Genomic DNA, 411,464 nt, shown 5'->3' with positions numbered 1-411,464 from the left:
GCGGAAAATCGCCCGGATCCCCCGTCGCGATCGTCTCCACGATCACCGCCTCGGCACGCCGGAACGCCGCCCCCGCGCCCTGCAACACCGCGACCCGGTCCGCATCCGACAACCCCGCCAGCGCGTCGTCGGACAGCACCGCATCCAGGTCGGCGACGACCCGATCCAAAAGCTCCGTGGTGCTGTTCATACCCCCCAGTCAACCGGGGACCACCGACATTCGAGACCCGCAAAGTCCCGAATTTTTCCTAGGTCAGGAGGGAATTCCAATCTTCCGGGATGCTGCTCAACGACAGGGGGCGGCATAGCACCGCTCGCCCGACACAGCTCGGCACGGTCGGCACGCACGGCACGACACGGCACGACACGACACTGCACGGCATTGCACGACGCCACATGGCGCGGCCAACCCAACCCTGCCCTGCCCTCCCCTGCCCTGCCCAGTCCAACCCAACCCAACCCAACCCAACCCAACCCTGCCCGGCCCGGCCCAACCCCGCCCAGCCCAGCCCAACCCAGCCCTGCCCCGCCCGGCCCAGCCCAGCCCAACCCAACCCAACCCAACCCAGCCCAGCCCTGCCCTGCCCTGCCCTGCCCTGAGCACCGAAAAGATGCTCCCTACATCCCCGCCCGATCGAACGCGATCGTCGGCACATCCACCACGTGGGATCCGCCGTCCGCCACGATCACGGCACCCGTGACGTACGACGACTCCCCCGACCCGAGGAACCGCACGACCGACGCGATCTCGGCGGGACGAGCCGGTCGCTGCAGCGGCACGTCCGCCGTCACGGTCGCATATGCCTCCTCGCGCGACCCGAGGCCCGCCTGCGTGGCGAACTCGTCCATCTCGTCGTCCGCCATCGGCGTCTGCACCCACCCGGGGCACACCGCGTTCACGCGCACACCCCGTCGTCCGTAGTCGCGGGCGAGGGTCCGTGTCAGACCGATCAGAGCGTGCTTGCCCACCGTGTATCCGGCCACAGACGGCCCAGCGAAGAGACCGGCGAGCGACGACACGATCACGATCTGCCCCTTCGCCTCGATCAGCGACGGCAATGCCTCCCGCGCCATGACGAACGCCGTGGTGAGGTTGGCGCGGATCGCCGCATCCCAGCTGTCGTCGTCGGTGTCGGCGACGGGTGAGAACCCGTGTCCGCCGGCGTTCGCGACCAGCACGTCGAGCCGCCCGAACGTCGCGAGCACCTCAGCCACCGCAGCCTGCGCGGATGCGGTGTCGGCGGCGTCCGCGACGATCGGATGAGCGCCCACCGCATCCGCCACGGCGCGCAGCGGCTCAGGCCGCCGCCCGACCACGACGACGTGAGCGCCCTCTGCGGCATACCGCTCGGCGACCGCCGCGCCGATGCCGGTTCCGCCGCCGGTGATGACGACGACGTGCCCCGAGACCGTCGATCCGACTGCAATGCCCATGTCTGCTCCTGTTCCTGATGCGCTCCCGCGCAGTTCACGCGCTCACGCGCAAGTCCACGCGCTCACGCACCATCCGCTGCCCCCGAGGTCATCAGGCGGGGAATCCTGATCGGGCCGAATACCCGAAGTCGCTGACGATCGTCGTGCCGTTGATCGCTCCGCTGCGTCGTGACACGAGGTAGAGCACGTGAGAGGCGACGTCTTCGGGCGTCTGCACCGCGAACGACGGATCGACGAACGCATCGGCGCCGAGGTCGCCTCGACTCATCGGCGTGTCGACGATCGACGGCGCCACCGTGTTCACTCTGATGCCGTCTCGGGCGAGATCCACCGACAGCGACCGGCCCAATTGCACGAGCGCCGCTTTGGACGCGCAGTACGGCGCCATGCCCGGCGATGACACGAACGCGGAGTCGCTCGCGAGCAGCACGACGGATGCGGCGGCCGAAGCACGCAGCGCGGGAAGCGTCTGCGCCAGCACGAGGAACGCGCCCGTGACGTTGACGGCGAACACCGTGTTCCACTCGAGCAGCGAGATCTCATCGATGGGCGACCCGACCGGGCCCGAGATCCCAGCGCAGCAGACGACAGCATCCAACCCACCGAGCTCTTCGACGGAGGTCGAGACCGCATCCGCCACCTGTGCCTGGTCGGTGACATCAGCCACACGCACCACGGCGTCACGGCATCCGCGTGCCGTCTCAGCGAGCGCAGCACCGTCGCGATCGAGCAGGGCCACACGCACCCCTTCCGCGGCGAGCGCGAGCGCCGTCGCACGCCCGATGCCGCTCGCTGCTCCCGTGATCAGCGCGGTCGTGCCGCTCAGCTGCAGATCCATGATCTCCCCGAGACTCCGCGGCAGCGCCGGGCGGCGCTCCTCAAGGACGGCGGTGTCATCACGGTCATCCTGCTCCGCCGTGCGCACGCCGGGAACACGGCAAGGACGGCTGTGCGCGCTGGCACCATCGTCCTTCGCTCAGGGTCAACCGCCGGACTCGCGGCGCGAGCAGACTCGCTCTATCGACGATCCCCCTCATCCTCGATGCCGTTCGACACGGCCGTCACCCAGCAAAGGAGCCGACGTGGCAGACCCGATATCTGCGTCCACGACGCAGCAGGACCACACCTCTCTTCGACCCGGTGCGCTCGGCGTCGCCGGGATCGTCTTCCTCGTGCTCGCCGCCGTCGCACCGCTGACGGGCATCGTGGTCGTCGCCTCCCTGGCGATCGCCCTCGGAAACGGTGGCGGCACACCGATGGCCTTCTTCCTGGTCGCCGCGATCCTGCTGCTGTTCGCCGTGGGATACGCGCAGATGTCGAAACAGCTCGTGAACGCCGGCGGCTTCTATGCCTTCGTCGTGAAGGGCCTCGGCCGCACGGGCGGTCTCGTCGCGGGCCTCATCGCCACGCTCGGCTACAACTTCTTCGTGGTCGGAACGATCGGCACCAGCGGCTTCTTCATGCAGAACATCATCCGTGACCTCACGGGCCTCGACGTGCACTGGCTGATCTGGGGTCTGCTGTCGATCGTCGTCTGCTTCGTGCTGGCGAGGGTCGGCGTCGACTTCAGCTCCAAGATCCTCGGGGTGTGCCTCGTGCTCGAGGTGCTGATGCTCGTGGTCTTCGACGTCTCGGTGCTCGTGCAGACGGGATACGACGTGGCCGCCTTCAGCCCCGAAGCCGTGTTCTCGGGCTCCCTGCCGATCGGCCTGCTCCTGGCCGCGACGGGCTTCCTCGGTTTCGAGGCGACCGCCCTGTTCAGCGAGGAGGCGAAGCAGCCGCTGCGCACCATCCCGCGCGCGACCTACACCTCGATCATCGCGATCGGCGTGATCCTGGGCGTCACCACGTGGGCCGTCGTGAGCGCGACCGGCGTCGCGCAGGCACAGGCCACGGCTCTCGAGCACCTGCCGACGGGCGACCTCATCTTCACCCTCTCGCAGCAGTACCTCGGCGGTCCGCTGACCACGGTGATGATGATCCTGCTGCTCGTCAGCCTGTTCGCGGCGATGCTCGCGTTCCACAACTCCGCCACGCGCTACCTCTACTCGCTCGGGCGCTCGCGGATCCTTCCGCATGCACTGGCCCGCACGCGACGCAACGGCGCCCCGCAGCTCGCGGGGATCGTGCAGGCCTCATTCGCCGCGATCGTGGCGATCATCTTCGCGATCGCCGGTGCCGACCCGATCCTCACCCTGGTGCCGGCGATGCTCGGATTCGGCACCCTGAGCGTGTTGATCCTGCAGGGACTCGCAGCGATCTCGATCGTCGTGTACTTCCGTCGCTCCCGTGACCCGAGGTGGTGGAGCACGTTCATCGCTCCGGGCATCGGATTCCTCGGCATCGCCGCGATCTCGGTGCTCGCGATCGTGAACTTCAACATCGTCGCCGGATCCGAAGAGCTCGCCATCCGCCTCATGCCGCTGCTGCTCGTGGTGGCTCTCATCGGCGGCATCGTCTACGGCGCCTATCTGAAGCGCTCGAGGCCCGCCGTGTACGAAGGCCTCGCATCCGACCTCGAGCGATTCAGCGACCGCTGACGCTCACCCGACCCGCACCCCATCTCGAGGAGAGACATGACGACTCTGAACCCCGCCGACACGTCCACCTGGCTTCCGCTCGAGGGCCTCGCCCCCGGGTTCGACGCCAACAAGGCCCCGCACACGACCGCGCTGAGCGGTCGGGAGATCACGGTCGTGGATGCGCGCGGAACCCGCATCTCGCACCGATTCGCCGACACCACGGTCACGTGGGACTACCGCCCCGGTGCCGAGGATTCGACAGCGCCGGCATCCGACACCGACGACTACGAGGCCTTCGAGGCCGATGACGACCTGTACTTCGTGCAGTTCCACCACAGGTACCTGCCGAACGAGGCCGTGTCGCTCGTCGTCGACCTCCGCCACGGGCGCGCCCTCGCCGTCATCTCGGTGATCCTGCCTGCGCCGGAACAGGGGCGCACCCGCGTGCAGCACGTGTTCGCGCCGAGCATCATCGAAGGCGCGACCGTGACGGGCGCCGAGCCCGCCCCGGCGACGACTCTCATCGGGCGGCGGGTCGAGTGGGTCTACAGCGAGGAGCACGCATACGAGCACGTCTACCTCTCGGAGCGCTGGTACTCGTGGCAGTGCCTCGCCGGCCCCGAACGAGGCCTCGCCGACACCGACGAGAACAGCGTCTGGGAGGTGCGCCCCGGCATCTACATCTTCGCGTGGCGCGAGAAGGTCATCCCGTGCGCGTCCGTCACGATCGCCGACCACCGCGATGTGAACGCGATCCGCTCGCACGGCGTGCTGTTCGGACTCGACGAGTCGGGCGAGGTGCCGACGCACTTCACGTTCGGCGCGCACGGCAGGCTGCTCTCGACGACGCATCACGCAGAGGGTCTCGAACCCGCCCTGTTCGGAGCCGTCTGAGATGGTGTCGGCCGAACTGATCGTCACGGGCTCCGTGATCCGCACGGCGGATCGCCGGAAGCCGGTCGTCGAGGCGTTCGCCGTGCGCGACGGCCGGATCCTCGACGTCGGGACCAGGGCCGAGATGCAGGCGCACCGCGGGCCGGACACGCGGATGCTGGACGTCGGCGACGCCGCGGTCTACCCCGGTTTCGTCGATGTGCACAACCATCACGCCATGGCCGGCCGCACCGAGCTGTTCGAGCTCTCGCTGCCGCCGTCGCTCGCTCTCGACGACATCCTCGACCTCGTGCGCGACAAGGCGCAGACGCTGCCGCCTGACGCGTGGATCGTGGGCGGCCCGGTGTCGACCACGCTGCTGCCGACCCTCGCCAGCACCGCGACCAGGCAACGTCTCGATGAGGCGGCCGGAGGGCGACCGGTGGTGCTGGTCGAGGACTCGAGGCACAACAGGTGGGCGAGCACCCGGGCACTCCAGCTCGCCGGAATCACCGCCGACGGCATCCCCTCCGGCGGCGTCACTCTGCTCGATCCCGAGGACGGGACACCGACCGGTGTGCTGCTCGAGGCCGCGGGCATCCCGGTGCAGGAGGCCTACGACCGCAGTGGCGGGCTGACGTCCGAGCAGCACATCGCGGCGTCGCGCCGCGGCGTCGAGATCCTAAACTCCTTCGGCATCACGACGTTCCAGGATGCCGGGGTGTCGACAGACATCCTCGCCGCGCTCGCGGCACTCGACCGGTCTCAGGAGCTCAGCGCCTGGGTCGTGTCGTCGCTGCTGATCAACGACGAGATCTTCGGGTTCGATCCGATCGGCGCGGCGCTAATCGACCTCGGCGAGCAGTACCGGACTCCGCACCATCGACCGGACTTCGTGAAGATCTTCCTCGACGGGGTGCCTCCCGCGCGAACGGCGTCGTTCCTCGAACCGTACGTGGCGGATGCCGTGCACGGCGCCCACTTCCACGGCGAGACGGCGATGGACTTCGATGAGCTGCACACATGGCTGCGCTCGGTCGCGGAGCGCGGACTCGGCGCCAAGGTGCACTGCACGGGTGACGGGTCGGCACGACTCGTGCTGGACGTCGCCGCACGCATCCGCGCCGACGGCTTCACCACCCCGATCCAGATCGCGCACGGCCAGTTCCTCGCCGCGGACGACATCCCCCGGTTGCGAGCCCTCGATGTATCGGCCGACATCTCGCCGTTCATCTGGTTCCCCGGCGTGATCCCTCAGGCGCTGGCCGAGGTGCTCGGTGATCGAGCCGAGCATTCGCAGCCCAACCGCGCCCTGATCGATGCAGGAGCGCTGGTCGCCGGCGGTTCCGACTGGCCGGTGAGCGAGTCTCCGAACACGCTCGAAGGACTGCAGGGACTCGTGACGCGCGCCGACCCCCTCGGTCGCGCACCCGGCGTTCTCTGGCCCGAGCAGGCGATCACCGCCGAAGAAGCGCTGGAGGTCTTCACGATCAACGCCGCGACCGCGATGGGGCTCGGATCGGAGACCGGGTCGCTCGTGCCGGGCAAGTCCGCGGACTTCGTCGTGCTGGCCCGTGATGCGATCGCCGGCCCCGCCGACGAGATCGTGCACACCCCGGTGCGCTCGACGTGGTTCGCCGGTCGCGAGGTCTACACCGCGCGCTGACAGACACGCACGCCCGACGAGACGCCGAAGCCCCCTCCCGCACTTCGCAGGAGGGGGCTCTTCGCGCGTGCACCGCCGTCAGCGTCCGAGCAGCAACCTCGCCCCGAGCTCGCCGATCATCGCGGCGGGCGCATTGGTGTTGCCCGTCGGAACGGTCGGGATCACCGAGGCATCGATCACACTCAGCCCCTCGAGGCCGCGGACGCGCAGCAGTGGATCGACGACCGCGTCGGCATCCGACCCCATCCGGCAGGTGCCCACCTGGTGGTGGTAGGTGATGGCGGTGCGCCGCACCCAGTCCTCGATCCCCTCGTCCGGCACGTCGGGGCCCGGATACACCTCGGTCGCTCCCCACGCGTCGGCGAGCGCCGGCTGCCCGCCGATCCGACGGCACTGACGCACGGATGCCGCGAGCGAGGCGACATCCCTCTCGTCCGCGAGCGCAGCGAGGTCGATCAGCGGAGGGTCGGCGAGGTCGGGACCAGACAGGGTGAGCGTGCCCCGGCTGTGCGGCGTCACGAGGCCTGCCATGAGCGTGAATCCGTCGTCTCCGCGAGGTTCGAGGTCGCCCCACATCGGCACCGAGAAGTGGATCGGCTGCGTGTCGGGCTCTGCGAGGTCGTCGTGACTGCGCCAGAAGAGGTGCGACTGGGTGACCGAGACGCCGGGCTGCGGCGGCCCCACCGGCCGCTCCGTCGTGAAGATGACCGGAGAGAGCAGGTGGTCGTGCAGGTTCCTGCCCACGCCGGGCGCATCGACCACGACCGGGATGCCGAGGGCTGCGAGCTCGTCGGCGGGGCCGATGCCGGAGCGGAGGAGGATCACGGGCGATCCGATCGCACCGGCGGACAGCACGACCTCGTCGGCGAAGACATCCTCGGAGTCGACCCCGGATCCGAGCCGGACGCCGACGGCACGACCCTCCTCGACGATCACCGAATGCACCTCGCGTCCGGTGAGGATCGTGAGCCTGTCGGCGACGGGCTGGGCGTAGGCCATCCACGTGTTCACCCGGCGCCCGTCGCGGATGGTCACCTGCTGCTGCGAGACACCGTCGAGGGTGCCGCCGTTGTAGTCGGGATTGCGGGGCAGCCCTTCTTCAACCGCCGCGTCGATGATCGACGCCTGGATCGGCGAGAGCTCGTAGTCGTCGGTGACGGGCAGCACGTCGTGCTCGAGCGCGTCGAAGACGGGTTCGACGGTGCTCCACCCCCACCCGGTCGCGCCCGCGCGCTCCCATGCGTCGTAGTCGGAGGCCGCGCCGCGCACCCAGATCATGGCGTTGAGCGCGTGAGACCCACCGGTGACCTTTCCGCGCGGAAGATGCAGCCGGCGACCGCCGGCGTGCTCCTGCGGCACGGTGAAGAAGTCCCAGTCGTCGGCCGAGTGCCAGAGCTCCCCCGCCCTCGACGGGTCGTGGATCGCGGGGTTCGAGTCGTACCCTCCGGCCTCGATCAGCGTGACCTCGACTCCCGCATCCACCAGCCGTCGTGCGACGATCGCTCCCGAGGTCCCTGCCCCGACGACGATCGCGGACTTCATGCCTGAGCCTTCCGCCCCGGACCCGAGACGACCTGGGTCACGGCGACGGACTTGAGCCCCTCGACGCCGAACTCGAGGCCGTAGCCCGAGCTCTTCACCCCGCCGAACGGCACCATGGGATGCAGCCCGCCGTGCGAGTTGATCCACACCGTGCCCGACTCCATGCGCGTCGCCGCCTCGCGAGCGGCTTCGGGGTCGCTCGCCCAGACCGATGCGCCGAGACCGACGTCGACCGAGTTGGCGAAGGCGAACGCCTCGTCGACGTCGCTGTACCTGATCACGGGAAGCGCGGGTCCGAACTGCTCCTCCTGCACGAGGGCCGCGTCGTTGTCGATGTCGGCGACGATCGTGGGCCGGTAGAACAGCTCGCCGAGTTCGGGCGCCGCCTCGCCGCCGGTGACGACACGGGCGCCGCGGCCCTTCGCGTCCTCCACCAGCCTCGACACGATGTCGAACTGGGCGCGATTCTGCAGCGGACCCAGCACGTTGTTCTCGTCGAGCCCGTTGCCCATCGGCACGGATGCCGCGATCTCGGCGAGCGCGCCGACGACCTCGTCGTAGACCGAGTCGTGCACGTAGAGGCGCTTCATCGCCGCGCACGTCTGACCGGTGTTGATGAACGCCCCCCAGAAGAGATCCTGGGCGATCGCCGACACCTCGGTGCCGGGCAGCACGATGCCTGCATCGTTGCCCCCGAGCTCGAGGGTGAGGCGGGCGAGGTTGCCGGCCGAGCTCTCGATGATGCGGCGCCCGGTGGCTGTCGATCCGGTGAACATGATCTTGTCGATGTCGGGGTGCGAGGCGAGGCGGGCGCCGACCTCGCGGTCGCCGGAGACGCCGATGAGCACGTCGGCCGGCAGCACGTCGTTCATCACCGCCAGCATCGCGAGCACGCTCAGGGGCGTGTACTCGCTGGGCTTCGCGACGACGGTGTTGCCCATCCGCAGCGACGGACCGATCTGCCAGACGGTGATCATCAGCGGCCAGTTCCACGGACCGATCGCGCCCACGACCCCGGCGGCCTTGTAGACGAGCTCGGCATGCAGGGTCTCGTCATCGACGAGCACCTGCGACTCGATCGGGATCGTCGCGTTGGTGCGCAGCCACGCCGAGCACGCACCCAGCTCGAAGCGCGCGTTGGGGCCGTTCAGCGGCTTGCCCTGTTCGCGCGAGAGGAGGTGCGCGAGCGCTTCGGCGTTCGCGTCGATCGCATCGGCGGCGGCGATCAGCAGCTCGCTGCGCTTCGCGTGCCCGAGGGACTCCCAGCCGGGCTGCGCGGCCCGCGCCCGCGCGATCGCCTCGTCGAGGTCACCGGCCGAATGCTCGGGGGCACGACCGATGACGTCACGTGTGGCGGCATCCGGGATGTCTCGTCCGGCGCCCTCCGGCGCCTGGATGCGGTCGAGCAGCGCGGTGGCTGCGGATGCGGCGGATTCGGACATCGGGACTCTCCTTCGAGCGGGACGCGTGCCAAGGAACTGGCGGTGGTCTCATTGTCGGACGCCGTCGGGCGGCCCACTTGTCGAGGAGTGCGCCGCAGATGTCCGAGTGCGAAGGGATGACCTCGGCGTCCCCCGCTCGGACACCGGATCAGACGAGGGTGAAGTCCTCGAAGATGAGGGTGGTGCGGGTGGACCTGATCGACGGGATCGCCTGGATGTCCTCCAGCACGATCCGACGGAGGTCGCGCGCGTCGCTCGCTCGGACGAGCAGGATCACGTCGAAGTCTCCGCCGACGAGTGCCATGTGCTCGATCTCGGGGATGGCGCGGAGCCGGGCGCTGACCTCCTGCCACGTCGCCTGCTCGATCGCGAGCGTCACGTATGCGCTGGCGTGGTGGCCGAGCAGCACCGGATCCGTGCGCACCGAGTATCCGGTGATGATGCCCGCATCGGTGAGGCGCTTGATCCGCGCATGCGCGCCCGCCCTCGAGATGTGCACCGCTTCGGCGATGGCGGTCATGGACGCACGCGCATCGGCCCTCAGCTCCGCGAGGATCGCGTGGTCGGTCTCGTCGAGCGTGATCATGGAACCCCTTCGTCCGTGCCTGAATTCTGACATTTCGTCGTACGGATGGGCAACCCGACGGCAATCGTCCACGATCCGTCGATTGTTCTTGGACGACTGTCTCCCGAGGCGCATGCTGTCCTCATCGGGTTCGGCAAGGAGGGCGAACGGATGGAACATGCACATCTGCTGCCGCGCGACACAGCGGTCCAGCTCATCGATGCAGACGGCAGGGTCATCGAGGACGAGCGCTACGCGCTGCCGGACGCCGACGCCCTGCTCGCCGCCTATCGGGGTCTCGTCGAGGGTCGACGCATCAACGACCAGGCCAGCGCTCTCGTGCGGCAGGGTCGCCTGGCGGTCTACCCGTCGTCGCACGGTCAGGAGGCCTGCCAGATCGGCGTCGCTCTCGCTCTCGCCGATGACGACTGGCTCTTCCCCACGTACCGCGACTCGGTGGCGGTCGTCGCGCGGGGCGTCGCCCCGGCCGACGCGATGGTGCTCCTCAAGGGCGACTGGCATTCGGGCTACGACGTGCGGGCGCACCACGTCGCTCCTCAGGCGACTCCCCTCGCCACGCAGCTCCTGCACGCGGTCGGCTTCGCGTATGCCGCGAAGAGGCGCGGCGAGAGCACCGTGGTCGTGGCCCTGTGCGGTGACGGCGCGACCAGCGAGGGCGACTTCCATGAGGCCATGAACTTCGCCGCGGTCTTCCACGTGCCCGTCGTCTTCTTCGTGCAGAACAACGAGTTCGCGATCTCCGTGCCGCTCAGTCGTCAGACCGCGGCGCCCTCCCTCGCTCACAAGGCGATCGGCTACGGGATGCCGGGGCAACGCCTGGACGGCAACGACGTCGCCGCAGTGCTGGCAGTGCTCGGCGATGCGGTCGATCGGGCGCGCGCCGGCGGCGGACCGACGCTCATCGAAGCGCACACCTACCGGATGCAGGCGCACACGAACGCCGACGATGACACCCGCTATCGCGAGCGCGCGGAGGTCCAGGCGTGGGTCGCGCGTGATCCGCTGACACGTCTGCGCACGTACCTCACCGGCACGGGCGCGCTCACGGAAGAGCTCGAGGCGGAGTACGCCGACGGAGCCGAGCAGACGGCTGCGGCGATGCGGGAGGCACTCAACACGGATGCCGACATCGACCCCGAAGACCTCTTCCGCTTCGTCACCGAGTCTCGCTCGCCGCAGCGAGAAGAACAGTGGCACCTGCTGAGGGGCGAGATCGAGCGCACGCACGAACCCGCAGGAGGTGCACGATGACCATCGCCCACGACGACGTCCGCGTCGACATGCGTGTCGCGGCCGTATCGACCATGAGCATGGCCGCCGCTCTGAATCTCGCCCTCGCGGACGCGATCGAGAGCGATCCGGAGGTCGTGGTGTTCGGCGAAGACGTCGGCGCGCTCGGAGGCGTCTTCCGGATCACCGACGGGCTCACCGCGCGGTTCGGCGAGGATCGCTGCTTCGACACCCCGCTCGCCGAATCCGGCATCGTCGGCACAGCCGTCGGCATGGCGATGAACGGCATGAGGCCCGTCGTCGAGCTGCAGTTCGACGCCTTCGCGCTTCCCGCGTTCGAGCAGATCGTCAGCCACGTCGCGAAGCTCGGCAACCGCACGCGCGGCGCCGTGCGGATGCCGCTCGTGATCCGCATCCCGTTCGGCGGCGGCATCGGAGGAGTCGAGCACCACTGCGACTCGTCCGAGGCGTATTACGCCCACACCCCCGGGCTCACGGTCGTGAGTCCGTCGACGCCGCAGGACGCGTACTCGATGCTGCGAGCGGCGATCGCCTCGCCCGACCCGGTGATCTTCCTCGAACCGAAGAAGCTGTATTGGACGAAGGGCGAGGTCGACACCTCGGTGGTCGCCGAGATCGGCACCGCCAGGGTCGCGCGGGAGGGGACGGATGTCACCCTGATCGCCTATGGCGCCTCGGTGCCGCTCGCTCTCGAGGCGGCAGACGTCGCGGCATCCGAGGGGCGCAGCGTGCAGGTCATCGACATCCGCTCGTTGTCTCCCTTCGATGACGAGACGGTGATGGCCGCCGTGCGTGCGACCGGACGAGCGGTCGTGATCGCCGAGGCCCCTGGTTTCGCCAGCGTCGCCTCCGAGATCCAGGCACGGGTGTTCGAGCGCTGCTTCGAATATCTGGAGGCGCCGGTGCGACGTGTCACCGGTTTCGACACCCCGTATGCGCCGCCGAAGCTCGAGCACTGGTACCTGCCCGATGTCGACCGCGTCCTCGACGCGATCGACTCGCTGCACTGGGAGGACGCGTCATGACCGCACTCACCACCCGCGTCTTCCGGCTCCCCGATCTCGGCGAGGGCCTGACCGAGGCGGGCCTCGTGCAGTGGCTGGTCGCGGTCGGCGACACCATCGTCACCGACCAGGCGATCGCCGAGGTCGAGACGGCCAAGAGCATCGTCGAGCTGCCCTCCCCCTTCGCGGGAGTCGTGACCGCCCTGCACGGAGAGCCTGGCGAGACGATCGACGTCGGCGCCCCGGTTCTCGAGGTCTCCGATGCGACGCAGCCGGCGAGCACGACCGACTCGGGCGCACCGAACGGGTCGGATGCCGCAGAGCACGCGGCCTACCGAGAAGAGGAGCGGGCGGGCTCGGGCAACGTCCTGATCGGCTACGGCACCTCCGACCGCGTGACGACCGGTCGTCGTCGTGCGCGGGCGACCGTGGTCCCGACGTCGGGCGTCCGTGATGCCGCTCCCTCGGCAGAAGCGACGCTGCCCGAGCCGACGCCGACGGAGCCTGGCGTTCCCGCCCCGCCGACGACCGCCCCGCGGCGCACGGTGGCCGTGCGCTCACCGCTCGTCCGACGCCTGGCGCGAGATCTCGGGCTCGACGTGCACGAGATCACCCCGACCGGACACGACGGCTCGATCACCCGCGCCGACGTCCTGGCCGCGGCCGTCGACGATGCCGTCGACGGCGCAGCCGCACAGCATCGCAGCACGAGCGGGCAGAGCCTGGACGGCCTCGCTGTGGTCTCGCGCGAGCGTCTGTCGGCTCTGCGCCGCGCCGTGAGCGCGAAGCTCAGCCGCAGCCGCTCCGAGATCCCCGAGGCGACCGTGTGGGTCGACGTCGACGCCACCGAGCTGTGGACGCTGCGCGCCGGCATGGCTCCCGAGGGCGGCAGAGCCCCCTCGCTCACAGCCCTCATCGCGCGCTTCGTGCTGCTCGCCCTGGAGGATCATCCGGTGCTGGCATCTCGATTGAGCGACGATGCCTCAGAGCTCATCTCGTTCGAGGGCGTCAATCTCGGCGTCGCCGCCGACACCGCACGCGGGCTCGTCGTTCCGGTCATCCCCCACGCCCACGAGCTCTCCGTCGAGCAGCTCGACGCGGCGCTGCGCGATCTGACGACTGCAGCCCGCTCCGGGTCGATGCCGCCCGAGCGCCTGCGCGGATCGACGTTCACCCTGAACAACTACGGCGGGCTCGGGGTCGACGGCTCAGCCGCGATCATCAACCACCCCGACGTCGCGATCCTCGGAATCGGTCGCATCATCGAGCGGCCGTGGGTGATCGACGGGCAGATCGTCCCCCGCCGCATCGTGCAGATCTCGCTGGTGTTCGACCACCGGGTGTGCGACGGCGGATACGCCGCCGGCTTCCTGCGTCGAGTCACCGAGCTCATCGAGCATCCGCTGCGTGCATTCGGGCGGGTGTGAAGGCCGCGCACGTCGCACTCCTGCGCCGCCATGGGCGCAGCGCTTGGGCCGCGGGTCGGCGTGCGCTACTCTCGTCAATTACTGACCGATCATTCGGTAAGTGATTCGGAGCGGCACGTCGTCGCTCTCTCCCCCACCCGCAGAACAATGGAGTTCGCATGACGTCAGCAGTCTCCGCAGACAGCACGAGAACGAGGATGCCCGCCGAGGAACGGCGGGTGCTCGCCAGCACCCTGGTCGGCACCTCGATCGAGTGGTACGACTTCTTCATCTACGCGCAAGCCGCGGGCCTCGTGCTCGCTCCGCTCTTCCTCGCTCCGATCGCCGAGGAGAACAAGGGGTTCGCGCAGATCCTGTCCTTCGCCACGATCGGAATCTCCTTCCTCTTCCGCCCCCTCGGAGCCATCGTCGCCGGGCACCTCGGCGACAAGCTGGGCCGCAAGAGGATGCTCGTCTTCACGCTCGTGATGATGGGGCTCTCCACTTCCCTGATCGGCCTGCTGCCGACCTACGCGGCGATCGGTGTCGCGGCGCCGATCCTGCTCATCGTGCTCCGCATCCTGCAGGGGTTCTCGGCCGGCGGTGAATGGGGCGGTGCGGCGCTGATGGCCGTCGAGCACGCGCCCACGAACCGACGCGGACTCTTCGGCGCCTTCCCGCAGATCGGTGTTCCGATCGGCATGATCCTCGCGACAGCGACACTCTGGGTGCTGACGAGCTCGATGTCACCCGAGGCGTTCCTCGAGTGGGGCTGGCGGATCCCGTTCCTCATGTCGATCGTGCTGATCGCCGTCGGCTACGTGATCAGGCGCGCAGTCGATGAGAGCCCGGTCTTCGAAGATCTCCGGCGCCGCCGTCAGGAGGCCTCGGCACCGCTGGGCCGCCTGTTCCGCAAGAACACCAAGCAGGTCGTCCTCACCGCACTGATCTTCATCGGAAACAACGCCGCCGGCTACCTGCTCATCGCGTTCTTCGCCACCTACGCTGTCACCGCTCTCGGCATGGAGCGTCCTCCCGTGCTGCTGGCGACGACGCTGGCCTCGTTCGGATGGCTCATCTTCACGCTCTGGGGCGGTCACCTCTCCGATCGTCTCGGGCGGGTCCGCACCTTCCAGATCGGCTACATCGCACTCGCGCTCTGGGCTGTGCCGATGTGGTTCCTGATCGATACGGCGAACATCTTCTGGTACTTCGTGGCACTGTTCGTGATGACGTTCGCACTCGGGCTCTCCTACGGCCCGCAGGCGGCCCTCTACGCCGAGATGTTCCCGGCCAACGTCCGCTACTCGGGCGTCTCCATCGGATATGCACTGGGTGCCATTCTCGGCGGGGCGTTCGCTCCGATGATCGCAGAGACGCTGATGAACCAGTTCCACGCGGCGTGGACGATCGGCGTCTACATCGCCGCCGCGGCGCTGATCTCCCTCATCGCAGTGACGATGGTCAAGGAGACGAAGGGCGTCGACCTGCACGCCTGACGGAGCCGCTCACACGGCCGGGCGGCGGGTCGGTCGGTGGAACGACCGGCCCGCCGTCAGCCGAAGACGAGCGGCGTACGGGCTGTGGCGTCCTCGACCGTGATGCCGACGATCATCGACCCCTCCTCGACGACATCGCGGTCGGCCTGGAACCGGAAGACATGGCCGTCACGCGTCGCGACGGCGTAGAAGTCATCGCCTGACGCCGCGACATCGACGACGGTGCCCCCGGGGTAGGCGGCCATCGCATCCGCCACCGGAGCGCCGAGGCGGATGCCTCCCCGGTGCGGCAGCGCCGCTCCGTCGTCGACTGACTCATCGAGGCTGCGATCGCTGCCGACGGTGATCGACCACACCGCGTCGCCGGCCTCGACGGGCTGCACCAGGAGAGACCCCGCGTCGCCGGGCGCGACGAGTCTCCACGGTCCGCCGTCGTACGCCGGCTCCATGACCTGCGCATCCTCGCCCGCTGTGGCGAGAGCGGCATCGACCGAGTCGCCGAGGCGGAGAGGGCCCACCCCGCCGACACCGATCTGCCACTCGCTCCACACGGCTCCGGGGTCTCCCGACGGATCGGTCTCGGCGACAGGCGGGTTCTCGGTGAGCTCGTCGATCAGCCCCGACCTCGCCTCGTCGGCGCGGGTCTGCAGCAGCAGGGCGGCGGCTTCGGCGTCGAAGTCGCGATCACCGCTGAAGGGCTGCCAGAGCTGGACGATCACGTTTCCGGTCGACGCGAATGCGCCGAACGACCGCCAGTCGAGCCCCGCGTCGACCAACGACCCCGCGAAGGCTCGGACATCCTCGGAGGGTTCCGGAATCGCGGCATCGAAAGTGATGGTTCCCTCCTTGGCGAACTCGGCGCACTGCTCGGCAGCCTGGAGCAGCTGATCCATTCGCCCCTCGGCCTGCGCCTCATCAGCGAACTGCATGATCGTCATCCGGCCGAACCCATTGGCGGGATCCGTCGGCACCTGCCATTCGACCGTCCTCGCCCCGACGCTGCCGAGCGACTGCTCGGCGTAGAGGGCATCGCAGATCGGCGGGTCCGCAGCGAGACCTCCACCATCCGACACCTGTTCGAGCACCGGCGAAGGATCACCGACCTCGGTGGCCTCCGGCACGATCCCCACGATCTCCTCAGGGGTGAGCGCGAACGCGTCGAGTTCGTCTCCGACGAACGCGATCGGTCCGGCGTAGGGCTCGGGGGACGCGGTCGACGGAGACGGCGAGGGCGAGGGCGACGGCGAGGCCTGAGGAGTCGAGGCGCAGGCGCTCAGAGCCACCAGCGCGCCGATCCCGATCGATGCGAGCGTCATGCGCGCTCGACCTGTGGTGAAAACAGTCATGTGCATCCTCCGACCTCGTCATGCGCCGCTGCGGGCGCCCCCTCCCCGGAGCCTAAGGCGCTGCGGCCCCCTCGACCAGGGGCGCGCGCATGTCGAGATCAGAATGAGAGGAAGAGCATGCCGAAGATCGCATATATCCGCCTGATCGGACGACGTGAACCCTTCAGTCGCCACTGAGCACAGCGGCCGCAGCGGCACGCGCATCGGCCGCCGTCGCCGCTCTCAGCACCGCTTCCGCGGCTGCGTCGCACTGATCACCCGTGACATCTGCCAGCGCGGCCGCGACGCGGCCCAGCGCGCGGGGCGTCATCGACAGGGAGGTGACCCCGAGGCCGACCAGCACCGCGGCCAGTGTGGGATCGGCGCCGGCCTCGCCGCACACGCCCACCGGCAGGTTCCACCGGCGTCCGGCAGCACCCGCCTGGCCGATCAATCGCAGCACGGCCGGCTGCCACGGATCGTTCAGGTCGCCCAGCTCGCCCAGCAGTCGGTCCGCGGCGAGCGTGTACTGGGCGAGATCGTTGGTTCCGATGCTGACGAAATCGACGACCTCGAGCATCTCTGAGGCGAGGAGCGCGGCGGAGGGTGTCTCGACCATCACTCCCACCTTCTCGAGTCCGGCCGCCCGCGCACGGTCCGCGAAGTCGCGCGCCTCATCGACCGTGGCCACCATCGGAGCCATCACCTCGACGAGCGCCGACTCCGCCGCTGCCGCGAGCGCGAGGGCCCGCAGCTGATCATCGAGCAGCGCGGGTGATCGCCGTGCGATCCGCAGACCGCGGACTCCGAGAGCGGGGTTCTCCTCCGTGTCGGCGTTGGCGAACGGCAGCGGCTTGTCGCTGCCCGCGTCGAGCGTGCGCACGACGACCTTCCGCCCCGGGAAAGCCGCGAGGACGCCTCGGTAGGCGTCGACCTGCTCGTCGACCGACGGCGCATCGGTGCGGTCGAGGAAGCAGAACTCGGTGCGGAAGAGACCCACTCCCTCTGCCTTCGATGCCGCAGCCGCCACCGCTTCGGCCGCGCCGCCGACGTTGGCGAGCAGTGCGATCCGGCGCCCGTCCGCGAGCACGCCCTCTCCGTCGAAGGGCACGACGATCGACGCGGCCTGCGCCTCGGCGATCCTGGAACGGCTCGGGTCGACCTCGACCGTGCCCCGGTCGCCGTCGACGAGCAGATCGGCGCCGGATGCGATGCCCGTGGCCCCGCCGACCCCGACGACCGCGGGGATTCCGAGTGAGCGGGCGATGATCGCGGTGTGCGATGTGGGCCCGCCCTGCTCGGTCACCAGAGCGACGCAGTTGCCGCCGTCCAGGGCGGCCGTGTCGGCGGGTGCGAGGTCGGTGGCCACGAGCACGAAAGGCTCATCCCGCTCCGGAACACCGGGCATCTCGACCTCGAGGATCTCGGCGATGATCCGGTCTCGGACGTCGCGGATGTCGGCGGCACGCTCGGCCATGCGGCCACCCAAGGCTCTGACCGCCTTCTCGTGCGCGAGAGCCGTCTCCCAGACGGCGCGGGCGGCGGTGCGCCCCTTCGATCGGACGAGCGACGTCGCATCTGCGACGAGCTCGGGGTCTGAGGCGAGCAGACGCGAAGCATCGAGGATCGCCCGTGCCTCTCCGGTCGCCGCCGATGTGCGGCGGCGGAGCTGATCGGCCACCGCGACGGCTGCCCACTCGATCGCCGACACCTCGCTCTCACGCTCAGCCGCATCGACCGTCAGGCCCGGGTCGGGCTCGTCGAGTGGCGCAGCCAGCAGCACGGCCTGCGCCGCTGCCCGCCCGGCGCTCACGCCTCGCCCGCTCAGCACCGTCCCGGACACCACGGGCGCCGCGCTCACCGCCGACTCGGTCGACCGCGTGCGCACGACCTCTCTCGGGGGCGCGGCGACCGCGGTTCCTTCACCGAACCCCTCGTCGAACAGCGCGACCAGTCGATGGATGGCGAGCTCGGCATCCGCCCCGGTCGCGGACAGCCGCACCTCGTCGCCCTGCCCGGCGCCGAGCATCAGCAGTCTCGACAGGCTGGCGCCCGCGGCCTCCGGCCCATCCGGCAGCCGGGTGAGCCGCACATCCGCCCCTGCGGAGGCCTCGGCGATCAGCGCAGCCGGACGAGCATGGATGCCGAGCGGGTTGCGCACGGTGACCACGCGAGTGACCGCGTCGCTCGGCCCGTGCGTCGGTGCGAGCGACGAGGGGGCGGGCGCGACGGGCTCGTCCGGGTCGCCGAGCTGGCCGGTCTTCGCGCCGAGCGCAGCGGACGCCTCCTCAGCCACGACCTCGAGCGATGCGCCCGCCGCCGCGGACACGACTGCGGCGAGCAGCCCTTCCACGAACGGCGCGGGCGTGAGGCGGACGGGCACGTCGCTCATGCGCAGCTCGAGCGCGAGCTCCGCGCTCAGCACCGCCGAGCCGAGGTCCATCAGCACCAGGACTCCGTCGCAATCCGCGGCCAGTTCGTCGATGGCCGCGGCGACCGCTACGGCATCCGTTCCGAGAACGGCTGCGCCGTCGGCATCCGTCCCCGCGCCGGCCGCCACCAGGACGCGCGCTCCCCCGCCTCGCACCATCTGCAGGGCAAGCTCCAGGGCCGCCTCCCCGAGTCGAGCGCTGTGGGAGACGGCGACGATGCCGATCATCAGGACGATTCCGCGGTGGCCCGGGCGAGCGCCTCGAACAGCAGCGTCGTGGACGCCGCACCCGGATCGATGTGCCCTGCGCTGCGCTCACCGAGGTAGCTCGCGCGTCCCTTGCGTGCCACCAGGGGCTCCGTGGCGTCACGCCCCGCAGCCGCAGCATCGGCAGCCGCAGCCGTCGCCGCTGCGAGATCCGCCCCGCCTGCGATCGCCGCATCGAGTGCATCCACGGCGGGCGCCATCGCATCGAACATGGTCTTGTCGCCGGCTTCGGCCTTGCCCCGGGCGACGATCCCGTCGAGACCCGCTCGCAGCGAGGCTGCGAGCCCGGCGGCATCGAGTTCGTCCACCGGGCCGGCCGCCATCCCCATCCGCAGGAACAGCGTGCCGTAGAGCGGCCCGCTGGCACCTCCGACCGAACTCACGAGCGTCATGCCGACGGTCTTGAGCAGCTCGTCGACGGTGGGCGGCACCGCCGAGTCGAGCTTCGCCACGACGGCGTCCATGCCACGGGCCATGTTCGCGCCGTGGTCCGCGTCGCCGATCGCCGAGTCGAGCTCGGTGAGCCATTCGCGCTTCTCGGCGATCACGTCGCGGAACCGCCGGATCCAGTCGACGAGGGCCGCGGTGTCGATCGCCGCCATCATGCTCCCCATCGCAGTCCTGGAGTGTTCACCGGGGCATCCCACAGCCGCAGCAGCTCGTCGTCGGCCTTGAGCACCGTGAGCGAGCACCCGGCCATGTCGAGCGACGTGATGTAGTCGCCGACCAGGTTGCGGGCGATGTGCACCCCCGCCTTCTCGAGCAACGACGCGACCTCGCCGTACATCAGATACAGCTCGATCAACGGCGATCCGCCCATGCCGTTGAGCATCACGATCGCGGGTCCGGCGGCGTCGAGGTCGGCGAGGATCGGCTCGACGAGCTGGCGGGCGATCTCGGATGCGGGGGCCAGCGGTTCGCGATGCCGACCGGGTTCGCCGTGGATGCCGATGCCGATCTCCATCTGATCCTCCGGCAGGTCGAACGTGGGTTTGCCCGCTGCGGGAACCGTGCAGCTCGTGAGCGCCATCCCCATCGAGCGACCCTGGCCGTTGATGCGCTGGGCGAGTTCGACGACCGCGGCGAGATCCTGTCCTTCTTCGGCCGCCGCGCCGACCAGCTTCTCGAGCAGCACGGTCAGTCCGACACCGCGACGCCCGGCTGTGTAGAGAGAGTCCTGCACGGCGACGTCGTCGTCGACGATCACGGTGCCGACCTCGATGCCCTCCATCGATGCGAGCTCGGCGGCCATCTCGAAGTTCAGCACGTCGCCGGTGTAGTTCTTGACGATGTGCAGCACGCCGGCGCCGCGGTCGACGGCCTTGGTCGCCGCTTGCACGCGGTCGGGCGTCGGTGAGGTGAACACCTCGCCGGCGACCGCGGCATCGAGCATGCCCACCCCCACGTATCCGCCGTGCAGCGGTTCATGGCCTGACCCGCCACCGGAGACCACCGCGACCTTGCCCTGCGCCTTCGGCGTCGCGCGCGTGATCACGTGCGTCTCGAGGTCGACCGACAGCTCGGGATGCGCGAGGGCGACGCCTCGCAGCGACTCGACCAGCACATCGGCGGGGTTGTTGATGAGCTTCTTCATCGTTCGATCTCCCTTGATCTCTGCGGTGGCGATCTTTCGCAATATTGGAAAGTCATTCGTCAATGTCGAATATGCTCGGGCGCAGTCGAGTTGTCAAGATCGACTCGGACACACGACATGACGGCCCGGCTCGACGACGAACCGGAGGAAGGACGCACCGTGATCCAGGCCATCGATCGCGCCGCCAAGGTGCTCGAGCTGCTGCAGGGTGCGCGCCACCTCGGCATCACCGATCTCGCTCTCGCACTGAGCCTGCCGCCGTCGACCGTGCACGGGATCGTCAAGTCGCTGCGAGAGCACGGGCTGGTCGCGAAAGAGCGCGGCGGACAGCGCTACATGCTCGGACCGACGCTGCTGCGCCTCAGCAACGTGTACCTCGACACGCTCGACGTCAGGGCACGGGCGATGCGGTGGACGCAGGAGCTCGCGCGGCGCACCAATCTGCCTGTGCGCCTCGGTGCTCCGCATTTCCACGAGGTGCTCGTCATCCACCACGATCTGCGCCCCGACGACAGCCAGCAGATGCTCGAGACCGGCGTCGCGATCCCCGCTCACGCCTCGGCGATGGGAAAGGTGCTGCTCGCTCATGACCTCGGCTTCCAGCGCACCGTCTTCGAACGACCGCTGCCCAGCCTCACCGGAGACACGATCACCGACATCGCCAGGCTGATGCTCGAGCTCCCCGCGATCGCCGAACGCGGCAGTGCGTCCGAGACGGACGAGGCGGTGCTCGGAGAATCGTCCGTCGCCGCACCGGTCTCCGACGCCTCGAACGACATCGTCGCCGCGGTCGCGGTGGTGATGCCCACCTCGCACGCGCCCGCCTCCGACGCCGTGCTGAACGCGCTCCGAGAGACGGCCCGCAACATCTCACGCGAGCTCGGAGCGACCAGCTGGCCGCCCCGGGTGGCTCCGGCCGACGACTAGTCGGCTCAGCGCGACTGCAGTCCGTCCAGGCTCACCCGCAGGATGTCCTCGCCCAGCTCATCGGGGTCGACAGGCCCGCCGGGGCGATACCACTCCACGACCGAGTTGATCATGCCGAAGATGAGCCTGGTCGCGACCGCGGCATCCACGTCGTCGCGGATCAGCCCCTCGGCCTGAGCCTCGGCGACGATCGCCGTCACCCGCTGGTCGAACGCGCGCCGGCGCACGAGCGCGGAGGTCTCGACGTCGCCGTTGCCGCGCACACGCAGCAACAGCGTCACCGAGGGCAACTTCTCGGTGAGCACACGTACGGCCCCGCGGATGATCGATCGCAGGCGATCGGAGGCGAGCGGATGCCGCGCCGTGGCGTCGTCCACGACGGCCTCGAGAGCGTCGAGGGCATCGTTCAGCGCGAGCTCGAGGATCGCCGACTTCGACTCGAAGTGGTGGTACAGCGCCGACTTGGTGAGGCCGAGAGTGGCACTGAGATCGGCGACGCTGGTCGCGTCGTAGCCCTGTTCGTTGAACACCTTGACCGCGACCGCGAGCACCTGCTCACGGTCGTAGCCTGGCCGGCCGCGCTTGGGGGCCGGCGCGTCGAATCCGAGCTGCGCCATGGCCCCAGTCTGTCAGTCCCGATGAGTTGCCATCCGTCCGAGGATCTGAGATCGTATTCCTGACCGATCGGTCTGAAATTATCGCCAGCGTGGGCGTTCGAGAGGATGACGATGTCCGAGGCCTATCTCGTCGACGGGGTCCGCACCGCCGTCGGTCGTCACGGCGGCGCACTCGCCGGCATCCGCCCCGATGATCTGGCAGCCCTCGTGGTCGGCGAGACCGTCACCCGGTCGGGGATCCCCGCCGAGGCGATCGACGAGGTCATCCTCGGTGCAGCGAACCAAGCGGGCGAAGACAACCGCAACGTCGCCCGCATGGCCGTGCTCCTCGCCGGCCTGCCCGATTCGATCCCCGGGCTCACCGTGAACCGGCTGTGCGCCTCGGGGATGTCGGCCATCGCTCTCGCCGCGAACGCCGTGCGCGCGGGGGACGCCGACCTCATCGTCGCCGGCGGCGTCGAGTCCATGACACGAGCCCCTTGGGTGCAGGCGAAGCCCGAGCGCGCATGGGCCAAGCCCGGCGCGGCCTTCGACACGTCGATCGGATGGCGCTTCACCAATCCGCGGCTCGCCGCGCGCGAGAAGGCCACCTTCTCGATGCCCGAGACGGCGGAGGAGGTCGCACGCGTCGACGGCATCAGTCGGGCGGATGCCGATGCTTTCGCCCTGCAGAGCCATCTGCGCGCCGCCGCCGCGATCGACGCGGGGCGCTTCGCCCCTGAGATCGTCGGGGTCGAGACCGACCGCGGAATCGTCGACACCGACGAAGGACCGCGACGCGACACCACCCTCGACGCTCTCGCGAAGCTGCGCGCCGTGGTCGCAGGCGGCGAGGTCGTCACGGCCGGCAACTCCAGCTCGCTGAACGACGGCGCCTCCGCGATCGTCGTGGCGAGCGCCGAGGCCGTCGAGCGACACGGACTGCGACCGCGGGCACGCATCGTCGCGTCGGCGACCGCCGCACTCGCCCCCGAGATCATGGGACTCGGCCCCGTGCCCGCGACGCAGAAGGCTCTCGCGAAGGCAGGGCTGCAGATCGCCGATCTCGGCGCCGTCGAGCTGAACGAGGCCTTCGCGTCGCAATCGCTCGCCTGCATCCGTCGCCTCGGCCTCGACCCGGCGATCGTCAACGCCGACGGCGGTGCGATCGCGCTCGGGCATCCGCTCGGCTCCAGCGGATCCCGCCTGATCGTGACCCTGCTCGGTCGGCTCGAACGCGAGGGCGCTCGCTACGGCCTCGCCACGATGTGCGTCGGAGTCGGACAGGGCACGGCCATGATCGTGGAGCGTCTGACGTGAGCCTGCAGATCGAGGAGCAGCGCGACAGGGTCATCGCGACGCTCGATCGCCCCGAGAAGCGCAACGCGATCGACCAGGAGACGGTCGACGCGCTGCACGAGCTGTGCGCGATGCTCGAACAGACCCCCCGCACCCTCATCCTCACCGGCTCCGGCGGTGTCTTCGCGGCGGGTGCCGACATCGCGCAGCTGCGCGATCGCACCGCAGATGACGCCAGGCGCGGCATCAACGCGACCGTGTTCATCCGCATCAACGAGCTGCCGATGCCGGTGATCGCGGCGATCGACGGCTACGCACTCGGGGGCGGAGCCGAGCTGGCCTACGCCGCCGACATCCGCATCGCGACGCCGTCCCTCCGAATCGGCAACCCCGAGACCGGACTCGGCATCATCGCCGCGGCCGGTGCGACGTGGCGGCTTCCCGAGATCATCGGCGCGGCGCGAGCGAGCGAGATGCTTCTCACCGGTCGAGCGCTCGATGGCGAGGAGGCACTGCGATGGGGACTCGTCTCGTCGCTGCATCCGTCCGACGAGCTGATCGCGACCGCGCACGCGATCGCCGATCGCATCGCGAAGAACGACCCGCTGGCCACGCAGCACACGAAACACGCTCTGCGCACTCCGCGCTCGGGACATCCTGCGATCGAGCTCGAGCTGCAGGCCGAGCTCTTCGAGTCGCCGGAGAAGCACCGTCGCATGACCGCGTTCCTCGAGAGGAAGAACCGATGAGCGAGCAGCCCCCGTCCTCGAGCGACGCCCACCCCGCGACCTCGAGCGAACGGAGCGGGACGAGACGCCCGGACCACGTGCCCGCGGCCGTCGGCGTGCTCGGCGGAGGACGAATGGGCGCCGGCATCGCGCATGCCTTCCTGCTCGCGGGATCCCGTGTCGCGGTCGTCGAACGCGACGCGGCGAGCGCGGATGCCGCACTGCAGCGGATCCGCGAGAGCATCCGCCGATCCGTCGCCCGCGATCCCGCTCTGAACGAGGTCGAGATCACCGGCCGCCTGACGACTGGTCGCGACATCGCCGCCTTCGCCGTGGTCGACCTGGTGATCGAAGCCGTTCCCGAAGACCGCGAACTCAAGGAACAGGCGCTCGCCCGTGCAGAGACGGCGATGCCCGCCGACGCCACCCTGGCGAGCAACACGTCGTCGATCTCGATCGACGATCTCGCCGCGAGCCGCCGTCGTCCGGAGCGCTTCCTCGGCCTGCACTTCTTCAACCCTGTGCCCGCGTCTGCGCTCGTCGAGATCGTGCGAGGCGCAGCGACCGACACCGCGGTCGTCGAGAACGCGGCCGGATGGGTGAGCTCCCTCGGCAAGACCCCGATCGTCGTCACCGACTCCCCCGGATTCGCATCGTCTCGACTCGGCGTCATGCTCGGCCTCGAGGCGATCCGGATGCTCGAGGAAGGCGTCGCGTCGGCCGTCGACATCGACGCGGCGATGACGCTCGGATACCGGCATCCGATGGGGCCGCTGCGCACGACCGACGTCGTCGGACTCGATGTGCGGCTCGGCATCGCCGAGGAGTTGGAACGCACTCTCGGTGAGCGGTTCGCTCCGCCGGATCTGCTGCGGCGGATGGTCGCCGAAGGAAAGCTCGGCCGCAAGAGCGGCGAAGGGTTCTACGCATGGAACGAGGAGAGATGACCGAGTATCTGCCGAGCTACATCCAGGGCGAGTGGTGGACGCCGACTTCGCCCGCACGATTCACCGAGGTCCGTGACGCGTCCACCGGCGATGTGGTCACGCTCGTCTCCACCGACGGCCTCGATCTCGCGGGGGCGCTTGCGCATGCCCGATCCGTGGGGCAGAGGAGCCTCGGTGCGCTCACCTTCCATCAGCGCGCGGTGCTGCTCAAGCAGTTCGCCCTGGCGCTCACCGAGCGCAAGGACGAGCTCTACGCGCTGTCAGCGCGCACGGGCGCGACGAAGAGCGACTCCTGGGTCGACATCGACGGCGGCATCGGCGTGCTGTTCTCGTATTCCGGCAAAGGGCGGCGCGAACTGCCGAACAGCCGCGTGCACGTCGACGGCCCCGTCGAGCCGCTCTCGAAGGACGGCTCGTTCCTCGGGCGCCACGTCTACACGACGCTGCCGGGAGTCGCCGTGCAGATCAACGCCTTCAACTTCCCCGTGTGGGGGTCGCTGGAGAAGTTCGCACCGGCTTTCCTCGCCGGCATGCCGACGCTCGTGAAACCCGCGACGCCGACCGGATATCTCGCCGAGGCGATGGTGCGCATCCTCGTCGAGTCGGGCCTGCTGCCGGACGGATCGCTGCAGCTGGTGAGCGGCAGCGTCCCCGACCTCTTCGAGCACCTGCGCCTCGGCGACATCGTCGGCTTCACCGGCAGCGCCTCGACAGCCGAGAGCCTGAAGGCCCACCCCGCCGTGCAGACCGGCGGAGTGCGGTTCACCGCGGAGACCGACTCGATCAACGCCTCGGTGCTCGGCACCGACGCCATCGAGGGCACGCCGGAGTTCGACGCCTACGTCCGCCAGCTCGTCACCGAGATGACGACCAAGGCCGGGCAGAAGTGCACGGCGATCCGCCGGGCGATCGTGCCGACCGGGTCGGCGGATGCCGTGATCGCCGCCGTGCAGGCGCGCATCACCGAGAGGACGGTGCTGGGCGATCCCCGCGCCGAAGGTGCGACGATGGGCCCCCTCGCCTCGACCGCGCAGCGCGACGAGGTGCTGCGTCAGGTCGCGAAGCTGCAGGACGCCGGCGGACAGATCGTGGTGGGGTCGACGGATGCTCCCGAGGTGCGGCTCGCAGACGGAACCACCGCGCTCTCGCCCGACGGCGCGTTCGTCTCGCCGCTGCTGCTGCGCTTCGACGATCCGCAGTCCGACGCCGCGCACTCGGTCGAGGCGTTCGGTCCGGTGTCGTCCCTGCTCACCTACGACACCATCGCCGACGCCGCCGCACTCGTCGCCCGCGGCGGCGGCTCGCTCGTCACCAGCATCGCGACGCACGATCCGGTGCAGGCGGTCGAGCTGGCCACGCGCATCGCGCCGTTCAACGGTCGGATGCTGCTGCTCGACCGCGACGACGCGCGCTCCTCGACCGGTCACGGGTCTCCCCTGCCGAACCTCGTGCACGGCGGGCCCGGTCGGGCAGGAGGCGGCGAGGAACTCGGCGGCATCCGCGCGGTGCTGCACCACATGCAGCGCACTGCGGTGCAGGGATCGCCCGAGATGCTCACGGCGTTGACCGGTGTCTGGCACGCGGGAGCCGCGGCGCGCAGCGGCGGTCGGCATCCGTTCCGCAAGTCGCTCGCGGAGCTCCTGATCGGAGATCAGATCGTCTCGGCATCACGCGAGGTCACCCTCGACGACATCGAGACCTTCGCGCACTTCACCGGTGACACGTTCTACGCCCACATGGACGACGCGGCGGCCGCAGCGAACCCGTTCTTCCCCGGCCGTGTGGCACACGGGTACCTGCTGGTCTCGTGGGCGGCCGGTCTGTTCGTCGACCCCGAACCGGGCCCCGTGCTCGCGAACTACGGTCTCGAGAATCTGCGGTTCATCACGCCGGTCTCCCCCGGTGACACGATCCGCGTCGAGCTCACCGCCAAGCAGATCACCCCCCGAGAGACCGATGACTACGGCGAGGTGCGCTGGGATGCGGTGATCCGCAACCAGGCCGACGAGCTCGTCGCGACCTACGACGTGCTCACGCTGGTCAGCAAGGAGCCCACCTCCGAGGTCGCGGCAGCATGAGGGCCATGATGCAGCGCGATGCCGCGTCGGCGATGCTCGGCATGACCGTCGAGCTCGACGAGCCCGGCGAGGCCGTGGTGTCGATGACGGTGCGCGACGACATGCTGAACGGCTTCGCGATCACGCACGGCGGCCTGGTGTTCACTCTCGCCGACACGGCTTTCGCGATCGCCTGCAACGAGGACGAGCGCGTCACGGTCGCGGGCGGCGCGGACATCACCTTCCTGAAGTCGACGACCTCCGGGCAGCGGCTCACGGCACGTGCGAGTCGCCGCGTCGTCAGCGGTCGCAACGGCATCTACGACGTCACGGTCACCGATGAGTCCGGCGACGTCGTCGCCGAGGTGCGCGGCCGCTCGCTCACCACGAACCGATCGCACCCGGGCTGACCGGCACACCTGACATGGCCCTGCCCGCGACGAAGGAGTCGACGATGACCCACACCCGTGCCGAGATCGGCACCGAGATCGAGCTGCACTCCCCCACTGCACTGGCCCGACTGCAGCTGCAGCGCCTGCAGTGGACTGTGCGCCACGCCTACGAGAACGTGCCGACGTACCGTCGCAAGTTCGACGAGCACGGTGTCCACCCCGACGAGATCCGCACCCTCGACGACGTGCAGAGGCTGCCGTTCACCTCGAAAGCCGATCTGCGAGAGAGCTACCCGTTCGGGATGTTCGCGGTGCCGATGGCCGACGTGCGCCGCATCCACGCGTCGTCGGGCACGACCGGGCGGCCGACGGTCGTCGGCTACACCGAGGGCGACCTCGACAGGTGGGGCGACCTGATCGCGAGGTCGCTGCACGCCGCGGGGATCCGCGCCGGCATGAAGGTGCACAACGCCTACGGATACGGGCTGTTCACCGGTGGACTCGGGGCGCATGCCGGCATCGAACGACTCGGCGCCACGGTGATACCCGTCTCCGGTGGTCAGACCGCGCGCCAGGTGCAGCTGATCGCCGACTTCGAGCCGGACGCCATCCTCTGCACGCCGAGCTACCTGCTCACGATCGCCGATGCGATGGAGGCGGCAGGCGTCGACCCGACGCGGACCTCGTTGCGGGTGGCCGTGCTCGGAGCCGAGCCGTGGACCAACGAGATGCGCCGCGAGATCGAGAAGCGACTGAACATCGACGCCGTCGACATCTACGGGCTCAGCGAGGTCATGGGGCCGGGCGTCGCCAGCGAGAGCGTGCTCACCAAAGACGGCCCGCACATCTGGGAAGACCACTTCCTTCCGGAGATCATCGATGGCGACACCGGCGACCGCCTGCCGGACGGCGAACTGGGCGAACTGGTCTTCACCTCGCTCACCAAAGAGGCCTTTCCGGTGATCCGCTACCGCACACGGGATCTGACCCGCCTGCTGCCCGGAACGACGTATCCCGCCCTGCGGCGTATCGAGAAGATCACCGGGCGCAACGACGACATGATCATCCTGCGCGGCGTGAACCTCTTCCCCACACAGATCGAAGAGCTCGTGATGGGCATCGAGACCCTGACGCCGCACTTCGTGCTGGAGCTGCACCGTGCGGGCCAGCTCGACACCATGACGGTGCGCATCGAGCGGCACCCGTCGTTGAGCATCGAGGAGTGCGACGCCGCCGCTGCAGTGCTCACACATCGCATCAAGGTGCACATCGGCACCAGCGTCGACGTCAAGGTCGAGGAGCCCGGCGCTCTGCCGCGCAGCGAGGGCAAGTACAAGCGCGTGTACGACCTGCGCTGAGCGAAACAGCTCATACGCGATATCGCTTCGTCAGCGACATCGATCTGGCCGTTGACATCGCGCCGGGTGTGGGTGTGTTCGACCTGCCTCACACCCGCCGTGCCAGAGGCGGTCGCTCGTCACCAGCAGCGCATCGACAGCGACGACGATCGCCGACCTCAGCCGCGAAGCGCGAGCACGAACGGAAGCACGTCTGTGGCGCGGGCCTGGCGCAGTGTGCGGGTGGCGACCGTCAGAGTCCACCGGCTGTCGGCCAGGTCGTCGACGAGGAGAACCGGCCCCTCGGGGATGTCGAGGCCCTGCGCGCTGAACCTGTCCCACAGACCTGCGAGACGGAACACGCTGTTGCCTCCCGGTTGACCGCTCGGGCCGCCATCGACCGGGTCGAGCGCACCGAGGTACGGCAGCCGACCGATGTCGGCGATCCCTCGGGCAAGGGAGTCGACGAGCAGCGGATGCGACCGTGAAGGCATCGCGACCACCGCGACAGGGCGCTCTGTCCAGCCCCAGTCGGCGAGCACTCGCACGCAGCCGCCGAGCACCTGGGGCGTCACGACGGCATCGGGGGCTCCGGCGGCGAACAGCTCCCGCAGGGTGCCGCCCCAGCCGAGGTCGGTGAGCCGGGCGAGCGCCCTCCCCTCTCCCGCCTGCTCACCCGGCGCGATGCGCCCCTTGACGGGCACGTCGAGCTTGTCGGCGCCGGTCGGCCAGGCCCGGCGCGGCTCGACGGGAACGCCCACTCGGTCGAGCGACTCCGCAGCCTGAGTCGTCGCCGATTCGCCGATCTCGCTCGGGAACCAGATGCCGGCGCAGTTGTCGCATCTGCCGCAGGGCGCTGCCGTGTCGTCGTCGAGCGAGCGCTGGAGGAACTCCATGCGGCAGCCGTCGGTCTGCTCGTAGTCGATCATGTGCTGCTGCTCGGCTCGGCGTTCGCCCGCGATCCGCTCGTAACGCTCGGCGTCGTAACTCCAGGGCTCGCCCGTGGCGACCCACCCGCCCTGCACACGTCGCACCGCGCCGTCGACATCGAGCACCTTGAGCAGCAGCTCGAGAGGTGTGCGGCGGATGTCGACCATCGCCTCGAGCGCCGGCGTCGAGATCGGCTGATCGCCGAGCGCAGCGATCACCCTCTCGGCGCGCTCACGGTCGGGCATCGACGCGGTGGCGAAGTAGTGCCAGATATCGCGGTCTTCGACGCCCGGCAGCAGGAGCACGTCTGCGCTCTCGCTCGCGCGCCCGGCGCGACCGACCTGCTGGTAGTACGCGACCGGCGACGACGGCGCACCGAGGTGCAGCACGAATCCGAGGTCGGGTTTGTCGAAGCCCATGCCGAGTGCGCTCGTCGCGACGAGGGCCTTGACCTCGTTGCGCTTCAGCATCCCTTCTGACTCCGTGCGCTCGTCGGTGTCCGTCTGCCCCGTGTACGCACGCACGTCGTGGCCGTGGTCGCGCAGCAGCCGAGCGGTGTCGACCGCGGCAGCGACGGTGAGCGTGTAGATGATGCCCGACCCCGGCAGATCGTCGATGTGGCTCAGCAGCCAGGCGAGCCGGCTCGCCGAGGTCGGCAGACGCAGCACCCCGAGCCGCAGCGAGGTGCGGGCGAGCGGCCCGCGGATCGTGAGCACCTCGGAGGCCCCGTCGCCCGATGAGCCTCCCGTGCCGAGCTGCTCGGCGACGTCGGCCACGACCCTGCTGTTGGCGGTCGCCGTGGTCGCGAGCACCGGAACCTCTGGCGGCATCTGCTCGATGAGATCGCGCAGCCGACGATAGTCGGGACGGAAGTCGTGCCCCCAGTCGCTGATGCAGTGCGCCTCGTCGACCACCAGCATGCCGATCCGTCGCACGAGCGCCGGCAGCTGCTGTTCGCGGAACGCCGGGTTGTTGAGTCGCTCGGGAGAGACGAGCAGCACATCGACCTCGTCTCGGTCGAGCTGCTGCATCACCTCCGACCATTCGTGCGCGTTGGTGGAATTGATCGCCACGGCTCGGACGCCCGCGCGCTCGGCGGCGGCGATCTGGTCGCGCATGAGAGCCAGCAGCGGCGAGACGAGCACGGTCGGTCCCGCCCCCTGCCGACGCAGCAGCAGCGTCGCGACGAAGTACACCGCCGATTTGCCCCAGCCGGTGCGCTGCACGACGAGCGCGCGGCGGCGCCCCTCGACCAGCGCCTCGATCGCCTCGTACTGGCCGTCGTGGAAATCGGCGTCGGGGCGGCCGACCAGTTCGCGCAAGGCGGCGAGCGCAGCAGTGCGAGTGTCGACAGCAGAGGGGGAAGTCATGTCTCCACTGTGCCTCATGTCACCGACGTCGGGCCCGAGGCCGCCGACGCCCGGGCTATCGTCATCCACTGGTGAGATCCGCGCCACCGCCCCACCCCGTCGTCTAGCGTGGAACGATGATCACCCGAGAACTGGCCGTATCCCTGCGCGATGCCGGGCTCGTGTGGCATCCCTCCGAGGGCGATCGCTTTCAGCTCGACCTCCCGAACGATGTCGAGCTCGAAGCCGAGGCCGACGTCTTCACGGTCAGCGCGATGACGATCGAGGCGAGGCAGACTCCGAGCGGCACCGACCTCGCCTTCAACGGCACCACAGAGTGGGCGCTCGACGCGGTCACCCTCGCGGACGCGGTGTGGCTGCCCCGCGAGGATCAGCTGCGCGAACTGCTGCGAGGCACGTTCCGGGCACTCACCCGCCTTCCCGACGCCTTCGTCGTCGATGTCGAGATCGCCGGCGAGACGCTGCGTTTCGAGCATCCGGACCCCTCGGAGGCCTACGGGCTCGCCCTTCTCGACCTGGTCTCCCGCTCGCGCTGAGCGCCGCTTCTTGCGCACGGCGGACCGGCATGTCAGAATTACCTAACGACCGGTCAGTAAAGCGGATCGGATACCGAGGAGTCGATGATGACAAGCCCCGCAGATCTCTCCCTCGTCGATGGCGAGCTCTCAGACGACGAGCGCCTGTTCGACGAGCTCATCGCGAACGAGCAGCGCATCGAGCCGCGCGACTGGATGCCCGACGCCTACCGCAAGACGCTGATCCGTCAGATCTCGCAGCACGCGCACTCCGAGATCATCGGCATGCAGCCCGAGGGCAACTGGATCACCCGGGCGCCGAGCCTCAAGCGCAAGGCGATCCTGATGGCCAAGGTGCAGGACGAGGCGGGCCACGGCCTGTACCTCTACTCGGCGGCGCAGACCCTCGGCATCACCCGTGACGAGATGATGGACCAGCTCATCAGCGGCAAGGCCAAGTACTCCTCGATCTTCAACTACCCCACCCCCACCTGGGCCGATATGGGCGCCATCGGGTGGCTCGTCGACGGCGCCGCGATCTGCAATCAGGTGCCGCTGTGCCGCGCCTCCTACGGCCCCTACGGCCGCGCCATGGTGCGCGTGTGCAAGGAGGAGTCGTTCCACCAGCGTCAGGGTTTCGAGATCCTGCTCTCGCTGATGCAGGGAACCGACGAGCAGAAGCAGATGGCGCAGGACGCCGTGAACCGCTGGTACTGGCCGAGCCTGGCGATGTTCGGCCCGCCCGACGACCAGTCGCCGAACTCGGCCCAGTCGATGAAGTGGAAGATCAAGCGCTTCACCAACGACGAGCTGCGCCAGCGCTTCGTCGGGATGCTGGTGCCGCAGGCCGAGATCCTGGGCGTCACCCTGCCCGACCCCGATCTGCGCGTCGACGACGAGACGGGCCAGTACGTGATCGGCGAGATCGACTGGGACGAGTTCTTCGAGGTGCTGCGGGGCAACGGCCCCTGCAACGCGGAGCGTCTCGAACGTCGCCGCACGGCACACGAGGAGGGTGCGTGGGTGCGCGAGGCCGCAGCCGAGTACGCCCGCAAGCAGGCGCTGAAGACGAAGGCGGCGGCGTGATGGCGACGCCCGGTGCCGACGAGCGCGAACCCTGGCCCCTCTGGGAGATCTTCGTCCGTGCGAATCGCGGCCTGAGCCACGTGCACGTCGGATCGCTGCACGCCCCGGATGCCGATATGGCGATCCGCAATGCCCGAGACCTCTACACGCGCCGTGGCGAGGGCGTGTCGATCTGGGCCGTGCCCGCCGACGCGATCACCACGAGCGACCCCGACGCCAAGGGCGCCTACTTCGAGAGCCCCGCGGGCAAGAACTACCGGCACGCCGTCTACTACACGGCCTCCGAGGGGGTGCCGCACCTGTGAACGACATCCGCACGGACGTCCATGGAGACATGCACGGGGATGTCTCGGTCGACGAGCTGCGACTGAGCGAGGAGCTCACGGGAACCGGCTCCGCGGCTGCATCCGCCGACATCGCCGAGTACGCACTGTGGTTGGGCGACGACGCCCTGATCCTCTCGCAGCAGCTCGGCGAATGGATCTCCCGCGCGCCCGAACTCGAAGAGGATGTCGCGCTCGGCAACATCGCCCTCGATCTGCTCGGTCATGCCCGCTCGTTCCTGCACTTCGCCGGTTCCTACGACGGACGCTCCGAAGACGACCTCGCGTACTTCCGCGACGAGCCGGAGTTCCGCAGCGCCTGGATCGTCGAGCAGCCCAACGGCGACTTCGCGCAGACGATCGCACGTCAGTTCGTCGTGTCGACCTACATGTTCGAGCTGTACTCCGGGCTGAGGGCCAGCACAGACGAGACGTTCGCGGCGATCGCCGAGAAGTCGCTCAAAGAGGTCGACTACCACCGCGACCACTCGGTGCAGTGGGTGCTGCGCCTCGCCGGAGGCACCGACGAGTCACGGCAGCGGATGGTGCGCGCGCTCGGCGACGTCTGGCCGTACGTCGATGAGCTCTTCCGCGATGAGCCACTGATCGACCGTCTCGGCGATGCCGCCGTGCGCCCGTCCACCCTTCGCGCCGGTTTCGACGCGGTCGTCGACACCGTCTTCACAGAGGCGGAGTTGACCGCGCCCTCAGTGGCGGCATCGTCAGCGGGAGGGCGCCGAGGTGCGCACGCGACCCCGATGGGCCATCTGCTCGCCGAGATGCAGGTTCTCGCGCGACGTCATCCGGGGGCGTCATGGTGACCGACACGCTGCAGACCGACGCCTGGCGGATCGCCGCTGCCGTGGCGGACCCCGAAGTCCCCGTTCTCACGATCGAAGACCTCGGAGTGCTCCGAGCCGTCACGGTCGACGGCGACGTCGTGCGTGTCGACATCACCCCCACCTACAGCGGGTGCCCGGCGATGGACACGATCCGCGACGATGTCATCCTGGCCCTCACCGCTGCCGGTCACTCGCAGGTCGAGGTGCGTCTCGTGCTCTCCCCCGCGTGGACGACGGACTGGATGTCGGATGCCGGCAAGCAGAAGCTCTCGCAGTACGGCATCGCGCCTCCTTCGGGGCGCTCCGCGCTGTCGTCCGGCCCGATCCGCCTCGCGATCAGCGTGCGCTGCCCGCGGTGCGGCTCGCTCGACACCCGCGAGGTCTCGCGCTTCGGTTCCACCTCATGCAAGGCGCTGTTCGAGTGCCGCGCATGCCTCGAACCCTTCGACCACTTCAAGGTGCACTGATGTCGCTGTTCGCCCCGTCCGGTGCCGTCGCACCGACATCCGTTCATTCGCCCTCCGCATCGACGGCGAAGAAGCGCGCGCGGTTCCACACTCTCGTGGTCGACGAGGTGAGGCCGCTCACCGAGGACTCGGTCGAGGTGTCTTTCACAGTTCCCGCCGACCTCGCCGACGACTACGACCACCTGCCGGGCCAGTACGTGGCGCTGCGCACCACCCTCGACGGCACCGAGGTGCGCCGATCGTATTCGCTGTGCCGCGCGCCGGAGCATCGCACCGCCGAGCAGATCGCGGCGGGCACGCCCACCCGGCTGAGTGTCGCGGTGAAGCGCGACGAGGGCGGCCTCTTCTCCACGTGGGCCCAGACCGGGTTGCACGCCGGGTTCGAGATCGACGTGATGAGTCCGCAGGGCACATTCACCTCGGGGCTCGACGATCTCGATCATCGCCACGTCGTCGGCATCGCCGCGGGCTCGGGCATCACCCCGCTGATGGCGCTCGCGCACACCGTGCTGACGCGCTCGGACTCGTCGCGCTTCACACTGCTCTACACGAACCGATCGACACTCGACGTGATGTTCCTCGAGGACCTCGCCGACCTCAAGGACCGGTATCCGACGCGAGTGACGCTGCACCATGTGCTGTCCCGTGAGCAGCGCACGGCTCCCGTGCTGTCGGGGCGGATCGACGAGGAGAAGCTGCGCACCATCCTGAGGATGCTCATCGACCCGAGCGACGTCGACGAGTGGTTCCTCTGCGGTCCTCTCTCGCTCGTCGACCTGTGCCGCGAGGTGCTCGCCGACGTCGGCGTGCCCCGGGAGCACATCCGGTTCGAGCTCTTCACCACCGGCGACGAACCTGTGCGCGCCGCGCGCCCGGTCGAGGTGCGGGCGGGCGCGAAGACGATACGCATCGAGGTGAACCTCGACGGCGTCTCGTCGACCGTCGAGAGCCCCGTCGACGCGCACGAGTCGGTGCTGAACGCGGCTCTGCGGGTGCGGCCGGACGCCCCGTTCGCGTGCGCCGGCGGCGTGTGCGGCACGTGCCGCGCCAGGGTCATCGAGGGCAGCGTGACGATGACGGAGAACTACGCGCTCGAGCCCGACGAGCTGGACCGCGGCTATGTGCTGACCTGCCAGTCCCACCCGACGAGCGACCGCGTCGTGGTCGACTACGACGTCTGAGGAGCATCCGATGATCGATCTCACCATCTCCGACGACGTCGCGACGGTCGCGCTGAATGCACCGTCCACGCTGAACTCCCTCGACGAGCAGGCGCTGCGCGATCTCGGCCGTGCATACGACGAGGCCGACGCGGCGGGAGTGCGCGCACTCGTGCTCAGGGGCGAGGGGCGCGCGTTCTGCGCCGGACGCGACATCTCGGCGGTCGACCCGCGCGACGACGACGTGATGGGCTACCTCGGCGGGCTCGTGACTCCGCTGCTGCAGCGGATGGCGCGCTTTCCCGCGCCGACGTTCGCGGCCGCCCACGGTGCATGCCTGGGCGTCGGGCTGGGACTGCTGATCGCCACGGACGTCGTCTACGTCGCGGAGTCGGCGAAGATCGGCTCGCCGTTCGCAGCGCTGGGCGCCACGCTCGACTCGGGCGGACACGCCCTGTTCGTCGACCGCCTCGGCGCGCACAAGACGCTCGACCTCATCTACACGGGGCGCCTGATGAGCGGCACCGAGGCCGTGGCCTCGGGTCTCTTCTCACGTGTGCTCCCCGACGACGAGGTCCTCCAGACGACGACGGATGCCGCCGCGACCGCCGCGCGCGGTGCCACCGCCGCGTTCCTCGCGAGCAAGCAGCTCGTCTCGCGCATCCGCGACGAGAGGCTGGCGTTGTGGGAATCGATCGACTTCGAGAACACCGCTCAGGCGGCGCTGTGCGACACCGACGACTACCGCGAGGGCTTCGCCGCCTTTCAGGAGAAGCGGAAGCCTGAGTTCCACGGGCGCTGAGCTCTCGCTGCTCTACTGCGACGGAGAGGGCGAAGGCAAGGGCTTCGCCGATGTCGGATGCCGGTGACAGACTGCACCCATGTTGCTCTCGGAGCTCGTCTCCACCGCTGAAGAGGTCACCGCCACCGCATCGCGCCTCGCCAAGGTCGATGCACTCTCGCGGTTGCTCGCGCGCGCGGACGCGGACGACGTCCCCGCCCTCGTCGGGCTGCTCCTCGCGACGCCGCGTCAGGGACGCCTGGGTGTGGGCTGGCGCGGGATCACCGCCCTCGAGGTGATGCACGCCGACGAGCCGTCCCTGTCGATCGGTGACGTCGACGCGGCGTTCGAAGCGCTGGCCGGCGCTTCGGGCTCGGGGTCTGCGGCCGCCCGGACAGATCTGCTCTCCGCTCTCGCCGGCCGCGCCACGGCCACCGAATGGGATTTCCTGTCGCGCGCGATGCTCGGCGAGCTGCGCACCGGTGCGCTCGGAGGCGTGCTGCTCGATGCGATCGCTCGCGCCTCGGATCGCCCTGCGGCATCCGTGCGACGAGCAGCGATGCTGTCCGGCGACCTGGGTGACACGGCGGTCATCGCCCTCACAGGCACCGCGGCCGAGCTCGACGAGGTCGGCCTCGTGGTCGGCCGTGCCGTGCTGCCGATGCTGGCCTCGACCGCGGCGACTCCGACTGCGGCTCTCGAGGTCACGGGCAGGGCATCCGTCGAATACAAGCTCGACGGAGCGCGCATCCAGGTGCATCGCCGCGGAGACGACGTGAGCGTGTACACCCGCAGCCTGGCCGACATCACCCACCGCGTGCCCGAGATCGTCGAGATCGTGCGAGGCCTTCCCGCCCACGACCTGATCCTCGATGGCGAGACGCTGTCGCTCGATGAGGACGGCGGTCCGCGGCCGTTCCAGGAGACGATGTCACGGTTCGGGGCCGACGTGTCGCGCGAGCTCGTGCTGCGCCCCTGGTTCTTCGACATCCTGCACATCGACGGCCGCGATCTGCTCGACGAACCGCTCTCGATCCGCCTGGCCGAACTCGAGAAGGCCGTCGGCGAGTGGCGCATGCCGGGGGTCGTCACCGACGACCCGGCCGCTGCCGAGCAGCTGTCACGAGAGGCGCTGGCGGCGGGGCACGAGGGCGTCGTCGTCAAGGGCGTCGATGCGCCCTATGCGGCGGGCAGGCGCGGCAAGTCCTGGGTCAAGGTCAAGCCCGTGCTCACCTATGACCTCGTCGTGCTCGCAGCCGAGTGGGGCTCGGGTCGACGACAGGGGTGGCTGTCGAATCTCCATCTCGGCGCTCTCGATCCGAGCGGAGAGTTCGGCGAGCCGGGCGGACTCGTGATGGTCGGAAAGACGTTCAAAGGTCTGACCGACGAGCTGCTGCGCTGGCAGACCGAGCAGTTCCCGTCGTTCGAGACACGACGCACGCAGTCGACCGTGTTCCTGCGCCCCGAGTTCGTGGTCGAGATCGCGATCGACGGGGTGCAGCGCTCTCCGCGCTACCCCGGTGGCATCGCGCTGCGCTTCGCACGCGTCAAGGCCTACCGCCCCGACAAGAGCGTCGCAGACGCCGACACGATCCAGACTCTTCGCTCACTGCAGCGCGGCTGAGACGAGGTCAGGCCGACGGCGCGAGCCCGAGATCCTCTTCACGCACCGTGCCCTGGAACGACCAGGGGAAGTTGATCCACAGATCGGTGTCCTTCCACGCGTAGTCGGGCTGGATGATGGTCGACGGCTTCGTGTAGATCGTGACCGAGCGCACGTCGGCGCCCTTGTCCTTCAGCAGCTGCACCGCGAGCGCGAGCGTGCGGCCCGAGTCGGCGACGTCGTCGACGAGCAGCACGCGACGACCGTCGAGATAGGCCATGTCGAGTTCGGGCGGCAGCACCTCCGGGGCATCGAGCACGGTGCCGATGCCGGTGTAGAACTCGACGTTGATCGCGCCGCAGTTCTTGGCACCGAGGCCGTACGCGATGGCACCGGCGGGAAGCAGACCACCGCGGGCGATGGCCACCACGACCTCGGGCACGAAGCCGCTCTCGAGGATGCTGCGCGCGAGATCTCGCGTCGCGGATCCGAAGCCGTCCCAGGTGAGCGTCTCGCGCTCGATCGATGCATCCGTCATCGTCTCATTCTTCCCCACTGCCGTGCGTCGTCAGGCCATGCAGTCGCCTCAGCCGAGGCGCGTGATCTCCACCGAGACGAACAGCTCCGACGCGCTGGGTCCGGCATACACCCCGCGGAGCGGAGCAACATCGGCATAGTCGCGGCCGTGGCCGACATAGACATGGGATTCGCCGATGTCGACGAGGTTGGTGGGGTCGTATCCGCGCCACTCCCCGGAGTACCACTCCACCCAGGCGTGCGATTCCCCCGTCACGGCCTGCCCGATCGCGGCCGTCGGGTCGGGGTGCAGGTATCCCGACACATAGCGTGCCGGAATCCCCGCGGCGCGCAGCACCCCGAGAGCCACGTGAGCGATGTCCTGGCAGACCCCTGATCGCGCGGGCCAGGCGTCACGAGCCGTCGAGCTCACGCCGGTGACGCCGCTGCGGTACTCCATCGCCTCCCCGACCGCGCGGCAGATGTCGAGGGCGGTCTCGTCCACTCCGCCGCCCTCCGCTTCGAAGTGCAGGGCGAGATCGCGCATCTCGTCATCGGGGGCGGTGGCGGGAGTCTGCGCGACGCACTCGGCCAGAGCGAGCGACTGCGGGATCCGGGATTCGAGCTCGTCCCAGTCGATTCCGGCGGTCGCCGTCGGGAGCGGCCTGACGTCGACCACGCTCGTCGCAGTGACCGAGAGCACCTGATGAGGGGTCAGCAGCTCGAACGTCGAGACCCGCGTGTCCCAGTAGTCGGAGTACGAGTGCTGGGTGGCCGTCGGCGAGATGTCGAGCGTCGCCTGCAGCACGAACTGCCCCTCTCGGGAGTGCGGCAGCATGCGCGCCTCGTTGTACGACGCCGTCGCCGGCTGCTCGTAGCGGAAGCCGGTGCGATGCACGATCTTGAGGCGGCTCACAGTGCCTCTCCGATCCACACCGGCATCGCGATCGACGGGAAGTACCGCTCCCTGATCGCGTCACTCGCCACTGACATCCCCACCTGGACCTCCTCCATGCTCTCCGACAGGCGGTGCACGGTGTCGCCGATCGGTCGGTACTCCAGCTCCGACCGCATGCGACCGAGCACGCGATGAGCCCGGTCGGGCACGCCGAATGCGCCGGCCGGATCGATGCCGCGCAGGCATTCCTCGGCCTGCAGGATGCTCGAGAGCACCGATCGGGGGAACAGGCGGTCGATCAGCAGGAACTCCACTGCCGACGCGCCTGTCGGCACCGCTCGGTGGCTGCGCAGATGGGCTTCGTATGCGCCGCAGCTGCGCAGCAGCGTCGTCCAGCTCGGCCCACCGGCCTCGGTCAGCGAGCGCGTCGCCAGCAGACGCGCGGTCATGTCGGCGCGCTCGATCGACCGGCCGAGAACGAAGAAGTGCCATGCCTCGTCACGGCTCGTCGAGGAGTCGACGACGCCGAAGGCCAGCGCCGAGCGGTCGCGCACCCAGCGGAAGAACGGATGCGTCTTGTCTGAGGCGATACGACGGGGCATGCGCGCATTCGACTCGTTGAGCGTCTCCCAGAGGTCGGTCGAGATGATCTCCCTGGCCCGCCGGGCGTTCTCCCTGGCGGATGCGATCGAGTGGGCGATCGACGCCGAGTGCTCGCGGTCGAGCGCGAGAAGCCGCACCACGTCGTCACGACTCAGCACGGTGTCGGCATCCGCTGTGGTGCCCATCACCGAGAGCAGCGCACGGCAGGCCGTGTCCTCCTCGACCCACGGGTCTTCGAGCAGCAGCTGCAGGTGCACGTCGAGGATGCGCGCGGTGCCGTCGGCCCGCTCGACGTAGCGGCCGATCCAGAACAGCGCCTCGGCGATGCGGCTCAGCATCCTGTTCCTCTCCGCTGCTGTTGCTGCTGTTGCTGCTGCTGGTGATGGCGCAGCTCGAGGTCCTCGTCCTGCGGCGACGACAGGAACGGCGGGTGCGGTTCTTCGCGCGCCGGCGCCACGACGGCGATCGCCCCGGTGGCGAGCGACACCTCGTCCGCCGCGGCATCGGGGTCGCCCTCCACGGTCGTCGTCGGCCCGGTGAACAGCGAAGGGTCCAGCACCCAGGTGTCCTTCGAGCCGCCACCCTGGCTGGAGTTCACGACGAGCTGTCCCTCGGGCAGAGCGACCCTGGTGAGACCGCCGGGCAGCACCCAGATGTCGTGCCCGTCGTTGACGGCGAAGGGACGCAGATCGACGTGCCGCGGGCGGAATCCGTCTTCCACGAGTGTCGGAATGGTCGACAGCTGCACGACCGGCTGGGCGATCCAGCCCCGAGGGTCGGCCCGCAACGACTTGCGCAGAGCCTCCAACGTCTCGCGCGACGCATCGGGCCCGACGACCAGCCCTTTTCCTCCCGAGCCGTCGACCGGCTTCACCACCAGCTCGTCGAGCCTGTCGAGCACCTCCTCGAGCGCACCCGGATCCTCGAGCCGCCAGGTGTCGACGTTCGGGATCACCGGCTCCTCGCCCAGGTAGTAGCGGATCAGGTCGGGGACGTACGTGTAGACCAGCTTGTCGTCGGCCACGCCGTTGCCCACGGCGTTGGCGAGCGTGACATTGCCGAGGCGAGCAGCGAGCATCAGCCCGGGGGCGCCCAGCACGGAATCGGGGCGGAAGCTCTGCGGGTCGAGGAACTCGTCGTCGACCCGCCGGTAGATCACGTCCACCCGCGTGGGGCCGGAGGTCGTGTGCATCCACACCCGCCCGCCCGAGCAGAACAGGTCGCGCCCCTCGACGAGCTCGATGCCCATCATCCGCGCGAGCAGGGTGTGCTCGTAGTACGCGGAATTGTGCACGCCGGGGGTCAGCACCACGACGGTCGGATCATCGACGCCGTCAGGCGCGGCGGCACGCAGCGCCTGCAGGAGGCGGCTCGGGTAGTCGACGACCGGGCGGACTCTGAGACTGGTGAACAGCTCGGGGAGCGTCTGCGCCATCACGCGGCGATTCGCCAGCACATAGCTCACACCGCTCGGCACGCGCACGTTGTCTTCGAGCACACGCCAGGCTCCGAGCTCCTCACGGATGACATCGATGCCGGCGACATGGATGCGCACCCCGTTCGCCCCGACGATGCCGGCCGCCTGACGGTGGAAGTGAGCGGACGAGCTGATCAGCGACGCGGGGATCACACCGTCCTGCACCGCGAGCTGCGGACCGTAGACATCGGCAAGGAATGCCTCGAGAGCCCGCACGCGCTGCTTCACCCCCGACTCGACATAGCGCCAGTCATCGGCGGCGACAACGCGCGGGACCACATCGAGCGGGAACGGACGCTCCTCCCCGGCGAAATCGAACGTGACTCCCTGTGCGAGATACGAACTGGCGAGGGCGTCGGTGCGAGCCCTCAGCTCTGCGTCGTCCATGGCCGCGAGCGCCGGATACATGTCCTGGTAGGGCAGGCGCACGCCCTCGCCGCCGGATGGCGCGTCTGAGGGGAACATCTCGTCCCACGGTGCGGCGCCTGCTCGGCGCGGCGACCGGCGCGAGGTGTATCCGTCGAACAGTGACTCCATGACCGCATGTTTCCGCGTCGCGGTTTCGGCGGTGTTACGCGCGCAAGTCGGCGCCGCGTCGGCCCGGGAGCGATAGGATCTACCTGTCCGGCCCTCTGTGACGTCGGTGCCTGAAAAAGAGGCACGAAGCTCCCCACGAAGACGCGGGGGCGAGACACATACGGAATACGAATGTTCTCCGTCCCTGTCTCGAAAGGCTTTCGCATGCCCTCCGTCTCCGCGCACGTCGCACTCACTCTCGCTCAGCACATCGACGCCGTCTTCGGCGTGATGGGCAACGGCAACGCCTACTTCCTCGACGCGATCGAGACCCGGACGGACGCGGTCTTCACGGCCGTCCGGCACGAGCAGGGCGCCGTGGTCGCCGCCGACGCGCACTTCCGCGCCTCCGGGCGCATCGCCGCCGGCACCTCGACCTACGGCGCAGGCTTCACCAACACCCTCACGGCCCTCGCCGAGGCCGTGCAGGCCCACGTGCCGCTCGTGCTCGTGGTGGGCGACGAGCCGACCTCCGGCCCTCGCCCGTGGGATGTCGACCAGATCGCCCTGGCGTCCGCTGTCGGTGCCCGCACCTATACGGTCGGGCGTGCCGATGCCGCAGCGACGACCGTCATCGCGATCGAGCACGCCCTGACCTACCGCGTGCCCGTCGTGCTCGCCATCCCCTACGACGTCGCATCGCTCGAGGCCGGCCCTGTGCCGGAGGCGCCCGCGCCCGGCATCCCGGCGCCGCTCGCTCCGCGCGGGGAGTTCGCCGAGGGCACGCTCGACGAGATCGCCGAGGCGCTGCGCGGCGCATCGCGCCCGTTCCTGCTCGCCGGCCGCGGCGCCTGGTTGGCCGGAGCCGGCTCGGCGCTCGGCGAACTGGCGGCGCTGACCGGCGCCCTGACCGCCTCGTCCGCTCTCGGTCGCGGCGTCTTTCCCGAGACGCAGTACGACCTCGGCGTCACGGGTGGATTCGGCGCGGACGGCGCGATGGAGCTCGTGCGCACGGCAGACGTCGCCGTCGTCTTCGGCGCATCACTGAACCAGTTCACGATGCGGTTCGGTGAACTCTTCGCGCCCGGCACCAGGGTCTTCCAGGTCGACATCGCGCCGGCGGCCACGCACCCGCACGTCGGCGGCTTCGTTCGTGCCGACGCCCGTCTCGCCGCGGAGGCGCTGGTCGCCAGGGTCGGCTCGCTCGGCTCCGCTCTCAGCCCCGCAGCCGAGCACGACTGGGGAGCAGCGGCCCGCCCCGCCGAGACGACGGCGGTCATGCGCGGCGCGTCGACGCCGGCATCCGACGCCGTGCCCGGGCAGCCGTGGCGCGAGACCGTCGATGTCGCGGCCGCCCGAGCCTACGACGAGGGAGACGAACTCGCCCCCGACGGCCGTCTCGACCCCCGCTCGGCCGCGCGCCGCATCGCCGAGCTGCTGCCCGCAGACCGGGTCGTCGTCTCGGACGGCGGTCACTTCATCGGCTGGGCGAACATGTACTGGCCGGTCGAGGCACCCGATCGGATGATGATGGTCGGCACCGCCTTCCAGTCGATCGGCCAGGGCTGGCCGAGCGTCGTCGGTGCGGCTCTCGCCCGCCGGGATTCGACGGTCGTCCTCACCTCGGGCGACGGAGGCGGGCTCATGGCGATCGCCGACCTCGAGTCCGCCGTCCGCGCGGCAGCGGGACGCGGCATCGCCGTGATCTGGAACGACGCCGCCTACGGCGCCGAGGTCAACCTCTACGGGCTGAAGGGACTCGCCGAAGGTCCGATGCTGATCCCCGAGGTCGACTTCGCGGCGTTCGGTGCTGCGGTCGGCGCAGAGGGCGTCGTCGTCACGTCCCTCGCCGACCTCGAGCGGCTCGGCACGTGGGCGCAGGAGGATGCCGCGACACGGCGCTTCCTGCTGCTCGACCTCCGGATCTCGGGCGAGGTCATCGCGCCCTACCAGCAGGAGATCATCCGCGTGAACTCGTGACCCCGAGGCATCGCTAGGCTCCTCGTCATGACGGATGATCTGAGTGTCCTGCGATACAGCGCCTTCGCCGCGACTCCGGAGGGCGGCAACCCTGCGGGAGTCGTGCTCGATGCCGGCGGCGTGACGGACGAGCGGATGCAGCAGATCGCCGCGGACGTCGGATTCTCAGAGACCGCGTTCCTCGTCGGTCGCACGGACGAGTCCGGTGTGCCGCGATATCGGGCACGCTACTTCTCGCCCGCGGCGGAGGTGCCGTTCTGCGGACACGCGACGGTGGCGACGGCTGTCGCCCTCGCGGAGCGTGACGGACCGGGCGAGGTGGTGTTCGACACGAACGCGGGTGCCGTGACGCTGCGGTCGGTCGTGGACGCGCACAGCGGTGTGACCGTGTCGTTCACCAGCGTCGAACCCCAGGTGCGCGACCTCGACCCCGACGTGCTCGAGCGCCTGCTCGGAATGCTCGGCCTCACCCGGTCAGACCTCGACGACCGCTTCCCTGCGAGGGAGGCGTTCGCCGGGAACTGGCATCCGATCGTGGTCGTCGACGACCGCGAGCTGTTCGACCAGTTCCGCTTCTCCCCCGACGAGGTGGCCGCGCTCATGCGAGAGAACGGCTGGCTCGGCACCATCACCGTGCTGCATTCCGTCGGCCCCGCCGACTTCGACGCCCGGAATCTCTTCCCGGTCGGTCGCATCACCGAAGACCCGGCGACCGGCTCGGCCGCGGCATCCACCGGGGCCTACCTGCGCGCGCTCGGCCACCCGGAGACGACCGTGCGAATCCATCAGGGAGCACATGTGCGCCGACCGAGCCTGCTCACCGTGACCATCCCTCCCCGCGGCGGGATCGTCGTGTCCGGAGGCGCGACGCAGATCGTCTGAACCTCCGAGACCGGCGGTGCGTTAGTGTTCCGGGATGCCTGCCATCCGGAACATCGCTGTCGGCCTGCCTGTGAAGGACGGGCACCTGCTCGCCCTCGAGGGACACGACAGCTCGCGCCGGCTCGATTTCCTGCGCGCGATCGGCGGCGGCATCGAGTTCGGCGAGACGGCGGGCGACGCGCTGCGCCGTGAATTCATGGAAGAGCTCGGCGTCACACTCGAGGATGCCGAGCCGCTCGGCGTCTTCGAGAACATCTTCACGTACGAGGGCGAACCCGGACACGAGATCGCCCACGTCTTCGCCGTGACCTGTTCGGAGCTGGACGCGGTGCCCCTGGACGCCGAGCTCCGCATCCTCGACGAGGGCAGCCCTGTGCGCTGGGTGCCCATCGACGACATCCGCTCCGGCGCACGAGTGCTGTTCCCCTCGGGCGCACCCGAGGCACTGTTCTCGATCGCCGGACGCTGAACTCGACGCCCGCCGAACTCAGGCCTGAGCGCTGTAGTCCGGCAGCTCCTGCAGCGTCCACGTGTTGCCGTCGGGGTCGTCGAAGGTCACGAACCGGCCCCACGCCTGCTCATCGACACCCTGCGCTGCGACCCCGAGCCCCTGAAGATGGGCGAGCGCCTCATCGGCATCCGGAACGACGACCTGGATCGTGTTCTGCTGCCCGGGCAGCAGCCCCTCGCCCAGATTGGTGCCGAAGGCGATCGAGCAGGCTGAGCCGGGCGGGGTCATCTGCACGAACCGCAAGCCCTCGTAGGGAACCTGGTCGTGATCGGCATGGAAGCCGATCTTCTCGTAGAACTCCTTCGACCGGTCGACATCCGAGACCGGGACGAAGATCAGCTCGATCTTCCAGTCCATCACACGCTCCTCCTGTCGGGGCGACTTCGCCCATCGGCCCTCAGAGTACGCGCGGGCTCCGACACTCGCCAGAGGTGCCTCACTCGCCGGAGATGACTCGCTCGTGCGAGGCATCCGGCCCTCGCGAGGCATCCGGCCCTCGCGAGCCGTCTCCCCGACCAGTGCGTCGCCGCACCCGTACGCCCTCGGGAGGAGAACTGCGCCTCGGGAGGAGATCCCGCTGGAGATCCTCCTCCCGAGGGGATATCTCCTCCCGAAGGACGCAGGGCCCCGCGGCAGAGTCAGGATGCCGGCAGCAGTGCCCCGCCGAAGAAGTCCCCCAACTGGTCCGTCGCCTCCAAGGGCAGGATCGCGGCGACGTACTGGTCGGGACGCACCACGATCACGACGCCGTCGCGCGACAGCTCCCGCGCGTCGAAGATGTCGGTCTCCGTCCACTTCGACGGCCCCGCCGCATAGACCTTCTCCCAGTCGGTGAGCCCGAGCGGACCGGTCTTCGGCTGGAACAGAGCCGGAGTCGAGGTCACCTCGATCTCTTCGTACGGCTGCTGGTAGATCGCCTTCACATCGAACACCGCATCGGTGTCGGCATCTGCGGGCGTGAACCGTTCGAAGACGGGCGCAGCCGCGGCCGCCCACGCGTCGAGCGTCGCGGCATCGCGGCCCGCGAAGGCGTACACGCGCCAGCGACCGTCGGCCTTCGCGTGGTGGCCGAGGTGGATCGCGTTGCCGTCGCCGACCCTCACGACCTCAGCGGACTTGAAGCGCTTGCCGAGCGGGTAGCCGACCGCGAGACTCTGATGCGCGTCCGAGCCGGTGATCATCGACGACGTGTACTGGGTCATGAACCCGGAGGGGAACTCGGCCGTGGCGAGATAGTACGTCGCGAGGTCGGTCGGGTCGGTGATCTCCGAGGGCTTGCGCGCCATGAGCGTCGACCACTCCCGGTCGAAGTCGATGAGCTGCTGGGCGACGGGCCGACGCTCGGCACCGTATGTCGCGAGCAGCGCCTCGGGCGCGCGCCCGGTGAGCACCGATCCGAGCTTCCACCCGAGGTTGAAGCCGTCCTGCATCGACACGTTCATGCCCTGGCCCGCCTTGGCGCTGTGCGTGTGGCAGGCATCGCCCGTGAGGAACACTCGCGGCGTGCGGCCCGACCCGTCGATCACGTCGTCGAACCCGTCGGTGACCCGGTGCCCGACCTCGTAGACGCTGTGCCAGGCGACCTCCTTCACATCGAGCGTGTAGGGGCTGAGGATCGCGTTCGCCTTGGCGATGATCTCGTCGATCGGCGTCTGGCGCACGCGGTGGTCGTCGTCCTCGGCGACCTCGCCGAGGTCGATGTACATGCGGCTGAGGTAGCCGCCCTCGCGAGGGATGTGCAGGATGTTGCCCGCCTCCGAGTTGATCGCGCACTTGGTGCGCCAGTCGGGGAAGTCCGTGTTGACGAGCACGTCCATGACACCCCAGGCGTGCGCGGCGCTGCCGCCGACGTGCGTGCGTCCGATCGCCTGGCGTACGCCGCTGCGCGCGCCGTCGCACCCGGCGACGTACTTGGCACGGATCGTGCGCTCCTCCCCCGCCCGCTCACCCGCGACGTAGCGCAGCGAGACCTCGACCGGGTACTCGCCCTCGTCGTGCACGGTGAGTCCTGCGAACTCGATGCCGTAGTCGGGGGCGATGCGGCCAGGGCCGTTCACCGCGGCCTCGGCGAAGTAGTCGAGCACGCGCGCCTGGTTGACGATCAGGTGCGGGAACTCGCAGATGTCGTAGGCGTAGTCGGCGGTCCGCGAGGTGCGGACGATCTCGTTCGGCCGCTCGGGGTTCGGGCCCCAGAAGTTCATCCAGCCGATGTTGTAGGCCTCCGCGATGATGCGCTCGGCGAAGCCGAACGCCTGGAACGTCTCGACGCTCCGCGGCTGGATGCCGTCCGCCTGGCCGAGCACCAGACGACCTTCGCGCTTCTCGATGATGCGCGTCGAGACATCGGGGTATTGCGACATCTGGGCGGCGAGCAGCATGCCGGCGGGGCCGGAGCCGACGATCAGCACATCGATCTCGTCGGGGATGTCTGCGGGCCGCTCGGTGCCGATGCCTGCGGCATCCTTCACACGCGGGTCTCCCGAGACATAGCCGTGGTGGTGGAACTGCATCGTCGTCGATTCCTTCCGGACGTCACTGTCGGGTGTTGCGATCGAATCGATCGTGTTCTATATTCGAACACGACGTTCTACTATTGAACACAGCTTAGGGACGCCCGTCCCGAAACGCAAGGGAGCGCACGCATGCCCGAAGGCACTCCGGCCTCGCAGACCCTCAGCCGCGGCATCCGGATCCTCGAGGTGCTCGCCGATGCGCGGATCCCGCTCACGATCGACGAGATCGCCGTGAGACTCGACGTCCATCGCTCGGTCGCATACCGGCTGCTGCGCACGCTGGAAGACCACCGACTGATCGGGAGAGACGCGTCAGGCGCTGTGACGCTGGGCCCGCGCATGGCAGCGCTGGCCGCCGGCGTCGCCCACGATCTGCAGGCCGAGGCGATCCCCGAGCTGACCGCGATCGCGAACGAACTCGGCATGACCTGCTTCCTCGGCGTGCTCGACGGAGACGACTGCATCACACTCGCGAGCATCGAGCCTCGTCACGCGATCGCGAGCGTCGCACAGCGGCCGGGCGCCCGGCATCCGGTCACGGTGGGGGCACCTGGCAAGGCGATCCTCACGCAGCTCCCGATCTCGCAATGGCCGGGTGATGCCCGCGCGGCCCTGCACGCAGAGGTCGACGAGGCGCGCGTGCGCGGATACGCGACGAGTCACGACGAGGTCATCCCCACCGTGCAGTCGGTCGCCGTGCCGCTCGCGCTTCGCGGTCAGCGCCCTGCGGCGATCGCGGTCGTGCATGTCGCCACCGACCTCGACGACGCGGAGATCGCGGCGCGTCTGCGGCGCTCTGCAGCATCGATCCGCGAAGCCCTCGACGGCTGAGTCGCAGATGCGCCGAACGCACGCCCGCGAGGCGGACGTGCGTTCGGCGTGAGGGCGTGCGTCAGACCTTGGCGAGCCCACGGATCGGGCTCACCGACTGCTCCTCCTCGTGATCCGGACCCAGGGGGATGCCGGAGCGATCACGCAGCAGCAGGGTCGCGATGAGGCCGAGCAGCGTCATGCCGGCGAGGTACCAGGTGACGGCCTGCGTCGAACCGGTGGCCTGCACGATCGCGGTCGCGATGGTCGGCGCGAACGCCCCGCCGGCGATCGCGCCGATGGCGTACGAGATCGAGACGCCCGAGAAGCGGATGCTCGCAGGGAAGAGCTCGGTGTAGAGAGCCGCCTGAGGTCCGTACGTGAAGCCGAGACCGATCGTCAGGATCGCGAGCCCTGCGAAGAGCAGCCCGACGTCGCCGGTGTTGACGAGCGGGAACAGCGCGAACACACCGACGAGCTGCATCACCCAGCCGATGATGTAGGTGGTACGTCGGCCGATGCGGTCCGACAGCCACCCTGCGATGAGAGTCGTGATGAGCCACGTGACGGCCGACCCGGTGACCGCCCACAGCACGGGTCCGCGCTCGAGGCCGATCGGGCCCTCGGGGTTGGTGGCGTATCCCTGGATGTATCCACCGGTCGTCATGTAGCCGACCGCGTTGTTGCCGGCGAAGACGAGTGCAGCGACGATCACGAGCAGGAGGTGCTTGCGGAACAGCTGCACGATCGGCATGCTCGCCTTCTCCTTGCGCTCCGCGAGCTCGATGAAGACCGGGCTCTCCTCGACCTTCCGGCGCACGTAGTAGCCGACGAGGATCAGGACGACGCTCAGGAGGAACGGGATGCGCCAGCCCCACTGCAGGAACTGATCTCCCGGTGCGATCGCCGTCATCAGCGCCATCACTCCCGACGCGAGCAGCAGGCCGAGCGGCACGCCGATCTGCGGCGATGCGCCGAAGATCCCGCGCTTCGCCTTGGGAGCGTGCTCGACGGCCATCAGCACCGCGCCGCCCCACTCGCCACCGGCCGAGATGCCCTGCAGGATGCGCAGCAGCACCAACAGGATCGGCGCAGCGACACCGATCGCGTCGTATGTCGGCAGCACACCGATGAGGGCGGTCGCGGCCCCCATCAGGATCAGGGTCCACATGAGCACGGCCTTGCGGCCGAACTTGTCACCGTAGTGGCCGGCGAGGAACGCCCCGAGAGGACGGAAGAGGAAGCTCACGCCGACGGTCGCGAACGCGACTATGGCGCTGTTCGCTCCGAGCGGCTCGAAGAACAGCTGCCCGAAGACCAGGCCGACGGCCGTGGCGTAGATGAAGAAGTCGTACCACTCGACGGTGGTGCCGACGACGGTGGCGAAGACGACGCGGCGCCGATCCGCCGGTGTCGCGATGGTTCCGGTGGGCGTGAACCCAGCCTGTGACTGCCCGCTCATGGGGTGTCTCCTTTGATTGTGACCGCATTGTCACGGCTCGCGCACGAGGTGTTCGAGTTGCTTGCCGAGGGGTGACACGATGATATATGATTTCGAATACGACGCACAAGGCGTCGAACAAAGCGCGAGGAGGCGCCCCGTGACGGCATCCATGACCCGCCCCGGCAAGATCATCGCGATCCACCTGAGCTACGCCTCCCGTGCCGATCAGCGCGGCCGTCGCCCCGCAGCCCCCTCCTACTTCTTCAAACCGGCCAGTTCGGTCGCCGCCTCGGGCGGCACGGTCGAACGCCCGGCCGGCACGGAGCTCCTGGCCTTCGAGGGCGAGATCGCCCTCGTGATCGGGACCCCCGCGCGTCGCGTCTCGCTCGACGACGCCTGGAGCCACGTCGGCTGGGTCACCGCCTCGAACGACCTGGGGCTCTACGACCTGCGCGCCAACGACAAGGGCTCGAACGTGCGCTCCAAGGGCGGCGACGGCTACACGCCTCTCGGCCCGGAGCTCATCGACGCCCGCACCGTCGATCCCGCCGCACTGCGCGTGCGGGCCTGGGTCAACGGCGACCTGCGTCAGGACGACACCACGGCCGGACTCATCTTCCCTCTGGCTCAGCTCGTCGCGGATCTCTCTCAGCACTTCACGCTCGAACCGGGCGACGTCATCCTCACCGGCACCCCCGCAGGGTCCTCCGTGATCGTCCCGGGTGACGTGGTCGAGATCGAGGTCGATGCTCCGGATGCCCCGGGCGCGCCGTCCTCCGGTCGGCTCGTCACGACGGTGACACAGGGCGACGTGCCCTTCGACGCCGATCTCGGATCGCTTCCGGCCGTCGACGACCTGCAGCGCACCGAGGCCTGGGGGTCGCGCGAAGAGGCCGGCCTGCCCGCCGAGGCGACAGCGCCGGCCCTCTCCCCCGAGCTGCGCGCCAAGCTGCTCGAGGCCCCCACTGCCGGTCTCTCGGCGCAGCTGCGCAAACGAGGACACCACTCGTGCTTCATCGACGGGGTGGCCGCGAACATCCCCGGCAGCAAGATCGTCGGCACGGCCAAGACGCTGCGCTTCGTCCCGTTCCGTGAAGACCTCTTCAGGACCCACGGAGGCGGCTACAACGCCCAGAAGCGCGCGTTCGACGCCGTCGACGAGGGCGAGATCATCGTGATCGAGGCCCGCGGCGATGCGACCACAGGCACGCTCGGTGACATCCTCGCGCTGCGCGCTCGCGCCCGCGGCGCAGCCGGCGTCGTCACCGACGGCGGTGTGCGCGACTTCGACGCGGTCGCCGAGATCGGCCTCCCGGTGTTCTCGCAGGGCGCGCACCCCTCGGTCCTCGGCCGCAAGCACGTGCCGTGGGACTCCGACATCACCATCTCCTGCGGCGGCGCGACCGTGCAGCCCGGCGACATCATCGTGGGCGACAGCGACGGCGTCATCGTCATCCCGCCCGCTCTCGCCGAACAGATCGCCGACGACACTCTCGCGCAGGAGATCGAGGACGCCTGGATCGCCGAGCAGGTCGCGGCCGGGCACCCCGTCGACGGGCTGTTCCCGCTCAATGCGGAATGGCGTGCCAGATACGAAGCCGCGACGGGCGCAGGGTCCGACACCGGGTCCCGCTCATGACCACGGTCGCGAACTCGAGCAAATCGGAGCAGGCGTACGTCTGGATCCGTTCGCGCATCTCCGGCCACACATTCGGCCCCGGCTACCGCCTCGTTCTGGGGTCGCTCGCCGAAGAGCTCGGCATGAGCGTCGTGCCGGTGCGCGAAGCCATCCGCCGCCTCGAAGCCGAAGGCCTCGTGACCTTCGAGCGCAACGTCGGCGCCCGCGTCACCCTCGTCGACGAGAGCGAGTACGCGCACACCATGCAGACGCTCGGGCTCGTCGAAGGCGCGGCCACCGCCCTCTCGGCACCGCTGCTCGACTCCGAGACGCTCGATGCGGCCGAGGCGGTCAACGAGCGGATGACGCAGATGCTCGGTCACCTCGATGCGCACGCGTTCACCGAGCTCAACCGGCAGTTCCATTCGCTGCTCTTCGAGCCCTGCCCGAACCCGCATCTGCTCGACCTCGTCCACCGCGGCTGGGCGCGACTGTCCGGCATCCGCGATTCGACGTTCGCCTATGTGCCGGGCCGCGCGCAGCACTCGGTCGAAGAGCACACCCAGATCCTCGAGCTCATCCGAGCGGGTGCCGACCCGCTCGAGATCGAACTCGCCGCCCGCAACCACAGGCTGCGCACGAGGGACGCGTTCCTCGACGCGCTGCACGCCCGTTCTCACCACAACTCAGGAGACGAGTCATGACCGATTCCCGCATCCCCGCCGATCTGCCCGACCACATCCAGCACTACATCGACGGCGCGTTCGTCGACTCGGTCGACGGCGACACGTTCGATGTGCTCGACCCCGTGACCAACAAGACCTACACGACGGCCGCCGCCGGCAAGAAGGCCGACATCGAGCTCGCCGTCGCCGCAGCGAAGCGCGCGTTCGACGAGGGCCCGTGGCCGCGGATGCTCCCCCGTGAGCGCTCGCGCGTGCTGCACAGGATCGCCGACCTCGTCGAGTCGCGCGATGCCCGTCTGGCAGAGCTCGAGTCCTACGACTCCGGCCTCCCGATCACTCAGGCCCTCGGCCAGGCCCGCCGCGCCGCCGAGAACTTCCGCTTCTTCGCCGATCTGATCGTCGCGCAGTCCGATGACGCCTTCAAGGTGCCCGGCAAGCAGATGAACTACGTCAACCGCAAGCCGATCGGCGTCGCGGGGCTCATCACGCCGTGGAACACGCCGTTCATGCTCGAGTCATGGAAGCTCGGCCCCGCACTCGCGACCGGCAACACCGTGGTGCTCAAGCCCGCCGAGTTCACACCTCTCTCCGCTTCGCTCTGGGCCGGGATCTTCGAGGAGGCCGGCCTGCCGAAGGGTGTCTTCAACCTCGTGAACGGCCTCGGCGAGGATGCCGGAGACGCGCTCGTGAAGCATCCGGACGTGCCGCTCATCTCGTTCACGGGCGAGAGCTCGACCGGACAGCTGATCTTCGGCAACGCCGCCCCGTTCCTCAAGGGACTCTCGATGGAGCTCGGCGGCAAGTCGCCCGCCGTCGTCTTCGCCGACGCCGACCTCGAAGCGGCGGTCGACGCCACGATCTTCGGTGTCTTCTCGCTCAACGGCGAGCGCTGCACCGCAGGATCCCGCATCCTCGTCGAGCGCTCGATCTACGAGGAGTTCGTCGAGAAGTACGCCGCGCAGGCGAAGCGCGTCAAGGTCGGCTACCCGCACGACCCCGCGACCGAGGTCGGCGCCCTCGTGCACCCCGAGCACTACGACAAGGTGATGAGCTACGTCGAGATCGGCAAGACCGAGGGTCGGCTCGTCGCCGGTGGAGGACGCCCCGAAGGATTCGACGAGGGCAACTTCGTCGCCCCCACGGTGTTCGCAGACGTCTCCCCCGACGCCCGCATCTTCCAGGAGGAGATCTTCGGTCCGGTCGTCGCGATCACCCCGTTCGACTCCGACGACGAGGCGCTCGCCCTCGCGAACAACACGAAGTACGGCCTCGCCGCCTACATCTGGACGAACGATCTGAAGCGCGCGCACAACTTCGCGCAGTCGGTCGAGGCCGGCATGGTGTGGCTGAACAGCAACAACGTGCGCGACCTGCGCACCCCGTTCGGCGGCGTCAAGGCCTCGGGCCTCGGCCACGAGGGCGGCTACCGGTCGATCGACTTCTACACCGACCAGCAGAGCGTGCACATCACGCTCGGCGGCGCTCACAATCCGACCTTCGGCAAGAACTGATCAAGGACCCTGACATGACCGACAAGACTGCGAAGACGCTGACCTCATCGGGCTACTACGTGAGCCAGGAGGCTCCGATCCAGACCGACAACCCCATCGCGACGCCCGAGAGCACGCCTCCGGATGTGCTCCGTTGCGCCTACATGGAACTGGTCGTGACCGACCTCGCCGCCTCGCGGGTGTTCTATGTCGACGTCCTGGGTCTGTACGTCACCGAGGAGGACGACGAGGCGATCTACCTCCGCTCGACGGAGGAGTTCATCCACCACAATCTCGTGCTGCGCAAGGGCCCGATCGCCGCAGTCGCCGCATTCTCGTACCGCGTCCGCGACGCCTCCGACCTCGACCGGGCCGTCGCGTTCTACACCGAGCTCGGCTGTGACGTGCGCCGCAACCCCGACGGCTTCGTCAAGGGCGTCGGCGACTCGGTGCGCGTGGTCGACCCGCTCGGCTTCCCGATCGAGTTCTTCCACCAGTCCGACCACGTCGAGCGGATGTCGTGGCGCTACGACCTGCACATCCCGGGCGAGCTCGTGCGTCTCGACCACTTCAACCAGGTCACCCCCGACGTCCCCCGTGCGGTCAAGTTCATGCAGGACCTGGGCTTCCGCGTCACGGAGGACATCCAGGACGACGAGGGCACCGTCTACGCGGCGTGGATGCGCCGCAAGCCGACCGTGCACGACACGGCGATGACCGGCGGCGACGGACCGCGCATGCACCACGTGTGCTTCGCGACCCACGAGAAGCACAACATCCTCGCGATCTGCGACAAGCTCGGAGCCCTGCGCCGCTCCGACGCCATCGAGCGCGGCCCCGGCCGCCACGGCGTCTCGAACGCGTTCTACCTGTACCTGCGCGACCCCGACGGCCACCGCGTCGAGGTGTACACGCAGGACTACTACACCGGCGACCCCGACAACCCCGTCATCACCTGGGACGTCCATGACAACCAGCGTCGGGACTGGTGGGGCAACCCGGTCGTGCCCTCCTGGTACACCGAGGCCTCGCTCGTGCTCGACCTCGACGGCAACCCCCAGCCCGTCGTGGCTCGCACCGACGACTCCGAGATGGCCGTGACGATCGGGGCGGACGGGTTCTCGTACACGCGCCCGGACGACGACAAGGACATGCCCGAGTACAAGCAGGGCGAGTACAAGCTCGGTCACCAGCTCTGAGACGCTTCGTGTCCCGCTCGTCGAGCGGGGCACGAAGCACCGAGACGAAACGCACCCACAGGAAGCAGGAACGGATGCTGTCAGCAGACACCGTCGCGCAGATCGCCGCGGAACTGGCCGAGGCCGACCGGAACCACGCGGTGATCCCGCGCATCACGGCGCGCTACCCCGAGGCCACCGTCGAGGACTCGTATGCGATCCAGGGCGTGTGGCGCGATTCGCAGATCGCCGCAGGGCGTCGTCTCGTCGGTCGCAAGATCGGGCTGACGTCGAAGGCGATGCAGCAGGCCACGGGCATCACCGAGCCCGACTACGGCGTGATGTTCGACGACACCGTCTACGAGTCCGGCGCCGAGATCCCGGTCGACCACTTCTCGAACGTGCGCATCGAGGTCGAGCTCGCGTTCGTGCTCAAGCATCCGCTCGAGGGCCCTGACTGCACGCTCGACGACGCACTCGCGGCGATCGACTACGCGGTTCCGGCGCTCGAGGTGCTGAACTCGCACATCGAGCTCGAGGGCCGGACGATCGTCGACACGATCAGCGACAACGCCGCGTACGGCGCGATGGTGCTCGGCACGGTGCGCAAGCGTCCGGACGAGATCGATCTGCGCTGGGTGCCCGGAGTGCTGTCACGCAACGGCGAGATCGAGGAGACCGGCGTCGCGGCCGGTGTGCTCGGTCATCCGGCGACAGGTGTCGCGTGGCTCGCGAACAAGTTCCACCAGCACGGCGCGCGGCTCGAGGCCGGGGAGATCATCCTGGCAGGATCGTTCACACGCCCGATGTGGGTGTCGCGCGGCGACGAGGTGCTGTGCGACTACGGACCGATGGGAACGATCGCATGCCGCTTCATCTGAGCCCCTCCTTCCGCGAGCAGCTCGCCGCCTCCGACCGATCGCTCGTCGGGATGTGGGCGTGCTCGGGCAGCCCGCTCGTCACCGAGGTCGCCGCCGGATCCGGTCTCGACTGGCTGCTCATCGACATGGAGCACTCGGCCAACACGCTCGAGTCCACTCTGCTGCAGCTGCAGGTCGCGGCCGCCTACCCCATCGTCCCCGTCGTGCGCGTCCCGTTCAACGATGCCGTCGCGATCAAGCAGGTCCTCGACCTCGGTGCGCAGAACATCATCGTCCCGATGGTGTCGTCCGCCGATGAAGCTCGCGCCGCGGTCGCCGCGACGCGCTACCCGCCGCACGGTGTGCGCGGAGTCGGCAGCGCGCTCGCCCGCAGCGCCCGCTGGAACCGCGTCGACGGCTACCTGCAGGACTCGGCACGGCACACCTCGCTGACCGTGCAGATCGAGACGACGGCCGGAGTCGACGCCGCCGCCGAGATCGCGTCGGTCGACGGCGTGGATGCGGTGTTCGTCGGCCCGTCCGACCTCTCGGCATCGATGGGGCTCCTCGGCCAGCAGACGCACCCTGATGTCGTCGGTGCGGTCGAGCGGGTCTTCGCTGCAGTCAAGGGTGCGGGCACTCCCGTCGGCGTGAACGCCTTCGACCCCGCCACCGCCGATTCGTACATCGCAGCCGGCGCCGATTTCGTGGCCGTCGGCGCCGACGTGGCGATGCTCGCACGAGCATCCGAGGCTCTCGCCGCGCGCTTCATCCCGGCCTCCGACGACGCCGCCCGCGCCAGCTACTGACGCCGACCGCCCGGCCAGGGGCGTGGCAGGATTGACGGATGCAGAGAAGCGAGGCGCCGTCATGATCCGCGCCCTCGCCGCGATGCAGGACCGCGGATTCCGCTGGTTCTTCCTCGCCCGAGCCATCACCCTGATCGCCGGCTCGATGTCGTCGATCGCTCTCGCCTTCGCGGTGCTGGAGATCGACAACGATGCGCGATCGCTGTCGCTCGTGCTGGCTGCCTTCACGGTCAGCAACATCGTGTTCCTGCTGTTCGGCGGGGTGATAGCCGACCGGCTCCCGCGCGCGCTGATCATCCAGTCCTGCTACGTCATCGACATCATCACGGTCGGGGTCATGGCCGCGCTGCTCTTCACCGGCACGGCCACGGTTCCGCTGCTGGCGCTGCTCTCTGTCGTCAACGGCGCATCGACCGCGTTCGTGCTGCCGGCGATGCAGGGCATCATCCCGCAGCTGACCTCTGCTGAGCACCTGCAGCAGGCCAACGCCATGCTCTCGTTCGTGCGCTCGGCGACGACGATCGGCGGGCCGATCATCGCGGGCATCGTGGTCGCCACCGCAGGGCCCGCCTGGGCGATGGTCGTGCAGGCGATCGGATGGGTCATCGCGATCCCCGTTCTCGCGATGGTGCGGCTGCCGCCACCCGATCACGGCGGCGGGACCACGATGTTCCACGACCTCCGCGTCGGCTGGCAGGAGTTCTGGAGCCGCACGTGGCTCTGGGTCATCGTGATCGCGTTCATGGTGATGAACGCGATCCACATCGGGGCGTGGGGTGTCGTCGGCCCGTACATCGCGAAGAACGACGAGCGACTCGGCATCGCGGGCTGGGGGTGGGTTGTCAGCGCCGAAGGCGTCGGCATCCTGCTGATGACCCTCATCCTGATGTGGCTGCCCCTGAAGCGACCGCTGCGCTACGGGATGATCGGCATGGCCGCGTTCGCGATTCCCCTGACTGTTCTCGGGGTGCACCCGGCCGTGGTCCTCCTGGCGATCGCCGCGTTCATCGCGGGTGCCGGCGTCGAGCTCTTCATCACCGGCTGGAATCTCGCGATGATGGAGAACATCCCCGGAGACAAGCTCTCGCGCGTCTCGAGCTACGACATGCTCGGCAGCTACGTCGTGATGCCGATCGGCACTCTCGTGTACGGCTGGCTGATCACCCACAGCGACGTCGAGACGGTGCTCGTCACCTCGGCGATCCTCTATGCGTCGATCGCCGTCGCGACTCTGATCGTGCCCAGCGTCTGGCGCATGGGTCGGCCGGCAGGTGCCCTCTCCGCACAGGAGAAGTTGGCGGATTCATAGCAATCCGGGCGAGACTGTGGGCATGACCTTCGCCGCGCTCCAGCCGCTCGCAGACCGTGCTGCACTGTTCTCCGCCCTCCGTCAGGATTCCCTGGCCACCACCCTCGAGGACCTCGGCGACAACCGCTGGGATGCCGACATGGCCGCCGGAACGCTGACCTTCACGTCGAACGCCGACTCCGCGCGCCAGCTGGTCGCCCGCGCCCACCTCGTCGCGACGATCGCTCCGGGGCCGCGATCGCTGCTCTGGGCGTGGGCGCACCCGCAGGGCGACCCTGCCGGCGTCGCAGCCCAGCTCCGCGACTACGGCGTCCAGCACGGCATCGTCGAGCTGAGCGAGACCGAGCTCCCCTTCCCCGCCGACGCCGCGGGCGACGCCGAGTGGATCACCGCCGCCGCCCACACCGTCGGCACGGTGGCCGTCGAGCTCACCGGCCGCGCCCCCTACTACCTGGCTCCGGTGGGCGGTGGCACCTACGCGGTGTTCCTGCTCGATGCACCGCTCCCGCCGCTCACGGTCGCCTCAGCCGCGATCGTCCTCCCTCGCATCCTCTCGACCGTGGCTCTGCCCGATGCCCGCACGGCCGTGTGGGATGCCGCGCGCCTCGCCGGGTGGAACCTCACCTGGGCCGACGAGGCCTTCTCGGGCGCCACGGTCGCCGATGCGTCAGGAACTGCGACGTTCCGCTTCGACGAGCAGGCGCGCATCACGAACATCGAGAGCAGCCTGCACCCGCAGGCCTGACCCCTCGCGAGAACAGCGCGTCAGCGACCCAGTCGCTGGCGCGCTGTCTTCGTCCCGGAGCCGACCGGCGCATGTGCGGTGGCCGCCGCCAGCCCGAATGCCGGCATGTCGACGTACACGGCCTCGAGGTCGGCGACGGGCACCTGGTAGGTCTCATGCCAGACGCCCACGCTTCCCGTGCCCTGCAGCGTCCGCATGAAGTCCCGCCAGGGCTGCAGATGCGGAGCATCGCGGTCGGCCGCGAATCGCTGCAGGTGCTCCGGACTCTCCCAGTACGACAGCAGGATCGTCGTGCGCCCGAACCAGCTGTGCGCACCGAGCATCCCCGCGTCCGGATGGGTCGCGAGGTGCTGCAGCATCGGCGGCATCTTGCTGGCGGTCCACCACACCTTGCCGAGCTGCCACCAGCGATTGGCACGCATCCCGATGAGGAAGACCGTGACATCCGATCGGTCGGGGGCCGCGGTGAATCGACCGGGGAAGACCTGCTGAGCCATGAGCCACTCCTTGGAACGTCGTTATGTAACTGCGTTATGCAACAACGTTACGATAGGATCGATCGCATGGCAAGACCTCCTCTGTACGACGACGCTCTGCGCGATCGTCTGCTCGCCGCGACAGCCGAGATGGTCGACGACAAGGGGCCCGAGCGAATCAGCCTGCGCGATATCGCACAGAACGCCGGCACGTCGACCTCGGCCGTCTACGCCCTGTTCGGCGGCAAGGCCGAGCTGCTCGTCTCCGTCATCGAGCACGGCTTCGCCTCGTTCGGTGAGGCGCAGGCTGCGGCCGAGTCCGAGGGGCTGCGCGCGCTCGGACTCGCCTATCGGGCATGGGCGATGGCCAACCCTGCGCTCTACCGCCTGATGTTCGGCGGGGGCGTGGCGACCGAGGACTGCCGACCCGACGAGGCGACCATGAGCACGGCGATGGCTCCGCTGATGCGCGCACTCGCGGCACGCGTCGATGAGCCGGACGTAGCGACCGCCGCCCTCACCGTCTGGGCACAGGTGCACGGCGCTGTGAGCCTCGAGCTCGCCGGTGTGACTCCCCCGCTGGTTCCGTGGGACTCGGTCTACGGCGCGGTGGTGGATGCGGTCGAACGCGCCTTTCCTGCACGCTGATCCGTCTGCGCCATCGGAGATGCCGCGGCACCCGAGAGTGTGGAATTCTGGTCAGATGAAGAACGGAATCGTCCGATTCGCCGCGCTCTACGTGTTCAACGTGGCGGTCCTGCTGCTCATCGGACTGCTGTCCGCCGGGGTCTCGGTAGGATTCAACGCGCTCTGGGCCGCGGTCGTCCTCACCCTTGCGGCGCTCTTCGTGAAGCCGCTGCTCACCGGCGCGTTCCGCAAGGCCGCGGCCAAGTCCGCCGCCGACCGCACGAAGACCGGAGAGAAGGTCGTGCAGTACGTCCTCGTCTACCTCGTCGAGCTCATCATCTGGGTGGCCGTCGTGTGGCTGAGCGGCGTCCGAGCCTCCGGATTCTGGAGCTACGCGCTTCCCCCGCTCTTCCTGCTGTTCGGCTGGATGATCTACGACCAGGTCGACGACAGGCTCCGCGCGAAGGCGAGTGACCTGTACGACGTCGTGCAGGCGAAGGTCTCGGGTTCGGGAAGGAGGTCCGCGCCCGCCTCCACCGCCGCGCCCGCTTCCACGGCGCCCTCCGCGGAGTCCCCCGCCACCGCCGACGCGCGCGCGGAACTCTCCGACGGACTGACCCCCGAACAGCGTCGGATGCTGGACGAACTGGGTTGACCGCCCTATCGGATCCTCGGCATCCGCGTCGCCTCGCAGGTATGCAGAGAGGTCGCAGGGATCCGTGGATTCCCTGCGACCTCTCTGGTGTCCTGGGGCTGCTCCGATCTTCTGGAGCTCCGAGACCGCCCAGCGACTCAGACGAGCCGCTCGGCCGCCTCCACGACGTTGGTCATGAGAAGCGCGACCGTCATCGGGCCGACGCCGCCGGGGTTGGGTGAGACCCAGCCCGCGACCTCCGCGACATCGGGATGCACGTCTCCGAAGACCAGGTTCTTGCCCGTCGCGGGGTCGACCTCGCGCGTCACCCCCACGTCGAGCACGGCGGCTCCCGGCTTGACATCCTCGGCACGGATGAGGTGCTTCACGCCGGCTGCGGCGACGATCACATCGGCCTCCCGCAGGTAGCGCGGCATGTCGACCGTGCCGGTGTGCGTGAGCGTGACCGTCGCGTTCAGGTCACGCCTCGTCAGCAGCAGCCCGATCGAACGACCGATGGTCACCCCGCGTCCGACGACCACGACGTGCTTGCCCGTGAGGTCGTAGTCGTTGCGCAGCAGCAGCTCGATCACACCGCGCGGCGTGCACGGCAGCGGGGTGTGGATCGGGTTGTTGACGTTGAGCACGAGCCTGCCGAGGTTGGTCGGATGCAGACCGTCGGCATCCTTCGCGGGGTCGATCCGCTCGAGGATCGCATCCGTGTCGATGTGCTTCGGCAGCGGCAGCTGCACGATGTAGCCGTGGCACTCCGGGTCGGCATTGAGCTCGTCGATCAGCGCTTCGACGTCGGCCTGGGTGGCGTCGGCCGGCAGCTCGCGCTGGATCGAGTTCATTCCGATCGCCTCGGACTGACGGTGCTTCATGCCGACGTAGAGCTGGGATGCCGGGTCGGCGCCGACCAGCACGGTCGCGATGCCCGGGACGATGCCCTTCGCCTTCAGTGCGGCGACACGCTCGGTCAGCTCGGCCTTGATCGCGGCCGACGCCGCCTTGCCGTCGAGGATCTTCGCGGTCACTGCTGCAGGTCCGGGTAGAGCGGGAAGACGGCGGCGAGCGCGTCGACACGAGCACGGAGCGCCTCGACGTCGGCCCCGGGCAGCAGCGCGAGAGCGATCACATCGGCGACCTCGGTGAACTCGGCGTCGCCGAAGCCGCGGGTCGCGAGTGCCGGAGTTCCGATGCGCAGGCCCGAGGTGACCATCGGCGGACGAGGGTCATTGGGCACCGCGTTGCGGTTCACCGTGATGTGGATGTCGTGCAGCAGGTCTTCGGCCTGCTTGCCGTCGATCTCCGCCTCACGAAGGTCGACCAGCACCAGGTGCACGTCGGTGCCGCCGGAGCGCACTCCGATGCCGGCATCCTTCACATCCTGCTGCGACAGACGCTCGGCGAGGATCGCTGCTCCGCGCAGCGTGCGCTCCTGGCGTTCCTTGAACTCGGGGGTGCCTGCGAGCTTGAACGCGGTCGCCTTGGCGGCGATCACGTGCATGAGCGGGCCGCCCTGCTGTCCGGGGAAGACTGCCGTGTTGATCTTCTTCGCGATCTCGGGGTCGTTCGTCAGGATGAAGCCCGAACGGGGTCCGCCGATGGTCTTGTGCACGGTCGAGGAGACGACGTGTGCGTGCGGCACCGGGTTCGGGTGCAGGCCTGCGGCGACGAGGCCGGCGAAGTGCGCCATGTCGACCCAGAGCAGGGCGCCGACCTCGTCGGCGATCGCACGGAAGGCGGCGAAGTCGAGAGTGCGGGGGTAGGCCGACCAGCCGGCGATGATGACCTTCGGCTTGTGCTCGACCGCGAGGCGACGCACCTCGTCCATGTCGATCGTCGAGGTCTCGGGGTCCACTCCGTAGGCGACGATGTCGTAGAGGCGGCCCGAGAAGTTGATCTTCATGCCGTGCGTCAGATGACCGCCCTGGTCGAGAGCGAGGCCGAGCAGTGTGTCGCCGGGGCGGGCGATCGCGTGCAGCACGGCGGCGTTGGCCGATGCTCCCGAGTGCGGCTGGACGTTGGCGAACTCCGAGCCGAAGAGGTCCTTGGCACGCTGGATCGCCAGCGACTCGGCGACGTCGACCTCTTCGCAGCCGCCGTAGTAGCGACGCCCGGGGTAGCCCTCGGCGTACTTGTTGGTGAGCACCGAACCCTGCGCCTGAAGCACCGAGACGGGGACGAAGTTCTCGGATGCGATCATCTCGAGGAACGTCTGCTGACGCTTCAGCTCGCGGTCGAGAACCTGTGCGATCTCGGGGTCGACCTCGGCGAGCGGGGCGTTGAAGTAACGATCGGTCATGACTTGCTCCTCTGACGACGGATTCGAAGGGGTATACCTATCGGCCCAGGCGCGCGGTCGAATTCCGTGGTCAGTCGCTCCCCGGTGGTAGTCCACCCAGACGCCAGTCGCGACGTGAGAAAGCATAGCGGATTTCCCTGTGCTGCCGACTCGGCGCAGGGTAGGTTTTGTTCATGGTCCTTCCCCATTCCATGCCCCTTGTTCCTCTCCCCTCCTCCGCCGTCGCCGGCGACGGTCGGTGGCCCGTCTCCGAGAACACGCGAGTCATCGGTGACTCGCCGGCCGCGCGGCAGCTGATCGATGCCGCAGAGCGGCGCAGCGGCATCCGCTTCTCCCACTCCACGGACACGACAGACCCGACCTCGGCGATCGTGCTTCGCGTCGACCCCGCCGTCGCCCCCGAGGGCTACACGCTCAGGGTCGCCGACTCCGTCGAGGTCGTCGGCGGCGACGAGGCAGGACTCTTCTACGGGGTGCAGACTCTGCTGCAGCTGCTCCGAGACGGCGACGAGGGGTGGGCGCTGCTGCACGCCGAGATCACGGACGCGCCGCGATTCGAGCGCCGCGGCGTGATGCTCGACGTCACACGGCACTTCTTCGACGTCGCCGAGGTCAAGAAGTTCATCGACAGCACCAGCGCTCTGAAGTTCAACCATCTGCACCTGCACCTCAGCGACGACCAGGGCTGGCGCATCCAGATCGACTCATGGCCCAAGCTCACCGAACTCGCGTCATCGACCGCATCGCTCGGCGATCCCGGAGGTTTCTACACGAAGGACGACTATCGCGAGATCGTGGCCTACGCGGCCGAGCGGCACATGCTCGTCATCCCCGAGATCGACCTTCCCGGCCACACGCACGCCATCGGCGTCGCGTATCCCGAGCTCGTCGAGGACCCGGTCATGAACGACAGCCTGATCGCCGAATCGGCGCGCCTCGGTCAGCCGCTCCCCGTGGCCGGCGAGCCCTACCTCGGGTGGGGCGTCGGACACTCGAGCGTCCGCATCCACGAGGAGCGCACGTACGAGTTCGTGCGCGACGTGGTGCGGGAGCTCGCCGAGATGACACCCGGTCCGTTCATCCACATCGGCGGAGACGAGTCGCTCGGCACCCCGCAGGCCGATTTCGATCACTTCGTCGAGCGCGCGACCGCGATCGTCTTCGAGGAGGGCAAGATCCCCCTGGCGTGGCACGAGGTCGGCGCGGCGAAGGACATCGCCGAGGGCACGATCGGCCAGTACTGGGGCAAGACCACGCCCGAGGGATCGCATGCCGCGGAGGCCGCGCACTTCGTCGAGCGAGGCGGCGCGCTCATCATGTCGACCGCCGACGTCGCCTACCTCGACATGAAGTACTCCGCGGACTTCCCGCTCGGGTTGACCTGGGCCGCGATCATCGACGTCCGCACGGCATACGAATGGGAACCGACCGCGGCCCTCGACGTGCCTGAGGCTGCGATCCTCGGCATCGAGGCTCCGTTGTGGAGCGAGACGACCCGCAGCCTCAGCGATGTCGAGCGGCTCGTGTTCCCGCGGGCCGCCGCCCACGCCGAGGTCGCCTGGTCGCCACAGCGCGCGTCCGGCCGCGACTGGGAGTCGTTCCGCGCACGGCTCGGCGGGCTGGCCCCGCTGTGGAAGGCTGAAGGCGTCGATTTCCACCCCGCAGCCGAGATTCCCTGGAGCGAACGATGACCACCGATTCCGCAGCGACAGGATCGCTCGTCATCCACTCCGCCCGACTGATCGACCACGGCGCCGAGGTCGCAGACTCCTGGGTGCGGATCGAAGACGGCCGAGTCGTCGCCGTCGGAACCGGACAGTCGTGGAGCAGGGCAGACGAGGTCGTCGATGCGACCGTCGTCGCCGGACCGGATGCCGTGCTCACGCCCGGCTTCATCGACATCCACTGCCACGGCGGCGCGGGCGCCTCATTCGACGACGGCGCGGAGGCGATCCGCGCGGCTCGTGCTCTGCACCGTTCGCACGGCAGCACGCGATCGGTGATCTCGCTCGTCACGGCACCGGTCGACGCCCTCGCGCAGCGCGTCGCCGAGATCGCCGACCTGATGGAGACGGATGCCGACATCCTCGGGTCGCATCTGGAGGGACCGTTCCTCGACCCTGCGCGCCACGGAGCACATGAGCCGACGTTGCTGCTGGCTCCGGCGCGCGACGATGTCGCTCGACTGCTCGATGCCGGCCGCGGCACGATCCGGCAGGTGACGATCGCGCCCGAGCTGCCCGGTGGCCTCGACGCGATCCGGCTGATCGTCGATGCCGGCGCTGTCGCTGCGGTGGGGCACACGAGCGCGGATGCCGAGACAGCGGTCGCCGCGTTCGACTCAGGCGCGACCGTGCTGACACACGCATTCAACGCCATGCCCGGCATCCACCATCGCGCGCCAGGGCCGGTGCTGGCAGCGGCCGGCGACCGCCGCGTGGTGCTCGAGGTGATCGCCGACGGCGTTCACCTCGATCCGCACGTGATCAAGCTCGTGTTCGACTCGGCACCCGGCCGCGTGGCGCTCGTCACCGACGCCATGGCTGCCGCGGGCAGTGCCGACGGCCACTACGACCTGGGCGCCGTGAGCGTGACGGTCGAAGACGGCATAGCGCGCGCGGACGACACCGGCTCGATCGCCGGATCGACCCTCACCCAGGACGACGCGCTGCGCCGGGCGGTCGCTGCGGGGGCACCGCTCACGGAGGCCGTGCGCGCACTCACGGAGACTCCGGCGGCCGCCATCGGATACGGTGACCGACTCGGCCGCCTCGCGGTCGGGTACCTCGGTGACGCCGTGCTCATGGATGCGCAGCTGCAGGTCGTGCGCGTGTGGGTGGGCGATCGCCCGTAGTCGGATGTCGCGAGCGTGATGTCGAGCGACCCGGTGTCGCGCGGTCCGACGCCGCGAGCGAATCGAAGTGCAGTGGTGCTCTGCCGCCACGCCGCCGAAGTGGGTGAAGGGCCGCCGTTCCCCAGATCGGCGGCCCTGTCACATTTCCCTCCCCTGCGCGAGAGCTGGCGGGCCGAGCGCTCCTCCCCCGAGGTGCCCGACCCGCCATGCCGGTGCACTTACCCCTTGCACCAGCGCCTGAGCTCCGCCCCCCGGTGGAGCCCCATGGCTGTCTCACCTGATGAGACGAAGGCGATGCCGATTCATTACGCGGTTCCCCGGATCTTTTTTTGAGGTTGTTCTCCAGAATCGATCGATCTGGGCGTGACCAGGTCTTTATCGGGGCGGGCAGTTCGCGGTCAGTTTCTCGGAAGGGGTGGCAAGCCTGGGAGATTGGAGAGAGAATGGGAGACGGCGCGTGATGAAAATGGGGTTCACGCGTCTCTTCATGTGGACGCGCACTCGCGCTCCACGACAGATGGATGACATGGATCAGGACAGCACTTCGCACGAGGAAACGATCGCCGACGCCGATCTCGTCCTGCGCACCCGCTCGGGTGACGCAGCGGCCTTCGGCGAACTCTGGAGGCGGCACTACCCCTCCGGCATGTCCGTCGCCCGGTCGATCACGTCGTCGATCGACCCGGACGATCTCGTGCAGGAGTCCTACACCCGCATCTATCAGGCGATCGTCAAGGGCGGCGGGCCCAACGGCTCGTTCCGCGCGTATCTGTTCACGAGCATCCGCAACACCGCCGCGGCCTGGGGCCGCTCTCGCCGCGAGTCGGCCATCGACGAGCTCGACAGCGTGGCCGACCCCGACAGCACCGACCAGGCGGCCAACGAGGCCCTCGATCGCAGCCTGACCGCGCAGGCGTTCCGCAGCCTTCCCTCCCGTTGGCAGGAGGTGCTCTGGTACACCGAGATCGAGCAGATGAAGCCGCAGGAGGCGGCGACCCTGCTCGGCATGAAGGCGGGCGCCGTCTCGCAGCTCGCGTTCCGCGCGCGCGAAGGGCTTCGCGAAGCATGGATCCAGGCCCATCTCCGCAGCGCAGCCGCGGGCTCCGACTGCCAGTGGACCATCGAGCATCTGGGCGCCTACTCGCGTGGCAACCTCAGCAATCGAGACCACAACCGTCTCGAGCAGCACCTCGAAGAGTGCGCACGCTGCATGATCGTCGCCGCCGAGGCCAAGGACGTGTCGAAGCGGCTGGCGCTCGTGCTGCTCCCGCTCGTCCTCGGCATCACGGGTTCCGCAGGTTATCTCGCCACGCTGCAGGGCGGCGGCACCCCGATCGTCGCGCTCGCGGCCATGCCCTCGGGAATCACCGAGGGCGCGGTCGTCGTCGCGGGAGGCGCGACAGCGGCGTCCTCGAGCGGTGCAGCAGGCGGCGGTACGACGGGCGGTGGTGGGGCAGCAGGTGGCGGGGCAGCAGGCGGCGGAGCCGGTGGTGCGACCAGCGGCGGCATCTTCAGCGGTGTCGGCGCGCTCGTGGGCGCTGGCTCAGCCGCTCTCGTGGTCGCGGGTGTCGTAGCGGCTGCCACCATCATCCCGAGCCTCACCGGCGCGTCACCAGCGGCATCGCTGCCCAGTGCCGGCGACAGCGACTCCTCGTCGATCAGTGCCGATGTCGGACCCGACGAATCGATGTCCGACCAGAAGACGCCGATCGTCGACGATGCGGAGACCGAACCCGAACCGGTCACGCCGCCGGTCGAGGCGCCCGTCACCCCTGAGCCAGCCGAGGACATCGCGCCCGCTATCGTCGCGCCGTCGGCTCCGGTCGAGACATCGAAGCCGGCTCCGGAAGAGGATGTCCCCGGAGAAGAGACTCCCGGAGAAGAAAACCCCGGCGGCGAAACCCCCGGAGAAGAGAACCCCGGCGGCGAAACCCCCGGAGAAGAGAACCCCGGCGGCGAAACCCCCGGAGAAGAGAACCCCGGCGGCGAAACCCCCGGAGAAGAGAACCCCGGCGGCGAAACCCCCGGAGAAGAAAACCCCGGCGAACCGGCGGTCCCGACGACCCCGATCGTGGTCAGCCTCGCCGACCTGTGTCTCGACGCTCGAGCCATCACCTATGTGACCCTGAACGTGTCCGGTGAAGCGGGCGCCGACATCGAGGCCCTGCTCGGTGGCAGTCACGGTGGTGCCGACAGCACATCGCTGAGTGACGCCGGAACCGGCACGATCGAGCTGCGACCCGGACTCGTGCAGATCCTCCTCGGCGCGACCGTCGAGATCCACTATGCGACAGAGGCCGGTCCGGTCCTGCCGGTCACCACCAGCCTCTCGGCGCTCGGGGTGACCCTCGCATCCGTCCTGCTCGCGCCTGCCTGCGGTGCGCCGGCCGAAGATCCCGTCGAGGACGCGCCGGCGGTCCCGACCCCGGACGACACGGTCGTGCCTGCACCGGAGCCGACGGACGAGGCCGCCCCCGCTGCACCCGACGAGGCCGCCCCCGCGGCTCCCGTCGAGGCTCCCGACGCGGAGGTCGCTCCCGAGACTCCGGCTCCCGAACCGGCCGCGCCCGTCGAGCCCTCCGCTCCGGTGGAGACGGCTCCTCCGGCCGAGCCGGCGGTCGAAGAAGAGGTCGCTCCCGTCGACGAGACTGCACCCGCAGTCGACGAGGCCGTCCCCGCCGCAGACGAGGCCGTCCCCGCGCTCTGACCCGCCATCTGCGGCGAATAGACTGGATCCATGCCCCAGGATCCCGCCTCCGTCCCCGGCGTCGACCGCCCGAACATCACCGCCCTCGACATCGTCCGATCGGTGGTCCTGATCGTCGCCGTGGGCACGCTCGCGCTGTGGGGATTCGCCCTGTGGCCGTTCCCGTGGAACGTCGTCATCGGCATCGGTGCTCCCCTCGTCGTGATCCTGGTCTGGGCTCTCTTCCTCTCCCCGCGTCCCGTGCTGCGTCTGCACCCGTTCCTGCGGGTCGTCGTCGAGCTGCTGATCTACGTCGGGGTCACGATCGCGTGGTGGCTGATGGATCAGCCGATCATCGGCACCGCATTCGCCGTGGTCGCAGTCGGCGCCGGAGTGGTGAGCGGGCGGCGTCGCATCCGATGAGCGCTCTCGACCAGCTCGTCGCCGCACTCGGCGACATCGTCGACACCGATGCCGCGATCCTCGAAGAAGCCCGCGCCGACCGGTCAGGGCACGCAGCGCCAGGTCAGCCCCTCGCGGTCGTGCATGCCGAGACCGTCGAACACGTCCAGACCGTGATGCGCATAGCCACCCGCACGGCCACGCCCGTCGTCGTGCGCGGGGCCGGCACCGGTCTCGCCGGTGCGGCGAACGGCGGCGAGGGAGAGATCGTGCTCTCCACCCGCCATATGACCGCGATCCGCGAGATCCGCGCCGATGACCTGCTCGCCGTCGTCGAACCCGGCATCCTCAACTCCGACCTCAACGACGTCCTCGCAGGGCACGGACTCTGGTGGGCACCCGACCCCGCCAGCCGGGCGATCTCGACCGTCGGCGGCAACATCGCCACCGGGGCAGGCGGGTTGCTCTGCGCGAAGTACGGCGTCGTGAAGGACGCCGTCCTCGGGGTCGACCTGGTGCTCGCGGACGGCCGCCTGATGCGCCTCGGTCACCGCAGCGTCAAGGGCGTGACGGGGCTCGACCTCACCTCGCTCGTGATCGGCTCGGAAGGCACTCTCGGCGTGGTCGTCGGCGCCACGCTGAAGCTGCGCCGACTCGTCGAGGGAACCACCTGCACGGTGACGGCGATCTTCCCCGACGTGCGCACAGCGGCATCCGCATCCGCCGCGGTCACCGCCTCCGGTGTGCAGCCGGCGATCATGGAGCTGATGGACTCGGCCAGCCTCGCGGCTGTCGCCGCCCTGCTGGATCTGCCCTCCCCCGCCGCCGGAAGCGCGCAGCTGACGATCCAGACGGATGGCCCGGCCGCCGTCGCCGAGGCGACGACGATCGCCGAGATCCTGACTTCTCACCACGGTGTGACTCAGGTCTCGCACGACCGCGACGAAGGCGAGCGCCTGCTGGCGATACGTCGCGCCATGCACCCTGCGATGTCGGCTCTCGGGACGACCCTCATCGAGGACGTGTCGGTGCCGCGCAGTGCGATGCCCGCGATGTTCGACGAGATCGCCCGCATCGAGAAGGCCTACTCGATGACCATTCCCACGGTGGCGCACGCGGGAGACGGAAACCTGCACCCGAACTTCATCTTCGAGGGCGCCGAGCCCCCCGCTGAGGTCTGGGCCGCCGCAGACGAGCTGTTCCGGGCCGCGATCGCCCTCGGTGGCACGCTGACCGGCGAGCACGGCATCGGAACCCTGAAGAGCCGCTGGCTGGCCGACGAGCTCGGAGACGACCAGTGGGAGCTGCAGCGTCAGATCACCCGGGTGTTCGACCCGCTCGGCATCCTCAACCCCGGCAAGGTGTTCGCACCCGATGCCTGACATCCACGTCAGCGCGGCGGTCATCGTCGACGACACCGGCCGGGTGCTGGTGGTCCGCAAGCAGGGCACGACGCGCTTCATGCAGCCCGGCGGCAAACCGGAGCCCGGCGAGACGCCGTCGCAGACGCTGATCCGCGAGTTGCACGAAGAGCTCGGCCTGCGCCTCGATGAGGCCGACCTCGAGCCCCTCGGCACGTTCGTCTCCGAGGCGGCGAACGAGCCGGGTCACCGGGTCGTGGCCGAGGCGTTCTCGGTGTCCATCGCCGCCGCCGAGGTGGTGGTGCAGGCCGAGCTCGCCGAGCTGCGGTGGATCACCCCCGCCGACGCCGAGACGCTGCCGCTCGCGCCGCTCAGCGTCGAGCACCTGCTGCCGCTCGCGTGGCCCGCGACACGGGCCTGAGGGCCGATCGGATCAGATGCCCTGCCAGGTCGGCTTGTTGGCGTAGGTGTAGCGGTAGTAGTCGGAGAGCTTGAGGCGAGACGCGGCGGCTTCGTCGACCACGACGGTGGCGTGCGGATGCAGTTGGATGGCCGAACCGGGGAGGATGGCCGACAGCGGCCCCTCGACGGCGTCCGCGACCGCCTGAGCCTTGCCCTCGCCGAAGGCGAGCAGCACGAGGTGACGCGCGCGAAGGATCGTTCCCAGACCCTGCGTGATGCAGTGCTTCGGCACGTCGTCGATCGAGTCGAAGAAGCGCGCGTTGTCTTCGCGCGTCTGCACGGTGAGTGTCTTGACGCGTGTCCGCGAAGCGAACGACGACCCCGGCTCGTTGAATCCGATGTGTCCGTCGGTGCCGATGCCGAGGATCTGCAGGTCGACTCCTCCGGCTGCCTCGATGGCGGTCTCGTAGTCGTCGCCCGCGTGCTGGATCGTCTCCTGTGCGCCGTTGGGCACGTGGATCCGGCGCGGGTCCAGCCCGAGGGGCTCCACGACCTCGCGGGTGATGACCGAGCGGTAGCTCTCGGGATGAGCCGGGTCGAGTCCCGCGTACTCGTCCAGCGCGAAACCGCGCACCTGCGAGACGTCGCGACCCGCGAGCTTCTCATGCAGGGCCTTGTAGACGGGAAGAGGCGTCGAGCCGGTGGCGAGGCCGAGCACGGCATCCGGACGCCCGTCGATCAACTCGACGATCTCGGCGGCGACCAGTGCGCCCGCTGCTTCTGCGTTCTCGACGATGACGACTTCAGCCATGGGAAACGATCTCCTTAGAGGGGGTGGTTGCGCCGACGACCGCTGCCCCGAAGGCCGCGGCGGGAGAGCCGGCAGGGAGCAGTTCGATCCTGTCATCCAGGTGCAGCGAGCGCATGAAGGGCGAAGCCTCGGCGCCGGTCTGGAGGGCTCTGCGGACGCCCGCGAAGAGTCTCTCTCCGAGCGAGGTGAGGCCGCCGCCGATGATCACACGTTCGACGTCTGCGGAGAGCACGAGGGCCCTGACCGCCGCCGCTGCGCCGTGGAACAGGTCGGCGCGCAGACCGGCGGCGCGCTCATCGCCCGCCTCGGCCGCGTCGAGGATGTCGCGCACCGGCAAAGCCCCCGGTCGATCCCAGGCACGGGCGAGCGCGCCACCGCCGCAGAAGGTCTCGATGCATCCGCGCTGCCCGCAGCCGCAGAGCCGTCCGTTCGGGTCGACCGAGAGGTGTCCGACCTCGCCGGCGGTCCCCCGCGCGCCACGCCAGATCGTGCCGTCGATGACGATGCCGGCAGCGACACCCGTGCCGAGGTTGAGATAGGCCATCGAGCCGTCGACGCCGCGCAGCACCGCAGCACCGAGCGCGGCTGCCTTCACATCGTTCTCGACCCGCACCGGGATCCCCAGCTGTCGACCGGCGAGACCGGCGAGATCCAGCGACTCGACACCGAGGTTCACGGCATGCAGGACTCTGCCGGTGTCCGCGTCGACGAGCCCGGGGATGCCGACGCCCACCGATTCGACGGCGGAACGGGCGAACCCTCCATCGACGGCGAGTGCGTCGACGGCGTCGACGATGCTGACCACGACCGCCTCCTCGCCCCATCCGGTCGGACGGCGCAGGCGCGCCAGGATGTCTCCGTCGGGCGACACCGCCACGGCATCGATCTTGGTTCCGCCGACGTCCAGGCCCACTCGAACGGGTCGACCGGACAGGCCGACGGGGATCGCACCCGTCATCGGATGGCGCTCCTGCTCGTCTTCGTGTCGAGGCTGCGGTCGCGTCCGCGGGTGCAGCTCACGAGACGCCCAGCTGGCTGGAGAGCACCATCACTGCAGCGCCGCGCAGAACGATGTCCTCCTGATGCGTGCGTCGGATGAGCGCATCCTCGAAGACGCCCTCGAGCGTGCGTGCGTGCAGGGTCTCGACCGCAGCGTCGATCAGCACGCCGTCGAGCAGATCCTCCGGGCCTGAGAGCACGACTTCGGACAGATCCAGGGCCGCCACGATCGGGGCTATCGCGATGCCCATGCGGGTTCCGGCGTCGCGGAGGATCTCGTCACGTGACTCGGGAGCGGCCGCGATGGCCGGGCGCAGTCGCGTCTCGCTCAACCATGCCTCGAGACAGCCGTCCTTGCCGCACGCACAGCGTGGACCGCCGTCTGTGCCGACGACGACGTGCCCGATCTCGCCTGCGGCGAAGCGGCTGCCGAGAAGCGGCTGGCTGCCCGTGATGACCCCTGCTCCGACTCCTCGACCGATCTTGATGAGCATGAAGTCGGCCTTCGCCTCGCCGAACGTGTATTCGGCGAGCACGGCGGCGTTGGCGTCATTGCGCACGAGCACCGGCAGGTCGAGATCGATGCCGAGCTTCGCCTCGAGAGGCAGGTTGCTCCACCCCAGGTTCGGCGAGCTGAGCACGACGCCGTCTGGGCGCACGACACCGGGGCTGCCGATTCCGACGCCGAGGATGGGCTGTGTCGCCGTCTCGGCGAGCGCGCGCGCCAGCTCGAGGGTGGCGGCGTAGGCGGCGTCGCCGTCTGCGCTCTCGGGCCGCGGCACTTCGCGGCGCTCGAGCACGTCGCCGTCGAGACTGAGCAGAGCGCCCACGAACGCATGGGGGCCCGAGAGATCGAGTCCGATGATCTGGTGACCGACGCGGTCGATGTCGATGAGGATCGGAGGCTTGCCCGGTCCGACCGTCTCGCGCACTCCCATCTCGACGACGATGCCGTCGGCGATGAACTCGGCGACGAGGTCTGAGATGGTGACTCGCGTCAGGCCGGTCTCTCGTGAAAGGTCCGCACGACTCATCGCGCCCGAGTGGTAGAGAGTCTGCAGAACGAGAGCGCGGTTGTGGCCGCGAGCGTGCTCCGGGAGCACCTTCGATCGAGAGCGCAGGTGGCGCCCGGGGCCGAAGGCGTGTGCGCTCGCGGCGACGTAATCTGGCGACGTCGAAGGACGCGATCCATCCGATACGGACATGTTTGTTAGTAGACCTTACGAACAAAAATTTCGCAACCCCTGCCTCATGTAGCACAGGGAGGGTTACGGAAACGTTACATTATGCCGAGAGTACCCCGTCGGCGGTGCCGTGGGACCCGGACAGGCGCTCCACGAGCCCGGCCACGATCTCCTGCCGAGCCTCACGGGTGAGGGGCTTCCCCGGTACTCCAGGACGCCTCTGCGTCGGTGTCGGACCGTCGAGAGGACGATACCGCACCCCTGACTCCGCGAGGCGTCTGAGGTGGGTCGGAAGCCTGCGGGCGAACCCCTCGTACGGGGGAGGTTCTCCGCCGTCCCACAGTCGCTCGGCGATCGCCGCGAGACGGGGGAACATCGCGAAGTCGACACGGTCTCTCGTCGGGAGGTGCTCGGTCCACACGTTGGCCTGCCCTCCGGACGCGCCGTCCTCGACGCGCAGCGCATACGCGCGCTCGATCGGCAGCGGCGGTCCGACCCTGATCGGCTCCTCCCCCGACTCCGACTGCGGGTAGTCGAGATACACCTCGAGGTCGGGGCACGCGATCACAGGGATGCCGCGCCGCAGCGCCTCCCGCATGGCGACAGGGCCACGCCACGCGAGGACCTGCACTCCCTCGGGGACGTCGCCTTCGAGCACCTCGTCCCAGGCGAGGGCGGTGCGTCCGCGGCTGCGGACGTGCGCCACGAACTGATCCGTGAACCACGGCTGCACATCGTGCGGAGTCGCGAGACCGAGCTCGCGCATCCGCTCGCGCGCAGCGGCGCTCTGCGCCCACTCGGTCACCGGAACCTCGTCACCGCCGATGCCGATCCACGGAGAATCGAAGAGATCGCACAGCGCGTCGATCGCCGCCCGCCCGAAGGCGAGAGCCTCGTCCGTCGGGGCGAGCGTCCGAGGATTCACGCCGAAGCGCGACCACGGCACGACGACAGGCTCGCCGACGTCGGTGTTGCCCAGCTCGGGATAGGCGGCGAGACCCGCCTGGATATGCCCCGGCAGCTCGACCTCGGGCACGACCGTCACGAATCTCTGGGCGGCGTAGGCGACAAGGCGGCGCAGCTCGGCATCCGTGTAGTGCCCCTCGTGCACACCGGCCTCGACCGTCGCGTGAGGACCGTGGCCCCGCTGCGTCTCCTCGCGGCGACCGCCCACTTCGGTCAGACGCGGGAACCCCGGCACCTCGAAGCGCCATCCCTGGTCGTCGGTGAGGTGCAGATGCAGGTGCGTGAGGTGGTGGTCGGCCATCAGATCGACCAGTCGCTCGAGATCCTCGACGGGGCGGAAGTGCCGCGCGACGTCGAGCATCACTCCCCGCCAGGCGTAGGCGGGCGCGGACTCCCAGACCCCCGCGGGGACCCGTGCACGATCAGCGCCCGGTTCGCGCAGCTGCCGCAGCAGGGTGACACCTCGGAACACTCCTGCGGGGCTGGCACCCGAGACCTGGATCCCGTGGGCGGCGACGGTCACCCGGAAGGCTTCTGCGCCCACGCGCTCTCGGGCGAACGGCTCGTCGGAGAGCGACTCGTCGATGCGGAGGGTGATCGCGGCGGGCGAGTCCGGAGCCGCGCGAAGGCCGCCGAGACGGGACGCGCTGATGGCGAGCGCGTCGGGAGCCGTGACCGGTGTGCGAGCAGTCCAGTCGAAAGGGGCAGCGGCCGGATCGATCACCGAGCGGATGTTCGGGACAGGCGCACGATGGGGCGCGGGAGTCATGGTCAGAGCACGACCCGGCGTCGCACCGGACGCGCGACCCGCCACCACCACAGGCACACCGCCGACGAGCACCTCGTCGATCCCCACCGGTGCGCGGTGCGGTTCATCGAACGTCGCCCCCGCCGAGATGGTCTCGGGATCGAACAGCACCAGATCGGCCGTCGCTCCTTCGCGGATCAGGCCTCGTGGTGCGTCGCCCCGATCGAGGCCCAGTCGCATCGCCGGCGTGCCGGACAGATGCCGAACGGCCTGTTCGAGGGAGAGGACACCGAGCTCGCGCACATAGTGCCCGAGATAGCGGGGGAAGGTTCCCCGGCCCCGCGGGTGCGGTCGCGCCCCGATCAGGATCCCGTCGCTGCCGCCGCAATGGCGCGGGTGCCGCATGATCGCGCGGACGTTGTCCTCGTCTCCGATGTGCATCAGGATGCCGGTCGCACCGCCGTCCTCGATGATGGTGTCCAGCACGACGTCCACGGCGCGTCTGCCGGACGATGCGGCGATCTCGTCGACGGTGCGCCCGACGAGGTCTGCGAGGTCGGGCGAGGAAGTGCCGGAGATCTGGATCGCCGACCAGTCGGCGCGTTCTCCATGGAATCCGTCGCAGCCGATCTCCTCGAGCTCGACACGCACGGCCTCGCGACCCGCCTCGTCGAGGGCGGCGATGGTCGCCAGCAGGTCACCTGTCTCGGCGAGCCTGCTCGGAAGCAACGCCGCCAGCGTCGTGGCGCCGGGAAGGTAGGGGTACGTGTCGAGAGTGACGTCGACGCCGTCGTCGAGCGCCTCGTCGACGAGTGCCAGCAGCTCCGCCGCGCGTCCGCGATTCGGCGCGAAGTTCATCGTCGCGTGCGTCAGATGGATCGGGCACCCCGTGCGGCGGCCGATGTCGAGCGCCTCACGGTAGGCGTCGAGAGCTCCCCCGCCATAGCTTCGGGTGTGCGGCGCCCAGTATCCGCCACGCTCGGCGACGACGCGGCAGAGCGCCTCCAGCTCGGCGGTGTCGGCGTACATGCCGGGGGTGTACGTCAGCCCGCTCGACATCCCGAACGCTCCCGCGTCGAGCGCCTCGCCGAGGATGCCGGACATCTCCGCGATCTCCTCGCCGGTCGCCGCGCGGTTCTCGTGGCCCACCACCATCATCCGCAGGTTGCCCTGAGGCACCAGGACGGCGGCGTTGGCCACCGACACCTCGTCGATCGCGGTGAGCAGATCACCCATCGAGCGCCAGGGGGCAGCGGACGGCATGCCGTTCCAGCCCGCGATCTGAGCGGGGATCACTGCTGCTGCCGCATCGTCGAGCGGCGCGTAGCCGAGTCCGTCCTGGCCGAGCACCTCCGTCGTGACGCCCTGCAGGATCTTGGCGTCGTGCGCGGCTCCGCGCAGCACGGCCAGCTCGCTGTGCGCGTGCATGTCGATGAAACCGGGCGCGAGGACCAACCCCGTGGCGACGATCTCGACCGCATCCGCCGGCAGCTCCAGCCGGCTCTCGTCGCCCTCGCGGATCACCGCCACGATGCGCGATCCCTCGACCGCGACATCGGCTACGTACCGCTCGGCGCCGGTGCCGTCGACCACCGTGGCACCGCGGTAGACCCGCACCGGCTTCTCGGCGCTCAGAAGCATGTCGCCACCGCTCCGATCACACGCGGATCCGCTGCGTCCGGGTCGTCGATCATCGCCACCACTCGCCACTTGTCGAAGGCCGTGCACGGGTGCGACAACCCGAGGCGCACGACGTCGCCGACGGCGACACCCGCGCCGTCTGCGAGGTCGAGGAACGCGTGCTGATCATTCAGAGCGGTGATCCGTCCTTCGACAGACTGCGGCACGGGCAGATCGAGGTCGAACGGCACGTCGCGACGCCCCGCATCCAGGAGTGCGAGTCCGTGCTCTGGCTGAGAGACGACGCGCGACCAGGCATGCATCGCCGATCGCAGCGGTTCTGTCGATGTCAGCGGGCCGAACGGCGACATGCGCGAGTAGAAGCCGTCGTCGTGGATCTGGAATGCCCCCGAGCGCAGCACGATGTCGGCATCCCCGCGCTGCGGGGCCAATACGGCCGCGGCTCGGTCGGGAAAAGCGCTGCCGCCTGCGCTGAGCACGGGGCGGACGTCGGGCGGGTAGGCGAGACGTCGATGCAGCTCGACCAGCGTCGACAGATAGGCGTCGACCGCCGCGACCGATGCGTCTTCCCGGTCGGGGCCGAACGGCCCCTCGTATCCCGTGACGCCGGCGAGCCGCAGACCGGGTGCCTCGAGGATCGCCTGGGCGATGCGCTCGCCCTCCTCCACGCTGCGGGCACCGGTGCGGCCACCCCTGCCGCCGAGTTCGACGAGCACGTCGAGCGGGCGATCAGCGCCCTCGAGCGCGTCTGCGAGGATGCCGACGGTGCCGACGGAGTCCGCCCAGCACAGGATCCGCAGATCGCGATCCGCAGCGAGCAGTTCGCCGAGATGGCGTGCGGCCGTGCCATCGGTGACCGAGTTCGCGATGAGCACGGTGGAGACCCCTGCCTCGACGGCGACCTCCGCCTGCCACGGCGTCGCGACCGAGATGCCCCACGCCCCCGCGTCGAGAAGTCGCTGCCACAGCGCCGGTGCCATCGTCGTCTTGCCATGCGGCGCGAGGAGCACACCCTGTCGCTCCGCCCACGCGAAGACGGTCGACTCGTTGTGCGCGAGCGCGGCCTCATGCACGGTCAGGACCGGAGTGACGAGGTCGGAGAGGTGCAGACCCGCCCCGGCGACCTCCGAGAGTCGGAGCCCCGCGGATCGCGAAGGGAAACCCTTCGCCCAGGTGCCGAGAACAGGATCCGGGATTTGTAGAGGCATCTAACAAGGCTACTAGGCTGGCCTCATGACCGCGAAGATCCGAGTGTCGACCGACGCCGCCCCCGCCCCCGCCCACACCTTCTCGCAGGGCATCCGCAAGGGCCCGATCGTGCAGGTCTCCGGTCAGGGTCCCGTCGATCCCCAGACGAACGAGTATCTCTTCCCGGGTGATGTCGCGGCTCAGACCACACGCACCCTCGAGAACGTCAAGGCGATCGTCGAGGCCTCGGGCGCGACGTTCGACGATGTCGTGATGCTGCGCGTCTACCTGACCAAGCGCGAGGACTTCGCGATCATGAACGATGCGTACGGCGCCTTCGTGACCGCGCACACGACCAGCGGCGTCCTGCCGTCGCGCACCACCGTCTTCACCGGTCTCCCGCGCGAGGAGATGCTCGTCGAGATCGACGGCCTCGCGGTCGTCACCGACTGACGCGAGAGGGATCTCCACAGGTCCACGGACCGTTGCCTCCCCGTTATACGCGATCGCGTAGCATATCGGTAAGGACACGCGAGAAACCGGGGGGTGATGTTCGTGACCGATCTGATCTCAGCGCAGGATGCGAAGACCGAGAAGCTGACCGAGGCGACCGCCTCCGGTGACCAGCTGCAGAACGGCGCGCCCGGCGACTCCGGCAATGCTCCCACCGACTCCCAGCCGCCGAGCAGCGGCGACCGAGAGCTCGCCTGGGCACCGAACGAGCCCGCTCCCAAGAAGAAGCGTCTCGGCCTGTGGATCGGCCTCGGCGTGGGAGCCCTGGCCCTCGGCGCAGGCGCCGCATCGATGATCTTGATCGCCCCGGGCACGACTGTCGCCGGAATCCCCGTCGGCTGGCTCACTCCGGGAGCCGCCGCAGAGACCATCCAGGCTCACGTCGCCGAGACCGAGGTCACTCTCACCGGAGCCGGTGACGACATCGTCCTGACAGGAGCCGATCTCGGTGCCGCGATCGATGCGACCGCGCTCGCCGACGCGGCCTTCGCGGAGCGTCCGCTCTGGAACGTCACCGCATGGATGGGCGATCCCGTCGCCGGGGACATCACTCTCGACCCCGCCACCGCGGAATCCGCGCTGCGCGAGGCAGTGCCCTCAAGCTTCGAAGACCCGGTCGATGCCGGCGTCGTCTTCGACGCCGCGGGCGGAGGCTATGCGATCACGCCTTCGGCACCGGGCACGGGCGTCGACGTCGACGGCCTCACCGCCGCGATCGTCGCGACGATCGCGGACGGCGGGAAGAGCCTCGAGTTCTCCGGCGCCCCGGCCGAAGCTGCCCCCGCCGTCACCGACGAGGACGCCACGACCGTTGCCACCTCACTGAACACGATGCTGGGTTCGATCGGCTTCTACATCGGCGAAGAGCGCACGGTCCCCGTCGACCCGGCGACCGCCTCGACCTGGATCTCGGTCGTCGATGACGAGGGCGAGCTGAGCGTCGTCGCAGATGAAGCCGCGATCCAAGCGACGATCGACGCCCTTCCCGCAGCCGTCAACCGGGAACCCGTCAACGCGACGAACATCGTCGACTCCGGGGGCGAGATCCTCCGCACCGTCGCCGAAGGCGCCAACGGCCGCACGATCGGCGACACCTCGAGCCTCGCATCAGACGTCGCGGCGAAGCTGGAGGCCGGCGAGGGCGTCTTCCCCATCGAGGTGACCGAGACCCCGTTCGAATCGGTCAACCTGGTCCGCAAGATCGACGTGGACCTGAGCTCTCAGACGGCGACTCTCATCGAGAACGGCGCCGTCGTCCGTTCCTGGGCGATCTCGTCGGGCAAGAGCGCGACGCCCACCGACACCGGCAACTTCCGGGTCTACGCGCATGTGCGCGAGCAGACGATGAAGAGCCGCGAGCCGGACGGGTCGATCACCGAGACGCCGAACGTCCCCTGGGTCACGTACTTCAACGGCGACGAGGGCTTCCACGGCACCTACTGGCACAACGACTTCGGCAACCCGCGCAGCCACGGCTGCGTGAACATGCCGATCGACGTCGCCAAGTACGTCTACGAGTGGTCGCCGGTCGGCCTCGAGGTGTCGGTCCACTACTGAGCCTCGCTCCCGACAGAGCTGGCGACCAGTCGGCCCTGAAGGCCGCGGCCTGGCGTATCGCCCGGCTCAGAAAGGCCGCGGCCTTGCGTGTCGCGGAGAACGACGAAGGAGGGGCCGGATGCACGTGCATCCGGCCCCTCCTTCGTCTGTCCGTGTCAGCTCAGTGCGTCGACGATGCCGTTCAGCGTCGTGGACGGGCGCATGACGGCCTCGACCAGTGCGTCGTCGGGGCGGTAGTAGCCGCCGATCTCGACGGACTTGCCCTGCACGGCGTTGAGCTCGGAGACGATCTTCTCCTCGTTCTCCGCGAGCGTGGCGGCGATCGGCGCGAACGACGCCGCGAGCTCGGGGTCCTTCGTCTGCGCCGCGAGCTCCTGCGCCCAGTAGAGCCCCAGGTAGAAGTGGCTTCCGCGGTTGTCGATCGTGCCGAGAGCGCGACCGGGAGAGCGGTCTTCTTCGAGGAAGGTTCCGGTCGCGGCATCCAGCGTCTCAGCGAGGACGCGGGCCTTCTCGTTGCCCGTGCGGTCTGCGAAGTGCTCGAGCGATGCGGCCAGCGCGAAGAACTCGCCCAGGGAATCCCAGCGCAGGTAGTTCTCCTCCACGAGCTGCTGCACGTGCTTGGGCGCAGAGCCACCGGCGCCGGTCTCGAAGAGTCCGCCGCCCGCGAGCAGCGGAACGATCGACAGCATCTTGGCGCTGGTGCCGACCTCGAGGATCGGGAACAGGTCGGTGAGGTAGTCACGCAGCACGTTGCCCGTCACCGAGATGGTGTCGAGGCCGTGACGCATGCGCGCGAGCGTGTAGCGGGTGGCCTCTTCGGGGGCGAGGATCGTGATCGTGAGCCCCTTGGTGTCGAGCGTCGCGAGACCCTGATGCACCTTGGCGATGATCTGCGCGTCGTGCGAGCGGTTGGCGTCCAGCCAGAACACCGCGGGCGCTCCCGAGGCGCGAGCGCGCGTGACGGCGAGCTTGACCCAGTCCATGACCGGAATGTGCTTGGTCTGCGTCGCGCGCCAGATGTCGCCGGCGCCGACCTCGTGCTCGATCAGCACGGTGCCCTCGCTGTCGAGGACCTGGACGGTGCCGGGAGCGGCGATCTCGAAGGTCTTGTCGTGGCTGCCGTACTCCTCGGCCGCCTGGGCCATGAGCCCCACGTTCGGCACGGTGCCGATCGTGGCGGGGTCGAGCGGGCCGTTCGCGATCACATCGTCGATGACGGCCTGGTAGACGCTCGCGTACGAGGAGTCCGGGATGACCGCGAGGGTGTCGGCCTCGCCGCCATCCTCGCCCCACAGCTTGCCGCCGTTGCGGACGAGCGCGGGCATGGAGGCGTCGACGATCACGTCGCTGGGCACGTGCAGGTTCGTGATGCCCTTGTCGGAGTTCACGTACGAGACGCGCGGGCCCTCGGCGAGCGCGCGGTCGAAGGCTGCGGCGATCTCCTCGCCGCCGGCGATGCCGCCGAGACCCGAGAGGATCGACCCGAGACCGTCGTTCGGGTTGAGGCCCGCCTCAGCGAGCTTGTCACCGTACTGAGCGAACACATCCTTGAAGAACACCCTCACGACATGCCCGAAGATGATCGGGTCGCTGACCTTCATCATCGTGGCCTTGAGGTGCACCGAGTAGAGGATGTCGTCGTTCTTCGCCGTCTCCATCGTCTCGGCGAGGAAGGCGTCGAGGTGCGCGGCCGAGAGGAACGTGGCGTCGATGATCTCGCGCGGAAGGACCTTCAGCCCCTCCTTCAGAATCGTCACGGTGCCGTCAGCGGCGGTGTGGCGGAAGCTCAGGACGTCGTCGTGTGCGGCGACCCAGGAGCGTTCGTTGTGCTTGAAGTCGTCGTGACCGAGCGTCGCGACGCGGGTCTTCGAGCCCTCCGCGAACGGCTTGTTGCGGTGCGGGTGCTTCTTGGCGTAGTTCTTGACTGCCAGAGGCGCTCGGCGGTCGCTGTTGCCCTCGCGCAGCACGGGGTTGACCGCGGAGCCCTTGATGCGGTCGTAGCGAGCGCGGACGTCCTTCTCCTCGAGGGAGGTCGGCTCGTCCGGGAAGTCGGGGATGTCGTATCCCTGCGACTGCAGCTCGGCGATCGCGCCCTTGAGCTGCGGGATCGAGGCCGAGATGTTCGGGAGCTTGATGATGTTCGCCTCGGGGAGCGTCGCGAGTCCGCCGAGCTCGGCGAGCGAGTCGCCCACCTGCTGCTCGGGAGCGAGCTTCTGCGGGAATGCGGCGAGGATGCGTCCGCCGAGCGAGATGTCGCGGGTCTCGACCTCGATGCCCGCCTGCCCCGTGAAGGCCTTGATGATCGGCAGGAAGGAGGCTGTGGCGAGAGCCGGTGCCTCGTCCGTGTAGGTGTAGATGATGGCGTCGTCGGTCACCAGGAGGTTCTCCGTTCGCGAGGGCATATTTGTCTCGATACCAAGATACCTGAGGCGCTCCCGGCGCACGTTCGCCGCGAGGAGGCGCCGACATCGACTTCCGGCATTCTGCGCGTGCGCACCCCTGACGAAAGTCGAGGTTTCTGCGCGGGCACCCCCGCGAGGGGCTAGCCTGTGACTATGTCCGAACTGCGCATGGTCGAACTCTCAGCTGCGACGATCGTCGCCGTGAACAACCTGTCGCTGAAGCCCGGACAGGAGCAGTTCCTCGCTCCGGTGTCCTACGGCATCGCGGCGACGGTCATCAACCCGCAGACCTCCTGGCAGCGGGTCGTCCTCGAAGACGATCAGGTCGTCGGGTTCGTCAGCGCCAACTTCGACGCCGAGGCTCCGGAGGAGCATTTCCGTTCGGTGCTGTGGCGCATCAACGTCGACGCTGAAGGCCAGGGCAAGGGCGTCGGCCGCTTCGCGGTCGAGAGCCTGCTCGAGGAGGCCCGCAACCGCGGCTTCGACCACGTCAACGTCATCTACGAGGCCGGAGAAGACGGCCCGGAGGCGTTCTTCCTGCGGGTCGGGTTCACTCCGGTCGGCGAGACCGAGTACTCAGAGGTCATCGCCCAGATCCGCGTCACTTCGTAGACCGGCGGCGGGGTCTCGAATCCCCTCCCCCATCGAGGCCCCGTCGCCCTGTCAGGTGACGTGATGGGACCGCTCCCGCAGCCTCGAGCACGAATTTGTTGCGGATGACCACAAAAGTGTTGCGCGCGGCGTCGAACTCTGCCTATCATCACTTTCGGAAGCGCAAGCGAAACGCTTCGACGATGAACCGATAGCGACGATGGAGTCCTGATGACGACGATTCACGAGGTGGCCCAGGCCGCCGGAGTGTCGATCAGCACGGTCTCTTACGCGCTCAGCGGCAAGCGCCCGGTCTCGGAGAAGACGCGTCGGCGCATCGAGGACGCGGTCCAGACGCTCGGCTACGAGCCCGATGCCGGAGCACGGATGCTGGCTGGCCGCCGCACGCAGATCTTCGGACTCACCGAGCCTCTCCGTGCCGACACCCACGCCCCCACGCACATGGCCTTCGTGCTCGCTGCAGCAGTCGCCGCCCGCCGCCGCGGCTACGACATCCTGCTGCTGACCGACGAGCAGGCATCCGAGGGGATGAACCGCGTCGCCGCGAGCAACCTCGTCGACGCCATCCTCGTGCTCGACGTGGCGCCGGACGACGAGAGAGCGGAGATCGCCCGATCCCTGCGTTCCCCGACCGTCTTCATCGGCATCCCGGACGACGCGGACGGTCTGACCTGCGTCGACCTCGACTTCGAAGGCACAGGGCATCTCGCCGTCGACCGACTGGCCGATGCCGGGCACACCTCCGTCACCCTGCTCGGACAGACCGAGGTCTCGTACCGCAAGTCGAACTTCCCCCGACGACTGCTCCTCGGCGTGCAGGACCGAGCGGCCCAGCGGGGAGTCGACCTCGACTGGGCGACGACCGGAGACACGACGACCGACGCGTCCGCTGTGCGCGCCGCCGCCGAGATGGCATTGAGCCGCGGCGTCCGTGCGTTCATCGTGCACGCCGTCGGCGATGTGCACGAGATCCTCCTCGAGACGATCGCAGCCCACGGGCTGACGGTCGGCGAGGACGTGTCGGTGATCTCGGCCGCCGCATCGTTCGACACGTCCTCGCTCGCGGTTCCCGTCGACACGATCCCGCTCGTGCCGCAGAAGTCGTGCGAGCTCGCCGTCGATCTCGCCGTGCGGCACCTGGAAGAGCCGGGCACGCCCGCCCAGATCCATCTCATCCCCCCCGAGTACCACGTCGCCGGCTCGGTCGCCCCTGCCCGGGAGTGACCACCCGCCGAGAACGCAGCCGCATCGCTGTTGTCGAAACGCTTCGACGACAGCCTCATCACAACTGAACACCCGACCCACTGAAGTGTCCGGCCCCAGGGCCACTGAGAAAGGAGTGCCGACGATGGCACGCACCACACGCAGGACGAAGACGCTGGCGGCCCTCGCCGCGCTCACCGCGACAGGCATCGCACTGAGCGGCTGCACTGCCGGTTCGGCAGACGAGGGCGGCGACGGAGACACCCTCAAGCTCTGGCATTACGAGGGTGCGGACAGCGCCATGGGAAAGGCCTGGGCCGAGGCGATCGCGATCTTCGAAGAAGAGACCGGAGCGACCGTCGAGTTCGAGGAGAAGTCCTTCGAGCAGATCCAGAAGACGGCCAGCCAGGTGCTCGACACCGACGCGGCACCCGACCTCATGGAATTCAACAAGGGCAACGCGACGGCGGGATTCCTGGCCTCCACCGGACTGATCACGGACATCTCCGACGCGGTCGAGGAGTACGGATGGGATGAGAAGCTCGCTCCCTCGCTGCAGACCACCGCGAAGTACTCCGAAGACGGCGTCATGGGCGGCGACACGTGGTTCGGCGTCCCGAACTACGGCGAGTTCGTCGGCGTCTACTACAACCAGGATGCCTTCGCCGCGGCGGGTCTCGAGATCCCCACCACCTACGAGGAGTTCGTCGACGTCCTCGACGCGTTCGTCGCGCAGGGCGTCACCCCGCTCGCCGAGGCCGGCGCCGAGTACCCCCTCGGACAGCTCTGGTACCAGCTCGCGCTGCTCGAAGGCGATCGCGGCTTCGTCGACTCCTACCAGCTGTACGACGGCGAGGTCGACTGGCAGGGCCCGGAGGTCACTGCCGCGTCCGAGACGCTCAAGGACTACGTCGAGAAGGGCTACATCGCCTCGGACGTCTCCTCGGTCAAGGCCGAGGACGCCGGCGTCTCGTTCATCAACGGCACCTCGCCGATCTTCGTATCGGGATCCTGGTGGTTCGGTCGCTTCGTGTCGGAGGCGACCGGCTTCGACTGGACGATGACCGCGTTCCCCGGCGCCGACCTGTCGCTCGGCTCGTCCGGCAACCTCTGGGTCGTCCCCGAGAACGCCGCGAACAAGGAGCTCGCCTACGAGTTCATCGACATCACGATGCGCCCCGAGATCCAGGCGATCATCGGCAACAACGGGGGCCTCCCGGTCGCCGCCGACACCGCCGACATCACAGACGAGAAGAGCGCGGCGCTCATCGAGACCTTCAACGGCGTGCTCGACGCCGACGGGCTCTCGTTCTACCCGGACTGGCCCGCTCCCGGCTTCTACGACGTGATCGTGCAGGAGCTCCAGGGTCTGATCACGGGCACGCAGGATGCGGAGACCACCAACACGAACCTCGGCGAGCAGTATGACGAGGGCACGTCCGAATTCCGTTGATCCGCCCGCGGGGGCGACGACCGCACGGCGTCGCCCCCGCATCCTCCTGGAGATGAACATGTCACTCGTCACCCGACGCGAGGGCCGCACGAAGCTGCCGCCCGAAGAGCCGTCGATCCCGCAGCGCAGCGGCGGGACCGGGGCGTACTGGTTGTACCTGCTCCCCGGCTTCGTGCTTCTGCTCGTCGTCGTCATCGTCCCGCTGATCTGGAACGTCTACCTGACCTTCACCAAGTGGAAGGGAGTGCGCGCCCCCGAGTTCATCGGTCTCGAGAACTGGCAGAAGATCCTCACCGACAGCGACTTCTGGACCTCGTTCACGAACTCCGTGTGGATGATCCTCGCCATGGTCGTGGTGCCGACGATCGTCGGCCTGATCGTCGCAGCCCTGCTCTTCGACGTGGTCGGACGCAAGTTCGGCGGCAAGGTCGGCAGCTTCCTGCGCGCGACCTACTATCTCCCCCAGATCCTCCCCATCGCCGTCGCCGGCATCGTGATCGGCTGGATCGTCCGGCCGGGTGGCGACGGCGCGCTCAACCAGATCCTCGGTTGGTTCGGCATTCCCGCCTACGACTGGCTCGGCCAGATGCCGTCAGCCCTCATCGTGCTGATGGTCGTCATGGTGTGGGTGCAGCTCGGCTACCCGGTCGTCGTCTTCATGGCGGCGCTCCAGCGCGTCGATCCCGAGCTGTACGAAGCAGCCGAACTCGACGGCGCGAACTGGTTCCAGCGATTCACCGCGATCACGATGAGCATCATCCGCCCGGAGATCTTCGTCGTCACGCTCACCTGCACGATCGCCGCCCTCAAAGTCTTCGGCCCCGTGTACATCATCACGCGCGGCGGCCCCGCCGGTGCCACTCTGGTGCCCGCCTACTACGCCTATCAGGAGTTCTTCACCAAGCGGAACGTCGGCTACGGCGCGACCATCGCCACCGTGCTGACCATCGTCGTGGTGATCGTGTCGATCATCTTCATCCGCGTGCAGAACTCGCTCGAGCGCAAGGAAAGGGCGGGTCTCTGATGCACGCCACCACCGCCATCGTCACCGGCAAGCCCTCCCAGAAACGCCCTCGCGGCGGGATGACCAGGAAGCGCCCCGTCGACTGGCTCATGCTCGCGCTCGTCGTGATCGGCGCACTGCTCATCATCGCGCCGTTCTACCTCGTGCTGGTCAACTCGTTCAAGTCCCCTGTCGACTACGCCACATCGGGTCCGCTCGCCTTGCCCGAGACGCTGGACTTCGGCGGGATCATCAAATTCTGGGAGCGGGTGAACTTCCCCGAGAAGGTGTGGAACTCGATCTTCATCGCCGGCATCGTCTCGGTGCTCGCCGTCGTGATCTCGATGCTCAACGCCTTCGCGATCGGCATCGGCCGCGTCCGCGGGCGCAGCTGGATCGTGCTGCTCTTCCTGCTCGCCAACCTGCTGCCGCAGGAGGCGCTGCTCTACCCGCTGTACTACATGTTCAAGTCCGTCGGCCTGTACGACAACGTGTGGTCGGTGATCATCGTCTTCACGGTCATCCAGGCGGCTTTCGGCACATACCTGCTGTCGTCCGTCTACGGCACGTTCCCCAAGGAGATCCTCGAAGCGGCATCCATCGACGGTGCGAATCGCTGGCAGATCCTCTGGCGGATCGTCTTCCCGATCAGCCGCCCGACCCTGTCGGTGCTGCTCATCTTCTTCTTCATCTGGACGTGGAACGAGTTCCTGATCCCGCTGACCTTCCTCGCATCGAATGCGAATCAGACGGTCCCCGTGGCGATCAGCGTGCTGCAGGGCGACCGGCTCATGGACGTCACGACCACGAGCGCCTCCGCCCTCCTCGGCATCATCCCCACGCTCATCTTCTTCCTCATCTTCCAGCGCACCCTCACACGCGGCATCACGGCAGGAGCAGTCAAGTAATGAAGTTCACCGACGGGTTCTGGCAACTGCGTCCTGGGGTCACCGCGCTGTACGCGCAGGAGGCCTATGACATCGCCGAGACCGACGACACCCCCGACGGACGCGGCATCGTCATCACAGCACCCACCATGGTGATCGCCAAGCGCGGCGACACCCTGAACCGGCCGGTGCTGACGACCACGCTCTCATCGCCCGCCGAGGGGGTGGTGCGCGTCCGCATCGCGCACCACGAAGGAGGCCGCTGGCACGGCGGCTTCGGTCTTCCCGGGGCAGGATCCGGAGCGGCATCCGTGTCCCTCACCGAGGGGGGTGGCGCTCTCGATGCCGGTTCGCTCGTCGCACGGATCACGAAGGGCGCGCCCTGGGACCTCGCATTCGAGGTCGACGGGAGACGCGTGACCGGAAGCGCGCACAAGGCCCAGGGATACGTGCGACTCGCCCCGGACGCGCAGGTCGACGCCGGCATCGTCGACAATGCACGACAGGGCGGCTCGACCCCGAACGGATCCGTCTTCGTGCACGAGCAGCTCGACCTCGGAGTCGGCGAGCTGATCTACGGTCTCGGCGAGCGCTTCGGTCCGCTGGTGAAGAACGGCCAGTCGGTCGACATCTGGAACGCCGACGGCGGCACCTCCAGCGAGCAGGCCTACAAGAGCATCCCGTTCCATCTCTCGAATCGCGGCTACGGCGTGCTCGTGAACGACCCGGGCCACGTGTCGTACGAGATCGGATCGGAGTCGGTCGAGCGCGTGCAGTTCTCCGTCTCCGGCGAGGTGCTCGAGTACTTCGTCATCGCTGGTCCGACGCCGAAGGATGTCCTGGGACGCTACACCGCTCTCACCGGACGACCGCCCGTGGTGCCGGCCTGGTCGTACGGGCTCTGGCTGTCGACGAGCTTCACGACCGACTACGACGAGAAGACCGTCAACTCGTTCATCGACGAGATGGCGGCGCGTGAGCTGCCGGTGTCCGTGTTCCACTTCGACTGCTTCTGGATGCGCGAGTTCAACTGGACCGACTTCGTCTGGGATTCCCGGGTGTTCCCCGACCCCGAGGGCATGCTGTCGCGACTGCACGACAAGGACCTGCGCGTCTGCGTCTGGATCAACCCGTACATCGCGCAGCGCTCCCCCCTCTTCCGTGAGGCGGCTGATCAGGGCTACCTCGTGATGCGCCCCGACGGGTCGGTCTGGCAATGGGATCTCTGGCAGGCGGGAATGGGGCTCGTCGACTTCACCAATCCGGATGCGACCGCCTGGTACCAGGCGAAGCTCCGCGAGCTCATCGCACAGGGCGTGGACTGCTTCAAGACCGACTTCGGCGAACGCATCCCCACCGAGGTGGTCTGGGCCGACGGCTCCGACCCCGAGCGCATGCACAACCTGTACACCGATCTCTACAACCGAGCCGTGCACGATGTGCTCGTCGAAGCGCGAGGCGCAGACGACGCCGTGCTGTTCGCGCGCTCGGCGACCGCCGGCGGGCAGAGCATGCCGGTGCACTGGGGCGGCGACTCGACGTCGACCTACGCGTCGATGGCCGAGACCCTGCGCGGCGGGCTCTCGCTCGCACTGAGCGGCTTCGCCTTCTGGAGCCACGACATCGGCGGATTCGAGGGCACTCCGGATGCCGGTGTGTTCAAACGCTGGACGGCCTTCGGTCTGCTCGGCTCGCACTCGCGCTTCCATGGATCGAGCTCCTACCGGGTGCCGTGGGCATTCGACGAGGAGGCCGTCGACGTGACGAGGCGATTCACGCACCTCAAGATGCAGCTGATGCCCTACCTGTATCAACAGGGCATCATCGCATCGAGGACGGGCCTGCCCGTGATGCGGCCGATGCAGCTGGAGTTCCCCGATGACCCGGCCGTCGGCTACCTCGACCGGCAGTACATGCTCGGCACCGACCTGCTCGTGGCGCCCGTCTTCTCCGAGGACGGATCGGTCGAGTTCTATCTGCCGGAGGGCGAGTGGACCTCGCTGCTGAGCGGCGAAACCGTCTCGGGCGGGGGCTGGCACCGAGAGACCCACTCCTTCGACTCGCTTCCGCTGTACGTGCGACCAGGCACGGCACTCCCCTGGGGTGCCCGCACCGACAGACCCGACTACGACTATCACGACGGCCTGCGACTGCGGGTGTTCCCGGGCGGATCGGGCTCGGCGTCCGTGACCGTCACGAGCCCGGACGGCCATGAGAAGATCTACGAAACCGACCTGACTGAGGTGACCCGGTGACTCTCTCTCCTGCCGATGACTACCGCGGATCCGGACTCGTGCTGCCCGAGGGCTTCACGTTCGGATCGGCTACCGCCTCCTACCAGATCGAGGGGGCGGCCGCCGAAGACGGGCGCACGCCGTCGATCTGGGACACGTTCAGCAAGACGCCGGGAAAGGTGTGGAACGGCGACACCGGCGATGTGGCCTGCGACCACTACCACCGCGTCGATGAGGACCTCGATCTGATGTCGGATCTCGGACTGCAGGCGTACCGATTCTCCATCGCCTGGCCGCGGATCGTTCCCGCGGCGGACGGCACCGTGAACCAGGCGGGGATCGATTTCTACTCTCGTCTGGTCGACGGACTGCTCGAGCGGGGCATCAAGCCGGTGGCGACCCTCTATCACTGGGACCTCCCCCAGTACCTCGAAGGCGCAGGCGGGTGGACCTCCCGGTCGACGACCGACGCCTTCGAGCGATACGCGTCGATCATGGGGGCGGCGCTCGGCGACCGGGTGCACACCTGGACGACGCTCAACGAGCCCTGGTGCTCGGCCTATCTGGGATACGGGCAGGGTGGTCACGCGCCGGGCCGCCACGAGCCTGTCTCCGCCCTGGCCGCCGTGCACCACCTGAACCTCGCGCACGGGCGCGCGGTCCAGGCGCTCCGCGCCACGTCGACCGGCGACCCCGACTACTCGGTGACACTGAACTTCCATGTGCTGCGCGGCGTGGGCGACGGCGCAGACGAGGCTATGCGCCGGATCGACGCTCTGGCGAACCGCGCGTTCACGCATCCGATGCTGCGCGGCGAGTATCCCCCGGATCTCCTCGAGGACACGGCCTCGGTCACGGACTGGTCGTTCGTGCACGACGGCGACCTCGCCACCGTCAACCAGCCGATCGATGTGCTCGGAGTAAACTACTACTCCACCGCGACGGTGCGGCTCTGGGACGGCGTCTCGGAGAAGCAGCAGAACGACGGGCACAAGGGCACGGCCGGAGGCACCGCGTGGCCGGGCAGCGATCAGCTGGTCGAGTTCGTCGAGCAGCCCGGGCCCTACACGGCGATGGGGTGGAACATCGCGCCGGAGGGACTCGAAGAGCTGCTCGTCTCACTGTCGGAGCAGTTCCCCGCCCAGCCGCTGATGGTCACCGAGAACGGCGCCGCGTTCGATGACGAGGTCGCTGCCGACGGCTCAGTGCCCGATCCCGAGCGCACGGACTACCTGCGACGTCACTTCACCGCCGCTCACCGTGCGATCGAGCGGGGTGTCGACCTGCGGGGCTACTTCGTGTGGTCGCTGCTCGACAACTTCGAGTGGGGGTACGGCTACGCCAAGAGGTTCGGCATCGTGCGCGTGGACTTCGACTCGCTCGAACGCACCGTCAAGGACTCGGGGCGCTGGTATCGCGAGCTCATCGCCTCACGCACGATCGGGGCCTGACCCTTCGGATGCGCACCACCGACCGCCGCCTTTCCTCCTCGGAGGCGGCGGTCACTGCTTGCCTGGCCGCTTGCGCTCGTTCCAGGCCGCGAGTGCCGATGCCGCGGCGCCGGCTGCGCGATCGATCGCGTCGGCGGAGCGGCTGATCATGTCCTGCGCGGCGTCCTGCCAGGCCGACGACGGCTGGGGTGCCTCGCCCGCCTGAACCCTCGCCGAATGCTCCGCGGCCTCGAAGGCGCGCTCGAGTTCGGCGACGGCATCGCGGTAGGCGGCGAAGTACTCAGCGCTGACCCGTCCGGTGGCGGCGCGGCGCATCTCGACCGCATGCGCTGCCGCCCGGAGATACGCCGCTGTCGCGGGCTGCTTGACGTCGGTCATCGCCGGGTACGCGATCTGCAGGCCGGCATCCGTCTCATAGTTCATCCAGCGCACGACGATCGCCTCATGCTGCGCCTGGAGACGCTCCAGGGGGCGAGGGGCGGATGCTGCGGGGATCGCCGCGCGCGCGGCGTTGAGCCGAACCTGCTTGGCGCGCACGTCTGCGGCGGCAGCCTTGGCATCGTTCTCCTTGGCGCGCAGCATCCGCTTGGCGCCGGCCACCTGCTCGGGAGTCGCTCGGCGCGCGCTGCGCTCGGCCGAGATGCGCGCGACGTCGGCCCTGGCCAACTTCACGGCCATCCGTCGTTCGACCGCCGTCTGCTGCGCGGCCTTGAGATCGTGCCGGGCCGCGTCGTACTCGAGCCGGCGGCCGCTCTTCGTGCTGCGACGACGCAACCCGACCGCCCCGGCCGCGACTCCGCCGGCCGCGACGGGCGCGATCCACCACAACTCGACGGCGAGAAGCAACGGATCCATACTTCGATGCTACCCAGGCCGACGCCTCACCGCTCCGCCGTCTCCCCGGCGTACGACCGAGGCCACGACCGATGATCGGTCGTGGCCCCGGTGTTCAGGAATCGGGCTCGTTCACACCAAGGTCTCCTGCCAGGCGGCGTGGAGCTGCGCGAACTTGCCCGTGCCGCTGATGAGTGCCTCCGGCGTGTCATCCTCGATGATCTTCCCGTGCTCCATCACCAGCACCCGGTCGGCGATCGCGACCGTCGAGAGACGGTGCGCGATGATGATCGCCGTGCGGTCCTTGAGCAGCGTCTGCAGCGCGTCCTGAATCAGACGCTCCGAGGGGATGTCGAGCGACGCGGTGGCCTCGTCGAGGATCAGCACCGCAGGGTCGGCGAGGAACGCTCGGGCGAACGATATCAGCTGACGCTGACCTGCCGACACACGACCACCGCGCTTGTTGACGTCGGTGCGGTACCCGTCGGGCAGCGACGAGATGAACTCGTCCGCCCCGACCGCGCGGGCAGCCGCGCGGATCTCGTCGAGCGAGGCGTCGGGCTTTCCGAGAGCGATGTTGTCGGCGACCGTTCCGCTGAAGAGATAAGCCTCCTGCGTCACCATGACGATGGCCCGGCGAAGATCCTTCGGGTGCAGGTTGCGCAGGTCGACTCCGTCGAGCGTCACCTTTCCGATCGACGGATCGTAGAACCGGGAGATCAGCTTCGCGAGCGTGGACTTCCCCGCTCCGGTGGTGCCCACCAGAGCGATGGTCTGCCCAGCGGGGATGTCGAGCGAGAAGTTCGGCAGGATCGTCTTCTCACCGTTGTAGCCGAACGTCACCTCATCGAACTCGATGTGTCCTCGCGACTCCCAGAGGTCGACCGGCTTCTCGGGATCCGGAACGGTCGGCACCTCCTCGAGCACGCCGGACACCTTCTCCAGCGCCGCCGTGGCGGACTGGTAGGAGTTGAGGAACATCGCGATCTCCTGCATCGGAGCGAAGAAGTTGCGCACGTACAGCACAGCCGACAGCAGCACGCCGACGGTGAGCGCCCCCTCGGACACTCGGATGCCACCCCAGAGCACGACGATGCCGAGCACCAGAGCCGCGACGCCCATCAGACCGGGCTCGAACGTGCCGAACAGCAGCATCGAGCGTCGGTTGACGTCCCGATAGTCGCCCGCGATCTTCTGGAACGCCACATCGTTGCGGGGTTCCTTGCGGAACGCCTTCACCGCTCGGATGCCCGTCATCGTCTCGACGAACTGCACGATCACCTTCGCGCTGATCACGCGCGACTCGCGGTAGACGAGCTGAGAGCGCGAGTAGAACCAGCGCATCAGGAAGAACAGCGGCACGCCGCCGATCGCGAGGATGAGCCCGGACTGCCAGTCCCACACGCACAGCGCGATGAACGTGAACAGGCCGAACAGCACGCCGGAGACGAGCTCGTTCAGTCCGCCGTCGAGAAGCTCCTTGATCGAGTCGAGATCGCTCGTCTGGCGCGAGATGATGCGACCGGACGTGTACGACTCGTGGAACTCCAGGCTGAGGCGCTGAGTGTGCAGGAAGATCCGCTTGCGGAGGTCCAGCAGCACCGCCTGCGTGAGCTTGGCCGCGATGATGACGTACCAGGCGATCATCGCCGCCGCGACCGCCCCGGCGAGGAGATAGACCCCGCCGATCATGAAGGTCGGCATCCAGTCCGCGCGCTCGAGCACGGCGGGCAGGGCCCGGTCGAGTCCGATGCTGATCAGGATCGGACCGGCGACCTGGAGCGCCGTCGAGATCACGAGCACGATCGCCGCGAGCGCGATCTGCGCCTTGAGGGGACGCACGAGCGAGCCCAGCAGTCGGAGCGAGCGACGCCGGATGGCCCGGCTCTCCTCCTTGGTGTAGCTGGAGCGGTCTTCGTCCTGGGTTCCGGTGATCGCGGTGCTCATCGCTGCACCTCCTTCTCGGTGATGATGTCTTGGTCGGCGGCATGCTCGCGGAGCCCGGCCTGAACTGTGGCGTCGATCTCAGCCTGCTCGTCGCGGATGATCGGGATGGCGCCCGTACGCGCCGCCTCCTCGGCCTCGAGGCTCGAGATGACGTGCCGGTAGTGACGGCTCGTCCTCAGCAGTTCGCTGTGGGTTCCGACGGCGGTGACGCGGCCGGCCTCGAGCAGCGCCACGCGGTCGGCGAGGGCCACGGTCGAGGGGCGGTGCGCCACGATCATCGCCGTGGTGTCGGCCAGCACGTGCCGCAGCGCCTCTTCGACGAGAGCCTCGGTGTCGACGTCGAGCGCGGACAGCGGGTCGTCGAGCACGAGCACCTTCGGGTTCGCGGCGACGGCCCTGGCGAGTGCCAGACGCTGACGCTGCCCACCGGAGAGGCTCAGCCCCTCCTCGCCGATGACGGTCTCGACGCCCTCGGGCAACGAGTCCACGAAGGCCGCCTGGGCGACCTCGAGAGCCTCGCGCAGCACACGCTCGCCCTCCTCGCTGTGCACGTCGAGGTCGGCGCGCCCCAGCAGCACGTTCTCACGAACGGTCGCCGAGAACAGCGTGGCGTCTTCGAAGGCCATCGCGATGTGCTGGCGCAGCTCCGCGAGCGGCAGATCCCGCACGTCGACGCCGTCGAGCGTGACCCGCCCGCCGGTGACGTCATAGAGACGCGTCGGCAGCGTGGTCAGCGTGGTCTTGCCGCTGCCGGTCAGTCCGACGAGCGCCATGGTCTCGCCCGGCCGCAGCACGAGATCGATGCCGTCGAGCAGGTCGCGTTCGTGCTCTCCTGCGTCCTGGTACCGGAAGTGCGCCGCCTCGAAAGCCAGCTCGCCGCGGGGTTCCGCGATGTGCACCGGGTTCTCGGGGTCGGTGATGGAGTTCGTCTCGGAGTAGATGTCGAACACGCGGTCGGTCGCCGTGCGCGCATCGAGCATGAACGAGAACAGGAAGCCGATCGACTCGATGGGCCAGCGGAGCACCACGGCCATGGCGAAGAACGCGAACAGCTGCGCCTGATCGATCTCGCCCTGCGAGATGAGCCAGATGCCCGACATCAGGCTGAGGCCGAAGGCGATCTGCGGCATGAGGTCGAGCCAGAACCAGATCGACGCGATCGCGCCGGCCTTGCTCATCTCGGTCTCGCGAAGCGTCTCGGCCTGACGACTGAAGCGACCGAGGGCGTGCTTGCCGCGACCGAAGGCCTTGAGCACGCGGATGCCGTGCACACTCTCCTCGACGCTGGTCGCGAGGTCGCCGGCCTGGTCCTGGCTGCGGCGCGTGAGCGCGCCGTAGCGCTTCTCGAAGAGGTAGCCGCGGATCCACAGCGGAATGGCGGTGACGATGAAGATGACGCCCAGCAGCCAGTGCCAGCGGAACAGCAGCACCGAGCCGATGATGATCGTCAGCACGTTGACCACGAGCAGCACGAGACCGAACGCCAGCCACCGGCGGATCAGGCCGATGTCCTGCATCATGCGGCTCAGCAGCTGCCCCGACTGCCAGCGGTCGTGGAACGAGACCGGCAACGTCTGGAGTCGCGAGTAGAGCTCGGTGCGCATCTTGTACTCGACCTGCGTCGCCGGGTTGAGCACGAACTGGCGGCGCAGCCACACCATCAGCGCCTCACCGAGGGCGAGACCGAAGACCGCGAGCGCACCCCAGGCGATGGCGTCGAGCGCGCCGGTCTGCACCGGTCCGCGCATGATCTGCTCCAGCACGATCGGAATCATCAGCGCGATGACCGCGGCCACGAGGGCGCTGGCGGCACCTCCGGCGAGCCGCCAGATGACGGGCTTCACGAAGGGCTTCAGGCGCCACAGGGCTGCCGGCGTGGAGAGGGACGAGGAGGAAGAGGCGTTCTGCGATGAAGGCGAGGAAGACATGTCTCTCAGACGAGTTTCGTATGGGGAAGCGGTTGCTGAAGGGGGCGGACGCAGCAACGGACTCTCGGAGTCCGGCATCCGGTGAGGTCGTGCGTGTCGGAAAGTGGCTCTAGCGGAGCGGGCGCACCGGGGTCGAGCCGAGAGCGGCGATCTGCACAGCGGCGATCGATGTCATGGTGTCCTCCTCAGGCTCGGCGATGTCGTCCCGGTCGGTGCGACAGCCCACCAGCCTATTCCTGTGAACAAGCTGAGCGCAAGAGAGATTCCCGATTCCTCGACGTCGTCTTCCTCTGGCGACATCGCATGCCGGGATGCCCGTCTTGGTGACGGGCGATAGCGCTTCAGCGCCGGCCGACGATTCTGCGACTCATCCCCGCGCGGCTTCCCTCTCCAACAGACTCGCTTTGACGTCGAGTCCCCACGCGAACCCGCCGAGCGTGCCGTCGGAGCGCAGCACGCGATGGCACGGGACGAACAGCGCCGGAGCGTTGCGCGCGCAGATCGAGGCAGCGGCCCGCACCGCCCGAGGGTTGCCGAGCCGCGCCGCGAACGAGGTGTAGGTCAGCGGCTCCCCCGGCTCGATCTCACGCAGCGCCGACCATCCGGCCAGCTGCAGCGTCGTGCCCGTCTGCTTCACCGCGACCGCGTCGATCGCCGAGAGGTCTCCGGCGTAGAACGCGAGCGCCGCGGCTGCCGCATCCGTGTCGCGCTCGCGCACCTGAGTCGGTCGACCCTGGGTCGAGAGGCGGGCGACGATCGTCGCCTGATCGGCAGTCCATCCCGAGCAAAGCACTCGCTGATGCTCGTCGGCGAGGATGGTGAACGGCCCGTCCGGGGTCTCGATGGTCTGGATCATGGCGTTCATGGGGTCTCCTTCACAAGGGTGGTGGTCTGGGACGCGCGCGTCCGTCGCACAGGGCGGGCCGGTGCTGCGCGCCAGAGATGTGCGCTGAGATAGCTGCGCCACGGGGCGGTGCGCTCCGCCCACGCGACGAGCGGCCGCGGATCGCCCGGAAGCCCGGACGCGGCGGCCCCTGCGCGCAGTGCGACATCGCCGGGGAGAAGCACGTCGGGGTCGCCGAGCACACGCATCCGCACGTAGTCGGCCGTCCAGGGACCGATGCCCGGCATCGCGAGCAGGGCGGCTCGCTGCTCGACGCCGTCGTCTCCGACCGTGAGCGAGAGCGAGCCGCCGGCGAGAGCTGCCGCAGCACCGACGATCGCCCTGATACGAGCCCCCGGCCCGCGCAGCACCTCGGCCCCTCGCTCGGCGATCGCCGACATCGTGGGGAACAGAAGCCCCTGCTCCGTGCGCTCCCCCAGCGCCTCGGTCAGGGCCGTCAGGGCAGTGCGAGCGGCGACGACCGTGATCTGCTGACCGATCATCGCGCGGATCAGCATCTCATGCGGATCCGCCGAACCGGGCACACGGATGCCGGGAGTGCGCGCGACGAGCGGAGCGAGCTCCGGATGCGCGCTCAGCGCCTCGTCGACGGCAAGAGGGTCGGCGTCGAGATCGAAGATCCGTCGCACGGTCGACACCAGCGGAGCGAGGTCGCCGAGCTGCGCGACACGGGCACGCAGGTGCAGTCGCTCCGTCGCATCCTGCCTCACCTCGAACCATGCGGGCCCGCCCGCCATGCGCAGATGACGCGAGAACGACGTGGCCGTGGCCTCTTCGACCCCCGACACCGCACGGGCCGCCATCCAGTGGAAGACGCCGGCCGCATCGAGAGGACCGCGATACGGGAGGACGAGGTCGATCGCGCCGGGAGCAGCCGACGCCGGCGTCTTCCGACGGGCCCTGAGCTCGCCCGGCGTCAGGCCGAACACCTCGCGGATCGTGTCGTTGCACTGCCGGATGCTCGCGAAGCCCGCGGAGAACGCGACGTCGGAGATCTGCATGTCCGTGCCGACGAGCAGCATCCGCGCCGTGTGCGCCCGATGCGCCCGCGCGAGGGCGAGAGGACCCGCACCGAGCTCGGTCGAGAGCAGCCGGGTGAGGTGCCGGGTCGAGTATCCGAGACGCACGGCGAGCCCGGAGACCCCCTCGCGCTCGACCACGCCCGAGGCGATGAGACGCATCGCCCGAGCGGCGACGTCGCTGCGCAGATCCCACGCGGGCGAGCCGGGGGCCGCCTCGGGGAGGCATCGTTTGCACGCTCGGAAGCCCGCCTCGTGAGCCGCCGCGCTGGTCGGGTAGAAGGTGACGTTCTGCGGCTTGGGTGTGCGCGCGGGGCAGCTCGGCCGGCAGTAGATGCCGGTGGAGCTCACGGCGGTCACGAACTGACCGTCGAAGCGCGTGTCACGTGCGCTGATCGCGCGATATCGCTCGTCGAAGTCGGTCACGGGGAAGCTCATGGCTCCACTCTGTCATGCTCCTCCGACGCTGACTGGCGGAAATCGGACATCACTGTGGACATCGGTCTCACCCCCCCTGCAGACAGCGCGAGACCCCTCGCGCCGACGTCGACGCGAGGGGTCTCGGAGGTGCTGCGACCCTGGGGCCGGACTCCTCAGTGGAAGAAGTGACGCTCTCCGGTGAAGAACATCGTGACTCCGGCCTTGCGTGCGGCGTCGACGACCTCTTCGTCTCGCACCGAGCCGCCGGGCTGGACGATCGCCGTGACGCCCGCGTCGATGAGCACCTGCGCGCCATCGGCGAAGGGGAAGAACGCATCGGATGCGGCGACCGAGCCCGCTGCCCGGTCACCGGCACGCTCGACGGCGAGCCGGCACGAGTCGACACGATTGACCTGGCCCATGCCGACGCCGACCGTGGCGTTGTCCTTCGCGAGGACGATGGCGTTCGACTTCACGGCACGGCACGCCTTCCACGCGAAGATCAGGTTCTCCATCTCCTCGTCGCTGGGGCGCTCGCCCGAGACGAGCTCCCAGTTCTTCGCGACCGACACGATGTCGTCGGGGAAGCGGTCGGCGTCCTGCAGCAGAAGCCCTCCCGAGACCAGGCGCACGTCCATGCGCTCCTGCTGCCAGTCCTGCGGAAGCTGCAGCAGACGCAGGTTCTTCTTCGCCTTGAACACCTCGAGCGCTGCGGGCTCGAACGACGGAGCGACGATGACCTCGGTGAAGATGTCCTTGAGGTTCTCGGCCATCTTGAGCGTCACGGTGCCGTTCGCGGCGATCACACCGCCGTACGCCGACACGGGGTCGCACTCATGCGCACGGATGTGCGCGCTCGCGATCGGGTCGAGGGCGTTGGGCGCGGTGGTCGCGATGCCGCACGGGTTCGCGTGCTTGATGATCGCGACGGCCGGCTTCACCATGTCGTACGCGGCGCGCAGCGCGGCATCCGCATCGACGTAGTTGTTGTACGACATCTCCTTGCCCTGCAGCTGCGTCGCCTGCGCGATGCCGTGGCCGCCGACGCGCGTGTAGATCGCGCCGCGCTGGTGCGAGTTCTCGCCGTAGCGCAGGGTGTTGAGAAGCTCGGCCTGGATCGTGAGGTGGGTGGGCAGGTCCTCGCCCTCCCCGAGCGTGCCCTCGGCGAACCAGGAGGCGACCGCCGTGTCGTACGCGGCGGTGTGCGCGAAGGCGCGGGCCGCGAGCTCGCGGCGCTGCGTCAGCGTGGTGCCGCCGTTCTCGATGGCGCTGATGATGCCGGGGTACGACTGCGGTGAGACGACGATCGCGACGTTCGCGTGGTTCTTGGCCGCGGCGCGGACCATGGCAGGCCCGCCGATGTCGATCTGCTCGACGACGTCGTCGCCCTCGGCGCCCGAGGCGACAGTCTCGACGAAGGGGTAGAGGTTCACGACGACGAGCTCGAACGGCGCGATGTCGAGGTCGGCGAGCTGACGCTCGTGATCCTCGAGGCGGAGGTCCGCGAGCAGGCCGCCGTGGATCTTGGGATGCAGCGTCTTCACGCGCCCGTCGAGCATCTCGGCGACGCCGGTGACGGCGGCGACATCGGTCACCTCGAATCCGGCCTCGCGGATGGTGGAGGCGGTCGAGCCGGTCGAGACGATCTGCACACCCGCATCGGCGAGCGCCGCCGCGAGCACGAGCAGATCGGTCTTGTCGCTCACCGAGACGAGCGCCCGGCGCACCGGGACGGTGTCGCGGTCGCGGTACAGCGAATGATCGTGGCGGGGTCCGGCCATGAGGGGCTCCTTCGTGCGAGGGGGGCGTGCGTGGATCGGGTCAGGATGCGGAGGTCAACGAGAGCTCGCCGGTCGCGATGCGGCGCACCACGTCGATGAGCAGTCGGCGTTCGACGGGCTTGATGCGCTCGTGCAGGCTGTGCTCGGTGTCGCCTTCGATGACCGGCACCCTCTCCTGGGCGAGGATCGGCCCGGTGTCGACGCCGTCGTCGACGACGATCACGCTCGCGCCGGTCTCCGAGACGCCCGCGGCGAGCGCATCGCGCACTCCGTGTGCACCGGGGAACTCAGGCAGGTAGGCGGGATGCGTGTTGATGAGCCGCGGCGCGAGGTCCGCGACGAGCGCAGCGGGAAGCAGGCGCATCAGGCCGCTGAGCACGACGAGGTCTGCATTCCAGACCGCGAGCTGTCGGCCGAGTTCTTCACCCCACGCCTCACGAGACTCGTGCTCGTGCCAGGGAACCGTGAAGCTCGGGATGCCGAACTCCTCGGCGTGGGCGAGGCCATCGGCTTCGCGGTCGGCGCCGACGACCACCACCCGCGCAGGAAAATCGGGGTGGCGAGCAGCCTCGAGGAGGGCGCGAAGGTTCGAGCCGGTGCCCGAGATGAGAACGGCGACCGTGAGCACGCGCCCAGTCTATCGGGGCCGGCGCCGGGGCCTGACCCCGCGTGTCAGCCGACGGGGTCCCCGGGGTCGCGCTGGGGCAGCCGGAATCCCCCCGCGCCGTCCAGCGGCGCGGTGTCGTAGTCGGACGCTGCATCGGGCCAGCGAACCATCCCATCGCCGGGCTCACTCGAGGCGGAATCGGATGCCGTCATCTCGGCGACCCACCGGTCGGTGCGCTCCTCTGCTAGCTCGTCCCGATTCCGAGGCGACAGGAGCAGGATCGCCGCACCGAGCAGGACCTCGCCGCCCAGGGCGAGGGCGAAGGGCAGCGCCGCCGGTCCGGCTTCGGCGAGCCGCCCCGGTCCCATCGATCCTCCGGCGAGCAGGGCGGCGACCCCGGCGACCGCGGCGGTCAGCACACCGATGCCCGCGGCGATCACCGCACGAGGAGCCATTCCGAGAGGGGTTCCCTCCCACACGAGTCGCGAGCGGACGGCCCATCCTGCGAAGGCTCCCGCTCCGATCGGGAGGATGATCACGATGAGCATCCAGATCGACGTGCTCTCGGGAAGAAGACCGAGCACGGGGATTCCCGGGACCACCCCGAGCTGGGTGCCCGCGGGAGACACCGCAGTGCCGACGCCCACCGCGAATCCGGGGCCGGCGAGCCAGGAGGCAGCCCAGACGATGATCGTCGGCAGATAGGCGAGGTGCCCGAGCGTGATGACTCCGGCGCCGAGCGCGTCGACGCGAGCTGCCTGGAACAACGCGACCATCTCCCCGCCCCGTGCCGCGACGAGAACGGCGACGGCGACCGCCGAGACAGCGGTGACCCCCACCACGGCGAAGGCCGCCCCGCGGACCGCTGCGCTCGGCACCGGTCCCCAATCGCCCCAGGAGTCGACGACGTCGTGGATGCGGTCGAGGACGCCGCCGTCGCCGTCTTCCCAGGCGATGCGCACGGCCCCGCACGCGGCGCCCACGAGATAGACCGCGGTCGGAAGCAGGATGCCCTCTGCGACGGGCGTCTCGACCGCGGCGAGATGCGAGGTCAGCGCGACCCCGGTCGCGATCGCCGCGAACGCGAGGGAACCGGAGAGCGTACCGAGCAGCCACGCACCCGCGCGGGCGGCACGGGCGCCGGAGCGAGCCGCGAACAGCAGAGTGAAGACGAGAAACGCGAGCGGAGTCACCGAGAGCGTGAAAGCGGCAGCGTCGGGCGCGATGCCCGTGGCGCGCAGCACCTCGGTCGAGACGTCGATGCTCAGCGGCACGCCGTGGCCGAACTGCCACAGTGAGCCGGTGAGCGGCCAGAGCGCTCCCCAGTCGGCTGTCACTCCGAACGAGAGCGTCCAGAGCAGGGTGAGCGGCGCCAGCAGAACCACGAGACCGACCGCCGCAGCGATAGCGGCATCGAAGGCGGCGAGGAGCGCGACGAGGAGGCGTTGCATATCGAATCGAGACTACGACGAGAACCCTGTCGTCGCCTGGGGGCGCGCGCGACTCGCGCGACACGATATCGTCTCCTGCGGAGGTTTCCCGATGACAACTGCCCCGTCCCCCACCCGCTCAACCGCCGAACCCACGAACGCCCTGGACCGCTTCTTCGAGATCAGCAAGCGCGGATCCACGATCGGCACCGAGATCCGAGGGGGTCTGGTGACCTTCGTCACGATGGCCTACATCGTGATCCTCAACCCGATCATCCTGTCCGGCTCAGCCGATGTCGCAGGCAACACCCTCGACTTCAGCGCCGTCGGCGCCGCGACCGCGCTGACCGCCGGCGTGATGACGATCCTGTTCGGTCTCATCACCCGCCTGCCCTTCGGCTTCGCTGCCGGCCTCGGCATCAACGCCTTCGTCGCATTCTCGGTCGTCGGCCAGGTCACCTGGCCCGAGGCCATGGCGCTCGTCATGATCAACGGTCTCGTGATCGTGCTCCTCGCTGCCACGGGCCTTCGGAAGATGATCTTCGACGCTGTGCCGTTCCAGCTCAAGATCGCGATCACGGTCGGAATCGGCCTGTTCATCGCCTTCATCGGCTTCGTCAACTCGGGCTTCGTGACCGCCACCGGCAGCGCATCCCCGCCGGTCGGTCTGGGAGTCGGCGGCTCCGTCGCGACCGTCCCGACCGTCCTCTTCATCGTCACGCTGATCGTCACCGGCATCCTGGTCGCCCGCAAGGTCAAGGGCGGGCTGCTCATCGGCCTCGTCTCGGGCACGGTGCTCGCGGTGATCGTCGAGGCGATCTGGCACCTCGGCGCCGCGGCAGACGGCAACGCCGGAGGCTGGGGCCTCACGGTCCCCACGCTCAGCGGCTCGCCGTTCGGCCTGCCCGACCTGAGCCTGGTCGGCGCGGTCGACTTCGGCTTCGACTTCAGCAAGGTCAGCCTCGTCGCGATCGTGATGATCGTCTTCACCCTGGTCTTCTCGAACTTCTTCGATGCCATGGGCACCATGACCGGTCTCGCCAAGGAAGCCGGTCTCGCGAACGAGAACGGCGACTTCCCCCGCATCAAGTCGGCGTTGGTCGTCGAAGGTGTCGGCGCGATCGTCGGTGGTGGCACGTCGTCGTCGTCGAGCACCGTGTTCATCGAGTCCGGAGCGGGCATCGGCGAGGGCGCGCGCACCGGCTTCGCGAACCTGATCACCGGTGGCATGTTCCTGCTGGCGATGTTCCTCACACCGCTCACGTCGATCGTGCCGACCGAGATCGCCGCCGCAGCGCTGGTGATCGTCGGAGCCATGATGATGGCCCAGATCAAGTACATCGATCTGACCGAGTTCAGCGTGCTGCTCCCGGTGTTCCTGACGGTCACGGTGATGCCGCTGACCTACTCGATCGCCAACGGCATCGGCGCGGGCTTCGTCAGCTGGGTCCTCGTGCAGGCGTTCTCCGGAAAGGCCAGGAAGATCAGCCCACTGCTCTGGGTGGTCGCCGCCGGTTTCGTCGTGTTCTTCGCCCGCGGACCCATCGAGGCACTGTTCGGCGTCGCCTGAGCGACTCAGGAACAACGAGGGGCGGATGCTGCGGCATCCGCCCCTCTGTCGTGTGCAGGCCCCGTGGCGCCACCCTGTGCGCAGTGCTACAACGGAAGGACCCGAGGAGAGCAGGCACCGATGTCCGCACCCGTCGTCCCGGTCCGTCACGTCACAGACGGCGGCCTGGAGACTGATCTGATCTTCCATCACGGCGTCGATCTGCCGGACTTCGCCGCCTTCGTCCTCCTCGATGATGATGACGGCCGCCGGCTTCTGGGCGAGTACTACCGCGGCTACGTCGAGATCGCCCGAGCACACGGCGCCCCGCTGCGGCTCGAGACCCCCACCTGGCGTGCGAGCTCGGACTGGGGCGCCCGGCTCGGATACGACGCCGACGCCATGCATCGGGTCAATGTCGATGCGGTGCGGCTGCTGCAGCAGATCGCTGCCGAGTCCGGCCTGCCTGTGGTGCAGATCGTCGGCATGCTCGGCCCGCGAGGAGACGGCTACCGACCGGGGGCGTGGGATCCCGTGACCGGACCGGATGACGCCTATCGCTATCACCGCGACCAGGTGCGCGCCCTCGTCGAGGCGGGGGCAGACGTGATCGCCGCGTACACGCTCAACGACGCGGCGGAGGCGCAGGGCATCGTCCGCGCCGCCCGCGAGGCAGGCATCGCCGTCGAGATCTCGTTCACCGTCGAGACCGACGGACTGCTCGCGTCAGGCCGCACACTCGCGGAGACGATCGCCGAGGTGGAGGCGTCGGATCCGCCCGACGGTTACTCCCTCAACTGCGCGCACCCGGATCACTTCGAGCGCGCTCTGGATGCCGACACCGCGCCACGTATCGTCGGCATCCGCCCCAACGCCTCACGCCTCTCGCACGCCGAGCTCGACGAGTCGGAGATCCTCGACGACGGCGACCCCGTCGAACTGGCCGACCGCATGGCTCAGCTCCTCGAGCGGATGCCGTCGGTGCGCGTCATCGGAGGATGCTGCGGCACCGATTCACGGCACGTCGCGGCGATCTGGGAGCGGCTCGGCAGAGACCCCGTCCGGGCATAGAAGAAGGCCCCGGAGTGGAGTCCAGGGCCTTCTCCTCGATTATAGCTCTTAGAGCGACTCGACGATCTCACGCATGAGAGCGGCGGTCTCGGACGGTGTCTTGCCGACCTTGACCCCGGCGGCCTCGAGGGCCTCCTTCTTCGCCTGAGCGGTGCCTGCCGAGCCCGAGACGATGGCGCCTGCGTGGCCCATGGTCTTGCCCTCGGGGGCCGTGAAGCCTGCGACGTAGCCGACGACCGGCTTGGTGACATGCGCCTTAATGTACTCGGCCGCACGCTCTTCAGCGTCGCCGCCGATCTCGCCGATCATCACGATCGCCTTGGTCTCGGGGTCTGCTTCGAACGCGGCCAGCGCGTCGATGTGCGTCGTGCCGATGACCGGGTCGCCGCCGATGCCGATGGCGGTCGAGAAGCCCAGGTCGCGCAGCTCGAACATCATCTGGTAGGTCAGGGTGCCCGACTTCGACACGAGGCCGATCGGGCCCTTGCCGGTGATGTTCGCGGGCGTGATGCCGACGAGCGCCTCACCGGGGGTGATGATGCCGGGGCAGTTCGGTCCGATGATGCGGGTCGTGTTGCCCTTGCTCTGCGCGTAGGCCCAGGCCTCGGCCGAGTCGCCCACGGGGACACCCTCGGTGATGACGACGAGCAGCGGGATCTCGGCGTCGATGGCCTCGATCATCGCGTCCTTGGTGAAGGCACCGGGGACGAAGGCGATCGACACGTCGGCGCCGGTCTCCTTCATGGCCTCGGCCACGGAGGCGAAGACGGGGAGCTCGACGGCGTTGCCGTCCTTGTCGGTGTGCGAGACCGTGGTGCCGGCCTTGCGCGCGTTCACGCCACCGACGACCTGGGTGCCGGCCTTCAGCATGAGCGCCGTGTGCTTGGTGCCCTCGCCTCCGGTGATGCCCTGGACGATGACCTTGGAATCCTTGTTGAGGTAGATCGACATTTCTTTAGTCCTTGTGTCTCTCTGCGATCAGGCGTTGGCGAGTTCGGCGGCCTTGTCGGCGCCCTCGTCCATGGTGCTGGCGAGCGTGACGAGCGGGTGCGCGTACTCGGCGAGGATCGCGCGACCCTCGTCGACGCGGTTGCCGTCGAGGCGCACGACGAGCGGCTTGGAGGCTGCGCTGCCGAGGGTCTCGAGAGCGCCCTTGATGCCGTTGGCCACGGCGTCGCACGCCGTGATGCCGCCGAAGACGTTCACGAACACGCTCTTGACCTGCGGGTCGCCGAGGATGACGTCGAGGCCTGCGGCCATGACCTCAGCCGAGGCGCCGCCGCCGATGTCGAGGAAGTTGGCGGGCTTGACGCCGTTGTGGTTCTCACCGGCGTAGGCGACGACGTCGAGCGTCGACATGACGAGTCCTGCACCGTTGCCGATGATTCCGACCTCGCCGTCGAGCTTCACGTAGTTCAGACCGCTCTTCTTGGCCTTGGCCTCGAGCGGGTCGGCTGCGTCCTTGTCTTCGAGCGCTTCGTGCTCGGGGTGACGGATCTCGGAGGCGTTGTCATCGAGTGTGACCTTGCCGTCGAGAGCGATGATGTCGCCCTCTTCGGTGCGGACCAGCGGGTTGACCTCGACGAGAGTCGCGTCCTCGCCCTTGTAGACGTCGAAGAGCTTGATGAAGACATCGGAGACCTTCTCGATGAGGTCTTCGGGGAAGTTGGCTGCACGGGCGATCTCGACGGCCTTCGCCTTGTCGATGCCGGTCAGCGGGTTGACCTCGACGCGTGCGAGCGCCTCGGGGCGCTCGACCGCGAGCTCCTCGATCTCCATGCCGCCCTCGACCGAGCAGAGGCTCAGGTAGGAGCGGTTGGCACGGTCGAGCAGCACGGAGAAGTAGAACTCCTCGGCGATACGCGCACCCTGCGCGACCATGACGCGCTTGACGACGTGGCCCTTGATGTCGAGTCCGAGGATGGCCTTGGCCGCCTCGTATGCCTCTTCGGGGGTCTTCGCGACCTTGACGCCGCCGGCCTTGCCACGACCACCGGTCTTCACCTGGGCCTTGACGACGACGACTCCGCCGATCTTCTCAGCGGCTGCCTTCACCTCCTCAGGGGTGTCGGCGACGATGCCGGCGAGAACCGGCACTCCGTACTTTTCGAAAACGTCTCGTGCCTGGTACTCGTACAGATCCACTGTGGTTCCTTCACTGGGCTGCTGTCTGGTAATTCTCTCGATGTCGAGACATCGACCAGTCGCCCAGCCTACTACCTCGAACTGAACGCTCCCGGCGGCCAAGAGGCCGCCGGGAGCGCATACCGGTATGGAGATCGGGTTCAGCGGAGCGTGTCGCGACTGCCGGCCTGGGCCGAACGCGAGCGGGGCCCTGTCTCCTCATCATCTTCGAGCTTGGGGGCGATCGGGCCGCCGAGACCCGAGCGTTCGCGCCGCTTCTCGTCGTCGCCTGCTCCGCCCATCATGCCGGGAGCCATCGAACGACCACCCGCGCCGGCGGACGAACCGCCGGCAGAGCCGGATGCCGAACCGGATGCGGATCCTGCCGCCCCGATGCCTCCGGGGCCGGTCGCACCACTCATGCCGAGCAGTCCACGTCCGGCAGTGGCCGCACCAGCACCGGCTCCTGCGCCGCTTCCACCCCCACCGAAGAGGCTCGCGCCGCCCGTGCCGCCGAGAGACGCCGAGCGCGTGCCCAGGAGGGCCGCAGCTCCCGCACCACCCACGACCGCTGCGCCGAGCGTGCCCGAACCACCGGATCCCCCGGTGAGCAGGCCTCCGCCACCGCCGCTGCCACTGGCACCGCCACCGCCGGGGTACCCGGGCAGGGTGCCGCCGATCGGCGAGTCCACGCTGGGGTCACCTGCGGCGCCGCTTCCGGATCCGCCTGGGTCGACGGTGCCCCAGCCGTTGTCGCCGCCGGTGCCGACGCCGCCCCCGCCGTTGCCACCGCCTGAGCCACCGTTGCCGAAGTCGGTGTCGCCCACCGATCCGCCGTTGCCACCGCCTGAGCCGCCATTGCCGACGCCCGAGCCGCCGTCGCCTCCGGGCACCCACCCGCCGCCAGGCTGCGCCGTCCACGTGCCGCCGCCGGTGCCGCCCTGCGGCGAGCCGCCACCTGCCGACGGCCCATTGCTGCCGACCGAGGGAACACGGGAGTCGATCCCGTCCACGTCGATCACGGGAAGGGGGACAGAGGAGGTGTTGACCGTCACTGTGCCGGGGTCGTGGAAGTTCTGTCGCGCCTCTCCGGTGAGCGAGCCGCGGATGGCCTTGAGCTCCTCGATCGCCGCGGCCTCCCGCTCTGCGGCGAGCCGCGCCTCTTCACGCGCCACAGCCTCGCCGGTATCGAAGGCGCCCCATCCGTCGGTGATCCCGGCGAGATTGCGTTGGGCATCCGCGATGAATCCGTCCACAGATGCTGACGGCAGGCGCCGCAGCGCAGCGGATGCGGCGCCCGCCGCACTGTCCGCGGCCCTGCGGAGGCCGGAGCGCATGTCCGTCAACGCCGTCTCGATGGCGGTCGCGTTCTTCTCCATACGCTCCAGGAGAACCTGCGCCTCGCCCACCGAGTCGCCGGTCCAACCGGGGATCTCCCGCACGGCCTGGATCGCTCTCCGCAGCTCCGCCACCGCCTGCAGGCGGGACTCCATCTCGGGGTCCGTGAACGAGCTCATCGATGACAGCGCCCGGAGCTCATCCTCGAACATCGTCGGTGTGCACACATTGGGGTCATACATCTGCGCGTCCTCCACTCTTCTTGCGGCCGATCAGTATTGCAGTCGCCGCGACGGCGATCACGATGACCGCTCCGCCGCCCAGCATCCACGGAAGCGCACCGGGACCCGAGCCGTCTTCGGCACTCGGCTCTCCGGTCGGCTCGGTGTCGGTCGTCGAGAACACCTCCTCGAACGAGGGCGACTGGTCGTCCTTGAAGAGAGGGTTCTCATCGGGATACTGCGTGGGATCCTCCTGCACGAGACGGGTCGCATTGATGATCCCGTGCCCGAAGGTGTCCGACCACTGCAGCTCATGCGGGGTCGAGCCTGTGTTGCGGATCATCGACTGCAGCAGCTGCGACCCGCTGGCATCCGGCCACTTCTGCTTCGCCAGTGCAAGAAGGCTCGCGACGATCGGAGTGGCTGCCGAGTTGCCTGACCACGCCGACATCCCCCACGTCTGATCGAAGCCGAGGCCTGCGACGTCGATACCCGGCGCGACGATGTCCACGTCCTCGTTGACCATTGCGGAACCGTCGAGCTGCGTCGCCGCCTGCGCCGACGCATCGACGGACGCGACGTTCACGACGCCGTTGACGGTGGTCGTCACGAACTCCCAGACGGTGTCGCGGTTCGGCAGTCCGGCTACGACGAGCACGCCCTCGCGCAGTGCGGCGGCGACGCTGTCGACGGAATCCTGCGAAAGCTCATCTGCGAGTCGATTCAACCCACCCGACATGGTGACGATGTCCGCGCCCTGGGCGACGGCATCGTCGAGGGCAGCAGGGAACGTGTCTCCCTCGCACGAGTCCTGCAGGATGCCGTAATAGAGGATCCGCACGCCGGGAGCGATCCCGACCGGACCCGCACCCGAGTCCGATGTGCCGTTTCCGACGATCAGTGACGTCACCGACGTCCCATGCTTCAGCCCCTCGAAGTCGTCGCGATTCCCCGAGAGCGGATCGGGACAGCCCTCGGCTTGCCTCACCTCGATGTCCGCACCCTCGAGCGTGGAGACCTCCGGGTCGAGGGCGGCGTCGAAAACGGCGACGGTCACGCCGTCACCGGTGATCCCCGCGTCGTGGATCGCCTGGATCTTCATCGCGTCCAGATACCAGAGCGGTCCGTCGGCCGCGAAGTCCTGCGCCGCAGCCGCGCTCGGTGCTGTGGCCGCTGCCGCTGCGATCGCGAGTGCCATCGCGACGGCACCCCATCGACGAACACTCATCAGTATGTGACCGACTCGGTGCCGTCGTCCTCCGTCGTGCCCGAGGATGCCTCTGGACCCGATTCCGCCGGAGCGGAACCGGTGCTGGTCAGGTGAGCGGTCGGCGTGAGTGCCGGGTCATCGACGACCTGCGCGATCTGAGCGAGAGACGCGGAGAGGTTCTGCTCTGACTCCTGCTTCTGGTCCACGACGGCTTTGAGCGCATCCCGGAAGGCGGCGGTGTTGACGCTGAGCTCGGCGATCATCGCTTCGAGGCCGGCGGCATAGTCGGACGCGGAATCGATGTAGGGCGCAGTCGTGTTGGTGCGCAGGCCTTCGATCTGCGTTCCGCGCGACCCCACTCCGGCCGCTTCGATGCTCTTGACGAGCGTATGGATGTTCTCGAGCATCTGCTCGAAGTCAGCACCGATCTGCGCTGCCATGATCTTCCCCTCCGTCAGGGACGCGAGCGCGCCCCACCCTCCGGCGACCCATGTTAGTCGACGCTATCGACAGTGCACAGAGCGCGTCGCCGCGGTCGGCGTATTCCGGCGTCTGCACCGCGTGAAGCCGAGGTCTAGGCTCGTCCCATGCATGAATCCGCAGAACTGCGCACCGGCGTCGTGGCCGCTGCGCTCGAACTGTTCGCAACACAGGGGTTCGATCAGACCTCCGTCGAGCAGATCGCGAAGGCCGCAGGGGTCTCACGGTCGACGTTCTTCCGCCAGTTCGGCGGCAAGGAGGACGTCGTCTTCGCCGACCACGAGGTTCTGCTCGAGCAGCTGCGGACCTTCCTCTCCGAGGGGCATGACGACCCCTGGGGCGCAGTGTGCGCAGCATCCGAATCGGTCTTCGCCCACTTCGCGCACGACCCGGAGCTCGCGCGTCGGCGCTATCAGATCGTGCGTCAGGTGCCGGTGCTCCGTGAACGCGAGATCATCACGGTGTTCCGCTACGAGCGACTGTTCGACGACTACCTGCGCAGCTCGCTTCCCGGCATCGACCCTCTGGATGCCGTCGGATTCTCCGCCCTCGTCACCGCGGTGCACAACCATGTGCTCCGGCAGCTGCTGCGCGGCAAGAAGAAGGTGCCGCTCTCGACGTTGCAGACGGCGCTCGCCGACGTCCGCCGCCGTTACGGCGTGCCATCGGAGGCGGTCACCGAAGCGCCGGACGATGTCGTCGTCGCCGTGTTCCCCCGTTCGATGCCCATCGCCGAGGTCACCCGGCGCCTGCGCACGCAGCTCGACTGACCCGCCTGACTCCCGTCGAGGGAGTCGTGGAACCGAGTATCGAGGAGTACGATACTTGGTGTCACGAAGGAGTCACCATGAGCACCGCAGCCTCCCCTCTCCCCGGCGAGCGCGTCTCGTCGTACGACATCACCGGACGCCAGGACAGCGACTACTACGCCGTCTTCGCCGACATCCCCGACGCCGATCGCCGGGCCTGGGATCGCGCCAAGGCGTACATCGACGAGGTCGGACCGCAGATGGCGGAGGCCTGGGACCGCGCCGAGTACCCGCTCGACGCCGCTCGCCGCATGGGCGAGATGGACCTGGTCGTCGACGGCATCGAGCATCCTTCACTCACCCGCCTCTCCCCGCTCGCCGCCGGGCTCGTGAACATGGAGATCTCCCGCGGCGACGGGTCGCTCGGCACCGTGCTCGCGGTGCAGGGCGGGCTCGCGCTGCGCACTCTCGCACTCTTCGGCTCGCCCGATCAGCAGCAGAAGTGGCTGACGGCCCTCGCCGACGGCTCGGTCTTCGGCTCCTTCGCGCTCACCGAGCCCGACCATGGGTCGGACTCCGTCTCGCTCGAGACCGTCGCACGCCGCGATGGCGACGAATGGGTCATCCGCGGTGCGAAGAAGTGGATCGGCAACGGCGCCTCGGGCGGCATCACGTTCGTGTGGGCCCGCGTCGATGACGAGACGGCGGCCGAGCACGGCGCCGTCCGGTGCTTCCTCGTCGAACAGGACACCCCCGGATACACCGGGACGCCGATCCGCGGCAAGGCATCGCTCCGAGCCATCCACCAGGCGCACATAGAGCTCGACGACGTGCGCGTGCCGCTCGACTCCGTGCTGCCGGGGACGAAGAGCTTCAAAGACGCGTCGGTCGTGCTCTACGCGACCCGTTCGGGCGTCGCCTGGTCGGCTCTCGGTCACGCGACCGCCTGCTACGAGGCCGCGCTCGCGTACTCGACCCAGCGCATCCAGTTCGGCAAGCCGCTGGCGAAGTTCCAGATGGTGCAGGAACGCCTCACCCACATGCTCGAGGACCTCACCGCGATGCAGCTCTACTGCCGACGCCTCGCAGACCTCGAGACCGCCGGCGAGCTGCGGCCCACGCAGGCGTCACTGGCGAAGTTCCACAACACGCGCGCAGCACGGCGCGTGGCCGCCATCGCCCGCGATCTGCTCGGCGGCAACGGCATCCTGCTCGAGAACGGCGTGATGCAGCACATGGCCGACATCGAGGCGATCCACACCTACGAGGGCACCGAGAGCGTGCAGGCGCTGCTGCTCGGCCGTGACATCACCGGGATGAGCGCTTTCGCCTGACCCGGCGCGGTGCTCGCCTGTCGGGAGTCAGACTTCGGACTTCCCGCCCGAGGTGGTCGGTGAAGGATCGCCGACGAATCTCTGACCACCGATCACCGAGAGAAGCCGCAGCTTCTCGTGGCTCTCGCTACGCGGCGCTGCGGTGTAGACGAGCAGGGAGTGCGACTGCTCCGGATCGACGAGCGTCTGGCACGTGAGCTCCAGCCGCCCGAGCTCGGGGTGCATGAAGCGCTTTGTGGCGCCGGGGCGGAGACCCACCTCGTGCTTCTTCCAGATGCGTCGGAACTCCTCGCTCCGATCGGTCAGAAGCTCCACATAACGCGCCGCTCGAGATCCCGGGCCCCGACGAGCGGCGACCTCGCGCAGCCCCGACACCCACAGCCGAGAGAGGAACGGGTGATCCTCCGGGTCGTAGATCGACCGCGCGGAGGGGTCGGTGAACCATCGATATCCGATGCTGCGCGAAGGTCCGCGGAGTCCGACGAGATCCCCCACCAGGGCGCTGCCCAACGGGCTCTGACGCAGAGTCTCACCGAGTTCCGTGACCACCTCGGCGGGAGTGTCGTGCAGTCGATCGAAGATCCGCAGCATCCCCGGGCTCACATGGTCGCTCTCGGCACCCCGCGCCGGCGGCGTGTGACCGGCGAGGGCGAAGAGATGGTCTCGCTCTGCCAGTGAGAGGTGCAGTCCCTGGGCGATCGCCGCCACCATCTGGTCGGAGGGCTGAGGTCCGCGTTCCTGTTCGAGCCGCGCGTAGTAATCGGTCGACATGTGGCACAGCGAAGCGGCTTCCTCCCGTCGCAGGCCGTCGGTGCGTCGCCGCTCTCCGCGGGCGAGCCCGACATCCTCGGGTTGCAGCGCCTCGCGCCTCGTTCTCAGGAACTCCGCGAGCCCCCGTCGGTCCACCGCCATGCGCTTCTCCCGCCGTCGACTCCGTTCTACCAGCCGGCCCCTTTGCGATCCACGGATCGACGATCCCTGGTTCGCACGGCGGACACGGGAGAGCATCGGAGCCGACGAGGAAGAAGAGAGAACATGCCACGCAAGAACGCAGAGCCGACCATCCCGCCGTTGCACGGCGCGCGCGCAGTGATCACCGGAGCAAGCGACGGAATCGGGATGGGAATCGCCACCCGTCTCGCCGCCGCAGGCGCGGAGGTCGTGATGCCCGTCCGCAACCGGGCCAAGGGCGACGTGGCGATCGCACGGATCCGCGAGACGGCTCCGAATGCGCGCATCTCGCTGCGGGACCTCGATCTCTCGTCGCTCGGCTCGGTCGCCGCACTCGCCGCCACGTTGCGAGATGAGGGAGAGCCGATCAGCATCCTCATCAACAATGCCGGAGTGATGACGCCCCCTGACCGCAGAACCACGGCGGACGGCTTCGAGCTGCAGTTCGGCGCCAACCATCTGGGGCACTTCGCGCTCGTCGGACGGCTGCTCCCCCTGCTCATGGCCGGCGCGGCCAGGGTCGTGTCGCAGATCAGCATCGCGGCCGACAGCGGAGGCATCAACTGGGACGACCTGCAGTGGGAGCGCTCGTACAACGGGATGCGCGCGTACAGCCAGTCCAAGATCGCGTTCGGGATGTTCGCGCTCGAGCTCCAGCGACGCAGCGAGGCCGAGGGATGGGGCATCGCCAGCATGCTCTCGCATCCGGGGGTCGCACCGACGAACCTGCTGGCCGCGCAGCCGGATCTCGGCCGCGCGACGCAGACGTCAGGGCGCCGCATCATCGACGCGCTCTCGCGCCGAGGCCTGATCGTCGGCACGGCCGAGTCCGCGGGACTTCCTGCGGTCTACGCGGCGACCTCAGCGGATGCCGTCGGCGGAGGGTTCTACGGGCCGTCGGGGATCGGTCACCTCGGCGGCCCGCCCGCACCTCAGAAGCTCTATTCGCGTCTGCGGGACGATGAGTCGGCCCGGAGGATCTGGGACGTGTCGCAGAAGCTCACCGGCGTGCCCTTCGAGGCACCGTGATCGCGGGCGTCAGTCGCAGCCGCAACCCCCGGCCGGCGTCTTCACCATGAAGCAGACGTCGCACACGCCGTAGTCGCGCTCGCTCGTCTTCGTCGCACGCTCGGACTTCGGCGTCGCCGCGACTCGAGGAGTCGTGCTGCGCTTCGCCTTGACCGGAGCGATGGGACGGAACTCGCTCGGGTGCGTCACGAAGAAGTACGGAGCACGGCCTTCGCTCGGACGCAGACGCAGGGGCGTGGAGCCGACGACGACGACCTCGTCTTCGGCGAAGCCATTGGTGTAGGTCTTGCCGATGTGCAGCGAGGCGCCCTCGCCGCGGCGGATCGCCTCGATGTAGCGGCCTCGGTCGATGTAGGACGAGATGCCGACGGCATCCGTGATCGCCGCGATGAACTCATGGTTCTCTTCGGCGATGCGGTGCGCTCGGAGCGCCTCCGCGAGGGTTCGGTACGGACGGGAGTTGCCTGTGGGGGTCGGGCCCTGAACTTCATTCATTTCCTCAAGGATCTCACGCCCGGGCATGGAAGACTGGCCGAATGGCACGCGCGACGATCATCGGCTCCGGACCGAACGGCCTGGCGGCGGCCGTGACCCTCGCCCGCGCGGGCTACGAGGTGCGCGTCCTCGAGGCGGCGCACACCATCGGCGGCGGCGTCCGCACAGCCGAGTCGACCCTCTCCGGCTTCCGCCACGACGTCTGCGCCGCGGTTCATCCGGCCGCGCTGTCGTCGACGTTCTTCCAGGCGTTCGGCCTCGCCGAACGGGTCGAATGGATTCTTCCCGACATCTCCTACGCGCACCCGCTCGACGGCGGCAGAGCCGGCATCGCCTGGCGCGACATAGAGCGCACCGCCGCGGCGCTCGGTGCCGACGAGCGCGCCTGGCTGTCGCTTCTGCGCCCGCTCAGCACACATGTCGAGGGTGTCGTCGACTTCACCGGCAATCAGATGCTGCGAGTTCCTCACGAGCCGATCACGGCTCTCCGGTTCGCACTGCGGATGCTCGATCAGGGCACGCCCCTGGCCCGCCGCACCTTCCGCACCGAAGAGGCCGGCGGCCTGATGGCGGGCGTCCTGGCGCATGCGAACACTCCCCTCCCCTCCCTCGCCGGCGCAGCCGCCGGACTGCTGCTGGCCGCGCAGGCGCACGCGGGGGGATGGATGTACCCGCGAGGCGGTGCGCAGAACATCGCCGACAGCATGGTCGCCGACATCGAGGCCCATGGCGGATCCGTCGAGACAGGCGCCCACATCACCGACCTGGCATCCCTCGACTGGGGCGACCCCGCCCGCGGCGATCTGCTGATGCTGAACACGTCGCCCCGGCTCACCCTCACCCATCCCGACATCCCCGCGTCGTACGCGCGAGCGATCCGCAGCTATCGCTACGGACCGGCTGCGGCGAAGGTCGACTTCGCTCTCGACGGGCCCATCCCGTGGGCCAACGCAGAGGTCGGGCAGTCGCCCACCGTGCACATCGGAGGATCGGCCGCGGAGATCTGGGAGAGCGAGAACGCCGTCGCCCGTGGTCGCATCAGCGATCGCCCCTACGTGCTGTCCGTGCAGCCGTCGGTCTTCGATCCGAGTCGGGCGCCCGAGGGCAAGGCGGTGCTGTGGGCGTACATCCATGTGCCGCAGGGCTCCGACCTCGACGCCACCGAGCTCGTCACCCGTCAGGTCGAACGGTTCGCGCCCGGCTTCCGCGACCTCGTCCTCGCCCACCACTCGGTGCCCGCGTCGTCGCGCGAGGCGATCAACCCGTCGGAGATCGGCGGAGACATCCTGGGCGGCGCCTTCACCATCCCGCAGGCGCTGCGCAGACCCATGCTCGGCACGGCGCCCTGGCGCACACCGATGCGCGGCGTGTATCTCGCTTCGGCATCGACCCCGCCGGGTCCAGGGGTCAACGGCATGGCCGGGTGGCACGCTGCCCGAACGGCGCTGAAGGATGCGGGCGCCCGCGTCTCGCTCGGCGACCTCTTCGGCTGACATCCCCGAACTCCCCCTTCTGCGACAGCGTCGGCGACGCCAGGATGGACCCATGCGCTACGAGATCCCCTCTCCGATGCTGGCGAAGGCGGCGGCATCCGTCCCGGACCCCGCGAAGACCACCGGCGGACTGCTGTTCGAGCCCAAGTGGGACGGATTCCGTGGGCTGATCGCCTGGGACGGCGAGACCGTCGAGATCGGCTCGCGCGGAGCGAAGCCTCTGACCAGGTACTTCCCCGAGCTCGTCGAAGCGATCCCCCGGCTTCTCCCTGGCCCGTGCCTGCTCGACGGCGAGATCGTCGTCGCCACGGGGCCTGAGGGCGCGCAGCGGCTCGACTGGGAAGCGCTGAGCCAGCGCATCCATCCCGCGGCCTCGCGAGTCGCCAGGCTGGCCGCAGAGACGCCCGCGATGTTCATCGCGTTCGACCTGCTGGCCGTCGACGATGAAGACCTGTCGAGCACCCCGTTCGCCGAGCGGCGCGAGCGCCTGGAGACGCTGATGGCCGGGGTCGAGCATCCGTTGCACATCACCCGCACCACCCGCGATCGTGATGCGGCCGTGCGCTGGCTCGCGCAGTTCGAAGGCGCAGGCCTCGACGGAGTGGTCGCCAAGCCGCTCGATCAGCCGTACGCGCCGGGCAAGCGCACCCTGGTCAAGGTCAAACACGCCCGTACGGCCGACGTGGTCGCGCTCGGATATCGTGTGCACAAATCCGGATCGGGGGTCGGGTCGCTGCTCGTGGGCCTCTACGATTCCGACGGCATGCTGCGCCAGGTCGGCGGCGTGGCGGCTTGGAGCGATGTGCGTCGGAGGGAACTCGTCGAGGAGCTCGCTCCGCTGGTGGAGCGCGACGATGCAGGCGATGCCGTCACCGGAGAGGGCGAGCGCTCGCGCTTCAGCGGATCGAAGGACGTGTCGTTCGTTCGGCTGCGACCCGAGCTCGTGCTCGAAGTCCGCTACGACCAGCTCGAGGGTTCGCGGTTCCGGCACACCGTGCAGTTCGAGCGCTGGCGCCCCGATCGAGATGCCCGTTCGTGCACCTACGATCAGCTCGAGACCGTGGCCGGATACGACCTGGCCGAGGTCATCGGCTGAGCGTCATTCGTCGATCGGGTCGCCGTTCGCGTCCCAGTTCGCCTCGACCTTCTTGCTGGGCTGCACACGCGGCGGCTCCCCCGGCATCTTCGGGAACTCGGGCGGGAACGACAGCTCGCCCAGCCCCGCCTCCAGGTCGCGCTCCCACCACTCCAGCAGGGTGTCGATGCGGCCCGGGCTGCTCTGCTTGCCCGCCCACGGGTCACCGATCTCATCGAGTCGTTTCGGGATGCTGTGCACGGTGAACGCGGCGGGGTCGAGGCCGTCGAGCTCATCCCAGTGCACCGGCGTCGAGACCGTGGCTCCGGGAAGAGCGCGAGGGCTGTAGGCACCGGCCATCGTGCGGTCTCGGTTGGCCTGGTTGAAGTCGATGAAGACGCGTTCCCCTCGTTCCTCCTTCCACCAGCTCATCGTCACCTGCTCGGGCATCCGTCGCTCCAGCTCTCGGCCGGCCGCGATCACGGCGTGCCGCACGTCGAGGAACTCGTGCGTCGGCTCGATCGGGGCGAACACATGCAGGCCGCGGTTGCCGCTGGTCTTCACGAACGCGTCGAGACCGACCTCGCTGAGCACCTCTCTCAGCGCGTGTGCGGCGGGAACGGCGTCGGCGAACCCGGTTCCCGGCTGCGGATCGAGGTCGATCCGCAGCTCGACCGGGTTGTCGGGGTCGGAGGCGAGCGACGCCCACGGGTGGAACACGATCGTGTTCATCTGCGCCGCCCAGACGATGGCGCTCGGTCGATTGAGCACGATCTGCGGATGCCGTCGCCCACTGTTGTAGGTCACCGTGACATCGTCGACATAGTCGGGCGTGCCCTTGGGCGGGTTCTTCGAGAAGAAGCCGTCGCTGCCGAGTCCGTCGCGGAAGCGCTCGAGCGAGACGGGACGGTTGCCGTTCGCCTCGAGGAACGGAGCACTCACGAGCTGGAAGTACTCCGCGAGCTCGGCCTTCGTGATGCCGTCCTTCGGCCACACCACCCTGTTCGGGCTGGAGAGCACGACCTCGCGCTCCCCATCAGGATCGATGACGGTCAGGGGCACGCGTTCTGAGGCCATGCTCCGACCCTAGGGGGCAGGTGCGACGCGCGGAAGCCCGTCAGTCGTCGATATCGATCGCCAGGATCAGCACGGAGGTGAGCGCCTCGCGCTCGACCACGATGCTGGGCCCGGCCGGGTCGATGATGACACCGGCCATATCGACGTGGCTGGACAGGATCTTCGCCAGCTGCAGCGGCTCGAAGGGCAGCGGTCGATCGCCGCGCCCGAGCGCGAGCACCTCGAGCGGGTGCGAGAACAGCTGGAGGAAACGCTTGCCGTCAGGCGTCTGCGCTTCGGCGATGCCGACCTGCCCGCCGGGGTTGCCCTCGTTGACGGCCACCCACATGCGCTTGGTCGCGAGCGCCTCGCCGACCTTGGAGGCAGAGTCCTGCTCGCGCGGTGCGGCGATGAGCGACTTGACGGTCATGTCGACATCCGCCTGCTCGAGAGCCTTCTGCAACAGCTCGGTCGGGAACACCACGCGGTGCGGTGCCGAGGCGTTGTCGACGATGAGGCCGGCGAAATCTCCGGACACCACCTGCTGCAGTACCGAGGTGACCGGCTGTGCGACGGCCGATGTCGCCGTCGGGTCCTTCTCGAGCTGCACGGAGTCTCGCACGGCGGCAGCCGAGCTGAACGCCAGCATGAACTGGCGCTCACCATCGCGCACGACGGCGACCGCGAGGGGCTTGCCCTCACTGATCTGTGCCCGAGCATCGCCGTTCACCCGGATGTACATGTGGCCCTGCAGCGCCTGGCGGAGAACTCCGAGAAGCTGCTCGTTCGTCGCGCCCTGCTCGACCTCCTTGAGCGATTCGCGCAGCAGGACGTTGTCCTTCATGCCCGCGACGGTCTCGGTCTGCTCGGGCGGCAGCGCAGGTGCCAGCGGGAGCTTGCGCTCGGGCTCGGGCGCAGGAGCGGGCGCTGCGGGAGCAGGCACCGCAGTCGGTGCGGATGCCGCGGGAGCCGCGTCGGGATCGGGCAGCTCGACCTCGGGTCCGGCCTGCGCGCCGACACCGCGGAACGCCTGCACGGAGATCCCGATGGTGGGCGTGACCTCGGCGGCTTCGGAGGGTGTCTCCGCGACCTCCGGAGCGTCGACGACAGACTCCTCGGTCTCGGTGTGGTCGGCGACGACATCGTCAGCGGACTTCTTGCGGCGAGAGAACAGGGCCATATCAGCCAGCCTAACCCGCTACAGGGCTAGATCTTCTCGATCGGCGCGACCTTGATCAGCAGCTTCTTCTGGCCGGCGGAATCGAAACGCACGTGAGCGATGCGCTTCGCCCCCTCGCCCGTCACCGCGTCGACTCGCCCCTCGCCGAAGTCCGAGTGGCGGATGCGGTCACCGGCGGCGAGTTCGAGGTCGCCGTTGTCGCGCATCTTCGCCGTCACCCGGTTGGGGAACTTGTCCATCGCCGTGGACAGCGGCTTGAGCGAGTCGCGTGCTGGCAGCTGCTTCACCCCGAAGCGGTCGCCGGAACCGGAGCCGCCGAATCCGCCTCCCCTGCGTGCGTTGAGCGCGCGGGACTGCATGCCCCCGCGGGAGTTGACGTCGCCCGGCGACTGGCGCCAGTCGATGAGCCCGGCGGGGATCTCCTGCAGGAATCGGCTGGGCATCGCGACCGAGACCTCTCCGAACTGAGCCCTGGTCATGGCCAGCGACAGGTGCAGACGCTTGCGAGCGCGGGTGATGCCGACGTAGAAGAGTCGACGTTCCTCCTGCGGCCCCCCCGGCTCACCGGCCGAGATGCGGTGCGGGATGAGGTCCTCTTCGACGCCGGTCACGAACACCGCGTCGTACTCGAGCCCCTTCGCGGTGTGCATCGTCATCAGGGACACCGAGCCCGACTCGTCGTCGAGGTCGTCGGCGTCGGAGACGAGGGCGACCTCCGTGAGGAAGTCGACGATCGTCCCGTCGGGGTTGTTGCGGGCGAAGTCTCGAGCGACGGCGACGAACTCGTCGAGGTTCTCGACGCGGGCCTCGTCCTGAGGGTCGCGGCTCGCACGCAGCGCATCGAGGTAGCCGCTCTTCGACAGCAGCACGCTGAGCCCGTCGGCGACGGCGGTGGGCGCGGGGACCTCGCCGGAAGCGGGGAGCATGATCTCGGTCGCTTCGGCCAGCACGGCATCGAGCTGAGCGATGCCGGCCTGGATCTTCGGGCCGAAGCCCAGCTGATCCGGCACCGAGAGCGCCTGGCGGAAGGTGATGTCATGCTCTTCGGCGAAGCGGGCGATCGCCGTCTCGGTGACGTCGCCGATGCCCCGGCGCGGCTTGTTGAGGATACGTCGCACCGCCATCTCGTCGGCAGGGTTCGCGACGGCGACCAGGTAGGCGAGCGCGTCCTTGATCTCGGCGCGCTCGTAGAACTTCGTGCCGCCCATGATCTTGTAGGGCACGGCCGAGCGGATGAAGATCTCTTCCAGGGCGCGCGACTGCGAGTTCGTGCGATAGAAGACCGCCATCTCGGAGTACGGCATTCCGGCCCGGTGCAGCACCTCGACCTCGTCGGCCACGAACTGCGCCTCATCGTGTTGCGAATACCCGGTGAAGCCGACGATCATGTCGCCGTCGCCCTTGTCGCTCCAGAGCTTCTTGTCCTTGCGGTCGAAGTTGTTGCCGATCACGGCGTTCGCCGCGGAGAGGATGTTCTGGGTGGAGCGGTAGTTCTGCTCGAGCAGCACGACACGGGCGCCGGGGAAATCGCGCTCGAACTCGCTGATGTTGCGGATGTCGGCACCGCGGAAGGCGTAGATCGACTGGTCGGAGTCGCCCACCACGGTGAGCGAGGCGCCCTCGAGCTCGGGAGTGGTCTCGGGCTCGAAGATCATCATGCCGTTGGAGGCATACGGGTCTGGGCTCTCGCCCGTCACGGGCCGCGTCAGCTCGTGGATGAGCGCGTACTGGGCGTGGTTCGTGTCCTGATACTCGTCGACGAGCACGTGACGGAAACGACGGCGGTAGGTGTCGGCGACCTGCGGGAACGCACGGAACAGGTGGACGGTCTGCCCGATCAGGTCGTCGAAGTCGAACGCGTTCGCCTTCTGCAGCTGCCGCTGGTAATCCGCGAACAGCTCGACGAAGATCCGCTCGGCCGGGTCGCTCATGTTCGCCTGACGCGCATAGGCGTCGGCGTCCGACAGCTCGTTCTTGAGCTTCGAGATGCGCGACTGCACGGCTCCGGGGGTGAGCCCGTATGCGTCGGCCTCGTGCTGCTTGACCAGACGCTTGATGAGGGCGCGCGAGTCGCCCGAGTCGTAGATCGTGAACGACTTGGTGAACCCGAACTGCTGGGCCTCTCGGCGGAGGATGCGCACACAGGCGGAGTGGAAGGTCGAGATCCACATGCCCCGAGCGGCGTCGCCGACGATCGCCTCGACGCGCTCGCGCATCTCACCGGCCGCCTTGTTGGTGAAGGTGATCGCGAGGATCTGGCTGGGCCAGGCCTCTCGCGCCCTCAGCAGCGAGGCGATACGGCGGGTGAGAACGCTGGTCTTGCCCGAACCGGCTCCCGCGACGATAAGCAGCGCGGGTCCGCGATAGGTCACCGCCTCGAGCTGCTGCGGGTTGAGGCCGGCGAGGAGGTCGTCCTGTCCCTGCGCTCCCGTGGAGCGGGGGCCGACGGATCCGGGAACGATGAGGGGGGCTTCGGTCATGGCTCTATGAGTCTAGGCCGCGCCACCGACACTGCCGTCGGGTGGAAGTCCCCGCAGGGACGACGAGGCGCGGAACGCCCTCTCCGACGGTGCGCGCGAAGACGGCCTGGCGCACGAGTCATCGTGCACCAGGCCGTCCGTCGTGCAGGAGCGTCGTATCAGGCCGAACGACGACGTCGGCGGGCGACCAGCGCGCCGGCGACGACGAGCATCAGCGCCAGCGAGATCATCGCGACGGGGACTTCGACGCCGGTTGCGGCGAGCCCGCTCGGGTCGGTGACGTGGTTGACGTCGCCGGAGTTCTCGCCCGGGTCCTCTCCCGGATTCTCGCCGGGGTTCGCTCCCGGGTTTTCTCCCGGGTCCTCTCCCGGGTTCTCGCCGGGGTTCTCGCCGGTGACCCCGGGGAGGGTGCCGACGCGCAGCGCCTCCGAGGCGAAGCCGTCGGCGAACCACCAGACCGGGCGCTCACCGTCGACCGACAGCGAGGCCGGAGCCGTCGCGAAGCCCTCGTTGTTGATGTCCGGCATGCCGGCGGGGCGCGCGAAGTGCGCGAGTCCGGGCTGGGCCGTGCCGTTCAGCGTGATCTGCGCCGACTGCCCCTGGCAGCCGTCATCACAGACCGCCCACAGCACGTCGAGCACGCTGTCGTAGTCGAGCGCCATGACCCCGGCGAGCCCCGGTGCGATCTCCGAGACGAGAGTCGCCTGGCCGTCAGCGCCGAGCGCGAACGCGTAGACGTGGCCGTTGTCCTCGACCGCTACGAAGAACAGACCGTCACCGTGGCCGGCGTAGTCCGCCGGGTCGTAGGCCGAGCCGCTGTTGACATCGAAGAGCGCGCCCGCGAGCGCGCTGTCAGGCACCCACTGCACCGCCTCCATGCCGAGGTTCGCTCCCACGGCAGGAAGCAGCGCGGTCAGATCCCACTCCTGCTCGGCGACGAGATCGCCGGCAGAGGCCTCGGGATCGACCTTGAGGAGGGTGTTCTGGTTCACGCCCTTGGCACTGTTGTCGCGCTCCGAGGCGACGTAGACCGCCCCGTCGCCGTCGACGGTGATGCCCTCGGTGTCGGGGCCTGCGGCGCCCGGGTCCGAGGCATCCTTCTGGAACCGCACGCGCTTGCCCGATTCCCAGCCGGGGATCTGCGAGAACGAGCCGTCGGCTTGGGCCTCGAGCTTCCAGATGCGTCCGTCGCCGTTGTCGACGGCCCAGAGGAACGATCCGTCGGCGGTCTCCTGCACGTCGAGCCCCGAGCTGTCCTCGAGGAAGGTCGGCGCGGTGTCGAGCACCCGGACCTCGGCAGAACCCGGCCAGGGAGAGACCTCGATCTCTCCTGCACAGGTGTTGGCCTGGCCCTTGGTGCTCTCCGCGGTGACGGCGAATGCGCCGGTCGCATCGGGGCAGCGGCCCCAGGTGGTCGCGGCGTGCCCCGCACCCCAGGTGGTCGAGTCGACGAGAAGACCGCCGTCGAACAGGCGCACGGTGTCGCCGTCGCCCAGACCGAAGCCGAGGTCGGCACCCTCGATGACGAGGTGTCCGCCGGCGCTGATGGTGGTGCCGGCCGGGATCGCGTAGGAGTGCGTGTCGTCGTCGTCCTTCACGACGATGCCGGAGACATCGAGGTCGGATGCCGTCGGGTTGACGAGCTCGACCCAGTCACCCGGCGAGCCGGCGTCGGACTCGACCTCGTTGATGCGCACCGCGTTGCCGCACGCGTTGCGCTGCCCCTTGGTCGAGACCGAGATGTCGATGAAGTCGCCGCTGCCGTCTGCGCAGCGGGCGAGGACGCCTGCCGCGTGCGCGTCGTACACGTGCTCGTCGACGACGTTGAGGTTCGCGTCGCGCACGGTGACCGTGTCGCCGTTGCCGAGGCCGAAGACGAAGTCCGTGGGCTGGTCGAAGACGAAGTACGCGCCCGGTTCGAGAACGGTTCCCGCAGGCAGCGGAGTCGTCTCCGCGGCGTGGCCGACCGGATCGCCGTCCATGAGCGTCCAGCCGGAGAGGTCGACCGCCGTGCTGCCGGAGTTCACGACCTCGACCCAGTCGGTCGCGTCGCCGTTGGACTCGATCTCGTTGATGACCACATCGGGCATCACGCACGAGTTCGCGCCGCCCATGGTCGGGTGGGCCAGCACGAGGGCGCCCTCGCCGTCAGGGCAGCGTGCGAGAGTCGCGGCAGCGGCGTCGCCGTCGATCGCCGCGTGGCCCTCCCACGGAAGAGTGTCGTCGATCTGCGCGCCGACGGCGTCGAACAGTCGGATGCGGTCGGCGCTGCCGATCCCGATCGGGTCGCGGAACGCGGTCTCGGCGCCGTCGACGAGGCCGATCGTGCCCTCCTCGACCACGAGGAATCCGCCGGCGGCGATCTGCGTCCCCGGCAGGAACTGCCAGCGGTGGTCGTCCGAGTTGTCGCGGATCTCATAGCCGGAGATGTCGAGCGCGGCGTCTCCGGAGTTGTGGAACTCGACCCAGTCTGCGGGTTGCGAATCGACCTCGTTGATGACGATCGAACCGCCGACAGGGGCGTCCGGGGCGAACACGTTGGCCGCGCCCTTCGTGGACTCGGTGGTCTCGGCCCACTCGACCGTGCCCGCGACCTCGCGGGCACCCCAGGTGACAGCGGCGTGAGCGGTCCAGGCGGTCTCGTCGACGAGGGTCGCGCTCTGGTCGAACAGGCGGACCTGGTCGTCCTTTCCGAGACCGAAGGCGAAACCGCCGACGCCGTCAGCTGCCTCATCGAGCACGAGGTGGGCGCCGGGTTCGACGAGGGAACCGACGGGGAACACATACGACTCGTCGTCGCCGTCGTCCTTCACGACGAAGCCGCTCAGATCGACGACGGCGTCGGAGGTGTTGACGAACTCGATCCAGTCTCCGGGAACGCCCCCGCTGGATTCGACTTCGTTGATCCGGATGCCGAGTTCGGCTCCGGTGGCGGCGAGGGGCACGGCGAGCAGAGCGGCAGCGCTGAGCGCGCAGACCGTCGTGACCGCAGCCGCGGATTTCAAGCGGGACATGGGGCTCCTGGGGGAATCAGACGGGTATGACTCCACATCAGCGATGCCGCATGGCCGCCCGACGACCCGCAGGTGCACGGATGGTGAACGAGCGGTGGCGGTTCACATCCGAGCAGCGGGTCGCCGGTCAGGCGATGCGCGTTCCCGGAGGCAGCCGCTTGGCCGGCGTCCGGGTGCGCGACCACGCCCCGGCGAAGAGCCCACCGGCGATGAGGATCTGCACGCCGAGGCCCACGAACCAGCTCGGGACCGTGCTGGCGATGATCTTCTCGGGGGTCGGATACTCGAACACCTCGTTGGAGCACTCGTCCCAGCTCTGCTCGACCGGCGGCTGCTGGGCCGTGCGGACCCCGAGCTTGATCTGCCCGAACATGTCGACGGGGTAGCCGTCGGCGTTGAACTCGGTCGGTGTGGCGTCGGCGAGGACCACGAACGGGTTCGCGGCGAGAACCCACCAGACGTAGTCGAAGCGCGGAACCTCCTGCGTGTAGGTCTCCCAGGAATCGCAGTCCACGATGCCGTTCGCGTCGTACGGGCGGCTCTGCTGCTCGACGTCGGTCCGCACCGCCAGGCCGCCGAGCGCGAACACGACCAGAGTGCCGATCGTGAGCCCGGCGACGACGAGGTACGTCGTCGCGACGGAGAACAGCGGGCGGGCGATCAGGCCGCTCAGCCCCACACCGATCGCCGCGACGACGATGATCTCCACCACGAGCACCAGCAGCGAGACGAGCAGCACCACGGCATTCGCTCCGCCGCCCAGCAGCGAGATCGCCAGGAAGGGAATCGCGACGATCAGGAACGCGAATCCCGTCGCGACCGCGGCGGCGAGCTTGCCGAGCATGATGTCGCCGGTCGAGGCGGCCGTCACCTGGACGGCCGCCAGGGTCGCGGCGTCGCGATCCCCGTTGATGGCGTTGCCGCTGAGCGTGGGCGACACGAGCACGACGAGCAGGAGCACCATGTTCACGACGATCGAGAAGACGCCTGCGCCGACGAAATCGGCCCAGGAGTAGACCACGAATGCGAGCACGGTGACGCCGAGAAGGAGCACCCCGAAGATTCCGAGGAGCACGTACCAGCCGACGCTGCGGAGTCTCTGCGTCAGTTCGAGACGGGCGATGATGCGGATGTTCGAGATGCTCATGCGCCTGCCTCCCCGTTGTCGGTCGCTGCGGGCGGGGAGGGCGGCGCCGTCGGAGGAGCCTGCGCCGCAGATCGCGCTGCGGCCGCAGCCGGGTCGTTCAGGGTGAGGAAGGTGTGCTCGAGCGCGCTCTGCGCGGGGGCGAATTCCGAGATCTGGAGACCCGCCTGCACCAAGGAGCGCAGGCCCAGTGCGGCCGCCTCCTCGGAGTCGAAGCCGACGAGCACTCCCCCGCGATCGGCACCGAGCGACTCGATCGGCAGTCCGAGGGTCTGAGCCACCTGCCAGGAGTCCGCGTTCTGACGGGCGGCATCGGCCCCCAGCAGCCGGACGCGCCAGGCACGCCCCGTCGACTGCCCCGGCGCGGCATCGACCACCGAGCCCGCGACGAGGAACACGGCGTCGTCGACGACCTCCTCGAGCTCCGACAGGATGTGACTCGAGATCAGCACCGTGCGTCCCTCGGCCGCGAAGCTCCGCAGCAGCGTCCTCAGCTGGATGCGCGCCTCCGGATCGAGACCCGATGCGGGCTCGTCGAGCAGCAGCACCTGCGGATCGTGCACGAGCGCGCGGGCGAGGCCGAGCTTCTGCTTCTGGCCGCGCGACAGCACTTTGGCCGGAGAATCGGCGAGATCTCGCAGACCGACGAGCTCGAGCAGCTGCGCCGCCCGGGCGGCTGCGTCCGGCACCGGGATGCCGTACAGCCGTGCCGTCGTCGTGATCGTCTCGCGAGCGGTCAGCGACGGCCACGCGCCGAGGGCGTCCGGCATCCACCCGAGCAGCCGTCTCGCCGCGAGCGCGTCCTCCGACGGGTCGACTCCGGCGATGCGAATCGTCCCCGCGTCCGGAGCCAGGAGCGACGCGAGCATCAGCAGCAGCGTGGTCTTGCCCGCACCGTTGGGGCCGACGAGTCCGGTCACCCGCCCTGGCTCGGCGCGCAATGTCGCGGAGCGCACCGCCTGCACGCTCCCGAACGATCTGCTGACACTGTCGACGATGATTCCGGTCATCGGGGCAGTCTTGCATCTGTTCTCGCCGGATCACGGGAGGCCGAAACGGATACACAGCGAATCGGCAGATGTTCAGGCTGCGGTGCGAGGATCGAGACGTGCGAACGATCCTCAACATCATCTGGCTGATCTTCGCCGGATTCGGTCTCTTCCTCGGCTACATGCTGGCGGGCATCCTGCTGTGCATCCCGATCGTGACGATCCCCTGGGCCATCGCCTCGTTCCGCATCGCCCGCTACGCGATCTGGCCGTTCGGACGCGAGATCGTCAGCAAGCCGACCTCGGGGGTCGGCTCGTTCCTCGGAAACGTGCTGTGGGTGATCCTCGCGGGTTGGTGGCTGGCGATCGGCCACATCGTCTCGGGTCTGCTGCTCTGCGTCACGATCATCGGCATCCCGATGGGCATCGCCGACTTCAAGATGGTGCCCGTCTCGCTGATGCCGCTCGGCAAGGAGATCGTGTCTCGCAAGGGCGCATTCGACCGCACCCTCTGACGGATCGCACCGTCCGACCTAGACTGGCCGGAATGGATGCCGACCGCCTGATCGCCTGGGACGAGGAACTGCGCCGGGCCCACACCCGACTCCGAGCGGCCCTGGAGGCGACGCGAGCGGCTCTCGACGAGGGCGACGACCGCCCGGATGCCGCCTCCGATCTCGCCCTCTTCTGCATCGGCTTCTGCTCCGCGCTCGACGGCCACCATCTGAGCGAGGACCGCGCCCTGTTCCCGGCCCTGCGTGCGGAGCACCCCGAACTCGGCGACGTGATCGACAAGCTCATGCAGGATCACTCGATGCTCGCGCACCTGCTCGGCGCACTGCGAACCGCCGTCGAGGACGGCGAGAGGGCCGAGACGATCGAACGACACCTCGGCGGTGTCGCCGCGATCATGGAGTCGCACTTCCGATTCGAGGAGCGCGAGATACTGGCCCCGCTGCGCGCACTGCATCTCGATCGCGCGGTGCCGGACGTGCTCGGCCCGCTCTGAGCACGCCGCTCAGTCTCGGAAGAACCCGACACCGAGATCCGGATGGTCGACGAACACCCCGTCGACCCCGGTGCGCGCGATGACTCCCCACTCGGCCTCGTAGTCGCCGTACGCGCTCTTGCCCCCACCTGCACGGAACTCCGACGCCAAAAACCTGTTCTCGGGCCGACATGTCCACGTGAAGACCGTGAGCCCCCTGGCATGGGCGTCTTCGACGATCGTGTTGCCCCGCGCGAGGAGCATCCGCTTGTCGACGCTGATGCCGTCGACAAGCCTCGCCCACCCGTCGAGGCCCTGGGCGGTGACGGCGTCCTTGTACGTCTGCCCCTTCGACCCGTGTGCGACGAAGAGGTCGTATGGTCGCCCCGCGGCCTCGATCAGGTAGACGTAGGATGCCGCGACACCGCGTTCCTTGAGCTGCGCGAGCACCGTGGATTCGAACGACTCCACGATCAGCGGCAGCTCTCCGTTCGCCCACCCCGCGGCGCGCAGATCACGGTCGATGAGCGGCGCGAGGTCCAGGCCGACGCTCGCGAAGTACGTCGCGTGCTTGACCTCGAGCACGACGCCGATCTCACGGCCGTACTCGACAGACCCCGCTCGCACGATGTCGAGCACGTCGATGAGACGGAGGATCCCTTGCGACCCGTTGAAACTCGCACTCGACGCTCGCACCTCGGGGAGACGTTCGCGACTGCGCAGCGTCGCGAGCTCGTCCCACGTGAAGTCCTCGGTGAACCAGCCGGTGAGCGCCTCGCCGTCGATGCGCTTGGTCGTCTTGCGCTCGGCGAACTCCGGATGTTCGGAGACATCCGTCGTACCCGAGATCTCGTTCTCATGCCGCACGACGAGCACGCCGTCCTTCGTCGCCACCACATCGGGTTCGACCGCATCCACCCCCATCGCGAGGGCGAGCTCGTAGGAGGAGCGACTGTGTTCGGGACGGTAACCGGGCGCACCGCGGTGCCCGATCACGAGAGGCGATTTCCTGGGCACGCTCTCAGCGTAGGACACCCTGATGAACCGGCATTCCGGCTATCGTTGAGGAAAGAGACCTACAACCCACTTTGGAGTGAGGCCCACATGAGCAACTTCGCCTTCAACAACCCGGCGTTCCAGCAGCAGGATCCGCGCAACGTCGCGACCTACCCGGGTGCGCCGCAGGGCGCTCAGGGCGCACAGGCCGCGTCGTTCCAGCACGGCACGATGGACGCTGCTGCGAACGCACAGCTGGAGGGCATGTACGCCGCTCCGCCCGCCGGCGCCATCGAGACCGACCGCATGTCCGTCGAGGACACCGTCTGGAAGACCGCCGGACTCTTCGGAATCCTTCTCGTCACCGCGGCCATCGGCTGGTTCGTGACGCTCGGCGGCGTCGCGGCACCCGAGCAGAACCCCTACAACCAGTTCCAGCCGAACATGCTGCCGTGGATCGTCGGTGCACTCGGTGGCTTCGTGCTCGCGATGGTCATCTCGTTCACGTCACGCAAGAAGGTGCGCCCCGCGCTGATCTTCGCGTACGCCGCCTTCGAGGGTCTCTTCATCGGTGGCATCTCGGCGTTCTTCGAGGTGCTGTACCCCGGCATCGTCTTCCAGGCCACCCTCGCCACCGTCTCGGTGGTCGGCGTGACTCTGGCGCTCTTCGCGAGCGGCAAGATCCGTGCGTCGAAGAAGGCCACCAAGATCTTCATGATCGCCATAATCGGCTACCTCGTCTTCTCGCTGCTCAATGTGGTCCTCACCTGGACCGGCGTCCTCGGCGAGGGAGCGGCCTTCGGTCTGCTCAGCAAGGTCGAGATCCTCGGCATCCCGCTGGGTCTCATCATCGGCGTTCTCGTGGTCATCATGGCCGCGTACTCGCTGGTGCTCGACTTCGACCAGATCCAGCAGGGCGTGCGCAACGGCGCTCCCCGCAAGTACGGCTGGCTCGGCGCCTTCGGCATCATGGTCACGGTCGTCTGGCTCTACGTCGAGATCCTGCGCATCATCGCGATCGCCCGCGGTAACAACTGACGCGAATCGCTTCGCCGTGAGGCCCGCCTCCCCCTGGGAGGCGGGCCTTATTGCATACCTGGGGGCCATGGCGCAAGGGGTTGGCTGATAATTAGCTGGGAGGGCACTATGGGTAACACGAGCCCTGGCACCCCGGGGCTCACGAAATAAAGGAGCTGAACATGAGCTTTCTCGGATTCCTTCTTCTCGGCCTCATTGCCGGAGCAATCGCAAAGCTGATCCTGCCCGGAAAGCAGGGCGGCGGATGGCTCATCACGCTGCTGCTCGGCGTCGTCGGCGCCTTCCTCGGCGGCTGGCTCGGAAGCCTGATCCTGAACCGTCCTCTGACTGAGTTCTGGGACCTCGGCACCTGGCTCCTCGCCATCGGCGGCTCGATCATCGTGCTGCTGATCTACGGCCTGGTCGTCAACCGCGGCAGCAAGGCCCGCAGCTGACACACCGCAGTACCGGAACCGCCCTCTTCTCCAGCGTCGCTGGCGAAGGGGGCGGTTCTCTGCGTATGGGGCCTGTGCTCAGCGCCCTTCGGCCTTGGCCCGCAGCAGTGCGCGCTCTCGATCGTTGCCCGCGAGCGACGCTGCCACCGCGAATTCGCTGCGAGCCTCGTCGTCGCGCCCGAGCCGCAGTAGCAGCTCGGCCCGCGTGGCGGGAAGAAGGTGGTACCCCGCGAGCGCGCCCGAAGATGCGAGACGGTCGATGATCTGCAGGGCAGAGGCCGGCCCCGTCGCCATCGCGACGGCCGCCGCACGATTGAGTTCGACCACGGGCGACGGAGCGATGCGGCCGAGCGCCTCATACAGCACCACGATGCGATCCCAGTCGGTCTCGTCTATCGACGCGGCGACCGCATGGCATTCGGCGATGGCGGCCTGAAGTCCGTACGGGCCACGACCCGCGCCGAGGGCGTCCGCTGCCCCCAGGGCTGCACGCCCGCGGGCGATGCGGCCGCGATCCCAGCGACGACGGTCCTGATCGGCGAGAAGAACGGGATCGCCGTGCGCGTCCACCCGGGCGGGGAAGCGTGCGGCGGTCAGCTCCATGAGGGCGACGAGGCTGTGCGCGTCCCGCTCCCGCGGCATCAGCGCCGCCAGCACGCGTGCGAGTCGGATCGCCTCCAGACTCAGCTCAGGGCGCATCCAGTCGGGCCCGCTGCTGGCCGCATGGCCCTCGTTGAAGATCAGATACAGCACGCCCAGGATCGCTCCCAGTCGCGCCGTGTGCTCTTCGCGAGGCGGCATCTCGAAAGGGACGTTCGCCGCCGCGAGGGTCTTCTTGGCCCGCACGATGCGCTGCTGCACGGTCGCCGTCGGCACGAGGAAGGCCCGGGCGATCTCCTCGCTCGACAGACCGCCCACGACGCGCAGGGTCAACGCCACCTGGGCTTCGCGCGAGAGCACCGGGTGGCACGAGATGAAGATCAGCCGGAGCACGTCGTCGTCGACGGCATCCGGGTCCCAAGGGGGCGCGTCCGCCGCCTCGGCCTGCTCCCGCTCGAGGTCGTGGGCGAGCACGGCCATGCGGTCGTCCAGCCGTTCGCGGCGGCGCCAGCCATCGATCGCCTTGCGCTTCGCGACCGCCGTGAGCCAGGCCGCCCCGTTGCGAGGCACACCGTCGACGGGCCACTGCTGCAGAGCATCCAGCAGGGCTTCCTGCGCGAGGTCCTCTGCAAGGCCGAAGTCGCCCACCACGCGCGTGAGCGTCGCGACGATCTTCGCCGATTCGATGCGCCACACGGCGGCGACGGCTCGCCGCGCACCCTCATCAGGTGCGGAGCGAGCCGTCTCGCGGTGCGGTGTGTCGGTCATCTCACTGCTGTGCGCGACGCGCCTCTTCCTCTTCGCGCCAGCCCTTCTCCTTCTCGATCCACTCGTTGTCGGCCGGGAAGTCCGACTCATCGGTCACGCGTCGCACCTCGAGGAACGACCCGGGTCCGAGCGGCGCCCTGCTCGCCCACTCCGCCGCCTCTTCACGGCTCGAGACCTCGAGGATCCAGAAGCCGTTGAACAGCTCCTTCGTCTCTCCGTAGGGCCCGTCGGTGATCAGCGGCGTCTCGGCGCTGAAGTCGACGACGAATCCCTCAGCGGCGTCGCTCAGGCCCTCGCCTGCAGCCAGCACGCCGGCCTTGATCATCGACTCGTTGTACTTGCCCATGGCCTCGATGATCTGCTCGAACGGCATCTCCTTGTACGCCTCGACCGCTTCGTCGTTCGAGCGCATGATCAGCATGTACTTCATGGTGTTCTCCTTGGTGGTGGGGCCGCCTGTCGACCCTCTCATTGAAGACGTCGAACAGGGATGCCTCAGATCGACATCGTGCCGAAAAAACTTCGAGAGTCTCCCGAGGCCGATCAGCCGAGTTCCTCGACCGCCACGCGGATCGCGTCGGCCGAGGCCTGCAGAAGGGCTTCCTCGTGGTCGCTCATCGGTGTCTCCGCGAGCGGAACCGCGCCCGCCGCGCCCACGACCGACGGCACCGACAGAGCCACTCCGTGGATGCCGTACTCGCCGTCGAGCACCGTCGCGACCGGAAGAACGGCACGCTCGTCGTGCAGCACGGCCTCGGCGATCCGGGCGCAGCTGACGCCGATCGCGAGGTTCGTCGCCCCCTTGCCGCGGATGACGGCATACGCCGCGTCGCGCACCTCGATCGCGATGCGGTCGAGCTCCTCGGTGGTGAACGGCTCGTCGGCGGGCCAGTCCAGGATCGGCACCGACCCGATCGTCGCGTTCGACCACAGCGGGAACTCGGTGTCGCCATGCTCCCCCACGATGTCGGCGTGCACGCTCGCGGTGCTCACATTCGCGCGATGCGCGAGACGCCAGCGCAGACGCGAGGTGTCGAGCACCGTGCCCGAGCCGAACACCCGGTGGGGCTCGAGCCCCGAGACGCGCTGCGCCACGACCGTCATCACGTCGGCGGGGTTCGTGACGATGATGAACACCGCGTCCGGAGCGCGCTCGACCAGCTGCGGCATCAGCGTCTCGAGCAGTCGCGCATTGATGCCCGAGAGCTCCATGCGGGTCTGCCCGGGCTGCTGCTTCGCCCCCGCCGTCACCACGATCACGTCGCTGCCCTCGACGACGGCGAGATCAGAACCGCCGCTCACCGCCGCCGACGTGAACTGCGTGCCGTGCGCCAGGTCGAGCACCTCGGCGTCGACCTTGTCCGTCGCGATGTCGTAGAGCGCGACTTCGGCCGCACTCCCCCGGATCAACGCGGCATAGGCCACGCTCACCCCCACGCTGCCTGCACCGATAACCGTGATCTTCGTGCGTGCCTTGGTCATACGCTCATCCTGCCCGAAATACCGCGAACGGGCACGGACCGCGATGGTCCGTGCCCGTTCATGGTCATGCGAGCGAAGAGCTCACTCCCACTCGATGGTTCCCGGCGGCTTCGACGTCACGTCGAGCACGACGCGGTTGACGTCGCGGACGCCGTTGGTGATGCGGTTCGAGATCTTCGACAGCACGTCGTAGGGCAGACGCGTCCAGTCGGCCGTCATGGCGTCTTCGCTCGACACCGGGCGCAGCACGATCGGGTGGCCATAGGTGCGTCCGTCGCCCTGCACGCCCACCGAGCGCACATCGGCGAGCAGCACGACGGGGCACTGCCAGATGTCCTGGTCGAGGCCGGCCTTGGTGAGCTCCTCACGCGCGATCGCGTCGGCTTCGCGAAGGATCTCGAGGCGGTCCTGTGTGACCTCGCCGATGATGCGGATGCCCAGGCCGGGTCCGGGGAACGGCTGACGGCCGACGATCGCCTCGGGGATGCCGAGCTCGCGGCCGATCGCGCGCACCTCGTCCTTGAACAGGGCCCGCAGCGGCTCGATGAGCTCGAAGTCGAGGTCGTCGGGGAGCCCGCCGACGTTGTGGTGCGACTTGATGTTGGCCGTGCCCGCACCGCCACCCGACTCGACGACGTCGGGGTACAGCGTGCCCTGCACGAGGAACTTGACCGGGGCGCCGCCCGAGGCCTTCGCCTCGGCGACGAGGTCGAGCTGCACCTTCTCGAAGGCGCGGATGAACTCGCGACCGATGATCTTGCGCTTCTCCTCGGGGTCGGTGACGCCCGCGAGGTGACCGAGGAAGACATCTGCCGCATCGACCGTGATCAGACGCACGCCAGTGGACTCGACGTAGTCCTTCTCGACCTGCTCGCGCTCGCCCTTGCGCAGGAGGCCGTGGTCGACGAAGACCGCGGTCAGCTGGTCGCCGATCGCCTTGTGCACGAGGGCGGTCGAGACCGCCGAGTCGACGCCGCCGGAGAGCGCTGAGATGACGCGGGCGTCGCCCACCTGCTCGCGGATGCGCTCGACCTGCTCGGCGATCACGTTGCCGCTGTTCCAGTCGGATGCGAGACCCGCGCCCTTGTGCAGGAAGTTCTCGATCACGCGCTGGCCGTGGTCGGAGTGCTTGACCTCGGGGTGCCACTGCACGCCGTAGAAGCCGCGCTCCTCGTTCGCGAACGCCGCGACCTTGGTCGCATCGGTCGTGGCGAGCACGTCGAAGCCCTCCGGTGCCTTGGCGACCTGGTCGCCGTGGCTCATCCACACGTTCTGCTCGGCCGGCTGGCCGCCGAGCAGCGTGCCGCCGTCACCCGAGACGACGGCATCCGTCGCGCCGTACTCGCGGAGGCCGGTGTTCGCGACCTCGCCGCCGAGGGTCTGCGCCATGTACTGGAAGCCGTAGCAGATGCCGAGCGTGGGCACGCCGAGCTCGAAGACCGCGGGGTCGAGGCGCGGAGCGCCCTCCTCGTAGACCGACGACGGACCACCCGAGAGGATGATCGCGACCGGGTTCTTCTCAGCGATCTCGGCGGCCGTGGCGGTGTGCGGCACGATCTCGCTGTAGACGCCGGCCTCACGCACCCGACGGGCGATCAGCTGCGCGTACTGCGCGCCGAAGTCGACGACGAGCGTGGGGCGCTGCTGGGTCTCGGACTGTTCGGTCACCGGACACCTTCCGTGGCAGGGGCGGGGGCCGAGGCGGCCTCCCTAGAAGCGAGGTAGGCCTTGACGTCGCGAGCGACGATGGCCTCCATGAAGAACGACAGCAGCGGGATCACGCCGCCGAGCGCGAGCAGGATGAAGCGCAGGAACGGCCAGCGCATGAGGCTCCACATCCGGAAGCACGCGAAGAGGTAGACGACATAGAACCAGCCGTGCGCGACGAGGATCGAGAGCGAGATGTTGAGTCCGTCGCCGGTCGATTCGAGGCCCTCGGGCCCCTCGACCACGGGTGCGAACCACAGCAGACCGCCGGATCCCCCTGCGAAGAGCTCGAGTCGGATCGGCGTGTACTTCAGCACCATCTCGGCGACCAGCAGGAGCAGCATGACTCCGGTGATGATCGACGCGATCTGGTAGAACTTCAGCGCACCACGGATCGCCGGAAAGCTGGCGACTTTCGGTTCGGGCATGACTCCAGTCTACCCGGGCGGAATCCGCGTCGATTCCGGCCTCAGGGCGTCGGTGGGCGCGCCACGAGCAGTTCGCCGACTCCGGTCGCGTCGAGTGCTCCGGCCGCGTGCGGAACGACGAGAGTGGCCCCCGTATGGTGCTCGACGCCGCCGATCACGACGTCGCCCGCGCTCACGATCAGGACCGAGAAGCCCTGGTCGATGACGGTCGGGCCGTCGACGGGGACACGCTCGAGACGGAAGTACTCGTCGGCGGGGTGAGGGAAGACCGAGTCGGATGCCGGAGCGGGGCCGATGAGCTCTCCGAGGTCGCTGCGCGACCGCCCCCTGCGGTTCACCGCGGCGAGCGCGACCTCGAAACCGAGTCCGAGGTGACCGACCGCGGCTCCGTCGATCGCGTAGTCGTGCCACTCGAGGAGGATCGAGAGATCCTCGGGCTGCTGCAGTTCGAGCAGCAGGATGCCGGCGCCGATGGCGTGCAGCTCACCCGGGGGCACCCAGACGACGTCGCCGGGATGGACGTCCACCGCGTGCAGCAGGTCGAGCAGCGCCGCCGAGTCCTGCCGATCGACGAGGTCCGCCAGCACGTCGGCCGCGACGTCGTCTCGCAGTCCGACGTGCACCGTGCCGCCCTGCAGGATGTACCAGGCCTCCGCCTTGCCGTGCGCGGTGCCGAGGTGCGTCGCCGCGAAGTCGTCGTGCGGGTGCGCGTGCACCGGCAGGCGTTGCCCCGCGTCGAGGAGCTTGACCAGCAGGCGCGTGTCGGCGCCCCACCGGGCGACGTGGCGCTCACCCAGCCACGCGATCGGGTCGTCGGCGACCGCCTCTCGCAGCAGCCGTCCGTCGGGGAGTCTGGTGAGTCCGACGAGCGCCTCGCCGTTGACCGTGGTCGTCGACGCGATCCAGTCCTCGGGTTCGCGGGGTGCGGAGGCCCGCTCTCCCCGGAAGCCGCTGATGCGCGCTCCCCCGCGATAGAAGCGCTCGGCCGGTCGGTTCGACGGCAGCAGGATCGGATTCACTCGGTCTCCCTCGATCGCACGGCTCCGGCGAGGAATCCCCCGACGAACGTGTCTCCGAGGCCGACCGTGGTCGGCGATGCGACATCGAGCGAGAACGCCGCGACGCCCACGGCATCGGGCAGCGCATCCTCGACGGCGACGACGAGCGCCTGCCCTCCCCCGTGGCGGGGCAGGTCTGAGGTCTCCTCGACGTCGCGCTCGGTCAGCCGGTCGCCGATGCGGTAACGGGTGGCGGCGACACGCACGGCGCTGTCGAGCGCGGCACGGTGCCGACCGGCATCCGGCCCTGTGGCGATCGCCCAGTAGCGTGTGTGCACGACCAGGGCGCGCGCGGGGATGATCATCTGCGCTTCGTGGAGGGCTCGGATGACGTCGGACTGGTCGAGCAGATTCACCGACCGGCCGACGTACTCCTGCAGCTCGTCTTCGTTCATGCCGTAGACGTCGATCTGCGGCAGCAGGCGAGCCCGGACCGTCTCGGCGAAGCTCCGCGTGTAGAAGCCCGCGTCTTCGTAGTAGACGAGAGAGTCATCGGGCAGGCTCTGCATCGCCGTTCGCACCTCGGCGAGCCGGAGCTCGAGCAGATCATGATCCTGCATCGTGTTGAACCCCGAGACGAGGAACACCCCCGCACCCGCGAGGGCGTCGGCGAGGTCGGGCGCCAGCAGCATGCGCCGATTCGGCGGGTCGTTCGCGAAGATCAGGCGGTTGGGTGCGGGCGACAGGACGTCGCCGTCTGTGAGCCGCACATGCGCGCCGACCGGGTACTGCACGATGAGGTGCGGATCGAGGGTGTCCTCCGTCGCCGAGCAGATGTACGACATCGACTCCGGAAGCAGCCGGCGCACGTTGTCGTCGATGCTCACCAGGTGCTGCACGCTCGGGATGCCGAGGGCATCGAGCACGAGACCGGCTCGCACCCCGGTGCCTCCGAGCGTGATCGTGTGCGCGAAGTGCGACACGAACGCCTCGATCACCTCGGACGAGGCGACGAACCGCTCCGCCCCGGTTCCCGAGGCGACGAACGCGAGCACCGCCACCAGCAGCGAGCGTTCGTCGATGATCGGCGCCGTGGTCGTCAGTTCATGCCGGCGCACACCGTGCGCGTGCGCCAGCCTGTCGAACACCGACGAATCCCAGGTGAGCTCGTAGTCGACTGTCCCGCCGAGTCCGAGTACGAGCGTTCTGTCCACGTCGCCGATCATCCTTCCGAGGTCCGAGGTTCAGTACAGCGACGCCTTGCCGTCTGCGCCGAACAGGTCGATCTTCTCAGCAGCCGTGGCCTTCATGGCCTCGAGGGCCGCCGGCTGGATCGCGTTGGGTTCGCGCAGACGCTGATCGGTGCCGAGGATCTCGCGCATGCGGTTGTGGTACGAGACCTTGATGTCGCTCGAGATGTTGATCTTGTTGACGCCCAACTCGACGGCGCGGCGGAGCTCGGCATCCGGGTTCGAGGAACCGCCGTGCAGCACCAGGGGGATGCCGACCGCGGCCTTGATCTCCTCGAGCAGATCGTGACGCAGCTCGGGGTTCTTGTCGCTCGGGTACAGGCCGTGCGAGGTGCCGATCGCTATGGCGAGGCTGTCGACGCCGGTCTCCTCGACGAAACGCACCGCGTCTTCCGGGTTCGTGTAGATGATTTCCGCGGCACCCGACTCGCCGTAGCTGTCGTTGGCGCCGATCGTGCCGAGCTCTCCTTCGACCTGGATCCCCACGGCATGAGCCGCATCGACGACCTTGCGGGTCAGCGCCACGTTCTCGTCGAACGGCAGCAGCGAGGCGTCGATCATGACCGAGGTGAAGCCGGCCTTGATCGCGGTGATGATCTGCTCGTAGCTGCCGCCATGGTCCCAGTGGATCGCGACGGGCACGCTCGAGCGGTGCGCACGGGAGTGCATCGCCGCGATCAGATCGGTGGTGATGTGAGACACCTCGTCGGGGTGGATCGCGATGATGACCGGGGCGGCCTTCTGCTCGCTGATGTCCATGACCCCGTTGAACATCGCCCAGTCGCTGATGTTGAACGCCGGGATGGCGAAGTTGTTCTCGTTGGCGACATCGAGGATGGATTTGCCGGTGTAGAGCACGTGTTTTCTCCTGTTTCGTGGTGGTCGGTTGTCCGTCGGCGCGACGTCAGCTCTTCACGGACCCCGCCGTGAGACCGCTGATGAAGTACCGCTGGAAGATGAGGAAGAGGATCAGCACGGGGATGGACCCGAGCACGCTCATCGCCATGATCTGGTTCCACTCGTATGAGTGCTGGCCCATGAGCAGCTGGATGCCGATGGGAACCGTGCGCATGTCGATGGTGCGGGTCAGCGTCAGCGCGAACAGGTACTCGTTCCACGCGATCATGAACGTGTAGATGCCGACTGAGACGATGCCGGGAACCGAGATCGGCACCAGGATCCGCCAGAGGGCGGTCATGGACCCGGCGCCGTCGACACGGACGGCCTCGTCGAGCTCCTTCGGCAGGGTGTTGAAGTAGCCGGTCATCATGATGATCGCGTAGGGCAGCGTGAACACCATGTAGGTGAGGATCAGGCCGAGGTACGAGTTGTACAGCCCGAGCGCGACCATGAGTCCGAAGTACGGGATCAACAGCGTGATCGGAGGCACGGCCTGCACGCTGACGATCACCACGTTCAGGATGCGCTTGCCCCGGAACTCGAACCGGCTGAACGCGTAGGCCGCCTGGATCGCCACCAGCAGGGTGAGGATCGTGACCGACCCCGCCACGATGTAGCTGTTCAGGAAGAACCGCATGGTCTCGGGGTTCGTGAAGATCGCGATGTAGGCGTCGAACGAGAACGTGTCGGTGATCAGCCGCGGGGGAAGCTCGAAGATCTGCGTGTTCGACTTGAACGAGCTCGACAGCATCCACAGCACGGGACCGGCGGCGAAGACCGCGCCGATGATGAGACCGATGGTCAGGCCCGTCTTGGCGACACGGCGCTGGGCGAGGGCGGTGAGAGCCATGATCAGTCCCTCGCTTTCTGGTGACGGACGTAGAACACGGCGAGCACCATCGACATCAGCAGGACCAGGACCGCGGAGGTCGCCGCGAGCGAGAAGTCGTATTTGGCGAAGGCGAGCTTGTAGGTGAAGGTGCTGAGCACCTCTGTGACATCGATCGGTCCGCCACCCGTGGTCATCCAGATGAGGGCGAACTGCTGCGAGGTCCAGATCAGGTCGAGCAGCACCAGGCTGATGATGATGGGACGCAGCTGCGGGATGGTGACGTTCCAGAACCGCTGCACGCTGTTCGCGCCGTCGACGGTCGCAGCCTCGTGCAGTTCGGCCGGAACTCCCTGGAGGCCCGCGAGCAGGCTCACCATGAAGAACGGGTAGCCGGCCCAGATGTTGATGAAGATGATGGTGCCCAGCGCGAGCTGCGGAGAGGCGAGCCACTCGATGTCGGTGTTGAGCAGGAAGTTGACCACGCCGTTCGGCGCGAGGAGCATGCGCCAGAGCACGGCGATCACCGCGACGGTGAAGAGCCACGGCAAGACGTAGAGAGCCCGGAAGAGCGAACGCGAGAACCGACCGAGCAGGGGGCTGTTGAGCATCATCGCGAACGCGAGACCCAGTACGAGGTGCGCTGCGACGCTCGCCACCGTGAAGAGGATGGTGTTGCCCGTCGCCTTCCAGAAACCGGGATCCGAGAGGATCTCGACATAGTTCTGGACTCCGACGAACTCCGGCGACTTGTTCAGGATCACGTTGTCCTGGAACGAGTACCCGATCACCATCACGATCGGGATGATCATCAGCACGAACAGCAGGATGATCGTCGGCGAGAGGAATCCGTACGACTCCGTGGTCTTGCGCAGCTGTCGGCGTCGCCGCGACAGCGCGACCCCTGTGACGATCACCTCGGTGTCGTCTGACATCTTCAGGCTCATGGGAACCGGTGCTCCTTGGTTGGTCGGGTGCCGCACCGGACTCGTCGCGATGCGGCACCCCGTTCAGGTGGGGAGGCGGAGGATCAGAACTCCGCTTCCCAGGCCCCTTGCGCGGTCTTGAGCGCGTCGTCGATCGACTGCTGCCCGTCGAAGGCCGACTGCAGCTGCTCACCGAGCAGACGCATCAGCTCTTCGGCGACGGGGAGTCCGGTGAACTCGTTCGCCGGGTAGCCCGCCTGGTAGATGTCGAACGCCTGCTTGAACAGCTCGTCGTCGTTCACGAAGTCGGGGACCGACTTCGAGTTGCCGGGGAAGGCCTTGGCCATCGTCGAGAGCTCGGAGTTGGTCTGCTCGCTCATGAGGAACTCGACCAGCTTGAACGCGGCGTCCTTGTGCTCCGAGTTCTCGGCTACGCCGATGCCCCAGGATGCGTACGGGATGCCCCGCTCGCCGTCGTATCCGTCTTCAGCCGGAAGCGCCGAGATCGAGAACTGCAGATCGGGGTTGGTCTCGCGGATCAGGTTGATGTGCGCCAGCGAGTCGATCATCATGCCGACACGGCCGTTCGTGAACTCCTCGACCTTGTCCTGCTCCTTCATCGTGAAGGAGCCCGAGGCGATCGAGCCGTCGTCCCACATGCCGCCGATGAAATCGACCGCCGAGGTCACGTCGTCGTTCGTCAGATCGGGCTGGCCGTCCTTGAGCATCGAGCCGCCAGAGGCCCAGACCCACGACATGACGTCGTTCTGCACGCCGTTCGGAGCCTCCAGCGAGAGCGGGAGGACCCAACCCGAGACGTCGCCACCGAGGGCCGAGACCTTCGAGGCTGCGTCCGCGAACTCCGTACGGGTGGTGGGTGGAGCAGTGACGCCCGCGTCGGCGAGCAGGGTGTCGTTCGTGAACATCGGGTAGACGAAGTTCACGACGGGGATCATGTAGGTGCTGCCGTCGACCTGGATCTGACTCGCCAGCTCGCTGTCGTCGTAGTCGTTCTCCTCCATGAGGGCGGTCAGGTCGGCGATGACGCCCTGCGACGCGAAGTCGTTGACCCATGCGCCGTCGAGGCCGACGACGTCGGGCATGGTGCCGGATGCCGCGCCGGCGAAGAGCTGCTCCTTGGTCGATGCGTACGGTCCGCTCACGAGCTCGACCGTGATGCCGGGGTTCGCGTCTTCGAACTCGTCGATGAGCGCTCGGAACTCGCCGTCGGGGAGCTCCGGCTCCCACCACTGCGCGAATTCGATCGTGACGTCTCCGCCATCCCCGCCGTCGGTTCCGCTGTCGCCTGCCGCGCACCCAGCCACGGCCAGGACTGTCACGGCTGCTGTCGCGGCGCCGGCGAGCTTGAGAATGCGTCGCCCTCGTCCCACTGTGATCATCACTTCTCCTCTTCGAGATCGTGCCGCACACGCGCTTCGATGCTTGTTCATGCGGTTTTGAGCAATGTTATGCGTTCATTTGCCGGAACGTCAAGCACTTCTTTGCACTATTCGGTGGATGTAATCACAGATTCGTTCCCGAATCGCCGTCACGGTGCGGGCTGCGGACACGATCCGCGCCGCAACGAATCTGCAGTTTTCTGCTGAACTCTGCCGAATTTCTCGCTCGTATGTGCTAGAGATGGGTGCATGGAAGCAACCGCACCGTCGCCCAAGCGCCGCCTCCCGGCGGGTCGGAAGGCGGATCTCGCCTCGTATGTCGAGCAGGTGGGAGAGGTGACCGTCGGCGGCCTCGCCGAACATTTCCACGTCTCCATCGACACGATTCGCCGCGATCTCGACCAGCTCGACCGTGAAGGCGTCGTCATCCGCACACACGGAGGAGCTGTCAGCGCGGAGGGGCAGCTGAAAGACCGGGCGCTCGACGTCCGCCTGCGGATGCAGACCGAGGAGAAGGAGACGATCGCGCGCCTCGCCGCGGGACTCATCGACGATGGAGCAGTCGTGATGCTCAACGCCGGCACGACCACCCTGGCCCTCGCCCGGGCGCTCCGCAACCATCGGGATCTCACGATCGCGACGAACAACCTGCGGATCCCTGCCGAGATCTCCCCTTCCGCCTTCCGCGACCTCTACGTGTTCGGTGGCGCTGTGCGAGCGATCACCCAGGCCACCACCGGACCCGTCACGTTCATGATGACCCCGGGGGGACCCGAGGTGGACATCCGTTGCGATCTGGCACTGATCGCCGTCGGCGCCATCGACGAGGCCGGCTTCTCGACGTCGAACATGGGCGACGCGAACATGATGGCCGAGATGATCCAGCGCGCGGATCGCACCGCGATCCTCGCGGACTCGTCGAAGTTCGGGCGGCGGCTGTTCGCCCAGGTGACGACTCTGGACCGCGCGGACTACCTGGTGACGGACACTCCCCCGGAATCGGCGTTCGCGACCGCCCTCGCGCAGGCCGAGGTCGAGGTCATCTCCGCCTGAACGGCGACCGCGCCCACGCACGACGAAGGCCGCCGGGATCGCTCCCGACGGCCTTCTTGTGTGTCAGGCGGGCATGCCGCCTGTCGAGGTCAGAACCAGCCGTTGATGAGATCCCACAGCCAGTCGATGATGCCGCCGATGATGCCGCCCGCACGGTTGACGGTGACCGTGGCTGTCGCCTCGTCGCCGTCCGCCTGCGACACGGCGACCGTGTACTTGCCGGGCTGAGTGCTCTTCGGCACTGTCACGGACGTCGAGAAGGTGCCATCGGCCCTGACCTGGACGGTGCCGACCTCGACGGCCGAGCCCTTCTTCGGTCGCAGCTCGACGGTCACGGTCTCGCCGGGCTCGTAGCCCTCACCGGTGATCTTCAGCTTCTTGCCGGCGGCCACCTTCGAGGATCCGAGGTCGATGGAGCCGGCGAACTCGACCGGCTCCTCACCCGCGATCGTGAACGGCACCTGCACGGTCGTCCCCGTACCTGCGACGGCGACGGTGAGCAGCTGCTCTCCGAAGACGCCCGAGGGAACCGCGAAGCTGAGCGACGCGCGCCCCACCTCGTCGGTCGTGTCGACGATGGTCGGGTCGACTGCACCCGAGGCGAGCTGAGCACCGCCGAGCGACAGAGTCACCTCACCCGGCGCCTGCTCCCCCGCGCTGAACGCCAGCGACGAGAGTGCGACGGTCACCTGGTCGCCGGCGCTGTAGCCGTCGGCATCCGGCGCGCTGACCGAGACACCCACCGCACGCTGCGCGAGGTCGGGCGTCGCCGTCTTGTTCGCGTCGAACCAGTCGACCATCGACTGCAGATCGATCTTGCCGGTGTCGCGCTTGCCCGTCCCCTCCCTGAAGGTGAAGAAGTTGTCTCCACCCGCGGCGAGGAACGAGTTGGCTGCGACCGTGTAGTTCGCCGCCGGGTCGATCGCGGTTCCGTTGAGGGTGATCGACGTGACGCGCGAGCCCTGGGCCGCGGCCGGGTCGTACGTGTAGACGAGCCCCTCCGAGACGCCGAGCTTGAGGAACGGACGGGCCGACCCTGCGGGCTGCCACTGCTCCTCGAGGACGCCCTTCAGCTGCACACCGGTGAGCGTCAACGTCACCAGCGTGTTGGCGAACGGCTGCACCGTCGCCGCCTCGCGGTAGGTGACGTTGCCATTCGGGTCGCTCGCGTTCGACGACGCGTATGTCAGGTTCGCACGGATGCCGCCCGGGTTCATCAGCGCGATGTCCGCACCGGTGGACCACTTCTGCACGTCGGCGACGAAGTTGCCGATGGTGGACTCGCCACCGCGGTTCTCCGAGCCGTTCGTCTGGCGAGCCCGGTTGAAGTCGGCCGTGATGTCTCCGACCTTCACCGCACCGAGCACATCTGCCTCGGCCTTCGCCTTCGCCACGATGTCGGCGACCTCCGGAACCGCTGGGTAGAGCGGCTGGCCGGCGGCGGTGAGGGGCTTGATCTCGTTCGTGATCGAGATCAGGTCCTTCGTCTTCGGGTCGACCTGGAGGTTCATGAGCCCCAGGTTCTCGCCGTACTGACCGGCCGAGACGACGGGACGACCGTCGATGACGTGGTTGTACGCGAGGTGGGTGTGCGCCGACACGATCGCGTCGACATCCTCATCGACCCCGTAGACGATCTCGCCCAGGGGCGAATCCGGAGTGATGCTCGACAGTTCGACGCTGGACGCGCCCTCGTGGACGAGGAGGATGACGACATCCGCCTCACCGTTGGAGGAATCCCCGTCACGCAGGTCGTCGGCCACGGCGTTCACCGAGTCGACGATGCTGCGCACCTCGAGATCGGCGATGCCCTCGGGGGAGACGAGCGAGTCGAGGTCCTCCGTGACAGCCCCGACGAAACCGACGCGCACGCCGTCGAGTTCCTTGACCCAGGCCGGGGCGAGCGCGGGCTCGCCGGTCTCTGTCACGAACACGTTCGACGAGATGTACTCCCAGTCCGCGCGGTCCTGCACACGGTCGCGCAGGTCCTCCCAGCCCTGGTCGAACTCGTGGTTGCCCGCCGCGCTGACGTCGAGACCGGCAGCGTTGAGCGCGTCGATCGTCGGGTTGTCGTCGTTGATGAACGAGGTGAACGTCGACGCGCCGATCAGGTCGCCGGCTCCGGCGAAGATCGTGTTCGGGTTCTCCTCACGGAACTGCTTGACGGCGCCCGCGACCACTGCGGCACCGGCGGCAGCACCGTCGGCTTCGATCCGACCGTGGAAGTCGTTGATCGTGACGACGTCGATGCTCACCGGCGGGATCTCCGAGGAGACGCCGACGATGATCGGGTCGTGGTCGCTGGAGCGGAACGGCGTGCCCGCCTCGGTGGCACCGAACGCGTAGCCGCGATCGCTCCACTCCGGAGAGTTGATGCTCCACACCCCCGCGCCCGTGATCGACGCGGCCAGCGACGGCGATGCGAGCACGTGGTCGAGCGAGCCGAGCTCGCCGTCGAACGAGTAGGTGTGCTCGTCGGGTGCCTTCTCGCGCGCGACATCGCTCCAGCCCTCGCTCGTGAAGACCTCGATCGGGTCTTCCTTCGCGTAGGCGTTGAAGTCGCCGATGAGCAGGATGTCGCTGCTTCCTGTGGTCTCCTCGATCTCCGTGGTGAACCCCTTGAGCGAGTTCGCCTGCTTCACGCGGTCGGCGTTGAAGAAGCCCTGTCCGTCTGCGGGCTCTGCGCCCCCGCCCTCGGGCGCCGACTTCGACTTGAAGTGGTTCGCGACCACGGTGACCACACGGCCGTCGATGTCGAAGGCCTGCGCGATCGGCTCGCGGGCGTTGCCCCACACCGTCTCGTCCGTGACAGTGAGGCTCTCGCCCACGGTGCTGACGTCGTCCTTCTTGTAGATGATCGCGCTCGTGATGAAGTCCGTGGTCGCCGAGTCGTTCAGCTCGTCGGGGGTGCGGACGTAGTCCCACTCCTCGCTGCCCAGAGCATCGTTGAGTCCGTCGACCAGATCGGCGAGCGCCTCGTCGAGCGAGCCGCCGAGCTTGATCGAGTTCTCGATCTCCATGAGAGAGACGATCTCTGCGTCCAGCCCGTTGATGGCCGCGACGATCTTGGACTTCTGGATGTCGAACTGGGCCGCGTTCGCCGCGCCCCGAGCGTTCGAGTTCTCGCTCTTGAGCGTCGTGAAGTAGTTGAACACGTTGAATGACGCGACCTGCACGTCGCCGCCCACGGTCGGTGCCGTGTCGGTGCGGGGGTTCGTCGCCTCGAAGCCCGCCTTCAGGTCGGCCGACGACGTGCTGTCGATCGGCACGACCGGCTGCAGACGCCAGTCGTCGAAGCCGTACTGGAGCACATATCCGCTGTCGCTGAAGTCGACGGTGTCGCCGTTGCGGACGACGACGTCCTTCGTGAAGTACGGCTGGTCGTTCGGGTGCCCGCTGTTCGAGACCTGGATCGACCATCCGTCGTCGAGCAGGATGCGGTTGGCCCGATTCGCCGCCGCGATCGCGGAAGCCTCGGCGCCGGGACGCACGGTCTCGGTGCTCTTGACGTTCAGGTCGGCTCCGGCGTTCAGCCAGAGCGTGCCGAAGTTGTAGAGCTGGTGGCTGGACGCGAGGCGGTAGGTGCCCGCGGGCGCCACGTACATGTTCTCGTACTGCTCGCGATCGGTGCCGACGGTGACGTCTGGCAGAGGTGTGGCCTCGGGAACACCGGCCGCTGCCTGCACCACCGAGATGCCTGACAGCGCAGCCGGGTTGATCTGGGTCTGGCCGAAGTACTCGCTGACCGAGCCGGTGATCGAGACGAGGTCGCCGATAGCGAGCGTGGGCGCGAGCGCGTTGAGGAAGACGAAGACGCCGTCCGATGCTCCCGGCGTGGCGTCGGTCGCTCCGCCGGATCCCTCGGTCTGGATGACGATGCCCTTGTAGCCGCCCGTCCGGTAGTCGGCCGTGACGACGCCCTCGACCGTGACGGTCTGGCCGTTCAGCGGCGAGACGTCGGTCGTGCCCTGCACGTCGGCGATGGACACCTCGGTGGGCTCGGGTTCGGGCTCGGGGTCGGGATCGGGAACCGTGCCGGCGTTCTGCGGCGTGATGGTCGGCGACAGGCTGAAGTCGGCCTTGTTGTCGTCGGTGTCCTTGCCTCCGGTGCGGTTGAGCGACTTCACGTCGGTGTTGCCCGTGGGCGGCGTCGCCGCTGCGGTCTCGAAGGTGTTCGAGGTGCCGTAGCCGAGCACGTCGATGACGCCGTCGACCCCGGTGACCGAGCCGGGGGTCAGCGTGACCGCCGCCGTGCCCTCGACCAGTGCGAGCGTGCCGTTCGTGCCGCTCGGGTTGAGGGTGCTCACGGCATCGGCCGTGGGGAGGGCGGCGCCGTTGGCTCCGTTGCTGCCTGCCTGCACGAGATAGTGGCCCCCGGCGGGGATGACGCCGGTCAGGGGTGCGACTCCGTTGGAGCCTCCCGTTCCCGTCGCCGATCGGTACTGCAGCGAGAGCCCGTCGAGGGTGACGGGCGCGGCCGTGGGGTTGTAGAGCTCGATGAACTTGTTCGTGAACGCCGCACCGGCGCTGCCTCCGGAGAGGTACGCCTCGTTGATCACCACCCCCGTCCCTGAGACGTCTGCGGAGGCTGGCGCGGCGATCAGGGCGCTGGCGCCGAGAGCTGCGACGCAGGTGGCGGCGAGGACGCCGAGACGCCCCCGACTTCTGCGATCTGACCCGGGAACCTGCTGGTTCGCGGCGTCGGGAGCGGACATCATCTGTGTTGTCTCCTCGGGTATGGTCTGGCGACGGCTCTCGTGAAACCGCGTCTGTGCGAGCTCTCAGCCGACGCACATGTGAGCGAGCATACGGACGCCTTCGGACATCCTCAACGGAGTTTTCCGATTGGTAACCAAGCCCTCACCGAACGTCCCGAAGGGCCCCTGACGAAGGTGGAATATCGCGTGGAGAAGCGCTCAGATGCGCGCGGCCGATCGCGCGAATGCGCGGTGACTCAGGCAGTCCCGCCGGTGCCGGCGGCTGCGTCCTCGAACTCCTCGACCTCGCGCTCCCACTGGTCCTTCGCGAGTCGGTACCAGAGGTAGAACGCGAACCCGGCGAAGATCGCCCATTCCGCCGCGTAGAAGATGTTCAGCCAGTTCACCGGCGACTGCTCGTCGGGCGCCGGTGACGAGATGTCGGTGAGACCCGCCGTCGCCGTGACGGAGGCCAAGTACGGCCGATAGACATCCAGGTCGTCGACGTCGTGCCAGTGGCTGAGGAGCGCCGCGGTCGACATCCGGTCCATGCGCTGCGGATCGTCCTTCGGCGGCAGGGAGGGGCCCTCGTCCGAGATGACGCGTCCGATGATCGATGCTTGTGCGTCGCCCTCGTTCAGCTCCGCCACGGCCGCATCGGCCACCGCGCGGTCGGCGGTCCAGCCGATCGCGACCGCTATCGACGTGCGCTCCGCGACTCGCAGCTGACCGGTCACCCAGTAGCCTTCGACATCGTCGTTGAATCGGCTCGACACGATGAGGAAGTCATCGGGGATCCACGTTCCGGTCGTCTCGACCTTCTGCCCGACGAGCGGCTCCGGCAGATACTGCCCCGGCTCGACGACATCGGTCAGCGGCCGCACCTGCTCGGTCGCTCCGGCGGGCGGCGGATCAGTCTCGATGGCGCGCTCGAGCTGCCATTGGCCGAGCCACGCGAACACGCCGGCGACGACCAGGCACAGCACGAGCATCCCGATCCAGCGTCCCCGGAGCATGACCTCGCGGAGGGTCGGCGGGAACAGAGCAGCAGAAGTCACAGCGTCGTGCGTGCCTCAGGCCTCGTAGGGCGCGAGGACGACCTCGACCCGCTGGAACTCCTTGAGGTCGGAGTATCCGGTGGTGGCCATCGACTTGCGCAGCGCCCCGATCAGGTTCGACGTGCCGTCGGCGACGGGGGCAGGACCGTAGAGGATCTCCTCGAGCGTGCCGATGCCGCCGACCTCGACGCGGCGGCCGCGCGGGAGCTTGGGGTGGTGCGCTTCGGGACCCCAGTGGAAGCCGCGACCCGGTGCGTCCGTGGCGCGGGCGAGCGCGACGCCGAGCATGACCGCGTCGGCGCCCATCGCGAGCGCCTTGACGATGTCGCCGGAGGTGCCGACGCCGCCGTCTGCGATCACGTGCACGTAGCGTCCGCCGGACTCGTCGAGGTAGTCACGACGGGCCGCGGCGACGTCCGAGACGGCCGTCGCCATCGGGGCATGGATGCCGAGCGTGGCCCGGGTGGTCGATGCCGCTCCCCCGCCGAATCCGACGAGGACGCCGGCCGCGCCCGTGCGCATGAGGTGCAGTGCCGCGGTGTAGGTGGCGGCTCCGCCGACGATGACGGGCACGTCGAGGTCGTAGATGAACTTCTTGAGGTTCAGCGGTTCGTCGACGCTCGAGACGTGCTCGGCCGACACCGTGGTGCCGCGGATGACGAACAGGTCGACGCCGGCCGCAGCGACGGTGTCGTAGAACTCCTGCGTGCGCTGCGGGGTCAGGGATCCGGCGACGGTCACGCCGGCCTCGCGGATCTCGGCGAGGCGCTGCGTGATGAGCGCCGGCTTGATCGGCTCGGAGTAGAGCTGCTGCATGCGCGCGGTCGCCTCGCCCTCGTCGAGGGCGGCGATCTCGGCGAGAAGCGGCTCGGGGTTCTCGTAGCGGGTCCACAGGCCCTCGAGGTCGAGGACGCCGAGTCCGCCGAGCTGCCCGAGCATGATCGCGGTCTGCGGGCTCACGACGGAGTCCATCGGGGCGCCGAGCACCGGGATGCCGAATCCGAAGGCGTCGATGGTCCAGGCCGTCGACACGTCCTCCGGGTTGCGGGTGCGCCTCGAGGGCACCACCGCGATGTCGTCGAACGTGTACGCGCGACGCGCACGCTTGCCTCGGCCGAGCTCGATCTCCATGGTCACCACCCCAGACTACCGGGCGCACGCGATGACACCGACGGCTGGGAGACTGAGAAGGAGCTCGGGAGGCAATATGTCGGATTCGATGGAGGTCGCCGTCATCGGCGGCGGCGTGATGGGCCTCGCGACCGCGTGGGAGCTCGCCCGGCGCGGGCTGAAGCCTGTCGTGTTCGACCGTTTCGCCCGCGGACACCGCCAGGGGGCCTCGCACGGCGCGACACGCAACTTCAACAACACCTACGACGAGGAGCACTACCTCGACCTGCTCGTGCGCGCGCGTGAGGGGTGGAATGCCCTGGGGCAGGTCGACGGCGAGCCGCTGCTGCGCCTCCATGGCCTCGTGACCCACGGCGATGTCGACGTCGCCGTGATCGAGCAGCGTCTGATCGATCGCGGCATCCACGCCGAGACGCTGACGGCCGGCGAGGCATCGTCACGCTGGTCGGGCATGCGCTTCGGCGATGACGTGCTGTTCTCCCGCGATGCCGGTGTCGCCCGTGCATCCGCCGCGCTGGGTGAGCTCGAACGACGCATCGTGGCCGCGGGAGGCGAGGTGCGCTGGGAGACCCCGGTGGCGCGCATCGAGGAGACCGACGAGGGCGTCGACATCATGCTGTCCGAAGAGCGGATGCGGGCAGACGTCGTCGTCGTCACGGTCGGCGCCTGGACCGAGCGGATGCTGCCCGGCATCCGCCTGCCTCGGCTGGAGGTCACCGAGGAGTTCCCCGCGCACTTCCGCCCCAGAGGGGACGACGTGTGGCCGTCGTTCAATCACTACGTCGACCCCGACCTCCACCCGGCGACGGTCTACGGCATGCCGACGCCCGGCGAGGGCGTCAAGGTCGGCTTCCACCGCGTGGGCGACGTCGTCGACCCCGATGCCCGTCCGCACGCGGTCACGCACGCGGGGGCTCTCGCGGACTACGTGCGCGAGTGGATGCCGGGTCTCGACCCGGCATCCGCCGTTCCCGTCAGCTGCACCTACACCTCGACGGATGACAGCGCCTTCGTGCTCGATCGGCGCGGACGGATCGTGGTGGGTGCAGGCTTCTCTGGTCACGGGTTCAAGTTCGCACCGGGGGTCGGCGCGACGCTCGCAGACCTGGCGCTGGACCCGACGGCCCTCGCGGCTGAGCCCTTCCGCCTGTCCTGACTCAGCGCGCCCGCGCCACCCGACGCTCATCCCACACGGGAGCGTCGGACTCGTACACCTCGCCGTCTGACCCGAACACGAGGAACCGGTCGAACGAGCGCGCGAACCAGCGATCGTGGGTGACCGCGAGCACGGTTCCCTCGAAGCGCTGCAGGGCGTCTTCAAGGGCCTCCGCCGACTCGATGTCGAGGTTGTCCGTCGGCTCGTCGAGCAGCAGCAGCGTCGCGCCGGAGAGCTCGAGCAGCAGCACCTGGAAGCGCGCCTGCTGCCCGCCGGAGAGCGATTCGAAGGCCTGCTGCGCCTGGCGGACGAGCCCGTACCGGTCGAGCGCAGAGCTGGCTGCGTCCCTCGGCATCCCCGCCCGCCGCTCGTCGCCTCTGTGCAGGATCTCGAGCAGAGTGCGGCCGACGAATTCCGGATGCGCATGCGTCTGGGCGAACAGCCCCGGCACGACGCGCGCGCCGAGCGTGGCCCGCCCGCTGTGATCGACGGGAGCCAGCTGCTCCCCCGTGGATGTCACGTGGCCCAGCGACGGATCCGGGTCGCTGCCTCCGCGCGCGAGCAGGCGGAGGAAGTGCGACTTGCCCGAGCCGTTCGACCCGAGCACGGCCACCCGATCGCCGTACCAGACCTCGGCATCGAACGGCCGCATCAGGCCGCTGAGCTCGAGCCGCTGCGCGACCACCGCGCGTTTGCCGGTGCGTGCTCCGCGCAGTCGCATGTCGAAGTCCTGAGCCGGCGGCCGCTCCTCCGGCGGGCCCGCCTCCTCGAACTTGCGCAGACGGGTCTGCGCCGCCTGATACCGCGACGCGAACCCGTCGTTCGCTGATGCCTTGACCTTGAGGTTCGCGACGAGGGTGCGCAGCTTCTCATGCTGCTCGTCCCACCGACGGCGGAGCTCGTCGAGCCTGTCCATGCGGTCGCTGCGCGCCTGGTGGTAGGTCGCGAACCCGCCACCGTGCACCCATGCCGAGGCGCCGGCACCGCCGGGTTCGAGAGTGATCAGGCGGTCGACCGCCCGCGCCAGCAGCTCCCGATCGTGCGAGACGAGCAGCACGGTCTTCGGCGTCTGTCTCAGCTGCTCCTCGAGCCAGCGTTTCGTGGGCACGTCGAGGTAGTTGTCGGGCTCGTCGAGCAGCAGCACCTCGTCCGGTCCGCGCAGCAGCGCCTCCAGAGCGAGCCGCTTCTGCTCGCCGCCCGACAGCGTCGTGAGGTCGCGGAACCGCGCACGCTCGTACGGCACGCCGAGAGCGGCGACCGTGCACTGATCCCACACGGTCTCGTGCTCGTACCCGCCGGCGTCCGCGTACTCCGCGATCGCCGTCGCGTAGGCCATCTGGGTGTCGTGCTCATCCCGTTCGATCAGCGCGTCCTCCGCCGCCTCGAGAGCCACCGCCGCCTGACGGATGCGCCGAGGCGCCACTCTCACGAGCAGCTCGTGAACGGTCTGGCCGGCCTCGCCGTGGCCGACGAACTGATCCATCACACCGAGCCCGCCGTCGATCGTCACGACCCCGGCGTCTGCGGCCTGATCGCCTCGGATGATGCGGAGCAGCGTCGTCTTGCCTGCCCCGTTGGGTCCGATGAGCGCGCTCGTCGAACCGGCTCCGACGCGGAACGTCGTCTCGTCCAACAGCGGTCTGCCGTCAGGAAGGGTCAGCGAGACCCCTGCAACATCTATGTATCCCACCGTGCGTGGCCGTCCTTCCGCCCGCATGGCGAGCCGACCAGGCTATCAGCTGCCGGAGCCGACGGCGGGTCAGGAGCGACGGCCGACCACCTGGATCGCCTCGGTGCGGGGCGCCACCGGGAGAAGCATCCGGAACTCGGTGCCGACGCCCTCCCTGCTCGTCACATCCATCGAGCCGCCGTGGGCGAGCACGATCGCCCGAGTGATCGTGAGCCCCAGCCCGACGCCGGGCACCGCGTTCCGGGTCGCGGTCGACGCGCGGAAGAACCGGGTGAACAGCATGCCCTGCTCGTCTTCGGGGATCCCCACGCCGGTGTCGCGCACGGCGAGCTCGACGGCTCCGTCGACCTCGCGCAGGCTCGCGGTCACCCGCCCTTCCGCCGCGGTGAACTTGATCGCGTTCGACAGCAGATTGTCGAGGGCCTGCCCGATACGTCCCGAATCCACGGTCATCAGCACCGGACTCGTCGGGACCTCGGCGAGGATCTCGATGCCCTGCCGCTGCGCGTGCGGCCCCGAAGACGCGACGGCGCTGCGCACCAGTTCGGCGACGTCGGCTTCTCGGCGTTCGAGCGGGAAGCGACCGGACTCGACCTGGGCGGTGAAGAGCAGGTCGCCGACGAGATTCAGCAGCCGCTGCGCGTTGCGCTCGATGATGTCGACGAACTCCTGCTGATCCGACGTGAGCGGCTGGGCCGGATCGTTCTGCAGGAGGTCGAGGAATCCGATGATCGCGCTCAGCGGTGTGCGCAGCTCGTGCGAGATCATCCCGACGAACTCGTCCTTCATGCGTGCGACCTCGACCGCCCGGGTCTCGTCCGTGATCACCAGCAGATAGCCATGTCGCGAACCGTCGGAGTCCTGGTAGGGGGTGACGGTGACACGGGCGGGGACCGTCGACCCGCCCTCCCTTGCCACGTCGATGTGCGAATCCACCGGCAGCCCGGCGTCAGCGTCGTCGAAGAGTGCGCGCAGCCCGGGGTGGAGCTCATCGCCCGGCGTCGGCCCATGCTCGGGGACGAACGGGGCGAGCGCGTGCGAGGGGAAGAACCGGTCGATCTGCACCGCGGCGAGCGCGTCGGGCACCTCCATGCCGAGCAGCCGCACAGCGCCCGGATTCCAGGCCGTGATGGTTCCGTGGTTGTCGGTGGCGATGACGGCCTGTCCGGTGATCGAGTTCCACAGGCTCGTGAAGGACTCGGAGAGCGCGCGGTACTGCTGCTCGCTCGACTTCAGCTGCTCGAGGATCTCCTCGTTGGCCGCCAGGGCCGCCGTGCGCTCGACGACGTGGCCCTCGGCCTGGGTGGTGCGAAGACGCTGCTGGCGCGAGAGCTCGTTGACGATGGCCCCCACCGTCGCGAAGACCAGCGGACCGATCACACCGCGCAGCCAATCGGCCGGGGCCTCCGGCGGGTCGATGAGGTTCGGCATGACCAGGGCGATCGACGAGAGGACCCCCACGATGAGGACCTGCCTGCGACCGGGAGCGGCGGCGATCCAGACCACGGGGAGGAGGACGAAGGAGGAGAAGAGCGATGCCGGCCCTCCGGTGCCGGTCCGGATGGCTCCCAGTGCGACGATGTCGATCATCGGGATGAGCATCACGATCCAGCCCTCGTACACACCTCGCACCGAGAGCACGGCCGCAAGCGCTGTGACGGCGGCGATGGTGACGAGCCCGAAGATCGCGACTGCCGTGTCCGTCACCGGGATCCCCGGGACGGTCCACATGAGCACGGCCGCGATGGCGACCGCGATCGCCGTCGGCCCCTGCTTCATCAGCGGCGTCGGGTTGTCGAAGTAGCGGCGCCAGCTGCGCTCCATCGACTGCTGCACGGTGCTGGTCGGAGTCATCGTGTCGCTTCTCGCAGGAGCGCTCGCAGATCCGCACCGATGATCGGCTTGGGAAGCGCGGCATCGGCGTCGGGGTAGTCCGCGACGTCGAGCACCGAGCTCACGATGAGGAAGCAGTCGGGGAAGCGGGTCTTGATGAGACGCGCCAGCTCCGTCCCGCTGATGCCGGGGAGCAGCAGGTCGAGCACCGTGACGGCAGGAGAGATCGTCGCGAACGCAGCGATCGCCGTCTCGGCATCCGCCGCTGCGAACACGTCGAACCCCTCGCGGTCGAGGTAGCGCTTCAGCAGCGCCGTCTGGTCTGCGCTGTCCTCGACCACGAGGGCCAGCGGCCGCGCGGTCATCGCAGGAACAGCTCTCGCACGATCACGATGACGACGACGATGCCCAGGGCGAGGAGCGCCTGCGGGATCAGGAGCTTCTCGCGACGGGCGTCGGCGGCGATCTCCTCCTCCTCGGCGCTTCTCGAAGGTGCTTCGGTCATGAGTCGACCCGTCCGATCTTCTCGGTCTTGATCCATGCGGCGTCGGCGTGGCGCCACTCTTTGATGTACGAATCCACGGTGATGGCGCACAGAAGCGACCCGTACCCGCAGACGTAGAGGAGGAGGCCGGCGAAGAAGCGGCCGCCTGGCAGTCGCTCCACCGCGCGTGCGAGCCAGATGCCGAGCATCGAGATCGGCCCCCAGAGATAGAAGATGACCGCCCAGGTGAACCGGGTCTCATCCGTGACGGCGATTCCGAGGTCGCTCAGCCCCGCCTCGAACAGCCAGGGGAACAGCGCGATCGCCATCAGGATGAGAGCCCCGAGTCCGGGGAACATCAGCGCCTCGCGCCAGGATTGACGGCCGATCCGCCCGTCGAGCTGCACCGCGTAGAGCATCGAGTACAGATAGATGCAGGCTGCGGAGATCCACATGAACCGGAAGACGAACTCGGCGATGTCGCTGTGCAGGACGAGCAGCACGAGCAGCGCCGTGGCGGCGAGGATCATGAACGCCGGCAGCAGCAGGATGGTGAACCACGCGAGACCGAACGCGAAGCTGCCCAGGTTGTGCACGCGGCTGGGTCGGAACCAGAGATGGCGGTAGATCGAGGTCAGCTGCACGTTGCCTCTCGCCCACCGCAGGCGCTGCTTCCAGAGACTGTCGATGGTGCGGGGCTCTTCGGCGAGCACGACCGCGTGGGGCTCGAAGACCATACGGCGCCCCGCCAGCTGACCCTCGAACGTCGTCATCGTGTCTTCGGCGAGCGTGCCGGTCGGGATCCGACCGCCGATGGCCTCCAGGTTCGCCCGCGAATGCAGCTGCGCGCCGCCGGCCAGGCATGCGATCGCTCCCCCGACGTTCTGGGTGCGCCGAGCCGAGAGCTGTCCGATGACATATTCGATCGCGATGAACCGGGTGAGGTAGTTGCGGTCGCGACTGCCCTCGGCGATGTAGGCCGTGACGGCCCCGACCTTCTCATCGGCCAGGTGCCGGCTCATCTTCCGCAGCGAGTCCCGCGCGAAGATCACGTCGGCGTCCATGATCAGGACCGCTTCGGTCCACTCGTCCGCGAGCACGATGTCGAGCCCGTGATTCAGCGTGTGCGCCTTGCCCTCGCCGCCCTTGTCGCGGCGGAGGTGCACGACGCGTCCGGGGTATGCCGCAGCCTTCGCCGCGACCACCTCCGGGGTGTCATCCGTCGACGCATCGTCGATGACGAAGATCCGGAGCCGGTCGGCCGGGTACTCGAGTTGCGTGAGGCGTTCGATCGCCTGCCCGAGCACGAGCCCCTCGTTCCAGGCGGGGATCAGCACGGCGATGCGGGGGTGGTGCGGAGCTGCCTTGCCGTAGTGGTTGCGGAAGGCATGGATCGGGAGCACGAGGAACTGCAGGCCCGTGTTGATGACAGGCAGCGTTCCCACCAGCACGCAGAGGAGCAGGAACACCACGACGACGGTCTCGACCCAGTTCAGCTCGGGCATCAGCGAGCCCTCCATCCGTCGAGGATCTCCGCCACGCGCGAATAGCGTCCGACATCGGAGGCCACATGGCTGTCGGTCGACGCGACGATCTCGGCGCCGGCACCGTGCAGCGCGTCGAGAAGCGGGATACCGGGGCACCCCCACTTCTCGTTCACCTCGACGATCGTGTCGGTCTCGGCCGCCGTCTTCGCCCAGGCCGCGATGCGATCGGCACCGAGGTCGTTCTCGGAGAGACCGATCTTGGGCAGGATCGAGAAGCAGTGCGCCAGCTGGTTCCCCGGGTGGCGGCGCATGGCCGAGATCAGCGCGGAGACCAGCTGATCGAGCGCGTCCTCCGGAGCCCAGCCGCCCTCGATCCGCTCTCGGACGACGCTCGGACCGAGCGGTCCGTCGACGCCGGGGAACTGATGATCGGCGATCAGGATGCGGTCGATCCCGGTGGGCAGCTCGGGGATGTCGAGGTCACCCGAGGCATCGAGGATCTTCGCCTCCACCCCGGTCAGCACGGTGAGACCGTCGGGCACCTGCAGCGACCGCACGGCCGCGAGATAGTCGGGCACCCAGGGTGTGGATCGGCGCACATGGTCGACCAGGCGCACGGTGGCGAGCCCCGCCGCGGATGCCGCCGCGACGTTCTCGGCGAGAGTCGAGACCGCGTCGTCCGAGAACGTCGAATGCACGTGATGATCGCCTCGGAGCAGCGCGTGAGTCACAGCTCCTCCTGATGCCCCGCGTGCGCGGAGACGAGGACCTCGTCGACGTCGAGGATCACGTCCTCGAGGAACCGCACCGAGGCGACCTCGCGGAAAGGGATCGTCGACGGGATCTCACGACCCAGGAACAGATCGGCGACGAGCGAGGGGATGTCGACGCCGGCGGCGATCGTGAGCGGAAGAGCACCCGGGAACCGCGGATTGACCTCGAGCAGCACGGCACGGCCTGCGCGGTCCCGCCGGAGCTGCACGTTGGCGACGCCCACGAGTCCGATGGCACGAGCGATCGACGCCGCGGCGCTCTCGAGCTCTTCGTCGTGCACCGTGCGTCCGGCGATCGCGACACCCGAGTCGACCCTGGCGCGGGTGCGCGGCACAGCCGCCACCACCGCACCCGAGGCGTCTGCGATCACATCCACGGAGTACTCCTCGCCGGGGAGGAAGTCCTGCACGATGAGTCCCTCGTCCTCGGGCAGCGCGTCGAGCGCCGCGCGGTCGGGGACGACTCGCACGCCACGGCTGCCCGCACCCTGGCGAGGCTTGGCGAAGGCCGGGAACTCCCAGTCGACCGCCCGGGCGTCGGGACCCGCGAGCACGGTGCGCGGGGTGAGCCCCGTCGCCTCGCAGCGCTCGGCGAGAAGCAGCTTGTCGAGCGCCACCGAGAGCGTGTCCTCCGAGGGCGCGGCGAGCACGGCCGGGGCCAGCTCGTCGCGTCGGCCGGCGAGTGCCGCGAGCTCGACATCCACCGTGGAGATCACGAGGTCGAGTCGATCCTCCTCGACCATGCGGGCGATCGTCGAGACGAAGTCCTCGTCGCGCCCCGGTGGCACGAGACGCCGGTGCGTCGGCGGGACGAGGTAGATCCCGCTGGCCCAGCCGTCCATGTCGGCCGCGAAGACCTCGAGGTCGGATCGGCGCAGGAGCGAGCGGATCACGGCCACTCCGGCAGGGCCTCCTGCACCGGTCACCAGCACGCGCGCGGTCATCAGCTCTCCCTTCGAGTGAGCTCGTGGGCGCCGATGAACTCGGCGGTCTCGCGCACGACCTCGAGCGGCTCCACGGCCGCTCCGCCGCCGAAACGCGACCAGTATCGAGCGGTGGCCGTCACGAAGTCGGGGTCCAGGTAGTCGCGCGTCGCCGTCTGCGAGCCGAAGCACTCGAGCAGGCGCAGCTTCTGAGCGATGTACTGATCGATCCGCACGAAGCGCGTCGGACGGAAGTCGATGGTGGCCGAGGGGCTCTGGTAGCAGGCGACGGTGCCGACCCTGCGGGTCGCGGCGATCGTCGCCTCGCTCACGGCGCGGTGATCCTGGTGACGGTCGTTGGACGAGTGGGTGTAGACGATCGTCGGCTGCACCTCCTGAACGACCTCCTCGATCAACCGCACGGTGGCACCGCCGCCGGAGATCTCGGTGTCCACGAGGTCTTTGACGAACAGGCGCGCGTCGAGGATCTCGGCCGAGGCGAGCGACTCGTGCTGCCGACTGTCGGCGTCTCCACCGCGCGCACCGCGCGAGAGGGTGAGGATGGTGATCGAGTCGCCGGCCTGGGCGTGCGCCGCGAGGATCCCGCCCACGCCGATCTCGACATCGTCGGGGTGCGCGCCGATGGCGAGCACGACCTCTTTGGTGCGGCCGGCTTCACGTCGCGCGCGACCCTCGGTCGCCAGCCGCTGCACGGCCTCGACGAGCTTCAGATTGTCGAGCGGCTTCGTGAGGAACTCGTCGGCCTGCGCGCGCAGGGCCGACACCGCGTATTCGACCGAGACGTGCGCGGTCATCACGATCACAGGCAGCAGGGGGTCATTGCGACGCAGCTCTGCCAACAGCTCGAGGCCGTCGAGACCGGGCATCTCGATGTCGGTGACGACGACGTCAGGGGTGAAGGTCTCCAGTCGCTCGACGGCGGACTGTCCGTCGTGCGCGACCGCGACCTCACAGCCGGCCCGCCTCTCGAGCACGGTCTTCACGAGCAGGGCGACGTCAGGGTCGTCATCGACGACGAGGACGCGGGGAGCATCCTGGGGCATATCTGCGGCTCTCATTGGGGAAGTCCCCTGCCGATCAGCGTCCGGCATGTCACTCCCTGCGCCCTTCGCGCCGAGAGCTCGAGGGGAAGTCGAGCGGGTGTCTCTAAATACTGGCATATCAATAGACCGCAACGACCGCGCAGCGCGACAGAGGGCCGGATGCTGTCGCATCCGGCCCTCTGTCTCTTCTGTCTCAGCGCTTGTAGTTCGGCGCCTCGACCACGATCTGCACGTCGTGCGGGTGCGACTCCTTGAGCCCGGCCGCGGTGATGCGCACGAACTTGCCGCGCTGCTTGAGCTCTTCGATGGTGCGCGCACCGACGTAGAACATCGACTGGCGCAGCCCGCCGACGAGCTGGTAGGCGACGGCCCCGACAGGACCGCGATACGGCACCTGCCCCTCGATGCCCTCGGGGATGAGCTTGTCGTCACTCGGCACGTCGGCCTGGAAGTAGCGGTCCTTGGAATACGAGGTCTGCTTGCCGCGTGTCTGCATCGCTCCGAGCGAGCCCATTCCGCGGTACTGCTTGAACTGCTTGCCCGACTGGAAAACGATCTCGCCCGGCGACTCGTCGGTGCCGGCGAGCAGCGAGCCGAGCATCACGGCATCAGCACCGGCGACGAGGGCCTTGGCGATGTCGCCCGAGTACTGCAGTCCGCCGTCGGCGATCACGGGCACACCGGCGGGGCGTGCCGCGAGCGATGCCTCGTACACGGCGGTGACCTGGGGCACTCCGACGCCCGCGACGACACGGGTGGTGCAGATGGAGCCGGGTCCGACGCCGACCTTGACGGCGTCGACGCCCGCGTCGACGAGCGCCTGAGCGCCCTCGCGGGTCGCGACGTTTCCGCCGATCACATCGATGTGCGCGAAGCTCTCGTCGGCCTTGAGCCGCTTGACGAGGTCGATCACGCCCTGAGACTGGCCGTTGGCCGTGTCGACCACGAGCACGTCGACGCCGGCATCGCGCAGCGCCTCCGCGCGCTCCCAGGCGTCTCCGAAGAATCCGATGGCCGCGCCGACGCGCAGGCGACCCTGGTCGTCCTTCGTCGCCAGCGGGTACTTCTCGCTCTTGTCGAAGTCCTTGATGGTGATGAGGCCGGCGAGCCTGCCGTCGTCGTCGATGAGCGGCAGCTTCTCGACGCGGTGGTGCGCGAAGAGCGCGATGACCTCGCCTGCGGCCACGCCCACCGGTGCGGTGACGAGGCCCTCCGACGTCATGACGTCCTTCACGAAGGTGGTCTGACGCTCGAAACCCGACACGAACCGCATGTCGCGGTTGGTGATGATGCCGACGAGACGGCCGTCGGGGTCGACGACAGGAAGGCCCGAGATGCGGTACTTGGCGCAGAGCGCGTCGACCTCTTCGACGGTCGCATCCGGCGACGTCGTGATCGGGTCGGTGATCATGCCCGACTCGCTGCGCTTGACGCGGTCGACGTGCGCGGCCTGATCGGCGATCGAGAGGTTGCGGTGCAGGATGCCGATGCCGCCCTCTCGTGCCATCGCGATGGCCATCCGAGACTCGGTGACGGTGTCCATCGCGCTGGACAGCAGCGGTGTCGCGACCGAGATCCGGCGGGTGATCCGCGACGAGGTGTCGGCCTCGCTGGGGATGACGTCGGTGTGCCCCGGGAGGAGCAGCACGTCGTCGTACGTGAGTCCGACGAAGCCGAAGGGGTCGTGCTGGTCCATGGATTGTCCTCCTGCGGGCGCGATCTGGGGGCGAGGGTGTACCAATTCTAAGCGTCGGGAGCCTGAGGAAATTCCCGGTCGTCGCGCGCTCCCGCGCAGCACGACACGCGGAGACGCTCCGGATTCGCAACTTCGTGATGGGATCGTTCTCACCGTGAGCAGATCGTGCCTTGGTTGAAACAGAGCCGACACATTACGCTCATACCGTCGTACATCAGGGCCGATGCACAACTCCGTCATGGCCTGTGTACTGGGCTGGAGGTTCTGTGCGTCCGACGATCTCGGCGAATCGAAGCGGAATGCGGTGGGTCATCATCCTGCTCGCGTCGCTCCTCGCCATCGCTTTCCTGTGGTTGCAGCCTCCTGCAGCGGCCTCCGCCGAAGAGACGGACGACGGGCAGGAGATCACCGACTTCTACTTCGCCGGCGTCATCACCTTCGACGACGACCCGGTCGAAGGCGTCGTCATGACGATCGAGGGCGGCGGCTTCGAGGGCGAGACCGAAACCGACGCAGAGGGCAAGTGGCGCCTGTACGTGCCTGAGAAGGACACCTACACGCTCACCGTCGACGAGGAGACACTCCCCGACGGTGTGATCGTCGACGCGGCGCAGCTGCCGGAGGGCACTCAGCCCATCGCCGGCACGACCGCGTCGTTCGAGGTCGAGTTCGGTCTGACCGGCACCAAGATCCTCAACCTCTTCCTCGGCGAGGGCGAGAGGATGACGACGTCCTTCATCGATCAGCTCCTCTCGCGTCTCGTGGGCGGTCTGAACTTCGGTCTGCTGCTCGCACTCGCCTCGATGGGCGCCGCGCTCATCTACGGCACCACCCGGCTGTCGAACTTCGCGCACGCCGAGATGGTCACCTGGGGCGGCCTGGTCGCCCTCGTGACGACGAGCTTCTGGCACCTGCCGCTGTGGCTCGGGATCATCGCGGCTGTCATCGGCGGCGGCCTCTTCGGCTGGGCACTGGATGCCGGCATCTGGCGTCCGCTGCGAAGACGAGGGCTCGGGGTCGTGCAGCTGATGATCGTCAGCATCGGCCTGTCCCTCGCCCTGCGCTACGCCTTCCAGTACATGATCGGCGGCGGCACCCGTCAGCTTCCGGGTGCCAGCCCCGAGCCCTTCCGGTTCGGTCCGATCTCGCTGTCGTACATCGACCTGATCGGAATCGTCGTCAGCATCGTCGTGATCGTCGGGGTCGCGTTCTTCCTCACACGCACCCGCATCGGCAAGGCCACCAGGGCGATCTCCGACAACCCGCAGCTCGCGGCCGCGTCGGGCATCGACGTCGACAAGGTCGTTCGCTACGTCTGGATCCTGTCCGGCACCCTCGCGGCGATCTCCGGCATCCTCTGGGCGTACTTCCGCCCCGGTGTGAAGTGGGACATGGGCATGCAGATGCTGCTGCTCATCTTCGCCGCCATCACCCTCGGCGGCCTCGGCACCGCGTTCGGCGCGCTCGTCGGCTCCCTCATCGTCGGCATCGCGGTCGAGGTCTCCACCCTCTGGATCCCCTCGGATCTGAAGTATGCGAGCGCCCTGGTCGTGCTCATCGTGATCCTCCTCGTCAGACCGCAGGGCCTGCTGGGACGCAGGGAAAGGTTGGGCTGATCGCCATGGACTTCGGAAGCATCTTCTCGAACACAGCCGCTTATCTGTTCAGCCCCGTCACCCTGGCGTACGCTCTGGCGGCGACCGGTCTGGCCGTGCACTTCGGATACGCGGGACTCCTCAACTTCGGTATGGCCGCCTTCATGGCCATCGGCGGGTACGGCTACGCCATCTCGGTGCTGACCTTCGGTCTCCCCTGGTGGATCGGCATGCTGATCGGCCTTCTCGGCGGCGCGCTGTTCGCCGTCCTCCTCGGCATCCCGACGCTGCGGCTGCGAGCCGACTACCTCGCCATCGCGACGATCGCGGCCGGTGAGATCGTGCGGCTGCTCTTCACCACCCAGATCTTCGACGAGTACACCAACTCGGCCGACGGTCTCGCGCAGTTCAACGGCGGGTTCCGCGACGCCAACCCCTTCCCACCGGGCACCTACGGGTTCGGGCCGTGGACCTACAGCGCGAACGACCTGTGGAACCGCGTGTTCGGACTCCTCGTGCTGCTCGTCGCGATCCTGCTGGTCTGGTCGCTCATGCGCAGCCCGTGGGGGCGCGTGCTCAAGGGCATCCGTGAGGACGAGGACGCCGTGCGCTCGCTCGGCAAGAACGTCTTCGCCTACAAGATGCAGGCGCTCGTGGTCGGTGGTGTGATCGGCGCGGCCGGAGGGATCGTGTTCGTCCTCCCGTCGGCTGTGGTCCCCGGCAGCTACACGACCTCGCTCACGTTCTTCCTGTGGACCGCCCTGCTGCTCGGTGGAGCAGCCACGGTGTTCGGCCCGACGCTGGGCGCGATCCTCTTCTGGGTCGTGTTCGCGTTCATGGCCAACCTGCTGCCGTCCATGGCGAAGGCGGGAATCCTGCCGATGTCCGACAGCCAGGCCTCGACCCTGGTGTTCATCTTCGTCGGCATCGCCCTGATGCTGCTCGTGATCTTCCGACCTCAGGGCATCCTCGGAGACAAGAGGGAGATGACCTTTGTCAAATGAACTGACCCCCGACGAGAGCGCCGAGACGGCGCCCGCAACCGGGAGCATCCGACGCCCCAAGACCACCGGTCTCGCGAAGGGCCCCGCGGCCCCCGGCGTGCCGAAGGTCGACCCGATCCTCGTGGCAGACGCCGTGCAGCGACGCTTCGGCGGCCTGACCGCCGTCGACGTCGATCACGTCGAGATCCCGCGTGGCGCGATCACCGCGCTGATCGGTCCGAACGGCGCGGGCAAGACGACGCTGTTCAACCTGCTGTGCGGGTTCGACAAACCCAACGCCGGCACCTGGTCGTTCGACGGGGTGAGCCTCTCGGGCGTCCCCTCGTTCAAGGTGGCGCGCATGGGACAGGTGCGCACGTTCCAGCTGACCAAGTCGCTGTCGCTCCTCACGGTGCTCGAGAACATGAAGCTCGGGGCTCCGGGGCAGCGCGGCGAGGGCTTCTGGTCGAGCCTCTTCCCGTTCCTGTGGCGCAAGCAGGACCAGGAGATCGAGGGCAAGGCGCGCGAGCTGCTCGCCCGCTTCAAGCTCGACGCCAAGGAGAAGGACTTCGCCGCATCGCTCTCGGGCGGGCAGCGCAAGCTCCTCGAGATGGCCCGCGCTCTGATGAGCGACCCGACCCTGGTGATGCTCGACGAGCCGATGGCCGGTGTCAACCCGGCCCTCACGCAGTCGCTGCTCGACCACATCCTCGATCTCAAGGGCCTCGGGATGACCGTGCTGTTCGTCGAGCACGACATGCACATGGTCCGCCACATCGCCGACTGGGTCGTGGTCATGGCGGAGGGTCGCATCGTCGCCGAGGGACCCCCGGACGAGGTCATGGAAGACCCCGCGGTGGTCGACGCCTACCTCGGCGCGCACCAGGATCTCGATCTCGGTGCCGTCACCGGTCGCATCCCCGTGATCGAGAATGCCGCAGCCGCCAAGCTCCGCGAGCAGATCGAAGCAGAAGCCGAGGCGGAGCTCGAAGCGACGAGCACCCGCGATTCCGACCAGAAGGGCACCGCATGAGCGCCGCCACCCCCGCAGCGTCGTCGCCGTCACCCGACGACATCGTCGTCGAGCTCAAGGACGTGCACGCCGGATACCTCCCCGGAGTGAACATCCTCAACGGCGCGAACCTGGTCGCACGTCAAGGAGAGCTGATCGGCATCATCGGCCCCAACGGCGCGGGCAAGTCGACCCTGCTGAAGGCGATCTTCGGCATGGTCAACATCCGCGGTGGCGACGTCACCCTGAACGGGGACAGCATCGTCGGGTTGAAGGCAGACAAGCTCGTCAAACGCGGCGTCGCCTTCGTGCCGCAGACGAACAACGTCTTCCCCTCGCTCTCGATCGAGGAGAACCTGCAGATGGGGCTCTACCAGAACCCCAAGATCTACGCAGAGCGCCTCGAGTTCGTCACCGGCATCTTCGCCGAGCTCGGCAAGCGCCTCAAGCAGCGCGCGGGCTCGCTCTCGGGCGGTGAGCGCCAGATGGTGGCGATGTCGCGGGCGCTCATGATGGACCCGTCGGTGCTGCTGCTCGACGAGCCCTCCGCCGGCCTCTCCCCCGTGCGCCAGGACGACGCGTTCATCCGCGTCTCCGACATCAACAAGGCGGGAGTGACCACGATCATGGTCGAGCAGAACGCACGTCGCTGCCTGCAGATCTGCGATCGCGGCTACGTGCTCGACCAGGGCAAGGACGCGTACGAGGGCACAGGGCGCGACCTGCTGAACGATCCGAAGGTCACCGCCCTCTACCCGGCCCCGCTCGGCACGGCCGGGCCGTGTGGCGGCTCACACAGACATGGGGCGGATGCGGGGCCACCCCCCCCTTCTCTCTGTCTGCGGCTCTGTCCGGGTCTCAGTCCGGGCCTGCGGGACGGGGAAGGTCGGCCACGCTCGGTGACCCCGTGGCCTTCGCAGGTGCTCGGGACACGACGAAGGCCCCGGATGCTGAATCCGGGGCCTTCGCTCGTGATCAGTTGGTGCGGGAGATCAGGTTCTCGGCGTCGTACACGTACGTGCCGATCGAGGCGCCCTGCGGGTCGCCGTTCTCGTCGAACGTGATCTCGCCCGAGTATCCGTCGTAGTCGGCCGTGCCGCCTCCGTTGATGATCTCGGCGCAGTCGGCGAAGCTGGTGCACTTCTCTCCGTCGCCGGTGCCACCCGAGACCTCAGCCATCTTCGCTGCGATGTCCGCGCCCTCGGTCGAGCCGGCCGCGAGCGACGCGAGCGAGACGAGCACGACGGCGTCGTACGCCTCAGCCGCGTAGGTGAAGTCGTTGACCTCGGGGTTGCCCTCGCCGGTCCAGTACGCCTGCAGACGGTCGGTGAAGTCATCCTCGAGTGCCGGGCCGGGCTTGGTGCCCTGTGCGCCCTCGAGCGAGAACGGGAAGTTCGTGTCGGGCGACGAGCCGTAGTCCGACAGGTTTCCGTCGACGAGGTAGAACTTGTCCGGCGAGATGCCCGCGTTCACGAGCAGCGGAGCGATCGTCTTGAACTGGTCGAACGACACGATCGCGACGGCGTCGGGGTTCTGCGCCTTGATGGTCTCGACCTGTGCGTCGAACTGACCGTCACCGACGTTGTACGACGCGTCGGCCACGACCTCGCCACCCGCGTTCTCGAACGTCGACTTGATGTTCTCGAAGAGACCGGTGCCGTAGGCGTCGTTCTGGTAGATCACGCCGAGGGTCTTGTGGCCGTCTTCGGCGATCAGGTTGCCGAGGACCTCGCCCTGCAGCAGGTCGCTGGGAGCGGTGCGGAAGTAGAGTCCGTTGTCGTCCCAGTCCGTGAAGTCGGGGCCGGTGTTCGAGGCCGAGATCTGGAGGATGCCTGCGCTGACGTTGCCGTCGAGGATCAGACGCGAGACGCCGGACGCCGCGGCACCGACGATGGCCGTGACACCTGCGCTCTGCAGCTTGCTGATCGACGTCTCGTAGGCTTTGGTGTCGGTGTCGCCCTCGTCTTCAGCCGTCAGGTTGATCGTGATACCTGCAGCAGCGTCGTTGACCTCCTTGACGGCGAGGCCGACGCCGGATTCCATGGGCGGGCCGAGGAACGACAGCGAACCGGTCTGCGGCAGCAGCGAGCCGAGCTCGAGCGTGAGGTCGGCCGTCGATCCGCCGCCTCCGCCGTCGGACGGCTCCTCGGAGGGCGTGCTGCTGCAGCCTGCGACGACGATCGCCGAGGCGCTCAGCAGCGCGACTCCTGCGAGAATCTTGGCGCTGCGCGAGCGCGTGAATGCGGTCATGATGCTCCCTTGCGTGACTGGCCGTGGATTGTGACCACGGTCGGGTGCTCTAACACTAGGACTGAAAGGCTTCGCGTAGGGGTCGCCGATGTTTCGGTGCGTTAACGATCCGACACCGAGTTCCGCAGGCGTGAACCGGGAGTTCAGACCAGTGCCGGCTGAGCGATCCGACGCCCTCGCCGCGCGGCGAGCAGCAGGTCGATCACGAACACCAGGATGGCGACCCAGACGATGATGAACCCCGCCCACCGCTCGGGCGGCATCGGTTCGCCGAGCACGACCGCGCCGATGATGAACTGCATGATCGGCGTGATGAACTGGATCATCCCGATGACGGTCAGGTTGATGCGTCGGGTGCCGGCGGCGAACAGCAGCAGCGGCACCGCCGTCGCCACTCCCGCGAAGGCGAGGAGCACCGCGTGCCAGACGCCGTGGGAGCCCATCGTGATCCCGACGGGGGTGGCGGCGACGAGGATCAGCTGCACGACGGCGATCGGGATCAGCCAGAACGACTCGAGGGTGAGTCCGCTGACCGCGTCGACTGCGGGGCCGATCTTCTTCTTGATGAGTCCGTAGACCCCGAACGAGGCCGTCAGCGAAAGGGCGATCCACGGGAACTCGCCGTAGAAGAGGACGATCACGATCACCGCGACGGCGGCGATGCCGATCGCGGCCCACTGCAGCCTGCGGATGCGCTCCTTGAGCACGAACACCCCGAGGAGCACCGTCGTGATCGGGTTGATGAAATACCCGAGGCTCGTCTCGACGATGTTCTCCGAGAGGGTGCCGATGAGGAACACCTGCCAGTTGACGTAGATCAGGACGCCGGCGAGAGCAGTCCATGCCAACAGCCTCGGCTGCCGGATGATCGCGCCGAACGCCGCCCAGCCGCGCATCACGGTGAGAAGCAGAAGACAGAAGACGAGCGACAGCAGCACCCGCCACGCGACGACCTCCCACGGCCCCGTGGGTGCGAGCAGAAGGAAGTAGAGGGGCAGCACGCCCCAGAGCAGATACGCACCGCCTGCGTACGCGACTCCCGCCGTCTGAGTGGCTCGGGAGGCGGCGTTCGTCGGGGTCACCGCACAACCCTATGCCCGTCGGTGAGCGGCATCGCACCCGAAGCCGTCGCCGACCGGACATTGGCAGGAATCGATGCAACGGTGGCGCCTCCCCCGCCGTTCAACGGTCTCGCTGACCCCTGAGCACGACCGCGACGAGGAGGGCGGTCGAGAGCGCCATCGCCGCATTGAGTCCGATCGCCATCTGCAGCCCGGCGAGAAGACCCGCGCCGGCGAACGCCGCGACCACAGCCGCCATCACCGGCGTGCCCAGTGCGATGCCCACCTGCTGGCTCATCGTGACGAGACCGGTCGCCAGGCCCTGCTGGTCAGAGGGAACCGACCCCGTCGCCGTCACGACATAGCCGACGATGGCGACGAGATTCGCCACGCCACCGAGGAACGTCAGAACGAGGAGCGGAATCGCCCAGACATGCTCGTCCGATGCGAAGGCGAGCGGGAACGTGGCGCCGGCCTGCAAGATCAGCCCGACGACGATCGCGCGCGACGATCCGACCCTTCCGATGACGCGGGGCGCGAGAAGGCCACCGAGCACGGTGCCGATACCGAGCACTCCGAGCATCAGTCCGGCAGCGATCGGGGTGTACCCGAGGATCTCCTGCAGATAGATGGTCAGCAGGAAGACGAGTGACGTCTCAGTGGCGAAGGCGAGGAGACCGGCGAGGTTGCCCCAGGCGATCTCGCTTCTCCTCAGCAGCGAAGGTGCGACGAGCGGTTCGATCGCTCTCTTCTCGGCGAGCGCGAACAACACGAAGAACACCGCGGAGACCCCGAGCGGCATCCACGTGCCCGGTTCGCCCCAGCCGACGCGCCCCGCGGAGTCGATGCCGAAGACGAGTGCCACCAGAGCGGCTGTCACGGTGATCGCGCCGACGACATCGAGCCGAGCCCGTGCGACGCGACGCGGCTCGTGAAGGACGAACGCCCCGACGAGCAGGGCTGCAGCGGCCACCGCGACGTTGATGAAGAACGCCCAGCGCCACGAGACGCCTCCGGTGAGCAGCCCGCCGAGCACCGCTCCCGCCGTGAAGCCCGCCGCCATGAGCGCGCCGTTGAGCCCGAGCGCCCGCGAACGCGCCCGCCCCTCGGGGAACATCGTGGTCATCAGCGCGAGAGCCGCCGGAGTGACCATCGCCGTCGCGACGCCCTGGCCGACGCGGGCGGCCAGGAGAACACCCGGTGTGGTCGCGAGTCCGCCGACGACCGACGCCGCACCGAGCAGCGCGAGCCCGGCGATGAACAGTCGTTTGCGCCCGAGCAGATCGGCCACCCGCCCGAAGAACAGGGTGAACGACGCGGCGCACACCGCGAACGCGGTCACGATCCACTGGAGCGACGCGGTGTCGAAGCCCAGTTCCCGCCCGATCGGAGGCAGCGCGACGTTGAGGATCGAGAAGTCGACGGCGAGAGTGAAGTTCGCCGTCAGAAGGACGCCCATGGCGAGCGCCTGCGACGGGGTGAAGCGATCGGTCGCCGGCGGCGGCGTGGCGGGGAGAGTCGAGTCGGTATGAGTCACGCTGCTCAGACTCCGCCCGGCGACGCGGGGCAACCAGTCCCCTCTCGTGACTAGCACCGCCAGGGACAGGCTGCGCGTGCGGCGGTCGTGGAGAATGGCTCCATGGATCCGCACCCCGCGTTCACCAGGCCGATCGCCTCAGAACGGCCGGTGACCGAGCTCGGCGAGTTCCTGCGCTCCCGGCGGGATCGCGTCACCCCCGACGACGTCGGGGTTGCCAGCTTCGGCCGGCGCAGGGTTCCGGGCCTCCGTCGCGAGGAGCTCGCGCGACTCGCCGGGGTCTCGGTCACCTACCTGACCCGTTTGGAGCAGGGCCAGTCGCAGAACGCATCCGACGCGGTCATCGACAGTCTCGCCCGCGCGCTCCAGCTCGATGCCGACGAGCATACGCATCTCCGAGCGCTCGCACGCCCGCGATCAGCCGCTCCCCGCCGTCCCCGAAAGACCGAGCAGCCGCATCGAGGCGCCTCGCAACTGCTGCACGCCATGGCAGTTCCTGCTGTGCTGCTGGGCCGTTTCAACGACATCCTCGACTGGAACAGCGCCGGCCACCTTCTGATGGCGGGCCACATCGAGGTCGATGCGCCGTCTCGGCCGGCCGGGCGCCCCAATCACCTCCGGATGCTGTTCCTCGATCCGCACACACGAGACCTGTACGCCGACTGGAACGAAGAGGCCGCGGTGGCCGTGGCATCGCTGCGCTACGTCGCCGCACGATTCGTCGACGACCGACAGCTCGCCGAACTCATCGGCGAGCTCAGCCTGAGCAGTCCCGACTTCGCGAAGCTCTGGGCCGGACACATGGTCAAGCTCTGCACGAGCGGCAGCAAGCGCTTCCGCCATCCTGTCGTCGGCGAACTCACGCTCGGCTACGAGGTCCTTCACCTACCCGAGGGAGATGGCCAGCGGATCCTCGCATACAGTGCGGCTCCCGGCAGCGCTGCCGCGGCGGCCGTCGATCTGCTCCAGTCGCGCTGAATCCGGCCGCGGTCGTCTGACACGGTCCGGACACGCAGGAAGGCCCGGATGCGTGATGCATCCGGGCCTTCCGAAGACGTTGTCTCAGCGGACGACGACTGCGAGCACGTCGCGAGCCGACAGGACGAGGTACTCGTCTGCGCCGAACTTCACCTCGGTGCCGCCGTACTTGCTGTAGAGAACACGGTCGCCCACGGCGACGTCGAGCGGAACGCGGTTGCCGTTGTCATCGATGCGGCCGGGGCCCACGGCCACGACCTCGCCCTCCTGGGGCTTCTCCTTGGCGGTGTCGGGGATGACCAGGCCACTCGCGGTGGTCTGCTCTGCCTCGACCTGCTTGATGACGATGCGATCCTCGAGCGGCTTGATGGAAACCGACACGGTCTACCTCTTCTTTCTTGACGCTGACAGGAAGACTTTTCGCACTCTCAACCCGAGAGTGCTAATTCAGTCTAGGCGCTCCGCTGGCACTCACGCAATGCGAGTGCCAATCGGACGAACTGGCCGCCGCCTAAGCTGGAGGCGTGGAGATCTCCGAGCTGCGCGCCCTGCTCACCCCCGAAGGCCTGAAGGCGCTGGACGAGCTCGGCCCCGTCGATGAGATCGCCGACGTCGCTCGGATCGTGTCGCGGCTGCGCGCCGCAGGGCACTCCCCCGAGCTGGTCTCCGCCGTGGTGGGGCAGGCACGTCTCCGCGCCAAGGCGAGGGGCAAGTTCGGCGACTTCGCGGCGCGGATGCTGTTCACCCGCGCCGGGCTCGAGCAGGCCACCCGGCTGAACGTCGCCGCACGGCACGCGCAGCGGCTGCGGCGGGTCGGCATCACCCGTGTCGCCGATCTGGGCTGCGGCATCGGCGGAGACGCCCTCGCGTTCGCGGGCGCCGGACTCGACGTGATCGCTGTGGATGCCGACGAGGTGACCGCAGCGATCGCCGCCTACAACCTGGCGCCCTTCGGAGACAGCGCGGTCGTGACCCACGGCACCGCCGAGGCCCACGTGCCCGCCGACGGCGACGAGACTCAGGCGATCTGGATGGACCCGGCCCGCCGCACCGCGGGTCACAGCGAGACGCGGCGGGTGTCGTCCGATGACTACTCTCCCCCGCTCGACTGGGCATTCGACGTGGCCTCCCGCACCTCGACCGGCATCAAGCTCGGCCCCGGCCACGACCGGGACTCGCTCCCCGTCGACGCCGAGGCGCAGTGGGTGAGCGCAGAGGGCAGCGTCGTCGAGCTGGTGCTGTGGACGAGAGCGCTCGCTCGCGACGGCATCCGCCGGTCCGCTCTCGTGATCCGCGGCGAGCGCTCGCACGAGCTCACCGCAGGAGCAGATGCGGAGGATGAGCCCGTGCGTGAGCTCGGCGCCTTCCTCCACGAGCCGGACGGCGCGGTGATCCGTGCGCGCCTGATCGGCGACGTCGCGCGCAGTCTCGACGCGGGGATGCTCGATGAGCGCATCGCGTACCTCACCTCCGACACGGCGCTCACGAGTCCGTTCGTGCAGTCGTTCCGGGTGCGTGAGACGATGCCTGCCAATCCCAAGGCGATCAGCGCCGTCCTCAAGGCGAACGATGTCGGGTCTCTCGAGATCAAGAAGCGCGGTATGGACATCGACCCCGCCGCCTTCCGCAAGAAGCTGACGCTGCGGGGCGATCAGGCGGCGACGCTGATCCTCACCCGCATCGGCGATCAGCGCCGCGCGATCCTCGCCGATCGGGTGCCTGCCGCCGAGTAGCGCCAGGCGAGGCCGCCCTAGCCCTCGGAGTCGTCGGACGGGATCTCTACCTGGATCGGATCCTGCTTCTCGCCGCCGAGCTCGAGCGTCTCCCCCGGCTCCACCGTCTGCTCGGCGGCTACTGCTGCGCTGTCGCCGGAGACGACGAGGTATGGCGTACCGCTCGGCGTGTAGGCGAGGCGCACACTCCACTCCGCGGCGACGGACCCCGTCTCGTCGACGGTGACCCCTCGGGTCTCGATGCCGTCGCCGGAGAACTGCTGGTCGCCCGACACGCGGCATTCGACGCTCTCGACGGCGTCGATGATCAGACAGTCCTGGATATCGTCGCTCTCGAGGCGCTGTGCACGCCAGACAGGAGAATCGCGGAAGTAGCCGACGACCGAGAACGAGTATTCCTCGAAGCCCTCCTCGATCAGCTGCTCGGCCCGTTCCCGCTCGTCGCTTTGGAACTGCGACAGCCAGGAGTTCTGGTCCGAGCGCCAGCGCTGGATGATCCCGACGACCTCGCCGTTCATCGCCCGCGCGGCGGATGCCCAGATCTCCTCCGGACTCTCCTCGCCCTCGCCGGGTGCGGTGACACTCGCACTGATGCCGATGCCGTTCCCGTTGTCGAGATCCGCAGCCGGCTGACACTGATCCGCCGACTTGCCTGCCGCGTCGAGCGTGATGCAGATCGTCTCGCCGTCTTCCTTGGTCGCGTACCAGACGAGGGCGTCCTCGTCCCGTCCGATCGCGCGCAGGCTGCCGGGATCGAACCCGCCCTCCGCCTGCAGCTCGGCGCGACGCTGCTGCTGCTCGGAGGTCAGCGCCACGGCGTCACCGGTGTGCCCGAAGACCGCCCATCCGACGCCGAGACCGATCACGAGCATCGCGGCGGATGCGGCGACAGCGGCCTTCCAGTGCTGTCGGATCGCTGCGCGAAGTCCGCCGGCCTCGCGGGGCTGCTGCCGACCGGCTTCCTCGTCGGCGGGGCTCCCGGTCGGTGGGCCGGAGACGGGCGGCTCGGCATGCGGGAGCGGAGCATCCTCTGCTCGACGCGGGGCGTCGACCGCGTCGGCGCCCGGGCCGGCCGCAGCTGCGGCGAGGACCGTCGCGTCCGGTTCGACGCGCAGGGACTCGAGTTCGCGCAGCCTGGCCGCCTCGATTTCGGTCAGGCCGCCGTCGCGACCATAGGCCTTGCCCTGCAGGGCGCGCAGCTCGGCAGACTCACTCTCCTGCAGCATCGTCGCTCTCCCAGCCCCTCGTCACGGTGAGGTACTGCTGACCGTAGCCGAACTGGTACTCATAGCGGGTCGTCTCGCCGTCGTCTGCGACGTCGAGCACGAGCGTCCGGTCCGCATCCGCGAGCATCAGGCTGTCGTCGCACACCATCGGAGGGTCGGGCATGGACCCGTCATAGACGAGACAGTATCGCTGGGTGGAGGTGTCGATCCCGGTCCAGATCGGCACCTCGTCGTCATAGCCGACGACGAGGATCGTGCGGCGATCCAATCCGGTCTGCGCGGCGAGCGTCGTCGCGGCCTCCGCCTCCGCCTCGCTGGCGAACATCGACGTCGACTGCGACGACGTGATGTAGCTGCGGGTGATGACCGCGGGCTCGCCATCCTGTGTGAGGAACATCTGCGCCTGGATGTCGTAGGTCTGGGCCTCGCTCACGGGCTTCGCGAGCGTCGCGTTCACACCCTGGATCGTCGCCTGCTCCCGCGTCGTGCACGCGGGAGCCGTCGCGTCCTCGTGGCCGAGCACGAGGCACACGTCCGCGCTCTCCTTCTTCGTCGCGAACCAGATCACGACGCCCTCCTCCTCGGCGACGGCACGCACCGAACCCGGGTCGAAGTCGCCCGACGCGACGATCGCGCTCTGCCACTCCTCCTGCTGCGCAGTGAGCTGCATCGGGGCAGGACCACGATCGGCGAAGATCAGCCAGCCGAGCACGAGGCCCACCACGATGAAGGCTGCGGTGATCGCGACGGCAAGACGCCAGTGCCGTCGCAGCGCGGCGAGGGCGGAGTCGCCGTGGGGCGCCCCGGTGGTGCGGTCCACAGACACCGCGGTCCCGGCTCCCTCGACGACGGTCGACGCGGCGGGCTCGATGTGTGCGGGCTCGATGTGTGGGGGTGCAGGCGCAGCCGGCTCCGGTCCTCTCGGTGCGGGCGGCTCCGCCCGGCGGAGCTTGCCGGCCTCGAGTTCGCGCAGCCGCGCGGCCTCGACCTCACTCAGCGCACCGGCTCGACCGTAGGCCCGCGCCTGGAGAGCCCTCAGCTCGACGGATTCATCCGCGTCGAGCATCCGCTATCCGAGTCTCTCGAACTGCATCCCGGCCCAGACGAGCCAGCCGAGGCTGTAGACGGTCGCGCACAGACCGAGCACGAGCGCCCAGCGTGCGATGGCGCGGCTCTCGACCGGTCGGCGCAGCGACATGATCGACGCGATCACGGCGACGATGGCTATCGGTATGCCCCAGCCGACGAAGAAGGACGAGACCAGGGCCACGATGGCGGCCATCAGAGCCCAGGGCGCGAGGCGGGTGTCGTCGACGACGGATGCGTCGGTCGACGGCGCCCAGTCGGCGCCGCGCCCGATGTCGTCTGCCACGGGTCCGCTCACGACCACCGGTTCGACTCCGACCGGTCCCGTCGGCAGCTTCGTGTATCCCTCGCGGCGGGACCCCGGTATCCGCGCCGAACCGGACGGATGCTCGACCTCGCCGCTGGGGCGCTCGATCCTGGTCGGAGGCAGCACGGCATCGGACCCTGGTTCTGCACCCACGGGATCGGGCGTACGTGGCGCGTCGCTCATCACATCACCGCGACGCGCTCGTCGACCTGGATCTCGGTGACCGGAAGAGTGGAGTCGGCTCCGAACGCGAGCGTCGACGGGCGTCGGCCCGACGAGATCAGCTCCGCAGCGAGAGCCGCGATCATCGCCCCGTTGTCGGTGCAGAGCGACAGCGGCGGGATGCGCACGGTCACGCCCGCCTTCTCGGCCCTCGCGAGCGCGACCTCACGGAGTCGTCGGTTGGCGATGACCCCGCCGCCCAGAAGCAGGCGCGGCACGCCGAGGTCTGCGCACGCGGCGAGCGCCTTCGTCACGAGCACGTCGACGACCGCCTCGCGGAAGCTCGCGGCGACGTCGGCCACCGGCACAGGCACGCCGTCGGCCTCGCAGCGTTCGACCCAGCGAGCGACGGCCGTCTTGAGCCCGGAGAACGAGAAGTCGTAGCGGTGCTTCGCCAGGTCGGATGCGCGAGACAGACCCCGAGGGAACCGGATCGCTTCGGGGTCTCCGTCGAGTGCCGCCCGGTCGATCTCGGGGCCACCCGGGTACGGCAGCGACAGAAGTCGGGCGACCTTGTCGAACGCCTCCCCCGCAGCGTCGTCCATGGTCTCGCCCAGCATCTCGACGTCGGTCGTGAGGTCGCGCACGTGCAGCAGCGACGTGTGCCCACCCGACACGAGCAGCGCGATCGTCGGGTACTCGAGAGGCTCGGAGTCGGGGGTGAGGATGTCGGCGGCGATGTGGCCCACCAGGTGATTGACCGCATACAGCGGCTTGTCGAGCGAGACGGCGAGGCCCTTCGCGGCGCCGACGCCGACCATGAGCGCCCCTGCGAGGCCCGGCCCGCTGGTCACGGCGACCGCATCGAGGTCGTCGAGCCGCACCCCGGCCTCCGCCAACGCGGCGTCGATCGACGGCTGCAGGGCTTCGAGGTGGGCTCGGGCGGCGACCTCGGGCACGACGCCGCCGTAGCGGGCGTGCTCGTCCATGCTCGACGCGATCGTGTTCGACAGCAGCGTGCGTCCGCGGACGACACCGATGCCCGTCTCGTCGCAGCTCGTCTCGATGCCCAGCACCAGCGGCTCGGTCATGCGGTGGCCTCCTTCGCGGCATCCTCAGCAGGCTCGTCACGATGCGCCGAACGCGGATGCTGCAGCACGAGGCGCATCACGATCGCATCGACGTCATCGGGCTGGTAATAGCGAGGGCGGCGGCCGATCTCCTCGAACCCCTCGGAGAGGTAGAGGCCCTCGGCGCCCGGATTGTCGGCGCGCACCTCGAGAAAGACCTCTCGGGCTCCGCGTTCGGCTGCGGTGTCGAGAAGCGAGCGCAGCAGCGCGCGCCCGCGACCGGCGCCACGGTGCTCGGCGTCGAAGGCGATGGTCTGGATGTCGGCATCACTCGACCCGTGCAGCGCGCGGACTCCGCCGTAGCCGATGATGACGCCGTCGTGCTCGTCGACCAGATAGAGGCCGTGCGGGCTGGCGAGCTCCAGCGCCATGGCCTGGGAGCTCCACGCGTCGGTCGGGAACGAGCGATGCTCTATCGCCATGATGGCGTCGAGGTCGTCGGGCGTCGCTGCACGCAACGTCATCGCCCCACCTTCTTCGGCGCTCCGGGCACGGTGACATCGGGCTGTCGCAGATACAGCGGCTCGGCGCCCGCGAGCGTGCGCCCCGCCGCCACCGCTCGGGCGCCCACGCGGGCGAGGTCGACAGCCGACAGCGTCTCGACATCGATGCGACGGATGCCATCGAGGTGCTCGTCCGCATCGACCCGCGCGACCAGCACCGTGTCGGCGACCATGTTCGGGATGCCGTCGGCATCCGTCCCCTCGAACACGGTGACGGCCACCTCTCGCCGGCGGGCGTCCGTGACGATGGCGAACGGGCCGGTCACGGCGTCTCGATCGATCGCGGTGAGCGCCGCGGCGAAGTGGCTCGGCACGGGAACGACCGGGATGCCGCGGCCCATCGCGAACGTGCGGGCGGTCGCGATGCCGATGCGGAGTCCGGTGAAGGGGCCAGGGCCCATGCCCGCCACCACGTGGTCGATCGATCCGCTTCCGGTCTCGCCGAGAGCTCGCACGAGCAGCTCGCCGATGACCTCCGCGTGACCGAGAGGGTCGGCGGCCGAGGCGTCGGACAGACGGGTGCCGTCGTCGTCGATGAGGGCGACGGCGGTGCCCAGGGAGGTGTCGACGGCGAGGATCACCTCTCCAGGGTAGTCGCCGTTCAGCCGGTGATCGCTGAGCGCCCTGCGCGCGCGATCGTCACGTGCCGCGGGGCATCCGCGTCGAGCTCGGAGGGGTCGAGATCGTCGTCGCCGCCGACCGGGCGCTCGAACTCGATGTCCCACCAGGTCTCGGCCAGGTCCTCAGCCATGCCGCGTCCCCACTCGACCACGACCACCGATCGTGCGAGGTCGAGGTCGAGGTCGTCGAGCTCGGCGCCTGAGCCGAGGCGGTAGGCATCCACATGCACCAGCGGGGCGCGTCCGGAGAGCGAGGGGTGCGTGCGTGCGATCACGAACGTGGGGCTCTGCACCGGCCCCCGCACTCCGAGTCCTTCCGCGAGCCCACGAGTGAACGTCGTCTTCCCGGCCCCGAGGGGACCGGTGAGGATGAGCAGATCTCCGGCTTCGAGCTGCTCGCCGATGCGGAAGCCGAGCTGCTCCATGGCATCGGATGTCTCGATCTCGATGCGCCCGAGGAGGGCCGGGTCGACGCTCATGCCGACCGCCGGGGCACGCGCGGGCCGATGCGCGTGACGATCTCGTAGTCGATGGTCGACGCGGCGTTGGCCCACTCGGCTGCGGAGGGAACCCCGAGGGTCGGGTCGCCGAACAGCACGACCTCGTCTCCGATCGACACCGGGGAATCGCCGACATCGACGACGAACTGGTCCATGGCCACTCGGCCGACGTTGGTGAACCGACGACCGCCGATCGACACCGGCAGGCGTCCGGAGGCGTGGCGCGGCACCCCGTCGGCGTAACCGAGCGGCACGAGCACCAACGTCGTGTCGTGCGGGGCGCGGTGGTCGTATCCGTACGACACCCCTGCGCCGGCGGGCACACGGCGCACAGCGGCGATCGCGCCTCGCAGGGTCATCGCAGGACGAAGCCCCAGCTCGGCCGACGAGCGGTCCTCGAAGGGCGAGAGGCCGTAGATGCCGATGCCGATGCGCACCGCATCCAGTCGCATCTCCGGCAGGTCGATCGCGGCCGCGGTCGCCGCGATGTGCCGGATCTCGGGGTGGATGCCGAACGAGGCCGCCGCGGCGACCGCCTCCTCGAACTTCGCCAGGGCCTCGCGGTCGTCCTGAGGCGAGGTGTTCGAGAGGTGACTGAAGAGCCCGATGATGCGCAGTCGTCCGATGCGCTCGAGACGCGCGGCCTCGGCGAGCACGCGCCGCCAGTCGGCCGGCGCGATGCCGTTGCGCGAGAGCCCCGTCTCGAACTTCAGGTGCACGCCGACCGGACGATCGACCGACGCGACGGCACCGGCAGCCTCGAGCTGGTCGAACGACGAGATGCCCACCTCGACGTCATGAGCTGCCGCCTGATCGAACCGCTCGCCCGGAGCATGCAGCCACGCGACGATCGGCGCCGTGATGCCCTGGCGGCGGAGCTCGAGAGCCTCGGGGATCTCGGCGACACCGAGACGGGTCGCGCCGCCGGCGAGGGCCGCGACGGCTGCGGCCGCGGCGCCGTGACCGTAGGCGTTCGCCTTGACGACCGCGATGACCTGCACGCCGGTGAGACGGCGGAAGTGGCGGACGTTGTCGCTGATGGCATCGAGCTCGATGCGTGCCTCGCGGAACGGAACGGTCACAGGGGCTCTCCTTCGGCGACGACGAACGCGGCGGCGAGTCCTGCGTCATGGGTGAGGGTCAGATGGAGTCGGGTGATCCCACGCTCGGCGACGACGTCGGCGGTCGAGCCCGACAGCACGAAGTGCGGGCGGCCCGATGCCTCGGAGGCGATCTCGATCTCGATCCAGTGCACCCCGTCAGAGCCGCCCAGGGTCTTGATCAGGGCCTCCTTGGCGGCATACCGGGCTGCCAGGGACGGAAGGCGCAGCGCCCGCTCCCCCGGCGCGAACAGCCGCTCCAGCAGCCGCGGCGTGCGCTCCATCGTGCGCTCGAACCGCGGGATGTCCACGAGGTCGATGCCGGTCCCGATGATCACCCGTTCAGCCTAGTCGCGGCATCCGCTTCCTTCGGCTCCTGCCCCGCCCCGACCCCCGAGACGGGGTCTATTCGACGGTGACGGACTTGGCGAGGTTGCGCGGCTGGTCGACGTCGAGGCCCTTGGCCGTGGCGAGGGCCATGGCGAAGATCTGCAGCGGGACGACAGCGAGCAGCGGCTCGAACATCGCTCCGGCGAGCGGAATCCGGATGACCTCGTCGGCGAACGGCAGGACCGCCGCATCGCCTTCTTCGGCGACCACGATCACGCGCGCTCCGCGAGCACGGATCTCCTGGATGTTCGAGACGACCTTGGAGTGGACCACGGCCGAGTGGCGCGGAGACGGCACCAGGACGAAGACCGGCTGCCCTGGTTCGATCAGGGCGATCGGACCGTGCTTGAGCTCTCCGGCGGCGAAGCCCTCGGCATGGATGTACGAGATCTCCTTGAGCTTGAGCGCACCCTCGAGCGCGATCGGGAAGCCGACGTGGCGACCGAGGAACAGCACGGAGCGGGTGTCGGCCATCCAGCCGGCGAGCTGCGTGACGTGCTCCTGCTCGCTCTCGAGGACCTTGGCGATCTTCTCGGGGAGGGCAGTGAGCTCTGCGACGTCGACGGATGCGTCCTGCACCGATCCGCGCACGCGCCCCATGTGCAGACCGAGCAGCAGCAGAGCGGTGATCTGCGCCGAGAACGCCTTGGTCGACGCGACTGCGACCTCTGGGCCCGCATGCGTGTAGACCACGGCGTCGGACTCTCGCGGGATGGTCGCACCCTGGGTGTTGCAGATCGACAGGGTGCGCGCTCCGCGCTCTCTCGCGTACTTGACGGCCATCAGCGTGTCCATGGTCTCGCCGGACTGGCTGATCGAGATGACGAGCGTGTCATCGCCGATCACCGGGTCGCGGTAGCGGAACTCGTGCGCCAGCTCGACATCGACGGGGATCCGCGCCCACTGCTCGATCGCGTACTTGCCGACGAGCGCCGAGTACGCGGCCGTGCCGCACGCGGTGATGATGATGCGATTGATGCCGATGAACAGCTCGTCGAGGCCGTCGAGCTCGGGGATGACGACCTGATCTCCTCTGATGCGACCGCGGATCGTGTTGGCGACCGCCTCGGGCTGCTCGGCGACCTCCTTGGCCATGAAGCTGGACCATCCGCCCTTCTCCGCGGCGGCGGCGTCCCAGGAGACGTCGAACGGCTCGGCCGCGACCGGCGTGCCGGCGAAGTCGGTGACCGTGACGGCATCCGGCGTGATCGAGACGATCTGATCCTGCCCGATGGCGAGCGCCTTGCGCGTGTGCTCGATGAATGCGGCGACGTCGGAGCCGAGGAAGTTCTCTCCCTCGCCGAGGCCGATCACGAGCGGCGAGTTGCGTCGCGCGCCGACGACGAGTCCGGGGTGGTCCTGGTGCATCGCGAGCAGGGTGAACGCACCCTCGAGGCGGTTGACCACGGCGCGGAACGCACCCTGCAGGTCGCCGCCGTTGGTGCGGTACTCACGACCGAGCAGCGCTGCTGCGACCTCGGTGTCGGTCTCGCTGCGGAACGCCACGCCGTCGGCGAGCAGCTCGTCACGCAGCGAGGCGAAGTTCTCGATGATGCCGTTGTGGATCACGGCGAGCTTGTCGTCATCGGCGAGGTGCGGGTGCGCGTTCTCGTCGGTGGGGCCGCCGTGGGTGGCCCAGCGGGTGTGCCCGATGCCCGTGTTGCCGTCGGCGAGGGCGGCATCCTTCAGCGAGTCGCGCAGCATCGCGAGCTTTCCCGCCTTCTTGCGCATGCCGAGCGAGCCCTCGCCGTCGATGACCGCGACGCCTGCGGAGTCATAGCCCCGGTACTCGAGACGGGCGAGCCCTGCGAGCAGGATGTCCTGGCTGGGGCGCGGGCCCACGTATCCGACGATTCCACACATGTGGTCAAGAGTAAGGCGGGACTTTTGCGAAGGTTCCGAACGAAACCTCGAGCCTGCTCAGAGCTTGCGGAGAAGCACGCTCTCGACGCTGTGATCGACGCCCTTGTTGAGCACGAGACGCGCTCGGTGCTTGGTCGGCATCACGTTCTCGACCAGGTTCGGCATGTTGATCTCGTTCCAGTAGCCGAGTGCGGTCGTGATCGCCTCCTCGTCGGTGAGGTGCGCGAAGACGTTGAAGTACGACGACGGATTCGAGAAGGCTCCCTGGCGCAGGGCGAGGAAGCGGTCGACGTACCACTTCTCGATGTGCGAGGTGTCGGCGTCGACGAAGATCGAGAAGTCGAAGAGATCGCTGACGGCCACATCGTTCGGTGCGGGCGGCGGCTGCAGGACGTTCAGTCCTTCGACGATCACGACGTCAGGACGCCGGACCACCACGTGCGCATCGGGGACGATGTCGTAGCGCATGTGCGAGTAGAACGGCGCCCGCACCTCTGCGGCCCCGCTCTTCACCTCGGTGAGGAATTCGAGCAGCGCCCGCCGGTCGTAGGACTCGGGGAACCCCTTGCGGTCCATCAGACCTCTGCGCTCGAGCTCGGCGTTCGAGTGCAGGAACCCGTCCGTCGTGACGAGCTCGACGCGCGGGGTGCCCGGCCACCGACTCATCAGCTCACGCAGCAGACGAGCGATCGTCGACTTGCCGACCGCGACGGAGCCCGCGACTCCCACCACGAACGGGGTCGTCGAATCGTCCTCCTGCAGGAACGAGCTCGTCGCGGCTCCCAGGCGCTTCGTGGCCGTCGCGTAGAGGCTGAGCAGCCGACTCAGGGGCAGATAGACCTCGCGCACCTCGGCGAGGTCCAGGCGGTCTCCGATGCCGCGGAGCTCGACGACCTCGGTCTCGGTGAGCGGCTGATCGAGGCCCGCCGCCAATCGCGCCCATTCGTCGCGTCCGATCTCGCGATACGGAGACAGAGGCAGCGTGGGGTCGGCGGTGGTCACGGATACATCGTAACGGCGCACGAGTAGTCTCTATCCGTGCGCCTCGGAGTCCTCGACATCGGTTCCAACACCGTCCACATGCTCGCCGCCGATGTTCGCCCCGGGGGTCGACCGCTGGCGACGACCAGCGATCGCACCGTCCTGCGGCTGATGCGGTACCTCACAGACGACGGTGCGATCTCCGAAGAGGGCGTACGAGCACTCGAGGCGGCTGTGGTTCGGGCGCGAGAGGTCGCGGAGGCCGAGCGGGTCGACGAGCTGCTGGCCACCGCGACGAGCGCAGTGCGCGACGCCCGGAACGGGGCCGACGTGATCGCCCGCATCGAGGCTGCCCTCGGCCAGCCGTTGCAGGTGCTCGACGGAGAGACCGAGGCCCAGCTCACCTTCCTCGCCGTGCGGCGCTGGTTCGGCTGGTCGGCCGGACAGCTGCTGCTCCTCGACATCGGCGGCGGATCGCTCGAGGTCGCGGCGGGCGGGGATGAACTGCCGGATGCCGCGGCATCCGTCCCCCTCGGAGCCGGCCGGATGACAGTGCAGTTCCTCCCGCATGATCCGCCGGGTGAAGCCGACGTCGAGCGTCTTCGGGAGCACGCGACCGCGACGCTCGCCGAAGTGCTCCCCCAGTTCGCCGCGCTGCCTCGCCCCGATCACGTCGTCGGCTCGTCGAAGGCGATCCGCTCGCTCGCCAGACTCGCGGGCTACCCGGTGCCGGGGTGGTCGGGAATCCAGCGCATGGTGCTCCCGCGGGCCTCGCTGGGATCGTGGATCCCGCGGCTGGCCCGTCTGCCCGCGTCCGCGCGACAGGAGCTCCCCGGCATCACCGCGGATCGCACGTTCCAGATCGTCGCCGCGGCGGTATCGCTGCACACCGCCATGACCGCGCTCGATGTCGACGAGCTCGAGGTGTCTCCGTGGGCGCTGCGCGAGGGGGTGCTGCTGCGATACATCGAGCAGCTGAACTGGAGCGCGCCGCGCGGCTGACCTGTGGTCGGTGCCGCGCGGCGCGCTCGACGGTTCAGAGTGAGAGTCGCTCCCGCACGACGGCGACCAGCCGGTCGGCGTACGCCTGAGCGGATTCGGCATCCGCCGCCTCGACCATGACCCTGACGAGGGCCTCGGTTCCGGACTTGCGGAGCAGCACGCGACCGGTCTCGCCGAGTTCGGCTGCGACCTCGCGCACGGCCGCCTGCACGACGGCGTCGGACTCGAGCGCGTCCTTGTCGACATCGCGCACGTTGATGAGCACCTGCGGGTACACGGTCATCACGCTCGCGAGTTCGGCGATCGTCTTGTTCTGACGTGCCATCTCGGCAACCAGGTGCAGCCCGGTGAGCAGGCCGTCGCCCGTCGTGGCGAACTCGCTCATGATCACGTGGCCCGACTGCTCGCCTCCGAGGGCGTAGCCGCCACGGTCCATGTCCTCGAGGACATAGCGGTCGCCGACCGCGGTCTGGCGCACGGTGATGCCGTGCTCGCGCATGGCGACGTGCAGGCCGAGGTTGCTCATCACCGTGGCGACGAGCGTGTCATCGGTCAGATGACCGCGCTGCTTCATCGACACCGCGAGGATGGCCATGATCTGGTCGCCGTCGATGACGTTGCCCTGCGCATCGACAGCCAGGCACCGATCGGCATCGCCGTCGTGGGCGATCCCGATGTCGGCCCCGAGCCGCACGACGGCCTCGGCGAGCTGGTCGAGGTGGGTCGACCCGACGCCGTCGTTGATGTTCAAGCCGTCGGGGTCAGCACCGATCACGGTGACATCGGCACCCGCATCGCGGAAGGTCTCGGGAGACACCCCTGATGCGGCGCCGTGGGCGCAGTCGAGCACGACCTTGATGCCGTTCAGCCGGTTCGGCAGCGAGCCGAGCAGGTGCACGACGTAGCGGTCTTCGGCGTCGGAGAATCGATCGATCCTGCCCACGCCCGCACCGGTGGGGCGCAGCTTCTCGCCCGCCATCGCCTCTTCGATGCGCTGCTCGACGACGTCGGGCAGCTTCACACCGCCGCGGGCGAAGATCTTGATCCCGTTGTCGGGTGCCGCGTTGTGCGAGGCGGAGATCATCACACCGAAATCGGCGTCACGGTCGGCGACGAGGAACGCGAGCGCAGGAGTCGGAATGACACCGGCCTCGAGCACGTCGACGCCGGAGGAGGCGAGCCCTGCGGCGACCGCCGCAGTGAGGAAGTGACCGGAGACACGAGGGTCACGGGCCACCACTGCGGTGAGTCGCTTGCCTTCGGCCTTGCGGGCCTCCGCAGTACGGCCCTGGCCCAGGACGACAGCAGTCGCCTGGGCCAGGGTGAGCGCGAGGTCGGCGGTGAGGATGCCATTGGCGAGTCCTCGCACACCGTCCGTGCCAAAGATCGGCATCGGAGCGGTTGACCTTAACGCTTCGAGTACTGAGGCGCCTTACGGGCCTTCTTGAGTCCAGCCTTCTTGCGCTCCTTGACGCGAGCGTCGCGCGACAGGAAGCCGGCCTTCTTCAGCGTCGGACGGTTGTTCTCCTCGTCGATGCCGTTGAGCGAACGGGCGATGCCGAGACGCAGCGCGCCGGCCTGACCCGAGGGGCCACCACCGGAGATGCGCGCGATGACGTCGTAGCCGCCGGCGAGGTTGAGGATCGTGAACGGGTCGTTGATCAGCTGCTGGTGCAGCTTGTTCGGGAAGTAGTCCTCGAGCGTGCGGCCGTTGACCGTGATCGTTCCCGAGCCGGGGACGAGACGCACGCGGGCGATGGCCTGCTTGCGACGGCCGACAGCGGCACCCGGGACGCTGAGAACGGGGCGGGGGGCCGCCTCGACTGCGTCGGTCTCGGGAGTCGAGGTCGAGAAGTTCTGGGGGTTTTCGGTGGTGTCCTGGATGTCAGCCACGAGTATGTCCTTAAGTCTTTACGGCGCTTACTGGGCGACCTGGTCGAGGGTGTACGTCTGCGGCTGCTGCGCGGCGTGCGGGTGCTCGGCACCGACGTACACCTTGAGCTTCGACAGCTGCTGACGGCCCAGGCTGTTCTTGGGGAGCATGCCACGGATGGCCTTCTCGACAGCGCGGATCGGGTTCTTCTCGAGGAGCTCGGCGTAGGTGACCGACTTCAGTCCGCCCGGGTAACCCGAGTGGCGGTAGGCCAGCTTCTTCTGGAGCTTCTGACCGGTGAGCGCGACCTTGTCGGCGTTCACGATGATGACGAAGTCACCCGAGTCGATGTGGTTGGCGAAGGTGGGCTTGTGCTTGCCACGCAGGAGCGTAGCGGCGTGCGAGGCCAGGCGGCCGAGAACGACGTCAGTGGCGTCGATGACGACCCAGTCACGCTGGACCTCGCCGGCCTTCGGGGAGTAAGTGCGCGTCACGATAGTGCTGCTTTCTTGTTCGAACGGAGAAGTTCGTGAATCCCACTCCGGGGTGGTTCTTCCCTACAGGGATGAACACGCCAGTGGAGGGCTCACGTTCGTTAGTGCTCGGCAGTCGAGTACCAAAGTGACAGCTTACGTCATTCCGGGCGTTCTCCCAAACCGAGGCGGTCTGCGATCAGTCGAACCGGGTCGTCACCAGGATCGGACGATGGTCGCTCATCCCCTGCGGAAGCGTGGTGACCCGCTGGATCTCGAAGCCGACGGACGTCGCGAAGTCGTAGTGTCCGCGGAACACGCGGTACCGGGTGTAGGTGTGGTCGTCGCTCAGCGTCAGCGCGTACCCGTGCTCGCGGATCGTCTGACCGAGGTTCTCCTTGAACACCGGGTAGTTGTAATCCCCGACCATCAGCTGCGGCAGCTCTTCGCCGAGAGTCGCCAGCTCGGTGAGGGCCGCCCGGATCTGGTGCCGACGCAGGGAGTTCAGCGCTGTCAGCGGCGCCGCATGGAACGACGCGGCGATGAACTCGCGCCCCGCGTCGATGTCTCTCAGGCGCGCACCCAGAACCCGCTCATGCGCGGGCTTCGCGATCCGGTCGTGCAGCGACTTCTTCAGCTCGATCGTCTTGACCTCCTGAAGATGGAACTCGCTGGCCCGATAGAACATCGCGAGTCCCAGCCGATTCCCCTGCGTCGCGTCGGCGATGGTGAGGTCGCCGATCGCCTCGGGCAGATCCGCGACATCGCACTCCTGGAGGCACAGGATGTCAGGATCGTGCGCCGAGACCAGCGCCGCGAGTTCTCCTGCGGCGCGGTGCTTCTGCAGGTTGTATGAGAGGACCTTCATCGCACCTCACGCTAGTGGCTCAGTCTTGGATTCCGGTGGAAATCGCCGTTCGATCGGTGGAGTTCACCCGTTCGGCATCACTCGTCGTATCCCCATCGGAGCCCCAGGATCCCTGGGCCGAACCCGTGCCGAGCGAGATGGACCGAGCCCCCGGTCGTCGAGCGCATCACCGAGATGTACTCCCCCTCGGTCTCGATGTACTCCTCGCACCAGCTGGGGAGGGCGTCGGGATGGAAGCGCACCCAGATGAGGCTCTCGCGAGCCGATCTCGACGTCGCATGCCAGGCCGACTGCCGCGGCGGATATCCGGGCGGGAAGGTCTCGGTGAACTCGAACAGCGTCGTTCCGCCGGTGGTGATCGGCTCGTCGAGCGCGATGACCACGCCAGACACGAGCCGGCCCCGATGCAGGTGTTCCCGATCGATCCTCCCACCGACGACGTCGGAGATCACCGACATCACATCGGTCTCGATCGGCGCCACGTCGATGAGGGGCACCTCGGTGATCGTGCCTCTCGTCGCCTGCACGAGCGAGCGCATGATCGTCTTCTCGACCGCGCCGTCGGCACCGACGAACACCGTCATGTGGGTCGAGAGGTCGCGCAGGGCGTCCTGCGGAGCGGCACGCAGCTCTCGCAACGTCTCCTCGGTCTCGCGCTGCTCGCGCTCCTCGTCGAAAGGCAGACGTGGAGGTGCGATCGGCCCCAGGCGAGCGGTCGGGATCAGCAGGCTCCCGAGGTGTCCTCGATGCAGACCGAGGCGATCCTCTATGCCGTCGACGACGCTCAGCGATTGCGGGCCTTCGGGCTGCCGATCACCGGAGCGCCAGTAGCTCAACGTCGCCATGGATACCGGGTTGCCGTCGTCGATCAGCTGGCTCCGCAGCCGCGCGAGGGTGATTCCCCGGTCGGAGATCGCCGCACGGAGCGCAGCGGCGAATGCGCCGCCCTGATCACCCAGCCGATCCGTCACAGTCCCCCGCCGCAGTGTGAAGATGCCCTTCGTACGATCAGCATACGGTTCAGCAGTGTCACACCCCTCCGGCCTGCACGAGTCGTCACCGCCGCGCCCGGCCTGGGGGCCCGCCGTCCACGGCGGTGCTGCCGCGTTCGTGGCCGCCCCCGGGAAGGGCGGCCACGAACGGGTCACCTGCGGCGTCGGCGCTCCCGCGTGATCGCGGCGGGCTTGTCTTCGTCCACGCGTCCGACGTCACCCGGGAACAGGGCGTCACGCGCGAGCTGTCGCTCTCTGCGGCTGCGTCGTGCATCCGCCCACCCGACCGCGAGCCCGAGCGCGATCAGCACCACGGCGGTGAGAAGCACGGCGCGCGTGTCCATGGCGGCCCACTCCGCCCAGAGCGCCCCCATGCCCACGACGACGGCACCCGCGCCGACGGCCGTCAGACCCAGCTGAAGGCGCACCATCGATCGGTTGCCGGAGAGCAGCGGCTCGACCAGGCTCACGTCGACACTGCGTGCTGCTCCATCCGAGACCCAGCTCGCCAGAGCACGCTCGCGGGCGAACTGCAGGACCACTCCTCCGACCCAGGCGAGGATGCCGAGGGCTGCGCACACGGCGAGCGCCGCTCCGCTGCTCAGGCTCAGCACGTCGATGCCGTTCTCGATCGGCTCGTTCCAGTAGACCGGATCGCAGTTGCGACACTGCTGACGCATGAAGACCGAGATCATGAAAGCACCCAAGGAGATGAGAGTGGCGGTGAGCAGCGCCCGGGCCACGCGACCGAGAGTCCGCCTGCTCGGAGTCGAGAGCCACTGCGGAGCGACCGCTCGGATCGCCGCCCCGCGACGATCCGAGTCGGACGCCTCCGCTCGAGGGACGAGCTGCTTCCACCGCGACCAGTGGTCGCGCATCCGCGCATCGTCGCGTCCGACGAGTCGTCGCCCCAGCCTCCGCAGCATCGCTGCGGCGAGCGCCAGCACCGCGAAGACGAGCAGCACAGCCCAGACCACGCCGTCTTCGCGCAGGTCCTCTGTGAAGACGACGGCGAGCGCGAAGAGGGCTCCGAGCCCGACCAGGCACCAGAACAGCACGGTTCCCGTGGTCTGGAGGTATGCGGCGGGGGCTTTCGCGAGCTCCGTCCTCAGTGATCGCTGCGGCACGGCATCCGGGTTCTCCCGTGCGCTCGCCTCGACCGCGCGGAGGGCGGCGAACCGCTCGGCGACCAGCACGAAGGGCACGACGATCGCGAGCACCGCGGCGATGAGCAGGATCACCCCCATGCTCGCGCGGAACAGCGGATCGAGGTCGATCTGCCAGTACAGGGAGGACAGTGCCTCCTCCCCCACGATGCCGATCACGACGATGCCGAGGAACGTGTAGAGCGTGCCGACGCTCAGACCGACACAGGTGTCGAGCGCCGCCCGCCAGAACGCCCATCCTGGCGACGAGACCTCGACGAACACGGCCGCGCGTCGGGTCATGCGCTCGTGCCGTCGCGGCGAGCGCGCGTCTGCTCCGCCCTGGTCGACAGGAGCTCGTCGGCCGGGTATCCGACCTCGGTGAGCGTCAGCCCCCTGGCTGCCAGCACCTTGAACTCGCTCGTGCGGGTGAGCGCGTCGCGCAGCACGACCAGATCGTCGACGTCGAGACGCCCCTCACCCACGGCGACGCATGCGCCCACCAGCGCCCGCACCATGCTGTGGCAGAACGCGTCGGCCTTCACCTCGGCGACGAGCACGCCCTCGGAGTCCCGCGACCATCGGTAGTCGAGGAGGGTCCGGATGGTCGTGGCCTCCTCGCGGGGCTTGCAGTATGCCGCGAAGTCGTGGAGCCCGATGAGCGTCCGCGCCGCGGCATCCATCGCCTGGTCGTCCAGAACACCCCGGTGCGCGGTCGTGTCGTGGCGTCGAAGGGGGTCGTAACCGGCGGTCGAGTCGGCGAGCCGATATCGGTAGCGACGCCAGACCGCCGAGAAGCGGGCGTCGAATCCGTCGGGAGCGATGGACGAACGGGTGACGGTCGCATCGGGGTAGGCGCCGAGCACACCGCGCATGCGCCTCGCGATCGACGCCGCGGGGTCTTGCGGGGCGCGGCCCTGACGCGACTCGATGCGCGACCACTGCGCCTCATCGAGGTCGACGTGCGCCACCTGCCCCACGGCGTGCACTCCGGCATCCGTCCGCCCTGCGACGACGAACTGCACGTCGGAGCCGACGATGCGAGCGAGCGCGGCTTCGAGAGTCCCCTGCACGGTGCGCAGGGTCGGCTGCTTCGCCCACCCGCGGAAGTGGGTGCCGTCGTAGGCGATGTCGAGCCGGATGCGCACGGATAAAGCCTAGGGCGTACCCGCGCGCGATCCGGCTCCGCTCAGATCCCGCCGTCGATCGAGCGGATGACCTCGCCCGGCTCGTCCGGCACCATGACCTGGGTGTCGCGGTTCAGGCTCTCGCCGCGGAAGAACCGCTTCGAACGCGGGAACAGGTACCAGGCGAACATGAGCACGAGACCGAAGGCGAGCGAGCCGATGCCGATCACGAACGTTCCGCCGATGCCGAAGAGCACGGTGTAGCCGTAGTCCACATCCCACATGTCGATCGCCGACTGCACGAACGCCCCCGTCAGCATGAGGCCTCCCAGCAACGGGAAGAGGCCCTTGAAGAAGAAGTCACGCGCCGAGTTCGTGAGGTCCTTGCGGAAGTACCAGACGCAGGCGAAGCCGGTGATCGCGTAGTAGAACGCGATGGCGAGGCCGAGCGACAGGATCGAGTCCTGCAGGATGTTGTCGCTGATCAGGGTCATGCCGACGTAGTACACCGAGGCGACGATGCCCATGACGATCGTCGAGAACGACGGCGTCTTGTAGGTCGGGTGCACGTCCTTGAACTTCGCGGGCAGAGCGCGGTAGACGCCCATCGCGAGTGTTCCGCGTGCGGTGGGCAGGATCGTCGTCTGCGTCGAGGAGATGGCCGAGATGATCACGGCGACCACCAGCACCCAGCCGAAGGGTCCGAGAAGTCCGTCCTTGATCGCGAGGAAGAAGTCGTCGGCGTTGGCCTCGTTGCCGAGCCCGGTGCCGGTGTCGCCCAGGCCCGCGTACATCATGGCCGCGATCGTGACGCCCACGTAGGTGAACAGCAGGATGACGGTGGTCAGCAGCGCGGCACGACCCGGGATGCGCTTGGGGTCCTTCGTCTCCTCGTTGAGCGCGAGGCAGGTGTCCCAGCCCCAGTAGATGAAGAGGGCGAGCAGGATCGACTCGGTGAAGCCCGACCACGAGGTGAAGCCGAACGGGTTGAGCCATTCCATGTCGAACGGGGTGGGATCGGGCGCCGTTCCTGCGAAGAACTGCCACAGGGCGGCCACCACGAAGATCGCCAGTGCGAGGTACTGGATGCCGAGCAGGACGTTCTGGATGCGCTCGCCGATCTCGACACCGCGCCAGCTCACCCACGTCATGGCGGCGATGAAGAGCACGGCCACCAGGATGATGCGCCAGTCGTTGTTCTCGAGGTCGAAGCCGGTCAGCGACCAGAAGTAGACCGAGGCGATCTGGGCGAGATTCGCGAGCACGACCATTCCGGCGACCGCGACTCCCCAGCCGCCCATCCAGCCGACCCAGGGCCCGAAGGCCTTGGTGCCCCACGTGAATGTGGTGCCGCAGTCGGGGACGGCGTTGTTCAGCTCGCGGTAGGCGAAGGCGATCAGCAGCATGGGCACGAAGGCGATGATGAAGGCGATCGGCGCCTGTGCTCCGACCGCGAGCACCACGAATCCGAGCGTGGCCACCAGCGAGTAGACCGGTGCGGTGGATGCGAGCCCGATGACGGTGGACCCCCACAGCCCGAGCGAACCGGATGCGAGCCCCTTGCCGTCGGGGCGTTCAAGATGGATCGGCGTCGTAGCTGACATGCTCAGAACATACGGCTACCACGTATATCGCGTCAATCCTTTTCTTTCACCGACGGATTTCGTGCTCATCTGCGCCGAGAGGCGACGGAATCCGTCGAACTAGCCCCGATCGATCATGTCATCGGCGTGCTCGGCGACCCACTCGACGAGCGGCAGCATCCGCCGCATGAGGTCACGGCCGAGTGGCGTCAGGCTGTACTCGACGTGCGGGGGCACCGTCGGGAAGGATTCGCGGCGCACGAGCCCGTCGTCCGCCAGGGTGCGCAGGGTGGAGGCGAGCATCTTCTCGCTGATGCCGCCGACCTCGCGGCGCAACTCGCCCCAGCGACGGGTCCCGTCGGAGAGCGACGAGAGCACCAGCACTCCCCACTTGCTCATCACGTGGTCGAGGATCACTCGTGTGCTGCATCCAGGCTCGAAGATCTGTGGGGTCGCTTCCCGGATCTGCGCATAACTAACCGTCATGTACGTACCTTACTTCAAAGTGGGTACCCATCAGCTGGAATGTTCGTCGCGGGTGGGGCGGTTGTCGCTCATGTCACCTACGAAAGGACACCCCATGACCATCCTCGTCACCGGCGCGACCGGCAACCTCGGACGCCTCGTCATCGCCAGCCTCCTCGAGCGCGGCGCCGACCCGCAGTCGATCGTCGCCGGCGCGCGCGACGTCGCGAAGGCCGAGGATCTCGGCGTGCGGGTCGCGCGACTGGACTACACCGACCCCTCCTCCGTCGCTGCAGCCGTCGAGGGCGTCGACAGCGTCCTGCTCATCTCGGGTTCGGAGGTCGGCCAGCGCGTCGCCCAGCACCAGTCCGTCATCGATGCCGCCAAGGCCGCCGGAGTGACGAAGTTCGTCTACACAAGCGCTCCGAAGGCGACGACGAGCGATCTCGTGCTCGCCCCCGAGCACAAGGCGACCGAAGAGCTCATCGCGGCCTCGGACCTCCCCTCGGTGATCCTGCGCAACAACTGGTACACCGAGAACTACGCCGCCGACGTCGCCCGTGCTGCCGAGACCGGCGTGCTCGCCTCCGGAGCCGGTGACGGACGAGTCGCCTCCGCGAGCCGCAAGGACTTCGCCGAAGCGGCAGCCGTCGTGCTGCTCGAGGACGGTCACATCGGCCAGGTGTACGAGCTCGGCGGCGACGTCGCGTGGAACTACACCGAACTCGCCGGTGCGATCGCCGAGGTCACGGGCCGCGAGGTGGAGTACCAGCCGCTCACCGCCGACGAGCAGCTCGCCGGCCTCCAGGCAGCCGGCCTCGACGAGGGCACCGCAGGATTCGTCGTCGCTCTCGACGCCGGCATCGCCGCAGGCGCGCTCGCAGACACGGACGGCACCCTCGCCCGGCTGATCGGCCGACCGACCACGCCCCTCGTCGACGGCATCCGCGCGATCGCCTGATCAGCCGTTCACCCATTCACACAGCCGAGAGGCGCCGATCCTCACCCAGGATCGGCGCCTCCGCGCGCTCACGCGCACTCAGTCCGACGATGCCTCCCGGGGGTGGACGTACGCGATCGTGAGCGCGATCTCGACGGGCCCCAGCCCGTCGTCCGCGAGGACCTTGTCGATCGCCGCGCGGACATCTCGGAGCAGCTCGAGGGCGTTCGCCGAGTACTCGACACCGAGCGACGCCTCGACCTCGACCCCGTCGTCATCCGTTCGGACGGCCACGAGAGCCTCATCGCTCCGGCTGATGCCGATCGCCACGGCCCCTTCTCCGACGATGTTCGACACCAGCGAGCCCGCTCGGTAGACGTTGCGCACGCCGGGCGTCGCCAGCACCGCCGCCTCGATCCGCTGGGCGAGTCCCGGTAGGGCTGTGGTGCTCATGAGGTCTCCTCCGCTGCACTGCTGATCCGTTGGATGTCTCGCACCGTGACGTCGATCGAGGTCACGGTGAGGTCCGTCTGCCGGTGCAGACGCTCCGCGATCTCGGTGCGAAGCCGCGCGACCGCGGTCGGGATGGACTCCCCGTAGATGGCGTTGACCTCGATCGCGATCCGGATCGGCTCGCCCACGACGGTGACGTCTCCGTCGAGAGTCGACCGACCGACCATGATGCCGGGCACGGCGTTCTCCGCCGAGCGGATGAGTCCCCGAACCGCGCCTTCCGTGATGCCGAAGTCCACGGAGGGGTCGGATTCGTCGAACGGGATGCGGCGCCCTGCACGGGCATCCAGCGCGATCCCCGAGAGGATGCGGTCGACCCAGCTGTCGTCGACCTCCGGCCTCGCCGCGGCATCCGCTTCGATCAGCTGTCCCCCCAGACCCTCCAGCCGCTCGAGCGCGTCCAGTGCGAGCTGGCACCCCGGCGAGCCCTCGATCGACGGGTCGACGGGAAGCCTGCCGGCCTCGAGATAGTCGCTCAGCTCTTCGAGGGTGTGCCCGTCGAGATCGCTCGGCTCGAGTCCGAGCTGACGCACGTCGGGAGCCTTCTGCTCTTCAGTCATCGCCAGGCCTCCATTCGCACGATCATGAACTTTCTGGCTCGAGCGAGAAGACCACGTGCCGTCGACACCGAGATGTCGAGCTCCGACGCGATCTCGTCGTACGAGTAGCCGCCCATCTCCCTCAGCACCCAGCATTCACGCTGAGCAGCGGGCAGCTCCTGCAACGCCGCGCCGAGCGCCTCGATCCCCGCGCGCGCCTCCACCACGCGCGCGGGCGCGCTGTGCGACGGAGCCGCCTGCTCCATGTCGTCGACGTCGAGCATCGGTCGCAGCGCGCGGATGCGGTCGACCGCCTTGCGGCTCACGATGCGCATCAGCCAGCTCTTGACCTTCGCCGGGTCCTCGAGTTCGGAGAACCGCTGCCATGCGGTGACGAACGTCTCCTGGACGATGTCATCGACATCGGCCGACGCGTTCAGCATCCGCTGCGTGTACGCACGCATCATCGGCGTGTACCGCCGCACCAGCACGGCGAAGGCGGCCACGTCGCCGTCCATCGCCCGGCCGGCGACGATCCGGTCATCCGCCTGCTCGAGAGCAGAGCGAAATCGTTCCCCAGCCATACGTCGACTCCCTCTTCCATGCCCCGTGAGAAGTTCGGAGCAGACGCACCGTCGGATCGGATCGACGATCCGACGGAGCGGTCACGAGATGCTGATCCAGTCACTCGTACGCATCTCGAGGGGCTACAGGACACGTGTCTCCGTGCCGTCGTCTGTGGCGACCGTGTCGGCGGTCGTGTCGTCGTCGGAGGGGATGTGCACGTCGTTGATGGTGACGTTGACCTCGACAGCCTGCTTGCCGACGTACTCGCTCATCGCGACGGAGATCGCAGCTCGCACGTCGTCGGCGACCTTCTGCAGCGACACCGGGTACTCGGCGACGATGGTCACATCGACGGCGACCTGGGTCTCGCCGACCTCGACGCTGATGCCCTGGGTGAGGTCGGTGGAGTTGAGCGCGTCGCGGATGGCACCGACCGCGCGCGCTGCTCCGCCGCCGAGGGCGTAGACGCCGGGAACCTCACGAGCCGCGATGCCGGCGATCTTGGCGACGACGCCGTTCTCGATGATCGTCGCACCGGTCGAGGCGACGGTCGAACCTGCCGGGGCGACCTGGACCTTGGGCTGCTGTGCGTTCGAGACGTTCGCCATCATGTGCTCCTTCATCAGTGTGTGGGATCCCCGGCGGGGAGGGCCGCAGTGCAGCGACACCACTAAGACGGATGCTACGAACGATTCGTCACAAATTGGACGTGAATCATGACGGAGGCCGCTCCCCGAGCGGGGAGCGGCCTCAGATCAGAGTCGATGTCAGCGCGCCGTGCGGGCGAATGCGACGGATGCCAGCGCCGCGGCCTGGTCGCCGAGCACCGCGTCGTCGAACACGACCCGCGGCGAGTGGTTCCACTCGATCGTGCTCGGATCGGCATCGGGCGGCGAGGTCATCAACGCGATGAACGTGCCGGGAACCTCGTTCAGCACGAACGCGAAGTCCTCCGACCCCATCATCGGCGTCGGCATCATCACGACCCGCTGCTCCCCGAACGCACCCCGCAGGACGTCGACCGTCGCGGACGTCTCCTCCGGGTCGTTCACCGTCACCGGATACATCGTGTCGAACCGGACCTCCGCCGACAGCCCATGGGCGGCCGCCACTCCCTCGATCACTCGAGGGAGCCCCTCCTGCAGCGTCGCGAGCGATGCCGGCGACATGTTGCGGACCGTCGCCGCCAGCTCGACCTGCTCAGGAATGACGTTGACCGCCCCGTCCCCCGTCGAGAGTCGGGTCACCGACAGCACGACGGGGTCGAACGCATCGAACCGCCGTGTCACGAAACTCTGCAGCGCGAGCACGATCTCGGCCGCCGCGGGCACCGGGTCGAGCGTCTGGTGCGGCTGCGATCCGTGCCCTCCTCGCCCCCTCACCGTGACGAAGAGCTGATTGGATCCGGCAGCCACCGCTCCGCCTCTCGTCGCGAAGATGCTCCGGGGCCCCGGGGCCACGTGGATCGCGTAGGCGGCGACCGGCCGCTCTCCCGCAGCGTCGAGCAGCCCCTCCTCGATCATGATCTTCGCGCCGCCATGCCCCTCCTCCCCCGGCTGGAACATGAAGATCACCGAACCGTGCAGCTCATCGCGCCGTGCGGCGAGCAGCGTCGCCGCACCGACCAGCCCTGCGGTGTGCAGGTCGTGACCGCACGCGTGCATGGTGCCGTTGACGGAGGCGAAGTCGAGGCCGGTCGTCTCCTCGATCGGCAGGGCGTCCATGTCGCCGCGCAGCAGCACCGCAGGCCCCGGCAGCCCGCCGCGCAGCACCGCGACCACCGAAGTCGTGCGGGTGCCGGTGGAGATCTCCAGCGGCAGCCCTGCGAGGGCATCGAGCACCTTCTGCTGCGTGCGAGGGAGGTCGAGTCCGAGCTCGGGGTCGGCGTGCAGGGCGCGCCGCAGCGCGACGAGGTCGGGCAGGATCGCGACGGCATCCGCCGCGAAGTCTGGGGTGGTCAAGGGTCAGCCTTTCGAGAGGGAGGTGTCGGTCTCGTGCGGCATCCGCATGAACGCCAGGGCGAGCGCGGCGACGATGAACGCCCCGGCGCAGACGCTCCAGATCGTGATGTAGCCGCCGATCGACGAGCTGAGGGATCCGGATGCCGTGAAGCCCGCGAGCAGCACGGCGAACACCGCACCGGCAGCAGAACCTCCGAGGGTGCGCAACGAGTTGTACACGCCGGTCGCGATGCCGGTCGAGTCGCTCGGAGCCAGTTCGGCGACGAGCGCGGGAAGCGCACCGAGGAGGAACCCCATGCCGATGCCGTTGATCGCCGAGATCACGAAGATCTGCCAGAGCTCATCGTGGAACGCGATCTGGATGAGAGATCCCGACGCGGCGAGAACCGCACCCGTCACCAGCACCGCACGGATGCCGATCCGGCGCGCGATCGGCGCGAAGGTCGCTGCCCCCACGGTCGCGAGGATCGTCACCACCGCCGTGACCGCCGACGCTGTTCCCGCGGACGCCGCGAAGCCGTAGCCCGCGGTATCGGGATCGGCCGTCAGGAACGTCGTCGAGGGAGCCTGCGCACCGAACATCACCATGCCGAACAGGAATGCCGTGAGGTAGACGGGCCCGAGGCGCGGCGAGACGATCAGCCGCACATCGATCGCGGGTGACGTGACCCGCAGCTCCCACAGCACCCAGAGCACGAAGATGACGACTGCCGCAGCGAGGGTGGCGATCGTCGTGGCCGAGGCGAATCCGTCAGTCGACGCCAAGCGCAGACCGAACAGCAGCACGACCATCGCGAGTCCGATGCCGATGAATCCGACGACATCGATCTTCGCCCCGGTGCGCGACGTGGATTCGGGCACCTTGAAGAAGACCGCGTAGACGCTGACTGCGACGAACAGCACGGGCACCAGCAGTGTCAGCGTGAGTGTGGGCAGGATCGCGGAGAAGATGCCGGCCGAGATCGTCCCGAGAATGGCGCCGCCCGTCAGGCACGACACGAGCAGGCCGATCGAGGTGCGAGCCGTCTCGCCCTTGATGCGGTTGTGCACGAGAGCGATCTCGAGCGGCAGCCACACCGCGAGTGGCCCCACGAGGATGCGAGCGGCGAGCACCAGCGGGTAGCTCGGCAGGAACGCGGTGACGAGAGTGCCGATCAGCACCGCGACCACGGCGATCCGGAGCATCCGGCGATGCCCGAAGATGTCTCCGAGCTTGGAGAGCAGCGGCACGCAGACCGCTGCGGCCAGGGTCTGGACCGTGAGGAACCAGGTGATGTCGGCGTCGGAGACCTGGAGATGGCCGGCGATCTCGCCGAGCAGAGGGGCGTAGAACCCCTGGACGAATCCGCTCGCGAGTTCGCAGAAGACGAGGAAGCCGACGACCGCGCGAGCGCTCACGTTCGGCAGGGATCGGGTGAGGGGTGGAGTGTCAGTGGTCAAGGGGAAGCCTGTTCATCAGCGTCTGCAAGGCGACGCGGCGGGGTGCTGACGAGAGCGTCGATGATGTCGACGTAGTGGCGCTCATCGATGTGGATGCGCTTGACGGACTGCCGGTACAGGGTGAGCCCGGCGATCGTGTCGAGGAGGATGTCGTGGTGGACGTCCTCCGGGAGCTCGCCGCGGGCGATGGCTCGATCGATGATCTCGACGCCCTGCCTGCGGCGGTGCTGGAAGAAGGAATCCCACAGAGTGGGAAAGACATCCGGCTCGAACATCGCGCGCAGGCCGTGGCTCTGTTCGGGAGACAGCTCCTGGTTGCGCTGGTTCTGCAGCACGTGTTCGAGAAGGTCGGCACGGATGTCTCCGCGATCGGGCATTGCTCCGATCTCGACCTGCGATCGGAGCACCGCGGCGACGAGCGCGCCCTTGTCGGCGTAACGGCGATAGATCGCGGTCTTGCCGCAGCCGACCGCCTTCGACACCTGCTCCACGCTGAGTGCCTGGTAGCCGTGCCGGCCGAGCATCTCTCCTGCCGTCGCGAGGATGCGTCGAGTCAGGTCCTCGTCGGTGGGACGGCCGGGCTTCTCGATCGGATCGGAGGTCATGGCCCAACGATACGATACGGAGTGTTTCGTAAGTATTACGGATCCGAAACGATGTCGCTCGCACTCACAGTGCACTCTTAGGTTCGAAGTGCAATATTGCACTCTATGAGCGAGAGTGCAGATTCACTGCGAGAGCAGCGCAGGCGCGAGACGACGCGCGCGCTCACCGATGCGGCACGCCGACTGACGACGGAGCGCGGCTTCGCCGGTTTCACGGTCGAGGAGCTCTGCGCCGAGGTGGGCGTCTCGCGGCGCACGTTCTTCAACTACTTCGAGAGCAAGGAGAACGCCGTCTTCGGGTTCGCCGCGATCGACTCCCGACAGGAGGGCCTCGAAGCCGAGTTCGTCGCCCGAAGCGGCGACCTTCTCGATGATTTCCTCCGGCTGACGATCGACCGATTCGAGCTCTTCAACCCGCTCGACGACGCGCCCGCCATGTTCGCGGTGATCGAGCAGGAGCCTCGGCTGCTCAAGGCCGCGTTCGAGCAGCTGGCGAAGAACGAGCGTCGCGACATGGAGCTCGTCGTGCGGCGAAGCGGCGAGGGCGCTGCCGATGCCGAGTTGCACGCCGAGGTCATGGTCCACACCGTCGGCGCGCTGGTGCGCCTGTGCATGGACCAACTGCTGCACCATCACTCGACCGATTCCTTCAGCGATCTCGTCAGGCGTCGCCTCGAGATCGCTCGCGCCGTGTTCACACCATCACAGAAAGCCGACTGAATGTCCGCCACAGCCACCAAGGACGCGCCGTTCCTGCTCACCAAGCGGCGCATCTGGATCATCTTCAGCGCCCTGATCGCCGGGATGCTGCTCTCGAGCCTCGACCAGACGATCGTCTCGACCGCCATGCCGACGATCGTCGGACAGCTCGGCGGCGTCGACCATCAGGTCTGGATCACCACCGCCTACCTGCTGGCGACCACGATCGTCATGCCGATCTACGGCAAGTTCGGTGACGTCCTCGGCCGACGCAACCTGTTCCTCGTCGCGATCGCGCTGTTCACGCTCGCATCGGTCGGCTGCGCCTTCGCCACCGACTTCTGGATGTTCGTCACCTTCCGCGCGCTGCAGGGCCTCGGCGGCGGCGGACTGATGATCCTGTCGCAGGCGATCATCGCCGACATCGTCCCCGCGAACGAACGCGGCAAGTACATGGGTCCGCTCGGCGCCGTGTTCGGTCTCTCTGCGGTGGCCGGTCCGCTGCTCGGAGGCTTCTTCGTCGACCACCTGACGTGGCAGTGGGCGTTCTACATCAACATCCCCGTCGGCATCGCGGCGTTCATCATCGCGCTCGTCGCGTTGAAGCTGCCGAGCAAGAAGGCTCAGAAGCCGATCGACATCTTCGGCGTGATCTTCCTGTCGATCGCGACCACCTGCCTGATCTTCTTCACCGACTTCGGCGGCGACAAGGAGTTCGGCTGGGATTCCCTCGCGACCTGGGCCTGGGGCGCGGGTCTCGTCGTGGCCGCGACGGCCTTCGTGATCACGGAGGCGAAGGTGCAGGATCCGATCATCCCGCTGAGCCTCTTCCGCAACCCGATCTTCGTCAACGCCACCGCGATCGGACTCGTGCTCGGCATCGGCATGTTCGCGGCGATCGGCTTCGTGCCCACGTTCCTGCAGATGTCGTCCGGCACGTCGGCCGCGGCATCCGGTCTGCTGATGATCCCGATGATGGTCGGACTCATCGGAACCTCGATCTTCTCGGGTATCGCGATCTCGAAGACCGGAAAGTACAAGGTCTACCCGATCGTCGGAACGATCCTGACCGGCGTCGCTATGGTGGCGATGACGACGCTCTCGGCCGAGACGCCGATCTGGCTGATCTGCGCGTTCCTGTTCGTGTTCGGCGCCGGACTCGGGCTGATCATGCAGGTCGTCGTCCTGGTCGTGCAGAATGCCGTCCCCGCCGGCGAGATCGGCACCGCGACCAGCACGAACAACTACTTCCGCGAGGTGGGTGCCTCGCTCGGCACCGCGGTGTTCGGCACCATCTTCACCACCCGTCTGACCGAGAACCTGCTCGGCGTCTTCGCCGATGCCGGGGCATCGCCGGAGGACGCATCGCAGGCGGCGTCGACCATCGACCCGGCGACGCTCAACGCGCTTCCCGATGAGGTGCGAGACGGAATCGTCACGGCCTACGCGGATGCTCTCGCTCCGGTGTTCTGGTTCCTCGTGCCGTTCATCGTGCTCGCCCTCGTGCTGTCGCTGTTCCTCAAGCAGATCCCGCTGTCTGATCAGGCCGGGCTCGTCGCCCGAGGCGAGGCCATCAGCGGCGAGGAGGCCGAGCGCCTCGAAGCCGAGCAACGAGGAACGCCCGTCCGGACCGCCGCCGGTTCGGATGGCAAGGCGCATGTCGCGGCCGAGAGCGACGCCCCTCCGACCGCTCGCTGACGCCTCTCCACAGATAACGGGCCCGCTCCTCACCTCGAGGAGCGGGCCCGTGTCGTCTGCGAAGTCAGGGAAGGTCGCCGACCTCGAGCTCGTCAGGGTGATCTGCGTTGTCGCCGTCAGCCTTCTGATCCTCACCCGGGGTCGCGGGGTCGATCTCGGGATCCGGGTCGTTCGTCACGAAGTCGGCGTCCACGCCGGTCGCGTCGATCTCGGCACCTTCGTCCGGGCCTGCCTGAGGGTCTGACATGATCGCTCCTATCGTCGGGGTATCGGACGATCAGTGTGACCGGGTCGGGCCCCGAGCCGGCATCCCCTTGACATCGTCGTGCCGTGCAGCAACCGTTCCGATGGCCGTCGTGCGACCATCGGATCATGAGCGATGCCCCTCTCGTCCTTCCGACTCTCTCCGGCAGACAGGTGCGGCTCCGCGTATGGCGCGACACGGACGTCGCGCTCGTGCAGGAGGCGTCGCGCGACACGCTCATCCCGCTCGTGACCATGGTCCCGCGGACCCCCGACGAGACCGCGGCCCTGGCGTTCATCCGTCGTCAGCATCAGAGGCTCGAGTCGGGCGCGGGTTATGCGTTCGCGATCGCAGACCTCGATGATCGCGCGGTCGGTCACATCGGTCTCTTTCCGGTCGGTCGCACGCGCGCGAGCCTTGGATATTGGGTCGCTGCGTCACAGCGCCGGCGCGGCTTTGCGGCCGACGCTCTCGCCACCCTGACGTCGTGGGCATCGACTCTCGAACGCCTCGACCGTCTCGAGCTCTATGTGGAGCCGGCCAACGAAGGATCCTGGCGCGTGGCGGAGAGCGCAGGCTATGAACGAGAGGGCCTTCTGAAGGCCTGGCAGAGGATCGACGGACGGCCACGGGACATGTACATGTATGCGCAGCTCACCGAGCGCGCGCGGGTCGGAGCCGGCCGCTCCCTGAGCCCGGATACGACAAAACCCCCGGAAAACCGGGGGTCTTGATCTGTAGCAGGAGCGGGGCTTGAACCCGCGACCTCACGATTATGAGTCGTGCGCTCTGACCAGCTGAGCTACCCTGCCACACCGCATCCGCATCGCAGATACGAACGCTGTGAGCCCCGAGTCAGGATTGAACTGACGACCCCTTCCTTACCATGGAAGTGCTCTGCCACTGAGCTATCGGGGCGTGCTGCCCCTCGCGGGGCAACCACACGAGAATACCATCACTGTGGCGTCCTCATGAAATCGAGGTGTCAATACGAGGTGCGACCCGCGTTCTCACGCAGCCACGGCAGCGGGTCGATGGTGCCGCCGTTGATGATGATCTCGAAATGCAGGTGCGCGCCGTACGAGCGGCCGGTGTTTCCGGTGTGCCCGACGATGTCGCCGACCTTCACGGTCTGCCCGGCCGTGACCTGCAGCGACCCGTACTGCATGTGCGAGTAGTGGCTCGTGACGATCTGTCCGTCGATCACGTGGTCGATGTAGACGGTCACGCCGTAGGCGCCACCCTGCTCGGTGGCGATGCGCACGACGCCGTCGGCGATCGCTTGGATGGGCGCACCTTCGCCGGGGACGAAGTCGATGCCCTCGTGCAGGCGGCCCCAGCGCATGCCGTATCCCGAGCTCATCCCCACGCCGACCTTGAAGGGCCACTGGATGGCGGCCTCTGCGTCGTTGGTGAAGACCTCGTTGGAGTAGTTGATGCCCTCTTCGGACGCCACCTGGATCAAGGAGACGGTCGAGAAGCTGTCGGAGCGCGCGAGCGACTCGTTCTGCACGTCGGAGGACGTGACGAAGGCCTGGATCTCATCGTCAGCGCTGTCCGCCGACTTGGAGCCCGATGCGGCGACGAGAGACGTGGCCGCGAGCGACGGCGAGCCCTGGACTGCGGCGACGGCCTCAGCCGGAAGGGTCATTCCGACCGCGAGGAGCCCGGCCAGGCTCATCACACCGACGGTCGCACCGACCGTGAGGAACTTGCGCGCCGACGGACGACGACGGGCGACATGCTCGACAGGCGTCTCTTCGGCCGCAGGGGCGCCAGGCTCGACTGTCGGCTCGGACGCGCTCTCCGAGGCGACGCGACGGAATGCGCGGGCCGCGGTCTCGAACGCGTCATCGGTGCTCGGACGGCGGTGACCGGCGTCGTCGCGCAGAGGCTCTGAATCAGCGTCTTCGACCATCGCGGGCATCGCCGCTGGCTCGACGACAGGTTCCACGACCGGCTCGACGACGACCTCGGGAGCCTCAGTCGGCTTCACCGCGACGACGTCTGCGGAATCGGATGCTGCTGACGCTGCGGCGACGGCGGTCGCCGTGATGAGCACCTCTGCGGTGTTCAGCCGCTGGCGGGCGGCGCGGCGCGACATCGGGGTCTCGGATGCGACGGACGCGGATTCGGATACGGATACGGGTGCAGCTTCGGAGACGGCTTCCGTCACTCCTGCCGCAGAGGCCTCGAAGGCCGCAGTGCGGGGACGGCTGGACCGGCGCGTGGGCGCAGAGGCAGCCTGGGGATTCTCGAAGGGCAAGTCAGATTCTCTCGGGTTTAAAACGTCAAGCTCGGGGGCGCTTACGACCTTCACCGATTCGGGCCGATGAAAGTAACGATCGGATAAACCCTAGCCTGATCCACCTGTGAATGCCATGAATCGTTCACGTTTCATCGCGAAGAATATCGATCACGCGTCGGTGGACCTCGGTTCCACCCGCGATGAGCATGGGTCTCGTCGAGTCTCGGTCGATCAGCGAGACGCTGCCTCCGGCCTCGACGACGAGCAGCGCGCCCGCCGCGTGATCCCAGGGCTTCAGACCGCGCTCGAAGTAGCCGTCCAGGCGTCCGGCGGCCACGAACGCGAGGTCCAGCGCGGCGGAACCGGCGCGTCGGAGATCCCTGGCGATCGGCATGATCCTGCGGACTGTGGCGAGGTCGCCGTCGTGCGTCGCCGGGTCATAGCCGAAGCCGGTCGCCAACAGCGCACCGGCCGGCGTCTCGGTCGTGACCGAAAGCCTCGCCTCTTCCAGAAACGCGCCGTGGCCCGTCGCCGCGGTGAACATCTCTGCGGATGCCGGGGCGTAGACGGCCGCGGCGAGCGCCTCCCACTCCCCCGCGACAGCGCTGCCGCGCACCGCCGCGATGCTCACCGCGTAGGAGGGAATCCCGTAGGCGTAGTTCACCGTGCCGTCGATCGGATCGACGACCCAGGTGATTCCGCTCTCGCCCCGCTCGGCCTCGGATTCCTCACCGAGGAAGCCGTCGCCCGGCCGAGCGACCCGCAGCCGTTCACGGATGAGCATCTCGACCTCGCGGTCGGCGTCGGTCACGATGTCTGCGAGCGTCGACTTCGTCGCGGCGAGGTGCACGCCCTCGGCGCGACGCAAGCGCGCCAGGTCGCCGGCCTCGCGTGCGATCCGGGAGGCGAGGTCGACGAGCTCGAGTTCGAGGCTCACTGCGGCGGGAACGGCGGAGCCGGCGGATAGGCAGCGGGCGCCTGCGGCACCGGAGGCGCGGGCTGCGCCTGCGAGTACGGCTCAGGGGCAGTCGGGAAGGGTGCGACCGGGAACGGCTGCGGGGCGGGAGGTGCGGGCAGCGCCTGCTGGGGGGCCTGCGGAGGCTGAGCCGACGGGTGACCGGTGTAGTAGGCGTTCCAGTCCGGCGAGCCGTCAGGCAGCACGGGCAGCGGGGTGCGACCGTCGGCATACGTCGGCCATGCGGGGGCGGCGGCGACGCCGTGAGCGTCGGCAGCCCGGGGGCCCGCAGGCTTGCGAGGAGCGAACAGAGCGTTCAGGAGGGGGATCAACGTGGTCCCCACCGCCGCGAGGATCGTGAGCGCCACGACGATGCGCCAGTAGAGCTCGCCGTAATCGAACGTGTTCGGGAACGTGAGGAAGAAGATCAGCATGCCCACGAGACCACCGAGGAACACGATCGTCGCGATGTAGATGATCCGGGTGAACGTCGTCACGTGTCGCTGGGCGGCCGGAGTAAACAGCCGCACATGCAGCAGAGCGAGCTGGAGGATTCCCACGACCAGGAGCAGTTGGAAGAAGCGCTCGGCGCCGGTGAAGAACTGATCGTCCTCCGGCAGCCAGATCTTGACGGCTCCGACCAGCAGAGCAACGATCCAGCTGACCATGCTCGACAGAGCGAGCCAGTCGGGACGGTTCGGTGCGAGTCCTGCCTCGAGGATCGCGATGCCTGCGAAAGCGGCGAGCAGGAGGATCGTGAGGAAGGCCCGGCCGATCAATCCGTCCTGATCACCGACCAGCACCCACACGACGCAGACGAGTGCGGCGGCGATGAGCGCGCCGATGGCGATCCAGATCGCCCCTCTGATGAGGAGGGACATGTTCTTCTTCTCGATCGGCACAGGGGGCTGCGGGGAGATCTCCGGCTGCGTCATCGCGTTCCTCTCGTTGGGCGGCGTTGCGTTCATCCTTGCATGCGCCGGCGCGAGGGCAGCAGTGGCGGCGCGATCCGTGGATACATCGGGGCGAACCGGCTCGTGTGCAGTGATCAGCCCTTGCGTGCGGAGGAGGCTGCGAAGGCGGCGATCCGGGCCTGGGCGTCCGGCGTCGCCATGGCGGCCCCGATCGACCGCGCCTCCTCGCTCAGCTGCTCTGCGAACGTCCGCTCGGGCTGCGAGCGGACGAGTCGCTTCGCGTGTCCGTAGGCCTCCGCTGCCCCGGCAAGCCAGAAGCGTGCGACCTCCTCGGCACGGGCTCGGACGAGATCGGCTTCGTCCGCGGAGTCGGCCCCCTCGACGGCCTCTGCGACGAGGCCCCACTCCACGGCCTCGGCGGCGGACAGCAGGCGGTCCTGCAGCACCAGCTGCAGCGCTCGACGCTGTCCGACGGCTCGAGCGAGCTGGGCCGAGACCGAGAGGTCGGGGGTCAGCCCGATGTTCGCATACAGACTGCCGAGGCGAGACCGCGATCCGACGACGGCGTAGTCACTGCTGAGAAGGATGCCGAGTCCACCGCCCGCCGTCGTGCCATGCGCTGCGGCGACCACGGGCACTGCGGACTCCGTCAGGGAGCGGATGCCGGTGTTGATGACTTCGGCGAGCGCGGTGATGTCGTCGGCCGACCCCATCGTCGTCGCCATGTCGATCACGTCACCACCCGCGCAGAACGCGGGACCCGCCGCATCGATCAGGATCGCCGTGACGTCCGACCGCGACGTGGCCTCTTCCGTCGCATCCCGCCAGGCGTGCGCGAGATCGGCGTTGAACGCGTTGAGCCTCGCGGGGCGGTTCAGCGTGAGCCTGGCCAGCCCCTCATCGACGGCGAACAGGATGGCATCGTTCATGGCTTCTCCTTCGAGCACAGGACGTTGGCCACCAGGCTAACCGCGATCAGCGCTCGTCCCGCACCCGCTTGGTGAAAGCCTCCATACGCCGTCGAGTGCCGTCGAGGCGCATGTCCACCTGTCCGGGTGCCAGCACCTCGCTGGGGGCGAGGGGGTGTGCGAGCCTCACGTTCTCGTGGCACGAGAGATCAGCGCAGATGTAGGTTCCCACTGAGTCTCCGCGCATCCCGGCCTCGCCGGCTCGTCGGGCCGAGAAGAGTGCGACCTGGTTTCCGGGCTGCATCGTGTGGCAGATGTTGCACATGCCCGAACGCCCGCGGCCGGGGTCGGAGGCTCGGAGCACGACTCCGAAGATCTCCCCGTCGTGCTGGGTGAGGACGTAGCCGCGGCGCCCAGCGCTCGGATCGCGCCATGCGAAGAAGTCGAGGTAATCCCAGTCGATCAGCACCAGATCGAGGGGCATCTCCATGACCCTCAGCTCGTCCGCATCCGCGTTGACGAAGGACGCACGGATGTCTGCCTCGGTGAGCGCTCGCATCCGACCAGTCTATGAACTCGTCAGCCGCCTCCGTCCGCACATCGCCATCACGAGACCCCCGCAGCGGCCGGGGTGAGTGCACGGGCAGGCGCGCGCTGCGTGCGCCCCCTCATGATCCTGACTCTCGGGCGGTCTGCAACTCCCCCGCCTCCCGAGACACCGACGCAGTCCGTCGGACTACTCAGCGGCGCGCTGCATGGCCTCGTCAGCTTCCGAGACGATGTTGCGCATGGCGACAGCCGCCGCATCCGCATCGCCGCTCGCCACCGCGAACGCGACATCGCGATGCCACTGCACCGCGTTCTGGTCGGCCACGTGAGGCATGAGGGAATGAGCGGTGCGCCCGCGGAGGACCGCCTCCACCGTGCCGCCGAGCGCGGCGAGCATCCCGTTGCCCGAGGCCTCGAGGAGGAGCCTGTGGAATCGGATGTCGGCTGTCAGATAGCGCTCGCGATCGGCCTCGTGGTCCTCTTGCCCCATCGCGACGACGAGCGACACGAGGTCGACCTTCTGCTCGGAGGTGGCCGTTCCTGCAGCGAGGCCGGCAGCGAGTGGCTCGATGACCGAGCGCAGCTGGCTGAGCTCGCGCAGCTGTTCGTCGCGGCCCGGTCCTGCGAGGCGCCACGCGATCACCTCAGGGGCATAGACGTTCCAATCGGCGCGCGGCCGCACCTCGACTCCCGACTTGCGACGCACCCAGACCAAGCCGAAGGACTCGAGGACCCGCACTGCTTCCCGCGCCGCGGAGCGTGAGACACCTCTTTCGCTGGCGAGCTCGACTGTGAGCATGCGCGAGCCCGGGGGGTGCTCACCATCGACGATCGCGCGACCGAGCTCGGCGACGAGCGAGTCGTGGACGGGGCTTGCGGGGCCGGCGACGGTCATATGTCGAGTATGCCCGTCGCGACTGCGTGACGTGGGACGTCTCACACGATTGTTTCGTTTATGTTGCGCATGACGTGGTATGCGTGCTTATTATGTACGGCATAAGGTCGTAAACCACGCCCGGATCAAGGAAGCTCATGGCACTCTTCACCCCCGCCGCCGACGCGCTCATGATGGCAGCCGCCGACACCGCAGCCCCCGACCGCCCCGCCGGTCAGCTGATCACCGCCGCCGTGCTGGGGATCGCGATCATCATCGTCCTCATCACCTGGGTGAAGCTGCATCCCTTCCTGTCGCTCACCATCGGCGCGCTCGCCACAGGTGCGATCGCCGGCATGGACATCGCCGCGTCCGTCACCAGCTTCTCGACGGGCTTCGGCACCACCATGGGCGGAGTCGGCATCCTGATCGCACTCGGCGCGATCTACGGGAAGCTCCTCGCCGATTCCGGCGGCGCCGACCGCATCGTCGACACGCTCGTCAGCCGCGCCAGCGCGCGTTCGCTGCCCTGGGTCATGGGACTCATCGGCGCCGTCATCGGCCTTCCGATGTTCTTCGAGGTCGGCCTCGTGCTCCTCGTGCCGGTCATCATCCTCGTCGCACGCCGCTCCGGTGCGCCGCTCATGCGCATCGCGATCCCGACGCTTGCGGGCCTCTCCGCCATGCACGGCCTCGTGCCGCCGCACCCCGGTCCTCTCGCGGCGATCGACGCGCTCGGTGCCAACCTCGGCCTCACCCTCGCCTTCGGTGTGATCGTGGCGATCCCGGCCGTGATCATCTCGGGCCCCCTGTTCGCACGCTTCGCGGAGCGCTGGGTCGATGTGCCGGTGCCCGAGCTGTTCGTCACCGAAGAGGACGAAGGACAAGAGCAGCGTCTGCGCCCGTCGTTCGGAGCCACGCTCTTCAGCATCCTGCTGCCCGTGTTCCTCATGCTCGCCAAGGCTGTCGCCGACATCTCGGCCTCGGGGTCGGATGCCCCCTGGAAGCTCGCTCTCGACTTCCTCGGCACGCCGGTCATCGCACTGCTCATCGCCGTGCTCGCCGGCTTCTTCATCCTCGGACGCGGCGCCGGCTTCGACCGCACGAAGATCAACGACATCGTGGGGTCGTCGCTCGGCCCGATCGCCGGCATCCTGCTGATCGTCGGCGCTGGTGGCGGGTTCAAGCAGGTGCTGGTCGACACCGGCATCGGCAACGTGATCGCCGAGTTCGTCTCCGGGTCTTCGGTCTCGGTGCTGATCCTCGCCTGGCTGGTGGCCGTGGTCATTCGCATCGCCACCGGGTCGGCGACCGTCGCGACGATCACCGCCGCCGGCATCCTGCAGCCGCTCACCGAGACCCTCGACTCGCCCATGGTCGCGCTGCTCGTGCTCGCGATCGGCTCGGGATCGGTGTTCCTGTCGCACGTCAACGACGCGGGCTTCTGGCTCATCAAGGAGTACTTCGGCCTCAGCATCCCGCAGACTCTGAAGTCGTGGACGGTGCTCGAATGCCTCATCTCGGTCACCGGTCTGGCCGGGGTCCTCGTCCTGAGCCTCTTCGTCTGAGCGCGCCATGATGTCCGTCAACGCGCCCGTCCTCGTCTTCATGGGCGTCGCCAGCACCGGTAAATCGACCGTCGCTGCCATGCTCGCCGGACGCCTCGGCTGGGCCTTCGAAGAAGGCGACGATCTGCACCCCGAGGCGAACGTCGCCAAGATGGCCGCTGGCCATGCGCTCGACGACGACGACCGCTGGCCGTGGCTCGACCTCATCGCCGAATGGATCGACGAGCGCATCGAGGCCGGCGAGCCCGGCATCGTCACCTGCTCGGCCCTCAAGCGCAGCTACCGCGACGTCCTGCGCCGAGATGCGGTCACGTTCGTGCACTTCGCGGGCGAGCGCGAGCTGATCCTCGATCGGATGCTGCGCAGGGAAGGCCACTTCATGCCGACGACCCTTCTCGACTCGCAGTTCGCCACCCTGGAGCCGCTGGAAGACGACGAGAGGGCGATCGAGATCGACATAGCTCTGACGCCCGCCGAGCAGGCCGCACAGATCGCCTCGCGGCTGCGCCTGCACCCCGACTACTGAGACAGTCCCTCGGGTCGCGACACTCAGAGTCATGGGGAACTCGATGCGGCACCCGTTACGCGCACTGCTCGTGGCGCTCCTGCTCAGTACCGGACTCGCGGGATGTTCGCCGCAGACCGCCGGAGGTCCGAGTCAGTACGGTACGAGCAGTGACGCACCAGGCACCGAGACCGGGGCGAACGCTCCCTCAGCTTCCTCGCGAGCGTGCGAGGAGTCGGTGATCCTGCTGACGGTCGACTCCCCGTCGCCGCGGGCGGGACAGACCGTCACCGTATCTGTCGATCCTGCCGAGTGCAGCATCGACGAGCAGTGGGCGGGCGAACTGATCGTCCGCACTTCCGGTGGTGACACGACGACCGGCTCACGCCTCGAGATCGGAGCGGCCTCCGTCTCGGTCGATCTGCCACCCGATCTCACGGGGCCAGCGCTGCTGATGCTCGCGCCCGATCAGGACTGCGAGCAGGCCGGTGCGACCGGCGACTGCCACTATCCATACATCGAGGTCCAGATCGGCCCCTGACCACGGGCGGTATGGACCCAGTCGTCATCGGGCGTTCGCACACCGACGACGTTGGGCAGCCCTCACTGCGTCACCCGACTCGCCCGTCACCCGACGAGCAGTCCCAGCGCCGTGATCCCCTCGACGACGAGGTCGTGATCATCCGCTGAGGGAAGCCCCGACACCGTCGCGACGGCGACGACGCCCACCCCTTCGACACGGACAGGCACAGAGCCGCCGGCGACGGCATAGGTGACGGGGTCGAGCCATCCCGGCTCGAACATGTCACGCCCGCCGCTGGCGACGCGTGCTTCGAGCAGCGCAGTGCTGGTCTCGAACCTCAGGGCCGTCGCGGCCTTCTTCTGCACCCAGGCGTCATTATCGGCCGTTGCACCCGGCAGCGATGCATGGAACAGGATGCCGGAGGCGGTGCGCACATCGACCGCAACCGGAGCCCCCTGGGCCAGCGCGCGCTCGGCTATGGAGCGCCCGAGTCGCCACGCGTCCGCTCGGTCGAATCGCCGCACGACCAGTTCGACGTGCTCCTTCTCCAGCTGTGCGAGCCTCGTCTGGTCAGTCATCAGCAGCGCCTCTTTCGTAGATGGTTCGCCTGAGACTGTAGCCGCCGCACAACGCTGCTCACGACGCGCGCGCCGCATCCTCAGCACCCCAACACGATGCGGCTCCCGTCCGATGGACGGAATTGGTCAGCCGAGCTCGCCCGATCCGTACGGACGCACCGGTTGCTGCTTCTGGAACTCGTACTCGCCTCCCTGGCGTCCACCGAAGGGACGCCCATGGTCGGCGAACTCCTCGCGGTAGTACGCCAGGCGCCATGGCCCTATTTCGATGCGAGATCCGGTGCGCAGGATCCTGGCGTTCTCCGTGCTGTGCGGCAGATTCGGTCGGCCGCCGCCGGTCGCCGCATACGAGTAGAGGACGTACTCGTCGTCCTCATTGTGACGGACTTCGGCGTGGCGGGATTCGAGTCCCTCCAACCGGAGGTCGGCGTCCGGTCCGGAACCGATGACGGTGCGCCCCGGGAGCAGGTCGAACTCACGCGGCCTGCTGGAGTTCCAGTCGCCTGATCCGACCGCGAAGATCAACCGCGGACGACCAGAGCCGGGAATGTAGTGGGTCGTCGTGACTCGCCGCCGAACTCTCCGGGCGACTGTGGGGACAAGGGGAAACGGCGTCGACGGAGGGACGGGAAGCCGGAAGCCGCTGCCGCGTTCCCGATGCTGCGCCTCCGACAGGAGCGTCGAGAGATGCCCCAGTTTGATGTGCGAGGATCCGGCGATCGCCCGGCCCATGGGCCCCGATTTCACATCCCCGAACTGAACGAGAGTCCCCCGCGGCCCCTCCACACGCACACGGATTCCGCGTCGCGCGAGCCCATCGGCGAGCGGCACGAGCTGAGTCAGGTCTCGACGGCTCATGCTTCCGAGTCCAGGGGTGGATTCAAGGGAGACGACGACCTCCTGACCCTCAGCCCTGACGCTGAACCGTGTCGGAGGGCCGCCGTCGGGGCTGGCCTGCTCGACCTGCAGGTCGATATCGAGGCGAATCATCGGAGGAGCTCGCGCTCAGACCGAGCCCGCGCCACCGGACGCGCTGTCGCTGGTCGTCACCCGGAGCGTGCCGTTGAACTTCCAGGTCGCCCGCGGCGCATCAGGCCCGATATCCCGAGGCACTTCGACGGTCATGTCGTCGAACGTGTAGTTGACGGCGGCTCCACGACCGGTGAGGTAGGCCCACATCTCCCGCCCGAGATCTGTCCAATCGGTGATCGACGCACCGGTCGGCCCCGACGCCGAGTCGAACAGCTCTGTCGGTTCATTCGGATCGCTCATGGCGTGCTCCTTTGCTAAAACCATGTCCTGTGGCTCAGATTATGCGCCTGCCGTTCCGAGGTGTCCAGGGATTTCTGAACACTGTCTAGAAATCTCCAGCAGGCCGGCGTCTCGCGACCGCTCAGCACTCAAGACGTGTGCGTGATCACGAAGTCGCACCAGTGCGACCAACCGCGCGTGGAAGGTCGCCGGGTCTATCGATCCGAGGAACTCATGGCCGGCGCCCCCGAGTTGCGAGTGCAGCCAGATGATCGCAGAGCTCGAACTGCCGCCGTTCGTGATCCCGGCAGTGACGACGCGCGCGAAGCACGCGAACAACGAGCTCGTCGTCCCGTCGGCAGTCGGCACGCCCTGCCGGCCGGACAACCTCCGACGCGACTGGCGCTGGGCGCTGGGCGGTAGGGCGTCCGGGAGCGTGACTCCTGGCGCGTTCCGCAAGGCCGTGGCGACGCTTCTGCAGGAAGAGCTGGGCGCCGGAGTATCTCGCGATCAGCTCGGCCACATCGGGTTTGGGAACCTCAAGAACTACGTCGAGCGCGCGTCGCGAGACCCAGCAGCGGCAGGCAGTGTCCAGCGTCTCGTCAGTACGTAGCCACAAATTCAAGAGAGAGCCCCGCCTGTCCGAAGACTGGCGGGGCTCTTTCCTTGACTTAGTGCGGCGTGAGCCGGTGTGGCGAGTGAGGGATTCGAACCCCCGAATGCTGAGCAGTCTGATTTACAGTCAGATCCCTTTGGCCGCTTGGGTAACTCGCCAGAGCGCACCCGTCCGACTTCGACAGCCAACCGGGGGCACGATAGATAATCATACCTGCCGAGGGCAGGCGTGAGAAATCGAGCGCTCAGCTCCCGAAGACGCCCTGGTCGGGGTCGGCCAGGGACTCCGGAGTCCGCAGCAGGCCGCCCTCGGCGCGGCACGTCGCGGCGGCCACATCCATCGCTCGAACGAGCAGCTGCCGCCACCCGTCAGCGTCGGAGGGCATGCCGTTCGCCAATCCTGCCGCCACGGCGGCGAGAGTCGCATCGCCCGCTCCGACGGTGTCGACGACGCGTCCGGGCAGCGTCGAGATGGGCGCCGTCACGATGCCGGCATCCGACTCGAGAGCCGCGCCGTCCGCCCCCGCGGTCGCGAGGACCGCGCTGACGCCGAGGGCGCGCAGCCGTGCCCGGAGGGCCTCGAGATCGCCGTCGTAGAGAAGCGACGCATCATCGGCGCCGACCTTGACGATCGATGCCCCGGCAGCCGCGCGCTCGAAGCCCCGCACGAACTCGGCGCGATCACTCAGCATCCCCGAACGCGGGTTCGGGTCGACAGCGAGTCGAGCATCACCGACGGCGTCGAGCAGCGCATCGACCTCAGCAGGCACGTCGAAGGGGAAGCAGCTGACAGCCACGAGACCCGAGTCGGCGATCGCCTGGACGGCTTCGCCCGAGTACCGGATGCTGCGCCTCTGCGCCGCCTCGTTGAAGACGTAGACGGGCTCGCCGTCCGACGCACGCTGCACGATCGCACGAGACGAGCCCAGCGGCGCCTCGCTCGCGATCAGCCGCACGTCGTGATCCTCGAGGTACTCGCGGATGTGCGCACCCGCTTCGTCCTCTCCGACCATCGCGATCAGCGTCGTCGGAACACCCAGCCGGCGAAGGCCGACGGCGACGTTCAGCGCTGCGCCGCCGACCAGCTCTCGCACTCCACCGCCGTCGTGGATCTCGTCGATCAGTGCGTCTCCGACGACGACTGCACCGCGTGCTCGGGAGGATTCATCACTCATTCTGCCGACACTACCGCGAGAGCGGCTTCTGGGCCCGCTTGCGCGGCTTCCCTGCACCGCATCCCATCAGCGCTACGGTGAGCGCATGAACCCTCGAATCGCCGCCGGAGCTGCGGCTCTCCTGCTCGTGACGCTGCTCACCGGCTGCGGTTCCACCGGCTCAGGATCCGCCGGCCCGAGCGAATCCGGGGAGCCGTCGTCGAGTTCTTCGCCCGATGGATCGGCAAGTCCGTCGCCCTCCCCCACTCCGACCGAGACGCCGATCGCTCTGCCCTCCGATTGTCGCGCCATCCTGTCGGACGACGTGCTCGCCCAGCTCGACGGCATCCCGCTCAACGATGCGGCCTTCGGACCCTCCGGAGTGGGCGACGACGGTACGCTGACCTGCATCTGGGCGGACCCGAAGGCCGACACCACCCGTCTCGTCACGACGATCTCTCTGATGAACCGCGGCCCGGCCCTCGACATGCTGAACGCTCTCGTCGCCGATGAGGGCTTCACGTGCTTCACGCCGGACGGCGGCACCCGCTGCGAGAAGACCTGGCCGAACACGCAATACCCGGTCACCGACGGGCGCACCCTGTTCTGGCGTGACGACGTGCTGATCGACTCCGAATACTCCAACCTGGCCCCCGAGGGCTACACCTCGAGCATCGTGGCACACCTCTTCGACTGACGGCATCCGGACACGAAGAAGGCCCCGGGCGAATCGCCCGGGGCCTTCTCACTCACTCAGTACGTCAGTTGTACGTACCCGGCGTGATGTCGTCCGTCGAGAACGCGTCGAAGTCGACGTAGCCGAAGTCGCCGTCAGCGTACGCGCCGTCGGATGCGAAGATCCGGTTCGGGTAGCGCTCGCTCTTGGCTTCCTCGGTGGCCTCGACCGTGACGTCGCGGTACTTCGAGAGACCGGTTCCGGCGGGGATGAGCTTACCGATGATGACGTTCTCCTTGAGACCGACCAGCGGGTCGCGCTTGCCCTGCATCGCAGCCTCGGTGAGCACGCGGGTCGTCTCCTGGAAGGAGGCGGCCGACAGCCACGACTCCGTCGCGAGCGACGCCTTCGTGATACCCATCAGCTCCGAACGGCCGGACGCCGGGCGCTTGCCCTCTGCCACAGCCTCGCGGTTGATCGCCTGGTAGCGCTTGAGGTCGACCATCTCACCCGGAAGCAGGGTCGTGTCGGCGTGATCGACGACGGTGACCTTGCGGAGCATCTGACGGACGATGACCTCGATGTGCTTGTCGTGGATCGGCACACCCTGCGAGCGGTACACGCCCTGGACGCCACCGACGAGGTAACGCTGCACCTCGCGGGCACCCATGACACGCATGACCTCCTTGGGGTCGAGCGTTCCGACCAGGAGCGGCTGACCGACGCTGACGTGCTGACCGTCCTCGACCAGAAGCGTCGCACGCTTCAGAACCGGGTAGATCACTTCCTCGTCACCGTTGTCGGGCGTCAGGATGAGCCTCTTGGCCTTGTCCGTCTCGTCGATCGTGATGCGACCGTCGGCCTCTGCGATCGGCGACGCAGCCTTGGGGGTACGCGCCTCGAAGAGCTCCTGCACGCGGGGCAGACCCTGCGTGATGTCATCAGCCGAAGCCGAACCACCGGTGTGGAAGGTACGCATCGTCAGCTGGGTACCGGGCTCACCGATCGACTGGGCCGCGATGATGCCGACGGCCTCTCCGATGTCGACGGTCTTACCCGTCGCGAGCGAACGGCCGTAGCACTGCGCGCAGACACCGACAGCGGAGTCACACGTGAGAACCGAGCGCACCTTGATGCTCTCGACGCCCAGCGCGACCAGCTTGTCGATGAGGACGTCACCCACGTCGTCACCGGCAGAGGCGAGAACCTCGCCCTTGCTGTCGACCACGTCGGAGGCCAGCGTACGAGCGAACACCGAGTTCTCGACGTTCGCGTCGCGCACCAGCTCGCCCTGCGAGTTCGGAGCGGCGATCGGGAGCTCGAGGCCCTTCGACGTGCCGCAGTCCTCTTCGCGGATGATGACGTCCTGCGAGACATCCACCAGACGACGGGTCAGGTAACCCGAGTCGGCGGTACGCAGAGCGGTGTCGGCCAGACCCTTACGGGTACCGTGCGTCGCGATGAAGTACTCCGCAACCGACAGACCCTCGCGGTACGAGGAGATGATCGGACGCGGGATGATCTCACCCTTGGGGTTGTTCACCAGACCACGCATACCGGCGATGTTCCGGATCTGCAGCCAGTTACCACGAGCACCGGACGACACCATGCGGTTGATGGTGTTGTCCTCGGGGAAGTTCGCCCGCATCGCGGCCTGAACCTCGTCCGTCGCCTCGGTCCAGATCTTGATGAGCTCCTGGCGACGCTCGGTGTCGGTCGTCAGGCCCTTCTCGTACTGGGACTGGACCTTCGCGGCCTGCTTCTCGTAGCCGGCGACGATCTCCGCCTTGTTCGGAGGCGTCAGGATGTCGCTCAGAGCGACGGTCACACCGGAGCGAGTCGCCCAGTAGAAACCGGCGTCCTTGATGCGGTCCAGCGACGCAGCCGTCTCGACCTTGGGGTACTCCTCGGCCAGCTTGTTGACGATCTGCGACAGCTTGTTCTTGTCAGCCTGCTCGCGGACGAACGGGTATCCCTTGGGAAGCGTGTCGTTGAAGATCGCCTGACCGAGCGATGCGTCGACGAGACCGTGACGCTCGTAGCCCTCGGGAGCTTCGCCCTCGAGGAACGTCAGACCCGGGATGCGGATGCGGACCTTGGCCTGCAGGTCGAGGGTTCCCTCGTCCTTGGCCAGGATCGCCTCGCCCACCGAACCGAATGCACGACCCTCACCGGCTGCGCCCGCCTTGACCGTGGTCAGGTGGTGCAGACCGATGATCATGTCCTGCGAAGGCAGGGTGACGGGGCGGCCATCGGACGGCTTCAGGATGTTGTTCGACGCGAGCATCAGCACGCGGGCCTCGGCCTGAGCCTCGACCGACAGCGGCAGGTGGACAGCCATCTGGTCACCGTCGAAGTCGGCGTTGAACGCCGCGCAGACGAGCGGGTGCAGCTGGATGGCCTTGCCCTCGACGAGCTGAGGCTCGAAGGCCTGGATGCCCAGACGGTGCAGGGTGGGTGCACGGTTGAGCAGCACCGGACGCTCGCGGATGATCTCCTCGAGCACGTCCCAGACCTCGGGACGGGTGCGCTCGACAGCGCGCTTGGCTGCCTTGATGTTCTGCGAGTGACCGAGGTCGATCAGGCGCTTGATCACGAACGGCTTGAAGAGCTCCAGAGCCATCTGCTTGGGCAGACCGCACTGGTGCAGCTTGAGCTGCGGTCCGACGATGATGACCGAACGGCCGGAGTAGTCGACACGCTTTCCGAGCAGGTTCTGACGGAAGCGACCCTGCTTGCCCTTCAGCATGTCGCTGAGGGACTTCAGGGCGCGGTTGCCGGTTCCGGTGACGGGACGACCACGGCGACCGTTGTCGAACAGTGCGTCGACGGCCTCCTGCAGCATCCGCTTCTCGTTGTTGACGATGATCTCGGGGGCACCGAGGTCGATCAGACGACGAAGACGGTTGTTGCGGTTGATCACACGACGGTAGAGGTCGTTGAGGTCGGAGGTCGCGAAGCGGCCACCGTCGAGCTGCACCATCGGGCGCAGCTCCGGCGGGATCACCGGAACGACATCCAGCACCATGGCGGCCGGGCTCATGCCGGTCTCCAGGAACGAGTTGACGACCTTCAGACGCTTGATCGCGCGGATCTTGCGCTGGCCCTTGCCCTCGGAGATCTGCAGGTGCAGGCTCTCCGCCTCGGCTGCCAGGTCGAACGCCGCGAGGCGACGCTGGATCGACTCGGCGCCCATGTAGGCCTCGAAGTACTGACCGAAACGGTCCTGCAGCTCGTGGAAGACGTCGTCCTCGGGACGCAGTGCGCCGACCTCGAGGGTGCGGAAGTCTTCCCACACGCGCTCGAGCTTGGCGATCGCCTCGTCGGCACCCTTGCGGATGAGCGACATCTCCTTCTCGGCGGCGTCCTTGACCTTCTTCTTCGCGTCGGCCTTGGCGCCCTCCGCCTCGAGGGAAGCGAGCTCCTCCTCCAGGCGTGCCAGGCGCTCGGCGATCTTCGCGTCGCGACGGTCTCCGAGCGTCTTCAGCTCGAGACGGATGTTGTTCTCCTGCGTGCCCAGGTCGCGGTGACGAGCATCCTCGTCGACCGAGATGACCATGTAGGCGGCGAAGTAGATGACCTTCTCGAGGTCCTTCGGCGCCATGTCGAGCAGGTAGCCCAGACGCGAGGGAACACCCTTGAAGTACCAGATGTGGGTGACGGGAGCGGCGAGCTCGATGTGACCCATGCGCTCACGACGGACCGAGGACTTGGTGACCTCGACGCCGCAGCGCTCGCAGACGATGCCCTTGAAGCGGACACGCTTGTACTTTCCGCAGGCGCACTCCCAGTCGCGGGACGGGCCGAAGATCTGCTCTCCGAAGAGACCGTCCTTCTCCGGCTTCAGGGTGCGGTAGTTGATGGTTTCAGGCTTCTTGACCTCGCCGTAGGACCAGGCGCGGATGTGGTCCGCGGTGGCCAGGCCGATGCGAAGCTCATCGAAAGTGTTTGACTCGAGCACAAATTCTCCTGTGTAGGAATTCTTCTGAAGAAATCGGGGAGGTGGGCCGCCGACCGGGCATGCTGCTCAGTCGGCGGCCTGAACCTTAGATCTCGTCGATCGAGGCGGCCTCGAAGCGGCTGGAGATGTTGATGCCGAGCTCCTCCGCAGCGCGGAAGGCCTCGTCGTCGGTGTCACGCAGGTTGACGAGCGTGCCGTCTGCCGAGAGGACCTCGACGTTCAGGCAGAGCGACTGCATCTCCTTCATGAGCACCTTGAAGGACTCGGGGATGCCGGGCTCCTGGATGTTCTCGCCCTTGACGATGGCCTCGTACACCTTGACGCGGCCGAGGATGTCGTCGGACTTGATCGTGAGGAGCTCCTGGAGCGCGTATGCGGCACCGTAGGCCTCGAGGGCCCACACCTCCATCTCACCGAATCGCTGGCCACCGAACTGCGCCTTACCACCGAGCGGCTGCTGGGTGATCATCGAGTACGGACCAGTCGAACGCGCGTGGATCTTGTCGTCGACCAGGTGGTGGAGCTTCAGGATGTACATGTAGCCCACCGAGATCGGCGCCGGGAACGGCTCGCCGGAGCGGCCGTCGAACATCTGGGCCTTTCCGGTGGAGTCGATCAGGCGCACACCGTCACGGGTCGGGATGGTCGAGTCGAGGAGACCTGCGATCTCCTCCTCGCTCGCACCGTCGAACACCGGGGTGGCGACCTTGGTGCCGGGTGCGGCCTCGAAGGCGTCCTTCGGGAGCTTCGTAGCCCACTCCGGGTTTCCTTCGACCTTCCAGCCCTGCTTCGCGATCCACCCGAGGTGGGTCTCGAGCACCTGACCGAAGTTCATTCGACCCGGGATACCCAGCGGGTTCAGCACGATGTCGACGGGGGTTCCGTCCGCGAGGAACGGCATGTCCTCGATCGGGAGGATCTTCGCGATGACACCCTTGTTGCCGTGACGACCGGCGAGCTTGTCACCCTCGGTGATCTTGCGCTTCTGGGCGATGTAGACCACGACTCGGCGGTTGACACCGGAGCCGAGCTCGTCGTCGCCGTCCTCGGCGTTGAACTCCTTGACGGCGATGATCGTGCCCTGCTCACCGTGGGGCACCTTCAGAGAGGTGTCACGGACCTCGCGGCTCTTCTCGTTGAAGATCGCACGGAGCAGACGCTCTTCCGCCGACAGCTCGGTCTCGCCCTTCGGCGTGACCTTGCCGACGAGGATGTCGCCGGGGCGGACCTCGGCGCCGATGCGGATGATGCCGCGCTCGTCGAGATCCTTCAGCAGCTCAGGGCTGACGTTGGGGAGATCACGGGTGATCTCCTCCTTGCCGAGCTTCGTGTCGCGGGCGTCGACCTCGTATTCCTCGATGTGGATCGAGGAGAGGGTGTCGTCCTTCACGAGGTCCTGGCTGAGGATGATAGCGTCCTCGAAGTTGTAGCCTTCCCACGTCATGAACGCGACGAGGAGGTTCTTTCCGAGGGCCAGCTCGCCGTTCTCGGTGGCGGGGCCATCAGCGATGACCTCTCCGACCTCGACGCGGTCGCCCTCGTTGACGACGACCTTCTGGTTGTACGACGTGCCCTGGTTGGAGCGGTCGAACTTGCGCAGGTGGTAATCCTGCGTTCCACCCTCGTCGAGCATGACGGTGACGCGGTCTGCGGAGACCTCGGTGACGACACCCGGCTTCTCAGCCGTGAGCACGTCGCCGGCGTCGATGGCGGTGTAGCCCTCCATACCGGTTCCGACGAGCGGCGAGTCGCTGCGCAGCAGCGGCACAGCCTGACGCTGCATGTTGGCGCCCATGAGCGCGCGCTGCGCATCGTCGTGCTCGAGGAACGGCACGAGCGAGGTCGCGACCGACACCATCTGGCGAGGCGAGACATCGATGTAGCCGATGTCCTCCGGGAGGAACATGTCGACCTCGCCGCTGCCGCCCTTGGGGCGGGCCAGGACGTGGCTCTCGATGAAGCGACCGTTCTTGTCGAGCGGGGCGTTGGCCTGCGCGATGTTGAAGTCGACCTCTTCGGAAGCCGTCAGGTAGTCGATCTCCTCGGTGACGACGCCCCCGGTGACCTTGCGGTACGGGGTCTCGATGAAGCCGAACGAGTTGATGCGCGCGAAGGTCGCGAGAGCACCGATCAGACCGATGTTCGGGCCTTCAGGGGTCTCGATGGGGCACATGCGGCCGTAGTGCGACGGGTGGACGTCACGGACCTCGACACCTGCGCGGTCACGGCTCAGACCACCGGGGCCGAGAGCCGAGAGGCGGCGCTTGTTGGTCAGACCCGCGAGCGGGTTGTTCTGGTCCATGAACTGCGAGAGCTGCGAGGTTCCGAAGAACTCCTTGATCGCGGCGACGACGGGGCGCACGTTGATCAGGGTCTGCGGCGTGATCGCCTCGATGTCCTGCGTGGTCATGCGCTCGCGGACGACGCGCTCCATGCGGGAGAGACCGGTGCGGACCTGGTTCTGGATCAGCTCGCCGACCGCGCGGATGCGACGGTTGCCGAAGTTGTCGATGTCGTCGGTCGCGATGCGGATGTCGGCCTTCTTGCCCGAGCGGATGCCGGGGAAGGTCTCTTCCGTGCCTGCGTGCAGACGCACGAGGTACTTGATCGTCGCGACGATGTCCTGAACCGTGAGGACCGAGTCGGTCAGCGGTGCGTCGAGACCGAGCTTGTGGTTGATCTTGTAACGACCCACCTTCGCCAGGTCGTAGCGCTTCGGGTTGAAGTAGAAGTTGTCGAGAAGCGCACGCGCGGCCTCGGCAGCGACCTGCTCGCCCGGACGCAGCTTGCGGTAGATGTCGCGGAGCGCATCTTCCTTCGTGACGATGGTGTCCTTCGCGAGCGTCTCCTCGATCGAGGTGTAGCCGGCGAACTCCGTGAGGATCTCCTCGCTGGTCATGCCCAGCGCCTTGAGGAACACGGTGACCGACTGCTTGCGCTTGCGGTCGACGCGGACGCCGACCTGGTCGCGCTTGTCGATCTCGAACTCGAGCCATGCACCACGGCTCGGGATGACGCGCGCCGACACGATGTCCTTGTCGGACGTCTTGTCGGGGGTCTTGTCGAAGTAGACACCCGGGGAGCGCACGAGCTGCGAGACGACGACGCGCTCGGAGCCGTTGATGATGAACGTGCCCTTGTCGGTCTGGAGCGGGAAGTCGCCCATGAAGACCGTCTGTGTCTTGATCTCGCCCGTGAGGTGGTTCATGAACTCGGCCTCGACGTACAGCGGAGCGGCGTAGGTCTTGCCACGCTCCTTGCACTCCTCGATCGAGTACTTCTCCGGCTCGAGGTACGGGTTCGTGAACGACAGCTGCATCGTTTCGCCGAGGTCCTCGATCGGGGAGATCTCCTCGAAGATCTCGCCGAGGCCGCTGTTCTCGTTCACGTCTGTGCGGCCGGCCTTCTTGGCCTCTGCGACACGAGCCTTCCAGGCGTCGTTGCCGACGAGCCAGCCGAAGGATTCGGTCTGCAGAGCGAGAAGGTCAGGGACCGTCAGCGTGTCGGAGATCTTGGCGAACGAAAGACGGGATGCTCCGCGTCCGTTCTTAGTGGTGGTGGTGGTGGATGCGTTGCGAGCAGCAGCCAAGGGAATAACCTCCGTGAGCCCCGCAGGGCTTCTCGATTCCTTTGTCGTCAGGTGAGTGTGCGCCCGGATGCTCAACGAAATGCCGACCACCATATGAGGGCAGGGAGAAGCGAGCGCAACTACCAACTATACGCGCGAACTTGCGACATGGCAAGCTCAATCCTTGACGTTCTTCGGATGCTGCGGTATTGGCGCCCTCAGGACGCCTCGTCGGACGTCGGTCAGACCCAGGTCCAGGTGACGAGGATCGACTCGGCGACCGCCTGCCGCTCGTCGGGAGTCACCGTGTCGCTGAACGAGAACGTGACGACGTAGGTCTGGTCGTCGGTGCTGACGTAGTACTGCTCGACGCTGTAGGTCGTGCCCTCGCTCGTCATCGACGCCGACAGGTGAGCGGACTCGGAGTCTGCGATCGTCACCCGGTCGTTCACGACGATGTCGGTCGCGCCGGCTCCCTCGAGCTCGGTCACTCCGGCGCTCTCGACGAGGTCAGGAGTGACGAGGCCAGCAGGCGACTCGAGGACGTTGACGTTGTCGGCGAACCCGTCCGTGTCCTGTCGGTTCGCGGCGAGCGTGTCCGGGCTGAAGCCGGCGATCTCCTGATCGGGCACGGCCCACCCCTCGGGGACGACGTAGGTGTACCCGTCTCCGGTGATCGTCTCTCCCGTGGCGGGTGCCGCGTCGAGACTCGTCGATTCCTGGGTGCTCGGAGCACTCGACTCCGCCGGCTCCTCGCCCGTCGAGGTCGACGACTCCGTGGTCGAGAAGGAGCATCCGGTCAGGACGAGCGATGCAGCGAGGAGGATGACTGCCGCGGACGGAAGGGGAGAGCGCATGGCCACAGCCTATATACCGGCTGTGACCATGCGCTCTCGGCGCCTCAGGAGGCGATGTTGAGTTCGTTCCCCGGGATCGACGCCAGCAGGCGGCGCGTGTACGGGTCGCGCGGGTTTGTGAAGATCTCCTCCGACGAAGCCGCCTCGACGAGAGATCCGTCCTTCATCACGCACACGTAGTCGCTGATCAGTCGCACGACCGCGAGGTCGTGCGAGATGAACAGATAGCTGAGCCCGTACTCGGTCTGCAGGTCGCCGAGCAGTGTGAGGATCTGGTCCTGCACGAGCACGTCCAGCGCCGACACCGGCTCGTCGCACACGATCAGATCGGGCGAGAGGGCGAGCGCCCTGGCGATCGCGACACGCTGCCGCTGCCCGCCGGACAGCTCCGACGGATACCGCCGCAGCATGGACTGCGGCAGGGCCACATCGTCGAGCAGCCGGCGGACGCGCTTGCGCCTGTCGGCGCTGCTCCCCCGCTTGTAGAAGTCGAGCGGCTCGGAGATCAGGCGCTCGATCGTGAACATCGGGTTCAGGCTCGAGTACGGGTCCTGGAAGATCGGCTGCACCCGCTGACGGAAGTCCTTCGTCTCCGCGCGGTCGAGGGACGCGATGTCCTTGCCCCCGTACCGGATGAGGCCGCTCGTCGGCTCGATGATCTTGAGCAGCATCCGCGCCGTGGTGGTCTTGCCGGACCCGGACTCGCCCACGATGGCGACCGTCTCACCCCGAGGGATCGCGAGGGAGACGTCGTTCACGGCGACGAAGTCCTCCTTCTGCCCTCGGACCGGATACACCTTGGTGAGGTGCTCGAACTCGACGATGTGGTCGGCGGCCGGAACCCCGGGCGTCACCTCGTCCGCCAGGGCCGGAGCATCCGCCCCTTGAGCGGGCCGATCCTCGACACGGAACGCCTCCGGCCGCAGGCGCGCTGCCGCGACCGACGGTGCCGCCGCCACGAGCGACTGCGTGTACGGATGCTGCGGCGCCTCGAGGATCTGCTTGGCCGGCCCCTGCTCTACGACCTTGCCCCGGTGCATCACGACGACGCGCTCGGCGCGCTCGGCCGCGAGACCGAGGTCGTGCGTGATGAGCAGCACGGCCGTGCCCAGCTCGCGCGTCATCTGACCGATCTGGTCGAGGATCGTGTGCTGCACGGTGACGTCGAGCGCACTCGTCGGCTCGTCCGCGATCAGCAGACGAGGTTTGCACGCCAGACCGATCGCGATCAGCGCGCGCTGGCGCATGCCGCCCGAGAACTCGTGCGGATACTGCTTCGCACGGCGTTCGGGGTCGGGCAGGCCCGCGGCGCTGAGCGCCTCGACGACCTTCTCCTTCACGTTCTGCCTGGTGGCGAGACCGTGCGCGAGGAGCGTCTCGGCGACCTGGGTGCCGATCTTGGCGACCGGATTCAGGTTGGACATCGGGTCCTGTGGCACGAGGCCGATGTCACGCCCCCTGATCGTGCGCAGCTCGTTCTCGGAGGCGCGCGTGATGTCGCGGCCGTCGAGGCGGATGCTGCCAGCGGCGACGCGGCCGCCCCCGGCGAGCAGCCCGATGATGGCCATCGCGGTCGTCGACTTGCCCGACCCCGACTCCCCCACGATCGCGACGGTCTCACCCGGAGCGATCTCGAGGTCGACGCCCTCGACCGCGTGCACGACGCCGTCCATGGTGGCGAAGTCGACGGCCAGGCCCTCGACAGACAGCAGGGGCGCGTTCGGCGCCCGGTTCTCGTTCGCAGCGTTCATCGTGCTCTCGTCCTCGGGTCCATGGCCTCGCGCAGCGCCTCACCAAACAGGGTGAAGCCGAGTGCGGTGACCGCGATGCAGATGCCGGGCAGGAATGCCAGCCACGGCGCGATGGCGAGCTCGGCCTGCGCGTAGGTGAGCATGCGCCCCCACTCGGCCGTCTCGGGGCGACCGCCGCCGAGACCGAGGAACGACAGCGCCGCCGCATCGATCACAGCCGTCGCCAGCGTGAGCGTCCCCTGCACGATGACCGGGCCGATCGCGTTGGGCAGCACGTGCGACATGGTGATCTGACCGCGTCCGAGGCCCAGCGTCTGGGCCGAGAGCACGTAGTCGCTCGATCGCTGCTGCAGCATCGACGCGCGCAGCAGGCGCGCGAAGATCGGAACCTGCGACGCACCGATCGCGATCATCACCGCGAAGGGCGTCTGACCCAGGATCGCGGCGATCGAGACGGCCAGCAGCAGGTTCGGCACCGACAGGATGATGTCGACGATGCGCATGATGAGCGTGTCGACCCATCCGCCGAACGTGCCGGCGAGAAGACCGAGGATCATTCCGCCGACCAGACCCAGGGCGGTCGAGATGACACCGATCAGCAGCGACGCCTGCGCACCCCAGATGAGCTTGGAGAGCACGTCGCCGCCGAAGCGGTCGAGGCCGAGCGGGAACTCGGGCAGCTCCCCCGGTCCCGGGATGTGCGTCGGCGTGATGAACTTCGCGCCGGGCAATGCGGTCTCGGGGTACGGAGCGAGCACGGGAGCGAGCACCGACACCAGGATGAACACCAGGACGATGCCGGCGCCGATCCAGGCGGTGGGGTTGCGGCGGAGGCGGCGGAACACATCGTGCCAGAATCCGCCAGGGCCCTCTCTGAGCCCTGCTCGGCCGACGGCGACGGTGTCGACGACCTCGCCGCTCGCTGCGGATGGTCCTTGCGCGGGTGGGAGCGAGATGGTCATGACGCCACCCCCTTTCGGAGAACGAGACGGGACATCACTGCACCCGCACTCTCGGATCGATGAAGCTGTACGACACGTCGACCGCCAGGTTGATCAGCGCGTAGGCGATCGCGATGAAGATGATGAACCCCTGGAGCACCGGGAAGTCCCGCGTGAAGATCGCCCTCGCGAGGAAGGATCCGATGCCGGGGAACGCGAAGACGGTCTCGGTGAGAACCGCCCCCGAGATGAGGAGTCCGGTCTGCAGACCGATCGTCGTGATCACGGGCAGCATCGCGTTGCGCAGGATGAAGCGACTGCGCAGGGTCGACGAACCGACGCCCTTCGCGCGGCCCGTGCGCACGTAGTCGGCGTTCTGCACCTCCAGGACACTCGCCCTGGTGATGCGGACGATGATCGCGAGCGGGATCGTGCCGAGCGCCAACGCCGGGAGGACGAGGTGCATGAGCGCGTCCCAGGACGCGTCGAACTCGCCGGTGATGATGCCGTCCCAGACGTAGAACCCCGTCGGGTGCGTGGCATCTATTCGGGGGTTCTGACGGCCGTCCGAGGGAAGCCACCCGAGCTGCACCGCGAACACGTATTTCAGGATGAAGGCCAGGAAGAACACCGGGATGGTGATGCCCACGAGGCTCAGCACCACCGACGCGTGGTCGGTGAACTTGCCGTGGCGGCGAGCCGCCCAGTAGCCGAGCGGGATGCCGACCCCGACCGCGAAGATGAGCGCGAGAACACTCAGCTCGAGCGTCGCGGGGAAGCGACGGAAGAACTCCTCCGTCACGGGCCGGTTCGTCTGGATCGATGTTCCGAAGTCGCCCTGGAGGAGGCGGCCGACCCAGATGAAGTACTGCTCCAGGATCGGCTTGTTGAAGCCGTAGAGTTCGTTGACCCTGGCGACGGCCTCCGGAGTCGCCTTCTCGCCGAGAAGAGCGACGGCCGGGCCGCCTGGCAGGGCCCTGACCCAGGCGAACAGCAGGATGCTGAGGCCGATCAGAGTGGGAATGAGGAAAAGCAGTCGCCTGCCGATGGTGCGCAGCAAGAGGTCTCCGTTGATCAGAAGGTACGCCGGTCCCGGGCCTCCGCGGCGAGCGCGGAGACCCGGGTGGGCATCTCAGTCGGTCAGACCTACTCGGTGAGGACGATGTCCGTGAAGACCTCGTCGTTCACCGGGCTGGCGGGATAGCTCTCGACGCGAGGGTCGAAGGCCAGTGTCGGCGCCGGGTGCGCGATCGGCACACCCGGGATGAACTGCGCGACCATCTCGTTGATCTCCTCGTAGAGGGCCGTCTGGTCCTCGAGGTTGGAGACACCGCGAGCCTCGTTCAGCTTCTGGAACAGCTCGGGGTTGTCGAAGCCCCACTCCGAGCTCTGCTGACCGAAGAAGACGCCGACGAAGTTGTCGGTGTCGTTGTAGTCACCGGTCCAGCCCAGCAGGTGGATGCCGTGGTCGGCCGTTCCCGTGGTGCGGTCGAGGTACTCGACCCACTCCTCCGAGACCGGGGTGGTCTCGACGCCGACCTCGGCCAGCTGCGACGAGAGCACCGTGAAGATCTGCTCGGGGTCCGGCATGTACGGACGCGAGACGTTGACCGGGTAGTTGAAGGTCAGCTTCAGCGGGTTGGCCTCGTCATAGCCTGCTTCTGCGAGCAGCGACTTGGCCTTCTCGGGGTCGTAGTCGTAGGTCGTGACGTCGGGGTTGTATCCGTTGACGGTGTCGGGAACGAACTCGATCGCCTTCTCGGTGCCCTCGGGGAGGACCTGGCTGATCAGCGCATCCTTGTCGACCGCGTACGAGAGCGCCTCACGGACCTTCGGGTCCTGCAGCTCGGGGATGGCCTGGTTGAAGGCGAGATAGAGGATCGTGAAGGGAGGGCGCGACACCATGGTGAAGCCGTCGTCCTCGAGCGCCTTGGTGTCGGCAGGACCCACGAGGTCGTAGCCGTCGATCGATCCGGACTCGAGAGCCTGACGACGCGCGGTCGGGTCGTCGATCGTGCGGAAGATGATCTCGTCGATCTGGCCCGCCTCGCCCCAGTAGTCGTCGTAGGCCTTGAGCGTGACCTGCTCGCCCGGCGCCCACTCGTCGAACTGGTACGGGCCGGTGCCGACCGGGTGCCCCATCGCGTACTCGGAGAGCACGGGAGCCTCGGCGGAGCCGCTCACGTCGTCGGCGCCGAACTCCTGGAGTGCCGACGGGCTCTGCATCGAGAACGACGGCAGCGACAGCGACGCGACGAATCCGGCGAACGGCTTGTTCAGGTCGATCGTGACGGAGTAGTCGCCGTCAGGGGTGCAGGACTTGTAGACGGCGTCCGCCGGGCTGTCGGCGTAGCCCTTGAAGAGCTTGTTGTAGTAGTAGCCGAACGCCTCTGATGCCGCGAGGCCGGTCCAGTTGTACCAGCGGTCGAAGTTCGCGCACACGGCCTCGGCGTTGAACGGGGTGCCGTCGTGGAAGGTGACGTCCTCCTTCAGAGTGAATGTGTGGCTCATGCCGTCTTCCGACGACTCCCACGACTCGGCGAGCAGCGGTGCCGGGTCGGCCGTGCCGGGTTCGGTGCCCACGAGGCCCTCGAACATCTGCCGCGAGACGCGGAAGCTCTCGCCGTCCTGGGCGAATGCCGGGTCGAGGCTGGCCGGGTCGGAGGATGCGGCGAACACGAACGTGCCGTCGACATCGCCCGCAGCCTCTCCGCCGTCGTCGCTGCGCTCGCTGGCGACGCATCCCGAGAGGACCAGCGCCGCCAGTGCGGCTCCGGTGACGGCGAGGAGTCCTCGCCGACGCGTGACTGAGTGGTGCATTGTGTGACCTTCCTGTCGAGCGCTACAGTGCGCGTCCCGAAGACATCGTCGACTTCGGAACGGTGATGCCTCGACGCTACCCAGTGCGCATTCCGATGCAAACACCTCCAGGTTGCATTCCTGTTACGGAAGTTACGTGGTCGTGCCCATCCGGTAATGTCCACAACGTGCCCGACACATCTCCTCTCGCCGTCTGCGTCGGCGAGGGCCTCGTCTCTTTCGTCCCCGCCACTGCCGCTCCTCTCGAGGACGTGCGCACCTTTCACCGATCGCTCGCCGGGGCGGAGTGGAACACCGCGATCGCACTGGCGTCGGCAGGAATCCGCACGGCTGTCGTGTCCCGCGTGGGCGACGACGGTTTCGGTCGGTTCCTCACGGCCGAGCTGCGCAGGCACGAGGTCGACGATTCGGCCGTCGACGTCGACGCCGAAGCCCCGACCGGTCTCTACGTGAAAGAGCTGTCGCCTCGCCCAGACGGCTCGGTCGACGGGACGATGCACTACTACCGCTCGGGCTCAGCAGCCGCGGCGCTGTCGCCCGCGACCCTCGAATCCCCCGCAGCATCCGTCCTTCTGGCTCAGGCGGCGCTGGTGCACACCTCCGGGATCACGCCTGCTCTCTCGGCTTCCGCGCGGGCTGCACAGGATGCGCTGTTCGATGCACCCCGCGACGGTCGGCTGCTCAGCTTCGACGTGAACTGGCGCCCCGCGCTCTGGCGCGGACGCCAGGACGAAGGGCGCGCCGTGATCTCGGACTACGTGCGCCGCGCCGACATCGCGTTCTGCACTCGACCCGACGCAGAGTCGGTGTTCGGCACCGCCGAGCCGGATCGGCTGCGCGAGCTGTTCCCCGAGCCGAGGTATCTGCTCGCCACGAGCCCCGACGGCGCCGTGGCGTTCGACGGAGCGGAACGCACCGACAGCAGGTCGCTCGACGTCCCCGTCGTGGAATCCATCGGAGCCGGCGACGCGTTCGCCGCCGGGTTCCTCGCCGGTGTGCTGACCGGGCTCTCCCTCACCGGCAGCCTCGCCCGCGCGCACAGGATCGCGACCAGAGCGCTGGTCAGCACCCGCGATCACATCGACTGATCGGCCCCTACCGGCGGCGCCGAGACGCCGCGGCGTCGTGCGTGAGCTGCAGCGGGATGACCACGGGTTCGCCCCGGTGCTGCACGACGCGCACGAAGAGGATGTCGACCAGTGCCAGCTGCGCGATGCGGCTCGACATCGCGGCCATCCGGAACGGCGACTCCTGCGCGTAGGTGATCAGCACGATGTCGGCGGCGAGCGCGAGCGTCGAGTCGGGCGCGCTCGTGATCGCCACGGACAGCGCACCCGCGTCCCGGGCGATCTCGACAGCGCGGACGACCTCCTGGGTCTCGCCGCCGTGCGAGAAGGCGATGACGACGTCGTCCGAGGTCCTCAGCGATGCCGTCGTGAGGGCCAGATGCGGATCAGCGGAGTGCGCGACCGAACAGCCGATGCGCGCGAGCTTCTGCTGAAGGTCCTGGGCGGTCAACGACGAGGCCGCCTGCCCGAACAGATCGACGTGGCGGGCTGCCACAACGGCCCTCGCGACCCGGTCGAGTGCGTCCGCATCGAGCCCGCGCGCCGTCTTCTCGATCGCGTCGATCTCCTGAGCTGCGAGCTTCGCGGCGATCGCCGACGGCTCGTCGTCCGGGTCGATCGCCGTGGTGTCGAGGCCGAAACGCGCCCGCTGCGCCTGGGCGAGCGTGACCGTGCGAGCGACCGCCACCCGCAGCTCCCGGTACCCGCTGAAGCCGAGCGACTGCGCGAACCGGGCCACGGTCGACAGAGACGTGTGACAGAGCTGCGCGAGATCGTTGATGGCGAGATCGACGACGAGCGTGGGGTCGCCGAGGATCGTCTCCGCGACCCGTGCTTCTGCAGCACTCAGTCGAGGAACGGATCGGCGCACCAGCGCGAGAACATCGTCGTCCACGGTGTCATCCTGCCTCAGTCAGGCGGTCCTGCGCTCGCGGGCGACCGAACGGCGCGGCGCGAAGCCCCGCCGGTGAGTCGATCTCTGGCGGCCTGAGCACCGATCCTGCTCGCGGATCCGACCTCCACGACGGGGAGCGGCAGTGGCCGCCTGGCCGCGAGTCCGACGTTGACCACGACGGCTTCGGGGTCGCGCAGAGCGGCGCGTACGACCAGCGAGCGCTGCGCGTCATCGGAGTCAGGCCGATCCAGGAGGATGACCGTCAGCCCCTCGGCGAGGACGGCTCGCTCGAGAGCGGAGTCCTGCTCGTCGATCGACGAACGCGCGACGTCGACACGAACACGGTGGCCGTCGGCTGCGAGCGTCTGAGCCACATACGCGGACGCGCTGTCGACAGCGAGAGTCGAACGACGGCGGGCGTCGACCACCGCGAGTACCTCGGCATCCGCGGTCGCGCCGGTGATGGCTCGTCGGACGATCTCCGATCCGTCGTAGCCGACGGGAGGCGCGGTCGTGGCACGAGTGCGGAGGGTCTCGGCCAGACGGGCGACCCGCTGGGCCGCAGCGGCGAGTCTCTCGCGCGGCAGCGAGCCGTCGCTCACCGCCGCGAGGATCCCGTCGCGAGCGGCGAGGAAGTCCCGTCTGTCCTGGTCGGGGAGCGTGGCTTCGCCCCGGTTCGTCGGGTTGCCGATGCACAGCAGATCGACGCCGGCCGCCAGGGCGCGTGCGGCGCCCTGGCCGATGCCGACGGTCTCGCGGATCGCCGCCATGTCGAGTGCGTCCGAGATGATGACGCCGTCGAAACCCCAGTCCCGCAGCATCCCGAGCACCCGGGGATTCAGCGTCGCCGGTTCCTCCCCCCACGCCGGAACGACGATGTGCGCGGTCATGATGGCGTCGACCCCCGCGGCGATCGCGGCACGGAACGGCTCGAGGTGCACGCGCTCGTACTCGGCGATGTCGAGCGAGATCTCGGGCAGCGCGTGGTGCGAATCCAGATGCGTGTCGCCGTGTCCGGGAAAGTGCTTGACGCATGCGGCGACGGCATTGCTCTGCAATCCGTCGACCGCCGCCTGCACGTGTCGGGCGACGAGTTCTTCGTCGCTGCCGAAGGAACGGACCCCGATCACGGGATTCCGCGGATCCGTGTTCACATCGGCGACGGGACCGAGCACCACGTTGACGCCGACCGAGGCGACCCGTCGGGCGAGCTCCGCACCGGAGTCCCTCGTCGCATCGACATCGTCGACGATGCCGAGCTGGGCGGCCCCCGGGAGGGTGGAACCGGTCGCCGACTCGAGGCGCGTGACGTTGCCGCCCTCCTCGTCGATCCCGATCAGCGCGTCCGGGTTCGCACGAAGGATCTCGTCGCTCAGGGCAGGCAGCCCATCACCGACGTTCTGGCTGAAGTACACCGCTCCAGCCAGGCCGTCGCGCAGCTCGGCGAGGAGCCAGTCCGGCGCCTCGGTGCCGAGGAACCCCGGCCAGAGCACCGCGTTGGCGAGGCGGACGAGCTCGTCGGTCATCCCTTCACCGCTCCCGCGACCATGCCTGCCGAGAGGCGACGCTGCACGATCACGAAGAAGACCATGACGGGGATCGTGATGATCGTCGACGCGGCCATGATGCTGCCCCAGTCGTTGGAGTGCAGACCGAAGAAGGACTTCAGACCGATCGAGACCGTGTACTGGTCGGTCTCGCTGCCGAGGATCGTCATCGCGAAGATGAACTCGTTCCAGGCCGTGATGAAGCTGAAGATGCTGGTGGCCACGAGGCCGGGCATCACGAGAGGCAGCAGGATCGAGCGGAACATCCGCCACCAGCTGGCCCCGTCGATGTACGCGGCCTCTTCGAGCTCGACCGGCACCGCGGCGACGAACCCGCGCAGCATCCAGATCCCGAACGCGAGCGAGAGCGCGACGTAGACGACCATCAGACCGAGGATGCTGTTGAGCAGTCCGAGGCTCTTGACCTGAAGGAAGAGCGGGATGACGAGAGCCTCGAGCGGGACCATCTGCACGACGAGGATCATCATCAGGATGGTCGTGCGGAACTTGAACTTGAACCGGGCGACCGCCACTGCCGCGAGCAGACAGACCAGAGCACTCACCAGAACCGTCACCAGGGCCACGATGGCCGAGTTGCGCAGGTAGGTGCCGAAGCCGCCGTCGGTGAGGACGAAGGCGAAGTTGTCGAACGTGAATTCCTGGGGCAGCAGCGACTGACCGCCGCTGGATGCCTTGGCATCGAACGCGCTGGAGACCATCCAGTACACGGGGAACAGCGTGAAGATCAGGACGGCGGCGATCGCGATGCCGGTGCCGAGGCGCGACATGGCGGACGGGCGGGGGTTCACAGCTCGTCCTCCTTCATCAGGGAGCGGATGTACACGATCGTGATTCCGATCAGCACGAGGGTGAGCAGCACGGCGAGGGCGGCGCCGAACCCGTAGCGGTTCTGGCCGAAGGATTCGACGTACGACCAGACGCCGAGGTTGAGCACCGACCGGTTGCCTCCCCCACCGCCCGGCATGAGGTAGACCTGCGCGAAGACCTTGAAGTCCCAGATCGTCGACAGGATGATGACGACCGAGAAGACGGGCTTGAGCGTCGGGAAGATGATCTTCCAGAAGCGCATCCAGGCGTTCGCCCCGTCGAGCGCGGCCGCCTCGAGCATCTCCTTCGAGACGCCGAGGAGACCGGCGAGCACCGTGATCGCGACGAACGGGAAGCCGTGGTGCACGACGTTCAGCAGCACGATCGCGTAGAACGACCACTGGTTGGTGAACCAGTTGACCGGTTCGTCCATCAGACCGAGGTTCTGCAGGGTGGTGTTGAAGATGCCCCGGTCGGCGTCGAAGATGAACGTCCAGACGTAGGTGCCGGTGACGGCCGGCATGGCCCATGCGACCATGATGCAGCTCGAGACGATGGTGCGCCAGACCGTGCCCAGCTTGGCGAGCAGGAGCGCGACCAGCGTGCCGACCGCCACCGTGACGAACACGGCGACAGCGGCGAAGCCGACGGTGTTCGGCAGGACGACGGTCCACAGCGTCGGATTGGTGAGCGCCTCGACGTAGTTGTCGACGCCGATCCAGTTGTTCTCGCCCGTGTTGATCTCGCGCAGACCGTAGTCCTGCAGCGAGAAGATGAAGACCTGGATGAGCGGCCAGAGCATGAGCACCGCGAGGATGACCAGCCCGGGAGCGAGAAGAAGCCAGGGACGGGCCGTGAGCAGCGAGAATCCTCGCCGCCGGGGCTGGCCGCCGGCCACGGAGGCGGAGGTGGACTCCGCCTTCGTGGCCGGCAGTGGCGCTTGCACCATCGACATGAAGGGATACAGCCTTACTTGTTGAGCAGCTCGGTCATCTCGGCTGCGGCATCCTTCGTCGCCGTGGCGACGTCCTTCTGCCCGCCGAGGATCGCCTGGATCATCGAGTTGGTGGTCTTCTTCGCCTGGACGGCTCCGAAGTTCGGGGTGACGGGCACGGATGCGCCGCCCTCGACCATCTGCTGTGCGAACGGAGCGACGAGCGGGTCGGTCGAGGCGAGGGCCTCTTCCATCGCCGACTGGACGCCCGGGAAGTAGCCGGTCTCGTCAGCCCACTGCTCGGCGAACTCGCCCGTGGTCATCAGCTTGACGAACTCCCACGCGAGGTCTGCGTTCTTCGTCGTGTTGAAGACCGACAGGTGCGAGCCTCCGAGCACGGACGGAGCGATTCCGCCGTCCTCGCCCGGGATCACTGCCGCGCCGATCTTGCCGTCGAGTTCGGGGTTCGCCTCGATCAGCGCCTTCGGGGTCCACGAGCCCGAGAGCATCATGGCGACGTTCCCCTGCGTGAACGAGTCACGGAGGTCCGTCTCCTTCCACGTGGTGGCGCCGGCCGACGAGAAGCCGTGCTCGGTCGCGAGTCCGGTGTAGAACTCGATGCCGGCCTGCGACTCCTCGCTGTCGAGCTCGCTCGTCCAGGTCTTGCCGTCGAGGGTCGCGACCTCGCCGCCCGCGCCCCAGACCCAGGGGTACACCTGGAACTCGGCGTCGCCCGCGACGGGGAACGGCAGCATGTCGGGCTTGGCGGCCTTGATCGCCTCACCGGCGGTGACGATGTCGTCCCACGTCTTCGGAGCCTCGAGACCGAGCTCCTCGAACACGTCGGTGCGGTAGACGATCGAGCGGACACCGGCGTACCACGGCATGCCGTACAGCTCTTCGTCGTAGGTGCCGGCGACCGCGAGACCCTCGACGAGGTCGTCGCGCAGGCCCTTCTCAGCGTCGACGTACTCGTCGAGCGGCTCCAGGGCACCTGCGTCCGCGAACTCCGCCGTCCAGGTGGTGCCCGTCTCGGCGATGTCGGGCGTGGTGCCGCCGGCGATCGACGTGACGAAGCGGTCGTGAGCGTCAGCCCACTGGATCTCCTCGATCTTGACCGTGGCCCCGGTCTCGTCTTCGAAGGCGCTCGATACCTCGTCGTAGAACGCAGTCGCGTCGGGGTTCGTGCCCTTCATGATCCAGACGGTGAGCTCCTGGCCCTCTCCGTCGACGGCTCCGCCGGTGTCTGCTCCGCCACCGGCACAGGCCGCCAGGCCCAGTGTGGCCACGGCGCCCAGCGCCATGACCGGAAGAATGCGCTTGTGCATCAGGGATCTCCTCTTTGAACGTCCTGGCGGCATCGGGTGCCTACCACGTAGGAAAAAGTATTCATCACTAACTAATTCCCTGCAAGTTATTCTCGGAAACGTCATGCGGCCGTAACATCGGCCTCCGCGGGTAGGCTCACGGCATGTCAGGGGCCCTCGACGACGCGAAGCGCTCGACGGTCGCGCGCCACGCGGATCTTCCTACGCCCAGTGCGTTCTCGACTCTCTTCAGACTCCTCGGAGTCGCCCTGGCGGTGATCCTCGTCTCGTCCGTCGCGGTGGCGGGCTTCGTCGCCGCGGACGTGCTGAACCGGGTCGGCGAAGGTGCGGTCGCCCTCGAGGACGACGTGGAGGTGGCTCCTCCGTCGCTGGGCGCGTACCCGAGCGACAAGGCCTTCAATCTTCTCATCGTCGGGACGGACGAGTGCGGAGAGGTCTCGACGAAGATCCTCGGCGATCGATGCGCCCAGAGCGAGCAGGGAGCCCTGAACGACGTGACCCTCCTGCTCCACGTCTCGGCGGCGCCTCGCGCAGTCACCGTCGTGTCGTTCCCCCGCGACCTCGGGCTGGAGGTGCCCGAGTGCGAGAGGGAAGACGGTTCGACCGCGTCGGCGATGTCGAAGGGGCGGATCAACGAGGTCTTCGAGCACGCCGCTGTCTCGTGCGTCGCGAAGACCGTGACCGATCTCAGCGGGCTGCCGGTCGAGTTCGCCGCCAAGATCAGCTTCGACGGCGTGATCGCGATCACCGATGCGATCGGCGGAGTCGACGTGTGCGTCGCGGGTGAAGGCATCCACGACACCCTCGCCGGTGTCGACCTGCCGGTCGGCACGCACACGGTGTCGGGCGCCAGCGCCCTCGCATTCATCCGCACACGGCACGGAGTCGGCGACGGGAGCGACCGCGCCCGCATCTCGAATCAGCAGCAGTACATGTCGCGACTGGCCAAGAAGATCCTGAGCGCCGAGACGCTGACCGACCCGTCGAAGGTGCTTCGGCTGATGGACACGGTCGCCGACAACATCGTGCCGAGCGAGTCGCTGAGCAACGCCCTGACCCTCACACAGCTGGCGCTCGCCCTAAAGGATGTCGAGTTCTCGGACTTCGTGTTCGTGCAGTACCCGAACCTGACGGACCCGGATGACAGCGACAAGGTCGTACCCGATTACGACGCCGCGGCCCCGCTCTGGGCGGCGCTCATCGCAGGAGAGCCCATCACGCTCGCCGGTGACGTCGCGACGCACCGGAGCGTGGAGCTCGCGACGCCGCCGCCCGTCGACGAGCCGGTCGAGACGGCGACCGAGGCGCCGGAGGCGCGGGCGACCCTCCCCCCGGAGATCTCGGGGCAGACCCTCGACCAGGAGACCTGTTCGGTCGGCGTCCAGGCGGAGTGAGCGCGTAGTCTCGGAGAATGGGCAGGACGCGCGCGAAGGACACCGAACACCCGCAGGCCCGTCTCGACCACGGAGGCATCGCCCGCATCGTGCCGTCGGAGTTCACCACCGGGTTCGAGCTCATCGTCGACGACACCCCGCAGTCGCACGTCGACCTCGATGACCCCACGCACCTGCACTTCGAGTACATCGTGCGCATGGGCGCAGTCATCGACCAGCTCGCGGGCGGCCCCCTCACCGCGGTGCACCTCGGAGCGGGAGCGCTGACGATCCCCCGCTACATCGAGGCCACACGGCCCGGTTCGCGGCAGCAGGTGATCGAGCTCGAGGCTCCGTTGGCCGCACTCGTGCGCGAGCATCTTCCGCTGCCGAGAGGCGCGTCGATCAGACTGCGGATCGGTGACGCCCGCGAAGGCGTCCGCCGTCTTCCGCCGGCCATCGTCGGCAGCTGCGATCTGGTCGTGTCCGACGTCTACTCGGGCGCCCAGACGCCTGCCCACCTCACCAGCATCGAGTTCTACCGCGAACTCGCCGAGCTGCTCGCACCGGGAGGCGTGCTGCTCGTGAACGTCGCCGACGGCCCCGGCCTCGCCTTCGCTCGACGTCAGGTCGCGACGATCGCGGAGGTGCTTCCCGAGATCGGCGTCCTCGCCGACACCCAGGTGCTCAAGGGCCGCAGGTTCGGCAACCTGGTGATCTCAGCGTCTGCCGCTCCCCTCCCGACCGAATGGCTGCCGAGGATGCTGGCCGCCGGACCGCATCCGGCGAAGATCGCCCAGGGCGCCGAGGTGACCGCGTTCGTGCAGGGTGCACGTGTGGTCACGGATGCGGATGCCGTGGCCTCACCTCGCCCGGATGCCTCGCTGTTCCTCCGCTGAGCACCTCGATCGAGATCGGATGCGAGGGCGCGGGGCGTGCCGCCCCGACGACGGCGCCGTCGCGAGGCACACTTGACGGGGGACGCTGCGGAAGGAGAGCAATGAGTTTCATCAGAGGCTATGACCACGAGAGCCTTCGCGAGCGCGTCGATCTCGATGAGTGTGCGGCACGGCTGGAGGAGATCGACGGTCAGCGCAGCCTTCCGGCCCTGCTCGAGCGCGTCTGGCTGCTGAAGGTGCTCGACCGCCTGGACGAAGCCCTCCCCCTCGCTGACGAAGCCGTGCGACAGGCTCGCATGGCCGGAACCCGCAAGGACGTTCTGCGTGCCCGGGTGCTGCACGCCACGATCCTGCAGTACCGCGGCGCACACACCGCCGCCGCACAGGAGCTCGCCACGTGCGCAGCCGAGGCGGAAGGGCAGCGCTGGGTCTCGATCGCGGCTTTCGCCCATCACCACCACGGCAAGAACGCGTACGAAGCCGGCGACTACGAGACGGCCCGCGAGAGCTTCAAGCAGTCCCTCTTCCTGCGTCGTGAAGCGGGAGCCCAGGACGGGGAGCTCGAGACGGTGCTGCTCGCGATCGAAGCCGCCGAGCGGCGGCGTACGACCCAGCTCGTCGCGGGCTGACGGCGCATCGAGCCGGCTGACGGTGCATCGAGCCGGCTGACGGTGCATCGAGCCGGCTGACGCTGCGCTGAGCGGTCTGACGCTGCGCTGAGCGGTCCGACGCGGCGATGTCGGCGGCATGGCTTAGCCTGATCGCATGGCGGAACTTGACCGGGTGCGCGTCTGGGGCGAAGCACTGATCACGATGCACCTCGACGACAGCTGGTCGTTCGGTTTCGACCACGCCAAGCGCCGGGCGGGGCAGTGCGACTACACGAAGAAACGCATCACCGTGTCGCGATATCTGGCAGCCCGGTTCGAAGACGACGAGATCCACCAGGTGCTGCTGCACGAGGTGGCGCATGCGCTCGCCGGTCATGAGGCCGCGCACGGCGCGACCTGGAAGCGCGTGGCCCGGGACCTGGGTTATGTCGGCGGAACGACCCATCACGGCGAGACCGCTGTCGAGCTCGCGCCGTGGGTGGGCAGATGCCCCGCAGGTCATGTCACGTACCGGCACCGGCGCCCGTCACGCGCCACGTCGTGCGCGCGCTGCTCGCGCTCGTACGACGCCCGTTATCTCTTCGACTGGACACGTCGCGAGATCTCGGCCGACACGAAGCTCGCCGCCCAGATGTCACGCTGACAGCGTCGACACGCTGCGAGGTCGGAATCACGTCGGGCAGGACCGATGCGAGTGCGAGATCGACACCGCATCCCTCACATCGCGCAAGACTGATACCGTCAGCGCGGTTGAGCTCCCGTCTCGGGATCGGCCCCGGACGCTGACTCTGCCTGTGGCCCGTCCTCGACCTGAACCTCGTGTTCGGCGATCTCGTCGTGCACGACTCCATCGACCGGATCCGCGTCGTCGGAGCGTTCGGGTGACGCACCGCTGTCGCTCGTGCGCGCGGCGCGCCGGCGGAGGAGCGCCGCCGCGGCGCGCCAGCCGAGGAGCAAGACTCCGAGCACGAGTGTCGCGACGATGATGAACGCGATCTGAGCGGTGTCTCCCGTTGCGACCCGCAGCAGGAGTCCCCCGGCGACCGTGACGAGCCAGACGACGGCACCCCATCCGAGCGACCACGGACGACGCGGCCGGGCCGGCAGCAGAGCCGCCACGACGTGCCCCACCAACAGCGCGACGATGAAGGGCCAGGCGGTGATCAGGAACCCTCCGGGGCTCTCGCCGTGCGAGGCACGGCCGATCACGGCGAAGACGAGCACCAGGACGGCATCGACGATGAATGCGGGGACGAACCTCATGCCACGACCCTACGTCGCACGAGGCGAAACCCGTGCCGAGTGCGCGGCCTGTTGCCGACCGCACTGCGAAGCGACGCCGGCGAGCCCACATTCGCGGGCTTCCGGCGATCTCGTCGTCGCGAGCCGGAACGAACCGGTCAGTCGAACGCGACGAAGACCCCATCGCGCAGCACGGGCACGGCAGAGATGGCATCGAGCTCGGCAGCGCTCGACGTCGTCGTCGGGACCGCGCCGGAAGCCCGCATCCGATCGGTCGCGGCGACCCCTTCTGCGAGTTCGCGTGCCGATCCGCTGGCGCTGACCATATGGCGCAGCGCCCTCTTCAACGCTCGGAACCCCTCGGCTGCCACGGCCGCATCGGGCGCGGTGTGGTCGATGCCCAGATCGGTCAGTGCAGCGATGATCGCGCCGGCACCCAGGTGGTCTTCGACTGCGAACCGTACTGCACCGTCGGCGTCGGCCTCGCCCGCCGCGATCACGCTCACCGATGTGCGCGCCTGATTGCGATCCTGCAGCGTGGCGATCGCTCGCGCCACCGCCGAGGCGTTGCGGAGGCTTCCGATCAGCACCACGGCATCGCCGGCACCGCTGGCGACCGCGGCGCCATTACGAGACCACCCACGTGCGTCGTCGAGCGAGACCGTGGACCCGGCGGCGACCGCATCCGCCACCGTGGAGGAGAAGCGGAGCACGTCGACGACCACGACGACGTCGGCCGGAGCGAGGCGATCGAGCCCTTCGACGCCCCAGTCGAGGCGCACCTGATACGTGGACTGGTCGAACGGAGACGGCATCCGTCCAGCCTAGAGCGACCGGATACGCCAGAACGCTCCGATGACCGATTCGGTCACAGAGCGTGCTGGCGCCCGGCCGCCATCAGTCTGCAGCGAGCGCGTCGACCGGCGCCACCCGCGTGGCGAGACGGGTCGGCGTCGCAGCAGCGACCAGGGTCAGCACAGCGGTCGCCGCGACGATGATGACGACGGGCAGCCACGGCACGTGAGGTGCGACGAGCCCGGCGGGCTCAAAGTCGGGCAGGGTCGGCACCGATCCGAGCAGCGACTGCGCCGCGATCCACCCGTAGGCGATGCCGAGGATCAACCCGGTCACCGTGGCGGCCACCGTGATGTGCGCGGCCTCCAGCAGCACCATGCGGCGCACCTGACCGTTGGACAGTCCGATCGAACGAAGGAGACCGAGTTCGCGGCGACGCTGCACCACGCCGATCGTCAGGAGATTGACCAGGCCGACCGCGGCGATCACCGCCGACACGGCGACCAGCACCATCATCACCGACGCGAAGGCGTCGAACGGGGTGAAGAACTCGGCGGGCGTCTCGCCGTCGACCTGACCGATCAGCATCTGCTTGACCGATTCGAGAGCGACGGCGAACATCGTGACGAGCGTGACCCCCATCACCACGCCGATCGCCATACGTGAGGAGCGCTCCGGATAGCGCAGGGCGTTCTCAGCCGCGAGCCGTGCGGTGGCACTCGAGCCGAACATCCGCCCCACCAGACGCAGCACGGGCGGCATGAACAGCACCGATCCGAGCGCGAGCCCCGTGAAGGACAGCAGTCCACCGAAGAAGGCGACGACCACTCCGAGGGGATGCGCGAGTCCCACGACGACCCCCGCCGCCAGCAGGACGCTGCCGGCGCCCAGCAGCACCCACGCACCGATGTGACGCCCGGGGCGGGACATCTCTGCGTGGCTGCGCTCGACCGATCCGCCGATCGCCTGCAGCGGTGTGACGGCGAGCACGCGTCTGGATCCTGCCCAGGCCGCAGCCCAGGTGGTCAGGGCGACGCCGATCACGGGCAGGGCGATGAAAGGCTGTGCGAGGGAGAACCCCGTCGGCACGTTCTCGATCAGTCCGGAGCCGATCTGCACCCCGACAGCTGCGATCGCGAGGCCCGAGAGCAGGCCCAGTGCCGCGCCGATGACGCCGACCACGAAGCCCTGCCTGCCGACCTGCGCCCGCTGCGAGCGCGCAGTCGCGCCGATGAGGCGCATCAGCGCGATCTGACGAGTGCGCCCCGCGATGATCGTCGAGAAGGTGTTCGCCGTGACGATCGCCGCGACGTACATCGCGACACCCGTGAGGAGCACCGAGAGCAGCCCGACCACGAACGCGAGCGTCTCGCTGTCGCCGATGAACGGGTCGGCCTGCAGCACCGCTCCGAGATAGGCCGTGGTCTCGACCAGCACCACACCGAAGGCGGCCGAGAGCGTCGCGACCAGGATGCTGGCTCCCATGCCACGGTCGCGCAGCCATGCCAGGCGCGGACCCGTCGCAGACGTCTGAGCGACGACAGTGCGGACCGGAGAGTCGATGACGGCGCTCATGCCGCAACCTCGGCGGCGAGCATGTAGGCCGAGATCTGCTCAGCGCTCTGACGCGGGTGATCGGCGACGATCCGTCCGTCGCCGAGGAACAGCACGCGGTCGGCGTAGCTCGCCGCGATCGCGTCGTGCGTGACCATCGCGATCGACTGCCCGTGCTCCCGGCTCGCGGTCGCGAGCAGCTGCAGGACCTCGCGTCCGGTCTTCGAGTCGAGGTTGCCGGTCGGCTCATCCGCGAAGACGAGGTCGGGCGCGGTGGCGAGAGCGCGGGCGATCGCGACCCGCTGCTGCTGACCGCCCGACAGCTGATGCGGTCGGTGCTGCAGCCGCGATCCGAGCCCGAGCGTCTCGATCAGACCATCGATGCGCGCCTTCTCGATCGCGCTCGGTCGGCGTCCGTCGAGCTCGAACGGCAGCATGATGTTGCCGAGGGCGGTGAGCGTCGGCACGAGGTTGAACGCCTGGAAGATGAACCCCACTCGGCGCCGGCGAAGGATCGTCAGGTCGAGGTCTCCGAGCTCGGTGATCTCGGTGTCGCCGATCCAGCTCCTCCCCTGCGTCGGGGTGTCGAGGCCGGCCATGATGTGCATCATCGTGGACTTTCCCGAACCGGACGGACCCATGATGGCGGTGAACTGCCCGCCGCGGATGCCGACGCTGACGTCGTCGAGCGCGTGGACGGTGCCCTCGCCGGATCCGTAGGTCTTCGTGAGGTGCTGGACGCGGGCTGCGAGCCCGAGGTCGGTGGTCGTGATCTCCATGCCTTCGACGCTACGGACGGCTGGTGCCTCGCCGCGTCGCCCTGACGACGCATCCGTCTACATCGCAAGGATGATCCCGCGGGCGCTCGTCCGGTCAGGCGAGCCCGTGCTCGAAGGCGAAGACCACGAGCTGCACGCGGTCCCGCAGGGTGAGCTTCGTCAGGATGCGGCTGATATGGGTCTTCACGGTCGCCTCGCTGAGGTACTCGCGAGCGGCGATCTCAGAGTTCGACAGACCCCTGGCCGCGAGCGCGAAGATCTCCCGCTCGCGGTCGGTGAGCGCGGAGAACTCCGCGGGCACCGGCTTCGGCTCCTCGGCGAAGTGCTCGAACAGCTCACGGGTCGCGGACGCGGCGATGACGCTCGACCCCGAGTGCACGGTGCGGATCGCGGCGAGGAGGAACTCGGGATCGGCGTCCTTGAGCAGGAATCCGCTCGCCCCCTGACGGATGGCGCGCGCGGCCGCCTCATCGAGGTCGAAGGTGGTCAGCATGACGATGCGCGGCGGGTCGGGCTGAGCGAGGATCTCGGCGGTCGCGGCGAGACCGTCCATGACAGGCATCCTGATGTCCATCAGCACCACGTCGGGTCGAGTCGCGCGCACGAGAGCGACTCCCTCGCGGCCGTCTCCCGCTTCTCCGACGACGTCGAGGTCGGGCTGCGAGGCGAGCAGCATGCGGACTCCGGCGCGGAACAGCGCCTGATCATCGACGAGGACGACCTTGATCATGCGACTTCTCCGATCGGGAGCGAGGCGGCGACGACGAACTGTGCGCCCTGACGCTCCGCCTGAAGGCTACCGCCGACGAGCTGAGCCCGTTCGCGCATGCCGATCACTCCGTGGCCGACGCCGATCTGCGGCTGCTCGCTGCCCACGATGTTGCGCACCTCGATGTCGACGCGATCAGGAAGCCAGGCGAGATGCACATCGACCGCCCCGTCGCCGTGTCGGATGGCATTGGTGAGCGCCTCTTGCAGGATCCGGTACACCGCGAGCTGGATCGCCCCCGGCGGCTCGCCGGGAGGCATCGGGTCGACCGTGATGCGAGGCTCGACGCCTGCCTGTCGCACCTGCGCGAACAGCGCTTCGAGATCTGCGAGCGTCGGCTGCGGGCCGTCGCCCTGTCGGTGGCGCAGCTGGGTGAGCAGCAGACGCACATCACTCAGGGCGCTGCGAGCGGTCTGCGCGATCGTTCCCAGCGCCTCGGTGGCCATCTCGGGCTTCGTGACCGCCGCGTACCTTGCCCCGTCCGCCTGGGCGATCACCACGGCAAGCGAGTGCGCGACGATGTCGTGCATGTCTCGGGCGATTCGCACTCGCTCCTGCTCCTCAGCCGCGAGCGACTCCGCCTCCAGCTGCGCGGACCGTGTGCGTCGGGCGCGGAGGATGACGCGCCACAGCAGGCCGCAGACCCACGCGAAGCCGAGAGCGAGCACCGAGACGACGAGGAGCAGCGTGCCGGTGGTCAGCTGATCCCAGCCGCTGGTTCCGGAGGTCACGCCGGTGACGACCACCAGGTAGACCGCTGACACGAAGGCGCCGAACAGCGCCGAGCCGAATCCCCACCACAGCACGACCCGCGATCCCCACGCAGCCGTCGCATAGAGCACGAGGAGGATGGCGACGTCGATCGGCAGCGGCCCGAATCCGGAGAGCATCTGCACGATCGCCCCTGCCCAGGCCGCGGCGAGAGCGAGCCCGGGAGCGAGCCTGCCGATCGCGACGCCGCCGAACATCAGGATGCCCGCGATCACGATCGCCGCGACCGCAGCACCGTCGATTCCCTGGCCGATCGTCCCCGGACCGTAGAACACGACAGAGAAAGGAGTGAGGATGCTGAAGAGCAGCGTCGCCCCGACGATGTCGAGCACGAGCGCCGTACGGGAGAGCGGGCGGATCACTCCCCCACGCTACGCGGCACGGCGTCCGCCTCGCATCCGCCTGCAGATGTATCCGCTCGCAGATGCATCCGCGGAGCGCGTCAGGCGCGGGCGATGATCTCGCCGTGCGGCACGAGGTACCACCCGTCGCCGTCGGCGGCCCAGCGCTTCCACGCGTCGCTGATCGCCTGCAGGTCGCTCGACGTCGCCATCTCACTGTCGACCAGCTGCCGCGCGAGCGCCGACTCGAGGATGCGGTCTGCCCACATTCCGCCCCACCAGGCTCGATCCTCCGGGTTCGCGTACGTCCAGTTGGAGGTCGTCACCGTGACGTCGTCGAAGCCGGCCGCCCGCGCCCAGGCCAGGAGGCGACGCCCTGCATCGGGCTCGCCGCCGTTTGCTCGTGCGGCGCGGCGATACAGGTCGAGCCAGTGGTCGAGCTCCGGGAGCATGGGGAACCAGATGAAGCCCGCATAGTCGGCGTCGCGTGCCGCCACGACACCGCCGGGTGCCGCGACCCGGCGCATCTCGCGCAGCGCCTGCACGGGATCGCCGACGTGCTGGAGCACCTGGTGCGCGTGCACGACGTCGAAGGTATCGTCGGCGAAGCTCAGCGCATGCACGTCTTCGACCGCGAAGTCGAGGTTGTGCAGACCTCTGCTCGACGCGAGATCGCGTGAGAGTGAGAGCGCGCTCTCATCGATCTCGGTCGCCGTCACGTGGGCGACGACGCCGGCGAAGTCGACCGTGATGCTGCCGGGCCCCGCTCCGACGTCGAGAAGCGTGGTGGTCTCGGTCAGGTACGGACGGAGGTACTCCGCGGAGTTGGAGATGTCGCGGCTGCTGTGGGACCGGAGGACGGTCTCGTGATGCCCGTGCGTGTAGGTGGCCATGCCTCAGTCTGGCAAGAACCCCTCGTCCGACCGAATCGACCGTCAGTGCAGTTCGAGGACGGCCCGTCTGATCGACTCGCGATCCGGCTTGCCGGAGGCCAGCACGGCGAGCTCGTCGACCATGATCAGCCGCACGGGACGCGCATGCTTGCCGAGCTCCTCCGCCACGAGATCCCGCGCGTGCGAGAGCTGCTCGGCCTCGCTGCGCCGCAGCACCTCGCCGCGCGGCGCGACGATCACCGAGGCCTCGCCCCATCGTTCATCCGGCACGCCGACGACCACGGCGCCCGTGAGTCCTGGAACGCTGCGGACCAGCCGTTCGACGCGGTCGAGGGAGATGTTGATCCCGCCGGACACGATCACGTTGTCCGCGCGACCGTGCACCCGCACCACTCCGTCGTCGAAGAGCCCGAGATCGCCCGTGTGGTACCACCTGATGCCGTGCTCGTCGCGCGAGAAGTTCTTCGCGGTCAGCTCGCCGTCGCCGAGGTACCCGTCGGCGAGCATCGGACCGGCGATGCGCAGCTCCCCGTCCACCGTGCGCACCGCGACCGTATCGAGGGGAACGCCGTCGTACACGCATCCGCCGCAGGTCTCGGTGGAACCGTACGTGCGGACGAGCCGGACGCCGAGATCGGCGGCCCGCTCCCGCAGCGGCTCGGGCAGGGACTGCCCCCCGACGAGGATCGCGCGGTAGGCCTGCAGTGCGGCCCGCACCGGTCGGTCGTCGGCGGCGTCGAGCAGTGTCGACAGCTGCGCGGGCACGAGAGACGTGTACAGCTCGGGGATCGCTGCCGAGCCTCCCGACGGACGGAGCATCGACAGCGTCGCATCGGCGAAGGACTCGGGTGAGAACCGACCGCCGAGCGCGACCGGGTGCGTACCGGCGATCAGCGACCTCACCAGAACCTGCAGCCCCGCCACATATCCGGCCGGAAGCGCGAGCAGCCAGCGTCCGCCGCCGACCCTCGCCGCTGTGGCCTCGACGCTCGCCCGCAGCGCCTCGCCGCTCAATGCCACACGCTTGGGGACGCCGCTGGAGCCGGAGGTCGCGATCACCACGGCCGTGCCGTCCGGCACCGATCGCGGCGCGTCACCGAGCATCCCGAAGCCGAGCGCCGGCCCGCCGTCGAGCGCCCGCGCCAGGGCGTCGCGCAGCTCGGCCGGGTCCTCGGCGTCCGTCGGCGTCAGCGCGACCATGTGCGTCTCGATCCGCTCAGTAATGCCAGGGGAACGACGACCAGTCGGCGTCGCGCTTCTCGAGGAACGAGTCGCGGCCCTCGACCGCTTCGTCGGTGCCGTAGGCGAGGCGCGTGGCCTCCCCCGCGAACACCTGCTGGCCCACGAGCCCGTCGTCCACCGCGTTGAATGCGAACTTCAGCATGCGGATCGCCGTGGGCGACTTGGTGAGCACGGTGCGCGCCATCTTCAGCGCCTCGCGCTCGAGCTCGGCGTGCGGAACGACCCGGTTCACGGCTCCTGCCTCGTAGGCGCGCTGCGCCGAGTACTCCTCGGCGAGGAAGAACACCTCTCGGGCGAACTTCTGCCCGGTCTGCCGAGCCATGTACGCCGAGCCGTAGCCCGCATCGAAGCTTCCGACGTCGGCATCGGTCTGCTTGAACCGCGCCTCCTCCGCCGAGGCGATCGTGAGGTCGCAGACCACGTGCAGCGAGTGCCCGCCGCCCGCCGCCCACCCGGGGACCACCGCGATGACGACCTTGGGCATGAAGCGGATGAGGCGCTGGACCTCGAGGATGTGCAGGCGACCGGCACGCGCGGGGTCGTGCACGGTCGTCTCGTCGTCGGAGTACTTGTAGCCGTCGCGGCCGCGGATGCGCTGGTCGCCGCCGGAGCAGAACGCCCAGCCGCCGTCCTTCGGGCTCGGACCGTTGCCCGTCAGCAGCACCGCGCCGATGCGGGGGTTCTGCCGTGCGTCATCGAGCGCGCGGTAGAGCTCGTCGACGGTGTGCGGGCGGAAGGCGTTGCGCACCTCTGGGCGGTCGAACGCGATACGGGCGACTCCGCCGTCCGTGCTGACGTGGGCGGTGATGTCGGTGTAGTCCTCGGCACCGGGCGCGAGCACCCATTCGTCCGGGTCGAACAGGTCTGAGACGAATGTGCTGGTCACAGCATCCAGCCTATTCCCGCCGGGGTTGCAGACGCAGACGGCGCCGCCCCGAAGAGGCGACGCCGTCTGGGATCTGCAGTCAGGGTCGGCGGACGCGAGCCGTCTTGATCCATCCGTCCACGATGTCCCAGATGGGGAAGGCAATAAGGCAGAAGCCCGTGATCACCGTGAGGATCCGCATGGTCTCGTCGGTCACCCCGTTGTCGGTGAAGACGAAGCTCAGGAACTCGGGGTTGATCAGTGCTCCCTGCAGCAGCAGCGTGATCGACCAGGCGGCGAAGACCGCGGCGAGCAGTGTGTTGACCACCGCAGCACCGACCGTCCACCGTCGCTTCGCGTAGACCACGACCGCCAGCAGCGCCTCTGCGGCGAACAGCACGAAGAAGAACGTGATGCCCCACGGCCAGAGCCCCGGGTCGAGGATCGCGATCGGATCACCGCCGGTCGGGAAGAAACCGAAGAGTGCGTCCCAGAACACCGCGCCCACGCCGAGCAGCAGGAAGATGATCGATGCGATCGCATCGGCCCGCCCCGCGTCGTTCTGCGTCGGCTCGGGGAGCTGGTCGACGCTCCACTTCACGCCGGTGTCCGTGCCGGCGCGCTCCAGGATCACGAAGACCAGCGTCACCCAGAATCCGATGTGCACGACCGAGCCGAGTGTCGCGACGACTGCGGTGCCGATGATCTCGCCGGTCGGAGCGCCGTCGAGCAGCTGCCCGAGGACCACTCCTCCGAAGACGCACGCCGGGACGATCCACAGCAGCAGCTTGAGCAGCCGCCACCAGACGAGGTAGTACTTCGGCCCGATCAGATGCAGTGGACGGTCGGCGTAGCCCGCCGCGAGGATGCCGGGGTCGCCGAGCTCGGAAAGGACGGCGCGCTCGGCGGCTGAAGGGGTCTCCCCCTGTTCGAGTTTCGCGTCGATCGCATCGGCGATCGACGCTTCGAGCTCTGCCCGGACGTCGTCCTGCACCTCGGGCGTGAGGCTGCGGATCGTGGCGCTGATGTAGCGCTCGGTGAGCGTGGCTGTCGTGGTCATGTCAGTGCTCCTCGACTGTGAGGGTCGCGATCGCCGCGGTGAGCGATCGCCATTCTTCGGTCAGGGTGTCGGCGAGCCGGATGCCGGCGTCCGATGTGCGGTAGAACTTGCGAGGCCGCGCCTCGTCGGTGTTCCACTCGCTCGTGAGGTACTCCTGCTTCTCGAGCCTGCGAAGTAGCGGGTACAGCGTGTTCGCATCGGTGGCGAAGCCGCGGCGCTCCAGGTCTTCGAGCAGTCCGTAGCCGTACCCCGCAGTGCGCAGCAGCTGCAGGCAGGCCAGCACCACGGTGCCGCGGCGCAGTTCCTGCAGATGCGTGTCGAGGGTCTCGTTCATGTCCGTCACATTACTGTGCGTCACACACCATTGTCAATCGCACATAGGTGTGACGCGCCACGAGCTTCCATCCGAGCCGTCAGCCTTCCCGATCGAGCAACTACCGTGGGTGCATGACGATCGAGATCTCCCGCGTCGATCCCTTCGACGACGGCGAGGTGGATGCATGGTGGGGTTGCTACGCCGCAGCCGAACGAGCCGATCGTGGCGCGGACGCCGTCGTCTGGTCTCGAGCCGAGTGCCGCAGCGAGCTGCAGCAGCAATCGGCCGTCGTCGATCGGCGCGCATATCTGCTCCGTGACGGCGCACACATCGTCGGATCCGCGAGCCTCGGGCTGCCGCTCAAGGACAACACGCACGTCGCGCACCTCGCGATCAGCGTGCCACCCCGCCACCGACGACGCGGCATCGGCGCGGAGGCGCTGGCCCACCTCGAGCGCGAAGCCGTGACATCCGACCGCACGACCGCGCAGGGTTCGGCGTCGTGGCCCTACGAGCTCGGATCGGAGGGGGCCGGCTCCCCCGGCCGCGAGTTCGCGAGGCGGCACGGCTACACCCTCGCTCTCGGCGACGTGCAGAGCAGACTGCCCCTTCCGGTCGACCCCTCACTGCTCGACCGGATCGAGAACGACATCGCCTCGGCCATCTCGCAGTACGAGATCCGCAGCTGGGTCGGCCGCATCCCCGACGACGTCGTGGAGCGCTGGACAATCCTCGACGCCACGCTCGAGACCGAGGCGCCGACCGGCGAGCTCGACATCGAACCGCAGAAGCCCGACGTCGACAGCATCCGCGAGAGCGAGGAGCTGCTCGATCTGCAGGGCCGCATCTCGTTCGGCACGATCGCCCTCTCCCCGGACGGCGACGCCGCCGCCTATTCGCAGCTCGTCGTGTCGACCGACGACGGCAACGCGTATCAGTGGGGAACCCTCGTGCGCGCCGCCGACCGAGGCCACCGGCTCGGCATCGCGGTCAAGGTCGCCAACCTGCGGATGCTGCACCGCGAGGCCCCTCAGGCACGCGCCGTCTACACCTACAACGCGGAATCGAACGCGCACATGCTCGCCGTGAACACGCTGCTCGGCTTTCGCCCGAGCGAACGACTGGGCGAACTGCAGAAGCGCCTGATCTGAGGAGCATCCGTCGGCACGGCGGATCCCGGAGGCAGCTCCGACAGAGCAGAATGAGCACATGCTCCCACCGCTCGCAGATCTGCTCGGCTCGGCCAGGGTCGTCTCTCTTCCGATGCACACCCGCTTCCGCGGGGTCGACACTCGCGAGGCGCTGCTCTTCGAGGGCCCGGAGGGATGGGCCGAGTTCTCTCCGTTCCTCGAGTACGACGATGCCGAAGCGGCGACCTGGCTCGCGGCCGCGATCGACTTCGCGTGGCGACCGCAACCGGCACCCCTGCGCGAGCGCATCGGCGTGAACGCCACGATCCCCGCCATCGAGGCGTCACGGGTCGCCGACGTGCTGGCCAGGTTCGCCGGGTGCCGCACGGCGAAGGTCAAGGTCGCAGAGCCCGGCCAGACACTGGCGGACGACGTCGCTCGCGTGCGAGCCGTGCGCGAGGCGATGGGGCCGGAGGGACGCATCCGTGTGGATGCCAACGGAGCCTGGAACGTCGACGAGGCCGAGCATGCGGTGCACGCGCTCAACGAGTTCGATCTCGAGTACGTCGAGCAGCCCTGCGCCACGGTGCCCGAACTCGCCGAGCTGCGCACGCGCGTGAAGTACATGGGCATCCCGGTCGCGGCAGACGAGAGCATCCGCAAGTCGTCCGACCCGCTCGCGGTCGCTCGGGAGAAGGCCGCCGACCTGCTCGTGATCAAGGCGCAGCCCCTCGGAGGCATCACTCACGCTCTGCAGATCGTTACCGCCGCTGGCCTCCCCGTGGTCGTCTCGAGTGCACTCGACACCGCGATCGGACTCTCGCAGGGTGCGGCGCTCGCCGCCGCGCTGCCGACGCTCGACTACGACTGCGGGCTCGGCACCGCATCCCTGTTCCTCGACGACGTCGCCGACCTGCGCCCGGTCGACGGCTCGATCCCCGCTGGACGCGTGACGCCGGACGCCGCGGCAGTTGCTCGACTCGCCGCAGACGACGATCGTCGCGACTGGTGGCTCGATCGCCTCAGCCGCTGCTACGAGGTGCTCGCCGCGCGCTGAGCAGCGACGTCACTCCGCGAGCAGCAGCTGCACGAGCCTGCCCAGCTCCTCGCTGCCCGAGTGCCGCAGCTGATCGGAGTCCTGGCCCGCCATCGCACCGCGAACGGTCATGCCCTCCCAGAGGATCATCAGCATGCGCGCGGCCTCCTCGGCCGGAACCTTCAGCTCGAGTGAGCTCACCGAGACGATGTCCGTGATGATCACCGCGATGCTCGAGACCATCTCGCGCTCCTGCACGAGGTAGGCCGAGCCGAACTGATGATCGCGCAGCGCGCGGATGCGGATCTCACTCATCAGCATCACACCGAGCCGGTCGTCGCCTCCCGCATCCATGATGCGCTGGACGAGCTCGACCGGGTCGCACCCCTCTGAGAGGCCGCCCTCAGCGGCGATCTCCTCGACGCGGGCACGCACCCCGTTGACGCGCTGCTCGCCGACGCTGCCGGCGAGCATCAGGAACAGCTCGTCCTTCGACTCGAAGTTCGAGTAGAACGCTCCACGCGTGAAACCGGCGCGATCGCAGACCGCTTCGACGGAGGCGCCGTCGAGTCCGACCTCTGCGAAGACCTGCGCGGCGGCATCCAGAAGCCTGGCGCGCGTGTTCTCTCGGCTTCGCGTGGCGGGTGTCGTCATCGAATCCTCCTGCCTCTCATTCTCACACCCCGCACACAGACTCCGGGGCTCGGATCACCTTACGATACATCTATGTATTGGATACACCTGTGTATCCAGCCCGCATTCCCTGAGGAGCCTCGTGTCCACACTCCTGTCCTCGCTCGGCCGCTGGTCTTACCGGCACCCGTGGCGCGTCCTCGTCTCCTGGCTCCTCGCACTCGGCATCGCCGGCGCCGGCGCGCTCGTTCTCGGGGCCGGCACGGACAACTCCTTCTCGATCCCCGGGACCGAGTCGCAGGCGGGTCTCGAGCAGCTCAACCGCTCTTTCCCCGCAGTCAGCGGAACCAGCGCGCAGATCATCGTGGTCGCCGCGGACGGCGACTCGATCACGGATGACACGTATCGGAACGACATCGACGACGCCGTCGACCAGCTCGCCGATCTCGACGATTCCGTGCTCTCGGCCACCTCCCCGTTCGACGAGATGGTCAGCGGCATGGTCAACGACGACGAGACCGCCGGCATCATCCGCCTGCAGTTCGACGGCCAGGCGAGCGATGTCTCGGACGAGACACAGGACGACCTGCGAGCCGTCGTGGCCGAGCTCGCCGACGAGCTTCCGGACGGATCGCAGACCTCTCTCGGTGGCGAACTGTTCGCCACCTCCATCCCCGGTGTCACACTGACCGAGGCCGTGGGACTGCTCATCGCGTTGCTCGTGCTGATCGTGACCTTCCGCTCGTTCGTCGTCGCAGGGCTCCCGCTGCTCACGGCTGTGCTCGGCGTGGGCATCTCGATGGCCGGCATCTTCGCGGCGACCGCCTTCGCCACGGTCTCGTCGACCACTCCTCTCCTCGCCCTCATGCTCGGGCTCGCGGTCGGCATCGACTACGCGCTGTTCATCATGGCCAGGCACCAGGATCAGGTGCGCGAGGGGGTCGACCCCGAGGAATCCACCGCCCGCGCCGTCGGCACGGCCGGCTCCGCCGTGGTGTTCGCGGGCGTGACCGTGCTGATCGCCCTGATCGGACTCGGCTTCGCCGGCATCCCGTTCCTGACGACCATGGGCATCGCGGCGTCCGCCGCCGTCGCGGTCGCCGTCGCGATCGCGGTGACGCTCACCCCTGCGCTGCTGGGCTTCATGAAGGGCCGGGTGGCGGGTCGGCCGCGCAAGGCTCCGAAGGCGAAGAAGGGCAAGCCTGCTCCCGTTCCGCGTGTGCGATTCAGCGAGCGCTGGGTGACCGGCGTCACCACGCGCCCGATACTCGTCTCACTCGCGGTCGTGATCGGCCTCGGCATCATCGCGGTGCCGGCCCTGAGCCTGAACCTCGCACTGCCCAACGCCGGCGTGCTGCCGAAGGACTCCGAGGCGCGGCAGAGCTACGACCTCGTGGCCGAGGAGTTCGGCCCCGGCTTCAACGGGCCGATGATCCTCACGGGCACGATCGTCACGTCGACGGATCCGCTCACGCTGATGGAGGATCTCGGCGACGAGGTCGCGAAGATCGACGGCGTCAAGGAGGTCGCCCTCTCGACGCCGAACGAGACGGCCGACACCGGCATCGTGCAGATCATCCCCGAGACGGCGCCCGACGATCCTGCCACGGCCGACCTCGTGCGCGAGCTGCGGTCGCACCACGACGAGTGGCTCGACGAGTTCGGCATCGACCTGAAGGTGACCGGATTCACCGCGGTCGGCATCGACATCTCCGACCAGCTCGGCAACGCGCTGCTGCCCTTCGGTATCTTCGTGATCGGCCTCTCGCTGATCCTGCTCACGATCGTGTTCCGCTCGCTCTGGGTGCCGATCACCGCCGCAGCCGGATACCTGCTGTCGATCGTGGCCGCGTTCGGCATCGTCGGCGCGGTCTTCGAATGGGGCTGGTTCGCCGACGCCCTGCACGTCGCGAAGGTGGGCCCGATCATCAGCTTCATGCCGATCATCCTGATGGGCGTGCTGTTCGGACTCGCCATGGACTATCAGGTCTTCCTGGTGTCGCGCATGCGCGAGGACTTCGTGCACGACCCCGACGCGAAGAGTCCTGACCGAGCGGTCCGTCGCGCCGCCGCGCTGCGCGCCGTGCGCAGCGGCTTCACGGGGTCTGCGAAGGTCGTCACCGCGGCAGGACTCATCATGTTCGCGGTGTTCGTCGCGTTCGTCCCCGAGGGTGACTCGTCGCTCAAGCCGATCGCGCTGGGCCTCGCAGCCGGCATCGCGATCGACGCGTTCCTGGTGCGGATGACGCTGATCCCCGCTCTCATGGCCATCCTCGGCGAGCGCGCGTGGGAGATCCCGGCGTGGCTGGAGAAGGTCCTCCCCCGCGTCGACATCGAGGGGGAAGCGGTCGAACGCGAGCGCCACCTGGCCGGTTGGCCGGGAGACGACTCGGTCGTGGCCGCCGACGATCTCTCGGTGACGGATGCCGGCATCGACCGCCTCCACCTGCGCCTCGCTCCCGGCGGATCAGCGGTGCTCACGGGCTCCTCCGCCGGTGCGCTGCGCGCGCTGGCTCTGACGATCGCCGGCCGCGCGACGCCCGATGACGGACGCCTCCGGGTCGCCGGCCATCTGCTGCCGGGTCGAGCGGCGTGGGTGCGCGCACATGTCGGAGCAGTCATGACCGCCGATGCCGCCCGTCTGTCGGCTGACCTCTCCGAGGCGCTGCGCGGACGCCCTGCACTCGTGGTGATCGACGGAGCAGACCGGCTCTCGCGCCCCGAACGCGATCAGCTGGCGGCGCGACTGCGCGACTCTCGCAGCACGACAGCGATCCTGCTCACCGCGCTCGACCCGCAGATCGGCCTCGAGATCCTCGCAGACGCCGGCCGCTCCCCTGCCGACGTGATCGACGTCGACGCGCCCTCAGCACAGTCACGACCCGAGTCCTCGGTGCCCCGCACCGCCGACGGCACCACCGAATCGACCGAGGTGAACGCATGACCCTCCCCATCGAACGCGCACGCTCGCGCAAGCCCATCACGTGGCTGACGATCCTCGGCATCCTGCTGCTGCCCGCAGCCGTCGGCGGCATCCTGGTCGCGGCACTCCAGAACCCGACCGAGCGCCTCGACTCGATGACCGCCGCGATCGTCAACCTCGACGAGCCGGTGGAGATCGACGGACAGCTGACGCCGCTGGGTCGGCAGCTCGCATCAGGGCTCGTCGAGGGATCGGACGAGCTCGACTCCAACCTCACCTGGGTGATCTCGAACGAGGATGACGCGGCCGACGGGCTCGCCGACGGGTCGTATCAGGCCGTGATCACGATCCCCGAGGAGTTCTCAGCCGCCGCCACCTCTGCAGGGCAGGCGATCTCGGACGGCGGAGGCGATGCCGAGCAGGCCACCATCCGGGTCACCACGCCGGACGACGGGCTCGTGGCCGACGACCTCATCACCGGTCAGATCGCGGATGCGGCCGCCTCGAGCATGGGCACGCTGCTGTCGGAGGCGACGACCGAGAACATCCTCGTCGGCTTCACCACGATCGGCGATCAGATCGGAGAAGCCGCCGACGGCGCGGCCGAGCTCGCCACCGGCGCACGGGATGCGGCGACGGGCGCGGCCGCGATCCCCGACGGCGCGACGCAGCTCGCCTCGGGTGCCGCCGAGCTCGGAAACGGTGCGTCCTCGCTCGCGTCAGGGCTCGACACGCTCGCTGCGAAGACCCGCGAGGCTGCGGGGGGAGCGAGCCAGATCGGCACGGGGCTGACCGCAGGGGCCGCGGAGCTTCAGAACCAGGCAGGGCAGATGCCCGCGCTCGTGGGGGCGATCACGACCGGAACCGATGCGGCGACGGACGCGGCGACGAAGACAGCGACCCTCGCGCAGACACTCGGCACGATGGCTGCGAGCTGCGACCCCGATGTCTCGGGAGAGCTGTGCGCGCAGCTCGCGACCGAAGCGGCGAACGCGGGAGCAGCGGCGAAGTCCGCGGGAACCGCGTCGGGATATCTCACGGCGGTCGAACCGCAGATCGCGACCTTGCCCGGCGCGTTCACCACCCTCGCGACCCAGCTCGGTGAGGCCGGCGCCGGCGCGACGACTCTCGCGGACGGCTTGAACCAGCTGGCGTCCCAGGGCATCGACGAGTCCGCCGCCGGCGCACGTGCGCTGTCCACGGGAGCCGTTCAGCTGTCCGACGGGACGACCGAGCTCGCAACCGGAGCCGCCGACCTCGCGACCGGCCTCGACACCCTCGCCACCGGAACGGGCGATCTCGCCGGAGGCCTGCGCACCGCATCCGACTCCCTCCCGTCGTTCAGCGACTCGGAGTCGACCTCCCTGGCCTCGGTGATCGCCGACCCTGTGGCGTCGAAGGGAGCCGACGGTGCAACGATCTTCGGGCCGACGGCGATCCCGCTGCTCGCGGCCGTGGTGCTGTGGTTCGGCGCTCTCGCCTCGTTCCTCGTGATGCGGGCCCACACCGCACGCACGCTCACGTCGCGGCGCTCCTCTGCCGGGCTCGCGCTGCGCGCTTTCGCCCCGGCGGCCGCCATCGGCGCCGCGCAGGGCCTGCTGGTCTCACTGATCGTGCAGATCGTCGCGAGCTACGACGCCGCCACCTGGTGGGCGTTCGCCGGAATCGCGGTGCTGGCGGGAATCGTCTTCGCCGCGGTCAACCAGGCGCTCGTCGCAGTCTTCGGCGGCATCGGTCGCTGGATCAGCGCTCTCGTCGGGGTGCTCGCGATCGCGACGGGACTGATCTCGACGGTGCCCGGCTGGCTGGCGGATCTCGGTGCGTCTCTGCCGACCTCCCCCGCGTTCGCCGGGCTGATCACCGCGAACGGAGGCGCAGCCGCCGGCCTCATCGTGTGGGGTGTGCTGTCGCTCGTCGTGACCACCATCGCGGTCGCCCTGCGTCGCACGACGTCAGTGAAGGCGGCCATGGCGACCGCCTGAGCGTCCTCTCCGGGCACGCAGCCCTGGCACAGCTTCGGATCACATCCGACGAAGCGCCGTGCATGGCACTCGATGCACGGCGCATCGTCATACAGCTCCGAAGCCGCGCTCGCCCGGGCAGAGGCGGTATTCGCATACTCCCCGACGCACGTACGATCAGAAGATGCGTCGCCCGTTCATGACCTCTCCCGCCCAGCTCGAGTCACTCGAGGGGCAGCAGTATCTCGTGCTGCGCCCGACGAGAGCGGTGTCGGACGTCTACCGGGCCGAGCAGAAGTCGGCACTCGGCCGAATGGATGCTCCGCACCCGCACACCGAGCACGTCACGCTTCGCGCATTCCACGAGCCAAAGCGTCGGGAGGAGCTGCTCGCCCTGATCCGCGAATGGGCCGTGGCGCAGCGCCCGATCGAGGTCGTCGCCGAGGCCGTCGACGTGTTCCCGGCTCCGTGGCAGGTCGTCATCCTGCGCCTGAGACGAACCCCCTCGCTCGTGTCGGCCTACGCGAACCTCAGCGAAGCTCTCGAGGGCACCGACTTGCGTCGACTCGACGAGCGCAGCACGGAGGACTGGACGTTCCACCTGTCGGTGATCTACGCGAAGACGCTCGCCCCCGCGGCATGGACGGAGCTGTCGCACAAGTCCCGTCGCTCGCTCAGCTCACGCCCCGCCGAGACCATCAGCGAGGCCGAGCTCGTCTGGTACGAAGACGGCGCCGAACACTCCGAAGTCATCCCGTTCGGACTGCGTTCGTTCAGATGAGAACCGCTCGGGCGCTCAGCTGAGGCCCGAGTAGGCGTGCAGACCCTTGAAGAACACGTTGACGATCGTGAAGTTGAAGAGCACGGCCGAGAAGCCGACGATCGCCAGCCAGGCCGAGGGGTTGCCACGCCAGCCGCGCGTCGCGCGCGCGTGGATGTACCCCGCATAGAGCACCCAGATCACGAAGGTCCACGTCTCCTTGACGTCGAAGCCCCAGAAGCGGCTCCAGGCGTAGTAGGCCCAGATCGAACCGGCGATGAGTGTGAACGTCCAGAGGATGAAGCCGATGATCGTGAAGCGGTAGGCCATGCTCTCGAGGCGCTCCGACCCGGGGAAGGTGCGCAGGAAGCCGGGGCCGGTCTTCTCGGCACCCTCGGAGATGAGACGCTCCCGGCGGGACTGCATCAGCTGGATCACCGACAGAGCGAAGGCCAGGGCGAAGAACGCGGTGCCGAGGGAGGCCACGAAGACGTGGATCACCAGCCACACGCTCTTGAGCGGGTCCATCAGAGGCGAGACATCGACGTAGAAGTTCGTGGCCGAGAGACCCAGCAGCACGACGACGAGACCGGTGATGAACGTGCCGAGGAAGCGCAGATCGATGCGCGTCAGCACCACGAGGAACACCGCGACGATCAGCAGCGTGCCCATCATCGCGAACTCGTAGAGGTTGGCCCACGGCACTCGCCCGGCCGCGAGACCACGCGTCACCGTGGCTGCGAGGTGGAAGATGAACGCGAGCACGGTGAGCGAGGTGCCGATGCGCGCCATCACGAAACGCTGCGGGGCGACATCCGAGCCGGATGCCGAAGCACCCTTGGCGCCGCGCGAACCCGCGCCGGCTCCGACCAGTTCGAACTCCCGCACGCTCGCCGCATCGGCCGACAGCTGCGACCGGCGGGCGAGGTCGAAGGCGAAGGCCACGAAGGCCGCCGCATAGACCGCGATCGCCGTCCAGAGCAGGATCGGCGAGATCACTTCGAGATCGAACATGGTGTCAGTCTACTTTCGGGGTGTCGGATGCAGGATGCTCGGGGTCACCGTCGCGGACGGCCTCGGACGCCGTCGCGGCGTTGTCGGACTCGTCGCCGGTCGCGACCGGCGCCTCGACCGCAGTCGTCACTCCCGCGGCGTCCATCAGACGCGCGTGACCGGCCACGAGGTCGTCGACAGCCGTGGCGAGAGTCGGATCCTCTCCGCGCGCGAGACCGGCGTACTCGAGAGAGACGATGCCGTCCTGCCCCGTCGCCTTGACCCACACTCGACGCCGAGGGATGAACAGGGCGAGCATGAGTCCGCCCAGCGCGAGAAGTGCGAAGCCGAGCACCCACGGACCCGACGCGTCGCGGTGGATCTGCAGCGAGGCGAAGCGCTTGACCGACTGCGAGGCGTCGGTGGCCCCCGCCGGCGATTCGTCCTCGAAGGTCACGGTCCCCATGCCGTTCGGCAGGTCGGCCGTCTGTCCGGGCGCGAGCTCGATCGATTCGAGGTCTGTCGTCCGTCCGGTGACCTTGGTCATGCCGGTGGTGTCGAGGACGTAGACCGAGCGGGGGATGCCCTCGTTGATGCCCAGGTCGCCGGTGTAGACGTCGAGGGTGAGCGTCGGGTTGGTGAGGTCCCCGAAGCCGGAGAAGAACGCGCCCGTGTCGAGCACACCCGTGGTCGGGTAGAAGAAGCCGACGAGGCCGACCTGCTCGCTGAGACCGTCGGGGATCTTGATGACGCCGAGCGACGTCATGTTGTTGTCCTGGGGCAGGAAGGGCGTGCTGTTCGTGAACACGACCTCCCCGTCGGGGTCGCGCACGGTGATCGTCGGCGCGTAGCCGTTGCCGAGCAGGAAGACGTTGTCTTCGGCGACGCCGAGAGGCTCGTTGACCTTGACCGAGCCGGTGCGCTCCTCGCCGTTCTCCTGCACCGTGACGTTGGCCGAGAAGTCGCCGGCCTGACCCGAGCCGGGCTCGCCGAAGGGCTGGTAGGTGACGTCGAAGCTGTCGAGGCGCATCGAGTACGGCGCGAGCGCCCCGTCGCCGACGAAGCGGCCGCGGTTCATCGAGTCGTAGTCGAGCAGCGTGTTCGCGAACGTCTCGCCCTCGACCAGCACGCGCTGGCCGGTGTAGGCGAATCCTCCCCCGACCCCCACGGTGATCAGCACGCCGACGAGGGCGAGGTGGAAGAGCAGGTTGCCCGACTCGCGCCAGTAGCCGCGCTCGGCCGAGACCGACGCGGTGCGGCCCGAGTCGTAGCGCTCGACGCGGTATCCGAGCGCTTTGAGCTGCTTCGTCGCGATGTCGATCGTCGCCGCAGCGTCGGCTGGCGCGTCTGTCGACGTGCGCTCGACGGCACGGAAGTCGGCGAGTCGCTTCAGACGTGCGGGCGTGCGAGGGGGCCGCGCCTGCAGCGCCTTGGCGTGGTGACGGATGCGCGGGATGACGCAGCCGACGAGGGAGGCGAACAGCAGCAGGTAGATGGCCGAGAACCACGGCGACAGGTAGACGTCGAACATCTTCAGCCCGTCGAGCACGGGGAAGAGATCGGGATTGTCGCGCTCCCACTGGGTGACGCCGTTGGGGTCGGCCATCCGCTGGGGGAAGATCGAGCCGGGGATCGCCGCGATCGCGAGGACGAGCAGCAGGATCAGCGCGGTGCGCATCGAGGTCAGCTGACGCCAGCCCCAGCGCAGCCAGCCCACGAACCCGAGGCGTGGCTGGGTGATCGACTCCTCGCCGTCGACGTGGTCTGACGGGCGCAGCGGATCGCTGGACCTCTCGGTTGTGCTGCTCACGTCATCCTTCCGATGCGTCGTGTTCTCATCAGAACGGGAGGGGGACACTGCCGATCACCACCGTCAGGCGAGACATGATGTCGGTCCAGAGGCCGGTCAGCATCAGCAGGCCGAGCACGATCAGCAGCACGCCGCCGATGACGTTCACGACGCGGATGTGGCGACGGAGGAACCCGATCGTCTTGGTGGCCCACCCGAACCCGAGCGCGACCAGGAGGAACGGCAGGCCCAGGCCGAGCGAGTACGCCAGGCCGAGCATGCCGGCACGCACCGGGTCGCCCTGGTTGAACGAGAGGGCGAAGATCGCGGCGAGCGTCGGCCCCATGCACGGAGCCCAGCCGATTCCGAGCGCGATTCCCAGCAGCGGTGCGCCGATCAGGCCGGCCTTGGAGTCGACGTGGAAGCGCAGCTCGCGCTGGGCGAAGCCGAAGAGACCGAGGAACACGAGTCCCATCAGGATGATCACGCCGCCGAGGATGCGGGTGATCAGCTCACCCCACTGCAGCAGGAAGACGTTGGCGAGCCCGCCGAGCGCTGTCAGCGCGACGAACACGAGACTGAAGCCCAGGATGAACAGCAGCACACCGAACACGAGTCGGCCGCGAGCGGGAGCTGCGACCGTCGCGACGCCGCTGCCGTTCTCCGACCGCTCTCGTCGAGGGGTGACCGCTCCCCCGAGAAACCCGAGGTAGCCCGGCACCAGCGGAAGCACGCACGGTGAGAGGAAGGAGATGAGCCCAGCGAGCATCGCTACCGGGATCGCGAGCCACAGTGCGCCTGAGTCGATGATCGTCCCGGGGTTCATGCCGCTTCCGCAAGACTCATGAGTCCTCCGCGAGCGCGTCCTTGACGAGCGTCGAGAGGATCGAGGTGCCGTCGATCGGCCCGATGATGCGGGCGGCGACCCGTCCCTGCTTGTCGAGCACCAGAGTGGTCGGCGTCGCCTGGATCGGCACCGACGACGCGAAGGCGAGCTTCGCCTCGGCGGTGTCGACATCGATGAGGCTCGGATAGGTCACGCCGAACTCCGCCGAGAACGCCTTGGCGGTGTCGGCCTGATCGCGGGTGTTGATGCCCAGGAAGGCCACGTCGTCTCCGCCGTGCTCCTGCCACACGCTCTCGAGGTCTTCTGCCTCGACACGGCAGGGAGCGCAGCCCGCGTACCAGAAGTTGACGACCGTCACCTTGCCCGCGAGCTCGGAGCTGCTGAAGTCGTCGCCGTTCTCGGTCACGCCGCCGAATTCGACGACGGGTTCGCCGCGCTCGGCGACCGGGATCTCGACGATCGCCCCGTCGGCCGCGACGTAGCCGGGATTGTCTCCGCTCAGGAACGAGTCGTTCACGGGATCGGGAGCGCAGGCGCTCAGACCGATGGCTAGTACCGCGGCGAGCGCGGCACCGACCGCACGGCGAGAAGGCCGGATGCGGGAGGGGCGGCCGCTGCGGATCGGAAGAACCGTCGAGGCGAGTGGCACGATTCCCAGTTTACGCGGGGGTTCCTATGCATGGGCCGGACGCCCCGGCCGTGGAAGCCCGCTGTCAGAGCCGGGCGAGCACGTCGGCCACACTCGCGCGGAAGCGAGGACACGTGGCGATGTCGTGCGAACGGCATCCCATCGCATGCTCGGTCATCTCGCGTGATCGGCGCATGTCCTCCATCCGCTGATCGAGATCGTCGAGGTGCTGCTGCAGCACCTCGTGCCGACCGGCGCTTCCGTCGTCGAGGAGCACGGCGATCTGGTCGAGGGTCATTCCGGCCGCCTTGCTGCGCTGGATCACCGCGATGCGCACCACGTCGTCCTGCCCGTATCGGCGCCTCCCGGCGGAGTCGCGTGCGGGTCGCAGTAGCCCGACCGTCTCCCAGTGCCTCAGCACGTTCGTGGGCAGCTCGAAACGGGCAGCCACCTCGCCGACGGACCAGGGACTCTCGACACTTGACTTCATGTTGACATGAAGTCACAGACTGAGGACGAAAGCAACCGCCGCCCCTCGGAAGGACACCACATGTACGACGCGATCGTGATCGGAGCAGGCCCCGCCGGCTTGCAGGCGGCACTGACCCTCGGGCGGATGCACCGCTCGACGCTGCTGCTGGATTCCGGTGAGTACCGCAACGGCACGGTGCTCCACATGCACAACGTCGTCGCGAACGACGGAACTCCCCCGGCGGAGTTCCGCGCGACCGCACGCACTCAGCTCGCCGAGTATGCCGACGTCGAGATCCGTGACGTCGGAGCGCAGTCGGTCTCGGGTGCGGAGGGCGCGTTCACCGTGCTGCTCGCGAACGGAGTCTCCGTCGAGGCGAAGAGCGTCATCCTCGCGACCGGCGTCGCCGACGATCTGCCATCCGTGCCCGGCCTGCAGGAGCTGTGGGGAGTGAAGGCCTTCAGCTGCCCGTTCTGCGACGGTCACGAGCATGCGGGGCGCTCCATCGCCATTCTCGGGCCCGCGCCTCGTGCCGAGCACCTGATCGGGCTTCTGGGTCGCATCGCAGGAGACATCACGGTCTTCCCCGTCGATCAGGCGTTCTCCGCAGAAGAGGCGCGGACGCTCGAAGGGCTGGGAGCGCGGGTGAGCGTGGACCTCGTGACGGCGGTAGCGCCGGACGGCGACGATCTGCGGGTCACCACCGATTCCGGCGATCGGACTGTGGCCGGCGTCTTCGTGGCATCGGGCTCGCTCCGCCACCGTGCGCCGTTCGCCGACCAGCTCGGGCTGCACATGCTGCCGTCCGGGTCGATCGAGATCGACGACTTCGGTCGCACCTCACTCGCCGGTGTCTTCGCCGCGGGCGACCTCGCACACCGTGCGTCGCTTCCGGGGCCGATGGCCTCGGTGCTGCTGGCCGCCGCGGCCGGTCAGCTCGCGGCGGTCGGGGTCATCCAGTCGCTGATGGCTCCGTGATCGCGAGCATCTTCGCCGCAGCGCACTGATGGTCGCTTCCCGACTCGGGGAGCGACCATCACTGCGACCAGAGCCGCTAGCTCAGACTTCAGACCGCCCCGACGTCGACCGCGCCCCCGGTGGCCGCGGGTTCGGCGTACGCGACCTCGCGCCACACATCGCCGACGAGCTCGAAAGACGTGACGCTCGACAGCGCGCAGCGCCGAGTGCGCGGGTCGTGCTGCAGCGGCAGGCCCGCGACGCGAAGGTGGGTGATCCAGATCGGTGCCTGGTGCGAGACCATCACGAGGTCGCCATCGTCGACGGATCGCCATGCCTCGGCCATCATGCCCAGCATCCTCTCGGCGATCGATGCGTACGGCTCGCCCCAGCTCGGCAGCGACGGCTGACGCAGGTGCCACCACTTGAGCGGGTTCATCAGCGAGCGGCGCATCTGCGTGCCCTCGAACACATTGGTCGGCTCGATCAGGCGGATGTCGATCTCGGGTGTGAGTCCGAAGCGCTCGGAGAACGGCTCCGCCGACTCCTGTGCCCGCTCGAGTGGCGAGGAGTAGAGCCCTGCGACCGGGCGATCGAGACCGGCGATGTGATCGGACGCGGCTCGCGCCATCTCCCTCCCCGCCTTGCTGAGGTGATAGTCGGGCAGCCGCCCATAGAGCACGCGCTGGGGATTGTGCACCTCGCCGTGACGGACGAGGTGCAGTCGAGACGCCACCACGTCAGACCGCGCGGTAGCGGGACTCGCCGAAGCCGATGATCAGATACCCGATGTAGGGGAAGACGAAGAGCAGGAAGAACGAGAAGAGTCCGCCCTTGCCGAAGCGCTCACCCAGCTTGATCGCGACGATGATCCCGAAGATGAAACCGACGATCGGGATGAGATAGAGCAGCGCGAGCCAGCCGGACATCCCGGCGATCTTGACGAGGAAGACGACGTTCACGATGGGGATGATCGCGAGGATGCCGGGGTAGCCGGCCTTCGTGAACACCTTCCACAGGCCGATGACGACGAGGACGTAGAAGACGAGGGCGATCAGGCCCGTCGTGCCGGAGAAGATCGATGCGTAGAGATCCGAGATGCCGTTGGAGTCCATGATGACCCTTTCGCTGGTCGAGCGGCTGTCGTGGCGATCCTACTGACCGATATGCCACCGGCGGAGGAGGCGACACCGCCCCCGTAGAATGGGCGGGTTCATCATTTCCCAGATCAGGAGGAATCCTCCGTGCTTCGCACCCACTCGGCAGGCTCACTGCGAGCCGAGCAAATCGGTCAGACCGTCACCCTCTCGGGTTGGGTCGATCGCCGTCGTGATCACGGAGGAGTCGCGTTCATCGATCTTCGGGATGCATCGGGCATCGCCCAGGTCGTCATCCGCGACGAAGAGGTGGCGCACCCGCTGCGCAACGAATTCGTCCTCAAGGTCACCGGCGAGGTCTCGCGTCGCCCCGACGGCAACGCGAACCCGAACCTGCCGACCGGCGAGATCGAGCTCATCGCGACCGACGTCGAGGTGCTGAACGAGTCCGCTCCCCTGCCGTTCCAGGTATCGACCGCTGTCGCCGACACCGAGACCGTCGGCGAAGAGGCCCGCCTCAAGTACCGGTATCTCGACCTGCGTCGCCCTGCCGCGGCATCCGCCCTGCGCCTGCGCTCGAACGTCTACAAGGCCGTCCGCGACGTGTTGCACGGCGAGGACTTCACCGAGGTCGAGACCCCGACGCTCACGCGCTCGACGCCCGAGGGCGCCCGCGACTTCGTGGTGCCCGCACGTCTGCACCCGGGCAGCTGGTATGCCCTGCCGCAGTCGCCGCAGCTGTTCAAGCAGCTGCTCATGGTCGGCGGCGTCGAGAAGTACTACCAGATCGCCCGCTGCTACCGCGACGAGGACTTCCGCGCCGACCGTCAGCCGGAGTTCACGCAGCTCGACATCGAGATGAGCTTCGTCGACCAGGAAGACGTCATCACGCTGATGGAGTCGCTCATCCAGGCGATGTGGAAGACCATCGGCGTCGAGGTGCAGACCCCGCTGCCGCGCCTGACCTATGCCGACGCCATGGCGAAGTACGGCTCCGACAAGCCCGACCTGCGCTTCGGGCTCGAGCTCGTCGAGGCGACCGAGTACTTCAAGGACACCCCGTTCCGCGTCTTCCAGGCCGAGTACGTGGGTGCCGTCGTCATGCCCGGTGGCGCGAGCCAGCCGCGCAAGCAGCTCGACGCGTGGCAGGACTGGGCCAAGCAGCGCGGCGCCCGCGGTCTCGCCTACGTCCTCTTCAACGAGGACGGCTCGCTGGGCGGCCCCGCAGCCAAGAACCTGTCCGAGGCCGAGCAGGCCGGCCTCGCCGAGTTCGTCGGCGCCTCTGCCGGTGACTGCGTGTTCTTCGCCGCCGGATCGACCAAGGAGAGTCGCGCTCTTCTCGGCGCCGCCCGCGTCGAGATCGGCCGCCGCCTGGGCTACCTGAACCCCGACGAGTTCGCGTTCACGTGGGTCGTCGACGCCCCGATGTTCGAGCCGGCCGCGGATGCCGTGGCATCCGGTGACGTCGCCGTCGGCGCCGGAGCCTGGACCGCCGTGCACCACGCGTTCACGGGGCCCAAGCCCGAGTTCCAGGACACGTTCGACACCGACCCCGGTTCGGCTCTCGCCTACGCCTACGACATCGTGTGCAACGGCTCGGAGCTCGGCGGCGGATCGATCCGCATCCACCGCGAAGACGTGCAGAAGCGCGTGTTCGAGGTCATGGGCATCAGCGACGAGGTCGCGCAGGAGCAGTTCGGATTCCTGCTCGACGCGTTCAAGTTCGGCGCACCGCCGCACGGTGGAATCGCGCTCGGCATGGACCGCGTGCTGCAGCACCTGGCGAAGACCGAGTCGATCCGCGACGTCATCGCCTTCCCGAAGTCGGGCAACGGCTTCGACCCGCTGACGGCGGCTCCGGCGCCCATCACGGCCGAGCAGCGCGCCGAGGCCGGCGTCGACTTCGAGCCCGAGGACGACGAGGCCTGACCCTCTCACGCAGAGGCCCTCTCCCGCTCAGGCAGGAGGGGGCCTCTTCGCGTACCCCGGTCGTTCGGCCGGAACGATGCGACGCGACTCGACCTCACCACGTTTCGTCTCGGGCGGCTCCGCCGGCCTCGCTCAACGACCGATCTGCGCGAGCGCCCGCCCTACTCATCCCCCGTTCGCTGAGCGAAGACGACGAAGCCGACTGAGACGAAGCGTCGCGACCCGGCCTCGCTCAACGACCGATCTGCGCGAGCGCGGGAGCGATGTTCTCGTTCCACACGTCGACGCCGAGCTTGGCGATCAGGGCGACCACCACGACGAGGAACACGACGCGGATGAAGGTCGTGCCGCCTGAGATCGCCATGCGCGAGCCGAGATAGCTGCCGGCGACATTCGCCACCGCGAGGATCCCGCCCAGCAGCCACAGCACGGCACCGTGTGGGATGAAGAGGAGCAGCGCGCCGGTGTTCGTGGCGAGGTTCACGATCTTCGCCTTCGCACTCGCCTGCAGGAAGTCGTACCCCAGCAGTGCGACGAGCGAGATCACCAGGAACGTCCCGGTCCCGGGCCCGATGAGCCCGTCATAGAACCCGATCACGAGACCGGCGAGCCCCGCCATGATGTGGTGCTTGTGGCCCCTGAAGCGCAGCCGCGTCGCGGCGCCCATCTGCGGGCGGAACGCCGTGAAGAGGGCCACGACGAGGAGTGCGATCACGATGATCGGCTTGAATGCCGCGGCCGGCAGCACCGTGGCGACGGCGGCTCCGCCGAATGAGCCGACGAGCGCGATCACCGCCATCGGCAGCGCCGTGCGGATGTCGGGCTTCGCTCGGCGGTAGTAGGTGACGCTGCTCGTGGCCGTTCCGAAGACCGAGGCGAGCTTGTTGGTGGCGAGTGCCTGGATCGGTGAGATGCCGGGGATCAACAGCAGGGCGGGAAGCTGCAGCAGCCCTCCGCCGCCTACGACGGCGTCGATCCAGCCGGCGGCGAAGGCCGCGATGACGATGAGGATCAGCGTGCCCCAGGTGAGCTGCTCGAGCCCGAGCACACTGCCGATGTCCATCCGTCCAGGATGTCAGACGGCGTGACGCCCCGAGCACCATCGCGGCCCGACCCGCCACACTGCGGACACCTCACGTTCACCGGGACCGCGATGATCGGCAACCCTCGGCTCATAGTGTCCTCTCGCAACCCGAATCCGGCTCACAGCGCCGGACACCGAGAGGACCCTGATGACCAACTTCCACCGCCGCGCGCGCATCGGCGCCGGCATCGCCCTGTTCACCACCGCCGCGCTCGGCCTGACCGCCTGCGCCACGGGTGCTGAGACCCCCGCTGCCGGTAGCGACGACGTCGACGCCGCAGCCGCGACCTCTGTCGAGGACTTCGGATCGTTCGCCGATCTCGAAGAGGCAGCGAAGGCCGAAGGCCAGCTCAACGTCATCGCCCTTCCGCGCGACTGGGCCAACTACGGCGAGATCCTCGACCTCTTCGCCGAGAAGTACCCCGAGATCACGATCAACGAGGCATCGCCCGACGTGTCGAGCGCCGAAGAGATCCAGGCAGCGAAGACCAACGAGGGGCTCGACACCGCACCCGACGTGTTCGACCTCGGCCTCACGGTCGCGCTGCAGAACACCGACACGTTCGCGCCGTACCAGGTGCAGACGTGGGACGAGATCCCCGACGCGCTCAAGGAGCCGACCGGGCTCTTCGTCGGCGACTACGGCGGATACATGTCGATCGGCTACGACTCGTCGAAGTTCGACGCCCCCGAGTCGCTCGACGACCTGAAGGACGCCGCCTACAAGGGTGCCGTCGCCATCAACGGCGACCCGACCCAGGCCGGTGCGGCGTTCGCCGCTGTGGGCCTCGCCACGGTGCAGTCCGACGGCACGCTCGACGATTTCCAGCCGGGTATCGACTTCTTCTCAGAGCTGCAGAAGGCCGGAAACCTGCTCAAGGTCGACGTCACCACGGCGACCGTCGCGAGCGGTGAGACTCCCGTCGTCTTCGACTGGGACTACCTGAACGCCTCGCACACCGCCGACAACAAGGACTGGAAGGTCGTCGTGCTCGACGGCACCGGTTACGCCGGCTACTACAACCAGGCGATCAACAAGGATGCCCCGAACCCGGCAGCCGCACGCCTGTGGCAGGAGTTCCTCTACAGCGACGAGGTGCAGAACCTGTGGCTCAAGGGCGGTGCACGTCCGGCTCGTATGGAGGCCATGACCGAGGCCGGCACGATCGACGCCGACCTGGCCGCGGCTCTTCCTGAGGTCCCGAGCGAGACCGTCGTCCCGACCGAGGAGCAGTCGACGAACGCCGGCACGCTGCTCGGCGAGAAGTGGGCAGCGGCGGTCCAGTGACCACTGCCACCACGACGGGGGCGGATGCCACGGCATCCGCCCCCGTCCCCCTCGCTCCGGCCGGCGCCGGGCCCGTCGTCTCGGGGGTCCGACGCTCGGCGCCGTCCGCGGCCTGGCTCGGTCTCGTGCCCTTCACCGCCTACGTGCTGCTCTTCCTCGCCGTGCCGACGATCCTCGCGATCGGCTCGGGCTTCTTCACGGAGGACGGCTCGTTCACCTGGTCGAACGTCTCGGCCCTCGGCGATCCCGTGGTCCTCACGACGTTCGCGAACTCGGCCGGGCTCTCGCTGCTGACAGCCCTGGTCGGCGCGATCCTCGGAGCCCTCGTCTGCTATGCCCTGCTCGGCATGAACCCCGACGGCGCCGTGCGCTCGACCGTGGATGCCGCGGCCGGCGTGCTGGCTCAGTTCGGTGGCGTGATGCTCGCGTTCGCCTTCATCGCGACGATCGGCATCCAGGGCGTCGTCACGCTCTTCCTCAAGGACGACCTCGGCGTCGACATCTTCGCGAACGGCACCTGGCTCTACGAGCTCCCCGGCCTGATCCTGCCGTACATCTACTTCCAGATCCCTCTCATGGTGATCACGTTCATGCCCGCCCTCGCCGCACTCAAGCCGCAGTGGGCCGAGGCGAACCTCACGCTCGGCGGCACACGCTCGAGCTTCTGGCTGCGCATCGGCATCCCGGTGCTGGCGCCCTCGTTTCTCGCGAGCCTTCTGCTGCTGTTCGCGAACGCCTTCTCGTCCTACGCCACGGCCGCAGCACTCGCCAGCCAGGGCGCGCAGATCGTCCCGCTGCAGATCCGGGCCGCGCTCACCAGCGAGACCGTGCTCGGCCGCGAGAACCTGGCCGGCGCTCTCGCGCTGGGCATGATCGTGATCGTCGGAGTCGTCATGGGCCTGTACTCGATCATCCAGCGACGAGCCGCGAGGTGGCAGTCATGAACCGTCTCGGCCCCTCTCTCGCGACCCGCTGGATCATCGGCATCGCCGTCGGCGCCTTCTTCGCCATCCCGCTGATCTCCACGTTCCTCTACACGCTGCGTCAGACCGACGGCACCCTCGGTCTCGAGCGCTGGTTCGCGCTGTTCGACCCTGCGAAGTCTGCGGCCATCAAGCCGATCTGGATGGGGCTCGGCAACTCGCTGATCCTGGCCGTGGTGACGGTCGCGATCGTGCTCCTCCTGCTCGCGCCGACGATGATCCTGGTCAACCTGCGCTTCGCGAAGCTCAAGCCGGTGTTCGAGTTCGCGGTGCTGCTGCCGATCTCGATTCCCGCGATCGTGCTGGTCGTCGGGCTCGCGCCGATCTACCTGCAGATCGGACGCGCTCTCGGCACGGGCACCTGGACGCTGGCCTTCGCCTACGGCATCACCGTGCTGCCGTTCGCCTACCGCTCGATCCAGGCCTCCATCGACGCCGCCGACCTGCGCACCCTCGCCGAGGCCGCCCGATCACTCGGTGCGAGCTGGCCGACCGTCGTTCTCACCGTGCTCGCGCCGAACCTGCGCCAGGGGCTGCTCGCGGCGTCGCTCATCTCGATCGCCGTCGTGCTCGGCGAGTTCACGATCGCGTCGCTCCTCAACCGCCAGGTGTTCCAGACGGCGATGGTCGTCGTCCAGAAGCAGGACCCGTACGCACCGGCCATCTTCACCCTGCTGGCGCTGCTGTTCGTCTTCCTCCTGCTCCTCCTCATCGGCCGCGTCGCGCGCGGCAACGGAAAGGCCCGCTCATGACCCTCCCCCAGACCGCCGACAACATGCTCCTCGCCGAGGCCGGCGAGGGCACGCGTGTGCAGCTGCAGAGCATCGTGAAGAGCTACTCGGGCAACACTGTGCTGCACGGAGTCGACCTCGACATCGCTCCCGGCGAGTTCGTCTCGCTGCTCGGTCCGTCGGGCTGCGGCAAGACCACGCTGCTGCGGGTGCTCGCGGGGCTCGAAGGTCTCGACAGCGGTGCGGTGCTTCTCGGCGGGAGCGACGTCTCCCGCGTCCCGACGAACAAGCGCGACATCGGCATGGTCTTCCAGTCCTATTCGCTGTTCCCGCATCTGCGCGTCGCGGAGAACACCGCGTTCGGGTTGCGCCGCCGTGGACTCGGGAAGGCAGAGGCCTCGAAGCGTGCTCTCGACGCCCTGGCCCTGGTGGGGCTCGCCGACTTCGCCGACCGCTTTCCGCATCAGCTCTCCGGTGGCCAGCAGCAGCGCGTGGCGCTGGCCCGTGCACTCGTGACCGAGCCGAAGGTGCTGCTGCTCGACGAGCCGCTGTCGGCCCTCGACGCGAAGGTGCGTGTGCAGCTGCGTGACGAGATCCGCCGCATCCAGCTGCGGCTCGGCATCACCACCGTCTTCGTGACCCACGACCAGGAGGAGGCGCTGGCGGTCTCCGACCGGATCGCCGTGATGAACGCAGGGACCATCGAGCAGATCGGCACCCCCGAGCAGCTGTACACGACGCCGTCGACCGCAGGTGTCGCCGCCTTCGTCGGTCTCTCGAGTGTCGTCTCGGGCGTCGCCGAGGGCGACCACGTCGTGGTGTGGGGACAGAAGCTGCCGCTGCAGGCTCCGGCCGACGGACCGGTCGACGTCTACCTGCGCCCGGAGAACGTGCACTTCGCGTCCGAGGCGGATGCCGCGACCGATGCGCTCGTGCAGGAGAGCACGTTCCTGGGCAGCATGCGCCGCACGCTCGTCCGCACCGAATCGGGCGAGCTGGTGCGTCTGCAGCACGCCCCCGGCATCCATCCGACGTTCGGAGATCGTGTGCGGATCGCCGTCGCGCCCGAGCCCGTGGCCGTGCATCCGCGCGGCTGAATCGCGCTCTATCCCTGGGCCAGTACTCCGGGATACCGTGATCCCGAGGGGCGCCGCCCCTCCGACACGACAGAGAAAGGACGCCTCATGGCAGGCAAGTTCGAGCTGTACGCCGACCGCTCAGGTGGGTACAGGTTCCGCCTCAAAGCCGGAAACGGTGAAGTCATCGCGACCAGCGAAAGCTACACCACGAAGGCCGCCGCCAAGAACGGGATCGAGTCGGTGAAGACCAACGCCCCGGGCGCAGAAGTCGTCGACGTCGACTGACTTCCGAGTTCACGCGTCACACACAGCGACCCCCTCCTGCTGTTTCCGCAGGAGGGGGTCTCTGTGTGTGAAGCGTCAGACGATCAGAGCACGCGGGCCAGGAAGTCCTGCGTGCGCGGATGCTGCGGGTTGGCGAGCACCTCGCGCGGGTCGCCCTCTTCGACGATGTGTCCGCCGTCCATGAAGATCAGTCGCGACCCGACCTCGCGGGCGAAGCCCATCTCGTGCGTGACGACGAGCATCGTCATTCCCTCATCCGCGAGTGAGCGCATCACCTGCAGCACCTCGCCGACGAGCTCCGGGTCGAGCGCCGACGTCGGCTCGTCGAACAGCATCATGTCGGGGTTCATGCACAGCGCGCGCGCGATGGCGACGCGCTGCTGCTGACCGCCCGAGAGGTGTCCGGGAAAGGCGTCAGCCTTCTCGGAGAGGCCGACGCGTCCGAGCATCTCCTTCGCGACCCGCTCAGCCTCGGCCTTCGACCGCTTCTTCACGCGCTGCTGCGCGATCATGAGGTTGCCCATCACGTCGAGGTGGGGGAAGAGGTTGAAGCTCTGGAACACCATGCCGATGCGCGTGCGCACGCGGTCGATGTCGACGTCGGGGTCGGTGATGTCGATGCCCTCGATGAGCACCTTGCCCCCGGTCGGCTCCTCGAGCAGGTTCACCGAGCGCAGCAGCGTCGACTTTCCGGAACCCGACGGGCCGATGATGCAGACGACCTCGCCGGCGGTGACGGTGAGGTCGATGCCCTTGAGCACCTCGTTGTCGCCGAAGCTCTTCACGAGCCCCTGCAGGTCGATCGCCGGCGCGTGGACGTCAATCAGATCGGTGATCATCGCTGCCTCGACATCCTTCGTTCCAGGTACGCGCTGAAGCGCGTGAGGGGGATCGTCACGATCAGGTAGAGCGCCGCCGCCATGATCAACGGCGTTCCGTTGGCGTTCTGCGTGCTCGCGTCACGCGCGAAGTTCGTGAGTTCCTTCGACCAGATGAAGGAGCCGGCGACGAAGAGCAGCGAGGTGTCCTTCAGCAGCAGCACGAACTCGTTGGTCAGCGGCGGGATGATGATGCGGAACCCCTGCGGCACCACGATCCAGAACGTCGTCTTCATGGGCGACATGCCGAGCGAGCGGGCGGCCTCGGTCTGCCCCTTCGGCACCGCCTGGATACCCGCCCGGATGGTCTCGGCCATGTAGGCCGACGCCACGAGGATCAGACCGATCAACCCGAGCACCACCGGTCCACCCAGCTTCGTGCCCGGCACGCCGAGTCCGATCGGCAGGATGAACGCGATGGCGAAGATCGTGAGGATCGCGGGAAGCCCGCGGAACAGCTCGATCCACGCCGTCGCGATCCACCGGAAGGGCCCGATGCTCGACAGCTTGAGCAGCGCCAGCACGATGCCGAGCAGCAGACCACCGGCGAACGCGACGGCGGTGAACCACAGCGTGTTGACGAGTGCCGTGGTGATGATGCCCGGGAGCATCTTCGCCGCGACCTCGGGGTTGAAGTACAGCTGCGCGATGCGTGCCCAGTCGGTGCTGACGATCAGCCAGACGACGACCGCGATCAGCACCGCATAGACGGTGTACCGGTAGAGCTTGCTCTTCGTGGTGCGCCTCAACGCCATTGTCAAGGTCTCCCTGTCCTACGTCGCTCGCCGATTACTTCGCGGTGAAGTAGGTGTCGTAGATCGTCTGGTAGTCGCCGCTGTCGCGCAGATCCTGCAGCGCACCGTCGATCGCCTCGCGCAGCGCGTCCTTCTCGTCTTTGGCGAACGCGAAGCCGTAGGACTCGCCGGTCTCGTACTCCTCGACGATCTTGTAGGCGCTGTCGGCCTTCTCGTGCTCGAGGTTCACCGGCTGGTCCTGCAGGATCGCGTCGATCTGACCGGCCTGCATGGCGGGCCACAGCTCGCCGTCGGACGGGTACTGCACGAGCTGCGCGCCCTCGGCGTTCTCGGTCGCGTACGCCTCACCGGTCGTGCCCTGCTGCACGCCGACGTTCTTGCCCGAGAGGTCGTCGATCGACTCGATGCCCGAGTCGGTGCGCACGAGCAGCGACTGCAGCGACTCGTAGTACGGCTCGGAGAAGTCGATGTTCGCCTTGCGCTCGTCGGTGATGGTCATCGCCGAGGCGCCGACGTCGCACTGGCCTGCGGCGAGGGTCGTGCCCGACTGCAGAGCGTCGAATCCGACGTCCTGCACCGCGAGCTCGAGGTCGAGCTCCTTGGCGATCGCATCGAGCAGGTCGATGTCGAAGCCGGTGTACCCGGTGCCGTTGTCGCCGCCCTCGAACTCGAACGGAGCGTAGGGGATGTCGGAGCAGACCGTCAGCGTGCCCGCCTCGATGAGGCCGTACTCGTCGCCGGCCGCCGGCTCTCCCGAGCCTGCGTCTCCGCTGCCCGTCGCACAGCCGGCGAGGGCGAGAGTGGCGGTCGCGGCGAGCGCGATCCCGGCGATGATGTTGCGACGGCGCATGTCAGCTCCTGAACGACGAGGGTGTGAGTGCCCACGGACGGGTAGGAGAACATCTAAACATGCACCACCGGGCCCGACCGGTCGCCAGCCGCCTTCCGCGGATCACATTTGTGTTGCAAGTGTGACGGGATATGACATGGCCCGGGACCGGCGCGGCACCGATTGTTCACCTTGCCTGAGTATCCTCTGTGCCAACTCCCGGGCGGACGCGCTCGGGTCGCACAGGAGGATCGACCATGGCCAAGAAGAGCCCAGCCCACCGGAATGCCGAGGCAGCACTCGATGCCGCCAAGGATGCCGCGAAGGATGCGAAGAAGCTGATCAAGACCCTTCCGAAGAAGGCGGCCAAGAAGCTCAAGCCTCTCGTCGAGGACGCGAAGGACGCGGCGAACGCCTCGAAGAAGAAGATCGCCGACCGGCCCAAGAAGGTCGCGAAGTCGGCCACCGCCGCCACCGAGCGACTTCAGGAGGCCGCCGCGCGCCTGCAGGCGCCGAAGAAGGCCGACACGAAGAAGGGCGACAAGAAGAAGTCCGACAAGAAGGACGAGAAGAAGTCCGAGGCGAAGAAGTCGGTCGCTGAGAAAGCCGAGACGAAGAAGCCCGAGACGAAGAAGCCCGGCGCGAAGAGGGGCGACGCGAAGAAGTCCGAGACGAAGAACACCTCGCCCTCGAAGAAGGCCGACGCCACGACGTCCGACGCTCTCTCGTCGCCCGCAGTGACGACCACCGAGGCGAAGACAGCCCCGGTCGCACCGAAGGCAGCGAAGCCGGCGACCGCAGTGACGCCGGCGACGACGAAGGTCGCCCCTGCTCCCGCGGTCCCCTCCACGACCACGGCGACGGCTGCCGCTCGTCCGGCGAAGAGGACGGCCACCGCGAGGACCGCGACGCCGAAGTCCGCCGCACCGTCGTCATCCCCGGAGTCCGAGCTGAGCGATCTCACTGTCGTCGAGCTCCGAGCCCGTGCCCGTGCCGAGGGCCGCACCGGATACTCGCGACTGTCGAAGGCCGCGCTGCTCGACCTCCTTGCGAACTGACGTGCAGGAGGCGCTCGACCGCGCTGCCGAGGCGCCACTCCCCCGCACACTGATCGACATCCTCCGCGACACCACCGAGCAGTATCCCGACGCGTCAGCGGTCGAGGACGCCGACGGCGCGGTGAGCTACGCGGAACTGCTGGCGCAGGTGTGGCGCACGGCTGCCGTGCTGCGAGAGCAGGGCGTGAGTCAGGGCGATCGCGTCGGCATCAGGATGACGTCGGGTCGCCGTGACCTCTACATCGCGATCCTCGGCACGATGGCGGCCGGCGCGGCATACGTCCCGGTCGACGCGGACGACCCCCAGGAGCGGGCCGATCTCGTCTTCCGTGAGGCGCGCATCGTCGGCATGATCACCGATGCGGGATACCTCCCCGCGGACACCTCTGATGCGAGGCAGCTGTTCTCCAGCGCGGCACCCCACCCGAGCACGTCGGCGGTGCCCGTCGTCACCCCGCCCACCGTCGACGACGATGCCTGGATCATCTTCACCTCCGGCTCGACGGGGGTTCCCAAGGGCGTCGCCGTCTCACACCGTTCCGCAGCGGCCTTCGTCGACGCCGAGGCGCGACTGTTCCTGCAGGATGCCCCACTGGGCCCCGGCGACCGCGTGCTCGCGGGCCTCTCGGTCGCGTTCGACGCATCGTGCGAAGAGATGTGGCTCGCCTGGGGCCACGGCGCATGCCTCGTTCCGGCGCCGAGGGCTCTGGTCCGGTCGGGCGAGGATCTGGGCCCCTGGCTGCTCGGGCACGGGATCACCGTCGTCTCGACGGTTCCCACGCTCGCAGCCCTGTGGCCCCAGGATGCGATCGAGAACGTGCGGCTGCTGATCTTCGGAGGCGAGGCCTGCCCACCAGAACTGGTCGCCCGACTGGCATCCGATGGACGCGAGATCTGGAACACGTACGGCCCGACCGAGGCCACCGTCGTCGCCTGCGCCTCTCTCATGGACGGCACCGGCCCCGTGCGCATCGGCCTGCCTCTGGACGGCTGGTCGCTGGCCGTGGTCGACGCAGAAGGTCAGCGTGTCGCCGACGGCGAAGCGGGCGAGCTCATCATCGGCGGCGTCGGCCTCGCCCGCTACCTCGACCCGGTCAAGGACGCCGAGAAGTACGCCCCCATGCCGATGCTCGGCTGGGACCGCGCCTATCGCTCCGGCGACGTCGTGCGCGTCGAGCCCGAGGGCCTGATCTTCCAGGGCCGTGCCGATGACCAGGTCAAGATCGGCGGTCGCCGCATCGAGCTCGGCGAGGTCGAGGCGGCGCTGCAGGGGCTGAGCTCGGTCTCGGCGGCGACCGTGGTCGTGCAGAAGACCGATGCCGGCATGCCGATCCTCGTCGGCTATGTGGTTCCCGACGACGGATTCGACCGGCAGGTGGCGCGCGGCGAGCTCGCCGAGATGCTGCCGGCTCCCCTGATCCCGCTGCTCGCGATCGTCGATGATCTGCCCGTACGCACGTCGGGCAAGGTCGACAAGGCGGCTCTTCCGTGGCCCCTCGATTCCGGCGACGCGGGCGAATCCTCGCTCTCCGGAACCGCCGCGTGGCTCGCCGAGCAGTGGTTCGCCGTGCTCGGCATCCGCCCGAGCGATGAGGACGCCGACTTCTTCCAGCTGGGCGGAGGCTCGCTCGCCGCCGCCCAGCTGGTCTCGCGCCTGCGCACCCGCGCACCCGAGTTCACGATGACCGACGTCTACGACCTGCCGAGACTGCGTCAGATGGCCGATGCCGTCGACGAAGAGGCCGACGATGAGGACACCGCGGAACGGGTCTTCAGCCAGCAGGCACCCACACCGCGGCGGATGCAGTGGGTGCAGACCATCGCCGGGTTGCCGCTGTTCGTGTTCACCGGCATCCGCTGGCTGCTCTTCCTGCTCACCGCGAGCTGGATCCTGCGCCTGTCACCCGGATTCGAGTTCCTTCCCGCCGTCCCGGTGTGGACGATCATCGTGGGCCTGGTGATCTTCGTGACCCCGCTGGGCAAGATGACGATCGCCGCGGTCGCCGCCCGCCTGCTGCTCGCGGGACTCCGGCCCGGCGACTACCCGCGGGGCGGCGGCGTGCACCTGCGCCTGTGGCTCGCCGAGCAGATCGCGCAGCAGGTCGACCCGGTGGGACTCGCAGGCGCGCCCTGGGTCGTGTACTACGCGAGGGCGCTCGGCGCGCGCATCCACAAGGACGTCGATCTGCACACGGTGCCCCCGATCACGGGCATGCTCGACATCGGGTCCGGCGCCTCGATCGAGCCCGAGGTCGACCTCACCGGGTACTGGATCGACGGCGACACCGTGCGCATCGGCGGCATCCGCATCGGCGCCGACTCGACGATCGGCGCACGAAGCACCCTCGCCCCGGGCACGAAGATCGGCCGCGGCGCCGAGATCGCACCCGGTTCAGCCGTGTTCGGCCGCGTGCGGTCGGGGCAGCGCTGGGCCGGATCCCCGGCGGCCCGCGTCGGCGGCGTCTCGAAGCCGTTCGCGGCCGGTCGCCCGCCGAGCCGCACCCGTTGGCTGTGGGCCTACGCCGCGTCCTCGGCGTTCCTCGGCATCCTGCCGGTCATCTCTCTGGCGACCGGGGCGTGGGTGGTGGCGCTCGGCATCCGAGGAGCAGACTCCCTCAGCGCCGCCGTTCCCGGCATCCTGGCGCTGCTCGTTCCTGCTGTGCTTCTCTCGGGCGTGGTCTTCGCCGCCCTCGTGCTGGTTCTCGTGCGCGTGCTCGGGGTGGGGCTCGGCGAAGGCGTGTACCCGGTGCGCTCTCGCGTCGCGTGGCAGGCGTGGACGACCGAACGCCTTCTCGATTCTGCTCGCACCTTCCTCTTCCCGCTGTACTCCAGCAGTTTCACCCCGTTCTGGCTGCGTGCCCTCGGCGCCGACGTCGGTCGCGATGTCGAGGCGTCGACCGTGCTGCTCATCCCGAAGCTCACGACGATCGCCGACGGCGCGTTCCTCGCCGACGACACCATGGTCGCGACCTACGAGCTGCAGGGCGGGTGGATGCGCCTGGGCACGGCGCGGATCGGCAAGCGCGCTTTCCTCGGCAACTCCGGCATGGCGGCCGGTGGGCACAATGTGCCCCGAGACGGCCTGGTGGCCGTGCTGTCCGTCGCGCCGCCCAAGGCGAAGGCCGGGTCGTCGTGGTTGGGCTCGCCCGCCGCTCGACTGCGTCGTGTCGTCAACGACTCCGACCTCGAGCGCACCTACCGCCCCCGCACCGGTCTGCGGGTGGCGCGAGCGCTCTGGGAGCTGGGCCGCATCATCCCGGTGTTGGTGACGTGCACGATCGGACTGGCCGTGATGCTCACGCTCGCCGCCGTGGTCGAGGCGTGGGGGCTCGGATGGGCGGTCGTGCTCTCGAGCGCCGTCATGCTCGCCGCCGGCGCGATCGCCGCCCTCGTCACGACAGCGGCGAAATGGATCATCGTCGGGCCGATTCGCGCGGGAGAGCATCCGCTCTGGTCGAGCTTCGTCTGGCGCACCGAGGTGTCTGACACCTTCACCGAGATGGTCGCCGCCCCCTGGTTCGCGAACGCGGCATCCGGCACCCCCGCCCTCGCCATCTGGCTGCGCACGCTCGGAGCCAAAATCGGTCGAGGGGTGTGGACCGACAGCTACTGGCTGCCCGAACCGGATCTCGTGACGCTCGGCGACGGCGCCACGGTGAACCGCGGATGTGTGGTTCAGACGCATCTGTTCCATGATCGAGTGATGAGCATCGACGCAGTGACCCTGGAGAACGGTGCGACCCTCGGGCCGCACAGCGTGATCCTCCCCGCGGCGACGATCGGGGCGGATGCGACGGTCGGCCCTGCGTCGCTCGTGATGCGCGGGGAGTTCGTGCCCGTGGGCAGCCGATGGAGCGGAAATCCCATCGGCCCCTGGCGCGCGGTCAAGGTGCGCTCCTACCAGGCGTCGGACGCATGAACGTCGACCCCTACACCCCGCACAGCGGCGACCGACGCTACGGGGTGCTGCACTACGACCTCGCCATCGACTATCGGGTGACCACGAATCGGCTCGCGGGCATCGCCACGATCCGGCTGCGGATGCAGGAGACGGCCAAGCACGTGTCCTTCGATCTCGTCGGGCTCAAGGCCACGAAGGTGCGGGTGAGCGGCGACCGAGCCGCCTCGTTCCGTCAGGACGACCGGCGACTCAAGGTGGCCTTCGGCGGCGAGCGCGAAAGCGGGCAGGAACTCACCGTCACGATCGAGTACTCGGGGGCCCCCTCGCCCCGACGCACCCGGTGGGGACTCCTCGGCTGGGAAGAGCTGGAAGACGGCGTGCTGGTCGCGTCGCAGCCCACGGGCGCCCCGACCTGGTTCCCCTGCAACGACATCCCGTCGGACAAGGCGACCTATCGTCTGGAGTTCACGGCCGACCCCGAGTACACCGTCGTGAGCGGCGGCGCAGCCACCCGGTCGACGCAGCGGGGTCGCACGCGCTGGACCTTCGACCAGCCGGTGCCGACGGCGACGTATCTGATGACCGTGCAACTCGGTCAGTACGACGACGACAGGGTCGAGCTCGGCGCGACACCGGGGCGCCTGTTCCACCCCCGGGCGCTCGCGCCCCGGGTGCGGTCCGATTTCGCGGCGCTGCCGCAGATGATGGAGACGTTCGTCGAGGCCTTCGGCCCCTACCCCTACGAGTCCTACAAGATCGTCGTCACCCCGGACGTCCTCGAGATCCCGCTCGAGGCGCAGGGCATGGCGATCTTCGGCGCGAACCACGTCGACGGGTCGGGTGGCAGCGAGCGGCTGATCGCGCACGAGCTCGCACACCAGTGGTTCGGCAACAGCGTCGGCGTCGCCCGCTGGCAGGACATCTGGCTGAATGAGGGATACGCGTGCTACTCGGAGTGGCTGTGGTCGGAGGCCGCGGGAGGCCCCACCGCCCATGCGAAGGCCCGGTCGCATCACGCCAGCCTCCGCATCCTCCCCCAGGATCTCGTGCTCTCGGATCCCGGCCCCACCGACATGTTCGACGACCGCGTGTACAAACGCGGCGCACTCACCCTGCATGCTCTGCGTCTGACGATCGGCGATGAGCGGTTCTTCGCTCTGACGCGCGAGTGGACGTCGCGCTTCGCCGGGCTCGCGGTGACGAGTGACGACTTCCTCGGGCTGGTCGACGAGATCGCCGACGGCCAGGCGCGCGCGCTTGTGCGGACCTGGATCGACGAGCTCCCGCTGCCCGCCCTTCCTGCTGCGCGGCTCCGGCGCTAACGCTGACGCCGAGCTGACGGTGGAGGATCAGCCGACGGCGACGCTCAGCACGAATCCGGGGGGCCCGACGAGCGTCGCGATCTCCAAAGGACTCGCACGCCCGGGAAGCACTGCTGACCACGCGCACGGGTCCGCGTCATCGGCGCTCGGATGCAGGAGCACCTCCGACGGGTCGATCTCGAAACCTCGACCATCCGCCTTCACGGCTGCTTCGATGCGCGTCCACGCCGCGAGATCGGGGGCGGCGCCGTCGGGGAACATCGACCCCATTCCATGGAGGTGTCCGGCCGCCGCCTCATCCTCGACATCCACGCCCAGCAGGATGGACCCCGCTGTCGCCGCGACCACGACAAGATCCTCCGCGTGGCTCACGCTGAGCGACACGCCGGCCGAGCGCGGTCGGCCGTGGTCGGCTCCGCATCTGTCGCAGCGACTGGAGAGCAGGACCTCGTCGGAGCCTCGGATCCTGCGCACGAGCGCGCGGATCAGCGCCCTCCCCGCCAGGAAGCCCTGAGCGCGGCTGCCACTCAGCTGGCGGAGGCGGTCGACCTGCCCCTGCCCCATCGCGGCGGCATCGATCTCGGTGAACCCCTGCAGGTCCGAGGGCCGCGCCCACACGACGATCACGTCGTGCCAGATGATCTCGCCCATGACTCCGCCTGCTCCCGTCGGATCGGCAGCTGCGGTCCGGCGGCTCAGACCTCGAAGTCGACAGCCACGCGCGACGCGACCACCGAGCGCACGTATGCCACGACCTCTTCATGAGCGGGGTGCACCTGGTACTCCTCCAGGGCCTCAATGGAATCGACGTCCGCGACGAGCGTGACGTCCCAGTTCGCGTCCGGATATGCGATGTTCGCGCCCGCGGAGATCGAGCGAAGCTGCGGCACGACACCGTCGAGTGCGTTCAGCCTGCGGGCGACCTCGGAGGCCTGTTCGGAGCGCGTCGCCGCGTCCTCTGCGGCGAGCTTCCAGGTGACGACGTGACGGATCATCGCGCTTCCTTCTTCAGTGCGTCATTCTGCACAGCGGCTTCGAGAGCATCGCGCAGTCGGTCTGCCGACAGGCGCCAGTGCGCGTGCAGCTCTCCGTCGATGAGGACGACCGGGATCTTCTCCCACCACAGCTCGTAGAGTGCGGGGTCGTCCTTGATCGACGCCTCGACGATCTCGATCCGCTCGGCAGCCGCGTCAGGGAGTTCGGCGACGACGGAGTCGATGATCTCGGACGCGACGTCGCACAGGTGGCAGTCGGGCTTGCCGATGAGGGTCAGCGTGGTCACGCCGACGGCACCTCGACCTCGCGGCCCTGAGCGATCCACTCGCCCGTTCCGCCCTCGACGTTGGTCGCGTCGTACCCGCGGGATTCGAGCGCCTCGACGACGCGCGCCGACCGTCCGCCGGCCTGGCAGATGACGTCGAACGACTCCGCCGGGAGCTCTTCGAGTCGGTTGCCGATCTCGGACATCGGGATGTTGATCGCCCCGGGGACGTGTCCGGCGGCGTACTCATCGACCTCGCGGACATCGATGAGCGGAGTGTTCGAACGCTCGGCGAGTTCGGTGACGGTGATCGACTTCATGGCATGCTCCTGCGACGAGTGGGAAACCGGGGGGGTAGAGACACAAAGCGCCCGTCCGGAGACAGGCGCTCGTGTCTGGTCGCTTACTTCTTGTTGCGACGCTGGTGGCGAGTCTTACGAAGCAGCTTGCGGTGCTTCTTCTTCGCCATGCGCTTGCGGCGCTTCTTGATGACAGAACCCACGGAAACCTCACTAAGTCAGTGGCTGGGTGTCGTCGGTGACGGACACCCGGGTACGGGCACGGAAAAAATGCCTCGGATCAGTCTAGCAAACAGTGAAGCTCTCGCTGCACGCGCTCACGGGACCGAGCGGAGAGCGTCAGCCGACGTCGGCTATCGGTCGCTGCAGAGCATCGGCCACCGCGGATTCCGGAACCCGGAAACTGCGACCGAAGCGAATGGCTGGCAGCTCCCCAGCGTGCACCATTCGATAGACGGTCATCTTCGACACGCGCATCAGTTCGGCGACCTCAGCCACCGTAAGGAACCGGACATCTGGAACCTCGGGCATCCCACGTACCCCTTTCTCGATTTGTGCACACTCTAGGGGGAATCTGGGACGCGTGTAAACCCATGTGGCCTGTGTGATCAGTGAGCATCGCCGACCGTGGCGAAGGCACGCACCGGGAACGTCCCGAATCCACGCACGGCCGGAGGAGCCGCCGTGAACCGCGCACCACGGGCGGGCACCTCGGACAGGCGGGTCAGGTGCTCGACCACATGGATGCCGGCGGCCAGCAGGATGCTGTGAGCCGGCCGCTCGCCGCCGCTCTCCGTGTCGTCGATGTTGAGCGAATCGATGCCGACGAGTGCGACCCCGGCCTCAGCCAGGAACCGCGCTCCTTCTTCGGTGAGGAACGGTGCCCCGCGGCCGTACTCCGGAGTGCCGAAGTGCTCACTCCACCCGGTGTCGAGCAGCACCGCGGCGCCTCGGAGCTCACGGTCCGCGAGCGTCACAGCGTCGATCCCCCGGCGCTCGGCGCTCCACGCGTCGTGCAGGTGGAAGACCTCGGCGCGCAGGCCGACGAGGGAGCTGAGCTCGAGCGAGGCCAGGTCCCCGCCGTCCTCATACCGGTGGAAGGGCGAGTCGAGGTAGGTGCCCGTGTTGCCGATCATCGTGATGATGTCCATCGCGAACTCCGTGCCCTGCGCATACTTCGAGCGGGAGTCCTCGCGCGTGAGGTGCGGAGTGATCGTGGGGGCAGGGAGGCCGGGGTAGGTCACGAGCCCCGCTTCGATCGTGTGGCTGAGGTCGATGACCCGTGGTGACGGAGCGCTCCCCTCCACGCCCCGGCTGCCGCGGTGCGCCTCTTCCACGATGCGGAGCCGCTGCAGCTCGACGGCGCTCACGAGAGCGAGCCCGAGATGCCGCACCAGCAGCGCTCCGATCGCATCGGAGTCGATGTCGCGACCGGGAAGGTCGAGACGGAAGCCTTCTCCCGTCATCCCCCCGCCATTGGCGAACGAGATCGTGAAGTCGAAGTGCGCTCGGTACGAGGGCGAAGCGGTCGTCATGCTCACATCATGGCAAGCGCGAGACACGGTCGGCGAGACCTGTTGGTTCTCGCCGTTCGGGCACTCCTGACTCGGCGCCCCTCACGAGCGGAGCATGCGGGTCACAGCGGAGACATAGGACGTGTGCCGCAACCGTTCAGACTGCACTGGGATGCTGAATGCACGACTCACGATGGCACCGTCCGAGTCGCGCGGGCTGGGGCCCGCGGCCACGCCCCCGAAGACAGACCCCCCGCTGTCAACGGGGGCGAAGTGCGTCCGGGGGGCGTCAGCCGCCGAGGCGCTTGAGCGCGGTGGTGACGACGTGCCTCGCCGACGCGGCGGCACGACCGACGACCTCGGCCGCGTGTGCGGCTCCGTCGGGAAGCGGCAGTCCGGGGTAGTCGATGTCCGGCGCATCGTCGCCGTAGGCATCCATGAGGAACGGGACGAGCCAGTCGTCGACGACCTCCAGCGGCTCGACGGCGAGGCTGTAGAAGCGGCGCTGGCCGTCTTCGCGCACACTGACCAGTTCAGCCTCGCGGAGCACCTTGAGGTGCTTCGAGACGGTGGGCTGGCTGATGCCGAGCTCGGCGACGATATGGCTCACGCTCGTGCCGGCGTCCCCTTCGGTGGTGCGTCGCAGGAGAAGCTGGAGGATGTCGCGCCTCGTACCGTCTGCGATCACGTCGAAGATGTCCGTCATGTGATCAGGGTAGTCGTCCCCGGCACGGAGTACCATGACGAAGGCTCGGCGATCGGCGTCGTGCAGCCGCGGTGCGCGGCGAGGGGAAGCGAAGGGGGACTCGATGTCGGGCATCGCTTCGGCGTCGTCACCTCGACAGCGTCTTGAGAACGCCGCCTCCTGGGGCAAGCACATCGTCACCTCGTCGCCCTCGCGCTTCGCGATCGTCATCTTCGCGATGCTCATCCTCGTCTTCACGGTGCTGCTGTCGCTGCCGATCGCGTCGGCATCGCGCACGGTCACGCCGCTGGCGGATGCGCTGTTCACGGCTGTGTCGACCATCTGCGTCACGGGCCTCGCCACCGTCGACATGGCGAACCACTGGTCTCCGTTCGGGCACGTGCTGATCTTCATCGGCGTGAACATCGGCGGACTCGGTGTGCTCACCCTGGCGTCGCTGATGGGCCTGGTCATCTCGAAGCGCCTCGGGCTGCGGGCCAAGCTCATGGCCGCCGGAGACACGAACCCGCTGCGAGCCCACGGCGGCGTCGTGAACGAGAGCCAGACCGTGCGGCTGGGCGAGGTCGGTCAGCTCCTGCGCACGGTCGCGGTGTCGTCGCTCATCATCGAGGGCGTCCTCGCGATCCTCCTCTACCCCGCGCTGGTCCTGGCGGAGGTCGACCCGATCGCCGCCCTGTGGGAAGCGCCGTACTTCGCCGCCATGGCATTCACGAACACCGGGTTCGCTCCCAACGACGGCGGCGTGGCCGTCTTCGCCGACGACTACCTCGTGCTGTCGCTGCTGATGGTGGGCGTCTTCCTCGGGAGCATCGGCTTCCCCGTGATCTACACCCTGGCCAAGCACGTGTGGCACGTGAAGAAGTGGTCGCTGCACACCAAACTCACCCTCGTCACCACCGTGCTCCTGTTCGTGTTGGGTGCCGCGGTCTTCCTGATACTCGAGTACGCGAACCCGAAGACGTTCGGCTCGATGGATGCGGCGGACACGACGTTCCAAGCCTTCTTCCTCTCGGCGATGACCCGTTCGGGCGGCTTCAACGTGATCGAGATGGACGACCTGAACGGCTCGTCGCTGCTGGCCGCGAGCATGCTGATGTTCGTCGGCGGCGGTTCGGCATCCACCGCCGGAGGAATCAAGGTCACCACTCTCGCCGTTCTCGCCATCGCCGTGTGGTCGGAGGCGAAGGGGCGCCAGTCGGTCGAGGTCTTCGGCCGCCGCATCCCCAGCGACGTGCAGCGTGTGGCGCTCAGCGTCGTCGCCTGGGGAGCCACGATCGTCGCGCTGTCGACGATCATCATCGCCCAGATCACCAAGGCCGACATCAGTCATGTGCTGTTCGACGTGATCTCGGCGTTCGGCACCGTCGGCCTCTCGACAGGTCTCACCGCCGAGCTCCCCGATTCCGCCTCGTACGTGCTCGCGACCACCATCTTCATGGGGCGCGTTGGTACAGTGACTCTCGCCGCGGCAGTCGCCGCGACGTCGCGATCGCAGTATTACTCGCTGCCCGTGGAAAGGCCGATCGTTGGTTGAAGTGCTCCGGGGCGACGCTCCCGTACTCGTCATCGGCCTGGGCCGCTTCGGCGCCGCGTGCGCCGGCGAGCTCGACCGACTCGACCGCGAGGTGCTCGCGATCGACGGCAATCTGGAGCTCGTGCAGAAGTGGTCCGACCGCGTCACGCACACGGTGCAGGCCGACGCCAAGAACATCGACGCCCTGCGTCAGATCGGCGCGCAGGACTTCCAGGTCGCCGTCGTCGCCGTCGGCTCGTCGATCGAAGCATCCGTGCTGATCACCGCGAACCTCGTCGACCTCAAGGTGCCGCAGATCTGGGCGAAGGCCGTCTCGCAGTCGCACGGCAAGATCCTCGCCCGCGTGGGTGCCAACCACGTCATCTACCCCGAGCGCGAAGCCGGCGAGCGCGTCGCTCACCTCGTCTCCGGCCGGATGCTCGACTTCATCCGCTTCGACGACGACTTCGTGCTGGCGAAGATGTACCCGCCGAAGTTCATCCGCGGCGTGGGTCTGAACGAATCCGGCGTGCGCAGCAAGTACAAGGTCACCGTCGTCGGCGTGAAGAGTCCGGGCAAGCCGTTCCGCTACGCCGAGGCGAACACGATCGTCACCAACCACGACCTCATCATCGTCTCGGGCACCAACAGCGACATCGAGCGTTTCGCCGCGCTCGACCGCTGAGCGGCAGCCCCGCGGGTTCAGGCGTCGATGTCGAGCGTGATCTCGACGACGTCGTCGATGCCGATGCCCTCCCGATCCTGCAGCGCCTTCTTGATCGGCACGATGTACCCGCCGTCCTTCGGCCACAGCGCCGTGGTCACGGTCGTGCGTCCGATCGTCACGGATGCGGGGATCATCCCCCACCCGTAGGTGACGACGCCGGCGATCTCGCCGATCATCTCGCTCTCGGCCGGCGGCACGGTGACGAAGTGGAACGGCGCCGGTCCGCGCCAGAACCAGATCTCTCCCGAGAACCGCAGCTGCATGTCATCCTCCTGCGGCGAGTTCCTTCGCCCGCGCCAGCGCCGCGTCGGCGGCCTGTGCGAACGTCCGGTCGAGGTGCGCGTCCTGCAGCACGGCGACGGCCCGCTCGGTAGTGCCCTTCGGACTCGTGACCCTGCGACGGAGCTCAGACGGCTCCTCCCCCGACGCGTCGAGCAGCGCGGTCGCACCGATGAAGGTCTGCTCCACCATGACTCGCGCGTCGCTCTCGCTGAAGCCCATGCCGACGGCGGCCTTTGTGAGCTCCTCGATGAGCAGGTAGACGTAGGCGGGGCCCGAACCCGAGATCGTCGACAGCGCATCGATCTGCGACTCGGGAACCTCGACGACAGCGCCCACGGTCGCGAAGAGGCGGTGCACGAGGGCGAGGTCATCGGCGGATGCGGCCGCCCCCGCGGCGAGGCCGGTGACGCCCTTGCCGACGGTCGACGGCGTGTTCGGCATCGAGCGGATGACACGGACATCGGCGCCGAGGTTGTCGGCGAAGGTCTGCAGGGTGACCCCGGCCGCGAGACTCACCACGATCGCGTCTTCGGGCAGGGAGGGAGCGATCTCGCGCAGCAGATCGGGGACCATCGCCGGCTTCACCCCGACCAGGACGACACGCGCCGACTGAACCGCCCGCGCGTTGCCGTCCGGCGTCTCGGAGAGCGCGATGCTCGTGACGCCGTCGAGGTCGGCGAAGGCCGCTGCCTTCTCGGGCGTGCGGTTCGTCGCGGTGATGCCTCCGTCGACGGGGATGCCGGATGCGACGACCCCTCGGAGGATCGCGCCGCCCATGGAACCGGCACCGAGGAACGCGAGAGCGGGAAGAGATTCAGCCATGTCGTCATCCTACGGCGGGCGCACCGGGCGACCACGGGTGAGCCGATCTAGACTCGTCGCATGAGTGCATCCGGCGGCGGCAAGGCCATTCTCGCGGCGTTCCTGGCGAATCTGGGCATCGCCCTGGCGAAGTTCATCGCCTGGGCGCTCTCAGGATCCGCGTCGATGCTCGCCGAGGCGATCCACTCGGTCGCCGATTCCGGCAACCAGCTGCTGCTCATGCTGGGCGGCCGCAAGGCGAAGCGCGAGGCCGACCGAGCGCACCCGTTCGGCTATGGCCGAGAGCGATACGTCTACGCGTTCGTCGTGTCGATCATCCTGTTCTCCGTCGGAGGCCTGTTCGCGATCTACGAGGCGATCGACAAGCTCACCCACCCGCACGAACTCGACAAGACCTGGTGGTGGCTGCCGCTCGTCGTGCTCGTGGTCGCGATCGGCCTCGAGTCGTTCTCGCTGCGCACGGCCGTCAAGGAGAGCAACCTCGTGCGCGACGAGGGCCAGTCGTGGGTGTCGTTCGTGCGCCGCGCCAAGGCCCCGGAGCTGCCCGTCGTGCTGCTCGAGGATGTCGGGGCGCTGACCGGCCTCACCTTCGCACTGCTCGGTGTGGGATTGACCATCATCACCGGCAACCCCGTGTTCGACGCACTCGGAACGCTGATGATCGGCATCCTGCTCGTGCTCATCGCGATCGTGCTCGGAGTCGAGACCAAGAGCCTCCTCGTGGGCGAGGGAGCCACCCCGGCCGATCACGATCGCATCGTCGACGCGATCAACGCGGGCGACGAGATCGAGAAGATCATCCATATGAAGACGCTCTACCTCGGACCGGACGAGCTGATGGTGGCGGCGAAGATCGCGCTCAATGCCGACAAGCCGCTGCGCGAGGCCGCGGTCGACATCGACGCGATCGAGGCCCGCATCCGCGAGGCCGTGCCGACGGCCAGGGTCATCTACATCGAGCCCGACGTGTACCGGCCGTCGCTCGACCCGGAGCCGTCGACCGACGTGTTCGTGCTCAAGTCCTCGGACTGACTCCCCCGAGGTCCGCGACCCTCAGCGGCGCTGCTCGAAGAAACCCCGCAGCAGGGCCTTGGCGGCGTCTGCCTCGACCCCGCCGATGACCTCGGCGCGATACGGCAGCCGACGGTCACGCAGCACGTCGTACATGGATCCGGCGGCCCCCGCCTTGTCGTCCCAGGCTCCGAAGACGACCCGAGTGATCCTCGCCTGCAGGATCGCCCCGGCACACATGAGGCAGGGCTCGAGCGTGACGACGAGGGTGTGGCCCTCGAGATTCCACGAGCCGACGGATGCCGCAGCGGCACGCAGTGCCTCGACCTCGGCGTGACCGGTCGGATCCCCGGTCGCCTCACGATTGTTGCGACCGTCCGCGACGATCCGCCCCTCGGCGTCGAGCACCACCGCACCGACGGGGATCTCCGACACCGCTGCCGCCTCGGCCGCGAGCTCGAGAGCGCGGCGCATCGCGATGAGGTCGGCGGCGGTCATGGGTCGAGCCTACGACAGCCGCAGAGGCCACTCCCGTGCAGCCGATGTCGTACGCGAGCGTCCGGCGCATTAGCCTGTAGGCATGCGTGTTCACGTCGCCGACCACCCTCTCGTCACTCACAAGCTCTCGGTGCTGCGCGACCATCGCACACCGTCGCCGGTCTTCCGCCAGCTGACCGAAGAACTCGTGACGCTGCTCGCGTACGAGGCGACCCGCAACGTGAAGGTCAGCCCGGTCGAGATCACCACTCCCGTGACCACCACGATGGGCGTGAAGATCTCGGAGCCTCGCCCGATCGTCGTACCGATCCTGCGCGCAGGACTCGGCATGCTCGAGGGACTCGTCAAGCTTCTGCCGACCGCCGAGGTCGGATTCCTCGGGATGGTCCGCGACGAAGAGACCTTCGAGCCGACGACCTACGCCGAGCGCCTCCCCGATGACCTGAGCGATCGCCAGTGCTTCGCCATCGACCCGATGCTCGCAACCGGTGGCTCGCTGGCTGCGGCCATCCAGTTCCTTTTCGACCGCGGGGCCAAGGACGTCACGGCGATCTGCCTGCTCGGCACGCCGGAGGGTCTCGCCGCGATCGAGGCGCTCGTCGGAGACCGCGATGTGACCATCGTGCTGGGCGCGCTCGACGAGCGTCTCAACGAGAAGGGCTACATCGTCCCCGGACTCGGCGACGCCGGCGATCGGCTCTACGGCACCGTCTGACGCATCGGCTGCTCGCGCTAGCCGAGCAGCGCCACGCCGAACCCCGCGACGACGTCGCGCACCTCGGCGAGATATCGCTGCGCCTGCTCGGTCAGGGGGATGGCGGTGCGTCCGACCCATCCGATCTCGATGTGATCGTCGACGTCGAGAGGCACCGCGACGATCTCAGGATCGAGGTCGTCGCTGATGATGCCCGTCGAGATCGTGTACCCGTCGAGTCCGATCATGAGGTTGAAGATCGTCGCTCGGTCGGAGACCCTGATCTCGCGAGCGCTCGACAGGGTCGAGAGGATCTCCTCAGCGAAGTAGAACGAGTTGTTCGCCCCCTGATCGAAGGTGAGCCGCGGCAGGCCGACGAGATCGTCGAGGGTCGCCCGCTCGCGGGAGGCGAGCGCGTTCCGTCGCGAGACGAAGATGTGCGGCTCGGCGACGAAGAGCGGATGGAACGCGAGCCCCGAGTCCCGCAGCAGCTTGTCGATGACGTTCCGGTTGAAGTCGTTGCGGAAGAGGATGCCGAGTTCGCTGCGCAGCGTCCGCACGTCTTCGATGATGTCCCATGTGCGCGTCTCCCGCAGTGAGAACTCGTACTCGGCCGCGCTCGAGCCCTTGACCATCCGCACGAAGGCATCGACAGCGAACGAGTAGTGCTGCGTCGACACCCCGAGGAGTCGGCGCGACGGCGGCCGCCCCAGGTAGCGCTGCTCGAGCAGCTCGGCCTGCTCGACGATCTGTCTGGCGTACCCGAGGAACTCCGAACCGTCACTGGTGAGCGTGACGCCCCGGGCCGAGCGGGCCAGAAGGGCACGACCCACCCGACTCTCGAGGTCTTTCATCGCCGCGGACATCGTGGGCTGAGCCACGTAGAGCATGTCGGCCGCGGCGGTGATGGATCCTTCCGCGGCGACCTCGATGAAGTACTGGAGCTGTTGCAGGGTGATACCGCTCGATCGCCTGGGCATAGGACAAGGCTATAGCACCGCATAGTGGAGCTGAATTACCCGATGACCCTCGTTCGGCAGCACCATGAGAGCACAGCATTCGCGAGGCCCTGTCGGCCTCTCTCCCGGATTGGCCCCTCATGGCGAACGAGATCACGTTCAGCATCACCACCACGCGCTTCGACGAGGACTACGCCCCGTCGGACAGTTCGCGGATCACCACGAACTTCGCCAACCTCGCCCGCGGCGAGCGTCGCCAACAGAACCTCCGCAATGCCCTCACGATGATCGACCGACGGTTCAACGATCTCGCTCGCGGCGACGGACTCGACGGCGACGGCCCGGACGGCGGCCGCTACTCGGTGGAACTCGACATCGTCTCGGTGCAGCTGCGATTCGCCGACGGCGAGGACCGGGAGTTCCCCGTCCTCGAGGTGCTGGACATCCACATCGTCGACCGGCTGACCGGCGAACGCCACCAGGGCATCGTGGGGAACAACTTCTCCTCCTACCTGCGCGACTACGATTTCAGCGTCGTCCTGCCCGCGGCGAGCGCAGCCGCCGGCGGGTTCGCGACACCCGACGACTTCGGTGAGCTGCACGGCAAGCTCTTCCAGCACTTCCTCGAGTCCGACGCGTATCAGGAGCGGTTCTCGACGCTGCCGGTGATCTGCATCAGCGTCTCGACCAGCAGGACGTATCGCCGTAACGGCAACGTCCACCCCGTGCTCGGCATCGAGTACGTCCAGGACTCCTTCTCGCTCACCGACGAGTACTTCGGGAAGATGGGCCTGCAGGTGCGGTACTTCATGCCGCGCGGCAGCTCTGCCCCGCTCGCCTTCTACTTCCGCGGCGACCTTCTGAGCGACTACTCCGATCTGCAGCTCATCGGCACGATCAGCACCATGGAGACGTTCCAGAAGATCTACCGCCCCGAGATCTACAACGCGAACACACCCGCCGAGAGCGTCTACCGTCCGAGCCTGGCGCACGAAGACTTCCAACAGACCGAGATCACCTACGACCGCGAGGAGCGCAGCCAGCTCGCGGTCGTCCAGGGACGCTACGCGGATGAGCACTTCGTGACGCCCCACCGGCGCGTGCTGGATCAGTGGGCCGCCGCCTACCCGGCTCCGGTCCGATGACCGGCGCCGGCTCGACGACCTTGGAAACCCTCCTCCCCACCTCGATCGTCGGGAGTCTGCCCAAGCCGGCATGGCTCGCGAGGCCTGAGGTGCTCTGGTCGCCGTGGGAGTTGCAGGGGGATGCGCTCGTCGAGGGCAAGCATGATGCGCTGCGCGCCGCGGTGCACGAACAGCGGCGGCGCGGCATCGACATCGTCAGCGACGGGGAGCAGACCCGCCAGCATTTCGTCACCACCTTCATCGAGCATCTCGACGGCGTGGACTTCGAGAATCGCGAGACGGTGCGCATCCGCGACCGCTACGACGCGAGCGTGCCCACAGTGGTGGGTGCGGTGAGCCGTCCGAAGCCCGTGTTCGTGGACGACGCGACGTTCCTGCGTCAGCAGACCGATCAGCCGATCAAGTGGGCGCTCCCTGGCCCGATGACGATGATCGACACCCTGGCCGACCGTCACTACCGCAGCCGCGAGAAGCTGGCGTGGGAGTTCGCGACCATCCTCAACCAGGAGGCGAGGGAGCTCGAGGCTGCGGGAGTGGACATCATCCAGTTCGACGAGCCCGCGTTCAACGTCTTCTTCGACGAGATGAAGGACTGGGGCATCGCGGCCCTCGAGCGCGCAGTCGAAGGGCTGAGCGCCGAGACGGCTGTGCACATCTGCTACGGCTACGGGATCAAGGCGAACAACGAGTGGAAGGCGACTCTCGGCGCGGAGTGGAGGCAGTACGAGGAGTCGTTCCCCCTTCTGCAGCGGTCCTCCCTCGACATCATCTCGCTGGAGAGCCACCACTCTCACGTTCCTATGGACCTCATCGAGCTCATCCGCGGCAAGAAGGTCATGCTCGGGGCGATCGATGTGGCGAGCGAGCAGGTCGAGACTCCGGAGGAAGTCGCCGACACCCTGCGCCGCGCGCTCGAGTTCGTCGACGCAGAGCTTCTCATCGCCAGCTCGAACTGCGGCATGGCACCCCTGCCGAGGCATGTCGCGCTCGACAAGCTGAGCGCGCTGTCTGCGGGAGCGCGACTGGTCCGCGAGGAGCTCGGCGCCTGACCGGCGCCACGCCCCTGAACATCGCCGCGCGTGGCCCCCGGCTGTGGCGCCCCGTCGGGGCGACTCACACGCCCAGGCGGTAGCCGCGCTCGTCTCCGTAGTGTGTGAAACCTGCCCGCTCGAGGATCGGTGCGGACGTCGCTGTGCGCCCCTTGACGAGTGCCGTCTCCGCCCCGAGGGATGCGCTCACCCGCAGCCGCTCGGCGAGGACCGCCCGGTAAGCGCCTCTGCCCCGCGCGTGCTCGAGCGTGGCGGCACCCCACAAGCGGGCGAATCCGTCGACGATCGTGCACCCGCCGGTGCTGACGGCCCGGCCGTCGAGCCGCGCGAGAACACGGGCGTGCGTACCCGCGTCGAGCGTCGACGTGATCTCTTCGAGTTCGATCCGAAGTCCTTCTTCGTCGAGGGGCTGCTGCTGCCACACCGGTACGTTGATGGCGTCGACCTCGCGGACCTGCTCGAGTGTGCGAACGACCTCTGCGGTGGGCTCCGGCGGAATGTCGATCGACGCGCGGTCGATCGGACAGGCGAACACCGCGACCGTGTCCATGTGCTCGGCTCCGCGTCTGCGCAGCTCGGCTTCGAGGTCGGGGCGATCGGACGCGTTGGTCCAGAAGCGCAGCTCGCGCTCCCCCCACGATCTGGTGCGGTCGATCGCGTGGTCGAGAACAGTCGCGGCATCAACGTCCGAGTCGACCTGCGATCCGCGCACCCCGCCGCCGAACCGTTCGGGATACCGCACCAGCTGCAGCTCCGTCTTCTCGCGATCGCTGTCACGGGGGAACCACACCCAGGCCGCCGAGGCGCGAAGGATGTCGTCTGTCGTGTGCATGGTGGCTGTTCCTTGCCGTGGGGTCGGTCGTCGCTCAGCTCGCCGCACCGACGAGACGGGCGAAGGCGCTCATCCGCGCGACCCCCTCCGGTGTGCGCGGAAGGTCGTCGAGCAGTGCCGGGGAGTGGATCAGGTAGGCCGCGACCTGCGCTCTCGAGATCGCCACGTTCAATCGGTTCTGCAGCAGCAGGAACTCGGGACCCCGTGGGGCATCCCGACCGCTGGAGGCCGCGAGGGACGTGATCGAGACCACCGCCTCCTTGCCCTGGAAATTGTCGACCGTGCCGACCGGGACGTCGGGGAAGCCTGCCTCGGCGACTGCGTCGTGCACGGCCTGACGCTGCGCGTTGTAGGGCGCGACCACGATGATGTCGCGCTGCGCGAGCGGCCGGACCGTGGCATCGGCATCGTTGTCGGTGAACGCGCGTCCGACGAGGTCTCGCACGAGTGCCACCACCTCGCGCGCCTCCTCCGGCGACTGTGTGGCGTTGCCGCGGTGTCGGAGCGGGACGATGTGCAGACCGGGATCGATGCCGTCGAGCGCACGCCGTTCGGTGCCGGGAGCCGACGCGAGCTGCCCGGCGTATGCGAGCTTCGACACCGGCGCGGCGAGGCGAGGATGCATGCGCCACGAACGTGCCAGAAAGTAACCGTAGTCGGGTCGGACCACCGCGTCGCCGTCCATGACCCATCCGAGAGCCGACGTGTCGACGGGCTCGGGGTGCGCCCCCTGGCTGACCTGGGGAAGCTGCTGCGGATCGCCGAGCAGCAGCAGACGCTGCGCGCCCGCGGCGACGGCGATCGTCGAGGCGAGGGAGAACTGCCCCGCCTCATCGACCACGAGCAGGTCGAGGCCCCCGCGCTCCACGCGTGCGGTGTTGCTGAAGTCCCAGGCCGTTCCGCCGACGACCGCTCCGTGCTCGGCATGCTCGCCGAGGAATGCGGCCATGCCGTTCTTGGGAATCGCCGTGTACGAGGGATCGGATGACGGATCTTTCGGCGCCTTCCCGACCTGCGCCGCGGGAACGCCGTCGGCCACGACCCGCTCGAGCAGATTCTCGATGATCGCGTGGGACTGCGCGACGACGCCGACCCGGAATCCGTGCTCCTTGACCAGCCGCGCGATCACCTGGGAGCCCGTGTAGGTCTTGCCGGTGCCAGGAGGACCCTGCACGGCGAGATAGCTGCGATCGAGGTCGAGGACCGCTCGCACGATCGCATCGATCGTCTCGTCCCCCTGGTCAGGCAGGGGGCCGCCCGAGAGCGTCCGCGGAGGGATCCTGCGCAGGATGTCGGTGGCCGCGTCGGACGGGAACCCGGGTGCTGCCGCGTGGACCGTGTCGGCCCATTCGTCGATCGCGCCCTGCAGCGAGACGACGCGCGGCGGAGCCGCGGGGGTGAGAGCGAGAGGCAGTTCGTCCCACGTCTGTCCCTGGATCGCCGTCTCGGTGATCAGATAGCCGTCGTCGAGCACCTCGGTGACAGTGACCGTATGCGGCACGTGCACCGCGCGTGACGGAGCCTCGGTGTCGAACGGAGCCGGCACGGGATAGAGCGCGAACGGCTGCGACCCTGCTCCGAGAGTGGTGCCGGGTGACACCTCTCCGCGGATCTCGATGTCGCGCGACATCACCCGGCGCCCCTCGCCGACGCTCCAGTCGCGCTGCACGGTCGAGGACATGCGGTCGACGCGCACGACATCGCGAGTGCCGTCCCACATCGTGACGGGCTCGCGCAGTCGCTGGAAGTGAGACACCCAGAAGCTCTTCGCCTCGCGAGGGAAGTAGTCGATGGCGGCCGCAGCGAGGCGATGCACCTGACCGTCGCCGCCCGCCGCTGCGGCCCGCTCCGCGTCGGCGAGGAGTGCCACCGATCGCGGCGACGGCTCGTAGATCACCTCGTCGGCCTCGTCGGGCGGGGCGGGGTTCACCCCCTCCTTCCGGGCGATGTCGATCAGCCAGTTGCGAAGGCGCCTCGTCGACACGCAGTCGTAGCGGTTGTAGTCGGCGAGATCGGCGAAGACCGCATCGGCCTCGTCCTGCTCCCCCGCCGCCGCGAACTCGCGGGCCGCCACGTACTGCACGATCGAGTCGTCGCCCTTCTGCACGTCACTGGTGCGCACGTCCTCACCCATGTAGAGCGGCTCGAGCTTCTTGATCGAGTACGACCGCGACCCCACGCGCACGGTGCGCAGCACCAGCGGATACAGGTCGACGAACACGCCCTCGCGCAGCAGGCGGTCGATCTCGCCCTCGCGCACGCCGTGGCGTGCCGCCATCGCCACCAGGTGCGAGGTCTCGTATGGCGCGTAGTGATAGATGTGCATGCCGGGGTGCGCTGCTCTGCGCACCTTCACGAAGTCGAGGAATCGCTCGAACGCCTCTCGCTCCGCAGCGAAGTCGTGGGCCCACAGCGCCGTGTACTGGTCGGCGTTGTCGACCCATCCGAAGAGGTAGTCGATGCCCCAATGAGCCTCGCCGTCAGGCGCCGGCTCGGTGTAGAGCGGGTCGCCCTCGAAGTCGAAGAAGATGTCGCCGTGACTGGGCACGGGGAGGGTGTGGATCGCCGCGGCGTAGTGCACGTCGTATGTCGGCGCACCCTCGGCATCCGCGCGGATCTGCAGCCTCGCCTGCGCCCGCAGCGTCTCGAACGTGTCGGTGTTCATGCCGTCAGGAGGCGTATCGGCGTCGGCCAGCGCGTCGATGGTCTCGATCCCGGCCGCCCGCAGCCGGGCGCGCTGCACGGGCCGCATGCGCGCGACCATCAGCAGGTCGCGGTGCGCGATCACCTGCTCCTCGCAGGTCGCGCATCGTCCGCAGGCCACGATCTCGAGGTCTCCGCGGTCGTCGCCCCACGTCAGCGGGGCGCCGCTGGAGCCGTCGTCGACGCGGCGATCCGCGATGAGGGCGCGCAGGCGCGCTCGACGCACCTGGAACAGCGGAAGGAGGTCGTCCACCGAGTGGGTGCTCAGCGTTCCGTCGCCGAGGATGAGGTCGACCTCGTCGGACCGCGGAATGCCCAGCCGGTCGAGCTGATCGACATATGCCGCGAGCTGCATAAGGGCGGTGACCCGCGCCTTGCGGGCGAGCTTGGAATCCTGCACCCGCCATCGCCCGTCGTCATCGCGCTTGAGGAAATCGGCGAACCCGACGAACTCGGGTGTCGCGAACGCCGCCTGGAACACGACCAGCGCATCGGATCCGAGCGCATGCACCGTCTCTTCGACGGCAGCCGCGAGCGCCTCGGCGTCGATCGACGACACCTTCTCGACCCGGTGCACCCGATCGCTCCCGAGATCCTCGATGTAGCGCGCGAGGACGTTCTGCTCGTGGACGTCTCCGAGCAGCGCGGCCCTGGCGAGAGTCGCGTCTTCAGGCTCCTCCACGGCCGGGACGCGGCCCAGCTTCGCATCGATCGCGCGGCACCAGGCGAACTCGCATTCGGCGGCCGCTTTGAGGTCGCTCGCGCTCCAGATGACGCGCTGCGCCTGAGTGTCGATCCGCACGATTCTCCCGTTCCCTCGGATGCTTCGACACTAGCCGCGGCATCCGACACGGGATCACGCCGCGAGGTGTGTCAGCGCCACCACGTGTCGTCGGGGGTGACCGGGAGGTGACGCTTGTGCTGCGTGGCGAGGTATCGGGACTCGATCCGCCCGGCGACGTCGGGGTCGACCTCGCGACCTTCGAGGAAGTCGTCGATCTGCTCGTAGGTGAGGCCCAGCTCGTCTTCGTCGGCTCGGCCGGGCTGGCCGTCCAGGAGGTCGGCCGTCGGCACCTTGTAGGCGAGACGATCCGGCGCCCCGAGCAGCAGCAGCAGTGACCGGCCCTGCCGCTTGCTGAGACCCGAGAGGGGAAGGATGTCGGCCGCGCCGTCGCCGAACTTCGTGTAGAAGCCCGTGACCGCCTCAGCCGCGTGGTCGGTGCCGATGACGATGAGACCGTCGTGCCCGGCGAGCGCGTACTGCGTCACCATGCGCACGCGCGCCTTGATGTTGCCGCGGTTGAAGTCGCTGATGTCGCTCGTGACCGCGAACTCGATGTCCTCCTCGACGCCGTCGACGCCGTTCTGGATGTTCACCTCGACCGAGGAGTCCGGTGCGATGAACGCGAGCGCGGCCTCGGCATCAGCGGCGTCCTTCTGCACCCGGTACGGCAGCCGCACGGCGAGGAACTTCGCCTCTCCGCCCTCGGCGCGCACGCGTTCGACCGCGAGCTGTGCGAGTCGCCCCGCGAGTGTCGAGTCCTGTCCGCCGGAGATCCCGAGCACGAAGCCCTTCGCTCCGGTCACCCGCAGGTAGTCGACCAGGAACGCCACTCGGCGCTCCACCTCGACCTCGGGGTCGATCTCGGCCTTCACGCCGAGCGCTTCAGAGATCTGCTGCTGCAGGGTCATTTGTTCCTCCGGTCTGCCCGACGCCAGTATCCTCCCCCAGTGTTACATCGAGATGACGTCGGTCGCACGCGCTCGGCTTCGCGGCGATCGATCCACCTGGCAGGATGGCGGAGTGAAACTTCTCGTCGCAGCCATGGCATCCGAACTCGCAGCGTTCCCGGACGAGCTCGAGGGATTCGACCAGCTCGTCACCGGCGAGGGCAAGATGCAGGCCGTGTACGCCCTCACCCGTGCGCTCGACGCCAAGGAGTACTCCGAGGTGGTGGTCGTCGGGACCGCCGGCGGCATCGACCCTGAGCTCGATGCGACCGTGCACGAGATCGGGAGCGCACTGCAGCACGACGTGTTCGACCTCGACGGCGTCGCAGGGCAACACGTGTCGCTGCCCGCGCGCGTGTCCACCGGCCGCGAGGGCGTGCTGATCGCGACCGGCGACAGCTTCGTCGGCGATGCCGGGATCACCGCCGTCATCCGCCCCTCGGGTGCAGGTCTGGTCGACATGGAGACCTATGCGTACATCTGGGTCGCCGAGCAGTTCGGAGTGCCGATCCGCGCGTTCCGCGCGATCTCCGACCGGGCGGAGGATGGCGCGCTCGTCGACTTCCGCGAGGCGATCGCACGGTGCAGCGTGCAGCTGCGTGAAGTGATCCGCCGGGAGTACGGCGTCTGAGGACGGGCATCGGCTCAGCCCGCTGCTCCGGCGGGGGGGCGCCGGATCTCAGCGCGCCTCGATCACGCTCGGACCACTCGACGTCGCACGCACCCGCAGCTGCGCAGGGATCTGCTCCTGCATCGCCTCGACGTGGCTGATGACGCCGACGGTGCGACCTCCCTGGCGCAGCTCGTCGAGCGTGCGCATGGCGACGTCGAGGGTGTCGCCGTCGAGCGAGCCGAAGCCCTCGTCGATGAACAGGGTGTCGAGACGGATGCCGCCGGCTCGCGCCGTGACCACCTCGGCGAGTCCGAGCGCAAGGGCGAGGGAGCTCAGGAAGGTCTCCCCTCCCGACAGCGACTGCGCCGGCCGGGTCTGGCCCGTGAATGCGTCGAACACGACGATGCCGAGCCCTGATGCGGCCCCGCGGGCGGCGAGCGCGTCTGAGTGGCGGAGCTGATAGCGCCCCGTCGACATGTCGCTGAGCCGGCGATTCGCGGCGTCGACGATCTCTTCGAGTTCGGCGGCGAGGACGAACGTCTCGAGCGTCATCTTGCGGGCGTTCGCCCCGCGACCGGCGATCGCGTCGGCGAGTCCTCGCAGAACCTCGTAGTCGGCGGCGTCGTCTGCGATGCGGGCGTGCTCTGATGTCGCGGCCTCGATGACCGCGGCGAGCTGCTCTGACACCCCTGCCGCCCGCCCCGCCTCGTCGACCGCGACGGACCAGCGCTGCCGCGCGGCGAGGGAAGACTGCTCGGCAGGACCGAGATCGATCGTCTCCTCCGGGAGCGTGCGGAGCTCGAGGTCGAGGAGGATCGCGCGCTCCTTCTCGCGCTGGACGGCGTGCTGGGTGACTCGATTCTCGAGAGCCGCCTGCGCTGCGGCCGTGCGGAGCGACAGCTCGACCGCCGCGATGCTGTCGAACTCGGATGCTTCCAGCGCCGCATCCAGTTCGGCCTTCGCAGCTGTCGCGGCCTCAGCCTTGCGTGCCCGCTCTGCCGCCGCCTCGACGAGCGCGAGAGCAGCCTGGACTTCGACACGCGTCGCCGTGAGCCTCTCGGCCACGGACTCGTAGTGCCCTTTCGCTTCTGCGATCGTCTCTCGCGTATCGGCGACCCGCTGCGCCACGAGCGAGTGCGCTTCGCGCGCCGCCGCCAGCGCTGTGGAATCACGGTCGCGGTCGCTGTCGAGACGGCGGATGCGCTCGAGGAGGGCTTCGCGCTGCTGATCGAGCGTGACCAGCTGGTCGGCTGCATCTGTGCTCTGTGCGTGTGCCGCTGTCGCGGTGTCGAGCTCTGCGACAGCCTCGTCGACCTCTCGACCGTCGGCGCGGCTGATCGCCGCGGCGAGGTCGGCGCGCAGTGAGGATGTCCGTTCTGCCGCATCTCGCTCGCGCTGCGCGAGGACATCACGTGCGGCTTCAGCCTCGTCGACGTCTTCCGCCGAGACGGGGTCAGCATGCACGGCGGGAGCCGGATGTTCGTGCGATCCGCATACCGGGCACGCCTCGCCCTCGTGCAGCGAGGTCGCCAACTCCCCCGCGAATCCGTCGAGTCGGCGCTGTCTGAGCTGAGCGAGCGCGGTCTGAGCTGCAGCGAGCGCGGCGCTGGCGTCAGCGAGTTGCCGTTCGGCGTCGTCATGAGCGGCTCTGAGACGGACTGTCTCGACCGCCGCCGCATGCCGCGCTGCGGCAGCATCCCGTGCTGCGGCCAGATCTCCGGCGCGATCAGCGAGCTGCCTCGCCGCGTCGCGCGCGAGTGTGAGCTGTTCGAGCTCTGCGGGAAGCGCGACACGATCGGCCTCGGCCGCGTCGATGCGAGCGGTCGCCGCCGCCACGGCATCGGACGTCGCCGCAAGCTCGGCATCGAGCGCCGATGCGGAGCGTTCCAGCTCTGCCGCACGCTGCCACAGACCGGTCTGCGCCGTGCGCTCGGCCGCCCACTCCGTGAGATCGTCCGCGACGATGCCGTGAGCCTCCCAGGCCGCTCGTGCGCGTGACTCGGCCTCGATCGCGGCGTCGAGCGCCGATGTCGCCGTCGTCGCGGCGGAGATCGGGCCCCGCAGCAGCTCCGCGGCCCTGGCGTTCTGCAGTTCACTGCGCGCGGCGGCGATGTGCGGCTCATCAGCCTCGAGACGTGCGAGCGCGGCTCTGGCCCGATCCCGCTCGAGCTGCGCCCGCTGCTCCTCACGCGCGATCGCGAGGGCCGCGTCTGCTGCGTCCGACTGCTTCTCCGCCTCGATGCGCTCAGCCGCTCGACGTTCTGCCCGGTAATCGGCACGAGCCTTCGCGCGACGCAGACCGTCGAGGCGCTCCTCGGTCGTCACCGCGACAGGCTCTGAGTCGACCGCGCCCGCGTCTTCTCCCTGCACCTCGCCGTCGTGCCCGAGGCCGGCGCTGCCGACGAGCCTCTCGCCCTCGTCGAGGCGGGCAGACACCGTTGCGAGGCGTGCCCCGAGACTCTGCTCGGCCGCCTTGCGTCGTTCATCGAAACGCGCCTGCACGTCTTCGAAACGCTCGGTGCCGAACAGCCGCCGCAGCAGCGACTGTCTCTCTTTGCTCCCCGCCAGCAGGAACTCCGAGAACCGATTCTGCGCGAGCAGGATCACCTGCAGGAACTGCTCGCGACTGAGCTGCAGGATCTCGTCGAGCTCGAAGGCCGCCTCGCGCTCTTTCGCGGCGAGACCGATCCATTCGCCGCCGACCGAGGTGTCGAGCTGCACGGCCGCCGGCTGCACCGTCATGCCGCCGCCGCGCTTCTTGGGGCGCTCGTATTCCGGTGAACGCCTGACGCGGAATCGGCCCGCCGGAGTGCTGAACTCCACCACGACCTCGGTCACGTCGTCGGGCTCGCAGTGATCGCTGCGCAGCCGCTTCTCGCCACCCTCGTAGCGCGGGACTCCGCCGTAGAGACCGAAGCAGACGGCATCGAGGATGCTGGACTTGCCGGCGCCCGTGCGACCGGCGATCAGGAAGATGCCGTCGTCGGCGAACGCATCGAAGTCGACGGTCTGCCGCTCGCGGAACGGGCCGAACCCTTCGACCTCCAGTCGGTGCAACTGCATCAGAGAGTCTTCTTCACTGTCGGAGCATGATCGCGGTGACGCATCGCCGGGCTGGATCGAGTCGTCACCGGATCAGATGAGGGCTTCGGCGCGGACGCGGTCATCGAGGACCTCGCGGATCAGCTCGCGCTCACGCTCGGTCGCCCCGTGGCCCGCGCGGACGTGCTCGAGGAAGGCCTCGATGCGCTCGGGGTCACTGACCGCACCGCTCAGCCGATCGACATAGGAGCGCTCGACTGCCGCGGATGTGTCAGAGGGCTGATGCTGCACCATCGCGCAGTGCGGATAGCGCTCTCGGAGTCGACGCATGGGCTCGGTCTGCGCGAGTGCGTCGGTGTACACCGCACAGACCCAGTCGTCGGCGTGCGCCGCGATGTTCTCGGGAGACAGGATCTCATCGAGGGTGCCCGTGAGGGTGACCAGACGACGAGGGACGGGAAGATCGAGCCACTCGACCGATGCGAGGCCGGTGGCATCGAGGTCGACCAGCCACGAACCGCGCGGCTTGCTCTGCTCGCCGAAGCTGTAGTGCAGCGGAGCGCCCGAATAGCGCACCCGTTCGCTGATCTTCTGGCGGCCATGGATGTGCCCGAGAGCGACGTAGTCAGGACCGTCGAAGACCGACAGCGGCACGACGTCGAGACCCCCCTGCCGCACCTCGCGCTCGAGACCGACCGTGGCGTCGACTCCGGCGGAGAAGCAGTGCGCGATCGCGACGGATCGCCCCGGGTGGGCCTGCATCCCCACCCGGACGAGACCCATCGCATGAGACAGCGTCTGCGCCTGCGTGCGCAGATCGGCGCCGATCCAGTGCTGACGCACGATGGCGGGCTCGAGGTACGGGATGCCGTAGAAATGCACCGGACCATCGGCGTCTGCCAGCGTCACCGGCGTGCCGATCGCGAGCGGATCGGTCAGCACGTGGATGCCGTCACGGAGCAGCCGCGCCTGGAACCCGAGACGCGCAGCGGAGTCGTGGTTGCCGCTCGTGACGATCACACGGGCACCCGTCTCATGCAGCGCGACGAGCACGTCGCCGAGAAGCGTGTACGCGGGGCCGGCCGGCGTCGCCGAATCGAAGACGTCACCGGCGACGATGACGACGTCGACCGCGTTCTCACGAACCTGCACCGTGAGCGCTCCGAGGACCTCGGCCAGCGCGTCCATGGTCGAGTTGCCATGGAAGGTGCGGCCGATGTGCCAGTCGGAGGTGTGCAGGATTCGCATACTCACACGCTACGAACCCCCACCGACATTCGGCCTCAGGCGTGCCGCGGCATCCGTTCCTGGGCCCGGAATCCGTGGGATTCCGGGCGGAACGGATGCCGCGAGCGTCTCAGTGCGCGCCGACCGCGAACCCCGGCTGCGACGGCATCAGCTCGTCCTTCGAACCGCGCACCATGACGGCGGCGATCACGGCAGCGCCGACCATGAGGATCGACGCGACGATGAACACCCAGCCGTAGGCGTCGGTCAGCTGCGTCGGGGAGACCTCCGTCTGCGCATGCCCGCCCACCGACGCCGCGTACACGGCCGTGAACACGGACAGCCCGATCGATCCGCCGATCTGCATGGCCGAGTTGGCGACGGCCGATGCGATGCCCGCGTCATGCGGTGCGACTCCGGTGAGTGCCAGGTTCTGCAGCGGGATGAACACGAAGCCCATGCCGATGCCGAGGAGCAGAAGCGCCGGCGCGATCTGCACGATGTACGCCCCATCGGGGGTGATCCCGGAGAGGAGGAACAGACCGGCCGCCGCGACGAGCGGCCCCACGATCAGCATCGGCCGCGGCCCGATCACCGTGAGGAGCTTCGTCGCGATCGGGGCGATGATCATCGTCGCGATCGGCAGCGGCAGGGTCGCCGCTCCCGCCGGGAGCGCGCCCATGCCGAGCACGAACTGGAGGTGGAAGGTCAGGTAGAGCGTCGCGCCGATCATGATCGCCCCGGCCACGCCCTGGATGAGGAACGCTCCCCCTCGCACTCGATCGGCCACCACCCGCAGCGGGAGGAGCGGCTGCGACACACGACTCTCGACCCACACGAACACGCCGAGCAGCACGACCCCCAGAGCGAGGAACGTGATCGTCAGCGGATCGCCCCAGCCGTTCTCGGCGAGGCTGAAGCCGTAGACGAGCGATCCGAGACCGAGAGTCACGGTGATCGCACCCCAGACGTCGTACCGGTTGTCGCCCTCGGCTTTGCTCTCGGTGAGGAAGAGCGCTCCGCCGACGAGGCCGATCGCGACGAAGAACAGATTGACCAGCAGGCACCAGCGCCAATCGGTGAACTCGGTGAGGAATCCGCCCAGCAGCAGGCCGACCGCTGCGCCGGTTCCCGCGACGGTCCCGAACACGGCGAACGCCGTGTTGCGCTCGCGGCCCGAGGGGAAGGTCACGGTGAGCAGCGCGAGAGCCGCCGGTGCGAGAAGTGCGGCGAAGACGCCCTGCAGGCCGCGGGCGAGGATGAGCTCCCAGCCCGACTGCGCGAGGCCGCCATAGAGGGATGCAGCGCCGAAGCCCACCATCCCGATCATGAAGACACGCTTGCGCCCGACGTAGTCGGCGATGCGACCACCGAGCAGGAGCAGTGCGCCGAAGGCCAGGGCGTAGGCCGTGACGACCCACTGACGCTGGCCGTCGGTCAAGCCGAGGGACGCCTGGGCCTGAGGCAGGGCGATGCTCACGATCGTGCCGTCGAGGACGACGATCAGCTGCGTGAGGGAGATGACGACGAGCGCCCACCACCGGGTCTGGGGGCGGGCGCGCAAGGACGATGACATGGAAGAACCTCCGGTGTCGGGGACGATGCCGGAGGTTTCGAGCCTCGGACCAGCGCGCTTCATGAGCGCCTGACCACCTCAGCCGACGGGGCTGAGCAGAGAAACCATATTACCCGAGATGAGGCTGAGGGATCGCGAGCGGAAGGTCCCCTGACCCACCCTCGTCACGATGATCGACACGTGGTGATGCGAGATGCGCGATGCGCGATCACATGTGCGGCGTGCGGGGCTGCGCGATGCGGATCCGGGCTGCCCTCCGCCCAACATGAGCCGGAATTGCCCCTCCGGCTGGGGTTGTGCCCGCCTCGTCGTGACTACCGACTTCCGCTCTACTCCTCCAGATCGTGGAGCCAGTTCGCCTGCTGGATCCGATTGTCGAGTTCGCGCAGCTCCTGCGCGACCGCATCCGCGCGCGAGCGCAGCTCGGCGACGGGAAGCGCGGAGATCTGACGCAGCTCCGACCGCATCTGACGCAGGAACTGGTCGTTCGCCCCGGATGCCGCCGCGGCGGCGTCCGCGAGCAGCGAGTGCTGCAGCCGGAGCACGTCGCGGGCGGCGAGGGCATCGGTCATGGTTCCGTCGGTACCCAGATCCAGACGCGAGTTCGTCGCGTTGATCCGCCTGATGAGGTCGCGGAGCAGCAGCAGATCGGCATCCGCCTGAACGAGAAGCGCGGCGGCATCCTCGGCGGGCTCCTCGCCCTCCTGGTACCTGGCGTTCGCGGTGATGCGCGCACGCAACTGCTCTATGCGGCGCTGCAGGTCTGCGCGGGCGGTGAGTGCCTCTGCGAGTTTCATGACTTCATCCTGTCAGGGCGCCACCGTGTAACACAGCGTCACACGAGCTGCGTCAGCGAGAGCGCAGGAGAGCCGAGTGCTCCGGGTGCGCCTGGAACCAGTCGGAGACGTACCAGCACACCGCATCGACCTTGCGATCTCCGCGTTCCTCGATGTCGGCGACAGCGCCCTCGACGACGACACCCGCATAGCCGTGGCCGCGGAAAGTGGGGATCGTGAAGGCTCTCGTCAGGGCGATCGTGTGTCCGTCGTCGCGGTAGTCGAGCACGCTCACGAGCTGCCCGTCTCTCATCAACGTGTACCGCGATGCGTCCTTCTCATCGGTGAGGAGGAAGCCTGCGGCGAGGGTCGAAGTGGTCATCTCTCCACGTTACGCCCGCCTCCGGCACGGTCGGCCGTTTTGACACGCCCGGACTTCTTCCGACATAATCCCCCCATGACTACCAACGCAAGCCCTTTGTCCGCCCAGGAGGCGAACAGGACTGCCGGGATGATGATGCCCGGTCGCGTTGGCATGTGTTGCCGAATGTGTCGCTGAACGAACAGCCACTCCGTCTGACCTGACTTCTCGCGATCTGCGAGGTATGGGTCATCGAGCATCCACCCTTTGCTCGCTCTTCCGGCTCGCCCGGTCATTCATGCAACGCATCAGAGCCTCTTCCCGGCTCACGTCCTGAGGACTTCATCATCATGTCGAACACCGCACTTCTCGAGCGTCCCGCCGCCACCGCCGCCGTCCGCACCGCCGCTCCGGCGCCCGCCGCAGCCCCGCTCGATGCAGATCTTCCCGCTGTCCGCTCGCCCCGCGGCTTCGCCCTCTATGTCGGCCTCGACGAGATCAAGGCCGCAGAAGCCGGAGTCAGCCTCCCGCTCCTCGTCGACGCGCTGCGTCGCACTCTCGCCGAGCTCGCTCCCGGCGCCGAGACGCACGCCACCGTCGCGCTCGCCCCGCACGGCTCGGGAGGTCGCGACCTCGACGTCGTGCGTCTCGCACTGCACGAGCCCGGTGCGATCGCCCGCACCAAGGCCGCCGCAGAGGAGGAGACCACCGACGAGGAGGGCGGCGTCGTCGTCGACATCTCGCGCAAGCGCGTCCTGATCGACGGAGAATCCGCAGCCTTCACCTACAAGGAGTTCGAGCTGCTGCAGTACCTCGTGCTCCGCGAAGGACGCACGATCGAGCGCAGCGAACTCGTCTCCGCACTGTGGCAGGCGCAGGACGACGAGACCCCCGGCGAGCGCACCATCGACGTGCATGTTCGGCGTCTGCGCGCGAAGCTCGGGCGCTACGAGGACATCGTCCGCACCGTGCGCGGCATCGGCTACCGCTTCGACCGTCACGCCGACGTCGTCATCCGCTACGGCCACGGCACACCCTCGCCCGACCGCTTCTGATCCGAGTGTCAGCCCCGCCACGTATCGTGGGGCGCATGACCCTGACCGCGGATGCCGGAGCCGCCGACGCGGCTTCTCAGAGCGCACCGCGGGAGACCGTGTATCGGCCGACCGCACCCGTCGATCTCCGCGCGACGGTCGGCATGCTGCGGCGAGGCCCCGGGGACCCCACCATGGTCTTCGACGGTCCGGTGATCTGGCGCACTCTCCGAACTCCGCTCGGCCCTGCGACGCTGGCGCTGCGCGCGCAGAGCGGAGAGATCAAGGCCACCGCGTGGGGCCGCGGAGCCGAGCACGCACTCGACACCGTGCCCGACCTGTGCGGCGCCCGAGACGACCCGTCGGGTTTCGATCCCTCGCTCCATCCCCTGATCTCCGAGGTGGCCCGCCGTGCGCCCGGCATCCGCCTGGCTCGCACCGGTGTCGTGTTCGACGCTCTCGCCTGCGCCATCATCGAGCAGAAGGTGACGGGTCTCGAGGCGTTCCGCGCCTGGAGGCTGCTCGTCACGAAGTTCGGCGAGCGCGCACCCGGTCCGACCCCGCGGCCGATGCACGCCGCCCCGACCGCAGAGCAATGGCGTCGCATCCCCTCGTGGGACTGGCATCGGGTCGCGGTGCAGCCGCCGCAGTCGAAGACCATCGTGCGCGTCGCCGAGCGGGCGGACAGCATCTCCCGCGCGCTTCTGGCAGCACCCGGCGGCGACGAGCGTGACCGCGTCCTGACGAGCTTCCCCGGCGTGGGTGTGTGGACCTCGGCCGAGACGCGCATCCGGGCACTCGGCGATCCGGATGCGGTGAGCGTCGGCGACTACCACCTCGCACATCAGGTGGGATACGCCCTCACCGGCCACCGCACCGATGACGACGGGATGCTCGACCTGCTCGCCCCGTGGGCGGGGCACCGGCAGCGTGTGATCCGCCTCATCTTCGCGAGCAGGGTGAGCGAGCCCCGACGAGGGCCACGGCTCTCTCCCGAAGATCACCGCACTCGCTGACCTCCCGTGGCGGGCGGATCGCCTTTAGGCTGAGCCCATGTCGCGCAACGCACTCCGCTTCTCCGTCACCGCAGGTCTTCTCATCGTCGGTGTCGTGATCGGCCTGATCTTCCAGAACGTCTGGCTCGGCATCCTGCTCGCCGCGATCGTCTGGCTGGGCTGGTTCATCGGCTACGAATCCCGCCGGGGCCGCAATGCCGGCGTCAACGACGAGGACCACGGCGTCGAGCTCTGAGCGTCAGTAGTACACCGCGAGAGGACCCGAGGGCCCCTCGACCACCTGCACGGACGTGTCGAACACGCGGGTGAGCACCTCACCGGTCATGATCGCGGAGGGAGGGCCGAACTCCACCACCTCACCGTCTTTCATGGCACAGATATGGTCGGCGTAATGACCTGCGAAGTTGATGTCGTGCAGGACGATCACGATCGTGCGCCCGAGCTCTTCAGCCGCACGACGCAGGTGCTTCATCATCTGCACGGCATGCTTCATGTCGAGGTTGTTGAGCGGCTCGTCGAGCAGCACGAACTCGGTGTCCTGCGCCAGCACCATCGCGACGTAGGCTCGCTGCCGCTGGCCTCCCGAGAGCTCGTCGAGGTAGCGCCCTTCCAGGTCGCCGAGGTCGAGGAAGTCGATCGCCCCGCTGATGATCTCCTCGTCAGCGCGGGTCAAGCGGCCCTGCGAGTGCGGGAAGCGCCCGAAACCGACGAGCTGGCGCACGGTGAGCCGCGTGACGAAGTGGTTCTCCTGGCGGAGCACCGAGACGATCTTGGCGAGGTCCTTCGACTTCGTGGTCGCGACGTCGTATCCGGCGATCTCGATCGCCCCGGCGTCCATGCCGCCGAGCCGACCGATCATCGTCAGCAGCGTCGACTTGCCCGCGCCGTTGGGACCGATCAGCGCCGTGATGCCCCCGGCGGGGATCCGGAGATCCACGGGGCCGATCGCGACCTGGTCGCTGTAGTCGCGGCGGACGCCCTCGAGTGTGATCACAGCCTGCCCTTTCTGAGGATGACGATGAGGAAGACGGTTCCGCCGACGAGCTCGATGAGGATCGAGACCATCCCCTGCGCGTAGAAGACGTTCTTCATGACGAAATAGGCCCCGGCGAGGATCGTGAAGGCCGCGAGCACGGCCACCGGGAAGATGAGTCGATGATCGTACGTGTCGGCGAACTGGTACGCGAGAGTCGCGACGAGGAATCCGAGGAACGTCATCGGACCGACCAGCGCGGTCGATGTCGCCATCAGCACGGCGACCAGGAAGAGAACCATGAAGAGCTCGCGCTTGTGGTCGAGGCCGAGCGAACGCGACACGTCGGGTCCGAGCGCGAGCAGGTTCAGCCTCCGGGACCTCATCCAGAGCAGCGCCGAGGCCGCGATGCACAGCGGAATGGCGAGCGGCAGATACGACGCGTCGGCGTTCGAGACGTTGCCGAACAGTCGCGCCGCGAGCACGTCGAACTCACTGGGCGTGAGCAGCCGCTGCATGAAGGTCGAGATCGCTCCGAGACCGCCGCCGATGATGATCCCGATGAGCAGCATGATCTGCAGGTTGCCGTAGCGTCCGGACAGCAGCCATCCGTAGAGCACCATCGCAAGCCCCACCATGATGACGACCTGCAGGCCGAACTGCCAGACGCCCTGGATCGCCACGAGACCGGCGACGCCGAACAGATACACCGTGGTGGTCTGCACGACGCGATACAGCGACTCGAATCCCATGATCGACGGCGTGATGATGCGGTTGTTGGTGACCGTCTGGAAGCTCACGGTGGCGATCGCCTGCGCCACGGCGACCACGGCCATCACGGTCACGTTCGTCACGCGCAGCTTCGCGATGCGCCAGAATCCGGGTGATCCGATCGGCATCGGGTTCTCCCACGCGAGCAGAGCGAAGGCGAAGGCCACGGAGAGGGCGACGAGGATGCCGAGCACGATGACGTATCGCCGTCGCGCGCGCGGAGTCGTGAAGGATCCGGAGGTGCGGGTGCCGGCCGCGATCGCCTCAGCCACGACGACGCTGCCTCAGCAGGAGCAGGATGAAGACGATCGCGCCGACGATGCCGAGGATCAGCGACACCGGCACCTCGAACGGCACGATGATCGTCCGTCCGATGATGTCGCAGACGGTGACGATCGCGATGCCGAGCAGGCAGACCCACGGCAGGTTGCTGCGCAGATCGTCGCCGCGGACCATCGAGACGATGTTCGGCACGATCAGCCCGAGGAAGGGAAGGTTGCCGACGATGACCGTGACCACGCCCGTGGTGACGGCGATGAGCACTGTTCCGAGCAGGATCACCCGGTTGTAGTCGACCCCGACGTTCGTCGCGATCTCCTCGCCCAGCCCGGCGATCGTGAGACGGTCGGCGACGACGAACACGACGACTCCGACGATCGCCACGATCCAGAGCATCTCGTACTGCCCTCGGAGCACCGATGTGAAGCTGCCCGCGAACCAGACGCCGATGGCCTGCAGCGAGTCGGTCACGAGTGCGAAGTAGGTCGACACCGATCCGACGACGGCACCCAGCATGATGCCGACGATCGGGACGATGAGAGACGACTTCAGCGAGACGCGGCGCAGGAAGGCGAAGAACACCATGGTGCCGATGAAGGCCGCGATGATGGCGCCTGCCATCCTCAGCGGGATCGAGGGGTTCGGCACGAGCACCATGACCATCAGCAGACCGAGGCCCGCCCATTCGGTGGTGCCGGTGGTGGTCGGCTCGACGAAGCGGTTCTGAGTGAGGAGCTGCATCACCAGCCCCGCCATCGCCATGGCGGCACCCGCGAGCACGAGGGCTATCGTGCGCGGGACCCGGGTGATCTGGAACATCTCGGCACCGTCGGCGGCTCCCGCGATGTCGTAGACGCCTGTGAACAGGGACACGACGAGAAGTGCGAGGACGACGAGGATGCCGACGAGGAGCTTGACGTCGAAGAGCCGCCCGGCAGACCGGGGCGGCTCGGTGGAGAACGCGGTGCGAGACATCGTGAGACGCCGGCCGGCGGCATCCGCCCTCGAGCGGATGCCGCCGAGCGGACTACTTCTGGGCGGCCTCGAGGGCGTCGGCGAGGTCGTTCAGGAACGTCGTGTACGTCTGGATGCCCTCGTTGAGGTAGGTGTCGGTGGGCATGTAGACGATCTGCTCGTCAGCGACTGCCGTGACGCCGGCGAGCGCCTCGGAGCTCTCGAGGATCTCGGATGCCTGCACGTAGTCGGGGGTCTCTGCGGCGAACACGGCGTCGCGGTCGAGCACGAGAAGCCAGTCGGGGTTCGAGGCGGCGATCGCCTCGACCGAGATGTCGTCGCCCTGATGGTCGTCCGAGGCATCGGCGACCTCGAGCGCCGGGGTCAGGCCGAGGATGTCGTAGATCGGTCCGAGCGAGCGGCCCACGGTCGGTGCCAGATACCCGATCTCGCCGCCCGAGGTGTTCACGGCCATGACGGTGTCGGCGTCGTCGTAGGCGGCCTTCGCCCGCTCCACCGCCGCGTCGAAATCGTCGACCAGTGACTGCGCCTCGTCCTGCTTGCCGAAGATCTCGCCGAGCACGGTCACCTGTCGCTTGAGCTCGTCGTCGAAGGGCTCGCCCTCGCGAGGCTCGAGATCGATGATCGTCGACTCAGGCACGAGTTCGGCGATGGCCTCGTTGTGCTGCGTGAAGCGCTGTCCGCTGATGATGAGGTCGGGTTCGACGGCGACGATCGCCTCGAGGTCGGGCTCGCTGTGCAGGCCGATGTCGACGATCGAGTCGTCGTCGAGGTACGACACCGTGTCGGGCATGAGCGCGACCGCACCGGCCGAGAGCTCGACTCCCCAGTCGGAGAGCGTCTGGAACGTGCGGTTGTCCAGTGCGACCACGGATGCGGGAGGCGTGGCGATCTCGTGCGATCCGGTGTTGTCCTCGATCGTGACCGAGTCGGCGGCCGGGGCGGTCTCGGCCGGCTCGGCTTCGGCTCCGGAGGCGCAGCCCGCGAGGGCGAGAAGGCCGACGAGACCGACGCTCGTGGCGCTGAGGATTCTGGGCATGGACATGGAGAGACTCCTGTTCTGCGGTGGTGAGTGCGCGCGGGCGGCGCAGGACAGGCGGAGTTAGGCTCCCCTAACTCCGCCTCCAAGATAGGTTAGCCTTACTTTATGAGCGATACGAAATCCGGCTTCTCCATCGAGCGCCGAGGCCTCGATCTGCGCTTCCGCACCGTCACGCTGAGCGCCCGGGAATGGCTGGCACCCGACTTCGTGCGTGTGCGCCTCACGGGCGGCGACCTCGAGGGCTTCGACTCCCCGGGCTCCGACGACCACATGCGTCTGTTCTTCCCCTCCGGCCCGGTGGGATCGGTCGAGGAGATGCGGGCTGCACCGAGTCGTGAGTACACACCTCTGGCCTGGGGCGCGGACTGGTTGGACGTCGAGTTCGCCGTGCACGGCGACTCGGGTGTCGCAGCCCCCTGGGCGGCGACTGCTGCTCTCGGGTCATCGATCGGCGTCGGCGGGCCCCGCGGGTCGGCAGTGTTGAACGGCACCCCCGGCTCCTGGCTGCTCGCCGGAGACGAGACGGCCATCCCCGCCATCCGACGCTTCGCGGCGCTCATCCCCGCCGGCGTCGCCGCTCGAATCGTGGTCGAGACGGTCTCGGCCGGGCGTGAGATCGACATCGAAGCCCCTGTCGACATCGAATGGCTGCATCGCGGCGATGCTCCCTCTGGCTCCGCGCTCATCTCGTTCCTCGACGACCTGGCGGTGGAAGATGCGATCGGCGACGACCCGTTCGTGTTCATCGCGGCCGAACAGTCGATCGTCAAACCGGGACGCGCGTTGCTGGACCGCTGGGGCATCGACTCCGCGAACGCCGTGGTCAAGGGCTACTGGAAGCGCGGCGAAGCCGAGTACCACGCGCCGCACTAGTGCCGCGCGTGCCTCGACTGGAAGACTGGACGCATGGCACTTCTGGATCATCTGGGCATCACCGTCGACGACCTCGAACGGGGCAGAGCCCAGTTCCACCCCGTGCTCATGGCGCTCGGCTACGTGAGCGGCGGCGAAGACGACCATTCCATCTCGTGGAACAACGGCGACGAGACAGAGATCATCCTGTACGCATGGGATGAGGACTCCGGCCCTCACCGCCACGGCCGGGTCGGCTGGCAGCACATCGCGTTCGCCATGCCCTCGCGCGATGAGGTGGATCGCCTGCATGCAGTGGCGCTCGATGCCGGATGGACGGCCGTCCGAGACCCGAAGGAGTACCCGCGGTACACCGACCGCTACTACGCCTCCTTCGTCGAGGATGCCGACGGCATCCGCGTCGAGTTCATGCACAACCCCCCGCACGATTCCGCTTGACTGCCGCTCGACCGCGTGTGGCTCTTCCTGCACTCGGGTTCTCGAGGCGTCGGCAACCGGATCGCCGGTCACCACATCGCCGTCGCGCAGCGGCTGGCAAAGCAGTGGTGGATCGAGCTGCCCGACCCCGACCTCGCGTACCTCGTCGAAGGCACTCCCGAGTTCACCCGGTACATCCGCGAGCTGCGGTGGGCGCAGCACTGCGTCAGCTCGTCAACGTCAAGGGCGACTGAGCACGGGGGTGGGCGAGTGATGAGGATTCCCCGCCCACCCCTCCTGCACGACCACCCTGCGACTAGCAGTTCCTCCCACTGCTCGGGATGACGGTATACAGCGACCTCCATTCCGCTGCTCGGCGTGGAACGATGCGAGGATGACATGGTGCACCTCATGACCGACGCGCAGATCTGGACCATGATCGGGTGTTTCACCGCGCTCATGTTCGGCATGCTGACCGTCGTCTCCACACTGTTCATCCGGGTCGTCCGCACCGAGATCGGTGGCCTCCGCAACGAGATGAACGCCCAGATCGGGGGTCTCCGCGGCGAGATGAACGCCCAGATCGGCGGACTCCGCGGCGAGATGAACGCCCGCTTCGACACCGTGAGCACGCGCATCGACGGACTCGACCGCGACATGCAGGCCGTGGTCAAGCGCTCGTTCGGGCTCGACCGCGACTGACATCGGCCCACCACCTCATGCCTTCGTCCATCGCCTCGGATGACGTCTACGACGCATTCCCCGAGCGCCCCTGCGGCACAGCCGTGCTGCTGCTCGCGGGTTCGAGTGGGCGCCTCGAGTCCGCTCGCGCCGATCTGCTCGGCCATCGGGGCACTCGGGTGCGAGCGATCCGCTGGTTCGGCGGCATCGGCCAGCGACCGGCGCCCCATGAGGTGCCGATCGAGATGTTCATCGATCAGATCGAGCTGCTGCGACGAGATCACGATCGCGTGGCGATCTTCGGAACGTCGTTCGGCGCCGAGGCGGCCCTCGTCACCGCCTCCACCGTCGAGATCGACGCGACCATCGCCGTCTCCCCGTCGTCCGTCGTCTGGTCCGGGCTGGCGGAGGGCCGCTGGTCCTCGCACTGGACTCTGGGCGGTTCTCCGCTGCCGGCGGTCGAGTTCGATCCGGCATGGACGCCGATGAGCGATCCGCCGGAGTACCTCTCGCTGTACTCGACGAGCCTGACCCTCGACCCGGCACTCACTGCTGCGGCGACGATTCCCGTCGAGCGGATCTCCGGCGATCTGCTGCTGATCGCCGGAGGCGACGACCGCGTCTGGCCGAGCACCGCGTTCACGACGGCGATCTCACAGCGCCGACATGCCCATGGCAGAAGCACGACGATCGTCCAGCATCCGGATGCAGGGCATCGTCTGCTCCTGCCCGGCGAGGCCGCCGCGGCCGGCGGCATGCACATGGCTCGGGGCGGCACACCGCGCGCGGATGCAGCGCTCGGCGCGCAGGCCTGGCCTCAGATCTCGCGGGTCCTCGGCCTCGATCCGGGCTGACGTCAGGCGATCGGGGTGGCGACGGCCTCGGCATCCGTCCGGTCGGTGAAAGCCTCTTTGGGAACGAAGACGAGGATCGCGGCGGCGACGAGCGCCGTCACGCCGCAGACCACCCAGACCGTGACGTAGCCGGCGAATGACCCTGCGGTGCCCTCGACCGCTCCGCTCACGCCGTTGAGCAGTGCGATCCCGAAGATGCACGAGGCGATCGCTCCGCCGACCGTCTTGACCGAGTTGGTGAGCCCCGTCGCGACACCGGTCTGCGTCGCGGGCGCCGCCGACGCAGCCGCCGCGGGGAGAGCCGCCACGAGAGCGCCGGAGCCGAGTCCGACGATGACCATGTTGGTCACCACCTGCACATAGGAGTCATGGAAAGGCAGGAACAGCAGGAACCCGATGCCGACGAGGAGAGACGCGCCCATGAGAGTGATCCGCGGGCTCACCAGTCGAGCGACGAGCGGGAACAGCAGTGCGCCAGCGATCATCGCGATCAGATACAGCCCGATGATGAGCGACGTCGCGAAACCCGTCGTTCCGAGTCCATAGCCGTAGACACCCGGATCGGTGCGCGCGAACGTCGACAGCGGCGCCTGGGCCCCGAGAACGCTCACTCCGAACAGGCCGGCGGTGAGGAACACAGGCCCGAGGGCCGGTGAGCGGAACATGCGCACGTCGATGAGAGGGTCATCGCAGCGCAGCTCCCAGAGCACGAACGGGATGACGAGCAGGAGGCCGAGCACGACCACCGCCCATGACCAGGGGTTGACGAGTCCGCCCTCGAGACGGAGCAGGCTCAGCCCGCCGGTGAAGCAGATCAGGGCGAGCGAGATCAGCACGACGCCGACCGTGTCGAACACGCCGCCGGTCGGATCGGGCGACTCCTTCACCCCGAACAGGATCACGAAGAAGCAGACGACGATCAGCACCGCGGGAATGAGGAGGACGACCGTCAGCGGGAGGACATCGATCAGCGCGCCGCCGACGAGAGCACCGATGATCGCGCCGCCTTCGAGCGCCGCCACCAGCAGCCCTGCCGCTTTCGCCGTGATCGAGGAGCGTCCCTCCATCCGGCGTGAGCGCGACCAGATGAGCGCGATCTCGAGCGGCAGCCAGACGACGTAGAACCCCATCAGCGTCCAGCCGATCAGGAACACGGGGAAGGAGTCCGTGAACGGCAGCACGAGTGCCGCGGCGGCGGTCAGCGCCGTCGAGATCAACAGCATCCGCTTGTGGCCGACCATGTCGCCGAGCTTCGCGAACGCCGGCACGACGAGAGCCGAGAGCATGAGCTGCGTGCCCTCGAGCCAGTTCACGTCGGCGTCGTGGATTCCCAGATGCCGCGCGATGTCGGTGAGCATGGGCGTGTAATAGCCCTGCAGCACGCCGCTGGTGAACTCGACGAAGGCGAGGAAGCCGACGACGGTGGCGAGGGTTCCCAGAGTGCGGGTGCGCGTCATCGCGGCTCCTCGGTGAAAGGGCTGACTCGGGCGCCGAGACGCCCTCGAAGGGGTGAGATCACCCTAGCCGCTCGAGGAGAGCCCGATGGAACCGCTCCCCCCGCTCGAGCGCAGCGATCTCGACGTTCTCATCGACGCCATGGATCGACGCCCGCTGCGCGTTCGACATGTCGATCGGTGCGAAGCGGTAGACGGCCGGCGCGAAACGGTGGAAGTGGCGGGAGTCCGTCGCCGCCATCATCACGTACGGCACGGCGGGGACCCCGGGGTGCGAGACCGCGAGCGCGTCGGCGAGCACCGCGAACTGGGCGTTGTCGGTCGCAGATTCGGGTGACGGTTCGCTCGCCTCCTCGACGCGGACCGTGACCAGCGGATCCCGGATGCGCCGACGCACCCGCAGCACGGTCTGCTGCGTCGTCTCGCCCAGAGCGATGCGCAGATTCACGGTCGCCGACGCCTGCGAGGGGAGGACGTTCGCCGCCGTGCCACCCGACTGCATCGTCGGGGCCACGGTCGTGCGCACGAGAGCGGCGGGCTCACCGCCGAGCGCGGCGAACAGCTGACCGGTCAGCAGCGGCGCGGATCCGAGCAGGCGCAGCAGATGTCGCGCCGGACCGGGCGTCTGAGCGCCGAGCTGCGACAGCATCCGCCCGATCGCCTTCGAGGGCCGTGGTCGGAACGTCCGCGGCCCGAGCCGATCGACGGCTCTCGCCACCCTCCGGACGGCGGTCAGAGAGGGTGGAGCCGACGCGTGGCCGCCCTCGCCGCGCGCCGAGAGGGTCAGGGTCATCACACCCTTCTCCCCGACGCCGATCATCGCCGCTCGGCCCGGTACGAAAGGCAGTGGGGCGTCGACGACCGCGCCGCCTTCGTCGACCACGAGCCACGGGATGATGCCGCGCTCGCGCAGCACCCGCGCGATCTCCTCGGCCGCTCGACCGAAGGTCTCTTCATTGCCTCCGAATGAGAGGTAGACGTCTCGCGCGGGGACGAACCCGTCGGCGAGCAGATTCTCGACCGCCTCGAGCACGACGATCAGCGGACCCTTGTCGTCGAGAGCCCCGCGCCCGTAGACCACCCCGTCGGCGATCACGCCCTCGAACGGGGGGTGCGTCCATGCATCGCTCTCATCCACCGGGACGACGTCGTAATGCGCCATCAGCACGACCGGCCCGTCGGCCACAGCCTCTCTGCCCGACCAGCGGAAGAGCAGCCCGAAATCGGTATGCCGCTCGAGCGCGAGGTGCTCGTGAACGAGCGGGTAGAGGTCGGCGATCAACGCGACGAACGCCTCGAACGGCTCGGATCCGCGTTCCTCCAGCTCCGCCGACACGGTCGGCAGCCGGATCATCTGCGAGAGGCGTTCGGCGATTCCGGGGCGAGGTTCTGTCACGTCGGCCATCGTAGCGCCGGGCTCGTTGCCTCCCACCGGCACTCCGGACGCAGCGGAAGGGCTCAGCCGCGTCCCGCGGGTCCTCGGCACCGCGAGACAATAGAAGGATGAGCCTGTTCGCCCTGGCACCCAAGCGCGGTCCGCGCTGGCACCTCGCCACCCAGGCAGCGCTGGGCATCGCGGTGCCGATCGCCGTCATGACCATGATCGGTCAGCCCTCGCTCGGCTACATCGCGGCGTCGGGCGCATTCACGGTCCTCTTCGCCGGCACCGCTCCTGTGGTCGAACGGGCCAGGATCCTGCCCTTCGTCGCCGCGGGCCTGATCACCAGCGCCGCACTCGGAGTCGCTGCCTCCGCGAACGCCTGGCTCGTGAGCATCGGCGTCGTGGTCGTCGCGGTCGTCAGCGCGGCTCTGGCGTTCGGTTTCCGGCTCGGTCCACCGGGGCCCCTCTTCTTCGTGCTGGTCTTCGGCCTCTCGGCTCATGTGATCGTCAGTTCACCGATCGCACCGATGGTCTACATCGCCGCGCTCGCGGCGGGATGCGTCTTCTCCTATCTGGTCGCGATGGCGCCGCTTCTGCTCCCCCGTGCGCATTCGGTCTCGGCCAGGCCGCTGCGTGAGCTGCTGCCGGGGCCCGCGTTCACGGCCGATTCACGCATGCTGCTGATCCGGGTGGCGATCGTCGCGATCATCGGCGTGCTGCTCGGGCTGGTGATCGACCCGACGCGCACGTACTGGATCGTCGGATCGGCCGTCGCTGTGATCGGCGTGGCAGCCGCCCGCCGCGCCGCCGTGCAGCGCGGACTGCACCGCATGCTCGGGACCGTCGTCGGCGCGGGGGTCTACGCGCTTCTCGCCCTGCTGCATCCCTCGGGTCTCTGGCTGGCGCTGCTTCTCGGCGCCCTGCAGTTCACGATCGAGCTCGTCGTGGTGCGCCACTACGCCCTTGCTCTCGTCTTCATCACCCCGCTCGTGCTGCTGCTGACGGGTGCGGCGACCGGCGAGATCGGTTCGATGGACGTCGCGTGGGAACGTATCGTCGACACCCTCGTCGGTGCTGCGCTCGGTGCGCTCTCCGGTCTGCTGCATCCTCGGTCCACGACGACTCGCACCTGATCCTCGACGGCGGCCTCCGCACGGGCCATACTCGCACCATGACCCGCGCGCCAGAGATCGACGACTATCACCGGAGACTCACCCCCGAAGATCGCGAGATCTGCGAGCGCCTCGCCGACGAGATCGACCGGGGGCTTCCCGAGGCGTCCGCCAAGGTGTGGCACGCGCACCCCGTCTGGTTCCTCGACGGCAATCCGATCGTGGGATACGACCGGTTGAAGGATGCCGTGCGACTGATGTTCTGGAGTGGCCAGTCGTTCGCCGAGCCCGGACTCGTCGCGTCCGGATCGTTCGAGGCGGCCGAGGCGAGGTTCGTCGACGTCTCGGAGATCGACACCGACCGTCTCGCCGTCTGGCTGTCGGAGTCACGGGTCGTGCAGTGGGACTACGAGCACATCCGCACGAATCGGGGTCTCGTCAAGCGCACCGAGTTCTGACCTCGATCCGGGAACACGACGAGCCGGCGCCGGGTTGCACATCGAGAGCCGAGAGGAGAGCGATGGAACTCACGCTGGTCACATCCGCGTTCTGCGGCGCCTGCTCTCGAACCCGTGCGGTCGTGGCTGATGCGGTGCGCTACCTTCCCGATGCGACCGTCACCGAGATCGACGTCGCATCCGAGCCGGATGCGGCGGAGGCGCTCGACATCCGGTTCACCCCCACGGTCATCATCCGCGATGCCGCGGGTGCGGAGGTCTTCCGGGCAGAAGGCGTGCCGACCGTGCCTCAGGTGCTGACCGCGGCGGTGAAGGCGCTCCCCGACTGAGCGACGACGCCGCTCTTGCGGATGTCCGACCCCCAGCGCAGAATGAGCCGCAGCGGGGCCGACGAGGGCCCTGCCTGACAGAGCTGGGGGCAGTCATGGCAACACTCAATCCGTATCTCTCGTTCCGCACCGAAGCGAGACAGGCGATGGAGTTCTATCAGGGCATCCTCGGCGGGGACCTCGAGATCACCGTGTTCGGCGAGTTCCCCGACATGGTGCAGAACCCCGATCAGAACGACCTCGTGATGCACGCGCAGCTCACGACGCCCGACGGCCTGGTGCTGATGGCGTCGGACACCCCCGACGGCATCCCCTTCGAGCCGCCTCAGGGGTTCTCGGTCTCCCTGAGCGGCAATACGCAGGAGAAGACGCAGCAGGTCTGGGATGCGCTGTCGGACGGCGCGGCGGTCACTATGCCGCTCGACGCCGCGCCGTGGGGCGGCAGTTTCGGGATGCTCGTCGATCGATTCGGGATCCCATGGATGCTGCACGGCGACCCCGAGTGAGTCGCATGCTGCCGATCCGCTGACTGCGAAGACCCCCTCCTGCGGGCGTCCGCAGGAGGGGGTCTTCGTGGTGTCAGGTCGCCCGGGTCGCCACGGGGCGGCTCGACTCAGCTCAGCTCAGGGCCTTCGCTTCGATGAACGCACGGAGCTCCTGCTCATCGTCTGCCATCTCGGTCCGGTGCTGCGGAGCATCGAGCATGGCGCGCAGCTCCGAGGAGTACTCGAGCTCGACGCCGATCGCCTCGCGGATCGTCTCGGCGAACTTCTGCGGCTTCGCGGTCTCGAGCACGAGCATCGGCACACCCGATTCGAGATTCTCGCGGGCGACCTTGACCCCGTCCGCGGTGTGAGGGTCGATGATGTCGCCCGTCGCCTCGTAGACCGCCTTGATGGTCGCGAGTCGGTCGGCGTGGGTCGAGGTGCCGCTGACGATGCCGAACTCGTCGACGAAACGAGCCAGGTCGGCGGTGAAATCGAAGAAGCCCTGGGTGTCGAGATCCTGCCAGGCCTTGACCACGCGTGCGGCATCGCGCCCGACGAGCTCGAAGATGAAGCGCTCGAGGTTCGAGGCCTTCGAGATGTCCATCGACGGGCTCGAGGTGGCGAGCGTCTGCGCCGCGCTGCGGGGCCGGTAGACACCGGTGCGGAAGAACTCGTCGAGCACGTTGTTCTCATTGGCGGCGAGCACGAGCCGACGGATCGGGAGGCCCATCTGCTTCGCGAAGAACCCCGAGAGGATGTTGCCGAAGTTCCCCGACGGCACGGTGAACGAGACCTCGGTCCAGCCGCCGGCATCCGTCGCGCGCAGCCATGCCCAGAAGTAGTAGACGACCTGAGCGGTGATGCGGGCGAGGTTGATCGAGTTGACGGCGCCGAGGTGCTGGGCCCGCTTGAAGTCGAGATCGCCCGCGAGCGACTTGACGAGGTTCTGGCAGTCGTCGAACACGCCGTCGACCACGATGTTGTGGATGTTCTCGTCGGCGAGCGAGAACATCTGCGCACGCTGGAACGCGCTCATGCGTCCCTTCGGAGACAGCATGAAGACCGAGATGCGGTCCTTGCCGCGCAGCGCGTGCTCGGCAGCCGATCCCGTGTCTCCGGAGGTCGCGCCGAGGATGTTCAGGACGGAGCCCTTGCGCTCCAGCGCGTACTCGACGACCTGGCCGAGGAACTGCATGGCCATGTCCTTGAACGCCAGCGTCGGGCCCTCGGAGAGACCCACGAGCGTGAGGTCGTCATCGATCGAGCGCAGCGGCACGACCTCTTCGGGGAACTGGTCGTATGCCGCCGCGGTCATGCGCGCGAGATCGACACGGGGGATGTCCGTCGCGAACAACGCGAGCACCTCGGTCGCGAGCTGCGGGTAGGTCAGCGCCCGCCAGCGCTCGAGAGTCTCACCGTCGACCGTCGGCATGGTCTCGGGCACGGCGAGCCCGCCGTCTGTCGCGAGCCCTTCGAGCAGGGTCTCGCAGTACGGCAGCGGCTGCATGCCGCCTCGGGTGGAGATGTACTGCACGGGAGCTCCTCGGTTCGGGATCGGCACGGGGCTTCCATTCTCGCAGGTGGCCGCGGGGTGGTTGCACGGCCACCACGCGTACTCACGACATAGCGCGTTCCTCGCGCGGAGGCAATGGTATTTCCCTGTGAGCTCGGATCTCTTAGCGTGGACCCCATCAACAGAACAGGAGCCCTCATGACTGCGAAGACCCATACCGCGCATGACCACAAGCCCGCCGACGGCCAGGCTCCCACGACAGCCTCCACGCCGGCCGAGCCCCTCTACGAACGTGTCGACCTCGATCGGTACGTCGTGCTCCACGAAGGTCCCGTCGGATACGTCGAGCACGTGCATCCGGTCTTCGTCTGCTACGTGGGCCACCCCTATCATCACGCCGACGAGATCGCTCAGGTGTATGACTTCCACGACGCTGTGCGGACTGTTCTGCACCGCGCCGTCTCGAAGCGGCGCGCTCAGTGAGCCGCGAGATCTGGCCCGGTTCCCCCTACCCGCTCGGTGCGACCTTCGATGGCCAGGGCGCGAACTTCGCCCTGTTCAGCGAAGGCGCCGAGAAGGTCGAGCTGTGCCTGTTCGATGACGACGGCAACGAAGAGCGGATCGCGCTCGAAGAGGTCGACGCGTACGTGTGGCACGGGTATCTGCCCTCGGTTCAGCCGGGGCAGCTGTACGGATACCGCGTGCACGGCACCTACGACCCCGCCCAGGGAAAGCGATTCAACCCGAACAAGCTCCTTCTCGACCCCTACGCGAAGTCGGTCGCAGGTCGTGTGGAGTGGGGACAGCCGCTGTTCGGCTACGACTTCGGCGACCCCGATTCCCGCAACGACGAGGACTCCGGCGCGACGATGGTGAAGGGCGTGGTCGTGAACCCGTTCTTCGAATGGGCGGGCGACCGCCTTCCGAAGATCCCCTACGCGCAGACCGTGATCTACGAGGCGCACGTCAAGGGACTCACGCAGCTGCACCCCGATGTCCCCGAGGAGCTGCGCGGCACATATGCGGCGATCGGTCACCCGTCGGTCATCGCGCATCTCGTGCACCTCGGAGTCACCGCGATCGAGCTGATGCCGGTGCACCAGTTCATCTACGACTCGACGCTCGAAGAGAAGGGCCTCTCGAACTACTGGGGCTACAACACCCTCGCGTTCTTCGCGCCGCACAACGACTACTCCTCCAGCGGGCAGCACGGTCAGCAGGTGCAGGAGTTCAAGGCCATGGTGCGCGCGCTCCATGCAGCGGGCATCGAGGTCATCCTCGACGTGGTCTACAACCACACCGCCGAGGGAAACCACATGGGGCCGATGCTCTCGATGCGGGGCATCGACAACGAGGCGTACTACCGCCTCGAAGAGGACCGCCGCTACTACACCGACTACACCGGCACAGGGAACAGCCTCAACGCGGGCAACCCGCATGCGCTGCAGCTGATCATGGACTCACTGCGGTACTGGGTGACCGAGATGCACGTCGACGGCTTCCGCTTCGACCTCGCCTCGACCCTCGCGCGCGAGTTCTACGACGTCGATCGACTGGCAGCCTTCTTCGAGCTCGTGCAGCAGGATCCGATCGTCTCGCAGGTGAAGCTCATCGCCGAGCCGTGGGACGTCGGTCCGGGCGGATATCAGGTCGGCAACTTCCCCCCGCAGTGGACGGAGTGGAACGGCAAGTACCGCGACACGGTGCGCGACTTCTGGCGTGGCGAGCCTCAGGCGCTGGGCGAGTTCGCCTCCCGCCTCACCGGGTCGGCCGACCTCTACGAGCACTCCGGTCGCCGCCCTGTGGCGTCGATCAACTTCGTGACCGCGCACGACGGCTTCACACTGCGCGACCTTGTGTCCTACAACGAGAAGCACAACGACGCGAACGGCGAGGACAACAACGACGGAGAGTCCCACAACCGCTCCGACAACCACGGCGCGGAGGGTCCTACCGAGGACGAGGGGATCAACCGCATACGCGCTCGTCAGCAGCGCAACTTCCTGGCGACGCTACTGCTGTCGCAGGGAGTGCCGATGATCGCGCACGGCGACGAGCTCGGCCGCAGCCAGGACGGCAACAACAACGGCTACGCACAGGACAACGAGCTCACCTGGGTCGACTGGGAATCGGCCGACCTGCCGCTCGTGGAGTTCACCGCAGCGGTGGCCAGGCTTCGCCGCGACCACCCGACGTTCCGACGCAGCCGCTTCTTCGACGGGCGTCCGGTGCGGTCGGACGACGGCGAGCGCGTGCCCGACGTCGTCTGGCTGCGTCCGGATGGCCGCCGCATGGAACCGGAGGACTGGGATTCCGGATTCGGTCTCGCGATCGGGGTCTTCCTCAACGGTCAGGGCATCCGCGAGAAGGACCGACGTGGTCGCCCCGTCACCGATCAGAACTTCCTCGTCTACTTCAACAGCGGCACGGATGCCGTCGAGCTCGCGCTGCCCGATGAGCGGCACGGCCATGCGTGGGAGGTCATGATCGACACCGCGGGCGAGCGAGCGGACGGCGGATCGCTGGATCCGGGTGCGTCAGTCCCGCTCGAGGCCCACTCGCTCCTCGTGCTGCGTGACGTCGACCGGACGGTGGTGTCGACGGACAATTCGGTCGAAGCGTCGCTGCGCATTCAGACGGAGCAGGCCGAGGCCCCGGCGCCGGCCCCCACCCCGGAGCTGCCTCGATGACGTATCGCCCGCTCTCGACCTACCGTCTGCAGATCCGCTCAGGCTTCACCCTCGACGACGCGGCATCGGTCACGACGTATCTGGCCGATCTCGGGGCGTCGTGGGCCTACCTGTCACCGCTCCTGGCCGCCGTGCCCGGGTCGGACCACGGCTACGACGTCGTCGATCACTCCCGCGTGGATGACGACCGCGGCGGCCCCGACGGCCTGAAGCGGTTCGCCGCCGCCGCGCGAGCAGCCGGACTCGGCATCCTCGTCGACATCGTGCCGAACCACGTCGGCGTGGCGATCCCCCGCGCCAACGTCTGGTGGTGGGATCTGCTGAGACTCGGACGCACGTCACGTCACGCGGTGGCGTTCGACATCGACCGGCGACTGTCGGAGGGGCGGGTGCGTCTGCCGATCCTGGGTTCGTCGCTCTCAGAGGTCCTCGAGTCCGGTGACATCGTGGTCGACACCACTCCCGCCGACGACGCCCCCGACGGAACGCTGTCGTACTTCGACCATGTGCTGCCGTTGGCGCCGGGCTCCGGTGAGTTCGCGGAAGACCTGCCGAGGCTCCTGGAGGCCCAGCACTACGAGCTGCGGTTCTGGGAAGACCAGAACACCGACCTCGACTACCGCCGCTTCTTCGCCGTCTCTGAGCTCGCCGGCATCCGCGTCGAGATCCCCGATGTCTTCGACGAGTCGCATGTCGAGATCGCACGGTGGATCACCGACGGTCTGGCCGACGGCCTGCGGGTCGACCACCCCGACGGACTGACAGACCCCGGCGGCTACCTCGAGCGACTCGCGGACATCACCGGCGGCGCATACACGGTCGTCGAGAAGATCCTCGAGCCCGGCGAGCAGCTGCCCTCGTGGTGGCGCACCGACGGCACGACCGGATACAACGCGATGGGCGAGATCGACCGCGTCCTGATAAACGGCGACGGAGTCGCAGCGCTCGACCGACTCGACGCGCGGCTGCGCACGGAGACTGGTCTGCCCGCAGCGGAGCCGTGGCACGACCTGATCCATACGACCAAGCGGATGATCGCCGACGAGCTGCTGCAGTCCGAGGTGCGCCGCCTGGTGCGGGCGCTGCCGTTCGGTGTGGTCGGCGCCGAGGATGCGCTGGCCGAGATCGTCGCCAGCTTCCCCGTCTACAGGGCGTATCTGCCGGCGGGGCGCGAGCACCTGCGGCACGCGATCGACGACGCCTCCCGACGACGACCCGACCTGGCGGCATCGATCGCCGAGCTGACGCCCCTGCTGCTCGACACGACTCTCGAGGTGTCGGAGCGCTTTCCGCAGGTGACGGGCGCCGTCATGGCGAAGGGCGTCGAGGACACCGCGTTCTACCGCCACACCCGCCTCGGAACCCTGACGGAGGTCGGCGGCGACCCGTCGATCACTTCCGTCTCGGTCGACGGGTTCCATGACGCGCAGCGAGCGCGGCTGGCGTCGTGGCCGCACTCTCTCACCGCACTGTCGACCCACGACACGAAGCGATCCGAAGACGTCCGCGCACGCCTCTCGGTGCTCGCAGAGGTTCCGGATCGATGGGCCGAGGCCCTGACCGATCTTCGGGCCGTCGCGTCGACCGGACACGGCCCCCTCGATTCTCTGCTCTGGCAGGCGGCGGTGGGAGCCTGGCCGATCTCATCGGAGCGACTGCTCGCGTACGGCCTGAAGGCGGCGCGCGAAGCCGCGGAGTCGACCGGATGGCAGCATCCCGTCCTCGAGTTCGAGAAGGGCATCGAATCGATCGCGAACGCGGCGAACGGAGACGCCCGCGCGATCCTCGAGGGGTTCGTGGCCGAGATCGTCGATCACGGCCGGGTGAACTCGCTGTCCGCCAAGCTTCTGCAGCTCGCAGCCCCCGGTGTGCCGGACGTCTATCAGGGCACCGAACTGTGGGATCACTCCCTCGTCGACCCCGACAACCGGCGGCCTGTGGACTTCGCCGAACGATCGGCGATGCTCCGGCGACTCGATGAGGACGTCGCCCGCGGCGTCCTCCCCCCTGTCGACGACTCGGGTCTCGCGAAGATGCTCGTCACCTCTCGCGCGCTGCGTCTGCGCAGAGACAACCGCGAGCTGTTCTACCGGTATCGCCCCGGTGGCGTCGCCGGGGAGGCATCGGATCATGCGGTCGCCATGGACCGGGGCGGCGTGCTCGCCGTCGCGACGCGTCTGCCCGCAGGACTCGCCCGTCGAGGCGGCTGGGGCGACACGGTGCTGCTGCGCCGGGAGCTGCCCGCGACCGACGCGATCACGGGGCGTCGGTTCGACCGTGGGCCGATCCGTCTCGCCGACCTTCTCGACACCTATCCGGTGGCGCTCCTGGTGGATGAGCGATGATCTCGGTCTGGGCTCCGCGCGTCGACAGAGTGCAGCTGCGGCGTCTCACCCCCGCCTGCACGACGATCTCGGAGCACGATCTCGACCCGGCGGATGACGGGTCCGGGTGGTGGCGCACGGATGTGGCGATGGCCGAGGGCGAGCGCTACGGCTTTCTGCTCGGCGACAGCACCGAGCTGCGCCCCGACCCTCGGTCGCGCCGGCAGCCTCGAGGCGTGCACGGGCCCTCGGCCCTGTTCGACCCCGCCCGCTTCGAGTGGACCGACACCGGCTGGAGCGGACGGCGGCTCGACGGCGGTGTGATCTACGAGCTGCACGTCGGCACGTTCACGCCCGAGGGGACACTCGACTCGCTCGCCGGGCACCTCGATCACCTCGTCGAGCTCGGCATCACCCATGTCGAGCTTCTTCCGGTCAACGCGTTCAGTGGTGAGTGGAACTGGGGATACGACGGCGTGCTCTGGTACGCCGTGCACGAGGGGTACGGGGGCCCGGCCGCGTATCAGCGGTTCGTCGATTCCGCTCATGCGCGCGGCATCGCGGTGATCCAGGACGTGGTCTACAACCACCTCGGCCCGAGCGGCAACTACCTGCCCGAGTTCGGCCCCTACCTGCGCGAAGGCGAGCACACCGCGTGGGGCGACTCGGTGAACCTCGATGAACCGGCCGTGCGCGAGTACATCATCGAGAACGCCCTGATGTGGCTGCGTGACTTCCACGTCGACGGTCTGCGTCTCGACGCCGTGCACGCCCTGCACGACGACAGCACACCGCATCTCCTGCATGAGCTGTCCGAGCGCGTGGATGCACTGTCGCGCGAGGTCGATCGCCCCCTGAGCCTGATCGCCGAGTCCGATCTCAACGACCCCGTCATGGTCCTCCCCCGCGAGGCCGGCGGATACGGTCTCACCGCTCAGTGGTCGGATGACTGGCATCACGCAGTGCACGTCGCGCTCACCGGCGAGACCGACGGGTACTACGCCGATTTCGCGGCACCGGATGCTGTCGCGAAGGTCACGCAGGACGGGTTCTTCCACGACGGCACGTATTCGTCGTTCCGCGGACGAGCGCACGGCACCCCGCTGCCGCCGAGCGTTCCCGCCTGGCGTCTGGTCACGTTCGCGCAGGATCATGACCAGATCGGCAACCGCGCGGCCGGAGACCGGCTGACGGCATCGCTGTCATCCGACCGGCTCGCCGTCGCCGCGGTGCTGACGTTGACAGCGCCGGGAACCCCGATGCTGTTCATGGGCGAGGAATGGGGAGCATCGACTCCCTGGCAGTTCTTCACATCTCACAAGGAACCCGAGCTCGCCCGGGCCACGGCGGAGGGGCGGATCGCCGAGTTCGCGCAGATGGGATGGGACCCGGCCGCTGTGCCCGACCCCCAGGACCCTGCGACCTTCGAGCGGTCGCGGCTGGACTGGAGCGAGCTCGAATCACCGCACCATGCTCGGATGCTCGATCTGTATCGACGTCTGATCGCGCTGCGACATGAGGTGCCCGAACTGACCGACCCCGAGATGTCTCACAACGTCGTCTCGGTCTCTCATCTCGAGGGCACACCAGAGCACCGGGCCTACCGCATCGAGCGGGGTGAGCTCGCGGTGCTCGTGAACCTCACCACGGAGGAGGTGGAGTTCGACCTCGGCCCCGACTCGCGGATCCTGCTGGAGACGGCACCCGGCCGGATGATGGCACGGACCATCGCGCTGCCGCCCGAGTCAGCGGCGATAGTCGCGCCGCCGCGCTGAACGGTCTCAGGCGCCGAGCACCTTCTCGAAGCACAGTGAGAGATCGCTGCCGACGTAGTGCCCGAACAGCGGAATCGGCACGTACCCTTCGCGCTGGTAGAAGCGCACGGCATCCGGCTGAGCGGTGCCGGTCTCGAGCACCAGAGACCGGATGCCGAGCTGTCGCGCCTCCGTCTCGAGGGCGCGGAGCAGGGCGACGGCCGCCCCTGTTCCGCGCGCGGACGGCGCCGCATACATCCGCTTGATCTCTGCGACATCCGATCCGAGGACCTCCGGATGCAGGGGTCTGAGACCGCCGCACACGACGGCGTGACCGCCACCGTCCCTCGCCACGAGGAAGACCGGCACGTCGTCGGCCGAGGGGATGACCCCCGGCTCGTGGTCATCGCTGCCGTACCGCGCGTCCAGCTCGCTGCGTTGAGCGGCTCTGAGCCGCTCTGCGTCCGGATGCGACCACGCCACTCGCTCGACCGTCACGTCCATGTCGTCCCTTCGATTCGGTGCCAGCGCCGTTCACGATATCGAGGGGAGATTTCGCCGATGTTGCCGATCCGCACCTATTCAGGATTCTCTGAATTCAAATTTCTGTGTACTGTTGCTGCGTGACCCTCACCGCCTCGCTCACCCATACCGCCGCGGTCGCCCGCCTCGGGCATGCACTGTCGGACGCGACTCGGGCAGGCATCCTGCTCGCCCTCCGAGACGCCCCCGCCTATCCCTCCGACCTCGCGGACGAGCTCGGGGTCAGCCGTCAGCTCCTGTCGAATCACCTCGCCTGTCTGCGGGGATGCGGTCTCGTCGAGAGCGCCCCCGACGGACGCCGCAGCCGCTATGCGCTCGCAGACCCGCACCTCGCCACAGCCCTCGACGAGCTGATGCGCGTCATGCTGATCGTCGACCCCGACTGCTGCGACGGAGACGGGTGCAGCTGCTGATGTCGGTGACCGCCCTCACCCCCGAGCGGCGTGCGACGCTGCATCGCCGCATCCGGCTCATCGTGGCCTTCACGATCGTCTACAACGTGATCGAGGCCGTCGTCGCGATCGCCGCGGGGTCGGCCGCCTCCTCTGCCGCGCTGATCGGGTTCGGACTCGACTCGAGCATCGAGGTGCTGTCGGCCGCCGCCGTCGCCTGGCAGTTCACCCGCCGCGATCCCGAGCGGTGGGAGAAGCCCACCTTGCGAGTGATCGCTGTGGCTTTCTTCGCGCTCGCGGTCTATGTCGCTGCGTCGTCTGCGCTGTCTCTGCTCGGCGGAGACCGGCCCGAGCACAGCGCTGTCGGTCTCGTGCTGACCGCGCTCAGTGTGGTGATCATGCCGCTCGTGTCGTTCGCCGAGCGACGGGCGGGTGTCGAGATCGGATCCGCCACGGCGGTCGCCGACTCGAAGCAGACGCTGATCTGCACCTACCTGTCGGCCGCGGTGCTCATCGGACTGGCCCTCAACAGCCTGTTCGGCTGGTGGTGGGCGGATGCCGTCGCCGGACTCGTCATCGCGATCTTCGCCGTTCGAGAGGGCCTCGAGGCATGGAAGGGCGACGCCTGCGCGACCTCGGTCGGCATGATCCTGGAAGACGAGCACGCTCGTCACACGCACGACGACGCACGTCATGAGCACTGACTCGGGAAGAAGTTCAGCGAGATCCTGACCTCAGCGTCACTTTCGGTCGACTTCGGGGTCTTGCACATGAGACCCGAAGTCGGCCTGGGGGAACATGCCCGCTTCCGGTCTGAGCCGCACTCTCCCCTGTTGAGCGGCTCGCGGGTGGGGCACCTCCCACAGCCCCACCCGCCCTCCTGCTCGTCACGGGGTCGGCGCGCTGGCGTCAGATCCAGCCGCGTTCCTCGGCCATCAGCACCGCCTGCTGCCGTGTGCCCACCGACAGTTTCGCGAGCACCGCGGAGATGTGGTTGCGCACCGTTCCCGGGGCGAGGGACAACGCCCTCGCGATCTGGGTCGTGGTCTCACCACGACGCCCCGCACGCAGCACGTCCAGCTCACGATCGGTGAGGGGCGAACGCTCATCGCTCAGCGCGTCGGCCGCGATCTCGGGATCGACATAGCGAGCTCCCGCCGCGACCCTGCGGATCACATCGGCGACCTGATCGGCGCCTCGGGACTTCGGGAGGAAACCTGCGACGCCCGATGCGAGCGCGCGCCGCAGCACCCCTGGGCGGGCGTGACGGGTGACCACGACGCAGCGCGTGACGATCGCCCGGTTCAGCCGCTCGGCGACCTCGACGCCGTCGAGCCCCGGCATCTCGAGGTCCAGCAGGCAGACATCGGGGGTCAACCTGAGCGCGGCAGCGAGCGCCTGCTCTCCGTCGGCGCACTCGGCCACCACCTCGATGTCTCCCTCGAGGCGCATCAGCGCGGCGAGAGCCGAACGGATCATGCCCTCATCGTCCGCGAGGAGCACCCGGATCATCGCGTGCCCTCCTCGTCAGCAGGCTGCATCTCAGATGCCGGCACCGTCACCGAGACGATGAACTCACCGGCGTCCTCGCGGATCTCCAGGGTTCCGCCCGCTTCCGAGATGCGTCGTCTGACCCCGTCGAGCCCCGACCCCACCGGCTCTCCCCCGACGCCGGCCGCCACATCGTTCGCAACCTCGTAACGCCAGCCGTCGGCGACCCGGCGGAGGGCGAGACGCGCGCGGCGGCCGGCGCCGTGCCGCAGGACGTTGGTCGTGGTCTCCCTGATCACGGGTCCGAGAGCCGACGATGGCGCGTCGTCGGCGTCCGGTGCGATATCGGCCTCGACGTCGAGTCCGGCCGCGGCGAGAAGATCTCGCGCATTCGCGACCTCGTCGCCCAACGGCACCGAACGGAAGCGCGTCGCAAGGTCGCGGGTGCCCTGCCGCGCTTCGTCGACACTCACTCTGGCTGCCTGCAGCTGCTCCAGAGCCGCATCGGGGTCGATCCCCATGAGGCGCTCGGCCAATTCGAGCTGCAAGGCGATCACCTGCAGGTGGTGCCCCTGCAGGTCGTGCACATCCGTGGCGACGCGCAGCCGCTCCTGCGTCGCAGCGAGTCTCGACTCGGATGCCCTGGCGCGGTCGACGGTGACGAGCACATCCCACCACCAGAGGGAGCTCACCGACATCGCCGGGATGATGATCGCATACAGCGCGGGGATCCAGCCGGCGACGCCGATGTCTGCAGCGCCCCTCGCCGTGTCGACGAAGGCGACGAGAACGAGCAGCAGAGTGGCGAGCGCGACGATCCGCAGGCGGATGCCCTTGGGCCAGTTGAGCAGCACCACCGACTGAGCGACAGGCATGAGGGCGAGCAGCCAGCTGTCGATCACCAGTCCGGCGACGGCTCCGTAGCCGACCGCTGTGAGCAGAGGCAGCGCGATGCGCGTCCACGCGATTCCGGGCTCCGCATCGAGCCGGTGGCGGTACCCGGCGAGCAGCACCATCGTCGAAGCCCACCAGACGAGCCCTCCCAGCCCCACGATGAACGGAGCCGCCACGTCGCCCGGTACGGCGAGGGCCTGCAGCGTCCAGATCAGCACCAGGAACAGCTCGAGGAAGACGACGGCCGAGAATGTGTACCACCAGGTCGCGGTGATGCCCCGGGCGAGTTGGCGCGCGCCGGGCGGTGGGTCGCCGGAGTGGTCGGCGACCGGAGAAGTGCTGCTCATGCCCCCAGAGTACGGGCGTGACACATGTCACGGATGCCGCAGGCGAACCACCCGGAAAGCAGTGACGCTGCGACACTGCCGCGGTCGGGCGAAAGGCGGTGGACTGGATGCATCGCGACGGAGACACCGTCGCTCAGACCGGCAGGAGCCACCCCATGAATCTCATCGAGACCTTCCAGGGCTTCGTCGCCCAGGTGCCCGAACTCGTCCAGCCGCTCATCGTCGCCCTCGCCGGGGCGATCCCCTTCATCGAGGGTGAGGGTGCCGTGTCGATCGGCATCATCGGCGGCATCCACCCCGTGGTCGCGGCGATCGCGGCGATCGTCGGCAACTTCCTCTGCGTCGCTGTGCTCGTCATCGCCAGCTCGGGGGCGCGCACAGCGATCGTGAACCGGTCGCGCAGCCGGCAGGCTGTGGTCGCCGGCGGCGGAGCCGTCGAGACGGTTCCCGCCGACTCCCCGGATTCCGACCGCGGCAGTGCCCGCCGCGAGAAGTTCCAGCGGGCCTTCGAGCGCTACGGAGTCCCGGGCGTCAGCCTGCTCGGCCCGCTGCTCCTGCCCACCCATTTCACGGCCACGATGCTCGCCGCGTCGGGCGTCGGCAAGGTCCGCATCCTCGTCTGGCAGGCTGTCGCGATCATCGGCTGGACCACGATCGTGGCTGTGATCGTCGGCGGCGCCGTGTACGCGATCCGCTGAGCCCAGGCGCCGGACGCACAGAAGAAGCCCACCCGCGGAGAGCGAGTGGGCTTCTGCTGTGCGTGTCTCACGTCAGCGACGTCCGGTGCTCGACCGTCGCCTCGCGGCGATGCCTGTGGCCAGTCCGCCACCGACGATCAGCGCGAATGCGAGGGACAGGAACGCTGCACCCGATTCGCCTCCCGTCAGCGCCAGCCCGCCGGGGGCCGCGATCGGGCTCGGCGTCGGGGTCGGCGTCACGACCGGTGACGGCGTCGGAGTCGGGGTCACGACCGGTGTCGGCGTCGGCGTCGGCGTCGGCGTCGGCGTCACGACCGGCACCGGGTTGGCGATGTTGGTCAGGGTCAGCTCGACACCGGCAGTCGTCTGCGGTGTCACCTCGTAGGTGCCGTCGCCGCCGTCGACGACGCCCTCGCCGGCGATCGTCCATTCACCCCACGTCACGCCCTGGATCTCCGGCAGATCGATCTCCTCGATCACGAAGGTCGATCCGAGGGGCGCACGCGCGCTGACCACCGGCTGCCCCACGGGAACCGACATCGTGGCGGGCGGGGCATCCGATCCCTTGACCGAGTACCGCACCGTGTAGGTCGCGTCGCGCACGGCGTCCGCCTGTGCGCCGGCGATCTGCTTCGTGATCGAGAACGTCGTGTAGGCGACACCGCTGCCGTCGCCCCCACCGGACTCGACGACCGTGTGGGTCGCCGACGTCTCGAAGGTGTCGACGATCGCGTGGTTGCCGAAGGTGTCACCGTCGGCCACGGGTGCGTCTGCCTGCGTGAAGTAGACCAGCTCGTATGCGAACCCTCCGGCCGGCAGACCGGACGCCACGAACTCGAACGAGCGCCCGTCGTCTGCCAGGTCGATCACGTAGGCCGAAGGGTCGACCTCGCTCGCGTCCCCGACCAGCGCGCCGTTCACGACCGCACGCTGAACCAGCTTCACGTCGCCGGTGTAGTGATGCCCCGTGAGTCCCGCGTCGAGCGTGTCGGTGATCGTGAACGACCCCTCATCGACATAGCCGCTCGGAATCCCGATGACCCACTTCAGCAGTCCATCGGTCGCGGTCTCCCCGCCGTACTTGTAGGGCTCTTCCTGTTCGGCCGGGTCTTCGGGCACCACTCCGCCGTCGCCGGGGAGATCGACGATCTCGACCGTGTCGCCCAGGTCGAACTCGACCGTCTCGCTGGTCGTCGTCTGCGAGGCCCGTGCCTCCATCCAGAACGTGCCTCCGACCTTCTCGAGACCCTCGACCGCTTCGGTGAGAGTGCAGACCATGTCGGGCCCGCCACCCGCCGCCACGGCGCAGTTCGCCATGACCAGACCCGTCACGGGATCGGCGATGGTGAACTCCCCGGCGGACTGCCGACTGAACTCAGCGGGGAGCGTCATCCCGAAGGTCTCCCCCGCCTGTGCTCCGGCCGGCACTGTCCACTTGCCGGAGATCCTCACGTTCTGCCACTGCACGAGCGGCCCGCCACCGTGCTGATTCTCGAGGGACACACCGCTGATCGCGCCGGGATACGTCACCGTCGGAGCCGCGGTGGCCGGAACAGCAGACCCCAGAAGTCCGGTCACCGCCATGACCATCCCCACGATGATCGCCGCGATGCCCCGACCTCGCGTCATCGCTCCCCCGGTCGTCTTCGCCTCGCCTGTCGTCCTTCTGCGCGCACGCACGAAACCACGCTCCCCAGTCATCGTCTTCCCCATCCGATTCGAGTCGCTCCCAGTCGCGACCCATCTAAGAGATCAGGAAAATGCCCGGGGATTACGTGGCAACCGGTATACAGCTTCGATATACCGGAATGGGTTGCTGGCAGTGCGTGGTTCCCGCCTCAGCGCACAGCCCCGGCAGTCAGTCCTCCCACGAGCCAGCGCTGGAAGAACACCGCGGCGGCGAAGACCGGGATCACCCCGATGAACGACGCGGCCGCGATCTTGCCGAAGTGCGGGGTGCGGTCTCCGTAGAAGAGCGACAGCGCGACCGGGAAGGTCTGCGAGTCCACGCTCTGGGTGAGGAAGGTCGCGAGAAGGAACTCGTTGTAGTTGAGGATCGCGACGATGATGCCGATCGCGACGAGGCTCGGCAGCAGCAGCGGCACGACGACCGACCACAGCATCCGCAGGGTGCCCGCTCCGTCGATGCGCGCCGCCTCCTCGATCTCGACCGGGAGCCGGCGGATGAAGCCCTCCAGCAGCCAGACGGCGACGGGGACGTTGACGAGTGCGTAGACGAGCGTGAGTCCGAGAAGCGTGTTGTTCAGCCCCACGGATCGCAGAAGCGTCAGCAGCGGCACCACGGCGACGATCGGCGGAAGCAGCCACGGGCTCATCAGTGTCGCCGCGAGCGTGCGGCCACCTGCGTTGTGGCGCACGATGGCCCACGCGCCGGGGACTGCGATGACGAGTGAGACGGCAGCGCCGCCGAGAGCCGCGGCCAGGGAGTTCAGGATCGAACGCGGGATGTCGGTCGACAGCACGTCGCCCCAGTTCTCCCAGTGCGGGGCGGCGCTCCACAGGACTCCCGAGACCGTCTCGTCACGCCCCATCAGCGACACCGAGAACAGATACGCGAGGGGGACGAGGGTGACGGCGAGCGCCACGAACCGCACACTGCTCGCGACCGGCCGCAGACGGGTGCGCGACTCAGTCATGCCGGGCCTTTCGTGCGAAGACCGCCACCACGAGGGTCACCACGGTCACGATGACCGCGAACACGAGGGTGATCGCGGACGCCCGACCGATGTCGAACTCCTTGAGGGCGACCTGCTGGATGAGATAGGTCGTCACGGTCGAGGCCTGACCGGGTCCGCCCGACGTCATCACGAACACGAGGTCGAAGACCTTCAGCGCGATGACGAGCCGGATGAAGAGTGCGGCGATCACCGTGCCCGCGATGGCCGGCCAGGTGATGTGCCGGAACAGACCGGCTCCATGTGCTCCGTCGAGGGACGCCGCCTCCCGCACGGACGGGTCCTGCGTGAGCAGCGCGGCGTAGACGAGGATCACGATCAGCGGCGTCCACTGCCAGACGTCGGCGAGGCCGATCGCCGGGAGCGCCCATGCCGTGGTCGACAGCGGCGCGAGCGAGACGCCGGGAAGCACGGTGGCGAGGAGTCCGCCGCCGGGGTTGAACACGAGCTTCCACAGGGTTCCGACCACCACCGGAGGTGTGATGAGAGGAAGCAGGAGCAGCGTGCGCACGACGGCGCCTGCGCGGGTCGCACGCTCCAGCGCGACGGCGATGGCGACCCCCAGCACCACGCTGACGACGGCCACCACGACGGCATACGCGACCGTCCGAGCGAACGACGCGACGACGTCGGCATCCGCGAGTATCGTCTCGAGATTCGCGGTTCCCACCCACTCCTGGAACGGTCTCCCGAGTGTCGAATCGGTGAAGGCCGCGGCGAGGATGAAGACGAGCGGATACGCACCGAGCACGACGATCGACAGGATGGTCGGCGCGGTCAGCAGTCGTGCGGTGCGGGACCGCGACGGACCGCCCGCCCGTCGCGGCACGTGGCCGGACGCGCGGGCGATGCGCACGCGGATCGACGAGGCGTCAGCCAAGGATCTCTTCCCACTCGGCCTGCACTCGGTCGAGCGTGTCCTGGGCGGTGCCGCCCTCACCCGCGATGAGCTTGGCCAGCTCGTCGGTGAGGATCTGCGCGGCCTGCGAGGCGTTCTCACCGGTGGGCCAGGCCAGCGAACCACTCAGCGTCGTGCGGTTGACCCGCTGCAGGTCGGGGTAGGTCTCGCCGTAGGCCTCGCTCTCGAGCGAGGACTCGCGGTTCGGGTCGATGCCCGTCTGCGGGTCGGCGACGATGAGCTCGGAGTTGACCTCGCTGGACGAGGCGTACTCGATGAAGGCCTTGGCGAGGTCCGTCTTCTCGGTGTTCGCGGCGACGACCCACGTGAAGCCGGCCACCAGCGAGGCGCGCGCCTCGGTGTTCTCGCCGCCGACGGGCAACGTGGTCACGCCCCACTTGCCCGCGACCTTCGAATCGGGGTTGGTCTCCGAGCCCACGCCCAGGTCGGTCCAGTTCTCGATGAACGCGACCTTGCCGTCGTACCACGCGCCGTTGCCGACGCCGAAGTCGGTCTCGGCAGCCGTCGGGAAGGCGTAGGGCACCGCATCCACCAGCGCCTCGGCAGCGGCCACCGCTTCCGGGGAGTTGATCGTGGGCTTGCCGTCCTCGTCGACGAACTCGCCGCCGAAGCCCGCCAGGCGGTTCGCGTAGGCGGCGCCGAGGATCAGCGGCGACTTCTGACCGAAGATCGCGGATCCGTAGACGCCGTCATCACCCTCGTTCTCGGTGATGGTCTTCACATCGGCGAGGTACTCGTCCCAGGTCGCGGGGGGCTCGGTGATGCCGTTCCGCTCGAGGATCTCCTTGTTGTAGAAGAGCACGTGCGTGTCGCCGTCGAAGGGCAGGCCGTAGCGGCGGTCGCCGACCAATGTGTACGGGTCGTTGATCGACGGGATGAAGTCGTCGGTGTCGAGCGACGGGGTCTCGTCGATCCAGTCGGTGAGGTCCTGGATGGAGCCGCCCTCGGCGAGGTCCCCGATCGACACGTACCAGGGAGCGGCGACGTCGAACGTGTTCGCGCCCGACTGCTGGTCGAGGGCGAGGGTCGAGCCGATCTCGTCGTAGGGCACGATCGTGAGGTTCACCTCAGCGCCGGTCTCCTCTTCGAAGTGCTCCTTGAGCCAGTTTCCTGCGCCCTCGTGCGACGTGATGAGCAGCGCATTGAGGGTCTGGCCCGAGAAGTCGCCGTCTGCGCCCTCACCACCGGACTCGGGGCTCTGGGTCGCGCAGCCGGCGACGGCGATGGTCGCGGCCGTCAGAGCGGCGGCGCCGAGGAGGACGCGGCGGCGACGGCGGCTCGGAAGGAATGACATGGGGGCTCCTCAAGGCGTCGGGTCGGGGAAGCAGATCGGCGCTCACGCTAGGAGCCGAGGGACGACCGCCGCATCGCGGACGTAACAGTTCGTCGTGGAGCGACGCGAAGAGTCATCCGGCGGGTCGCCGGACTGCTCGAGTGGCTATGGTCGCGACGTCCCCGATCTCCTGAGGAGCACCATGTCTCGCCGCATCATCCTGAACGCCTTCGACATGACCTGCGTGACTCACCAGGCTCCGGGACTCTGGCGGCACCCTGAGAACCAGGCCGATCGGTACCACGATCTCGACTATTGGGTGGATCTCGCGAAGACCCTCGAGCGGGGCAGGTTCGATGCGATCTTCATCGCTGACGTGCTCGGGACGTACGACGTCTATCGCGACTCCGCCGCCACGGCGCTCGGTGATGCGACGCAGGTTCCCCTCGGCGACCCCGTCGTGCAGATCTCCGCCATGGCGCACGCGACCGAGCATCTCGGATTCGGTGTGACCGTCGCCACGACCTACGAGCAGCCGTACGCGCTCGCGCGCCGGTTCTCGACTCTCGACCACTTCACGCGCGGCCGCGTGGGATGGAACGTCGTGACGAGCTACCTCGACTCCGCCGCCCGAAACCTCGGACTCGACACGCAGATCGCGCACGACGACCGGTACGAGATCGCCGAGGAGTTCCTCGACGTCACGTACAAGCTGTGGGAAGGGTCGTGGGAGGACACCGCCGTGCTGCGCGATCGGGAGGCCGGCGTCTTCGCGGATGCGTCGCGCGTGCACCCGATCGGCCACGAGGGGCGGCATTACCGGGTTCCCGGCATCCATCTCGCCGAACCCAGCCCGCAGCGCACGCCGGTGATGTTCCAGGCGGGTGCCTCCCCTCGCGGACGCCAGTTCGCCGCGAAGCACGGCGAGGCGATCTTCATCAACGGACTGCGTCCGGAGGCGACGCGTCCGGTCACCGACGACATCCGCGATCGCGCCGAGACTCTCGGGCGCCCACGGGATTCGGTCAAGATCCTCACCCTGGTCACGGTCGTCGTCGCGGCGACGGACGAGGAGGCTCAGGCGAAGCTCGATGACTATCGCCGCTACGTCTCAGTCGAGGGCGCGCTGGCACTCTATGCCGGATGGACGGGACTCGACCTGTCGCAGTACGACCCCGACGTCCCCCTCGAATACGTCGACACGGATGCCGGACGATCCGCCCTCTCGGTCTTCACCAAGGCCGATCCGGAGCGCAAGTGGACGCCTCGCGACATCGCCCACTACGTCGGGATCGGCGGCATCGGTCCCGTCATCGTGGGCAGCCCGCAGACCGTGGCGGACGAGCTCGAACGATGGGTCGAGGTCGGCGGTGTCGACGGCTTCAACATCGCCTACGTCGTGACACCCGGGTCGTTCGAGGACATCGTGGACCACCTCGTGCCCGAGCTCCGCCGCCGCGGGCGCACCTGGGACGACTACCCCGAGGGCACGCTGCGTGGACGACTCAGCGGCGACGGCTCCCCCGTGGTGCCGGAGTGGCATCCCGCGCACGCCTACCGCGGCGCCTACGACGGCGGCGCGTCGGCTTTCGACGGCACGCTCGGCGGGCCGCTGGTGGATGCAGCCGCCGCCTCCGCTCCCGCTTCCGTGTCGGCGGAACTCGACGACCTGACAGAACTCACCGAGAAGGAGGGCGCCCGATGAGCGTCATCGCAGAGACCACCCACCGCAGCCGATGGACGGGAACGGCGGATGCCGAAGAACGCGCGCACTGGCGCGGCATCGCCGAGCGCGTCGCCGCCGAGCTCGAGAGCGATGCGCTGCAGCGCGACCGAGCGAACCAGGACCCGACGGTCGAGCTCGACCTGCTCCGCGAGGCGGGGCTGGTGACGCTTCTGCAGCCGGCCGAGTTCGGGGGTGGCGGCGCGCACTGGGAGACGGCCTTCCTCGTCATCCGCGTCCTGTCGCGCGCCGATGCGTCGGTCGCCCAGGTTCTCGCGTACCACTACATCAACTCGGGCAACATCGGCTTCGCAGCCGACCCGTCGGTGCAGGAGAGATGGCACCGCAAGACCACAGAGGGCCGATGGGTGTGGGGCGACTCCGTGAACCCGACCGACCCCGACCTCGAACTGACCGTCGACGGCGAGGGGTATCGACTCAACGGTCTCAAGCGCTTCTCGACCGGCGCCTCGGCCGGCGACGTCGTGCTGGCGGCCGCACTCGTGCGCGGCGGCGAGCGCGACGGTCAGGTGCTGTTCGTCGTGCTGGACCACGACCGCGACGGCATCCGATATCTCGGCGACTGGGATGCACTGGGACAGCGGCTGTCGGCGAGCGGGTCCGTCCGCTTCGAAGACGTGCGCGTGTCTGCCGACGACGTGCTCGGCGAGCTCGGGGACGAGCCTTTCTCGACGCTGATCACGCCAGGCATCCAGCTCGCCTTCGGCAACCTCTACCTCGGTGTCGCCGAGGGAGCACTCGCCCGGGGACTCGACATCGTCCGTGCGCGCCCGCGCGCCTGGTTCCTCAGCCAGGCCGACTCGTACCGCGACGACCCGTTCGTGCAGCGCGTCGTGGGCGAGTTCTCTTCGCGGATCGCGGCGGTCGAGGCGCTGGCGGACCGCGCCGGGCGTCTCTTCGACGAGGTCGTGGATGAGGGAGACGGGGTCACGGCGGCGCGCCGAGGGGAGCTGGCCATCGAGATCGCCAAGGTCAAGGTCGTCTCGACCGAGGTCGGCATCGAGGTCGCGAACAGGATCTTCGAGATCACCGGCTCGAGTTCCGCGCGTGCGGATGTCGGGCTGGACCTGTTCTGGAGGAACATCCGCACGCACTCGCTGCACGATCCGATCGATTACAAGAAGCTCGAGGTCGGCGCCTGGACGCTGAACGGCGAGCTCCAGCCGATCTCGCTGTACACCTGATGGGCGAGCAGATGCGGCGGCTCGATGCCGTGCGGGAGCGCCTGCGCCCGGTCTTCGCAGAGATCGCGGCGGGCACGGTCGCACGGGAGAAGGATCACGAGCTGCCGTTCGCCCAGGTCACCGCCCTCCGCGCAGCGGGCTTCGGTCGACTCCGGCTGCCGATCGAGCACGGCGGTTTCGGGCTGGACTGGGAATCCTTCGCCGAGATGCTGATCGAGCTCGCCGCGGCCGACTCGAACCTCCCGCAGATCTTCCGTGGCCACATCGCTTACGTCGAGCACATCCTGGCTGCGACGCCGAGTGAGCGGCGCTCCCGCTGGCTCGAGCGCATCGCCGACGGAGAGCTGGTCGGCAACGCGTGGTCGGAGAACGGTGCCGCCGCCGTGGGGACGAATGCGACGCGCGTGACCCGACGCCCTGATGGAAGCTGGCGAGTCGACGGACGCAAGTTCTACACGACGGGCAGCATCTTCGCAGAGTGGATCGACGCGACCGTCGACCTCGACGGCACGACCGTGACCGCCCTCATCCGCAGGCATCAGGACGGAGTGGAGATCTCCGACGACTGGGACGGCTTCGGACAGCCGCTGACGGGCACCGGCACTGCCGTGTTCACGGACGCCTCGGTCGATGAAGACGACGTCGAGCCGTTCACGTCGCGGTTCCCGTTCCAGACGGCGGTCTATCAGCTGACGCTGCTGTCGGTGCTGGCCGGGATCGCCGCCGCGATCGAGCGCGACACCGTCGCTCAGGTGCAGGCACGCACTCGCACCTACAGCCACGGCAGCGCCGAGCGAGTGGCCGACGACCCTCAGATCCTGCAGATCGTCGGCGAGCTGACGGCGACGAGTGCGACGGCCAGGGCGCTCGTGCTCGACGTCGCTCGAGCGGTCCAGCACGCAGCAGACGTGCTGGGCACACCGGAGACGGAGGATGCCGTGATCGCGGCCGAACTCCGCTCGGCGCAGGCGCAGATCGTGCTCACCGACCTGGTGCCCCGCGCCGCCTCTCGGCTGTTCGACACGCTCGGCGCATCTGCCGTGAGGTCGGGCACCGCTCTCGACCGCCACTGGCGGAACGCTCGCACCGTGTCATCGCACAACCCGTGGATCTTCAAGGCCCGACAGCTCGGCGACCACGCCGTGAACGGCCGGACGCCCGAGTTCGTCTGGTCGGTCGGGCAGGCGAAGGTTCTGGAGGCGAGCACGGCCGAGCGCTGAGACGTTCACCGAGGCTGCCCACCTCGCCCCTCTCGAGGCGGAGGGAACGACGCAGGCACCCGGTTCTCTGGCCGAAGCCGCATGAGCCGGGTGCCTCGTGAACCACGCCCCTCGAGCTACTCGATGGGAAGATCGTCGACGGAATGCGGCGGGATGCTGGCGCTCGTTTGGCGCTGCACCGTCCGGCGTTGCACCGTGCGGAGCAACGCCGTCGCGCCGGTGACGAGCAGGAGCACACCGATGGTCAGGATCATGAGAGTGCTGATCGTGACGGGTGTGAGGGTGAGCGCCCAGTCGGCGACGCCCGAGCGGCGGTCATCGTCGGCGATGAGCCAGAGCGAGGTCGCCGCCACGGCGGCGAACAGGACGCCCCAGACGATGGCCGCCCAGCGGGTGCGAGGCGGGGTGACCGCTTCGGCGTGGGGTGCGGATGCAGCGGTCGCCCCTGCTGTGCCCGCCTCGGTGGTCGTCTGAGTGCTCATCGCTCGTCCTCTTCCTCAGCCTCGATGAGGGTGATGTCTATCTCGCCGCTGGTCTGCGCGATGGTCACACGCTGCACGGTCGTCGTCGGTGCGTTCTCGGCCGAGATCGTCTCGGCCACGACCGATTCGCCGTCGCGTTCCGTCGCCGTCCATGTGCCGCTGTCGATGATCGCGCCGGTGCCGGCCTCGACCCGCGTCCAGCTCACGTCGGCGGTTCCGACGGTCGCCCGCAGCTGCAGCTGCACACCGGGGTCGACGGAGATCCAGGTGCTGCCGGCACCCTTCTCCACGACGATCGGCCGCGGAGCGTCGTCATGCTGGTTGAGCGAGATGGAGAGGTCACCGAACGGCTGGCGCACGTGCGCGGCCTCGTTGTTCGAGATCGATACCCAGCCGATGCTCACGCCCTGGAAGGCGGAGGACCCGCCGGCCACCAGTCCGGCGACGAGCGTCAGCACGGTCGCGAAGGCGAGGAAGCCGCTGCGCCGTCGGAGGGCACCGGCGACGATCATCCCGATCGCGAGCACCAGTGCGGCCGACAGCAGGCCGAGGGCACCGCCGACTGCGGCGTCGCCGGTGCCGAGCCCGACCAGAGCGCCGACGACGATGGCGAGGCCGATGACCGAGGCGACGATCGCGAGACCCGCGCGTGGGCGGGAGGCGCGACGAATGCGGCGGCGCTCCGCGGCCTCGGCGGCGAACACCGCTGCCTCCGCCTGACGCTCGCGTCTGACCTGATCGCGCGCCATGCGTTCGGCATCCTGCTGCCGCCGGCGCCACGCCTGGTCCTGCTCCTTCCACGCCCGGTGCTGGGTCCGCCACGCGGCGACCTCGGCCGGGTCCTGCACCCCGGAGGGAAGAGGCGCGGGTGGTGCGGGCGGTGCGTCGTCGATGAACGCGGCCGGTGCGGCGTACACCTCGGACGAGGCGGCGGATGTGGCATCCGCCCCCTCGGCGGTACCCGAACCGCCGAGGGGAACGGATGCCTCCGGGGCCGCCGGATCTGCGGAAGCCACCGGCAGATCAGGCGCGGAAGCACCCGGGGTGCGTCTTGCAGCACGCACGATCAGGAAGAGCAGGCCACCCACGATGACCAGCCCGACGATCCAGCTGAAGACCGCCAGCGCCGACCAGCTCTCGTATCCGAACCCGAAAAGGCGTCCGGTGAGCGGAGCCGTCGGAATCAGCCCGACGATGGCCATGCCCAGAAGACCGAGCTGGACGGGCTGGTAGTCCCGCCGCAGCAGGTCGCGGACGTGGACCCGCCCGTCGAGATCCGGCAGCAGCGCCCAGGCGAGGGCGTAGAGGAAGATCACCGGCAGGCCGAAGAGCGCTGCGACCACGAGGACGCCGCGCACGATCAGCGGGTCGATCCGCAACCGGGCGGCGATGCCGGCGGCGACCCCACCGAGCCATCCGTCGGAGCGGACCACTCCGAGACCGGCGACCCACAGGAGGAATCGCTCGGCGCCGTGCGGAACGGCCGTCCTCGGCGGGCTGGCCTGGTCGGCGGGAGGCGGTGGCGCGGTCGGAATCGTCATGTGTCAATCCTGTCTCCCCCGGTCGGATCCCTGCCATGGGGTGAACCCCTGAGCGACCCCTGATTCTCTCCAGGGGAGGTCACGGATCCGCGCGCCGGATGATTGGATGTCGACATGTCCTCTTCCGCGACCGCGTCTGCGCGACCCTCTCGCTCCGCCGTGTCGTCGCGAGCGGGAGTAGACCTCCAGCCCGAGCCGCGTCAGGCCCTGACACGCGACAGAGACTGCCTGGTCGCAGGCGTCAGCGCGGGTCTCGCCCGTCACCTGGGCGTGCGGGTGTGGATGGTCCGTGCGCTCTTCATCGCTCTCACGATGTGCGGCGGGGCCGGCATCCTGCTCTACGCCTGGTGCTGGGCGTTCACGCCCTGGGCCGACGGCGACGGCACCCCGTCGCGACGGGTGCCCGTGGCCTGGATGCTGCTCGCCCCTGCGAGCGTCGGCATGCTCATCGTGCTCTTCTGGCGCGGCGGCAGCGACTGGCTCTCGGGAACGATTCCGCCTGATGCGGCGGCCGTGGTCGTGTTCGGCACCGTGGGGGCGGCGACCGGGGCCGGGCTGTGGGCGACCCTGATCGATCGCACCGACACCGCCCGCGGACCTCGACACACGATGCTGGTCAGGATCCTCTCGATCGCGCTCCTCGCGATGCTGTTCGGCCTGCTCCTGACCCGGCCTGTCGGCAGCACCGGTGTCGCACTCGTGCTGGTCCCGCTCGCCGGGATCCTCGCCGTGCTGCTGTCGACCCTGATTCCACGGTGGCGCGACCTGGCGGGCGAACGCGTGCGGCGCATCCGTGAGGAGCAGCGCAGTGAGATGGCCGCGCACCTGCACGACTCCGTGCTGCAGACCCTCGCGCTGATCCAGAACAGGGCGGGCGCATCGAGCGAGGCGGCTCGACTCGCACGGGCGCAGGAGCGTGAGCTGCGAGCCTGGCTGTACGACGGCGATGCCCCGGCCGACAGCGATCTGGCGACCGACCTGCGCGACTATGCCGGGGGCCTGGAACTCGACTACCCGGTGCGGATCGAGGTGGTGTCGGCGGGCCTCTCCACCGAGCGTGCGAGCGGGGAACTCGCCGCGGCGGCGCGAGAGGCGATGCTGAATGCCGCACGGCACGCGACGGGCGAGGTCTCGGTCTACATCGAGGGCAATGCGACCGACGTCGACGTCTTCGTGCGTGACCGGGGTCCGGGCTTCCGACCGGACGACGTGCCGGGCGACCGCCTGGGCGTGCGGGAGTCGATCATCGGTCGGATGCGTCGAGCCGGGGGATCGGGCACCGTGCGCAGCGATGAGAGCGGCACCGAGGTGCATCTGCGACTGTCGACCGTGCCGCGGGGCGCGGCGAACGCGCAGGTGCCGAACGCGCCGGCGAACACGGATGAAGGCGAGGAAGCTCGTGGCTGACACCATCCGCATCGTGATCGTCGACGACCATTCGATCTTCCGCTCAGGGCTTCGCGCAGATCTCGATGCGAGCGTCGAGGTGATCGGAGAGGCAGCCGACGTGCCGTCCGCCATTGCGATGATCCGCGAGACCGTGCCCGATGTGGTGCTGCTCGACGTGCACCTTCCGGGTGGCAGCGGCGACGACTCCACCGGCGGCGAGTCGGTGATCCGCGGCTCGCTGCCGACGACGGCCCGGTTCCTGGCGCTGAGCGTGTCGGATGCCGCAGCCGACGTCGTGCGGGTGATCCGCGCCGGTGCGCGCGGCTACATCACCAAGGGCTCATCCGGCGGGGAGGTCAGCCGCGCCGTGCACGCCGTCGCCGACGGGGATGCGGTGTTCTCGCCGCGGCTCGCCGGGTTCGTGCTCGACGCTTTCGGCGCGGTCGCCGGCGAGATCGCCACGACGACCGACGAACTCGATCGACTGTCGGCACGCGAGCAGGAGGTGATGCGGCTGATAGCCCGCGGATACGCCTACAAGGAGGTGGCCGCAGAGCTGTTCATCTCGATCAAGACGGTCGAGACGCACGTCTCATCGGTGCTGAGGAAGCTGCAGCTGTCGTCGCGCCACGAACTCACGGTGTGGGCCTCGCAGCGTCGACTGCTCTAGCGGGGGGCTGTTCCTCGGGATGCTTCGGGCAGCGTGCGACTCAGCGTATGCCGGGGTCGGCCGTGAGCTTTCCGAGCAGACGCTCGAGCTCGCTGAGGTCGTGCAGCGCTGGCCGTGGCAGAATGCTCGGCGATGCTCGAAGACGGCGATCCGAGTGCGACATCATCACGCCCCCAGACACGCGAACGGACAGAGATGGCTGAAGCGACAACAATCCTCGACCGGGTGGCGACCGCTGCCGAGCATCGATCGATCGCGGAATCGGTGGGCTGGCACGACGCCTTCGACTGGGCGACGATCGCAGATTCCCTGGCCGGCTCGACGTTCGGCGTGGTCGCGTATGCCGGAGACGCGGCTGTAGGCATGGGGCGCGTCGTCGGAGACGGCGTGAAGTACTTCTACGTGCAGGATCTGGCCGTCCTCCCGGCCTTTCAGGGGACCGGCCTGGGGGCGCGCATGCTGGACCGCCTGACGGAGCGAATCGCCATGGTCTCCCCGGCAACGGCCTTCGTCGGATTGTTCTCGACCGCCGCGGGCACCGACCTCTACACCTCTCGCGGTTTCGGCCCGGGCGACATGACCGGGCTGTTCAGGCTCATCGAGCCAGCGCCGCGGGACGATGAGCAGAACGGATAGACGCGGGACGACAGGACAGCGACCGGCACGCGCTGAGCACGTTCATCTGAGGGCCACGGTGCGGCCCCAGTCATCCCGCCTCGACGACCCCGGCCCTGATCCCCCAGAGCACGGCCTGCAGGCGGTCGCGGGCTCCGGTCTTCTGGAGGATGCCGGCGAGGTGGTACTTGACGGTCGTCAGTTCCACGAAGAGACGGTCGGCGATCTCGGCATTCGACAGCCCCTCGGCGAGGAGTCGGAGCACATCCAGCTCCCTCTCGGTGAGCGGAGGCCCCTCGGCCGGGACCTGCGTGCTGCTCGCTCGACGGCGGTCGGCGAACTCGTGCAGGATGCGGCGGGTCAGGCGTTGGTCGAGGGTTCCGTCGCCGGCGGCCACCGAGCGGACCGCGGCGAGCAGCGTGTGCTCGTCGGCGCCCTTGAGGAGGAACCCGGCGGCGCCGGCCTCGAGAGCGGCGAAGACATCGGCGTCGACGTCGAAGGTGGTGAGGATGAGCACGTCGGTCGCCAGGGCTGCGTCTCCGACGATCTCGCGTGTGGCTGCGATGCCGTCTGTTCCCGGCATCCGGATGTCCATGCAGACCACGTCGGGGCGGAGGCTGCGGGCGAGACTCACGGCGTCGGCGCCGTCGACCGCTTCGCCGATCACCTCGATGTCGGCCTCGGCTCCGAGGATGACGGCGAGCCCGGCGCGCACGACGGCCTGGTCGTCGGCGATGAGAACACGGATCACGGGGTGCTCCGTCCGTCGTAGGGGATGCTCAGGCGATTGGTCCATCCGCCGCCGTCGTCGGGCCCTGCTGACAGGTGCGCTCCGATGAGTTCGGCCCGCTCCGCCATGCCGGATAGTCCGTAGCCGGCGCCCGAACTGTCGGTGGTCTCCCGCGTTCGGACTTCGGCGGAGGGCTCGTTGGCGACCGTGATCTCCACGGCATCCGCTCCGAACCGCACGGTCACGGCTCCCGCCGCGCCGGGCGCATGTCTGGCGACGTTCGCCAGCGACTCCTGCACCATCCGGTACGCGGTGGTCTCGGCGAGCGCACCCACCGGACGCGCATCCCCGACGGCGGCGAGTGCGACGCGCTGGCCCCGTTCCCGCGCGATATCCACGAGCGCAGGGATGCCGGCGATGGTCGGCACCGGGCTCGGGGCACCTGAGGGTGCGTCGTCATCGCTGCGCAAGAGCCCGACCGTCCGTCGGAGGTCGGCGAGCGCGATGCGGGCATCGTCCTGGACCGTCTGCATCATCTCCCGCGCCCGGTCGAGATCGCTGCGGGTGAGAGCGGTGGCGGCCTGGGCGCTCACGATGATCCCCGAGAGGTGATGCCCGGCGATGTCGTGCAGCTCCCGCGCGAGGGCCTCGCGCTCGGCACGCACCTCGCGCTCGGCGCGCTCGCGCCGCTCGTGCTCGGCCATCCTCGCCTGCTCCTGCAGCGCATCCGCGAGACGCTCGCGCCCGCGCACGTACTCGGCGACGGCCGCCGGTGCCGCGTACTGCAGGGCGATGCGCGCGATCACGGTGAGGATCACGACGAGCGCCGATTCGCGTGACCCCAGGAGCAGCGCACTCGCGCCGACGCCGGTGGTCACGAGCGCGCCGAGGGCGAGCGCCGTCAGCGCCGGGTTGCGCGGGCTGCGCCGAGCCATCGCATAGGCGGCGAGGATCACGCCCAGCGAGCCGACCCCCAGCTCCCCCGCCGAGGTCGCCAGGATCACGGCGTCGAGGAGCACGGCGCCGGCGAAGACGAGGATCGGTGCGCGCTGGCGGAAGACGAGCAGGACGGCCTGCAGGGCGACCAAAGCGGCGTGCACGATCGGCGATACATCGCCCGGCACCGCTGCGGGGAGCTCGTCGATCCACAGGTCGGCTCCGATATAGCCGACCGCGGCGGCGAGCACGAGAATCGGCGGGATCGCGCGGCGCACGCGTTCGGCGCGCCGGGAGGGCGGCTCCGCAGGGGACATGGACTCAGTCAACCACGCCGGGCCCCACCCCCGTCGGGAGGCAGGACCCGGGATCGATCGAGGTGTGATCACCGATCGCACAGTGTCTCATCGAGCGCCTCGACGACGATCCGATACTGCTCGAGCAGCACCTCGTCGTCATCCGGGGAAACCACCGCCCAGGGAAGCGCGGTCACTGCGATCGTGACAGCGGTGCCGTCGGGTGCGACGGCGTTGCGCGTCTGGGTGCCGGGGATGTCGCCCCCGTGCCCCCAGGCGAATCCTCCGCAGCTGAGCGGGTACCGCTGCAGACCGAGTCCGTACTCCGCCTCGGGCCAGAGCTCATCGCCCGCCGGCACGGTGGTCTTCATCGTCTCGAGCCCGGCACCGCTCAGCAGCTCGCCGTTCAGCAGCGCGCGCATGAAGGTGTTGAGCTCTGCCGGGGTGGACACCATGGCTCCGGCCGACCAGGCGAATGACGTGTCCATGGCGGAGATGTCACGCAGCTCTCCCGGAACGTCGGCGTGATAACCGGTGGGGTGCTCCCCGCGGAGCGGGAGCTCACCGGGGGCGGGGAAGTACGTGTGCTCGAGTCCCAGCGGCGTCACGATGCGCTCATCGATCTGCTGGGCGATCGCGCGGTCGGTCACCGCCTCGATGAGCAGCCCGAGCACCAGGTAGTTCGTGTTGCTGTACTCCCATCTCTCCCCCGGCGCGAAGCTCGCAGGGCGAGTGAGGGCGATGTCGAGCATGTCCCGCGGCGAGATGTACTTCTCCTGCGCGCCGAAGGCATCGGCCGCGATCTGGTCGGCGTATTCCGGCAGACCGGTCGTCTGCTGCAGCAGCTGGTGCACGGTGATGCCGGCGCCGTCGATCCCCGCTCCCCTGATCAACCCGGGAAGATACGTGTCGATCGGAGCGTCCAGGTCGACGAGGCCCTCGTCGACCAGCTGAAGCACGATCGTCGCGACGAACATCTTGGTATTGCTGGCGATCCGCACTTCTGCGTCGGGTGGAGGCGCCTGGCCGGTCTCGATGTCGCCCTCGCCGGCGACCGCGTTCTCGACCTCACCATCCGGCGAGGTCACCGATGCGAGGGCCGCCGGGTAGCCGGCGTCGACGAGGGACTGCAATCTCGTCTCGAGCGCGCTGGTCGCCTCCGGTCGATCGGACGCCCGGAACAGCGCGCCCGCTGTGATCGCTCCCGCGACGAGCACGGCGGCGGCCGCGATCGCGATCACCGTCCGCATCCTGCGTCTGGGGGCGGGCTGGTTCTGGGGTGTGGGGATGTCGTTCATGATGTGTCCTTTCCCGTGGGTCGTGTCGGATGGGTCGGGCATCAGAGGTCGCGCCGGGACAGAGCGACGGATGCCGCGGCGAGCGCCGCCGCGGAGAGGGCGGCGAGGGCCGCCAGCGCCACTCCGACAGGCACCCCGGCCGCCCCGCCGTGAATGACGCCCTGCGCGAGCGCGACCGGCAGGAACTGCGTCCAGACGGGCGCGGAGCCGCCGCCGATCAGCGAGGTCATGGCGGTGACGAGCGGTTCGGCGAAGAGCACCGCGAGCATGGTGAGGATGCCGGCGAGCTGCGTCCGCACGAGGATGCCGACCGCGAGGCCGATCAGTGCGAGGCCCGCGACTGCGACGACACCCCGCCCCAGGGTGGCGACGACGTCACCGACTCCCGCGGTGAAAGGCGTTGCGGTCGTCGCGAGCGCGACGAGCAGGGCGGTGAGACTGACAACCGCCATGAGGGCGCCGATGACGACACCGACGACTGCGACGGCCATGGCCTTGCCCGCGACGATGCGACCACGACGGGGAGACGCGAGGGCTGCGCCGACCATGCCGCCGTACCGGTCGTCACTGGTGCCGGCGAGGGTGCCGAGCAGGACGATGGCGAGGAGCGCGATGCCGATCGACCCGCCTCCCATCGACGCGCCGAGCGGATTGATCGCGTCGAGCTGCGCCGCCGGCGATGTCAGGTCGAGCACGGGGAGGTCGGCACCGAGCGCCTCTGCGCCGGGACCGATATCGCCGCGAGCCAGCGCCGGGAGCACGGTCACGAACATCAGCTGCGTCAGGATGAGTCCGATCACGGCGACGAGCGCACTGACCTTCGTCGCTGTGGTCGTGGTCAGTCCGAGGAGTTCTGCGCGGAACATCAGCGCACCCCCGCGATTCCGGTGACCTGGAGGTAGTAGCCCTCGAGGTCTCCGCTCGCTGTGGCGACGGCATCCGCCAGCGTCACGTCGGCGACGACCCACCCCTCGGCGATCACGACGATGTCGTCGGCGATGTCCTGCACGTCGGAGAGCAGGTGAGAGGAGAGCAGCACCGTCCCTCCGGCATCTGCGAAGGCCCGCAGGCGATCACGCAGCCAGCGCATGCCGGCGGGGTCGAGGCCGTTGGAGGGCTCGTCGAGCACGAGCACCTTCGGCTCTCCGAGTAGCGCTGCCGCGACCGCGATGCGCTGCTTCATGCCGAGCGAATATCCGCCGGATCTGCGGTCGGCGTCGGCGGTCATGCCCACCTCGGCGAGGACCACATCGACGCGGTGGGGGGCGACGTCGGCGCGGGCCGCGGCGATGCGCAGGTGCTCACGTCCGGTGCGGGCGGGGTGCAGGCCGCCGGCGTCGAGAACGGCGCCGACCATCGTGGCTGGCCGCTCGAGGTCGCGGTAGGGGCGCCCGAAGACCAGCGCCTCGCCCTGGTCCGCCGCGATGAGTCCGAGCAGCAGGCGGATCGTGGTGGTCTTGCCGGCGCCGTTGGGCCCGAGCAGGCCGACGACTCTCCCTGACGCGATCGTGAAACCGACTCCGTCGACGCGAGAGCGTCCATGGAAGGACTTGTGCAGTCCGCGCGCCTGGAGCGGCGGAGATGTGGAGATGTTCATGTCTCCAGCCTCGCCAGCGCGGCTCTCGAGCACCCCCGCCGGCCGCACGGGATCGCCCTGTCCGAAAGGACAGTCGTCGTCGGATCCGGATCCCGGGAACGGAACAGAAGGCCTCGCGAGGGCCGTCGCCCCGCTCCGGACCTCCCCCTACATCAGCGACGCATCAGGCCTCGCCCTGGTTGACACGCCCGCGACCCTGCTTCGGGACCCCGGCTGGCTGGCTGCGGGGACGCTCGCGCGCCGGCCACCGAAATCGCTCGACGAATCCCGCGACGGCCTTCGAGCGCGTCGCGAGGACGAACAGGCCGTAGCCGATGATCCCGCCCAGGATGTTCGTCATCCAGTCGTTGATGTCCGCGAGGTGTCCGCCGAGAGCGAGCCGGGCGGTGGCCATCTGCGCCAGCTCGATGGCGAGGCTCGCCCCGGCGACGATCGCCACCGCCTTCCACCAGCGCGGCCGGGCGGTGAGCAGGGGGACGAGCACACCGAGCGGGACGAACACCGCGACGTTGATGAGCGCGTCCTCGAGCCCGTAGTCGACGAACGGCACGAGGTAGAGCGGCAACGGGCGCGGCCCGTCATAGAACCCTGTCCCGACACGGAGGAAGATCGGGAAGACCGTGTTGGCGAGCACCCCACCCGCATAGATCGCGAGGACCGCGGCGACACTCGCCCGGGGAAGCGTCACGGCCCCGCGGGAGCGGAGCACCCAGATCAGCAGGAGGAAGATCACGACTCCGAAGGGGATCACGATCGGGAGCATGGGGACTTCGACGAACTTCATTCACTGCTTCCGGAGACTGTGGGAGGAGGTGCGAGAGCACCGCCCCGATCGTACAGAGGACCGGATCTGCCGCGAGGCTCACCGAGCTCGACCAGCGCGAGCGTCGGGAGTGCCGAAGATTCCGTGACCAAACCGTTGCATTCGTTACCTCGCCGTTATAGAGTGATCGCACGGTGAATGTTTGCTGTGGCATACACCGCATGTGATTGCAGGACACTCTTGGTGCAAGGGACAAGGGCCGGTCGGGAGCCTCTCCGACCGGCCCTTTACTGTTGCCAGTACGCTGTTCTCCATGACCGATCGCAAGCTCGCCCTCGAGGCCTGGGAGAGCCTGTTCCGCGCACAGCACGAGCTGTTCACCGAGATGAACACCGACTTCGATCACACCGATCTCGGGCAGGCCGAGTACGACGTCCTGCTCACCGTGACCCGCTCCCCCGGCATGTCAGCTCGCCTGCGCGATGTCACCGCGAACATGCTGATCAGCCAGCCGAGCGTCTCTCGTCTCGTCGACCGCATGGTCGCCCGCGGACTCGTCGCGAAGTGCCCCGACCCCGATGACGGGCGCGGTGCGCTGATCAGGGCCACGGATGCCGGTGTCCGTGAGTTCCGCAGCGTCGCCACGGTGCATGGCCGTTCGATCGCCGAGCGGATGTCGCGACTCGACGACGCCGAGCTGAGGACGCTGCGCGACCTGGCGGAGAAGCTCCGCGGCCACTGAGCGGCGCGCAGGCCTCGGCCTGACGACAGAAGCCTGCCCCACGGGAGGAGATCTGCCCCACGGGAGGAGATCTCGGGCTGAGATCTCCTCCCCAAGCGCATTTCTCCTCCCGAGGCGCATCCCGACGTCGACTCCTTCGGCGGCATCCCCCGATCTCTGGCAGGGTGGAGCGTGAACGCCCGCGCGGCCGCGCCGGCATCCGAGACCGCCCCCTCGGGGGGAACCAGGGAGGTCATCCATGGAGATCGCCGGAGTCGTAGGCATCCTCATCATCGTCGGCATCGGCATAGCCATCGCTACCGTCGTTCTGCTCATCCTGCTGCTGTTCGCACGCAGCTGGATCAAGGTGGCGCGTGCCGATGAGGCGCTCGTCATCTCGGGACGCAAACAGAAGGTGGCGCGCGCCGTCATCGGCGCAGACGGCTCGACCAGAGACGAGATGTCGGAGTCGCCCGTCACGGTCATCGTGAACGGCAAGTCGCTGGTGAACCCCATCACGCAGCGCCACGAGATCATCTCGCTGCGCTCGCGTCAGGTCTCGCTCAACGCCGAGGCCCAGTCGCTCGACAGCGTCACGCTGAACGTCGACGGCGTCGCGATCGTGAAGATCGGCTCAGACCCCATCCTCGTGCGCCGCGCCGCCGAGCGCTTCGCCTCGCAGGACAAGGCCATCGAGCAGTTCACCACCGAGCAGCTCGAAGGTGCGCTCCGTGGCATCGTCGCAACCCTCTCGGTCGTCGAGCTCATGCGCGAGCGCAAGAAGTTCTCCGACCAGATTGCCGCCGACGTCTCGCAGGAGCTCGCCGAGCAGGGTCTGATCCTGGACTCGTTCCAGATCAAGGGCATCACCGACAAGGTCGGCTACATCCAGTCGCTCGGTGCTCCCGAGATCCAGGCGAAGCGTCAGTCCGCGGAGATCTCGCAGACCAACGCCGACCGTGCGATCAACCAGAAGAACATCGCCAACCAGGAAGCCAACCTGGTCGAGCAGACCGCCCTCGACACGAACACCGCCAACGCCAACGCCGGCATCGGCCGTGCGCGCGCCGAGGCCGAGCAGGCCGAGAACCTCGCCCGTGAGCAGGCTCAGCAGGCCGTTCTGCAGCAGCAGGCCGAGAACCGTCAGGCTCAGCTCGACGCCGACGTCAAGCGCGTCGCCGACGCTCAGCGATACGAGGCCGAGACCCGCGCACAGGCCGAGCTCTACACGCGTGAGCGTGCAGCCGAGGCCGGCGCGATCGAGCAGGTCAAGCAGGCCGAGGCCCGCACCCGCATCGCCGAGCAGCAGGCACAGGCCGACAAGGCCAAGGCCGACGGTGAGGCCGCAGCCGCGATCGCGCGTGCGACCGGTGAGGCAGACGCCCTTCGGGCGCAGGCCGAGGCCGAGTCCGAGGCCCGCCGCCTGCGTGCGAACGCCGAGGCGGACGCCATCCGCGCCGAGGGCGAGGCGCGAGCCGCCGCCGTCGAGGCCGAGGCGAAGGCCATCGCGTCGAACCAGGACGCGTTCCTGTCGCAGCGCGTGCTCGACGTGCTGCCTTCGATCATGGCGGAGTTCTCGAAGGGCTACGCCGCGATCGGCAACGTGTCGATCATCGGCAGCTCGGGCGAGGACGGCGCGTCGAACCTCGTCGGCGCCGACAGCGCGAAGGCGCTGAAGTCGGTGTTCGACAGCGTCAGCTCGGCGACCGGACTCGACCTCGCGTCGATCATCCAGGGTCAGGCCGTCGGCCGCGGAATCGGCGAGGGGGTGGCTGCGGCATCCGCGCCGTCTGCTCCGGCGACGCGCACGTCGACCCCGACCACCCCGCCGCCGCCCGCACCGCCGGCTCCGGCAGCGGAGTAGTCAGCACACTGCACACAGCGGATGCCGCGGCCGGATCGGTCGCGGCATCCGTCGTCTCAGGGAGCGCACCGTTTACTGTTCAGCATGAATCGGGGCGTCGGGGGCGGGGGATCGCTTTCTGGGACAGGTTGAGCATCTTCATGCTGAATTGTGAACGCCGTTCTCCGGCGGGGCAGACTGGAGTGATGACGCCCGCCGCCTTCGACCTCGCCGCCATCGGCGCCGGGCTCTCGTTCGCGGCCGCTCTCGAGGAGCTCTCGACTGCCCTGGACGAAAGCGGGTCGGTGGTCGTGAGCGCACCGCCCGGCACGGGCAAGACCACCCTCGTGCCGCCGCTCCTCGCATCGCGATCGACCGGACGAGTGATCGTCACCCAGCCTCGTCGCGTCGCCGCCCGGGCAGCTGCGCGGCGCCTCGCGCAGCTCGACGGCTCGCCGCTGGGCACCCGCGTCGGCTTCACGGTGCGCGGTGAGCGCTCGGCGGGACCGCAGACCCGGGTCGAATTCGTCACCGCGGGAGTGCTGCTGCGGCGCATGATCGACGACCCGGGCCTCGACGGCGTGGATGCCGTCCTCATCGACGAGGTGCACGAGCGCGCACTCGAGACCGATCTGCTGATCGGCCTGCTCTCGGAGGTGCGCGAGCTGCGGGACGACCTGGTCGTCGTCGCGATGTCGGCCACGCTCGACGCCGCGCGCATCGCCGCAGTCCTCGGCGCGGATGACCGTCCGGCTCCGGTCGTCGACCACGACGTCACCGCTTTCCCGCTCACCGAGCGCTGGGCGCCGAGTGCGACGCCGCGCCTCGACGAGCGCGGAGTCACCAGAGGGTTCCTCGACCACGTCGCCCGCACCGCCACGTCAGCGGCCCTCGATCTGCGACGCGAGAACCCCGACGCCGACGTGCTGGTCTTCGCACCGGGCGCACGCGAGGTGTCGGAGGTCGCCCGTCGCATCCGCGACACGAGCGATGCGTTCGACGTGCGGGAGCTGCACGGCCAGATCCCCGCGGCGGAACAGGATGCCGTGATCCGCGGCCGCTCCCCGAACGACCGCCCGCGCATCATCGTCACGACATCGCTGGCCGAGTCCTCGCTCACGGTGCCCGGTGTGCGTCTGGTGGTCGACAGCTGTCTCTCGCGGCATCCGCAGCGCGACGCGACCCGCGGCATGACGGGTCTGGTCACGACCGCCGCGTCACGCTCATCGTGCGTGCAGCGCGCCGGCCGAGCCACACGCCAGGGCCCCGGCGTCGTCATCCGCTGCGTCGACGAGCGCTCCTTTGCGGCAGCCCCTGCACGCCCGGCTCCGGAGATCGCGGTGACCGACCTCGCGGATGCCGCTCTGCTGCTCGCCTGCTGGGGCGCTCCGGGTGGCGCAGGTCTGCGCATGATCGATCCGCTGCCCGCAGACAACCTGGCTGATGCCGTCTCGGTGCTTCGCAGTCTCGGCGCGATCGACCACGAGGGTCGCGCGACCGCCGAAGGCCGTGCCCTCGCACGAGTTCCTGCTGACCCCCGCCTTGCCCGCGCGCTCCGCGACGGGAGCCCCGTGGTCGGCAGCCGCCTCGCGGCCGAGGTCGTCGCGGTGCTCGGCGGCGACCTGCGTATCGCCGAGGCCGACGTCGCTCACGCACTCATCACCCTGCGAGGCGGACGCACACCGGACGCGCGACGATGGCGCGACGATGCGAATCGCCTCGAGCGCATGGTCCGTCCGACACCGGACGCACGCTCGGGCCTCGACGGCGTCGGCTTCGTGATCGCCCTGGCGTTCCCCGAGCGGATCGCCCATCGCGTCGAGCGCACCGCCGAAGGGGCGACGTTTCTGCTGGCATCCGGAACCCGGGCCGGGGTGCGCGGCCCGCTCGGGGCCGTCGAGTGGCTCGCGGTCGCTGACGTCGCGCGCGCTTCGGCACGGGCGGCTGCCGGCTCAGGCGCGATCATCCGATCGGCGGCCGTGCTCACCGAGGCGCAGATGGAGCGCGCCGCGAATCACCTGATGACCGACCGCGTCGAGGCGGAGTTCACGGCCGGCCGCGTCCAGGCGCGGCGGGAGCGCCGCGTCGGCGTGATCCTGCGTTCGTCTTCGCCTGTCCGGGCATCAGCCCAGGAGGGGCGCGACGCCGTGCGCCGCGCGATCAGGCGTGAAGGGCTCGACATGTTCACCTGGTCTGACTCGGCCGCCGCGCTGCGCTGCCGACTGGGGCTGCTGCGACGAGAGCTGGGCGCCCCCTGGCCCGATGTGTCGGATGCCGGGCTGCTCGACGCTCTCGACGAATGGCTGGCTCCCGAGCTCGACGTGCTGGCCGGCGGCACGCCTGCGGGGCGGATCTCTCTGACGTCAGCGCTGCGGCGCCTGCTGCCGTGGCCCGACGCCGCGCGACTCGACGAGCTGGCTCCGGAACGCCTCGAGGTGCCCACCGGCTCGCGCATCCGCATCGACTACCCCGACCCCGCCGACGCCACGGCGCGCCCTGTCGTGGGCGTGAAGCTGCAGGAGTGCTTCGGCTGGGCGGAGACCCCTCGGCTGGTCGACGGGCGAGTGCCTGTGCTGTTCCATCTGCTGTCGCCCGCGGGTCGTCCGCTCGCGGTCACCGATGACCTCGCCTCGTTCTGGTCCGGTCCATATGGCCAGGTGCGCGCCGAGATGCGAGGGCGCTACCCGCGGCATCCGTGGCCTGAGGATCCCTGGGCCGCCGTGCCCACGAAGCACACCAAGAACCGCTCGGCGCGCTGAGCAGCGGCCGGCGCTGAGGCGTCAGGGCGTGCGGCGCCGCAGGGTCAGCGACGCGAGCACGAGGGCTCCGATGCCGAAGGCGACGACCACGAGCAACGGGGCGTAGACGTCCCACCCCTCGTCCCCGGCGGTCACCGCGTTGATCGTGTCGATCGCATAGCTCAGCGGCAGCCAGTCGGAGATCGCATACAGCACATCGGGCATCTGATCCCGCGGCATGAACAGCCCGCCGAGGATGATCTGCGGGAAGACGAGCAGCGGCATGAACTGCACGGCCTGGAACTCGGTCTGGGCGAACGCGCTCGCGAGCAGTCCGAGCGCTGTTCCCAGCAGCGCGTCGACCACGGCGACGAGTCCGAGCTGCCATAGCTCGCCGTCGACATCGAGGCCGCAGACACCGACCGCGAACGACACGGTGATGACCGCCTGCAGCAGCGCCATGACTCCGAAGGCCAGGGCGTATCCGAGGATGAAGTCCGCCTTGCCGAGCGGGGTCGTCATGAGACGCTCGAGGGTTCCGGAGCGGCGCTCGCGCAGGGTCGTGATCGACGTGATGAGGAACATCACGATGAACGGGAACAGCGCGAGGATCGCACCGCCGAACTGATCGAACACACCGTCCTGGTCGCTGAACAGCCACGCGAACAGACCGACCAACAGGCTCGGCGCGACGAGCATGAGTGCGATCGACCGCGGGTCGTGGCGCAGCTGACCGAGCACCCGGCCCGCTGTGGCGAGGATCCGACGGCCGTTCATTCCGCCGCCTCCCGACGCTCGCGCCTCGTGGTGCCGGGATGCTGGCGGTCCTGCATCCGACTGTCGCGTTCGATCAGAGCGAGGAATGCCGCATCGGGGTCGGCGGTGCCGGTCTCTGCGAGGAGGTCCTTGGGGGTCGTGTCGGCGATGATCCGCCCGCTGCGCATCAGCACGAGCCGGTCGCACCTCAGCGCCTCGTCCATCACGTGGCTGGAGACGATCATCGTCACTCCGCGTTGAGCGAGCCCGCGGAACAGATCCCACAGCTCGACGCGGAGCACCGGGTCGAGGCCGACGGTCGGCTCGTCGAGGACGATGAGCTCGGGAGACCCGATGAGCGCCATGGCCAGCGAGATCCGTGTGGTCTGGCCGCCGCTGAGCGACTCGACGAGCTGACCCGCCTGCGCTCCGAGACCGACCTCCGCGATCACCCGATCGACATCGCCCTTCGGCGCCTTCAGCACTGCCGCGAGGTACGAGAGGTTCTGACGCACGGTGAGGTCGCCGTACACGGCAGCGCCCTGAGTGCCGTAGGCCACGCGATGGCGCAGCTGCGCCGATCCGGCCGGTTCGCCGAGCACCGTCACCGTTCCTGCGGCGACCCTCTGCACGCCGACGATCGCACGCATCAGGGTGGTCTTGCCGCATCCGGAGGGCCCGAGCAGACCGGTGATCTCGCCCTGCGGGATCGTCAGTTCGGTCCCGTCGAAGACGACGGTCTTCCCCCGGCGCACGTGCAGCCCTGCGACCTCGACCGCCGCTTTATTCATCATGTGATGAATTATGCGCTCGCCGACGCGCGAGGTCAACGGGTTCCGTGGTGGTGGGTGTGGAGTCGGGTCGGCCCCGAACTACTCGAAGAGATACCGCTGCACGGTGGGACCGACGCGCGCGACGATGTCGTCGACGGATGCGGAGGCCATCGGTGCGAGCTTCAGCACATACCGCGTGAGCAGCAGCCCCGCGATCTGCGACGCGACGAGGGCCGCCCGCAACTCCGCATCCGCGACGCCGAGCGTCTTCGCGATCTTGCCGATGAGCTCGCGGGCGAGAAAACCGGCCAGCAGCGGCGTCGTGAGGCGACTGCCGATCGCGGTGCGCATGAGCATCACGCCGCGTCGACGGATGTCGGGCTGCTCGAACGCCTCGAGAACATAGCGGACGAGCCGTTCGCCGACTTCCCCTCGGGGACCGGCGACGATTCCGGGCACATCGATGTCGGGTCGGAGCGGGATGCCGACCGCCTCCGCGAACAGATCGGCCTTGGTGCCGAAGTAGTGATGCACGAGCGCGGAATCCACTCCGGCCCTGCTGGCGATCGAGCGCACCGTCGACCCGTCGTACCCCTGCTCGCCGAACTCGTCGACGGCGGCACCGATGATGCGCTCGCGCGAGTCCGAGCCACCCCTCGGACGACCGCGCTTTCTCGGCGCACGCTGCTCGGTCATGGCGTCAGCCTACGACCCGCGACCGGGGTGCCGGGACGCGACCCCTAGTCGAGCAGGTGCCGCAGATACCGCGGCGGGTCCTGCAGGAACGAGCGCCAGTGGTTCACGAGCTCGAGGTCGTTCCACTCGGCAGGACGGATGCCCCAGTCACCCACCTCGAGGATCCGGGCGCCCGGCAGCGCAGCGAGCACCGGCGAATGCGTGGCGCACAGCACCTGGCCGCCGTCGTCGACGATGCGCTGCAGCACGGCGATGAGGGTGAGCGTCGACTGGAACGACAGCGCTGCTTCGGGCTCGTCGAGACAGTAGAAGCCCGGCTCGTCGAATCGGCTCTCGAGGAGGGCGAGGAACGACTCGCCGTGACTCATCTCGTGGAACGGCAGGTCTCCCCGCGGCGAGGGGTTCTCTTCGAGGTACGTGTAGAAGGAATGCATCGTCTCGGCCCGCAGGAAGAATCCCCAGCGGTTCGCTCCGACACCTCGCTGCAGCTGCAGCCATTCCGACAGCGGGGATTCCGTCGGTCGCGTGCTGTGTCTGGCGAACTTCGAACCCCCCTCGGGCGAGAGGCCGTAGGCGATCGCGATCCCCTCGACGATCGTGGACTTGCCGCTGCCGTTCTCGCCGACGAGGAACGTCACCCCGGGAGAGAGGTCGATCCCCTCCTCCAGCACCTGGGCCACCGCGGGGATGCTCATCGGCCAGACCCACCCGACCTCCGGCGCGTCGACGCTCGCTCGCACGGCGACGACCGGCTGCTCTCGTCGACGACGACTGCCGGGGGTCCAGATCGATTCCATGCGTTCCTCCTCCGAAGGAGGCTAGCCGCAGCCACCGACGCGACCGTCGGGAGGTCGGATCAGCACTCGATCACGTTGACAGCGAGGCCGCCCTCGCTGGTCTCCTTGTACTTCGTCGACATGTCGATGCCGGTCTGGCGCATCGTCTCGACGACCGCATCGAGCGAGACGTAGTGGCTGCCGTCGCCGCGCAGCGCGAGACGGGCGGCCGTGACCGCGGTCGACGCCGCGATGGCGTTGCGCTCGATGCAGGGGATCTGCACGAGGCCGCCGATGGGGTCGCATGTGAGCCCGAGGTGGTGCTCCATCGCGATCTCGGCGGCGTTCTCGATCTGCCGGTTGGTGCCGCCCATGACGGCCGTCAGTCCTCCGGCGGCCATCGCGCAGGCGGAGCCGACCTCGGCCTGGCATCCTCCCTCGGCACCCGAGATCGAGGCGTTCGCCTTGAACAGCGAGCCCAGCGCCGTGGCGGTGAGCAGGAACCGCCTGATGCCGCGGCGACGGTTCGCATCGGCGACAGCCTCATCGCCATCGTCCCGGCCGGCGTCGATCGCCCGTGTGCCGTCGAAGCCGAGCAGCGCGCTGCCGACCAGCTCTCCGTACGGCGTCACGGCATTGCCGGCGCCGAGGCCCGAGTCTGCGAGGAACCGCCACCAGTACATCGCGACCGCGGGGAGGATGCCGGCGGCACCGTTCGTCGGAGCGGTGACGACCCGACCGCCCGCGGCGTTCTCCTCATTCACCGCGAGCGCGAAGGCGCCGAGCCACTCCCCCGGCAGCTCGCGATGACCGTCGGCTTCTGCCTCCTCGAGCTGGGCGCGGATCATGCTCGCACGTCTCTTGACCTTGAGCATGCCGGGGAGCACACCGTCGGAGTGCAGTCCGTTCTCGACGCACGCGGCCATGGCATCCCAGATCGCGTCGAGTCCGGCTGCGACCTCTTCTTCCGGGCGCTCGGCGGTCTCGTTGAGTCGCGCGACCTCGGCGATGGACAGCCCGTGCTCGTCGCACAGCGCGAGCAGAGACGCGGCGTCGGCATACGAATAGGGCAGGGGCGCCGAGGCGAGCTTCGCGGCTTCTCCATCCCGCCGGATGAACCCGCCGCCGACGGAGTAGTAGGTCTCCTCGGCGACGACACCCGCAGCGGCATCCCACGCGGTGATCGTCATGGCGTTCGGATGACCGGGCAGACGGGTGCGCGGCTCGAACACGATGTCGGTCTTCGAGAACGGGATCTCGTGAGACCCGTCGATTCGCAGCGTCGCCCCGTCGCGAAGGTCGGTCCACGCTGACCGCACGTCAGCCGGATCGCAGGTCTCCGGCGCCAGACCGCGCAGCCCGGCGACGACCGCATCGGGTGTGCCGTGTCCGATTCCGGTGGCACCGAGAGAGCCGTAGAGGGTGCATCCGATGCGCGCGACGCGATCGAGCGCTCCTGTCGCGCGGAGCCGGTGCGCGAACTCGAGCGCCGCCCGCATCGGCCCGACCGTGTGGGAACTCGAGGGGCCCACTCCGATGGAGAAGAGATCGAAGGCCGAGACGTACGCTGTCACCTCCTCAGCCTACGTCGTGGCCGAGATGACGGGTCGGGGCATCGCCGTCAAGGCCCTTCTCGCCGCGGAATCGGAGATCGATCCTGGTCGTGCATCCGATGTGAAAGGGACGACCATGACGAACAGCACTCCTGAGCAGGACCCGACCTCCGGCCTCGACCCCGAGGCCCAGACGCCGACCCCGACACCGTCATCGGGCGATGCCGGCGAGTTCAAGGACACGGGCAGCACGGCCGAGAAGCCGGCCGAGGCCGACTCTCCTGAAGACGCGGACCCCTCCGAGGTTCCGAGCAACGACGAACTCGAAGAGCCGAGCACTGAGAAGGAGCCGTCGGAAGAGCCCAAGGCCCCGACGCGCAACGACCCCGAGCCCGACCATGAAGCGGTCGGGATCGGGGTCATCGACGGTCCGGAGACCGACGAGGGCGACTGAGCGACTCCTACCTCGCTCGCCACCCGGCCGCTCCCGTCGCGATGCACCCTGCGACGGGAGCGAGTTCGGTGAGGGCTACTCGACGAGCTTGCCCTGGGTGTCGACTTCGCGCATGAGCTCGGCGATCTCCGCGGGTATCTCGGGGATCGACTCGTGCGTCACGCCGCCGGTCGGCGACCAGACGAGATTCACCTGCAGCGTCGGGTCGGTGTCGGGGTAGTCGCTGCGGTTGTGGCATCCACGCGTCTCCCGACGCTCCAGCGCCGCCTCGAGCGTGGCCCGTGCGGCGAGAGCAGACGCCTTCAGGTCGAACGCGTGCGCGAGGTCTTGGAAGCCGGCGATGTCGGGGTGGATGCCGATGTCCTCCATGCGTCCCTCGATCATGTCGAGTTCGGCGAGACCTGCCCGCAGTCCCTCCTCCGAGCGGACGACACCCGCGTGCTGGGTCATGGTGTTGCGGATGGCGCGCTGCAGCGCCCGCACGTTCTCGCGGCCGTCGGCGACGAGAAGGTCGTCGATCTCGGCTCGGGCCTGCGCCACGGCATCGGCCGACCGACGCTGGGCGTCGAGCCCCGCCGCATGCGCCATGGCCGCCTGACCGACGATGCGGCCGTAGACCAGCAGCTCGATGAGCGAGTTGCCGCCGAGGCGGTTGGCCCCGTGCAGTCCGCTCGACGCCTCGCCGATCGCATAGAGTCCGTCGACGTCGGTCTGGTGGTCGTCGGGGCGCACCCACACGCCGCCCATCGAGTAGTGCGCCGTGGGAGCGATCTCGATCGGGTCGGTGGTGATGTCGAGCATCTGCAGCTCCATCATCGTCTGGTAGACGCGAGGCAGACGGGTCATGATCGTCTCGCGAGGCAGGTGCGAGACGTCGAGCCAGACGCCGCCGTTCTCCGTTCCGCGGCCCTCAGCGATCTCGGTGTATGCCGCGAGCGCGACGCGATCCCGGGTCGAGAGCTCCATGCGCTCGGGGTCGTACTTCGACATGAATCGCTCGCCGAGCGCGTTGCGCAGGATGCCGCCTTCACCACGTGCGGCCTCGGAGATCAGCGTGCCTGCAGCGTTCTCGGGCTCGATGATTCCGGACGGGTGGAACTGCACGAGCTCGGGGTCGCGCAGCCGGGCGCCCGCCTCGACCGCGAGCCGGAACGAGTCGCCGGTGTTCTCGTCGCGACGCGAGGAGGTGCGGCGCCAGATGCGGTTGTGGCCGCCGGCGGCGAGGATCACGGCATCCGCGTGGATCAGATAGCGCGTGCCGTCTGACTGGTCGAAGCCGTAGGCACCGAACACGACGTTGTCGCGCACGAGCAGACGCGTGATGTACACGTGGTCGAGGATCGGCACCTCGAGCTGCTCGGCCTTCGCGACCAGGGTGCGCTGGATCTCGAGACCGGTGTAGTCGCCGGCGAACGCGGTGCGACGGAACGTGTGAGCTCCGAAGAACCGCTGCGAGATGCGTCCGTCGTCTTCGCGGGCGAAATCCATCCCCCAGCGCTCGAGGTCGCGGATGCCGCGCTCGGCGCCCTGCGTCACGATCTCCACCGTGTGGGGATTGGCGAGCAGATAGCTCTCCTTGATGGTGTCGGCCGCGTGCTGCTGCCAGCTGTCTCCCTCGTCCATGGTGCCGAGCGCGGCGTTGATGCCGCCGGCGGCGAGGGAGGTGTGGGCATCCTGTCGGGGGCGCTTGCCGACGGCGAGGACGTCGATGCCGTGCTCGGCGACCTCGATCGCCGCCCGCAGCCCGGATCCGCCGGTACCGATGACGAGGACCGTGGTGGAGATCTGACGTTCGCGAGTACTCATGCCTTCCACGCTAGGTAGGGCGCCCTGATAACTCCAATGCATTGTTCTACTGGTATCGATACAGTGAACACATGAACCTCGAGCAGCTCCGCGGGTTCGTCGAGGTCGCCCGCCTCGGCCACTTCACCCGCGCCTCCGAGCACCTGCACCTCGCACAGCCGTCGCTGAGCCGACAGATCTCGACCCTCGAGCGCGAACTCGGCGCCGAGCTGTTCCACCGCGCGCGCGGCCACATCGGCCTCACCGCGGCCGGAGAGGCTCTGCTCCCCCGCGCTCAGCGGATGCTCGCAGAGTCAGACGCGATTCGCGAGGAGATGGCCGAGCTCGCCGGGCTCCGCCGCGGACGCGTGCGTCTCGGAGCGCCACCCACTCTCTGCATCAGCCTCGTCGCCGAGGCGATCAGCACCTTCCATGCCGCGCACCCCGGCGTCGACCTGCACCTGACCGAGAGCGGGTCGAGGCTGCTCGTCGACCAGCTGGCCGTCGGGGCCGTCGACATCGCGCTCATCACGGAGTCGGAGGGACCCCCGCCCTCGGGATTCAGTCTGACTCGCATGCCGCTGCTGACCGAGGAGCTCGTCGTCGTGTCTGCGGCGTCCGAGCCTCCGGTGTCGACGTCGTCGATCATGAGCCTCCACCATCTCGCCACGCTGCCGCTGATCGCCCTCGACGAGACCTATGAGCTGCGGGCGACCACCGACGCGGCCTTCCGCTCGGCGGGGCTGACTCCGACGGTCGTCCTCGAAGGAGCCGAGATGGATGCGCTGCTCCGCTTCGTCGAACGAGGAGTGGGTGTGGCCGTGGTTCCGGCGATGGTGCTGCTCGATCAGCCGGCGCTGCGCTCGGTCAGGATCTCGCACCCGATGATGAGGCGCACCGTGAGCCTGGCCCACCGCGCCGACGTCACACCCGCCGTCGCTGTCGCCGCGATGCGCCACGTCATCGTCGGCACAGCGGCAGAGGTCGCCCGCCGCGACCCGGCCATCACGAGCCTGCTCGACTGAGGCGAGTCAGGCGGTGAACATGCGGGTGAGCCGGACCACCAGCAGACCGACCGACACGATCAGCCCCAGGTAGGCGAGCACGAGACCCGTGATGGCCGCAGCGCGGAACGCACCGCGCCGCCGAACCGATGCGTGTCCGATCAGCACAGCGGTCGCGGCGATCGCGATCGCGACGAGGTAGCCCACGACGCCGCTCGGCACCACGAACGACGACAAGATCGCCAACACGCCGCATACTAGGCCCGCGACATGCCACACCCGATTGTTCTGGGCCTGCTCGGGAAGCGTCATGGGCACGAGCCTATCGAGTGGGGTCGGCCGCGGAGGCACCCGTCGGAACTCGGCGATCACAGGCCTGCGCGAAGGATCCGGTCAGGCGTCCTCGTACTCGTCGGGCGACCACTCCTCGCGCCACTCGACGACCGGTCGGTCGCCGTCGAATCGGATCGGCAGCCAGACGTAGTCGGCGATCGAGGTGTCGACGTAGGCGAACTCCTCCATCGGCTCGTCGCCGTCTCTGCCCGGTGCGAAATGCTCGATGAAGGCCTGACGAGCTCGGTCGCCATGGTCGAGGTAACGCGGAAGCCAGCGATCGGCGATCGCGATGTAGAGATCCTTCTTGCCCGGGTGCCGGAACACCGACGAGATCTGCGAATGGAACGATGTGCGGGACTCATCGCTCGGATGCAGGTCGCCGAGCACCTCGAACGGGCCGTGATAGCTGCGCGCCACGGCTGACTCCGAGGGGTTCGGGTAGTACCCGGTCGTCCCGGAGGTCAGCAGATAGTGCAGCCCGCCGCGCTGGAAGTGCGCCGGCGCCTCCCGCACGAACGGGGGCTGCGGCTGTGGGAAATGCGTCGAGTAGTATCCCGTGACGTCGGTGTAGTCACTGGTCAGATCGGCGCAGATCATCTCGGAGTGCACGCGCTCGAAGTAGTAGTAGCCCTTACCGTCGTGCGGGTCGACGACCAGATCGAAGTCCCCTGCGCTCATGTCGAGCGGGCGCAGCCAGGTGCGCTGGATCTCGTACGGACCCAGGATGCTGTCGGCGGTGAGCACCGTCGAGCGCTGCACCGATCCCTTGGTCATCACCTTCACCCAGCACACGAATTTGCCCGTCTCCGCATGGAAGATGATGTGCGGACGATCGAGGCCCTGCGACGGATGCAGCGGCGAGGACTCGTCGTCCTCGTCGGGTGGGATGATCACGCCACGGTCATCCCAGTTGACGAGATCCGTCGACGAGTAGCAGCGCACGCCCCAGTGCCAGATCCCGCTGCCGGGAGTCGAGAACTCCTTGTTCTCTCCGTACCAGTAGTGCACGCCGTCGACCGTGAGGACAGAGCCGCCGTGGGCGTGGATCCGCTCGCCCTTCGTGTCGAGCCACACCTGCCCAGGCCGGATGTACTGCTGCGTCATGATGCTCCCTCGGTCTCGAGAACGGGCTCCGGCCTGCGCCACCCGAAGAACGGACGCTCGGGGTCGTCGGCCACCGCTCGGAAGGTCGTGGTGAACGAATGACGACCCGGTCCGACGGGGATCTCCTCCGCGGATCCGGGCAGCACCAGAACGCCTGTGGATGCCGCGGGCACCTCGACCTCGATCGACAGGCTCTCGCCGTCTCGTCGCCAGGAGATCGCCGCTGCGCCTCTCACACTGTCGTACCGCGCACCCGCATGCTCGAGCCCACCGCCCGGCCGCGGCTCGAAGCGGATGCGCTCCCACCCGGGTGCGTCAGCGGCGAGCCCGGCGACCGCGCGATGCAGGAAGTCTGCGACGGCTCCCAGCGCGTAGTGATTGAACGATGTCATGTCGCCGGGGTTGATCGATCCGTCGGGCAGCATGCTGTCCCACCGCTCCCAGATCGTCGTCGCACCCATGCTGACCGGATACAGCCACGACGGAAGCTCGTCCTGCAGCAGCAGGTGGTACGCGTAGTCCATGCTGCCGGCGCGCACCAGTGCATCGCAGATGATCGGGGTCCCGACGAAACCCGTCGAGATGTGGAACCCGCCGGCTCCCACCAGCTCCTGCAGTCGAGCACCGGCTCGCCGCACTTGTTCCTCGTTCTCGAAGAGCTCGAACACGAGCGCGACGGCGATCGAGGTCGGGGTGTCGCTGACCACTCGACCGGTGTCGCTGAGGAACTCGTTCTGAAAGGCGCGCGCGGCACGCTCGGCGACCGTGCGGTAGTGCGCGGCATCCGATTCCTCGCCGAGCAGCGTCGCCGTATCGGCCAGGATCCGAGCCGTGCGCACGTGATACGCCGTCGCCACCAGGTACTTGTCGGTGTGCGACTTGCCGGGGTCCTCGGGCGGCGCGGTCGGGTCGAGCCAGTCGCCCAGCTGGAAGCCGGTGTTCCACAGCCCCGAGTGCCCGGTGAGGTCGCCGACGAGGTCGACCCAGGCGCGCATGCTCGCATACTGGTCGGCGAGGATCTGCAGGTCGCCGTCGTTGCGGTACAACTCCCATGGGACGATCACGGCCGCGTCACCCCAGGCAGCCGTGGGGAAGTTCGGGAAGCCGCACTCGACCCACGGAACGAAGTTGGGCACGTGTCCCTGATCGTGCTGTTCGAACGCGAGGTCGCGCAGCCAGCCGGTGAGGGTGCCGTGGGCCGCGAACAGCCGGAGCGCGGTCGGGGCGAAGACCTGGATGTCACCGGTCCACCCCACCCGCTCGTCACGTTGCGGGCAGTCGGTCGGCAGGTCGACAAAGTTGTCGCGCATGCTCCACACGACGTTCGAGTGCAGCTTGTCGAGTCCGTCGTTCGAGGACTCGAACCAGCCGGTGCGACGCATGCCGGTGTGGATCACGACGGCCTCGACGTCGCCCTCACGGAGCTCGCCGGGCCAGTTCTCGAGCTCGGCGTACTGGAAGCCGTGGATCGTGAACCTCGGCGTGTAGGTCTCCTCACCGCCCCCCGAGGAGATGTAGGTGTCGACCGACGTCGCTGCGCGCAGCGGACGGGTGCCGAGCTCACCGTTCTCGATGACCTCTGCATGGTGCAGTCGCACAGTGTGCCCCGCTTCCGCCCGCACCTTGATGCGCAGCACACCCGAGATGTTCTGTCCGAAGTCGAGTCGGATGCGTCCGCTCGGCTGGCGCGTGATTGAGACGGGTCGCAGCGCCGCAGTCTCCTGCACCGGCAGGGCCGTCGGCGGCTCGATCGCCGCGGGGAAGTCGGACCGGGCGAGCACGGCCGCCGGAGACCAGCCGGAGGCGTCGTGACCGGGGGTCGACCATCCGTCGTCCGTGAGCCGCGCATCGAAGGTCTCGCCCTCATAGAGACCGACCGAGGTGATCGGCGACACAGACGTGCTCCACTCGAGGGGCACCCGGTGGTGGGAGCCGTCAGCCGTGGTGACCTCGAGCTGCGCGAGCAGCGCGACGTCCGATCCGTAGATGTCCCACACCCCGCCGTCGAACCCGATGTGACCGCGGTACCAGCCGTCGGCCAGCCAGGCGCCGATGACGTTCTCGCCGCTGCGGAGCGCCGCCGTCACATCGTGCGTCTGATAGCGGAGGCGGTGGCTGTAGCTCGTCCACCCGGGGGCGAGCACGTCGTCACCGACGCGTTCGCCGTTGACCTCGAGCTCGTAGACGCCGTGGGCGGTCGAGTAGACCCGCGCTCTGACGATGTCATCGGGCAGGGCGCCTTCCGCGATCACCGCGCGCATCAGGTAGGCCGGGCGGGGCGCATCGCGGGCGGCGGCGACCGACGGCGACACGAAGTCGACCTGCCAGTCATCGCCGAGGCCGGCCTCGATCCTGACGGGCTCACTCCACACCTCCGAATCGACGGCGCGGATACGAAGCTCGCCTCCGTCGCGCGGAGCGAGCGGCGCGAACGGCCACGCCACGCGCTGCGTCGTGGTCGCCCGCACGACGCGGGGGGCGCCGCCGTCGGGGGTGAACTCCAGCTCGAACGCCGGGGCCGCTGCATCCGCCACGAAGGAGATCCGCGGCTCGACCTCTCCGATCCCGACCGTCTTGCCGCCGCGTCGGTTCTCCAACCAGATCTCGATGATGTTCGTCATGTCAGCCCTTCACCGATCCTGCGGTCAGGCCCTTCATGACCTGCTGGTTGAGGAACACGTAGATCAGCAGTGTTCCGAGCACGTTGACCGAGATCGCGGCGAAGGTCGGTCCGTACTGCACCGCTCCGTACTCTCCGGTGAAGTTGAGCAGCCCGACCTGGATCGTGCGCAGGTCGCTGCTGTTGGTGAACGTCAGGGCGATCAGCAGGTCGTTCCAGAGGAAGAAGAACTGCACCAGACCGATCGTGAAGAGGGCGTTCTTGACCAGCGGGAGCCCGATGGAGAAGAAGGAGCGGAAGATCGAGGCTCCGTCGAGGGTCGACGCCTCGAAGATCTCCCGCGGCACCGAACGGAAGAACGTCGCCATCATGAACACCGTCAACGGCATCCCCAACGCCACATACGTGATGATGAGCGGCCAGAGCGTGCCGGTCATGTTCGTGCGGAAGTAGATGGTGAACAGCGGCAGGAGGATCATCTGCGCGGGCACCATGATGCCCGCGAGGAACAGCAGCAGGACGGTGCCGCGGCCCTTCCACACCATCACCTCGAGCGCGAAGCCGGCGGCCGTGCCGAAGACGAGGATGATCGCCAGCGACGGGAACACCGCGATCACGCTGTTGACGATGTACTTGCCGAACTCACCCGTGGTGAACACCTCGATGTAGTTCACGATGTCCCACGACTGCGGCAGAGCCCAGAACGGCTCGTTGAGGAACTCGTTCTGCGTCTTGAACGACCCGAGGATCATCCACAGGATCGGGTAGATCTCGATGATGAGCAGCACGGCGATGAGCAGCCGGATCGGTAGCCGGCGCAAGAAGTCGCGGGCTCCCCGGCGGTTCGGGTCGACGTCGCGGCGGGTGGGCAGCGGCGTGCCCGTGACGATGGCGGTTGTCGCACTCACTGGTTCAGTCCTTCGTCAGATCGCGGCGGGTGGAGCGGAAGATGAAGACCGTGAACAGCAGGCACAGGATCGTCAGCATGAGGGCGATGGTGCTGCCGTACCCGTAGTCGCCGTAGGCGAACGAGGTGCGGAACATGTACAGGGTCAGCGGTGTGGTCGCGTTGCCCGGCCCGCCGTTGGTCAAGGCGACGACGGTGTCGAACACCTTGAGCGTGCCGTTGATGCTGAAGATGATCGACGACAGCAGCACGGGCAGCGACAGCGGAAGGATGATCGTGCGGATGAGCTTCCATCCGGATGCGCCGTCGATGCGCGCCGATTCGATGAGCTCATCGGGGATGTCGACGAGGCCGGCGTAGAGAAGCACGGCATAGAAGCCCATGGACCTCCAGAGGTCCATCGCGATGATGACCCAGAACGATGCGTCGGGGGTGCCGAACCAGTCGAGGTTCTGCACGCCGAGGATGCCGAGGAACGAGTTCACCGGACCGACGGTCGGCGCCGCCTCGAACAGGCGCTGGAACAAGAGTGCGACCGCCACCGTGGGCAGCACCACGGGGAAGAACACGATCGTGCGGATGATGCCCGACCCCTTGCGGAGCCAGAACACGTACATCAGGGAGAGCAGGTACCCCACGATCACCTGCAGCGCCGTGAGGATGAGGGCGTACTTCAGCGTGAAGAAGATCGCGTCCCAGGCGGCCGGGTCCTGGAAGAACTTCGTGAAGTTGGCGAACCCGTTGAAGGTGAAGCCGGTGATGGGGTTGCCGTCCTGCACCGTGTAGAACAGCGACCACACGATTGGGACGAGCATGACGAGCGAGTAGACGAGCAGCGCGGGTCCGAGAAGGACGAAGATGGCGCGCTTGTCACCGAGGACTTTGTGCATGGTGGATCTCCTGATGCGACGACGACGGTCCCGGGGCGAGCGGCGCCCGCCCCGGGAGTGGGTCAGCCTTCGTCGTTGGCTGCCTGGACGAGCTTCATGAACTCTTCGCCGGAGAGGCTGCCGTTGGCGAGGCCTGCACCGTTGTTCTGGCTGATGCCGGTGGCCTTGGGCGTGAAGAGCGCCTCGAACCAGAGCACGCTGGACGGAGCGTTCGCGATCTCCTCCTGCACCATCTGGGTCGTCGGGGGCAGGTCGGCCGGCGGGTTGTCGACCACGAAGCCCGAGACCACTCCGCTGTCGTTGAGCGCGGTGTCGCCGTAGCCCTCGGCGATGCACTTCAGCCAGGCGGCCGACTCGTCGTCGTAGTTCTTCTCGGCGAGCATCACCGGGATGCCGACATTGGCCGGGATCTGGTCGATGCTGCCTGCGCCGCCCTCGACCTCGGGGAACCGCGCGAAGCCGATGTTGTCGGCGCCGATCTGGTTCTGCGCCTCATCGTTGAAGTTCGCGAGGACCCAGCTGCCCATGTAATAGAACGCGGCCTTGCCCGATAGGAACAGGTTCATCGAGGCGTTGTAGTCGATCGAGCCGACCGCGTCGCCGAAGTACCCGGCCTTGCCGAGCTCGGCGACCGCGTCGGCAGCTTCGACGTACTCGGGGTCGGTCAGCTTGGCGTCGCCGTCGGCGACCTTCTGCAGGGCGTCGGGGCCGAGCGTGCGGAAGATGTAGTCGCCGACCAGTCGGGTGACCGGCCAGCCGTCCTTCCCGGCGGTGGCGAACGGCTGCACGCCCGCGTCGCTGAGCGTGGACGCAGCCTCGACGAGGTCGTCCCAGGTCTCGGGCACCTCGACGTCATTCGCCTCGAGGAGCTCCTTGTTGTACCAGAAGCCCTCGATGTTGAACTCCGTCGGCAGCGCATAGAGCGCACCATCGCCGTAGAGCGCCTTGACGGTCGACTCGGCCGCGGGAACCAGTCGATCCGAGACGCCCAGATCGTCGAGAGCCTTCGAGAGGTCGAGCACCTTGCCGCCGTCGATGAACTCCGACATGAGCGCAGGAGTTCCCGCGGCCATCTGCATGTCGGACAGACCATCCTGGCTGGCGAGCAGCTGGAGCTGCTGGTCCCACTGGGTGCCAGAGATGTCGTCCGACTTCAGCGGTGCGGCGTCGGCTGCGGCCTTGCACTGGTCACCCGCGAGGGTCTCCAGCGTGGTGATGATCGTGGTGTTCTCGGTCTGGCCGAGGTAGGTGAACTCTCCGTCTCCGGCGCCGGATTCCGATCCGGATCCTCCGGAGCTGCCCGAGCAAGCCGAGAGCGCGAGTGCACCGACACCGATGAGCGCGATTGCGGGGGCAAGGCGACGGGCGCGCCTCGTTGCTGTGGTCACTGTTCCTCCTTGAAGAGCGACGCCTCTTTTGAAGCGCTTCATTCACACCATGCCATACAAAAAAAGGGCGTGTCAAGACTGTTACCGATCAGAAATGAAGCGCTTCATGAATTGACATGCTCTAGAGTTGAAGAGCCAGGTCATGGCGAGGATGCCGAGGAGGAAGACGTGACCGACACTCCCCCTTCCGGGCGATCGAAGCCCAGCATGGCGGACGTCGCGGCCCACGCCGGTGTCGCGCTCGGCACGGTCTCGAACACCCTCAACAACCCCGAGAAGGTGCGCGAAGCCACGCGGCGCAAGGTGCTCTCCTCCATCGCCGAGCTCGGGTTCGTCCGCAACGACGCCGCACGTTCGCTCGCCGCGGGCAACAGCACGTCGGTCGGCCTGGTGCTCGCCGACCTCGGCAACTCGTTCTTCGTCGATATCGCCCGTGGAGCCGAGCGTGCGCTGCGCCGCCACAAGATGGACGTCCTGATCGTCAACTCCGACGTCGACCCCGAACGCGAGGTGCACAACCTCGAGCTCCTCGATCGTTCGCGGGTGGCCGGCATCATCCTCGCCCCTCTCGACACGGCGCTCGCGAAGTCGCCGCATCCGGAGAACCGCACCACCCCGACCGTCCTGGTCAACTTCGAGTCACCCTCGCTCGCCTACCCCGGAGTCACCGTGGACGAGCGCCACGGAGGCGCACTGGCCGCGTCGCACCTGATCGCCCTCGGGCGCCGGCGGCTGCTGTTCGTCGGCGGCCCTCGTTTCCTGACAGCGGTCAACCAGCGCTGGGAAGGGGCGGAGCAGGCCACGGCCGCCCACCCCGAGGCGACCATCGAGATCCTCGAGACCCGGGGCGTGAACATCCGCCACGGACGGGATGCCGGTCGGCAGATCCTCACACGCGGCGCGGGAACCTACGACGCCATCGTCGCGGCATCCGACCTCGTGGCGATCGGACTGATCCAGATCCTCAACGAGGTGCCCGGATTCTCGGTGCCGGGCGACATCGCGATCACGGGCTACGACAACAACCACTTCGCATCCGAGAGCGCGATCCCGATCAGCACCGTGAGCCAGCCCGGCGAGGAGATGGGTGCCGTCGCCGCCGACCTTCTGCTGGAGCGCATCGCACACCCGGGGGCTCGGGCACGGAGCGTGACCCTGGAACCGCGCCTTCTCCCCCGCACGTCCACCCTCGGCGAGATGTGGCGTCGGGACTGACCCGAGCACTCTCGCCCGGCACGCAACGCAAAACCCCCGCCGCTTTCGCGACGGGGGTTTCAGCTGATGTGCGCCCGAAGGGACTCGAACCCCTAACCTTCTGATCCGTAGTCAGATGCTCTATCCATTGAGCTACGGGCGCTCCTGGACCGCTCAGCGGGCCGTAGAACAGCCTACAACAGACGCGACACGAAAGCGAAACGAGGGCTCACTCGTCACCGTCGGGCGTGTTCTGCTTCTTCTTGCGCTTGGCCTTCGCGCGCTGCAGAGACGACAGAGCCTGCAGATCGACGAGGCGCAGCGCCTGCATCCGTGCCTCGCGCATGCGCTCGTAATCGGGATCCTGATCGGGCCGCATGCCCTCGACACGCAGTCGACGATCGAGGTTGTGCCGCACATCGGCCCAGGCGCCCTCGCGGGCCTCTTCGACGATGACGCGCAACGCGGCCTCGTCCTCCATCATGTCGCGCAGCTTGGTCGCGACCCCGTGCGACTGCTTGGCCCGCCGACGCAGGTTGCGCACGTCGCGGTCCCGGTAGTCGTGGGTTCCCGAGGGGTCGGAGTGACGCCCGCGAGCGCGCTTGCGCAACTCGGTCATGTTGCGCTCGACCTCTTCGGACTCTTCAGCCATCGCCCGCAGCGCTTCGCGCGCATCGGCGATGTACTTGTCCGTGTCGAAGACGCCGTTCTCGGCGATCGTGCCGATGAGGATGTGATTCTTCACGGCGAGGCGCGCCGCAGCGGTCGCGATCGCGACGCCTTCTGCGATGGCATCTGCAGTTCGTCCCACCGCTACCTCCTTGCTTCGAGCGTACCGGTATCGCTCTCGGTTGCAGTGGGCCAGAATGGATCGGAATCGGGTCTCCGCGACCTGCTCCGCGACCGGCTGCTCCTCCGATCGCCGCCAGGAGGGGTGCAATGAAGCGTCTCACGCTCACCGGAAGCACGACGGTCATCACCGGCGCTGCGAGTGGGATGGGCGCCGACATCGCCCGCCTGCTCGCGCGCCGACGCGTGCATCTGGCGCTCATCGACCACAACGCCGAGGGGCTCGCGGCCCTCGCCGCCGAACTCGGCGGTTCCACCGTCACCACGCACATCGTCGATCTGCGCGACGACGACGCCGTCTTCGCCGCGGCCGACGAGATCACCGCAGCGCATCCGCGCGTGAACGCTCTGATCACGTGCGCGGGCTCGTCGATGCTCGGAGATCTCGAACAGCTGACCATGGAGGAGATGCGCTGGCTGACCGATGTGAACCTCTGGGGAACGGTGTCGATCACGAAGGCGCTGCTGCCCGCCCTGCGTGCGGCACCCGCTGCGCACATCTCGCACCTTGCGAGCGTGTACGCGCTGGCCGCGCCCGCCGGACGCATCCCGTACTCCCTGAGCAAGTTCGCGGTGCGCGGGTTCTCCGAGGCGCTGCGACACGAACTCGAGGGCACCTCGGTGACGGTCGGTGCGGTCTACCCCGCCGGCGTGCGCACGGGCATCATCCTGCACGGAAGATATGCGGCCGCGATCGATCCGGCGGTCGCCGCGCGCGCCGCGGCGGCGCAGGCAGCGATGTATCACACCGAGCCGATGGATGCCGCCGCGCTGATCGTGCAGGCGACAGAGCGTCGACGCGCGCGGACGATGGTCGGCAGGGAGGCGCGGCTGATCGATGTTCTCGCACGCCTCGCACCGACGGGCTACTGGCGGGTCATACGGGGCCCTCTGCGCGAGGCCATCGACACGACCACCCCGATCGCCTGACTCAGCGGACCGCGCCGACCCAGATCCCCGACGCCCACGACTGCTGCTCGCTGTCGCACCCGATGGACCCGGGGTAGCCGCGCACGACCGCCATGCAGTTGGCGAGGAACTCGGGGTCGCCGCCGAAGGACGAGTAGTAGACGTCCGACGAGGTCAGGGCGCCCCAGACCCGGAACTGATAGATGTGGGCCAGCTCGTGCGCCATCGCCCAGTTCAGCCGGTCGACGTTCCAGTCCACGATGTCGGCGCGGTACTTGATGTAGCCGCTGCTGTTCGCGCACGCCGGCGCGGTGCCTCCCGCACATGAGGCCGATTCGTAGAGGCCGACGCCCCCTCCTCCGACCCGGTCGAGGGCGGCGCGCACCCGCGCGAATCCATCCGGCCCGCTCGACGACCAGGCCGGGCCCGACGGCGCCGCGTACTGCGCGGCCTCCCAGCTGCCGATGTCCTGCCCCACCCTGTCGATGAGCGCATGCACGGTGGCGGTGGCGGCGATGACCGTTGCCGGGTTCTTCCGCTCGGCGAGGACCGACTCCTGCGCCGACATCGCGGCCGCCCGGTGCGCCGAGGTGTCGATCTTGCCGTCTGCTCCCTCCATCGCCACTCTCAGCGCGGTGATCTCAGCGACGAACGCTGGCCGTACCTCGAGCACGGCGGCGCGCGCAGCGGTGTCCTTCTCGGCGATCGCGATCGACCCTTCGAGATGGTCGGTGCGCATCTGCGCCGTCCGAGTCGACTGCGCAAGCGACTGCAGCTCGGCGATCACGGCCGCCCTGTCTTCGTCGAGAGCGACGGCGCGAGCGACGACGCCCGCACCCAGCATCAGCGCGGCGACCATGGCGACAGAGAGGACCCGTCGGATCACAGAGATCCCCTCATGGCAGCAGACCCGAGGTGTCGGAGAGGAGCGTCTCCTGTTCGGCGATGGCCGTGCGCAGCGTGGTCAGCTGCCCCGCGAGGCGCAGGTTCACCTCGTGAGCGGCGTCGAGCCGCTCTTCGGCCTCGACGACGGCCGCCCTCGCCTCGGCGAGCGCCTCCACGCGCTGCTGATCGGCGACAGCGATGAGCACCGTTCCGCCGAGGAGCAGCAGCCCACCGGCGACGACGGCAACGCCTCTCATATCGCTCCCCAGGACACGACGATTTCCGGAACGATTCCGTAGGGCCAATATATCCTCGCCGGGAAGCACTCTCCAGACCGGTGCGCGCTCAGCGCGGGGCGGGACAGAGGGCAGAGTACGGAGAGGTCTCCCGTGAACTCACGGGTACTGGGACCGCCCGGAGCGGGGTGCGAGGCCCTGCGGTCGAAGGAGAGCCAGCCGGAAGCAGAACGGACGTCCTTGATCGAAACCGCTCGCGATAGCCTCTGATCATGAGCGACGGCAACTCCCACGACGAGTACACGAAACACTCTGGGCTCATGGCTCCGATGGGCGTCAAAGTGGAGGCGCTCATCCAAGACGTCGTCGCTTCCAAAGGCATCACTGTCCACAGCATCAAGCACCGGGTGAAGACTGAGGCGAGCACGGAAGCAAAGCTTGCTGGTAACCCGGAGAAGTACGCGACGTGCGCAGACCTCCACGACTTTCTCGGCTTGAGGGTCATCACCCACCTCGCCAGTGATGTCGCTGCAGTGGTAGCCGCCGTTCGCAGCCAGTTCGCTGTGGACGAGGAGCGATCGCTCGACAAGCAATCGCAACTCGACGCAGACAGATTCGGATATCGCTCGTTCCATCTCGTAGCAAAACTTGACTCGACTCGCGCTGCCCTGCCCGAGTGGGGGCCATACGCCGACAAAGAGTTCGAAATCCAAGTTCGATCGATCCTGCAGCATGCGTGGGCCGAGATCGAACACGACTTGGGGTATAAGGCGACGTCCATCATCCCGGCGCAAGTGCAAAGGCGTTTCGCACGCCTTGCCGGGCTACTAGAAATCGCGGATAGCGAGTTTGACGCCATTGCGAACGCTCTAGAGGAACACCACGAGCAGGTCAGCAAGGAGATGCAGCGCGGAGGCGCTGTGTCTATCGACGCTGCCGCAGTGGCGTTCCTCGTGGAGAACAATGACGACTTGCGGCGCATCGACGAGGACATCACCTCTCGCCCGGGGGCCCATCTGGTGAACAGGCCATCCAAGAGGTACGCCGACGCGCTGGCCCGACATCTTGTCCGTGCCGGATTCACGTCCACCGATGACGTCTCCGATGCTCTCCATGGTGACTCGGAAGCGATTGCAGAGTTCGCGACCAATTGGATCACGTCAGACCACCGGGAATCACGTCCTGAGCGCCACAGCGAGGAGAACATCTACTCGCGTGGCGTGGGGCTGTTTTACCTTGCGATGCACGTCGCACTGGACGCTGGCGATACAGGCTTCTTCGACAGCTTTTCCAGACTCCGGGGGAATCTGTCCCTCCTTTGGAAAATCCACGACGAAACGTTCCATCGCGCCGACTAGACGGCCGCAAAGCCGCCGCCAGATCGAAAGCAAGCTTGCAGAAGTCCGCCGCCTCCCGGGTTGCCGTGGTCACAGGCTCGGTCGCTTCCGCGATCACCACGTTCGGCTCTGTGGTCAGCTGCTCGTCGCGTGTGACCCAGGCGTACGAGACCCCACCGCTCCCGTAAGCCACCTTGACCGCGTGGAGCATGTAGATCGTGGCCCGCCTGTCCTCGTGAAGATCGACCGTGAGCCCAGCGCCGACATCCATCAGGTCGATCTGACCGAGGACCGCTTTGTCGCGCCCGCCGATGTTGGCGTCGGGTCGCCCGGCGAACATCCGGCGGATCTTCTCAGGGTCACGGCTAGCGTCTGATACCCCGTGCCCGAGCTTGCCGCACTGGCGCGCGCTCCTTCGAGCCCTTCGGGTGCGGGTTCGCGATCGCGGGGGGTTTGTCTCCTGGCCTCAGCGGGAAGACGGGCCACCCTTGTTCGGCCCATCGGAGAGCGGATGTGAGAGCATCCGGAGCCGAATGGTCGCCGATCAGTTGGGCGATCTCGGGGGAAGGCGCACCATCGGCGGCCTCGCTCGAACGAGTCGGCAGCAGGGTTAAAGAGCCAGGCCAACAGCCGCGCGGTGTCCTCAGCGGGCAGCGGTCGAGCTTCCCAGTGGGTGGTTGAAGTTGCCACGTCGGCACTCCCTCTGAACGAGGGGTGCCAAGAACGACAGAACGCACCCCGTATCCAGACCCACCGCCTGCGCGGTGGGGAGGGAATGCCTGAGGTCGAGACCTCATCCTCCCGCTGATTTCAGCGGGTCTTCCACCCTCGTTGGGATACGGTGTACGTCAGTAGGGTTTGCTCACCGGCAGAGGCACTATGTACCACTCCTCTGCTCATGAACGGGACTTTGAAGTCTCGGTTCCGATGTCGCTCTTTAATTTCTGGGGAAGGCCATAGACCACCCCACCCCCCCTCGTCAGTTAATTTCGACCCCCGGACGTGTCGCAGCCAACAGAAGAGGTTTCTCAGTTCCGATCGACAGTTGCGACGACTTCGAAGTTCTGAGATGATCTCTGTGACGCCAGATCGGCGTTTATTTTCCTCTGGAGGCAATCGGCACCGACCGCTCGCCCGCCACGAATCCGAAACGGTTCATTTTGGCGCGCTTGAGTGGAGAAGGTAATGATCGAAGTCCTCGGTTATGTAGCGGGACCCCTCACCGGGGCGTCCGTTCTGGCGATGCTCTTCTTCGTTGCCAAGTTGTGCAACCTCAAGGGTTTGATTTCACTCTGGTCAGAGCATCTTGAGATGCGTGCCACCGCCCGACGGATGCGCTCCGCAGGGGCGTCCGACAAGCAGATCGCGCGGTACCTGGCGGATCATTCCATCACTCGCGCGGGACGGTCACCCTAAGGACCGCACGGGCATCTGCCCACGCGCTACCCGCTCCGACGAATTGCGCGCAACTTCATCATCTGATCCTGACCGAGGTCAGTGAGCGCCCAGTATTTTCCTTTATCGCTTACGGTGCGCTTCTTCACGCCGCGTGAAATCAAACCCAAAGCAAAAAGTTGCACGACCACGTCCTCCACGACACCGGGTGACACCTTCACTGTTCCCTTCTGCTTACCGAATGTCCTGGGGAAGACACCCTCAACAGGCCAGAGCTCGCGGATCCACCGCTGCACGACTTGGAACAGTTCCGGTTCGCTCGCCTCATGCAAGAGGCTGGGGCCTACGGCTTGCAACACATCGTCCCATGTCACCGGCACTTTCAGCGTCCAGACCCAAGGAGAGTCGTAACGCTCGATGAGTTCACCGTCCTTGTCGAGCTGACTTTTCTTGAAACCATCCACCTTGACTTCGAGCCGATAGGTGTCGTCCCCGTGTGCCAGATCTTCGACGGATCCGAACGATGACGTCGAACGCGATTCTGCCTCCTGAGTGAGTTCCGCGACTCGGGCGCGAAGTTCTGCTAGCTCCGTCCTCACCTCAGGGGTCATCGCCTGGCTAGCCCTAATCCATCCCTCCGTAGGGTAGTGATCACGGGTTTCCATCAACGCCAGCGCGACGTGCCCGGGGAGTTCGGCAGACGTACTCCAGTACTTGACGACTCTCGCGGCTTCAACTTTCTCCCTGAATGCGTCGAGCTTCTTTCGACGCTTGGTTTCAAGTTCGATTTGGTCGCCGGTCAGTTTCCCCGGTTCACCGTGCAGAAAAGCCATGATTGGCTTACCGATCGACTCCGCGTAGTCGAATTCCATCTCCGTGTAGCTCAGGTCAGTCGTCGGATCGAGCGAGCCGTACTTGCCACCGATCACAAGGACGTAGTAGTCGCATTCGTTGATGACACGTTGGATCAGCCGCCATTTCTCATCGTTGCCCGCAGGAAACAGCTCCATCCCTGCCGGGATACAACCCGCGATGAGCAGCGCCTGAATAACCGACTGGCGTTCCTCTCGGAGATCCAGGTACGTCGAACTCACAAAAACTTGCTCGCGGCGATCTCCAGGCATGGGAAGAGGCTATCTAGTGCGCTAGTCGCCCACCGCCCGGGCACGCCGCAAGCGGCATGCGGGGCAAATGTCGGACCCGCCCGCTACCGTTTCTGCAAGGACGTCCGCGGCATAAGGAGTTCATCATGGCGGTTCACTGGGTCAACTACGACCTCAACAAGTCCGGACAGGACTACACGAAGCTGATCGAGTATCTCAAGTCGCACGATGACTGGGCGAATCCGCTCAAGAGCAGCTTCTTCGTCAAGACTTCTCTGACAGCCATTCAGTTGCGCGATGGGATCAAGAAGCACATCGACGCGAACGACGACGTGGTGGTCGTTGGGGTCGGCGGCAGGGGCTGGGCCACGCACGGCCTGTCCGACGAGCTCAACAAGTGGCTCAAGGACAACCTGTAGAGGCGCGTGGGTCCGCGCTGCTGACCCGGTACGGGCATCCTCAGCCCATGCGCCTCATGTCTACAACGGGTTGAGTCCGATCCAAACAGCAACCATCGCGGCGGACAGGGTGCCTACGATCGTGACTGCCAGCGCCGTTGCGTGGTCACGCCACGTGCGACGAAGCCAAGCCCCGAACCCGCGCTCAGGCTCAGGGGACGGCGCGCTCTCAGCAGGTCCGACGTTCCCGATAGATCCAACTGATCCTCCTGTGCCGATTACACCCACGTTGACCGGGCCGTGGAACACATTGCTCTGCGCCTGTGCAGCTGCGTTGCTGCCCGCGCCCGATGCGACCTCTGACACATCCGCCCCGTCTTCGTCGGCGAGGTGTGCGGCTTCGCGTCGGAGGTGCGCTTCCATGCCGTCAACCTGGATCTTGTCGCCGCCCTCGATACGCACCACGATTGACTCTTCGCTCGGCTCCCAAAAAGTGGCATAGACATCCACCTCCAACGCGTTCCTCCAGTGCTCCGCGTCCTGGAGCCTGTAGTAGGCGGCACCCCAAAGACGATCGGGCTTTAGGCGGTACTCGCGCACAGCTTCTTGCACGCCGGATATGGTCTCCCGCGCGATCTTGCTGCCGGATTCATCGTTCAGGGTGTAGCTGAAGTCGGAGACGACCCCTGGCATCCGTCGGTACAGCTGGACAGCTGAGCGTGTCATGCGCTCGGTCGCGTCCCACATCGTCATCCCCTCGGGCAACGGCACGCGAAACGAACTCCTGAATACGTCGGACACTGGACCTCCTCCGGCCTATTAAGCAGAATACCGGCCCCGTACTACACTCCCCGGCTTTTGGCGGGGTCTTCCTGGACACGGAGAAGGCCCGACGCCCTCTCAGGGGTGCCGGGCCTTCTCGATTCGAGGAAGAGACGCAGAGGGTCAGTCCTGGATCAGACCAGGGCGGGGTATCCCAGCCACCGAGTCGACCACCAGCTCCATTCGCGTTGAACCGATCGAAGATCGACGCCACCATCTGCATGTCCGGAGCCGCCTTCGCATCCTGCGCCGTCAGATCCGAGTACGCCTTCCCCGTCGCTGCCAGCGACTGAGAGAGCAACTGCCGATCCCGAGGAGCCAGAGTGACCTTGAGTTTGTCAAGCGTGCGCTCGTACTCGTCAAGCGTCCGATCTGACAGCGCCGCCCGCCGGTTCCGCGCATACTCGCTCTGCACACCCCGAGCCTTCGCCATGGCCTGCGGGGTGCCCGAGGAACTGGAGCGCGTGCGGGCGAACTCCAGCCCCTCGGTGTCCCGAACGATCCGCGAGACAGTGGCCGGGTGAATGCCCACAGCCTTGGCGACCTGACCGCGCGTCTGCCCATCACGGACCAGGCGTACGACCTCCGCCTCCGTCTCAGGTGAGGTCCGGACTGCAGCCTGACGCGCGGTCATTGCTCAAGCGCCCTTCGACGCCGAGCGAGCGATCCGGTCGAGGCGGTCCACCTCGGTATCAACCTTTTAGCTGTCGACGAACGCATCCGACGTCGCGATGGACGAAGCGCCGTCCGGGTCGACCTGCGCCAGGTAGCTGAGCGCGCCGAGCGACACCGCACCCTCCAGCGCCTCCGACAGCACCCGGCCCCAGGCCTTCTTCAACTCATCGGTCTTCTCGTCGGCTACTACACGTGCCGCGCCCGCGTGCCCCAGCGCCGCCAGACGCTCGATCACCCGGTCGGTGATCTGCCCGAGGTAAGCCTCCGGGTTGATCGACTGCCCGACCTCCGGGAGCAGTTCGGCATTCGCCGCCACCGCGATCACGCGCTGCTCGGAGGCGGTCTGGAGGATCTGCTCGATCTCCCGGTTTCGCAGGAGCTGAGAAACCATGTCCCACTCGCGGTTGACCACCGCGACCTCGTCGGCCGTGGACGGCTGGAACGAAGCGATCAGCTTCTGACGCTCGTTGGGCGGCGTGTCATCGCCGCCCAACGGTTGCCGGGGATCGACTGGTGCGCCGGGATGCGCGCCGCCAGGGTGCGCCGTGCCTCCTCGATCCTCTCGATGCGGCGGCGGGTGATCGCGCTGTTGTGGTAGCTCGGGTCGTGCCAGGCGATCGCGAGTTCGAGGGATCGGCGGTGGGTCGCGTAGTCCTTGGCGTAGAGCGGGACGCTCGGCTGCTAAATGGCCATAGTGTTTCTCGTTTCTCTGGGCGGGACTTGTGGCCCTGGGTGACCGGTCAGTCGTTGCCGACCGGGGATTGTGGGCGCGACGAAACCGTGCGAGACCGCGCGGCACAAGTCACCACGTCGAGAGAGCGCATCACGCGGCCTCCGCTACGTCCCGGAGGGCGACCTCGAACGGGAACTTCGGCAGCGTTAGGGCAACGTCAGATGCAAGCCGACCGAGCAGGGAGGAGCATCAGGATCTCCTTGCGAGCGGCCCGTGCGAAAGCCCGATGCTCAGATCGAGTACGCCTGATCGCTGAGGCGCCGTTCTGCGGCTTCCTGACCGCTGGCGAGGTGCCGGGGGATCATCCAGCGGAGGGTGTCGGTGTCACGCGCTGCGACAGCGTCGAGAATGAGGCGGTGCTCCTCGGCCATTCCGAGCAGATCGTCGTGCTGTCCGAACAGCCAGCGCAGGCGCGTGACGAAGACGGCGATGAGTTCGCCGAGCATCTCGTTGCCGGCGAGCTCGGCGGCGATCTCGTGGAACTCGCCCGCCGCTATGCGGGCGGCTTCGACCTCGTCGACGGATGCGGCGGCGAACTCGCGCTCGTAGGCCGCCCGAAGCCGCGCGATCCCCTCGTCGGCGTGGCGCTCGGCGGCGAAGACGAAGATCAGCGTCTCGATCGCCGCTCGGACCTCTCCGAAGTCCCGGATGTCATCATGCGTGAACTCCCGCACCACTGCCCAACTGCGTGGTCGGGCGACGACCACTCCCTCGCCGACGAGCGTGCGGATCGCCTCGCGCACGGGCAGCCTCGACACGTTGAGCTCCGCAGCGATGTCGCGTTCGATGAGCCGGGATCCGGGGGCGCGTCGACCGAGCACGATGTCGTCGCGCAGAACTCGCGTCACCCTCACCGACTCGAGTTCGCCGGTAGTCCCCACCCCCACCATGCCGGAATTATCGCACTCGCCGATCCGTCCGACAAGTTTGGTATCCCAACGGAACGCATATGTTACCGTTCCGTGCCTCGTCGGACGGCTGACATGAGAGAGGAGAGCGGATGCCGCCGGCATCCCTCCCCTCTCCCCTCACGTCAGGGCAGACGGTTCGCGATCGCGAGGTTCGCTTTCAGCTCGTCGGCGTTCTGTCGTACGACGTACGCCGGCCGGCCCCGCTCCACGCGCCAGGACTCGCTGAGGGATCCGACGTTGACCGTGTCGAAGCCGGCCTCATCGTAGAGGCGGGTGACGAAGGCGACGGCCTCGGCATCATCACCGGCCGTGGCGAGCGCGCGTCGATCGGGCGTGCCCGCCGGCGACCCGTCGGTCGTGATGTCGGCCGCGAAGATGTGGTTGAACGCCTTCGCGATGCGCGAGGTCGGCAGCTGCGCCTGCAGAAGCTCCGACGTGGTCGTCTCGCCCCGGTCGAGGGCGTCGATGTGCCCGTCGCGCTCGAAGTAGTAGTTGTTCGTGTCGAGCACGATCTTGCCGGCGAGCTGCTCGACGGGCAGCTGGTCGATCTTGCCGAGCGGCACCGTGACGACCACGACGTCGCCCGCGGCGGCGGCGTCGGCAGCAGTCGCGGCCGTCGCCCGATCGCCCAGCTCCGCGACGAGGCCCGAGAGGGTCTCCGGTCCGCGCGAGTTCGCGATCACGACGTCATAGCCGTTGGCCACGGCGACGCGTGCGACCTGGCTGCCGATGTGTCCTGCACCGATGATTCCGAGAGTAGTCATGCTCGGGCCAACGTGTGCGCGGCCCTGCTATTCCCCCATGACGCCGCGTGTCGCCGATCACACCGTGAGCAGGTACCGCTCCTCGACCCGGCGGTAGCCGAGGCTCTCGTAGAGCGTGATCGCCGAGGTGTTGAAGCCGAAGACATGCAGCCCGATCGAGTCGGCTCCCAGCCGTGCCGCCTCATGCTCAGCCGCGAGCATGAGGTCGCGACCGTAGCCCTTGCGACGTTGCTCGGACGCGATCTCGATGTCGAGGATGAACGCATGCGGACGCCCACCTCGGCGGCGCACACCGATCCACAGCACCCCGACCTCGGCGCCGTCGACGTGGGCCGTGAAGAGCTCCTGCCCGTCCGAATCGATGCCCTCGGGAAGTTCGAGCTCCATCTGCCGGTGCGACTCGACCACCGCATCCTCTGCCGAATACCGGCCGGACGACACCAGATCCTCGGCGAAGGCCGCTTCGGATGCCGCGGCGAAGCTCGTGAATCGCTCGGGCGTCATCGGTGTCACGACAAGGCCACCGGACGCGTAAGGCGCGCGAGACGGGAGAGGTTCGAGAAGCATCTGGATCGACGCGACCTCGAAGCCTCGTCCCTCGACGAAGGCTCTGCCCGCGATGTCGGAGGAGTGCAGCGCGATGCTGAGGCGACCGACGTGCTGCCTGCGTGCCAAAGACCGGAGCTCGTCGAGCAGCTCGCCGAGCTGTCGCGCGGTCGGATCGATCGCGAACGCGAGATCGACGATGATCAGCACCCCGCTGTTCGCGGCGAGCCACACCGTGCCGACGCGGGTGCCCTCTTCATCGATCGTGAGGATGAGCGAGGTCTCGGTCTCGTGGCCGGCCGAGAGCAGGTCACCCAGGACGGCATCGACGTGCGAGCCGGCATCCTCGCCGACGAACATCCCCGACTCCTGCCGAAGCGTCACGAGCCGCGCTCTGGTGGCCTCGAGCCAGTCGTCGAAGCGGTCTGCGCTGAGCGGGGTCAGGTCAAGAGGCATGAGTCCATCCTGCACCGCACGGCGCCGAGGCTCATGCCTTGTGGAGTGCGTCCTCCACGGCGACCCACGCCAGCATGGCGCATTTCACTCGCGCCACATAGCGCGAGACGCCCCCGAGGGCGGCGGCGTCGCCGAGCAGCTCCTCATCCGGTTCGATCTTGCCTCGCGAGCGCATCGCCTCGCGGAACGCGGCGATGCGGATCTCGAGCTCGTCGACCGTGAGCCCCTCGGCGAGTTCGGCGAGCAGGGACGCGGAGGCCTGCGAGATGGCGCATCCGTGGCCCTCCCACGCGAGCGCCTCGATGCTGCCGTCGTCGGCGCGATGCACCTGCAGGGTGACCTCGTCACCGCAGGTCGGATTCACCTGGTGCGACTGCGCGGCGATCTCGCCGCGCAGCCCGAACCCGTGCGGGGTGCGGGAGTGGTCGAGGATGAGTTCCTGATACAGGTTCTGCAGGTCGCTCATGCGCCCCTCCGGAAGAAGTCGATCGCGCCCTGGACGCCGTCGAGCACTGCATCGATCTCGGCCTGGGTCGTGTACAGATAGGTGCTGGCCCTCGTCGACGAGGTGATGCCGAGACGACGATGCAGCGGCTGCGCGCAGTGGTGCCCCACTCGCACGGCGATGCCGCGATCATCGAGGAACTGGCCCACGTCGTGCGAGTGGATGCCGTCCACGTCGAAGCTCGCGAGCCCGACGCGCGGCAGGTCGATGCCGGCGCCGAGCACGCGAACCCCGTCGATGGCTGTGAGCCCCTCGACGAGTCGTCTGCCGAAGGCTGCCTCGTGCGCGGCGATGCGCGGCATGCCCACCGCGGTCAGGTAGTCGATCGCCGCGGCGAGCGCGACCGCCTGCGAGACCCGCTGAGTGCCGGCCTCGAAGCGCTGGGGCGGCGGCAGATAGGCGGCCTCCGTGGTGGTGACCGTCGTGATCATCGAACCGCCCGTGAGGAACGGCGGCATGGCTTCGAGCAGCTCGCGCCGACCGTAGAGCGCGCCGATGCCGGTGGGGCCGAGCATCTTGTGACCCGACAGCACGGCGAAGTCGACATCGAGCGCGCGCACGTCGAGCGGCAGATGAGGAGCCGACTGGCAGGCGTCGAGCACGACCATCGCGCCGACCGCGCGGGCCAGGGCGACGAGCTGCTCGACGGGGTTGATCACGCCGAGCACGTTCGACACGTGTGTGAACGCGACTAGCTTCGTACGTTCGGTGATGAGGTCGGCGGCGGCATCGAGTCGGAGGGCTCCGTCGTCGTCGAGCGGGATCACCCGCAGGGTCGCGCCCGTGCGTGCCGCGAGCTCCTGCCACGGGATGAGATTCGCGTGGTGCTCCATCTCGGTGGTGACGATCTCGTCGCCCGCACGCAGCCGAAGACGCTCGGCAGCCGCTCCCCCGCGTCCCAGCGACGCGTTCGAGATCGAATAGGCGACGAGGTTGAGCGCCTCGGTGGCGTTCGACGTCCACACGATCTCGCCCTCGTCGGCGCCCACGAACCGCGCCACGGTCGCACGGGCATCCTCGAACACCTCCGTCGCCTCGGCGGCGAGGGTGTGTGCGCCGCGATGCACGGCGGCGTTCAGCGTCGAAGCGAACTCGCGTTCGGCGTCGAGCACGGCGAACGGACGCTGCGAGGTGGCACCCGAATCCAGATACGTCAGGGGATGTCCGTTGACCTCGGCGCGCAGGATCGGGAAGTCCTCACGGAGGCGCTGCACCTCCACATCGGTCAGAGCGCCACCTCCCGATGGGGCGATCACGTCGGATTCGCGGGAAAGGCTCATCCTTCTAGCTTCTCATCTGGCGCACCCTGCGGGGCGCCCCTTCGCGCAGAGGAGTCGGTCAGGGCACCACGAGGATGTGGTCTGTGTCTGCGAACCCGAAGGTCCCCGTCGCCGGGTCGACATAGCGCAGCGTGACCCGATGGAGTCCCGGCCGGATATCGACGAACGACACGATGGTCGACGCGCCCGTGAGCAGCACGGTCGACGCAGGACCCCCGTCGACGGACACGGATGCCGTCGACCCGGCGACGCCCCGAACATCGAGCGCGAGGTCATCGCGCCTCCCGTCGCCATCGGAATCCGTGCGCGAGATGACCCCGTCCGAGTCCTCACCCAGTCCCGGAACGGGGAAGTACACCGGTCCGGTCGGCTCGCTCGCCGTCTGCTCGCCCGTGGTCGGCGAGGTCTGCCGCATCGAGATCGAGATGCCCTGATGAAGGGTCTCGACGTCGGGACGAACCGAGAACGTTCCGTCCGCAGTGACGACCGTCGTGGCGATCACGCGGCCCGTCTCTTCGACGATCTCGACGGCTGCACCCGGCGTCCCGGTGCCGGTGATCACCGGCGGAACGGCCGTGGTCGGCAGGATGATCCAGGAGATCGTCACGGGCGGATCGACGGGAGGCTCCACCACCGGAGGCTCCACCACCGGAGGCTCCACAACCGGAGGGTCCACTACCGGCGGGTTTACGACCGGAGGGTCCACCACCGGAGGGTCCACCACCGGAGGGTGTTGCGCGGGGGCCGCCGGCGGCCGCACCGGGGGTGGGGTGCGCACGTCCCCCGGTGTCGAAGGCTCGGTGATGTCCGTGGGCGCCGGAGGCACGGCGATCGGATCCTCGACGGCCTCGCGATCGGGCTGCGCCTCAGGGACCGACGCGGGCGGCTGCGGTTCGACAGGAGGCTCCACCTCGATCGGAGGTTCGGTCGGTGCCGGAGATTCGACCGGTGCCGGGGATTCGATCGGTGCCGGGGCGCCAGCCGATGCGGTCGATTCGATCGGAGCCGGCGATGCGACGACGAGTGCGGACGACTCGTCGGCATCCGGGGATCCGACCGGCGCCAGCTGCGCGGCGACCGCCGCGACCGCGACGACCGCCGTTGCCGCGGCGACAGATCCGCCGACCACGAGCCACTGCGACGTTCCTCGGGGCATCCAGCCCGTCATCGATGCCGCCATGGCGGGCGCCGGTGATCCGGCCGAATAGGCTGCCGCCGCAGGTCCGCCGATGACCACGGGCAGCAGCACGGCCCGCAGCTTCGACGAAGCCCGCTCGATCTCGGCACTGGCCATCGTGCATCGTGTGCAGCGTTCGAGGTGCGCGTCGAAGCGCGCGCGGTCGGCGCGCGCCACATGGCGCTTGCGACCCTGCGCCACGATGCGCTCACACGTCCACCGGCATTCGGGGTCGCGTCCGGGTTCTGCGATGTGCGCCTGCAGCCATGCGAGCTTGAACCCCTCCCTCGCCCGCGCTGCCAGCACCGAGACGGCGTTCGGGGTCATGCCCATGAGCGGTGCGATCTCTCGCGGCTTCATGCCCTCGACCTCGAGGTACCAGAGCAGGGTGCGCCATCGCTCGGGGAGATCCTTGAACGCCGCTGTCAGCAGCGCCTTGTCTGACAGCAGGTCGAGCGAGTCGTCGGTGTGCTCGACCGGCAGCTCGTCGATGTACTCGAGCGCGACGACGTCCTTCTGCTTGCCTCCCCAGGTGGCCGCGGCATTGCGTACGGCAGCGAAGATGTAGGGCCGGAAGGCGTCGGTCGGACCGCCGCCGTTGCGGATCGCGCTGAAAGTCTTGGCGAATGCCTCGCTGACGAGGTCCTCCGGATCGATGGAGCTCGTGATCGAACGCGCGGCGCGAAGTGCGGCCGGCGAATGACGGTCCCAGAGCACGCCGAACGCCCTGCTGTCCCCCGCGCGGGTGGCGAGCACGAGCTCGTCGTCACTCACCTCGGAGGCGGTCCGCATGCGCCGCTCGCGCACAGTCGAGGCGCTCACGGCGTCGCCTTGGGGGCGCGCATCGAGTCAGGAGCAACGGGCGGGTTGTTCACTGGGTTCCCTTTCGATTTCTCACTACCAGCCTTGCGATCTAGCGATCTGACCGGTATGTAGATTCGTATGAAAGTTCTTCCCGCCGAGTAGAGAAGGTTCCATGGCAGCCTCCGAGGTTCACCCCGCAGATCCGACGTTGCGAGACGCGCTGCGGGTCAGTGCCGGGCGGCTCTTCACGGCTGCCCGAAGCGCCCGCTTCGACTCGAGGACGTTCGCCGGAGTGGAGTTCTACGATCCGTCGACACCGGCCCCCGCGTACATCGACCGGATCGTGCTCGGTGCCGGCGTCGCATCGAGTCACGTGACGGCGCTCACAGCCGAGCTGGCCGACGCCGGGGCGGCCGCTCTCGTGCTGCGTGCCCCCATGGACGACGATCCTCGGGACTGGACGTCGACCGATCAGCACCCCGCCCTCGCCGTGCTCCGCCACGGCGAGGGAGACTGGGCGCAGCTCGCGAACGTCCTGCGGTCGCTGCTGGGTGCTCACTCGATCGGGCAGGTCACCGGCGTGCGGCTGGGTGATCTCTTCGGTCTTGCCGACGCGCTCGCCACCCTGGCAGGCGGAGCGGTCAGCATCGTCGACTCCGCGGGCCAGGTCGTGGGGTACTCCACGCACAGCGAGCAGCCGATCGACGACGCACGACGACGCACCACTCTCCTGCTGCAGGAGGACATCTCGATCACGTCCGACTCCCGCTACCGATCGCTGCTCCGTGCCACCGAGGCGCGGCACTTCCCGTCGAGCACCGACCTGTTCGGCCGGGTCGGGATCGCCGTCAGGGCGTCGGGAGAACTGCTCGGCTCTCTCTGGGTGATCCAGGTCGACCCGTCGCACGCCGCCCACACCCGAGATCTGCTGCAGGAGATGGAGCCGATCGTCGCCCAGCATCTGCTGCGCGCACGCGAGGACGCGGGCGACCGCGACCAGCGCACCTCCGGGCTTCTCCGAACGCTTCTCGAAGACCGTCGGCATGCCCGCGGCGCGGCCTCGCAGCTGCTTCTCCGACCCGAGGCCGGTTGCACCGTCGTGTGCCTGCGGGTGAACACCTTCGACGAGGTCGAGGCTGTGCGTGGATTGCACCGCGTGCTCCATCTGGCGATCAGCGTGTCCAGCGCCGCGTTCCCGGGTTCGCACAGCGCGATCGTCGGCTCCCAGGTCGTGACGGTCATCCCCGGCCCTCACCAGGCAGCGGCCGAGACCTTCACCCAGGCGATGGTCCGCGTCGACAACGCGTTGATCGCAGGCATCGGCAGGCGTGCGAACGACGTCAACGGCATCGCTCGCTCGTACCGCGAGGCTGCAGCCGTCGCCGGCGCGCTCATGAGTTCGCCTCGACACGACGGAGACCGTCACGTCCATGTCGCGACCTTCGACGAGATGCGCGATCGCCTCGCCATCCTGCAGGTCGGCGATCTCATCGAGGGCCTCGACGCCGCGGTCGGCGACGCGGCGAGCATCCTCGCCGCACATGACGCGGCGCAGGGCACCGACCTGACGCGCACCATGCGCGTCTACCTCGACCAGCTCGGCAGCGTCCGCGAGACGGCGAATGCGCTGCACGTTCACCAGAACACCGTCCGGTACCGGCTCGATGTCGTGCGCACCGAGCTGGCGATCGATCTCGAATCGCCCGACACTCGGCTCTGGCTCTGGCTCCGTCTGTCAGCCGACTCGCGCACAACGGACTGAGCGCTCATTCGATGGCCGCCGGCAGCAGGATGGTCACGCCGGCGCGCTTCGTCGTCGGGTCGACATATCGGGCGGCGACGAACGGCTCATCGGCCCCGGAGCGGATGACGATCCCGTCGCGAGCGGCGGCCGGAAGCCAGACCATGCGCGACCGCCCCTGACCATCGAGCAGCTCGACCCACGCATCCGGCTCTGCGCGCAGATGCAGGCAGCTCACAGCGCCGAGAGAGACCCCGGGGCAGGTGTCTGGGTCGGCGGGCGCGATGGTCGGTGTCGCGAAGGTCAGCGGCCCGATGTCCTCCGCCCACTCGGTGACTCCGGTCACGGCGTCCTGCTGCCCCACACTGAGCGTCATGCCCTGGTGAGTCTCTTCGCCCGAGACGTCGAGCACGAATGCGCCGAACTCATCGACGATCGCCCTATGCAGCACCACACCGTTCTCGTCGACGACCGTGATGATCGCGCTGGGAGTGCCGATCCCCTCCAGCAGATCCGGGATCAAGGAGTTCTGCGCGATCGACTGCGTGATGCGAAACTCCGGTGCGTCGATGGGAGGTGATGCCTCCGCGCTGCCCTCGGTCGGCCCCGCCGTCTCGGGCGCGACTGCCGAGGGAACCGGAGTGCCATCGCTGCCCGGAACCAGCGGGTGGCCCTCCTCCGTGACTCGTGCCGAGCTCTCACGCGGATCGCTCTCCGTCGAATCCGACATCGACTCCGGTGCGGGCGCCGGCTCGTGCTCCGGTGCCGGCTGCGCCTCGGGCGTCGGTTCGGCCGCAGGCGGCAGGACCACAGGGTGGGGCAGCTCTTCGAGAACCGGACCGGCCTCACCCGCGATCGTCACCTCAGACGACGACGAAGGGAGTGCGGTGCGGTCGGAATCCCGGGCGGACAGAGTCAGCACGCTGCCGGTGAAGATGACAGCACCGACGACGACGACAGCGGTGGCAGCCAGCGCCGCGAGGCCTCCGGCCGGAACCGCCGATGCTGCTCCGTGCGCGGCGGCAGGAGTGCCGGCGCCGAACGATGCCCCTCCGTCCGTCCCGAACGCCCCGGCTGACCCGACCGACGAGGCCGCCCCCATGACGTGGGCCTCTGCCGTCCCATCGCCTGTGTAGATCGCCGCCGCCGCGCCGCCGAGCAGTGCCGCGGGCAGGATCGAACGCAGCCGCTGCGACACGGTGTCGATCTCCGCAGCGACGATCCGGCATCCGCCGCACGTGTTCATGTGCTCGCTGAAGCGGTCCGCGTCGCCGGCACCCATCGAGCGCTCTCGCCTGGCCACCACGCGCTCGCAGAACCACCGGCACTCCTCCGACCGGGAGGGGTCGTGGATGTGCGCCTCCAGCCAGGCTCGACGGAAGCTGTCGCGTGCCCGTGCGGCCAGGGCGGAGACCGCGTTCGAGGTCATTCCCATCAGGGGCGCGAGTTCTCTCGGCTTCATCCCCTCGACCTCGAGATACCAGAGCAGGGTCCGGTGCCTCGCCGACAGCGTGCCGAACACCGCGGCGATGCTGGACCGCTCGGCGATGCGCTCGAAGGCGTCGCCGTCCTCCGCTGACAGGTCGCGCTCTGACACCATGTCGATCGAGAGCGCAGTCCCGTTCCGAGCCCAGCGGGCGGCGGTGTTGCGCAACGTGGCGAGAAGATAGGGCCGGAAGGCGTCGCTCGGTCCACCGCCCGCCTTCGTCACCCGGAGGATCGACGCGAAGGCCTCGCTCACGAGATCGTCGGGATCCGACGACGGCGAGATCGCCCTGGCCGCACGTCGAGCCGATTCGACGTGCCTGCGCCAGAGAAGCGCGAAGTCACCGATGTCCCCACCGCGCACGGCCTCGATGATCTGAGCATCGGACGGTTCACCCGGGATGTCATCTTCACCATCGATGTGCGTGCCGAGATTCATGCTGCTCCGGATGCTGTCAGGACCGGCGTCTCACGGGGAGCGCCGGAGACGAATGAGGGACGAGGCAGTGGGGATGCCTCGTCCCTCGGACCCTCGTAGGGGTCGATTCCGCGGGGAGAGGGTTCGGCCGGGGAGCGGTCGATCTCTGCTGTGCGGGCGTCGGCCGGGAACCCGACGCGCGGCCGATGGCCATACCTACAAGACCGATATGACCGGAAAACATGACGGGGTCCACCGGACTTCTTCGACGAAAGGCACATCAGTCGACGCTCCCCGCCGGACCCACGGGTGCGAGCGACAGAAAGCGCATCCTGTTCTCGCCGTAGAAGCAGGTCTGCACCATGAACTCGCCCGTCATGCCGACGAGCGCCTCGACGTTCGACCACTTCGGAGTGTGCCTCTCCTCGACGACCTCGTAGACGACGTCAGAGCCCTCGACCATGACGCGCTGACCGAGATCCCACCCGAGAATCACGTCGCCTCCGCAGTTGTTGTGGGCGGCGAAGAGCGGAAGCACGTCGTCTATCCGATAGCTGACCATCTCGGTGAACGTGCCGTCGCAGTGGTCGAGTTCGACCATCCCGCCCTCACCCCCGAGCCGGATCGTCGGCAGCTCGTCGGGGGCGAAGATCTGATGGAACTGCTTCAGCACCGAGACCTTGACGTCACCGGTCACCTTGTCCACGAGATCGGGGGCGAACACGGATGCCGAGAGGAAAGACATCCCGAGTCCGACGAGCACGATGCTCGCGAACAACAGACCGAATCGTCGCCGCGGCCGTCGACTCGGAACAGCCCCACCGGAATCTCCTCGGTTCGAGTCGGTGCGGTCCACTCTCATGTCGACTGTCATGAGACGGATTCAGCGGCACGATGCGTGGCTCGTCGGCCGCTGCGGTTCTTGCGCCCGCGCCGGGGCATGACGACGATGAAAGTGAGCACCGGGACCCCGACGACGAGCAGCGCCCACCACGGGAATCCCGCCGGGTCGGTCGTGTCCGCGATCGTGGTGACGGAGGATTCCTCGGTCGGAGCGTCGATGCGCTCGGCGCGCACCAGAAGACGGTGGGTGTTGACGCCCGTGGGCGTGCAGGTGACGAGCGTCAGGTAGTCCTTGCCGGCGACCTGGCGCAGATCCTCGGCATCGTTCGGAAGAACGGTCTTCGTCTGGTCGACCTCGTAGTAGAGGTCTCGGCCCAGGGTGCTGACGACGATGATGTCGCCCTCGACGAGTTCGTCGATGTCGTCGAAGAGGGTTGCCTGCACGAAGCCGTTGTGCCCGGTGAGCACCGAGTGGGTGCCCGAGCCGCCCACGGGGAGGGACGATCCGTAAAGGTGCCCGATCCCGCGCGACAGTGTCTCTTCGTCGGTGCCATGGAAGATCGGCAGGTCGACGTGGATGCTCGGAATGCGGATCCGTGCCATCGTGTCTGTTCCGTCGGCGCTCAGGGTGTCGAAGTATGCCGACGCGCCCTCCCCGATCGCTGTCTGCTGACCGTCAGCGCCGAGTGCATAGGGGTCACGCAGCGGTCCGGTCGGCAGGTTCTCGTTGTACTCGTCGGCCGCGGCGAGCATCTCGTCGACGGCCGCATCGGGAATCTGCTCGACGGACTGCACGTAGCCGTCGACATCGGTGTCGTGACTCCACGCGGAGAACCACGAGGCTGCAGTCGGATAGACGAGCACCACGATGCCGATGGTCGCGATGAGCATGACGATCGACTGACTCCATCCCCACCGCGCCCTGTGCGCGGTGGCACGCGTGGAGGGTCGCGTCGGAGAATCCGGTGTGGACGCGTCGATGAGGGTCATGCTGCGCTCTCTGATCGGAGAAGGGGAAGAAGAAGGTGAAGACGAGTGGGCCGTGCGGGGGAAGGAATGTCTTCACCTCCCCCGCACGGCCGGTCTTTCGGGTTACGCCTGTGCTGCGGCCTTGCGGCGGCTGCGGATGGCGAGGAGGACCGCTCCACCGAGCAGCATGACGCCACCGGCGAGGAACAGGGTCGTGCCGGTGCCACCGGTCAGCGGAAGGGTGAAGCCGGCGTTCGAGGGAACGTTGACGACCTCGAGGTCGACGCCCACGGCCGTGGTGGCTGCGGTGACGGTGAACTCGATCGGAGCTGCGAGCAGCTCGAATCCGTCGGGTGCGACGATCTCGGCGAGCCAGTACGACTGGTAGCCGTCTTCGCCCACGGCGACCGTGGCGTTGTCCGCCCAGTCGGAGTAGCGCAGTCCCGAGATGGTCACGGTGCCGTCAGCGGCGACCGCGAACTCCGTCGAGCCGGCGAGGGCGATGGCGTTGGTGCCGTCGATCGCGTCCTGCTCGGTCGGGTACACCGAGAACACGGCGCCGGTGAGCGGTGCGCCGGCCTTGTCCGTCTTCTCGACCGTGATGTCGCCCCACTTGGTGATGACCTCAGGGGTGACCGTGGGTCCGCCGGGCTCACCGGGCAGAACCGTGTACGAACCGGCGTTCGGGTAGAGCACTGCCGTGTTGACGATCTCGCCGACCGTGTTGACCTCGGTCGTGACGACGACCTGCACCTGCGTCGCGGGGTGAGCTGCGAGCACTGCGAGGCCCGACGCGGTGAACTCGACCGTGACCGCGTTGGTCGCGGCGTCGTGCACGATCGTGTAGTCGCCCGCGGCGAGCGGGGTTCCGTCGACGAGCGAGACAGCGGCGCTGACGTAGTCGAGCTTGTCGTCGAGCGTGTCGACGATCTTGTAGCCGTCGATGACGGCGACATTGGGGATGTCACCCGTGATGGTGAAGTCGATCTCGTCGCCGAGCTTGACGTCTTCCGAGTCCTCGACGGTCTTGGTCGCCTCGGTCAGGGCGTTCTTCGGGTAGACGTGCACGTCGTACAGCCAGCTGCTGTCATCGGCCGGATCGGTCAACGGCACGGTCACGAGGAACGGCGCCACACCGGTCGAGCCCGCCAGCGGTGCGGTCTCCACCACGAAGTACAGACCCAGGTCGAGGTTCGCCAGAGCGATCTCGCCGTTCGCGTCGGTCAGCGTCTGACCGCCGACCGCGCTGGCCGTGTATCCGGCAGCGGTGATGTCTGCGACGCTGTCGGGGTCGAGGTCGGCGAGATCGTTCGCGTCGATCCAGCCCTGGTTGCTCGTCAGATCGATCGTGTCGACCTTGTAGACCGTGAAGCCCACGCCGGGCAGCGGTGCCAGTGCGACGTTCTGCTCGGTGCCGTCGTTCGGCAGGCCGGTCGGCGTCTCAGGCGCCTCGAACTTGTGGATCGTCAGCGAACCGACAGCATCCGGGTCGACGAGGTTCGGTGTCGCAGCGCTTGCGGGTGCTGCGAGGGTCAGCGCGGCGACGCCTGCGACGAGCAGACCTGCCGCGACGCGGGATCCGCGTCCGTTGGTGGGAGTGTTCACTGTGTCTCTCTCTCGGTGGCCAGGTCGCCCTGGTGGTGTACAGATGGTGGTCGGTGAGAAGTGCAGATCAGATCTGCGGGTCATCGGCGTCGGCACGTGCACTACGTCTGCGGACCCAGAGGGCCAGCGCGCCCGCGCCGAACACGGTCAGGGAACCGGCGAGGATGTAGGGCAGCGCGCCCGTCCCCCCGGTGGTCGGAAGGCTCATCGCCGGAACATCGCGCACCGTGATGATCTGGCCTGTGGCGGTCACCGCCGCGTCGCCGCCTGCCGTGATGCTCACGGTGCGGTCGGGGTTGATGGTGAACTTCACCGGCGCTGCGAGCAGGCTGAATCCGTCTGGTGCCGTCAGCTCGCTCAGCCAGTAGGTGCCGGCGGGGATGCTGTCGATCTGGAACAGTCCCGTCTCGATGCCGTTGATCGTGAACGGCAGCGCGGTGCCCGGCTCGCCGTTCGCGTCGGCGAGCACGGCGAACGAGGAGCCGTCCATGCGCACCCACGTGTTCGCGGATGCCTCGCCGACCTTCTCGATCTGCAACGGGATGCGGAACGGCTCGATCGGCGTCTCGGTGCTGTCGTTGTTCGAGCGCACCGGCCCGCCCTTGGGGTCGGTTCCCGTGGAGTAGGCCGTGTTGATGACCTTCTTCGCGTCGACATCGGCCTGTCCGATGACATACGGCGCATTCGCGACGCAGTGCGAGACCTGAGTGGGCGCGATGGTCGTGGGCGTGCACGTCACGGTGATGTTGCGCTGCGTCAGCCGGTCGTCGACCACCGTGATGTTCGCGACCGTGACGTTGCCGGTGTTGGTGACGTCGAACGCGTACATGATGTGATCGCCGAGCCCGGTCACGCCGTCCTGGTCGACGTCGACGACCGAGGCCGTCTTGTCGAGCACGATCTCGGGCGTCCATGTGGCCGGGATGATCTCGTCGTCCGTGTCGGTCACGGTGGGGCCGACGGCCGGTGTTCCGGTGGCGCGTGCGACGTTCGTCAGCGGTGCGTTGTCGATGTCGCCCTGCTGCACCACGTAGGTGGCCGTGCAGGTCATCTTGGCGCCGCTGGCGAGCGTGGAGCCCTGCGGCGGAACGCAGGTCAGGGCGCTCATGTCACCGACACCGGAGAACGCGTCCTCGGTGATGCGCACATTCGTCAGGTTGGTGTTGAGCGTCGTGTTGGTCGGTGCCTTGGGAGTCGTGTTGGTCGCCACGAAGGAGTAGGTGATGACGTCGCCGACCTTGGTGTACACCTTGTCGGGGTCGGTGTCGCTGGTCACGGCGACCCCGTTCACGGCGGTGATGCTCTTGACGATGTCGATCGACGGCTGGATGACCTCGAGCGAGGCGTTGGCCGGCGGGTTCAGGTTCGTCGTGATGTTGGCCGGGCCGTTGATGTAGGTGCCGTTGACCGTCGAGGTGACGTCGACCGTGATCGTGCACGAGGCCTGGCCCAAGGCCAGGTCGCCGCCGGTGACCGACACCGAGGTTCCGCCTGCGGGTGCCGTGACCGCATAGGCCGCACCGGCGCGCTGGACGCAGGTTCCGCCGACGTTCGGCGCCGCCGCGATCTTGAGGTTCGCCGGCAGCGCGTCGGTGATGAACCAGTCGTTCTTGGCCATGAGGTCGCTCGTGTTCGTGACCGTGAGCGTCATCTTCGAGGTCGAGCCGTTCGTGATCACCGTCGGGCTGAACGCCTTGTCGAGCTGAGGAGTCACATCGACGATCTGCGGCAGGTCGAACGCGACGTCGTTGCCCGAACCCGTGGCGGTCGCGTTGAACAGCGTCAGGCCGAGGTTGGCCGTGGTTCCGACGGGCACCTGATAGGCAGCAGACTGCAGCTTCGCGGTCTGCGTGCCCCAGAAGGTGTTGTTCGTGCAGGGGTTCAGACCCGTGCTGAGCACGATCGGGTTGCCGTTGACGATCAGGCTGAACGTCTCCTTGGGCTGGTTCGCACCACCGGCGGCGGGGCAGTTGACCGCGGCGAAGTACGCCGACACGGCGTAGTAGTGTCCGGCGACCGCGGGGATGGTGTTGACCGTGCGGAACTGCGTGCCGGCGGCGATGACGCCGTTCGTCGCGTTGGTGTACGAGGTGAGCACCTGGTTCGTCGCGGCCTGAGCCGCCGTCTGCCCTTGCGCTGTGCCCAGTGCCGCCGCCATCTGCTGAAGCGTGGGCCAGGTCGTGGTCGGGTTGTTGAGGCAGCCGAGATCGGTGACGGGCGCCGTCGGGGTCACGCTGCTCATGACCCATCCGTTGCACTGGTTGCCGGCGGGCGTGTACTGAGTCGAGGCGGTGTACGTCGAGTTGGCCGCGGCCGCGCCACCCGTGTAGTTCAGGATGCTGATCGGCAGGAGCGACGCGTTCTGGTTCGAGAAGTTCTCGGTGTACACGGGCGTGCCCGGCTGCGGGGTGCCAGGAGTGCCAGGCACCGTCGCCGCGGCCGTGATGCCGCTGTTGGGGGCGAGAGTCGCGCCGGCGACGAGCACGCCGGCGATGGCGAGCACGCCGAGCAGCCGCGTCATCGCCCGTCGGCGAGGCGCGACTCCGGAGCGTGATGACCGCTCCGTCGTGCGGTGGTGCGAGCGAATGCTCATGAATGTCCCAATCCCGGCGCGCCGATCCCGTCCGCCACGTATGGCGAGCAGGAGAGGCGGATGCCTTTTCCCCGAAAAGTCGTGTGTGTCCCCAGTGCGAACAGGAAGCAGAAGCTGCCTGTCACATACCCAGACCTGGATGCGGAGTTTTTATGACGGGCGCGAGAAAAAACTTTTCGAGGGTCTCCGCGGGCCTGCCCTAAGCTCGCAGCATGTTCAGCGCCGAGACCCTTGCGACCTTCGTCGTGGCCGCGTTCGTGATGGTCGTGATCCCCGGGCCGACGGTGCTCTTCACGATCGGCAGAGCGATGGCCCTGGGGCGGCTCGGCGGGTTCCTCAGCATCCTGGGCACGGCGCTCGGGTCGATCGTGCTGGTCGTCGGCGTCGCGCTGGGGGTGGGCACGGTGGTGGCGCAGTCGATCGTGCTCTTCACGATCGTGAAGGTGCTCGGCGCCGGCTACCTGGTGTTCCTCGGCATCCAGGCGATCAGGCATCGCAAGGACTCCGCGGCCACGATGACCGCGCCGGTGGCGAGGCGATCAGGCGTGCGGCTGCTCGTCGAGGGTTTCGTCGTCGGCGTCACCAACCCCAAGTCGATCGCCTTCTTCCTGGCGATCCTCCCGCAGTTCGTCGACCTGCACGCGGGGTCGGTGCCGATGCAGCTGTTCGTGCTCGGCGCGATCGTCGTCGCGATCGGTGTCACCTGCGATGCGATCTGGGTGCTGCTCGCCAGCGGCGCCCGTGAGTGGTTCGGTCGATCTCCTCGCCGCATCGAGGCCATGGGCGCCACCGGAGGTGGGCTCATGATCGGCCTCGGCGCTTTCCTGCTGCTGTGGAGCGAGAAGCCCGCTAACGGCTGAGGCGCAGCGTCACATCCGTGCGAAGCGCGCACGGACCATCGAGAAGATGCCGTAGATCGCGAGTCCGACCCCGACGAGCCAGAGGATCGCGCGGCCCTGGGGCAGGTCGATCAGACTCCGCAGTGCTCCATCCAGGCCCGCAGCCTTCTCGGGGTCCTGCGTCCACGCCGCGACGACGAACAACAAGCCGGTCACGGTGATCGCGATGCCCTTGGCGATGTAGCCCGCGATGCCGAGGGCGATGATCCCGGGCCGCGAGGGCCCCTCCGGAACATCCATCGTCTTCTCGAAGCCCCGGGTGAAGCCGATGACGATGAACCCGACACCCACACCCGCCACGGTGAGCCCGACGATGATGAGCAGCACGATCCCGCCGGGAGCACCGAGGATCACCGCGCTGAGGGCGCGCAGCGTCGTCTCGGACTCGACATGTCCTCCGAAGGCGAAGATCAGCGCAAGGCCGGCGATCACGAGGTACGCGCCCGCGATGCCGATGAGCTTGATCCTCAGCCCCCACTTGCGGGGCTCCTTGCCGCGGGCGAGGAGCCCGCTGGCGATCTGCCACACGGCGAGGGCGACCAGCGCCACCGCGACCAGCCCGAGAACCAGCCCGCCGACGGGGGTCGAGCGGATCTGCTCCATCGCTCCGTCCTGGTCGGCGTCGCCGCCGCCGCCTGTGGCGATGGAGACGGCGATCGCCCCGATGATGATGTGCACGAGACCGACCACGACGAAACCTGCCCGCGCCACCCGTCGGAAGGCATCGGATCGCTGCGCGGTGCGCGCGGCACCCTTCGCTGAGGTCATCCGAGCAGGATATCCCCCGCCACGAAGAACGCCGGAGGGGTTGCGCGGAGCGCGCTCGACACTCGTCAGCCGGTGCGCTCCACGGGCTGGCGCAGGATCGTCCGGAGCTTCGACGGATCGACGCGCCTGACATCGCTGAGGTAGACCTCGTGGTGCAGCCCCGTCATGGCCAGATCGTTCTCGGGGATGAACCGGTGGTGCAGCTCGTCGAGCACCGGGGCCTCATCGTCGTATGAGCCGACGTGAAGGGTCTGCACGCACAGTCCCTCGTCGAGGGTCTCGAGCCGCACGGACCGCAGCGCGGGAGATGCCTGCTTCTTCTTCGCGAGCTTCTCCTCGACCGTATCGACCGCGCGATCGAACATCTCGCGGGTGACGTGCTCCGGCACCATGATCATCAGAGTCCATTCCCACGCCGACTTGTCGCGGCGCGATGTGAACGACTCCATGTCGGGTGCGTGCCACTGCCCCTCGAGAGGCATCACGACCGTGTCGATCCCGAGCTGGTCCCTGCTCGCGAACTTGAGCGTGTAGGCGACGGGGAAGAGGGCGGACACCGCATCCTGATACGCCTGGGCGCTGTTCGGGTCGCCCGCGCCGTCGACCATCAGGTACTGCATCGGGGGAACCTCGAGGATGCGGAACTCACCGCGCTTCGCCCGATAGGCGTCGAGGGTCTTCTTGGGATCGAGCGCCATCGCGGGTCCTCTCACGGCGGCATCGGCATCCGACCGTCGCCACAGTGTCGCACGGGCCGCAGACATCGGGTGGGCGGCGCGACAGTCCGTGCCGCCCACCCGAGTCGCGTCACGCCGGCTCGACCGCCAGCCAGAGCTCGCAGGACGCGTGCGAGCCGGTGAACTCGAGGTACCGCACGATGGACGGACCAGGGCGCAGCCGCCAGGGGTTCGACGGGAACCACTCGGTCGCCGTGGCCGCCCAGAGGGTCTGCAGGGTCTCAGGGAACGGACCTGACGCGGAGAAGACCGCCCACGCGCCCGCCTCGACCCGGATGGCGTCGAGGTCGTCGGGAACCACGGTGGATGCAGACACGGAGACGCCATGCAGATAGGTGAGCTCCGTCCCCTCCGGCGCGTCCGGTGCGACATCACCGGTGACGGCGAGGATTCCGCCGGGCTCCGCGTCGCTCATCGCCTTCAGCCTGAGATGCTCTTCGGGTGCGATCGAGGCGATGTGCGCCTGGATGTGCGGATTCGCGCCCTCGTGGATGAGCGGCACTCGCGCGGCGTGGCCGACGAGCCCGAGCTCGGGGGTGGTGGTGATGGTGACGTCCATCTGGGTGCTCCCTTCGACGCTCAGGCGGAACCGGAGCGTGGGTTGTGTGCGGAGAGGACCCCCGTCGCGGCGCGCGTCGACCGGACTGATCCCGTGCACGGCGCGGAACGCGCGGGCGAACGCCTCGTTCGAGCCGTAGCCGTGTCTCACCGCGACATCGAGCACGTTGGGGGCGCCGGCGGCGAGTTCTGCTCCGGCGAGCGTCATCCGGCGGCGGCGGACATACTCCGACAGCGGCATCCCGGCCAGAGCCGAGAACATCCGCCGCAGGTGGTACTCCGTCGTCCCGTGGACACGAGCGAACCCGGCGACGTCGATCTCGTCTGCGGCGTCAGCCTCGACGAGATCGACCAGTGCGTTGAGCGTTCCGATCATGAGGTCCTCCTTTCCTCACCATCGTGCGATCCGAGGGTGTGCCGCGACCCGACTTTCCGCGTCGGATCCGATCAGTCGCCTCGCGAGGTCAGCTGCGCTCCCCCGGATCCGCGAGCAGGTCGGCGAGGGCCAGTTCGGCCGCGCCGATCAGCAGCCTGTCGGCGCCGAGAGCGGCAGGACGGATCTCGAGCGTCTCCGCGCTCTCCGGCATCGCCAGCGCACGCACGTCGTCCGCGATCTGCGTCGCCCTCAGATCGGCGATCGTCGCGAGGAACCCTCCGAGCACGACGAGAGCGGGGTTGAGCACGTTGACGGCGTTGGCCAGCGCCCCCGCGAGCACACGCGCCTGACGCGTGATCTCATCAGTCACCACCGCCGATCCGGATTCCGAGAGCTCGGCGTCGAGCGTCTCGTCATCCGCCGTATCGAGGCCCACCGCGTCGAGCAGCAGACGGCGACTCACCTCGGCCTCGAGCACGCCATCGGCGGTGCGGCGATCCGCGTCTGCAGAGATCCGCGGCCTGTTCTGGCCGAACTCCCCCGCGTATCCGCCCGCGCCGGCGACCGGCTTGCCGTTGACGATCAGGCCGCCGCCGATGCCCGACGCACCTCCGTTCAGGTAGACGACGTCGTCGATGCCGCGGCCGGCGCCGTAGCGGTGCTCGGCGATGGCCCCGAGCGTCGCATCATTGTCGACGAAGGCGGCAGACGACGTGGCCGCGGAGACGAGGTCGGCGAGCGGCACGTCGGTCCAGCCCAGATGCGGCGCGTTGCGCACGACCCCGTCGGAGGCGCGCACGAGACCGGGCACGGCGACGCCGATGGCCGCGATCCGCGCATCGGCGAGCGGCCCCTCGCGCCATGCGGCGATGCGCTCGGCGATCGTCGCCGCGACGACTCCGGGTGTCGGCACCGTCTCGTTCGGCAGGCGTTCGCGCACGAGGATGCTGCGGTCGAGGCCGACCGCAGCGATCTCGATCGCATCGACCTCCGGGTTCACCGCGATGGCGACGATGCGAGCAGAGGCCGTCACGACCGGCGACGGTCGACCCACGCGACCGGCGACGTCCGGGACCCGCTCGTCGACGAGCCCCCGTCTGACGAGCTCTGCGACGAGGTCGGCGATCGTCGAGCGGTTGAGCCCCGTCTGCTCGGTGAGAGCTGCTCTCGACTGGGCGCCGTTCTCGTGCACGAGCCGCAGGATGAGGGAGAGATTGTGGGGGCGGGTGCCCAGCGCGGGGCTCGACTGCGACGGCATCCCTTCACTGTAGGGGGTGGACGCGCCCCCTGTCATGAGATATGTTGTCAAGCACAACTTATTCGATGACCTGCACAGGAGCAGCCATGAGCACCCCCACCCGCGATGACAAGTTCTCCTTCGGCCTGTGGACCGTCGGCTACAACGGGGCAGACCCCTTCGGCGGCCCCACCCGGCCGGCGCTCGACGTGGTGCACGCCGTCGAGAAGCTCGCCGAGCTCGGCGCCTACGGTCTGACCTTCCACGACGACGACCTGTTCGCCTTCGGATCGACCGACGCCGAGCGCCAGACGCAGATCGACCGACTCAAGGGCGCCCTCGACGACACGGGCCTCGTCGTGCCGATGGTCACCACCAACCTGTTCAGCGCACCCATCTTCAAGGACGGCGGCTTCACGTCGAACGACCGCGACGTGCGCCGGTATGCGCTGCGCAAGGTGTTCCGCCAGCTCGACCTCGGCGCGGAGCTCGGCGCCAAGACGTTCGTCATGTGGGGTGGGCGCGAGGGTGCCGAGTACGACTCCGCGAAGGACATCCGCCAGGCACTCGAGCGCTACCGCGAGGCCGTGAACCTGCTCGGCGACTACGTCACCGACAAGGGCTACGACATCCGGTTCGCGATCGAGCCGAAGCCCAACGAGCCGCGCGGCGACATCCTGCTGCCGACCCTCGGACACGCGATCGCCTTCATCGATTCGCTCGAGCGCCCCGAGCTCGTCGGCGTGAACCCCGAGGTGGGTCACGAGCAGATGGCCGGACTCAACTTCACCGCCGGCATCGCGCAGGCGCTCTTCCACGGCAAGCTATTCCACATCGATCTCAACGGTCAGCGCGGCATCAAGTACGACCAGGACCTCGTCTTCGGTCACGGCGACCTGCACAACGCCTTCTCGCTCGTCGACCTGCTCGAGAACGGCGGCCCCGGCGGAGTACCCGCCTACGACGGCCCCCGCCACTTCGACTACAAGCCGAGCCGCACCGAAGACGAGAAGGGCGTCTGGGACTCTGCGGCCGCGAACATGCGCACCTACCTGCTCCTGAAGGAGCGCGCTGCGGCGTTCCGCGCCGACCCCGAGGTGCAGGAGGCACTCGCGGCGGCTCGCGTCGACGAGCTCTCGACGCCGACCCTCAACCCCGGAGAGAGTTACGACGACTTCCTCGCCGACCGCTCGGCATACGAGGACTTCGACGCGAACTCCTACTTCGGCGGCAAGGGCTTCGGCTTCGTCCGACTGCAGCAGCTCGCGACCGAGCACCTGCTCGGCGCTCGCTGATCGACATGCCGCTGGTTCTCGGGGTCGACTCGTCGACCCAGTCCTGCAAGGCCGTCGTCGTCGACACGGCGACCGGAGCGGTCGTCCGCGCCGGTCGCGCGACGCACCCTGACGGGACGTCGGTCGACCCCGAGGCCTGGTGGCGTGCCCTGAACGCCGCGATCACGGAGGCCGGCTCTCTCGACGAGATCGAGGCCTGGTCGATCGGCGGGCAGCAGCACGGCCTGGTGGCGCTCGACGAATCCGGCCGTGTCATCCGCGATGCACTGCTGTGGAACGACACGCGCTCCGCAGGCGCGGCGACGGATCTGATCGCCGAGTACGGAGCAACCGAGCTGGCCGCGCGCACCGGGCTCGTTCCCGTGGCCTCGTTCACGATCACGAAGCTGCGCTGGCTGCGCGATCACGAGCCCGAGAACGCGGCACGGGTGGCCGCGGTCGCTCTTCCGCACGACTGGCTGACGTGGCGCCTGCGCGGCTTCGGCCCGGAGAACCCGGTGCTCGACGAGCTCGTGACGGATCGGTCGGATGCCTCGGGCACCGGCTACTGGAATCCGTCGACGGGCGAGTACGACCGTGAGCTGCTGGTCGCCGCTCTGGGGCACGATGCGATCCTGCCCCGGGTGCTCGCACACGACGAGTGGACGACGGATGCCGATGGTCGGCGCGTCGGCGCCGGAGCCGGAGACAACGCCGCTGCCGCACTCGGACTCGGCGCCGTACCCGGGGATGCGGTCGTGTCGATCGGCACATCCGGCACGGTGTGTGCGATCAGCACCACCCCGCTGAGCGATGCGACCGGAACTGTGGCAGGGTTCGCCGATGCCTCGGGCAACTTCCTCCCTCTCGTCGCCACGCTCAACGCGGCCCGGGTCGTCGACGTGACGGCAGCACTGCTCGGTGTGACGCACGACGAGTTCAGCGATCTCGCTCTGCAGGCCACGCCGGGCGCGGACGGACTCACGCTGCTCCCCTACTTCGAGGGCGAGCGCACACCCAACCTGCCGGATGCCACGGCATCCCTCTCGGGCATGACACTGGCATCCACGACCAGGCAGAACCTGGCCCGCGCTGCGGTCGAGGGGATGCTGCGCGGACTGGGCGCGGGCCTCGACGCGCTGCGCGACCTCGGCATCCCTCTCGAGCGCGCCCTGCTGATCGGCGGCGGCGCGCAGTCGGAGGCCGTGCGCCGCGTCGCGCCGGAGATCCTCGGTCTCCCCGTCGAGGTGCCGGAACCCGGTGAGTACGTGGCGCTCGGCGCTGCGCGCCAGGCTGCTCTGATCGTCGACTGATCCTGCACACCTGCCCCTCGGGAGGACGGCCCCTCGGGAGGAGATCTGCGCTTCGGGAGGAGCGGTGCACGGCATCCGTCCTCCCGAGGCGCAGTCCTCCTCCCGAACCGGTGGCGACCGCGTCGGACGCGCACTGCGAACCACGCGCGAGGCAGCGGATGCCGAAGGCGGATGCCGAAGGCGGATGCCGAAGGCGGATGCGGTCAGCCGGCGAGCACCCGAGCGTCGCGCTGGGCGATGATGCTCAGCTCGGCTGCGGCGAAGGCGTGCTGCTGCGTCATCGCATCCTCGGTGCGGTCGAGGCAGTCGCGGATCAGCCGGCCGAAGAACGGGAACCCCGTCTTGCCCGTCGCATCGAACCGGAACTGCCCGTCCTGATTGACGAGCAGCACCTGACCGCCGCCGTTGTCGGTCGTGATGTCGGTGTACTTGCGCAGCTCGATGTACCCGTCGGTGCCGAGCAGCACGGTGCGCCCGTCGCCGAAGACGTCCAGTCCTGCCGGGGTGAACCAGTCCACGCGCACGTAGCCGGTCGTGCCGTTGTCGAGCACCACGTGTGCGTCGCCGAAGTCCTGCAGCCCCGGGGTCTCGCGATGCGCGTAGTTGGCGACCGTCGAGCTGACCACCTCTCCGTTTGTCGCGCCGGTGTAGTGGAGCATCTGCTCGAAGTTGTGGCTGCCGATGTCGCAGATGATCCCGCCGTACTGCTCGGGGTCGTAGAACCAGTCGGGGCGCCCGGTGCCGATGCGATGAGGGCCGAACGACGCGACCTGGAGCACGGTTCCGATCGCTCCCTGATCGATCAGCTGGCCGGCGAGGATCGCCGCCTCGGAGTGCACCCGCTCGCCGTAGTAGACGGCGAACTTGTGCCCGGTGCGCTCGACGGCCTCGCGGGCCGCGGCGAGGTCGTCCATCGTCGTGATCGCGGGCTTGTCGGCGAAGAAGTCCTTGCCGGCGTCGAGGACGCGGACACCGAGCCGAGCCCGCTGATTGGCGATCGACGCGCTCGCGACGAGTCGCACGTGCGGGTCGTCGAGCACCTCCTGCTCGCTGGCGGCCGCCCGCGCCTGCGGGAACCGCTCGACGAAGTCGGCGAGCTTCGCGGGGTCGGCGTCGTAGACGAGCGACAGCGTGGCGCCAGCCTCGAGAAGCTGCTCGACCATGCCGAAGATGTGGCCGTGGTCGAGCCCCACGGCGGCGAACACGAACTCACCGGGGCCGACGACCGGCTCCGGCAGCGGATCGAAGGTGTAGGTGCGGGTCATCGCAGGGTCTCCTCATCGTTCACGCCACCATCGTTCACGCTATAGGTGCGCAGGCGTCCGCACATGCCGAATGCGCGCTCTCCCACCGAGGGTGCGGCCCGGTGCACGCGGGCGTCGGCCAGGTGCGCCACAGAGCCCGCTGCCACCGCCTCGGCGAGCGCGAGCGAGTGCTCGGCGTGAGCCAGTGGACCCTCTCGCACCAGGTCGGGCCATGTCCGGGCACGGTCGAGCACGAGCGCCCCAGCAGCATCGTGGAAGGCGGTGAGAGCGGTGCGGTCGCCGGCGGCCACGGCGTCCCGCAGCGTCTCGAACCCCGTCACCGCGAGGTCGCGTCGTCGTCCGGCTCGTGCCGCGCGTTCGCCGTCGTCGTCCCCGAGCGACACCGCTGCGGCATACGCGTCGGGGTCGCCGACGACGTCGGACGGAAAGGTCAGCACGGCATCGCCCGCCTCGGGCAGCCCGGCATTGCTCATGAGCACGACCACGCGCAGGTCTCCGCGGTTCACGGCGCGGTGGATCGTGCCGGGGGTGAACCACACGACCGACCCGGCAGTCAGGGTCGTCTCACGGACTCCGTCGGCGTCGATCGTCTGCAGCGCGCCCTCACCCGAGATCACGACATAGGCCTCGGTCGAGACGAGGTGCATGTGGGGGCTCCCTCCGCAGATGCCGTCGGGCGCGGCATCGGCATACACGTCGAGATGAGACAGCGAGGTGCCACCCGGGAACGAGGATGCGGTCACGATGCCGCCTCCACCAGCGACGACGTCTTCTCGAAGAAGTGCGGAGCGTGCGCGACCAGCTGCCCGGCTCGGTAGTAGGGGTCGGACGCGGCGATCGGCAGCGACACGAACTCGCGTTCGAACCCCGCCTTGTAGATGGCGGTGACCACCTCGACCGCATTGCGGCCGTCCTGCCCCCCGGCGATCGGCGTCCGGCTGTCGCGGATCGCGGCGATCAGATCGCCGATCTGACCCTCGTGGCCGAGATGCGCGAGCGGTGTGCGGCCGGCGACGAGAGCCTCGATGCGCGCCACGACGTCGGGCGCCCCGCCGTCTTCGGGGAATCCGTCGCGCCGGGACTGCTCTGCGACGACGGAGAACGGCTGCGACACCCGCGCATCCGCACCCTGAATCACGATCGCCTGCTCCTCGCCGTGGTGCACCACCGAGCTGGTCAGCTGGGCGAGGCCGCGGTCGTACCGGAAGATCGCGACCGAGAGATCCTCGACCTCGGCGTTGTCGTGCTGCGCGTTGGCGAGCATGGCGGTGATCTCGGTCGGAGTCCCCAGCAGCCACAGCAGCAGGTCGATGTGGTGGATGGCGTGGTTCAGCGTGCATCCGCCGCCCTCTTTCTCCCACGTACCGCGCCACCAGAGGTCGTAGTAGGGCAGCCCTCGCCACCAGGCCGAGTCGACGCGCACGTGCGAGATCGAGCCGAGCAGACCGGAGTCGACGACGTCCTTCAACGCGGCGAGGTCGTCACGGAACCGGTTCTGCGCGACGACAGACAGCACTCTGCCCGAGCGCTCCTGTGCCGCGAGCATCGCATCGCACTCTTCGAGCGAGGGGGCCATCGGCTTCTCGACGAGCACGTGGATCCCCGCGTCGAGGGCGGCGATCGCCAGCGACGCGTGCGTCGACGGCGGAGTCGCGATGCTCACGACGTCGAGGCCCGCGTGGGCGATCATCTCGAGCGGATCGTCGAACGTCGCCGCATCCGCGAGTCCGAAGGCCCCGGCCTTCTGCGCCGCCCTGCCCGGGATCACGTCGGCGAGCGCGACCACCTCGCACTCGTCACGGAACGCGAGGTATCCGCTGATGTGCGCGTCGGCGATCCCGCCGGTGCCGATGATGCCGATCCTGAGCATTCGCTGCCTCCTCGATGAGGTGTTACTACGTATTACTAAGACGTAGTAGATACTATCGAGAGGCACACCCGTCACGTCAAGCCCGGGAAGGGACGGATGCCGTGGACAAGAGGCCGACGAGCCATGACGTCGCACACCTCGCCGGGGTGTCGCAGTCGACCGTGTCCTTCGTCTTCACCGGGCGCGCCGGAATCTCGGAGGCCACCCGAGACCGGGTGATGCGAGCGGCATCCGAGCTGAACTACCGGCCGAACCTCGCCGCCCGCTCCATGCGCACGCACCGCACCGGGCGACTCGCGGTCGTCGTGCCGATCGCCACCATGAACCCGCTCACCCTGCTGTCGGGTGCGATCTCCGCCGCCCGCGAGGAGGGCTACGTCGTCGAGGTCGTGAGTTTGCCCGAGGACCCGACGGCCCGCGACGAGCGCCTCTCCGAGCTCGTCGACTCCGGTCAGTACGAGGGGGTGCTCGCATTCACCCCGCTCCCCTTCACTGACACGAACGGGGGCGGCGGGCCCGTCGTGCTGTCGGTGGGCGAGTTCGACGACGCCATGCACATGACCGGCGAGTTCACCGATTCCCGTCCGATCGCCGAGATGATCGAGCGACTCGCCGCGCAGGGCCACAGGAGATTCGTGCACCTGGCCGGCCCCGACGACTTCCCGTCGGCGCGAGCCCGCCGCGCCGCCTATCTCGACACGATCGCCCGACTCGGACTCGAGTCACTGGGGGTGTTCGGCGACGAGTGGAGCGGCAGCGCCGGTGAGGCCGCCGTCGACGCGCTGCCGGCGGATGCACCGCCCCTGGCCGTGATCGCGGCGAACGACGTCATCGCGACGGGCGCCATCCGCGCGGCGACCAGGCGCGGATGGACTCTGCCCGACGACGTCGCCGTCACCGGGTGGGACGACCACCCCCAGAGCGCGTTCCTCGTGCCCTCGCTGACGAGCGTCTCGCAGGACCGCGAGAGACTGGGGGCCTACTCGATGCATCGCCTCATCGCCGCCGTGCGCGGTGGAGAGCCGCCGACCAAACCCGACGGTCTGCTCACCGTGATCTGGCGCGAGTCGACCGAATCCCCCCGCTGACCGCCGTGAACCGGAGACGCACATGAAGATCCTGATCCCGAACACCATCGAGCTGCCGCTGACAGCAGACGTCGAGACCGTCGTCTACGACATCGACGCGGACGTCCCCGATGAGCACCGCGACGCGGAGGTGCTGGTGGTCTGGCACAACTCCTCGTCGTGGCTGCAGCACGCAGCTCGCGTGCTCCCCCGGCTGCAGCTCGTGCAGGCTCTGGCCTCGGGAGCCGACGCGGTGCTGAACGCCGGGTTCGCGGCGGACGTGCGCATCTGCTCGGGTCGCTCGCTGCACGACGGCCCCGTCGCCGAGCACGCCCTGGCGCTGATCCTGAGCGCGGTGCGCCGACTCGACCGCCTGCGCGACGCCCAGCGCGAGCACCGCTGGGACGACGAGTTCATCGACGAGCAGAGTGCTGTCGAGACCCGGGCGCTGCACACGCTCTCCGGTGCTCGGGTGACCATCTGGGGCTTCGGCTCGATCGCTTCGACGCTCGCTCCGTCGCTCACCGCACTCGGGGCCGAGGTGCAGGGCATCGCCCGCACCGCCGGCGAGCGGTCGGGCTTCGACGTGCACGCGGATGCCGATGCGACCGATGTGCTGGCAGACACCGACGTGCTGGTGTCGATCCTGCCCGCCACCGACGAGACCGCCGATCTGTTCGACGCCGAGGTGTTCGCCGCGCTCAAGCCCGGTGCCGTGTTCGTGAACGTGGGTCGGGGTGCCACCGTCGACGAGGGCGCCTTGATCGCGGCACTCGAGTCAGGGCAGCTGCGCGCCGCAGCGATCGACGTCGCGAAGTCGGAGCCGCTCCCGGCATCCGATCCGCTCTGGGAGGCGCCGAACCTGCTCATCACCCCGCACATCGCCGGCAACCGGCCGGTGGGTGCCGCCCGGCTCGTCGACGACAACGTCACCCGCCTGCTCGCCGGCGACGGTCTCGTGAACCAGGTGCGGCCATAGGGTCTGGACACCTCGCCGGGAGCGGCGCATGCTGAACCCATGACCGCCTTTCAGACAGCACACGCGTTCAGCGGATTCAGCGTCGACGACATCGATGCCGCCCGCTCCTTCTACGGCGACACCCTCGGCATGGACGTCACCACCAACGCCATGGGGTTCCTCGACATCAGCCTGCCCGAGGGCGGGTCGATCCTCGTCTACGCCAAACCGAACCACGAGCCCGCGAGCTTCACGATCCTCAACTTCCCGGTGGATGACGTCGAGGCCGCCGTCGACGAGCTCAACGGCCGCGGGGTCGTGACGAAGATCTACGACGACTCGGAGTTCGACACCGACGACAAGGGCATCCTTCGGGGCGGCCCGGACCGCGGACCCGACATCGCCTGGTTCAAGGACCCCGCAGGCAACGTGCTCGCCGTGCTCGCCGCCGGCTGATCCGGCGTCAGCCGAGCAGGCCGTCGAACAGGGCGTTCACGGCAGGATCGACCCGCTGCAGGTCGGGGTGCGCGTCGTGCCAGTCGATGATCTCTCGCGCCGCCGTGTGCAGAGGTATGACGGGGGTGAAGTCGGGCACGACCCGGCGGATCTTCGTGTTGTCGAAGACGACCGAGTGCGCCATGTCGCCCGAGAGCTGACCGGCGCGATCCGGTGCGGCATCCTCGATCGCCGCGCTTGTGGCATAGCGGATCTTCGGCTCGGCCCCGGCCGCGCGTCCGAGGATCGAGTAGATCTCGTTCCATGTGTAGACGAAGTCGCTGGTGATCTGGAAAGTGTCGCCGTAGGCGAGCGGGTTGCCGAGCAGCCCGGCGAATCCGACGGCGAAGTCGCTCGAGTGGGTGAGGGTCCACAGCGACGTGCCATCGCCGTGCACGATGATCTCCTGGCCACGGCGGATGCGATCGATCGCCGTCCATCCGCCGAACGCCGGGATCGTCCTTTTGTCGTAGGTGTGC

Annotated in this window: 376 protein-coding genes, 4 tRNA genes, 3 pseudogenes and 1 riboswitch (1 of these 384 only partly in view); of the genes and pseudogenes, 149 read left to right on the top strand and 234 right to left on the bottom strand. The window is 68.3% G+C overall.

Annotated features, from left to right (window positions below):
* The 3 genes from MRBLMI13_RS13310 to MRBLMI13_RS13300 form a co-directional block, all read right to left on the bottom strand.
* A partial coding sequence (locus MRBLMI13_RS13310) for a hypothetical protein (protein WP_367823075.1) occupies window positions 1-190 on the bottom strand: 190 nt, incomplete at its 3' end.
* A 428-nt stretch (window positions 191-618) separates the two neighbouring features.
* The gene (locus MRBLMI13_RS13305; protein WP_042541621.1) at window positions 619-1,434 is read right to left on the bottom strand and encodes an SDR family NAD(P)-dependent oxidoreductase; all 816 of its coding nucleotides are present in this window, start codon (window positions 1,432-1,434) and stop codon (window positions 619-621) included.
* Between the two features lie 91 nt (window positions 1,435-1,525).
* Window positions 1,526-2,272: an SDR family NAD(P)-dependent oxidoreductase gene (locus tag MRBLMI13_RS13300; protein ID WP_367823072.1), complete on the bottom strand. Its 747-nt coding sequence runs from the start codon at window positions 2,270-2,272 to the stop codon at window positions 1,526-1,528.
* Window positions 2,273-2,516: 244 nt separating this feature from the next.
* Between MRBLMI13_RS13300 and MRBLMI13_RS13295 the strand changes: the two genes are divergently transcribed.
* Genes MRBLMI13_RS13295 through MRBLMI13_RS13285 form a run of 3 tightly spaced genes read left to right on the top strand, consistent with a single transcriptional unit; the run spans window position 2,517 to window position 6,495 of the window.
* Window positions 2,517-3,974: an APC family permease gene (locus tag MRBLMI13_RS13295; RefSeq protein ID WP_367823070.1), complete on the top strand. Its 1,458-nt coding sequence runs from the start codon at window positions 2,517-2,519 to the stop codon at window positions 3,972-3,974.
* Window positions 3,975-4,010: 36 nt separating this feature from the next.
* Window positions 4,011-4,850, top strand: coding sequence for a molybdenum cofactor biosynthesis F family protein (locus MRBLMI13_RS13290; protein WP_367823068.1), 840 nt, complete (start codon window positions 4,011-4,013; stop codon window positions 4,848-4,850).
* Window position 4,851: 1 nt separating this feature from the next.
* Window positions 4,852-6,495: an amidohydrolase gene (locus MRBLMI13_RS13285; RefSeq protein ID WP_367823066.1), complete on the top strand. Its 1,644-nt coding sequence runs from the start codon at window positions 4,852-4,854 to the stop codon at window positions 6,493-6,495.
* Between the two features lie 78 nt (window positions 6,496-6,573).
* Here MRBLMI13_RS13285 and MRBLMI13_RS13280 read toward each other — a convergent pair whose 3' ends face one another.
* The 3 genes from MRBLMI13_RS13280 to MRBLMI13_RS13270 all read right to left on the bottom strand — a co-directional run bounded on the left by MRBLMI13_RS13280 (window position 6,574) and on the right by MRBLMI13_RS13270 (window position 10,065).
* A complete protein-coding gene (locus tag MRBLMI13_RS13280) occupies window positions 6,574-8,037 on the bottom strand; it encodes a GMC family oxidoreductase (RefSeq protein WP_367823064.1) in 1,464 nt (487 codons plus the stop codon).
* Window positions 8,034-9,479, bottom strand: coding sequence for an aldehyde dehydrogenase family protein (locus MRBLMI13_RS13275; RefSeq protein WP_367823062.1), 1,446 nt, complete (start codon window positions 9,477-9,479; stop codon window positions 8,034-8,036). The genes MRBLMI13_RS13280 and MRBLMI13_RS13275 overlap by 4 nt, the downstream gene beginning before the upstream one ends.
* A gap of 148 nt (window positions 9,480-9,627) precedes the next feature.
* Complete coding sequence (locus MRBLMI13_RS13270; RefSeq protein ID WP_042541627.1) at window positions 9,628-10,065, bottom strand: Lrp/AsnC family transcriptional regulator; 438 nt, start codon at window positions 10,063-10,065, stop codon at window positions 9,628-9,630.
* Between the two features lie 150 nt (window positions 10,066-10,215).
* Here MRBLMI13_RS13270 and pdhA point away from each other — a divergent pair, with 150 nt between their 5' ends.
* The 4 genes from pdhA (at window position 10,216) to MRBLMI13_RS13250 (ending at window position 15,225) form a co-directional block, all read left to right on the top strand.
* Window positions 10,216-11,316, top strand: coding sequence for a pyruvate dehydrogenase (acetyl-transferring) E1 component subunit alpha (pdhA, locus tag MRBLMI13_RS13265; RefSeq protein WP_367823060.1), 1,101 nt, complete (start codon window positions 10,216-10,218; stop codon window positions 11,314-11,316).
* Window positions 11,313-12,341 carry an alpha-ketoacid dehydrogenase subunit beta gene (locus MRBLMI13_RS13260; protein ID WP_311879555.1) on the top strand — a complete coding sequence of 343 codons (1,029 nt, stop codon included), beginning with the start codon at window positions 11,313-11,315 and terminating at the stop codon, window positions 12,339-12,341. The genes pdhA and MRBLMI13_RS13260 overlap by 4 nt, the downstream gene beginning before the upstream one ends.
* Window positions 12,338-13,747, top strand: coding sequence for a dihydrolipoamide acetyltransferase family protein (locus MRBLMI13_RS13255; RefSeq protein WP_367823059.1), 1,410 nt, complete (start codon window positions 12,338-12,340; stop codon window positions 13,745-13,747). Before MRBLMI13_RS13260 ends, MRBLMI13_RS13255 begins: the two co-directional genes overlap by 4 nt.
* Before the next feature lie 158 nt (window positions 13,748-13,905).
* Window positions 13,906-15,225, top strand: a complete 1,320-nt coding sequence (locus MRBLMI13_RS13250) for an MFS transporter (protein WP_042539398.1) — start codon at window positions 13,906-13,908, stop codon at window positions 15,223-15,225.
* Between the two features lie 56 nt (window positions 15,226-15,281).
* Here the strand turns inward: MRBLMI13_RS13250 and MRBLMI13_RS13245 are convergent, their stop codons facing one another.
* The 4 genes from MRBLMI13_RS13245 to dhaK all read right to left on the bottom strand — a co-directional run bounded on the left by MRBLMI13_RS13245 (window position 15,282) and on the right by dhaK (window position 20,842).
* Window positions 15,282-16,571 (bottom strand): hypothetical protein, encoded by a 1,290-nt coding sequence (locus MRBLMI13_RS13245; protein WP_367823058.1) that lies wholly within the window; start codon window positions 16,569-16,571, stop codon window positions 15,282-15,284.
* 163 nt (window positions 16,572-16,734) lie between these two features.
* Window positions 16,735-19,209, bottom strand: coding sequence for a phosphoenolpyruvate--protein phosphotransferase (gene ptsP, locus MRBLMI13_RS13240; protein ID WP_367823056.1), 2,475 nt, complete (start codon window positions 19,207-19,209; stop codon window positions 16,735-16,737).
* Complete coding sequence (gene dhaL, locus MRBLMI13_RS13235; RefSeq protein ID WP_367823054.1) at window positions 19,209-19,862, bottom strand: dihydroxyacetone kinase subunit DhaL; 654 nt, start codon at window positions 19,860-19,862, stop codon at window positions 19,209-19,211. Before dhaL ends, ptsP begins: the two co-directional genes overlap by 1 nt.
* Window positions 19,850-20,842: a dihydroxyacetone kinase subunit DhaK gene (gene dhaK, locus MRBLMI13_RS13230; protein ID WP_367823052.1), complete on the bottom strand. Its 993-nt coding sequence runs from the start codon at window positions 20,840-20,842 to the stop codon at window positions 19,850-19,852. The genes dhaL and dhaK overlap by 13 nt, the downstream gene beginning before the upstream one ends.
* Window positions 20,843-20,959: 117 nt before the next feature.
* On the opposite strand from dhaK, the gene MRBLMI13_RS13225 reads away from it, so the two are divergent.
* Window positions 20,960-21,769: an IclR family transcriptional regulator gene (locus MRBLMI13_RS13225; protein WP_309686763.1), complete on the top strand. Its 810-nt coding sequence runs from the start codon at window positions 20,960-20,962 to the stop codon at window positions 21,767-21,769.
* A gap of 5 nt (window positions 21,770-21,774) precedes the next feature.
* Here MRBLMI13_RS13225 and MRBLMI13_RS13220 read toward each other — a convergent pair whose 3' ends face one another.
* Window positions 21,775-22,386 carry a TetR/AcrR family transcriptional regulator gene (locus MRBLMI13_RS13220; RefSeq protein WP_042539394.1) on the bottom strand — a complete coding sequence of 204 codons (612 nt, stop codon included), beginning with the start codon at window positions 22,384-22,386 and terminating at the stop codon, window positions 21,775-21,777.
* A 111-nt stretch (window positions 22,387-22,497) separates the two neighbouring features.
* Here MRBLMI13_RS13220 and MRBLMI13_RS13215 point away from each other — a divergent pair, with 111 nt between their 5' ends.
* Genes MRBLMI13_RS13215 through paaK form a run of 6 tightly spaced genes read left to right on the top strand, consistent with a single transcriptional unit; the run spans window position 22,498 to window position 29,146 of the window.
* Window positions 22,498-23,685 carry a thiolase family protein gene (locus MRBLMI13_RS13215; RefSeq protein ID WP_367823049.1) on the top strand — a complete coding sequence of 396 codons (1,188 nt, stop codon included), beginning with the start codon at window positions 22,498-22,500 and terminating at the stop codon, window positions 23,683-23,685.
* Window positions 23,682-24,413, top strand: coding sequence for an enoyl-CoA hydratase/isomerase family protein (locus MRBLMI13_RS13210; protein ID WP_311879566.1), 732 nt, complete (start codon window positions 23,682-23,684; stop codon window positions 24,411-24,413). Before MRBLMI13_RS13215 ends, MRBLMI13_RS13210 begins: the two co-directional genes overlap by 4 nt.
* The gene (locus MRBLMI13_RS13205; protein WP_367823047.1) at window positions 24,410-25,339 is read left to right on the top strand and encodes a 3-hydroxyacyl-CoA dehydrogenase family protein; all 930 of its coding nucleotides are present in this window, start codon (window positions 24,410-24,412) and stop codon (window positions 25,337-25,339) included. The genes MRBLMI13_RS13210 and MRBLMI13_RS13205 overlap by 4 nt, the downstream gene beginning before the upstream one ends.
* Window positions 25,336-27,417 carry a phenylacetic acid degradation bifunctional protein PaaZ gene (paaZ, locus tag MRBLMI13_RS13200; protein ID WP_367823045.1) on the top strand — a complete coding sequence of 694 codons (2,082 nt, stop codon included), beginning with the start codon at window positions 25,336-25,338 and terminating at the stop codon, window positions 27,415-27,417. The genes MRBLMI13_RS13205 and paaZ overlap by 4 nt, the downstream gene beginning before the upstream one ends.
* Before the next feature lie 5 nt (window positions 27,418-27,422).
* Entirely contained in the window at window positions 27,423-27,806 is a 384-nt protein-coding gene (gene paaI / locus MRBLMI13_RS13195) for a hydroxyphenylacetyl-CoA thioesterase PaaI (protein WP_052492903.1), read from the top strand.
* Window positions 27,807-27,850: 44 nt separating this feature from the next.
* On the top strand, window positions 27,851-29,146 hold the full coding sequence (paaK, locus tag MRBLMI13_RS13190; protein WP_153302147.1) for a phenylacetate--CoA ligase PaaK: 1,296 nt from the start codon (window positions 27,851-27,853) through the stop codon (window positions 29,144-29,146).
* A gap of 158 nt (window positions 29,147-29,304) precedes the next feature.
* On the opposite strand, the gene MRBLMI13_RS13185 is transcribed toward paaK, so the two are convergent.
* Window positions 29,305-31,425, bottom strand: coding sequence for a RecQ family ATP-dependent DNA helicase (locus MRBLMI13_RS13185; RefSeq protein WP_367823042.1), 2,121 nt, complete (start codon window positions 31,423-31,425; stop codon window positions 29,305-29,307).
* 116 nt (window positions 31,426-31,541) lie between these two features.
* On the opposite strand from MRBLMI13_RS13185, the gene MRBLMI13_RS13180 reads away from it, so the two are divergent.
* The 8 genes from MRBLMI13_RS13180 (at window position 31,542) to MRBLMI13_RS13145 (ending at window position 38,223) form a co-directional block, all read left to right on the top strand.
* Complete coding sequence (locus tag MRBLMI13_RS13180) at window positions 31,542-31,961, top strand: hypothetical protein (RefSeq protein ID WP_042539388.1); 420 nt, start codon at window positions 31,542-31,544, stop codon at window positions 31,959-31,961.
* Between the two features lie 87 nt (window positions 31,962-32,048).
* Window positions 32,049-33,026 (top strand): 1,2-phenylacetyl-CoA epoxidase subunit PaaA, encoded by a 978-nt coding sequence (gene paaA / locus MRBLMI13_RS13175; RefSeq protein WP_367823040.1) that lies wholly within the window; start codon window positions 32,049-32,051, stop codon window positions 33,024-33,026.
* Entirely contained in the window at window positions 33,026-33,331 is a 306-nt protein-coding gene (gene paaB / locus MRBLMI13_RS13170; protein WP_042539384.1) for a 1,2-phenylacetyl-CoA epoxidase subunit PaaB, read from the top strand. Before paaA ends, paaB begins: the two co-directional genes overlap by 1 nt.
* A 29-nt stretch (window positions 33,332-33,360) precedes the next feature.
* Window positions 33,361-34,170 carry a 1,2-phenylacetyl-CoA epoxidase subunit PaaC gene (paaC, locus tag MRBLMI13_RS13165; RefSeq protein WP_367823037.1) on the top strand — a complete coding sequence of 270 codons (810 nt, stop codon included), beginning with the start codon at window positions 33,361-33,363 and terminating at the stop codon, window positions 34,168-34,170.
* A complete protein-coding gene (paaD, locus tag MRBLMI13_RS13160) occupies window positions 34,164-34,658 on the top strand; it encodes a 1,2-phenylacetyl-CoA epoxidase subunit PaaD (protein WP_079112434.1) in 495 nt (164 codons plus the stop codon). Before paaC ends, paaD begins: the two co-directional genes overlap by 7 nt.
* Complete coding sequence (gene paaE, locus MRBLMI13_RS13155; protein WP_367823035.1) at window positions 34,658-35,839, top strand: 1,2-phenylacetyl-CoA epoxidase subunit PaaE; 1,182 nt, start codon at window positions 34,658-34,660, stop codon at window positions 35,837-35,839. Before paaD ends, paaE begins: the two co-directional genes overlap by 1 nt.
* Before the next feature lie 10 nt (window positions 35,840-35,849).
* Window positions 35,850-36,620 (top strand): enoyl-CoA hydratase/isomerase family protein, encoded by a 771-nt coding sequence (locus MRBLMI13_RS13150; protein ID WP_367823033.1) that lies wholly within the window; start codon window positions 35,850-35,852, stop codon window positions 36,618-36,620.
* 79 nt (window positions 36,621-36,699) lie between these two features.
* Entirely contained in the window at window positions 36,700-38,223 is a 1,524-nt protein-coding gene (locus MRBLMI13_RS13145; RefSeq protein WP_367823031.1) for an ATP-dependent DNA ligase, read from the top strand.
* Window positions 38,224-38,230: 7 nt separating this feature from the next.
* Here MRBLMI13_RS13145 and MRBLMI13_RS13140 read toward each other — a convergent pair whose 3' ends face one another.
* From MRBLMI13_RS13140 to MRBLMI13_RS13125, 4 genes are read right to left on the bottom strand one after another with little or no spacing between them, the layout of a single operon-like run.
* Window positions 38,231-38,740 (bottom strand): phosphoribosyltransferase, encoded by a 510-nt coding sequence (locus tag MRBLMI13_RS13140; RefSeq protein WP_056375913.1) that lies wholly within the window; start codon window positions 38,738-38,740, stop codon window positions 38,231-38,233.
* Between the two features lie 48 nt (window positions 38,741-38,788).
* Window positions 38,789-39,634, bottom strand: coding sequence for a transglutaminase family protein (locus MRBLMI13_RS13135; protein ID WP_042539373.1), 846 nt, complete (start codon window positions 39,632-39,634; stop codon window positions 38,789-38,791).
* Window positions 39,631-40,557: an alpha-E domain-containing protein gene (locus MRBLMI13_RS13130; RefSeq protein ID WP_042539371.1), complete on the bottom strand. Its 927-nt coding sequence runs from the start codon at window positions 40,555-40,557 to the stop codon at window positions 39,631-39,633. Before MRBLMI13_RS13130 ends, MRBLMI13_RS13135 begins: the two co-directional genes overlap by 4 nt.
* Window positions 40,551-42,233, bottom strand: a complete 1,683-nt coding sequence (locus MRBLMI13_RS13125) for a circularly permuted type 2 ATP-grasp protein (protein ID WP_367823028.1) — start codon at window positions 42,231-42,233, stop codon at window positions 40,551-40,553. The genes MRBLMI13_RS13130 and MRBLMI13_RS13125 overlap by 7 nt, the downstream gene beginning before the upstream one ends.
* A gap of 204 nt (window positions 42,234-42,437) precedes the next feature.
* On the opposite strand from MRBLMI13_RS13125, the gene MRBLMI13_RS13120 reads away from it, so the two are divergent.
* The 3 genes from MRBLMI13_RS13120 to MRBLMI13_RS13110 are packed head-to-tail and all read left to right on the top strand — an operon-like array spanning window position 42,438 to window position 45,543.
* Window positions 42,438-44,192 carry a thiamine pyrophosphate-binding protein gene (locus tag MRBLMI13_RS13120; RefSeq protein ID WP_367823026.1) on the top strand — a complete coding sequence of 585 codons (1,755 nt, stop codon included), beginning with the start codon at window positions 42,438-42,440 and terminating at the stop codon, window positions 44,190-44,192.
* Between the two features lie 27 nt (window positions 44,193-44,219).
* Window positions 44,220-45,074: a PhzF family phenazine biosynthesis protein gene (locus MRBLMI13_RS13115; RefSeq protein ID WP_367823024.1), complete on the top strand. Its 855-nt coding sequence runs from the start codon at window positions 44,220-44,222 to the stop codon at window positions 45,072-45,074.
* Between the two features lie 34 nt (window positions 45,075-45,108).
* Window positions 45,109-45,543, top strand: a complete 435-nt coding sequence (locus MRBLMI13_RS13110) for an NUDIX hydrolase (protein WP_042539362.1) — start codon at window positions 45,109-45,111, stop codon at window positions 45,541-45,543.
* Between the two features lie 18 nt (window positions 45,544-45,561).
* Here the strand turns inward: MRBLMI13_RS13110 and MRBLMI13_RS13105 are convergent, their stop codons facing one another.
* Together MRBLMI13_RS13105 and MRBLMI13_RS13100 are read right to left on the bottom strand one after the other, a co-directional pair.
* Window positions 45,562-45,942, bottom strand: a complete 381-nt coding sequence (locus MRBLMI13_RS13105; RefSeq protein ID WP_042539360.1) for a VOC family protein — start codon at window positions 45,940-45,942, stop codon at window positions 45,562-45,564.
* A 281-nt stretch (window positions 45,943-46,223) separates the two neighbouring features.
* On the bottom strand, window positions 46,224-48,095 hold the full coding sequence (locus MRBLMI13_RS13100; RefSeq protein WP_367823021.1) for an FAD-dependent monooxygenase: 1,872 nt from the start codon (window positions 48,093-48,095) through the stop codon (window positions 46,224-46,226).
* Window positions 48,096-48,227: 132 nt separating this feature from the next.
* On the opposite strand from MRBLMI13_RS13100, the gene MRBLMI13_RS13095 reads away from it, so the two are divergent.
* Window positions 48,228-48,929, top strand: a complete 702-nt coding sequence (locus tag MRBLMI13_RS13095; protein WP_042539356.1) for an IclR family transcriptional regulator — start codon at window positions 48,228-48,230, stop codon at window positions 48,927-48,929.
* Window positions 48,930-48,990: 61 nt separating this feature from the next.
* Here MRBLMI13_RS13095 and MRBLMI13_RS13090 read toward each other — a convergent pair whose 3' ends face one another.
* Window positions 48,991-50,370 (bottom strand): MFS transporter, encoded by a 1,380-nt coding sequence (locus MRBLMI13_RS13090; RefSeq protein WP_042539354.1) that lies wholly within the window; start codon window positions 50,368-50,370, stop codon window positions 48,991-48,993.
* Between the two features lie 79 nt (window positions 50,371-50,449).
* Between MRBLMI13_RS13090 and MRBLMI13_RS13085 the strand changes: the two genes are divergently transcribed.
* From MRBLMI13_RS13085 to MRBLMI13_RS13050, 8 genes are all read left to right on the top strand, one after another.
* On the top strand, window positions 50,450-51,991 hold the full coding sequence (locus MRBLMI13_RS13085) for a fumarylacetoacetate hydrolase family protein (protein WP_414685959.1): 1,542 nt from the start codon (window positions 50,450-50,452) through the stop codon (window positions 51,989-51,991).
* Window positions 51,988-52,674 (top strand): GntR family transcriptional regulator, encoded by a 687-nt coding sequence (locus MRBLMI13_RS13080; protein ID WP_042539350.1) that lies wholly within the window; start codon window positions 51,988-51,990, stop codon window positions 52,672-52,674. The genes MRBLMI13_RS13085 and MRBLMI13_RS13080 overlap by 4 nt, the downstream gene beginning before the upstream one ends.
* On the top strand, window positions 52,671-54,167 hold the full coding sequence (gene hpaE, locus MRBLMI13_RS13075; protein WP_042539348.1) for a 5-carboxymethyl-2-hydroxymuconate semialdehyde dehydrogenase: 1,497 nt from the start codon (window positions 52,671-52,673) through the stop codon (window positions 54,165-54,167). The genes MRBLMI13_RS13080 and hpaE overlap by 4 nt, the downstream gene beginning before the upstream one ends.
* A 14-nt stretch (window positions 54,168-54,181) precedes the next feature.
* Window positions 54,182-55,345: a 3,4-dihydroxyphenylacetate 2,3-dioxygenase gene (hpaD, locus tag MRBLMI13_RS13070; RefSeq protein WP_042539346.1), complete on the top strand. Its 1,164-nt coding sequence runs from the start codon at window positions 54,182-54,184 to the stop codon at window positions 55,343-55,345.
* 74 nt (window positions 55,346-55,419) lie between these two features.
* Entirely contained in the window at window positions 55,420-56,205 is a 786-nt protein-coding gene (locus tag MRBLMI13_RS13065) for a fumarylacetoacetate hydrolase family protein (RefSeq protein ID WP_367823015.1), read from the top strand.
* Window positions 56,190-56,993: an HpcH/HpaI aldolase family protein gene (locus MRBLMI13_RS13060; RefSeq protein WP_309686688.1), complete on the top strand. Its 804-nt coding sequence runs from the start codon at window positions 56,190-56,192 to the stop codon at window positions 56,991-56,993. The genes MRBLMI13_RS13065 and MRBLMI13_RS13060 overlap by 16 nt, the downstream gene beginning before the upstream one ends.
* A gap of 61 nt (window positions 56,994-57,054) precedes the next feature.
* Window positions 57,055-58,302 carry an MFS transporter gene (locus MRBLMI13_RS13055; RefSeq protein ID WP_367823012.1) on the top strand — a complete coding sequence of 416 codons (1,248 nt, stop codon included), beginning with the start codon at window positions 57,055-57,057 and terminating at the stop codon, window positions 58,300-58,302.
* A gap of 22 nt (window positions 58,303-58,324) precedes the next feature.
* A complete protein-coding gene (locus MRBLMI13_RS13050; protein WP_367823010.1) occupies window positions 58,325-59,047 on the top strand; it encodes a DUF6882 domain-containing protein in 723 nt (240 codons plus the stop codon).
* Window positions 59,048-59,067: 20 nt separating this feature from the next.
* Here the strand turns inward: MRBLMI13_RS13050 and MRBLMI13_RS13045 are convergent, their stop codons facing one another.
* Window positions 59,068-59,544, bottom strand: coding sequence for a DUF4188 domain-containing protein (locus MRBLMI13_RS13045; RefSeq protein ID WP_042539338.1), 477 nt, complete (start codon window positions 59,542-59,544; stop codon window positions 59,068-59,070).
* Window positions 59,545-59,610: 66 nt separating this feature from the next.
* Here MRBLMI13_RS13045 and MRBLMI13_RS13040 point away from each other — a divergent pair, with 66 nt between their 5' ends.
* On the top strand, window positions 59,611-60,171 hold the full coding sequence (locus MRBLMI13_RS13040; protein WP_367823008.1) for a TetR/AcrR family transcriptional regulator: 561 nt from the start codon (window positions 59,611-59,613) through the stop codon (window positions 60,169-60,171).
* Between the two features lie 55 nt (window positions 60,172-60,226).
* Window positions 60,227-60,805: a hypothetical protein gene (locus MRBLMI13_RS13035; protein ID WP_367823006.1), complete on the top strand. Its 579-nt coding sequence runs from the start codon at window positions 60,227-60,229 to the stop codon at window positions 60,803-60,805.
* A 137-nt stretch (window positions 60,806-60,942) separates the two neighbouring features.
* Here MRBLMI13_RS13035 and MRBLMI13_RS13030 read toward each other — a convergent pair whose 3' ends face one another.
* The gene (locus tag MRBLMI13_RS13030; RefSeq protein ID WP_367823004.1) at window positions 60,943-61,821 is read right to left on the bottom strand and encodes a bifunctional methylenetetrahydrofolate dehydrogenase/methenyltetrahydrofolate cyclohydrolase; all 879 of its coding nucleotides are present in this window, start codon (window positions 61,819-61,821) and stop codon (window positions 60,943-60,945) included.
* Entirely contained in the window at window positions 61,818-63,092 is a 1,275-nt protein-coding gene (glyA, locus tag MRBLMI13_RS13025) for a serine hydroxymethyltransferase (protein ID WP_042539331.1), read from the bottom strand. The genes MRBLMI13_RS13030 and glyA overlap by 4 nt, the downstream gene beginning before the upstream one ends.
* A gap of 36 nt (window positions 63,093-63,128) precedes the next feature.
* Window positions 63,129-63,213: riboswitch (ZMP/ZTP riboswitch) on the bottom strand.
* Window positions 63,214-63,265: 52 nt separating this feature from the next.
* Here glyA and MRBLMI13_RS13020 point away from each other — a divergent pair.
* From MRBLMI13_RS13020 to MRBLMI13_RS12995, 6 genes are all read left to right on the top strand, one after another.
* Window positions 63,266-64,783 (top strand): family 20 glycosylhydrolase, encoded by a 1,518-nt coding sequence (locus MRBLMI13_RS13020; protein ID WP_367823001.1) that lies wholly within the window; start codon window positions 63,266-63,268, stop codon window positions 64,781-64,783.
* Window positions 64,780-65,946, top strand: a complete 1,167-nt coding sequence (gene nagA / locus MRBLMI13_RS13015; protein ID WP_367822999.1) for an N-acetylglucosamine-6-phosphate deacetylase — start codon at window positions 64,780-64,782, stop codon at window positions 65,944-65,946. Before MRBLMI13_RS13020 ends, nagA begins: the two co-directional genes overlap by 4 nt.
* Before the next feature lie 526 nt (window positions 65,947-66,472).
* Window positions 66,473-68,653: a sigma-70 family RNA polymerase sigma factor gene (locus MRBLMI13_RS13010; RefSeq protein ID WP_367822997.1), complete on the top strand. Its 2,181-nt coding sequence runs from the start codon at window positions 66,473-66,475 to the stop codon at window positions 68,651-68,653.
* A gap of 30 nt (window positions 68,654-68,683) precedes the next feature.
* Window positions 68,684-69,055 carry a YrdB family protein gene (locus MRBLMI13_RS13005; protein ID WP_042539325.1) on the top strand — a complete coding sequence of 124 codons (372 nt, stop codon included), beginning with the start codon at window positions 68,684-68,686 and terminating at the stop codon, window positions 69,053-69,055.
* Complete coding sequence (locus tag MRBLMI13_RS13000; RefSeq protein ID WP_367822996.1) at window positions 69,052-70,416, top strand: FAD-binding oxidoreductase; 1,365 nt, start codon at window positions 69,052-69,054, stop codon at window positions 70,414-70,416. Before MRBLMI13_RS13005 ends, MRBLMI13_RS13000 begins: the two co-directional genes overlap by 4 nt.
* Complete coding sequence (locus MRBLMI13_RS12995) at window positions 70,409-70,816, top strand: NUDIX hydrolase (protein ID WP_042539321.1); 408 nt, start codon at window positions 70,409-70,411, stop codon at window positions 70,814-70,816. Before MRBLMI13_RS13000 ends, MRBLMI13_RS12995 begins: the two co-directional genes overlap by 8 nt.
* Window positions 70,817-70,828: 12 nt before the next feature.
* On the opposite strand, the gene nagB is transcribed toward MRBLMI13_RS12995, so the two are convergent.
* From nagB to MRBLMI13_RS12970, 5 genes are all read right to left on the bottom strand, one after another.
* Entirely contained in the window at window positions 70,829-71,608 is a 780-nt protein-coding gene (nagB, locus tag MRBLMI13_RS12990; protein ID WP_367822994.1) for a glucosamine-6-phosphate deaminase, read from the bottom strand.
* Window positions 71,601-72,566 (bottom strand): ROK family protein, encoded by a 966-nt coding sequence (locus tag MRBLMI13_RS12985; RefSeq protein WP_367822992.1) that lies wholly within the window; start codon window positions 72,564-72,566, stop codon window positions 71,601-71,603. Before MRBLMI13_RS12985 ends, nagB begins: the two co-directional genes overlap by 8 nt.
* A 58-nt stretch (window positions 72,567-72,624) precedes the next feature.
* The gene (locus MRBLMI13_RS12980; RefSeq protein ID WP_042539314.1) at window positions 72,625-73,812 is read right to left on the bottom strand and encodes an ROK family transcriptional regulator; all 1,188 of its coding nucleotides are present in this window, start codon (window positions 73,810-73,812) and stop codon (window positions 72,625-72,627) included.
* Between the two features lie 79 nt (window positions 73,813-73,891).
* Window positions 73,892-77,146 (bottom strand): family 20 glycosylhydrolase, encoded by a 3,255-nt coding sequence (locus MRBLMI13_RS12975; protein WP_367822990.1) that lies wholly within the window; start codon window positions 77,144-77,146, stop codon window positions 73,892-73,894.
* Window positions 77,137-78,354: an alanine racemase gene (locus MRBLMI13_RS12970; RefSeq protein WP_311879613.1), complete on the bottom strand. Its 1,218-nt coding sequence runs from the start codon at window positions 78,352-78,354 to the stop codon at window positions 77,137-77,139. The genes MRBLMI13_RS12975 and MRBLMI13_RS12970 overlap by 10 nt, the downstream gene beginning before the upstream one ends.
* Before the next feature lie 25 nt (window positions 78,355-78,379).
* On the opposite strand from MRBLMI13_RS12970, the gene MRBLMI13_RS12965 reads away from it, so the two are divergent.
* Entirely contained in the window at window positions 78,380-78,787 is a 408-nt protein-coding gene (locus tag MRBLMI13_RS12965) for a RidA family protein (RefSeq protein WP_042539310.1), read from the top strand.
* 96 nt (window positions 78,788-78,883) lie between these two features.
* A complete protein-coding gene (locus MRBLMI13_RS12960; protein WP_156145894.1) occupies window positions 78,884-80,404 on the top strand; it encodes a L,D-transpeptidase family protein in 1,521 nt (506 codons plus the stop codon).
* 155 nt (window positions 80,405-80,559) lie between these two features.
* Here the strand turns inward: MRBLMI13_RS12960 and MRBLMI13_RS12955 are convergent, their stop codons facing one another.
* On the bottom strand, window positions 80,560-82,779 hold the full coding sequence (locus MRBLMI13_RS12955; RefSeq protein WP_367823122.1) for an NADP-dependent isocitrate dehydrogenase: 2,220 nt from the start codon (window positions 82,777-82,779) through the stop codon (window positions 80,560-80,562).
* Between the two features lie 180 nt (window positions 82,780-82,959).
* Between MRBLMI13_RS12955 and MRBLMI13_RS12950 the strand changes: the two genes are divergently transcribed.
* The 7 genes from MRBLMI13_RS12950 (at window position 82,960) to MRBLMI13_RS12920 (ending at window position 91,649) form a co-directional block, all read left to right on the top strand.
* Window positions 82,960-83,418, top strand: a complete 459-nt coding sequence (locus MRBLMI13_RS12950; protein WP_309686644.1) for a GNAT family N-acetyltransferase — start codon at window positions 82,960-82,962, stop codon at window positions 83,416-83,418.
* Window positions 83,419-83,628: 210 nt separating this feature from the next.
* Window positions 83,629-84,642: a LacI family DNA-binding transcriptional regulator gene (locus MRBLMI13_RS12945; protein WP_079112408.1), complete on the top strand. Its 1,014-nt coding sequence runs from the start codon at window positions 83,629-83,631 to the stop codon at window positions 84,640-84,642.
* Between the two features lie 124 nt (window positions 84,643-84,766).
* Window positions 84,767-86,074, top strand: coding sequence for an ABC transporter substrate-binding protein (locus MRBLMI13_RS12940; protein WP_042539304.1), 1,308 nt, complete (start codon window positions 84,767-84,769; stop codon window positions 86,072-86,074).
* A gap of 58 nt (window positions 86,075-86,132) precedes the next feature.
* Window positions 86,133-87,098 (top strand): carbohydrate ABC transporter permease, encoded by a 966-nt coding sequence (locus tag MRBLMI13_RS12935; protein ID WP_153302285.1) that lies wholly within the window; start codon window positions 86,133-86,135, stop codon window positions 87,096-87,098.
* The gene (locus MRBLMI13_RS12930) at window positions 87,098-87,985 is read left to right on the top strand and encodes a carbohydrate ABC transporter permease (protein ID WP_367822985.1); all 888 of its coding nucleotides are present in this window, start codon (window positions 87,098-87,100) and stop codon (window positions 87,983-87,985) included. Before MRBLMI13_RS12935 ends, MRBLMI13_RS12930 begins: the two co-directional genes overlap by 1 nt.
* Window positions 87,985-90,219 (top strand): alpha-xylosidase, encoded by a 2,235-nt coding sequence (gene yicI / locus MRBLMI13_RS12925; RefSeq protein WP_367822983.1) that lies wholly within the window; start codon window positions 87,985-87,987, stop codon window positions 90,217-90,219. The genes MRBLMI13_RS12930 and yicI overlap by 1 nt, the downstream gene beginning before the upstream one ends.
* Window positions 90,216-91,649, top strand: a complete 1,434-nt coding sequence (locus MRBLMI13_RS12920; protein WP_367822981.1) for a GH1 family beta-glucosidase — start codon at window positions 90,216-90,218, stop codon at window positions 91,647-91,649. The genes yicI and MRBLMI13_RS12920 overlap by 4 nt, the downstream gene beginning before the upstream one ends.
* A 51-nt stretch (window positions 91,650-91,700) precedes the next feature.
* Here the strand turns inward: MRBLMI13_RS12920 and MRBLMI13_RS12915 are convergent, their stop codons facing one another.
* The 8 genes from MRBLMI13_RS12915 to MRBLMI13_RS12880 form a co-directional block, all read right to left on the bottom strand.
* A complete protein-coding gene (locus tag MRBLMI13_RS12915; protein WP_367822979.1) occupies window positions 91,701-92,504 on the bottom strand; it encodes a hypothetical protein in 804 nt (267 codons plus the stop codon).
* 111 nt (window positions 92,505-92,615) lie between these two features.
* The gene (locus MRBLMI13_RS12910) at window positions 92,616-94,430 is read right to left on the bottom strand and encodes an ABC transporter ATP-binding protein (protein WP_367822977.1); all 1,815 of its coding nucleotides are present in this window, start codon (window positions 94,428-94,430) and stop codon (window positions 92,616-92,618) included.
* Entirely contained in the window at window positions 94,427-96,358 is a 1,932-nt protein-coding gene (locus tag MRBLMI13_RS12905) for an ABC transporter ATP-binding protein (protein ID WP_367822975.1), read from the bottom strand. The genes MRBLMI13_RS12910 and MRBLMI13_RS12905 overlap by 4 nt, the downstream gene beginning before the upstream one ends.
* A 367-nt stretch (window positions 96,359-96,725) precedes the next feature.
* A complete protein-coding gene (locus tag MRBLMI13_RS12900; protein WP_367822973.1) occupies window positions 96,726-97,223 on the bottom strand; it encodes a methylated-DNA--[protein]-cysteine S-methyltransferase in 498 nt (165 codons plus the stop codon).
* Window positions 97,220-98,719, bottom strand: coding sequence for a DNA-3-methyladenine glycosylase 2 family protein (locus tag MRBLMI13_RS12895; RefSeq protein WP_367822971.1), 1,500 nt, complete (start codon window positions 98,717-98,719; stop codon window positions 97,220-97,222). Before MRBLMI13_RS12895 ends, MRBLMI13_RS12900 begins: the two co-directional genes overlap by 4 nt.
* 155 nt (window positions 98,720-98,874) lie before the next feature.
* Window positions 98,875-100,482, bottom strand: coding sequence for a bifunctional phosphoribosylaminoimidazolecarboxamide formyltransferase/IMP cyclohydrolase (gene purH / locus MRBLMI13_RS12890; protein WP_042539287.1), 1,608 nt, complete (start codon window positions 100,480-100,482; stop codon window positions 98,875-98,877).
* A gap of 40 nt (window positions 100,483-100,522) precedes the next feature.
* Complete coding sequence (gene purN / locus MRBLMI13_RS12885; protein WP_367822969.1) at window positions 100,523-101,110, bottom strand: phosphoribosylglycinamide formyltransferase; 588 nt, start codon at window positions 101,108-101,110, stop codon at window positions 100,523-100,525.
* A 44-nt stretch (window positions 101,111-101,154) separates the two neighbouring features.
* Window positions 101,155-102,540: a DUF6350 family protein gene (locus tag MRBLMI13_RS12880; protein WP_079112398.1), complete on the bottom strand. Its 1,386-nt coding sequence runs from the start codon at window positions 102,538-102,540 to the stop codon at window positions 101,155-101,157.
* A gap of 91 nt (window positions 102,541-102,631) precedes the next feature.
* Here MRBLMI13_RS12880 and MRBLMI13_RS12875 point away from each other — a divergent pair, with 91 nt between their 5' ends.
* Window positions 102,632-104,089: an NCS2 family permease gene (locus MRBLMI13_RS12875; protein WP_042539281.1), complete on the top strand. Its 1,458-nt coding sequence runs from the start codon at window positions 102,632-102,634 to the stop codon at window positions 104,087-104,089.
* A 120-nt stretch (window positions 104,090-104,209) separates the two neighbouring features.
* Window positions 104,210-105,139, top strand: a complete 930-nt coding sequence (locus MRBLMI13_RS12870) for a homocysteine S-methyltransferase family protein (protein WP_367822966.1) — start codon at window positions 104,210-104,212, stop codon at window positions 105,137-105,139.
* Window positions 105,140-105,187: 48 nt separating this feature from the next.
* Here MRBLMI13_RS12870 and sucD read toward each other — a convergent pair whose 3' ends face one another.
* The 5 genes from sucD to MRBLMI13_RS12845 all read right to left on the bottom strand — a co-directional run bounded on the left by sucD (window position 105,188) and on the right by MRBLMI13_RS12845 (window position 110,472).
* Window positions 105,188-106,090, bottom strand: coding sequence for a succinate--CoA ligase subunit alpha (gene sucD / locus MRBLMI13_RS12865; RefSeq protein ID WP_042539277.1), 903 nt, complete (start codon window positions 106,088-106,090; stop codon window positions 105,188-105,190).
* Between the two features lie 27 nt (window positions 106,091-106,117).
* Window positions 106,118-107,284 carry an ADP-forming succinate--CoA ligase subunit beta gene (sucC, locus tag MRBLMI13_RS12860; protein WP_367822964.1) on the bottom strand — a complete coding sequence of 389 codons (1,167 nt, stop codon included), beginning with the start codon at window positions 107,282-107,284 and terminating at the stop codon, window positions 106,118-106,120.
* 140 nt (window positions 107,285-107,424) lie between these two features.
* A complete protein-coding gene (locus tag MRBLMI13_RS12855) occupies window positions 107,425-108,843 on the bottom strand; it encodes a hypothetical protein (protein ID WP_367822962.1) in 1,419 nt (472 codons plus the stop codon).
* The gene (locus MRBLMI13_RS12850) at window positions 108,836-110,050 is read right to left on the bottom strand and encodes a S8 family peptidase (protein ID WP_367822960.1); all 1,215 of its coding nucleotides are present in this window, start codon (window positions 110,048-110,050) and stop codon (window positions 108,836-108,838) included. The genes MRBLMI13_RS12855 and MRBLMI13_RS12850 overlap by 8 nt, the downstream gene beginning before the upstream one ends.
* The gene (locus MRBLMI13_RS12845; RefSeq protein WP_079112394.1) at window positions 110,050-110,472 is read right to left on the bottom strand and encodes a hypothetical protein; all 423 of its coding nucleotides are present in this window, start codon (window positions 110,470-110,472) and stop codon (window positions 110,050-110,052) included. The genes MRBLMI13_RS12850 and MRBLMI13_RS12845 overlap by 1 nt, the downstream gene beginning before the upstream one ends.
* A gap of 147 nt (window positions 110,473-110,619) precedes the next feature.
* Between MRBLMI13_RS12845 and MRBLMI13_RS12840 the strand changes: the two genes are divergently transcribed.
* Together MRBLMI13_RS12840 and MRBLMI13_RS12835 are read left to right on the top strand one after the other, a co-directional pair.
* Window positions 110,620-111,282, top strand: coding sequence for a TetR/AcrR family transcriptional regulator (locus tag MRBLMI13_RS12840; RefSeq protein WP_079112393.1), 663 nt, complete (start codon window positions 110,620-110,622; stop codon window positions 111,280-111,282).
* A gap of 77 nt (window positions 111,283-111,359) precedes the next feature.
* On the top strand, window positions 111,360-112,595 hold the full coding sequence (locus MRBLMI13_RS12835; RefSeq protein WP_042539267.1) for an acyl-CoA dehydrogenase family protein: 1,236 nt from the start codon (window positions 111,360-111,362) through the stop codon (window positions 112,593-112,595).
* Window positions 112,596-112,622: 27 nt separating this feature from the next.
* On the opposite strand, the gene MRBLMI13_RS12830 is transcribed toward MRBLMI13_RS12835, so the two are convergent.
* On the bottom strand, window positions 112,623-113,507 hold the full coding sequence (locus MRBLMI13_RS12830) for a helix-turn-helix transcriptional regulator (RefSeq protein WP_367822957.1): 885 nt from the start codon (window positions 113,505-113,507) through the stop codon (window positions 112,623-112,625).
* Window positions 113,508-113,630: 123 nt separating this feature from the next.
* On the opposite strand from MRBLMI13_RS12830, the gene MRBLMI13_RS12825 reads away from it, so the two are divergent.
* The gene (locus MRBLMI13_RS12825; RefSeq protein ID WP_042539262.1) at window positions 113,631-114,575 is read left to right on the top strand and encodes an SDR family oxidoreductase; all 945 of its coding nucleotides are present in this window, start codon (window positions 113,631-113,633) and stop codon (window positions 114,573-114,575) included.
* Window positions 114,576-114,584: 9 nt separating this feature from the next.
* On the opposite strand, the gene MRBLMI13_RS12820 is transcribed toward MRBLMI13_RS12825, so the two are convergent.
* Entirely contained in the window at window positions 114,585-115,070 is a 486-nt protein-coding gene (locus MRBLMI13_RS12820) for a hypothetical protein (protein WP_367822955.1), read from the bottom strand.
* A 41-nt stretch (window positions 115,071-115,111) separates the two neighbouring features.
* Here MRBLMI13_RS12820 and MRBLMI13_RS12815 point away from each other — a divergent pair, with 41 nt between their 5' ends.
* Together MRBLMI13_RS12815 and MRBLMI13_RS12810 are read left to right on the top strand one after the other, a co-directional pair.
* Window positions 115,112-116,563 (top strand): phytoene desaturase family protein, encoded by a 1,452-nt coding sequence (locus MRBLMI13_RS12815; protein ID WP_367822953.1) that lies wholly within the window; start codon window positions 115,112-115,114, stop codon window positions 116,561-116,563.
* A 52-nt stretch (window positions 116,564-116,615) separates the two neighbouring features.
* Window positions 116,616-117,659: an ATP-dependent DNA ligase gene (locus MRBLMI13_RS12810; RefSeq protein ID WP_367822951.1), complete on the top strand. Its 1,044-nt coding sequence runs from the start codon at window positions 116,616-116,618 to the stop codon at window positions 117,657-117,659.
* A 3-nt stretch (window positions 117,660-117,662) separates the two neighbouring features.
* On the opposite strand, the gene ligD is transcribed toward MRBLMI13_RS12810, so the two are convergent.
* From ligD to MRBLMI13_RS12780, 6 genes are all read right to left on the bottom strand, one after another.
* On the bottom strand, window positions 117,663-118,715 hold the full coding sequence (ligD, locus tag MRBLMI13_RS12805; RefSeq protein WP_367822949.1) for a non-homologous end-joining DNA ligase: 1,053 nt from the start codon (window positions 118,713-118,715) through the stop codon (window positions 117,663-117,665).
* Between the two features lie 40 nt (window positions 118,716-118,755).
* Window positions 118,756-119,874 (bottom strand): SseB family protein, encoded by a 1,119-nt coding sequence (locus MRBLMI13_RS12800; RefSeq protein WP_367822947.1) that lies wholly within the window; start codon window positions 119,872-119,874, stop codon window positions 118,756-118,758.
* 26 nt (window positions 119,875-119,900) lie between these two features.
* Window positions 119,901-122,354 carry an ATP-dependent helicase gene (locus tag MRBLMI13_RS12795; RefSeq protein WP_367822945.1) on the bottom strand — a complete coding sequence of 818 codons (2,454 nt, stop codon included), beginning with the start codon at window positions 122,352-122,354 and terminating at the stop codon, window positions 119,901-119,903.
* Between the two features lie 158 nt (window positions 122,355-122,512).
* Window positions 122,513-125,368, bottom strand: coding sequence for a lamin tail domain-containing protein (locus tag MRBLMI13_RS12790; protein WP_367822943.1), 2,856 nt, complete (start codon window positions 125,366-125,368; stop codon window positions 122,513-122,515).
* 127 nt (window positions 125,369-125,495) lie between these two features.
* Entirely contained in the window at window positions 125,496-126,515 is a 1,020-nt protein-coding gene (locus MRBLMI13_RS12785; protein ID WP_367822941.1) for an ABC transporter permease, read from the bottom strand.
* Window positions 126,512-127,522 carry an ABC transporter ATP-binding protein gene (locus MRBLMI13_RS12780; RefSeq protein WP_309686568.1) on the bottom strand — a complete coding sequence of 337 codons (1,011 nt, stop codon included), beginning with the start codon at window positions 127,520-127,522 and terminating at the stop codon, window positions 126,512-126,514. Before MRBLMI13_RS12780 ends, MRBLMI13_RS12785 begins: the two co-directional genes overlap by 4 nt.
* 98 nt (window positions 127,523-127,620) lie before the next feature.
* Here MRBLMI13_RS12780 and MRBLMI13_RS12775 point away from each other — a divergent pair, with 98 nt between their 5' ends.
* Window positions 127,621-128,016 carry a YccF domain-containing protein gene (locus MRBLMI13_RS12775; RefSeq protein ID WP_042539456.1) on the top strand — a complete coding sequence of 132 codons (396 nt, stop codon included), beginning with the start codon at window positions 127,621-127,623 and terminating at the stop codon, window positions 128,014-128,016.
* Between the two features lie 32 nt (window positions 128,017-128,048).
* Window positions 128,049-128,510, top strand: coding sequence for a hemerythrin domain-containing protein (locus tag MRBLMI13_RS12770; RefSeq protein ID WP_153302145.1), 462 nt, complete (start codon window positions 128,049-128,051; stop codon window positions 128,508-128,510).
* 9 nt (window positions 128,511-128,519) lie between these two features.
* On the opposite strand, the gene MRBLMI13_RS12765 is transcribed toward MRBLMI13_RS12770, so the two are convergent.
* Window positions 128,520-129,506, bottom strand: coding sequence for a glycerophosphodiester phosphodiesterase family protein (locus MRBLMI13_RS12765; protein ID WP_367822938.1), 987 nt, complete (start codon window positions 129,504-129,506; stop codon window positions 128,520-128,522).
* 87 nt (window positions 129,507-129,593) lie between these two features.
* Between MRBLMI13_RS12765 and MRBLMI13_RS12760 the strand changes: the two genes are divergently transcribed.
* Together MRBLMI13_RS12760 and MRBLMI13_RS12755 are read left to right on the top strand one after the other, a co-directional pair.
* Entirely contained in the window at window positions 129,594-130,523 is a 930-nt protein-coding gene (locus MRBLMI13_RS12760; RefSeq protein WP_367822936.1) for a Bax inhibitor-1/YccA family protein, read from the top strand.
* A gap of 161 nt (window positions 130,524-130,684) precedes the next feature.
* Window positions 130,685-130,957 carry a GlsB/YeaQ/YmgE family stress response membrane protein gene (locus tag MRBLMI13_RS12755; RefSeq protein ID WP_042539239.1) on the top strand — a complete coding sequence of 91 codons (273 nt, stop codon included), beginning with the start codon at window positions 130,685-130,687 and terminating at the stop codon, window positions 130,955-130,957.
* A gap of 78 nt (window positions 130,958-131,035) precedes the next feature.
* On the opposite strand, the gene MRBLMI13_RS12750 is transcribed toward MRBLMI13_RS12755, so the two are convergent.
* From MRBLMI13_RS12750 to MRBLMI13_RS12700, 11 genes are all read right to left on the bottom strand, one after another.
* A complete protein-coding gene (locus MRBLMI13_RS12750) occupies window positions 131,036-132,325 on the bottom strand; it encodes an RNA polymerase sigma factor (RefSeq protein WP_367822934.1) in 1,290 nt (429 codons plus the stop codon).
* 1 nt (window position 132,326) lies between these two features.
* Window positions 132,327-132,755, bottom strand: coding sequence for a YciI family protein (locus MRBLMI13_RS12745; protein WP_367822932.1), 429 nt, complete (start codon window positions 132,753-132,755; stop codon window positions 132,327-132,329).
* Window positions 132,756-132,868: 113 nt separating this feature from the next.
* Window positions 132,869-133,807, bottom strand: coding sequence for an L-lactate dehydrogenase (locus MRBLMI13_RS12740; protein ID WP_042539233.1), 939 nt, complete (start codon window positions 133,805-133,807; stop codon window positions 132,869-132,871).
* A gap of 81 nt (window positions 133,808-133,888) precedes the next feature.
* Window positions 133,889-135,475, bottom strand: coding sequence for a glutamine-hydrolyzing GMP synthase (gene guaA / locus MRBLMI13_RS12735; protein WP_056375825.1), 1,587 nt, complete (start codon window positions 135,473-135,475; stop codon window positions 133,889-133,891).
* Entirely contained in the window at window positions 135,472-135,942 is a 471-nt protein-coding gene (locus MRBLMI13_RS12730) for a DUF3817 domain-containing protein (RefSeq protein WP_042539231.1), read from the bottom strand. Before MRBLMI13_RS12730 ends, guaA begins: the two co-directional genes overlap by 4 nt.
* 41 nt (window positions 135,943-135,983) lie before the next feature.
* A complete protein-coding gene (locus tag MRBLMI13_RS12725; RefSeq protein ID WP_367822929.1) occupies window positions 135,984-136,961 on the bottom strand; it encodes a class I mannose-6-phosphate isomerase in 978 nt (325 codons plus the stop codon).
* Complete coding sequence (locus MRBLMI13_RS12720) at window positions 136,958-138,154, bottom strand: ADP-dependent glucokinase/phosphofructokinase (RefSeq protein ID WP_367822927.1); 1,197 nt, start codon at window positions 138,152-138,154, stop codon at window positions 136,958-136,960. Before MRBLMI13_RS12720 ends, MRBLMI13_RS12725 begins: the two co-directional genes overlap by 4 nt.
* A 30-nt stretch (window positions 138,155-138,184) precedes the next feature.
* Complete coding sequence (locus MRBLMI13_RS12715) at window positions 138,185-139,048, bottom strand: ketose-bisphosphate aldolase (RefSeq protein ID WP_042539225.1); 864 nt, start codon at window positions 139,046-139,048, stop codon at window positions 138,185-138,187.
* Between the two features lie 46 nt (window positions 139,049-139,094).
* Window positions 139,095-139,940 (bottom strand): carbohydrate ABC transporter permease, encoded by an 846-nt coding sequence (locus MRBLMI13_RS12710; protein ID WP_042539223.1) that lies wholly within the window; start codon window positions 139,938-139,940, stop codon window positions 139,095-139,097.
* A gap of 2 nt (window positions 139,941-139,942) precedes the next feature.
* Window positions 139,943-140,866: a carbohydrate ABC transporter permease gene (locus MRBLMI13_RS12705; protein WP_367822924.1), complete on the bottom strand. Its 924-nt coding sequence runs from the start codon at window positions 140,864-140,866 to the stop codon at window positions 139,943-139,945.
* Window positions 140,867-140,949: 83 nt separating this feature from the next.
* Window positions 140,950-142,245, bottom strand: coding sequence for an ABC transporter substrate-binding protein (locus MRBLMI13_RS12700; RefSeq protein ID WP_309686536.1), 1,296 nt, complete (start codon window positions 142,243-142,245; stop codon window positions 140,950-140,952).
* A gap of 249 nt (window positions 142,246-142,494) precedes the next feature.
* Here MRBLMI13_RS12700 and MRBLMI13_RS12695 point away from each other — a divergent pair, with 249 nt between their 5' ends.
* On the top strand, window positions 142,495-143,298 hold the full coding sequence (locus MRBLMI13_RS12695) for a DeoR/GlpR family DNA-binding transcription regulator (RefSeq protein ID WP_042539216.1): 804 nt from the start codon (window positions 142,495-142,497) through the stop codon (window positions 143,296-143,298).
* An 89-nt stretch (window positions 143,299-143,387) separates the two neighbouring features.
* Here MRBLMI13_RS12695 and MRBLMI13_RS12690 read toward each other — a convergent pair whose 3' ends face one another.
* From MRBLMI13_RS12690 to MRBLMI13_RS12680, 3 genes are all read right to left on the bottom strand, one after another.
* Window positions 143,388-148,016 carry an ExeM/NucH family extracellular endonuclease gene (locus tag MRBLMI13_RS12690; protein WP_367822921.1) on the bottom strand — a complete coding sequence of 1,543 codons (4,629 nt, stop codon included), beginning with the start codon at window positions 148,014-148,016 and terminating at the stop codon, window positions 143,388-143,390.
* A 236-nt stretch (window positions 148,017-148,252) separates the two neighbouring features.
* A complete protein-coding gene (locus tag MRBLMI13_RS12685) occupies window positions 148,253-149,011 on the bottom strand; it encodes an SURF1 family protein (RefSeq protein WP_367823120.1) in 759 nt (252 codons plus the stop codon).
* Between the two features lie 57 nt (window positions 149,012-149,068).
* Window positions 149,069-150,184, bottom strand: coding sequence for a GuaB3 family IMP dehydrogenase-related protein (locus tag MRBLMI13_RS12680; RefSeq protein ID WP_042539210.1), 1,116 nt, complete (start codon window positions 150,182-150,184; stop codon window positions 149,069-149,071).
* 76 nt (window positions 150,185-150,260) lie between these two features.
* Here MRBLMI13_RS12680 and MRBLMI13_RS12675 point away from each other — a divergent pair, with 76 nt between their 5' ends.
* A complete protein-coding gene (locus tag MRBLMI13_RS12675; protein ID WP_367822919.1) occupies window positions 150,261-151,340 on the top strand; it encodes an FAD-dependent oxidoreductase in 1,080 nt (359 codons plus the stop codon).
* 1 nt (window position 151,341) lies between these two features.
* Here MRBLMI13_RS12675 and MRBLMI13_RS12670 read toward each other — a convergent pair whose 3' ends face one another.
* The 9 genes from MRBLMI13_RS12670 to guaB all read right to left on the bottom strand — a co-directional run bounded on the left by MRBLMI13_RS12670 (window position 151,342) and on the right by guaB (window position 161,290).
* Window positions 151,342-153,030: an ABC-F family ATP-binding cassette domain-containing protein gene (locus tag MRBLMI13_RS12670; protein WP_079112377.1), complete on the bottom strand. Its 1,689-nt coding sequence runs from the start codon at window positions 153,028-153,030 to the stop codon at window positions 151,342-151,344.
* A gap of 69 nt (window positions 153,031-153,099) precedes the next feature.
* Window positions 153,100-154,884, bottom strand: coding sequence for a sensor histidine kinase (locus MRBLMI13_RS12665; RefSeq protein WP_367822917.1), 1,785 nt, complete (start codon window positions 154,882-154,884; stop codon window positions 153,100-153,102).
* Window positions 154,881-155,228 carry a response regulator gene (locus tag MRBLMI13_RS12660; RefSeq protein ID WP_042539202.1) on the bottom strand — a complete coding sequence of 116 codons (348 nt, stop codon included), beginning with the start codon at window positions 155,226-155,228 and terminating at the stop codon, window positions 154,881-154,883. Before MRBLMI13_RS12660 ends, MRBLMI13_RS12665 begins: the two co-directional genes overlap by 4 nt.
* Window positions 155,225-155,368, bottom strand: a complete 144-nt coding sequence (locus MRBLMI13_RS12655) for a hypothetical protein (RefSeq protein ID WP_171821987.1) — start codon at window positions 155,366-155,368, stop codon at window positions 155,225-155,227. Before MRBLMI13_RS12655 ends, MRBLMI13_RS12660 begins: the two co-directional genes overlap by 4 nt.
* Complete coding sequence (locus MRBLMI13_RS12650) at window positions 155,365-156,867, bottom strand: glycosyltransferase family 2 protein (RefSeq protein ID WP_228385658.1); 1,503 nt, start codon at window positions 156,865-156,867, stop codon at window positions 155,365-155,367. Before MRBLMI13_RS12650 ends, MRBLMI13_RS12655 begins: the two co-directional genes overlap by 4 nt.
* Complete coding sequence (locus MRBLMI13_RS12645; RefSeq protein WP_367822914.1) at window positions 156,852-157,565, bottom strand: PHP domain-containing protein; 714 nt, start codon at window positions 157,563-157,565, stop codon at window positions 156,852-156,854. The genes MRBLMI13_RS12650 and MRBLMI13_RS12645 overlap by 16 nt, the downstream gene beginning before the upstream one ends.
* A complete protein-coding gene (locus MRBLMI13_RS12640; protein ID WP_367822912.1) occupies window positions 157,562-158,551 on the bottom strand; it encodes an ATP-grasp domain-containing protein in 990 nt (329 codons plus the stop codon). The genes MRBLMI13_RS12645 and MRBLMI13_RS12640 overlap by 4 nt, the downstream gene beginning before the upstream one ends.
* Window positions 158,551-159,609 carry a response regulator gene (locus tag MRBLMI13_RS12635; RefSeq protein ID WP_228385657.1) on the bottom strand — a complete coding sequence of 353 codons (1,059 nt, stop codon included), beginning with the start codon at window positions 159,607-159,609 and terminating at the stop codon, window positions 158,551-158,553. The genes MRBLMI13_RS12640 and MRBLMI13_RS12635 overlap by 1 nt, the downstream gene beginning before the upstream one ends.
* A gap of 178 nt (window positions 159,610-159,787) precedes the next feature.
* Complete coding sequence (guaB, locus tag MRBLMI13_RS12630; protein ID WP_056375811.1) at window positions 159,788-161,290, bottom strand: IMP dehydrogenase; 1,503 nt, start codon at window positions 161,288-161,290, stop codon at window positions 159,788-159,790.
* A 299-nt stretch (window positions 161,291-161,589) separates the two neighbouring features.
* Between guaB and MRBLMI13_RS12625 the strand changes: the two genes are divergently transcribed.
* The 4 genes and pseudogenes from MRBLMI13_RS12625 to MRBLMI13_RS12610 form a co-directional block, all read left to right on the top strand.
* Window positions 161,590-162,906, top strand: coding sequence for a branched-chain amino acid ABC transporter permease (locus MRBLMI13_RS12625; RefSeq protein WP_042539449.1), 1,317 nt, complete (start codon window positions 161,590-161,592; stop codon window positions 162,904-162,906).
* A gap of 5 nt (window positions 162,907-162,911) precedes the next feature.
* The gene (locus MRBLMI13_RS12620; protein ID WP_042539192.1) at window positions 162,912-163,889 is read left to right on the top strand and encodes a branched-chain amino acid ABC transporter permease; all 978 of its coding nucleotides are present in this window, start codon (window positions 162,912-162,914) and stop codon (window positions 163,887-163,889) included.
* 46 nt (window positions 163,890-163,935) lie between these two features.
* Window positions 163,936-164,901: an ABC transporter ATP-binding protein gene (locus MRBLMI13_RS12615; protein ID WP_042539447.1), complete on the top strand. Its 966-nt coding sequence runs from the start codon at window positions 163,936-163,938 to the stop codon at window positions 164,899-164,901.
* Window positions 164,898-165,653 (top strand): annotated as a pseudogene (locus MRBLMI13_RS12610) (ABC transporter ATP-binding protein); the annotation flags it as partial. The gene MRBLMI13_RS12615 and the pseudogene MRBLMI13_RS12610, both read left to right, overlap by 4 nt.
* A 202-nt stretch (window positions 165,654-165,855) precedes the next feature.
* Here MRBLMI13_RS12610 and MRBLMI13_RS12605 read toward each other — a convergent pair.
* The 3 genes from MRBLMI13_RS12605 to MRBLMI13_RS12595 form a co-directional block, all read right to left on the bottom strand.
* The gene (locus MRBLMI13_RS12605) at window positions 165,856-167,130 is read right to left on the bottom strand and encodes an ABC transporter substrate-binding protein (protein ID WP_042539188.1); all 1,275 of its coding nucleotides are present in this window, start codon (window positions 167,128-167,130) and stop codon (window positions 165,856-165,858) included.
* Between the two features lie 143 nt (window positions 167,131-167,273).
* A complete protein-coding gene (rarD, locus tag MRBLMI13_RS12600) occupies window positions 167,274-168,212 on the bottom strand; it encodes an EamA family transporter RarD (RefSeq protein ID WP_367822908.1) in 939 nt (312 codons plus the stop codon).
* Between the two features lie 100 nt (window positions 168,213-168,312).
* Window positions 168,313-169,728, bottom strand: coding sequence for an MFS transporter (locus MRBLMI13_RS12595; RefSeq protein WP_367822906.1), 1,416 nt, complete (start codon window positions 169,726-169,728; stop codon window positions 168,313-168,315).
* Window positions 169,729-169,830: 102 nt separating this feature from the next.
* Here MRBLMI13_RS12595 and MRBLMI13_RS12590 point away from each other — a divergent pair, with 102 nt between their 5' ends.
* Window positions 169,831-170,706, top strand: a complete 876-nt coding sequence (locus MRBLMI13_RS12590; RefSeq protein WP_367822904.1) for a helix-turn-helix transcriptional regulator — start codon at window positions 169,831-169,833, stop codon at window positions 170,704-170,706.
* A gap of 84 nt (window positions 170,707-170,790) precedes the next feature.
* On the opposite strand, the gene groES is transcribed toward MRBLMI13_RS12590, so the two are convergent.
* On the bottom strand, window positions 170,791-171,087 hold the full coding sequence (groES, locus tag MRBLMI13_RS12585; RefSeq protein WP_039394204.1) for a co-chaperone GroES: 297 nt from the start codon (window positions 171,085-171,087) through the stop codon (window positions 170,791-170,793).
* Window positions 171,088-171,230: 143 nt separating this feature from the next.
* Between groES and MRBLMI13_RS12580 the strand changes: the two genes are divergently transcribed.
* Window positions 171,231-172,439: a class I SAM-dependent methyltransferase gene (locus MRBLMI13_RS12580; protein WP_079112373.1), complete on the top strand. Its 1,209-nt coding sequence runs from the start codon at window positions 171,231-171,233 to the stop codon at window positions 172,437-172,439.
* A gap of 17 nt (window positions 172,440-172,456) precedes the next feature.
* Here the strand turns inward: MRBLMI13_RS12580 and MRBLMI13_RS12575 are convergent, their stop codons facing one another.
* The 11 genes from MRBLMI13_RS12575 to coaA all read right to left on the bottom strand — a co-directional run bounded on the left by MRBLMI13_RS12575 (window position 172,457) and on the right by coaA (window position 182,328).
* Entirely contained in the window at window positions 172,457-173,665 is a 1,209-nt protein-coding gene (locus MRBLMI13_RS12575; protein ID WP_367822902.1) for a hypothetical protein, read from the bottom strand.
* Window positions 173,649-174,731, bottom strand: coding sequence for a hypothetical protein (locus tag MRBLMI13_RS12570; protein WP_367822900.1), 1,083 nt, complete (start codon window positions 174,729-174,731; stop codon window positions 173,649-173,651). Before MRBLMI13_RS12570 ends, MRBLMI13_RS12575 begins: the two co-directional genes overlap by 17 nt.
* Before the next feature lie 3 nt (window positions 174,732-174,734).
* A complete protein-coding gene (locus tag MRBLMI13_RS12565; protein ID WP_367822898.1) occupies window positions 174,735-175,241 on the bottom strand; it encodes a hypothetical protein in 507 nt (168 codons plus the stop codon).
* Window positions 175,241-176,311: a tRNA (adenosine(37)-N6)-threonylcarbamoyltransferase complex transferase subunit TsaD gene (tsaD, locus tag MRBLMI13_RS12560; protein WP_367822896.1), complete on the bottom strand. Its 1,071-nt coding sequence runs from the start codon at window positions 176,309-176,311 to the stop codon at window positions 175,241-175,243. Before tsaD ends, MRBLMI13_RS12565 begins: the two co-directional genes overlap by 1 nt.
* Entirely contained in the window at window positions 176,308-176,814 is a 507-nt protein-coding gene (gene rimI / locus MRBLMI13_RS12555; RefSeq protein ID WP_367822894.1) for a ribosomal protein S18-alanine N-acetyltransferase, read from the bottom strand. The genes tsaD and rimI overlap by 4 nt, the downstream gene beginning before the upstream one ends.
* Window positions 176,811-177,434: a tRNA (adenosine(37)-N6)-threonylcarbamoyltransferase complex dimerization subunit type 1 TsaB gene (gene tsaB, locus MRBLMI13_RS12550; protein WP_367822892.1), complete on the bottom strand. Its 624-nt coding sequence runs from the start codon at window positions 177,432-177,434 to the stop codon at window positions 176,811-176,813. Before tsaB ends, rimI begins: the two co-directional genes overlap by 4 nt.
* Before the next feature lie 20 nt (window positions 177,435-177,454).
* A complete protein-coding gene (tsaE, locus tag MRBLMI13_RS12545; protein ID WP_367822890.1) occupies window positions 177,455-177,952 on the bottom strand; it encodes a tRNA (adenosine(37)-N6)-threonylcarbamoyltransferase complex ATPase subunit type 1 TsaE in 498 nt (165 codons plus the stop codon).
* Window positions 177,949-179,055 carry an alanine racemase gene (gene alr / locus MRBLMI13_RS12540; RefSeq protein WP_367822888.1) on the bottom strand — a complete coding sequence of 369 codons (1,107 nt, stop codon included), beginning with the start codon at window positions 179,053-179,055 and terminating at the stop codon, window positions 177,949-177,951. Before alr ends, tsaE begins: the two co-directional genes overlap by 4 nt.
* Entirely contained in the window at window positions 179,052-179,411 is a 360-nt protein-coding gene (locus MRBLMI13_RS12535; protein ID WP_042539168.1) for a holo-ACP synthase, read from the bottom strand. The genes alr and MRBLMI13_RS12535 overlap by 4 nt, the downstream gene beginning before the upstream one ends.
* Window positions 179,412-179,478: 67 nt before the next feature.
* On the bottom strand, window positions 179,479-181,326 hold the full coding sequence (gene glmS, locus MRBLMI13_RS12530; RefSeq protein WP_367822886.1) for a glutamine--fructose-6-phosphate transaminase (isomerizing): 1,848 nt from the start codon (window positions 181,324-181,326) through the stop codon (window positions 179,479-179,481).
* A 57-nt stretch (window positions 181,327-181,383) separates the two neighbouring features.
* The gene (coaA, locus tag MRBLMI13_RS12525) at window positions 181,384-182,328 is read right to left on the bottom strand and encodes a type I pantothenate kinase (RefSeq protein ID WP_042539164.1); all 945 of its coding nucleotides are present in this window, start codon (window positions 182,326-182,328) and stop codon (window positions 181,384-181,386) included.
* A gap of 36 nt (window positions 182,329-182,364) precedes the next feature.
* Here coaA and MRBLMI13_RS12520 point away from each other — a divergent pair, with 36 nt between their 5' ends.
* The gene (locus tag MRBLMI13_RS12520) at window positions 182,365-183,309 is read left to right on the top strand and encodes a Ppx/GppA phosphatase family protein (protein ID WP_367822884.1); all 945 of its coding nucleotides are present in this window, start codon (window positions 182,365-182,367) and stop codon (window positions 183,307-183,309) included.
* Window positions 183,310-183,343: 34 nt separating this feature from the next.
* Here MRBLMI13_RS12520 and glmM read toward each other — a convergent pair whose 3' ends face one another.
* The 9 genes from glmM to MRBLMI13_RS12475 all read right to left on the bottom strand — a co-directional run bounded on the left by glmM (window position 183,344) and on the right by MRBLMI13_RS12475 (window position 191,856).
* Entirely contained in the window at window positions 183,344-184,702 is a 1,359-nt protein-coding gene (glmM, locus tag MRBLMI13_RS12515) for a phosphoglucosamine mutase (RefSeq protein ID WP_056375796.1), read from the bottom strand.
* Window positions 184,703-184,716: 14 nt separating this feature from the next.
* The gene (gene rpsI / locus MRBLMI13_RS12510) at window positions 184,717-185,202 is read right to left on the bottom strand and encodes a 30S ribosomal protein S9 (RefSeq protein WP_042539158.1); all 486 of its coding nucleotides are present in this window, start codon (window positions 185,200-185,202) and stop codon (window positions 184,717-184,719) included.
* 27 nt (window positions 185,203-185,229) lie between these two features.
* Window positions 185,230-185,676, bottom strand: coding sequence for a 50S ribosomal protein L13 (gene rplM, locus MRBLMI13_RS12505; protein ID WP_042539156.1), 447 nt, complete (start codon window positions 185,674-185,676; stop codon window positions 185,230-185,232).
* 178 nt (window positions 185,677-185,854) lie between these two features.
* A complete protein-coding gene (locus MRBLMI13_RS12500; protein WP_056375795.1) occupies window positions 185,855-186,523 on the bottom strand; it encodes an endonuclease/exonuclease/phosphatase family protein in 669 nt (222 codons plus the stop codon).
* 77 nt (window positions 186,524-186,600) lie between these two features.
* Complete coding sequence (locus tag MRBLMI13_RS12495; RefSeq protein WP_367822880.1) at window positions 186,601-187,494, bottom strand: hypothetical protein; 894 nt, start codon at window positions 187,492-187,494, stop codon at window positions 186,601-186,603.
* Between the two features lie 173 nt (window positions 187,495-187,667).
* Window positions 187,668-188,963 (bottom strand): hypothetical protein, encoded by a 1,296-nt coding sequence (locus tag MRBLMI13_RS12490; protein ID WP_367822879.1) that lies wholly within the window; start codon window positions 188,961-188,963, stop codon window positions 187,668-187,670.
* On the bottom strand, window positions 188,960-189,808 hold the full coding sequence (truA, locus tag MRBLMI13_RS12485) for a tRNA pseudouridine(38-40) synthase TruA (protein ID WP_056375792.1): 849 nt from the start codon (window positions 189,806-189,808) through the stop codon (window positions 188,960-188,962). Before truA ends, MRBLMI13_RS12490 begins: the two co-directional genes overlap by 4 nt.
* A 41-nt stretch (window positions 189,809-189,849) precedes the next feature.
* Window positions 189,850-191,391: an APC family permease gene (locus tag MRBLMI13_RS12480; RefSeq protein ID WP_367822878.1), complete on the bottom strand. Its 1,542-nt coding sequence runs from the start codon at window positions 191,389-191,391 to the stop codon at window positions 189,850-189,852.
* Window positions 191,392-191,490: 99 nt separating this feature from the next.
* Window positions 191,491-191,856 (bottom strand): winged helix-turn-helix transcriptional regulator, encoded by a 366-nt coding sequence (locus MRBLMI13_RS12475; protein WP_042539143.1) that lies wholly within the window; start codon window positions 191,854-191,856, stop codon window positions 191,491-191,493.
* Window positions 191,857-191,950: 94 nt separating this feature from the next.
* Between MRBLMI13_RS12475 and MRBLMI13_RS12470 the strand changes: the two genes are divergently transcribed.
* Window positions 191,951-192,796, top strand: coding sequence for an SDR family oxidoreductase (locus MRBLMI13_RS12470; RefSeq protein WP_042539141.1), 846 nt, complete (start codon window positions 191,951-191,953; stop codon window positions 192,794-192,796).
* Between the two features lie 78 nt (window positions 192,797-192,874).
* Here the strand turns inward: MRBLMI13_RS12470 and MRBLMI13_RS12465 are convergent, their stop codons facing one another.
* From MRBLMI13_RS12465 to MRBLMI13_RS12435, 7 genes are all read right to left on the bottom strand, one after another.
* On the bottom strand, window positions 192,875-193,228 hold the full coding sequence (locus MRBLMI13_RS12465; RefSeq protein WP_367822875.1) for a hypothetical protein: 354 nt from the start codon (window positions 193,226-193,228) through the stop codon (window positions 192,875-192,877).
* The gene (locus MRBLMI13_RS12460; protein ID WP_367822873.1) at window positions 193,225-193,848 is read right to left on the bottom strand and encodes an Asp23/Gls24 family envelope stress response protein; all 624 of its coding nucleotides are present in this window, start codon (window positions 193,846-193,848) and stop codon (window positions 193,225-193,227) included. Before MRBLMI13_RS12460 ends, MRBLMI13_RS12465 begins: the two co-directional genes overlap by 4 nt.
* Complete coding sequence (locus tag MRBLMI13_RS12455) at window positions 193,845-194,411, bottom strand: RNA polymerase sigma factor (RefSeq protein WP_042539135.1); 567 nt, start codon at window positions 194,409-194,411, stop codon at window positions 193,845-193,847. The genes MRBLMI13_RS12460 and MRBLMI13_RS12455 overlap by 4 nt, the downstream gene beginning before the upstream one ends.
* Window positions 194,412-194,534: 123 nt before the next feature.
* Window positions 194,535-195,002 carry an Asp23/Gls24 family envelope stress response protein gene (locus tag MRBLMI13_RS12450; RefSeq protein WP_311879704.1) on the bottom strand — a complete coding sequence of 156 codons (468 nt, stop codon included), beginning with the start codon at window positions 195,000-195,002 and terminating at the stop codon, window positions 194,535-194,537.
* Between the two features lie 159 nt (window positions 195,003-195,161).
* On the bottom strand, window positions 195,162-196,355 hold the full coding sequence (locus MRBLMI13_RS12445) for a M20 metallopeptidase family protein (RefSeq protein WP_367822870.1): 1,194 nt from the start codon (window positions 196,353-196,355) through the stop codon (window positions 195,162-195,164).
* A 3-nt stretch (window positions 196,356-196,358) separates the two neighbouring features.
* Complete coding sequence (locus MRBLMI13_RS12440) at window positions 196,359-197,795, bottom strand: MFS transporter (protein ID WP_367822868.1); 1,437 nt, start codon at window positions 197,793-197,795, stop codon at window positions 196,359-196,361.
* On the bottom strand, window positions 197,792-198,400 hold the full coding sequence (locus MRBLMI13_RS12435) for a TetR/AcrR family transcriptional regulator (protein WP_309686417.1): 609 nt from the start codon (window positions 198,398-198,400) through the stop codon (window positions 197,792-197,794). The genes MRBLMI13_RS12440 and MRBLMI13_RS12435 overlap by 4 nt, the downstream gene beginning before the upstream one ends.
* A 105-nt stretch (window positions 198,401-198,505) precedes the next feature.
* Here MRBLMI13_RS12435 and MRBLMI13_RS12430 point away from each other — a divergent pair, with 105 nt between their 5' ends.
* Both MRBLMI13_RS12430 and MRBLMI13_RS12425 read left to right on the top strand, forming a co-directional pair.
* A complete protein-coding gene (locus tag MRBLMI13_RS12430) occupies window positions 198,506-199,120 on the top strand; it encodes a TetR/AcrR family transcriptional regulator (protein WP_367822865.1) in 615 nt (204 codons plus the stop codon).
* Complete coding sequence (locus MRBLMI13_RS12425; RefSeq protein ID WP_367822863.1) at window positions 199,121-200,797, top strand: MDR family MFS transporter; 1,677 nt, start codon at window positions 199,121-199,123, stop codon at window positions 200,795-200,797. It abuts the gene before it with no gap.
* A gap of 64 nt (window positions 200,798-200,861) precedes the next feature.
* Here the strand turns inward: MRBLMI13_RS12425 and MRBLMI13_RS12420 are convergent, their stop codons facing one another.
* Window positions 200,862-201,044: a hypothetical protein gene (locus MRBLMI13_RS12420; protein WP_056375780.1), complete on the bottom strand. Its 183-nt coding sequence runs from the start codon at window positions 201,042-201,044 to the stop codon at window positions 200,862-200,864.
* Between the two features lie 125 nt (window positions 201,045-201,169).
* Here MRBLMI13_RS12420 and MRBLMI13_RS12415 point away from each other — a divergent pair, with 125 nt between their 5' ends.
* A complete protein-coding gene (locus tag MRBLMI13_RS12415) occupies window positions 201,170-201,775 on the top strand; it encodes a GNAT family N-acetyltransferase (RefSeq protein ID WP_367822861.1) in 606 nt (201 codons plus the stop codon).
* 4 nt (window positions 201,776-201,779) lie between these two features.
* Here the strand turns inward: MRBLMI13_RS12415 and MRBLMI13_RS12410 are convergent.
* From MRBLMI13_RS12410 to MRBLMI13_RS12375, 8 genes are all read right to left on the bottom strand, one after another.
* Window positions 201,780-201,853 (bottom strand) — tRNA-Met (locus MRBLMI13_RS12410).
* Between the two features lie 34 nt (window positions 201,854-201,887).
* Window positions 201,888-201,959: transfer RNA gene (locus MRBLMI13_RS12405), tRNA-Thr, on the bottom strand.
* A gap of 67 nt (window positions 201,960-202,026) precedes the next feature.
* Window positions 202,027-203,307, bottom strand: coding sequence for a M23 family metallopeptidase (locus MRBLMI13_RS12400; protein ID WP_367822859.1), 1,281 nt, complete (start codon window positions 203,305-203,307; stop codon window positions 202,027-202,029).
* 124 nt (window positions 203,308-203,431) lie between these two features.
* Complete coding sequence (locus MRBLMI13_RS12395) at window positions 203,432-204,226, bottom strand: inositol monophosphatase family protein (protein ID WP_309686401.1); 795 nt, start codon at window positions 204,224-204,226, stop codon at window positions 203,432-203,434.
* Window positions 204,223-205,179 (bottom strand): hypothetical protein, encoded by a 957-nt coding sequence (locus tag MRBLMI13_RS12390; RefSeq protein ID WP_042539111.1) that lies wholly within the window; start codon window positions 205,177-205,179, stop codon window positions 204,223-204,225. Before MRBLMI13_RS12390 ends, MRBLMI13_RS12395 begins: the two co-directional genes overlap by 4 nt.
* Window positions 205,180-205,292: 113 nt before the next feature.
* Window positions 205,293-206,087 carry an enoyl-CoA hydratase/isomerase family protein gene (locus tag MRBLMI13_RS12385; RefSeq protein WP_367822857.1) on the bottom strand — a complete coding sequence of 265 codons (795 nt, stop codon included), beginning with the start codon at window positions 206,085-206,087 and terminating at the stop codon, window positions 205,293-205,295.
* A 46-nt stretch (window positions 206,088-206,133) separates the two neighbouring features.
* Window positions 206,134-206,625, bottom strand: a complete 492-nt coding sequence (locus MRBLMI13_RS12380; protein WP_042539107.1) for an FBP domain-containing protein — start codon at window positions 206,623-206,625, stop codon at window positions 206,134-206,136.
* A 177-nt stretch (window positions 206,626-206,802) separates the two neighbouring features.
* Complete coding sequence (locus tag MRBLMI13_RS12375) at window positions 206,803-207,510, bottom strand: FadR/GntR family transcriptional regulator (protein WP_042539105.1); 708 nt, start codon at window positions 207,508-207,510, stop codon at window positions 206,803-206,805.
* A 137-nt stretch (window positions 207,511-207,647) separates the two neighbouring features.
* Between MRBLMI13_RS12375 and MRBLMI13_RS12370 the strand changes: the two genes are divergently transcribed.
* The 3 genes from MRBLMI13_RS12370 to MRBLMI13_RS12360 all read left to right on the top strand — a co-directional run bounded on the left by MRBLMI13_RS12370 (window position 207,648) and on the right by MRBLMI13_RS12360 (window position 210,103).
* Window positions 207,648-209,057 (top strand): GntP family permease, encoded by a 1,410-nt coding sequence (locus MRBLMI13_RS12370; RefSeq protein ID WP_414685957.1) that lies wholly within the window; start codon window positions 207,648-207,650, stop codon window positions 209,055-209,057.
* A 10-nt stretch (window positions 209,058-209,067) separates the two neighbouring features.
* On the top strand, window positions 209,068-209,583 hold the full coding sequence (locus tag MRBLMI13_RS12365; protein WP_042539440.1) for a gluconokinase: 516 nt from the start codon (window positions 209,068-209,070) through the stop codon (window positions 209,581-209,583).
* 217 nt (window positions 209,584-209,800) lie between these two features.
* The gene (locus tag MRBLMI13_RS12360) at window positions 209,801-210,103 is read left to right on the top strand and encodes a hypothetical protein (RefSeq protein WP_367822854.1); all 303 of its coding nucleotides are present in this window, start codon (window positions 209,801-209,803) and stop codon (window positions 210,101-210,103) included.
* Between the two features lie 86 nt (window positions 210,104-210,189).
* Here the strand turns inward: MRBLMI13_RS12360 and MRBLMI13_RS12355 are convergent, their stop codons facing one another.
* The 3 genes from MRBLMI13_RS12355 to MRBLMI13_RS12345 form a co-directional block, all read right to left on the bottom strand.
* Window positions 210,190-210,663, bottom strand: a complete 474-nt coding sequence (locus MRBLMI13_RS12355; RefSeq protein ID WP_367822852.1) for a heme-binding protein — start codon at window positions 210,661-210,663, stop codon at window positions 210,190-210,192.
* Between the two features lie 126 nt (window positions 210,664-210,789).
* Window positions 210,790-211,653 carry a hypothetical protein gene (locus tag MRBLMI13_RS12350; protein WP_367822850.1) on the bottom strand — a complete coding sequence of 288 codons (864 nt, stop codon included), beginning with the start codon at window positions 211,651-211,653 and terminating at the stop codon, window positions 210,790-210,792.
* A 15-nt stretch (window positions 211,654-211,668) separates the two neighbouring features.
* Entirely contained in the window at window positions 211,669-211,935 is a 267-nt protein-coding gene (locus MRBLMI13_RS12345; protein ID WP_042539097.1) for a hypothetical protein, read from the bottom strand.
* Window positions 211,936-212,182: 247 nt separating this feature from the next.
* On the opposite strand from MRBLMI13_RS12345, the gene MRBLMI13_RS12340 reads away from it, so the two are divergent.
* Entirely contained in the window at window positions 212,183-212,527 is a 345-nt protein-coding gene (locus MRBLMI13_RS12340) for a hypothetical protein (RefSeq protein WP_367822848.1), read from the top strand.
* 79 nt (window positions 212,528-212,606) lie between these two features.
* On the opposite strand, the gene MRBLMI13_RS12335 is transcribed toward MRBLMI13_RS12340, so the two are convergent.
* Window positions 212,607-212,688, bottom strand: a tRNA-Tyr gene (locus MRBLMI13_RS12335).
* A gap of 86 nt (window positions 212,689-212,774) precedes the next feature.
* On the bottom strand, window positions 212,775-213,704 hold the full coding sequence (locus tag MRBLMI13_RS12330) for a carbohydrate kinase family protein (protein ID WP_367822846.1): 930 nt from the start codon (window positions 213,702-213,704) through the stop codon (window positions 212,775-212,777).
* An 85-nt stretch (window positions 213,705-213,789) separates the two neighbouring features.
* Here MRBLMI13_RS12330 and MRBLMI13_RS12325 point away from each other — a divergent pair, with 85 nt between their 5' ends.
* Entirely contained in the window at window positions 213,790-214,380 is a 591-nt protein-coding gene (locus MRBLMI13_RS12325) for a hypothetical protein (protein WP_367822844.1), read from the top strand.
* A 64-nt stretch (window positions 214,381-214,444) separates the two neighbouring features.
* Here the strand turns inward: MRBLMI13_RS12325 and rpoC are convergent, their stop codons facing one another.
* The 7 genes from rpoC to MRBLMI13_RS12290 all read right to left on the bottom strand — a co-directional run bounded on the left by rpoC (window position 214,445) and on the right by MRBLMI13_RS12290 (window position 228,257).
* The gene (gene rpoC / locus MRBLMI13_RS12320; RefSeq protein ID WP_042539086.1) at window positions 214,445-218,320 is read right to left on the bottom strand and encodes a DNA-directed RNA polymerase subunit beta'; all 3,876 of its coding nucleotides are present in this window, start codon (window positions 218,318-218,320) and stop codon (window positions 214,445-214,447) included.
* A gap of 85 nt (window positions 218,321-218,405) precedes the next feature.
* Complete coding sequence (locus tag MRBLMI13_RS12315) at window positions 218,406-221,909, bottom strand: DNA-directed RNA polymerase subunit beta (protein ID WP_042539084.1); 3,504 nt, start codon at window positions 221,907-221,909, stop codon at window positions 218,406-218,408.
* A gap of 221 nt (window positions 221,910-222,130) precedes the next feature.
* On the bottom strand, window positions 222,131-222,745 hold the full coding sequence (locus MRBLMI13_RS12310) for a hypothetical protein (RefSeq protein WP_042539082.1): 615 nt from the start codon (window positions 222,743-222,745) through the stop codon (window positions 222,131-222,133).
* Window positions 222,746-222,789: 44 nt separating this feature from the next.
* A complete protein-coding gene (locus MRBLMI13_RS12305; RefSeq protein ID WP_367822841.1) occupies window positions 222,790-224,496 on the bottom strand; it encodes an ABC transporter ATP-binding protein in 1,707 nt (568 codons plus the stop codon).
* Window positions 224,493-225,458, bottom strand: coding sequence for an ABC transporter permease (locus tag MRBLMI13_RS12300; RefSeq protein ID WP_056375728.1), 966 nt, complete (start codon window positions 225,456-225,458; stop codon window positions 224,493-224,495). Before MRBLMI13_RS12300 ends, MRBLMI13_RS12305 begins: the two co-directional genes overlap by 4 nt.
* A 34-nt stretch (window positions 225,459-225,492) precedes the next feature.
* The gene (locus MRBLMI13_RS12295; protein WP_309686350.1) at window positions 225,493-226,497 is read right to left on the bottom strand and encodes an ABC transporter permease; all 1,005 of its coding nucleotides are present in this window, start codon (window positions 226,495-226,497) and stop codon (window positions 225,493-225,495) included.
* Window positions 226,498-226,583: 86 nt separating this feature from the next.
* Window positions 226,584-228,257: an ABC transporter substrate-binding protein gene (locus MRBLMI13_RS12290; protein WP_042539074.1), complete on the bottom strand. Its 1,674-nt coding sequence runs from the start codon at window positions 228,255-228,257 to the stop codon at window positions 226,584-226,586.
* 167 nt (window positions 228,258-228,424) lie between these two features.
* Between MRBLMI13_RS12290 and MRBLMI13_RS12285 the strand changes: the two genes are divergently transcribed.
* Window positions 228,425-229,345 (top strand): sugar kinase, encoded by a 921-nt coding sequence (locus MRBLMI13_RS12285; RefSeq protein WP_367822838.1) that lies wholly within the window; start codon window positions 228,425-228,427, stop codon window positions 229,343-229,345.
* A gap of 7 nt (window positions 229,346-229,352) precedes the next feature.
* Here MRBLMI13_RS12285 and MRBLMI13_RS12280 read toward each other — a convergent pair whose 3' ends face one another.
* Genes MRBLMI13_RS12280 through MRBLMI13_RS12260 form a run of 5 tightly spaced genes read right to left on the bottom strand, consistent with a single transcriptional unit; the run spans window position 229,353 to window position 234,856 of the window.
* Window positions 229,353-230,219, bottom strand: a complete 867-nt coding sequence (locus MRBLMI13_RS12280; protein ID WP_042539070.1) for a MurR/RpiR family transcriptional regulator — start codon at window positions 230,217-230,219, stop codon at window positions 229,353-229,355.
* A 14-nt stretch (window positions 230,220-230,233) separates the two neighbouring features.
* Window positions 230,234-231,745 carry a glycoside hydrolase family 3 protein gene (locus tag MRBLMI13_RS12275; RefSeq protein WP_367822835.1) on the bottom strand — a complete coding sequence of 504 codons (1,512 nt, stop codon included), beginning with the start codon at window positions 231,743-231,745 and terminating at the stop codon, window positions 230,234-230,236.
* Entirely contained in the window at window positions 231,742-232,575 is an 834-nt protein-coding gene (locus tag MRBLMI13_RS12270) for a carbohydrate ABC transporter permease (RefSeq protein WP_042539066.1), read from the bottom strand. The genes MRBLMI13_RS12275 and MRBLMI13_RS12270 overlap by 4 nt, the downstream gene beginning before the upstream one ends.
* Window positions 232,572-233,549 carry a carbohydrate ABC transporter permease gene (locus MRBLMI13_RS12265; RefSeq protein WP_367822833.1) on the bottom strand — a complete coding sequence of 326 codons (978 nt, stop codon included), beginning with the start codon at window positions 233,547-233,549 and terminating at the stop codon, window positions 232,572-232,574. The genes MRBLMI13_RS12270 and MRBLMI13_RS12265 overlap by 4 nt, the downstream gene beginning before the upstream one ends.
* A gap of 14 nt (window positions 233,550-233,563) precedes the next feature.
* A complete protein-coding gene (locus tag MRBLMI13_RS12260) occupies window positions 233,564-234,856 on the bottom strand; it encodes a sugar ABC transporter substrate-binding protein (protein WP_042539062.1) in 1,293 nt (430 codons plus the stop codon).
* Window positions 234,857-234,999: 143 nt separating this feature from the next.
* On the opposite strand from MRBLMI13_RS12260, the gene MRBLMI13_RS12255 reads away from it, so the two are divergent.
* The 4 genes from MRBLMI13_RS12255 (at window position 235,000) to MRBLMI13_RS12240 (ending at window position 238,382) form a co-directional block, all read left to right on the top strand.
* A complete protein-coding gene (locus MRBLMI13_RS12255) occupies window positions 235,000-236,250 on the top strand; it encodes an LCP family protein (RefSeq protein WP_367822831.1) in 1,251 nt (416 codons plus the stop codon).
* A 17-nt stretch (window positions 236,251-236,267) separates the two neighbouring features.
* Complete coding sequence (locus MRBLMI13_RS12250) at window positions 236,268-237,128, top strand: spermidine synthase (RefSeq protein ID WP_367822829.1); 861 nt, start codon at window positions 236,268-236,270, stop codon at window positions 237,126-237,128.
* Window positions 237,129-237,229: 101 nt separating this feature from the next.
* A complete protein-coding gene (locus tag MRBLMI13_RS12245) occupies window positions 237,230-237,757 on the top strand; it encodes a hypothetical protein (RefSeq protein ID WP_042539055.1) in 528 nt (175 codons plus the stop codon).
* 136 nt (window positions 237,758-237,893) lie between these two features.
* Window positions 237,894-238,382: a SprT-like domain-containing protein gene (locus MRBLMI13_RS12240; protein ID WP_042539053.1), complete on the top strand. Its 489-nt coding sequence runs from the start codon at window positions 237,894-237,896 to the stop codon at window positions 238,380-238,382.
* 98 nt (window positions 238,383-238,480) lie between these two features.
* Here the strand turns inward: MRBLMI13_RS12240 and MRBLMI13_RS12235 are convergent, their stop codons facing one another.
* The 11 genes from MRBLMI13_RS12235 to MRBLMI13_RS12185 form a co-directional block, all read right to left on the bottom strand.
* Window positions 238,481-239,002, bottom strand: coding sequence for a DUF3054 domain-containing protein (locus MRBLMI13_RS12235; protein ID WP_367822826.1), 522 nt, complete (start codon window positions 239,000-239,002; stop codon window positions 238,481-238,483).
* A gap of 137 nt (window positions 239,003-239,139) precedes the next feature.
* Window positions 239,140-239,796 carry a 2-phosphosulfolactate phosphatase gene (locus MRBLMI13_RS12230; RefSeq protein ID WP_367822824.1) on the bottom strand — a complete coding sequence of 219 codons (657 nt, stop codon included), beginning with the start codon at window positions 239,794-239,796 and terminating at the stop codon, window positions 239,140-239,142.
* An 82-nt stretch (window positions 239,797-239,878) separates the two neighbouring features.
* Window positions 239,879-241,351 carry an ABC transporter permease gene (locus tag MRBLMI13_RS12225; protein ID WP_367822822.1) on the bottom strand — a complete coding sequence of 491 codons (1,473 nt, stop codon included), beginning with the start codon at window positions 241,349-241,351 and terminating at the stop codon, window positions 239,879-239,881.
* Window positions 241,348-242,109, bottom strand: coding sequence for an ABC transporter ATP-binding protein (locus MRBLMI13_RS12220; RefSeq protein ID WP_367822820.1), 762 nt, complete (start codon window positions 242,107-242,109; stop codon window positions 241,348-241,350). The genes MRBLMI13_RS12225 and MRBLMI13_RS12220 overlap by 4 nt, the downstream gene beginning before the upstream one ends.
* A gap of 94 nt (window positions 242,110-242,203) precedes the next feature.
* Window positions 242,204-242,839, bottom strand: coding sequence for a response regulator (locus MRBLMI13_RS12215; protein ID WP_367822818.1), 636 nt, complete (start codon window positions 242,837-242,839; stop codon window positions 242,204-242,206).
* Window positions 242,836-244,011 carry a sensor histidine kinase gene (locus MRBLMI13_RS12210; protein WP_042539045.1) on the bottom strand — a complete coding sequence of 392 codons (1,176 nt, stop codon included), beginning with the start codon at window positions 244,009-244,011 and terminating at the stop codon, window positions 242,836-242,838. Before MRBLMI13_RS12210 ends, MRBLMI13_RS12215 begins: the two co-directional genes overlap by 4 nt.
* Before the next feature lie 80 nt (window positions 244,012-244,091).
* On the bottom strand, window positions 244,092-244,883 hold the full coding sequence (locus tag MRBLMI13_RS12205; protein ID WP_367822816.1) for a class I SAM-dependent methyltransferase: 792 nt from the start codon (window positions 244,881-244,883) through the stop codon (window positions 244,092-244,094).
* Between the two features lie 42 nt (window positions 244,884-244,925).
* The gene (locus tag MRBLMI13_RS12200; protein ID WP_309686311.1) at window positions 244,926-246,083 is read right to left on the bottom strand and encodes an AMP-binding protein; all 1,158 of its coding nucleotides are present in this window, start codon (window positions 246,081-246,083) and stop codon (window positions 244,926-244,928) included.
* 16 nt (window positions 246,084-246,099) lie between these two features.
* The gene (locus MRBLMI13_RS12195; protein ID WP_367822814.1) at window positions 246,100-247,011 is read right to left on the bottom strand and encodes a 1,4-dihydroxy-2-naphthoyl-CoA synthase; all 912 of its coding nucleotides are present in this window, start codon (window positions 247,009-247,011) and stop codon (window positions 246,100-246,102) included.
* Between the two features lie 79 nt (window positions 247,012-247,090).
* Window positions 247,091-248,050 (bottom strand): permease prefix domain 1-containing protein, encoded by a 960-nt coding sequence (locus tag MRBLMI13_RS12190; RefSeq protein WP_367822812.1) that lies wholly within the window; start codon window positions 248,048-248,050, stop codon window positions 247,091-247,093.
* A 1-nt stretch (window position 248,051) separates the two neighbouring features.
* Entirely contained in the window at window positions 248,052-248,384 is a 333-nt protein-coding gene (locus MRBLMI13_RS12185) for a PadR family transcriptional regulator (RefSeq protein ID WP_042539035.1), read from the bottom strand.
* A 113-nt stretch (window positions 248,385-248,497) separates the two neighbouring features.
* On the opposite strand from MRBLMI13_RS12185, the gene MRBLMI13_RS12180 reads away from it, so the two are divergent.
* Both MRBLMI13_RS12180 and MRBLMI13_RS12175 read left to right on the top strand, forming a co-directional pair.
* The gene (locus tag MRBLMI13_RS12180; RefSeq protein ID WP_367822810.1) at window positions 248,498-249,517 is read left to right on the top strand and encodes a GNAT family N-acetyltransferase; all 1,020 of its coding nucleotides are present in this window, start codon (window positions 248,498-248,500) and stop codon (window positions 249,515-249,517) included.
* 58 nt (window positions 249,518-249,575) lie between these two features.
* Complete coding sequence (locus MRBLMI13_RS12175) at window positions 249,576-250,553, top strand: o-succinylbenzoate synthase (protein WP_079112323.1); 978 nt, start codon at window positions 249,576-249,578, stop codon at window positions 250,551-250,553.
* 9 nt (window positions 250,554-250,562) lie between these two features.
* On the opposite strand, the gene MRBLMI13_RS12170 is transcribed toward MRBLMI13_RS12175, so the two are convergent.
* Entirely contained in the window at window positions 250,563-251,186 is a 624-nt protein-coding gene (locus MRBLMI13_RS12170) for a TetR/AcrR family transcriptional regulator (RefSeq protein WP_042539029.1), read from the bottom strand.
* 121 nt (window positions 251,187-251,307) lie between these two features.
* Between MRBLMI13_RS12170 and MRBLMI13_RS12165 the strand changes: the two genes are divergently transcribed.
* The 3 genes from MRBLMI13_RS12165 to MRBLMI13_RS12155 all read left to right on the top strand — a co-directional run bounded on the left by MRBLMI13_RS12165 (window position 251,308) and on the right by MRBLMI13_RS12155 (window position 256,830).
* The gene (locus tag MRBLMI13_RS12165) at window positions 251,308-254,109 is read left to right on the top strand and encodes an MMPL family transporter (RefSeq protein ID WP_367822807.1); all 2,802 of its coding nucleotides are present in this window, start codon (window positions 251,308-251,310) and stop codon (window positions 254,107-254,109) included.
* Window positions 254,106-256,070 carry a YhgE/Pip domain-containing protein gene (locus tag MRBLMI13_RS12160; protein WP_367822805.1) on the top strand — a complete coding sequence of 655 codons (1,965 nt, stop codon included), beginning with the start codon at window positions 254,106-254,108 and terminating at the stop codon, window positions 256,068-256,070. Before MRBLMI13_RS12165 ends, MRBLMI13_RS12160 begins: the two co-directional genes overlap by 4 nt.
* Window positions 256,071-256,233: 163 nt before the next feature.
* On the top strand, window positions 256,234-256,830 hold the full coding sequence (locus tag MRBLMI13_RS12155; protein ID WP_367822803.1) for a 2'-5' RNA ligase family protein: 597 nt from the start codon (window positions 256,234-256,236) through the stop codon (window positions 256,828-256,830).
* Window positions 256,831-256,845: 15 nt separating this feature from the next.
* Here MRBLMI13_RS12155 and ccsB read toward each other — a convergent pair whose 3' ends face one another.
* From ccsB to MRBLMI13_RS12130, 5 genes are all read right to left on the bottom strand, one after another.
* Window positions 256,846-257,823: a c-type cytochrome biogenesis protein CcsB gene (gene ccsB, locus MRBLMI13_RS12150; protein ID WP_309686298.1), complete on the bottom strand. Its 978-nt coding sequence runs from the start codon at window positions 257,821-257,823 to the stop codon at window positions 256,846-256,848.
* A gap of 4 nt (window positions 257,824-257,827) precedes the next feature.
* Window positions 257,828-259,612 carry a cytochrome c biogenesis protein ResB gene (gene resB / locus MRBLMI13_RS12145; protein ID WP_367822800.1) on the bottom strand — a complete coding sequence of 595 codons (1,785 nt, stop codon included), beginning with the start codon at window positions 259,610-259,612 and terminating at the stop codon, window positions 257,828-257,830.
* 28 nt (window positions 259,613-259,640) lie between these two features.
* Complete coding sequence (locus tag MRBLMI13_RS12140; RefSeq protein ID WP_367822798.1) at window positions 259,641-260,417, bottom strand: cytochrome c biogenesis CcdA family protein; 777 nt, start codon at window positions 260,415-260,417, stop codon at window positions 259,641-259,643.
* A gap of 16 nt (window positions 260,418-260,433) precedes the next feature.
* Window positions 260,434-261,087: a TlpA family protein disulfide reductase gene (locus MRBLMI13_RS12135; RefSeq protein ID WP_079112317.1), complete on the bottom strand. Its 654-nt coding sequence runs from the start codon at window positions 261,085-261,087 to the stop codon at window positions 260,434-260,436.
* A gap of 64 nt (window positions 261,088-261,151) precedes the next feature.
* The gene (locus MRBLMI13_RS12130; protein WP_367822796.1) at window positions 261,152-261,556 is read right to left on the bottom strand and encodes a MerR family transcriptional regulator; all 405 of its coding nucleotides are present in this window, start codon (window positions 261,554-261,556) and stop codon (window positions 261,152-261,154) included.
* A 60-nt stretch (window positions 261,557-261,616) separates the two neighbouring features.
* Between MRBLMI13_RS12130 and MRBLMI13_RS12125 the strand changes: the two genes are divergently transcribed.
* Window positions 261,617-262,516: an NAD(P)/FAD-dependent oxidoreductase gene (locus MRBLMI13_RS12125; protein ID WP_367822794.1), complete on the top strand. Its 900-nt coding sequence runs from the start codon at window positions 261,617-261,619 to the stop codon at window positions 262,514-262,516.
* Window positions 262,517-262,604: 88 nt separating this feature from the next.
* On the opposite strand, the gene MRBLMI13_RS12120 is transcribed toward MRBLMI13_RS12125, so the two are convergent.
* Complete coding sequence (locus MRBLMI13_RS12120; RefSeq protein ID WP_367822792.1) at window positions 262,605-263,234, bottom strand: histidine phosphatase family protein; 630 nt, start codon at window positions 263,232-263,234, stop codon at window positions 262,605-262,607.
* A 1-nt stretch (window position 263,235) separates the two neighbouring features.
* The gene (locus MRBLMI13_RS12115) at window positions 263,236-263,610 is read right to left on the bottom strand and encodes a DUF5684 domain-containing protein (protein ID WP_042539011.1); all 375 of its coding nucleotides are present in this window, start codon (window positions 263,608-263,610) and stop codon (window positions 263,236-263,238) included.
* Window positions 263,611-263,739: 129 nt separating this feature from the next.
* On the opposite strand from MRBLMI13_RS12115, the gene aspS reads away from it, so the two are divergent.
* Window positions 263,740-265,521 (top strand): aspartate--tRNA ligase, encoded by a 1,782-nt coding sequence (gene aspS / locus MRBLMI13_RS12110; RefSeq protein ID WP_367822790.1) that lies wholly within the window; start codon window positions 263,740-263,742, stop codon window positions 265,519-265,521.
* A gap of 232 nt (window positions 265,522-265,753) precedes the next feature.
* Here the strand turns inward: aspS and MRBLMI13_RS12105 are convergent, their stop codons facing one another.
* Window positions 265,754-266,584 (bottom strand): sulfite exporter TauE/SafE family protein, encoded by an 831-nt coding sequence (locus tag MRBLMI13_RS12105; protein WP_367822788.1) that lies wholly within the window; start codon window positions 266,582-266,584, stop codon window positions 265,754-265,756.
* 169 nt (window positions 266,585-266,753) lie between these two features.
* Here MRBLMI13_RS12105 and MRBLMI13_RS12100 point away from each other — a divergent pair, with 169 nt between their 5' ends.
* From MRBLMI13_RS12100 to MRBLMI13_RS12080, 5 genes are all read left to right on the top strand, one after another.
* Window positions 266,754-267,893 carry an ABC transporter substrate-binding protein gene (locus MRBLMI13_RS12100; RefSeq protein ID WP_309686277.1) on the top strand — a complete coding sequence of 380 codons (1,140 nt, stop codon included), beginning with the start codon at window positions 266,754-266,756 and terminating at the stop codon, window positions 267,891-267,893.
* Complete coding sequence (locus MRBLMI13_RS12095; protein ID WP_052492904.1) at window positions 267,890-268,837, top strand: ABC transporter permease; 948 nt, start codon at window positions 267,890-267,892, stop codon at window positions 268,835-268,837. The genes MRBLMI13_RS12100 and MRBLMI13_RS12095 overlap by 4 nt, the downstream gene beginning before the upstream one ends.
* Window positions 268,834-269,628, top strand: coding sequence for an ABC transporter permease (locus tag MRBLMI13_RS12090; RefSeq protein ID WP_042539000.1), 795 nt, complete (start codon window positions 268,834-268,836; stop codon window positions 269,626-269,628). Before MRBLMI13_RS12095 ends, MRBLMI13_RS12090 begins: the two co-directional genes overlap by 4 nt.
* A complete protein-coding gene (locus MRBLMI13_RS12085; protein WP_367822784.1) occupies window positions 269,625-270,704 on the top strand; it encodes an ABC transporter ATP-binding protein in 1,080 nt (359 codons plus the stop codon). The genes MRBLMI13_RS12090 and MRBLMI13_RS12085 overlap by 4 nt, the downstream gene beginning before the upstream one ends.
* A gap of 87 nt (window positions 270,705-270,791) precedes the next feature.
* Window positions 270,792-270,971 (top strand): YegP family protein, encoded by a 180-nt coding sequence (locus MRBLMI13_RS12080; protein WP_042538996.1) that lies wholly within the window; start codon window positions 270,792-270,794, stop codon window positions 270,969-270,971.
* 83 nt (window positions 270,972-271,054) lie between these two features.
* Here MRBLMI13_RS12080 and MRBLMI13_RS12075 read toward each other — a convergent pair whose 3' ends face one another.
* Genes MRBLMI13_RS12075 through MRBLMI13_RS12065 form a run of 3 tightly spaced genes read right to left on the bottom strand, consistent with a single transcriptional unit; the run spans window position 271,055 to window position 273,454 of the window.
* A complete protein-coding gene (locus MRBLMI13_RS12075) occupies window positions 271,055-271,810 on the bottom strand; it encodes an amino acid ABC transporter ATP-binding protein (RefSeq protein WP_042538994.1) in 756 nt (251 codons plus the stop codon).
* Window positions 271,807-272,604: an amino acid ABC transporter permease gene (locus tag MRBLMI13_RS12070; protein ID WP_056375691.1), complete on the bottom strand. Its 798-nt coding sequence runs from the start codon at window positions 272,602-272,604 to the stop codon at window positions 271,807-271,809. Before MRBLMI13_RS12070 ends, MRBLMI13_RS12075 begins: the two co-directional genes overlap by 4 nt.
* 34 nt (window positions 272,605-272,638) lie before the next feature.
* Window positions 272,639-273,454: a basic amino acid ABC transporter substrate-binding protein gene (locus tag MRBLMI13_RS12065; protein WP_042538989.1), complete on the bottom strand. Its 816-nt coding sequence runs from the start codon at window positions 273,452-273,454 to the stop codon at window positions 272,639-272,641.
* A gap of 236 nt (window positions 273,455-273,690) precedes the next feature.
* Between MRBLMI13_RS12065 and MRBLMI13_RS12060 the strand changes: the two genes are divergently transcribed.
* The 3 genes from MRBLMI13_RS12060 to MRBLMI13_RS12050 are packed head-to-tail and all read left to right on the top strand — an operon-like array spanning window position 273,691 to window position 279,714.
* Window positions 273,691-274,491 carry a hypothetical protein gene (locus tag MRBLMI13_RS12060; protein WP_367822781.1) on the top strand — a complete coding sequence of 267 codons (801 nt, stop codon included), beginning with the start codon at window positions 273,691-273,693 and terminating at the stop codon, window positions 274,489-274,491.
* Window positions 274,481-278,410, top strand: coding sequence for a Pls/PosA family non-ribosomal peptide synthetase (locus MRBLMI13_RS12055; protein ID WP_367822779.1), 3,930 nt, complete (start codon window positions 274,481-274,483; stop codon window positions 278,408-278,410). Before MRBLMI13_RS12060 ends, MRBLMI13_RS12055 begins: the two co-directional genes overlap by 11 nt.
* Window positions 278,407-279,714 carry a M1 family metallopeptidase gene (locus tag MRBLMI13_RS12050; protein ID WP_367822777.1) on the top strand — a complete coding sequence of 436 codons (1,308 nt, stop codon included), beginning with the start codon at window positions 278,407-278,409 and terminating at the stop codon, window positions 279,712-279,714. Before MRBLMI13_RS12055 ends, MRBLMI13_RS12050 begins: the two co-directional genes overlap by 4 nt.
* 27 nt (window positions 279,715-279,741) lie before the next feature.
* Here the strand turns inward: MRBLMI13_RS12050 and MRBLMI13_RS12045 are convergent, their stop codons facing one another.
* The 8 genes from MRBLMI13_RS12045 to MRBLMI13_RS12010 all read right to left on the bottom strand — a co-directional run bounded on the left by MRBLMI13_RS12045 (window position 279,742) and on the right by MRBLMI13_RS12010 (window position 283,494).
* Window positions 279,742-280,365 (bottom strand): 4'-phosphopantetheinyl transferase family protein, encoded by a 624-nt coding sequence (locus MRBLMI13_RS12045; RefSeq protein ID WP_367822775.1) that lies wholly within the window; start codon window positions 280,363-280,365, stop codon window positions 279,742-279,744.
* Window positions 280,366-280,409: 44 nt separating this feature from the next.
* Entirely contained in the window at window positions 280,410-280,709 is a 300-nt protein-coding gene (locus MRBLMI13_RS12040; protein WP_309686253.1) for a Dabb family protein, read from the bottom strand.
* Window positions 280,706-280,996 (bottom strand): glutaredoxin family protein, encoded by a 291-nt coding sequence (locus tag MRBLMI13_RS12035; RefSeq protein ID WP_309686251.1) that lies wholly within the window; start codon window positions 280,994-280,996, stop codon window positions 280,706-280,708. The genes MRBLMI13_RS12040 and MRBLMI13_RS12035 overlap by 4 nt, the downstream gene beginning before the upstream one ends.
* Entirely contained in the window at window positions 280,993-281,295 is a 303-nt protein-coding gene (locus tag MRBLMI13_RS12030) for a rhodanese-like domain-containing protein (RefSeq protein WP_367822773.1), read from the bottom strand. Before MRBLMI13_RS12030 ends, MRBLMI13_RS12035 begins: the two co-directional genes overlap by 4 nt.
* Before the next feature lie 83 nt (window positions 281,296-281,378).
* Complete coding sequence (locus MRBLMI13_RS12025) at window positions 281,379-281,477, bottom strand: 30S ribosomal protein bS22 (RefSeq protein ID WP_003792170.1); 99 nt, start codon at window positions 281,475-281,477, stop codon at window positions 281,379-281,381.
* 136 nt (window positions 281,478-281,613) lie between these two features.
* Window positions 281,614-281,805: a helix-turn-helix domain-containing protein gene (locus MRBLMI13_RS12020; RefSeq protein WP_042538977.1), complete on the bottom strand. Its 192-nt coding sequence runs from the start codon at window positions 281,803-281,805 to the stop codon at window positions 281,614-281,616.
* A gap of 77 nt (window positions 281,806-281,882) precedes the next feature.
* A complete protein-coding gene (locus MRBLMI13_RS12015) occupies window positions 281,883-282,809 on the bottom strand; it encodes a cyclase family protein (RefSeq protein WP_367822770.1) in 927 nt (308 codons plus the stop codon).
* 268 nt (window positions 282,810-283,077) lie between these two features.
* A complete protein-coding gene (locus MRBLMI13_RS12010; RefSeq protein ID WP_042539424.1) occupies window positions 283,078-283,494 on the bottom strand; it encodes an ArsR/SmtB family transcription factor in 417 nt (138 codons plus the stop codon).
* 103 nt (window positions 283,495-283,597) lie between these two features.
* Between MRBLMI13_RS12010 and MRBLMI13_RS12005 the strand changes: the two genes are divergently transcribed.
* Both MRBLMI13_RS12005 and MRBLMI13_RS12000 read left to right on the top strand, forming a co-directional pair.
* A complete protein-coding gene (locus tag MRBLMI13_RS12005; RefSeq protein WP_042539422.1) occupies window positions 283,598-285,028 on the top strand; it encodes a TrkH family potassium uptake protein in 1,431 nt (476 codons plus the stop codon).
* Window positions 285,021-285,692: a potassium channel family protein gene (locus MRBLMI13_RS12000; RefSeq protein ID WP_042538973.1), complete on the top strand. Its 672-nt coding sequence runs from the start codon at window positions 285,021-285,023 to the stop codon at window positions 285,690-285,692. Before MRBLMI13_RS12005 ends, MRBLMI13_RS12000 begins: the two co-directional genes overlap by 8 nt.
* Window positions 285,693-285,709: 17 nt before the next feature.
* On the opposite strand, the gene MRBLMI13_RS11995 is transcribed toward MRBLMI13_RS12000, so the two are convergent.
* A complete protein-coding gene (locus tag MRBLMI13_RS11995) occupies window positions 285,710-285,997 on the bottom strand; it encodes a DUF1905 domain-containing protein (RefSeq protein WP_079112305.1) in 288 nt (95 codons plus the stop codon).
* Window position 285,998: 1 nt separating this feature from the next.
* On the bottom strand, window positions 285,999-286,838 hold the full coding sequence (gene proC / locus MRBLMI13_RS11990) for a pyrroline-5-carboxylate reductase (RefSeq protein ID WP_079112304.1): 840 nt from the start codon (window positions 286,836-286,838) through the stop codon (window positions 285,999-286,001).
* A 60-nt stretch (window positions 286,839-286,898) separates the two neighbouring features.
* Here proC and MRBLMI13_RS11985 point away from each other — a divergent pair, with 60 nt between their 5' ends.
* Window positions 286,899-287,870 (top strand): cation diffusion facilitator family transporter, encoded by a 972-nt coding sequence (locus MRBLMI13_RS11985; protein WP_042538967.1) that lies wholly within the window; start codon window positions 286,899-286,901, stop codon window positions 287,868-287,870.
* 21 nt (window positions 287,871-287,891) lie between these two features.
* Here MRBLMI13_RS11985 and MRBLMI13_RS11980 read toward each other — a convergent pair whose 3' ends face one another.
* Window positions 287,892-288,347 carry a nucleoside deaminase gene (locus MRBLMI13_RS11980; RefSeq protein ID WP_309686223.1) on the bottom strand — a complete coding sequence of 152 codons (456 nt, stop codon included), beginning with the start codon at window positions 288,345-288,347 and terminating at the stop codon, window positions 287,892-287,894.
* Between the two features lie 82 nt (window positions 288,348-288,429).
* On the opposite strand from MRBLMI13_RS11980, the gene upp reads away from it, so the two are divergent.
* On the top strand, window positions 288,430-289,062 hold the full coding sequence (gene upp, locus MRBLMI13_RS11975) for a uracil phosphoribosyltransferase (RefSeq protein WP_042538962.1): 633 nt from the start codon (window positions 288,430-288,432) through the stop codon (window positions 289,060-289,062).
* Between the two features lie 17 nt (window positions 289,063-289,079).
* Here the strand turns inward: upp and MRBLMI13_RS11970 are convergent, their stop codons facing one another.
* A complete protein-coding gene (locus tag MRBLMI13_RS11970) occupies window positions 289,080-290,021 on the bottom strand; it encodes a LysR family transcriptional regulator (RefSeq protein WP_042538960.1) in 942 nt (313 codons plus the stop codon).
* A gap of 119 nt (window positions 290,022-290,140) precedes the next feature.
* Between MRBLMI13_RS11970 and MRBLMI13_RS11965 the strand changes: the two genes are divergently transcribed.
* The gene (locus MRBLMI13_RS11965) at window positions 290,141-291,145 is read left to right on the top strand and encodes a putative oxygenase MesX (RefSeq protein ID WP_042538958.1); all 1,005 of its coding nucleotides are present in this window, start codon (window positions 290,141-290,143) and stop codon (window positions 291,143-291,145) included.
* A 20-nt stretch (window positions 291,146-291,165) separates the two neighbouring features.
* Complete coding sequence (locus tag MRBLMI13_RS11960; RefSeq protein ID WP_367823115.1) at window positions 291,166-292,194, top strand: methionine synthase; 1,029 nt, start codon at window positions 291,166-291,168, stop codon at window positions 292,192-292,194.
* A 64-nt stretch (window positions 292,195-292,258) separates the two neighbouring features.
* Here the strand turns inward: MRBLMI13_RS11960 and MRBLMI13_RS11955 are convergent, their stop codons facing one another.
* The 3 genes from MRBLMI13_RS11955 to nadE form a co-directional block, all read right to left on the bottom strand.
* Complete coding sequence (locus tag MRBLMI13_RS11955; protein ID WP_367822765.1) at window positions 292,259-293,026, bottom strand: hypothetical protein; 768 nt, start codon at window positions 293,024-293,026, stop codon at window positions 292,259-292,261.
* A gap of 34 nt (window positions 293,027-293,060) precedes the next feature.
* A complete protein-coding gene (locus tag MRBLMI13_RS11950) occupies window positions 293,061-296,531 on the bottom strand; it encodes a TM0106 family RecB-like putative nuclease (RefSeq protein ID WP_367822763.1) in 3,471 nt (1,156 codons plus the stop codon).
* A 71-nt stretch (window positions 296,532-296,602) separates the two neighbouring features.
* Window positions 296,603-297,421, bottom strand: coding sequence for an ammonia-dependent NAD(+) synthetase (gene nadE / locus MRBLMI13_RS11945; protein WP_367822761.1), 819 nt, complete (start codon window positions 297,419-297,421; stop codon window positions 296,603-296,605).
* A 112-nt stretch (window positions 297,422-297,533) separates the two neighbouring features.
* On the opposite strand from nadE, the gene MRBLMI13_RS11940 reads away from it, so the two are divergent.
* A complete protein-coding gene (locus MRBLMI13_RS11940) occupies window positions 297,534-298,091 on the top strand; it encodes a nucleoside phosphorylase (protein WP_042539416.1) in 558 nt (185 codons plus the stop codon).
* 48 nt (window positions 298,092-298,139) lie between these two features.
* Here MRBLMI13_RS11940 and MRBLMI13_RS11935 read toward each other — a convergent pair whose 3' ends face one another.
* From MRBLMI13_RS11935 to MRBLMI13_RS11915, 5 genes are all read right to left on the bottom strand, one after another.
* Window positions 298,140-301,136 carry an AAA family ATPase gene (locus tag MRBLMI13_RS11935; RefSeq protein ID WP_367822758.1) on the bottom strand — a complete coding sequence of 999 codons (2,997 nt, stop codon included), beginning with the start codon at window positions 301,134-301,136 and terminating at the stop codon, window positions 298,140-298,142.
* A 72-nt stretch (window positions 301,137-301,208) separates the two neighbouring features.
* Entirely contained in the window at window positions 301,209-302,363 is a 1,155-nt protein-coding gene (locus tag MRBLMI13_RS11930) for an exonuclease SbcCD subunit D (protein WP_042538950.1), read from the bottom strand.
* Between the two features lie 109 nt (window positions 302,364-302,472).
* Window positions 302,473-303,918: an MFS transporter gene (locus tag MRBLMI13_RS11925; RefSeq protein WP_079113912.1), complete on the bottom strand. Its 1,446-nt coding sequence runs from the start codon at window positions 303,916-303,918 to the stop codon at window positions 302,473-302,475.
* Between the two features lie 329 nt (window positions 303,919-304,247).
* Window positions 304,248-304,715: a DIP1984 family protein gene (locus MRBLMI13_RS11920; protein ID WP_042538948.1), complete on the bottom strand. Its 468-nt coding sequence runs from the start codon at window positions 304,713-304,715 to the stop codon at window positions 304,248-304,250.
* A 52-nt stretch (window positions 304,716-304,767) separates the two neighbouring features.
* Window positions 304,768-305,076 (bottom strand): GNAT family N-acetyltransferase, encoded by a 309-nt coding sequence (locus MRBLMI13_RS11915; protein ID WP_056375674.1) that lies wholly within the window; start codon window positions 305,074-305,076, stop codon window positions 304,768-304,770.
* 329 nt (window positions 305,077-305,405) lie between these two features.
* Here MRBLMI13_RS11915 and MRBLMI13_RS11910 point away from each other — a divergent pair, with 329 nt between their 5' ends.
* From MRBLMI13_RS11910 to MRBLMI13_RS11900, 3 genes are read left to right on the top strand one after another with little or no spacing between them, the layout of a single operon-like run.
* On the top strand, window positions 305,406-306,110 hold the full coding sequence (locus MRBLMI13_RS11910; protein ID WP_042538945.1) for a winged helix-turn-helix domain-containing protein: 705 nt from the start codon (window positions 305,406-305,408) through the stop codon (window positions 306,108-306,110).
* A gap of 35 nt (window positions 306,111-306,145) precedes the next feature.
* Entirely contained in the window at window positions 306,146-307,105 is a 960-nt protein-coding gene (locus MRBLMI13_RS11905; RefSeq protein ID WP_367822754.1) for a DNA-3-methyladenine glycosylase family protein, read from the top strand.
* Between the two features lie 37 nt (window positions 307,106-307,142).
* On the top strand, window positions 307,143-307,340 hold the full coding sequence (locus tag MRBLMI13_RS11900) for a hypothetical protein (RefSeq protein WP_042538943.1): 198 nt from the start codon (window positions 307,143-307,145) through the stop codon (window positions 307,338-307,340).
* Between the two features lie 3 nt (window positions 307,341-307,343).
* On the opposite strand, the gene MRBLMI13_RS11895 is transcribed toward MRBLMI13_RS11900, so the two are convergent.
* From MRBLMI13_RS11895 to MRBLMI13_RS11880, 4 genes are read right to left on the bottom strand one after another with little or no spacing between them, the layout of a single operon-like run.
* Window positions 307,344-308,099 carry an ABC transporter ATP-binding protein gene (locus MRBLMI13_RS11895; RefSeq protein WP_367822751.1) on the bottom strand — a complete coding sequence of 252 codons (756 nt, stop codon included), beginning with the start codon at window positions 308,097-308,099 and terminating at the stop codon, window positions 307,344-307,346.
* On the bottom strand, window positions 308,096-309,121 hold the full coding sequence (locus MRBLMI13_RS11890) for an iron chelate uptake ABC transporter family permease subunit (protein WP_367822749.1): 1,026 nt from the start codon (window positions 309,119-309,121) through the stop codon (window positions 308,096-308,098). Before MRBLMI13_RS11890 ends, MRBLMI13_RS11895 begins: the two co-directional genes overlap by 4 nt.
* Window positions 309,114-310,103, bottom strand: a complete 990-nt coding sequence (locus tag MRBLMI13_RS11885; protein WP_367822747.1) for an iron chelate uptake ABC transporter family permease subunit — start codon at window positions 310,101-310,103, stop codon at window positions 309,114-309,116. The genes MRBLMI13_RS11890 and MRBLMI13_RS11885 overlap by 8 nt, the downstream gene beginning before the upstream one ends.
* A gap of 52 nt (window positions 310,104-310,155) precedes the next feature.
* Window positions 310,156-311,148, bottom strand: a complete 993-nt coding sequence (locus MRBLMI13_RS11880; protein WP_367822745.1) for a siderophore ABC transporter substrate-binding protein — start codon at window positions 311,146-311,148, stop codon at window positions 310,156-310,158.
* A gap of 102 nt (window positions 311,149-311,250) precedes the next feature.
* On the opposite strand from MRBLMI13_RS11880, the gene MRBLMI13_RS11875 reads away from it, so the two are divergent.
* From MRBLMI13_RS11875 to MRBLMI13_RS11855, 5 genes and pseudogenes are all read left to right on the top strand, one after another.
* Window positions 311,251-312,018 (top strand): siderophore-interacting protein, encoded by a 768-nt coding sequence (locus tag MRBLMI13_RS11875; protein ID WP_367822743.1) that lies wholly within the window; start codon window positions 311,251-311,253, stop codon window positions 312,016-312,018.
* 33 nt (window positions 312,019-312,051) lie between these two features.
* A complete protein-coding gene (locus MRBLMI13_RS11870; RefSeq protein ID WP_367822741.1) occupies window positions 312,052-312,456 on the top strand; it encodes a VOC family protein in 405 nt (134 codons plus the stop codon).
* Between the two features lie 9 nt (window positions 312,457-312,465).
* Window positions 312,466-312,657 (top strand): annotated as a pseudogene (locus tag MRBLMI13_RS11865) (RtcB family protein); the annotation flags it as partial.
* Between the two features lie 189 nt (window positions 312,658-312,846).
* Window positions 312,847-313,137, top strand: a complete 291-nt coding sequence (locus MRBLMI13_RS11860; protein ID WP_367822739.1) for a hypothetical protein — start codon at window positions 312,847-312,849, stop codon at window positions 313,135-313,137.
* Window positions 313,138-313,154: 17 nt separating this feature from the next.
* Window positions 313,155-313,970, top strand: a complete 816-nt coding sequence (locus MRBLMI13_RS11855; RefSeq protein ID WP_079112294.1) for an acyl-CoA thioester hydrolase/BAAT C-terminal domain-containing protein — start codon at window positions 313,155-313,157, stop codon at window positions 313,968-313,970.
* A gap of 2 nt (window positions 313,971-313,972) precedes the next feature.
* On the opposite strand, the gene MRBLMI13_RS11850 is transcribed toward MRBLMI13_RS11855, so the two are convergent.
* The gene (locus MRBLMI13_RS11850; RefSeq protein ID WP_056375663.1) at window positions 313,973-315,427 is read right to left on the bottom strand and encodes an MFS transporter; all 1,455 of its coding nucleotides are present in this window, start codon (window positions 315,425-315,427) and stop codon (window positions 313,973-313,975) included.
* 58 nt (window positions 315,428-315,485) lie between these two features.
* Window positions 315,486-316,829 carry a M20/M25/M40 family metallo-hydrolase gene (locus MRBLMI13_RS11845; protein WP_367822736.1) on the bottom strand — a complete coding sequence of 448 codons (1,344 nt, stop codon included), beginning with the start codon at window positions 316,827-316,829 and terminating at the stop codon, window positions 315,486-315,488.
* 98 nt (window positions 316,830-316,927) lie between these two features.
* Between MRBLMI13_RS11845 and MRBLMI13_RS11840 the strand changes: the two genes are divergently transcribed.
* The 4 genes from MRBLMI13_RS11840 to MRBLMI13_RS11825 all read left to right on the top strand — a co-directional run bounded on the left by MRBLMI13_RS11840 (window position 316,928) and on the right by MRBLMI13_RS11825 (window position 319,210).
* Entirely contained in the window at window positions 316,928-317,938 is a 1,011-nt protein-coding gene (locus MRBLMI13_RS11840) for an FUSC family protein (protein ID WP_367822734.1), read from the top strand.
* Between the two features lie 38 nt (window positions 317,939-317,976).
* On the top strand, window positions 317,977-318,375 hold the full coding sequence (locus tag MRBLMI13_RS11835) for a DUF1801 domain-containing protein (RefSeq protein ID WP_079112291.1): 399 nt from the start codon (window positions 317,977-317,979) through the stop codon (window positions 318,373-318,375).
* A gap of 62 nt (window positions 318,376-318,437) precedes the next feature.
* Window positions 318,438-318,704 carry a thioredoxin domain-containing protein gene (locus MRBLMI13_RS11830; protein WP_042538922.1) on the top strand — a complete coding sequence of 89 codons (267 nt, stop codon included), beginning with the start codon at window positions 318,438-318,440 and terminating at the stop codon, window positions 318,702-318,704.
* Between the two features lie 95 nt (window positions 318,705-318,799).
* The gene (locus MRBLMI13_RS11825) at window positions 318,800-319,210 is read left to right on the top strand and encodes a VOC family protein (protein ID WP_367822732.1); all 411 of its coding nucleotides are present in this window, start codon (window positions 318,800-318,802) and stop codon (window positions 319,208-319,210) included.
* Between the two features lie 112 nt (window positions 319,211-319,322).
* Here MRBLMI13_RS11825 and thrC read toward each other — a convergent pair whose 3' ends face one another.
* Complete coding sequence (thrC, locus tag MRBLMI13_RS11820) at window positions 319,323-320,726, bottom strand: threonine synthase (protein ID WP_367822730.1); 1,404 nt, start codon at window positions 320,724-320,726, stop codon at window positions 319,323-319,325.
* Window positions 320,727-320,903: 177 nt separating this feature from the next.
* On the opposite strand from thrC, the gene MRBLMI13_RS11815 reads away from it, so the two are divergent.
* The 4 genes from MRBLMI13_RS11815 to treZ are packed head-to-tail and all read left to right on the top strand — an operon-like array spanning window position 320,904 to window position 327,494.
* The gene (locus MRBLMI13_RS11815; protein WP_056375657.1) at window positions 320,904-321,188 is read left to right on the top strand and encodes a hypothetical protein; all 285 of its coding nucleotides are present in this window, start codon (window positions 320,904-320,906) and stop codon (window positions 321,186-321,188) included.
* The gene (gene glgX, locus MRBLMI13_RS11810; protein WP_367822727.1) at window positions 321,185-323,395 is read left to right on the top strand and encodes a glycogen debranching protein GlgX; all 2,211 of its coding nucleotides are present in this window, start codon (window positions 321,185-321,187) and stop codon (window positions 323,393-323,395) included. The genes MRBLMI13_RS11815 and glgX overlap by 4 nt, the downstream gene beginning before the upstream one ends.
* The gene (gene treY / locus MRBLMI13_RS11805; RefSeq protein ID WP_367822725.1) at window positions 323,392-325,740 is read left to right on the top strand and encodes a malto-oligosyltrehalose synthase; all 2,349 of its coding nucleotides are present in this window, start codon (window positions 323,392-323,394) and stop codon (window positions 325,738-325,740) included. Before glgX ends, treY begins: the two co-directional genes overlap by 4 nt.
* Window positions 325,737-327,494 carry a malto-oligosyltrehalose trehalohydrolase gene (treZ, locus tag MRBLMI13_RS11800; protein ID WP_367822723.1) on the top strand — a complete coding sequence of 586 codons (1,758 nt, stop codon included), beginning with the start codon at window positions 325,737-325,739 and terminating at the stop codon, window positions 327,492-327,494. The genes treY and treZ overlap by 4 nt, the downstream gene beginning before the upstream one ends.
* 6 nt (window positions 327,495-327,500) lie before the next feature.
* Here treZ and MRBLMI13_RS11795 read toward each other — a convergent pair whose 3' ends face one another.
* Window positions 327,501-327,977 carry a GNAT family N-acetyltransferase gene (locus tag MRBLMI13_RS11795; protein WP_367822721.1) on the bottom strand — a complete coding sequence of 159 codons (477 nt, stop codon included), beginning with the start codon at window positions 327,975-327,977 and terminating at the stop codon, window positions 327,501-327,503.
* Window positions 327,978-328,096: 119 nt separating this feature from the next.
* Here MRBLMI13_RS11795 and MRBLMI13_RS11790 point away from each other — a divergent pair, with 119 nt between their 5' ends.
* Both MRBLMI13_RS11790 and MRBLMI13_RS11785 read left to right on the top strand, forming a co-directional pair.
* Entirely contained in the window at window positions 328,097-328,429 is a 333-nt protein-coding gene (locus MRBLMI13_RS11790) for an ArsR/SmtB family transcription factor (RefSeq protein ID WP_367822719.1), read from the top strand.
* Complete coding sequence (locus tag MRBLMI13_RS11785; RefSeq protein ID WP_079113910.1) at window positions 328,429-329,112, top strand: cation transporter; 684 nt, start codon at window positions 328,429-328,431, stop codon at window positions 329,110-329,112. The genes MRBLMI13_RS11790 and MRBLMI13_RS11785 overlap by 1 nt, the downstream gene beginning before the upstream one ends.
* Window positions 329,113-329,317: 205 nt before the next feature.
* Here MRBLMI13_RS11785 and MRBLMI13_RS11780 read toward each other — a convergent pair whose 3' ends face one another.
* Both MRBLMI13_RS11780 and MRBLMI13_RS11775 read right to left on the bottom strand, forming a co-directional pair.
* On the bottom strand, window positions 329,318-329,920 hold the full coding sequence (locus MRBLMI13_RS11780; RefSeq protein ID WP_367822717.1) for a response regulator: 603 nt from the start codon (window positions 329,918-329,920) through the stop codon (window positions 329,318-329,320).
* Complete coding sequence (locus tag MRBLMI13_RS11775; protein WP_309686119.1) at window positions 329,917-331,140, bottom strand: sensor histidine kinase; 1,224 nt, start codon at window positions 331,138-331,140, stop codon at window positions 329,917-329,919. The genes MRBLMI13_RS11780 and MRBLMI13_RS11775 overlap by 4 nt, the downstream gene beginning before the upstream one ends.
* Window positions 331,141-331,295: 155 nt before the next feature.
* Here MRBLMI13_RS11775 and MRBLMI13_RS11770 point away from each other — a divergent pair, with 155 nt between their 5' ends.
* Window positions 331,296-331,838: a small multidrug efflux protein gene (locus MRBLMI13_RS11770; RefSeq protein ID WP_367822714.1), complete on the top strand. Its 543-nt coding sequence runs from the start codon at window positions 331,296-331,298 to the stop codon at window positions 331,836-331,838.
* A gap of 72 nt (window positions 331,839-331,910) precedes the next feature.
* Here the strand turns inward: MRBLMI13_RS11770 and MRBLMI13_RS11765 are convergent, their stop codons facing one another.
* The 4 genes from MRBLMI13_RS11765 to MRBLMI13_RS11750 all read right to left on the bottom strand — a co-directional run bounded on the left by MRBLMI13_RS11765 (window position 331,911) and on the right by MRBLMI13_RS11750 (window position 336,747).
* Window positions 331,911-333,539 carry an Ig-like domain-containing protein gene (locus MRBLMI13_RS11765; protein ID WP_367822712.1) on the bottom strand — a complete coding sequence of 543 codons (1,629 nt, stop codon included), beginning with the start codon at window positions 333,537-333,539 and terminating at the stop codon, window positions 331,911-331,913.
* Between the two features lie 137 nt (window positions 333,540-333,676).
* Window positions 333,677-334,495, bottom strand: a complete 819-nt coding sequence (locus MRBLMI13_RS11760) for a carbohydrate ABC transporter permease (RefSeq protein ID WP_367822710.1) — start codon at window positions 334,493-334,495, stop codon at window positions 333,677-333,679.
* Entirely contained in the window at window positions 334,488-335,414 is a 927-nt protein-coding gene (locus MRBLMI13_RS11755; RefSeq protein WP_367822708.1) for a carbohydrate ABC transporter permease, read from the bottom strand. Before MRBLMI13_RS11755 ends, MRBLMI13_RS11760 begins: the two co-directional genes overlap by 8 nt.
* Window positions 335,407-336,747 (bottom strand): ABC transporter substrate-binding protein, encoded by a 1,341-nt coding sequence (locus tag MRBLMI13_RS11750; protein WP_367822706.1) that lies wholly within the window; start codon window positions 336,745-336,747, stop codon window positions 335,407-335,409. The genes MRBLMI13_RS11755 and MRBLMI13_RS11750 overlap by 8 nt, the downstream gene beginning before the upstream one ends.
* A gap of 181 nt (window positions 336,748-336,928) precedes the next feature.
* Between MRBLMI13_RS11750 and MRBLMI13_RS11745 the strand changes: the two genes are divergently transcribed.
* From MRBLMI13_RS11745 to MRBLMI13_RS11735, 3 genes are read left to right on the top strand one after another with little or no spacing between them, the layout of a single operon-like run.
* Window positions 336,929-338,431: an LLM class flavin-dependent oxidoreductase gene (locus MRBLMI13_RS11745; RefSeq protein ID WP_367822704.1), complete on the top strand. Its 1,503-nt coding sequence runs from the start codon at window positions 336,929-336,931 to the stop codon at window positions 338,429-338,431.
* The gene (locus MRBLMI13_RS11740) at window positions 338,428-339,654 is read left to right on the top strand and encodes an acyl-CoA dehydrogenase family protein (RefSeq protein WP_042537157.1); all 1,227 of its coding nucleotides are present in this window, start codon (window positions 338,428-338,430) and stop codon (window positions 339,652-339,654) included. The genes MRBLMI13_RS11745 and MRBLMI13_RS11740 overlap by 4 nt, the downstream gene beginning before the upstream one ends.
* Window positions 339,654-340,874, top strand: coding sequence for an acyl-CoA dehydrogenase family protein (locus MRBLMI13_RS11735; RefSeq protein WP_367822702.1), 1,221 nt, complete (start codon window positions 339,654-339,656; stop codon window positions 340,872-340,874). The genes MRBLMI13_RS11740 and MRBLMI13_RS11735 overlap by 1 nt, the downstream gene beginning before the upstream one ends.
* A 116-nt stretch (window positions 340,875-340,990) precedes the next feature.
* Here MRBLMI13_RS11735 and MRBLMI13_RS11730 read toward each other — a convergent pair whose 3' ends face one another.
* Window positions 340,991-341,356: a hypothetical protein gene (locus MRBLMI13_RS11730; RefSeq protein WP_367822700.1), complete on the bottom strand. Its 366-nt coding sequence runs from the start codon at window positions 341,354-341,356 to the stop codon at window positions 340,991-340,993.
* Window positions 341,353-342,897, bottom strand: coding sequence for a PspC domain-containing protein (locus MRBLMI13_RS11725; protein WP_367822698.1), 1,545 nt, complete (start codon window positions 342,895-342,897; stop codon window positions 341,353-341,355). Before MRBLMI13_RS11725 ends, MRBLMI13_RS11730 begins: the two co-directional genes overlap by 4 nt.
* A gap of 114 nt (window positions 342,898-343,011) precedes the next feature.
* Between MRBLMI13_RS11725 and MRBLMI13_RS11720 the strand changes: the two genes are divergently transcribed.
* The 3 genes from MRBLMI13_RS11720 to MRBLMI13_RS11710 all read left to right on the top strand — a co-directional run bounded on the left by MRBLMI13_RS11720 (window position 343,012) and on the right by MRBLMI13_RS11710 (window position 345,592).
* Complete coding sequence (locus MRBLMI13_RS11720; RefSeq protein ID WP_367822696.1) at window positions 343,012-344,304, top strand: PspC domain-containing protein; 1,293 nt, start codon at window positions 343,012-343,014, stop codon at window positions 344,302-344,304.
* Complete coding sequence (locus MRBLMI13_RS11715; RefSeq protein ID WP_367822694.1) at window positions 344,297-344,956, top strand: LuxR C-terminal-related transcriptional regulator; 660 nt, start codon at window positions 344,297-344,299, stop codon at window positions 344,954-344,956. The genes MRBLMI13_RS11720 and MRBLMI13_RS11715 overlap by 8 nt, the downstream gene beginning before the upstream one ends.
* A 195-nt stretch (window positions 344,957-345,151) precedes the next feature.
* Complete coding sequence (locus MRBLMI13_RS11710; RefSeq protein ID WP_367822692.1) at window positions 345,152-345,592, top strand: GNAT family N-acetyltransferase; 441 nt, start codon at window positions 345,152-345,154, stop codon at window positions 345,590-345,592.
* 70 nt (window positions 345,593-345,662) lie between these two features.
* Here MRBLMI13_RS11710 and MRBLMI13_RS11705 read toward each other — a convergent pair whose 3' ends face one another.
* The 6 genes from MRBLMI13_RS11705 to MRBLMI13_RS11680 all read right to left on the bottom strand — a co-directional run bounded on the left by MRBLMI13_RS11705 (window position 345,663) and on the right by MRBLMI13_RS11680 (window position 351,212).
* Window positions 345,663-346,322 (bottom strand): response regulator, encoded by a 660-nt coding sequence (locus MRBLMI13_RS11705; RefSeq protein ID WP_367822690.1) that lies wholly within the window; start codon window positions 346,320-346,322, stop codon window positions 345,663-345,665.
* A complete protein-coding gene (locus MRBLMI13_RS11700) occupies window positions 346,319-347,554 on the bottom strand; it encodes a sensor histidine kinase (RefSeq protein ID WP_367822688.1) in 1,236 nt (411 codons plus the stop codon). Before MRBLMI13_RS11700 ends, MRBLMI13_RS11705 begins: the two co-directional genes overlap by 4 nt.
* A gap of 68 nt (window positions 347,555-347,622) precedes the next feature.
* Window positions 347,623-348,831, bottom strand: coding sequence for a serine hydrolase domain-containing protein (locus MRBLMI13_RS11695; protein WP_367822686.1), 1,209 nt, complete (start codon window positions 348,829-348,831; stop codon window positions 347,623-347,625).
* Window positions 348,832-348,872: 41 nt separating this feature from the next.
* Window positions 348,873-349,697: a hypothetical protein gene (locus tag MRBLMI13_RS11690; RefSeq protein WP_367822684.1), complete on the bottom strand. Its 825-nt coding sequence runs from the start codon at window positions 349,695-349,697 to the stop codon at window positions 348,873-348,875.
* Window positions 349,697-350,428, bottom strand: a complete 732-nt coding sequence (locus MRBLMI13_RS11685) for an ABC transporter ATP-binding protein (protein WP_367822682.1) — start codon at window positions 350,426-350,428, stop codon at window positions 349,697-349,699. The genes MRBLMI13_RS11690 and MRBLMI13_RS11685 overlap by 1 nt, the downstream gene beginning before the upstream one ends.
* Window positions 350,429-350,591: 163 nt before the next feature.
* The gene (locus MRBLMI13_RS11680; protein ID WP_367822680.1) at window positions 350,592-351,212 is read right to left on the bottom strand and encodes a VanZ family protein; all 621 of its coding nucleotides are present in this window, start codon (window positions 351,210-351,212) and stop codon (window positions 350,592-350,594) included.
* 292 nt (window positions 351,213-351,504) lie between these two features.
* Here MRBLMI13_RS11680 and MRBLMI13_RS11675 point away from each other — a divergent pair, with 292 nt between their 5' ends.
* From MRBLMI13_RS11675 to hrpB, 3 genes are all read left to right on the top strand, one after another.
* A complete protein-coding gene (locus tag MRBLMI13_RS11675) occupies window positions 351,505-351,933 on the top strand; it encodes a MarR family winged helix-turn-helix transcriptional regulator (protein WP_042537141.1) in 429 nt (142 codons plus the stop codon).
* A 238-nt stretch (window positions 351,934-352,171) separates the two neighbouring features.
* Window positions 352,172-353,776, top strand: coding sequence for an SPFH domain-containing protein (locus MRBLMI13_RS11670; protein WP_367822678.1), 1,605 nt, complete (start codon window positions 352,172-352,174; stop codon window positions 353,774-353,776).
* Window positions 353,777-353,961: 185 nt separating this feature from the next.
* Window positions 353,962-356,514 (top strand): ATP-dependent helicase HrpB, encoded by a 2,553-nt coding sequence (gene hrpB, locus MRBLMI13_RS11665; protein ID WP_367822676.1) that lies wholly within the window; start codon window positions 353,962-353,964, stop codon window positions 356,512-356,514.
* A gap of 21 nt (window positions 356,515-356,535) precedes the next feature.
* On the opposite strand, the gene MRBLMI13_RS11660 is transcribed toward hrpB, so the two are convergent.
* From MRBLMI13_RS11660 to MRBLMI13_RS11640, 5 genes are all read right to left on the bottom strand, one after another.
* Entirely contained in the window at window positions 356,536-357,270 is a 735-nt protein-coding gene (locus tag MRBLMI13_RS11660; RefSeq protein ID WP_056375633.1) for an ABC transporter permease, read from the bottom strand.
* Entirely contained in the window at window positions 357,267-358,043 is a 777-nt protein-coding gene (locus MRBLMI13_RS11655) for an ABC transporter ATP-binding protein (protein WP_367822673.1), read from the bottom strand. Before MRBLMI13_RS11655 ends, MRBLMI13_RS11660 begins: the two co-directional genes overlap by 4 nt.
* 78 nt (window positions 358,044-358,121) lie before the next feature.
* Complete coding sequence (locus MRBLMI13_RS11650; RefSeq protein ID WP_079112267.1) at window positions 358,122-358,718, bottom strand: TetR family transcriptional regulator; 597 nt, start codon at window positions 358,716-358,718, stop codon at window positions 358,122-358,124.
* A gap of 44 nt (window positions 358,719-358,762) precedes the next feature.
* The gene (locus MRBLMI13_RS11645) at window positions 358,763-359,515 is read right to left on the bottom strand and encodes an AAA family ATPase (RefSeq protein ID WP_367822670.1); all 753 of its coding nucleotides are present in this window, start codon (window positions 359,513-359,515) and stop codon (window positions 358,763-358,765) included.
* A 59-nt stretch (window positions 359,516-359,574) separates the two neighbouring features.
* Window positions 359,575-361,068 (bottom strand): L-serine ammonia-lyase, iron-sulfur-dependent, subunit alpha, encoded by a 1,494-nt coding sequence (locus MRBLMI13_RS11640; RefSeq protein ID WP_367822668.1) that lies wholly within the window; start codon window positions 361,066-361,068, stop codon window positions 359,575-359,577.
* Here MRBLMI13_RS11640 and MRBLMI13_RS11635 point away from each other — a divergent pair.
* Window positions 361,031-361,501 (top strand): hypothetical protein, encoded by a 471-nt coding sequence (locus tag MRBLMI13_RS11635; protein ID WP_367822666.1) that lies wholly within the window; start codon window positions 361,031-361,033, stop codon window positions 361,499-361,501. The genes MRBLMI13_RS11640 and MRBLMI13_RS11635 overlap by 38 nt on opposite strands.
* A 75-nt stretch (window positions 361,502-361,576) precedes the next feature.
* On the opposite strand, the gene MRBLMI13_RS11630 is transcribed toward MRBLMI13_RS11635, so the two are convergent.
* Window positions 361,577-363,307: an L-aspartate oxidase gene (locus tag MRBLMI13_RS11630; protein WP_367822664.1), complete on the bottom strand. Its 1,731-nt coding sequence runs from the start codon at window positions 363,305-363,307 to the stop codon at window positions 361,577-361,579.
* A gap of 71 nt (window positions 363,308-363,378) precedes the next feature.
* On the opposite strand from MRBLMI13_RS11630, the gene MRBLMI13_RS11625 reads away from it, so the two are divergent.
* Window positions 363,379-364,311 carry a LysR family transcriptional regulator gene (locus tag MRBLMI13_RS11625; RefSeq protein ID WP_309686033.1) on the top strand — a complete coding sequence of 311 codons (933 nt, stop codon included), beginning with the start codon at window positions 363,379-363,381 and terminating at the stop codon, window positions 364,309-364,311.
* Window positions 364,312-364,317: 6 nt separating this feature from the next.
* Here the strand turns inward: MRBLMI13_RS11625 and MRBLMI13_RS11620 are convergent, their stop codons facing one another.
* From MRBLMI13_RS11620 to MRBLMI13_RS11595, 6 genes are all read right to left on the bottom strand, one after another.
* On the bottom strand, window positions 364,318-364,602 hold the full coding sequence (locus MRBLMI13_RS11620) for a hypothetical protein (RefSeq protein WP_367822662.1): 285 nt from the start codon (window positions 364,600-364,602) through the stop codon (window positions 364,318-364,320).
* An 81-nt stretch (window positions 364,603-364,683) separates the two neighbouring features.
* Complete coding sequence (locus MRBLMI13_RS11615; RefSeq protein WP_367822660.1) at window positions 364,684-365,730, bottom strand: family 43 glycosylhydrolase; 1,047 nt, start codon at window positions 365,728-365,730, stop codon at window positions 364,684-364,686.
* Window positions 365,727-368,351 carry a family 78 glycoside hydrolase catalytic domain gene (locus tag MRBLMI13_RS11610; protein WP_367822658.1) on the bottom strand — a complete coding sequence of 875 codons (2,625 nt, stop codon included), beginning with the start codon at window positions 368,349-368,351 and terminating at the stop codon, window positions 365,727-365,729. The genes MRBLMI13_RS11615 and MRBLMI13_RS11610 overlap by 4 nt, the downstream gene beginning before the upstream one ends.
* A 1-nt stretch (window position 368,352) precedes the next feature.
* Window positions 368,353-369,258: a carbohydrate ABC transporter permease gene (locus tag MRBLMI13_RS11605; protein WP_367822656.1), complete on the bottom strand. Its 906-nt coding sequence runs from the start codon at window positions 369,256-369,258 to the stop codon at window positions 368,353-368,355.
* A gap of 4 nt (window positions 369,259-369,262) precedes the next feature.
* Window positions 369,263-370,147: a carbohydrate ABC transporter permease gene (locus MRBLMI13_RS11600; RefSeq protein ID WP_056375625.1), complete on the bottom strand. Its 885-nt coding sequence runs from the start codon at window positions 370,145-370,147 to the stop codon at window positions 369,263-369,265.
* 62 nt (window positions 370,148-370,209) lie between these two features.
* A complete protein-coding gene (locus MRBLMI13_RS11595) occupies window positions 370,210-371,535 on the bottom strand; it encodes an extracellular solute-binding protein (protein WP_367822653.1) in 1,326 nt (441 codons plus the stop codon).
* A gap of 168 nt (window positions 371,536-371,703) precedes the next feature.
* Here MRBLMI13_RS11595 and MRBLMI13_RS11590 point away from each other — a divergent pair, with 168 nt between their 5' ends.
* Entirely contained in the window at window positions 371,704-372,750 is a 1,047-nt protein-coding gene (locus MRBLMI13_RS11590) for a LacI family DNA-binding transcriptional regulator (protein WP_367822651.1), read from the top strand.
* Window positions 372,751-372,819: 69 nt separating this feature from the next.
* Here the strand turns inward: MRBLMI13_RS11590 and MRBLMI13_RS11585 are convergent.
* A tRNA-Arg gene (locus tag MRBLMI13_RS11585) sits at window positions 372,820-372,892 on the bottom strand.
* 66 nt (window positions 372,893-372,958) lie between these two features.
* The gene (locus MRBLMI13_RS11580) at window positions 372,959-373,540 is read right to left on the bottom strand and encodes an asparagine synthase (RefSeq protein ID WP_311259009.1); all 582 of its coding nucleotides are present in this window, start codon (window positions 373,538-373,540) and stop codon (window positions 372,959-372,961) included.
* A gap of 128 nt (window positions 373,541-373,668) precedes the next feature.
* Between MRBLMI13_RS11580 and MRBLMI13_RS11575 the strand changes: the two genes are divergently transcribed.
* Window positions 373,669-374,508 carry an SDR family NAD(P)-dependent oxidoreductase gene (locus MRBLMI13_RS11575; protein ID WP_367822649.1) on the top strand — a complete coding sequence of 280 codons (840 nt, stop codon included), beginning with the start codon at window positions 373,669-373,671 and terminating at the stop codon, window positions 374,506-374,508.
* 1 nt (window position 374,509) lies between these two features.
* Here the strand turns inward: MRBLMI13_RS11575 and MRBLMI13_RS11570 are convergent, their stop codons facing one another.
* Window positions 374,510-375,373, bottom strand: coding sequence for a hypothetical protein (locus MRBLMI13_RS11570; protein ID WP_367822647.1), 864 nt, complete (start codon window positions 375,371-375,373; stop codon window positions 374,510-374,512).
* Window positions 375,374-375,383: 10 nt separating this feature from the next.
* Window positions 375,384-375,629, bottom strand: coding sequence for a hypothetical protein (locus tag MRBLMI13_RS11565; RefSeq protein ID WP_042537114.1), 246 nt, complete (start codon window positions 375,627-375,629; stop codon window positions 375,384-375,386).
* 251 nt (window positions 375,630-375,880) lie between these two features.
* Between MRBLMI13_RS11565 and MRBLMI13_RS11560 the strand changes: the two genes are divergently transcribed.
* Both MRBLMI13_RS11560 and MRBLMI13_RS11555 read left to right on the top strand, forming a co-directional pair.
* Window positions 375,881-376,966 carry a GTP pyrophosphokinase gene (locus MRBLMI13_RS11560; protein ID WP_367822645.1) on the top strand — a complete coding sequence of 362 codons (1,086 nt, stop codon included), beginning with the start codon at window positions 375,881-375,883 and terminating at the stop codon, window positions 376,964-376,966.
* A gap of 214 nt (window positions 376,967-377,180) precedes the next feature.
* Window positions 377,181-377,321 carry a hypothetical protein gene (locus MRBLMI13_RS11555; protein ID WP_367822643.1) on the top strand — a complete coding sequence of 47 codons (141 nt, stop codon included), beginning with the start codon at window positions 377,181-377,183 and terminating at the stop codon, window positions 377,319-377,321.
* A gap of 1,066 nt (window positions 377,322-378,387) precedes the next feature.
* On the opposite strand, the gene MRBLMI13_RS11550 is transcribed toward MRBLMI13_RS11555, so the two are convergent.
* Window positions 378,388-379,464: a DUF4062 domain-containing protein gene (locus tag MRBLMI13_RS11550; RefSeq protein WP_367822642.1), complete on the bottom strand. Its 1,077-nt coding sequence runs from the start codon at window positions 379,462-379,464 to the stop codon at window positions 378,388-378,390.
* Between the two features lie 125 nt (window positions 379,465-379,589).
* On the opposite strand from MRBLMI13_RS11550, the gene MRBLMI13_RS11545 reads away from it, so the two are divergent.
* Window positions 379,590-379,862: a hypothetical protein gene (locus MRBLMI13_RS11545; RefSeq protein WP_367822641.1), complete on the top strand. Its 273-nt coding sequence runs from the start codon at window positions 379,590-379,592 to the stop codon at window positions 379,860-379,862.
* 60 nt (window positions 379,863-379,922) lie between these two features.
* On the opposite strand, the gene MRBLMI13_RS11540 is transcribed toward MRBLMI13_RS11545, so the two are convergent.
* From MRBLMI13_RS11540 to MRBLMI13_RS11500, 9 genes and pseudogenes are all read right to left on the bottom strand, one after another.
* Window positions 379,923-380,642, bottom strand: coding sequence for a hypothetical protein (locus tag MRBLMI13_RS11540; protein ID WP_367823124.1), 720 nt, complete (start codon window positions 380,640-380,642; stop codon window positions 379,923-379,925).
* Between the two features lie 553 nt (window positions 380,643-381,195).
* Window positions 381,196-381,297: pseudogene (locus MRBLMI13_RS11535) on the bottom strand (helix-turn-helix domain-containing protein); the annotation flags it as partial.
* Window positions 381,298-381,363: 66 nt separating this feature from the next.
* Window positions 381,364-381,831 carry a hypothetical protein gene (locus tag MRBLMI13_RS11530; RefSeq protein WP_367822639.1) on the bottom strand — a complete coding sequence of 156 codons (468 nt, stop codon included), beginning with the start codon at window positions 381,829-381,831 and terminating at the stop codon, window positions 381,364-381,366.
* A 470-nt stretch (window positions 381,832-382,301) separates the two neighbouring features.
* Complete coding sequence (locus MRBLMI13_RS11525; protein ID WP_367825012.1) at window positions 382,302-382,961, bottom strand: GntR family transcriptional regulator; 660 nt, start codon at window positions 382,959-382,961, stop codon at window positions 382,302-382,304.
* A gap of 143 nt (window positions 382,962-383,104) precedes the next feature.
* Complete coding sequence (locus MRBLMI13_RS11520; RefSeq protein ID WP_367822635.1) at window positions 383,105-383,746, bottom strand: NADPH-dependent F420 reductase; 642 nt, start codon at window positions 383,744-383,746, stop codon at window positions 383,105-383,107.
* A gap of 57 nt (window positions 383,747-383,803) precedes the next feature.
* Window positions 383,804-384,748 carry a GNAT family N-acetyltransferase gene (locus MRBLMI13_RS11515; protein WP_367822633.1) on the bottom strand — a complete coding sequence of 315 codons (945 nt, stop codon included), beginning with the start codon at window positions 384,746-384,748 and terminating at the stop codon, window positions 383,804-383,806.
* A 31-nt stretch (window positions 384,749-384,779) separates the two neighbouring features.
* A complete protein-coding gene (sufU, locus tag MRBLMI13_RS11510; RefSeq protein ID WP_042537106.1) occupies window positions 384,780-385,214 on the bottom strand; it encodes a Fe-S cluster assembly sulfur transfer protein SufU in 435 nt (144 codons plus the stop codon).
* The gene (locus MRBLMI13_RS11505) at window positions 385,211-386,533 is read right to left on the bottom strand and encodes a cysteine desulfurase (protein WP_367822631.1); all 1,323 of its coding nucleotides are present in this window, start codon (window positions 386,531-386,533) and stop codon (window positions 385,211-385,213) included. Before MRBLMI13_RS11505 ends, sufU begins: the two co-directional genes overlap by 4 nt.
* Before the next feature lie 58 nt (window positions 386,534-386,591).
* A complete protein-coding gene (locus tag MRBLMI13_RS11500; RefSeq protein ID WP_367822629.1) occupies window positions 386,592-388,532 on the bottom strand; it encodes a sigma-70 family RNA polymerase sigma factor in 1,941 nt (646 codons plus the stop codon).
* 154 nt (window positions 388,533-388,686) lie between these two features.
* Here MRBLMI13_RS11500 and MRBLMI13_RS11495 point away from each other — a divergent pair, with 154 nt between their 5' ends.
* Entirely contained in the window at window positions 388,687-390,276 is a 1,590-nt protein-coding gene (locus MRBLMI13_RS11495; protein WP_367822627.1) for a PucR family transcriptional regulator, read from the top strand.
* Between the two features lie 4 nt (window positions 390,277-390,280).
* Here the strand turns inward: MRBLMI13_RS11495 and MRBLMI13_RS11490 are convergent, their stop codons facing one another.
* The 5 genes from MRBLMI13_RS11490 to MRBLMI13_RS11470 form a co-directional block, all read right to left on the bottom strand.
* On the bottom strand, window positions 390,281-392,179 hold the full coding sequence (locus MRBLMI13_RS11490; protein WP_367822625.1) for a sigma-70 family RNA polymerase sigma factor: 1,899 nt from the start codon (window positions 392,177-392,179) through the stop codon (window positions 390,281-390,283).
* Window positions 392,180-392,438: 259 nt separating this feature from the next.
* On the bottom strand, window positions 392,439-392,936 hold the full coding sequence (locus MRBLMI13_RS11485; RefSeq protein ID WP_042537097.1) for a hypothetical protein: 498 nt from the start codon (window positions 392,934-392,936) through the stop codon (window positions 392,439-392,441).
* Window positions 392,937-393,028: 92 nt separating this feature from the next.
* A complete protein-coding gene (locus MRBLMI13_RS11480) occupies window positions 393,029-393,991 on the bottom strand; it encodes a class C sortase (RefSeq protein WP_367822623.1) in 963 nt (320 codons plus the stop codon).
* A 102-nt stretch (window positions 393,992-394,093) separates the two neighbouring features.
* Window positions 394,094-395,575, bottom strand: coding sequence for a SpaH/EbpB family LPXTG-anchored major pilin (locus MRBLMI13_RS11475; RefSeq protein WP_367822621.1), 1,482 nt, complete (start codon window positions 395,573-395,575; stop codon window positions 394,094-394,096).
* A 67-nt stretch (window positions 395,576-395,642) separates the two neighbouring features.
* Window positions 395,643-398,168 (bottom strand): prealbumin-like fold domain-containing protein, encoded by a 2,526-nt coding sequence (locus MRBLMI13_RS11470; protein ID WP_367822619.1) that lies wholly within the window; start codon window positions 398,166-398,168, stop codon window positions 395,643-395,645.
* 212 nt (window positions 398,169-398,380) lie between these two features.
* Here MRBLMI13_RS11470 and MRBLMI13_RS11465 point away from each other — a divergent pair, with 212 nt between their 5' ends.
* Complete coding sequence (locus MRBLMI13_RS11465; RefSeq protein ID WP_367822617.1) at window positions 398,381-399,028, top strand: LysE family translocator; 648 nt, start codon at window positions 398,381-398,383, stop codon at window positions 399,026-399,028.
* A gap of 9 nt (window positions 399,029-399,037) precedes the next feature.
* On the opposite strand, the gene MRBLMI13_RS11460 is transcribed toward MRBLMI13_RS11465, so the two are convergent.
* The 4 genes from MRBLMI13_RS11460 to MRBLMI13_RS11445 form a co-directional block, all read right to left on the bottom strand.
* Window positions 399,038-399,835, bottom strand: coding sequence for a DUF1206 domain-containing protein (locus MRBLMI13_RS11460; protein WP_367822615.1), 798 nt, complete (start codon window positions 399,833-399,835; stop codon window positions 399,038-399,040).
* 65 nt (window positions 399,836-399,900) lie between these two features.
* Entirely contained in the window at window positions 399,901-400,533 is a 633-nt protein-coding gene (locus MRBLMI13_RS11455; protein WP_367822613.1) for a GyrI-like domain-containing protein, read from the bottom strand.
* A 109-nt stretch (window positions 400,534-400,642) separates the two neighbouring features.
* On the bottom strand, window positions 400,643-401,506 hold the full coding sequence (locus tag MRBLMI13_RS11450; RefSeq protein ID WP_367822611.1) for an AraC family transcriptional regulator: 864 nt from the start codon (window positions 401,504-401,506) through the stop codon (window positions 400,643-400,645).
* 88 nt (window positions 401,507-401,594) lie between these two features.
* Window positions 401,595-402,764, bottom strand: a complete 1,170-nt coding sequence (locus MRBLMI13_RS11445) for an ROK family transcriptional regulator (RefSeq protein ID WP_367822609.1) — start codon at window positions 402,762-402,764, stop codon at window positions 401,595-401,597.
* 86 nt (window positions 402,765-402,850) lie between these two features.
* Here MRBLMI13_RS11445 and xylA point away from each other — a divergent pair, with 86 nt between their 5' ends.
* Window positions 402,851-404,038 carry a xylose isomerase gene (xylA, locus tag MRBLMI13_RS11440; RefSeq protein WP_042537080.1) on the top strand — a complete coding sequence of 396 codons (1,188 nt, stop codon included), beginning with the start codon at window positions 402,851-402,853 and terminating at the stop codon, window positions 404,036-404,038.
* Window positions 404,039-404,043: 5 nt separating this feature from the next.
* Window positions 404,044-405,330 (top strand): xylulokinase, encoded by a 1,287-nt coding sequence (gene xylB / locus MRBLMI13_RS11435; protein WP_367822606.1) that lies wholly within the window; start codon window positions 404,044-404,046, stop codon window positions 405,328-405,330.
* A gap of 203 nt (window positions 405,331-405,533) precedes the next feature.
* Here xylB and MRBLMI13_RS11430 read toward each other — a convergent pair whose 3' ends face one another.
* The 3 genes from MRBLMI13_RS11430 to MRBLMI13_RS11420 are packed head-to-tail and all read right to left on the bottom strand — an operon-like array spanning window position 405,534 to window position 408,465.
* The gene (locus MRBLMI13_RS11430) at window positions 405,534-406,595 is read right to left on the bottom strand and encodes a Gfo/Idh/MocA family protein (protein ID WP_367822604.1); all 1,062 of its coding nucleotides are present in this window, start codon (window positions 406,593-406,595) and stop codon (window positions 405,534-405,536) included.
* Window positions 406,592-407,338, bottom strand: coding sequence for a cupin domain-containing protein (locus tag MRBLMI13_RS11425; RefSeq protein WP_367822602.1), 747 nt, complete (start codon window positions 407,336-407,338; stop codon window positions 406,592-406,594). Before MRBLMI13_RS11425 ends, MRBLMI13_RS11430 begins: the two co-directional genes overlap by 4 nt.
* The gene (locus MRBLMI13_RS11420) at window positions 407,335-408,465 is read right to left on the bottom strand and encodes a Gfo/Idh/MocA family protein (RefSeq protein WP_367822600.1); all 1,131 of its coding nucleotides are present in this window, start codon (window positions 408,463-408,465) and stop codon (window positions 407,335-407,337) included. The genes MRBLMI13_RS11425 and MRBLMI13_RS11420 overlap by 4 nt, the downstream gene beginning before the upstream one ends.
* A gap of 101 nt (window positions 408,466-408,566) precedes the next feature.
* On the opposite strand from MRBLMI13_RS11420, the gene MRBLMI13_RS11415 reads away from it, so the two are divergent.
* The 3 genes from MRBLMI13_RS11415 to MRBLMI13_RS11405 are packed head-to-tail and all read left to right on the top strand — an operon-like array spanning window position 408,567 to window position 410,946.
* Window positions 408,567-409,553, top strand: a complete 987-nt coding sequence (locus tag MRBLMI13_RS11415; protein WP_367822598.1) for a LacI family DNA-binding transcriptional regulator — start codon at window positions 408,567-408,569, stop codon at window positions 409,551-409,553.
* A gap of 22 nt (window positions 409,554-409,575) precedes the next feature.
* The gene (locus MRBLMI13_RS11410; RefSeq protein ID WP_367822596.1) at window positions 409,576-410,511 is read left to right on the top strand and encodes an NAD(P)-dependent oxidoreductase; all 936 of its coding nucleotides are present in this window, start codon (window positions 409,576-409,578) and stop codon (window positions 410,509-410,511) included.
* Between the two features lie 39 nt (window positions 410,512-410,550).
* Window positions 410,551-410,946, top strand: a complete 396-nt coding sequence (locus MRBLMI13_RS11405) for a VOC family protein (protein ID WP_042537065.1) — start codon at window positions 410,551-410,553, stop codon at window positions 410,944-410,946.
* A 7-nt stretch (window positions 410,947-410,953) separates the two neighbouring features.
* On the opposite strand, the gene MRBLMI13_RS11400 is transcribed toward MRBLMI13_RS11405, so the two are convergent.
* Window positions 410,954-411,464 carry the 3' portion of an NAD-dependent epimerase/dehydratase family protein gene (locus MRBLMI13_RS11400; RefSeq protein WP_367822593.1) on the bottom strand. The gene runs 464 nt beyond the window's last position, so the window shows 511 of its 975 coding nt (coding positions 465-975); its start codon lies beyond the right edge, outside the window; its stop codon occupies window positions 410,954-410,956.

The sequence above is a fragment of the Microbacterium sp. LMI13-1-1.1 genome, from assembly GCF_040815625.1.
GTDB classification, from domain to species: Bacteria; Actinomycetota; Actinomycetes; order Actinomycetales; family Microbacteriaceae; genus Microbacterium; species Microbacterium forte.
Note: the sequence above shows the minus strand (reverse complement) of the source record. Positions and strands in the feature narration are given on the sequence as shown.

Excerpts from the sequence above, each read along its gene's own strand:
- MRBLMI13_RS13305 (WP_042541621.1), bottom strand. The coding sequence starts at position 1,434 with ATGGGCATTGCAGTCGGATCGACGGTCTCGGGGCACGTCGTCGTCATC.
- MRBLMI13_RS13300 (WP_367823072.1), bottom strand. The coding sequence starts at position 2,272 with ATGGATCTGCAGCTGAGCGGCACGACCGCGCTGATCACGGGAGCAGCG.
- MRBLMI13_RS13290 (WP_367823068.1), top strand. The coding sequence starts at position 4,011 with ATGACGACTCTGAACCCCGCCGACACGTCCACCTGGCTTCCGCTCGAG.
- MRBLMI13_RS13285 (WP_367823066.1), top strand. The coding sequence starts at position 4,852 with ATGGTGTCGGCCGAACTGATCGTCACGGGCTCCGTGATCCGCACGGCG.
- MRBLMI13_RS13280 (WP_367823064.1), bottom strand. The coding sequence starts at position 8,037 with ATGAAGTCCGCGATCGTCGTCGGGGCAGGGACCTCGGGAGCGATCGTC.
- MRBLMI13_RS13275 (WP_367823062.1), bottom strand. The coding sequence starts at position 9,479 with ATGTCCGAATCCGCCGCATCCGCAGCCACCGCGCTGCTCGACCGCATC.
- MRBLMI13_RS13270 (WP_042541627.1), bottom strand. The coding sequence starts at position 10,065 with ATGATCACGCTCGACGAGACCGACCACGCGATCCTCGCGGAGCTGAGG.
- pdhA (WP_367823060.1), top strand. The coding sequence starts at position 10,216 with ATGGAACATGCACATCTGCTGCCGCGCGACACAGCGGTCCAGCTCATC.
- MRBLMI13_RS13260 (WP_311879555.1), top strand. The coding sequence starts at position 11,313 with ATGACCATCGCCCACGACGACGTCCGCGTCGACATGCGTGTCGCGGCC.
- MRBLMI13_RS13255 (WP_367823059.1), top strand. The coding sequence starts at position 12,338 with ATGACCGCACTCACCACCCGCGTCTTCCGGCTCCCCGATCTCGGCGAG.
- MRBLMI13_RS13250 (WP_042539398.1), top strand. The coding sequence starts at position 13,906 with ATGACGTCAGCAGTCTCCGCAGACAGCACGAGAACGAGGATGCCCGCC.
- MRBLMI13_RS13245 (WP_367823058.1), bottom strand. The coding sequence starts at position 16,571 with ATGACTGTTTTCACCACAGGTCGAGCGCGCATGACGCTCGCATCGATC.
- ptsP (WP_367823056.1), bottom strand. The coding sequence starts at position 19,209 with ATGATCGGCATCGTCGCCGTCTCCCACAGCGCTCGACTCGGGGAGGCG.
- dhaL (WP_367823054.1), bottom strand. The coding sequence starts at position 19,862 with ATGGGGAGCATGATGGCGGCGATCGACACCGCGGCCCTCGTCGACTGG.
- dhaK (WP_367823052.1), bottom strand. The coding sequence starts at position 20,842 with ATGAAGAAGCTCATCAACAACCCCGCCGATGTGCTGGTCGAGTCGCTG.
- MRBLMI13_RS13225 (WP_309686763.1), top strand. The coding sequence starts at position 20,960 with ATGACGGCCCGGCTCGACGACGAACCGGAGGAAGGACGCACCGTGATC.
- MRBLMI13_RS13220 (WP_042539394.1), bottom strand. The coding sequence starts at position 22,386 with ATGGCGCAGCTCGGATTCGACGCGCCGGCCCCCAAGCGCGGCCGGCCA.
- MRBLMI13_RS13215 (WP_367823049.1), top strand. The coding sequence starts at position 22,498 with ATGTCCGAGGCCTATCTCGTCGACGGGGTCCGCACCGCCGTCGGTCGT.
- MRBLMI13_RS13205 (WP_367823047.1), top strand. The coding sequence starts at position 24,410 with ATGAGCGAGCAGCCCCCGTCCTCGAGCGACGCCCACCCCGCGACCTCG.
- paaZ (WP_367823045.1), top strand. The coding sequence starts at position 25,336 with ATGACCGAGTATCTGCCGAGCTACATCCAGGGCGAGTGGTGGACGCCG.
- paaI (WP_052492903.1), top strand. The coding sequence starts at position 27,423 with ATGATGCAGCGCGATGCCGCGTCGGCGATGCTCGGCATGACCGTCGAG.
- paaK (WP_153302147.1), top strand. The coding sequence starts at position 27,851 with ATGACCCACACCCGTGCCGAGATCGGCACCGAGATCGAGCTGCACTCC.
- MRBLMI13_RS13185 (WP_367823042.1), bottom strand. The coding sequence starts at position 31,425 with ATGACTTCCCCCTCTGCTGTCGACACTCGCACTGCTGCGCTCGCCGCC.
- MRBLMI13_RS13180 (WP_042539388.1), top strand. The coding sequence starts at position 31,542 with ATGATCACCCGAGAACTGGCCGTATCCCTGCGCGATGCCGGGCTCGTG.
- paaA (WP_367823040.1), top strand. The coding sequence starts at position 32,049 with ATGACAAGCCCCGCAGATCTCTCCCTCGTCGATGGCGAGCTCTCAGAC.
- paaB (WP_042539384.1), top strand. The coding sequence starts at position 33,026 with ATGGCGACGCCCGGTGCCGACGAGCGCGAACCCTGGCCCCTCTGGGAG.
- paaC (WP_367823037.1), top strand. The coding sequence starts at position 33,361 with ATGCACGGGGATGTCTCGGTCGACGAGCTGCGACTGAGCGAGGAGCTC.
- paaD (WP_079112434.1), top strand. The coding sequence starts at position 34,164 with ATGGTGACCGACACGCTGCAGACCGACGCCTGGCGGATCGCCGCTGCC.
- paaE (WP_367823035.1), top strand. The coding sequence starts at position 34,658 with ATGTCGCTGTTCGCCCCGTCCGGTGCCGTCGCACCGACATCCGTTCAT.
- MRBLMI13_RS13150 (WP_367823033.1), top strand. The coding sequence starts at position 35,850 with ATGATCGATCTCACCATCTCCGACGACGTCGCGACGGTCGCGCTGAAT.
- MRBLMI13_RS13145 (WP_367823031.1), top strand. The coding sequence starts at position 36,700 with ATGTTGCTCTCGGAGCTCGTCTCCACCGCTGAAGAGGTCACCGCCACC.
- MRBLMI13_RS13140 (WP_056375913.1), bottom strand. The coding sequence starts at position 38,740 with ATGACGGATGCATCGATCGAGCGCGAGACGCTCACCTGGGACGGCTTC.
- MRBLMI13_RS13130 (WP_042539371.1), bottom strand. The coding sequence starts at position 40,557 with ATGCTGAGCCGCATCGCCGAGGCGCTGTTCTGGATCGGCCGCTACGTC.
- MRBLMI13_RS13125 (WP_367823028.1), bottom strand. The coding sequence starts at position 42,233 with ATGGAGTCACTGTTCGACGGATACACCTCGCGCCGGTCGCCGCGCCGA.
- MRBLMI13_RS13120 (WP_367823026.1), top strand. The coding sequence starts at position 42,438 with ATGCCCTCCGTCTCCGCGCACGTCGCACTCACTCTCGCTCAGCACATC.
- MRBLMI13_RS13115 (WP_367823024.1), top strand. The coding sequence starts at position 44,220 with ATGACGGATGATCTGAGTGTCCTGCGATACAGCGCCTTCGCCGCGACT.
- MRBLMI13_RS13110 (WP_042539362.1), top strand. The coding sequence starts at position 45,109 with ATGCCTGCCATCCGGAACATCGCTGTCGGCCTGCCTGTGAAGGACGGG.
- MRBLMI13_RS13105 (WP_042539360.1), bottom strand. The coding sequence starts at position 45,942 with ATGGACTGGAAGATCGAGCTGATCTTCGTCCCGGTCTCGGATGTCGAC.
- MRBLMI13_RS13100 (WP_367823021.1), bottom strand. The coding sequence starts at position 48,095 with ATGCAGTTCCACCACCACGGCTATGTCTCGGGAGACCCGCGTGTGAAG.
- MRBLMI13_RS13095 (WP_042539356.1), top strand. The coding sequence starts at position 48,228 with ATGCCCGAAGGCACTCCGGCCTCGCAGACCCTCAGCCGCGGCATCCGG.
- MRBLMI13_RS13090 (WP_042539354.1), bottom strand. The coding sequence starts at position 50,370 with ATGAGCGGGCAGTCACAGGCTGGGTTCACGCCCACCGGAACCATCGCG.
- MRBLMI13_RS13085 (WP_414685959.1), top strand. The coding sequence starts at position 50,450 with ATGATATATGATTTCGAATACGACGCACAAGGCGTCGAACAAAGCGCG.
- MRBLMI13_RS13080 (WP_042539350.1), top strand. The coding sequence starts at position 51,988 with ATGACCACGGTCGCGAACTCGAGCAAATCGGAGCAGGCGTACGTCTGG.
- hpaE (WP_042539348.1), top strand. The coding sequence starts at position 52,671 with ATGACCGATTCCCGCATCCCCGCCGATCTGCCCGACCACATCCAGCAC.
- hpaD (WP_042539346.1), top strand. The coding sequence starts at position 54,182 with ATGACCGACAAGACTGCGAAGACGCTGACCTCATCGGGCTACTACGTG.
- MRBLMI13_RS13065 (WP_367823015.1), top strand. The coding sequence starts at position 55,420 with ATGCTGTCAGCAGACACCGTCGCGCAGATCGCCGCGGAACTGGCCGAG.
- MRBLMI13_RS13060 (WP_309686688.1), top strand. The coding sequence starts at position 56,190 with ATGCCGCTTCATCTGAGCCCCTCCTTCCGCGAGCAGCTCGCCGCCTCC.
- MRBLMI13_RS13055 (WP_367823012.1), top strand. The coding sequence starts at position 57,055 with ATGATCCGCGCCCTCGCCGCGATGCAGGACCGCGGATTCCGCTGGTTC.
- MRBLMI13_RS13050 (WP_367823010.1), top strand. The coding sequence starts at position 58,325 with ATGACCTTCGCCGCGCTCCAGCCGCTCGCAGACCGTGCTGCACTGTTC.
- MRBLMI13_RS13045 (WP_042539338.1), bottom strand. The coding sequence starts at position 59,544 with ATGGCTCAGCAGGTCTTCCCCGGTCGATTCACCGCGGCCCCCGACCGA.
- MRBLMI13_RS13040 (WP_367823008.1), top strand. The coding sequence starts at position 59,611 with ATGGCAAGACCTCCTCTGTACGACGACGCTCTGCGCGATCGTCTGCTC.
- MRBLMI13_RS13035 (WP_367823006.1), top strand. The coding sequence starts at position 60,227 with ATGAAGAACGGAATCGTCCGATTCGCCGCGCTCTACGTGTTCAACGTG.
- glyA (WP_042539331.1), bottom strand. The coding sequence starts at position 63,092 with ATGACCGATCGTTACTTCAACGCCCCGCTCGCCGAGGTCGACCCCGAG.
- MRBLMI13_RS13020 (WP_367823001.1), top strand. The coding sequence starts at position 63,266 with ATGGTCCTTCCCCATTCCATGCCCCTTGTTCCTCTCCCCTCCTCCGCC.
- nagA (WP_367822999.1), top strand. The coding sequence starts at position 64,780 with ATGACCACCGATTCCGCAGCGACAGGATCGCTCGTCATCCACTCCGCC.
- MRBLMI13_RS13010 (WP_367822997.1), top strand. The coding sequence starts at position 66,473 with ATGGATCAGGACAGCACTTCGCACGAGGAAACGATCGCCGACGCCGAT.
- MRBLMI13_RS13005 (WP_042539325.1), top strand. The coding sequence starts at position 68,684 with ATGCCCCAGGATCCCGCCTCCGTCCCCGGCGTCGACCGCCCGAACATC.
- MRBLMI13_RS13000 (WP_367822996.1), top strand. The coding sequence starts at position 69,052 with ATGAGCGCTCTCGACCAGCTCGTCGCCGCACTCGGCGACATCGTCGAC.
- MRBLMI13_RS12995 (WP_042539321.1), top strand. The coding sequence starts at position 70,409 with ATGCCTGACATCCACGTCAGCGCGGCGGTCATCGTCGACGACACCGGC.
- nagB (WP_367822994.1), bottom strand. The coding sequence starts at position 71,608 with ATGGCTGAAGTCGTCATCGTCGAGAACGCAGAAGCAGCGGGCGCACTG.
- MRBLMI13_RS12985 (WP_367822992.1), bottom strand. The coding sequence starts at position 72,566 with ATGACGGGTGCGATCCCCGTCGGCCTGTCCGGTCGACCCGTTCGAGTG.
- MRBLMI13_RS12980 (WP_042539314.1), bottom strand. The coding sequence starts at position 73,812 with ATGTCCGTATCGGATGGATCGCGTCCTTCGACGTCGCCAGATTACGTC.
- MRBLMI13_RS12975 (WP_367822990.1), bottom strand. The coding sequence starts at position 77,146 with ATGCTTCTGAGCGCCGAGAAGCCGGTGCGGGTCTACCGCGGTGCCACG.
- MRBLMI13_RS12970 (WP_311879613.1), bottom strand. The coding sequence starts at position 78,354 with ATGCCTCTACAAATCCCGGATCCTGTTCTCGGCACCTGGGCGAAGGGT.
- MRBLMI13_RS12965 (WP_042539310.1), top strand. The coding sequence starts at position 78,380 with ATGACCGCGAAGATCCGAGTGTCGACCGACGCCGCCCCCGCCCCCGCC.
- MRBLMI13_RS12960 (WP_156145894.1), top strand. The coding sequence starts at position 78,884 with ATGTTCGTGACCGATCTGATCTCAGCGCAGGATGCGAAGACCGAGAAG.
- MRBLMI13_RS12950 (WP_309686644.1), top strand. The coding sequence starts at position 82,960 with ATGTCCGAACTGCGCATGGTCGAACTCTCAGCTGCGACGATCGTCGCC.
- MRBLMI13_RS12945 (WP_079112408.1), top strand. The coding sequence starts at position 83,629 with ATGACGACGATTCACGAGGTGGCCCAGGCCGCCGGAGTGTCGATCAGC.
- MRBLMI13_RS12940 (WP_042539304.1), top strand. The coding sequence starts at position 84,767 with ATGGCACGCACCACACGCAGGACGAAGACGCTGGCGGCCCTCGCCGCG.
- MRBLMI13_RS12935 (WP_153302285.1), top strand. The coding sequence starts at position 86,133 with ATGTCACTCGTCACCCGACGCGAGGGCCGCACGAAGCTGCCGCCCGAA.
- MRBLMI13_RS12930 (WP_367822985.1), top strand. The coding sequence starts at position 87,098 with ATGCACGCCACCACCGCCATCGTCACCGGCAAGCCCTCCCAGAAACGC.
- yicI (WP_367822983.1), top strand. The coding sequence starts at position 87,985 with ATGAAGTTCACCGACGGGTTCTGGCAACTGCGTCCTGGGGTCACCGCG.
- MRBLMI13_RS12915 (WP_367822979.1), bottom strand. The coding sequence starts at position 92,504 with ATGGATCCGTTGCTTCTCGCCGTCGAGTTGTGGTGGATCGCGCCCGTC.
- MRBLMI13_RS12910 (WP_367822977.1), bottom strand. The coding sequence starts at position 94,430 with ATGAGCACCGCGATCACCGGAACCCAGGACGAAGACCGCTCCAGCTAC.
- MRBLMI13_RS12905 (WP_367822975.1), bottom strand. The coding sequence starts at position 96,358 with ATGTCTTCCTCGCCTTCATCGCAGAACGCCTCTTCCTCCTCGTCCCTC.
- MRBLMI13_RS12900 (WP_367822973.1), bottom strand. The coding sequence starts at position 97,223 with ATGAACGCCATGATCCAGACCATCGAGACCCCGGACGGGCCGTTCACC.
- MRBLMI13_RS12895 (WP_367822971.1), bottom strand. The coding sequence starts at position 98,719 with ATGAGCTTCCCCGTGACCGACTTCGACGAGCGATATCGCGCGATCAGC.
- purH (WP_042539287.1), bottom strand. The coding sequence starts at position 100,482 with ATGGCCGGACCCCGCCACGATCATTCGCTGTACCGCGACCGCGACACC.
- MRBLMI13_RS12880 (WP_079112398.1), bottom strand. The coding sequence starts at position 102,540 with ATGCAACGCCTCCTCGTCGCGCTCCTCGCCGCCTTCGATGCCGCTATC.
- MRBLMI13_RS12875 (WP_042539281.1), top strand. The coding sequence starts at position 102,632 with ATGACAACTGCCCCGTCCCCCACCCGCTCAACCGCCGAACCCACGAAC.
- MRBLMI13_RS12870 (WP_367822966.1), top strand. The coding sequence starts at position 104,210 with ATGTCCGCACCCGTCGTCCCGGTCCGTCACGTCACAGACGGCGGCCTG.
- sucD (WP_042539277.1), bottom strand. The coding sequence starts at position 106,090 with ATGTCGATCTACCTCAACAAGGATTCCAAGGTCATCGTCCAGGGCATC.
- MRBLMI13_RS12855 (WP_367822962.1), bottom strand. The coding sequence starts at position 108,843 with ATGTATGACCCCAATGTGTGCACACCGACGATGTTCGAGGATGAGCTC.
- MRBLMI13_RS12850 (WP_367822960.1), bottom strand. The coding sequence starts at position 110,050 with ATGAGTGTTCGTCGATGGGGTGCCGTCGCGATGGCACTCGCGATCGCA.
- MRBLMI13_RS12845 (WP_079112394.1), bottom strand. The coding sequence starts at position 110,472 with ATGGCAGCGCAGATCGGTGCTGACTTCGAGCAGATGCTCGAGAACATC.
- MRBLMI13_RS12840 (WP_079112393.1), top strand. The coding sequence starts at position 110,620 with ATGCATGAATCCGCAGAACTGCGCACCGGCGTCGTGGCCGCTGCGCTC.
- MRBLMI13_RS12835 (WP_042539267.1), top strand. The coding sequence starts at position 111,360 with ATGAGCACCGCAGCCTCCCCTCTCCCCGGCGAGCGCGTCTCGTCGTAC.
- MRBLMI13_RS12830 (WP_367822957.1), bottom strand. The coding sequence starts at position 113,507 with ATGGCGGTGGACCGACGGGGGCTCGCGGAGTTCCTGAGAACGAGGCGC.
- MRBLMI13_RS12825 (WP_042539262.1), top strand. The coding sequence starts at position 113,631 with ATGCCACGCAAGAACGCAGAGCCGACCATCCCGCCGTTGCACGGCGCG.
- MRBLMI13_RS12820 (WP_367822955.1), bottom strand. The coding sequence starts at position 115,070 with ATGAATGAAGTTCAGGGCCCGACCCCCACAGGCAACTCCCGTCCGTAC.
- MRBLMI13_RS12815 (WP_367822953.1), top strand. The coding sequence starts at position 115,112 with ATGGCACGCGCGACGATCATCGGCTCCGGACCGAACGGCCTGGCGGCG.
- MRBLMI13_RS12810 (WP_367822951.1), top strand. The coding sequence starts at position 116,616 with ATGCGCTACGAGATCCCCTCTCCGATGCTGGCGAAGGCGGCGGCATCC.
- ligD (WP_367822949.1), bottom strand. The coding sequence starts at position 118,715 with ATGGCCTCAGAACGCGTGCCCCTGACCGTCATCGATCCTGATGGGGAG.
- MRBLMI13_RS12800 (WP_367822947.1), bottom strand. The coding sequence starts at position 119,874 with ATGGCCCTGTTCTCTCGCCGCAAGAAGTCCGCTGACGATGTCGTCGCC.
- MRBLMI13_RS12795 (WP_367822945.1), bottom strand. The coding sequence starts at position 122,354 with ATGACCGAAGCCCCCCTCATCGTTCCCGGATCCGTCGGCCCCCGCTCC.
- MRBLMI13_RS12790 (WP_367822943.1), bottom strand. The coding sequence starts at position 125,368 with ATGTCCCGCTTGAAATCCGCGGCTGCGGTCACGACGGTCTGCGCGCTC.
- MRBLMI13_RS12785 (WP_367822941.1), bottom strand. The coding sequence starts at position 126,515 with ATGAGCATCTCGAACATCCGCATCATCGCCCGTCTCGAACTGACGCAG.
- MRBLMI13_RS12780 (WP_309686568.1), bottom strand. The coding sequence starts at position 127,522 with ATGACCGGAATCATCGTCGACAGTGTCAGCAGATCGTTCGGGAGCGTG.
- MRBLMI13_RS12770 (WP_153302145.1), top strand. The coding sequence starts at position 128,049 with ATGGATGCCGACCGCCTGATCGCCTGGGACGAGGAACTGCGCCGGGCC.
- MRBLMI13_RS12760 (WP_367822936.1), top strand. The coding sequence starts at position 129,594 with ATGAGCAACTTCGCCTTCAACAACCCGGCGTTCCAGCAGCAGGATCCG.
- MRBLMI13_RS12755 (WP_042539239.1), top strand. The coding sequence starts at position 130,685 with ATGAGCTTTCTCGGATTCCTTCTTCTCGGCCTCATTGCCGGAGCAATC.
- MRBLMI13_RS12750 (WP_367822934.1), bottom strand. The coding sequence starts at position 132,325 with ATGACCGACACACCGCACCGCGAGACGGCTCGCTCCGCACCTGATGAG.
- MRBLMI13_RS12745 (WP_367822932.1), bottom strand. The coding sequence starts at position 132,755 with ATGAAGTACATGCTGATCATGCGCTCGAACGACGAAGCGGTCGAGGCG.
- MRBLMI13_RS12740 (WP_042539233.1), bottom strand. The coding sequence starts at position 133,807 with ATGACCAAGGCACGCACGAAGATCACGGTTATCGGTGCAGGCAGCGTG.
- MRBLMI13_RS12730 (WP_042539231.1), bottom strand. The coding sequence starts at position 135,942 with ATGCCCGAACCGAAAGTCGCCAGCTTTCCGGCGATCCGTGGTGCGCTG.
- MRBLMI13_RS12710 (WP_042539223.1), bottom strand. The coding sequence starts at position 139,940 with ATGGCTCTCACCGCCCTCGCCCAGCGCCGTGTCGCCAAGACGGGCCTG.
- MRBLMI13_RS12705 (WP_367822924.1), bottom strand. The coding sequence starts at position 140,866 with ATGAGCCTGAAGATGTCAGACGACACCGAGGTGATCGTCACAGGGGTC.
- MRBLMI13_RS12700 (WP_309686536.1), bottom strand. The coding sequence starts at position 142,245 with ATGATCACAGTGGGACGAGGGCGACGCATTCTCAAGCTCGCCGGCGCC.
- MRBLMI13_RS12695 (WP_042539216.1), top strand. The coding sequence starts at position 142,495 with ATGGAAGCAACCGCACCGTCGCCCAAGCGCCGCCTCCCGGCGGGTCGG.
- MRBLMI13_RS12690 (WP_367822921.1), bottom strand. The coding sequence starts at position 148,016 with ATGATGTCCGCTCCCGACGCCGCGAACCAGCAGGTTCCCGGGTCAGAT.
- MRBLMI13_RS12685 (WP_367823120.1), bottom strand. The coding sequence starts at position 149,011 with ATGCTCCGGGGACGCTGGATCGGGATGCTCGTGCTGTGCCTGGTCGTC.
- MRBLMI13_RS12680 (WP_042539210.1), bottom strand. The coding sequence starts at position 150,184 with ATGGAGATCGAGCTCGGCCGAGGCAAGCGTGCGCGTCGCGCGTACACG.
- MRBLMI13_RS12675 (WP_367822919.1), top strand. The coding sequence starts at position 150,261 with ATGTCGGATTCGATGGAGGTCGCCGTCATCGGCGGCGGCGTGATGGGC.
- MRBLMI13_RS12665 (WP_367822917.1), bottom strand. The coding sequence starts at position 154,884 with ATGACTCCGACCAGCACCGTGCAGCAGTCGATGGAGCGCAGCTGGCGC.
- MRBLMI13_RS12660 (WP_042539202.1), bottom strand. The coding sequence starts at position 155,228 with ATGACCGCGCGGCCGCTGGCCCTCGTGGTCGAGGACAGCGCAGACCAG.
- MRBLMI13_RS12655 (WP_171821987.1), bottom strand. The coding sequence starts at position 155,368 with ATGACCGAAGCACCTTCGAGAAGCGCCGAGGAGGAGGAGATCGCCGCC.
- MRBLMI13_RS12650 (WP_228385658.1), bottom strand. The coding sequence starts at position 156,867 with ATGGAGGGCTCGCTGATGCCCGAGCTGAACTGGGTCGAGACCGTCGTC.
- MRBLMI13_RS12640 (WP_367822912.1), bottom strand. The coding sequence starts at position 158,551 with ATGACCGCGCGCGTGCTGGTGACCGGTGCAGGAGGCCCTGCCGGAGTG.
- MRBLMI13_RS12635 (WP_228385657.1), bottom strand. The coding sequence starts at position 159,609 with ATGAGAGCCGCAGATATGCCCCAGGATGCTCCCCGCGTCCTCGTCGTC.
- guaB (WP_056375811.1), bottom strand. The coding sequence starts at position 161,290 with ATGGACCAGCACGACCCCTTCGGCTTCGTCGGACTCACGTACGACGAC.
- MRBLMI13_RS12625 (WP_042539449.1), top strand. The coding sequence starts at position 161,590 with ATGCGGTGGGTCATCATCCTGCTCGCGTCGCTCCTCGCCATCGCTTTC.
- MRBLMI13_RS12620 (WP_042539192.1), top strand. The coding sequence starts at position 162,912 with ATGGACTTCGGAAGCATCTTCTCGAACACAGCCGCTTATCTGTTCAGC.
- MRBLMI13_RS12605 (WP_042539188.1), bottom strand. The coding sequence starts at position 167,130 with ATGACCGCATTCACGCGCTCGCGCAGCGCCAAGATTCTCGCAGGAGTC.
- MRBLMI13_RS12590 (WP_367822904.1), top strand. The coding sequence starts at position 169,831 with ATGGATCCGCACCCCGCGTTCACCAGGCCGATCGCCTCAGAACGGCCG.
- MRBLMI13_RS12575 (WP_367822902.1), bottom strand. The coding sequence starts at position 173,665 with ATGCTGCAGGAGAGTGAGTCTGCCGAGCTGCGCGCCCTGCAGGGCAAG.
- MRBLMI13_RS12570 (WP_367822900.1), bottom strand. The coding sequence starts at position 174,731 with ATGCTCGACGCGGATGAATCCGTCGAGCTGAGGGCTCTCCAGGCGCGG.
- MRBLMI13_RS12565 (WP_367822898.1), bottom strand. The coding sequence starts at position 175,241 with ATGAGCGACGCGCCACGTACGCCCGATCCCGTGGGTGCAGAACCAGGG.
- tsaD (WP_367822896.1), bottom strand. The coding sequence starts at position 176,311 with ATGACCGAGCCGCTGGTGCTGGGCATCGAGACGAGCTGCGACGAGACG.
- rimI (WP_367822894.1), bottom strand. The coding sequence starts at position 176,814 with ATGACGTTGCGTGCAGCGACGCCCGACGACCTCGACGCCATCATGGCG.
- tsaE (WP_367822890.1), bottom strand. The coding sequence starts at position 177,952 with ATGAGCGTCGACCCGGCCCTCCTCGGGCGCATCGAGATCGAGACATCC.
- glmS (WP_367822886.1), bottom strand. The coding sequence starts at position 181,326 with ATGTGTGGAATCGTCGGATACGTGGGCCCGCGCCCCAGCCAGGACATC.
- glmM (WP_056375796.1), bottom strand. The coding sequence starts at position 184,702 with ATGCCGATCTTTGGCACGGACGGTGTGCGAGGACTCGCCAATGGCATC.
- MRBLMI13_RS12500 (WP_056375795.1), bottom strand. The coding sequence starts at position 186,523 with ATGAAGGTCCTCTCATACAACCTGCAGAAGCACCGCGCCGCAGGAGAA.
- MRBLMI13_RS12490 (WP_367822879.1), bottom strand. The coding sequence starts at position 188,963 with ATGACCCGACGCGCGGCCGTGTTCGTCGAGGTCTCGTCGCCAGGATGG.
- MRBLMI13_RS12480 (WP_367822878.1), bottom strand. The coding sequence starts at position 191,391 with ATGTCAGCTACGACGCCGATCCATCTTGAACGCCCCGACGGCAAGGGG.
- MRBLMI13_RS12475 (WP_042539143.1), bottom strand. The coding sequence starts at position 191,856 with ATGACGGTTAGTTATGCGCAGATCCGGGAAGCGACCCCACAGATCTTC.
- MRBLMI13_RS12470 (WP_042539141.1), top strand. The coding sequence starts at position 191,951 with ATGACCATCCTCGTCACCGGCGCGACCGGCAACCTCGGACGCCTCGTC.
- MRBLMI13_RS12465 (WP_367822875.1), bottom strand. The coding sequence starts at position 193,228 with ATGAGCACCACAGCCCTACCGGGACTCGCCCAGCGGATCGAGGCGGCG.
- MRBLMI13_RS12460 (WP_367822873.1), bottom strand. The coding sequence starts at position 193,848 with ATGACTGAAGAGCAGAAGGCTCCCGACGTGCGTCAGCTCGGACTCGAG.
- MRBLMI13_RS12455 (WP_042539135.1), bottom strand. The coding sequence starts at position 194,411 with ATGGCTGGGGAACGATTTCGCTCTGCTCTCGAGCAGGCGGATGACCGG.
- MRBLMI13_RS12450 (WP_311879704.1), bottom strand. The coding sequence starts at position 195,002 with ATGGCGAACGTCTCGAACGCACAGCAGCCCAAGGTCCAGGTCGCCCCG.
- MRBLMI13_RS12435 (WP_309686417.1), bottom strand. The coding sequence starts at position 198,400 with ATGACCTCCGATCCGATCGAGAAGCCCGGCCGTCCCACCGACGAGGAC.
- MRBLMI13_RS12430 (WP_367822865.1), top strand. The coding sequence starts at position 198,506 with ATGAGCGAGAGTGCAGATTCACTGCGAGAGCAGCGCAGGCGCGAGACG.
- MRBLMI13_RS12425 (WP_367822863.1), top strand. The coding sequence starts at position 199,121 with ATGTCCGCCACAGCCACCAAGGACGCGCCGTTCCTGCTCACCAAGCGG.
- MRBLMI13_RS12420 (WP_056375780.1), bottom strand. The coding sequence starts at position 201,044 with ATGTCAGACCCTCAGGCAGGCCCGGACGAAGGTGCCGAGATCGACGCG.
- MRBLMI13_RS12415 (WP_367822861.1), top strand. The coding sequence starts at position 201,170 with ATGAGCGATGCCCCTCTCGTCCTTCCGACTCTCTCCGGCAGACAGGTG.
- MRBLMI13_RS12390 (WP_042539111.1), bottom strand. The coding sequence starts at position 205,179 with ATGACGCAGCCGGAGATCTCCCCGCAGCCCCCTGTGCCGATCGAGAAG.
- MRBLMI13_RS12385 (WP_367822857.1), bottom strand. The coding sequence starts at position 206,087 with ATGAACGATGCCATCCTGTTCGCCGTCGATGAGGGGCTGGCCAGGCTC.
- MRBLMI13_RS12380 (WP_042539107.1), bottom strand. The coding sequence starts at position 206,625 with ATGCGAGCGCTCACCGAGGCAGACATCCGTGCGTCCTTCGTCAACGCG.
- MRBLMI13_RS12375 (WP_042539105.1), bottom strand. The coding sequence starts at position 207,510 with ATGACCGTCGCCGGCCCCGCAAGCCCCGTCCACGACTCGCTCGTCGCC.
- MRBLMI13_RS12370 (WP_414685957.1), top strand. The coding sequence starts at position 207,648 with ATGGCACTCTTCACCCCCGCCGCCGACGCGCTCATGATGGCAGCCGCC.
- MRBLMI13_RS12365 (WP_042539440.1), top strand. The coding sequence starts at position 209,068 with ATGTCCGTCAACGCGCCCGTCCTCGTCTTCATGGGCGTCGCCAGCACC.
- MRBLMI13_RS12355 (WP_367822852.1), bottom strand. The coding sequence starts at position 210,663 with ATGACTGACCAGACGAGGCTCGCACAGCTGGAGAAGGAGCACGTCGAA.
- MRBLMI13_RS12350 (WP_367822850.1), bottom strand. The coding sequence starts at position 211,653 with ATGATTCGCCTCGATATCGACCTGCAGGTCGAGCAGGCCAGCCCCGAC.
- MRBLMI13_RS12345 (WP_042539097.1), bottom strand. The coding sequence starts at position 211,935 with ATGAGCGATCCGAATGAACCGACAGAGCTGTTCGACTCGGCGTCGGGG.
- MRBLMI13_RS12340 (WP_367822848.1), top strand. The coding sequence starts at position 212,183 with ATGATCGCAGAGCTCGAACTGCCGCCGTTCGTGATCCCGGCAGTGACG.
- MRBLMI13_RS12330 (WP_367822846.1), bottom strand. The coding sequence starts at position 213,704 with ATGAGTGATGAATCCTCCCGAGCACGCGGTGCAGTCGTCGTCGGAGAC.
- MRBLMI13_RS12325 (WP_367822844.1), top strand. The coding sequence starts at position 213,790 with ATGAACCCTCGAATCGCCGCCGGAGCTGCGGCTCTCCTGCTCGTGACG.
- MRBLMI13_RS12310 (WP_042539082.1), bottom strand. The coding sequence starts at position 222,745 with ATGCGCTCTCCCCTTCCGTCCGCGGCAGTCATCCTCCTCGCTGCATCG.
- MRBLMI13_RS12305 (WP_367822841.1), bottom strand. The coding sequence starts at position 224,496 with ATGAACGCTGCGAACGAGAACCGGGCGCCGAACGCGCCCCTGCTGTCT.
- MRBLMI13_RS12300 (WP_056375728.1), bottom strand. The coding sequence starts at position 225,458 with ATGACCATCTCGCTCCCACCCGCGCAAGGACCATCCGCAGCGAGCGGC.
- MRBLMI13_RS12290 (WP_042539074.1), bottom strand. The coding sequence starts at position 228,257 with ATGCACCACTCAGTCACGCGTCGGCGAGGACTCCTCGCCGTCACCGGA.
- MRBLMI13_RS12275 (WP_367822835.1), bottom strand. The coding sequence starts at position 231,745 with ATGACCGACGAGCTCGTCCGCCTCGCCAACGCGGTGCTCTGGCCGGGG.
- MRBLMI13_RS12265 (WP_367822833.1), bottom strand. The coding sequence starts at position 233,549 with ATGTCGATGGTGCAAGCGCCACTGCCGGCCACGAAGGCGGAGTCCACC.
- MRBLMI13_RS12260 (WP_042539062.1), bottom strand. The coding sequence starts at position 234,856 with ATGCACAAGCGCATTCTTCCGGTCATGGCGCTGGGCGCCGTGGCCACA.
- MRBLMI13_RS12255 (WP_367822831.1), top strand. The coding sequence starts at position 235,000 with ATGTCAGGGGCCCTCGACGACGCGAAGCGCTCGACGGTCGCGCGCCAC.
- MRBLMI13_RS12250 (WP_367822829.1), top strand. The coding sequence starts at position 236,268 with ATGGGCAGGACGCGCGCGAAGGACACCGAACACCCGCAGGCCCGTCTC.
- MRBLMI13_RS12245 (WP_042539055.1), top strand. The coding sequence starts at position 237,230 with ATGAGTTTCATCAGAGGCTATGACCACGAGAGCCTTCGCGAGCGCGTC.
- MRBLMI13_RS12240 (WP_042539053.1), top strand. The coding sequence starts at position 237,894 with ATGGCGGAACTTGACCGGGTGCGCGTCTGGGGCGAAGCACTGATCACG.
- MRBLMI13_RS12235 (WP_367822826.1), bottom strand. The coding sequence starts at position 239,002 with ATGAGGTTCGTCCCCGCATTCATCGTCGATGCCGTCCTGGTGCTCGTC.
- MRBLMI13_RS12230 (WP_367822824.1), bottom strand. The coding sequence starts at position 239,796 with ATGCCGTCTCCGTTCGACCAGTCCACGTATCAGGTGCGCCTCGACTGG.
- MRBLMI13_RS12225 (WP_367822822.1), bottom strand. The coding sequence starts at position 241,351 with ATGAGCGCCGTCATCGACTCTCCGGTCCGCACTGTCGTCGCTCAGACG.
- MRBLMI13_RS12220 (WP_367822820.1), bottom strand. The coding sequence starts at position 242,109 with ATGGAGATCACGACCACCGACCTCGGGCTCGCAGCCCGCGTCCAGCAC.
- MRBLMI13_RS12215 (WP_367822818.1), bottom strand. The coding sequence starts at position 242,839 with ATGATCAAGGTCGTCCTCGTCGATGATCAGGCGCTGTTCCGCGCCGGA.
- MRBLMI13_RS12205 (WP_367822816.1), bottom strand. The coding sequence starts at position 244,883 with ATGGCCACCTACACGCACGGGCATCACGAGACCGTCCTCCGGTCCCAC.
- MRBLMI13_RS12200 (WP_309686311.1), bottom strand. The coding sequence starts at position 246,083 with ATGGTCGCGCTGACGCCGACGGACGCCGAGGACCCGGCCGAGCTGCGC.
- MRBLMI13_RS12190 (WP_367822812.1), bottom strand. The coding sequence starts at position 248,050 with ATGACCACGACAGCCACGCTCACCGAGCGCTACATCAGCGCCACGATC.
- MRBLMI13_RS12185 (WP_042539035.1), bottom strand. The coding sequence starts at position 248,384 with ATGAACGAGACCCTCGACACGCATCTGCAGGAACTGCGCCGCGGCACC.
- MRBLMI13_RS12180 (WP_367822810.1), top strand. The coding sequence starts at position 248,498 with ATGACGATCGAGATCTCCCGCGTCGATCCCTTCGACGACGGCGAGGTG.
- MRBLMI13_RS12175 (WP_079112323.1), top strand. The coding sequence starts at position 249,576 with ATGCTCCCACCGCTCGCAGATCTGCTCGGCTCGGCCAGGGTCGTCTCT.
- MRBLMI13_RS12170 (WP_042539029.1), bottom strand. The coding sequence starts at position 251,186 with ATGACGACACCCGCCACGCGAAGCCGAGAGAACACGCGCGCCAGGCTT.
- MRBLMI13_RS12160 (WP_367822805.1), top strand. The coding sequence starts at position 254,106 with ATGACCCTCCCCATCGAACGCGCACGCTCGCGCAAGCCCATCACGTGG.
- MRBLMI13_RS12155 (WP_367822803.1), top strand. The coding sequence starts at position 256,234 with ATGCGTCGCCCGTTCATGACCTCTCCCGCCCAGCTCGAGTCACTCGAG.
- ccsB (WP_309686298.1), bottom strand. The coding sequence starts at position 257,823 with ATGTTCGATCTCGAAGTGATCTCGCCGATCCTGCTCTGGACGGCGATC.
- MRBLMI13_RS12140 (WP_367822798.1), bottom strand. The coding sequence starts at position 260,417 with ATGAACCCCGGGACGATCATCGACTCAGGCGCACTGTGGCTCGCGATC.
- MRBLMI13_RS12130 (WP_367822796.1), bottom strand. The coding sequence starts at position 261,556 with ATGAAGTCAAGTGTCGAGAGTCCCTGGTCCGTCGGCGAGGTGGCTGCC.
- MRBLMI13_RS12125 (WP_367822794.1), top strand. The coding sequence starts at position 261,617 with ATGTACGACGCGATCGTGATCGGAGCAGGCCCCGCCGGCTTGCAGGCG.
- MRBLMI13_RS12115 (WP_042539011.1), bottom strand. The coding sequence starts at position 263,610 with ATGGACTCCAACGGCATCTCGGATCTCTACGCATCGATCTTCTCCGGC.
- MRBLMI13_RS12105 (WP_367822788.1), bottom strand. The coding sequence starts at position 266,584 with ATGGACATCGGCAGTGTGCTCGGGCTCGAGCAGCTCACCTGGGGCACG.
- MRBLMI13_RS12100 (WP_309686277.1), top strand. The coding sequence starts at position 266,754 with ATGACCAACTTCCACCGCCGCGCGCGCATCGGCGCCGGCATCGCCCTG.
- MRBLMI13_RS12090 (WP_042539000.1), top strand. The coding sequence starts at position 268,834 with ATGAACCGTCTCGGCCCCTCTCTCGCGACCCGCTGGATCATCGGCATC.
- MRBLMI13_RS12085 (WP_367822784.1), top strand. The coding sequence starts at position 269,625 with ATGACCCTCCCCCAGACCGCCGACAACATGCTCCTCGCCGAGGCCGGC.
- MRBLMI13_RS12080 (WP_042538996.1), top strand. The coding sequence starts at position 270,792 with ATGGCAGGCAAGTTCGAGCTGTACGCCGACCGCTCAGGTGGGTACAGG.
- MRBLMI13_RS12075 (WP_042538994.1), bottom strand. The coding sequence starts at position 271,810 with ATGATCACCGATCTGATTGACGTCCACGCGCCGGCGATCGACCTGCAG.
- MRBLMI13_RS12070 (WP_056375691.1), bottom strand. The coding sequence starts at position 272,604 with ATGGCGTTGAGGCGCACCACGAAGAGCAAGCTCTACCGGTACACCGTC.
- MRBLMI13_RS12065 (WP_042538989.1), bottom strand. The coding sequence starts at position 273,454 with ATGCGCCGTCGCAACATCATCGCCGGGATCGCGCTCGCCGCGACCGCC.
- MRBLMI13_RS12060 (WP_367822781.1), top strand. The coding sequence starts at position 273,691 with ATGGCCAAGAAGAGCCCAGCCCACCGGAATGCCGAGGCAGCACTCGAT.
- MRBLMI13_RS12050 (WP_367822777.1), top strand. The coding sequence starts at position 278,407 with ATGAACGTCGACCCCTACACCCCGCACAGCGGCGACCGACGCTACGGG.
- MRBLMI13_RS12045 (WP_367822775.1), bottom strand. The coding sequence starts at position 280,365 with ATGGGCGAGATCATCTGGCACGACGTGATCGTCGTGTGGGCGCGGCCC.
- MRBLMI13_RS12040 (WP_309686253.1), bottom strand. The coding sequence starts at position 280,709 with ATGATCCGTCACGTCGTCACCTGGAAGCTCGCCGCAGAGGACGCGGCG.
- MRBLMI13_RS12030 (WP_367822773.1), bottom strand. The coding sequence starts at position 281,295 with ATGAAGTCGATCACCGTCACCGAACTCGCCGAGCGTTCGAACACTCCG.
- MRBLMI13_RS12020 (WP_042538977.1), bottom strand. The coding sequence starts at position 281,805 with ATGCCCGAGGTTCCAGATGTCCGGTTCCTTACGGTGGCTGAGGTCGCC.
- MRBLMI13_RS12015 (WP_367822770.1), bottom strand. The coding sequence starts at position 282,809 with ATGACGACCGCTTCGCCCTCGTACCGAGCGCACTTCGACTTCACGATC.
- MRBLMI13_RS12010 (WP_042539424.1), bottom strand. The coding sequence starts at position 283,494 with ATGACGGACATCTTCGACGTGATCGCAGACGGTACGAGGCGCGACATC.
- MRBLMI13_RS12005 (WP_042539422.1), top strand. The coding sequence starts at position 283,598 with ATGTCGGGCATCGCTTCGGCGTCGTCACCTCGACAGCGTCTTGAGAAC.
- MRBLMI13_RS11995 (WP_079112305.1), bottom strand. The coding sequence starts at position 285,997 with ATGCAGCTGCGGTTCTCGGGAGAGATCTGGTTCTGGCGCGGACCGGCG.
- proC (WP_079112304.1), bottom strand. The coding sequence starts at position 286,838 with ATGGCTGAATCTCTTCCCGCTCTCGCGTTCCTCGGTGCCGGTTCCATG.
- MRBLMI13_RS11985 (WP_042538967.1), top strand. The coding sequence starts at position 286,899 with ATGAGTGCATCCGGCGGCGGCAAGGCCATTCTCGCGGCGTTCCTGGCG.
- MRBLMI13_RS11980 (WP_309686223.1), bottom strand. The coding sequence starts at position 288,347 with ATGACCGCCGCCGACCTCATCGCGATGCGCCGCGCTCTCGAGCTCGCG.
- upp (WP_042538962.1), top strand. The coding sequence starts at position 288,430 with ATGCGTGTTCACGTCGCCGACCACCCTCTCGTCACTCACAAGCTCTCG.
- MRBLMI13_RS11970 (WP_042538960.1), bottom strand. The coding sequence starts at position 290,021 with ATGCCCAGGCGATCGAGCGGTATCACCCTGCAACAGCTCCAGTACTTC.
- MRBLMI13_RS11965 (WP_042538958.1), top strand. The coding sequence starts at position 290,141 with ATGGCGAACGAGATCACGTTCAGCATCACCACCACGCGCTTCGACGAG.
- MRBLMI13_RS11955 (WP_367822765.1), bottom strand. The coding sequence starts at position 293,026 with ATGCACACGACAGACGACATCCTTCGCGCCTCGGCGGCCTGGGTGTGG.
- nadE (WP_367822761.1), bottom strand. The coding sequence starts at position 297,421 with ATGACCCTGCAGCAGCAGATCTCTGAAGCGCTCGGCGTGAAGGCCGAG.
- MRBLMI13_RS11935 (WP_367822758.1), bottom strand. The coding sequence starts at position 301,136 with ATGCAGTTGCACCGACTGGAGGTCGAAGGGTTCGGCCCGTTCCGCGAG.
- MRBLMI13_RS11930 (WP_042538950.1), bottom strand. The coding sequence starts at position 302,363 with ATGCGAATCCTGCACACCTCCGACTGGCACATCGGCCGCACCTTCCAT.
- MRBLMI13_RS11925 (WP_079113912.1), bottom strand. The coding sequence starts at position 303,918 with ATGTCATCGTCCTTGCGCGCCCGCCCCCAGACCCGGTGGTGGGCGCTC.
- MRBLMI13_RS11920 (WP_042538948.1), bottom strand. The coding sequence starts at position 304,715 with ATGAAACTCGCAGAGGCACTCACCGCCCGCGCAGACCTGCAGCGCCGC.
- MRBLMI13_RS11915 (WP_056375674.1), bottom strand. The coding sequence starts at position 305,076 with ATGACCACTTCGACCCTCGCCGCAGGCTTCCTCCTCACCGATGAGAAG.
- MRBLMI13_RS11910 (WP_042538945.1), top strand. The coding sequence starts at position 305,406 with ATGTCGAACACCGCACTTCTCGAGCGTCCCGCCGCCACCGCCGCCGTC.
- MRBLMI13_RS11905 (WP_367822754.1), top strand. The coding sequence starts at position 306,146 with ATGACCCTGACCGCGGATGCCGGAGCCGCCGACGCGGCTTCTCAGAGC.
- MRBLMI13_RS11900 (WP_042538943.1), top strand. The coding sequence starts at position 307,143 with ATGTCGCGCAACGCACTCCGCTTCTCCGTCACCGCAGGTCTTCTCATC.
- MRBLMI13_RS11885 (WP_367822747.1), bottom strand. The coding sequence starts at position 310,103 with ATGTCTCGCACCGCGTTCTCCACCGAGCCGCCCCGGTCTGCCGGGCGG.
- MRBLMI13_RS11880 (WP_367822745.1), bottom strand. The coding sequence starts at position 311,148 with ATGTCCATGCCCAGAATCCTCAGCGCCACGAGCGTCGGTCTCGTCGGC.
- MRBLMI13_RS11875 (WP_367822743.1), top strand. The coding sequence starts at position 311,251 with ATGAGCGATACGAAATCCGGCTTCTCCATCGAGCGCCGAGGCCTCGAT.
- MRBLMI13_RS11870 (WP_367822741.1), top strand. The coding sequence starts at position 312,052 with ATGGCACTTCTGGATCATCTGGGCATCACCGTCGACGACCTCGAACGG.
- MRBLMI13_RS11860 (WP_367822739.1), top strand. The coding sequence starts at position 312,847 with ATGACCGACGCGCAGATCTGGACCATGATCGGGTGTTTCACCGCGCTC.
- MRBLMI13_RS11855 (WP_079112294.1), top strand. The coding sequence starts at position 313,155 with ATGCCTTCGTCCATCGCCTCGGATGACGTCTACGACGCATTCCCCGAG.
- MRBLMI13_RS11850 (WP_056375663.1), bottom strand. The coding sequence starts at position 315,427 with ATGACGCGCACCCGCACTCTGGGAACCCTCGCCACCGTCGTCGGCTTC.
- MRBLMI13_RS11845 (WP_367822736.1), bottom strand. The coding sequence starts at position 316,829 with ATGGCCGACGTGACAGAACCTCGCCCCGGAATCGCCGAACGCCTCTCG.
- MRBLMI13_RS11840 (WP_367822734.1), top strand. The coding sequence starts at position 316,928 with ATGAGCCTGTTCGCCCTGGCACCCAAGCGCGGTCCGCGCTGGCACCTC.
- MRBLMI13_RS11835 (WP_079112291.1), top strand. The coding sequence starts at position 317,977 with ATGACCCGCGCGCCAGAGATCGACGACTATCACCGGAGACTCACCCCC.
- MRBLMI13_RS11830 (WP_042538922.1), top strand. The coding sequence starts at position 318,438 with ATGGAACTCACGCTGGTCACATCCGCGTTCTGCGGCGCCTGCTCTCGA.
- MRBLMI13_RS11825 (WP_367822732.1), top strand. The coding sequence starts at position 318,800 with ATGGCAACACTCAATCCGTATCTCTCGTTCCGCACCGAAGCGAGACAG.
- MRBLMI13_RS11815 (WP_056375657.1), top strand. The coding sequence starts at position 320,904 with ATGACTGCGAAGACCCATACCGCGCATGACCACAAGCCCGCCGACGGC.
- treY (WP_367822725.1), top strand. The coding sequence starts at position 323,392 with ATGACGTATCGCCCGCTCTCGACCTACCGTCTGCAGATCCGCTCAGGC.
- treZ (WP_367822723.1), top strand. The coding sequence starts at position 325,737 with ATGATCTCGGTCTGGGCTCCGCGCGTCGACAGAGTGCAGCTGCGGCGT.
- MRBLMI13_RS11795 (WP_367822721.1), bottom strand. The coding sequence starts at position 327,977 with ATGGACGTGACGGTCGAGCGAGTGGCGTGGTCGCATCCGGACGCAGAG.
- MRBLMI13_RS11785 (WP_079113910.1), top strand. The coding sequence starts at position 328,429 with ATGTCGGTGACCGCCCTCACCCCCGAGCGGCGTGCGACGCTGCATCGC.
- MRBLMI13_RS11780 (WP_367822717.1), bottom strand. The coding sequence starts at position 329,920 with ATGATCCGGGTGCTCCTCGCGGACGATGAGGGCATGATCCGTTCGGCT.
- MRBLMI13_RS11775 (WP_309686119.1), bottom strand. The coding sequence starts at position 331,140 with ATGAGCAGCACTTCTCCGGTCGCCGACCACTCCGGCGACCCACCGCCC.
- MRBLMI13_RS11770 (WP_367822714.1), top strand. The coding sequence starts at position 331,296 with ATGAATCTCATCGAGACCTTCCAGGGCTTCGTCGCCCAGGTGCCCGAA.
- MRBLMI13_RS11765 (WP_367822712.1), bottom strand. The coding sequence starts at position 333,539 with ATGACTGGGGAGCGTGGTTTCGTGCGTGCGCGCAGAAGGACGACAGGC.
- MRBLMI13_RS11760 (WP_367822710.1), bottom strand. The coding sequence starts at position 334,495 with ATGACTGAGTCGCGCACCCGTCTGCGGCCGGTCGCGAGCAGTGTGCGG.
- MRBLMI13_RS11750 (WP_367822706.1), bottom strand. The coding sequence starts at position 336,747 with ATGTCATTCCTTCCGAGCCGCCGTCGCCGCCGCGTCCTCCTCGGCGCC.
- MRBLMI13_RS11745 (WP_367822704.1), top strand. The coding sequence starts at position 336,929 with ATGTCTCGCCGCATCATCCTGAACGCCTTCGACATGACCTGCGTGACT.
- MRBLMI13_RS11740 (WP_042537157.1), top strand. The coding sequence starts at position 338,428 with ATGAGCGTCATCGCAGAGACCACCCACCGCAGCCGATGGACGGGAACG.
- MRBLMI13_RS11735 (WP_367822702.1), top strand. The coding sequence starts at position 339,654 with ATGGGCGAGCAGATGCGGCGGCTCGATGCCGTGCGGGAGCGCCTGCGC.
- MRBLMI13_RS11730 (WP_367822700.1), bottom strand. The coding sequence starts at position 341,356 with ATGAGCACTCAGACGACCACCGAGGCGGGCACAGCAGGGGCGACCGCT.
- MRBLMI13_RS11725 (WP_367822698.1), bottom strand. The coding sequence starts at position 342,897 with ATGACGATTCCGACCGCGCCACCGCCTCCCGCCGACCAGGCCAGCCCG.
- MRBLMI13_RS11720 (WP_367822696.1), top strand. The coding sequence starts at position 343,012 with ATGTCCTCTTCCGCGACCGCGTCTGCGCGACCCTCTCGCTCCGCCGTG.
- MRBLMI13_RS11710 (WP_367822692.1), top strand. The coding sequence starts at position 345,152 with ATGGCTGAAGCGACAACAATCCTCGACCGGGTGGCGACCGCTGCCGAG.
- MRBLMI13_RS11700 (WP_367822688.1), bottom strand. The coding sequence starts at position 347,554 with ATGTCCCCTGCGGAGCCGCCCTCCCGGCGCGCCGAACGCGTGCGCCGC.
- MRBLMI13_RS11695 (WP_367822686.1), bottom strand. The coding sequence starts at position 348,831 with ATGAACGACATCCCCACACCCCAGAACCAGCCCGCCCCCAGACGCAGG.
- MRBLMI13_RS11690 (WP_367822684.1), bottom strand. The coding sequence starts at position 349,697 with ATGTTCCGCGCAGAACTCCTCGGACTGACCACGACCACAGCGACGAAG.
- MRBLMI13_RS11685 (WP_367822682.1), bottom strand. The coding sequence starts at position 350,428 with ATGAACATCTCCACATCTCCGCCGCTCCAGGCGCGCGGACTGCACAAG.
- MRBLMI13_RS11680 (WP_367822680.1), bottom strand. The coding sequence starts at position 351,212 with ATGAAGTTCGTCGAAGTCCCCATGCTCCCGATCGTGATCCCCTTCGGA.
- MRBLMI13_RS11675 (WP_042537141.1), top strand. The coding sequence starts at position 351,505 with ATGACCGATCGCAAGCTCGCCCTCGAGGCCTGGGAGAGCCTGTTCCGC.
- MRBLMI13_RS11670 (WP_367822678.1), top strand. The coding sequence starts at position 352,172 with ATGGAGATCGCCGGAGTCGTAGGCATCCTCATCATCGTCGGCATCGGC.
- hrpB (WP_367822676.1), top strand. The coding sequence starts at position 353,962 with ATGACGCCCGCCGCCTTCGACCTCGCCGCCATCGGCGCCGGGCTCTCG.
- MRBLMI13_RS11660 (WP_056375633.1), bottom strand. The coding sequence starts at position 357,270 with ATGAACGGCCGTCGGATCCTCGCCACAGCGGGCCGGGTGCTCGGTCAG.
- MRBLMI13_RS11655 (WP_367822673.1), bottom strand. The coding sequence starts at position 358,043 with ATGATGAATAAAGCGGCGGTCGAGGTCGCAGGGCTGCACGTGCGCCGG.
- MRBLMI13_RS11650 (WP_079112267.1), bottom strand. The coding sequence starts at position 358,718 with ATGACCGAGCAGCGTGCGCCGAGAAAGCGCGGTCGTCCGAGGGGTGGC.
- MRBLMI13_RS11645 (WP_367822670.1), bottom strand. The coding sequence starts at position 359,515 with ATGGAATCGATCTGGACCCCCGGCAGTCGTCGTCGACGAGAGCAGCCG.
- MRBLMI13_RS11635 (WP_367822666.1), top strand. The coding sequence starts at position 361,031 with ATGGAGAAGAGATCGAAGGCCGAGACGTACGCTGTCACCTCCTCAGCC.
- MRBLMI13_RS11630 (WP_367822664.1), bottom strand. The coding sequence starts at position 363,307 with ATGAGTACTCGCGAACGTCAGATCTCCACCACGGTCCTCGTCATCGGT.
- MRBLMI13_RS11625 (WP_309686033.1), top strand. The coding sequence starts at position 363,379 with ATGAACCTCGAGCAGCTCCGCGGGTTCGTCGAGGTCGCCCGCCTCGGC.
- MRBLMI13_RS11620 (WP_367822662.1), bottom strand. The coding sequence starts at position 364,602 with ATGACGCTTCCCGAGCAGGCCCAGAACAATCGGGTGTGGCATGTCGCG.
- MRBLMI13_RS11615 (WP_367822660.1), bottom strand. The coding sequence starts at position 365,730 with ATGACGCAGCAGTACATCCGGCCTGGGCAGGTGTGGCTCGACACGAAG.
- MRBLMI13_RS11610 (WP_367822658.1), bottom strand. The coding sequence starts at position 368,351 with ATGACGAACATCATCGAGATCTGGTTGGAGAACCGACGCGGCGGCAAG.
- MRBLMI13_RS11600 (WP_056375625.1), bottom strand. The coding sequence starts at position 370,147 with ATGCACAAAGTCCTCGGTGACAAGCGCGCCATCTTCGTCCTTCTCGGA.
- MRBLMI13_RS11575 (WP_367822649.1), top strand. The coding sequence starts at position 373,669 with ATGAAGCGTCTCACGCTCACCGGAAGCACGACGGTCATCACCGGCGCT.
- MRBLMI13_RS11565 (WP_042537114.1), bottom strand. The coding sequence starts at position 375,629 with ATGAGAGGCGTTGCCGTCGTCGCCGGTGGGCTGCTGCTCCTCGGCGGA.
- MRBLMI13_RS11560 (WP_367822645.1), top strand. The coding sequence starts at position 375,881 with ATGAGCGACGGCAACTCCCACGACGAGTACACGAAACACTCTGGGCTC.
- MRBLMI13_RS11550 (WP_367822642.1), bottom strand. The coding sequence starts at position 379,464 with ATGCCTGGAGATCGCCGCGAGCAAGTTTTTGTGAGTTCGACGTACCTG.
- MRBLMI13_RS11545 (WP_367822641.1), top strand. The coding sequence starts at position 379,590 with ATGGCGGTTCACTGGGTCAACTACGACCTCAACAAGTCCGGACAGGAC.
- MRBLMI13_RS11525 (WP_367825012.1), bottom strand. The coding sequence starts at position 382,961 with ATGGTGGGGGTGGGGACTACCGGCGAACTCGAGTCGGTGAGGGTGACG.
- MRBLMI13_RS11520 (WP_367822635.1), bottom strand. The coding sequence starts at position 383,746 with ATGACTACTCTCGGAATCATCGGTGCAGGACACATCGGCAGCCAGGTC.
- MRBLMI13_RS11515 (WP_367822633.1), bottom strand. The coding sequence starts at position 384,748 with ATGCCTCTTGACCTGACCCCGCTCAGCGCAGACCGCTTCGACGACTGG.
- sufU (WP_042537106.1), bottom strand. The coding sequence starts at position 385,214 with ATGAGCGACCTGCAGAACCTGTATCAGGAACTCATCCTCGACCACTCC.
- MRBLMI13_RS11505 (WP_367822631.1), bottom strand. The coding sequence starts at position 386,533 with ATGAGCCTTTCCCGCGAATCCGACGTGATCGCCCCATCGGGAGGTGGC.
- MRBLMI13_RS11495 (WP_367822627.1), top strand. The coding sequence starts at position 388,687 with ATGGCAGCCTCCGAGGTTCACCCCGCAGATCCGACGTTGCGAGACGCG.
- MRBLMI13_RS11490 (WP_367822625.1), bottom strand. The coding sequence starts at position 392,179 with ATGAATCTCGGCACGCACATCGATGGTGAAGATGACATCCCGGGTGAA.
- MRBLMI13_RS11480 (WP_367822623.1), bottom strand. The coding sequence starts at position 393,991 with ATGACCCTCATCGACGCGTCCACACCGGATTCTCCGACGCGACCCTCC.
- MRBLMI13_RS11470 (WP_367822619.1), bottom strand. The coding sequence starts at position 398,168 with ATGAGCATTCGCTCGCACCACCGCACGACGGAGCGGTCATCACGCTCC.
- MRBLMI13_RS11465 (WP_367822617.1), top strand. The coding sequence starts at position 398,381 with ATGTTCAGCGCCGAGACCCTTGCGACCTTCGTCGTGGCCGCGTTCGTG.
- MRBLMI13_RS11460 (WP_367822615.1), bottom strand. The coding sequence starts at position 399,835 with ATGACCTCAGCGAAGGGTGCCGCGCGCACCGCGCAGCGATCCGATGCC.
- MRBLMI13_RS11455 (WP_367822613.1), bottom strand. The coding sequence starts at position 400,533 with ATGGCGCTCGATCCCAAGAAGACCCTCGACGCCTATCGGGCGAAGCGC.
- MRBLMI13_RS11450 (WP_367822611.1), bottom strand. The coding sequence starts at position 401,506 with ATGATCGGAACGCTCAACGCACTGGTCGATCTCGTCGAGGCTGACGCC.
- MRBLMI13_RS11445 (WP_367822609.1), bottom strand. The coding sequence starts at position 402,764 with ATGCCGTCGCAGTCGAGCCCCGCGCTGGGCACCCGCCCCCACAATCTC.
- xylA (WP_042537080.1), top strand. The coding sequence starts at position 402,851 with ATGAGCACCCCCACCCGCGATGACAAGTTCTCCTTCGGCCTGTGGACC.
- xylB (WP_367822606.1), top strand. The coding sequence starts at position 404,044 with ATGCCGCTGGTTCTCGGGGTCGACTCGTCGACCCAGTCCTGCAAGGCC.
- MRBLMI13_RS11430 (WP_367822604.1), bottom strand. The coding sequence starts at position 406,595 with ATGACCCGCACCTACACCTTCGATCCGCTGCCGGAGCCGGTCGTCGGC.
- MRBLMI13_RS11420 (WP_367822600.1), bottom strand. The coding sequence starts at position 408,465 with ATGCTCAGGATCGGCATCATCGGCACCGGCGGGATCGCCGACGCGCAC.
- MRBLMI13_RS11410 (WP_367822596.1), top strand. The coding sequence starts at position 409,576 with ATGAAGATCCTGATCCCGAACACCATCGAGCTGCCGCTGACAGCAGAC.
- MRBLMI13_RS11405 (WP_042537065.1), top strand. The coding sequence starts at position 410,551 with ATGACCGCCTTTCAGACAGCACACGCGTTCAGCGGATTCAGCGTCGAC.